This window comes from Streptomyces hypolithicus, from assembly GCF_052934925.1.
Genome location: NZ_CM128811.1, coordinates 5389768 through 5843087, shown reverse-complemented (window position 1 = coordinate 5843087; position 453320 = coordinate 5389768). Strand labels below are relative to the sequence as shown.

The following is a 453320-nucleotide window of genomic DNA, read 5'->3' as shown; positions in this document are numbered from 1 at the left end:
CTTGTCGGATTCGAGCCGGTCGTACGAGCTGAGGCGCACTCCGGGGGCGATCGGCCTGGCGGTGCGGGCCGTCTCGATGCCGTCGCCGTCGACGACGGATCTGGGACTGCCTGCGGGGGCGCTGGCGGGTGGTGGCGCGACGGGCCGGAGGATTTCCGCGGAGTTACGGGGCCGGGGGTCGGGGGTCGTATCGGCGGCGGCCGGAGCGACGGCCCCCGCCGCCAGTGCGGTCACCGTCGCGAGAAGCACGACGGGACGTCTGAATCCGAAGGTGCCAACTGTGCCAAGGCCCACGAGTTCTCCTGGAGAGCGGCCAATTGAGCGACTGGTCGAGCGCGCAGCAAGCGCTGCCGCAACAGCATTGCCGCGCGCACACCGACGCACCAGGGGTAGGCGCAGACCTCGGGGAAACATGTGGTACCGGGGAAGCAACGTCACAGGGGACTTGACGAGCAGGCATTTAATGAGCCGTCAGGCATCTTTCACTCGCTACACAGCAGGGCGCTGCGGTGGCCCCGGCTGGCGGATGAGCCGGGCGGGGATGTCCTCGGCCTCTGCCGCCGGGAGACGGAGCTGGCGAACGCCGGCGTCACCGCCGCTCATCGACGGGCAACGGGCAACCGTAGGCGCCGGATGATCTGACCCAGCTTGTTCTAGCTCCCTGCCGGATCCGGGTGCGGGGTGCCCAGGTAGGGGAATTCGGGGAGCAGGTCGGTGTGCGGACCGATGTGGTCGCCGGCGATCCGGCCGCCGGAGATCATCGCCAGCCGCGCGGACGTGACGTCGTCGATGAGGGTGCGGCCGTTCGGGTACGCGGCGGGGCGGTCGCGGTCGTAGCGCAGGATGTCCGGCAGGACGGTGCGCAGGGTCTGCTCGGCGGTCTGCGCGTCGTAGCCGCCAAGGCGGCGGAGTACGTCGGTCCAGGGCTCGCGGTAGGTGTCCCAGTCAGTGGCGGGTTCCGCCGCGTTGTACGCGTCCTTGGCCTCCTCGGCGTTGAAGTACGCCGTCAGGGAGGGGTGAGCCCCGCGGTCCACGGACCTCAGTTCGCCGTCCTGCCACACGCTCACCCGCGCCCACACCCCGATGGGGCTCGGCGCGAGCTCCTCGCTGGGGATCTCCAGCACGATCCCCAGCACGTTCTTGTCCGCTCCCCAGTCCACGCCCGTCCACTGGAAGTCCTTGACGATGCCGTCCAGGTCCGCGAAGAAGGGGTCACTGCGCAGCCCGGCGGAGAAGAGGTAGGGCCCGTTCTCGATCACCTGCGGCTGGGGTCCCAGGCCGACCGGCACCTCGGTGAAGATCTGCTGGCCGCCCGGCTCGGGGCTGCGGGCCTGCGCGCCCGTCGCCCAGTACACGGTCGCGGTCTGCTGCCCGTCGTCGGGCGGCGAGAAGATGAAGCTGAACGCCGCGTCGGCCTGGGCGTCGCCGTCGATGTCCACATCGATCCGGTAGACCGCGTCCGGGTGGAACGCCGCTCCCGCCGCGGGTGCGAGCGGGTGCACGTTCATGATCAGGACGGTGCGGTCGCCCGGCACCGCGAACACGAACAGATCCGTCAGATCCAGCCGGGCGTCGTCCATGGGCGAGCGCAGGTGCGGTCCGCTGAGGTGATGTGACATGGCCTCACCCTCCGCCCCGGCCCCCTCGGGCGCACGGTGGCACCCGCCAAACGAGGCCCGCGTTCACCCCCTGGAGTCCGCCCCCGTAGCCGGCGTCAGGACCCGGCGAGTTCCCGCACGGTGGCCATGTCGCTGAACGGGATCAGTTCTTCGCCGACGATCTGGTACGGCTCGCTGCCCTTGCCCGCGACCAGCACCGTGTCGCCGCGCCCTGCCATGGACAGGGCCCGTGCGATGGCGGTGCGGCGGTCGGCGTGACGTTCGAAGGGGGTGCCGGTCGCCAGCAGGCCGGGGGTGATCTGGTCCATGATCATCCCAGGGTCCTCGTTGCGCGGGTTGTCGGAGGTCAGGACGCACACGTCGGAGTGGGTGCCCGCGATCTCGCCCATCTCGGCCCGCTTGGTGATGTCGCGATCCCCGCCGCAACCGAAGACGGTGACGACCCGCCCTTCGGCGTAACTGCGGATGGTGGTCAGGACCTTCTCCAGCGAGTCCGGGGAGTGCGCGTAGTCGACGACCACACTGGTGCCGCCGGGTGTCTCGAAGCGTTCGAAACGCCCCGGCGCTGTGGGCATCCGGTCCAGCGCGGCGACCAGCCCGGCCAGGTCGTGGCCCAGCGCGTGGCAGGCGGCCACGGTGGCCAGGGCGTTGGCGACCGAGAAACGGCCGGGCACCGGGATCGCCGCCGGATACTTGCGGCCGTCGTGGTGGAGCGTGAAGCGCGTGCCGTGGGCGTCCATGGTCAGGTCGGTGGCGCGGTAGTCCGCCGGGGAGTCGATGGCGTACGTCGTCACCGCCCCTGGCATCATCGCCGTGATCCCGGCGCCCACCGCGTCGTCGGCGTTGACCACCGCACGCCGGCACAGCCCCTGGAAGAGGCGCAGTTTGGCGTCCCGGTAGTTGTCCATGGTGCCGTGGTCGTCGAGGTGGTCCTGGGTCAGGTTGGTGAAGATCCCGACGTCCAGGAACGCGTCGTCGACCCGGTGCGTCAGCAGCCCCATCGAGGTCGCCTCCAGGACGACGGTGGTGACCTGCCGGTCCCGCATCCGCCCCAGCAGGTACTGAAAGTCGGGGGATTCGGGTGTGGTCAGCACGGAGGGCGGCATGGGGATGACCTCGTCGCCGATCCGGCTGCCCCCCGTACCGATGACGCCGACCTCGGCGCCCTCGGCGATCCGCAGCAGTGACTCGACCATGTACGAGACGGAGGTCTTCCCGTTGGTGCCGGTGACGGCGATCATGTCCATGGCCCGCCCCGGCTCGCCGTAGTACCGCGAGGCGACGGCCGCGGCGGCCTTCCTGGTGTCGGGGACGCGTACGACACAGACTCCGTCGGCCCCGGGCACCGGGGCCGCGGCGGCCTGGTCCCGGCCGTCGACCAGCACCGCCACCGCTCCGCGGGCGAGTGCGGGCCCGACCGCTTCGGGGCCGCCGCCCACGTGCCCGGGAACGGCGATGAACAGTGCGCCCGGTGACGCCCGGTGGGCGTCGAAGCAGGTGCCCGCGGTGATCACGGTCTCCAGATCGCCCTGGAGGACCTCGTGGTCGTGGCCGGCCAGCAACTCGCGCAACTTCACAGGGGTCCTCTCGGGGGGTACGACGACGACCGGTCGTCCGGCGTCGGCCAGGGGCCGCGCGCGGGGCCGGGCCCGGCGCGCGGGGGTGCGAAAAGGGCGCGGGCCGTGGAAGGGCCGCGCGCACCGCGCACTGGGGAGGAAGGGGTGAAACGGGGCCGGATCACTGTCCGGCGGGGCAGCGCCCGCGCTCGCCTGGGCGCTGTCGTGGGCTCTGCCTGGGGGTTGTCTGGGGGTTGAATCGCTAGCCGTGTCCGTGCAGGGCCCGGCACAGGGCAGGAAGAGCCGGGCTCAGGCATTCCCCGGCTCTGCGTATGCGACGACCCATGCTTTGGAGTGTACGGCCCCGGGGGCGTCCCGGAGCACCCTGCGGCCTTGGCAGCCCGCGGCCCGGCGGCCGTGCCGGTCGTCCACCCCTGCGGCGGGGGCCGGGGCCATCCGGTGGCACACTGGCCGACGATTCACGAAGGAGCACCTCATGCCGTTGATCCGCACGCTCAGCCGGGCGATGCGCCGCGCCTACCGCAGCAACGTGGACCTCAGCCACCCCACCCGGTCGCCGCTGGGCAGCGCGGTCGTCAACTGCGTGGTGTACCAGGACGGTGTGCGCAAGCCCGGCGACTGGACGGCGCCGGAGGCCTTGACCCGGGTGCGCAAGGCCGGTCACGGCTTCGTCTGGGTCGGCCTGCACGAGCCGTCGGGGGGCGAACTGGCTGATCTCGCCGAGCTGTTCGGGCTGCACCCGCTGGCCGTCGACGACGCCATACAAGCACATCAGCGGCCCAAGGTGGAGCGGTACGACGACGTGCTGTTCGCCGCCTTCAAGTCCGTCCACTACGTCGAGCACGCCGAGGTCACCGCCACCAGCGAGATCGTCGACACCGGGGACCTCATGGTCTTCACCGGCCCCGATTTCGTCATCACGGTCCGGCACGGCGGCCGGGGCTCGCTCGGGCCGCTCCGTGAGGCGTTGGAGTCGGCGCCCGAGCGCATCGCGATGGGGCCCGCCGCCGTGCTGCACGCGGTGGCCGACCACGTCGTCGAGGACTACCTGCTGGTGACGGACGCCGTGCAGCTCGACATGGACGCGGTGCAGACGGCCGTGTTCAGCGAGCCCGCGGGGCGCGGCGACGCCGGCCGGATCTACCAGCTCAAGCGGGAACTTCTGGAGCTGAAGCGGGCCGTGGCGCCGCTGGCCGGGCCGCTGCGTCTGCTGGCCAGCGAGCCGATGCCGTCCGTCGGGCCCGAGGCACGGGCGTACTTCCGCGACGTCGCCGGGCGGCTGGCGCGGGCCGCCGAGCAGATCGCCGCCTTCGACGGGCTGCTCGACTCGATACTCCAGGCGCATCTTGCACAGGTCACGATCGCCCAGAACGAGGACATGCGAAAGATCACCGCGTGGGCGGCGATCATCGCCGTGCCGACGATGCTCTGCGGGGTGTACGGCATGAACTTCGACCACATGCCCGAGCTGCGCTGGACGTACGGGTATCCGCTGACCCTCTCCGTCATGGCGGTCGCCTGCCTCGCGATTCACCGGGCGTTTCGCCGCAACGGCTGGCTGTAACGGCCTGGTGCGCGATAGGGGACGGGCCCGCGACGCCGGCTACGGCACCTCGCCGCGTTGACGAAACGCCCTAATAGCTCCGCTATGAGGACGCTCCGCCGCCTTGCGATGCACCGCATCCGACGCCGCGGGCTGATCCGCCCCCTATCGCGCACCAAGCCGTAAGCGGTGTCCGGCGGATCAGTGCGCGTTCTCGGTCGGGCGCAGGTCCGCCGGGATCTTCGCCCAGGCCAGCGCCGCCGCCGCGAGCGGCAGCGCGGCGGCGAGCAGAAAGGTGGGGGTCATGCCCGCGGTGAACGCCGCGGAGACCTTCTCCAGGAGCGCCGCCCCTGCAGGCCCACCGGTCAGCGCCGCCACATGCGCGGCCTCGCCCACGGAGTCACGTACGGCAGCCGCTTCGGCTCCGTGCAGGCCGAGCGGGGGCAGCTGCGCCCGGTAGAGCGCTGACGCGATGCTGCCGAGGACGGCCACGCCCATGGCCGCGCCGAGTTCGTAGCATGTCTCCTCGATCGCGGCGGCTCCGCTGACGTCGCGGGCCGGGGCCGCGGCCATCAGGGTGACGGAGGCGACGGTGGTGGCGATGCCGACTCCGCAGCCGAGTACGCCAAGGGCGAAGGCGACGGACGGATAGTCGAGCGGTGCGGCCTGCTGGAAGAACCAGGGCAGCGCGAGGCCCACGGTCATCACGAGCAGTCCGCCGCCGAGGATGTGGCGGATCGGGAGGCGCTGCATCAGGGCAGGTGTCACCAGCGACGTGACGACCAGCCCGAGCGGCGCGGGCAGCAGCCGGACGCCGGCCTCGAGCGGGGTGTAGCCCTCGCCGTACTGGAACCACTGGGTGATCAGGAAGAGCGCCGAACCGAGGGCGATCATCCCGAGGAAGATCGCGGCGGCGGCGATGCTGAACGACCGGTTCGCGAACAGCCTTACCCGCAGCAGAGGGTGGGCGAGGCGAAGCTGCCGGCGTACGAAGACGGTCAGAGCCAGCACGGCCAGGCCAAGCAGGATGTAGGCGACGGGGTCGGCGGGGCCGCCCTTGCCGAGCTGCTTGACGCCGCCCGCGAGGGCGAGCATGCCGACGACCGACTGGCCGACACCCCACCAGTCCCAGCGTCCGGCCCTGGGCCGGCGGGACTCGGGCAGCAGCCACAAGCCGCATCCGATGACGGCGAGCGCGACGGGCACGTTGAGCAGGAAGGCCGACTGCCAGCCGTTGCGCTCGACCAGCAGGCCGCCGACGACCGGGCCCAGCGCCATGCCGCCGCCGAACACGGCGGCCCAGACGGCGTAGGCGAAGGCGCGCTCACGGGCATCGCTGAAGACGTGGCGCAGGATCGACAGGGTGGACGGCATGATGGCCGCGCCGCCGACACCGAGCAGCGCGCGGGCGGCGATGACCTGCCACGGCGCGGTGGCGAACACGGCGATCAGCGAGGCGAGGGCGAACACGCCGAAGCCGATGAGCAGCATCCGTTTGCGGCCCCAGCGGTCGCCGAGCGCGCCAGCGGTGACCAGGACACCGGACAGAGCGAGGGCGTACACGTCGATGATCCACAGCTGCTGCACCGAGCTGGGCCGGAGGTCGGCGACCAGGGAGGGGAAGGCGACGTTGAGGATCGTGGTGTCCATCGCGATCAGCAGGAGGCTGCCGGAGAGGATCGTGAGGACGGCCCAGCGCCGGGGATCGAGCTGGGTCCGGAGGTCCGGCCGGGCGGGGGCGGGGTGCATGGAAGTCCTGTTCGGGTCGTGCCTCGGAGTATCGGATGACACCCTTTGGTCTCGCTTGAGACATCAGTGTCTCAAACAGGACTGCACCGCGCCACCTCGGGGGTTACTCGCGCTCAGCCGGGGCGACTCGGGCTGCGGCGGAAATAGAGTGGATTGGCGGCGTACTCGCCATCGACCGACGTGGAGGACCGCATGCCGAAGATTCTGTTCGTGGTCACCGGATCCGATCACTGGACCCTCGCCGACGACACTCACCACCCGACCGGCTTCTGGGCGGACGAGGTGGCTCTTCCCTACGAGGTGTTCAGCGCGGCAGGGTATGAGGTCGTCGTCGCCACCCCGGGCGGTGCGCCGGCTCCCGTGGACCGGGCGAGCCTGGCGGCGGAGTTCAACGGCGGCCAGGAAGGCGCCGACCGGGTGGGCGAGACCCTGGCGTCCGTCGCGGGGCTTCAGCAGCCGCTGAAGCTGGAGGACGTGGACCTGGTCGCGTACGACGCCGTCTTCTGCCCCGGTGGCCACGGCCCCATGGAGGATCTGGCGGTCGACGCCGCATCCGGTCGGCTGCTGGCCGCCGCGCTCGCCTCGGGCAGGCCGCTGGGCGTCGTGTGCCACGCTTCGGCCGCCCTGCTCCCCGCGCGCACCGCCGACGGCGACTGGCCGTTCGCCGGCTACCGGCTCACCGGCTTCACCAACGCCGAGGAGGCGCAGGCGGGTTTCGCGGACCGGGCGAAGTGGCTGCTGCAGGACCGGCTCGTCGAGGCCGGTGCGGACTTCCGGGAGGGTGAGCCCTGGAGGCCTCACATCCTCGTCGACCGCAATCTGCACACCGGCCAGAACCCGGCGTCGGCCCGCCCGCTGGCGCAGGAGATGGTCGAGGCACTCCGGTAGGGCTTCGGCTCAGCCCAGTTGGCGCCGTACCAGGGCGTGCAAGCTGCCGCCCGTGTCGGCCAGCAGCTCGGCGGGCGGGCCCTGTTCGACGATCCGGCCCTCCGCCATGACGATCACCCGGTCGGCGTCCATGACCGTGGAGAGCCGGTGGGCGATCACCAGGCGGCCGGCGTTCAGGCTGCGGGTGCTCGCCATCACGACGGCCTGGGTCTCGTTGTCCAGCGCGCTGGTCGCCTCGTCGAAGAACAGGATGCGGGGGCGGCGTACCAGCGCCTGGGCGATCATCAGGCGCTGGCGCTGCCCACCGGAGATCGCCCCGCCGCCGGAGATCATCGTGTGCAGTCCCATCGGCATCCGCCGGATGTCCTCGGCCAGTCCCGCCATTTCGGCGGCCGCCCACACCTCTTCCTGGGAGAAGGTCTCGGCGCCGCTGATGCAGTCCAGGATTGATCCGGTGAGCGGTTGGGCGTTCTGCAGTACGACACCGCACTGACGGCGTACGGCCGCCTGGTCGAGCGCCGCCAGGTCCTGGCCGTCGTAGAGCACGCTGCCCGAGAGCGGCCGGTCGAACCCGATGAGCAGCCGCAGCAGCGTGGACTTGCCGCAGCCGCTCGGGCCGACGACCGCCACGAACTCGCCGGGCCGCACCCGCAGCGACACGTCGTCCAAGGCCAGCGGCCCGTCGTCGGCGTACCGGAAGGAGAGCCCGCGCGCCTCGATCGCGCCGGACAGCGTCCCGGGCTGGGCGCTCGCGCCGCGCACCTCGGGCGACTCGTCCAGGACCGGCTTCAGTTGTTCGAACATGGGCAGGGCGGCGACCACCGAGATCAACGCACCGGTGAGCTGGGTGACCGACGTCAGCAGCATGGTCATGGCGGTGCTGAACGTGAGGAACTCGGCGGCCGACATGCTGCCCCTGGCGGGTCCCGCCAGCAGCATGAACATGATCAGGGAGCAGAGCGGCAGATAGACGGCGTCCAGCGCCGTGGTGAGGTTCTTGATGCGGCCGGCGCGCTGCTGGAGTTCGCGGGAGCGGGCGAACTCGCGGGCCCAGGCGGCGTACGCGAAGTTCTCGGCGGCCGCGACCCGCAGTTTGGGCAGGCCCCGCAGGGTCTGGAACGCCTGGTTGTTGAGCTTGTTGCCGAGCTCGACGAGTCGCCGTTGCCAGCGAACCTGCCACAGGCCCATCCCGAGGAACACGGCGCCGATGACGGCCAGCATGGCTATGGCCACCATGGCCAGCGGAACGCTGAACCACAGCAGCAGCACCACGTTCATGGCGCCGACCGTACTCGCCTGCACGGCCACGGGGCCGAGCCCGGACAGCACCCGTCGGACGGCGCTGATGCCCATGGCGGCACTGGCGAGTTCACCGGTGGAGCGTTCAGAGAAGAACCGGGTGGGCAGTCGCAGCAGCCGGTCCCAGACGGCCGGTTGCAGGGTGCTCTCGATGCGGCCCTCCATCCGCAGGATGGTGAGGTTCTGGAGCAGCATGAAGGACGCCGAGACCACGCTGGTGATCATGACGGCGAGCGCGACCTGCACGATGAGGCCGGTCTCGGCGTTCGGTACGTACTCACCGAGCACCTTGCCGGTGGCGATCGGCACGAGCCCGCCGATGCCGACCGTCAACAGACCGCTGAGCAGCAGGTTCCGCAGGTCCTTGCGGGTGCCCCGGAGACTGAAGCAGAGCAGCCGCCAAGCGGTCGCGGGCCGTTCGGGCAGCGGGCGGTAGAACATGACGGCGCGCGGCTCGAAGTCCTCGGCGTTGTCCTTGCCGATCCGCATGCGCATGCCGGAGGCCGGGTTGACTGCTTCGTAGCGGCCGCGGCGCCACAGCAACGCGACCGCAGCGCCGGACTTGGCGCGGTGGCCCACCAGCGGGCCGGCGTCGGCGCGCCACCAGCGTCCGTCGAGCCTGACCGTGCGGGTGCGGACGCGGGAGACGAGCGCGATGCGTTCGACGGGGGTGACCCGGTCGTCGGCCGCGCCGCCCCTGGGTGGCTCGGTGAGTGTGATCCCGGATGCCTCGGCGACACGCCGGCACACGGCGAAAGCCGCGTCGTCGGTGGCCCGGTCGCCGACGCGGGCGGCGCGGCCCGAACGGTCGGGGCGGCCGATGGACGCGACCAGGGCCTCGTCGGCGCGGGCGCGGACCGCCGCGCCCGCCTTGATAGCCGCGGCGGTTCGGTCCTCGTGGGCGCGCTCCTGCTCCTCGATCCACTGGTCCACGGCCGACAGCAGCCGGTATTGCTGGTTCACCAGCCGCTGCCACATCGGCGTCTCGACGAGCAGGTCGCCGACGGCCTCCGCGCTGTAGGCGGCGCCGTACCGCACGCCGCCGGGTGCGACCGGCATCCACAGGACATCGTCGTCGGCCACCGCGCCTTCGCCGGCGGGCCGGCCACCGAGCGGGGCCTCGAAGAGCACACCCAGGCCGCGGCCGATGCCGAGCGCGAAGGCGTGGTCGAGGGGGCTTTCATAGACGGAGGTGTCGGCGTACCCGGGCGGGACGTACAGCTCCCGCAGCGGGATCCGGCGCAGCTGGCAGTTCCGCGCCGGTCTGCCGACCAGGGTGTGCTGGGAGCCCTCGGCGGGCCCGAGCAGCAGGGCCCCCGCTTCGAGGCGGCCAAGGAAGTGCCAGTGCCCCTCCTGGGCGGCGTCGACCGCGAACAGGTCGAGCGCGCCGCCGACGACGAGCCACAGCACCTGGGGCCCCTCCAGCGGCAGGCTGCGCAGCCCGGAGCAGTCGACATGCACGCCCAGGCCGCCGAGGGCGTGGGTGACGGCGTCGGCCACACCAGGGGTCGGGGGCAGGGAGGCGGGGTGAGCGGTCGGGGGCGGGGACGGCATGTCAGTGCTCCTTGACCAGCTCGGCGTACGCCCCTTGCGCGGCGGCGAGTTCTTCGTGCTGCCCGCGCTCCACGACCACTCCGTGGTCGAGTACGACGATCTCGTCACTGTCGCGGACCGTGCTCAGCCGGTGGGCGATCACCACGCAGGCACAGCCGCGCCTGCGCAGGTTGTCGATGATGATCCGTTCGGTCTCCGCGTCCAGGGCGCTCGTCACCTCGTCGAGTACGAGAACGCTGGGCCGCCGGACCAGCGCACGGGCGATTTCGAGCCGCTGGCGCTGCCCGCCGGAGAAGTTGCGGCCGTCCTGCTCGACGCGGCTGTGGATGCCGTCGGGGCGCCGCGCGATCACGTCGTACAGAGCGGCGTCCCGGAGCGCGGCGGCCACCGCGTCGTCGGGGATCGACGGGTCCCACAGCGCCACGTTGTCCCTGACCGTCCCCTCGAAGAGGAACACGTCCTGGTCGACGAAGGAGACGGAGGCGGCCAGCGCGCTGCGCGGGATGTCCTGCAGGCGCTGGCCGTCGATGAGGATCGCGCCCTCCCACGGGGTGTAGAGGCCGGAGATCAACCGGGAGACGGTCGACTTGCCGCTGCCCGAGCCGCCGACCAGGGCGACCTGACGCCCGGGGCCCACGGACAGGGAGAACCCGCTGAGCAGGGGCTTGTCCAGGGGGCTGTAGCCGAAGGTGATGTTGTCCAGCGTCACGTGGCCCTTGAGCCTGCGGGCGGCGGTGTCCGGTTCGCTGCGGGTGTAGAGGGCGTCGACGGGGAAGCTCTCGACGTCCTTGAGCCTGGCCACGTCCGCGGCGAAGTCCTGGATGCGTCCGGCCACTGAGTTGAGCCGGGTGATGGGCGCGGTGAAGCGGGCCACCAGTGCCTGGAAGGCGACGAGCAGACCGATCGAGATGGCGCCCTCCACGGCCCGCAGACCGCCGATCCACAGGATCAGCGCACTGTTGACGGTGGCGAGGGTGGGTGCGACGACGGCCAGGGCCGCGCTCGGCACGCCGAGCCGCTGCTGGACGTCGAGGGTCGTGGCGTGCTGGCCGGCCCAGCGACGGAAGAAGCCGTTCTCGCCGCCGGTGGCCTTCATCGTCTCGATGAGCTGAAGCCCGGTGTACGAGGTGTTGGTCAGCCGGGCGCTGTCGGCCCGGAGCTTCTGGGTGTGGGTGGCCCGCAGCTTGATCACGATGCGCATCGCGACCACGTTGAGCAGGGCGACGGCCACTCCGATGACGGTGAGCTGGGGGTCGTACGTCCACAGCAGGAAGGCGTAGAGGATCACCACGACGCCGTCGACGCCCGCCGCCGCGAGGTCGCGGGCCAGGGTCTCGGCGACCGCGTCGTTGGACTGCAGGCGCTGGACGAGGTCGGCCGGGCTGCGCTGCGCGAAGAAGGTCACGGGCAGCCTCAGCAGGTGCCGCAGGAAGCGGGCGCTGCTGAGCGTGGAGGAGATGATTCGCCCGCGCAGCAGGTTCGCCTGCTGGAGCCCGGTCAGTACGGCGGTGAGCGCCACCATCGCGGCCATCGACGCGAAGAGCGGTCCGAGCAGCGACGTCTGATTGCCGATCAGGAACATGTCGATATACGTACGGCTCAGTGCCGGCAGCGCGGCCCCGACGGCGACCAGCAGCAGGCTCGCGAGCAGCGCGGCCAGCAGGGTGGCGCTGGTGCCTCGCATGCGAGCGGGTACGGCGGTCATGACGCCCGGCTTGCGGCCGCCCCGGCTGAAGGACGCGGCGGGCTCGAAGACGAGGACGACGCCGGTGAAGCTGGTGTCGAAGTCCTCCGCGGGCACGAACCGGCGGCCCTTGTCCGGGTCGTTGACGTGGACACCCTTGCGGCCGAACCTGCGCCCCATGCCGTCGTACACGACGTAGTGGTTGAACTCCCAGAAGAGGATCGCGGGTGCCTGGACCTCCGCGAGCGCCGCCGACTCCATCTGCATGCCCTTGGCCTGCAGGCCGTAACCGCGCGCCGCCTTCAGCAGGTTGCTGGCGCGCGAGCCGTCCCGGGAGACTCCGCAGGCGATGCGGAGCTCTTCGAGCGGCACGTGCCGCTCGTAGTGGGCGAGCACCATTGCGAGGGCGGCGGCGCCGCATTCCACGGCCTCCATCTGGAGAACGGTGGGCGTACGGACGGACCTGGCCTTCTTGACCTGCGCGGGCTTGGCGCGGCGGCGCCCGCCGCCCGGGGCCTCGGGCCGGTGACGGCCGCGCCCCGGCGCCGGCTGTCGCGGCGGTACGGCTGAGGCGTGCGGTGCGAGGGAGTCCTGTGGTGCGGTCACGGAAGCAGCCAATCGATCGGATGCTGCTCGGCGAGGCGGATGGCGCCGGTGGCAAGGGTCATGGAGTCGACGGCGTACGGCGGGCCACCCGAAGTCGACCAGCCGTAGCCGGACTTGGCGGCGGATGAGCGCTGCAGTCGCACGAGTACGGACACGGGCTGACCGGTGCGGGAGAACTGCTCGCCGAGCTCGCTGCTGCCGAGAAAGCCGGTGATCCGCTGTCGGGTCTGCGCGGTCCTGCCGACGGCCTCGACCCGGCCGCGCAGCACTCCGTACCGCTGTGTCGCCACGGACTGGACGCTCAGGTCGACGGCGGCGCCGACGGGGACGGTGGAGCCGCTGTCGGCCGGTACGTAGAGCACGGCCATGAGCGGGTCGCCGGGGTTCTTCACGCGTTCCACCGCGGCCACGTCCGCGCCGGTGGAGACGACGGTGCCGATCGCGGCCACGAGCGTCGTGAGCCGGCCCGCGGCGATGGTGCGCACGATGGTGTCCCCCTCGGGGGTGCGGACCTTCAGCAGCGGGGCGTCCGCGCGGACCCGGTCGCCCTCTTCGGCGAGTACCGCGGTGACCTGGCCGGAGACGGGGCTCTGCAGGACGTAACTGCCCTGGGCGTGGGTGAGGACGCCGGGGGCGCCGAGGGTGGACGACACGGTGCCGGTGACCGCCCATACGGACGAGGCGATCATGAAGAGGACCGTGACGGTCAGAACGAGCGCGCCCCGGGGCCGGGCGTAGCGCACCGGCAGGTCGATCTCTTCGGGCGACTGCAGTTTGGAAAGCGCCTGTTGGCGAAATTGCACGACACTCTTCCTCGACTGCGCTGACCAATGCGGAGCGGATGACAGCCGTCCGTCCCGGAACCTGGACGGCTCCGGGACGGACGGCCCGGCCGGTCGGCATGGGGAGAGCCGACGGACGGGAGTCACCGCGCGTGCATGTGCCGCTCACCGGCACATGACCGGCTCAGAGACCGGCGACGAGACCCGTGACGGCGCCGGCGTTCAGGCCGGTGGCCGCCTCGACGGTGCCGGTGACGGCGTTAACGGCGCTGCTGACCGGGGCGATGTCGCCGGTGCTGACGGCGACGTTGCCGTTGTTGCCACCGAGGATGCCGCCGGACACGTGGTCCAGGTCGTTGTCGGAGATTTCCTGGGTCGCAACCTGGGAGAAGTTCATGAGGTGAGTTTCCCTTCGCATGGATATTTCTTGAACAGCCGGAGCCGGCCGTACCGAGAGGCGGGCCGGCCGCCGCAGCGGTTGTCGCGTGCCCGAATGGAAAAACCCTTCGTGCGACTTCCGCGGTGCGATTGATCAAAGCACGCGATCGCTTCCGGCTGCCAATCCCGACGGCACTGACCAGTGCGCATCCCGTCGCCGAATTACCCAGGCGTGCACACCCGTCCATGAAGTGGTGGCAGCTTCTTCACAAGATCACCCGACCTGATTCCGGATGGAGAGCACGGTCTCGGCACCGAAAAGGACATTACCGCTCAGACGCGCTTTCCTACTGTTCAGTAAGCGTCCGGCCATTAAGAGAGGGTGTGCCGCCTGCGTATTCGATGTGCAGATTCTTCGGCGTCACACGGTCATCACGCACCGAGATGACCGGATCACGCCTTGTGTGCCGCCAGAAGGCGCCAGCGGGGGCTGCCGTCGGCGCGGCGCCCGAACTCCTCCAGGGGATGCAGGCGAACGGTGAAGCCTGCCCGGATCAGATCGTCGCGCACACCGGCGAGCGGGAACGTCCGGTAGTACATGACGAAGGGCGGCCGCCAGAGCGCATTGCGTACGCGCATCACCGAGTCGAAGCCGAGCAGCGCCCAGTGCAGCGGCGAACTCACCGGCTGGGGCGCGCCGATGGGGAACGCGAAGACGCCGCCGGGCCGCAGGGCGCGGTGGACCTCCGCGAACAGGCGGGGCCGCTCGGCCGGCACAAAGTGGCCGAACGCGCCGAAGCTGACCGCCAGATCCAAGGCGCCGGAGAAGGGGAGGGCGAGCGCGTCGGCCCGCACCCAGTCCACCGGCGGCGCCCCGGTGTCGTCGTACGCCGCCCGGGCCGCGTCCAGCATCCCGGCACTGATGTCGACACCGATGACCCGGCCGTCGCACAGCGCCCGCAGCACGCGTAGGCCCGCGCCCGTGCCGCAGCAGACGTCGAGGCCCGCCCCGAAGGGGCCGAGCGCGTGCAGGGAGCCGGCGACGACGTCGAGGAAACGGTCCGGGGTGCGGAAAGGGGTGTGATCGAACTTCGGGGCCAGCAGGTCGTAGCCGCGCTCGACGGAGGAGAGCGCCTGTACGGCCAGCTCGCGGACGGTGGGTCCCTGGGAGGTGAACACGGGCCCCACAGTAGCCAGCACGCGATGGCGGGCCGGTGTACCCATTGACCGGAATGGGTCGTTGAGAGTTATATGGCAGATAAAGGGCGCATAAAGGCTTCTACAGGAGGCGGCCCGTCATGACCACGCACCCCAGCATCGAGCAACACCCAGACCTGGCCGAGATGCGCACCCGGTTCGAGCGGGCGACCAGCACCCCTCGCGCCCAGGCCATCGAGACCCTGGCGCTCATCACGGGCGTCTACCTCGCGGCCTCGCCCTGGATCGCCGGATTCAGCGGACTGACCAACCTGGCCGTGTGCAACCTGATCACCGGCATCGCCTACGCCCTGTGCATGGGCGGGCTCGGCTCGGCGTACGAACGCACCCACGCGATGGCATGGGCCGCCTCCGCCATCGGCGCGTGGACGATCGTCGCTCCCTGGGTCGTGGCGGGCAACGTCGACACCACCCGCAGCGTCGTCAACAACATCATCGTCGGCGCGGTGGCTCTACTGCTCGGCCTGGCCATGGCCACCATGAACGACCGCAAGGCGGGGGGCGGCAACAGCCGCGCCCGTCGCCGCCGGCCGGACGCGGACGCCATGGGCTGAGACCTCGACCCCCGACAGCCCGCACCCCTGGGCCCCGGCCGGACGATCCGGCCGGGGCCCAGCAGCAGGGGAGTCGGCAACAGGGGGGCCCAGCGGCAGGGCCCCCGAACATCAGGCACATATCATCACTCATGGGTAAAATTCGAACATGGGAGACAGGCCGATTGACGCGCCGACGGCGCCCGAACTCGTCCTCGAAACCGACGCGGGCACCACCGTGATGAGTCCGAGCAGGGACTACCACGTCGGGCGCGACCCGCTGAGCGACATAGTCATCGACGACGTCCGCGTCTCCTGGCACCACGCGGTGCTGAGGCCCGAGGACGGTCACTGGACGCTCGAGGACGAGCACAGCACGAACGGCACCTACACCGACGGCAGGCGCGTCGAGGAGTGGGGCGTGGGGCCCGGCAGCGTCATCCGCTTCGGCAGCCCCGCCGACGGGCCGCAGGCGGTGCTGGTGGGACCCGAGTCGCCGCCCGCCCCGACGCCCTATGCGCGGGAGCGCCCGTCGGCCGTCTCGATGCCGGCGGCGACCGGCACCTTCCGGCAGCCGACCACGGTGCGCCCGCTGCCCGCTCGTACCGTCCGTATCGGCCGGGGCAGCGACAACGACCTGGTCATCGACGACCTGGTGGTCTCGCGCCGGCACGCCGAGCTGAGACCGCTGGCTGACGGTACGTACGAGATCGTCGACCTCGGCAGCCACAACGGCACCTTTCTGGGCGGCCGTCCCGTCGCGCGTGCCCCGGTTTTGCCCGGAGACATCGTCGGCATCGGGCACTCGGCGTTCTGCCTGGTAGGCGACACACTGCAGGAGTACGTCGACACGGGCGAGGTATCGCTCGACGTGCAGGACCTGGCGGTCGCCGTCGACAAGGGCCGCAAGACACTCCTCGACCATGTCTCCTTCCCGGTGGGCGAGAAGTGCCTGCTGGCCGTCGTCGGGCCGAGCGGCGCCGGCAAGTCCACGCTGCTCAACGCGCTGACGGGCCTGCGCCCCGCCGACCGGGGCACCGTCCTGTATGACGGCCGTGACCTCTACCGCGACTACGCGGAGCTGCGCCAGCGCATCGGTCTCGTGCCGCAGGACGACATCCTGCACTCCCAGCTGACCGTCCGCCGGGCCCTCGGGTACGCCGCCGAGCTGCGCTTTCCGCAGGACACCGCGAAGAGCGAGCGGCGGGAGCGGGTGGCCGAGGTGATCCGCGAGCTGGGCCTGGAGCAGCGGGTCGGCCAGCCGATCCACAGTCTGTCGGGCGGGCAGCGCAAGCGGGTCAGCGTCGCCCTGGAACTGATGACGAAGCCGTCGCTCCTCTTCCTCGACGAGCCGACGTCCGGGCTCGACCCCGGCATGGACCGTTCCGTCATGCACATGCTGCGTGGTCTCGCGGACGACGGCCGTACGGTCATCGTCGTCACACACAGCGTGCTCAGCCTGGACGTGTGCGACCGGCTACTGATGCTGGCCCCCGGCGGCAGGATCGCCTACTTCGGGCCGCCGGAGGACGCTCTGCCGTTCTTCGGGTTCGAGGAGTGGCCGGAAGCGTTCGAGGCGTTCGAGAACGACCGTGACCGCGACTGGGCGGGGCAGTACCACGCGTCCGCCTTTCACCAGCGGTACGTCGCGGGCGCCAGCACACAGCCGCACCTGCCGCAGGCCCCCGCCGCCGAGGTGGTCGCCCCGGCGCCGCCGCGGACCCGGAGCTGGGGCGCGCAGCTGAGGACGCTGGTGCGGCGGTACACGGCGGCGTTGAGCGCGGACCGGACGTTCCTGGCGATCATGATCGCCCTGCCGTTCGTGATGGGCGCGATGGCACGGGCGCTGGCCGGGGGCACGCTGAACCGGGAAACCGCGTTGAACGCCCTGCTCATCCTGTGCGTCGGCGGGGTGCTTACGGGCGCCGCCAACGCGGTGCGCGAACTCGTCAAGGAACGGGTCATCTACCAGCGGGAGCGCGCGGTCGGGCTGTCCAGATCGGCGTACCTGATGTCCAAGGTCGTCGTACTCGGCACCATCACCGTCCTGCAGAGCGTCGTCCTGACGCTGGTCGCCCTCGTAGGCGTCGACCTGAACGCGCCGGGCGGCAAAGGCGTGCTGATGCCGCCGCTGGTGGAGATCACGGTGGCGGTGGCGCTGCTGTCCTTCACGGCCATGATGCTGGGTCTCCTCGTGTCCGGGCTGGTGCGCAAGGAGGAGGTGACGATGCCGCTGCTGGTCCTCCTCGCCATCGTCCAGGTGGTGTTCTGCGGGGCGCTGCTGAAGCTGGACGGGGTGGCCGGGGTCGAGCAACTGGCGTGGCTGATCCCGTCGCGGTGGGCACTGGGGGCGATGGCCGGGACCATCGGGCTCGGCCGGATCGTTCCCGGCGAGCTGACGGCGGATCCGCTGTTCGCGCACTCGGCGGGAGTGTGGCTGCTCAACATGGGGATGCTGGTGGTCCTTTCGGTCGTCTTCGGGTACGCCGTCGCGAAGCTGCTGCGCCGGCACGAACCCGCGATCATGAGGAAGTAGGGGCGAGCCGGATGACGACTGAGGACTTCCGCCCCACCCATGTCGTGCCGCCGAACGGGTTGCCCGCGTGGGAGTCCCCAGACGTGTCCCGGCCCACCGAACCGCTGGATCCGCTGCTGCCGGTGCAGGTGCTCGACCGGCGGGGCGACTGGGGGCTGATCGCCTGCGCGAACGGCTGGTCGGCCTGGGTCGACGGCCGCCTCCTCGTCTCCGTACCGCAGGGGGCGCCGGCGGCCGTCCAGCCGCCCGCCCGCACGGCGGATCCGCGCCCGATGCTGGCCCGCGTACAGGAGTCGCTGAGCCAGTACCGGCGAGCGGCCGAGGACCTGGCCGACGGCCGCACGGACGGCGAAAGCTTCCGGCGCCACACGCAGGGGCTGCGGGTGGGGATGGTCGTGGAGGGCGAAGCGGTGTGGCTGTACGACGCGGAACACGAGCGGTGGCTGTACTGCGACGGCCTGCGCCTCAGTACGTACGCCGCCTCTTCCGCCGCCTCTTTCGCCGCGTCGGCCGCGGGCGGCGACCGGCCTCCGGCCCACGAACCGACCCGGGTGGTCGCCCCCGCACCCCACGACACCGGCGGCACCCCGGCACCCGGCCTGCCGCCGGACGAACCGGCCCCACCGGAACCTACCCAGGTCGTCGCCGCCCGGCCGCCCACACCGGGCCCCTTCACGTCCGACCCCGCTGCGGCCGCCCCGGCCGCCTCTTCTGCCAACTCCGCCCACGGACCGGAACCGACCCGGATCCCGGGTCACGCCGAAACACCGCCATCCGGACCGCCCGCCGGCCCGGAAGCGACCCGGGTCGTCGGCGGCGCAGCCCCACGGGAAGCCGCGTCGGCCGCCAGGCGGCAACCGACGCGGGTCGTCAGTGGTGCCGCCGAGGCACCGGAGCCGACGCCGGCCCCGCAAGCTGAAGCGGGAGACGACGACCAGGCGACCCGGCCCGTGCGGCCGGACCGGCGGTCCGGACCGGAGCCGCCAACCCGGCCCGGTGACGGTCAGTGACTCCGGGTCGGCGCGAAACGCAGCTGCCGGCCGGAAGCCCGTCCGAGCTGCTCGGGCAGCAGATCGCGGGCTACCGCGTGGAGAGCGAGATCGGCCGCGGCGGCATGGCCGTCGTCTACCGCGCCCGGGACCTGCGCCTGGACCGTACCGTCGCCCTCAAGCTGCTGGCGCCGGAACTCGCCCGCAACGACACCTTCCGGCAGCGGTTCTCTCACGAGTCCCGGGTGGCCGCCGCGATCGACCACCCGCACATCGTGCCGGTCTTCGAGGCCGGTGAGACCGACGGCGTGCTCTACATCGCGATGCGTTATGTCGCCGGGCAGGACCTGCGTCACCTGCTCGACCGGCAGGGCCCGCTGCCGCTGGGGACGGCCGTGCGGATCGCCGCGCAGGTGGCGTCCGCGCTCGACGCCGCCCACGAGCACGACCTCGTACACCGCGATGTGAAGCCCGGCAACATCCTGGTCGCCCAGGGCACCGACAGCGACCACCCCGAGCACGTGTACCTCACCGACTTCGGTCTGACGAAGAAGTCGCTGTCACTGACCGGATTCACCACGGTGGGCCAGTTCGTGGGCACGCTCGACTACGTCGCACCGGAGCAGATCTCCGGCCGCCCGGTGGACGGGAGGTGCGACGTCTACAGCTTCGCCTGCGTCGTGCACGAGTCGCTGGCGGGGGCGCCGCCGTTCCGGCGGGACGACGACATGGCGCTGCTGTGGGCCCACCAGTTCGATCCGCCGCCGCCCCTGACCGGGCTGCGCCCCGATCTCCCGGCCGCCGTCGACGGTGTCATGGCGAAGGCACTCGCCAAGAGCCCCGATGACCGTTACGACTCCTGCCTGCGATTCGTGGCCGCGCTGCGGGCCGCCGGGGCAGGCACCGGGCCGGCGGCCCATCCGCCGACGCGGGTGGACCTGCGGGGCGGCGTGTGGCCGGCCGGTTCGGAGCCCCCGCCGACGCCGCCGCGCTGGGCGCTGCCGGTCTTCCCCGAGGTGGTCCCATAGACGGGCCATGCCCGGGTCCTGTCACGTCACCACTTCGCCGCGCCGGCGCACCCGCGCGGCGAGCAGTCCGCCGGCGAACCCGGCGACCAGTCCCCAGAGCGCCGCGAGCCCGAGCGCCGTCCACAGCCGGGGCCGCAGCGAGAGCTCTCCCCCGAGCCCGCCGCCGGTGTCCCCGAGGTCTCCGATGCCCAGCAGCGACAGGCCGTAGCCGGCGGAGATCCCGGCGACCAGACAGACCGTCAGCACGGTGAGGGTGAGCGCCACGGCCATGTGCACGGCGTGCTGCCACAGGCGCTGGCCGGCCGGTGAGCGTACGGCCATCAGGAACGCGGCGGCCATCACCAGGACCGCCGCGACCGCCACGAGCACCCAGGCGGGCGCGCCCCGGTCGGCAAGGGTGGAGACGCTGAGCGTGGAGACGTCGGGCGTACGAAGCACCTGGTCCAGCACCTGGGGCATCGGAAGCCCGAAGGGCCCGTCCACCTTGCCCTCCCAGGTCCCGCCGAGCCCGAGAGTGAAGGCGATCCAGGCCAGGTTGGGCAGTGCGAGCAGGACGACGGCGAGTGTCTGCGCGGCATGGCCGTGCGTCACCATGACGATCAGCCCCGCGACCAGCCCGGCGGCGACGTACGCGAGCAGCAGCACCACCATGGCGAAGGCGGCCGGGCGTACGGGTTCCTGGAAGCGCACCAGGCGGGACGGCAGCGGGGCCCGGCGCGACACCAGCAGGGCCACCGTCAGCACGCCTGCCAGCCAGAGCAGTCCGAACAGCAGGGTGGCCGGGAGATCGGCGCGGAAGCCGACCCGCGACGAGGCGTCCAGGACGTCCCCGATCAGGTCGCCGGTCGGGTTCTCGACGGGCAGGGCGAAGCTGTGCCTGGCGAGCAGCGAGAGCAGGATCAGCGCCAGGACCCACAGGAGGGCGAGCCGCCCGGCCCGGAGGGCCAGTTCGCGGACACCGGCGACGGCCCGGTGCCGCAGCGGCCGCAGGAATCCGCCTGCGACGACCAGGGCGCCGACCAGAGTGACCGACAGCGGCAGCACGGAGAGTTCGGCCCTGGTCTCGGCGATCGCCCCGGCGTCGCCCGAGAGGCCCACGCTGCCGCCAGCGGCGATCACGACGACGGCCGCGACGATCTGAGCGAACCCGCCGCCGGGCAGACTCGCCGCGCCCGCCGCCCACAGCCCGAGAGCGGCCGTGACGGCCATCGCCGCCACGCCCCCGAGTGCCGCCACGAGCGCGTCGCGCCATCCGTGTGCGGCGTGCGTCGCGCCGCTTCGGTCGCTGAATCCCTGCCCGCTCACATGGCCACGTTAAGCACGGTCCTGGCGGCCCGCCGCCGGGGAGGGCCGACCGCGTCGGCTTGCGGGCCGTCCGGGTACGCGGCACACAATGAGGCACCAAGAGCATGAAATAGGACTTATTCCTACGTCGGGAAGAGCAGCGCGTGAGTGCCCAGCCGCCGTCCGGCCGCCCCACAGGACCTCCCTCCGGCCCACTTTCGGGCCCGACACAGCAGGGGCCGACACCACCGCCCGACACACCGTCGGGCCCCCCGTCCGGCCCCCCGAGCGGCGGCGGCCCAGGTGATCCCGGTGGTCCGGGTGGTCCGGGGGGCCCCAGCGGCACCAAGGGCCCCGGCGGCACCGGCGGCCGGCCCTGGTGGCGGTCCGTGCCCACGGTGGCGGCCATCGCGGCCGCCCTCGTGGCGGCGGTGGTGGTGACCGTGGTCCTCACCCGCCCCGACAAGGAATCCACCGGTTCGACCGCGAGCGGCGAGGTCTTCCTGCAACCCGCGGGCTCATCGGGCCCCGCCCCGTACACGGAGTCGACCGCGCGCAAGGCCGGCGCGGCGACCTCCCCCACCCCCCAGCCCAACGCGTCGGCGTCCGGGTCCAACGCCACCCGCGCGGTGCGGGGGTCCGACCCTGGTCTGTACGGCGGTACCCGCAAGGTCGCCAGCTGTGACGTGGAACAGCAGATCCAGGTGCTGACCTCCCAGCAGACCAAGACCGGGGCCTTCGCCGGGGTGCTGGACATCGAGCCCTCCGGCGTGCCCGAGTACCTGCGGTCGTTGACGCCGGTGCAGCTGCGGATGGACACCCGGGTCACCAACCACGGCTACGAGAACGGCGCCGCCACCAGCTACCAGGCCGTACTGCAGACCGGCACGGCCGTCCTCGTCGACGACCGCGGTGTGCCCAGGGTGCGCTGCGCCTGCGGCAACCCGTTGCGCCCGCCGGTCGCCCTCCAGGGCGCCCCCCGGCGTACGGGCACGTCTTGGCCGGCGTACCGGCCCTCCCAGGTCGTCACGGTGGTCCCGGCGGTCCAGGTGGTCAACGTGTTCGTCCTCTTCGACCCGAAGAGCGAGAAGTGGTTTACCCGCGACAGCGGTGACACCGGCGGCGGCGACGAGACGACCACACCTCCCCGCAGGGACCCGTCGTCGCCGTCGCCCTCCGAGGACGCGTCGCCGTCCGCGCCCTCGGAGCCTTCGCCGCCGGACGGTCCGACGTCCGAGGCGCCGTCTCCCGACGCCCCCTCGCCGGATTCACCCGAACCCGACGACCCCGGCACCGGCAATCCGCCCTCGCCGGACCCGCCCGAGGAGGCTCCCTCCTCCGACGACCCGCCGGCCGGAGAGACGTCGTTAGAGCCGCCCCGGTCCGAGGCGCCCGCCCCGGAGCCCCCGGCCGTCTCGCAGCCCTAAGGGGTGTCTGACAATCGGGATTAACGCACTACTGGGTAAGATATCGGCAGGAAGCTCGCACGACCGTCTCCCGCGCGTCGAAGGAGCCTCATGTCCAGTCGCCTGCGCACCCGTGATTCGGCACCCGCCGCCGGGTCGGCCTCCCGCCCGCCGGGACTCTCCGACCTGCCCGACATACCGGATCCGCGCACCATCCACACCCTGGACGCGCGCATCCTCTCCGTGGTGCTCTTCGAACGGCTGGCTGCCCTGCAAGAGGGCTCTGCGGAGTACGCGTACGTCCGCAACACCCTGGTCGAAATCAACCTCAGCCTGGTGAAGTACGCCGCCGCCCGGTTCCGGCACCGCAACCAGCCGATGGAGGACGTCGTCCAGGTGGGCACGATCGGCCTTATCAAGGCCATCAACCGGTTCGACGCGCAGCGCGAGGTGGAGTTTCCGTCCTTCGCGTTTCCGACGATCGAGGGCGAGATCAAACGGTTCTTCCGGGACAACAGCTGGGATGTCAGGGTGCCCCGCCGCCTCCAGGAACTGCGGATCGACATCGCCAGGGCCTGCGACGTAATGGAGCAGGACCTGGGCCGGGAACCCACCGATGCCGAGCTGTCGGACCACCTCGGTGTGGACGAGACCGAGGTACGGGAAGGCCGGCGGGCGGCGAACGGTTACACGGCCCGCTCCTTGGACACAGCGTTCGACGACGCGTCCGGGGCCCTCGGGCAGCGCTGTCTCGGCGAGGAGATGCGGGCGTACGACACCGTCGAGTGCGTAGCTACGCTCAAGCCGCTGGTCGCGGGCCTCGCTGAGCGGGACCGGGCGATCCTCACGCTGAGGTTCGGCGAGGAGCTGACCCAGCGGGAGATCGGCGAGCGGATGGGTATCTCCCAGATGCAGATCTCCCGGCTCCTTACCCGGATCCTGGCGGAACTGCGGGCCGGACTGCTCGCCGAAGACCCCGAAGATCCCGGAAGCCCGGATCCCGGAAGTCCCGGTCCCGGAGGACGTCCCGAGGACGCCCCCGGCGCTATCCGGGAGCCCGTCATGCCCGCCGTCGCCCCCTGAGCACCCGAAGCCTCCTGAGCACCGAAGACGCCCCGGATCTACTCCGGACACCCTTCAGTGCCACAACTCCCGCTTCAGTGCCACAACTCCCGCAGACGCGGGGGAACCGCCACCTCGACCCACACCGTCTTGCCCCGTTCCCCGGCCACACTCCCCCACGCCCCGGCGAGCCGTCGCAGCAGGATCAGGCCGTGCCCGCCGGGGGCCGTCACCGTGGACGGCCGGGGCTCGGGGTGCCGGGGACTGTGGTCGGCGACCTCGAAGCGCAGCCGGTCGACCGTGCAGTTCAGTACGAACTCACGAGGGCCTCCGGCGTGCAGGCACGCGTTCGTGACCACCTCCGACACGAGCAGCAGAACGTCGTCGACGGCCGACTGCCACTCTTCGTCCGCGGCGGGGATCCACCGCCAGTCGGCCAGCGCCTCGCGACTGAAGTCCCGGCAGCGGACGACCGCGTCACCGGTGCCGCAGAGCGTCAGCCTGCGTGTCTGGCCGCGCGTCCGCAGGACGTCACTCAAGGCCACTGGGGACCACCCGTTCCCGGTTGACAGCCTCTCGGACCTCTCAGGCCTCTCCACAGGCCGGTGCCCCGAATGCGGCTTTCTACCCGCCTACGGACGTCGATATGCCGATGGATGGGACTCGGCCTGCAGGGGCGCCAGCTCGTGCAGGAGCTGCTGGCACTCCGCGAGGAGACCGCCGACCGAGGTGGCCGTATCGGCGTCCTGCTCCAGCAGCTGCGCCTTGAGCTGCGCGTGCGCCGCCCAGGCGGCGTCCAGAGCCGTGGCACGTTCCTCCCGTGCGCCCAGGATGTTCCCTCCGAGGATGTTGCGGTCCGCCGCGCATACGTCGCCGGCCGCCTCCAGCAGATCCGCCAGGTGGCCCTGAGCGGGGCCCGGCAGCGGGGGGCACCCGGGATTGTCGCTGACCGTACGGACGAGCGCGCGGGTGAGGGACACGAGCGGGTCGGCGATGCGTCCCCACGCGTAGTCCCACTGGACCGGCGGCAGTCGCGGTCCGGTACGGCGCATCCGGCTGCCCGGATTGAGGCGGTAGCTCTCCCTGGTCCACCCGCGCGCGTCGTGCAGGTCCGAGAGGGTGACCATCAGGCGTCGCGCCTGGGCGTGCCGGTTCTCGGCCTTCTGCGGGTCGAGGCCCTCCCGCACCTCCGCGGCCGAACCGCGCAGCAGATCGGCGCTGTCCGCGGGGAGGCGCTGGAGGCAGTCCCGGACGCTGCGCAGGTGAACGGGCGGCAGGATCAGTGCGTTCACCGCGATGCCGATGACCGCGCCGACGAGCGACTCGAAGAGCCGGTGCAGGATGTCGATGCCCGAGTACGACCCGTACGCCAGCACGAACAGCGCCGTCGTCGGGGCGTACAGGCCGTGCTCGCCGAAGCGTGTCCAGTTGCCGAGCAGAACGGTGACGGGCAGTACGAGGGCCATGGCGGCCATCGTGTTGCCGGTCAGATTGGCGGCGCCCGCCGCCAGGACGGTGCCGATGGCGATCACGACCAGCTGCTGGACGCCGGACCGCAGGGAGCGGTAGACGGTGCTCTGCACGAGGACGACCGCCGTCCACGGGGCCATCAGTGCCATGGGGGCGTTCCACCACCAGCCGGTCAGCGCCCAGGCCAGGGTCGCTGCGGCGGCGGCCTTCAGGGACTGCGTGACCACGTCCCGCTCCGGGCCCGCGCTCTTCGCGGCCCGGGCCCCCGCACGCCACACCGTGGACGCCTCCCAGGTCAGTGACCGCCGCAGGCGTCCGGGTCCGCCGCCACCGGCGGGTGATGGTGGTTCACTGCCTGTCACTGCCACGCCTCCGGGTCGGTGTCTACGCTCTACGACACTGCACGCGTTCCCTGCACGGCGCCGTCAAACCGTCGTGCCCGGCCTGGCGCAACGCCTGCCACCTGCACGTCACGTGCAGGTGGTTGTGTCGGCGAGGTCCCCGTCGACATTGAGTACAGCCGCGCTTCATGGTCCGTCTGCGCAGTCACCGCGGACAGGCGAACGGACCGCGCGGCCCTGAGGGCGCGCGGCCCGTTCGCCTGCGGGCTGTCAGCGGTGCTTCTTGACCTTGTCGCGGGTCTTCTCGGCCGCTTCCTGGGCCTTACCCGTCATCTGCTCGCCGCGGCCCTCCGCCTGCATCTGATCGTCCTTGCCCGCCTTGCCGGCGGTTTCCTTCAGCTTGCCCTTGACCTGCTTCGCCTTCGCCTTGCTCACAGCGGTGTTCCTTCCACAGAGATCCGGGGTGACTGGACTGATCCCCACCTTGCTCCGGTCCCCCCAGGGCCGCAATCCGGGATATTCCACCCTTCCGACGGATCCGGTCGCGCGCCTGGTCAGTCTGGTCAGCCCGGGGACTCGTCGGGGGCCGGGTCGGTCTCCGGTTCACGGTCGTCCGGTGCGCCGGGGCGGGGTGGATTCTGGTCCTCGGCGTCGGCGGCCCCTTCGGACTGCTGGTCCGGAGGGTCCCTCGGCACCGGTGTGCCGTTCTCCTCAGGGTCTTCCGTCTGCGGGTTGGTCACGAGTCCTCCTCCGGCGGCCCGGCGAGACGGTGGGCCGCGCACAGCACGTACCCGTCCGTCGCGGGGCCATTCACACCCCGGCCGTCGCTTGTCCGGGAGCGGCCGGGCCCTGCGCCCGGCAGAGGCAGAACGGGTGGCCGGCGGGGTCGGCGTACACCCGGAAGCCGCGCTTGCCGCCGTCGTCCTCCAGATCGAGCGGGGTGGCGCCGAGCGCGATGACCTGCGCCTCGGCCGCCTCCACGTCGGGGACGTCGAAGTCCAGATGCATCTGCTGCGAGTTGTCGTCGGCCCGGGGCCAGTCCGGGTGCCGGAAGCCGGGTGCGCGCTGGAAGGCGATGCGGGCACCGCCGGGGACGTACAGGTCGTACCAGTCCCCCTCGCTGTCCCGCTTCACCTCCCCTCCGAGCACCGCGGCGTAGAAGCCGGATAGCGCCTGGGGATCGGGGCAGTCGAGGGCCACCAGACAGTACGTGGCGATGGGCATGCCAACCTCCCTGTTCTCGCGGATTCGCACCGGACCACTACCCCGCCCCGGCCAGCCCAACCGAACCGCACGATCGACGACATGTTGGTAGGAATGACCGCAAGCCATGTGTTACGACCGAAAGGCGTCACCGAGTGGAGTCCACCAGCCGGCCGGGACAGGCGCACAGCGCCGTCCTCACCTTGCACGTCAACGGCACGCCGCACACGCTGACGCTCGACCACCGCACCACGGTCCTGGATGCGCTGCGCGAGCATCTGCACCTCACCGGGGCGAAGAAGGGGTGTGATCACGGCCAGTGCGGTGCGTGCACCGTGCTTGTCGACGGGAGGCGGGCCAACAGCTGTCTGCTGTTCGCCGCCGCGTACGACGGCTCGCACCTCACCACGGTCGAGGGGCTGGCCGACGGCGACCAGCTCCATCCGGTGCAGGGGGCGTTCCTGGCACGAGACGCCCTGCAGTGCGGCTACTGCACGCCGGGCCAGGTGTGTTCGGCCGTCGGGGTACTGGCCGAGGCGGCCGAAGGGCACCCGTCCCACGTCACCGGAGACCAAGCGGCCCCGAGCGGTCCGGCCACCCTCACCCGGGACGAGATCCGGGAACGGATGAGCGGCAATCTGTGCCGGTGCGGCGCCTACCCGCGCATCGTGGACGCGATCGAGGAGGTGGCACGGTGAAACCTTTCGGGTACGTGCGCGCACAGAGCGCCGGAGAGGCCGTAGAAGCCTTCGCCGCCCATCCGGGGGCGCAGTATCTCGGTGGCGGCACCAATCTGGTGGACCTGATGAAGCTGGGCGTGACGAGTCCCGCCGTGCTCATCGACGTGAGCCGTCTACCGCTGGACGGGATCGACGAGACGTCCGACGGAGCGCTGCACATCGGTTCGGCCGTGCGCAACAGCGACCTGGCAGCGCACCCGGCCGTCCGCAGCCGCTACGCCGTCCTGTCGCAGGCGCTGCTCTCCGGCGCTTCGGGCCAGCTGCGCAACACCGCGACCACCGCGGGGAATCTGCTGCAGCGCACCCGTTGCCCGTACTTCCAGGACACCTCGAAGCCGTGCAACAAGCGCGTCCCGGGTTCGGGCTGCCCGGCCCGCGAGGGGGTCCACCGCGATCTCGCGGTGCTCGGCCACTCGCCGCACTGCGTCGCCACCCACCCCTCCGACATGGCGGTGGCGCTGGCCGCCCTCGACGCCACGGTGCACCTGCGCGGCCCCAAGGGCGCCCGCACCGTGCCGGCCGCGGACTTCCACCGGCTGCCGGGTGAGCGCCCCCAGGACGACACGGTGATCCGTCCGGGTGAGCTGGTCACCGGCGTGTCGCTGCCGCCCGCGCTGCCGGGCGCCCGTTCCGCCTACCGCAAGGCCCGCGACCGTGCCTCGTACGCGTTCGCACTGGCCTCCGTCGCCGCCGTGCTGCGCGTCGAGGACGGCGCCGTAACCGACGCGTCGCTCGTCTTCGGCGGGCTGGCGCACCGGCCTTGGAGGGCCCGGGCTGCCGAGGAGGTGCTGCGCGGGGCGCCCGCCACCGAGGACAGCTTCGCCCGGGCGGCCGACGCCGAGCTCGCCGCGGCCGAGCCGCTGCGTGACAACGGCTTCAAGGTGCGGCTCGCCCGCAATCTCGCCGTGAGCGTGCTGACGGGGCTCGCCGCCCGCACCGAAGGACGTGAGGAACCGTCATGAGCCATGCACCCACATCGCTGGGCACCGACGCCGTCCGCCGGGAGGGCCGCGACAAGGTCACGGGCGCCGCGCGGTACGCCGTCGAGCACACGCCCGCCGGCTGCGCCCACGCGTGGCCGGTGCCGGCCGCCGTCGCACGGGGCCGCGTCACCGCCGTGCACACGGACGACGTACTGGCCCTGCCCGGTGTGCACGCCGTCCTCACCCACGAGAACGCGCCGCGTGTCGAGAAACCGGACGACGCGACGCTCGCCCTTCTCCAGAACGACCGCGTGCCGCACCGGGGCTGGTACGTCGCCCTCGTGGTCGCCGACACCCTGGAGAACGCCCGGGCCGGCGCCGCGGCGCTGCGGATCGAGTACGCGAGCGAGGAGCACGACGTACGACTCACCCCCGGCCATCCCGGCCTCTACACCCCGGACGAGGCGAACGGGGGCCATCCCGGAGTGCGTGAGCGGGGCGACTTCGACGCGGAGTTCGCAGCCGCCGACGTCCAGGTCGACGTGACGTACACGATGGGGGCGCTGCACAACCACCCGATGGAGCCGCACGCCGCCACCGCGCATTTCAAGGACGGGCAGCTGCTCGTGCGCGACTCCAGTCAGGGCGCCACCACGGTCCAGGCCACGCTCGCCTCGATGTTCGATCTGAAGCAGGAGAAGGTCACCGTCGTCTCCGAGCACGTCGGCGGCGGGTTCGGCTGCAAGGGCACCCCGCGCCCCCACGTGGTGCTGGCGGTCATGGCCGCGCTGCACACCGGGCTGCCCGTCAAGCTGGCGCTCCCCCGCAGGCAGTTGCCCGCCGTCGTCGGCCACCGCGCGCCGACCCTGCAGCGGGTGCGGCTGGGAGCGGGCGCCGACGGCGTCATCTCAGCGCTCGCCCATGAGGTGACCACGTGGACCTCCACGGTGAAGGAGTTCGTGGAGCAGGCCGCGGTCCCGGCACGCACCATGTACACCTCGCCACACAGCCGCACCGTGCACCGGGTGACCGCCCTGGACGTGCCGACGCCCTCGTGGATGCGCGCCCCCGGCGAGGCCTCGGGGATGTACGCCCTGGAGTCGGCGATGGACGAACTCGCGACCGCCGCCGGTGTCGACCCGGTCGAACTGCGGCTGCGCAACGAACCGGACACCGAACCCGACAGCGGCAACCCCTTCAGCAGCCGAAATCTGGCCGGGTGCCTGCGGGAGGGTGCCCGGCGCTTCGGCTGGCCGCAGCGCAACCCGCGTCCCGGTGTCCGCCGCGAGGGGGACCTGCTGCTGGGCACGGGGGTGGCCGCGAGCACCTATCCGGTGCTCGTCAGCCCTTCCTCCGCCACCGCGCACGCCGCCCCCGACGGCACGTATGTGATCCGGACCAACGCCACGGACATCGGCACCGGCGCCCGCACGGTGCTCGCGCAGATCGCGGCCGACGCACTGGGCACGCCGCTGGAGAAGGTACGCATCGAGATCGGCAGCAGCGCGCTGCCCGCGGCCCCGCTGGCCGGCGGCTCCTCCGGCACGGCGTCGTGGGGTTGGGCCGTACACAAGGCGTGCGCGGCTCTCGCCGGGCGCCTTCAGGATCTCACGGGACCGCTGCCCGCGGAGGGGGTGACCGTGGCGGCGGACACCGAGGAGGAGGCGGGGCAGGAGTCGCCGTACGCGCGGCACGCCTTCGGAGCGAACTTCGCCGAGGTCCAGGTCGACACGGTGACGGGCGAGGTCCGCGTACGCCGCCTCCTCGGCGTCTACGCCGCCGGGCGCATCCTCAATGCCCGCACCGCGAGGTCCCAGTTCATCGGCGGCATGGTCATGGGCCTGGGCATGGCGCTGACCGAGCACAGCACCATGGACCCGGCCTTCGGGGACTGGGCCGAGAGCGATCTGGCGTCGTATCACGTCCCGGCCTGCGCGGACATTCCCTCGATCGAGGCGCACTGGCTCGAAGAGGACGACCCCCATCTGAACCCGATGGGCAGCAAGGGCATCGGGGAGATCGGCAACGTCGGCACGGCTGCGGCCATCGGCAACGCCGTGCACCATGCGGTCGGAGTACGGCTGCGCGAGCTGCCGTTGACACCGGACAGGCTGCTGCCGCATCTGACGGGATGAGCGGGACGAACGGCATGAACTGCCGGGCCGCGCGGCGGCGGAGAGCGCTGCCGGGCGGCCCGGGGTCCGTCAGGCCGCGCGGACCTCGCCCGCGCGGTGGCCGCGGATGACGCCGGCGTAGTGGTGGCCGCTGCCCTTGATGGTGCGGCGCTGCGTCTTGTAGTCGACGTGGACGAGGCCGAAGCGCTTGTCGTAGCCGTACGCCCACTCGAAGTTGTCCAGCAGCGACCAGGCGTAGTAGCCGGCCAGGGGGGGCGCCCCGGCGGGCCGCGCGGGCGCAGGCGGCGAGGTGCTCGCCGAGGTACTGGGTGCGCTCGCGGTCGTCGATCGTTCCGTCGGCGAGGACTGCGTCGGGGTAGGCGGATCCGTTCTCGGTGACGTAGAGCTTACGGGCGCCGTAGTCGTCGGTGAGGCGCATCAGCAGGGTTTCGAGGCCGCTCGCGTCGATCTCCCAGTCCATGCCGGTGCGCGGGACGCCGAGCCGGCGGATCTGGCGGGCATACGGCTGGGGGCCGCCGGGGTCGTCGGTCACCACGGCCGGGAAGTAGTAGTTCAGTCCCAGCCACTCCAGCGGCTGCGCGATGGTTTCCAGGTCGCCGGCCCGCTCCGGCAGGTCCACGCCGTACACGTCGATCATGTCGGCGGGGAAGCCGCGGCCGTGGACCGGGTCGAGCCACCAGCGGTTGGTGTGTCCGTCCATGCGGTGCGCGGCGGCGACATCGGCGGCGGACGCGGACGCGGGCTCGACGGTGGAGAGATTGTTGACGATGCCGATCAGGGACGGGCCGCCAGACGCGGCGCGGATGGCCTGCGTGGCGAGGCCGTGTCCGAGAAGCAGATGGTAGGAGGCGCGGACAGCGGCGGTGATGTCGGTGAGACCGGGGGCCATCTTCCCTTCGAGGTGGCCGATCCAGGCGGAGCACAGCGGCTCGTTGAGGGTCGCCCAGTGCTGCACGCGGTCACCGAGCGCGCCGGCGACCACGGACGCGTACGAGGCGAAGCGCTCGGCGGTCTCCCGCTGCGTCCAACGCGACCGACGGGAAGACCACCACCCGCTGGGCCAGCGACTGGAGCGACCCGCAGAACATCCAGGTGGACCTCGGGGCGCCGAAGCCGATCCGCCAGATCCAGCTCGTCTGGGACCCGGCGTACGCCAAGTCCTACGAGGTGCAGGTGTCGGACGACGGCAACACCTGGTGCTCGGTGCACTCCACGACGACCGGCAACGGCGACATCGACAGCATCGACGTGACGGCGACCGCCCGCCATGTGCGGCTGCACCTCACCGCGCGCGGCACCGGCTGGGGCTACTCGTTGTTCGAGTTCGGCGTCTACAGCTGACACATCCGATCCTGACCAAAACCTCAGGAGGTCTCCCATGAGAGCCAGTTCGAAGAGTTTCTCCGCATTACTGGTCACCACGGCCCTGGCCGCCACCCTGCTGGGCGTCGGCTCGATCGCCACGGCGGCGGACCCCGATCCGTCGTCCGCGACCCGGCAGGCGTCCGCGCCGGCCGGCCACTCCGGGCACACCATGGCAGCGTCCGTGCTGTCGTCGGGCGACGACCCGGACGGCGACGGCTACATACCGGCGAACCCGCCGGTCACCGGCGTGACACCGTCCGACAGGGAACCGGCGCCCCGCTACTTCCACGAGTTCCAGGCCAACTGCTCGGTGACCCACACCAAACCGGACGACCCGATCGTCTACCCGGGGCAGCCCGGCAAGTCCCACGACCACACGTTCATGGGCAACACCACGACGAACGCCGGCAGCACCACGGCGTCCCTGTCCGGCGGTGCCACCTCCTGCAAGGCGCCGGGCGACTCCTCGGCGTACTGGATGCCCTCCCTGTACAAGGGGGAGCAGAAGATCCTCCCGGTCGGGCCGCAGGTCATCTACTACAAGGCGGGGGTCACCGACTACACCAGCGTGCGACCGTTCCCCAAGGGACTGCGGTTCGTTGTCGGCAATCCCGTGCAGAGCGCCCAGGAGTTCCGCAACCACAAGGGCTGGGTCGAGGGCTGGGAGTGCGGCGAAAGCTTCGGCAACGTCGACATCCCGCAGAGTTGCCCGCACGGCAGTCAGCTCAACCTGCGGATGTAGGCGCCGAGTTGCTGGAACGGCACACATCTGGACACGCCGAACCACCAGAGCCACATGGCGTATCCGATCGTCAAGGCGGGCACGAACAACAACGTCTGTCCGACCAGCCACCCGGTGGCGCTGCCCATGGTCGAATTCAAGATGGCGTTCCCGGCGGACGGCGACATGTCGACCGTGAAGCTGGCAAGCGGGCGCGGTTACTCGTTCCACTACGACTTCTTCAACGCGTGGGACGAGCGAACTCTCAAGGCGATGGTCGATCACTGCGTGGTGGGCGGCCTGCAGTGTGACGCCCGCGGCTACGACCAGGCGCATCCCGGCGCGGGGGCCGCACTGAACGCGGAGTACCGGCTGCCGTGACCGGCGGGTCGCACAACGAGTAGTTCTCGCCGCACCAACACGGCACCAACACGGCACCAACTGCCCGGTGCGCCGGCTTTCCCGCCGACGCACCGGGCAGCGGTGTGCCTCAGGCCGAGGCGCGGAGCACGAGTTCCGGTTCGAAGATCAGCGAGGTGGGGGTGGTCAGCTTGCCCTCGATCTGCTCCTGGAGCAGCCGGGCCATGGCCGCCGCCATCTCCTCCACCGGTTGCCGGACTGTGGTGAGCGGCGGCCGGCAGCCGACCGCGGCGCTGGAGTCGTCGAATCCGACCACGGCCACGTCCTCGGGTACGCGTTTGCCCGCCTCCCGGACCGCGTGGCAGACACCTTGCGCCATCAGGTCATTGGCTGCGAACACCCCGTCGATCTCCGGGTGTTCGGCGAGCAGCCGAGTCATCGCCGCCGCCCCGCTGTCGAACGTGAAGCCGCCTTCCGCTATCGGGATGTACGGGTGGCCACGGCGCGCCATCGTGTCCTGGAACCCGGCGAGCCGGTCCTGGGCCGCAGGCAGGTCGAGCGGCCCGGCGACGGTGGCAACCCGCCGGCAGCCGCGAGCCAGCAGGTGCTCGGCGGCCAGCCGTCCGCCGTCCCGGTGCGCCAGGTCGACGTAGGTGAGGGGCGCGGTGGGCATCGCCGGGCGGGCGAAGAGCACGCAGGGGACGCTCTCGGCCGCGAGCAAGGCGGGCAGCGGGTCCTCCGCGTGGGTCGAGAAGACGAGCGCGCCGTCGGCGCTGCCCTGCCGGAGGTAGGTCAGAACCTGCTGCCGGGCGGGCTCCGACTCGGCGAACATCAGCACCGGGAACACCGAGCGCGGGCGCAGGAAGCCGACGACTCCGCTGACCGCGCGGCCGAAGAAGGGGTCGGCGAGCACGCGGGCCGCGAAGGCGTTGTCGCCTCCGGTGGACGCGTCGGTGCCGGTGTCGGCGCTCCCGGTGTCGGTCTCGGCGTCGTCGCTCCCGGTGTCATTGCTCCCGGTGTCGTCGCCCGCGCCCGAGACCACCAGCGCGATGGTCTCGGCGCGCCGGGTCACCAGCGTCCGGGCGGCGCGGTTCGGGGCGTATCCGGTCCGCCCGATCGCTTCGCGGACCGCTTCACGGATGGCAGGATCGACGTTACGGATGCCGTTGACGACACGGGAGACGGTCGCCCGGGAGACGCCCGCCGCCCGGGCCACGTCCTCAAGGGTGGGCGCCTGTCTGGTCATGACCGCACCCTACCGGCCGAAACCGCCGACGCGGGAGCGCTCTCCCGAGCCGGGAGTCGGGTCAGCGGCGTACGGACGGGGCTCCAGTTCGGCGACGGCCGTCAGCGGGAGCTCGCCGGCCGACGGCCCCACCCGTACGTCGTACGTACCCGGCTCCACGCACCAGCCGTGGTCCTCGGCAGACCAGTGCCGCAGCGCCCGCGCCGTGACCGGGATCCTCGCGGTCGCGCGTTCGCCCGGACGGGCCTCGACCGCGGCGTATCCGGCCAGCCAGCGGTGGGGCCGCTCCACGGCCGAACCGGGCCTGGCGAGGTAGACCTGGACCACCTCCCGGCCGGACCGTTCGCCCGTGTTGCGGACTTGGACGGTGACGGTGAAGGCGTCGCCGGACGACGCGGCCCGGACCGCCACGCTGTCGTACGCCCACGTCGTGTACCCGAGGCCGTGCCCGAACCAGTACGCCGGCTCGCGCTCCTCGCGCAGCCAGGCGCGGTAGCCGATGTGGAGCCCCTCGGCGTAGTCGAGCACACCGTCGGCGGGGCGCGTGTCCGTGACAGGTACGTCGCCGAGCGCCGCCCCCCAGGTGGTGGGCAGCCGGCCGCCGGGCTCGGCCCGCCCGAAGAGGACATCCGCGATGCCGGTGCCCGCCTCCTGGCCGGGAAACCACGTCACCAGCACCGCGGCGGCCGATTCGCGCCACGGCAGCTCCACCGGGCCGCCGGCGTTCACGACGACCACCGTGCGCGGATTGGCCGCGGTCACCGCCCGTACCAAGTCGCCCTGCGGGCCCGGAAGTCCCAGGCTCTCGCGGTCATGCCCCTCGGACTCGCTGTCCTGGGTGGTGCCGACGAACACGACGGCCACATCCGCGTTCCGTGCGGCTTCGGCCGCTTCGGCGACGGCCGCCGCCGGATCCGGTGCCGGGGGCCGCGCGGTCACGAGGGTGGCGCGGCCGGTGTCATGGGCGAGTTCGCGTCGCACCACGACGTGCACCGCCCGGCCCGCTGCGAGGTGTGTGTGCCCGTAGTGGCACGGGGGGTTGACGTGAACGACGGCCGGGTCGTCGGTGTCACGCGGGAAGTCGCCGTCGACCAGGACGCGGTCGTCCACGGTCAGAGTCATGCGGCCGTAGCCGCCGACGCCGAACGTCCAGGTGCCATCGGCGTCCGGCAGGAGCAGGGCACTGAGCTCCACGGTGTGGGCGCCGGGTGGCAGTGGCGGCTCCAGCTGGCGTCCCGTCAGGTGGTGTTCCGCGACCAGTTCGTGGCCCTCGGCGTCGAGCACGCGCAGCAACACGCCGGGCCGGCCGCTGAGGGGGTCGCGGCAGGCTTGGCCCTTGGAACCGAGCGGTGGCGGGGCGTCGACGACCGGGCCCGGGGCGGGGACGACGTGCGCCCGGCCGGCGAGCTCCGCGCGGATGCCGTCGAGCGGCGTGGTGACGTGCTGCGGGAAGAGCCCGGCGCTGCCGCCGCCTTGCGCCCTCGGCCGGGTGGCGTGCGCGCCCAGCACGGCGACCGTACGCAGAGCCGTGGGATCCAGGGGCAACAGGTCGTCGCGATTGCGCAGGAGCACGGAACCGGCCGCGACCGTACGTCGCAGCAGGCTCCTCACGTCGACGGGGTGTTGCGGAGCGATGGGGGCGGGTGCTGGGGCGGGGGCAGGCTCCCGCCCGGAGCCCGCTGTGTCGAGCGCTCCCACCCGGGCGGCGAGCCGCAGCAGGCGCCTGACCTTGTCGTCGACCGCCTCCACCGGGACGGCCCCGTCGAGGACCGCTCGCTCCAGGGCCGCGCCCCACGGCCCTCGGGGCCCCGGCATGACGAGGTCCTGCCCGGACAGGGCGGACGCCTCGGTGGACCGCACCGCGGCCCAGTCGGAGACGACGACGCCGTCGAAGCCCCCACACCGGCCGGCCCGTCGGAGGCCGTCATGTCCTCCAGGCCGACCGCCGGTTCGCTGTGGGTGCTCCAGGTGCTGGACCCCGTCAGCAGGCGCACCTTCTGCCCGAGGTCCAGTTTGTCCAGCAGTCGAGCGAGGTCTTCCTCTGTCACGCGTCCGCCTCTCCCCCGCGCCCTCGGAGAGCGCTCTCCGAGAAGCATGTTCCAGACGGCCAGTCCTTTTGTCAACGACGGCGCGGCAACGGCGGAGCACACGGCCCCCACGGAGATGCGCGGCGCGCCGTCCTGGGAGCATCCTTGCTGTGTGACCCGGTGCGGCGCGGGACAGCAGTGCACCGCAGCCCGGGCCGCACCGCCGAGCGAGAGTGGGGCGATGGCAGGCGATACGGATCTGGGCGGCCGGGTCCCGGACGAGCTGGCTCTGGTGCTCGCCCAGGCCACGGTCAGCGCGATCGAGTCGGTCGGCGGGTACGCCGGCGGCGTCTACCTGCGTACCGGCATCGGCGGACTGCTGCGGGTCGGCGTGCTGGCGGGGCTGCCCGGTGAACTGTTCCGCCCCTGGTGGCGCATGCATGTGAACCGCCCCTTCCCGGTCGCCGAGGCATACCGGTCGGGCCATGCCGTGCTCCTGGCGGACGCCGAGGAGGCCATGCGGAGGTTCCCTCAGCTCATGGCGGGGCTGCCGTTCCCGTTCGGCTCGCTCTATATGCCCGTCAGCGACGGCGCGGAGAAGTTCGGGGTGCTGGTGGTACTGCGTGCGGCCACCCCGGGAGTCGCCGTCGACGAGGCCGACGGCCGACGGCTGAAACAGACGGCGCGGCGGCTCGCCACCGAACTGTCGCAGCTGAGCGCGGCCGGTACCACCGTCGAGTGGGAGAGGGAACCGGTGTGCGTCCAGCTGCCCGCGGTCACCACCCCGCCAGTGCGGATCGGATACTTCGACTGGTCCCTCGACACCGGCGCGGTCACCGCGGACGACGAGCTGTGCGCCATCCTCGGCACCGACCCCGGGACGTTTCCCGGCACCGTCGACGCGCTGGCGGCGCGCCTGTCCCCCGAGGACGTGTACGGGCTGTGGGCCGTGGCCCACCACACGACGGCGTCCGGGCGGCCGGCGGCGCGCCGGATACGGCTGCGTGGGCCCGACGGGCGGCCGCACCTGCTGGAACTGTCGGCCAGGGCACGCCCCTCCGGTACCGGTCCGGCCAGGCACGTGACCGGATTCCTGGTGGACTTCGGCATCGGGCCGGTCGTCGCGGAGGCGACCGACCGGCTTCCCCGCGCGATCCTCTCGCTGGACCGGCTGGGCAGGATCACGTATGTGAACCACAGTGTGGAGACGCTGCTCGGGCACCCGCGGACCGATCTGGTGGGCGGTGTGCTGTGGGAGGTCCTGCCGTGGTTCGCGCATCCCGCGTACCAGGATCACCTGCGGGCGGCGCTGATCTCCCACGACTCCGTTCACTTCCAGGCCCGCCACTCCCCCACGGAGTGGCTCTCGGTGTCGCTCTACCCCGGCCACGACGGCCTCACGGCGACGCTCGCCCCGTCCGAGAACCCCCTCTACACGCCGAGCTCGGTCACCAGGCCGGGCGTCGGCCTCGGCTCCCCGGCGGACCGGGCGTCGTCGCTGTACCGCCCCGTGGCACTGGCCATAGCGCTGACGGAGGCGGTCACGGCCCGCCAGGTGTCGGCCGTGGTCACCGAGGAGCTGCTGCCGGCCTTCGGTGGCCGTCAGCTGGCGATCTACCTGCTGAAGGAACGGCATCTTTACCTGGCCTGGGAGACCGGTTTCCCGGGCGGCTTCCTGGATCGCTTCGACGGGGTCGCACTGGACGCCCGGTTGCCCGGCGTCGAGACGCTGACCTCCGGGCGCCCCATCTTCTTCGAGTCCATGGAGCGGCTCGGCGCCGCGTATCCCGGCATCCCCATGGACGCCAACATCGGTGCCAGGGCCTTCCTGCCGCTGATCGCCTCCGGCCGGCCGGTCGGCTCCTGCATCCTGGGCTTCGACCAGCCGCGGGGCTTCAGCCCGGAGGAGCGCACCGTCCTGACGGCGCTGGCCGGGCTCATCGCGCAGGCCCTCCAGCGTGCGCAGCGCTACGACTCGGAGGCGGCCCTCGCGCGCGGTCTCCAGAGCGCCCTGCTTCCCCATCGGCTGCCCGTGTTCGAGCACATCGACACCGTCGCGCGGTATCTGCCCGGCACCCAGGGCATGGAGGTCGGCGGTGACTGGTACGACGTCATCGAGACCGAGCGGGGCCTGGCCCTGGTCATCGGCGACGTGCAGGGCCACGGTGTCTCGGCGGCCGCGACCATGGGCCAACTGCGCAGCGCCGTACGCGCCTTCGCGCTCAGCGGCCTTGACCCGTGGCAGGTCATGAACGGCACCAACCGGCTGCTGATCGATCTGGATCCCGGCCAGTTCGCCAGCTGCTGCTACGTCGTCCTCGATCCGGTGACGGGAGCCACCGAGGCCGTACGGGCGGGCCACCCGCAGCCGCTGCTGCGCCATCCCGACGGAGTGACCGAGGTGCTGGACCTGCCCGGCGGTGTGGTGCTCGGGGTGGCCGACGAGGCGGGGTACCCGGTCACGCGTCTACGGCTGGAGCCGGGCGCCGTACTGGCCATGTTCACGGACGGACTGATCGAGCATCCGGGGACCGACATCGACCACGGCATCGAACGGCTGCGCGGTTCCCTGTCGGAACCCGGCCCGGCCACGCTCGCCGAGATCGCCGACCGGCTGATCCGCGAGGCCAGGCAGACCCCCGACCGGCCCGACGACATCGCACTGCTGCTCGCCGCCCGGTGGGCAGACGGGCACCCGACGACGGGGCAGCGGCCGTGAGCGGGGTCACCACCGGCGACGGCGGCTTCCGCGCCCCGCTCGACGTGTTCAGGGCGGCCACCGTGGTGCTGGACGCCCGGGGCACGGTCGTGGGCTGGAGCCCGGCCGCGGAGGCGCTGCTGGGACACCCCCTGCGGGACGTGATCGGGCGGCCCGTCGGTGCCCTCCTTGAGGGCGGCACCGACGCTGACCTGGACCACGCCGGCGTGGCCGGCGCGGAGCAGCCCCGGCCCCGGCTGCTGGGGCTGCGTCACCGGGACGGGCACGTCGTCCGGGTGGCGGCGGCGCTGCTGCCGCTGCCCCCGGCGCAGGCGGGTTCGGGTCCTGGGCGGCTGCTGGCGATGGCCGACGCCGAAGAGATGCAGCAGTGGGAGGCCCTGCAGGCGATGCTCCGACGGCTGGCGACCCAGTCCGGGATGGGCCTGGCCATCTACGACACGGATCTGCGGGCCGTCTGGACGAACTCCGCCCTGATCCTGGAGATGGCTGACACCACCTACACGGGTCTGGGCCCGGACGACATGGTCACCCACGGCAAGGTGCTGTCCGCCGGATACCCGGAGACGCTGCGGGAGACCATGCGCGGGGTGCTCGACACGGGTGAGCCCGTCAAGGATCTCAACTATCGGGGCCGGCCGCCGGTCGACCCCGAGCGCGACCATGTGTGGTCGTGTTCGTACTACCTGCTTCAGGACGCTTCGGGTGCCTCGCTGGGCGTGTGCGAGGAGACGGTGGACATCACCGCCCCCTACCTGGCGCAGCAGCGCCTCGACCTCCTGGTGCGGGCGGGCGGACTGGTCGGTACGACGCTGGACATGGCCCGCACAGCGCAGGAACTCTCCGAGGTCACTGTCCCGCAGTTCGCCGACGCGGTCACCGTCGATCTCTTCGAGGCGGTTCTGGAAGGCGATCAGCCCGCGCCCGGCCCCCCGTCCGGCCCAGCGCCCGAACGGCGGCCGGACGGAAAGGTGGTGCGGCTGTGGGGAGATCCCAGGACCGGATCGGCGGCGCGGCCCGGCGCCGGTGGGGAGGGCGGGGCCACGGGGCGGCAACGGGTCGAGTACGCGCCCGGCTCGGCGCAGGCGCGCAGCCTCGCCGCGGGGCGCGCCGTACAGGATTGGGAACCAGCCTCACTGGCGGTGCCGCTGCGCGCCGAGGGGGCCACGCTCGGTGTGGTGACGTTCGTGTGGGACCGCCACACCGGCCCGTTCGAGCCCGGAGAACTCGCGGTCGCCGACGAGCTGGTGGCGCGTACCGCCGTGTCGATCGACAACGCCCGACGCTACACACGTGAGCACACGGCGGCGCTCATGCTCCAGCACAGCCTGCTGCCGCAGGCCCTGCCGCAGCTGACGGGCGTGGAGCTGGCGCACCGCTACCTGCCGGCGGACAGTAAGGCGGGGGTCGGAGGTGACTGGTTCGACGTCATCGCCCTGTCGGGAACCCGGGTCGGCCTGGTCGTGGGTGATGTGGTCGGTCACGGTCTGCGCGCGGCGGCCACCATGGGCCGCCTGCGCACGAGCGTACGGGCGCTCGCCCACCTGGATCTCGCCCCCGACGAACTCCTCTCACGGCTCGACGACTTGGTGATGCAGGCCGCCAACGAGCGGGCACCCGGCACCGGTGACGGCGACGAGCTGCCGTACGACGAGGCGCAGGGGGTGACCTGCCTGTACGCCGTGTACGACCCGGTGAACGGCATCTGCCGGATGGCCAGGGCGGGTCACCCCCCGCCGGCCGTCGTCGACCCGGCGACCGGCTCCGTCACGTTCCCCGATCTGCCTGCCGGTCCGCCGCTGGGGCTGGGGGGCCTGCCCTTCGAGACGGCCGAACTGGCGCTGCCGGAAGGCAGTCTGCTCGCACTGTTCACCGACGGCCTCGTGCAGGGCCGCCGTGACCAGGGGGCCGACGAGCAGCTGGACGGGCTGCGCGCCATCCTCTCCGAGCACCGCCGTCCGCTGAGCGAGTTGTGCGACCGGACCGTCGAGGCGATGCTGCCGGGGCCCGTGGACGACGACGCCGCGCTGCTTCTCGTACGGACGCGCATGCTGGGCCGGCACCAGGTGGCCGTGTGGGACCTGACCGCCGAGCCGGAGGTCGTGGGACTGGCGCGGGCGGCGGGCGCCGGCCAGGTCGCGGAATGGGGGCTGGACGAGCTGGTCTTCACCACCGAGCTGGTGATCAGCGAACTGGTCACCAACGCCATCCGGTACGCCTCGGGGCCGATTCAGCTGCGGCTGATCCGCGACCGGACCCTGATCTGCGAGATCTCCGACTCCGGACACACCTCGCCGCATCTGCGCCGGGCCGCCGGGGACGACGAGGGCGGCCGTGGCCTGTTCCTCATCGCCCAGATGACCCAGCAGTGGGGTACGCGCTACACGACGACCGGCAAGACGATCTGGGCCGAACAGGCGCTGCCTCCGGGGCTGCCCTGACCCTGTCGGGGTGAGCGGCGAGGGGCGGCCGTGTCCACCGGGCCGCGTCAGCCGTTGCTCCGGGCATGATCCAAGCCAAGAGCGTATTCGCCGTGATCGCCCTCGCCACCGGTGTATCGGCCTTCGCGGCCCCGGCCGCGACCGCCGCTGCCTCCTCAAGTCCGCAGATTCTGTCCGTGCCCGACGAACTCAACTCCTTGGGCGCGAGCGCCCTGCCCGCCGACCGGCGGGCAGACGTGCCCGGCGTCACCGAGCAGCTCGGCAAGCTCGGTCAGCTGAACGAGCTCGGTCAGCTGCATCAGGTCACCGGCCTGGTCGCGCCCGCCACCGGGCTGGTGAGCGGCATCGAATAGCTGGTGGCGTGCACGGGCCGGGGCCGGCGCGTGGGCCGGGGCCCGTGCGCCGTACCCCGTGGCCCCGTGCGCCGTAGCCCCTGACCCGTGCCTGGTGCCTGGCGCCCCGGTCAGGGGCGTGGCGTGTGGTCGGGATGGCCGTGGGTGCGCCGGTTTTCCTTCATCTCGGCCTCGTAGAGATGCTGCCGGCCCTGTGCCAGTTCATGTCTCACCCGCGTCTCGACCTCCGCGAAGGGTCGGTAGTAGGTCGCGTTGTACCCCTCGATGATCTGGAACGTCCAGTGACCGGGGATCACATTGCGCCCGACGATCTCCCGCTCCACCAGGTCCGCCTGCTCGTGATGGCCGGCCTCGCGCAGTTGCGTGACCGCACGGCCCAGGGTGAGGTCGGCGCCACCCGTCAACTGATGGAAGGCGTAGAGGTGGCCTCGTGCCTGCTCCACCGTCTCCAGCGCCTCAGAAAGTGTTCCCAGGGCCTTCACCGTCGCATCGTCGACGCCCCCGGGGCGCCGGTGCGCCGCGTCGCGGCCGTCCTGCTCTTCACTCATGTTCATCCACCTGCCCTGCGGCGGTCACAACGCCACACCCGTGCCGCCACACGGGTGACGGACGGCCCGCAGCTGTTGGCGAGGCCACGCGGGGCGCGACCCGCTGACCGGTACGCGCCTCGCGGTGGTCTCGTTCCAACAGTCAGTGGCCACGCATAGTGGCGGCACGCACACCAGCTCCAAGAACTATGGTGTCCCACCACATGGGCCTCTGACCTGCACCTTCCTAGGTTGTGCCGACACGAAACGTCCCCGCCAACTGTCCGGAAGTGGTGACCATGGCTGCCTCGGCATCCGCTCCGCCAACCCCCAGCTCCCTCAAGCGCATCGTCGCCGCGAGTCTCATCGGGACCACCATCGAGTGGTATGACTTCTTCCTGTACGGCGCCGCTGCCGCGCTGGTCTTCAACAAGCTCTTCTTCCCCGGCTCCGACCCGCTCGTCGGAACGCTGCTGGCCTTCTTGACGTACGCGGTCGGCTTCGCCGCCCGGCCGCTCGGGGCACTCGTGTTCGGACACTACGGCGACCGGCTCGGCCGCAAGAAGCTGCTCGTACTGAGCCTGCTGCTGATGGGCGGCGCCACCTTCGCCATCGGTCTGCTGCCGACGCACGCGGCCATCGGCTCGGCGGCCCCCATGCTGCTCACGGTGCTGCGGCTCGTCCAGGGCTTCGCGCTCGGCGGCGAGTGGGGTGGGGCGGTGCTGCTGGTGTCCGAGCACGGGGACGCCGAGCGGCGTGGATTCTGGGCCTCCTGGCCGCAGACCGGGGCACCCGCCGGCCAGCTTCTCGCGACCGGTGTGCTGTCGGCGCTGACGGCGCTGATGTCGGACGCGGCGTTCCTCGCCTGGGGCTGGCGCATACCGTTCCTGCTGTCGGGTGTGCTGGTCATCGTCGGCCTGTGGATTCGTCTCTCTGTCGATGAATCCCCGGTATTCAAGGCGGCCCGGGCGCAGGCCGAGGCCCGCAGGAGCGCCTCCTCGGTCGCCGAGAAGATGCCGCTGGTGGCCGTGCTGCGCTACCACTGGCGCGATGTGCTGATCGCCATGGGTGCGCGCATGGCCGAGAACATCAGCTACTACGTCATCACCGCCTTCATCCTCGTCTACGCCACGGTCGAGGCACAGTTGAGCAAGCAGACGGCGCTCAACGCGGTACTGATCGCCTCCGCCATCCACTTCGCCGTCATCCCGGCGTGGGGCGCCCTGTCGGACCGCATCGGCCGCCGGCCGGTGTACCTGATCGGTGCGGTCGGGGTCGGCCTGTGGATGTTCCCGTTCTTCATGCTCATCGACTCCCGGAGCTTCGGCAGCCTGCTTCTCGCCGTCACGGTGGGGCTCGTCTTCCACGGCGCCATGTACGCGCCGCAGGCGGCCTTCTTCTCGGAGATGTTCGCGACCCGGATGCGTTACTCGGGCGCTTCCATCGGTGCGCAGTTCTCCTCGGTCGCGGCCGGCGCACCGGCGCCGCTGATCGCCACGGCCCTGCTCAAGGACTACGGCTCCTCCACTCCGATCGCTCTCTACGTCATCGCCGCGGTGCTCCTGACGGTGGTCGCGATCGCGTGCGCCAAGGAGACCCGCCACCGAAACCTCAGCGACATCGGCGCGGGAGGCTCCGGGGACGCGGACGGGTCGGGCGTAAAGACGGCCGAAGCCAGTACGGCCCACACTGTCTGACCGAGTCGGCTGCCGGGCGGAAGGTACGGAAAGCACCGTGCACGGGAACGGTCGGTTACCGTTCCCGTGCACGGATTTTTCTATCCCTGCGGCTGTCGCGTCACGGCCGACGACAGCGCGTGCAGACGCAGCGCCAACTGCACCTCCAGGGCACGCTCCGGTGTCTGCCAGTCGGAGCCCAGCAGCCGTGCGATGCGATCCAGCCGCTGCGCCACAGTGTTCACGTGAACGTGCAGTGTGTCCTTCGTCCGTGCCGGGCTCATCCCGCACGCGAAGTACGCCCCCAGGGTGCGCACCAAGTCCGTTCCCCGGCGTCGGTCGTACTCGACGACCTCGCCGATGGTACGGCGTACGAAGACCTCGATGCCGCCGCCGGAACGGCCGTCACGGCTGTCCGCGAGCAGCAGTCCCAGGAAGCCGAAGTCCTCCGAGGCCGCCCCCTCTCCGGTACGCCCGAGCAGTCGCAGGGCGTCGACGCAGCGGCGTGCTTCCTCGTACGCTCCCGCGACCGCGCCGCGCTGCCCCGCCGGCGCGTCGATCGCCGCCGAGGCCCCCACGGTGACGGGCTCGCGCAACGCGCTGCCGAGGTGCTTCGCCGTCTTGCGGGCCACCGCTGCTGCGCTGTCCGCGCTGCCCAGTGGGAGCAGCAGTACGGTGCCGCCGTCGCGGGCCGCCGCGAGACCGTGGCGCGTTGCCGCAAGGTGGGAGGCGGCTGACCACAGTCGCCTGCGGTCCGCGCTCTCGCGCTCGACGGAGGCCGACCGCGGCGCCTCGGTGCGGGCAGCGAGAACCACATGGGGAGCGTCGAGGTCGGCGTGCAGCCGGGCGGCCCGCTCGCGCAGCAGCCGCGGGTCACGGTCGGGGGCGTCGAGCAGGTCGTCGAGGAGTTCACCGCGTACGCGCTGCTCCGCCTCGCCGGCCGAGCGCCGGGCCAGCAGCAGCAGCGACGTCACCATGGCGGCACGTTCCAGCGTGCGCTGGTCGACCGGGTCCAGGGCAAGGTGGCCGCGCAGGACGAGCGCACCGAAAACCTCGCCGCCGGCCGACACGGTGGCCACCCAGTCGTCGCCGCGGCGCACCGCGTGACCGTCTGCCGCCGCCGGCTCGTGGAGCGACTCCGTGAACTCGACGGTCCCGTCCAGCACTTCGGACACGGCGCTCGCCACGTCGTGGACGCCGCCGCCGCGCAGCACCAGTTCGCTCAGCCGGTCGTGTACGTCCGAGGCACGCTCTATGACGCCACTGCGGTCGCGAATGATCTCGTTGGCGTTCTCCAGTTCGGCGAGCGCGGAGCGCGTCTCCGCGAGGAGGTTCGCGGTGTCGATGGCGACCGCGGCATGGGCGGCGAACGAGCCGAGCAGCGCGATCTGTTCGCGTTCGAAGACGCGGGCCCGGCGGTCGGCGGCGAAGAGCACCCCGATCACCTGGCTTCCGAGGGTCAGCGGAACGCCGAGAATGGCGACGAGGCCTTCGTCGCGCACCCCCGAGTCGATCGTCCAGGTGTGCTGGAAACGGGGGTCGTCGAAATAGCTCTCGGTGGCGTACGGGCGGGCGGTCTGGGCGACCAGCCCGCCGAGCCCCTCCCCCATGCCGAGCCGCACCTGCTGGAAGCGCGCCGACACCGACCCCTCGGTGACCCGCATGTACGTATCACCGGCCACCGGGTCGGTGAGGCTCAGGTACGCCACCTCCGTGCCCAGGAGCGAGCGGGCCCGCTGCACGATCGCCGCGAGTACGGCGTCGAGATCGCGCAGCCCTGCGAGGTCGTGCGCGGTCTCGTACAGCGCGGACAGCTCGGCCTCGCGGCGTCGCCGGCCCTCCAGCTCGGCGCGTACCCGCAGTGCGTGCAGTTTCGCGGTTTCCAGGGCGGCGAGCGTCTCGGGGCCTGCGCCGTCCGCGCGGGCGACCAGCACCGGTCGCTCGTAGGCATCGGCGGCGGCCCCCCGCGCGAGGAGCTCCAGGTACGGCACTTCGATGCCGTTCGGCGGCTGATCGTGGGACATGGGCACACTCAACCAGCTAGTGAGCGGTCCAGCCGCCGTCGAGGGGCAGCGAAGTACCCGTGATGAACGACGCGTGCGGTCCGCACAGGTAGGCGACGGCCTCGGCCACCTCTTCCGGTTCGAGGAGACGCTTGAGCGCGGAGTCCTTGAGCAGTACCTCGGCGATGACGCGTTCCTCAGGCAGTCCGTGAGCGGCCGCCTGGTCGGTGATCTGCCGCTCTACGAGCGGTGTACGGACGTACCCGGGATTGACGCAGTTCGAGGTGACACCGTGTCCCGCGCCTTCGAGTGCGGCGGTCTTGGAGAGCCCTTCCAGGCCGTGCTTGGCGGCGACGTACGCCGACTTGTAGGCGGAGGCGCGCAGCCCGTGCACGGACGAGATGTTCACGATGCGGCCCCAACCCTGGCCGTACATGTGCGGGAGCGCTCCTCTGATCAGACGGAACGGTGCTTCGAGCATCACGGTGAGCACGGTGTGGAAGACGTCTGGCGGAAATTCCTCGAGGGGCCGTACCAGTTGCAGTCCCGCGTTGTTCACGAGGATGTCGGTGCCGGCCGCGATCTGCTCCGCCGCGTCGAGGTCGGTGAGGTCGAGCGTGCGGGGCTCCACCGCGCCGACGAGGCCCCTGGCCTGCTCGGTGAGGACGCTGAGCCCCTCGGCGTCCCGGTCGACGGCTCTGACCTTGGCTCCGGCGGCGGCGAGCCGCAGGACACAGGCGCGGCCGATGCCGCTCGCCGCGCCGGTGACGAGCGCGGTACGCCCGCCGAGGTCGGTTCCGGCGGCGTGCGATGGGGGTGTGGTCGACGCGGTCATGGTCCAGACCCTAGGCAGCGGTCAACGGGCGACCGATGTGTGCGAGGCCCATACTTCAGGTCTGGCTGATGGGCTCGAACCATGTGGGTTCGTCGGCGAGGGCCTGCTTGATTCTCATGAGGGCGAACTCGCTGAGTTCCGGAAGTGCGTCGACGGGGAACCAGGCCACGTCCAGGGACTCGTCGTCGTTGACGCGTGCCTCACCGCCGACAGCCCTGCACCGGAACGTGATGTCCATGTACTGGCAGTTGTCTCCGTTCGCATACTGGACCGGCTTCAGAGCCTGCACGAGAACGACTCGTTCGGCGACGCATTCCACGGCGGTCTCCTCGTACACCTCACGCACGGCCGTCGTCGCCGGCTGCTCGCCCGGCTCGGGGATACCGCCGATGATCGACCAGCTCCCGGTGTCGGCGCGGCGCCCGAGGAGCACCGCACCGTCCGCGTCGAAGACGACGACGCTCACGCCCGGCAGGAAGAGGAGCTGCTGGCCCGCGGTGGCCCGGAGCGTTCGGATGAATTCGGGAGTAGCCATGGTGCGACCCTAACGAACACCAGCGAGCGGTCCCGCGTGCGGACTCAGCCCTGCGTTCCCCGCCGGATCCGCACCGCGCGCAGGACGGCCCACCCGAGACCGGCCACCGCGAGCACCGCGAGCGCTCCCTCAGGGGCCGTTCCGAGCCGGGTCGCGGGGGTCAGGGAGTGCCGCAGCGGCACCTCGGCGACCAGCGCGTCCGGTGTGAAGATCTCGGTCTTCCGCACGATGTCGCCGTCGGGCTGGATAACCGCACTGACACCGCTGGTGACGGGCACGAGAACGGCCCGTCCGTGTTCCACGGCACGCACCCGGGACATCGCCAGCTGCTGGTAGGTCATCTCGCTGCGCCCGAAGGTGGCGTTGTTGCTGGGCACCGAGATGACCTGCGCGCCCGCGGTGACGGCGTCGCGCACCGCCCAGTCGAACGCGGCCTCGTAGCAGGTGGCCAGGCCCACCTTGGTGCCGCCCATGTCGAAGACACCGGGTTCGGTGCCGCGTCCGAAGTCCCGGCGCACCATGTCGACGTAGGTCTCGCTGAAGAGCCGCACCACGGAACGCAGCGGAATGTACTCGCCGAACGGCTGGATCTGCCGCTTGTCGTACGTGTCCTGGGGCCCGTTCTCGGGATCCCACAGGATCTGCGTGTTGCGCAGGGGCCCAGTGTCCGGAGTGATGACGGCTCCGACGGCGATCGGCACACCAATGGCCTTGGCGGCGTTGTCGATGACCGACCTGCCGTCAGGGTTGCGGTAGGGATCGATGTCGGAGGAGTTCTCCGGCCACAGGACGAAGTCCGGCTGCGGCTCCTTGCCGGCCGCGACGTCGTCGGCGAGCTCGGCGGTGCGCCGCGCGTGGTTGTCGAGGACGGCGCGGCGCTGGGAGTTGAAGTCGAGTCCCAGGCGCGGCACGTTGCCCTGGATGACGGCCGCGGTGGCGGTCCCGTCCTCGGCGGCGTCGGTGACCAGCGGGCGCGCGGCGAGGGCCGCGGTGACGGGGACCAGGACGGCCAGCGCCGCGTACGCCGTGGCCCTGCGGGGCAGTTGCACCCCGCTGCGGTAGGTGCGGGCCTGGCGCACCAGCTCGTACAGGCCGAAGCCACAGAGGGCGACCGCGAAGCCCAGTACGGGCGTGCCTCCGATCGCGGCCAGTGGCAGGAACACGCTGTCCGCCTGCCCGAAGGCGATCTTGCCCCAGGGGAACCCTCCGAACGGCACTCGGGCGCGGACCGACTCGCCCAGCACCCACACCGCGGCCGCCCACGCGGGCCAGGCGGGCAGCCTGGTCACCGCGGCGACGCCCAGGGCGCACAGTGCGATGAAGAGCGCCTCGACGGCGGCGAGCGCCAGCCACGGTCCTGGGCCGACTTCTTCGCCCGTCCAGACCAGCAGAGGCAGCAGAAAGCCGAGCCCGGCCAGGTAGCCGAGACCGAAGGCGGACCGCAGGCCGCGCCCGTACAGGCAGTGGGCGAGGAGGGCGAAGCCCGGCAGGACCAGCCACCACAGGGGGCACGGCGGGAAACTCGCGTACAGCAGCACACCGGACAGTACGGCGGCAGCGGGGTTCACGAGCCGGCGCAGCATTCTCCTCCCGCGGGCAGTGGCGGTACGGGCGTGCGGGGCTGGCTGTTCTGGCGCGTCTGGTGCGGTGCGGGTGGCGCTCACCCGGCGGAGTCTACGGGGGTCGGGCCCCCTGCCGGAGTGCCCGGGTGAGCGGGGCGGTCAGGTGCCGGTCGGCCGGGCGGTCGCGGCGGCCTGCAGGCGCTCGTGGATGAAGCGCACCGCCGTTTCGGCGTCGTCGACCGTCACCGTGAAGATCCGGCCGTCACCGAGGCGCAGCACTAGGCCCTCGCCTCTGCGTACGATCACTCCCATGCCCTTCTCGGGCCGCCAGCGGTAGCCCCAGCCGCCCCACTGCCGGGGTGTGACGCGTGGCGCGAACTCGGCGCCCACGATGTGGGCAAGCAGGATGCGGCGTCGCGGCAGACCCATGTGGCCGCAGCGCACTTCCAGCGCGTGGTTGTCGACCGTGACCGCCACATGAACGAATGCCAGGGTTCCGAAGAGAATGAGCACGCCCACGGCGAGGCAGCCCACGACCGCGAAGACCAGGGCGAGGCCGGAAGTCCAGGACGGCTCGAGGGCCAGGTCGATACCGAGTGCGAGACAGCCTGCGCCGGCGGCCGCGAGCAGCCATTGTGCCCGGTTGGTCGCGCGGCCGGTCCAGATGACGGGAGCGGGCTCTGTGGTACGCCCCTCGCCGTGGGGGTGGTCCCTCATGCGTAGCAGCCTACTCACGATGCGCGTTCGCGGCAGTGTGAGGAGAGCGGATCGTGCTCGGGTGCGGGCGCGGTTCAGAGCACCGCGTCGACCGTTCCCAGGAGGCGGCCTTCGGCGTACCCGAGAGCGGCTTCGGGCAGTGCCAGGGAACGGCCGCCGAGCAGCACGGTAAGTCCAGCGGCCGGCGTTGCCGCGGGGGCAGGCGCGGCGCCGATACGACGCAGCGCCTGGGCGGCCACGGCGTCGGCGGAGGCATACAGCGCGACCGGCGGCAGACCGTGCTGCCGGACAGCGGCCCGGATGCGCTCGGCGACCAGTTCGTAATGGGTGCAGCCCAGGACGACGGCCCTTACCTCGCGGGGGGTGAGGGCGGCGGCCGCGGCGATGGCACGGTCGATCGCTTCCTCGTCGGCGCTCTCGACGGCGTCGGCAAGGCCGGGGCACGGCACTTCGGTGACCGCGACCCCGCCGGCGAAGTCCCGGATCAGACCTCGCTGATAGGGGCTGCCGGTGGTGGCGGGGGTCGCCCAGATGGCGACCGGTCCGCCGCCCGCGGCGGCCGGCTTGATCGCGGGCACGGTGCCGATCACCGGGATGCCGGGCTCCAGCTCCGCACGCAGCGCGGGCAGTGCGTGCACGGAGGCGGTGTTGCAGGCCACGATCAGCGCGTCGGGGCGGTGCTCGGCGGCCGCCCGCGCCACGGCGAGCGCGTGCTCGGTGACGTAGGCCGGCGTACGGGGGCCCCACGGCATGGTTTCCGGGGCGGACGAGAGGACCAGACTGGCGTCGGGCCGCAGCCGGCGTACCGCGGCGGCGGCCGCGAGCAGGCCGATTCCCGAGTCCATGAGCGCGATCTTCACCCGGTCACCATAGTCCACCGCCCCTGCGCGACCGCCGGGGTGGGGCAGACTGCGGCGGATGAGCGCCGTTGCCTGGACTGCCGTGGTATCGCTGATCGCGTGGGTGTGGCTGCTGCTGGGCCAGGGGTTCTTCTGGCGTACGGACCAGCGGTTGCCCCGGTACGAGGAGCCGGATGTGTGGCCCGACGTCGCCGTCGTGGTTCCCGCGCGCGACGAGGCCGCGGTGCTCCCGCTGAGCCTGCCGTCGCTGCTCGCACAGGACTATCCGGGGCGGGCGGAGATCTTCCTGGTCGACGACGGAAGCGCCGACGGAACGGGCGCGCTCGCCCGGGAGCTCGCGGAACGCCACGGCGGGCTGCCGCTTTCCGTTGTGTGCCCCGGGGAGCCGGAGCCCGGCTGGACCGGAAAGCTGTGGGCCCTGCGGCACGGCATCGCGCTGGCCCGCGCGCGGGGGGCGTGCGAGCCCGAGTACCTGCTGCTGACGGACGCCGACATCACCCACGAGGCGGACAGCCTGCGCGTCCTGGTGGCCACCGCCCGCACCGGCGGTCTCGACCTCGTCTCGCAGATGGCTCGGCTGCGAGTCGTCAGTGCCTGGGAACGCCTGGTTGTTCCGGCGTTCGTGTATCTCTTCGCGCAGCTCTATCCCTTCCGGTGGGTGAACAGGGCGAGCACTCGGACGGCTGCTGCCGCCGGCGGCTGCGTGCTGCTGCGCACGGAGGCGGCCGTACGCGCGGATGTGCCCGACTCGATCCGCCAGGCGGTGATCGACGACGTGTCACTCGCCAAAGCTGTGCAGCGCGGCGGGGGCAGGATCTGGCTGGGGCTCGCCGAGAGGGTGGACAGCGTGCGCCCGTATCCACACCTCGGCGACCTGTGGAAGATGGTGTCGCGCAGCGCGTACGCGCAACTGCGGCACAGCCCGTCGCTGCTCGCCGGAACGGTCGTGGGGCTGGCGCTGGTGTACTTGGCGCCCCCGCTCACCTTGTGTGCCGGTGCGCTGTCGGCCGACGGCGTGGCGGCGTTCACGGGCGGGCTCGCGTGGGCGGTCATGACCGCGACGTACGTTCCCGTGTTGCGTTACTACGGGCAGCCGCCGTGGGCCGCTCTCCTGCTGCCGTTCACCGCCGTCCTGTACCTGCTCATGACCGTCGACTCGGCCGTGCAGCACTACCGGGGACGCGGCGCGGCCTGGAAGGGTCGTACGTACGCCCGTCCCGAGGCCGCGCCGGAGCGCTGAGGGTGCACTGGCGCTGTCGCTGCGCTGTCACTGTCACTGCGCTGTCACTTCCTGCCGGGGGTCCAGTTCATGCCCCACCCGTAGGCCAATGCCGGGAAGCTTGGCTTGATCATCTCGTGTGGCTGTCGGGCTCCGCGGTGGTCGGCGGGGTTGTGTCGAGTGGGATGATTTCGATCCCGTATCCGGTGATTTTTGTGCTGCGGCTGGCCGGCCCGGCGGGTTTCGAGGGGAAGATGGAGCTGGGGCGTTTCACGGTCCGGGGGCAGACCCGCAGGCGTCGCTCGGCCGATCGCAGGTTCGCCAGCAGCGACGTGGTCATCTCGGCGAGGTGGGTGCCGATCCGCGCCGTGGTGCGGATCACGGTGTCCCGGGCGACGGTCAGGGCGACAGTGAAGGAGAGCCGGTCGGCATCGAGCCCGTGGCCGGCGGCGGTGGAACTGATCGTGCGGCGGATCGCCTGGTGGGTGACGAGATACGCCCAGATCTCCTGGTTGACCAGCGCGGGTGTCTTCGATCTCAGGACGGCGCGTGCCCCGCGCTGAGTGATCTTCAAGTCCCGGAATTCGAGCTCGGATTCCCACCGCTGGGAATACAGTGCGGCCAGTTCACCGGCGGGGAAGGCCGCAGGGTCGAGCAAGGTGGTGATGAGCCGGTAGGGCTCATGGCGTCGTGACCCGTCGGCGGCCTCGATGACGACCACCATCTCGATCACCCGGATCCGTACCGACCGGGGCCGCCCCGCCAGGGCTTTCGTGATGTTCTTGTGCGCGTGCCGGGTCGCGAGCCAGGAGCCGTCGGGCAGGACCTCGTCGGGGACCAGCCGCACCGCCGCCGAGATCCGCCACAACAGATCCGCCCCGCCGGCGGCGGCATCGACCCACAGCAGCCAGCCCGGGAATCCCCGGTCGGCCAGGACCAGCATCCCGGGGCGCATCCGGTCCAGCAGGCGCCGTGTCAGGTCCTGCTCACAGACCCGGCGGATGTCGAACGCCACCCCGAGCAGCGCCCGGGTCCCGCACTCGATCAGCGCGACCAGGCGGACCTGGGGGAACGCGGCGATCCGCCGCTGATTGCGGGTCCGGCCGAACACCGCGTTCACCGCGGTGTCGGCGACCTCGAGAAACGTGCCGTCCACCGAGGCCAGCCGAAGCCCCCGCCAGAACACCCCCGGCATCGCGACCGTGCCGACCGGCCCGGCGATCCGCTCGAACAGTAACCGGAACGGCTCCGGGCCCAGCGTGACGCGGCGCTGCCGCAGCGCCGAGGAGGAGACCAGCTGGCCCCGCGCGGCCAGCCGCGCCGTCCCACCGGCCAGCTTCGACAGCACCGACCGGTAGCCGTCTCTCGGGAACAGCGTCAACGCGAGCACGAAGAACACACACGTCACCGCGCAGAGTTTGCCGTCACTACGCCGGTCCCCGCGGCCGGAAGCCGCCAGCACATCCGTGACCATCCGCCGTGTCACAACCTGGCGCAACACACCCAGCTGCCCCGTCTGTCCCGCGCTCGCACGCGACGACCCCTCTATGCCAGACTCCCCAGACAACGAAGCTCCTGTTCCGAACAAGTCGATCGTGGTAGATCGCTCGTTCTACAGGAGCTTCGCTGCATCCAGCGCCCGCACACGAGATGATCAAGCCAAGCTTCCCGGCATTGACCCGTAGGCGTGGTCGATGGTGCGCTGCGGGCTGACGCCGCGCTCCGGAACGAGGTAGCGCGCCTCGCGGCGGACGGTCAGATCGCCGCCCTCGTTGGTGATGAGGGCGAGTGCGGCCACGGTGGAGGGCACGGTGCACTCGTCGAGCGAGAAGTCGATGGGGGCGCCGTGCTGCGGCTGCAGCGTGACAGTGGCGTGCAGATCGGCGAAGGAGCGGGCGCCTTCGTAGACGGCGACGAAGATGATGACACGACGGAGCTCGTGCTTGTGGTCGAGGTTGATGGTGAGGTTCTCGCCGGTGGCCACGGAGCCGGTGCGGTCGTCGCCGTCGAGGTGGATGTACGGCGGCCGCTGCAGCGAGCCGAAGGCGTTGCCCAGCGCTTGGACGACACCCTTGCGGCCGTCGGCGAGTTCGAAAAGGGCGCACAGGTCGAGATCGAGCTCGCCGTGCAGGGCGACGGCCCGGCCGAGTTTGGCGCCCCACCCCTTGAACTGCTTGCGCACCTCCCAGTTGAGGTTCACCCGCATCATGCCGGAGGTGCCGCCCTGCTTGGCGAGGGATACGGCCGGGGACTCCTTGGTGAGCGTGATCTTGGTGAGCCGCACGGGGGCGGCCGGAGCAGAAGCCGGGGCGGGCGCCGCAGCCGGGGCGGGCGCGGAAGCCGGGGCGGGCGCGGAAGCCGACGCGGAGGCCGGGGCGGGAGCGCCGGTGGCGCCGCCGGCCGGCTGCTGGGGCTCGTCGACGCTGATGCCGAAGTCCCGCGCCAGTCCCTCGAGTCCGCTGTCGTACCCCTGCCCCACGGCGCGGAACTTCCAGCCGCCCTGACGGCGGTAGAGCTCCCCGAGCACGAAAGCCGTCTCAGCGGCCGCGTCCTGGCTGTCGAAGCGCGCGATCTCCGATCCGTTCGCCGCGTCCAGCACCCGCACGTAGAGGCCGGGGACCTGCCCGAAGTTCCCGCCGTCCGCGGACGCGGCCACCACCACCGTCTCGACGGCGGCCTCGACCCGCGCGAGGTCGACCAGGAGCGTGTCAGTGACCCCGGCCCCGGCGGTGTTCTTCCCGTCGTGGCGCACCGCATCCGAGGAATGCGCGGGCTGGTTGTAGAAGACGAAGTCCGCGTCGGAGCGGACCTTTCCCGCCACCAGCAGAAGGGCGGAAGCGTCCACGTCGGGTACGCCGGGGCCCGAACGCCATCCCAGTTCGACACGCACAGCCGGTGACGTCACCGGGACATTGGTTCCTTTAAGCATGGACATGATCGACCTCATCGCCAGTCCGGGTGTCCGAGGATTTGCTTACGGCGAACCTATTCCCCGCACGTGCGGGGCCGCACGGTGACGGGCTGGAGATCGTCCGCCGACCCTGGGTAACCCGCGGTCGGCGCACCCTTACACGATCTGCACGGGGCGCGGCGACCGATTTTGCCAAGTTCGCTCGGATTAGGGATCAGAGTTCACTCGCAACACGTGAAACAACCCTCTTATCGGGCTCCCCAACCAGTACATCTTCGGCTTAACTTATGTGCCATGACCTCCCCCCGCGCCACCTACGGCGGCGGTTACTACTCCGCCCCGTCCTTCCCGGACACCCCGATCTACGACTCCCTCGTCGCAGAGCGGGGCACGCCCCAGATCGCTCCCATCCGGGTGCCCTCGGCGTACGACACCGGCAACAGTTACCTGCCGGCCCTTCCGTCGGCGCTCCCTGCCCTCCCCGCGGCGCCTTCCTACTACGCCCCCGCCCCGTCGTACGGGTACCCGCAGCAGGCCGCGCCCCAGCCGGCGCCGCTCCAGTACGCGGCGCCGTACATCCCGCAGCAGGCGGGCGGCCCGCGCGGCTACCCGGGCCCGCAGCAGCAGCCGCCGCGCCAGGCCGCCGCCACCGGGTACGAGGCGATGCGTCCCGCGGCGCCGCGTCCGGTGCCCACTGCCGCGCCGTACGAAGATCCGTACAACCGTCAGTACCAGGGCGGCGGGTACTGACCGGCCGCACACGACTGTCAGAGGCTGCTGGCAGGATTGGTCACATGCCGAATTCAGTCCTCCACGCGGTCCATGTCTACCCGGTCAAATCGGTGGCGGGGTGCGCTCCGGCCGAGGTGAGAGTCGAGCCTTGGGGTCCGGCCGGTGACCGCAGATGGATGCTGGTCGACCCGGCCGGCAAGATGGTCTCGCAGCGCCCGCAGCGGCGACTGGCGCTGGCACGCGCCGAGCCGCTGCCGGACGGCGGGATCAGGCTGACCGCGCCGGGCCGGGAGCCGCTGACCGTCGCCGTGCCCTGGCCGGTGACGACCACCGGGGTGGCGATCTGGAAGGACAAGGTCGAGGCGGTCGAGGCGGACGCGGGGGCACACGCCTGGTTCAGCGACTTTCTCGGCACCGAGGTGCGCCTCGTCCATCTCGACGATCCGGCGCGCCGGCGCCCCGTCGACCCCCAGTACGCGCGGGCCGGTGAGACCGTCAGCTTCGCCGACGGCTTTCCCCTGCTGGTTACCACCCTCGCCTCGCTCGACGCCCTCAACTCCCTCATAGCGCAGGGCGACCACGCCGACGAGGGCCCGCTCCCGATGAACCGGTTCCGGCCGAACCTCGTGCTGGACGGCCCCGCTCCGTGGGTCGAGGACGGCTGGCGGCGGATCGCGGTCGGCGAGGTCACCTTCCGCGTCGTCAAGCCCTGTGGCCGCTGTGTCATCACCACCACCGACCAGCGGACCGGGGAGCGCGGCAAGGAGCCGTTGCGTACGCTCGCCCGCCACCGTCGCTCGGGCGACCAGCTGATCTTCGGACAGAACCTGGTCCCGGAGGGCACCGGAACGCTCCGGGTCGGCGACCCCGTGCGCATCCTCGAACAGGACCGTGTGACCGCGGCCCGCTGAACCGCGCTGACCGGTCAACTCCCGTGCCGCCCGCGCGCTACGGTGGACCGGCCAGCTCGACAGTCGTTCAGCACAAGGTGGGGGCACAGCAACGCCATGGCACAGGGCACGGTCCAGGTGACGCACACCGGCACATCGCGGTGGCGGCGCCGCACGGGCGAGTACGCCTCCCTCGCCGCAGCCCTGGAGGCGGCGGGGGACGGTGACGTGCTCACCGTCGCTCCCGGCACGTACCGGGAGAACCTCGTCGTGCAGCGCGCCGTGACCCTGCGCGGCCCCGAGGGGACTGTCGGCTCGGTCCGTATCGCGCCGCTCGACGGCGTGGCGCTGACCGTGCGCGCCTCTGCCGTGGTCCATGACCTGTACGTCGAGGGTCAGGACTCCGCCTCCCCCGCCCTGCTGGTCGAGGACGGCACCCCGGAGCTCACCGGCCTGCGCATCGTGACCCGCTCCGCCGTCGGCATCGAGGTGCGCGGCGGCGCCCGGCCGACCGTGCGCCGGTGCACCGTCGACAATCCGGCAGGCGTCGGCATCGGCGTCCTGGAGAGCGCGGGCGGGGTGTTCGAGGAGTGCGAGGTGGTCGCGGCCGGCCAGGCGGGCGTCTCGGTGCGGGGCGGCGCGCATCCGCGCCTGGAACGCTGCCGGATCCATCACGCCTCCGGCCCTGGGCTGTCCGTGACCGGCGAGGGCAGCGGCCTGGAGGCGATCGGCTGCGAGGTGTACGAGGTCAAGGGCACCGGCGTGCAGGTCGCTGCCAGGGCGGTGGCGCACCTCACCGACTGCACGGTGCACCGCACTTCGGCCGACGGCGTCACCCTCGACACCGACGCGGTACTCACCCTCAGCGACTGCGACATCCACGACATCCCCGAGAACGCGATCGATCTGCGCTCCCGCGCGGTGCTCACCCTCACACGCTCCACGGTGCGCCGCTTCGGCCGCAACGGGCTGTCCGTCTGGGACCCGGGCACCCGGGTGGACGCCAACCAGTGCGAGATCCACGACAGTACGGGCGACTACCCGGCCGTGTGGATCAGCGACGGCGCGACCGCCGTGCTGGACGGGTGCCGTGTTCACGACGTCCCGGACGCGCTCTTCGTCCTCGACCGCGGTTCGCGCGCCGACGTGGTCGACAGCGACCTGTCCCAGGTACGCAACACGGCGGTCTCGGTGAGCGACGGCGCGACCGCCCAGCTCGACGACTGCCGGATCCGAGAGGCGTCGACGGGCGCCTGGTTCCGCGACCACGGCAGCGGCGGCACCCTGTCCGGCTGCACCATCGACGCGGCACAGACCGGCGTGATCGTCACCAAGGGAGCCGACCCGCGCATAGAGCGCTGCACGGTCACCTCGCCCGCGGAGGCGGGTTTCTACATCTCGGCGGAAGGCCGCGGCACGTTCCACGGTTGCCGGGTGACGGGCAGCAGCGGCTACGGCTTCCACGTGATCGACGGGTGCCGTACGACGCTGACCCGCTGCCGCACCGAACGCTGCGCGCGGGGGGGCTACGAGTTCGCCGAGGACGGTCCCATCGTCGAGGACTGCACCAGCGACGAGAGCGGCGTGAAAGCGACGCCCCAGGAACCCCCCGCCGTACTCACCGCGACACAGACCGCCGGCCTGCTGGGCGCGGTTCCCGGTCCGCGCCCCGCGCACTCCACGGCCGCTCCGGACCCCGCGTTCCCGAACGCCTCCTCCGCCACCCCCGAGCCGGTCCGTACCCCGGACGCCGTGCTCGGCGAACTCGACACCCTGGTGGGCCTGGAGAGCGTCAAGCGCGAGGTACGCGCGCTCACCGACATGATCGAGATCGGGCGCCGCCGCCAGCAGGCCGGCCTCAAGGCCGCCTCCGCGCGGCGCCACTTGGTGTTCACCGGCTCCCCCGGCACCGGAAAGACCACGGTCGCCCGGCTGTACGGCGAGATCCTTGCCTCCCTCGCGGTGCTGGAGCGCGGTCATCTCGTCGAGGTCTCCCGGGTGGACCTGGTCGGCGAGCACATCGGCTCGACGGCCCTCCGCACCCAGGAAGCATTCGACCGGGCGCGTGGCGGGGTGCTGTTCATCGACGAGGCCTACGCCCTGTCCCCGGAGGACTCGGGGCGCGACTTCGGCCGGGAAGCCATCGACACCCTGGTGAAGCTGATGGAGGACCACCGGGAGTCCGTGGTGGTGATCGTCGCCGGATACACGGCGGAGATGGAACGCTTCCTGGGCGTCAACCCCGGCGTCGCTTCCCGCTTCTCGCGCACCATCACCTTCTCCGACTACGTCCCGGAGGAGCTGCTGCGCATCGTGGAGCAGCAGGCCGAGGAGCACGAGTACCGGCTGGGTACGGGCACCGGTAAGGCGCTGCTGAAATACTTCACCGCGATCCCCAAGGGACCCGCCTTCGGTAACGGCCGCACCGCCCGGCAGACGTTCGAGTCGATGGTGGAGCGGCACGCGGGACGGGTCGCCCAGCTCACCGAGATGAACACGGACGACCTGACCCTCCTCTACCCGGACGACCTGCCCGAACTTCCCTGATCCCGCGCGCCGTCGGGCCGCTGCCGGGGCACCGCGTGCGCCGGCAGCCGGTCGAGCAGCGCGGCCCGCTCCCGGTCGAACTCGGGGTCGGCCCGGTAGTCGGAGTGGCCGAGCACGGGAGCGGGCAACGGCTGTTCCCGGGTGCGCCCGTAGGCCAGCGGGTCCTTCAGCGCCGCCCGGTCCACTTCGGGCCCGTGCCCGCCCCCGACGTGCACCGGTCCGCCGATGGGGTCGGTTCGCCGCCACAGGTTGCGCCAGCAATGCACCTCGCCGCGCAGGGCGTCCAGGCAGCCAGGTCCGAAGTACGCCGGGAACCAGCGCCCGTAGAGCCGCTCCAGCGGTGACCCGTACGTCAGCAGCGCGACCCTGCGCCGGGTGCGCAGTGGCAGCTGCCAGACCGCTGCCGCGGACAGGACACTGCCCTGGGAGTGGCCGGAGATGACGAGACGCCCGCCGGTGCGGTCGGTCCAGGTCGCCATGCGCCAGGTCAGGTCGGGTACGGCACGCTCGGCGTAGCAGGGCGGTGCGAAGGGGTGCGACGCGCGCGGCCAGAAGGTGCCGACGTCCCAGAGGATGCCGATGGTGCGGCGGGCCGCCGGATCGCGGTAGGCCCGGCGGCCCCAGGTGACGAACAGTATGAAACCGAAGCCGATCAGCCAGGACCCCAGCGCCTGGGCCGCCTGCGCCGCCGAGGCGATGGCGTCGGGGGCCGGAGCCGCCGCCCGCCCCGGCACTTTCCCGGTGATCCACGCGCCGACAAGCGCCCCGGCGCCGAGCAGCAGCGTGGCGCCCGAGATGATGCCGAGCAGCTCGGGGGCTCGGTCGGTCAGGGTGGCCCGGGCGCGGGTGCCCGCAATGCGCCGGGTGCGTACGGCGTCGGGTTCGGCGTCCGGGTAGTCCGCCTCGACCTGCCGGCTCAGCGCGCGCCGGGCCCGCCAGGTGCGTACGGCCATCGCGCTTGCCAGGGCCACCAGGAGGACCAGCAGCGGCGGGATGACGGAGGCCTGCCAGGTGAGCAGCACCGGAGGTCCGGCGATGGTGCCGCCCGGCTCACCCGGTGTTCCCGCTCCGTCGAGCCAGTCGGCGACCCGCTGGGCGACGCCGCCGGTCATGACGCCGCCGAGCGCGCAGGAGAGCATGGCTACGGCGGGCCCGCCGAGTCCGCGCAAGACGGTACGGGCGTCCGGCGCCCTGCGGTACATGGCGAGCGCCACCACGGCGAGCGCCACAACGAGGACGCCCTGACCAAGGACGAGGACGCCGAACGTGACGTCGCCGGGGAGGCGGCCCGAGGACACCCAGTCGGGGCGCGACCATGCGGCGTACAGCATGGTCGCGGTGAGCAGCGCGAGGGCCAGGCCGGGGAGCAGCGCGGTGACGGCGCGGTCGAGCGTGAGGTCGAGGCGGGATTCGGTGCGGCCCCTGCGGCAGACCACCCAGACGACCACCGCGGCGCCGGTGATCACCGCCGCTTCCAGCGCCCAGCCGATCGCCTCCAGGACGGGACCGGAGGCGCGGCGGTCGTGGCGGGCGCCGGCGCCCGCCAGCGCGGCGGCGACAGTGAGGAATCCGGCGGCTGTGTGGGCGGCGCGAAGCCGGGCGACGAGTCTGCGGCCGTACCAGAAGCCGGGCATGCCGAGGGCGGGGCGGGAGGTGGGTTCGTCCGGGTCGGTTTCGGCGCCAGGAGGCAGGGGCCGGGTCGACTCGTACGCGCTCCAGGTGCGGTGGGACAGGTACCAGAGCAGCCCGGTCAGTGCGGTGGGTACGAGGGCGGCGAGGGCGAGGCGGCGGCCCGGCTGCGCCCACCAGCCGCCCTGCTCGGTCGACAGGAAGCCGAGCCACGACTTGTCGCCGGAGCAGCGCGCGGAGCCCGCGCACTGCCAGGCGGTGAGGTCGAGTGCGACTTCGCAGGCGGCGGCGGTCAGCAGCACGGTGAGGCTGAGGGCGAGGAGGCGCACCAGGACGCCGTACAGGCGCACGGTTTTCGACAGGCCCCGGGTGGCGGGCTGCATCCAGTGGGCGAGGTTGGCGACCATGAAGGGGAGCAGGAGCAGCCACAGGGCGCGGGCGCCGTTGCCGGAGGTCAGGTTGCACCACACGTACGCCTCCGGGACGGGCCGGTCGCGGGGCTCGGAGGAAGCCTGGGCCGGGCGGAGTTCCGCGTCGGCGTCGTCGGTGCGGCGGTACACGGCGGCGGTGTCGTCGCCGGTGACACGGACGGTGCGCGGGTCGCCGAGCATCTCCTGGGGGGTGGCGCCGCCGACTCCGTGGACGAGGAGTTCGAGGGCGGCCGTGCCGTCCTGGCCTTCGTGCGAGGGCGGTGTGACACGGGGCACTTCTGCGGCTCGCTCTCGTGGTGGGAGGATCGTGTTCCGCGCACGGCTGTGCCGCTCAATGATTCCGGATCGTGGGCGGTCGCCGCAGCCTCCTCACCGAATCTCCCCGAGGTCCGGCGGCGGCGCCCGTGCGAGGATGATCCACCCCCAGCATGTGGCCAGACCTGTAAGCAGAACCGAAGGGACCGGACCGCCCGTGACCGACAGTCAGAACCTGCTCGCGGAGCAGCGTCGTGCGTTGATCCTCGACGAGGTCAGGCGCCGGGGTGGTGTCCGGGTCCAAGAGCTGACCAGAAAGCTCGGCGTCTCCGACATGACGGTGCGCCGCGACCTGGACGCGCTGGCACGCCAGGGCGTGGTGGAGAAGGTGCACGGCGGCGCGGTGCCGGTGGTCGAGGCGAGTACGCACGAGCCGGGCTTCGAGGCCAAGTCGGGCCTGGAGTTGAGCGCCAAGGAAGACATCGCGCGGGTTGCTGCCACGATGGCGGTGGCGGGCAGCGCGATCGCGCTGTCGGGCGGTACGACGACGTACGCGCTGGCCCAGCATCTGCTGGAGGTGCCCGATCTGACGGTGGTGACCAACTCGGTGCGGGTCGCCGATGTGTTCCACGCCGCGCAGCGCGCGGGCGGCGGTGGCGGGCAGCGCTCGGCCGCGGCCACCGTGGTGCTCACCGGCGGCGTACGGACGCCTTCGGACTCGCTGGTGGGTCCGGTCGCCGACCGGGCGATCCGTTCGCTCCACTTCGATGTGCTGTTCCTCGGGGTCCACGGGATCTCCGTGGAGGCCGGTCTGTCGACCCCGAATCTGGCGGAGGCGGAGACCAACCGGCGCCTGGTGCGCTCGGCGCGGCGGGTGGTGGTGGTCGCGGACCACACCAAGTGGGGCACTGTGGGGCTGAGTTCGTTCGCCGCCCTGGAAGAGGTCGACACGCTGGTGACGGACAGCGGGCTGTCGGCGCAGGCCCGTGAGGAGATGGCAGAGCATCTGCCGGGGCTGGTGGTCGCAGCATAGAACTGACGAAGTGTCACATGCTCGACGCCGTCAGGCGGGCCAGTGACCGGTCGCCAGGAAGTCGTCGAGGGTGGCGCCGTACGGTGCGATGTCCAGGCCCTGTTCGGCCAGCCAGGCGTCCGAGTAGTACTTGTCGAGGTAGCGGTCGCCGGGATCGCAGAGCAGCGTGACGACGCTGCCCTTGCGCCCCTCCGCGACCATCTCGGCGATGATCTTCAGCGCGGCCCACAGTCCGGTGCCGGTGGATCCGCCCGCCTTGCGGCCGATCGTCTTCTCCAGCGTCCGTACGGCGGCCACACTCGCCGCGTCGGGCACCTTCATCATCCGGTCGATGGCGCCCGGCACGAAGCTCGGCTCCATTCGGGGCCTGCCGATGCCCTCGATGCGCGAACCGCAGTCGCTGGAGGCGAGCGCGTCGTCCTGCGTCCAGCCGTCGAAGAAACAGGAGTTCTCCGGGTCGGGTACGCAGATACGCGTGTCGTGCTGCATGTAGTGGACGTAGCGCGCGATGGTCGCGGAGGTGCCGCCGGTGCCGGCGGTCGCGACGATCCAGGCCGGTTCGGGATAGCGCTCCAGCCTCAGCTGCTGGTAGACGGACTCCGCGATGTTGTTGTTGCCGCGCCAGTCGGTGGCCCGTTCGGCATAGGTGAACTGGTCCATGTAGTGGCCGCCGGTCCGCACGGCCAGAGCGGCCGATTCCTCGTACATCTTGCGCGAGTCGTCGACGAAGTGGCACTGCCCACCGTGGAATTGGATCAGGCGGATCTTCTCGGGGCTGGTGGTGCGCGGCATCACCGCGATGAACGGCACTCCGATCAGCTTCGCGAAGTACGCCTCGGATACGGCGGTCGAACCGCTGGACGCCTCGATGACGGGCTTGCCGGGCCTGACCCAGCCGTTGCACAGGCCGTAGAGGAAGAGTGACCGGGCAAGACGGTGCTTGAGGCTCCCGGTCGGGTGGGTGGACTCGTCCTTGAGATACAGGTCGATGCCCCACTCCTCGGGCAGCGGGAAGAGCAGCAGGTGGGTGTCCGCCGAGCGGTTGGCGTCCGCCTGGACCTTGCGGACGGCCTCCTTCAGCCAGGCCCGGTACTCGGGATCGCTGCGGTCCACGTCGACGGTCGCCACGGCGCCGCCGGTGCGCGCCTGGTGGTCGGTGGTGCTCATGCGGGCCACTGTGCGTCTCCTCAGTCCTCACGTCCCCGCGGCAGCTGGTTCTGCCCCTGGGAACTCAGATCCCCACCCACCACTTTATGCCGCCCACCTGCACAAACGTTGACTTTGGGCAACCATAGGCATCCCTTGTGGGGCGCATGAGGGGCAGGAGTGATGCGTGATATCGCGCCGGGCCTGCCGATCCTTGAGGGGCTCTGGTGCGCGGGCCGCGACCCCGGCAGACTGCCCACCATGACACCTGCGTGAAGGGGGCGAAGTGGCATGACGAAGCCCGAGTTCAGCGCCACGGGTGTGCGGATCGGGCGGTGGCCCCGCTCGCTGACCAGGGCAGGCCAGGTACTGGTCGCGGAAGGCAGGCTCGTCCTGCTGACGAGCAACGGGCGCGAGATCGCCAGCGCGCCCCTGGGCTCGGTGACCGCGAGCAGGCCGTGGTACGCCGGTCAGGACAGCGCGGTGGTGTCGGTCAACGGCGTCCGCTACCGGCTCGCCCTGGGCCGGCGCGGGAATCCGCGGGGCGGCGAGGAACTCGCGGGGCAGTTCGTCGAAGCCGTGCGCTGGGGTGCACGGGACGCCTGCGATGCGGGTAGCGTCGGGGACACGGGGGGCGGCCGGGACGTACCGGAATCGCGGGACTGACGGGATGCGAGTTGCGGAGCGGTACCGCCTGAGTCACCCTGGTTTCACATCACTCAGGGTGCACCGGCGGTTACGCTGAGAATCACGAGAACCAGCCCCGCCGGACCAATCAGCAGGCAGCCACTGCTGGATCCGTTCTTCGTCTTCTTCCGGACCTATTTCGGGGAGTCGCAGCCGTGATCAGCCAGCCAAGCAGGCACTGCACGGTGGGGCTCCAGGCCCTGCCGTCGCGGATCGGCCAGGTCCGCAGAATCGTATCGGCGCAATTGCGCTACTGGCATCTCGATCCCTTGATAGATCCGGCGGCGCTCGGCGTCACCGAGTTGCTGACCAACGTCCACCGGCACGCAGAGCCGGACAAGACGTGCACCGTCGAGATCGAGCTGCTGCTCGACCGCCTGACGGTGTCCGTCCACGACAACGACCCGCGTATGCCGACCGTCCGGGCGGCCGACGCGTCCGCGACCGGCGGGCGCGGGCTCGCCCTGATCGAGGCGGTCAGCGAGAGCTGGGGGGTGCGCCCGCGCGGCGACTCCGGGAAGATCGTGTGGTTCACGCTGCCCACGCCTTCCTCCGTCCTGGCGCTGCCCACGTGTCCGGTGTACGGGGCGACGACCGACGGACCGTTCTCGCACCCGATGACCGGTCTTGAGGCCGTCCCCGGTGTGCACGCTGCGCCCGCTGCCATTCGGTCCGCCGTAGTGGGCTGACCGGACGGCAGCGGGGCCGCCTCACTGCGTGGCGATGATGCGCCGTACGTCCAGGCGGGTCGCGGCGGTCACGCGACACCGCCCTTGGGTGTACGGCCGAACTGCTCGTCCAGGACGGACAGCCGGCGCCAGTACTCGTCCTCGTCGATCTCACCGGAGGCGAAACGTCGGCCGAGCATCGCGATCGGCGAGCTCTCGCTGTGCGGCGCGCGCTCCATCCAGGGGTGTCCCCGACGTCCACCGCGTCCGCCGCGCCACACCGTGCGTCGCAGCACGTTGACGGCGGCGAAGACGACAGCCGCCCAGATCAGCGGGGCGAAGACAATCCACGGCCCGGGTCCCTCGTGCGCCAGGGTGTTCATCTCGATCAGCTCCTTCGGTGCGCTCTGGTTGCTTGCTCAGAGCGTCACCCGGGAAGGCCCCCCGAGTCGTCGTACCCCCAGCGGCACCGCGCGTACCCCCGATGGAGTACGCGGGGGCTGCACGGCTGCTTCCGCCGCTGCTTGTGGCGGCCGCGCGCTTGAGGCCGACCAGCAGTTGCCGGTCGGTCTCAGTTGTGCGCGAACCGGTCGAGCGCTTCGAGCTGCAGGGCGCGCATCGTCTCGCTGCCCTTGTGACCCGCGTCGTCGACCAGGATCAGTTCCGCGTCGGGCCACGCCCGGGCGAGCTCCCAGGCGGTCCCGTACGGGCTGCTCAGGTCGTGGCGACCGTGCAGGAGTACGCCCGGGATGCCGGCCAGCCGCCCCGCGTCCCGCAGCAGCTGACCCTCGTCCAGCCAGGCTCCGTGGGAGAAGTAGTGGGAGGCGATGCGCACCATGGCCACGCGGGCTGCGGAGGGGCGGTCACCGTAGGGACGGGCACTGCCACTCGGTTCGAGGGAGAGCACCGCGTCCTCCCAGGCGCACCACTCGGCGGTGGCCCTGTCCCGTACCTCCGGCTCGGGGTCCGAGACGAGGCGGGCGTAGGCCGAAATGAGGTCACCGTCGCGGTCGGCCTCCGGTACGCCCGCCCCGAAACGCTCCCAGTCCTCGGGAAAGAAGCGGGCGAGGCCCCGGTACAGCCAGTCGGTTTCCGAGCGCCGCGTCATGGTCACACCGCAGATGACGATCTCCGAGACACGGTCGGGGTGGCTCTCGGCGTAGGCGAGGATCAGTGTGGACCCCCAGGAACCACCGAAGAGGAGCCAGCGGTCGATGCCCAGATGCTCCCTCAACTGCTCGATGTCATGGATTAGTTGAGGAGTGGTGTTGTGGGTGAGGCTCGTCGTCGGGTCACCGGCGTGCGGTGCGCTGCTGCCGCATCCGCGCTGGTCGAAGAGGACGGTCCGGTACCGCTGCGGGTCGAAGTATCGGCGCGCGCCGGGACTGCTGCCGGATCCGGGGCCGCCGTGGACGACGAGAGCGGGCTTGCCGTGGGGGTTCCCGGACACCTCCCAGTGGACGAGGTTTCCGCGGCCGACGTCGAGCAGGCCCTGTTCGCTGGGCTCGACCGGGGGATGGATCCCGGTCATGGAGTGACTCCGCCGACGTTTTCCAGCGGGCCGGTGAGCGCGGTGAGCGGGTCGTCGAGGACCGGCTGCCAGGCCAGCTCGGCGGCTCCCACCAGGCTGTTGTGGTCGAGCGTGCACGGCAGGATCGGTACGCCGCCGCTCTGCCCCCACAAACTGCGGTCGGCCACGACGGCGCGCAGGCGCTGCGGGTCGGCGTCGAGGAGTTCGCGGTGGAGACCGCCGAGAATGATGCGGTCGGGGTTGAGGATGTTCACCAGGCCGGCGAGGCCCAGGCCGAGGCGGTCGATGAGCTCCTCCCCGGCGACGCGGATCGTGGGGTCGTCGTACTTCCCGCGCAGCAGCTCGCGGGACTGCTGGAGCAGCGAGACCTCGGGGCCCGGGGTGCGGCCCGCCGCGGTGAGGAAGGCCAGCGGGTCGGTCTCGACGTCGAGGCAGCCGCGGCCGCCGCAGTAGCAGGCGCGGCCGTCGGGGTTGACGGTGAGATGACCCACTTCGAGGGCGAGGCCCGAACTGCCCGTGTGCAGACGGCCGTCGAGAACCAGCGCCCCGCCCACACCGCGGTGGCCGGTGGCTACACAGAGCAGGTGCCGGGCGCCGCGGCCGGCGCCGTGGCGGTGCTCGGCGAGGGCGACGAGGTTGACGTCGTTGCCGGTGAAGGCGGGGCCGGTGAGGCCGGCGGCGCGGACCTGTTCGGCGAAGATGTCGCAGACCGGGGCGCCGGCGGGCCAGGCCAGGTGGAGTGGGTTGAGGGCGGTGCCCTCGGGCTCGGCGACGGCGGAGGGGACGGCGAGGCCCGCACCCACACACCTGCGGCCGGTTGAGCGCAGCAGACCCGCGCCCGCCTCGACGGCCGCCCCGATGACCTGGGCCGGGTCGGCGGACACCGTCTCGCAGCCGGGGGCGGTCGCGACGATCCGGCCACCGAGACCGACCAGCGCCGCACGGTAGCCGTCGGCGTGGATCTGCGCGGCGAGAACGACGGGGCCCGAGTCGTGGACTGCGAGCCGGTGCGAGGGGCGGCCCTGCGCTCCCGCGGGGGCCCCGGGCCGGGAGTCGACCTGGATCAGGCCGAGGGCTTCCAGTTCGGCGGCGACGGCTCCGGCGGTGGCTCTGGTGACGCCGAGTTCTGCGGTGAGGACGGCGCGGGTGGGCGCTCTGCCGGTGTGCACCAGTTCCAGGGCGGGCCCGAGCGCGCTCCTGCCCCTGTCCAGCCTCGTTTTGATGGCGGTCGCCTTCCCGTTCATGGGGCCGAGTCTCCCACGAACGGGAAGATCGTCCGGGTGCGGCTCCGACTGTCGGTGGCTCCCACCGACCGCCTTGTGAGAATCCGGCGGCGGCCTCTATCCTGACTTTGTGCCGCTTCTAAACAAACTACGGACGGCCACTCCGGGGAGCGGGGGCGGACGCACCGCCGCAGCTTCCCTGTCCCGCCTCCGTACCGCCCTGACCGTGTTCTTCGCACTCGACGGCTTCTTGTTCGCCGGCTGGGTGGTCCGCATCCCCGCCATCAAGGAGCAGACCGGCTCGTCCGCCGGCGACCTCGGGCTCGCCCTGCTCGGGGTGTCCGGAGGCGCGGTGATCACGATGATGCTCACGGGCCGGCTCTGCCGGCGCTTCGGGAGTCACCTGGTGACCGTGTTCTGCGGTGTGCTGCTTTCGCTGAGCATCGCCTTGCCCGCGCAGACACACTCGACGCTCGCGCTCGGCCTCGTGCTGCTGGCGTTCGGTGCGTCGTACGGAGGCATCAACGTCGCGATGAACAGTGCCGCCGTCGACCTCGTCGACGCGATGCGACGCCCGGTGATGCCGAGCTTCCACGCCGCCTTCAGCCTCGGTGGCATGGCCGGGGCCGGTCTCGGCGGTCTGGTCGCAGCCCAGGTTCCGGCCGCCGCCCACCTGCTGGGGTTGACGTGCCTCGGACTGCTCGTCACCGCAGTCGCCGCTCCCGCGCTGCTGCACCACCCTGCGCCGTCCCAGGAACGCCAACGGAAGGAACCAGGGAACGGTCACCGGCCGCTCCCGGGAACGGTACGAAAGACCGTTGCGCTGTTCGGCGTGATCGCACTGTGCACCGCTTACGGCGAAGGCGCACTGGCCGAATGGGGCACTCTCCACCTCCAGGAGGACCTGCACGCGCACCCGGGAATCGCCGCAGCCGGCTACTCCCTCTTCGCGCTGGCCATGGCGGCGGGCCGCCTCAGCGGAACGGTCCTGCTGGAGCACCTCGGCCAGACCCGCACCCTGGTGACCGGCGGATCGCTCGCCGCAGCCGGCATGCTGCTCGGCGCGCTCGCACCAGTCACCTGGCTCGCGCTCCTCGGCTTCGCGCTGACCGGACTCGGGCTGGCGAACATCTTCCCCGTGTCGATCGCCCGGGCAGGCGCCCTGGCCGGCCCGAGCGGGGTGGCGGCGGCGTCCACTCTCGGTTACGGCGGCATGCTGATCGGTCCGCCCGCCATCGGCTTCCTCGCCGACGGGTTCTCCCTCCCCATCGCCCTGACAACCGTCGCGATACTCGCCGCCGCGGCCGCCCTCCTCGGCTACACGGCCCGCAACGCGTCATCCGCCGAACGCCCCTGAGCGGCCGCGCTCAGCAAATCGTCCAATATCCCCCACCAGGCGCCCGAATCAAGCGCGCCGAAACCGGTGCTGGACCAGCCGCGACCGCCGTCGGCGCCCGGTGCGGCGTGCCGGGCCCCAGTTCTGCGGCTGCAGAGCGTCCTTGATGCCGTTCTCGATGCCGTCATCGACACCGTGATTGATGCCGTGATTGATGCCGTCTGCACCGGGCCAGCAGCAACAGCACCACGACCGCGACTCCCCCGGCCAGCAGCGGCTTCGGATTCCCGCGGGCCCTGCCGGCGGCCTGGTGCGCGGCGTCCTGCACGGGCTGCGGGGCCTTGTCGCGCCACTTTTCGCCCACCCTCCCCGCAACAGCACCGACACGCTCCTTCGCCTGCCCGGCCCTCTCGCGGGCCTGGCCCTTCACCTCGGCCGCGGTCTGCTTGGCACGTGCTTTCGCGTCTGCTTTCGCGGCCAGCGCTTCCACCGTCCGCCCGAGCTCTTCCCTGGTGGCCTCGGCCTGGGAGCGGAGCTCCTCGGCCGTCGGCTTGTCCGTCGCGGGCTTACTGCTGTGGTCGGAGGAGCTGTTGGTCATCGGTGCGCCCTTTCCTTGATCTCTTCCACGTCGCGCCGAACGCTGCCGATGGCCTGCTCGGGCTTCGCCGGGCCGGCCCGCTGGATGTTCTTCTTGCCGGCGACCGCGAGCACGGCGGCGACGAGGAACAGGACACCGGTAACGATCAGTGCGGACGCCCACCAGGGCAGTACGAGCGCCAGCGCGATGATCACAGTGGCGACCAGGGCCTGCAGCGCCAGGACCGCCACCAGTCCGGCGCCACCGAACAGTCCGCCGCCAAGGCCGAAACGTTTGCCTTTCTGCGTCATCTCCGCCCGCGCCAGCTGCATCTCCTCGCGGATCAGCTCCGCAATCTGCTGAGACGCGCGGTTCATCAGCTCCCCGATCGGGGCGTCCCCATCCGGCTGCATGCGACTCATGAACCCTCACCACCTTGCGGAGAGACGAACTCCGGATATTTAGCCTTTTACTCCGATTACCCGATCGTCGCAGCATCGAACGCGAACCGCTCCCCAGCCGATGCGAGGTCAGGCCCGAATCAGCACCCGGATGCCGGAATCGCACCCAGGACCCCGGCCGCGAGCTGACCGTTACGTCCCCGTACAGCCGGGCCGCGCCTGGGCTGCCTGCGGGTCTGACCATCGACCGCGCCTCGGGCACCGTCTCCGCCAGCCCGAGGTACGCGCCGAGAAAGGCGATGCTGCCAACGTGGCAAGCCGGGGGAGCCAACATGGCTGTGCGCTACCGCGAGCCGGGACGCAGTGGACTGACTGTCGGTGTCCTGGGAACGTTACGTCTGAACCGTGGCCGCCGCAGCCCGCGGCTCGGCGGGGCGGGGGCAGCGGATTGCCCGTCTGCGGTTGCCGCTGCGACACTTGCGCATATGGGGACAAGGACGCAGGCGCAGCGGGACGCGATGACGGTCGAGATCGGTTACGCCCTACTGAGCGCGGCCGTACTCGCCAGTGTCACAATCGTCGCGGTCGGCGCCCCCGCGTATCTGCTAGGTGCCTCGCCGGCCCTGGGAAAGGTCATGCTGGTGGCCGCAGGTGTGCTGGCAGGGGTCGTCTTCGTGCTGCGGGTCGTGCATGTGCTGTGGCGCTACCGGGGCGCGCCGGGCACTCAGACGAGCCAGCCGGGGCGCACCAGCCCCGACTCGTAGGCGAGCACGACCAGTTGTGCGCGGTCTCGGGCGCCCAGCTTCACCATGGTGCGGCTCACGTGCGTCTTCGCGGTGAGCGGGCTGACGACGAGCCGACGGGCGATCTCGTCGTTGGACAGGCCGATGCCCACGAGCGCCATCACCTCGCGCTCCCGGCCGGTGAGTTCAGCCAGCGCCTCGTCCTGGGACGGTTCCTTGGAACGGGCCGCGAACTCCGCGATCAGCCTGCGCGTCACACCGGGTGACAGCAGCGCGTCCCCCTCCACCACCGCGCGTACCGCCCGCAGCAGCTCCTCCGGTTCGGTGTCCTTGACGAGGAAGCCGGACGCCCCGCCCCTGATGGCCTCGAAGACGTACTCGTCCAGCTCGAAGGTGGTCAGCATGATCACCTTTACGTCACCCAGCGCGGCCTCGCCGGTGATCGTGCGGGTGGCGGCGAGACCGTCCAGTACCGGCATCCGGATGTCCATCAGGACGACGTCGGGGCGCAGTTCACGCACCAGACGCACGGCCTCATCGCCGTCGGCCGCCTCGCCCGCGACCTCGAGGTCGGGCTGCGCGGCGAGCAGGGCGCGGAATCCTGCCCGTACCAGCGACTGGTCGTCGGCGAGCACTACGCGGATCACGAGGTCTCCTGTGGTGAGGCGGGGAACGGAAGTGTGGCCTGCACCCGGAAGCCGCCGTCCGGGCGCGGTCCGGCCTCGATCGTGCCACCGAGGGCGGCCGCTCGCTCCCGCATGCCCACCAGACCGTTGCCACTGCCGCCCGCGCCGTCGCCGGTGGCGGGGCCCTCGTCGTCGATGAGCAGGCGCAGGGCGCCGGGGGCGTAGCGGAGTGTCACCTGGGCGGTGCGGGAGCCGGAGTGCCGGACCACGTTCGTCAGGGCTTCCTGCACGATGCGGAAGGCGGCGAGGTCGGCGCCGGGCGCCAGGGTGGCGCGGCTGCCTTCGGTGCCGATCCGAACGGTCAGGCCGGCACCCGCCGCCTGCTCGACGAGTTCGGGCAGCCGGTCGAGGCCGGGCGCCGGGGAGCGCGGGGCGTCGCCCGGCGTGCGGAGTGTGTCCAGGACCTGGCGCACCTCGCCGAGCGCCTCCTTGCTGGCAGCCTTGATGGTGGTCAGCGCGGAGCGGGCCTGCTCGGGGTCGGAGTCGAGGAGGGCCAGGCCCACACCGGCCTGGACATTGATGACCGAGATGCTGTGGGCGAGCACGTCGTGCAGCTCACGGGCGATGCGCAGCCGCTCCTCGTCGGCGCGCCGCTTCTCGGCGGCCTGACGCTCGACGCGCTCGCGCACCCACTGCTCCCTGCGTACGCGTACGAGTTCGGAGCCGGCCAGGATGGCCGCCACCCACGCGGCGACGACGAGTTCCTGGCCCCACGGGGCCGCCTCGTCGGCGCCGGGCGGCAGCCACCGGTAGAGCCAGTGGGAGATCAGGACATGGCCCGCCCAGAGCATGCCGACAGCGGCCCAGGCCGCCCGCCGGTGACCCGCGACGACGGCGGAGAAGCAGCCCATCGCGACGGGGACGAAGACCGGTCCGTACGGATAACCCGCGCCCAGATAGAGCATCGCGGCGGCCGACGTGCCGAACGCCACCAGCACGGGGTAGCGGTGGCGCAGCAGGAGCAGCGCCGCGCCGGCGAGCAGCAGGAGCCGCGCGAAGAGGTCGAGAGGAGCACGGTCGTCGAGCCGGCCCTGCTCCGCGAATCCCGATCCCAGCTGCACGAACGCGGTGACGAGCAGCGTCGAGAGCCACGGCAGCCGTCCGTCCGTCCGCCCGGTCGTCCCGTGCTGCCTGCGCGACGGGCCGCCCCGCTGCCAGGGAGGACCGCCGCACCACCGTTCATGCCGCGCTTCCATACGGCCACGCTAGACCGGCCGCGGTGGGGCGGTCGTCAGCCGGGCGGCGTGGTCGCGTCTACTCCCCGGGCAGTACCCGCCGCCGCGAGGTGGCCGAGGTCCACGGTGTGGCCGAGGACGTCGGCTGAGTAGTCGACGGAGTACATGACGAAGTACTCGCAGATCGCGTCGCGATCCTCGACGATCCGGTTGAACCGGCCGAGGCGACGACGGGTGGCGGCAGACCGGGTGCGATGCGGGCGGTGATCCGCCCGGCCGCGGGGCGCGCGCGGGCGGTGAGCGGCCCCGCCGCCCCGCCGGTCAGCCCCTGTCCAGCGCGCTCAGCGCACGCTGGACCACCGGGCGCGTACGCATGATCTCGCCCAGTGTCGTCGAGCCGCGCGTGATCCCCGCGAACATCCGCCAGGCGGGCCGGAAGCCCGTTATCGCCGCATGCAGGAGTCCCGGCCGCTGCTCGAACAGGGCCAGCATCCGCCGGCCCACGCCCATCTCCACGCCCAGCCCCGCCTTGATGGCGAACGCGTAGTTCAGCGCCTGGCGGCGGGCGTCGACGGCGTCCTGCGCCTCCGCGATCCGCACCGCCCACTCCCCCGCGAGCCGCCCGGAACGCAGAGCGAACGAGATGCCCTCGCGGGTCCACGGCTCAAGGAGGCCCGCCGCGTCCCCGCACACCAGCACCCGTCCCCGGGACAGCGGCGAGTCGTCGCTGCGGCAGCGGGTCAGATGCCCGGAGGACATGGCGGGTTCGAAGCCGGCCAGTCCGAGGCGGGCGATGAAGTCCTCCAGATAGCGCTTGGTGGCGGCGCCGTCGCCACGGGCCGAGATCACTCCGACGGTCAGCGTCTCCCCCTTGGGGAACACCCAGCCGTAACTCCCCGGGACGGGGCCCCAGTCAATGAGTACCCGCCCCGCCCAGTCCTCGGCGACGGTCGCGGGCACCGGAATCTCCGCCTCCAGGCCCAGGTCCACCTGGTCGAGCTTCACCCCGACATGCGCGCCTATGCGCCCGGCGCTGCCGTCCGCGCCTACCACCGCCCGGGCCAGCAGCGTCTCACCGTCCGACAGGACGACGGCCACGGTGCGCCGGTCCGGCACGGCCGGGCCGTGCTGCTCGACGCGCGCCACCATCACCCCGGTGCGCACCTCGGCGCCCGCCTTCTGCGCGTGCTCGACCAGCGCGGCATCGAACTCCGGCCGGTTGATGAGCCCGAAGAGCATGGTCTTCGACCGGCGTGTCCGCGTGAGCTTCCCGCCGAGCGAGAAGGTCACGGCGTGCACACGATCCTTGAATTGCAGTTCGAAACCCGGCGGCAGAGAGTCGCGCGAGGGCCCGATGATGCCGCCGCCACAGGTCTTGTAGCGGGGCAGGTCCGCCTTCTCCACGAGGAGTACGCGCCGGCCCGCGATCGCGGCCGCGTAGGCCGCCGATGCCCCGCCAGGGCCCGCGCCGACCACCACGACGTCCCACACCGGTTCTTCGTGCTCACGTCCGGCGTCTGCGTTCTCGCTGCTCACGATGTGCTTCTGCTCCTGATCCGCCCAGTGGTCCGTACTGCTGACGCATCCTACGGCGCAGGGCCGCCGATCTCGCTGTGGGAGGATCGGGCTGGGCTTACCGGCCTGCCCCGTACGAACACCTACACGTCTGCGTACGCGTACACGTACAACAACGTCGCACCCACGAGGAGCGTGCCCATGACCGCGAATCCGATCGCCGAGACCATCGCCTCGCTGATGCCCCGCGCGCAGACGGAGCTGGCTGAGCTGGTGGCGTTCCAGTCGGTGGCGGATCCCGCGCAGTTCCCGAAGGCCGAGTGCGAGGCCGCGGCGGTCTGGGTGGCCGACGCGCTCCGTGCTGAGGGGTTCGAGGACATCGCGCTGCTCGACACCCCCGACGGCACCCAGTCGGTGTACGGATTCCTGCCGGGCCCGGCGGGCGCGCCGACCGTTCTGCTGTACGCGCACTACGACGTGCAGCCGCCGCTCGACGAGGCCGCCTGGATGACGCCGCCGTTCGAACTGACCGAACGAGGCGGCCGCTGGTACGGCCGCGGCGCGGCCGACTGCAAGGGCGGTTTCATCATGCACCTGCTCGCCCTGCGCGCCCTGAAGGCGAACGGCGGCGTTCCGGTGTCGGTGAAGGTCGTCGTGGAGGGCTCCGAGGAACAGGGCACGGGCGGCCTGGAGCAGTACGCCGAAGCGCACCCCGAGCTGCTCGCGGCCGACACCGTCGTCATCGGCGACACCGGAAACTTCCGTGTCGGCCTGCCGACGGTCACCGCGACGCTGCGCGGCATGACCATGCTGCGCGTGCGGATCGACACCTTGGAAGGCAACCTGCACTCGGGGCAGTTCGGCGGCGCCGCCCCCGACGCCCTGGCCGCGCTCATCCAGCTGCTGGCCTCGCTGCGCGCCGAGGACGGTTCGACGACCGTGGACGGGCTGACGGCCGACTCCTCCTGGGACGGACTGGATTACCAGGAGACGGAGTTCCGCAGGGACGCGCGCGTCCTCGACGGGGTGGGCCTGATCGGCCACGGCACGGTCGCCGACCGCATCTGGTCCCGCCCCGCCGTGACCGTCATCGGCATCGACTGCCCGCCGGTGGTCGGGGCCACGCCGTCTCTCCAGGCGAGCGCCCGGGCGCAGATCAGCCTCCGGGTGCCGCCGGGCGTGGACGCCGGCGAGGCCACGAAGCTGCTGACCAGGCATCTGGAGGCGCACACGCCGTGGGGTGCGCGCGTGGCGGTGGAGCAGGTGGGTCAGGGCCAGGCGTTCAGGGCGGACACCGGCAGTCCGGCGTACACCTCGATGGCGGAGGCCATGCGGGTCGCGTACCCGGGCGAGGAGATGCAGACGTCCGGCATGGGCGGCTCGATCCCGCTGTGCAACACCCTGGCCTCGCTCTACCCGAAGGCCGAGATCCTGCTGATCGGGCTGAGCGAACCAGAGGCGCAGATCCACGCGGCCAACGAGAGCGTCTCGCCCGAGGAACTGGAACGGCTGTCGGTCGCCGAGGCGCTGTTCCTCGTCAATTACGCCCGCTCCCAGCAGGGTTGAGCCGTCGGCGTAACGCTGAAAGCGAAGACCTGTACGGCGGACGGCCGGCGCCGCGTACGTTCGCCGTATGGATCTCGTAGAGGTGATGCCCCGGCGGCGCACATGTTCCGCTTCCCCATCGGCCAGGCGTATCTCTGGCGCGACGGTGATGAGCTGACCCTCGTCGACGCCGGCAACAGGGACGCCGCGCCGGACATCGAGGAGGCGGTACGCAACCTCGGTCTGCGTCCGGAGAACATCCGCCGCATCGTCCTCACCCACTGCCACCGCGACCGCGTCGGCGCCGCCGCCGAACTCGCCGGACGCCACGGCGCCGAAGTGGTGGCTCACCGTCTGGACGCGCCGGTGAGCCGGGGCGAGCAGCCGGTGCCCGAGCCGGTCCTGCTGGACTGGGAGCGGCCGCTGTACGCCCATGGGCTGACGGTGCCGCCCGCGCCGCCCACCCCGGTGGACCGGGAGGCCGAGGACGGCGACCTGCTCGGCTTCGGCGACGGGGCCCGCGCGGTGCACTCCCCCGGCCACACGGACGGCAGTATGGCGGTGCATCTGCCCCACCACGGCGTGCTGTTCACGGGCGACTGCGTCGCGGGAGTCGGCCAGGTCATGCTGGGCGTGTTCAACACCGACCGCGCGCGGGCCCTCGCGTCGTTTCGCCGGCTCGCGGCGCTCGCCCCCTCCGTAGCCTGTTTCGGCCATGGCGACCCGCTGACGTACGACACCGCCGCCGTGCTGCGGGCTTCAGCCGACCGGGACTCCGGCTTCCAGGTTGAGGACCGCTGACCGTTCCCGGGCACGCAGCGCCCACCGCAGCCGCTCGTAGCGCACCGGGGGCAGCAACGCGGCGGCCCGCGCCTCGGTGGCGAAGCACCAGCCCCGCAGCTCGGAGCAGGGCAGCAGCAACTGCCCGGCGGCGGCCGGGTCGAGCGTGCCACCGTCGAAGAGCAGCCGCAGACCGCCGAAGGCCGGGGGGCGCGGCGGCTCCCAGTCCACGACCAGCAGCCGGGGTACGTCGACGAGCTCCAGCCCTATCTCCTCCTTGACCTCGCGCATCCCCGCGCGCGCGGGCGCCTCCCCCCGCTCCACGACACCGCCCGGGAACTCCCAGCCGGGCTTGTACGTCGGGTCGACGAGCAGCACCCTGTCCGCCTCGTCGAACAGCAGCACGCCGGCGGCCAGCGTCTCCGCGGCCGGCTCGGGGGTCTGCACGATCTCGCAGGCCCCGGCGGCCCCCGTCCGTACGGCTTCCGCGATCCGTTCGGCCGACCCGGCGGGGGTCAGCGCACCGGTGTCGATGACGTGGGCGTCGTCGCTCAGCCAGGCCAGGGCCGCGCGGTACGGCCGGATGTGTTCGTAACCCCACTGCCGTGCGCGTGCGGTGCCTTCGGGATCGTCCGCCTGGTCCGGCCGGCCCTCCCGGGAGGCGATCCGGTCGCGCAGGATCGTTTCGTCAGCCGTCAGCAGTACATGGCACACCGGGATACGGCGCGCGGCCAGCCCCCCGAAGATCTCGTCGCGGTACTCCTGGCGCAGGAGCGTCATGGGCACCACCAGCGTGCCGCCCACCTCGGCAAGCAGCGCCGCCGCGGTGTCGACGACGAGGCGGCGCCAGATGGGCAGATCCTGGTAGTCGCCGACTTCGGCGAGCCGCTTCTGCGGCAGCAGAGCGCGCAGTTCCCCGCCGATCAGTCCGGGGTCGTAGAAGGTGCTGTTCGGGATCAGATCGATCAGTTCGCGCGCGGCGCTGGTCTTGCCCGCACTGAACGCACCGTTGATCCAGACGATCACGGTTCCCCCTCTTTCGTAGCCCCCTGTGGCTTGCCCACGACACGCTGTCGCGGAAACCCGGGGTCACGGCATGGTGCCCGCGACCGCCTTGGCACACAACCGTGCCGATACGGCCGCGCCCGTCTGCCGCCCGGGCTGCGGAACCGTGACGCACGTGCGCGACGTCTCGTTGGGGCAGCGGAAGCACGTGTTCAGCAGGCATGGGAGTGGGGTGCGGCATGAGTCGCATGGTGTTGGAACAGTTTCCGGCCGGTGGCCCCAGGGGCAGCCGGCCGGCGGAGGAATTCGCCCTGGCACGGCGCGCGGAGGGGTGCCCGGCAGAGGTAGTGATGGACCTGGAGGCGGACGCGTTCCTGGTCGTCGTGGTCCAGCGGTCGGCAGACAGCGGACCTCAGTCCTAGCAGCGGTCGGCAGGGGCGGCGGGCCGGCCGGTCCGGCCGGGCCGACTACTGGATCTCGTCGAGGTGGTCGGCGTAATGCTCGATCGCGGGGCGGTAGACGCGCAGCCGCCGGTCGGCGCTCGTGTTGGCCACGACCTTCAGCAGCGTGCTCACGGCGTCGCGCGCGTCGCCGGTGTTGTACAGCGCCATGGCCAGGAAGGACTCCAGGGCTGGATCGCTCGGAAACTCCGCCAGGCCGCGGCGCAGGGTTCGCACGGCCGCCTCGTAGCGCCCCAGTACGCGGTAGGTGCTGCCCAGCCCGAGGAAGACGCCGTGGCGGTCCTCCTGCGGCAGTCCGGGGACGCTCAGGGCGCGTTCGTAGTACGGCACCGCCTCGCGCTCCAGGCCGAGCACGTCGTGGGCCCAGCCGGTCTGATACGCGATCGCGGCGTCCTGCGGATACCGCTCGGCGAGCGCCACCAGCTGTACGCGTGCCTCGGCCGCCCGTCCCGTCTCGCGCAGGCGTACTGCGCGCGCAAGGGCCGCGTCCCGCTCATGATCGCCATTCACGCGCTCACACTCGCACAGGGGACACGACCCCGGACAGGGGGTGTCCTCTCCCACGGCGATCGCAGAGGCACCCCGCATCCAGTCCCTCAGCCCGCGTACGCCGCCGCCCCCGGACGGCCGCCCAGGGTGGCCGCTGCGGCCGCGCCGACCAGTCCGGCGTCCGTCCGGGTCAGGGCGGGAGCGACCTTGAGGTGCTGGACGAAGGAGAGAGTCGCGTACGAGGCGAGCGCGCGGCGCAGCGGCGCGAAGAGTACGTCGCCGGCGCCCGCCACTCCCCCGCCGACGACGGCGATGTCGATCTCGACGAGCGTCGCAGTGGCGGCGATTGCGGCAGCGAGGGCCTGAGCGGCCCGGTCGTAGGACGCCCGCGCGACCGGGTCGCCGGCCCGCGCGGCGGCCGCGACGGCCGCGGCGGTGGTGTCGCCGTCCGGGCCGGGCCGCCAGCCCTGTTCGAGGGCACGGCGTGCGATGTTGGGTCCGCTGGCGATCCGCTCGACGCAGCCACGTGATCCGCACGGGCACAGGTCGCCGTCCAGGTCGACACAGATGTGACCGATGTGGCCGGCGTTGCCCGTGGGGCCGGGGTGCAGTCGGCCGCCGAGGACCAGCCCGCCACCCACGCCGGTGGAGACGACCAGGCACAGCGCGTTGTCGTAACCGCGCGCGGCGCCCTGCCAGTGCTCCGCGGCCGTCATCGCCACGCCGTCGCCGACGAGCGTGACAGGCCGCCCGCCCGTACTCCGGCGCACCCGCTCGACCAGTGGGAAGTCGCGCCAGCCGGGGACGTTGACCGGGCTGACCGTACCGGCGACGGCGTCGACCGGGCCCGCGCTGCCGATGCCGACAGCGCTCACCCGCTCCCACAGCGGGGAGGCCGTCAGCTGGGCGAGCACCGCCCCAACGACCCGCATCACACGTTCGCCGTCCTCGCGGGCCTGCGTCGGTCGCTGGGCGCGCAGCAGGATCCGGCCGTCACCGTCGACCAGGGCGCCGGCGATCTTGGTGCCGCCGATGTCGAGAGCGGCGACGAGGTCGGTGTGCATCGGTGGGGGATCTCCTGGCGGGGCGTGGGATGAGCAGGTCAGGACAAGTCTCTATTCAGCTGACAACGTTGTCCAGGCCCTATGCTCGACGCCACACCCCGCAGCATGGCGTACGTACGCCCCGAGCACGCCCTGAGCACCTTTCCGACGACGACAGGACAGCGCACCGTGGCCGAGACCGAGAGCCGCCCGGAGACCCGTTACGGCAACCGGCCGACGATGAAGGACGTCGCCGCCCGCGCCGGAGTCGGCCTCAAGACGGTCTCCCGCGTCGTCAACGGCGAGCGGGGTGTCACCCCCGATACCGAGCAGCGCGTCCAGGAAGCGATCGAGGCGCTGGGCTTTCGCCGCAACGACAGCGCGCGCGTTCTGCGCAAGGGCCGCACCGCCAGCATCGGTCTTGTCCTGGAGGATCTCGCCGACCCGTTCTACGGGCCGCTGAACCGCGCCGTCGAAGAGGTGGCCCGGGCCCATGGGGCCCTGCTCATCAACGGTTCGAGCGCCGAGGACCCGGCCCGCGAGCAGGAGTTGGTGCTCGCGCTGTGCGCCCGGCGTGTCGACGGCCTGATCGTCATCCCGGCCGGGGACGACCATCGCTACCTGGAGCCGGAGATCGCGGCGGGGATCGCCACCGTCTTCGTGGACCGCCCGGCGGGCCGGATCGACGCGGACGTGGTGCTCTCGGACAGTTTCGGCGGCGCGCGCGAGGGCGTGGCCCATCTGATCGGGCACGGGCACCGGCGTATCGGCTTCATCGGCGACCAGCCGCGCATCCACACGGCGGGCGAGCGGTTGCGCGGCTACCGCGCCGCGCTGGCCGAGGCCGGACTGCCTGCCGACGCGGCCTGGGTCTCGCTCGGCAGCACCGCTCCCGAGCGGGTGCGAGACGCCGCCACCGCCATGCTGGACGGCCCCGATCCGGTCACCGCGATCTTCGCGGGCAACAACCGGGTGACCGTCACGGTGGTACGGGTCCTGGCGGAACGTGAGCGTCCGGTCGCCCTGGTCGGATTCGACGACATCGAGCTCGCCGATCTGCTGCGGCCCGGGGTCACCGTCATCGCGCAGGACGCCGCCACCCTCGGCCGCACGGCGGCGGGCCGTCTCTTCCGCCGCCTGGACGGCGCGGACGACGCTCCCACGCGCGTGGAGCTGCCGACGCGGCTCATCGCCCGCGGCTCGGGCGAGATCCCGCCGTGGGACGGGGCGCGCTGACGCTCCGGAGCGCGCCCCGTCCCCCGGCTGGCCCGGGCGGAGGGCGTCGCCTCCCGGCCCGGCGGCCGGGCGCTACTGGGCGGTCGCGGTCAGGTCGCCGCGTCGAGGCGAGGCGAAGCCGTCCAGGTCGGCGCGGGTGAGGCCGGTGAGCCGGGCCACCTCGGCGGTGTCGAGGGCGCCGCAGTCGATGCCGCGCAACAGGTAGCCGCTGAGCGCCTTGGCGGTGGCCGGCTCGTCCATCACGTCGCCGCCGGCGTGGTTGACGTACGCGGCGAGGCGCGCGGCGGCCTGCTCGTAGCCCTCGCGGTAGAAGGCGAACACGGCGGCGTACCGGGTCGGGATGTGCGCGGGGTGCATGTCCCAGCCCTGGTAGTAGGCGCGGGCGAGGGCACGGCGGGTGAGGCCGTAGTGGAGGCGCCAGGCCTCGTGGACGTGGTCCGTGGCGCCGACCGGCAGGACGTTGGTGGAGCCGTCCGAGACGCGCACGCCGGTGCCCGCGGCGGCGACCTGCATGATCGCCTTGGCGTGGTCGGCGGCCGGGTGGTCGCTGGCCTGGTAGGCGGCGCTGACGCCGAGGCAAGCGCTGTAGTCGAAGGTGCCGTAGTGGAGTCCGGTGGCGCGGCCCTCGGCGGCGTCGATCATCCGGGCCACGGCGGCGGTGCCGTCGGCGGCGAGGATGGACTGGCTGGTCTCGATCTGGATCTCGAAGCCGATCCGCCCGGCGTCCAGGCCGCGCGCCTTCTCGAACTCCTCGACGAGGCGCACCATCGCGGTGACCTGCTCCGGGTAGGTGACCTTGGGCAGGGTCAGGACGAGCCCGTCGGGCAGGCCGCCGGCCTCGATGAGCCCGGTGAGGAAGATGTCGAGCGTGCGGATGCCGCGGTCGCGTACGGCGGCTTCCATGCACTTCATGCGGATGCCCATGTACGGGGCGGCCGTGCCGTTCGCGTACGCCTCGCTGATCAGCCGGGCGGCGCGGGCGGCGTGCGCGTCCTCGTCGGCGTCCGTGCGGCCGCCGTAGCCGTCCTCGAAGTCGACCCGCAGGTCCTCGATGGGCTCGCGTTCCAGCTTGGCCCGTACGCGGTCGTACACCGGGCCCGCCAGATCGTCGGACAGGCCGAGGACGGTGGCGAAGGACGCCGCGTCCGGCGCGTGCTCGTCGAGCGCCGCGAGGGCCTTGTCGCCCCAGGAGCGGACGGTGTCGGCGGCGAAGACGTCGCCGGGCACGTAGACGGTGTGCACGGGCTGGCGGGTGCCCGGGTCTCCCGGGTAACGGCGGGCAAGCTCCTCGTCGACCGGTACGAGCGAGGCGCTGATGCCCTCGCTGACCGCGCCCGCGAGGCTCGTCGCCACCTTCTCCTGCTGACCCATGCCAACCCTCCAGTTTCCGCTGAACGGAATTAATAATCCGCATGGTGAAGTTAACGGGCGGTCGTGACCTGCGTCAATGGTCTCCGGAAAGCAGCCGGGGCCGCGCGGTGAGGATCACCACGCGGCCCCGGCCTCCTACGGCTGGCGCAGGTCAGCCCTTGCGGCTCTTGACCTCGTCGGTCAGCTGGGGGACGACCGCGAAGAGATCGCCGACGACGCCGTAGTCGACGAGGTCGAAGATCGGCGCCTCGGCGTCCTTGTTGATGGCGACGATGGTCTTCGACGTCTGCATGCCGGCCCGGTGCTGAATCGCGCCGGAGATGCCGGAGGCGATGTAGAGCTGCGGGGAGACCGACTTGCCGGTCTGGCCGACCTGGTTGGTGTGCGGGTACCAGCCGGCGTCGACGGCGGCGCGCGAAGCACCGACGGCCGCGCCGAGAGAGTCGGCGAGCGCCTCGATGACGTTGAAGTTGTCGGCGCCGTTGACACCGCGGCCGCCTGAGACCACGATCGCGGCCTCGGTCAGGTCCGGGCGTCCGGTGGACTCGCGCGGGGTGCGCGAGACGATCTTGGTGCCGGTGGCCTGCTCGCCGAAGGAGACGGCCAGCGGCTCGACGGTGCCCGCGGACGGGGCGGCCTCGACCGGCGCCGAGTTCGGCTTCACGGTGATGACCGGGGTGCCCTTGGAGATGCGGGACTTGGTGGTGTAGGAGGCGGCGAACACGGCCTGCGTGGCCACCGGGCCCTCGTCGCCGGCCTCGACGTCGACAGCGTCGGTGATGATGCCGGAGCCGATGCGAACCGCGAGGCGGGCCGCGATCTCCTTGGCCTCGGCGGAGGACGCGAAGAGTACGGCGGCCGGGGAGACGGCGTCGTACGCGGCCTGGAGCGCGTCCACCTTCGGTACGACGAGGTAGTCGGCGAACTCGGAGGCCTCGGCGACCAGCACGCGGGTGGCGCCGTGCTCGCCGAGCACCTTGGCGGCGGCCTCGGCCGCGGAAGCGTCGGTCTTGGAGACAGCCGACGCGGAAAGGAAGACCGCGACGGGCTCGCCGATGCGGCGGGCGAGCGTCAGCAGCTCAAGGGTGGGCTTGCGGACGGCGCCGTCCACGTGGTCGACGTAGACGAGAACTTCAGCCATGGGACTTCAATCTCCTGCGAGTGCGAAGAATCTGGGGGCGTTGAGGGGGCGCGCAGGCCCTAGATGAACTTCTGGCCCGCGAGGAACTCGGCCAGCTGCTTGCCGCCCTCGCCCTCGTCCTTGACGATCGTGCCGGCGGTGCGCTCCGGGCGCTTCGTGGCGGACTCGACCTTGGTCCAGGAACCTTCGAGGCCGACCTCGTCGGCGTCGATCTCCAGGTCCTCCAGGTCCAGGGACTGAACCGGCTTCTTCTTGGCGGCCATGATGCCCTTGAAGGACGGGTAGCGGGCCTCGCCCGACTGGTCCGTCACGGACACGACAGCCGGCAGCGAAGCCTCGAGCTGCTCGGACGCGGTGTCGCCGTCGCGGCGGCCCTTGACGACCCCGCCGTCGACGGAGACCTCGGAGAGCAGGGTGACCTGCGGGACACCGAGGCGCTCGGCCAGGATCGCCGGGAGGACACCCATGGTGCCGTCGGTGGAGGCCATACCGCAGATGACCAGGTCGTAGCCGGTCTTCTCGACGGCCTTGGCCAGCACCAGCGAGGTGCCGATGACGTCGGTGCCGTGCAGGTCGTCGTCCTCGACGTGGACGGCCTTGTCTGCGCCCATGGACAGCGCCTTGCGCAGCGCGTCCTTGGCGTCCTCGGGCCCGACGGTCAGCACGGTGATCTCCGCGTCGTCCGCCCCGTCGGCGATCTGCAGTGCCTGCTCGACGGCGTACTCGTCGAGCTCCGACAGCAGGCCGTCCACGTCGTCGCGGTCGACGGTCAGGTCATCGGCGAAATGCCGGTCGCCGGTGGCGTCGGGCACGTACTTCACACAGACAACGATCCTCAAGCTCACGCCGGCTCTCCTACTGCATCGTCTATTTCTTGACTGCCTCGTTACAGGCAGCATAGGCGCCTGAAGGGGCGTATCCCGGTCGGGGCCAACCCCGCTCCGACTGGAATATTACTCGTCAGTACACCCAGCTCTTCCCCCGTAAGCAAGCGCTTCGAACTGTGACCTTGCCAACCCTGCACAAGGGGCGGAGTCGGGGAACTCTCAGTCCCTCAGCGCGTTGAAGCGACCTTGGTGGTAGAGGAGCGGACGACCGTGCCCCGAGGGGTCTCCGGCGACGGCCTGACCGATCACGATGCGATGGTCTCCCGCCGGTACGCGCGCCACCACTCGGCACACCAGCCAGGCCAGTACGCCGTCGAGCACCGGCACGCCCTCCGGGCCGCTGCGCCAGCGGGTCGGCGCCGCGAAGCGGTCGGCGCCACTGCGCGCGAAGGTGGCCGCCAGGTCCCGCTGGTCCTCGGCGAGTATGTGGACGCCGACGTGCTCGGCCTCGGCCAGCACGGGCCAGCTGGAGGAACCCGTGCCCACACCGAAGGAGATCATGGGCGGGTCTGCGGCGACGGAGTTGAGCGAGGTGGCGGTGAAACCGACCGGGTCGGCGCCCTGCGCGGTGATCACGGCGACACCGGCCGCGTGCCGCCGGAAGACCGAGCGCAGCAGGTCGGGCGAGCCCTGGAGCGGGGCGCTCTCGGGACCCACCGCGCGGCCGAGCGCGGCGATGACGTCGGCCCGGCGCGGCTGCCCGGCGGCCCGGCGCACGACGCGACCCTGCCCGTCGAGCACGAGAACGGTCGGTGTGGACGCGATGTCCAGGGTGCGTACGAGGTCGAGCCGCGCCTCCGCGTCGATCTCCACGTGGGCGACGCCATCGACCATGGCCGCCACCTCGCTGAGCGTTCTGCGGGTGGCGCGGCAGGGCTGGCAGAACGCAGTGGAGAACTGCACGAGCGTCGCCCGCGCCCCGGGTGCGACGCCCAGTTCGGCCGCGCCCAATGTCATGCCGACGTCGTGCCCTGGCACCTGTGGCCTCCCCTTACTCCGCCGGGACGTTCCCGAGTCGCCATTCTCAGCGTTCCAGGGAACGGCACGATTCCTGATGTTTCTGCACGTGACGAGAATCTCGCGCAATGAAGACCCCAGGACTGGCTACTCGGCCGCTCATGGGGCACGATCTGCCCAACGCCGCCGACCCTACGGCTGCGTAACCTACGCCGGGAGAGCCCTCCCCGGGCACAGAAGGGTCACCCCCGACATGGCAGAGCTTGTCTATCGACCGGTCATCGGTGCCGCACTCACCCTGTTCAAGGCGCTGGACCTGAAGATCGACACGCAGGGTGCCGAGAACGTGCCCCGCACCGGCGGCGCCGTACTCGTGAGCAATCACATCAGCTACCTGGACTTCATTTTCGCGGGCCTCGGCACGTTGCCCCAGAAGCGTCTGGTGCGCTTCATGGCGAAGGAGTCGGTCTTCCGTCACAAGATCTCCGGTCCGCTGATGCGCGGCATGAAGCACATTCCGGTGGACCGCAAGCAGGGCGAGACGGCCTACGCGCACGCACTCGACTCGCTGCGCTCCGGCGAGATCATCGGCGTGTTCCCCGAGGCGACGATTTCCGAGTCGTTCACACTCAAGAGCTTCAAATCGGGTGCGGTCCGCATGGCCCAGGAGGCCGGCGTCCCGCTGATCCCGATGGCGCTGTGGGGCACGCAGCGGATCTGGACCAAGGGCAGGCCGCGCAACTTCGGCCGCAATCACATCCCGGTGACGATCCGAATCGGTGAGCCGGTAGAGGCGCCCACCGACGAGTACGCGGGCGCGATCACACGCCGACTGCGCGGGCGCGTGCAGGAGCTGCTCGAAGCGGCGCAGCGCTCGTACCCGGTCCGCCCGAAGAACGCCGAGGACACCTGGTGGATCCCGTCGCACCTCGGCGGCACGGCGCCGACCCCGGCGCAGGTGCGCGAGGCCGGCTGACCGCGGCGTGCGGCCTGCTTCTCGGGGGGAACAGAGCCCGCACACGTACGTACTGGAAGGCTGCTTCCGCGTATGCGTATGCATCGGGCGCTTGGGCGCGCAGACGGGCCGAGGTCTGCCGCACGAGCGGGTGATCATGGTCGATGACGTCGTCGGCCGCCAAGTAGGCGGCCAGTTCGGGGGATTCCTGAATCAGCTCCATGGCACGAACATAGAGAAACGGCCGACCGGAAGCACATGATTTTCCGGTCGACCGCATACCCATACCCCCGGGCTACTCCTGGGTCTCCTGGGTCAGGTCAGTTAACAGTCAATCCCTGGCCATCTCTTCCTTGAGGGCCTGCACGAATCCGTCCACGTCCTCCACCTGGGTGTCGTAGGAGCACATCCAGCGGACGTCGCCGGCCGACTCGTCCCAGAAGTAGAAGCGGTAGCGCTTCTGCAGCCGTTCGCTGACCGCGTGCGGCAGCCGTGCGAAGACAGCGTTGGCCTGCACCGGGTAGAGGATCTCCACGCCGTCCACACCTCGGACACCCTCGGCGAGCCGCTGCGCCATGGTGTTGGCGTGGCGCGCGTTGCGCAGCCACAGGTCGCGGGCGAGCAGAGCCTCCAACTGCACCGACACGAAACGCATCTTGGAGGCGAGCTGCATCGACATCTTGCGCAGGTGCTTCATGGCGCGCACCGCGTCCGGGTTGAGGACGACGATCGCCTCGCCGAAGAGCATGCCGTTCTTCGTCCCGCCGAAGGACATGATGTCCACGCCCACGGTGTTGGTGAAGGTCCGCATGGGTACGTCGAGCGAGGCCGCGGCGTTGGATATCCGGGCGCCGTCCAGGTGGACCTTCATCCCGAGCGCGTGCGCGTGGTCGCAGATCGCCCGGATCTCGTCCGGCGTGTAGACCGTGCCGAGTTCGGTGTTCTGGGCGATCGAGACGACCTGCGGCATCGCCCGGTGCTCGTCCTCCCAGCCGTACGCCTGCCGGTCGATGAGATCCGGCGTGAGCTTACCGTCCGGCGTCGGTACGGTCAGCAGCTTCAGGCCGCCCATCCGCTCCGGGGCGCCGCCCTCGTCGACGTTGATGTGGGCGGACTCGGCGGCGATGACCGCACCCCAGCGGTCGGTGACCGACTGGAGGGCGACCACGTTGGCGCCGGTGCCGTTGAAGACGGGGAAGACCTCAGCGAGACCGCCGAAGTGACCGCGGATGATCCGCTGGAGGTGGTCGGTGTAGTCGTCACCGCCGTAGGCGACCTGATGGCCGCCGTTGGCGAGGGCGAGAGCGGCGAGCACCTCGGGGTGCGCGCCGGCGTAGTTGTCGCTCGCGAAGCCGCGTACCAGCGGATCGTGGTGCCGGCGAGCGTCGGTCTTCGCCATGTTCGCCGGATCCGGGTTCACGGCTTGGGGGTCAGCCACAGGCGCTGTCCATTCACTTCCCGGGCGGGCTGGTCCCAGACGCCGGCGATGGCGTCGGCCAGCTCCTTGACGTCCGTGAAACCCGCGAACTTCGCGTTGGGGCGCTCGGCGCGCATCGCGTCGTGCACCAGTGCCTTGATGACCAGGATGGCAGCCGCGGTGCGCGGCCCGTCATCGCCCCCCGCCTTGCGGAACGCGTCGGCGAGCGCGAGTGTCCACGCCTCGGCGGCTGCCTTGGACGCGGAGTACGCGGCGTTGCCCGCGGTCGGCTTCGACGCACCGGCGGCGCTGATGAGCAGGTACCGGCCGCGGTCGCTGCGCTGCAGGGGTGCCTGGAAGGCCAGGGAGGTGTGCTGGACGGTACGGATCAGCAGCTTCTCCAGCAGATCCCAGTCCGCCAGGTCGGTCTCGGCGAACGTGGCGCTGCCGCGCCAGCCGCCGACGAGGTGGACCATGCCGTCGATGCGGCCGAATTCCTTCTCGGTCTTGGCGGCCCAGTCCCGGGTGGCCTCCAGGTCGAGGAGGTCGACGGTGTCGCCGGTGACGGTGGCGCCGCCGTGGGCGTATCGCGCGGCGTCGACGGCTTCGGCGAGGCGGGCGGCGTCCGCGTCGGAGCCGACCACGGTCGCACCCGCCTCGGCGAGCCGGAGCAGGGTGGTCCGGCCCGCCGGTCCGGCCGCTCCGGCCACCGCGACCACGGCGCCTTCCAGCGGTCCGTTGCCGTTGCTCTTGATGCCTGAGTTCATGGTCGTCGCCTCCCTGGCGCGAGGGCTCACGCGGCCACCCGCTCAGCACTCGCCGCGGTGATCCCCTTGGTGGAGGCGATCACGTTCTTCAGCTTCTTGGAAAGCGCCTCATAGAACATGCTGAGCGGAAACTCGTCCGGAAGCACATCGTCTACGAGTTTGCGCGGCGGCAGCGACAGATCGAGGGCGTCGGGACCCTTGGCCCAGCGGGAGCCGGGGTGGGGTGCGAGGTAGGCCGAGACCAGGTCGTACGCGGCGAACCAGTGGACGAGCTTGGGGCGGTCGATGCCCGCCCGGTAGAGGTCCTCGATGTCGGCGCAGAGCTGGTTGGTGACCTGGGGGGCACGCTCCCAGTCGATCTTCAGGGTGTTGTCGGTCCAGCGCACCACGTCGTGCTTGTGCAGGTACGCGAAGAGCAGCTGGCCGCCGAGTCCGTCGTAGTTGCGGACGCGGTCGCCGCTGACCGGGAAGCGGAACATCCGGTCGAACAGCACGGCGTACTGCACGTCACGGCCGTGCGCGTTGCCCTCGGCCTCCAGCTTCACGGCCTCCTTGAAGGCGGTGAGGTCGCAGCGCAGCTCTTCGAGGCCGTACATCCAGAACGGCTGGCGCTGCTTGATCATGAACGGGTCGAAGGGCAGGTCGCCGTGGCTGTGGGTGCGGTCGTGGACCATGTCCCACAGCACGAAGGCCTGCTGGCAGCGGTCCTGGTCGGAGACCATGTCGCTGATGTCGTCGGGCAGTTCGAGACCGAGGATGTCCACGGAGGCCTCGGTGACACGACGGAAGCGGGCCGCCTCGCGGTCGCAGAAGATGCCGCCCCAGCTGAACCGCTCGGGGGCCTCGCGGACCGCGATCGTCTCCGGGAAGAGCACCGCGGAGTGGGTGTCGTACCCGGCGGTGAAGTCTTCAAAGGTGATGCCGAGGAAGAGCGGGTTGTCGTACCGGGTGCTCTCCAGCTCGGAGAGCCACTCGGGCCAGACCATCCGCAGCACGACCGCTTCGAGATTGCGGTCGGGGTTGCCGTTCTGCGTGTACATGGGGAAGACGACCAGGTGCTGACGGCCGTCGGACCGCTGCCGCGCGGGCTGGAAGGCGAGCAGCGAGTCCAGGAAGTCGGGCACGGCGAAGCCGTCGCGGGCCCACTTACGGAGGTCGGCTACGAGGGCGTGGTGGTACGCGGCGTCGTGCTCCAGCAGCGGCGCGAGCTCGGTGACCGCGTCGGCCACCCGGGCCAGCGTCGCGTCGGCGACGGCCCGGGAAGGGGCGTCTTCGGCGTCGAAGTCGATGGAGCCGTCCGCCGACTGCCAGACCCTGATCACCTCCACGGCATTCTTGAGCTCGGACCAGGCAGAGTGCTCGACCACGCGCCGGGCACCGGATATGCAGTCGGCGACTGTGTCCTGCACAAGAATTTCCGTCATGTCACTTCCTCTACGGGAGAACCTCGCGTCAAGGCACCGTATCGGTCTTTGACTCCTCCCCTCAAGGGGGGCCCAGTAAATTATCCTGCCGATCCCCTATTTTTGCCGCCGTTCTTCCTGCGGCGGGACGGAACGGCGATCGGTTCTGTCTGTCCCTGCCCGGCTCCACAGGCACTGCGCGGGCACTGCGCGGGCACTCCATGGGCAGTGGCGACCAAACGGGTTCCTTACGGGAAGCAGGCCGTTAGGCTGCCGTGGAGCCGCCGTCGACGGAAGCGAGATCGCCTTGAGTTTCCTCACCATCGGGCACCGCGGGGTCATGGGTGTCGAGCCGGAGAACACGCTTCGTTCCTTCATCCGCGCCGAGCAGGCCGGTATGGACTCCATCGAGCTGGACCTGCACCTGAGCAAGGACGGCGCGCTCGTGGTGATGCACGACACCGAGGTGGACCGCACGACCGACGGCCGGGGCGCGATCGCGGAGCTGACGCTCGACGAGCTGCGGGCGCTCGACGCCGGGCAGGGCGAGCGCGTCCCGCTCTTCGAGGAGGTCCTGGACGCCGTGAAGTCCCCGCTCCAGGCGGAGATCAAGGACGCGGCGGCAGCGCGGGCACTCGCCGAGGTGATGCACCGGCGCGATCTGGCAGCCCGGGTGGAAGTGTCGTCTTTCCACGACGAGGCGGTGGCCGAGATCACCTCACTCGTCCCGGGCGTACGGACCGTCCTGATCGCCAGCCGATACGGCAACGACGTGGTGGACCGGGCCGAGGCGGTCGGCGCGCCCGCGCTCGCGCTGAACATCCGCAGGCTGACCCTGGAGACCGTGCAGCGCGCCCACGCGCGTGGGCTGCGCGTCATCGGCTGGGTGGTGAACACGCAGGACCACCTGCGGCTGGCGCGGGCGCTGGAGCTGGACGGGGTGACGACCGACTACCCGGAGATCCGCCGCACCGGGCGCTTCACCGCGTAGCCGCACCGCGGCCTCCGGGATGTGTCAGACGCCGGTCACGGGCCCGTCGCCCAGGCGCTTGATCAGCAGCTCGAAGCGCAGATCGTCGCGCTGCGGAATGCCGAACCGCTCGTCGCCGTACGGGAACGGCGTCATCCTGCCCGTACGGCGGTAGCCTCGGCGCTCGTACCAGGCGATGAGGTCGTCCCGTACGGAAATCACCGTCATGTGCATCTCGGTCGCCCCCCACAGCTCGCGCACGGTCCGCTCCGCCTCGGCGATGATCAGCTTCCCGAGGCCGGCACCCTGCAGCTGGGGGCGGACGGCGAACATGCCGAAGTAGGCGGCCGTACCTCGGTGTTCGAGCTGACAGCAGGCGACCAGTTCCCCGTCCCGCTCCACGGTCAGCAGCCGACTGTCCGGCGACTTGATCACGCCCAGTACGCCCGCGGGATCGGTGCGCTGACCTTCGAGGATGTCCGCCTCGGTGGTCCATCCCGACCGGCTGGCATCACCCCGGTACGCCGACTCGACGAGTGCGACGAGCGCGTCGGCGTCGGTTTCGGTGGCTGCGCGGTAGGTGAGCCGCGCGGCGGCCGCAGGCTGGTTGGTGTCCAGCGAGATGGCGTCCAGCGGGGTGGTCTCCATGGGAGGCGCTCTCCAGATCCTTACTGCGGCATCATGTGGCGGCATCTTCGCGGCGACATCTTCGCCGCGACGGGGGGCGCCCCGAGCGTAACGCGCGCTAGGGTCCGGGTGCATGGTGCATGTACTGAGCAGCAGGATGCTACTGCGACCCACGGATCCCGAGCGTTCCCGCGCGTTCTACGGCGAGGCCCTCGGTCTGCCCGTCTACCGCGAGTTCGGCACCGGCCCCGAGCGCGGGACGGTGTACTTCCTCGGCGGCGGCTTCCTGGAGGTCTCGGGCCGCTCCGACGTACCGCCCTCCCCCTCGATCCGGCTGTGGCTCCAGGTCGCGGACGCGGCGGCGGCGTACGCGGAACTGTCGACCGCGGGTGTGGACGTGACGCGGCCGCCGGTCAAGGAGCCGTGGGGTCTGATCGAGATGTGGATCGCCGATCCCGACGGGTGCGAGATCGTCGTCGTGCAGATCCCTGACGACCACCCCCTGCGCTACCGGCCATGAGGTGAAGGCCCGGGTCGGCCCACCGGACCGCGCACCCGGCACGCACCGGCAGGCGGGGCTTCACACGAGGGCTTAGCGTCGAACCGTGGACTTCAACATCACAGCCGAGGAGGAGGCTCTCGTCCTCCGTGTCCGCGAGCACCTGCACGCGGGGAACATGCCGCACGAGGACGAGCTGGCGGGTGAGCTGGGCGAGGACGCCCGGCGCCAGGTCCGGCGGCTGGCCGACCGGGGCTGGCTCGTCCTGCGGCAGACGATCGGCCACACCGTCTACGTCGACTCGCTCAGCCCCCTGGCCGAAGCGGCCCTGTCGAGCCGGCGCGACATCGGCTGACCGCCCTGAGTGCTTCCGTGCACCCCTCCCGCGCGCGTATGCGCCCCTGTGACGGCGGGCATCGACGGGACGACACCGTCGATCGGGGAGGTACGCCGTGCACGGACAGGCGATGTCCGGCTGGCTGCTCGTGGCGCTGTGCGCCGCGACCGGCGCGTACTGCGTGCTGCGCCTGCGCAGCGGCAGGGGGGAACACCGCGAGGGGGCCGGCGGTGAGGCCCTGATGGGATTCGGCATGGCGGCGATGGCGCTGCCCGCCGCGGTCGTGGCACCGCCGGTGTGGGGCTGGGTGCTGTACACGGCTGTCTTCGGTGCCGCCGCGCTGCGGGCGCTGTGGCTGGCGAGCGCGGGGGCCCACCATGTGCACCACCTGGTGGGTTCGCTGGCGATGGTCTACATGGCGCTGGTGATGGTGGCGGGCCCGGCGGGCAGCAGCGGCCACACCGGGCACATTGCCCCCGCCGCCGGGTACGCGGCGGGCGGGGTGCCCCTGCTGACCGGGGCGCTGCTGCTGTACTACGCCGTGTTCGTACTGGCCTCCGGGGCACGGCTGATACCGGGGAGGACCGTCGCGGCGGGGCCGGCGGGCGTCGGCGGCGGGTCACTCGCCTGGGGTGCACGGCCGGAGCTGGCGCTCGCCTGCCGGCTGTCCATGGCCATCGCCATGATCGCGATGCTGCTCACCCTGTGAGGGCCGTGTCCTGCGTCACTTGCGCCGCCAGGTCGTACCCGGGAGTAGGGGCACGCTCATAGGCTGGCCGCATGACGGTCTCCTTCGCCCTTCTGCTGCTCGGCGTCGTCGCCGCCGTCGCGGCCCCGCGACTCCTGTCGCGCGCCGACTGGCGGGAGCGCGAACCCGTGGTGGCGCTGTGGGTGTGGCAGTGCGTGGTGGCTGCGGTGCTGCTGTGCTTCGGGCTTTCGATGACGTTCAGCGCGGCAGCCGCCTGGCAGGCCGTGCGCGGGCACGTCTTCGCGCCCGCGCCGCACGGCGTGGTGGAGGCGTACGCGCTGGTCGCGTACGGCCCGTGGTCCGCCGTCATCGCGGTGCTGCTGGCGTGCTGCGGGGGCTGGACGGCTGCCATGCTGACCCGGGAGATTCGCAGGACCCGTGTGGACCGCAGGCGACGACGCGCAGAGCTGCTCGTACGCTCGCCTCTGCTGCCCGGCGAGGAGGCCGGCAGTGACCGCCTCGTCGTTCTGGAGGGCGAGCGGCCGGACGCCTGGTGGCTGCCGGGGTCGGCGCCGCAACTGGTCCTCACCACGGCGGCTTTGCGGCGCCTGAAGGGGCGTCAGCTCGATGCCGTACTCGCCCACGAGCAGGGCCATGCGCGAGCCCGGCACGACTGGTTGCTGCACTGCGCGTCCGCGCTGGCGGTCGGCTTCCCGCAGATTCCGGTGTTCGCGGCGTTCCGCGACGAGATGCACCGGCTGGTGGAGCTGGCGGCCGACGATGTGGCGTCGCGGCGCTTCGGGCGGCTGACGATCGCGCTGGCCCTGGTCGAACTGGGCGAGGAGCGCGGTGTGTTCGGGCCCTGCCCGACGCCGCAGGCACAGCTGCCACAGCGGGTCGACCGACTCCTGGCGGCGGCGCCGCGGCTCACGGCGGGCCGCCGGCTGCGGCTGACGGCCGCCGCCTCCCTCGTCCCCGCGGTGCCGCTGCTGGTGGCGTTCGTTCCGGGTCTCAGCGCGTTGGGATAGCGCCCTGGGGCAGGATCTTTGCATGCACTCCCCCCACCCAGCACCCGCCCCCACCCCGGTGTCCCGCCGGCCCGCTCCGGTGCCCGGCCGCAGCGTCGTCGCGTGCACAGCGCTGTCCGTCGTCCTGCTGCTGTTGGTCGTTTTCGAATGGCGACCCCTGATGTCATTCGACAGATCGGTCGCGGACGCACTGCACGAATCGGCGGTCGGGCACCCGGCGGTCACCCGGACGAGCAAGATCCTGACCGACTGGGTGTGGGACCCGTGGACGATGCGCGCCCTGGTGGCCCTGGCCTTCGCATGGCTCCTGTGGCGCGGTGAACGGACCCTGGCACTGTGGGCCGCGGCGACGAGCGCCGTCGGCTCGCTCGTACAGCAGGGCCTGAAATGGGCGGTGGGCCGTGAGCGGCCCGTGTGGCAGGACCCCGTCGATTCCGCGCACTTCGCATCCTGGCCGTCCGGCCACGCGATGACCGCAGTCGTCACTTTCGGTCTGCTGCTGTGGCTGCTCACCGTGCGCGGAGCGGGCCGCGGCCTGCGCGCCACCGTCCTGTTGGTGGGCGTGGTGTCCGGCGTGGGCGTGGGCGTCACCCGCCTGTATCTGGGCGTGCACTGGGCCTCGGACGTGGCCGGTGGCTGGCTGCTGGGCGCGGCCGTGGTGGCCGCGTCCGCAGTGGCTTACGGTCGCCTGACCGCTTCCCAAGAACGATCCGCCGTATGACGGTCACCGGCGTCCTCTTCGACTTCTCCGGCACGCTGCTCAGGATCGAGCCGACAGCGGTGTGGCTGCGCGCAGCCTTCGACTCGGCGGAAATCGACGTTCCCGAGAACGCATTCAGCTCGTACGCACGACAGCTGGAGGAGTGCGGCGCGCTGCCCGGCGGCGCCGCCCCACGGCGGGTGCCGCCGCACCTCGCCGAACTGTGGGCGACCCGTGATCAGAGTGCGGAGCGTCATCGCGCCGCGTACACCGGGCTCGCCCGTCAGGTCGCCCTGCCGCACCCGCGCCTGTACGACGCCCTGTACGACCGCCACACGAACCCGGCAGCCTGGCATCCGTACCCCGACTCGGCCGAGGTTTTGGCCGAGCTGGCGCGGCGGGGCGTCGCCATCGCGGTGGTCAGCAACGTGGGGTGGGACCTGCGGCCGGTCTTCCGCGCGCACGGACTCGGCGAGTGGGTGGACGCGTACGTCCTGTCGTACGAGCACGGCATCCAGAAGCCGGACCCGCGGCTGTTCCGCGTCGCCTGCGAGGCGCTCGGCCACGAGCCGCGCGACGTCGTGATGGTCGGCGACGACCGGCGCGCGGACGGAGGCGCGGCGGAACTGGGCTGTGCGGTGCACTTCGTGGACCATCTGCCGCCCGGTGACCGGCCCCACGGACTGCGCCCGGTGCTCGCGCTGGCGGACTGACACCCGTGACACAGAGGGCGGCGGCGAGTGGGTGCAGGCAGCGAAACGCGTCTGTATCCGGCGGTCCCCCGCGCCGCCGGATACAGACGACCAGCCCACGCACCGGGCCCGGCGAGGCACCCGAGGTGGGACGACTGAGTATATTGGCTACGGGCCAGTCAACGCAGGAGTTACAGGATGTCCCCGCGAAGCGCATCGGTCAATGAAGAATTGCGGCGCCGCTCCCGCGAACGCCTGTTGCAGGCGACGGTGGAGCTCGTCGGAGAGCGCGGGTACGAGGCGACGACGCTCGCCGACATCGCGGACCGGGCCGCATCGGCGCGCGGCCTGGTGTCGTACTACTTCCCGGGCAAGCGCCAGCTGCTCCAGTCGGCCGTGCACCGGCTGATGCACCGCACACTCGAAGCGGCGCTGGAGCGCGAGCCGCGCACCGAGGACGGCCGCGAGCTGCTGGCCCGCGCGATCGACGCCGTCCTGGGGCTCGCCGTCGACCACCCGGTGCTGATGCGTACACACATGGCGGGCATCCTGCAGGCCGAGGGTTTTGTGCAGTGCCCTGAGCAGCAACGGCTCGCGGAGCTGCTGCGCGCCACGGTCGTGCGCTACGGATCACGGAACGTCGACGTGGACTACCCGCTGCTGCGCGCGCTGCTGATGGGCGCGGTGTTCGCCGTACTCCTGCCCGGAGCACCGATGCCTCGGGAGCGGCTCCGCGCGGAGCTGTTCCAGCGGTACGGGCTGGACTGGGAGCTCGGCCTGCCGCCGGGCGGGGAGTCGTCCGGCGGCACGCGGGTACGTACGGTGGATCAGCGGCGGTAGTCGGGCTGCGTCTGCACGTTGAGCTCGGGCAGCCGGACCCTCTTCGCGCCGTCGGTGCGCTTGTCGTTGAGCTTCAGTACGTCGAAGCCCTTCGCTATGTCGTTGGAGTAGATGTAGCCGTTGTAGTAGTACGCCGACCAGGAACCGGCGGTGACCGAGGCTGTGGCGCTGACCGGGCCGCGCTCGAAGAAGGCGATCTCCTTCGGCTTGGCCGAGTCGGTGAAGTCCCACACCGAGACGCCGCCCTGGTACCAGGCCTGGACCATGATGTCCTTGCCCTTGACCGGGATCAGCGAGCCGTTGTGGGCGACGCAGTTCTCGGTGGCCGCCTGGTGACGGTCGATCTTGAAGTAGCTCTTGAAGACGAGCTTGCGCTTGTCTCCCTTGCCGGTGATGTCGTAGATGCCGTCGGCGCCGCGGTTCGGCCCGGTGGCTTCGTTGCAGGTGGCTCCGACACCGCCGCCGAGTTCGTCGGTGAAGACGACCTTGTCGGCCTTCTGGTTGAAGGTCGCCGAGTGCCAGAACGCGAAGTTGACGTTGTCCTGGACGCGGTCGATGACCCGCGGCTTCGCCGGGTCCTCGATGTCGAGGATGATGCCGTCGCCCATGCAGGCTCCGGCGGCGAGGTCCTTGGAGGGCAGGACCGTGATGTCGTGGCAGCCGGTGGTCTGCGAGACGCCGGGGTTGGTGGGCGAGCCCGGGTTTCCGCCGTCCGGGAAGAGCACCGGGAAGTCCACTACCGCGGACTGCTCGGGGGCCTCGCGCGGCACCTTGATGATCGAGATGCCGTCGTGCGGCGGCCGGCAGTCCGGGAACGCCGCGTTCGGCGAGTACGAGGAGACGTACACGTAGACGTCACGGCGTTCGGGGACCAGGGTGTGGGTGTGCGAACCGCAGGCGGTCTCGACAGCGGCGACGTACTTCGGGTTGCTGATGTCGCTGATGTCGAAGATCTTCATGCCCTCCCAGGACGACTTCTCCGTCGCGGGCTGCGAGGTGCTGGCGCACGAGTTGTCGTTGCGCGAGGAGTCGGTGGAGAGGAAGAGCAGGTCTCCGGAGACGGAGATGTCGTTCTGCCCACCGGGGCACAGCACCTGGGCGACCGTCTTCGGGGCCTTGGGCTTGCTGATGTCGAAGATCCGGAAGCCGTCGTAGTTTCCGGAGAACGCGTACTTGCCCTGGAACGCCAGGTCCGAGTTGGTGCCCTTGATCGCGTCCTTGGGGATGTTCACGAGGTGCTCGATGTTCTTGCTGTGGACGATCTCGTCCACGCCGGGTATCTCGCCGCTCCTGATGGCGGCCCTGGCTTCGGCCTGCTCGGATGTGGTCAGGGGCTGCTGCTTGGCGGGCGCGTCCCCGGGGTCGGGGGTCGCGGCCGCGGGACCGGCCGTCAGCAGCGTGGTGAGAAGCCCGGCTGCGGCTGCTGCCACGCCAAGACGTCTGCGCCACACGCGGGTGATGTGCAACGAGGTCACTGCGTCCTCCCTTGTGTCCGTTCGCAGTTGAACGGTTCGTACACCCCGGCAGTATCGTCGTTTGCATGCACATCTCAACAGGTGGCAACGACAACGTAATGAAAGTTTCTGATCACCGCTGCGCGAAGGCGTGCTAAGAACGGACATCAAACACCCGATGTACTCCAGGAGGACGCCGTGTTGATCCGCCGCAATCCCGCGCGCGCCCGAGGAACCGTTCTCGTGACGGCGACCGCCGTCATCGCCGTACTCGGCCTCGGCGGCTGCCGGTCGGGCGGCGACGAGGGCTCGGAGCCGAAGGCGGCCGCGGGTCCTTCGGTCGTCGCGCCGGGCAAGCCGGGAGAGCCCGCGAAGACGCTGTCGGCGGACGAGGCCAAGCGGGCGCTGCCGGACAACTCGCCCAACGGGGCGGACTTCTCGTACACGCAGATGATGATCGAGCACCACGGCCAGGCGCTCGTGATGACGGAACTCGCCCCGAAGCGGGCCAGGTCGACTCAGGTCAAGCGACTGGCGGAGCGGATCGCCGCGGCGCAGCGCCCGGAGATCGGTGCGATGCGGGGCTGGCTGGACAACAACGGCGGCGACAAGCACAAGGGTGAGCACCGGCACGGCCCGATGGCCGGGATGGCGACGCAGAAGCAGCTCGCCCAGCTGCGCGAGGCCAAGGGCAAGGTATTCGACCAGCTCTTCCTCCAGCTGATGATCACTCATCACGAGGGGGCGGTCGAGATGGGAGCCGAGGTCCTCTCGCAGGGCAACAACGTCCAGGTCGAGGAGATGGCGACCGATGTGCTCGCCCAGCAGACCGCCGAGATCGGGCGGATGCGCGACATGGCGTGAGCGACATGGCGTGGGCGGCGGACCCGGGGGCCCGGTGGTTGGCTAGCGCCGATTGTGGCGGGGCGTCAGGTGCCCCTCGTCGCGGGCGCTCGCGATCAGCTTGAGCGACCTGCGCCGGCTGCGCCCCGTCGCGCACATCACCGCGAGCACCGGGTCCTGCCCCGCCTGCTGGGCGGCCTTGTACGCCTGGGCGGCGACGCGCCGGCCCGCGCGGCCGCCGGGCCAGGACGGGCGGGCGCGCCTGACGGGCGATGGCTCCTGGTCGTACACGCCGCTGGCGTACGACCCGCCGGCCGGCCGGGGCGGGGCCTGGGCCACGACGCGGCAGTCACCGCCGAGCGGCTCCTCGGCCCACTCCAGGGACGCGGTGAAGCCGCCGAGCGGAACGTCGGCGCGTACCTCCTCCACGGTGAGCCGGTCTCCGGCCACCGCGGCGAGAACGTCGATCCGGGCGCCGTCGGCGAAGGAGAGCCGCACACTGAACCAGGCGGGGGCCGCCGGACCGTTCGGCCCAGCGTGGTGATCAACGTGGAAAACGTTACTTTCCAGCACGGTTGCAACGTATCCCCGGCCCGCCCCGTGCCTCGTGACGGCACGCACACGTGTACGCCGTAAGGCGTTGGTGCCATGCTGGAAGCACCTCGCGGGAAGGAGCCCCGCCGTGCTTCGAGTCGCAGTCGTCGGTTCAGGCCCCAGCGGCGTCTACTGTGCGCAGGCCCTGGTTCAGCAGAGCGCGGTGCCCGATGTGCGGGTGCACGTTCTGGACCGACTGCCCTGTCCGTACGGACTGGTGCGCTACGGCGTCGCACCGGACCACGAGAAGATCAAGTCGCTCCAGAGCAGCCTGCGCGCCGTGCTGGAGGACGAACGGATCACCTTCGTCGGCCATGCGGAGGTCGGCGCACGAGGAGTGACCTGCGCGCGGCTGCTGGAGCTGTACCACGCGGTGGTGTACTGCGTCGGGGCTGCGGCGGACCGCAGGCTGGGCATTCCGGGCGAGGATCTGCCCGGCAGCTGGTCGGCGACCGACTTCGTGTCCTGGTACAGCGCCCATCCGGACGCGGACGCCGGGCGCTTCACCCTGCGCGCCTCGTCGGCCGTCGTGATCGGGGTGGGCAATGTGGCGGTGGACGTGGCACGGGTACTGGCGCGAGGCGCCCAGGAACTGCGGCCCACCGATGTGCCCCAGCCGGCGCTGGACGTGCTGACGGGCAGCCTGGTGCGCGACGTGCACATGGTGGGCAGGCGCGGGCCTTCGCAGGCGAAGTTCACCACCAAGGAGCTCCGCGAACTCGGCTCGCTGCCCGGGGCCGCGGTGGTGGTACGGCGCGAGGAACTGGCCCGCGATCCGGCGTACGCCCTCCCTGAGACCGCCGCCGCCCTGCCGGCCGTGAACCGGCGCAACGTCGAGGTGCTGCGGGGGTGGGCGGCGGGCAGCGAAGCGGACCAGGAGCGCCGTATCCACCTGCGGTTCTTCCTGCGCCCGGTAGAGGTGCTGGAGGAGAACGGGAGGGCCGCCGGCGTGCGGTTCGAGCGCACGGCGCCGGACGGCCGCGGCGGGGTACGCGGCACCGGGACGTACGAGGACATCGAGACGGGGCTGGTGCTGAGATCGGTCGGGTATCGCGGTACGCCGCCGGCCGGGCTGCCGTTCGATGCGGCAAGCGGGACCGTACCGCATGCGGGTGGGCGCGTCCTGCGGGAGGGCGCGCCGTCCGCGGGCGAGTACGTGGCGGGGTGGATCAAGCGGGGGCCGACCGGTGTGATCGGCACCAACCGGCCGTGCGCCAAGGAGACGGTGGCCTCGCTTCTCGCGGACGCACCCGCGCTCGCCCGCCGCCCGCTCGACCACGAGCCGCTGGACGGGCTGCGGGCTTCCGGGCTGCGGCCGGTGGCGTGGAACGACTGGCGTGCGATCGAGGCGGCTGAGGCGGCACTGGGGGCCTCGCTGGGGCGAAGGTCTGTGAAGCTCCACGACTGGGCGGGGCTGCTCGGAGCGGCACGCGGCGGGGAATGACGGCCGGGCGGGGCGGGTCAGCCGTCGGTGCCGAGCCGGTCCGCTTCCATGGCCGCCGCCTGGAGGACGCGGTCGATGAGTCCGGGAAAGAGCAGGTCCAGGTCGCTTCGCCGCAGGCCGTTGAGCTTGGCCGTACCCCGGTAGACCTGGCGGATCACTCCGCTCTCGCGCAACACGCGGAAGTGATGGGTGGTCGTGGATTTTGTGATGGGGAGGGTGAAGAAGGAACACGGAAGTTCGGTCTCGGCCACAGCCATCTCCCGCACGATCAGCAGGCGCATCGGGTCGGAGAGCGCGTGCAGGACGCCTTCGAGTCGGATCTCGTCACACGTGGGGTGCGCGAGTTCACGCGTGTTCGCAACCGTGGTCACGGCGGCTCCACTTCGTCCGGGGCGGTCTGGGGAACGTCAGGAAGCTTCATTGTACGAGGACCCTCATAGTTTGACATTCACCGTACTACGATGAGTATCGTACGACACGTTCCCCGGCACCGTCGTGAATGGAGTCCACCGTGAGCAGCAACCTGTTCGAGCCGTACCCCCTGCGTTCGCTGACCGCCTCGAACCGGGTCTGGATGGCTCCGATGTGCCAGTACAGCGCCGAGGCCTCCGGGCCAGGGGCGGGCACGGCGAACGACTGGCACTTCGCTCACTACGCGGCCCGCGCGGCCGGCGGTACCGGCCTGATCCTCCTGGAGGCTGCAGCGGTCAGCCCCGAGGGCCGGATCAGCCCGTACGACCTGGGCATCTGGAACGACACCCAGGTGGCGGCGGTCAGCCGGATCACCCGTTTCCTCAAGAGCCAGGGCACGATCGTCGGCATCCAGATCGCCCACGCGGGACGCAAGGCCTCCACGGAGCGTCCATGGCTGGGCGGCGCACCGATCGGCGAGGACACCGGGGGTTGGCAGCCAGCGGGTCCGAGCCCGGTCGCGTTCGCCGAAGGGCACCCGGTACCGGACGAGCTGTCCGTCGCGGAGATCAAGAAGATCGTCGGGCAGTTCGCGGACGCGGCCCGGCGCGCACTGGCCGCCGGTTTCGAGGTCGTCGAGGTGCACGGCGCCCACGGCTACCTGATCGGCGAGTTCCTCTCCCCGCACAGCAATCACCGCACCGACGAGTACGGCGGCTCGTTCGAGAACCGGACCCGGTTCGCCCTGGAGGTCGTCGACGCGGTGCGCGCGGTGTGGCCCGGAGAACTGCCGCTGTTCTTCCGGATCTCGGCCACCGACTGGCTCGACGCCAACGGCTGGACCGCGGACGACACCGTGCGCTTCGCCGGGCTGCTCGCCGGGCACGGGGTGGACCTGCTGGACGTGTCCACAGGCGGCAACGCGTCGGGGGTCCGCATCCCGGCGGGCCCCGGCTACCAAGTGCCGTTCGCGGCGCGTGTACGTGCGGAGGCGGGGCTGCCCGTGGCCGCGGTCGGCATGATCACTGAGCCGGAGCAGGCGCAGAAGATCCTCGCCAACGGCGAGGCGGACGCCGTACTCCTCGGCCGCGAACTGCTCCGCAACCCGTCCTGGGCCCGGCAGGCGGCGCGGGAACTGGGCGGCGACGTACACGTGCCCGAGCAGTACCACCGCTCCGTCTGACAGACGCCGGCGTGCCGCTGCCGGGGCCGCCGGTCCCGGCAGCGGCTATGGCCTCGACCGGTGACCGAGCCGTACGGACAGACGGGTGCCGTCGGCTTCCAGGAACAGCTCCAGGATGTCCAGCGCCCTGGTCACGGCCGGGACCAGTGGTCCCATGGTCGGCCACCCACCTCTTCTGTCAGTGACGCCTGTGTCCGGGGCTCCGGTGCTCGGCCAGCACGGCGGAAGCAGGCTTACGGCCTGGTGCGCGATAGGGGGCGGATCAGGCCGTAAGAGCAGGTACGTTCACCCAGCAACAACCGGGCCGCCAGGGGCACAGCCGGTGCCGAGGGGCCGCAGGCTCGCAGGCCCCGGCTACGCGCGGCGCCGGAGGCTGATCCGGCTGTCCGCGGGGTAGCTCTGGGTCCAGTGCCGCCCGACGTCGGACGTCCAAGTGACATGGGCGGTGTCGCCGTCGACCCTGACGCGGTCCACCGTGATCGGCCGCTCACCGCTGCGTACATCTCCGCGGCGCAGTTCGCCCGCCGAGACGGTGGGGTACGTGTCCAGAGCCTGCGCCTCGGCCTCACCGGCCGCGCGAACGAGCGCGGCGGCCAGTTCGCGGGCCTGCGCCGGGGTGGCGACCAAGGCCACGTACTGGCTGCCGCGCGCAGCGATGTGCACCTGCCCCGCCTGCGCGTGCGCGGCCGGGCCTGTGGTGACCTCCATCCGGGCCTCCGCGTGATCCGGCGTGTTCAGGCGGATGTCCGACATCGCGTCTCCTCGTGCTCGTCGGGCGTGCGCGCCGACGGTTGGTGTTCGTGGCCGGATTCAGCGGCCCCGGTCACGCCCACCATGATCCCAGCACCAGGTAGCTCTGCTCGCTGTCGCCGCCACGACTGAGGCGTGCCGCGCGGTTCTACGGAGCGGCTGTCAGTGGTGGGGTGCACACTGGCCCGTATCTGAGACAACGGCGTCCTGGAGGTGTCGGCCATGACCGACGTACTGCTCACCGTAGGCACACGAAAAGGGCTCTTCATCGGCCGGAGGCGCGGTGGCGCCTGGGAGTTCGATGGACCGCATTTCAATGCGCAGGCCGTGTATTCCGTCGCCATCGACACTCGACGGGAGGTGCCGAGGCTGCTCGTCGGCGGGGACAGTGCGCACTGGGGGCCTTCGGTGTTCCACTCGGACGACCTGGGCGCGTCCTGGGTCGAGCCGAGCCAGCCGGCGGTGAAGTTCCCGCAGTTCACGGGGGCATCGTTGGAACGGGTCTGGCAGCTGCATCCGGCCGGGCCTGAGGCCCCCGACGTCGTGTACGCGGGCACCGAGCCGGCGGCGCTGTTCCGCTCCGAGGACCGGGGTGAGTCGTTCGAGCTCGTGCGACCGTTGTGGGAGCACCCGACACGTTCCCAGTGGATGCCCGGCGGTGGCGGCGAAGGGCTGCACACCGTCGTGACGGACCCACGGGACGCGAGGGCCGTGACGGTCGCGGTGTCCACGGCCGGGGTGTTCCGCTCGCTGGACGGCGGGGAGAGCTGGACGCCGTCCAACAAAGGGGTCTCCGCGGTGTTCCTGCCCGACCCCGACCCGGAGTTCGGGCAGTGCGTGCACAAGATCGCCCAGGACTCGGCCGATCCGGACCGGCTTTATCTGCAAAACCACTGGGGCGTGTTCCGCAGCGACGACGCCGGGGCCAATTGGTCGGACATCGGCGCCGGGCTGCCCTCGACGTTCGGCTTCGCCGCTGCGGCGCACCCGCACCGGGGGGACACGGCGTACCTCTTCCCCATCACCGCCGACTCCGACCGGGTGCCCGCCGACAACCAGTGCCGGGTCTACCGGACCGAGGACGCGGGCGGAAACTGGGAGCCACTGTCCGCCGGGCTGCCGCAGGAGGCGCATTACGGCACGGTGCTGCGCGACGCGCTCCGCACGGACAACGCCGATCCGGCCGGGGTGTACTTCGGCAATCGCAACGGCGAAGTCTTCGCCAGCGCGGACGACGGGGACAGCTGGCAGCAGCTCGCCTCCCATCTGCCGGACGTGCTGTGCGTGAGGGCGGCAGCCATCGGGTGACGCGGGGCAGGCTGGCCGCCCCCGCCGCGCCGCCCGCAGAGCCTTTCGGCGGATCACGCGGCTACGGGGCGCTCGGGTGCTGGTGCGCCTCGCTCGTTCCCCACACAGGCGCTCCGGCGGGCTCGGGGAGCACCACGTCACCCAAGGCGCCTCCCGCGCCTCCCCCGTTGACGAGTTGTTCCCATGTCCCTTCCTGCGCGATACGCCCCGACGCCAGCACCGCGATGCGGTCGGCCCGGCGCATGGTCGCCGGGCGGTGAGCGATCCACAGTGTGGTGCGTGTTGCGCTAGCGGCCGTGAGCGCCGCGCTCAGGTCGGCGTCAGAGGCCGTGTCCAGGTGAGCGGTGGTCTCGTCGAGGATCAGCACGCGGGGGTTGCCCAGCAGCGCACGGGCGAGTGAGATCCGGGCGCGCTGGCCGCCCGAGAGCGTCGTACCGCGTTCGCCGATCCGCAGCTCCAGGCTCTCGGCGAATGCGTCGATTCCGCAGCTGCGTACCACGGCGTCCAGCTCGGCATCGGTCGCTTCCGGCGTACCGAGACGGAGGTTGTCCGCCAGGGTGCCGTGGAAGAGGGGGCTTTCCTGACCGACCACTGCCACCGCACGCCGCATGTCTCCCTCGGCCAGTTCCCGCAGGTCCACAGGGGCCGAGCCGTCGCCCGGCAGGAGCTCCACCTCCCCGTGGGCCGGGTCCCAGAAGCGCGCGAGCAGGTGAGCGCAGGTGGACTTGCCGGCCCCGGACGCTCCCACGAGTGCGACGGTTTCTCCCGCTCGTACGGTGAGATCGAGCCCGTCGAGGACGGTGGAGCCGCCGTAGTCGAAGCGGACGTCGCGCAGCCGTACGCCCAGGGGCCCGTCCGGTACGGCCCTCGGCGAGGCGGGCTCGGGGGCACCCGCCGGCGCCTTGATCGCCGCGCCGACCCTGGCGGCCGCCGCCCGCAGCCCGCCCGCCTGCCCAAGTGATGCGGCGGAGTCGGCCACCGGCGCCAGGGTGCCGAGAGCCAATGCCATGGCAGCCGGAGCCCAGGCGCCGTCGAGCCGCCCGGCGGCGACGGCCACGGCGGCCGTCGCCACGACGCCGGCCACGGCCGCGACCACCAGCCCATCGCGCGCCGCGGCCGCGCCCGCCTCCCACGACTGCTCGGCGCGCTGCGCGTCCGCGAGGTCGGTGCCCGCGGCGGCGAGACGGGTCCGCCTCTCGCGCAGGGCCCCGAAGGCCAGCAGTTCGCGCAGGCCGTCCACCGTCTGCACGGCCTGCGCCGACAGTTCGGCGGCCGCCGTCCGCGTCCTGGCTCCCCGTCCGGTACGACCGCTGCCTTCCAGGAGCGGCGCCGAAACGAGCAGCGCCGCGACGGGAAGCACGGCGAGCAGCAGCTGCGGCTCGACGAAGGCCAGCGCGACTGTGCCCGCCCCGAACACCGCTGCCGATGCGACGATTTGGGCGAGCGCATGGGCGTAGAAGAACTCCAGGGCCTCAACGTCTCCCATGGCGGTCGCAGCCAGATCACCGCTGCGCCGACCGCCGACGCGGGCCGGGGCGCTGCGGGCGAGTCCGTCGAAGACCCGTACCCGCAATGCGGCGAGGACCCGGTAGGCGAGATCGTGCGAGAGGTCCATCTCGCGCCATGTGGCCAGCGCCCTGATGACGACGAGCGCGAGAAGCGCCGACATGGTGGGGCCCGAGGGCGCTGTGCCCTCGATGACTGCGGAGCCAACGGTATGAGCGCCCAGCGTGACCAGAGCCACCAGTGCGGCCTGGTCGACGAGTGCGGCCGCGCAGGTTCGGGCCACCATGATCCTGTGGGCGTCTAGCGCGGACAGCAGCCCCCGCAGGGCTCCGCGCTGCGTGGCATCGAGCCGGGTGGCGTCGCGCTGCGTGGCGTCGAGTGGTTTCATGCCTCGTGTCCCGCTTCCTTGATCCGTCCGGCCTCGACCAGTGAGGCGTAGAGCCCCCCACCGGCCATGAGGGTGTTGTGGTCGCCGACGGCCCGGACCCGGCCACCGTCGAGAACGACGATCCGGTCGGCGTCGCGTACGGAGTCCAGGCGGTGAGCGACGACGAGGCAGGTGCGCCCGCGGGCGGCCAGGGCGAGGGCCTTTCCGATACGGGCTTCCCCCCGTTCGTCGACCGCGCTGGTCGCCTCGTCGAGCACCAGTACGCGCGCATCCGCGAGCAACGCCCTAGCGAGAGCGAGTCGTTGGCGCTGGCCACCCGAGAGCGTGGCACCGCGCTCCCCCACCACGGTCCGGTACCCGTCCGGCATGGCGGCTATCTCGTCGTGGATGCCCGCGGCCCGGGCAGCCCGCCTCAGTTCGTCCCCGGTGGCATCGGGGCGGGCCAGGCGGAGGTTGTCCGCGACGGTGGTGTGAAAGAGGTACGTCTCCTGCGATACGACGGCGATGCCCCGCCGGAGGGATTCGAGGGTGTAGCGGGCCGTGTCCACGCCGTTCACCAGCAACTTGCCCCGCTGGGGGTCGCTGTGGCGCATCAGCAGAGACAGCAGTGTGGACTTTCCCGCACCGGATGGCCCGACCACCGCGGTGGTCCGCCCGGCCTCGGCGGTGAAGCAGACGCCGTCCAGCGCCGGATGCCGGGCGTTCGGGTACTGGAAGGTGACGTCGTCGAACACGAGGTCCGGCGCGTCGGCCCAGTCCGCCTTCTCCCGCCCCTCGTCGGGTACGCCGCCCCGGGCGGTGCGCAGTTCGGCGATGCCGTCCGCGGCCGAGACGCCGAGATAGCCGGCGTGCCATTCCCGGGAGAGGTCGCGCACGGGACGGAAGCACTCCGCGGACAGCATGAGCAGCAGGTAGGTGCCGGTGGCCGTCCCGTGCTGGGAAAGCGCCGAGGCGCAGGCCACCAGCGCCGCGGCCGCCGTCCCGCCCTGGATCGCGAGGTCGGTGAGTCCGGTGTCGACGAGCGAGACGCGGAGTTTCGCGACGGTGGCCCGGTGGAGAGCCGACGAACGGCGTTCCAGGCGCTCACGGGTCCGTCCGACGGCGCCGGCCGCGCGCAGGGCGGCCATGCCCTGCAGTGCTTCGAGGTAGTCGGCGGCCAGCTCTTCGTATGTGTCCCAGTGCTCGCGCCCGCGGCGTGCCAGGACCCGGTCCCACCAACGGGGTGCGAGGAGGGCCAAGAGAAGCGCCGGGACGAGGGCGAGGAGCGCGTAAGGTTCGATGACGCCCACGGCGATCAGCAGCAGTGGCGGAACCACGCAGGTGATCAGAAGTTGCGGCAGGTAACGGGAGACGTACGCGTCCACTCCCTCGACGCCGTCGACGAGCGTGGCGCGGACAGCTCCGACGCGCGCACCGCGCAGGTGTCCCGGGCCGAGTCGGCCGAGTCGTTCCAGCAGCGAGTCGCGCAACTGGATCCGCACCTGTGAACCGGCTCTGACGGCCGTGCGCCGCTGCCACCAGCCGAGCCCCGCGCGGGCGACGACGACGGCGAGCAACGCTCCCATCAGCGCCGGAAGGTCGCCGGTGTCGCCACGGGCGATGGCGGAGAGGGCCACGGCGAGCAGCACCGCCTGGGCGAGGTGGGCGGCGGCCACCGCGCCGAGCAGCGCCGTCGCCCCGAGCAGTGCGCCGCGCGCGGCCCCTGCGGCGCGCGTCAGCTCCGGATGCAGCATCAATGGTGGTCGCCTCTTCCCATGACAAGTCCGTGCACGATCCAGTCCCGGCCGTGCTCATTTCCGATCGCGGCGCCCAGGTCGGCCTGCTGCCAGGACCCGACCGGGCGCGAGCGCAGACCGCGCTCCGTGGCCGCCGACTGGGCCAGGCCGACCCCGAGCCCGGCCGCCAGGTGATCGCGGCGGATGCGGGCCGCGTCCGCGTCCTGCGGGCAGCCGTACGCGAGGAGCACCGCTCCGGCATCGGCGATCCATCCCTGGCCCGCGGCCCAGGCGGCCAGCGTGGGCCGGGCGTCCCCGGACGCGAGCACGCGCAGAGCGGGGCCGCTCTGCGGGTCCTCGCTGTGCACGGCGTCGGCCGGGTCCCCGCTGTACACGGCGTCGGCCTGGCCTGCGCAGTCGGCGGCGCGGCCTTCGGCGGGGGCGAGTTCGAGCAGCGCCGGCTGCTCCCCGCCCAGGGCGACGCACCACTTCGGCCCGGCGGGCCACGCCCGCGCGGCGCGTGCCAGCACGTGGGCCGCTTCGCGGGGCGTGGGCGCACCGCTCAGCGGCCCCGGCGCGCTGCGCCGACGCCTCAGGATCGTGTCGGACACCGCCCGTGGTGTCGGGACCCACTCCCCCGGGCCGCCCGTCGCCACCAGTTCGTTCAGGGCACGCCGGGCCTGCCTCAACGCGGGCGACACGCCGTCGGGGGTGGCCTGCGCCAGCGGTGCCGACCCGAGGCCCCACATCGCCCAGCGCTCCATGGCTCTGCGCGCCGCTCCGGGGTGCGCCCCCAGGGCGACGGCGGCAACAGGGTGTTGCGGCTGCGTCCCGGTCCAGGTCCGCTGCCAGTCGGCGGCAGCGGGCAGGCCCGCGGCCGCGGACAGCAGGTCGCCGTCGGCGTCCAGGCACGCCTGCGCCGCCCCCGCCTGCACCAGCCCCGCGACCGCGTGACCGGCGTCCAGAAGCAATAGCGGCAGCGCGCGATGCCCGTAGTGCGATGCGGTACGCCGGGCGTTGACCGTGAGGACGACGAGGGTGTCCTCGGGAGGGTCCGCGGGGGCGGGACCACGCCGGTGCAGGCGATGGCTCTCCGGATCGTAGGCGTACCGCCCCGGCCACAGCCCGCCCGTCGTGCCGCCGCCGACCAGCAGGTGGGCGTCGACCGGGTGCAGCGCGCCCGCCGAAGGAACCCCGCGCAGCCTGCCGTTGGCGCCGGGCAGCGCGGCGAGAGAAAGTCTCAACAGCCGGTCGATGCCGGGTGCAGCCGCTGTGCGAGGCCGCGTGGTCCACACTGTGCCGCTCGCGGCGGTGGTGCGCGGACCCGGCGGCGCATCCGACCGCGCCAGCGCGAGGGCTGCCCGGGCCGCGCCGGCCGTGGTGGGTGCAGAGGTCACGTCGCTCCCCCTCACATGTGCGGCGGCGGAGTGAGTGTGAAGTCCTGCGGCAGTCGCGGCGGACTCGAGCGCCATCCTCTGGACCACGCAGCCTCGGCGAATCGCGGACTGCCGAAGTACCCGAAGGCCGCAGGGGCGTTGGGTACGAGTCCCGAAACCAGCACCCGCGCCACCCTGAGCGGGGTGGCCGACACGTCCTCGGTCGTCAGATCGAAGGTGATGACGCGGTGCCCGCCGGCCGCGAGCCGGCGGTCCAGGGTATGCCGGCTGCCGGGCGCCACCTGCCCGATACCCACGACTCCGTGCGCAGGGTCGGCGAAGCGTGAGGCCAGTGGGGTGACCCGGTCGTCGAGCCACACCTGCACATGCGCGCCGAGGTCACGTACTGCGCGAAAGTCGGTGCCGCAGTCGTCCAGGTAGCGGCGGTCGGCCCGATGCTTCAGGTACAGCCCCGGAGCGAACATGCCCGCCTCGACGGCCCGGAAGACCCAGCCGTCGGGTTCGACCGCGCCCTGGGTGAAGACCCACGTGTGTACGGCTTCCAGTACGGCTTTGCGGGCCGCTTCGGCCGGGTCGTACCGGCAGGCGAAGCCGGCGGCGTAGATCCGGCGCTGGGGATCGTAGGCGAGTGCGGCCATGCAGGGGGCGAACTCCGAGGGCATCTCGACGATCCAGATGTCCAGGCCGCAGCCGTCGAGGTCGGCCGTCAGCCCGGGCACGCTGGCCGGGTCGATGCCTCGGGTGGGCCCGTCGAGGTGCCACCACAGCTCCAGCGCGTCCCGTTCGACGATTTCCAGCAGCCCGCGCTCCACGGCGTCGTCGAAACCCTGCCCGGTCGCGATGCCCGCGTAGTTCAGGTGGTGCGTGCGCGGCAGGGTGCGCAACACCCCCTGACGCCAGTTGAGATGGGTGAGGGCGACCGGCGCCCAGCATTCCTCGGCGCCCTCATTGCCGCGCGTCCACAGCGCGGGTGTGTCCGCGTGGAACGGCCGGTACGGGAACCCGGGGCGCTCGTACTGCCATGGGGCGTACGCGGGAACATCGCCGGGCCCGTACAGCCGTCGTCCCTCGTGGCGAAGTTCGTCAGCCGTCGCGCGCCGGGGGGCCTCGGCGTGTCCGGGCGGCGGCAGCCGGTTGCCGCAGTACCGCTCGACGGCCTCGGCTATGGCGGCGATGCGCGCACCTGCCGGGTCACCGAACGTCGTACCCAGTGCGACACGGTCAGCGGGCCAGGCGCCGAAGCGCCGGGCATCGGCGACCTCGGCCGTCATGGCGGTGTAGCGCGGCGGCGCACCGGCGGGATGCTCAACCGGTTCCACGCCTCGGATCAGCCCACAGACAGGGTCCACGAGCTCGTCGAGGGAGAGGCCGACGTCATCGATGTGGCTGGTCAACGGCATATCTCCTGTGCGGGGTTGACTCGTGGGGCTCGGTGCACGGCCGGGACGACCGGCAGTGCCAGCGCGCTGCCGTCGAGCGTTACGGACCGGCGGGAGGGGAGCAGGCGAGTCGCGGTGACCGGATCTTCGCCGGAGTGAGGGTTTCGGGCGTGCGCGGGGAAGTGATGTCCGCCGACTTCGAGGCGCAGGCGGTCTCCGGCGGCCAGGCGCCGGGACATGTGACCGAGCGGCACCGAAATGCGGGCTGGCTCACCCCTGCGGCCTGTGCGCCGTACGATGCCGGTCCCCAGGAGGTCCGCGCGGCCTCCCGGATCGAGCACGACGACGCGCACCACCCAGTCGGCGCAGGGTGTGTCCGCCACGGCCGTCAGCCGGGCTTCCGCCTGACCGATGAGGTCGAGCGGTCTGGGCAGCGGCGGCGTGATCAGCAGACACCGGTCGGCAGGGCGGTCCCTGGCGTCGCCACGGCCGTTCGTAGGTACGTTCAGGTGGTCCGACCGTAGGGGGAGTTCGGGGTCTGCCTCGAAGCTCGTCCCGCTGATCGGCCGCAGTTCGGTGCCGAAGCGATACCACGTCGGAGCGGGGTTGTCCCTCACAGCGTTGTCCGTCATACCGTTGTCCGTCACACCGGCCCACCGGCCGCTGCCTCCCAGTGCGGCCACACCGCGCCGGCCGTCGGCGAGCCCGCCGGTGATCGCGGCCCGTGCCCAGTCGACGTAGAGCGCGCCCAGGTTCAACCGGTGTGCCGGCCGGGCCTCCGGCCCCGGTGACGCGGTCAGGGCGTGTCCCCACGGCCCGATCAGCAGCCGGGAGGGGCCGCCCCAGGTGCGCCACAGCTCGACGGTGTCGTCGCGAAACGGGTCGCGCGCACCACCCACCGCCAGCAACGGCATGTCCGCTGCCGCGCCGCGCGCCGGGATACCGCCGTGACGTGTCTCTTTCCACAGCTCGGACCAGGAGGGAAGCGCACGGCCGAGCCGGCGCGGGAAGTCGCGCACGGGAAGGTGTTCGAGAAGACGGGGGTCCACGGCGAGAGCAGCGTCCAGGGCCGCCTCGTCGGACGTCGCACGGTCGCCGTGCGCCGCCCACCAACCCGCCCGGGCCAGCAGCCGTTCCGGGCCCCCTGGTTCGCGTGCGGTCTCCGCGGCGCCGAGGGCGGGCACGGCGGCGATCACAGCGTCCGGCCGGCCGTCGGCCGACGCTCCCAGTGCGGCCGTCAGCGCGCAGTACGCCCCGTAGGAACTCCCGCAGGCGACGACCTGGCCTGTGCACCAGGGCTGTTCGCGTATCCAGCGCACCGTCGCCGCACCGTCTCGCTCTTCGCTCCGGTAGGGGTGCCAGCGCCCGCCCGACGCATGCCGCCCCCGCACGTCCTGGGCCATGGCGGCGAAACCCCGGGAAGCCCAGGCGCGCAGCTCGGCGCCGTGGCGGCGGCGGTCGTACGGCGTGCGGATCAGCACGGAGGAAAAAGGACCGCTTCCGGCGGGCAGACACAGATCCGCCGCGAGCCGGACCCCGTCGGTCGCGCCGTCCGGCACGACCGTCGCGACGCTGCGAACTTCGCTCGCGTTGCTCCTCATCGGGCCGGCCCGAGGGGCGCGACGTCCGGCACGGGAAGCACGGGGTGCTCGCTGATCGTCATCCGACGCAGGTCTACGCGGCGCAGGCGCCGGCGTACGGGCAGAGCGCCCCAGTCGCTGCCCCGCACTCCACCGGCCCATGCGATCAGGTCTGCGGTGAGCAGTCCCGCGATCAGGGCGGCGGACGCCTCGGTGCCCGGCCGGGCGGTCTCCGGCGTACGTCGCCCCTCCCAGTAGGCGGCGAGTTCACGGTGCGCCGGCGTGGCGGCGAGCCGGCGCAGGCGCACGTCCGCGGAGGTGACGTCGCCGGGGGCGGCGGCGAGGGGTTCGAGCCAGGCCTGAAATCCCTCGCGGTGGCAGCGCAGCCAGCCGATGCCCTTCTCCGGCAGACGGTCCGCGGCATCCCACAGTCCAATGCCGGGAAGCTTGGCTTGATCATCTCGTGTGCGGGCGCTGGATGCAGCGAAGCTCCTGTAGAACGAGCGATCTACCACGATCGACTTGTTCGGAACAGGAGCTTCGTTGTCTGGGGAGTCTGGCATAGAGGGGTCGTCGCGTGCGAGCGCGGGACAGACGGGGCAGCTGGGTGTGTTGCGCCAGGTTGTGACACGGCGGATGGTCACGGATGTGCTGGCGGCTTCCGGCCGCGGGGACCGGCGTAGTGACGGCAAACTCTGCGCGGTGACGTGTGTGTTCTTCGTGCTCGCGTTGACGCTGTTCCCGAGAGACGGCTACCGGTCGGTGCTGTCGAAGCTGGCCGGTGGGACGGCGCGGCTGGCCGCGCGGGGCCAGCTGGTCTCCTCCTCGGCGCTGCGGCAGCGCCGCGTCACGCTGGGCCCGGAGCCGTTCCGGTTACTGTTCGAGCGGATCGCCGGGCCGGTCGGCACGGTCGCGATGCCGGGGGTGTTCTGGCGGGGGCTTCGGCTGGCCTCGGTGGACGGCACGTTTCTCGAGGTCGCCGACACCGCGGTGAACGCGGTGTTCGGCCGGACCCGCAATCAGCGGCGGATCGCCGCGTTCCCCCAGGTCCGCCTGGTCGCGCTGATCGAGTGCGGGACCCGGGCGCTGCTCGGGGTGGCGTTCGACATCCGCCGGGTCTGTGAGCAGGACCTGACACGGCGCCTGCTGGACCGGATGCGCCCCGGGATGCTGGTCCTGGCCGACCGGGGATTCCCGGGCTGGCTGCTGTGGGTCGATGCCGCCGCCGGCGGGGCGGATCTGTTGTGGCGGATCTCGGCGGCGGTGCGGCTGGTCCCCGACGAGGTCCTGCCCGACGGCTCCTGGCTCGCGACCCGGCACGCGCACAAGAACATCACGAAAGCCCTGGCGGGGCGGCCCCGGTCGGTACGGATCCGGGTGATCGAGATGGTGGTCGTCATCGAGGCCGCCGACGGGTCACGACGCCATGAGCCCTACCGGCTCATCACCACCTTGCTCGACCCTGCGGCCTTCCCCGCCGGTGAACTGGCCGCACTGTATTCCCAGCGGTGGGAATCCGAGCTCGAATTCCGGGACTTGAAGATCACTCAGCGCGGGGCACGCGCCGTCCTGAGATCGAAGACACCCGCGCTGGTCAACCAGGAGATCTGGGCGTATCTCGTCACCCACCAGGCGATCCGCCGCACGATCAGTTCCACCGCCGCCGGCCACGGGCTCGATGCCGACCGGCTCTCCTTCACTGTCGCCCTGACCGTCGCCCGGGACACCGTGATCCGCACCACGGCGCGGATCGGCACCCACCTCGCCGAGATGACCACGTCGCTGCTGGCGAACCTGCGATCGGCCGAGCGACGCCTGCGGGTCTGCCCCCGGACCGTGAAACGCCCCAGCTCCATCTTCCCCTCGAAACCCGCCGGGCCGGCCAGCCGCAGCACAAAAATCACCGGATACGGGATCGAAATCATCCCACTCGACACAACCCCGCCGACCACCGCGGAGCCCGACAGCCACACGAGATGATCAAGCCAAGCTTCCCGGCATTGTCCCACAGTCCGGCGGGCACCGGGGAGTCGAGGCACCAGACCACGACCGACCCTGCTGCGTGCGGCAGTTCGGCGCCCTGCCGAGCCAGCGCGGCGACAGCGTCGGAATCAACGTGCCTGACGTCGGCGCCTTCGGCGGCGGCGCGGCGCACCAGGGGCGCCGTAAGGGACTCTTCGCCGACGACGAAGACGGCTCGTCCCTCCAGCGGCCGGGCTTCAGCACCGCCCGCGTATCCGGCTTCCCGGAACACCCGCACCAGTTCCTCCAGCGCCTGGCTTCCCTCGTCCCCGCCGTCGAACCTCGCCATCAGGTCTTCGGGCGCCACCTCACCCGTGTCGACGCGCAGGAACTCTCCGCTCTGCGTACGCACCGCGACACCCGCGCCCGGCACGGACACGATCTCCACACCCGGCGCAAGTCGGCTGACAGTCACGGTCACTTGAGGAACTCCTGAGGTAAGAGGCTGCCGCTGAGAGGCTGGAAAGAGGAAGCGGGCCCGCCCCACCAGTGGGCGGGCCCGCTCGGTCGGCCCTACTTGCTGTCGTCGGTGGTGACGTCAGCGGCGTCGTCGTCGAAGGGGTTCTCGACGAGGGCGTTGGAGTGGGTCGCCGACAGGTGGGCCAGCTGACCCTGCTCGGCGATCGGGCGGAACACCTTGTTCTGCTCCATTGAGGAGTCTCCATTCGCTTGGGGAACCGCGGCGCCCGTTCGGCGCCGCAGCACCCACATTAATGAATATGATTATCGTTTCGCAATAGGGCCCACGGTAGCTTCTCGGTCGGCAGAGGGTGATCTGGGTAACACACCGGCCACCCGCCCTGCGGGTCCCTGCCCACCCGCCCCGCGACACCGAGTACTTCGGCGAGCAGCTCACGGGTGACGACACGGTCGGGCGGACCGTCCGCGGCCACACGTCCCGAACGCAGCGCGACAATGCGGTCGGCGAACCGTGCCGCGTGACCGAGGTCGTGCAACACCATCACCACCGTCAACGACCGCTCCTCACGCAGCCGCACCACGGTCTGCATCACCTCCAGCTGGTGGCGCAGATCGAGGTAGGTGGTGGGTTCGTCCAGAAGCAGCACGTGGGTGTCCTGCGCGAGAGACATGGCCAGCCGCACACGCTGGCGCTCCCCGCCCGAAAGCGAATCGACCATCCGGTCCGACCAGTCGCTCACCCCGACATCGGCCAGGGCCCGTGCGCACACGTCGTCGTCGCCGTCCCTGAGCATGCCGAGAGGGCCCCGGGCCGCGTAACGCCCCTGCTTCACCAGCTGGCGTACCGTCATACCGGGTACGGCGGGCGAGGACTGATGGAGCAGCGCTACGCGACGCGCGGTGGCCCGCCGGGAGAGCCGCCCGAGGTCGTCACCGTCCACCAGCACGCTGCCGGCCGAGGGCCGCAGCAAACCGGCGACGAGTCGCAGCAGGGTGCTCTTGCCGCACCCGTTGAGTCCGACGAGGGCCACCAACTCACCGGTGGCCACCCGTAGATCGACGCCCGAGAGGACCGTCCGCCCCGGATAGTCGAAGCCGACCGCGTCCACGACGATCGCATCGCCCGCGGGCCGAGGGGCGCCGCCCGCGACGCCGCCGGCCGGCGCCTGCGCCGCTGCCGCCCGTGAGATCTGTGCAGGGGTCAACGTTCCTCCAAAATGCCGGGTGAAAGCCGCACGGCTCACCGCTCTTGCGATCCGTGGCGCCGCGCCACGACGAGCAGGAGCCCGGCGCCCACACAGGTCGTCAGCGCTCCTACCGGTACGGTCAGCCGTTCGGCTCCCAGCCCCTCCACCAGCAGCCGGGAGAGCAGCTGCGCAGCCGCATCGGCCCCGCACACCACGCTCGCGCCGATCAGCGCGGCCCCGGGCAGCGTGGTCCGAAGATCCGCGCCGAACACCGCGAGCGCCAAATGTGGCACCAGCAGTCCTACGAAGCCGAGCGCGCCCACCGCCGAGACGGCGCCCGCGGTCAGTGCGACCGCGCACACGAGCGCCGCCGCGCGCGCCCGACCGACCGCCAGCCCCGCCGCCGTGGCCTGCTCGTCGCCACAGCGCAGCAACGTCAGCGGCGCGGCCAACGAGCAGGCCCCGACGGCCCATACGAGCGCCCACGGCCACAGCAGCGCCCAGTGCTCCCACACCCGCCCCTCGGTCGACCCGATCAGCCACTGGACGACGCTGCCCAGTTGCCCCGGTGCGACGAGCAGCACCATCGCGGTGAGTCCGGCCAGTACGGCGGAGACGAGCACCCCGTACACAGCCGTCTGCTCCGGGTCGCCCTGGTGGCGTCCGGCGAGCAGCCACAGCAGTCCCGCTCCGACGAAACCGCCCACGCACGCGGCGACGACCACCGCGGCCGGGGAGTCCCCTCCGGCCAGGCCGAGGCCGGTCGCGGTGACGGCTCCGAGCACCGCTCCGGGCGTGACCCCCGTGACTTCCGGCCCCGCCAGGGGGTTGCGCAGCGCCGACTGCAGGAGCAGCCCGGCGAGACCGAGGCTCGCGCCGGCGCCGAGAGCGACCAGTGTCCGGGGCACGCGCAGGTGCAGCACGATGTGCCGGGCCGTCGGGTCACCGCCTCCGGCCAGTACGTCCCATACGCCACCTGCGCGTGGGCTTCGGCCGGCGAACAGGCCGGCGCAGGCAACGGCCGCCACGAGCGCCACCAGCAGGGCGAGTTTCACCCGCGCCTGGGGGGTGCGCGTCCTGCGCGGACCTTCGGGAGCCCGCTCCCGTACGGCTGTCGCGGCGCTCATCGGGCACCTCCGCGAGAGGACGCGCCCGCGACGCCGGGCTCCGTACGAGTGCGGCCGAGTCTCAGCAGCACGACGCCCGCCGGAACCCCGAGCAGCGCCGTCCACGCGCCCACCGGTGTCTCGACCGGCGCGAGCGCCAGTCGGGCCGGCTGGTCGGCGCACAGGACGATCAGCGCACCCCAGATCGCCGACCAGGGCAGCCAGCTGAGCGCGTCCGCCTCCGGCCGCAGCCGTCGCGCCAGCTGCGGCGCCAGGAATCCCACCCAGGCGACCGGTCCGCAGACGGCGACGACCGGCGCGATCAGCACAACAGCGATGGCCAGAGCCCCGAGACGGGCCTGGCGGACCCGTACGCCCATGGCACGTGCGTCGTCGTCTCCGAGTCGCAGCACCCCGAGCACCGGAGCGCACAGCACCAGCGCCGGCGCGGCGACGAGCAGCCACGGCCACAGCCCCGCCACGTCGTCCCAGGTGCGGGCCGTGAGACTGCCCAGCAGGTAGCGGTAGATCAGCTGCAGATCGAGCTGGTCGGCGAGCACCATCAGCACCAGCAGACCGGCCTGCAGAGCCGCCGACACGGCCGCTCCCGTCAGGAGGACGGCAGCCGGGCTGCGTCCGAATCCGGCGGCCAGGAGGGTGAGTACGCCACCGAGCACTGCTCCGCCCAGAGCCAGCAGCGGTTCCACCACCGCGGGCACCGACAGCGAAAGCACGAGCGGCGCCGCGACCCCGAGGGCGGCACCGGAGGACACACCGATCATCTCGGGCACCGCGAGCGCGTTGCGCAGCGACTCCTGGAGGACCAGGCCGGCCGCGCCCAGGCAGGCTCCTGCCGCCAGTGCGAGCACCAGCCGCGGAAGCCGGAGTTCGGTGAGGATCACACCCTCGAGGCCGTCGGCGCCCAGCGCCGCGGGAATTCGGTGCGGTGGCACGTACGGTGTCCCGAGGCACAGCGCGACACCGGCGGCGACCGCCAGGACGGCTGCGGCGCCGACCAGTTGGCGTATCACCGCAGGGCGGCCGTCGCCTCGTCGAGGACGAGACCGAGCGAACGGGTGCCGCGCCCCTTGGCCCAGACCTCGGAGTCGACTTCGAAGACCTTGCCGTTCTTCACTGCCGGAATCTGCGCCCAGAGCGGGTTCTTGGCCAGCTTCTCGGAGAGCTTCCCGTCCGGCGCCCCGAACGAGAGCGTCTCGACGAAGAGAACGTCGACGTCGCGGCTGAGGATCTCCTCGATGCTGTAACTGCCCTCGACTCCGCGCCCCTTCCACGGGTAGGAGGAGATCTTCGGGAAGAGCCCGGCGGCCACGTCGTTCTTGGGGGTGGCGACTCCGAAGTTCTCGTCGCTGCCGAAGATGATCAGGGCGGTCTTGTCGCTCTTCTTCCGCTCCGCCCGCGCGAGCTTGGTGCGCAAGCGCTTCTCCGCCGCTTCCGCCTGCTGCGTACGGCCGGTCAGCGCCGCCAGGTCGCGCAGGTAGCCGACGCTGTCCTGCCACGTGGACGGCTGGACCGGCCAGAAAGTGGTCGCACCCTTGAGAGCGGGAGCGAGCTTGCCGTGCGTGTCCTGCAGGCCGATCACCAGGTCGGACTTGTGCGAGAGGACCGCCTCGATCTCGGGGCTGAGGAAGCCACCGGGGACCACGGGGATCTTCGCCGCCTGCTTCTCGCCCAGGAACTTCGGGTGGGCGAGAAGTGCGGAATTGGTGGCGGCCGGCGTCATTCCGAGCTCGGCGAGCATGTCGTCGCACAGCGCGACCAGACAGACGACCCGCTTCGGCGGCGTCTTGGCGGTGATGGTGACGCCCCGGGTATCGGTGATCGAGGCCGAGGCCTTGACGGGCTCCACATCCACCGTGGTCTTCGATCCGGCCCCGTCGACCCCACCGCCCTCGGCCCCACCGCCCTTGCCGGACGTGCTCTCTCCGGCTCCGCCGCATCCCACCAGAACGGCCCCCATGACGACGGCCGCCGCCCACCGCCGGATTGTTCTCACTGCGCGTGACATCACGTGCCTCTGTTCTTCTCGATGTTCAGGATTCAGACATGATAATCATTGTCATCAGAGTTTTTGTCCAGCCCGCACAGCCCCCGGAGGGCCGACCATGCCTCTCGGACCGCGACTGATCGTCGCCGACCAAGTAGCCGGAAATATTCGCGTAATGGACCCGTTCGACGGACGTACGACCGCACAACTCGACGGGCGTCATCTCGCGGAGCACGCAGGATTCCTCGCCCTGCCCGGGAGCCGCGTCGCCTTCGTCGACGACCGGGCCGGCGAACTCCTGGTTCTCGATCCCTACGGGCCTGAGCAGGGACGCCCGGTCGTCGAGAAGCGTGTGCCGGTGGCCGTGCCCGCGGAGCATCTGGCCGCCGACCCCTCGGGGCGGCGTATCGCCATCACCACCGGTCTCGGCCGCAACTGGTCTGCCTGGAGTGATCAGATGACGGTCGTGGACCTGGCGGCGGGAGACGGCACCGGGGCGGTACGTGTGCGCACCCGCGTGGGAGAACCGGGCGTCACCTTCAGCGGCTCCGCCGACGACCCGATGGTCGTGCTGCGCCACCGGGAGCCCGGTGAGCTGGCCGCCTACCGGCATACCGCGCTGATCGCGGCCGGCCCGTCATGTCCGCCGGCCGAACCGGCGTGCGTACTGACCCTGCCGGACGACGACGGTCACGGCGACGCGTACGACCCTCTGACGGGCTGGGTGTTCGCCGCCGCGGGCTCCGGGGTGCACAGAGCCCGCCACGACGGCGAGGCCCTCAAGTACGGAGAAAAACTGCCCTGGGCGGCCGGCCGGCGCAGCGGCGGGCGCGGCTATTACCTGCGCCTCGACCCGGGACGCCGCACACTCTGGTCCTGCGTACGCGGCGGCCCCGGCGCTTCTGAGCGCTGGCCGGAGTGGAGCAACGACGCATGGTGGCACCATCTCGACACGGGCCTCGGGGGCCGCCTGGATCTCGGCCCCGGCCTGGTCTTCCGGCTGGCCGTGGCGGCCGGGCATGTCGCCTTCGCCCGGGTACATCCGGAGGGCGACGAACTGGTCCTCATCTCCACCGGATCGCCGGCGCCTTCGGTGACCGCCCGGCTGCCGCTGCCCCCGATGGCGGGCGCCCCACGCCGGGGCGGCACCCCCTGGGACGGTGTGCAGCGACGGGCCGTCGCGGCCTCGCCCGGTGCCTCACTGATCGCCGTCTCGCGCGGCGGGCACGGCGAGGTGTACGTCTTCGACGCGGCGTCGGCCCGGCAGACAGCGCTCGTCACCGTGCCGACGCCGCTCGACGACGGTGGGCATCTCGCGCTCGTCTGCCAGGACGACGGGTCCCATCTGGATCCGGTCGGCCGCTGAACTCCTTTGTCAGGTACGGCTACCGGTGAGGGTGGCGTAGACGATGACATTGTCGGCGTACCGGCTGTCCGCCTCGGAGTACGAGCCGCCGCAGGTGATCAGGCGCAGCCCGGCGTGGTCGAGGTTGCGGTACACCTCGACGGTGGGGAATTCGTTCTTCGGGTACTGCGCCACCTTGTCCACCGTGAACTCGGCGGTGCGCCCGTCCTGGCGCTCGACCTCGATCCGGTCACCGACCCGGAGGGTGGCGAGCTTGAAGAACACGGCGGGCTCACCGTCCCAGGTGACGTGCCCGGCGATCACCGAAGGCCCCTCGGCACCGGGCGCCGGACCGGGCCGGTACCAGCCGGCCTTGTCCGGGTCACGCGGGGTCTGCATCGCGCGGCTCTTGTCCAGGCCAAGCTCCTCGAGAGTGGAGGAGACCTTCAGCGAAGGGACACTGACCCGCACCGGCTTCGAGGCCGGCAGGGCGTCGGCCCGGTCCTCGCGCGGTGCGGCCGGCGGGGCCGCTGGCCGCTGCGAAGCCGCGCTGCCGGCCGCACCGTTGGGGTTTTTGGGCGTGCTCTGGCCGGAGACGCCCGGCGGGGCGGGCTCCTGGCGACCGACGCCGACGGCCAGGAAGAGCCCGCCCGACAGCAGCAGGACCGGGATCACCACCATCAGTGCGCGACGGCGCGGGCCCCTCGGCTCCCGGCGGGCGGGCGGCGGTTGCGGATTGTTCATCGGTTCACCCCTCCCAGTCCTTACTGCCTGCCCGTACGGGTTGGTCAGCTGTTCCGGTGTGCGGCGGCGGGAGTGCTCCGGCGCCGTACGAGGAAGAGGCCACCAGCAGCCAGGACTGCTGCGGCGCCGCCGGCAATGAGGCCGGGCGACTCGACGCCCGTGGTGGTGCCGGAACCGGTCTCGACGCCGCCGACCGGCATGGAACCGACCGCGGCGCCCTTGACCATGCCGCAGTTGGCGGGTGCGGTGGCTTCCTGGGGCAGCTTCGGATCGAGGTCGCTCTTGCCCTTGCCGAAGTCGTACTTGCCGTCGTCGTTGGCGTCGATGCCGTGCTGCACGATGTGCAGGTCCTTGATGTGGTCGGCCACCTTCTGCGAGACCTCGATCGTCCGCGAGTAGGCCACCTTGCCGTCCTTGCCCGCGACCGGCATCCGGTCGACGGCGAGCCCGCTGTCCTTGGACGTGTCGCCCTTGGTGGTGAGCGAGATGTTGATGTCGCCGTACGCCGGGAGGCCTTCTGTCGTGTTGACGATGCCGTCGCCGTCCTTGTCGGCGCTCGCATCCGGGCAGTGGAAGTCGTGCCCGTCGGTGGAGCCGTGGATGTGCTGGGCGTGCGGCTGGCCGGGCACCAGCCCCTCGGACTCGATCTTCACCGTCAGCTTGGTTCCGTCCACGCTCACCAGCGCGGTGCCACTGGCGCCGGAGTTGTTCAGCTGCTGGAGATCGATCTGGTAGGCGCTGTTGTCCGGTGACTTCGCTGCGGCTCCGTGACCGTTGTGCGCGAAGGACGGTGCGGCCACGCCAAGCGTGAGAGCGGCCGGCAGAGCGAGAACTGCCGTGAGGCGAGCGGTGCGCTGAGCTATCACTACGATGCATCCCCTTCCGAGCGGACACCGGCCGAACACCGGTGCCGCGTTGGGCACTCGTGTCACAAGTGCATTCGACACGGAGGGCCGGAAGGATTGGTCTCCTCTGACGGCGGGTCTGTCTCAGTGCTCAGCAAGGGAGTTCGTCAGGTGGCTGGCGGCTCGTCGTTGGACACGCTTCACGGCAGTCGCCAGTCGACGGGTTGGGCACCTTGACGCACCAGCAGGTCGTTGGCGCGGCTGAAGGGGCGCGACCCGAAGAAACCACGGTCCGCGGACATGGGCGAGGGGTGGGCGGACTCGATGGCCGGGAAGTCGTGGAGGAAGGGGCGCAGGTTACGGGCGTCACGCCCCCACAGCACCGACACCAGGGGCTTCCCGCGCGTGGCCAGGGCGCGGATCGCCTGCTCGGTCACTTCCTCCCAGCCCTTGCCCCGGTGAGCCGCAGGCTTGCGCGGCGCCGTGGTGAGCGCCCGGTTCAGCAACAGCACGCCCTGCCGGGTCCAGGGCGTCAGGTCACCGTTGGAGGGCCTGGGCATCCCGAGGTCGGCGTGCAGCTCCCGGAAGATGTTCTCCAGGCTGCCCGGCAGGGTGCGTACGTCGGGCGCGACCGCGAAACTGTGCCCGATCGCCATGCCCGGCGTGGGATAGGGATCCTGACCCACAATCAGGACTCGTACCTCGTCGAAGGGCTGCTGGAAGGCGCGCAGGACGTTCGGTCCTGCGGGCAGATAGGTACGGCCGGCCGCGATCTCCGCACGCAGGAAGTCGCCCATGGCGGCGACGCGTCCGGCGACGGGGCGCAGGGCTTCCGCCCAGCCGGGCTCGACAAGTTCGTTCAACGGTAGTGCTGCCACGGCGCGTCACTCTACCGGCGTACGGAGGGCCCATACGAGTCCGTCGCCCCGGACGCCGCCCCGGACGTGCGGGGCGACGGATAGGCTGCCTGCGTCACTCCTTACTCTCCCCGGAGCCGGTCCATGAGGTCACGCAGGCGTTCGCCGGACAGCAGCGGTCCCCCCGGGGGCGCGCAGCCGGGGACCCGGGGGCGGCCGTGACGTCCTGGGTGCTGGGCGTCGACTCCGGCGGCTCAGGCCTGCGGGTGGCGCTCGCGGACGCCTCGGTGGGCGAACCCGCGCGGATCGCTGGGTCCCGGGAACCGGTACGTACGGGCCCGGCCGGCATCGACGCCACGCATCTCCTCGGCCAACTGCTGCCCATGGCCCGCACGCTCCTCGACGGAGCCCAGGTGCAAGCCGTGGCGATCGGCGCGGCCGGAATGGCGACCCTCGGGGACGATCTGCGCGCCCGGCTGCCCATGGCGCTGGCCGAGACCCTCGGCGTACGCCGGCTCGCGCTGGCAGCCGACGCCGTCACCGCGTACGCCGGGGCGCTGGGGCTGCGCGCGGGCGCGGTGGTCGCGGCCGGGACCGGGATGATCGCGCTCGGCACCGATCTGTCCGCCTGGCGCAGGGCCGACGGCTGGGGGCATCTGCTGGGCGACTGCGGCGGCGGCGCCTGGATCGGCCGGGCCGGGCTCGAAGCGGCCATGCGCGCCCACGACGGCCGCCGCGGCGGCTCCCCCGCGCTGCTCGCCCGCGCGGAAGCGGTGTTCGGGCCCGCTCCCGAACTGCCGGGGCTGCTCTACCCCCGTACCGACCGCCCCGCCGTGCTCGCCTCGTTCGCGCCGGAGGTGGCCGGATGCGCGACGGCCGACCCGGTGGCCGCGGCCATCGTCAGGGAGGCGGCCGGGCACATCGCCGACGCCGCCTTCGCCGTCTGCCCACCGCCCGGGGAGTGCGAAGTCGCGCTCACCGGCGGCCTGTTCAAGATCGGCGACCCCTTGCTCGTACCACTGCGCGGCGATCTCGCCGAGCGGCTGCCGCACGCGCGCGTGGTGGTGGCGGCGGGAGATCCGCTGGCCGGAGCCGTGCGCGTCGCCGCGTCGCTCGCCGTCGGCGGACTGCGGCTGCCGGTCGACGGGCGCCTGCTGCACGTGCCGACAGAGCAGGGCAGTTGACCCCAAAGCGACTCGCGGGATGAATCCGGACAGACACCGCTCGAATGCCCCCTCCCCGAACAGCGGAGCGCACAAACCCAGTAGCATGCGGCGCCATGAGCTCCCCCACTGGGCCCGCATCCGGCCTGCCTGTACGAATGCCGCGACCCCGCCAGCCCGGACGGCACCGCCGGCCGGAACCCGTGGTGGCGCCCGAGGGCGCGCCCGCTTTTGTCCTCGCCGTCCCCGGCACTCCGGGCAGCGCTTCGCGCGGTCTGGCGGAGGAAGCAATCAGCATCGCCCGTTCCGAGCTGCCCGGTCTCGATGCCAGGATCGGCTACCTCGACGGCGACGGCACCGAGTACCCCACGCTCGAAGCGGTGCTCGCGCACACCGCCGCCGAGCGCACCGCCCGCTACGAGCAGGCGCTCGCCGCTGGCCGCGAGGTCTCCGCGCCGCAGGGCCCGGTCGCCGTGGTGGTGCCGCTGCTGGCCGGCCCCGAGACCGCCCTGATGCGCCGGATACGGCAGGCCGTCATGGACAGCCGTGCCGCGGCCGAGCTGACCGAGGTCCTCGGTCCGCACCCGCTGCTCGCCGAGGCGCTGCACGTGCGCCTGTCCGAGGCCGGTCTGGCCCGCGCCGACCGCGCCAGGCTGTTCACGGTCGCGACCGCGGCCGACGGCATCATCCTGGCCACTGTGGGCGGTGACGAGGCCGTGCAGGCCGCCGGGATCACGGGCATGCTGCTGGCCGCGCGCCTCGCCGTACCGGTGATCGCTGCCGCGCTCGACGAGGAAGGCTCGGTGGCCGCCGTCGCGGAGCAGCTGCGCGGTTCCGGATCGGTCCAGCTCGCGCTGGCGCCGTACGTGATCGGTCCGGAGGTGCCCGACAGCCTGCTGGACGCCGCCGTGAAGGAGGCGGACTGCGCGACCGCCGAGCCGCTGGGCGCCTACCCGGCGATCGGCAAGCTCGCTCTGTCGCACTACACGACGGCGCTGGGCATCGCGCCGCAGCAGGCACAGGGCGCGCCCGCCCACTGATCGAAGCCCGTCCTCCCCACCGCACGCCGACCGTGGTGGGAAAGCGGGAGAACGCCGCTGGGCCGCCCCGGTCACCGGGCGGCCCAGCGGCGTGTCCAGAGCCGCTGCGCGCCGGTCAGGTGTACGCCGGTCAGCCGAACACCACGCAGGAGGCGGCCGGCACCTCGACCGAGCCGGCCGGGTGAGGTATGCCGGTGCTGTCGTCGATGTCGAACCAGCTGACGTCGCCCGAGCGCTCGTTGGCGGCGTACAGCCGACGGCCCGTGGGGTCCAGCGCCAGGTCCCGCGGCCAGCGCCCGCCGCAGTCCACCTCCGCGACGAACTGCGCCTTCGCCCCTGCCTCGCCGAGTTCGAGTACGGCGATGCTGTCGGTTCCGCGCACGGCCGCCCAGAGGAAACGGCCGTCATGGGAGACGACGATCTCGGAGGGGTACGCCGCCCTTTCCGTCCCCGACGCGACGACGGGGACCTCCCCGAGGACTATGAGCACTCCGGATTCGGCGTCCCAGCGGCAGACCGTGAGCACCGGCTCCAGTTCGCAGAGTACGTACGCATGGCCGCCGTCCGGATGGAAAGCCAGATGGCGCGGTCCGGTGCCGGGCCGCAGCACGGTCTCGGTGTGCACCCGCAGCGTCCCGGTGGCGGGGGCGAGTTCGCACACCCTTACGGAGTCGGTGCCGAGGTCGACGCTGAGCACCCAGCGGCCGGTGGGGTCCGCCCGCACCTGGTGGGCGTGCGGGCCGGCCTGGCGGTCCTGGTCGGGGCCGTTTCCCCGGTGGTGCATGACGCCGGTGGCCGCTTCCGGTGTTCCGTCTGCGGCGACCGGGAGCACCGTGACGCTCCCGGAACGGTAGTTGGCGGTCACCAGGTGTCCGGCCGCCAGCGCGAGGTGGGTCGGCCCGGCGCCGCCGACCGGTACCCCCGGCCCGGTTGGCACAGGCGCGCCGTCGCCGCTCACGTCGAACGCGGCGACCGCTCCGTCCTCGCTCTCGCTCACGGCGTACAGCACACGTCCACCCCGCTCCAGCGCGAGGAACGACGGGTCGGCAACGGCGTCGCTCGCTCCGAGCACGGTCAGTCCGCCCGTCCCGGCGTTCACCGCCGCGGCGACGACCCCGCGCCCTCCCGCCGAGGTGAACGACCCGATGTATGCCCGCCCGGACGCGTTGCTGCTGCTCACCGTGGAGCCCCTTTCCGCCAGTCGACCGCAGAGCTTCGGTCACATTCTGCCGGGCCGACCGTAACAGTGGGTCTAGACCCAATACCAGTGACTTAAGAGTCCCGGACGGGTGGGACTTGGAGCGGTGGGTTGATCGGGGCGGTCTTGTAGTGCGGGGCGATGGCTACTGCGTCGGTTGGATCGAGGGTGGGCTGGGGCCAGAGCTGGTGCTTGGCGCGTTTGACGCCGAAGTTGGACATTTTGCGTTTGCCGACGCGGGGATGGGACCGTCGGCGGCGCTTGGGTAGCAGGTGGCGGGCTATCTCGTGGAGTCCGTCCGTGAGTGCTGCGGCCATGCGCTCAGGGGGAAAAGGCCGCCTGCGCGGTGACTTGGCGTCGGGCGAGGCGGAGAGTGCGGGTGAAGGAGAGCCGGTCGGTATCCGTGTCGATGCCTTCGGCGGCGGTGTGCATGAGCTGGCGGATCGCGTGGTGGACGAGCAGGTGGCCCCAGACCTCCTGCTCAACGCCGTCGGGCGAACGGGAACGCAGGACCTGGGCGGGGCCGCGCTGGTGTGTCTTGAGTTCATCCAGCGTGGTCTCGATCTCCCAACGCTCGTTGTAAAGGGCCGCCAACTCCGTTGCAGGCGCCGCTTCATGGTCGAGGATGGTGGTGATCAGCCGGTACGGGGCGTCGCGCTGCGGGCGGCCCGGGTCGTCCAGGGTGTACTCGATGACACGCACGATGGTCGCGTCGGCGCGCTTGCGGTCGCCCGCAGCGGCGATGTCGGACAGATAGGACCCGTCGGGCAGCTCCTGGCGCACGGGCAGCACAGCGTTGGACTTGATGCGCCACAGCAGATCCGCACCGCCGGCCGATGCCGCACGCCACTGCACCAGGCCGGCGAAGCCCCGGTCGGCCATCAGCAGGTCACCCACCCCGAGGGCCTCGAACAGTTCCGCTGCCAGGACCGACTCGGCCGTTGTGAACGGTCCAAGGGCTGCGTGAGTGATCGCGTGGGTGCCGCACTCGGCCAGGGCCACCACCCGCACCTGCGGGAACGCGGACCGCTCCCCCCGGTGGGTCTTCGGGCGGCCGAACCGCGCGTCGTTCTCCGCACTGTCCGGCACATCGAACGTGGTCCCGTCGACCGCCATCAGACGCCAACTCCCGTACCAGGCACCAGGTGTAGCCCGCGTGGCGACAGGCCCGGCAGACTGCTCGAACAGCGCCTTGAGCGGTTCCGGTCCAAGCTTGACCCGCGCCCGGGAGATCGCGGCGGTGGTGGGCACCTGCCACGAACCCGACCAGCGCCGCGCCCATGCCAGCCCCTCCGTGAGCATCCGGGCCACCTCTTCGTACCCCTGCCCGGAGAACAGACACATCGCCAGCACGAAGTACACCACCACCCGCGGCGGCAGCAGCCGCTGACGCTGCCCGGACCGCCCGCTCTCCTCCACGATCCGATCCACCAGCTCCGGCGGAAACGACCGCGTCAGCAACCCGATCGCGATCCGGTCCGACAACCGCTCATCCGTCTCAGACTTAACCTGCCCAGGGCGTGGCATCCCGGCACCTCCTGAACAGGCACCCTACCAGCGACAAACCTTAAGTCACTGGTATTGGGTCTAGACCTGGTCTAGACCACCCCTCCCCCGCTCACCGCCGCCTCACCGCCGCGCGCCCGCTCCAGCGCACCGGGGTGGTGGACGTATGCCGGGCTCCGTTCGACGGCGTCATACGTCCGGTGGAAGACCGGCGTCGCGGAGCCCGAGATCGGCGGCACGATCCACGACCAGTCGGCCCCGACCCGGCGCCCCCTGGCCTCCTCCTGGTCGAGGTGGGTGAGGAAGCGCAGCGACTCGGTGTGGTGGTCGGTGACGGTCACGCCGGCGCGGTCGAAGGAGTGCAGCACCGCACGGTTCAGCTCCACCAGGGCACGGTCCTTCCACAGGAAGCGGTCACTCGACGTGTCGAGGCCCAGCCGTTCGGCGACGCGTGGCAGCAGGTTGTAGCGGTCGGTGTCAGCGAGGTTGCGGGCGCCTATCTCGGTGCCCATGTACCAGCCGTTGAACGGCGCGGCCGGGTAGCAGACGCCACCTATCTCCAGGCACATGCAGGAGATGGCGGGCACCGCGTGCCAGCGCAGTCCCCATTCCGCCGCCCATTCGCCCTCCGGGTGGTGCAGGGGCACTTCCAACACGGCGTCGTGGGGCAGCGGGTACCAGCGCGGCGGCCCTTCGCTGCCCTGCACCACCAGCGGCAGTACGTCGAAGGGTGTGCCGGGGCCCCCGGGCCAGCCGAGCCGCCGGGCGAGGGCGGTGAGGCCGGCGTTGCGCGGATCGCCGGTCACCGATGTGACGCCGCCTTCGGTGGCGCGGTAGCCGGCGTACCGGATGAGCTGTTCGTTCCAGATGCGCGGGCCGGGGCGGCCCGGGGCGTCCGGGGCGAACACCGTGATCAGCGGCCGGATCCGGCCGCCGTTGCCGGCTTCGCGCAGGTGCGCGGCCGACTCGCGGGCGACCTCCGCGGCCGTGGTGAGCTCTCGGCGGTCCCGGATGCGCAGGGAGCGCCAGTACAGGCGGCCGATGCAGCGGTTGCTGTTGCGCCAGGCGACCCGAGCGCCGAAGACGAGTTCGGCCGTGGTGTGCCGGTAGGTGCCGGTGGCGTCGATCTCGGCCCGTACGGCGTCGATACGCCGCAGGGGGCCGCCGGGGACCGGCTCCTCGTCGTGGTGGAGCCGGATGAAGTCCTCGGCCTGCTCGTACAGCTTCTGCTGCTGCGCGTCCTGCCGAGCGGGCGCCCCGGACTCACTGCGGGGCTGAAAAGGAATCGGCCGACGGATCTGGTCCGCGGCTCGCCGACGGTACATCCGCATGATGCGCGCCCCCTGACGGTGGGGGTGCGCGCGAGCCGCTCCGCACGGCCCGCGCGCCTGTCCCCCGGTGATGCCGCCACAGTTACCCTTCGCGCCCCCTGATCCACCCTGTACGTGCCATATGCATGTGCCCCACCCGCAGCGCCGGTGCCCAAACCCCAGCTCAGCGGGGCGCCCGTGCATGGGCCAGGGGGCGCGTGAGGAAGTGCGCATGGGGCGCGGAAAGCCCGGCGCGCGCCCCCTCAGGTCCGTGTACGCGGCGCGGCGCTCGGCGTCAAGACCCGACCAGGGGGGAACGCGGGCAGCTGTGCAGTGGCATGGCCAGTTCGTTGAGCACCCTCTCCAGCCCGCGCAGGTGATGTAGTGCCGCCTCGGCGCCGGGATGGTGGTGCTGCGCGGCAGCCCGGTGGGCGGTGGGCGCCGACGCGGTCAGCAGCCGGGCGCCACCCGGCGTCACCAGCGCCTGGACAGCGGCCTCGACGCGACGGCAAGCAGCGGCCAGTCGGGCGTCGTGCGAGGCCTGCGGGTCGGCCGCGACGGAGACGAGGCCGCGCACTTCGACGGCGCAGACATCGAGCAGCGCAAGGACCTGGCGTGCGCGGGCCTTGCGCGCGCGCAGGGGACTCAGTGGGTGCACCAACGGGGCCAGGGAGAGCCGCGCCCGGCCGATCAGCACCTCAAGCTCCGCGGCGAGCGGCTCCGGGTCGGCGTCCGGATCGCCGGCCAGCCGGTGCGCGGCGACGGTGGTGCAGCTGTGCACGCCGCGCACCGCACGTTCGATCCAGGCGTTGGTCGCGGTGTGCGTGGTTACGGGCAACACGAAGGCCACGGCCAGGGCCGCACCCAGCGCGCCGACGCCGGTCTCGGCCAGGCGGAGAACCAGCAGGCCGGGTTCGAGCACCCCGAGCAGACCGTAGAGCAGTGCCACCATCAGCGTCACTGCCAGCATCATCCAGCTGTACGAAACCGGGGCGGTGTAGAAGATCGCGAAGACGCACACCGCCACGAGAACAGCCGTGAGGGCGACCGACCCGTGCACAGGGACTGCGACGAGCAGCCCTGCGGCGATGCCGACGACGGTGCCGAAGACCCGGCGGAAGCCCCGGATCAAGGTCTCACCGCGTGAGGCGGTGTTGACGAAGATCCACCAGGCGGCGCCGACGGCCCAGTACCAGCGATCCTGCGAGAGCAGCTGCCCGATGGAGAGGGCGAACGCCCCGGCGGCGGCCACCTGAATAGCCTGGCGGGTCGTCGTCCGCGCGAGGCCGCTGCCGGCGGGCGGGGCGGGCATGACGGGCGTGGGCAGCGTGCGCTCGTAACACCAGACGACGAAGCGGACGGTCGACGAAGCAAGGATGGCGAGGAAGACGGCGGAGTAGAGCTCGGGAAGCTCCTCGGGTGTCGTGTCCAGGAACTGCGTCACGAAGTAGGTCATGAAACCGAAGACGCCGAGGGCATGGCCTCGTGGACCCCAGCGGCGGACGTACACCCCGGCAGCTGCGACGACGAGAAACGCCACGTCTCGCAGCAGAGGGAAGTCGTGCAACCCGGCCGCGAGGGCGAGTACCGGGAATCCGACGGCGGGGAGAAGCGCGGTCGTGACCTTCTGGCCGCGGATCGTCGTGTCGGTGACCGTGAAGAGAGCGAGGAGCGCGGCGAGCCCGCCGGTGATCACTGCGGTGAGGGTGTGACCGGTGAGGGCGCAGACGGCCACCGCCAGTCCGACGCCGAGGACGGACCGTACGGCGCTGCGCAGACGCAGCCTCCCGGGATCCGGACCCACGAACATCGTCTTCAGCACTGATTCCCGCCCTTTTCGCATTCCTGCATGAAAAAGGCGCCGCGGAATCCCGCAGCGCCATCGACTGCCTCTATCAGACCATCTCCGTCCCACTGGCTCAAGTCGGCTCCGTTGGAGTGGGCCATTGGCACATTCTTTGGCCGTCGCAACGCGCGCTTGGAAGCCAACGGGCCACTGCGCGGCCGCAGGCCGTACATTCAGGAGTGGGCGTTTTTCCTGGTTCGTCCGCACCCTCTGAAGGCAGGCGCCGCACATGATCACTGTGGGAGTCGAGGAGGAGTACCTTCTGCTCGATCCGGTCACCGGCCTGCCGATGCCTCTGGCCGAAGAGGTCCGCGGGTTCTCCGGTCTGGCCCCCGTCGTGGCGCACCAGGAGGTGCATCCCGAGCTGCTTCAGGCGCAGGTGGAGGTCGCCACCCCCGTGTGCACGGACCTCCACGAGGTCGGAGGTCACCTGCTGCGGCTGCGCCACGCCATCGGCGCCGCCGCCGAAGAGCTCGGCTGTCGGCTCGCTGCCTGCGCCACAGCCCCTTTCAGTCAGGCGGAACCGGTGCCGGTGAGCCGCTATCCGCGCTACCTCGCCCTGCGGGACCAGGCGCCGCAACTGGTCGCGGAGCAGCTGATCAACGGGATGCACGTACACGCGGCGGTACCTGATCCGCAGATGGGCGTCGCCGTTCTCAACCGGATCAGGGTCTGGCTGCCGGTGCTCGTGGCCATGTCGGCGAACTCACCGCTGTGGGACGGCTGCGACACCGGCTTCGCCAGCTGGCGCACGATGGTCTTCGGACGCTGGCCCGTCAGTGGGCCGCCGCCGCGCTTCACCGACCTGGGCGACCACGAGCGCCGGGTGGCCGACCTGCTCACGTCCGGGGTCATCCAGGACAAGGGCCAGATCTACTGGCAGGCCCGTCTCTCCGACAAGTACCCGACTGTCGAAGTGCGCTGCATGGACGTCCAGCTGCGGGCCGACGACGCCGTCATGTTCGCGGGGATCGTACGCGCGCTGGTCGCCACCGCCATCCGCGAGGAGAAAGCCGGTGTTCCGGTTCCCGAGTGCTCTCCGGAGCTGCTGCACGGCGCGAACTGGCTTGCCGCCCGGCACGGGATCAGCGGTTCGCTGGTGTCGCCCGCAGGCGAGCGACGCAGCGCGGCCGACGTGCTCCACCTGCTGATGGAGCACATCACGCCCGCTCTGGAGGAATCGGGGGACATGAGAGAGGTGAGGGGCCTGGTTCATCGCCTCATGCGGCAGGGCACACCTGCGGACCGGCAACGCCGCGCGCTCGCCGAAGGCCTGCCGGCGCTCATCGACCTGATCACCGTACAGAGCACAGCCCCATGACGACTGCCGTGATCCGTCACCGCGGGGAGCGGGGCGTGACGAGTGGCGCACTCTCGACCACCGCTCCTACAAAGATCGCTCACTTCTCTCGACGGCGGGTGCCTTCCCTGGTTCTGCCAGGTGTCACGTGGCGCTCGGGGTGGCGACGTACGTACTCCTCCTCCAGTTGCCGCATACGCACACTGTGGGCCTGCAGGGCAGCGGGCGAGCCGTGCATGAATGTGTCGTGCCGACTGCGATGGACGGCTTCCAGCTCACGTTGCAAATCGTGCTCGTCCAGCCGCGCGGGCTCGACGCCGCCCTGGTGTTCGGACTCCGGCATGAGCGCTGCCTCTCGGATGCGGTAGCAAGGTCGCGTGTAGCAAGGTCGTGTACAGCGAGGTCGTCCCCCACAGTTCACTTCACAACCGCGGAAAGTACCCCTTCCATGATGCGCGCGAAGTGCGCCGGGGGCAGCGGAGCCGAACCCGAGGCGCGGGTGACGGCCGGCACGTGCTTACGACCTCCCCCACGATACGGAGCGGGCTCCCTATCGTGGGGGAGGTCGTAAGCCCTTGAGCCCGAGCCGCCCGGCTCTGCCACTGGTCCATTGGTACTGTCATTCAGCAGATGCCCAGGCCAGAAGGAGGCCAACGGATCATGGCGGTGGACGAGCTCGACACCCGCATCCTGCGGCTGCTCATCGAGCAGCCGCGCACCAGCGTGCGCGAGTACGCCCGCATCCTCGGCGTCGCTCGTGGGACTCTCCAGGCGCGGCTCGACCGGCTGGAGCGCGAGGGCGTGATCACCGGCACGGGGCCGAACCTGTCCCCCGCCGCGCTCGGGCACCCGGTGCTCGCCTTCGTGCACATCGAGGTCACGCAGGGGCATCTGGACGATGTGGGCGATGCGCTGGCGGCCGTACCGGAGATCATCGAGGCCTTCTCGATCACGGGCGGCGGCGACCTGCTGACGAGGGTGGCCGCGCGTGACAACGGCCACCTGGAGGATGTGATCCAGCGGCTGATCCAACTGCCCGGCGTCGTACGGACCCGGACGGAGGTGGCGCTGCGGGAGCGCGTGCCGCACCGCCTGCTTCCGCTGGTCGAATCTGTGGGCAGGGCGGCCGGCAGAGCGAAGTGACGGCCTTGGCATGCTGAGGTCATGGACAGTCCGCACCGTCCCTCGGTCATCTTCGATCTCGACGGCACTCTCGTGGACAGCGAGCCGAACTACTACCTGGCCGGCCGCCGGCTGCTCGCCGAGTACGGCGTCACCGGCTTCACGTGGGAGGAGCACATCCGTTTCATCGGGATCGGCACCCGCGAGACGCTGGCGGCGCTGCGGGCGCGGTACGGGATCGGGGCACCGCTCGACGAGTTGCTCGCGGGCAAGAACCGCGTGTATCTGGAGCTGGCCGGAGCCTCGACCGAGGTGTTTCCCGAGATGCGGAAGTTCGTGGCGCGGCTGCACTCCGAGGGGACCCCGATGGCCGTCGCCTCCGGGTCGTCGCGCGCCGCCATCGAAGCGGTGCTGTCGGCCACCGGTCTGGACGCCCTGATCGCCACCGCGGTGTCCGCCGAAGAGGTTCCGCACGGCAAGCCCGCGCCCGACATCCTCCTGGAGGCCGCGCGCAGGATCGGCGCGGCTGCCGCCGACTGCGTGGTGGTGGAGGACGCGCCGGCCGGCGCAGCGGCGGCGCATGCCGCGGGAATGCGATGCGTCGCCGTACCCTACGTACGCGGGACGGACAGTGACCCTGCGTTCGCGACGGCCGGGTTGCTCTTCCCCGGCGGTCAGGGCGAGTTCACCGCGCAGGCTGCGTACGACTGGCTCGGGCGGCCGTAGCGCGCCCCGAGCGGGAGATCACCGGACCTTCACAGACACCCCACCGTTCCCCCGGGGCGGAGCGGATGCGAACATGCGGTTCGACAGCAGTCGCATTTCCTGAGGAAACGGAGACACATACGTGAGAACTGGGGGCATGTCAGTCCGCCGCTGGGGGACGGCGCTCGTGGCGTCCACGGCGGCATTCGTGGTGATCACTCCCACGGCCACCGCTCAGGCGGTCGCGGGTCCTTCGGTCAGCGCGAAGGGCGCGTTCCTGCTCGACAGCAAGCCGAACCGCACGCTGTGGAGCAAGTCCGCCGACACAAAGCGGCAGATGGCCAGCACGACGAAGATCATGACGGCCGTCGTGGTGCTGGAGACGCGGGGCGTGGACCTCGACAAGAGGCTCACCGTCAAGCAGAGTTACCGCGACTACGTCGCGGGCAGCGGCGGTGGGAGCACGGCCGATCTGAAGACGGGCGACAAGCTCTCGGTGCGTCAGCTGCTGTACGGGCTACTGGTGCCGTCGGGCTGCGACGCCGCCTACGCCCTCGCCGACGCGTTCGGCACGGGCAGCACCGAGGCAGCCCGCACCACGTCGTTCATCTCCAAGATGAACAAGAAGGCAGCCGACTTGGGCATGACGAATACCAAGTACGACTCCTTCGACGGCATTTCGCGGGCCGGCAACAACGTCACCACTCCGCGCGACTTGGCCAAGCTGGCCCGGCGTGCCATCGGCAACTCGACCTTCGGGTCGGTCGTCAAGTCGATCAGCACCAGGCAGGTCGCTTCCAACGGCCGGGTCTACACCTGGCACAATACGAACAACCTGCTCGATTCATACAACGGCGCGATCGGCATCAAGACCGGCACCGGTTCCGTCGCGGGCCGCTGCCTGGTGTTCGCCGCCAAGCGGGGCGACCGTACCGTCGTCGGAGTCGTCCTCAACGACCCCCAACGGTACACGGACGCCAGGAAAATGCTCGACTGGGCGTTCAACACCCGCACCTCGATGAAGCTCCGCACGCTCCCGGCGGGAGCCCAGCAGGACTAGTACCGACGGGGTGCTCCGTCGCCGCCGAAGAGCGCCCCGGCCGTGTCCGTTGCGGCCGGGGCGGCTCTGTTGCGGGGTCTCAGTCGCCCTGCGTACCTCAGTCGTCCTGCGCCGCCGCGGATTCCGCCGCTGCGGCGGCGTCGACCACCAGGACGCGTCCCCCGCGGCTCACCGTCGCCCTGGCTCCCGGCCGGCCACGCGTGCGGGGAGCAGCGGTTGGGTACGTGAGACGAACTTCTTGACCAGGGTCAGAGCGCGCGCACTGTAGGGGGCGTAGAGCAGCCGCATGGTGTCAGGGGCTAGGGGCTTGGAGAGCACCGGCTTGCGGTGGCTGAACGTGTGGAACGAGTAGGCGCCGTGGTAGGCGCCCGTCCCGCTCTCGCCCACTCCCCCGAAGGGCAGGCCGGCGACGGTGGCGTGCGCCATGGGGATGCCGAAGTTGACGGCGCCGGAGGAGGTTTCGCGTACCAGGCGGCCGCGGGCTTCCTTGGAGTGCGTGAAGGCGTACAGGGCGAGCGGCTTGTCGCGGGCGGTGATGAACTCCACCGCGTCACCGACTCCGCCGACGGTGAGCACCGGCAGGACGGGGCCGAAGATCTCCTCGGCCATGACCGGGTCGTCGCCGGTGATGTCGGTGATGACGGTCGGCGCGAGGTACAGGTCGTCCTCGTCCGCCGAGCCGCCGACGACGACGCGCCCCTTGCCGAGCAGCCCGGTCAGCCGCTGGTGGTGGCGCCGGTTGACGATGCGGCCGTAGCTCTCGCTGCGCCGGGGGTCTTCCCCGTACATCGCGGTGACGGCAGTGGCGAGGGCGGCGAGCAGCGGCTCCTTGGCGGCCTCGGTGACGAGGACGTAGTCGGGAGCGATGCAGGTCTGTCCGGCGTTGACGAACTTGCCCCAGACGATGCGGCGGGCGGTGGCGTCCGGGTCTGCGCTCTCGTCGACGTACACCGGTGATTTTCCGCCCAGTTCGAGCGTGACGGGCGTGAGGTTACGGGCCGCGGCGGCGGCCACGATGCGGGCGACCGTGCCGTTGCCGGTGTAGAGGATGTGGTCGAACTTCTGCTCCAGCAGAGTCGTGGTCTCCGGCACGCCACCCTCGACGACAGCCACGGCCCGGGTGTCGAGGTACGCGGGGATCAGGCGGGCCAGCAGCGCGCTGGTCGCCGGGGCCAGCTCGCTCGGCTTGAGCACCGCCGCGTTTCCGGCACTGAGCGCGCCGACGAGGGGGCTGAGTGTCAGCTGGAGCGGATAGTTCCAGGGGGCGATGATCAGTACGACGCCCAGCGGTTCGGGCACGATGCGGGCGCGGGCGGGGAGCAGGTTCAGCGGCGTCCGCACGGCGGCCGGGCGCATCCACCGGGTCAGATGGCGCAGCGCGTGGTCGATCTCCGTGACGGTGGTGCCGATCTCCGTCAGGTGCGTCTCGAAGGCGCTCTTGCCGAGGTCGGCGGCCAGGGCCGATTCGATGGCTCCGGTGTGCTCCAGCAGCATCCGCCTCAGTGCGGTCAGCTGTCCGGCGCGCCAGGACCGGGGACGCGTGACGTGGGCGTCGAAGGCGGCGCGGAGGCCGGACGTCAGTGCGGCGATGCCGACGGCGTCGAGATGCTCCGGCGCGTGCGGGTCAGTGGTTATGCCCATGACGGGATGCCTTTCGGGAAGCGTCGGTGGTGCCGGACTGCAGGTGTGAGTGCCTGACCCAGGTTTGCACAACCTGACATTCAGTGCAACGATTGTCAGCATGTTGGACGAACGGGTTGGACGGATCCTCGACGCCGCGTACCTGTGCTTCACCCGGCACGGAGTGCGCCGTACCACCATGGAGGACATCGCACGCGAGGCGGGCATGTCACGCGGAGCGGTGTATCAGTACGTACGCAACAAGGACGACGCGTACCGCCGGGTCGCCCAGCGTCTTTTCGACGAGGCGCTGACGGCCTCGCGGGCGAGCGCCGACGCCGACGGAAGCCTGACCGACCAGGTCACCGCCCTCCTCACGGCCAAGCTGGAACTGGTTCTGCGCATCTGGCGGGACAGCCCGCACGCCGCCGAGCTCCTGGGCTCCGAGGCCCGCCTGACGACCGATCTGGAGGCGCAGTACACGGCCGCCATGGCCGAGCTGCTCACCGGCACCATCCGGTCCCGGCGCCCGGACGCCGACGCCCCTGAGCTGGCGGAGCTGCTGCTCGCGCTCACCCGCGGCCTGGAGGCCGACCTTTCGGACCCGCACGTGCCCCTGCGACGGCTGCGCCACGGCGTGGCACTTCTCCTCGCGGGCTCTGCCGCACCCCTGGACCAGGAGTCATCATGACCGCAGTTCTGATCACCGGCACGTCGTCGGGCATCGGCAGGATCACCGTCGAGCGGCTGGCCCGCCGGCCGGGGCTCACCGTGTACGCGACTGCCCGGCGCCCCGAGGCGATCGCGGATCTCGCCGAGTCAGGCGCCCGCGTTCTGGCGCTGGACGTCACCGACGAGGAGTCCATGCGCGCCGCAGTCGAAACCGTGGAGGCGGCGCACGGCGCGGTGGGCGCCCTGGTCAACAACGCGGGTTACGGACAGTACGGCACGGTCGAGGAGACCGATCTGGACGCGGTACGGCGCCAGTTCGAAACGAACGTGTTCGGGCTGAGCCGCATGGCCCAGCTGGTGCTGCCCGGCATGCGGGCCCAAGGCCGCGGGCGCATCGTCAACGTCGGCTCCATGGGCGGACGGCTCGTCTTCCCGGCCGGCGGTTATTACCACGCCAGCAAGTACGCCGTCGAAGCCCTCAGCGACGCACTGCGCTTCGAGGCGGCGCCGTTCGGCATCCGGGTCAGCCTCGTCGAGCCCGGTCTGATCCGCACGGCCTTCGGTGAGACCGCCGCCCGCACCCTGGGCGGCTCGGCCGCGCCGTCCGGGCCGTACGCCGGGCTGAATCTCGCCGCCGGCGAGCAGATGGCGAAGTCCTACCGGTCGAAGGCGCTCAGCGCCCCGCCCGAGGCCGTGGCCCGGGTGATCGAGCGGGCCGTCCTCAGCACCCGGCCGCGCGCACGGTACGTCGTCACGCCGGCGGCGAAGGCACTCGTTCATACCCGCCGGCTGCTCGGCTCCCGTGTCTTCGACGCGTATCTGCGCGCGCAGTTCAGGGCTGCCTGAGGGAGACGGACACCCTTTGCGCGCCCGGTCGCGTCCCCGCGCCGGGCGCGCAGGGACGACGGCCGCCACCGCATCACCCGGGTGGCCAGTGCGGCGTACCCGACACCGATGACGAGCGAGGCGGCCAGCGCGACCATCGGGAACTGGCCCTCGAAACGCGGGAAGACCTGCCAGTGCGTCAGGTAGATGTAGAGCGAACTGCCCGCGAGTACGCCCGCGACGCGGTTGACCAGGGCCAGGCTCGGCACACTCCGGACCCAGATCAGCAGCGTCAGGCCACCGATGACGACGCCCTCCCGGACCGGGTCCCCGAGGAAGAACCCCGGCACGGCCAGCACGGCAGCGGTGTTCACCAACAGCCGCTGCCCCACAGTGGTTGCTTTCCCCGCGGCCCAGCCCAGCGCGAAGAGCCAGCAGACCCCGACCACCAGGGGCACATGGCCTCGGGTATCCAGGCCGAAGAGGTCGTAGCGGCCGATCAGCGCGAGGGACGCCACGGCCAGCGGGAAGAGGAACGGCAAACGCCTCTCCGCGCGGTCCACCACGGGCACGGACAGCACCGCGGCGAGGGCGACGAGCAGGTAGACCAGTACCTCGATGAACCAGAAGCCGTCGTTCGGTCCGAGGAGGCTGGTGAGCAGGAAGACGTTGGTGAACCCGTAGTCGTTCGTGACGAGCAGCATCAGAGCCAGCCAGGCCATACTCGGCACGGCGATCCGCGCGATACTCCGCGCCACGTTCCGCAGGCGGTCTCGGCGGTCGGCGCGGCCGAGGTGGAAGCGCGCGAAGTTGTACCCCGCCACGCCCAGCAGCACGTGGGCTCCGCCCTTCACTGTGAAGAGTCCGATGTGTGAGCCGACGATCAGGACGATGGCCGCGGCACGCAGGGCGACGGTGGTGTCCAGTGCGCGGCGGCGCGTGCTCCGCAGCTCGCCCGCCGACTGCCTTGTCGCTCGCCGCAGTTCACGGATCGCCATAGTGTGCCAGCTGTCGGGAAGATGCCCCAGGGCTCCTTCGAGGTGCAGTGACAACTCGACGTACGACAGGGAATCGCCGCCCAGGCCCACGAAACTGCTGCCGTCGGTGACGTCGTCCCGGTCGAGGATCCGCGCGTACAGCCGGCGCAGATCAACGCGTTCCGGGGACGCCTGCCGTTGTGCCGGGACGGATACCTCTGCGCCGGCAGCCATCTCGCTCCGGGTCAGCTCACGGACCGCGCGGTAGTCGGGCTTTCCCGTGGCGAGCCGGGGCAGTTCCGGGACGACACTGACACGCACGGCGCGCGCCGGCAGGCCGCACTCCGCGGTCACCAGACGCCGCGCCCGAACGTCGTCGCCCACGCCCGGGTGCCCTGTGACAGCCACCGCCAGCCGGTCGTCGTCGACGGTGCAGCAGGAGGTGATCCCGTGTCGCCGCAGCATGACCTCCACCTGCTGGGAGTCGATCCGCAGGCCGAGGATCTTGGCGAACCCGCTGCGCCGTCCGACGACTTCGTAGAGTCCGTCCGGTGTACGCCGTGCGATGTCCCCGGTGTGCAGTTCGTCGACCGTGCGGCCCAGCCGGAGGTCTTCCGGCGTTCGCGCGTAGCCGAGCATGACGTTGGGTCCGGCGTACACCAGCTCACCGGTGTTCTCCGCGGGCCAGTCAGGCAGCGGCTGGAGCCGGAAGGAGCCGCCGGGGATCGCGAGTCCGGCTGCCTCGGGACGGCTTTCCGCGAGATCCGGCGGCAGGTAGGCCATACGGGCCGTCGCCTCGGTCTGCCCGTACATCACGAAGAGGTCCCAGCCGGCGGCCCGGCCAAGGGCGGCGTACCGGGCGACCCGGTCGGGCGCCAGCCGCCCGCCCGCCTGGGTGATGTAGCGCAGGTGGGGCAGGTCCATGGTGGCGAAGCCGACCCGGTCGAGGAGGTCGAAGGTGTACGGGACCCCGGCGAACGCGGACCCGCGGCCTGCCCGGAACAGCTCCCAGAAGCAACGGTCGGCGACCGACAGGTCGGTGAGGATCAGGCCGGCGCCGCGCAGCAGATGGCTGTGGATGACGGAGAGCCCGTAGCAGTAGTGCATCGGCAGGGTGGTGGCGGCGCGGTCGGTGTCCCGGATGCCCAGGTACTCGGCGATGGACTCGGCGTTGGCCTGAAGGTTCTCGTGCGACAGCCGGACGAGCTTCGGTGATCCCGTCGAGCCCGAGGTGCTGAGCAGCAGCGCCAGATCCGGGTGCAGGTCGTGCGCGGAGACCGGCCGCCGCTCGTCGAGGACCCACGTCCCGCCGTCAGGGCGCGCCACAATGTCCGGGTCGTACGCGTCGATGAGTGACCGCACCGCCTCAGGATGGTCGCCGGGCACGAGCAGGACGGGGTGCCCGGCCGCCAGGGCCGCGAGGTGGACGACGAGGGCGTCGACGGTGGCGGCGCCGACGAGCAGGACCAGTCGACGGGCCGGGCCGAGCCGGCGGGCCGTCGCGTCCACCCGTTCGGCGAGCTCACGGTAGGACAGCGGGCCGTCGGCGGTGATGACTGCCGTGCGGTCGCCGTGAGCCGACAGGCTGCTGGCGAACGGGACGGTCTTGGTGCCTGGGAGCAGGCCGGAAGGTGCTGTCACGATCCCATTTTAGGAAAGGCTTACCTGATATGACAGTCACAGGGACGTTACATCCCACCCGCGGACGATCCGCGGAAAAGCTGCTGATAGGTTCGGCTTCGCCGCTCGACGAGGGCGGGCGAACGTTGCGTACGTCACTCTTGACGTTTAGGTTAGCTTTACCTTATTTATGGGGCGTTCACAGGTTCCCCGCGGCACCGCTACGCCGCTCGCCCCTGACGACGCGATGCGCGGCGACGGGTGCGAGCCATGCAGGAAGGCTTCCCATGCGACGCCCCTTGGTCCGACGTCTGACCGCGCTCTGCGCGGCAGCGATCCTTCTCCCCGCCGTCGCAGGCTGCGGCAGTGACCTCGACGACGCCGGGCTCGTGATCTACTCCGGTCGCAACGAGAATCTGGTCAAGCCGCTCCTGGAAGAACTGGAGAAGGCCGTCGGCACGACGGTCGCCGTCCGCTACGGCGACAGCGCCGAACTGGCAGCCCAGATCCAGGAGGAGGGCGACAAGACCAAGGCCGGCCTGTTCTTCTCCCAGGACGCCGGAGCCCTCGGTGCCCTCTCGACGAAGGGTCTGCTGAAGAAGCTGCCGCAGGCATCGCTGAACCGGGTCGACCCGGCGTTCCGGGGCGGCGCCGGCGACTGGGTCGGCACATCGGGCCGCGTCCGCGTCCTCGCCTACAACCCCGGCCAGGTCAGCAAGGTGCCGGACAGCGTGCACGAGCTGACCAAGCCCGAGTGGAAGGGCAAGGTCGGATACGTCCCGACCAACGCCTCCTTCCAGTCCTTCGTCACCGGCATGCGCGTCCTTGAGGGCGACAACGCCACGCGCACCTGGCTCAAGGGCCTCAAGGCCAACGACCCCAAGGTGTACGAGAGCAACCTCAAGGTGCTGGACGCGGTCGGCGAGGGACAGGTCTCCCTGGGGCTGGTCAACCACTACTACTGGTACGAGCAGGTCGCCGAGAAGGGCGAGGCCAAGGTCGGCGCGAAGATTCACTTCCTGCCCGGCGGCGACCCGGGTTCGCTCGTCAACACGGCCGGAGTCGGCGTCCTCAAGGGCAGCGACCAGGCCCCGGTGGCGCAGAAGGCCGTGGACTTCCTGCTCTCCAAGAAGGCACAGACGTACTTCGCGGACGACACCAAGGAGTATCCGCTGGCAGCCGGTGTCACCAGTACGGTCCAGGACCTGCCGGCGCTGGACTCGCTCGATGCGCCAAAGATCGACCTCGGCGAGCTCGAATCGCTTCAGGAGACCCTGAAGATGCTCCAGGACGTCGGGATGGTCTGAGCCGTCATGCCCATCAAGGGTCCCGTCGAAGCGACGGATCCCGCCGCCCGCCCGCCCGGCCCTCCCGAGCCGGGCGGGCGGCTGCGCGCCGCCCGCCGACCACCGGCCGTCCTGACCATTCCCGCAGCCGTCGCCGCGGTGTTCGCGCTGCTTCCTCTCGGTTACCTGGGGGTGCGCTCTCTGGAGCGCGGCCCCGCCTTCGCCTGGGACGTCGTCGCGGACGAGCGCACGGCCCAACTGCTCGGCCGCAGCCTGGGACTCGCCGCCGTCGTCGTAACGGCCTGCCTGCTGCTGGGCGTATCGCTGGCCTGGCTGACCGTACGCACCGCCCTCCCCGGCGCCCGGGCCTGGTCGGTGCTGGTGACCCTGCCGCTCGCCGTGCCCAGTTACGTCGCCGCGTTCGCGTGGCTGTCCGCGTTCCCCGAACTCGCGGGCTTCACCGGGGCGGCGCTCGCGCTGACGCTGGTGAGCTTCCCGTACGTCTATCTGCCCGTCACGGCCGCGCTGCGGGGCACCGATCCGGCGCAGGAGGAAGTCTCCCGCTCGCTCGGTCTCGGCCCCCTGCGGACGTTCCTGCACGTCACGCTTCCACAGATACGCCCCGCAGCGGCCGGGGGCGCGGTGCTGGTCGCGCTGTACGTGCTTTCCGACTTCGGCGCAGTGTCCCTGATGCGCTACGACACCTTCACCCGCGGCATCTACAACTCCTACCGGGCCAGCTTCGACCGGACCCCGGCCGCCGCGCTCAGCGTCGTACTGGTGGTGATGACCGTCCTGCTGGTCGCCGCCGAAGCGCGAACCCGCGGCCGCGCGGGGCACGCCAGAACGGGTACGGGGACCGCCCGCCCCGCCGTCCCGGTGCCGTTGGGCCGATGGCGGGCACCCGCGCTGGCATGGTGCGCGGCCGTCACCGCCGTCGCGGTGCTCACTCCGCTGGCCACACTCGGGTACTGGCTCGCCGTCGGCAGCTCCGCGACATGGGACCCCGCCGGGCTCCTCGACATCGCCGGCACGACCCTCGGCGTCGCCGCCGCGGGCGCCGCGCTCACCACCCTGCTCGCCCTGCCTGTCGGGATCATCGCCGCCCGCCACCAGGGACGGGCCGCCCATCTGCTGGAGCAGTCCGCCTACGCGGGCCACGCGCTCCCGGGCATCACTGTGGCGCTGTCCCTGGTCTTCTTCGCGGTCCGTTACGCCGAACCGCTCTACCAGGAACTCCCGCTGCTGGTCTGCGCATACGCCGTGCTCTTTCTGCCGGTCGCGGTGGCCGCCACGCGGGCCGCGGTGCTTCAGTCCCCGCCAGTCCTGGAGGACGTCGCCCGCTCGCTCGGCCGCAGTCCGCTGCGCGTGCTGCGCGAGATCACGGTGCCGTTGGCCGCGCCCGGCGTCGCTGCCGGGGCCGCACTGACCTTCGTCGTGTGCATGAAGGAACTGCCCGCGACCCTCCTGCTGCGTCCCACCGGTATGGACACCCTCGCCACCCGTCTCTGGACGGAGACCGGAACCGGATCGTTCGCCGCCGCCGCGCCCTACGCGGCGGTGCTGATCCTGCTGGCCGCCATCCCCTCCTACCTCCTCGGGAGGCACCGCACATGAACGATCTTCAGATCACCGGAGTGTCCAAGGCATACGGCCGCGGCCGACCGGGCGAGGCAGCCGTGCTCGACGGGCTCGACCTGACCGTCCCCGGCGGCGCCCTGGCCGCCGTGCTCGGCCCCTCGGGCTGCGGCAAGACCACTCTGCTCCGCGTGATCGCCGGTTTTCTGCGCGCCGACGCGGGCACCATTTCCGTCGGCGGACGCACCCTGACCGGCCCCGGAGTGCATCTGCCCCCGGAGAACCGCCGCATCGGTATCGTCCCCCAAGAGGGCGCGCTCTTCCCGCACTTGAGCGTCGAACGGAACGTGGCCTTCGGACTCCCCGACCTCGACCGCAGCGCCCGGCGGCGCCGTACACAGGAGATGCTCGACCTGGTCGGCCTCGATGGCTACGGCGACCGCATGCCGCACGAGCTCTCCGGCGGCCAGCAGCAGCGCATCGCCCTGGCCCGGGCCCTGGCGCCGCGCCCCGCGCTGGTCCTGCTCGACGAACCGTTCAACGCCCTCGACAGCAGCCTGCGCACGGGTGTCCGGACGGACGTACGCACCGCGCTGCGCGCTACCGGAGCCACCGCGCTCCTGGTCACCCACGACCAGCAGGAAGCCCTTTCCATGGCGGACCTGGTCGCCGTCGTCCGTAACGGGAGGATCGCCCAGTGCGACACCCCGCAGGCGGTCTACGGCCGCCCGGCGGACCCCTGGGTGGCCCGCGTCGTCGGTGACACGGTCCTGCTCCCCGGCACCGCCGACAGCAGCACGGCAGCCACTCCCCTGGGCCGGCTGCCCCTCACCGCGCCCGAGGGTGCCCGGCGCGAGGGCACCGTCCTGCTACGGCCCGAGCAACTGCAACTCACCGGGAGCGAAACGGCGGTTCAGGGCACCGTGACCGAGGTGACCTTCTTCGGGCACGACGCGATGGTCGCCGTATCCGTCGACGGCCTGGAGGCCCCGGTCGAGATCCGAGTCGCCGGACCCGTTGCCGTACGTCCGGGCCAGCGCACCGGTATCCGAGTGACGGGCGAGGCGTCGATCCATATCTGAGGGCCACGCCTGAGGGGCACGTCTGAGGGCCATGTCTGAGGCCGTATCTGAGGGGCGAGTCCTCCCACGCGTGCCCTTTTTGCCTGACGCGGCGTTGGACGGGGCATGAATGTGAATCGCCTTCTCCAAGCCGCCGCAGCAGGCACCGTCGCTCTCGCGGCCTTCGCGCCTGCCGCCCAGGCCGACAACACGTCGCCCGGCCGGTCACCGTTGAGCGGCCTCAGCGCCGAACCGCTGACGAAGAAGTCGCCCGGCCAGTCGGCCCCCGACGAGCAGGACCGGCTCGGCGAGGCCTTGGGCACCGGAGTCCGTCACGCCGCCCAGGGACTGCGATCGCTGCAACGCGGCAAGTAAGGCCCGGTCCCGGCGGTGAGCCGACTCACTGCGAGGAGTGGCGCTGCGGGTCCCGGGTATGGGCTCCGGCAATCACCGATGCGATACCAGCATTAAATGGTAAAAACCGGCGAAAGCATCACTGATGCAACGGAGAGAGGAGACTGCCATGGCCTCGAAGCGACGCCGCAAGAAGAAGGCACGTCGTAAGAACGGCGCGAATCACGGCCGACGCCCCCAGTCCTGAGAGGGTTCGGCAGGACCCTGTCTGCGGGCTCCCCCGCGTCGCACAGCACGCCGACGCGAGTGGACTCGGGAGACCGCAGGCCGGACCGGTCACGAGCGGGGGCGATTGAAGCCGTACAACGGGGTACCGGATGGCGCACGAAGAATTGTCCCCGCGTATCCAGGAGCTCATATGTCGTCCTCAGTCGTCGAGACCATCGACATCAAGGCGCCCGTATCCGTCAGCTGGGCTTTGTGGAGCGACGTCACGCGCTGGCCCGCCTTCCTGAGCCACGTCAAGCACGTCGAACCCATCGACGACCGGCTCTTCGCCTGGCAGGTCTCGCTGCCGGGCGCGGACAAGCGCTTTGTCGCGGAACTGACCGAGGTGGTGCCGGAGAACCGCATCGCCTGGAAAACCACCGAAGGCGTGCGCCACGCCGGGGTGGTCACCTTCCACCGCATCAGCGAGACGCAGAGCCGAGTGACGCTCCAGATCGAGTACGACCCGAAGGGCTTCATCGAGCACCTCGGCGCGCTCACCAACCTCGACTCCACGCTGGCCAATTACGACCTGGGCGAGTTCCAGCGCATGGCCGAACTCGAAGCGGGACAGGCCTAGCCAAGCGGGACAGGCCCAGCAAGGGCAGCCGCAGCTTGCGGCTCAGCGCCTTCGGGACGGCCCCGATCAGCCCAGGAAGCTGAGACGCACCTGGCGGTCGGGGTTGTCCTTGTTGGTGTCGACCAGACAGACCGACTGCCAGGTGCCCAGTTCCAGCCGGCCCGCCACCACCGGCAGCGTGGCGTGCGGAGGGACCAGTGCGGGAAGTACGTGGTCCCGGCCGTGGCCCGGCGTGCCGTGGCGGTGCTGCCAGCGGTCGTCGGCCGGGAGCAGGGTGTGGAGCGCCGCGAGGAGGTCGCTGTCACTCCCGGCGCCGGTCTCCAGGATCGCGATGCCTGCCGTCGCGTGCGGCACGAAGATATTGAGCAGGCCGTCCCTGCCGTGCGCGGCCTGCGCGAGGAAGCTTTCACACTCCTGCGTCAGGTCGGCCACCGTCTCGTCCGAGCCGGTGGCGACGCGCAGGATGCGGGTGGTGAAGACGTCGGACATGGATCCATCCTCTCTCAGGGACAGTATGTGAGGCGGCAGGCGGGGACCCCGCTACGCGTCCGGGAGGGCGTCCAGGTCGGGCTGGACCTCGACCGTGCATTCGGCGTCCTCGGGGCCGACGCCCTCCTCCTCGCGCCAGACGCAGATGCGCACATGGTGCACGCCCGAACCGTCGTGGTCCCACTGGGCCGCAAGGTCGCGCACCACCATCGCCGCCACGAACTCGGCATCCTCGGGCTCGGTAGCGGTGGTGATGGTCCCTCGGTAGCGCTCCCCCAGCGGGCGCCAGCCGGCGCTTCCCGCGGGCGCGTCCACCCGGTACACGTATTCGACGGTGGTCATTCCGGCACCGTACCCACATCACCGGAAAGTACCTGGGGAGCACCGGGAAGATCCGACCCGCCCACCCCGTTAGTAGAATCGTGAACAATATTGGGGTGCGGGACGTGGACGTAGTGGTCATCGGCGCCGGGCAGGCGGGGCTGTCCAGCGCCTTCCATCTGCGCCGCGCCGGCCTGGAGCCAGGCCGCGACTTCGTCGTCCTCGACCACTCCCCGCGCCCGGGCGGCGCATGGCAGTTCCGTTGGCCCACGCTGACGTACGGCAAGGTCCACGGCATGCATGCCCTGCCCGGCATGCAGCTGACGGGCGCCGACGGCGGCCGCCCCTCCGCAGAGGTCGTAGGGGAGTACTTCGCGGCCTACGAGCGCACCTTCGGGCTGCTGGTGCGCCGTTCGGTGGACGTGGCGGCGGTGCGCGGGAGCCAGAGCGACGGGCGGCTGCTGGTCGAGACGTCCGAAGGCATCTGGTCGGCGCGCGCCCTGATCAACGCGACGGGCACCTGGGACCGGCCGTTCTGGCCGCGCTACCCCGGCCAGGAGACCTTTCGCGGGCGGCAACTGCATACGGCGAACTACCAGGGGCCGCGCGAATTCGCCGGGCAGCACGTGGTCGTCGTGGGCGGCGGAACATCCGGCGTACAGCATCTGATGGAGATCTCGCTCGCCGCTGCCGGGACGACGTGGGTGACGCGTCGGCCGCCCGTCTTCCGCGAGGGGCCGTTCGGTGAGGACCAGGGGCGCGCGGCGGTGGCGCTCGTGGACGAGCGGGTGCGGCGCGGACTGCCGCCGCAGAGCGTTGTATCGGTGACCGGACTGCCCGTCACCGAGGCGGTCGCGCGGGCCCGGGCCGAGGGCGTGCTGGACCGGCAGCCGATGTTCGACACCATTACGCCGAACGGGGTGGCCTGGGCCGAGGGGCGGACCATCGACGCCGACGTGATCCTGTGGGCCACCGGTTTCCGTCCCGTGATCGACCATCTTGCGCCGCTGCGGCTTCGCGAGCCCGGCGGTGGCATCCGGCTGGACGACACCCAGGCTTCGCGCGACCGGCGGGTCCAGCTTGTGGGGTACGGGCCTTCTGCCAGCACCGTCGGGGCCAACCGGGCGGGGCGGGCTGCGGTGCGCCGGATCCTGCGGGTGTGGGAACAGGAGGCCGCGGAAGCGGAAGGCGAGCCGGTGCCGGTGAGTGCCGGGGACGCGGGCGGGGGCAGCTGAGCCCGTCAGCCTGCGTTCTTGCCGGCGCTCCTGCGGTTGGCGTTGAACTCCTCGACGTTTTTGCGCTGTTCGGCGTAGCTGTCGGTGAAGCGGGTGTCCCCGGGCGCCACGGTGACGAAGTAGAGCCAGTCCCCCGGTGCGGGCTTCAGCGCGGCGTCCATGGCCTGTCGGCCCGGGTTGCCGATCGGCGTGGGCGGCAGGCCGGGCCGCTCGTATGTGTTGTACGGGGTGTCGATTTTCGTGTCGGCGTGGGTGGTGTCGAGCGTCGAGCGGTCCAGCGCGTAATTGAGGGTCGAGTCCATCTGGAGCGGCATGCCCCGCCTGAGCCGGTTGTCGATGACGCGGGCGACTTTCCTCATGTCCTCGGGGGTGTCCGCCTCGGCCTGCACGATGCTGGCGACGACGACGTTCCGGTAGACCGCGGGCGCGGCTCCGAAGGCCTTGTCGGCCGTGTCGGCCATGTACGAGAGCAGGTCCGCCGGAGTCGTCTCCTCGCCGAGAGGGTAGGTGGCCGGGAAGAGGAAGCCCTCCGGGTTGCCCCGGGCCCCGCCCGGCAGTTTCAGGCGCGCCGACGCTGCCGCCTTCTCGGTGGTCCGGGGTACGACGCCCAGGGCCTTGTCGACCGCGGCGTACACCTGGGTGGAGCGCCACCCCTCGGGGATCAGGAGACTGCGCGACACGCCCCTGCCCGCGTCCTTCGCCAGCAGGGGCACCAGCACGACGGCACCGGCCACCGCCATCGCGCCCATCGCCAGCAGCAGTCGGCCGCGCCGGGTCAGCCGGGGCCCGTGCCGGGAGCGCCTGCATGCGGCCTGCTTCTTCATATCGGCACGCTAACCCGCACCGTGCCGTGTTCTCGGTAGCCAGGGGGCTGCGCCCGCGCCAGTCGCGGAGGCGAACACACGAACACGGGAGCGGTTGTTCCCTCGAACGCGTGGTCGTGCGGGGATTCGCTGCTCAACTCCCGTACGGCGCAGGATGCTTACGGTGCGCGATCGACGGGCTGCAGACCGCGACTGCGCTGTCCCACAGATCGCTGTCCCACAGATACACGAGCGAATCGCACAAGGAGAGCCACGATCATGAACCTCATCACCGACCTTCTCGCCGGCGTCTTCCACTTCCTGGGCTGGCTGGTCTGACCGAGGTCTCGCCCGGCGCCGCTTCTCCCCCGTCCCAGGGGAGGGGCGGCGTTGCCGCGTGTGTGGTGGATGACGCCTTCAGCGAGCGACGGGGGCGAGCCGGGCGTCCCTGCGCACCAGCGCGGCGTACCTGCCGTCCCGCGCGAGCAGCTCCTCGTGCGTGCCGCGTTCGACTGCTCTCCCAGCGTCCAGGACCACGATCTCATCGGCGTCCCTGACCGTGGAGAGCCGGTGGGCGATGGTGATCGTGGTGCGGCCCGCGGACAGCGCTGCAATGGCCTGCTGCACAGCGTGCTCCGTACGGGTGTCCAGGGCGCTCGTCGCCTCGTCGAGGATGAGGACGGGAGGGTCGCGCAGGATGGTCCGGGCTATCGCGAGGCGCTGCTTCTCGCCGCCGGAGAAACGGTGGCCGCGCTCGCCGACCAGGGTGTCGTATCCGTCCGGCAGGTCGGCTATGTGGTGGTGGATCTGTGCCGCCCGAGCAGCGGCGCGCAACTCGTCGTCGGTCGCGTCCGGCTTGGCGAAGCGCAGGTTTTCGGCGACGGAGGCGTGGAAGAGGTACGTCTCCTGGGAAACCACCCCCACGGCGCGCGCCAGCGTGTCGAAGTCCAGATCGCGCACGTCGACGCCGTCGAGGGTGACGCCGCCGCCGGTCACGTCGTAGAGCCTCGGCACCAGATAGCTGAGCGTGCTCTTGCCGGAGCCCGTGGGGCCGACGACGGCCAGGCTGCCGCCGGCCGGGACAGTGATGTCGATGCCGCTCAGCGTGGGGCCGTTCTTCTCGTCGTAGGCGAAGTCGACGTCCGCGAAACGGACTTCGCCGCGAATGTTGTCCAGCCGCACTGGTCCGGCGGGCTCGGTGATGTCGACCGGAAGGTCGAGATACTCGAAGATCCGCTGGAAGAGAGCGAGCGAGGCCTGCATCTGCACGCCGGTCGACAGGAGGCTGACGGCGGGACGGAAGAGACCCTGCTGGAGGGATACGAAGGCGACGAGCGTGCCGAGCGAGACGGCCGCGCCACCGGTCTGCATGGCCAGGCCCGCTGCCCAGTAGATGACGGCCGGCATCGCGGCCATGACGATCCCGATGGTGGACATCCGCCAGCGGCCCGCCATGTTGGACCGCACTTCGAGGTCGACGAGCCGCTCGGACTCGTCGGCGAACGACCGGGTGAGGGAATCGGCGCGGCCCATGGTGCGGCCCAGCAGGATGCCGCTGACCGACAGCGACTCGGTGACGGTGGCGGCCATCGAGGCCATCTGCTTCTGCCGCTGCGTCGTGATCCGCTTGCGCTCGCGCCCGACCCGGCGGCTGATCCAGACGAAGACCGGCAGCAGGAGCAGGGAGACGACGGTCAGCCGCCAGTCGAGCGCCAGCATGGCGACGATCGAGGCCAGGACCGAGGTCAGGTTGGAGACGAGCGAGGTCGCGGTGGAGGTCACCGTCGCCTGCATACCGCCGATGTCGTTGGCGATACGGGACTGGACCTCGCCGGTACGGGTCCGGGTGAAGAACGCCAGCGGCATACGCTGCAACTGGGCGTAGACAGCGGTGCGCAGGTCGTGCATGACGCGCTGGCCGACCGTCGTGGAGATCAGGGTCTGCAGCACGCCGAAGACGCTGGTCACGACGGCGGTGAGAACCATGCCGAGGGCGAGCAGGCTCAGCAGGCCGGTGCGCCCCTGCGGGATTGCGGTGTCGAGGATCTCCCTAAGCATGAACGGGGAGGCGACGGCCACGAGCGACGACAGGGCGACGAGCAGACCGACGACGGCGAGGCGGCCGCGGTACGGGCGGAAGAGGCGCAGGATACGGCCCACCTGTGCGGGCTCTTCCGGCACTGCCGGATCGCGGGGCGGGGGTGTCCAGGTGGGTCGATCGGGGTGCATGGGCTCCTTCGTGGGGGTGAGGCGTGGGGCTGAGATGTGGGGTGAGGCGTGGGGTGAGGCGTGAGCGTGAGGTCTCGGCAGTGTGGAGAATTCTGGATCCTAGCTCATTGTTACCTCTGTTCACAATGCACAAGGTCCTGATATTGTTCCCGTCATGAGTACTTCCGACGTCACCACGGACGCCGACGGCGTGCTGGCCGAGCAGCTTCTGCGCCTGACGCGCCGACTGCACCGGATCCAGCGCCTACAGATGGAACCGATCGGCATCACGCCCGCGCAGTTCAGACTGCTGCGGACCGTGTCGCAGTACGACATGCACCGGGAGCAGCCGCCGCGGATGGCGGACCTGGCCCGGCGCCTGGACGTGGTCCCGCGCGCCGTCACCACTCTCGTCGACGGCCTGGAGGCGAGCGACCGGGTGCGCCGGGTGCCCGATCCCGCCAATCGCCGGGTGATCAGGATCGAGCTCACCGAGACCGGCCGGGCCACACTCAGATCGCTGCGGAGCGCGCGCCGCTACGCCGCGGAGGACATCCTGGCTCCACTGACCGACGAACAGCGCGAGGTGCTCGGCGGCCTGCTGTCCGCCCTGGTCGACGGGATACCGGAGCGCGGCTGCTGACGTGGCAACAACCCCGGCTACCCGCCGAGATGCGGGAACCGGAATTCGGTGCGGCTGGTGGCTACCGTTCCCGGACGCAGCACGGTGCTTGGGTAGTCGGGCCGGTTCGGCGAGTCGGGCAGGTGCTGGGTTTCCAGGCAGATCGCCGAGTGGGGGCCGTGGCGGAGCCCCCCGGCGTCCGTCAGGGAGCCGTCGAGCTGATTGGCGGTGTAGACCTGGATGCCGGGTTCCGTGGTCCACACCTCCATGATCCGTTCGGCGCCGGGCGCGGTGAGCCGGGCGGCCCTGCGCAGGCCGCCGGGGGCAGCCGGTGCGCGGAGCACCCAGCAGTGGTCGAAGCCGCCGGCGAGCCGGACCTGTTCGTGGGGCAGCGCCATCCGCTCGCCCACCGGGTGCGGAGCGGTGAAGTCGAACGGAGTGTTCCGTACGGGGACCGGTGAACCCTCGGGGATGCCGTCCCCGCCGACGGGCAGGTAGGCGTCGGCGTCGACCTGCAGGGTGTGGCCGCGGATGTCTGCCTCGCCGGCCAGGTCGAAGTAGGCGTGGTTGGTGAGGTTGAGCACCGTCGGGCGGTCGGTCGTGGAGGCGTAGTCGACGGCCAGCGTGCCGGTGGCGTCGAGCGTGTACGTCACGGTGACATCGAGCGCGCCGGGGAAACCCATGTCCCCGTGGGGGCTGTGCAGGGTGAGCCGGAGCGCCACGACGTCTGCGGAGGCGGACGCAGGTGCCGAGATCCCGGTCTCGTACGGGAAGGCCTGCCACAGTCTGGCGTGGAAGCCGTCGGGGCCGCCGTGCAGTGCGTGCCCGCGGTCGTTGGCGGGGATGTGGTGGGTGACACCGTCGAGGGTGAAGCGCCCCTGGGCGATGCGGTTCGCGTAGCGGCCGACGACGGCGCCGAAGTACGGGCTCTTCCCGGCGTAGTCGTCGAGCGTGGCCAGCGACCGGACGACCGAGCCAATGGCTCCGGTGGTGTCGGGCACCGTGAGGCGGTGCAGGGTGGCGCCGTAGGTCAGGATGTCGGCCCGGACTCCCGTACCGGAGTCGAGGGTCCAGACATGGGTGTCTTCGCCCTCGGGAGTGGCGCCGAATGGTGGGGCGAGGCATGGACATCCTTGTGAGAAGCGGAGTGGTACGGCGAACCCGCTGACGGCAGCTCTATCCGCGAGTCCGCGGCCCGGTCGATTCGCGGACGACGAGGCGGTAGCCGGGGCGTGGCCGGCGCGGCTCGGACCCGGCGTCGCCCGTCAGCCTTTCGACGAGGCTGTCGACGGCGAGACGGGCGATGGTTTCCTTGTCCGGGGCGACGGTGGTGAGTGTGGTTGCTCCGTACCGGCTCTCCTCGATGTCGTCGAACCCGACCACGGCCACGTCGGCGGGGATGCGCAGCCCGCGTTCGGTGAGCGTGCGCATCGCACCGATGGCGATGAGGTCGTTGTAGGCGAAGACGGCGTCGGGCTGCTCACCACGATCCAGCAGGGCGGCCATAGCGGCGGCTCCGTCGGCGCGGCCGTAGCCGTCGGTCACCACGACCAGCGCCTCGTCCGGCGCGAGGCCGGCGGCCGCGAGCTCCTCGCGCCAGCCCCGGAGCCGCAGATGGGCGGGCTGGCGTTCGCGGCCCGTACGGGAGCCGAGGAAGGCGATCCGCCGGTGGCCCAGATCGAGGAGGTGGCGTACGGCCGCACGGGCCGCGGCCACGTTGTCGATGGCGATGTGGTCGTACGGCGCTTCGTACTCGCGCTCCCCCAGCAGGACCAGCGGGGCGGTCTCCGTGCGCGCCATGAGGTCCTCGGTCTCCAGGTGAATGGGGCTGAGGATCAGGCCGTCGATGACGTGGGACCGGAATCCCTGGCTGACGAGGAGTTCGTTCTCGCGCAGTCCGCCGGTGTGGTCGACCAGCACGGTGTAGTCGTGCCGGGCGGCCGCGTCGACGACCGCGCCGGCCAGTTCCGCGAAGTACGGGTTTCCGAACTCGGGTACGGCGAGGGCGATGATGCCGGTGCGGCCCTTGCGCAGATGGCGTGCGGTGAGGTTCGGCCGGTACCCGAGCTCGTCGATGGCCTGCTGCACCTTGGCGCGCATCTTCGGGGTGACGTGCTGGTAGTTGTTGACCACGTTCGACACGGTCTTGATGGACACGCCCGCCCGTTGCGCTACGTCCTTGAGGCTGACGCCCACGGCACTCCTCGGCTTGACTGGGATCGGCTTGAGCTGGCTGGCCCGCGACGGTCAGGTGGATCTGCGGCTGCGCGCCAGGTAACGCTGCGCCACGACCACCACGATAAGGAAGCCGCCGCTGACGACCGACTGGTAGGAGGAGTTGAGCGAGCCGATCTGATTGATCAGGTTCTGGATGACGGCGAGCAGCAGGACGCCCCACAGGGTGCCGCTGATGGAGCCGGCGCCGCCGATGAGGAGGGTGCCGCCGATGACGACGGCGGAGATCGCGTCGAGTTCCATGCCGACGCCGACGATGGTGACGCCGGAGGACAGCCGGGCGGCGTTCAGGGCGCCGGCGAGTCCGGCGAGCAGGCCGCTGAGCGTGTAGACGAGGATCTTGGTACGGGCGACGGGCAGCCCCATCAGGGTGGCGGCGTCCGCGCTGCCCCCGACGGCGAACAGGGTCTGCCCGAACGACGTCCGCTGGAGCAGCACTCCGCCGGCTCCGAACAGCACCAGGGCGATCAGGATCGGATGGCCGAAGCCCCAGACAGTGCCCTGGCCGAGCGCGGCGAAAGCGGAGCCCTTGGGCACCAGGTAGGTGGTCGCGCCCTCGTCGGTGAAGGCGAGGAGCAGGCCGCGGGCCGCGAGCAGGGAGGCGAGGGTGACGATGAAGGGTGCCATCCCGGCGCGGGCGATCAGCAGACCGTTGAGCAGTCCGATCGCGCCGCACACCACGAGGGGCACCAGCAGGGCGGGGAAGAATCCCCATTGCGAGGCCCAGGCGGCGAGCACACCGCCCAGGGCGAACACGGATCCGACCGACAGGTCGATGCCGCCGGTGATGACGACCATGGTCATGCCGAGGGCGACGACGGCGAGGAAGGAGGCCTGCACTGTGACACCGCGGGCGTTGTCCAGGGTGGCGAACGTCGGGTAGACGAATGACGCGATGAGGACGACGGTCAGCAGGACGGCGAGCACGCCCTGGCGCTGCACGAGTTCCGCGACGCGCTGCCCGGCGCCGGGTTCGGCGGCGGGCGCCGGCGCGGAGGGCCCGCCCGCCTGCGGCGACGTCTTGGCGGGTGTGCGGACCGGTGTTCCCGGTGCGGGTGAGGTTTCGTTCATCGGGACCGACACTCCCGGGCGACGTAGACGGCGGCGATGATGATGGCCGCCTGGGCGATCTGTGCGGTGGAGTCCGGCAGGTCGTGCTTGACGAGGGTGGCGCGCAGCAACTGCATCAGCAGGGCGCCCGCGACGGTCCCCAGGACCCGGATGGAGCCGCCGCTCAGTGGGGTGCCGCCGACGACGACCGCGGTGATGGCGGAGAGCTCCATGAGGATGCCGAGCGAGGAGGGGTCGCTCGCGGTGAGCCTGGCGGTGGCCAGGATGCCGGCGAGCGCTGCCAGCACGCCGCACAGGACGTACACCCCGTGAGATGTCGACAATGCGGTCCTGGCGGCCGCGCGAGACGACACCGGCGCGCGAGAGCCGCGGCAGGGCGGCCAGCACGATGTTCTCGCGTACGGACAGGCCGGGCACGATACCTTCGGCCTTGCGGTCTTCGGGCAGCAGGCTGATACCGGCCCCAATGGCGCCCGCGGAGGTGAGCCTGCGCAGTCTGCGACCGCCGACGGTGACCTCTCCGGAGTCCAGGGCCAGCGCCCCGGCCAATGCCTTCGCCGTCTCGCTGCGCCCGGAGCCGAGCAGCCCGCCGAGGCCGAGCACCTCGCCGCCGTACAGCGCCATGGAGACGTCGTGGAGTTGGTGACGGCGGGACAAGCCCTGCGCGGTGAGGACGGGGGTGCGGGTCGCGTCGTGGCCTTCGGCGCTGAAGCTGGTCACACCGGAGCGGCGGACCTCGGCCATGTCCCGGCCGAGCATCATCGACACCAGTTGCATCCGGGTCAGGTCCGCGAGTTCGCCGGTGTGGATGTGCCGGCCGTCGCGCAGGACGGTGACACGGTCGCAGATGCGGTAGAGCTCGTCCAGGCGGTGGCTCACGTAGATCACGCCGATGCCCTGGCCGCGCAGGTTCTCGATGACGCCGAAGAGGGTTTCCACCTCGCGTGGTTCGAGGGAAGAGGTGGGTTCGTCCATGACGACGACCTGTGCCTTGACGGAGACGGCGCGGGCCAGCGCGACCATCTGCTGGGTGCCGATGCCGAGGGTGCGCAGGGGCCTGCGGGGTTCGACGCGTACGCCGAAACCGTCCAGCAGGGCGGTCGTCTCCCGGTTCATCCGGCCGAAGTCGATGAGCCCGCGCGGACGGCAAGAGAGTTGCCGATACGTTTCCAGAATGTGCCCGCGCCATGCGTCGCCCGCCCCCCTCCGACCCGAATCGCTGACGGTGGAGCCGAGTTGGCGCCCGGCGCCGACTTCGCGCACGGCTGGGCGCTCCTGGGCACGCGCCGGGCTCCGGGCCGTGGGGTCGGCCCGTTCGCCTCGTCGAACATCGGCCACAGCCCCGAACGCATCACAACGGTCGGGCACCAGAATTTCCGGATCCCGGCGCTCGTAAATCGATTGCCACGAGCGGGACAAAAGGGTGAGCCTTGTACGGCTTCCTTCAACACTCCGAGCCGTGGGACATCATGCAGATTCGCGATCTTCCGTATCCAGATCCGGGCGTCCCAGACGTCGGGTCGGGTCCCCGATTCCTCTACTGGCTCGGACGGAACCAGCTCGGCGGGCAGCTGAAATCCCTCGCGTGGGGCCTCTTGCACCAGTGCGGCGTCGCCGGTCTTCCGCTGGGCGTGGGCCTCGCCGTACAGGCCGTGGTCGACAGATCGGGCGACCGGCTCGCGCTCGCCGCCGCCCTGATCGCGCTGCTCGGCACGGCGGTCGCAGTCGGCGACACCATGCTGCACCGGGCCGCCGTCACCAACTGGATCACGGCCGCGGCCCGCGTGCAGCAGTTACTGGCCCGCAAGACCGCGGAGCTGGGCTCGGCGCTGACCCGCCGCGTCGCCGCGGGTGAGGTGGTCGCGGTGTCCACCGGTGACGTGGAGAAGATCAGCTGGTTCGTCGAGGCGCTGTCGCGGTTCGCAGCCGCGGCCGTCGCCCTCGTCATCGTCTGCGTGGGCTTGATGATCTACCAGCCGGCGCTCGGCGTCGTCGTGGCCGCCGGGGTGCCGGTGCTGGCCCTGGCCGTACTGCCGCTGCTGCCGAAGGCGACCCGACGGGCCGACGTCCAGCGCGAGAAGGCGGGCAGGGCCACCGAGCTGGCGTCCGACACCGTCGCGGGGCTGCGGGTACTTCGCGGCATCGGCGGCGAGGAGCTGTTCCTCCGCCGCTACCGCAGCGCCTCGCAGGAGGTCCGCGAGGCAGCCGTGCGCAGCGCCCGCATGTGGTCGCTGATCTCCGCGATCCAGGTCCTGCTGCCAGGTCTGCTGCTGATCACAGTCGTGCTGTACGGCGCGAAACTCAACCTCGACGGACGCATCTCGGTCGGCGAACTCGTGACCGTGTACAGCGCGGTGACGCTGCTGCTCTACCCCCTGCGGCACTTCGAGGAGCTGGCCCAGGCCTACTCCTTCTCACGCCCCTCGGCCGAGCGCACCGCGCGGGTGCTGTCGCTGGAGCGCACGACGGACAGCGCCAAGGCGGAAAGCGCCGACACGGACAGCGCCGGCAAGGGCAGCGCAGGCAAGGCGCGGGCGGATGGTGGTGGAGTGGCCCCGACCGGCGACCTGTACGACCCGGCCACCGGACTGCTCGCGCCCGCCGGCCTGTTCACCGCCGTGGTGTGCGGCGACCCCGACCTGGCGGGCGTGCTCGCGGAGCGCCTGGGCGGGCACGCCACCACGCAAGCGGACCCGGCGAGCGGAACCGGCGCGGCGCAGCTCTCGGCGCTGCTCGGCGGGGTGGCGCTCGACGACCTGCCGCTGATCGACGCGCGCGCCGCCGTGCTGGTGCAGGACAAGGACCCGGTGCTGCTCTCCGGCACGCTGAGCGAGCTGCTCGACGTACCGGCTTCCGGCAAGGTGGCGGCGCGGGACGCCCTGGAGGCGGCCCAGTGCGACGACGTACTGGCCGCGCTCGCCCAGGCGGCGGCGGACGGTGGCGACGACCCGATGCGTACCCGGATCACGGAGCGCGGACGGTCGCTCTCCGGGGGCCAGCGGCAGCGCCTCGCGCTGGCCCGCTCACTGGTGACCGACCCCGAGGTGCTGGTCCTGGACGAGCCGACGTCGGCCGTCGACTCGCACACCGAGGCGCGGGTCGCGGCGGGCGTGAAGCGGCTGCGTACGGGGCGTACCACCGTCGTCTTCGCGTCGTCGCCGTTGCTGCTCGACCTGGCCGACCGGGTGGTGCTGGTGCACGAGGGCGAGGTCGCCGCGGTGGGTGCGCACCGCGAGCTGCTGCACACGGACCCGCGCTACCGCGCGGTCGTCACCCGCGAGACGGACGACGACATCGCCCCGCGGGCCAGGGAACTCCAAGAGATCGAGGAATCGGCATGATCGGCGTGGCGCCCCCGGCGCTCGACCCGGCAGCACCGGAGTCGGCGACGACTCTGCCTGTCGGCAGTCCGGCGACGGTACGAACCTATGCGCGCGAGCTGATGCGGCGGCACCGCAGGGCCTTCACGGTGCTGGTCTCGTTCAACGCGATCGCGGTCATCGCCTCGATGGCGGGCCCGTACCTGCTGGGCTCGCTCGTCGAGAACCTGGCGGAGGGTGCGCGGGAACTCCATCTGGGCCGTGTCACCGCGGTGTTCGGCGTCGCACTGGCCGTCCAGACCTTCTTCACCGGGCAGATGCGGCTGCGCGCCGCGATGCTCGGCGAGGAGATGCTGGCCGACCTGCGCGAGGACTTCCTCGTACGGTCGGTGGGCCTGCCGCCGGGGGTCCTGGAGCGGGCCGGCACCGGCGACCTGCTCTCGCGCATCACCACCGACATCGACCGGCTGGCGAACGCGATGCGCGAGGCCGTGCCGCAGCTCGCCATCGGCGTGGTGTGGGCGGGGCTGCTGATCGGCGGCCTCACCGTCACCGCGCCACCGCTGGCGCTGGCGGTGCTCGTGGCGCTTCCGGTGTTGGTGAGCGGCTGCCGCTGGTATTTCAGGCGGGCGCCTTCGGCGTACCGCTCGGAGGCGGCGGGGTACGCGGCGGTCGCCGCGGTGCTCGCCGAGACGGTGGACGCCGGGCGGACCATCGAGGCGCACCGCCTCGGCGGGCGCCGGGTGGCGCTGTCCGAGCAGCGGGTCAGTGAGTGGACGGCGTGGGAGCGGTACACGCTGTGGCTGCGGTCCGTGCTCTTCCCGGTCATCAGCGTCACGCACGTCACGATCCTGTGCGCGGTGGTGCTGATCGGCGGCGTCTTCGTCCTGGAGGGCTGGATCAATGTCGGCCAGCTGACGACGGGCGCGCTGCTCGCCCAGATGCTGGTGGACCCGGTCAACCTCATCCTGCGCTGGTACGACGAGCTGCAGGTCGCTCAGGTGTCGCTGGCCCGGCTCGTCGGCGTACGGGAGATCGAGCCGGACGCCGGTGACACCGAGCTGGCGCCGGACGGGCGTGCGGTGCGCGCCGACGCCGTGCACTTCGGTTACCGGGCCGACGTCGACGTGCTGCACCGGGTGACCCTGGACGTGGCGCCCGGCACACGGATGGCGCTGGTCGGGCCGTCGGGCGCCGGGAAGTCCACGCTGGGGCGGCTGCTGGCCGGGATCTACGCACCGCGTACCGGCGAAGTCACCCTGGGCGGAGCGAAGTTGTCGCAGATGCCGGCCGAACGGGTGCGGGAGCATGTGGCGCTGGTCAACCAGGAGCACCACGTCTTCGTGGGTTCGCTGCGCGACAATCTGCTGCTGGCCCGCACCGGAGCGGACGACGCGGAGCTGTGGGCGGCGCTGGGCGCCGTCGACGCGGACGGGTGGGCGCGGGCGCTGGCGACGGCCCTGGACACCGAGGTCGGCTCGGGCGGCCACCCCCTCACCCCGGCGCAGGCTCAGCAGATCGCCCTGGCCAGGCTGGTACTGGCCGACCCGCACACCCTGGTCCTGGACGAGGCGACGTCGCTGCTCGACCCGAGGGCGGCGCGGCACCTGGAGCGGTCGCTGGCGCGGGTGCTGGACGGACGTACGGTCGTGGCCATCGCCCACCGCCTGCACACGGCGCACGACGCCGATGTGATCGCGGTGGTCGAGGCCGGCCGGATCACCGAACTGGGCAGCCACGACGAACTGGTGGCGGCGGACGGAGCGTACGCGGCCCTGTGGCGCTCCTGGCACGGCTGACCCCCTGACCTCGGCGGCCCGCACGGGCGCCGAGGTCAGGGCCTGCGGCCGAGGCTCGGGGGCCACGGCTCAGATGAAGTTCAGCGCCGCCGCGCCGCCCACTCCCCCGAGCAGCATGAACGCCGGCATGAGCACCTTCAGCTCCACCCAGCTGCCGGCCCGGAAACGGATCGCCTTCGGCGGGCCGATCGGATACCAGCGCTTACGGCCGACCGGGATCGGCCACAGGATCGGGCAGCCGGAGACGGTGAGCGCGTCGCCGATGTCGTGGACCAGGGCGCCGAGGACGATCGGCAGGCCGAGCCACATGTACTCCTCGCCGTCCCCGGTGAAGAACCAGTCGGCGCCGTTGCCCGGTTGGTCCAGTACGCCCGCCAGGATCCACGCGCTGGTCGCGCCGAGCAGCCACACCAGGACGTCGCTGGAGACCCGGGCGGCCCGCCACAGCAGGCCTTCCACCGCCAGCACCAAGTGGACGAAGAGGATCAAGAGGACCGCCCAGCGGCCGCCGTTGATCGCGGCGAACGACGCCCCGGCGCCGGTGAGGACCGCCCACAGCCAGGTGTGGGTCAGAGTGCGGTGACCGCCGGTCCTGCGGGGGTCACCCTGCTTCTTCGTGGCCCGGTATACGGCGTACGACAGCTTGTCGACGATCTCGCACAGCCCCTTGGACAGCGGCCCGAAGGCGCGCGAGATGGTCGCCGACTTGTGGTCGAGGTCCGGGGCGAGGGCCGCGCCCGCACAGATCAGGGCTCCGACCACCAGGACCGGCCAGGGCATCGCACGGCCGGCCCCCGCTGCCGCCGCCCCCACCCCCAGCCAGGCCGCCGCCCCTGACAGTGAGTGTGCCGGTCCCATCATGCGCGTTCCCGCCCCATTGCTCTTGTGCTGTACCCCAGTTGGCACCGGGTTGACAGGGCAGCGTATCTGTCGTGATCTTCGTACTGCCGTCCGGTTCCCTCTTGGGGCGGGAAGGCAGGCAAGATGGGGGGCGTGACCCTTATCGATCAGCTGCCCCCGTCCGCCGACCCCGATGCCCTCTTCGAGGCTTTCACCTCATGGGCCGAGGGCCAGGGCATCAGCCTCTATCCCGCTCAGGAGGAGGCGCTGATCGAAGTGGTCTCCGGAGCGAACGTGATCTTGTCGACCCCGACAGGCTCGGGAAAGAGCCTGGTCGCGGCGGGTGCGCACTTCGCGGCGCTGGCCCAGGACAAGGTCACCTTCTACACCGCGCCGATCAAGGCGCTGGTCTCGGAGAAGTTCTTCGACCTGTGCAAGCTCTTCGGCACGGAGAACGTCGGCATGCTGACGGGCGACGCCTCCGTCAACGCCGACGCCCCGGTGATCTGCTGCACCGCCGAGGTGCTCGCCTCGATCGCGCTGCGCGACGGCAAGCACGCCGACATCGGCCAGGTCGTGATGGACGAGTTCCACTTCTACGCCGAACCGGACCGCGGCTGGGCCTGGCAGATCCCGCTCCTGGAACTGCCGCAGGCGCAGTTCGTCCTGATGTCGGCGACGCTCGGTGACGTCGCGATGTTCGAGAAGGACCTGACCCGGCGCACGGGCCGTCCGACCTCCGTCGTGCGCTCCGCGACCCGGCCGGTGCCCCTGTCGTACGAGTACCGCCTCACCCCCATCACCGAGACGCTGACCGAGCTGCTCGACACCCGGCAGGCCCCGGTGTACATCGTGCACTTCACGCAGGCGGCGGCCGTCGAGCGGGCGCAGTCGCTGATGAGCATCAACATGTGCTCGCGTGAGGAGAAGGACCGGATCGCCGAGCTGATCGGCAGCTTCCGCTTCACCACCAAGTTCGGCCAGAACCTCTCGCGGTATGTGCGGCACGGCATCGGCGTGCACCACGCCGGCATGCTGCCGAAGTACCGCCGGCTCGTGGAAAAGCTCGCGCAGGCCGGCCTGCTGAAGGTCATCTGCGGTACGGACACCCTTGGCGTCGGTGTCAACGTCCCCATCCGCACGGTGCTGTTCACGGCCCTGACGAAGTACGACGGGACCCGCGTACGCACGCTGCGCGCCCGGGAGTTCCACCAGATCGCCGGCCGCGCGGGCCGCGCCGGGTTCGACACCGCGGGGTTCGTGGTCGCCCAGGCTCCCGAGCATGTCGTGGAGAACGAGAAGGCGCTCGCCAAGGCGGGCGACGACCCGAAGAAGCGCCGCAAGGTGGTGCGCAAGAAGGCGCCCGAGGGCTTCATCGCCTGGTCGGAGACCACCTTCGACAAGCTCATCACCTCCGACCCCGAGCCGCTGACGTCGCGCTTTCGCGTCACGCACACCATGCTGCTGTCGGTGATCGCCCGCCCCGGCAACGCCTTCGCCGCGATGCGCCACCTGCTGGAGGACAACCACGAGCCGCGCAAGGCGCAGCTGCGGCACATCCGCCGGGCCATCGCCATCTTCCGCTCGCTGCTCGACGGCGGTGTGGTGGAGATGCTTCAGACCCCGGACGCGGAGGGCCGGATCGTACGGCTGACGGTCGATCTCCAGCAGGACTTCGCGCTCAATCAGCCGCTGTCGACGTTCGCGCTGGCGGCCTTCGACCTGCTGGACCCGGAGTCGCCCTCGTACGCACTGGACATGGTGTCCGTGGTCGAGTCGACGCTGGACGACCCGCGCCAGATCCTCGCCGCGCAGCAGAACAAGGCGCGCGGTGAGGCGGTCGGGCAGATGAAGGCGGACGGCGTCGAGTACGAGGAGCGCATGGAGCGGCTCCAGGAGGTCATGTACCCGAAGCCGCTGGACGAGCTGCTGTGGCACGCGTACAACGTCTACCGCAAGAGCCACCCATGGGTCGGCGACCACCCGGTGTCCCCGAAGTCGGTGATCCGTGACATGTACGAACGGGCCATGACCTTCGCCGAGTTCACCTCGCACTACGAACTCGCCCGCACCGAGGGCATCGTGCTGCGCTATCTCGCGGGCGCCTACAAGGCCCTCGAACACACCATCCCCGACGACATCAAGTCCGAGGACCTGGAAGACCTCATCGCCTGGCTCGGCGAGCTGGTCCGCCAGGTCGACTCCAGCCTCCTCGACGAGTGGGAGCAGCTGGCCAACCCCGAAGTGGAGACGGCCGAGCAGGCGCAGGAGCGGGCCGACCAGGTCAAGCCGGTCACGGCCAACGCCCGCGCCTTCCGGGTGCTGGTACGCAACGCCATGTTCCGCCGCGTGGAGCTGGCCGCGCTGGACAACGTCCGCGAGCTCGGCGCGCTGGACGGCGAGTCCGGCTGGGACGAGGACGCGTGGGGCGAGGCGATGGACGCGTACTGGGACGAGTACGAGGACCTGGGCACCGGGCCCGACGCCCGGGGGCCCAAGCTGCTGATGATCGAGGAGGACGCCGAGCACGGCCTGTGGCGCGTCCGCCAGGCCTTCGCCGACCCGAGCGGCGACCACGACTGGGGCATCAGCGCCGAGGTCGATCTCGCCGCCTCCGACGAGGAGGGGCGGGCGGTCGTCCGCGTCACCTCGGTCGGTCAGCTGTGAGCACACCGGAAACCATCAGGAGACACACACCGTGACGACGAATCCCGCCGAACGGCTCGTCGATCTGCTCGACCTGGAGCAGATCGAGGTCAACATCTTCCGGGGCCGCAGCCCCGAGGAGTCCCTGCAACGCGTCTTCGGCGGACAGGTCGCCGGCCAGGCCCTGGTCGCGGCGGGCCGTACCACCGAGGGCGACCGGCCGGTGCACTCCCTGCACGCGTACTTCCTGCGTCCCGGCCGCCCGGGCGTGCCGATCGTCTACCAGGTGGAGCGGGTGCGGGACGGCCGTTCCTTCACCACCCGCCGGGTCACGGCCGTCCAGCAGGGCCGGACGATCTTCAACCTCACCGCCTCCTTCCACCAGGCGGAGGAAGCCGCGTTCGAGCACCAGCTACCGCCTCGCCTGGACTTCCCCGCCCCGGAATCACTGCCGAACGTGGCGGACGAGATCCGTGCGCACCTGGGGGCGCTGCCGGAGGCGCTGGAGCGGATGGCCCGGCGCCAGCCGTTCGACATCCGGTACGTCGACCGGCTGCGCTGGAGCGCCGAGCAGATCAAGGAGGCGGACCCGCGCAGCGCGGTCTGGATGCGGGCGGTCGGGCCACTCGGCGACGACCAGCTCGTCCACACGTGCGCGCTGGCGTACGCCTCCGACATGACGCTGCTGGACGCGGTCCGCATCCCCGTGGAGCCGCTGTGGGGGCCGCGCACGTTCGACATCGCTTCGCTGGACCACGCGATGTGGTTCCACCGGCCGTTCCGGGCGGACGAGTGGTTCCTGTACGACCAGGAGTCCCCCATCGCGACGGGCGCCCGCGGCCTGGCCCGCGGCAGGATCTACGACCGGGAGGGCCGACTGCTGGTCTCCGTGGTCCAGGAAGGCCTTTTCCGCAAGCTGCCGGCGTGACGGTGACACCTGGGCGGTGAGCAGGGGCCGTGGTGGGGGTCTGGCACAGTACGGAGCAGTACCGCCCGTAGCTTCAAGGAGACAGTGATGAGCCTGTACGACATCCCCCTGCGCACCCTGACCGGTGAGCCGACCACCCTGGCCGCCTACCGGGGCCGAGCGGTGCTCGTCGTCAACGTGGCGTCCAAGTGCGGGCTCACACCGCAGTACGGCGGGCTGGAGCGGCTGCAGAAGACGTACGGCGACCGGGGGTTCTCCGTGCTCGGTGTGCCGTGCAACCAGTTCGCGGGCCAGGAGCCGGGCAGCGCGGAGGAGATCCAGACGTTCTGTTCGGCGAGCTACGGCGTGACGTTCCCGCTGCTGGAGAAGGCCGAGGTGAACGGCGAGCACCGCCACCCGCTGTTCGACGTGCTGACCGATGTGAAGGACGAGGACGGCGAGGCCGGGGACGTGCAGTGGAACTTCGAGAAGTTCCTGATCTCCCCGGCCGGTGAGCCGGTCGCCCGTATCCGCCCCCGCACGGAGCCGGAGGCGCCCGAGGTCGTCGCGGCCATCGAGGCGCAGCTCACGGCCTGAGACGGCGGCCTGAGACAGATGTGGGGGCGCTTTCCGGCCGGGACGGCGTCCCCACGGCGTGCGGTCAGCGGATCGGCATGCCCGACAGGGTGCGGGCGATCACCAGGCGCTGGATCTCACTCGTCCCCTCGAAGATCGTGTAGATGGCCGCGTCGCGGTGCATGCGCTCGACCGGGTACTCCCGCGTGTAGCCGTTGCCGCCGAGGATCTGCACGGCCTGCGCCGTGACCGTCTTCGCCGTCTCGCTGGCGAACAGCTTCGACATCGAGCCCTCCGCCGAGGTGAACGGCCTGCCTGCCTGGGCCATCCAGGAGGCCCGCCACACCAGCAGCCGCGCCGCGTCGATCCCGGTGCGCATGTCGGCGAGCTGGAAGGCGATGCCCTGGTTGTCGATGATCGGGCGGCCGAACTGCTCACGCGTCTTCGCGTAGTCGAGCGCGACCTCGTACGCGGCGCGGGCGGTGCCGACAGCCATGGCGCCGACGGCCGGGCGGGATGCCTCGAAGGTGGCCATCGCCGCGTTCTTCACGCGCTCGCCGCCCTTCTTGACGCGCTCACGGGCGCGGGCTAGGCGCTCGTCGAGCTTGTCCTTTCCACCGAGCAGGCAGTGTCCCGGCACGCGGACGTTCTCCAGTACGACCTCGGCGGTGTGTGAGGCGCGGATGCCGTGCTTCTTGAACTTCTGCCCCTGGGACAGGCCTTCGGTGGCCGGCGGGACGATGAAGGACGCGTGGCCCTTCGAGCCGAGTCCGGGGTCGACGAGCGCGACCACGACGTGGACATTGGCGATGCCGCCGTTCGTCGCCCACGTCTTGGTGCCGTTGATCACCCACTCGTCCTTGGCCTCGTCGTACACGGCGCGGGTGCGCATCGCCGAGACGTCGGAGCCCGCGTCCGGCTCCGAGGAGCAGAAGGCGGCCACCTTCACGTCGTCGGGGTCGCCGTACATCTGCGGGATCCAGGTGCCGATCTGCTCCTCGGTGCCGTTGGCGAGGACGCCGACGGCGGCCAGGCCCGTACCGACGATGGACAGGGCGATGCCGGCGTCGCCCCAGAAGAGCTCCTCCAGGGCCATCGGGATGCCGAGGCCCGTCGGGTCGAAGTACTGCTGGGCGTAGAAGTCGAGGGAGTAGATACCGATCTTGGCGGCTTCCTGGATGACCGGCCAGGGAGTCTCCTCACGCTCGTCCCACTCGGCGGCGGCCGGGCGCATCACATCCGCGGCGAATCCGTGGATCCAGTCGCGGACCTGCTTCTGGTCGTCGTTGAGTTCGAGCGTGAACTCGGCCATGTCCCCTCCAGCGCTGCGTTGCCTTGCGAACGTTACTCGCGGTAACACGAGTCTGTTACCGGCAAGTAGGGCCTGTCAACCGCAGTCCTGCGGATCGGCGCAGCCTACGGCCATGGTGTTACGTTTCCCAGGCGTCAGGGAATCGGTTTGGGCGGGGAGACACGGCATGGGCACCACACAGCAGGACGAGCAGCAGCGCTCAGCTGCCGCACGGCGACGACGTGAACTGCTGGAAGCGGCGGATCGCGTGGTGCTGCGTGACGGTCCACAGGCCTCCATGAACGCCATAGCCGCCGAAGCGGGCATCACCAAACCCATTCTCTATCGGCACTTCGGAGACAAGGGCGGCCTCTACCGCGCCCTGGCGAAGCGTCACACCGACGCTCTCCTGTCGTCCCTGCGCGCGGCCCTCGACGCTCCCGCCGACCGGCGCAAGCGGGTCGAGGCGACGCTCGACACCTACCTGGCCGCGATCGAGGCGCTGCCCGAGGTGTACCGGTTCCTCATGCACCCCTCCGAGGAGGCGCACCAGCCCGAGCAGGGCTTCGACGTGGGCCGCCACTCGGCGCCGCTGCTGCGCCGGCTGGGCGAGGAGCTGGCCACCGTCATCGCCGAGCGCCTGGACCTCGGGCCGGGCAGCGAGCAGCTGGCCCGGGTGTGGGGACACGGCATCATCGGCATGATGCACGCGGCGGGCGACTGGTGGCTCGGCGAACGCCCCTGCTCCCGCGAGGAGTTGGTGGCCGGTCTCGCTGACCTGCTGTGGGGCCGGCTGGCCGCGGCGGACGACCGCGTGGGTGCGCCGGGGTTCTGACCGGCCGCGCCCGTTCCTCAACCGCCGGAGCTGCGGGCGGCGCGGCTGGAGTTGCGGCGTGCCGCGCGCAGGGCCCTGGTACGACGCAGGCCCGTGAGGCGGTCCGTGTAGAGCAGGCCGTCCAGGTGGTCGCACTCGTGCTGGAGGCATCGGGCGAAGAACCCGGTGCCTTCGATCCGTACCGCTTCCCCGGCCGCCGACACGCCTTCGACGACCGCTCGGTCGAAGCGTTCGGTGCCCGCCTCGACGCCCGGCAGCGACAGACACCCCTCGGGGCCGCGTACGGTGATGCCGTCGGCCTCGACCAGGCGTGGGTTGACGAGGTGCCCCACGTGCCGGACGTCCTCGTCGTCCGGACAGTCGTAGACGAATACGCGCAGCGCCACGCCGACCTGGTTGGCCGCCAGGCCGACACCCCCGGCGGCGTACATGGTGGCGTACATGTCCTCGATGAGCCGGTCCAGCGGGGCACCGAAGCCGGTCACCGGCAGGCAAGGCGCGTGCAGCGCCGGATCATCGAGAAGTGTCATGGTTCGTACAAGCCCGGAACTGCCGGGTATCGGGCGGTGTCGCATGGCCGTAAGCGTACGTTCCGCCCCGGGTCCGGACGGCTTCGGTGGTGCCGGGGTACGGGGTCGCCACGGGATCTCGATAGGCTGAGCCCGACGTTGACCGGTGGACCTGGGGCAGATGCGGCGCCGGATGCAAGGAGGATCAGTGACGATGGCAGGCAACACGGAGCCGTTGTCGCCGCGGGCCAAGCTGGCCGTGACGGCAGGCAAGGCCGCGGCGGCGGTGTCCCGCGCCGCGGGGCGCGGCAGCGGATCCGTGATCGGCGGCAAGGTGGCGCTCAGGCTCGACCCCGATCTGCTCGGGCGTCTCGCCCAGCACCTCGACGTCGTGCTCGTCTCCGCGACGAACGGCAAGACGACGACGACCCGGCTCATCGCCGAGGCGCTGCGGGCCAGCGGCCCGGTCGTCTCCAACGCACTCGGTGCCAACATGCCGGCGGGCATCACCTCCGCGCTGGCGGGCGGTTCGGACGCCAAGTACGGCGTGATCGAGGTCGACGAGAAGTACCTCGCCGGCGTCGCGCGCGATGTGACGCCGAAGGCGATCGCCCTGCTCAACCTCTCCCGCGACCAGCTCGACCGGGCGGCCGAGACGCGCATGCTCGCCGAGAAGTGGCGCGAGGGCCTGTCCGGCACGAAGGCCGTCGTCATCGCGAACGCCGACGACCCGCTGATCGTGTGGGCCGCGTCCTCCTCCCCCAATGTGGTGTGGGTGGCCGCCGGCCAGGAGTGGAAGGACGACGCCTGGTCCTGCCCGTCCTGCGGCGGCGTCATGCAGCGCCCCGGCGACGACTGGTTCTGCGCCGAGTGCGGTTTCCGCCGCCCGTCCCCCAGCTGGGTGCTCAGCGGCGACCACGTGCTGGACCCGCACGGTTCGGCGTGGCCGATCCACCTCCAGCTGCCCGGCCGCGCCAACAAGGCGAACGCGGCCACCTCCGCCGCGGTCGCGGCGACGTTCGGTGTCCCCCCGCAGGTGGCGCTGGAGCGCATGTACGACGTGCAGGCGGTGGCCGGCCGGTACGACGTGGTGGCGTTCCAGGAGCGCGAGCTGCGACTGCTGCTCGCGAAGAACCCCGCGGGCTGGCTGGAGACGTTCTCCCTCATCAACCCGCCGCCCACCCCGGTAATCCTGGCCGTCAACGCGCGCGGCGCGGACGGCACGGACACCTCCTGGCTGTGGGACGTCGACTACACCCGGCTGGCCGGTCACCCGATCTTCGTGCTCGGCGACCGCAAGCTGGACCTCGCGGTGCGCCTGGAGGTCGCGAACCTGGACTTCCGGGTCTGCGAGACGCTCGACGAGGCCGTGCAGCTGGCGCCGCCCGGGCTGATCGAGACGATCGCCAACTACACCGCGTTCCAGGACCTGCGCCGCCGCGTCGGCAACTAGTGCCTCGACGGGCACTAGGGGCACGCACCAGACGACACGTACACCGGAAAAGGACAAGCAAGCATGAGCGACAACAGCCTGCGCCTGGTGTGGATCTACCCGGACCTGCTGAGCACGTACGGCGACCAGGGCAACGCCCTGGTCGTGGAGAGCCGGGCCCGTCAGCGCGGCCTCGACGTGCACCGTGAGGATGTGCGCAGCGACCAGGCGATCCCCACGTCGGGTGACATCTACCTGATCGGCGGCGGCGAGGACCGGCCGCAGCGGCTCGCCGCCGAGCGGCTGCGCCGCGACGGCGGGCTCAACCGGGCGGTGTCCAACGGGGCGATCGTCTTCTCGGTCTGCGCCGGCTACCAGATCCTCGGCCACGAGTTCATCAACGACCTCGGCGAGCGCGAGCAGGGGCTCGGTCTGCTCGATGTGGCCAGCACCCGCGGCGAGGGTGTGCGGTGTGTCGGCGATGTTCTCGGCGACATCGACGAGCGCCTCGGCCTGCCGCCGCTGACCGGCTTCGAGAACCACCAGGGCATCACCCATCTCGGCCCCGGCGCACGGCCGTTCGCCCGGGTGCGTATGGGCAAGGGCAACGGCACCGGGGACGGCACGGAGGGCGCGTACAACGACACCGTCTTCGGTACGTACATGCATGGTCCGGTGCTGGCCCGCAACCCGCTGATCGCCGACCTGATGCTGAAACTGGCGCTCGATGTCAACGCGCTGCCGCCCACCGATGACCGGTGGTACGAGGCGCTGCGCACCGAGCGGATCGCGGCGGCCACACAGCCCGCCTGAGTGCCCGGCGACGTCCAGCCGCCGGACGCCCGGTTCGGTCCCGTCACCCTGCGCGAGTAGGGTGACGGGCATCCGGCCGGACGACGTGGTCCGGTCTTCGCCCACGTTGCAAAGGTATTCCGGGCATGCGCATTGGTGTACTCACTTCCGGCGGCGACTGCCCCGGCCTGAACGCCGTCATCCGTTCCGTCGTGCACCGCGCCGTCGTCGATCACGGCGACGAGGTCATCGGCTTCCACGACGGATGGAAGGGCCTCCTGGAATGCGACTACCGCAAGCTCGACCTTGACGCGGTGGGCGGCATCCTGGCCCGTGGCGGCACGATCCTCGGATCGTCCCGAGTCCAGCCCGCCCAGCTGCGCGGCGGCGTCGAGCAGGCCCGGGGCCATGTCGCCGACCTGGGGCTCGACGCGATCATCCCGATCGGCGGCGAGGGCACCCTGAAGGCGGCGAACCTGCTGTCCGAGTCGGGGCTCCCGATCGTCGGCGTACCGAAGACCATCGACAACGACATCTCCTCCACCGACGTCACCTTCGGGTTCGACACGGCGGTCGGCGTCGCCACCGAGGCCCTGGACCGGCTCAAGACCACCGCCGAATCCCACCAGCGGGTACTGATCGTCGAGGTCATGGGCCGGCACACCGGCTGGATCGCGCTGCACTCCGGCATGGCGGCCGGCGCACACGCGATCGTCGTGCCCGAGCGCCCCTTCGACATCGGTGAGCTGACCGAGCTGGTCGGCAAGCGCTTCTCGGCCGGCAAGCGGTTCGCGATCGTGGTGGTCGCGGAGGGCGCCAAGCCGCGCGAGGGCTCCATGGACTTCGACATCGGCGGCAAGGACGTGTACGGCCACGAGCGTTTCGCGGGCGTCGCCAGGCAGCTGTCCATCGAGCTGGAGCAGCGTCTCGGCAAGGAGGCCCGCCCGGTCATCCTCGGCCACGTCCAGCGCGGCGGCACCCCGACGGCGTACGACCGCGTCCTCGCGACCCGCTTCGGCTGGCACGCGGTGGAGGCGGCGCACCGCGGTGAGTTCGGGATGATGACGGCGCTGCGCGGCACGGACATCGTGATGGTTCCCCTGGCCGAGGCCGTGGAGACTCTCAAGACGGTGCCCAACGAGCGGTACGCCGAGGCCGAGTGCGTGCTCTGATCGTGGTGCCCGCTTGACGGACTGCCCCCGGCCGCGGACACGGCCGGGGGCAGTTCTAGTCTGGACCGGACAACCGGCACGAATTGGGTAGCCTCGGGAGTACGCAGATGGATCACAGCGGGCACGGCATGAACATGGATCTGCCGCCGTTCACGCTGGGACGGGGGCTGGAGCTCTCTCCCGACCCGTTCTTCCTGGTCGGCTGCCTGCTGGCGCTCGGTCTGTACGGGTGGGGCGTGGCACGGCTGCGGCGCCGCGGGGACGGCTGGCCGGTGGGCCGGAGCGTCTGCTTCGTCGTCGGCGTGCTGAGCGTGGCGCTGGTGATGTGCACGATGCTGAACGACTACGGCATGGTCATGTTCAGCGTGCACATGGTGCAGCACATGGTGATCAGCATGCTCTCGCCGATCCTGCTGCTCCTCGGCGCCCCGGTGACGCTGGCGCTGCGCGCACTGCCGGTGGCGGGGCGCGGCAACCGCAAGGGGCCCCGCGAACTGCTGCTCATGCTGCTGCACAGCCGCTACATGAGGATCGTCACGCATCCGGCGTTCACGATCCCGCTGTTCATCGCGAGCCTGTACGCGCTCTACTTCACGCCCGTCTTCGATTTCCTGATGGAGAGCAGGCCGGGCCACCTGGGGATGATGGTGCACTTCCTGGCCGTCGGCCTGGTCTTCTTCTGGCCGATCATGGGCATCGATCCGGGCCCGCACCGGCCGGGCTATGTGATGCGGATGCTGGAGCTGTTCGCCGGCATGCCGTTCCACGCGTTCTTCGGCATCGCGCTGATGATGGCGACCCAGCCGATGATCGGTACGTACGCCGATCCGCCCGCGTCGCTCGGGATCGACGCGCTGTCCGACCAGCACGCGGCGGGCGGCATCGCGTGGGCGTTCAGTGAGATCCCCTCCGTGCTGGTACTGATCGCGCTGGTCTTCCAGTGGTACCGCTCCGAGCAGCGGGTGGCACGGCGGTCGGACCGGGCGGCGGACCGGGACGGCGACAAGGAGCTGGCGCAGTACAACGCCTACCTCGCCTCGCTCCAAGCACGCAGCCGCGGCCAGCGGGTGCCTGAGGAGCTGAAGCCGTCCGCACAGTAGCGCGGACGGCCTCCAGGGGTGACGATGGCCCTCCATCCCGAAGGAGGGGGCTGACATGCCCGGTTCTACGAAGTCGATGGGGGTTCTCACCGTCGGGACACTCGTGGTGATCTCGGCGTACACGGCGGCACTGGGCAGCAACGGCTGGCTGTGGTTCGGCTGGGTGGTGCTGGGTCTGGTGACGGTCGGGATGGCCGCGTCGCGCGGCCGGTGAGCGCACCGGACGGGCCGGCGTGGCCGGTGAGCGCGGCCGGTGAGCCGTCAGAAGCCGAAGACCACGCCGGTCGCGGAGTCGAGCATGCAGGCGTTGGCGTAGGTCTTGCGCCATGCTGTGGCGGTCCCGCGCCAGGTGCCCGTGACGCTGACCGTCACCGGGTCGTACTCCCTGGTGCACAGGTGCGGGTCCCCGGCCAGCTTGTCGAGGTCGCCGTTGGCCTTCTCCAGAGCCGCGCACGCGTCGGCGGCCCTCGGGTGGGGGCCGAGGGGCTTGGGGGCGCAGTGCAGGGAGACGCCGCGGACCCAGGCGTTCTCGGACCCGGACACGGTGAGGAAGAGGCCGCCGGTGACTTCCGGCCGGTCGGCGCCGCCCGTACCGTCCGCCGCCCGGGCCGGCAGGGCGGCGGACGCGAGGGCGAGCAGGGCGACTGCGGTGACGGTGACTGGGGTACGCATCCGGAACTCCTGGGGTGGGCAGCGGTGGGCAGCGCCGCGGGGCAGAGACGAGGCCAGGCCACCCGCCGACACACCCCGCCGCAAGCCCCCACGCCGTACGGTCGCCCCAACGAGTGCGCGCTGCGCTCCGTACGGCGGGCACCGAACTGTGCCGCTCTCACTGCTGACGTTCCTCAACCTCGCGCGGACGCCTGAGGCAGTCGAACGAACATGCAGATCGAGCCGACGGGGCAGGCTTAGAGCGGGCGGTCTTGGACCATGAGCTGGGAGAAGGCCGCCCCGAAGCCGCATCGGCAGAGTGGGAGCGACAGCGTGTTCTATTACGTGCTCAAGTACGTCCTTCTCGGCCCGCTGCTGCGCCTGCTGTTCCGGCCGAGGATCGAGGGGCGGGAGCACATCCCCGACGACGGCGCCGCAATCGTTGCCGGCAACCACTTGTCGTTCTCCGACCATTTCCTGATGCCCGCGATCATCCGGCGGCGGATCACCTTTCTCGCCAAGGCGGAGTACTTCACGGGCCCCGGCGTGAGGGGCCGGCTGACCGCGGCGTTCTTTCGCAGCGCCGGGCAGATTCCCGTCGACCGGTCGGGCAAGGAGGCGGGGAAGGCCGCGATCCGCGAGGGGCTCGGGGTGCTGAGCAAGGGCGAGCTGCTGGGGATCTACCCGGAAGGCACCCGCTCGCACGACGGCCGGCTCTACAAGGGCAAGGTGGGGGTCGCCGCGATGGCGCTGAAGTCGGGGGTGCCGGTGGTGCCGTGCGCGATGGTGGGCACGTTCGAGATCCAGCCGCCCGGAAAGGTCGTACCCCGCATCAGGCGCGTGGCGATCCGGTTCGGTGAGCCGCTGGACTTCTCGCGCTACGCGGGCATGGAGAACGAGAAGGCGGCGCTGCGCGCGGTCACCGACGAGATCATGTACGCGATTCTCGGGCTCTCCGGGCAGGAGTACGTCGACCGGTACGCGGCCGAGGTCAAGGCGGAGCAGCAGGCCAAGAAGTTCCCGCGCCGACTGCGCTGACGGCGGATCAGCGGACGGCGAACGGAACTGTTTCGGCCGAGCCGGAGTCCGTAGCGTCGTCGGCATGGCCGACAGGAGCGCATTCGTCATCGGAGCGACAGGACAGATCGGGCGGGCGGCGGTACGGGCGCTGGCCGAGGACGGCTGGGAGGTGCGCGCCGGATCGCGCGGCGGCCGCCGGGACGAGACATGGCCGCAGGAGGTGCGGGCCGTCGCGGTGGACCGCGAGGACGACGTGGCGCTGGCTTCGGCGCTCGGCGAGGGCTGCGACGTGCTGGTGGACATGGTCGCCTTCGACGAGCGGCACGCCCGGCAGCTGGCGGGGCTCGCCGACCGGGTCGGCTCGGCCGTCGTCATCTCCAGCGGCGCTGTCTACGAGGACGCCGAGGGCCGCGGCTTCGACACCGTGGCTCAGCCCGACGGGCTGCCGCGCTACCCGGCGCCGATCCCGGAGACGCAGCAAACGGTGGGGCCGTCGGACACCACGTACGCGACCCGGAAGATAGCGGTTGAGCGGCAGCTGCTCACGGCCGGCGACCGGCTGCCGACGACGTTGCTGCGCGCGGGTGCGATCCACGGGCCGTACTGCCGCACCCCTCGCGAGATCCACTTCGTCAAGCGGGCGCTGGACGGGCGGACCGTACGGATCCTGGCCTACGGAGGTCGCAGCCGGTTCCATCCGGTGCACGTCTCGAACCTCGCGGAGCTGATCCGGCTGGCGGCGGCGCGGCCCGGTACGCGGGTGCTCAACGCGGGCGACCCCGACGTGCCGACGGCGGCGGAGATCAGTACGGCGATCGACGCGGTCATGGGCGTCGCCGGCGAACTGGTCCTGATCGACGGGCCCGCGCCCGAGGGACACATCGGGCTGACCCCCTGGGGATACGAGCATCCCATCGTCTACGACATGTCGGCCGCCGAACGAGAGCTGGGCTACCGGGCGGTGACGACGTACGCCGACTCGCTGCCCGCCACGGTGGAGTGGCTGGCGGACCGGCTCCGCTCGCAGGACTGGCGGGAGGCGTTCCCGAAGCTGTCGGTGAGGCATGCCACCGACGAGGGCGGGCCGTTCGACTACGCGGCGGAGGATTCCTGGCTGAGCCGGCGCCGGTAGACGCGAGAATCGCGGGGAAGGGGCGGCCGGAATTCCGGCCGCCCCTTCCCGCCTGTTACACCTGTTGCACCTCTTACGCCGGGTACGTCCGGTCGGGTCCTACGGCTTCGGTGCGGCGTGCGGGGCGCACGTCACATCGCGCTTGTCGGTCCTGCCGGTCAGCAGGTAGGTGTCGACCCGGTCATTGATGCACGGGTTGGCGATCCCGGTGACGCCGTGCGAGCCGGCGCCCTTCTCCGTGATCAGGCGCGAGCCCTTGAGCCTCTTGTGCAGCTCGATGGCGCCCTCGTAGGGAGTGGCGGCGTCACGCTCGGCCTGCACGATCAGCACCGGCGGCAGACCCTTACCGGACTTGACGTGCAGCGGGGTCTGCTGCTTCGCGGACCAGGTGGAGCAGGGCAGGTTCAACCAGGCGTTGGCCCACGTCATGAACGGGTTGTCCTTGTGCAGCCTGGTGTTGTCCCGGTCCCACTTCTTCCAGCTGGTGGGCCACTTGGCGTCCGCGCACTCGACGGCCGTGTAGACGGCGGTGCCGTTCTCCGCCGACGCGTTGCCCGCGGTGTCCGACAGATCGGGGGCGATGGCGTCGACGAGGGCCTGCGTGTCCCCCGCGACGTACTTGCTCCACGTCTGGGCGACGGGCACCCAGGCGGAGTCGTAGTACGGCGCGCTCTGGAAGAAGCCGATGAGCTCGGCGGGGCCCACGACGCCACCGAGCGGGTTCTTCTTGGCGGTGGCACGCAGCTTCAGCCACTGCTGCTCTACCTTCTCGGAGGTGTCCCCGAGGTGGAACGCCGCGTCGTTCTCGGCGACCCACTTCTTCCAGTCGGTCCAGCGCATCTGGAAGGCGACGTCCTGGTCGAGGTTGGCCTCGTACCAGATCTTGTCCTTCGAGGGGTTGACCACGCTGTCGACGACCATCCGGCGCACGTGGCCCGGGAACAACGTTCCGTAGACCGCGCCGAGGTAGGTGCCGTAGGAGACGCCGAGGAAGTTCAGCTTCTTCTCACCGAGCGCGGCGCGGACGACGTCCAGGTCGCGCGCGGTGTTCGGCGTGGTCATGTGCGGCAGCAGCCAGCCGCTGCGCTCCTGGCAGCCGTCCGCGTACTCGGCGGCCAGCTTGCGCTGGGCGCGCTTGTCGGCCTCGCTGTCGGGCACCGGGTCGAGCTTCGGCGCCTTGACGAACTCCTGGGGGTCGACGCAGGAGATGGGCGAGGAGTGGCCGACGCCGCGCGGGTCGAAGCCCACGAAGTCGTAGGCCTTGGCCATCTTCGTGTAGACCGGGTTCTTCTTGGTGACCCGCGTCGGGAACCGCAGACCGGAGCCGCCGGGGCCACCCGGGTTGTAGAGCAGAGCGCCCTGGCGGTCCTTCTCGGAACCGGTGTTGCCGATCCGGTCGACGGCGATCTTGATCTTCTTGCCGCTGGGCTTGGTGTAGTCGACCGGGACGGTGACCCAGCCGCACTGGATCGGCTTCGCGAGCCCCCAGTCCGCCGGGCAGTCGCGCCAGTCGATGCCTGCCTTCGCCGCGCGCCCGGCGGCGATCTGGACGCCGCGCGCCTCGGACGAGCCGCTGTGCCGGCCGTCGGCGCTGGCAGTCGGCGCGGTGATCGCGCCCGCCAGCAAGGTGCCCGCTATCAGAGTGCCGGCCGAGCCGAGCGCTGCTGTACGCCTCAAGTGGTGCCTCCCCCTGTGAGTGTTGTGCCGTGGGTGACGGCAGTGGTCCCTGCGTGTACGGGCGAATCCTTTCGCCTGGAGGGTGTTGGGCAACAGGTCGTACACATGTTTCTTTACCAACCCGATAACCGGTACGTCGTGTCCTGGTGAGCGGTGCAGGCGTCAAGGCCCGCATGGGTGAGGAATTCGGGGGCATTTGGTGGTCCGAAGGCCGTCCGGCCCTTCTGCCTCACCTCAGAATCAGGGAGACGTCATGAGCGGCTATGGCGCCAGTGGCACCCACCCCAAGGCGAAGTCGGGCACCAACGGTCTGGCCATCGCCGGACTGGTCTGCGGCATCATCGGCCTGATCTTCTTCAACATCATTCTCGGCCCGCTCGCGATCATCTTCGGTGTGATCGGACTGAAGCAGGCCGGGGCCAAGGGCGGCGCCGGCCTGGCGAAGGCCGCCATCGCACTCGGCATCGTGGACCTCGTGATCTTCGTCGTCCTGCTGCTCGTCGCCAGCTCGTCCGGCGGCTTCAGCTGGTACATGGGTGGCTGATAGCCCTCCGGGCCTCGTCCAGTACGCGCCGCAGCAACAGCGCGTCCACCGCCACCGCCGTGACCAGCACGGCGGGACCGGCCAGCGGTGTGAGGACCGCCCTGTCCCCCAGCAGGCGGGCCTCACCCGGCACGTCTCCCATGTCAGGATGCACGACCAGCAGTTGGCCGACAGCCCGGTGTCCGCCCAGCACCGCAGCACCGTCCCAGCCGCCGGGCGCCCCCGGACCGTACGACAACTCCTGGTCCAGGAGGGGGCGGCCCGCGCGATGGACGGTGAGGCGGGTGGTGAGCGTGCCGGGCCGCTCGCTGTGGCGGCCCAGGATCTGCTCCTCGCGCAGGACCAGCCGGGCGCGGGCGTCGAGGTCGACGCGGGTAGTCATGCGCAGGTCGCTGCCGGCCGCTGAGATCAGCGGCTCCGGCAGCCAGCGCAGCTCGGCCTCCGCTCCCACAGTCGCGCGCACGTCGTAGCGGGCCGGACCACCTGCCCGGCCGGGCAGCGCGACCGTTGCCGCGGCCGAGTCCACCGTCAGCGCCGCGCCGGCCCCCACGTCGGTCTCGATGCGCAGACAGTCGCCTCCGAGCGGTGCGCTCATCGCGCCGACGAAGGTGACACGGGCGCGGGAACCGGATGCGCGGGTGCGGCGCACGGCGAGCGGCCCGTCGCTCTCCAGGACCGGCAGGCGGGTGCCGCCCCGGCCGTCCGCCACCGCCGTGATCCTGGCGGTCGCCTCGATGCCCATCGGCGCCCCGGAGGTCACGCGGCCCAGACGGCGAGCTGCTCACGGACCCAGTCGGCGACCGGCTTCACGCCGTCGCCCGAGGTCAGCGAGGTGAACACGACCGGCAGTTCACCCCGCTGCGCCGCCGCGTCGCGAGCCATGCGGCCGAGATCGGAGCCGACGTGGGGCGCGAGGTCGGTCTTGTTGACGACCAGCAGGTCGGAAGTGGTGACGCCCGGCCCGCCCTTGCGGGGGATGTCGTCGCCGCCCGCCACATCGATGACGAAGACCTGCGCGTCGACGAGGCCGCGGGAGAACGTCGCCGTGAGGTTGTCACCGCCGGATTCGACCAGGATCAGATCGAGCGGTCCCACCGCGTCCTCAAGGTCCTCCACCGCTTCGAGGTTGGCGGAGATGTCGTCGCGAATGGCGGTGTGCGGGCAGGCACCGGTCTCCACGGCCTGGATCCGCTCGGGCGGCAGAACGGCGTTGCGGAGCAGAAATTCGGCGTCCTCACGCGTGTAGACGTCGTTGGTGACGACGGCGATGGACACCTCCGCCCGCAACTCCCGGCACAGGGCCGCGACCGTCGCGGTCTTGCCCGAGCCGACGGGGCCGCCGAGCCCGATGCGCAGAGCGCGCCTCCTGCCGTCGGGCCGGGTCGCGTCGGCGCCGACGGCGGGGGTGGTGGTCTCGTTGTCGTGGTCGATGTGCATGCGGGCGGCTCCCTGTCGGTTGCGAGGTCGGTGCCAGTCACTGGGTACTGCGGTCGCGAGGTGCTACGAGGTGTCGCGAGGCGCTACGAGGCGAAGAGGCGCACGGGCCAGGCCGCGTGTGCCTGAGCCGTGATGTCGAGCAGCGGCGCGGACGCCGCCGGCAGGGCGTCGGTCCCCTCCCCCCGGGCGCGGTGTGCGGCCCGCGTGGCGCGGCCGGCGACCTCGTCGAGTTCGGGCGCGAGGCGGGCGAGGACGGCGGTGGCGTCGAAGGGGTCGAGGCCCAGGAGGCGTACGACCGCTGTGGCGGGGGCGCTCACGCTTTCGTACGCGGCGCAGTGCGCCGCGTCCTCGGGCCCGAGTCCCGCCGCATGGGCGGTGACGCCGAGCACGACGGGCTGGTGTGCGCCGCGCGGTCGGGCCCCGGCGAGTGCGTCCAGCTCCGGGCACGGCCAGGCGGCGCGGGCCGCCCGCATCAGCTGACGGCCGAGCTTGCGTGCCGTGGTCCGCAGTGCGGGGGACGGCGTGCGTGCGTCGGCGGCCTCGTCGAGCGTGAGGGCGTCGAGGCCGAGGGCCGCGGCGGCGGCGAGCGCGGCGGAGGTGAGTCCGGTCGTGTGCAGCCGGCCGCGGCAGAACGCGGCGAGATCGGCCGCGTCACGGATGCGCCCCGCCTTGACGGCGAATTCCGCGCCCCCGGAGTGCGCGTGCCCGCCGGCGGGGAATCGGCCGTCCGCGAGAACGAGGAGTGCGGCGCGCGCTCCGGGGCCGGCGGCGGGCAGGCTGTGCGGGTCGGTTTCCATGGTCAGAACAGGAAGTAGCGCTGAGCCATGGGCAGTTCCGCGGCGGGAGCGGGGTCCACCGGGTCGCCGTCGATGGTCACCGTGAAAGTGTCGGGGTCGACCTCGACGCGCGGCAGGGCGTCGTTCTCCCGCATGTCGGCCTTGGTGACGCGGCGGGTGTTCTTGATGGGTACGAACCGCTTGCCGAGGCCCAGGCGTTCGGGCAGAGCGTCCTCGATCGCTGCCGTCGCCACGAAGTTTAGGGAGTTTCCGGCCGGCGCTCGGCCGAGCGCGCCGAACATCGGACGGGGCATGACCGGCTGCGGGGTGGGAATGGAGGCGTTGGCGTCGCCCATCTGGGCGTACGCGATCTGGCCGCCCTTGATGACGAGTTGCGGCTTGACGCCGAAGAACGCCGGCTCCCACAGCACCAGGTCGGCGAGTTTGCCGCTCTCCACCGAGCCGATCTCGTGGTCGAGGCCCTGCGCGACCGCCGGGTTGATCGTGTATTTGGCGACATAGCGACGCGCGCGGTGGTTGTCGGCGCGTCCGTCGCCGGGCAGGGCGCCCCTGCGCTTCTTCATGACGTGCGCGGTCTGCCAGGTGCGCAGCGCGACTTCGCCGATGCGGCCCATCGCCTGGGAGTCCGAGGAGATGATCGAGATGGCGCCGAGGTCGTGGAGGATGTCCTCGGCCGCGATGGTGGAGGGCCGGATGCGGGACTCGGCGAAGGCCAGGTCTTCCGGGACTGCCGGGTTCAGGTGGTGACAGACCATCAGCATGTCGAGGTGTTCCTCGATGGTGTTGACGGTGTGCGGCCGCGTCGGGTTGGTGGAGCTGGGCAGGACGTGCGGCTCGGAGACGACCGTGATGATGTCCGGGGCGTGCCCGCCGCCCGCGCCCTCGGTGTGGTAGGCGTGGACGGTGCGACCCGCGATGGCGGCGAGGGTGTCGCCGACGAATCCGGCCTCGTTCAAGGTGTCGGTGTGGAGGGCGAGCTGAGCGCCGGTCTCCTCGCACACACCGAGGCAGGCGTCGATGGCGGCGGGCGTGGCCCCCCAGTCCTCGTGGATTTTGAATCCGAGTGCGCCGCCGCGCAGCTGGGCGTGCATGGCCTCGTGGGAGGTCGTGTTGCCCTTGCCAAGCAGTCCGATGTTGACCGGGTAGTGCTCCAGCGCCTCGAACATCCGGGCAAGGTGCCAACCGCCAGGGGTGACGGTGGTGGCCTTGGTGCCCTCGGCGGGGCCGGTGCCGCCGCCGACAAGTGTGGTGATGCCGGCGGACAGGGCCTGGTCGACGAGGGTCGGCGAGATGAAGTGGACGTGCGCGTCGACGGTGCCCGCGGTGAGGATCTTGCCGTTGCCCGCGATGATCTCCGTCTCGGGCCCGATGACCAGGTCGGGGTGTACGCCGTCCATGGTGTCGGGGTTGCCGGCCTTGCCGATGCCGGTGATCCTTCCGTCCCGCAGGCCGACGTCGGCCTTGACGATGCCCCAGTGGTCGAGGATCACCACGCCGGTGACGACGGTGTCGGGTGCGCCGTCGGCCCGGCCGGCCCGGGCCTGGCCCATGGACTCGCGGATGACTTTGCCGCCGCCGAACACCGCCTCGTCCCCGGCGCGTCCGGGCCCGCCGCAGCGGTCCTCCTCGATCTCGATCAGCAGGTCGGTGTCGGCGAGGCGGATACGGTCGCCGGTGGTGGGGCCGAACAGGTCGGCGTACTGGGGGCGTACGAGCTCAGGCATCGAGGGCTCCAGCGATCTGTCCGCGCAGACCGGCGACGATGCGCCGGCCGCCGATGGGGACGAGTTCGACATCGGCGGGGATGCCCGGCTCGAAGCGGACGGCGGTGCCCGCGGCAATGTTCAGGCGCAGGCCGTGGGCGGCGGCCCGGTCGAAGCGCAGGCCGGGGTTGGCCTCGGCGAAGTGGTAGTGCGAGCCGACCTGGACGGGCCGGTCGGCAGCGTTGAGGACGGTCATACGCGTGACGGGCAGACCCGCGTTGAGGATGACCGGCTCGTCGGCGTACAGGATCTCTCCGGGGATCATCGCGGCCGCTCCCCCGTCAGACGATCGGTTCGTGGACGGTGACGAGCTTGGTCCCGTCGGGGAAGGTCGCCTCGACCTGGACGTCGTGGATCATCTCGGGGATGCCCTGCATGACGTCGTCGCGGGTGAGTACCTTGCGACCCGAGGACATGAGCTCGGCGACGGTTCGGCCGTCGCGGGCGCCTTCGAGGATGTGCGCGGTGATGAGGGCGACGGACTCGGGGTGGTTGAGCGGCACCCCACGGGCGCGGCGCCGCTCGGCGACATCCGCGGCCACATGGATGAGCAGTCTCTCCTGCTCGTGCGGGGTCAGTTGCACGCGTCCCACCTCACAGTCCTCACACCGGGCCGGCCGGCCCGGCGACCTGGTGCGGCAGGCTAGTTGCGCGGAGTTTCCGACGCGTTAACTGCGATCGCCCGGAGCCGGGCCGGACGGGTGCGAGGTCATCGAGGTGAGGGCCCGGAGCCCGTCGCGAAGCCCCTCGACTTCGGGCTCCCCGAACAGGGCCTGCTGCACGATGAACCCCTGAGCGACAGCGATCATGGTGCGTGCCACATGATCGGCCGGTACGCCGGCGGGCATCATGCCCGCCTTCCGGTACGCCTCGACGATCGTGGCCCAGACGACACGCAGGTCCGCGTACCCCTCGCTGATGAGGACCGCGAGATCCGGATTGCGGAGGCTCTCGGTCCAGACCTGGAGCGCCAGGCGGGGGATCTGCGCCTCGCTCTCGACGCCGGAGGCCCCTCGCCCCGTGAGGATCTTGCCGAGCACCTCGGCCACCAGGTCGTGCGGCGGTGGGGGCGGGCTCATCCGGGAGGCGGACTGGAAGGCGCTCTTGAGCTCCCCGAACACCTCCCCCGCTATGGCCGCGATCAGCTCGTCCTTACTGCTGAAGTAGCGGTAGACGGCACCGGCCGACAACTCCGCCTCGCGCAGGACGTCCTGCATCGACGTGGCATGGAAGCCGTTGCGGGCGAAGCAGCGGGTGGCGCCGTCGAGGATCTGACGGCGGCGAGCGTCGAGGTGTTGCTGGGATACACGAGCCATGATCCCAACTTAAAACGAACATTCATTCTTGACAAGCGGCGGAGCCGCCGGGACAGTGAAGAAGCAAAACGAACGATCCTTCTCTTTGAAACCGAGGACATCATGTCCGCTGCGCCGCAATCCACTCGCCGCATGGTGACCGCCATCGTGCTGATCCCCTTCGTGGTGGCGCTCGCCCTGTGGGCCTTCGCCTGGCCCGCGGCGCGGATCGCACCACGCGATCTCCCCATCGGCATCGCGGGCCCGACCGTCGCCACCGCACCCGCCCAGCAGCAGTTCGAGCAGCAGAAGGGCACCTTCGAGGTTCACACCTACAAGGACGAGGCCGCGGCGCGTACGGCGATCGAGGACCGGGTCGTATACGGCGCCGTCGTCGTCACCCCGCAGGGAACCGAGCTGCTGACCGCGACCGCCGCGAGCCCCGTTGTGGCACAACTGCTGCGCGACGCCGTGACGGCGCGCGCCCCGGCCGGCACGCAGGTCAAGGTCACCGATGTCGCCGCGGCCCCGGCCGAGGATCCGCGCGGCACAGCACTCGGGGCGAGCGTCCTGCCGCTGGCCATCGCCGGCGTCGCCGCCGGAGCCGTGGTGACCTTGATGGGACTGCGCGGGGCCCGTGGGGCGATCACCCTGGTCGCCGCCTCCGCCCTGGTAGGACTCACGGCCGCCGCGATCACCCACAGCTGGCTCGGCATCATCACCGGTTCCTGGTGGGCCGAAGCCGGCACCCTGGGGCTGACGGTACTGGCCATCGGCTCCGCCGTGGCGGGGGCGGCCGCGCTCTTCGGGACGCCCGGGATCGGGCTCGGGGCCCTGGTGATGATCCTCTTCGGGAACTCGCTTTCGGGCGTGACCAGTGCGCCCGTACTGCTGCCCGAGCCGGCAGGAGCGATCGGCCAGTGGCTGCCGCCGGGGGCCGGCGGATCACTGCTGCGCTCGGTCGCCTTCTTCGACGGCAGCGCGGCCCTGATGCCGCTGCTGGCGCTCTGCGCCTGGGTGACGCTCGGCCTCGCCGGCGTACTGGTGGCCGGGCGACGGCCCGCGAAGGCCGGCGCGCCCGGAGGTCCGCCGGCCCCCGCCTCGGAGCCGGCCCCGGCAGGCTGAGCCCACCACTGGACCGGGGGTGCGTCCCCGCTGTAGCGGACGGGGGCGCACGGCCTTTTTCGCGTGCGCGGAACCCGGGTCAGCTGTCGCCGGCGTCCCCGCGGTGTTCGGCGGCGATTCCGAACCGGCGCCGTTCGCCGGCAGCGGAAGGGGCCGAGCCGATCGCGGAGACGGAACTGATCACCGATTCCTCGGCCGCCTCCTGCTCCGCCTCGAGTCGTGCCAGGTCAGCGGCGGAAACGAGGGCGACCAGCGGCTTGCCGTGGCGGGTCACCACCACCCGCTCGCCGCCGTAGACGACACGGTTGATCAGCTCGGCGAGCTCTGCCCGTGCTTGCGTCACCGGAATCTCGTAGGCCATGCTGCCCATCTTACGGGTTGTACGTCCTGTACATTTTTTACGGGACGTAGGCCCGAAAGCGATCAGGAGAGGTACTGCCATGAACCGGCTTTCCGCCCCCATCCCGCCCAGCGCCCGCTATGTGCTCCCCTCCTTCACCGAGCGCACCGCGAGCGGGACCCGCACCCTCGATCCGTACTCCAAGCTCCTCGACGAGCGGATCGTGTTCCTGGGAACACCCGTCGACGACGCCGCGGCCAACGACGTGATGGCGCAGTTCATGCACCTTGAACACACCGCCCCGGATCGCGACATCTCGCTCTACATCAACTCCCCCGGCGGCTCGTACACCGCCATGTCGGCCATCTACGACACGATCCAGTTCGTCGCCTGCGATGTGGAGACGATCTGCCTGGGCCAGGCCGCCTCCCCCGCCGCGATGCTGCTCGCGGCCGGCGCGCCCGGCAAGCGCCTGGCTTTGCCGGGAGCCCGCGTGCTGCTCAGCCAGCCCTCCATCGAGGAGCCCGTGCAGGGCCAGCCGTCCGACCTGGAGATCGAGGCCCAGGAGCTGCTGCGCATGCGTGAGTTGCTCGTGGGACTGCTGGCGCGGCACACAGGGCAGAGCCCGCAGCGGATCGACGAGGACATCGAGCGCGACAAGGTCTTCACCGCCGAGGCGGCCGTGGCGTACGGCCTGGTCGACCACGTGGTGCAGAGCCGCAAGGACGCGCTCGGCTTCGCCGGCCCGAGGTGAGGCGCGCATGCTGCCGCCGGAACTGCCGCCGCTGCCCGCACTGACGCGCGCCGAATGTGAGTTCGTCGACCGCTATCTCGAAGTACTCGATCTGATGGGGCGTATCAATCCGGCGCGCGGAGCCGACACCTACGGCGCCCTGCGGGCCGCCCAGGCGCTCGCGGGGAAGGCAGCGGGGCTGCGGGACGCGCTCGCCCTGATGTATGAGCGCGGTGAGACACACCTTCACGTCGCCACGCTCGCAAGGGCGTTGCGGGTCCTCGACGGTGAACGCCGCGCACACCGTGTCACCATGCCGCCGTCAGCGGCGAGTTGAGGCCATACGGGGAGCCGATTGCCCAATTGGCGTACTACATATGGTCACTCATCCGGCCCAGGTTTTGTCCATATATTGATACGGCCCGACTTGTGCACCGCCTGTACGCCGTTCGCGTAAAGGTCTGCTCCGCCGCAGGTGATGCGCCGGGCAGGCCGCCGCAACACCCGCGGGAACAGGCCCTGTCCACTCGAACGGGTCAGTCGTGAGCAACCTCTTGTGCCGCCGTTTCGGCTCGGAAATCCCGCGGTACCTGGGTGAAGATCCCTGGGACGACAAGCCCCCGCCACCGCGGCGGGGCGGTCCGGGCGGACGCCGAGTCCTGCCGCCGTTCCGGACGACTGGTCGACAGGAGTGGATCGGCAGGAGTGGAGGACCCAGGCAGTACGGGGTGACCTGAGAAGGTCGCTCCTCGGGGTGAAGCCGCACACCGCGGCCGGGCATCTTCGCCTGTCCGAACCCGACAGGTCATCCTTCACAGGCGGCTGACGAAGGGTTGCGCATGACCGCGCACACGCATGTCCCGTCCGCCCTGTTCCGGGCCGGAGCCGCGTCGGCTCTCACCCTCGCCGCGATCGGCAGCACGATGCTGGCCCCGGGAGCCAGCACCGACGCGCACGCCGCCTCGCACGCCGCCAAGGCGCTCAGCGTCGCAGCGTCGAAGAAGGGGGCCCCGTATGCCCACGGCGCTGCGGGCCCCAACCGCTTCGACTGCTCGGGGCTGACGCTCTACTCCTTCAAGAAGGCCGGCAAGCGCCTGCCGCGCACCGCCCAGTCGCAGTACAACAAGACCCGGCACATCGCGGCCGGCAGCCGGCAACGGGGAGACCTCGTCTTCTTCCACGCCGGGCGGTACGTGTACCACGTCGGCATCTACGCCGGGAGCGGCAAGATGTGGCACTCCCCCAAATCCGGCTCCACCGTGCGGCTCGACCGGATCTGGTCCAAGAGTGTCTGGTACGGCCGGGTCCGCTGAGCCCCGCCCGGACCCACTGCGGCCGGGGCGGACGCGACGGCGCCGACTGGTTACGGGGCCTGGGTGGCCAGGGGCGCGGGGGTGGTCCACGGGAGTTCGATCCAGACGGTTTTGCCGCCTTCGCGGGTGGGCTGGACGGATACCCGGCCGCCGCACTCGGCGGTGAGACAGCGGATGATCACCATGCCGCGCCCGTTGTCCTGCTGAACGGCGGCCGGCAGCCGTTTCGGCCAGCGGGGGTGGCTGTCGGTGACGCCGAGGCGCAGTTGCTCGTCCCGGTCCAGCTGTACGTCAACGGTGAATGTCGGTGACTGGCCGAAGGTGTGCTGGACGGCGTTGGTCACCAGCTCCGAGACGATCAGCCGTACCGTGTCGGCGGCCTCGGAGACGGGCGGCATGCCCCACTCGCCGAGGATCTCCGCTACGTATCTGCGGGCCGCCGGTACCGAGGCCGGCTCGCTCGGCAGAGTGACGGACACTTCCCTGTGGTCTGCCATGGCGACGCTGTCCCTTTCCCACCGGGGCCGGACGTCCGACTCGTGGCGGATGACCTTCGAGGACGGCCTCGGATTGCGCTTTCGCGCCAGAGTGCCACTCATCGTGGCGGGAAAAGGGCGATCCCCCAAGATATGCATATATCTGTCGCTCGAAGCGGTGAACCTTGCTACGCGAGACCGTATGTGTCACCGCCCGGTGGTGGGCGGCGCCGTCCCCACGACCGTGGCCACCGCCTGCTCGATCTGCCGGTCCGTGAGGTCGGCCCGCGCGGTCAGCCGGAGCCGGGAGATCCCGTCCGGCACGGACGGCGGACGGAAACAGCCCACCACGAGCCCCGCAGCCCGGCAGTCCGCCGCCCACTGCACCGCCTGGCCGGGCGACGGGGCCAGCACCGACACCACGGCAGCGTCGGGACGTACGGCGGTCAGGCCGGCGTCGGTCAGTGAGCGGTGCAGCGTCGCGGCGACCTCGCGGGCCCGGCCGGCCAGCTCGGGTGCGCCGCGCAGGAGCCGCAGGCTCGCCAGCGCGGCGCCGGCGGCGGCCGGAGCGAGACCGGTGTCGAAGATGAACGTACGGGCCGTGTTGACCAGGTGGTCGATGACGCGGGCCGGTCCGAGTACCGCTCCGCCCTGGCTGCCGAGCGACTTGGACAGGGTCAGGGTGGCGACGACGCCGTCCGCACCCGCGAGTCCCGCCGCGTCCAGGGCGCCCCGGCCGCCGTCGCCGAGGATTCCCAGACCGTGCGCGTCGTCGACGAGGAGGGCCGCACCGTGGGTCCGGCAGGCCGCGGCGAGTTCCGGCAGCGGAGCCGCGTCACCGTCCACCGAGAAGACGGAGTCGGTGACGGCGAGCGCCTGCCCGTCGTGCGCGTCGAGCATCTTGGACACAGCTTCGGGGTCGGCGTGCGGCACCACGGAGGTCGTGGCACGCGAGAGTCGGCAGCCATCCACGATCGAGGCGTGATTCAGCGCGTCGGAGACGATCAGCGAACCGTGGCCGCTGAGCGCGGTGAGGGCGGCCAGGTTGGCGGCGTAACCCGAGGACAGCACCAGGGCGGCGTCGAAGCCGCAGAAGTCGGCCAGCTCGCGCTCCAGTTCGGCGTGGAGTTCCGTGCTGCCGGTGACAAGCCGGGAACCGGTGGCGCCGGCGCCCCAGCGGCGGGCCGCGGCGGCGGCGGCGGAGGTGATCTCCGGGCGGTGGGTCAGGCCGAGGTAGTCGTTGCTCGCGAGATCGAGCAGACTCGACGCGGCGGGGCGCGGACGCAGGGTCCTGACCAGCCCGGCCGCGGCGCGCACGGCTGCCTGCTCGTCGATCCAGTCGAACGGTCCCTGCGGCATGGGTACGTCCCTCGTCCCTCGGGGTAGGCGGCTCGGCCGGCGGCTCCGGCAGCGGCTCCACCGGCGTCTTTGTAGGCAGCCCACAGACACTAGCCGGGCAGGCGCCGGGGCAGAGTGTGGCGATACCCACACCTCGCCGGGCAGCTCTTGTGCGATTCCACCTTGGCCGCAGGCGGCGTCGTAGGCCAGGATCGGCGCCATGGACCTGCTGAACACGCTGGTGGACAAGGGGCTGCGGCGCGAGCTGCCGACCCGCGAAGAAGCGCTCGCCGTGCTGGCGACCTCCGACGACGAGCTGCTCGATGTGGTGGCCGCGGCCGGAAAGGTACGCCGCCAGTGGTTCGGACGGCGGGTGAAACTCAACTATCTGGTGAACCTCAAGTCGGGTCTGTGCCCCGAGGACTGCTCGTACTGCTCACAGCGGCTCGGCTCCAAGGCCGGGATTCTCAAGTACACCTGGCTCAAGCCCGACGAGGCGTCGCAGGCGGCGGCCGCGGGTGTCGCGGGCGGCGCGAAGCGGGTGTGTCTGGTCGCGAGCGGGCGCGGGCCGACGGACAAGGACGTCGACCGGGTCTCGAAGACCATTGAGGCGATCAAGAACGAAAACGAGGACGTCGAGGTCTGCGCCTGCCTCGGGCTGCTGTCCGACGGCCAGGCGGAGCGGCTGCGGGCGGCCGGCGCCGACGCGTACAACCACAACCTGAACACCTCCGAGGCGACGTACGGCGCCATCACCACCACCCACACCTACGCCGACCGTGTGGAGACCGTCCAGCAGGCGCAGGCGGCCGGGATGTCCGCGTGCTCCGGGCTGATCGCCGGCATGGGCGAGAGCGACGCGGACCTGGTGGACGTGGTCTTCGCGCTGCGCGAGCTCGACCCGGACTCGGTCCCGGTCAACTTCCTGATCCCCTTCGAGGGAACTCCGCTGGCCAAGGAGTGGAACCTCACGCCGCAGCGGGCGCTGCGGATCCTGGCGATGGTGCGGTTCGTCTGCCCGGACGTGGAGGTTCGGCTCGCGGGCGGGCGCGAGGTGCACCTGCGCACCATGCAGCCGCTCGCGCTGCACCTGGTCAACTCGATCTTCCTCGGCGACTACCTCACCAGTGAGGGCCAGGCCGGCCAGGCCGACCTGGAGATGATCGCCGACGCCGGTTTCGAAGTCGAGGGCACCGACACGACCACGCTGCCCGGGCACCGGAGCGGAGGCGGCTGCGCCTCGGCGTGCGGCGAGCCGCCCGCGGCGGAGGTTCCGGCGGCCCGCGAGGAGACGGCCCGTACCGATGCGGCCCGTACGGACACGGCCCGTACCGATGCGGCCCGTACGGACTTGGTCGCGGTACGCCGCCGGGGTGCCGGGACGGACCTCGCGCCCAATGCCTGAGCCGCTGTCCCCCGCCGATCTGCTCAGGCTCGACCGGGAGCACGTCTGGCATCCGTACGGCCCGATGCCGGGCCGGGCGGAGCCGCTGCTGGTGGAGTCCGCCTCGGGGGTGCGCTTGCGTCTTGCGCAACCCGCGCACGGGCAGAGCGAGTTGATCGACGGCATGTCCTCCTGGTGGTCGGCGGTCCACGGCTACAACCACCCCGTCATCAACGAGGCGGCGCGCGGCCAGCTGGACCGGATGAGCCATGTGATGTTCGGCGGGCTCACCCACGAGCCCGCCGTGCGGCTGGCCGCGAAGCTGGTGGAGATCACGCCGGAGCCGCTGCGGCACGTGTTCCTCGCCGACTCCGGGTCGGTGTCGGTCGAGGTCGCGATCAAGATGTGCCTGCAGTACTGGCGCTCGGTCGGCCGCCCCGGCAAGCAGCGCCTGCTGACCTGGCGCGGCGGTTACCACGGGGACACCTGGCAGCCCATGTCGGTGTGCGACCCCGAAGGCGGGATGCACGAACTGTGGCAGGGTGCGCTGCCGCGGCAGATCTTCGCGGAGGCACCGCCGGCCGCGTACGACGCGGCGTACGCGGACCGGCTGCGCTCGCTGGTCGCCCGGCACGCGGACGAACTGGCAGCGGTCGTCGTGGAGCCGGTGGTGCAGGGCGCGGGCGGGATGCGCTTCCACTCCCCCGAGTACCTGCGAGTGCTGCGCGAGGCGTGCGACGCGCACGGTGTGCTGCTGATCTTCGACGAGATCGCGACGGGATTCGGCCGTACCGGAACACTGTTCGCGTCCGAGCACGCCGGGGTCTCCCCCGATGTCCTGTGCCTGGGCAAGGCGCTGACCGGCGGCTATCTGACGTTGGCCGCCACGCTCTGCACGACCGCGGTGGCCGAGGGCATCTCGCGCGGCGAGGTGCCCGTACTGGCGCACGGCCCGACCTTCATGGGCAACCCGCTGGCCTCGGCGGTGGCCTGCGCCTCGATCGAACTGCTGCTGGGCCAGGACTGGCAGAGCGAGATCAAGCGCATCGAGGCCGGCCTGACCGAGGGCCTGGCGGACGCGGCGCGGTCGCCGGGCGTGCGGGAAGTACGGGTGCTGGGCGCGATCGGCGTCGTACAGCTGGACCGCGAGGTCGACATGGCTGCGGCGACGGAGGCAGCGGTACGGGAGGGCGTGTGGCTGCGCCCGTTCCGGGACCTGATCTACACGATGCCGCCGTACGTCACCAACGACGAGGACCTGTCCCGCATCTGCGCGGCGGTGCGGGCGGCGGCGTCGGCGTGACGTCCTCCGCCGCCGAGCCGGACCTCTTGCTCAGCCCAGATCAACGAGGAGCGCAGCAAGCATGAGCGTCATTGTCGTCAGCGGGACCGGAACCGAGATCGGCAAGACCGTGGTCACCGCGGCGCTCGCCGCCGTTGCCCGGGCGCAGGGGCGCAGCGTCGCTGTGCTGAAGCCCGCCCAGACCGGGCTCGCCCCGGGCGAGCCCGGCGACGCCGACGAAGTCGTACGGCTCGCCGGTGACGGCGTGCGGGGCGTCGAGCTCCGGCGTTTCCCCGAGCCGCTGGCCCCCGCCACCGCTGCCCGCCGCGCCGGCCTGCCCCCCGTCGGGGCGGCCGAAGTGGCCGCCGCGGCCGGGAAACTCGCGGCAGAGTACGACCTCGTGCTCGTCGAAGGCGCGGGCGGCCTCCTCGTCCGCTTCGACGACGCGGGGGGAACACTGGCCGACGCCGCCCAGCTCCTCGGCGCACCGGTGCTCGTCGTCACGCCTGCGGCCCTGGGCACCCTCAACTCGACCGCGCTGACCGCGGAAGCCCTCGGCGCCCGCGGTATCGACATGCTCGGCGTCGTGGTGGGCAGCTGGCCCGCCCGCCCTGGCCTCGCCGAGCGCTGCAACCTGACGGACCTGCCCGAGGCGGCCGCGGGCGCTCCGCTGCTCGGCGTCGTCCCGGAAGGGGCCGGGGCCCTGACGCCGGCCGAGTTCCGTTCCCGGGCCGCGCAGTGGCTCGCGCCGCGACTCGGCGGCGTGTGGCGGCCGGCGCCCGTAGGGTGACCGGGATGACCGCCATGCGAGCACGTATCGACGAGATCGTCTTCGACTGCGCCGAGCCGGCCACCCTGGTCCGCTTCTGGGCTGCCCTGTTGGGCGGCGAGCCGGTGGACCGGAGCCCGGACTGGTCGTACGTCGACCCGCCCCTGGGGCCGCGGGTCGCCTTCCAGCGCGTACCGGAAGGCAAGACCGTGAAGAACCGGCTGCATCTGGATCTGGAAGCCGGCGACCTCAGCGCGGCGAGCGCCGAGGCGGAGCGGCTCGGCGCCACCAGGACCGGCGAAGTCGTCCCCGACGAGAACGGTTCCTTTCAGGTGCTGCTCGACCCCGAGGGCAACGAGTTCTGCTTCGTGAGCGGGTCGGGCCCCCGGACGGGGTAAGGATCGCGGCAGCGGCGTCCGTACGTTGTCCCGCGCCGCCGTTCACCCCAAGGAGGTCAGCGATGCCAGCGCGCCGCAGGTCGTTTGCCCAGGACGCCGTGCACCATCCGCTCTTCGCCCGGTTCTACGCACGCTGCAGCGTGATCGCCGACCTCAGGGGCGGAGTGGCCTCGCACCGGGCGGAGCTGCTGTCGGGCCTGTCGGGCAGGGTCATCGAGATCGGCGCGGGCAACGGTCTGAACTTCGCCCACTACCCGGCGGCCGTCTCCGAGGTCGTGGCGATCGAACCGGAGCGCACCCTGCGCCAGTTGGCCGTACAGGCGGCGCTGGACGCCGGGGTTCCGGTGGATGTGGTGCCGGGGGCGGCCGAGGCGCTGCCGGTCAAGAGTGAGGCGTTCGACGCGGCCGTGCTGTCGTTGGTGCTGTGCACCGTGCGGGATGTGCCGCGCGCCCTCTCCGAGATCAGGCGCGTGCTGCGGCCGGGCGGTGAACTGCGTTTCTTCGAGCACGGTCGGGGCGAGGGCCGGGCCATGGTGACGGCTCAGCGGGTCGTGGACCGCACGGTGTGGCCGGTGCTCTTCGGCGGGTGTCACACCTCGCGCGATCCCCTCGCGGCGATCGGGACGGCCGGCTTCGAGATCGGTGGCTGGCGGAGGTTGTCCGTACCGGAGAGCGGGTTCAAAACGCCGTCCTCGCCGTGCGTACTGGGCGTGGCGCACCGGCCGCGGGCCACCGACGACGACTGAACGGCCGCTGCCGCAGGCTCCCGCGGCCGGGGTTCGGGTCGGGGGCGGGGTCCGCGGCTAATCAGAGGCTCCACTGACGCAGCTCTTCGGCGATCGCGTGCATCTCGGCCTTGCCGTCCTTGACCAGCTTCGCCAGGTCCCGCACCTGCTCGGGCGAGGTCACCACCTTGAGGCCGCTGGCGACGAGATAGCCGTACGCCACGGCCGAGGCGAACATCGCGTTGGACCGCTCCAGCGCCGGGACGTGCACCAGCAGCTGGAGCAGGGCGGCGGCGCGGGCGGGAGCGTCGGCGTAGACGGGAATGCCGAAGATCTCCGCCTCGTGCCGTGCCACGGCGGCGACGAGCGCGCCCCAGTCGATGACCTGGGGGTCACCGGGCGTCTTGCGTTCGGCGATCATGAGCAGCCAGGCAAGGTCGATCTTGAGGCTCAACGCTTTCCTTCACGCTCCGTGCCGAATTCCTCCGCGAACACCGATTCGTACTGCTTCATGAAGTCGGACGCGGCCTCGACGAAGGTACGCCCCACCTCCCCGGCGTCCTGTCTGACGAGCTCCTCGATGTAGCGGTTCACGCTCATGCCCCGCTGGAGGGCGCGCCTGCGGGCGGCCTCGGCGGTGGTCTCGTCCACGCGTACGTTCAGCTGCGTCTTGGCCACACCTCTACGCTAGCGCCGTATCACTAGCATCGGCAAGGCGACGTCCTCAACTCGGCTCACGGGCCCGGAAAACGTTCGCCACAGTGGTCCGGGCTCTGCTTGGCTCGCCCGATAAGTGATCTCCACATCCGCAGCGCCAACCTCTCAGACATCGACGCCGTGTTGCGGTTTTGGCGCGAAGCCGCAGAGGCAACGAGCATCAGCGACGACCACGACGGGGTGACCCGGCTCATATCACGAGACCCCGAAGCACTCCTTCTCGCAGAGCGCGACGGGCTTCTCGTCGGAACCGTCATAGCCGGTTTTGACGGTTGGCGATGCTCCGCCTACCGACTGGCCGTACACCCGGACTGCCGCAGGCAAGGTATCGCCACCGCCTTGACTCAAGCAGCGGAACAGCGATTCATCGCCCTGGGCGGGCGACGGGCCGACGCCATGGTCCTGGAAGCGAACGAAGAAGCGCACCACACATGGGCTACGGCTGGATACGGCCGTGAGGAAAACTGGCGGCGCTGGGTGAAACGGCTGTAGGCACGGGACGGAGTGGACTGACTCCCGCCACTTTCTCGTCCTCCTTTACCATGGGCGGATCCTTCTTCTCCCTGATCATCTGTGAAAGGTGTGAGCGTCCGCCCATGCGCGAGCCTCCCGCTAATCGACATCGCGCATCCCCGGCCTCCCTGCCCGATCACGAGGCAGAGGTGAACCGATGACCGAAGCACTTCTGCTGGCCGTCGCCGCGCTGCTCGCGCTGGCCTGCGGTGCCTTCGTCGCGGCGGAATTCTCGCTGACCACGATCGAGCGCGGCGACCTCGAACGGGCCGTCGAGCGGGGCGAGCGGGGTGCGTCGAGCGCCCTGAAGGCCGTACGCAGCCTCACTTTCCAGCTCTCCGGCGCCCAACTCGGCATCACCGCCACCAATCTGCTGGTCGGCATGCTCGCCGAGCCGTCTGTCGGCAAGCTGATCCGCGGGCCGATCGAGACGCTCGGGCTCTCCCCGGGGACGGCCTCGACGGCGGCTCTGGTCATCGGTACGGCCTTCTCCACCGTCGTCATGATGGTCGTCGGCGAACTGGTCCCCAAGAACTGGGCTATCTCCTCACCGCTGGCCGTGGCCAAGGTGGTCGCCACTCCCCAGCGGGCGTTCAGCACCGCCTTCCGCCCGCTGATCAGCCACCTCAACAACACGGCGAACCGCATCGTGCGGCGCTTCGGGATGGAACCGGCCGAGGAGCTGGCGTCCGCCCGCAGCCCGCAGGAACTGGTCGCGCTGGCACGCCACTCCGCGAAGGAGGGGGCATTGGAGGCCGACACGGCGGAGCTGTTCGTCCGCACGCTCAACCTGGCCGAGCTGAGCGCCGAGAACGTGATGACCCCGCGCGTCCAGGTCACCGCGCTCGACGTGCAGGCCACCGCCGAGGACGTCGCGAACGCCACACGCGCGACCGGCCTGTCGCGTTTTCCCGTCTACCGGGACAGCCTCGACTCGGTCGTGGGCATCGCCCACATCAAGGACGTTCTGACGGTGCCCGCGGACCGCAGGGCGTCGTACCCCGTCGCCTCGCTGCTGCGCGAGCCTCTTCTCGTACCGGAGTCGCTGACGGTGGACCGGCTGCTGGACCGGCTCTCGGCCAAGCGCACCATGGCGGTGGTCATCGACGAGTACGGCGGTACGGCGGGTGTCGTGACGCTGGAGGACATCGTCGAGGAGGTCGTCGGGGAGGTGCGCGACGAGCACGATCCGCACGAGACGCCGGACCTCGCCGCGGCCGGCGAGGACGCCGACGGACGCACGCTCTGGTCGGCGGACGGTGCCGCCAGGACGGACCAGCTGGAGCGGGTGGGCCTGCGGGTGCCCGACGGCCCGTACGAGACGCTGGCCGGCCTGGTCGCCAGCGAGCTGGGGCGCATTCCGGCCGTGGGTGACCGCATCGAACTGGCGGGCTGGCGGCTCGACGTGGTGGACGCGGCCGGCCGGCGCGCGGCGCGGGTGCTGCTGCACGCGCCGGCACCGGGGCACGTGGACGCCGGCAGTGACGGCGGCGAAGCCGCGGGCTCCCCGCGTACCTCTGTTGGTTCGGGTGGCTCAGGTAGTCCAGGCGGCTCAGGCGACAAGAAGGAGACCGGGCGATGATTGCGGTCCAACTGATCATCGGCCTGCTCACGCTGGTCGTCAACGCGTTCTTCGTCGGCGCGGAGTTCTCGCTGATCTCCGTACGCCGCAGCCAGATAGAGCCGGAGGCGGAGAAGGGGAACCGGCGGGCACATCGCGTTCTGTGGGGGCTCGAACACGTCTCGGCGCTGCTGGCGGCGGCTCAGCTGGGCATCACGCTGTGCACGCTGGTGCTCGGAGTGGTCGCCGAGCCGGCCATCGCGCATCTGCTGGAGCCGGTCTTCCACGCCGTGGGAGTGCCGGACGGGCTGACGCACCCGATCTCGTTCGTCATCGCGCTCGCCCTGGCGACGTACCTGCACATGCTCTTCGGCGAGATGGTGCCGAAGAACGTCGCGCTGGCCGAGCCGGTCCGGATCGCACTGATGCTCGGGCCGCCGCTGGTGGGGCTGGCACGTGCGCTGCGCCCGGTGATCTTCGCGATCAACGCAACAGCCAACGCAGTGCTCAAGCTGCTGCGGGTGGAGCCGAAGGACGAGGTGTCCGCGACGTTCACGGACGACGAACTGGCGCGGCTCGTCACGGACGCAGGCGACGCGGGTCTGCTCGACGACCGCGCGGCCGAGCGGCTGCACGACGCCCTGGAGCTGGGCCGCCGCCCGGTGCAGGACGTCGTGATGCCGGTGGAGCGCGTGGTGTACGCCCAGGTGTGGACCACTCCGGAGGACCTGGAGGCGCTGTCGGCCGAGTGGGGGTTCTCCCGTTTCCCGGTGCTCGAAGGCCTGCGGATCCTCGGGTATCTGCATGTGAAGGACGCGCTGGACGCGGAACCGCGCGATGTGCCGTTCCCGGTGTCCGCGCTGCGGCCGATCGCCCGGGTGCGGGCGGCGGCGCCGCTCGACGACGTACTGACGGCGATGCGACGCAGCCGGACGCATCTGGCGGCGGTGCTGGACGAGGACGGGAACCCTGCGGGTCTCGTCACCATGGAGGACGTGCTGCGCGAACTGGTGGGCCGGCCGGAACAGAAGCAGCCGTAGGGCTACCATCGCTTCGCCATGAAAATGAATGCCACCTACACCAGTTTTGTCGCGTTGGGCGACTCGTTCACCGAGGGAATGTCGGACGCGCTGCCAGACGGCTCGTACCGCGGCTGGGCCGATCTGCTCGCGGCCCGGCTCGCGGCGGGCACGCCCGGGTTCCAGTACGCGAATCTCGCCGTGCGCGGAAAGCTCATCGGCCAGATAGTCGCCGAGCAGGTCGATGTAACGGTCGCCATGCGCGCGGACGTCGTGACGCTGGTGGGCGGGCTCAACGACGCGCTGCGTCCCAAGGTCGACATGGGCAGGGTGTGCGGCCTGCTGGAGGAGGCGGTCGGGAAGCTGACGCCGTCCTGCAGGCAGCTTGTCCTGATGCGCAGTCCCGGCCGCAACGGCCCGGTGATGGAGCGCTTCCGGCCGCGCATGGAGCAGCTCTTCGAGTTCATCGACGGGCTGGCCGCGCGGCATGGCGCCCTCGTCGTCGACCTGTACGGCAGCCCGGTGCTCGGCGACCCCCGGATGTGGCATGTCGACCGGCTGCATCTGACGGCCGAGGGACACCGCCGGGTCGCGGAGGCGGTGTGGCAGGCGCTGGGTCAGGCCGCCGAGGACGACTGGCGGTCGCCGCTGGCGCCGGGCGAGCAGCCGGGCTGGGTGGCGCGGCGCGGGAGTGACCTGAGGTTCGCGCGCGAGCATCTGGTGCCGTGGATCGGGCGCCGCGTCACGGGGCGGTCCTCGGGGGACGGGCGGCCGGCCAAGCGCCCCGAGCTGCGGCCGTACGGGAGCGGGACGGGCCCCGAGTTGCCGTAGGGGCCTTACGGGCCGCAGGGGGACGTTTGGGCCGCAGCGACCCGTGGGCCGTACGTCTCGTAGCAATCCACAAGGGGCCCGCGGCGCCGGCCTGCACGAACCGCCAGTAGAATCCGGTCACGTGACTGCTGCTCCCGCGAAGCCCCGCATCCCCAATGTCCTGGCCGGCCGCTATGCCTCCGCGCACCTGGCCGTCCTGTGGTCCCCCGAGCAGAAGGTGAAGCTGGAGCGTCAGCTGTGGCTCGCCGTACTGCGGGCGCAGCAGGATCTCGGCGTCGAGGTGCCCGCCGGGGCCGTCGCCGACTACGAGCGGGTGCTCGACGAGGTCGACCTCGCGTCGATCGCGGAGCGCGAGAAGGTCACGCGCCACGACGTGAAGGCGCGCATCGAGGAATTCAACGCCCTCGCCGGCCACGAGCAGGTCCACAAGGGCATGACCTCCCGTGACCTCACGGAGAACGTCGAGCAGCTCCAGATCCGGCTGTCGCTGGAACTGATGCGCGATCGTACGGTCGCCGTCCTGGCCCGGCTCGGCAGGCTGTCCGGGGAGTACGCGGAGCTCGTCATGGCGGGCCGCTCGCACAACGTCGCCGCCCAGGCCACGACGCTCGGCAAGCGCTTCGCGACCGCGGCCGACGAACTGCTGGTGGCTTACGGGCGCCTGGAGGAACTGCTCGGCCGCTACCCGCTGCGCGGGATCAAGGGCCCGGTCGGCACCGCGCAGGACATGCTGGACCTGCTGGGCGGGGACGCGGGCAAGCTGGCGGACCTGGAGCAGCGGATCGCCGGCCACCTCGGCTTCTCGCAGGCCCTCACCTCCGTCGGCCAGGTGTATCCGCGTTCGCTGGACTACGAGGTCGTCACGGCGCTGGTGCAGCTCGCCGGCGCGCCGTCGTCGGTCGCGAAGACGGTGCGTCTGATGGCCGGGCACGAGCTGGTGACGGAGGGATTCAAGCCCGGCCAGGTCGGTTCGTCGGCGATGCCGCACAAGATGAACACCCGCTCCTGCGAGCGCGTGAACGGCCTCATGGTGATCCTGCGCGGTTACGCCTCGATGACGGGCGAGCTGGCGGGCGACCAGTGGAACGAGGGCGACGTGTCCTGCTCGGTGGTGCGCCGCGTAGCGCTGCCGGACGCGTTCTTCGCCTTCGACGGTCTGCTGGAGACCTTCATGACGGTGCTCGACGAATTCGGCGCCTTCCCGGCGGTCGTGGCCCGCGAGCTGGACCGCTACCTGCCGTTCCTCGCGACTACGAAGGTCCTCATGGCTTCGGTACGGGCAGGGGTCGGCCGGGAGGTGGCCCACGAGGCGATCAAGGAGAACGCCGTCGCCTGCGCGCTGGCCATGCGCGAGCAGGGCGCCGAGCGCAACGAGCTGCTGGACAGGCTGGCCGCCGACGAGCGCATCCCGCTGGACCGGGCGCAACTGGACCAGCTGATGGCCGACAAGCTGTCCTTCACGGGGGCGGCGGCGGCCCAGGTGGGCGCGGTGGTCTCCCGCATCGAGGAGATCGCCAAGCAGCACCCCGACGCCGCCGGATACGTACCCGGATCGATCCTCTGACCCGCCCGTCGGCTGTCCGCACCGCATGACCCCCGAAGATCTCCTGGCCGCCCGCGACCGCCTCGTTCCCGATGTGGTCGCGGGTGGTCTGCGCGTGCTGTTCTGCGGCATCAATCCGGGGCTGATGTCGGCCGCGACGGGCCACCACTTCGCCCGGCCCGGCAACCGCTTCTGGCCGGTGCTGCACCGGTCGGGCTTCACCCCGAGGCAGTTGCGGCCGGCGGAGCAGGACCTGCTGCTGTCCTTCGGTCTCGGCATCACCAACGTCGTCGCGCGGGCCAGCGCGCGGGCCGACGAGATCAGTGACGAGGAGTTCCGTGCGGGCGGGCAGCTCCTGACGGCGAAGGTGGAAAGGCTGCGGCCGCAGTGGCTCGCGGTCGTCGGCATCACCGCGTACCGCACCGCCTTCGGCGAGCGCAAGGCAGTCGTCGGGCGGCAGGAGCGGACGATCGGCGGGACGCGCGTCTGGGCGCTGCCCAACCCGAGCGGGCTCAACGCCCACTGGACCACGCAGACCATGGCCGAGGAGTACGCCGCGCTGCGCACAGCGGCGCAGGGCGGCCGCCCCGGGCCGGTGCCCCCGGCCGGGCACTGACCGGGCAGGCCGTGGCGACCGTCAGGGCGGGTCGACCTCCGTGACGACGGCCAAGAGCTCGTACGAAGGACCGTCCTCCTCCAGCGCCAGGGCCACGGCTATCCATCTCCCGTCGGCACGCCACAGGTGCAGGCACTCGAACGCGGCGCTCAACTCGTCCCACGGCGCCGGTATCTCCTCGCCCCGGAGGCGGCGCTCCAGCACACTCCACAGGTCGAAGACCTGCGGCTCACCCCACTGCGCGCCGAGCACGGCCAGCAGCGCGTCGTGCTCGGCCACACACTGCCCGCGCAGGTCCAGGCGCCGTGCGGCGTCCTGGTCTTCCGTCGCGGCGGCCGGGCCCAGCTCCACCGTGTGATATCCGGGGCCGCTGAAGCTCGCGTCCGATCTGCGGCGCTCGGCCGGGAATCGCCGGGCACGCAGCAGGTCGATCAACGAGAGATGCCGTGCGGTGCTCATGACTTCAGTAAACCTCCCCCTACTGACAGTTGGCTGGCCGTCAGGTGCCTGGACGGGTGCGGAGCGGGCCCGCCGGCACGGGCAGGGTCCCCCGAGCGTGGCCGGGGGCGAATGGCTGGGCCTCTGGCGTGCGAGTACGATCCGGCACACGCACGACGAACTGGGAGGACACACCGTGGGGCGGTTGACCGGCGGGGATCCCTCTTTGCTGCGGCGGATCAATTCGGCCGTCGTCCTGCACGCCCTGCGGGGTGCCGATTCCGCCACCCTCACGGACCTGACCCGTGTCACGGGCCTCTCCCGTCCGACGGTCGAAGGCGTCGTCGACGGCCTGATGGAGACCGGGCTCGTCGTCGAGGCGCCGCCGGAGGACAGCGAAGCGCGCCGGCAGGGACGGCCGGCCCGGCGGTTCCGCTTCCGGGTCGAGGCGGGGCATCTGATGGGCGTCGAGATCGGGCCGCACCGTGTCGCCGCTCTGCTGTCGGGACTCGACGGCCGGGTCGTCGGCGCGGGCTCCCGTGAGGTGGCGGAGACGGCGTCGGCCGACGAGCGGCTCGACCGGGTACGTGCCGTGGTCGCCGACGTGCTGCGCAGGGCGGGCGTGCCCCGCAGTTCGCTGCGCGCCGTCGGTGTCGGTGCGCCGGGCATCGTGGAGGCCGACGGGACCGTGCGGCTGGGCACCGCCCTCCCCGACTGGACCGGGCTGGCGCTCGGCGAGCGGCTCCGCCGCTCTTTCCGCTGCCCGGTGCTGGTGGAGAACGACGCCAACGCCGCCGCGGTGGCCGAGCACTGGAAGGGCGCCGCGGTCGACTCGGACGACATCGTGTTCGTGCTCGTCGGGCTCAGCCCCGGCGCGGGTTCACTGATCGGCGGGCGGCTGCACCGCGGCTTCGGAGGCGCGGCGGGCGAGATCGGGGCGCTGCACCTGCTGGGCCGGGAGGTCACGCCCGAGAAGCTGCTGTCGACTACCGACGAACCTGTCCACCCGCTGGACGAGCAGGCGGTGGCGACGGTCTTCCGCCGCGCCAGGCAGGGCGACGCGGGGGCGAAGGAGGCCGTCGAGCGGTTCATCCAGCGCCTGGTGCACGATGTGGCGGCGCTGGCACTGGCGCTCGATCCGGAACTCGTGGTCATCGGGGGGTGGGCGGCGGGAATCGACGGCGTACTGGAGCCATTGCGCGGCGAGTTGGCGCGCTACTGCCTGCGGCCGCCAAAGGTGGCGCTGTCGCTGCTGGGCGAGGCAGCGGTGGCTACCGGTGCGCTGCGTCTGGCCCTCGACCACGTCGAGGAGCAACTGTTCGCCGTTGAGGGAACGGTGACGGCCCGCCGCTGAGCGCGACGGGCCGTGGCGGGGGGCCGGAGGCCGTGGCGGGGGGGGCGGAGTCAGGACGCCCTGCGCTCCTCGGCGTGGTCGTCGATCTCCACGTCGCCCGAGTCTCCGAAGGTCAGCCGGCAGGTGTCCGCACGGTAGGTGGCCACCGAGACCGCGGCGGTCCTGCCGGCGGCGAAATAGCGCGTGGTGACGACGAGGACCGGGGCGCCCGGCAGCCGGTCGAGTTCCTTGGCGTCGTCGGCGCGGGCCGAGCCGAGCTCGACGGCGCGGTCCTGGCCGTCCATGTCGAGCCGCTGCAGCTCCCGCAGCACGCCGCGCGCCCGGGTGGCGCCGGAGGGCGCCTGGATGGCGGCGAGTTCCGGTACGGACACGGCCGGGACATAGAGCGACTCGGCCGCCACCGACTGGCCGTGGGAGACCCGGATACGGCGCACCGTGTGCACTTCGTCCTCGGATCCGCGGTCCAGCATGCGAGCCACGGCGGCCGGCGGAGCGGCGCTCGCACAGTCGACGGGCTGCCACGCGTCGCCGGTCGCGCCGGGCCAGCCGTACTGCGAGGTGCCGACGTCGACGCCCACGCGCGGCGGGGCGACGGTCGTTCCGACACCTCGGCGGCGCTGCAACCGGCCTTCCAGCCCCAGTTGTTCGAGCGCCTGACGGAGCGTGGCGCGGGCCACGCCGAAGCGGGCGGCCAGCTCACGTTCGTTGGGCAGGATCTCACCGACCGCGAAGTCGGAGTCGAGCGCCTCGCTGAGCACGGTCTTGAGGTGCCAGTACTTGGGCTCCGGCACCGTTTCGAGCTGCGTGGTCCCCACCCTGATCCTCCCCAATCGGCCAGTCCGTATCGGCCAGTCCCCGGCGAGTTTCCGCGCCCTTGTTTATTAAAGGTTCCTGCACTAACCCTGCGACCATAAGTCCGCACTCACCCTTGGTCAAGACCAATCGGCGGACGAAGGGCAGCAGTGGACGAACACGTCGGCCAGGCGATCGCCTGGCCGGGATTCGGCAGTCCCCTCTCCATCCCAGCCCACACACGGGTGCGTGACGGAACACGCCCGGAACACGCCCCGGAAGACGACCGGTCTCTTGAACTCGTCGCTACTGGACGGTAATTGTTGCTGACGCGGTGTCTTACGCGGCGTTCGGCGCCGCGGCGACGACAGGGAGCAGCAGTATGGCCGAGACGGTCTCCTTTACCATCGATTCCCCCAGGGGCAGCCACCCGCTCCGCGTCGCCTACGAACGGGCGGGCGCCGGCGAGCCGCTGCTGCTCCTGCACGGCATAGGTCATCACTGGCAGGCATGGGAGCCGGTGATGTCCGCGCTGGCCTCCGAGCGCGAGGTGTTCGCCGTCGACCTGCCCGGTTTCGGCGAGTCCACCCCGCTGCCCGCCGGCTTCGCCTATGACCTGTCGACGGTTGTTCCGGTGCTCGGTTCGCTCTGCGCGGCGCTCGGCATCGAGCGGCCGCATGTGGCGGGCAACTCGCTGGGGGGTCTGCTCGCCCTGGAGTTGGGCCGCCAGGGGCTCGTACGGTCGGTGACGGCCCTGTCGCCGGCCGGTTTCTGGACGCGGGGCGAGCGGCGCTACGCTTTCACCGCGCTGCGCGGAATGCGGCTCGGGGCGCAGCGGCTGCCACTGCCGGCCGTGGAACGCATGGCTCGCAGCGCGGCGGGGCGGGCCGCCCTCACCAGCACTATCTACGCGCGGCCGGGGTGGCGTTCGCCGGATGCCGTGGTCGCGGAAACCCTGGCGCTGCGTGCGGCGACCGGTTTCGCCGACACGCTCGCGGCCGGGCTCGACGTGCGGTTCACCGACGACGTACCCGGCCTTCCCGTCACCGTCGCGTGGGGCAGCCGCGACCGGCTGCTGCCGCGCCGTCAGGGTGTCCGGGCCAAGCAGGCGATCCCGGGCGCCCGGCTGGTACGGCTGCCCGGCTGTGGGCACGTTCCGATGAACGACGATCCGGCGCTGGTGGCCCGCGTCATCCTCGACACCGGCCGCTGAGGTTCGCCTCACGATCTGGCCGAAAACGGTTGCTAAGCACCAGAAGCACGCTTAACCCATCAGTCACAAGACGTTCGTGATCACGCAACACCGGACGGTCACAGTGGTGCCATGACCGACTTGACTGAAGTGGCCGTCCAGCCCGACCAGCTCACGACAACGCCTGCGGTGCGCCCGGCGATGTCCCGCCGCACCCATCACTGGCGGCGCGATCTCGTCGAGCTCGCCGCGCTCTTCACGGCGGTGGCCGTAGCCGACGCCATCGCGAACACGATCGCGCACGGTCCCGACGGACCGTACCTCCTGGTGGCCTCGGCCGTGGTCCTGACCGCCACGGCCGTGTTCCACACCTGGTGGGCTCGCAGGCACAGTCATGCGCCGCCCCCGGCAGCCCCCGGTACGGCCGTCGGGTTCGGCGGGGCCGGTGAGAGGCCCGGCGAGTCCGGGACCGCGCTGTGGCGGATGCGTACCACCGTCAAGGACGCACCGGGCAGCCTGGCGCTCGTGTGCACAGCCCTGGCCCGCAGCCGTGTCGATATCCTCACCCTGCAGACGCACCCGCTCGCCGAAGGCACCGTCGACGAACTCCTGCTGCGCGCCCCCGTCACCCTTGAGGCGGCCGAGCTCAGCCGGGCGATCTCCGCGGCCGGCGGCAGCGACACCTGGCTGGAGCGGGCCGACGCCCATGATCTGGTCGACGCCCCCACCCGCGTGCTGGGCCTCGCCACCCGCACCGCCCTCGACGCCGCCGAGCTGCCGCTGGCCCTTCGCCAGCTGCTCGGCCGCTGCTCGATCCACTCGCTGCCGGCCACCTCGCTGACCGGGCGGCCCACCGGCGAGAGCGCGCCGGTCGAAGGGGTGCTCGACGGGACCGTGATGAAGCTGCGCGATCCGTCCGGCGGCGCTATCACCATCGAGCGCGCCTATCTCCCCTTCACCCCCACCGAGTTCGCGCGCGCCCGCGCCCTGGTGGAGCTCGACGCCCGCCTCGGCCCTCGCATCCCCCGCAGTCGGGACGTCCTGACGCTTCCCGAGGGCAACGAGATCAGCGTCCGCAGGGCCGGACTCGACGACCTCGAAGCCGCCCGTGCCATGCACGACCGGTGCGGCGACCGCACGCTGAGCCTGCGCTACCACGGCCCGGTCGGGGACGCCGACCGCTACCTCGGCCACCTGCTCAGCCCGCGCTTCGGCCGCACCCTCGCCGTCCAGACCGCGTCCGGCCGGCTCGTCGCCCTCGGCCACCTGCTGTGGGACGGCGACGAGACGGAGGTGGCGCTGCTGGTCGAGGACGCGTGGCAGCGCCGCGGCATCGGCTCCGAGCTGCTGGGGCGCCTGGTGGCGCTCGCCGTCGAGGCGGGCTGCGAGAGCGTCTACGCCGTCACCCAGTCGTCCAACACCGCCATGGTCGCCGCCATGCGCGGCCTCGGGCTGCCCCTCGACTACCAGATCGAGGAGGGCACCCTGGTGGTCACCGCGCGGCTGGCTGCGCGGGCCGATCGGCCGAGTCCCGCACCGGTCGGCCGTTCCCCGCAGCACTGAGGGCCTCGCACAGGTCCCGCCACAGGTCCTCGACGTCCTCCAGGCCGACCGACATCCGCAGCAGCCGGTCGCTGACGCCGGACGAGCGCCGGTCGCCCTCGGCCACGATGCGGTGGCTGATGGAGGCGGGGTGCTGGATGAGCGAGTCCACGCTGCCGAGGCTGACGGCAGGCGTGATCAGCCGTACGCTCCCGATCACCGCGTGCGGATCGCCGTACACCTCGAAGGCGACCATCGCGCCGCCCAGCTTCGGGTAGTGCACCCGCGCGACCCGCGGGTCGGCGGTCAGCCGGCGCGCCAGGTCGGCGGCTGTCGCCGATGCCGCGCGCATCCGTACGGGCAGCGTGGACAGCCCGCGCAGCAGCAGATATCCGGCCAGCGGATGCAGTACGCCGCCGGTCGCGAAGCGCACCTGGCGCAGCCGGCGGGCGAAGTCCTCCTCGCATGCCACCACCCCGCCGAGTACGTCGCCGTGGCCGCCGAGGTACTTGGTCGCACTGTGCAGCACGATGCGCGCGCCGTGCTCCAGCGGGCGCTGCAGGACGGGCGTCGCGAAGGTGTTGTCGACTAGCAGCGGCACCGACCCGCAGGCGTGTGCGACCGCCCTGATGTCGATCTCGGCGAGCGTCGGGTTGGCGGGGGTCTCGACCATCACGAGCCCGGTGTCGGGGCGGATCGCCTCGGCGATGCCGGCCGGGTCGACCCAGGTCACTTCGGTGCCGAGCAGCCCGGCGTTCAGCAGGTGGTCGCTGCATCCGTAGAGCGGCCGTACGGCGACCACGTGGCGCAGACCCATGCTCGCCCGCACGAGAAGCACCGCGGTGAGCGCCGCCATGCCGCTGGCGAACGCGACCGCGCTCTCGGCGCCTTCCAGCCGGGCCAGGGCGTTCTCGAACCGGGCGTTGGTCGGGTTGTCCAGCCGCGAGTAGACCGGCGGGCCCTCGGGCTGTGCGCCGGTGGCGGCGAAAGCGTCGATTCTGGCCGCCTCCCCCCGGCTGTCGTACGACGGGTAGGTGGTCGACAGGTCGAGGGGCACGGCGTGCAGTCCCAGCTCCGCGAGGTCTTCACGGCCGGCGTGGACGGCTTCGGTGGCCAGGGCCCGGGGGGTGGTCGGGGCGTCGGTGTTCATGACAGGACTCTGAACAACTACCGGGAAGTAGTGACGAACGCCCGTGCTACGTTCGGGCCATGGCCGAATCTGTCGTACTCGACCCGGTCGATCTGCACATATTGCGCCTCCTGCAGAACGACGCGCGGACCACCTACCGCGATCTGGCCGCCGAGGTCGGGGTCGCGCCGTCGACCTGCCTGGACCGGGTGACGCGGCTGCGGCGTTCCGGCGTGATCCTCGGCCATCAGCTGCGGCTCGATCCGGCCAAGCTCGGCCGCGGTCTGGAAGCTCTGCTGTCGGTGCAGGTCCGCCCGCACCGGAGGGAACTGATCGGGCCGTTCGTGGAGCGCATCAGGGGGCTGCCGGAGTCCCGCGCGCTGTTCCACCTGACGGGGCCCGACGACTACCTCGTCCATGTGGCGGTCACGGACACGGCGGACCTGCAGCGGCTGGTACTGGACGAGTTCACGTCGCAGCGCGAGATCGCCCGGGTCGAGACCCGGCTGGTCTTCCAGGCCTGGGACTGCGGACCGCTGCTGCCGCCGGCGGGGCGCTGAACCCCGGCAACCGGCCACGCACGCGGGCCGTCAGGCCGCCGGACCGCGACGATAGTGACGCGGAGCCCTCCGTCGTACGAGGATGTCGGCATGTCAGACATGACGAGCAGCCCGCTCCCCCGCCAGGTCGCCGACGCGTACGTCGACGCACTCATCGCCCTCGACCCGATCACCGGCACGTACTTGGGGGTCAAGGAGAGTTCCCGTTCCCTGCCGGACTTCTCCCCCGCGGGCCAGGAGGCACTCGCCGAGCTTGCCCGCGCGACCCTCGCCCAGCTGGACCGGGCGGAAGGCGAGCCCGGTGCGGACAGCGACGTCGAACGGCGCTGCGGGCGGCTGCTGCGCGAGCGGCTGACCGCCGAACTCGCGGTGCACGAAGCGGGAGAGGCACTGCGCACGGTCAGCAACATCCACTCCCCCGCGCACAGCATCCGGGGCGTCTTCACGGTGACGCCGACCGACACCGACGAGGACTGGGCCGCCGTCACCGAGCGGCTGCGCGCCGTGCCGGATGCCTTCGAGGGCTACCGGGCGTCGCTCGCGCTCGGTCTGGAGCGGGGGCTGCTGGGCGGGCCGCGTGCCACCGAGACGTTCACCGGTCAGCTGGCCGAGTGGGCGGGCGAGGGACGCGGCTGGTTCGAGGAGTTCGCGGCTGCCGGGCCCGACGCGCTGCGCACCGAGCTGGACGAGGCGGCGCGCGGCGCCACCGAGGCCGTGGCCGCGCTGCGCGACTGGATGCGGGAGGTCTACGGACCGGCTGTGAAGGGCGCCTCCGACACGGTGGGCCGGGAGCGGTACGCCTGCTGGTCGCGCTATTTCAACGGCACCGACCTCGATCTCGACGAGGCGTACGCGTACGGCTGGTCGGAGTACCACCGCCTGCTCGGCGAGATGAAGACCGAGGCCGAGCGGATCCTGCCCGGCGCGGCCACCCCGTGGGAGGCGCTGTCCTGGCTCGACGAGCACGGCACCCACATCGAGGGCGCCGAAGCGGCCCGGGTGTGGCTGCAGGGCCTGATGGACGAGGCGATCGAGGCTCTGGACGGTACGCACTTCGAGCTCGCCGAGCGGGTACGGAAGGTCGAGTCCCGCATCGCGCCCCCCGGTGGCGCGGCCGCGCCGTACTACACCACCCCGTCGGAGGACTTCTCACGCCCCGGCATCACCTGGCTGCCGACGATGGGCGAGACCCGTTTCCCGGTGTACGACCTGACGTCGACCTGGTATCACGAGGGCGTTCCGGGGCACCACTTGCAGCTCGCGCAGTGGGTGCATGTCGCGGACCGGCTCTCCCGCTACCAGGCTTCGGTCGGCATGGTAAGCGCCAACGCCGAGGGCTGGGCACTGTACGCGGAGCGGCTGATGGACGAGCTGGGCTTCCTCGGCGACCCGGAGCGCAGGATCGGCTACCTGGACGCGCAGATGATGCGCTCCGCACGTGTGATCGTCGACATCGGCATGCACCTGGAGCTGGAGATCCCGGCTGACTCGCCGTTCCACCCGGGCGAGCGCTGGACCCCTGAGCTGGCGCAGGAATTCTTCGGGATGCACAGCGGCCGGCCCGCCGACTTCGTGGAGAGCGAGCTGGTCCGTTATCTGTCGATGCCCGGCCAGGCGATCGGCTACAAGCTGGGCGAGCGGGCATGGCTGCTGGGCCGCGAGAACGCCCGCACGGCCCACGGCGACGGCTTCGACGCGAAGGCGTGGCACATGGCGGCGCTGTCACAGGGGTCGCTCGGCCTGGACGACCTGGTGGACGAGCTGTCGAAGCTCTGAGAGGGCGAACGTCCTCTGAGAGGTCGCCTCTGGGGGCGGGGCCGTCAGCCGCGCCGGAATCCGCCCCTGCGTGGCGTGGGGCTGGGGTGGGGCGGTCAGCAGCCGCAGTTCTCCGACCCGATGGGTGCGGTCAGCGGGTCGGCGCCGCGCCGCTGCCGGCCCTGCCAGGTCTCGACCTCGAAGCCCTCACGGATCCAGTACTCGATGCCGCCGAGCATCTCCTTCACCCGGTAACCGAGTTCGGCGAGGGCGAGGGCCGCGCGGGTTCCGCCGTTGCAGCCGGGGCCCCAGCAGTAAGTGATCACCGGCACGGACCTGTCCAGCAGCCGCTCCGCCTGCGCCGGGATCATGGCAGTCGGCAGATGCAGGGCGCCGGGGACGTGTCCCTGGTCCCAGGACTCGGTGGAGCGGGAGTCGATCACGACGAATCCGGGGTCCTCGTCCGCCCCGAGGACCGCGGCCACGTCGGAGATGTCAGCGTGGAACGCGAGGGCGGCCGCGAAGTACGCGGCGGCCGCGGCGGGGGCCGCCGGTGGGACACGCAGAACAGCGTTGCCTCTGGTCGACGGGGTTTGGCCGGTGGTGAGCGGTGTCGATGCCATGGCCCGAATCTACGGCGAGTGATCATCGGGGTGAAGTGAGATTTCCCGGCACTTCTCTTGATCTGCCGGTGGATTCCCTGTTGTCTCGGGGACATGACCGGATATTCACCGGACGCCACCGACTGGCGCATCCTGGAAGCCCTGCAGAGCGAAGGCCGGGCCAGTTTCGCCGACCTGGCGCGTACCGTGTCCATGTCCGCGAGCGCCGTGACGGAGCGCGTGCGGCGGCTCGAGGAAGCCGGGGTGATCTCCGGCTACACGGCCGTCGTGGAACAGGAGGCCCTGGGCATGCCCATCCTGGCCTTCGTGCGGCTGCGCTATCCGCACGGAAACTACAAGCCGTTCCACGATCTGCTCGACGTGACGCCCGAGGTGCTCGAAGCACATCACGTCACGGGCGACGACTGCTTCGTACTCAAGGTCGCGGCCCGTTCGATGCGGCATCTGGAGGAGGTGGCGGGGCGGATCGGGGCACTCGGCTCGGTCACGACGAGCATCGTCTACTCCTCGCCGCTGCCGCGCCGCGGTCTTGGCCGGCGAATCAGGGCCGGCGAGGACCTCAGCCGCTGACCCCCGCCGTGCGGTGACGCACCACGGAGCCCGCCCGGTCCTTGACGACCTCCAGCTGCGTGGTGACTCGCCGGCGCAGGTCCGCGACGTGGCTGACGATGCCCACGCTGCGGTCCCGCTCGCGCAGCGAGTCGAGGACGTCGAGCACCTCGTCCAGGGTCTGGTCGTCGAGGCTGCCGAAGCCCTCGTCGATGAAGAGCGTGTCGAGCCGTACGCCGCCGGACTCGTCGGTGACGACGTCGGCGAGGCCGAGTGCGAGGGCCAGCGAGGCGAAGAACGTCTCGCCGCCGGAGAGTGTCGACGTGTCGCGCTCGCTGCCCGTCCAGGCGTCGACGACGTGCAGGCCGAGCCCGGAGCGGCCGCGGCCGCCGGATCTGGCGTCGGAGTGGACGAGCGTGTAGCGGCCGGACGACATGAGCTGGAGACGGGCGGTGGCCGCCGCCGCGACCTGCTCAAGGCGGGCGGCCAGGACGTACGACTCCAGGCGCATCTTGCGCTCGTTGTCGGCGGAGGTGCCGGCGGTGAGGGAGGCGAGGCGCGCCACCCGGTCGTAGCGTTCACGCAGCGGGCCGAGACGCTGCGTCTCCTCGGCGGCCTGCTGTGACAGGGCGGTGAGAGCGGCGCAGCGCTGCCGTGCGGCGTCGAGGGCGGAGGTGGCGTCGAGCAGTCCGCGCTCGGCGGCGTCGAACGATTCCTGGGCGCTCTGGGGTTGTGCCTGCGGCCGGCCGGCGGCCGCGGCGGTGGCGGGCTCGGCCAGCCGGTCGGCGACGGCGGCCTGTTCGCGCTGCCATTCGTCGATGCAGTGCTGGAGGCCGCGGTGCTCCGCGTCGCCGAGGAGCGCCTCGCCGGCGGCGTGGGGGGTGTCGAACCCCGCCTTGAACGCGGCGTCGGCGAGCCGGTCGTCGGCCTCCTTGAGGCGCTGCGCGGTGCTGTCTGCGTCCCGCACGGCTTCGGTGGCCTCGGCGAGTACCCGGACGCGGCGCTCCAGCAGGGCGGCGTGCTCCGCGACACTGTTGGCTTCGCCACGGGCCCGGACCAATTCGGTTTCCAGGGAGTCCTGTTCGCGCTCCAGCGCTTCGCGTTGAGACGTCCGGGCGGCTACGCGGCGCTCGGCCTGCTGCTGGGCGCCGGTCCGCTCCGCGTGCTCGCGCTCGACCGCCGCGAGCGCCTCACGCGCGGCGTGCGTCCCCCCGGCGACGGCATGTGCCTCGGCGTGCTCGCGGCGCAGCTCGTCCACGTGGGCGCTGAGTTCCCCGACGCTGACGTCACGCATACGCGGACCGGCCGAGCGGGGTTCGTTCCTGGCGCCGTCCGCGCCGTCCGCGCCGTCGGACGGGGTAGCGTCGTCGGCGGGTGCCGTGCCCGCCTCGGCGCGGGCCGCCGCGTGGTCTTCGCGGACCGTCGCCAGGGCGCGCTCCGCCCGGCCCCGCGCTGCTTCCGCGCTCGTATACGTCCCGTAAGCCGCTTCCTCCGCCCTACGGTCCACCTGGTCCGCCGCCGCCCTGGCCGGCGCCGGGTGCTCCGTAGCGCCGCAGACCGCGCACTCCTCGCCGTCGCGCAGCCCGGCCGCCAGCTCGGCCGCGATGCCGCGCAGCCGTCGTTCCTTGAGGTCCAGCCAGGTCTCGCGCGCCGCTGCGACCCCGTCGCGCGCGGTCCGCAGCCGGTCCTCGGCGGCTGCGACCTCCTCGCCGAGCGCGTCACGCCGGTGTGCGGCGTCGAGTCTGCGGCGGGCCGGTTCGAGTCGGCCCGTCAGGTGTTCCGTACGGGCCACGGCTTCCTGGGCTGCTTCGATGCGCTGCCGGCCCGCGCGGCGGGCCTCGTCCCAGCCGTCGAGCCAGTCCGCGGCATCCCGCAGCAGTTCGTCGTCGGCGCGCGCCTGACGCTCCAGCGCCGCGCGCTCGCGTCCGATCTCCTCGCTGCGCAGCTCCGCCCTCCGCGCGGCTTCGAGGCCGCCGAGGTCCTGGCGCAGCCTGCGCTCCTGCGCGGCGAGTTGCTCGGCCCCGATGTCGGCGAGATCCGCGGGCAGTACGGCCCGCGACCGCTCCCGGGCCACGCTCGCAGCGCGGTGGGCACGCTCGGCTTCGTCGCGCAGCGAAAGGGCGGCGGCGACCCGGTCGGCCCGGCGGGCACGGTCCTGCCGCTCGCGCAGCCGCTCGTACTCGGGGCGCCGGGCTTCGAGTGCGTCAGAGCGCCGGCGCGCGTCCGCGTACCGCTGCTGGAGGGCGGCCAGTTCACGCGCGGCGTCCAAGTCCCGACGGGCGGCGGCCCGCCGGCCGTGGGCGGCGCCGACTGCGGACTCGGCGATGTCCAGGCTCTCACGCGCACCGGTACGCGCCACGGCGGCCCATTGCCGGACGGCGCCGGCCAGCCCGGGCTCGCCGGGCTGGGCGTCCGGCAGTGGCCAGTCCCGCGCGTCCGCGCTGTCGCCGGCCGCCTGCGCCATGCGCTGTGCGACGGCGAGGAGCCGTTCGTCCCCCGCGCGTACCTGCTGCTCGGCGGCGCGGCGCAGGTCGGCGAGGCGGTCCTCGACGGCCGCGAAGCGATGGGTGTCGAAGAGCCGGCCGAGGAGCTTGCCGCGTGCCTCCGCGTCGGCGCGCAGGAAACGCGCGAAGTCGCCCTGGGGCAGCAGCACCACCTGGCAGAACTGCTCACGGCTCATGCCGAGGAGCTGGGTGATCTCCTCGCCGATCTCCTGGTGGGAGCGGCTGAGCGCCTTCCACCCCGTGTCGGGCCGGTGCTCGCGCAGCCAGCTCTGCGCCTTCTCGGTGGTGAAGCCGGTCCCCTTCTTCTTCGGGCGCGGCTGTGCGGGACGCCGGGTGACCTCCAGCCGCCGACCGCCCACGGTCAACTCCAGCCGGACCTCGGTGGCCAGGTCGTGCGCGGCATGGTCGCTGCGCAGCGAGGCACCGGGGCTCTGCCGGGCGCCCGGCACGGCGCCGTACAGCACATAGCAGACGGCGTCCAGGACGGAGGTCTTGCCGGCGCCGGTGGGCCCGTGCAGCAGGAAGATGCCTGCGGCGCTGAGGGCGTCGAAGTCGACGTCCTGGGTGGCGCCGAAGGGCCCGAAGGCCGTGATGCGCAAAGAGTGCAGTCTCATGGGGAGACCTCGCGTGCCCCGGAGTCGACGCGTACGTCGTCGAAGGCGCCGAACAGCACCGTGCGCTCGCCGTCGTCTGGCCCGCTGCCGCCGCGGACATGCGCCACGAAGTCCTCGGCGATCTGTCGGTCGCTGCGCCCCTTGAGGCGCTGGGCGTACGACGCGAGGGGGTCGTCGGGTGCCCGCTCGGGGTCGAAGACAAGGCTGAGGGTGTGCGGGAAGCGCGCGCAGAGCCGGGCCATGGGTTCGGCCGGGCGCACCGGGTCGGTGAGTGTCGCCTCCACCCAGGACTCTTCGTGCCGCTCCAGCGACGCGTCCTGCAAGAGCTCCCCCAGCCGCCCCCGGATCCGGGCGACCCGCCTCGGTACGGGGCAGTCGAGCCGCTGCGCGTCGATCTCGCCACCGGGTCCGAGGTCGATCAGCCACATCGTCTTGCGATGGTCGGCTTCCGAGAAGGAGTACGCGAGCGGGGAGCCCGAGTATCGCACCCGGTCGGTGAGGGCCTGGGAGCCGTGGAGGTGGCCCAGGGCCACGTAGTCGACACCGTCGAAGACCCCGGCGGGCACGGCGGCCACGCCCCCGACGGTGATGTCCCGCTCGCTGTCGCTCGCCTCACCGCCGGCGACGAACGCGTGCGCGAGGACGACGGACCGGGTGCCGGCGGGCCGCCCGGCGAGGTCCGCGCGTACCCGCTCCATGGCCGCTGTGATGACCACCTCATGCCCCGGCCTGTCCACCTTGAACTCGTCGCGCACCAGGGCGGGTTCCAGGTACGGCAGGCCGTAGAGGGCGATGTCGCCGTGCGCGTCGGAGACCACGACGGGCGTGGCGCAGCGGGCCGGGTCCGTACGGAGATGGATGCCGGCCCGGTCGATGAGTCCCGCGCCGACGCCCAGCCTGCGGGCCGAGTCGTGGTTCCCGGAGATCATCACGGTGGCCGCGCCCGCCTCGGCGAGACGGTGCAGCGCCTGGTCGAAGAGTTCTACGGCGGCGAGCGGCGGCACTGCTCTGTCGTACACGTCACCCGCCACCAGCACGGCGTCCACGTCCTGCTCGCGCACCGTCGCCACCAGATGGTCGAGATACGCGGCCTGGGCATCGAGAAGGTTCACCCGGTGGAAGGACCGCCCCAGGTGCCAGTCGGACGTGTGCAGGAATCGCATGACCCCAGAGGGTATCCGTGGGGTCTGACAACGCGGGCGGCGACCGGGTCACGACCGTCGCCACCTGCCTTCACCACGCCCCCGCCCACCCCCGCAGCCCTCAGACGTCGCCGTAGGCCTCGCCGCCGAGTGCCAGGTCCGCGGTTCCCGCGGTGGCGTCCGCGAGCCGGTCACGGAACGGCTCGACGTCCGCCTCGGGCAGCGCGATCTCGATCGTGACCGCCTCCGCGTACCGCACCTCGCGCACCGTGTATCCGGTCGCCCGCAGGTCGTTCTCCAGTTTTCCGGCCCGCTGATGGTCGACCGTGACGGTCACGATCCGCAACCGCTGCCTGGTGAGCGTGCCCACGGCGTCGAGCGCTTCGCCGACCACTCCCCCGTACGCCCGGATCAGGCCGCCCGCGCCGAGCTTCACGCCGCCGTAGTAGCGGGTGACGACGGCGACGGTGTAGCGGACCTCCCGGCGCAACAGCATCTGCAGCATCGGTACGCCGGCGGTGCCGCCCGGCTCACCGTCGTCGCTCGCCTTCTGGACGGAGGCGTCCGCTCCGATGACGTAAGCGAAGCAGTTGTGCGAAGCCGTCGGGTGTTCTCTGCGGATACGCGCGACGAAGTCCTGCGCCTCGCGTTCGGTCGCGGCGGGGGCGAGCGCGCAGAGGAAGCGCGATCTGTTGATCTCGGCCTCGTGCGCGCCGGAGCGCGCGACGGTCCGGTACTGCTCCTGCATTCGTCCCACCCTATGCGCGGCCACGACAGGCGGGAATTCCTGGGCTCCGTCGCCCGTTGATCACCACGAGTGACCTTCCGATGACCTTCGAGCTCCAGGAGGCAGGGCGTGTTCGGCGACCCGGCAACGATCCGCAAGATCCTCACCGAGTCCGGTGACACCTGGGCGGTGGTGGGCCTGTCCCACAACGAGTCGCGGGCGGCGCACGGCGTCGCGGGCGTGCTTCAGCGCTTCGGCAAGCGCATCGTGCCGGTACACCCCAAGGCGGAGACGGTCCACGGCGAGCAGGGGTACGCGTCGCTGGCGGACATCCCGTTCCCCGTCGACGTCGTGGACGTGTTCGTCAACAGCGGGCTGGCCGGTGGCGTGGCCGACGAGGCTGCGGCGATCGGCGCCACGGCGGTGTGGTTCCAGCTCGGGGTGATCGACGAGGCGGCGTACGAGCGCACGCGCGAGGCCGGACTGGAGATGGTCATGGACCGCTGCCCGGCCATCGAGATACCCCGGCTCGGCTGACCGCGCCGGGAGCCTCAGACGCCGAGCCCGTCGACGACCACCGCGCCCGGAAGCCCCGCGAAACACCTTGCCGGGGACGATGAGCTTGCCCCGGCGGCGGCCGCTGCCGATCAGGACCCACTCGACGTCGGTGACGACGCCGCCCACGAGCAGCGGCCAGTCGGCGGGCAGCCCGATCGGCGTGATGCCGCCGTACTCCATGCCGGTTTCACCTACGGCCGTGTCCATCGGGGCGAACGACGCTTTGCGCGCCCAGTTGCCTGCGCACCACGCCGTTCACATCCACGCGCGTACGGGAGAGGACCACGCAGGCGGCGAGCGAGGTCTCACCGCCGTGCTTGCCCGCGACGACCACGCAGTTCGCCGACGCGTCGAGCAGTGCGGCCCCGTGATGCGCCACGAAGGCCGCCGTGTCGGCAATGTCCGGGTCGGTGTCGACGTGGATCAACTGATCGGCGGGGACATCGTGGGTCCACGCGCGTACGGCGTCCGCGACGGGGCCGGTCAGCAGTTCGAGGCAGTCGGGAGCGGGCCTGGCGTCGGCGAAGTCTCCGAGAGGTGCGCGCATGGGCGCACGCTTACAGCCGCAGGGCGCCGGGGTGTCGACCGTCTCAGCGTACGGGTGGGACCGAGACAACCATCGTCATGTCGACCGCCTGGTCGCCGTCGTTGCGGTACGCGTGGGGGACGTTCGACTCGAAGGACACCGAGGCGCCGGCCGGGACTGAGTACGCCGCACCGTCGACCAGCAGGGTGAGTTCGCCCGCCGTGACATGGAGCAGTTCGGTCGTCCCGTCCGGGTGGGGGTCGGACGCGCTGGCGTCGCCCGGCATCAGCCGCCAGGCCCACAGTTCGAGCGGGCCGCGGACCTCGGCGCCGACCAGCAGCGTGGTGTGACTGCCTGCCTCGGTCGACCACATGCGGACCGCCTGCCCCTCGGGCACGACCTGGACCTGCCTGCCCTGCTCGTAGTCGAGCAGCGTGGTGATGCTGACGCCGAGGGCGTCGGCGAGCTTCACCGTGGTACCGACGCTCGGGTTCGTACGTGCCTGCTCGATCTGGATGATCATTCCGCGGCTGACCCCGGCCCGGGCGGCCAGGGCGTCCAGCGTGAAGCCGCGCTCGCCGCGCCAGCGCTTGAGGTTGCGGGCGAGCGACTGCGTGAGCTGGTCGAGGTCCGACACATTCCGTCCAATATTATGGATGACAGAGTTCAATGTATTGCACTATGGTCTGGTGTACCGGACCGTTCATCACACTGTACTGCGAGGCACCGTCATGACAGCACTCTTCGCCCTGGCCACCGCCCTGCTCTACGGGCTGGCCGACTTCGGCGGCGGGCTGCTGACCCGGCGTACGCCCGCGCTGACCGTCGTCGTGGTGTCCCAGACCATCGCGCTGGTGGTCCTCGGCGTGATCGTCGTCGCGACCGGCGCCTGGAGCGAGGCGAGCTCCCAGTTGTGGTTCGCGGTGGGCGCCGGTGTGGTCGGGCCCGTCGCGATGCTCTGCTTCTACAAGGCCCTCGCGCTCGGCCCGATGGGCGTGGTCTCGCCGCTCGGCTCGGTGGGCGTCGCCGTGCCCGTGACCGTAGGCATCGTGCTGGGCGAACGCCCCGGGCTGCTGCAGTTCGCGGGCATCGCCGTGGCGGTGGCCGGCGTCGTGCTCGCGAGCGGCCCACAGCTGCGCGGCGCACCCGTGCAGCGGCAGGCGATCGTCCTGACCTTGGTCGCGGCCGTCGGCTTCGGCGCGGTGCTGGCCTTGATCGCCGAGGCGTCCTCCACCCTCACCGGGCTCTTCCTCGCACTCTTCGTGCAGCGCGTGAGCAATGTGGCCGTCGGCGGTGCGGCGCTGTACGTCTCGGTCCGGCGCGGCGAGAAGGCGCTGCCGCAGGACGGCGGCATGCGGGTGATCGTGGCCGCGCTGCCCGCCCTGGCGTTCGTCGGTCTCGCCGACGTGGCCGCGAACGGCACGTACTCCATCGCCGCACAGCAGGGCCCGGTCACCGTCGCCGCGGTGCTCGCCAACCTCTACCCGGTGATCACCGCGCTGGCCGCGCTCGTCGTCCTCAAGGAGCGGCTGCGCGGCGTACAGGCGGCGGGCGCGGGCCTCGCCCTGGTGGGTACGGCGCTGCTCGCCGCCGGGTGAACCGGGGCGGCCCACTCACTCCGCTGTTTCGGACTCCAGCCCGGCCAGCGCCACGAGTTGCTCCGGAGTGACACCCTCCGGAATCGGTACGGGCGCGGGCGTGCGCAACGGCGGCTGCCATCCCCTGGCCGCGTCCCAGCTGCGTACGACGCGGGCGGGGGCCCCGGCGACCACGGCGTGGTCGGGCACCTCGCCCCGCACGACCGCGCCCGCCGCGACCACGACGTTACGGCCGAGCCGGGCGCCCGGAAGTATCACGGCGCCCGTGCCGATCCAGCAGCCCGGGCCAATCTCGACCGGGGCGGTGCGCGGCCACTGCTTGCCGACGGGGACGTCGAGGTCGTCGTAACTGTGGTTGGTGGACGTGACGTACACGAACGGGCCGAAGTAGCAGTCGTCCGCGATGGTTACCGTCGTGTCGGCGATCACGTGGCTGCCGCGGCCGAGGACCACCCCGTTGCCCAGGCGCAGGATCGGATCGAGGCCGAGGTCGAGGCCGGGCATCATCCCGGCGGTCAGCGTGACCTGTTCGCCGATGATGCAGTGGTCCCCGAGGTGGATCCACTCCTCGCCGAACACGGTGCCCTGGGGGAAGGCGAGCTTGGTGCCGACGCCGATCGAGCCGAAGCGGAGACGGCCCGGGCGGTCGGCGCTGACCGCTCCGGCCTGCTGCACCCAGCGCCATCCGCCGTGCACGGCGCGGGTCACCAGGCGGCGACGCCACGCGGACAGCGATGAGAACGCGTTTCGGTTCTTCGGCACCCGCACACGGTAGTCGGCGGACCGGCGGGGATCGGGGCGGGCCGCTGTGACGTTCACCCCACCCGCCCCCGGCTGAGCGAATGCCGCCCCAGGTGCCCGCACAAATGATCAGCCGCATACCGTGGCACCGATCAGCGGACACAACGGAAGGCGTGGCGATGACCGGGGCATTGATCGCGGGGCTGGGTGACAAGATGCCGGAGGTGCACGCGGAGGCGTTCACCGCCCCCACGAGCGTGGTGATCGGCGACGTGACGATGGCGGCCGGAGCCAGTGTCTGGTACCACGCGGTGCTGCGGGCCGATTGCGGGCCGATCGTCCTGGGCGCCGACAGCAACGTTCAGGACAACTGCACGGTCCATGTCGATCCGGGTTTTCCCGTGACCGTCGGCGCCCGGGTGTCAGTCGGCCACAACGCCGTCCTGCACGGGTGCACGATCGAGGACGACGTGTTGGTCGGGATGGGCGCCACCGTCCTCAACGGGGCTCACGTCGGCGAGGGTTCACTGATCGCGGCCCAGGCGCTGGTTCCACAGGGGATGCGGGTGCCGCCCGGCTCACTCGTGGCGGGAGTGCCGGCCAAGGTCAGGCGTGAACTGACCGAAGAGGAGCGGGCGGGCATCCGGCTGAACGCGGCGATGTACCGCGACCTGACCCAGAGCCATCGGGATGCCGTAACACGCTGACCGCCACCCGTTGCTCGGCGGCACACCGCCACGGCGCCGCCGTGCGGCCGAGCGCGGGGAGGCCGGCTCACAGTTCCTTGCGCATGCAGGCCCGCGGCCACCGGTCCAGTCCGTGCGCGGCCTCCGCACCGCGGATCTCGCGGAGCCCCCGCGTCCACTTCGCCTCGGGCAGCAGCCGGAATCCGAGCCTCTCGTAATACGGACCGTTCCACACCACCTCGGTGAACGTGGTGAGGGTCAGCGCTGAGGCTCCCTGCCCCCTGGCCCATTGCTCGGCATGCTCGATCAGAGCCTTCCCGATGCCCTTCCGCGCGTGGTCGGGGTGTACGGAAACCTGCTCGACGTGCCCGTCCCCGTCCACCAGGTCCGCGATCAGGTAGGCGACCGGGCAGTCGTCCTCGGCCGCCCAGACCCAGGCCCGGCCATCCCGCTCGTACCCGCCGAGGACCTCAAGCGACGGCGGTTCGTCCTCCGCGATCGCGGCCATGCCGATGTCGGCGAAGACCTTTCCGGCGGCGCGTTCGATGTCCTGGAGCTGCGGCAGGTCCGTCGCTCTGGCCAACCGGATCATGACTCTCCCCCTCGTACAGCCGACATCTTGGTGGGAGGCAGGTTACCCAACACGGCGCCGCAGTCCGCACGTTGAACGCGGGGCCCAGGCGGCCGAGCCCGGGGCACCTGGGGCGGGTGGGGCTGCCGAGGCACCTCTTAGACAGTGAGCAAAAAATTCTGGCTAAGCCTTTGCGGAGTGTTGCCGCTGTGCTTGACTGTTCGCAGACATAGACCGGGGGGAAGTTCAGGGGGGCTTTTCATAGTTTTGATCGCCGAAGGTCCCTTGATGTGACGGGACCGCGGCGATGCCGGCGGGGCAGAGAATGTTCATTGACCATCAGTTGACACCCGAGCGGACTTCTTCCTGTCCGCCGGACGGCCCTGCGATAAACACCGGGGAAAAGGGTTATGGAACCAGCAAGGGGCGGGACCAGGGGAAGAGGGAATCCCGGATCCCCGCACTTACCGTCGATCGTCTCCGATGACGGCGTGCGATGGACCGACTACCGGAAGACGTTGCGGCCACGATATGCGGTCGTGTGGCGCGACATCGGATTCTGCTATGTATTCCTGGCCCTCGGCGTCCTCACGGTCGCCTTCGCGCCGCAGCTGCGGCCCGGATGGGTGACCGTCGCACTCGTCGCGCCGGCGGCGTTGTGGACCGGCTTCTGGCTGCACTCGCTCTTCCTGTTCGGTCACGAGGCCGCGCACGCCAACCTCGCACCGCGCCGCAGGACCAACGACCGGCTGGGGGACTGGCTCGTGTGGATCCTCTTCGGCTCCACCACCGTGAACTACCGCTACACGCACATGTCCCACCATGCCCACCTGGGTGACCACGAAGACACGGAAATCACCTACCACCTGTGCCTTTCCGCCCTGAACATGCTCAAGGCGGTCACCGGCGTCCACGTGCTGGAGGTCCTGCTCCACAAGCGGGGACTCGGGGAGACACGCAAGAAGTCCACCCGTACCTCCAGCGGTCTGCTGGCCTCGTTGCGCTCGTTCGGGGTGCATGCGGCCATCCTGCTCGGGCTCGTCGCCACCGGCTCGCACCTGGCCGCGCTGACCTGGGTCGTCGCGGTCGGAGCAGTGTTCCCGCTGCTGGCGACGGTGCGGACGGTCGTCGAACACCGACACCTGGACGCACCGTGCGACGCCGACTTCTCCGTGGAGCTGCACGGACCGGTGAACCGGATGTTCGGCACCGGGATGGTGTCGCGTTCGTTCGGCTCGGCCGGCTTCAACCAGCATCTGCTGCATCACTGGGACCCCGCGATTTCATACACCCGATTCGCGGAGATGGGACAGTTCTTCTCCCGCACGCCGCTTGCCGCCGATATGGAGGCAAGTCGTACCGGATACGGCGCGGCCGTCAGGACGCTCATAATGGAGGCTCGTCGTGGCTGAGAAGTTGATGGCTTGCCCAATTTGCGCTGAAACCTCGGTGGAGTTGTTCGCCAAGGCGTACGACAAGGAATACTTCACGAGCGACGAGGAATACAGCTACGCTCTCTGCCCGTCGTGCAGTGCGGTATATCTCGATTCACCACCGGTGGATCGTCTCGACGTGATCTACCCGACCAACTACTATTCCTACGGCGGTATCGGCGAGTCGACCACTTTCACCGAGCGGATCAAGGAGCGGCTCGACGGCCGCATGCTCGCGAAGGTGTTGAAGGGTATCCCCGGCGAGAAGCTGAGGGTCCTCGACGTGGGCGGCGGGTCCGGCTGGCTGCTGACCACCGTGCGCCGGGTGGACCAGCGGGTCGCCGAGACCCACGAGGTCGACCTGCAGGCGGCGGCCGCACCACTGGCCGAGGCGGCGGGCCATGTGTACCACCGCATGCCCATCGAGGAGTTCACCTCCGATGAGCCGTTCGACCTGATCCTGATGATGAGCATCATCGAGCACGTCCCCGACCCGCGCAGGGTCATGGCCGGGGTGGCCGGCCTTCTGTCGGAGCACGGTGTGCTGTTGATGAAGACCCCCAACACCGCCACGGCCGACGCTCGTATCTTCCGCCACCGCAACTGGGGCGGACTGCACTGCCCCCGCCACTTCGTACTGTTCACCGAGCCGGGCCTGGACCGGCTCGGATCTCAAGTGGGCCTCGCCAAGTCCGACAGCTACTACACCCAGGGCGCCCCCCAGTGGGCGATCAGCGTGATGGCGTGGCTCAGCGACCGGGGCTGGATCAAGGTCAGCCGGGAGAAGCCCGCCTACACGAACCGGGTGTACGAGCCGCTGACCGCGTTCTTCGCCGGCGTCGACTTCCTGCGCGCCAGGTTCGCACCCACCGCGCAGATGATGATCAGTTTCAAACGAGCCCGCTGATGACGGAGACCGTCAGACATGACCATGAGCGTAGGGAAACCATGAGCCGCAGCCCCAACGAGCAGCCGGCCGACGCGGCCGGCGCCGTCGACCTCAGCTTCGTCATCCCCATGTACAACGAGGAGGACATCGCCAGGGAGGCCGTGGAGCGCGCGGTGAAGGCCGGCAAGGACTCGGGCCGTTCCTTCGAGGTGCTCGCCGTCGACGACGGAAGCACCGACTCCACCGCCAGGGTTCTCGCCGAACTGCGTGCCACGACACCGGAGTTCCGCTGGGTGCAGCTTCGCCCCAACTGCGGGCAGCCCGCGTCGAGCAAGGCGGGCATGATCGCTGCCGGCGGCGCGATGGTATGTGTGCTCGACGCCGACATGCAGACGCCGCCCGAGGTGGTGGCACAGCTGGTCGCGGCGCTGGAGCAGGCAGGCCCCGAGGTCGCCGCCGTGTTCGGCGTGACCTCCACCCGCAAGCGCGACGACCCGACGCGGCTGCTGGTCGGGCAGGCCGTCTTCTACTTCATGGAGACCCGGTTCGGCAGGCACCCGATCCCGCACGGGGCCAGCTCGTTCTTCGTCATGCGGCGCGACGTCGCGCGCCGACTGGGCAACCTGACGTTCACCAAGGGCAACGTCGGCGCGATCATGGCCGCGCTCGGGCTCGGGATGCGCACGGTCACCTACGTCAAGCCCAGGAGTTATCGCGAAGACTCCCGGCTGGGCCTGCGCGGCCACGTCGAGGAGGCGGTGGGTTCGCTCGCGCTGACCGGCGTGCTGAGTCGGTTCGGCGCCATGAGCGCGGCGGCCGCCGCCCTCGCCGGCGCCCGGTCCCGCTCGCGAGGGCCGCGCGCGGTCGCCGCGGTGGCGGCGGCGGTGTCGCTGGGATCGGTGGCCGCGGCGGAACGGTTCAACAGGCGCTCCTTGCGGATCGCCACCACGGAGCTGCCGATCTTCGAAGGCGAAGCGGCGGCCCCGAAGCGGGTCTGAACAACCAGTCGTCCCTACCGGACAGTGCCGTCGGCAGTGCCGTCAGCACGTCCCGAGCCGAATGCTGCCACATCGGATTACGACGAAAGGAGGGGACCGTGCGAGTCGCGGCCATCGGACAGGGATACGTGGGTTTGCCGCTTTCCATCGCCATAGCGTCCTCCGGCCACACCGTGTACGCGGTCGAGATCGATCCGGTCCGCTTCGAGTCACTGCGGGCGTGCCGGTCGTACATCGTCGACGTCACCGACGAGGAACTGCAGAGGGAGACCGGGAGCCAGCGCTACGTGGCGCTGCCGAACCTGGCCGACGCACCGGAGGTCGACGTCTTCCTGATCTCCACGCCCACTCCCCTCACCGAGGACAAGACGCCTGATCTCACCTACGTGGACCGGGCGTTGGCCCAAGTCGCGGCCGTCGCCACGCCGGGCGCGCTGATCGTGATCGAGTCGACGGTCTATCCCGGCGCGCTGCGCCGGCACGTCGCTCCTCTCTTCGAGCGGCTCTGCGGCCTGAAGTCAGGCGTCGACGTGTTCTTCGCGTACAGCCCGGACCGGGTCGATCCCGGCCGTGACGCAGTCCTCGGCGACGTACCCAAGCTGGTGTCAGGTCTGGGCGATCAGGCGCTGGAGGCGATCCGGGACTTCTACGGCACGGTGTTCAAGGAGGTAGTGCCGGTCTCCAGCTGTGAGGTCGCCGAATTCACGAAGCTCCTGGAGAACACCTTCCGCTACCTGAACATCGCCTTCGTCAACGAGCTGAGCAGGGCGACGTCGGAGATGAACATCAGCCTGCGCGAGGTGATCTCCGCCGCGTCGACCAAGCCGTTCGGCTTCATGCCCTTCCACCACGGGCCGGGCGTCGGCGGGCACTGCCTGCCCAACAACGTGCACTACCTCAACCACGCGCTGAACGCGGCGGGCCACAAGAGCGAACTGCTCAACGCGGCAGCCGAGATCAACGAGTCGATGCCCCGCCACGTGATGCAGCGGCTGGCCGCTTCGCTGGCCCAGCAGGGCAAAAGCCTGCAGGGGGCCACCGTGCTCATCCTCGGCGTCGCCTTCAAGTCCGGCGTGGCGGACTCGCGCAACTCGCCCGCGTTCGCCATCGGCGCCGAGCTGGTCAGCATGGGCACCACGGTCAAGGTCACCGACCCGTGGCTGGGCATCGACATGGGTTCCGACACCTTCACCGCCGTCGAGCTCACCGCGGCCGAATGCCGTGAGGCCGACGCCGTGCTACTGGTGACCGACCACGAGCAGATCGACTACGAGACGGTACTCGCCTCGTCGAATCTGATCTTCGACTGCCGGGGCATGCTCAACGCGGCGGAGGTCGAACAGCTGTGAGCGGCGCACCGGCGACGCTGCGGCTCACGTTCGACGGGCTGCGGCGCGAACAGATCGACACGCGCTGGGCCCGCGAGCTCGGCGGGTTGGAGGCCTATGTCTTCGACGGCGGCGACATCACGGACGAGGACCAGTGGCGGGTGCTCGGCGAGAACCTGCGCCACGCGTTCGAGGTCGGCGCGCAGCGGCTCACCCTGCACTTCCCGACCGAGAACGCGAACTGGGTCGGCGACCGGGGGGTCTACGACCGGTTGCGCCGCTTCTGTGACCTGGCCGCCGATGTGGGTGCGCTGGGCGTGGTGCTGCACGCGAACCAGTTCGTCTCACTGGCCGACTGGCCGGCGTTCGACCTTGTGGGCGCGCGGGCCCGGGTGGTGGAGAGGGTCGCCGAACTCGACGCGTATCTGGGCGACTCACCGATCTGGATCGGCATGGAGAACATGCCGGTCATCGGCGCCCAGGGCATCGACTTCGACTCGGTCTTCGTCACGCCGTCGGACTTCGCCCCGCTCGCGGAGCTCGGCTCGGACCGGGTGGGCGTCACCTGGGACGTATGTCACTGGGCGGTGTCGTACTCGACGCTGACCGCGATGGCGCGGCTGGAACGGCGAGCCGATCCGGTGACCCCGTTCGAACTCCCCGCGGCGCCCCTCAAGCATCTGCACTTCGCCTCGTTCGCCGGGCACGCCATGCCGACGTGGCCGGACCAGTGCCTCGAAGGTGTGCCGCCCCAGTACGGCGACATCGATCCCGGCCTCCTCACGGGCATGCTCGCCGCCGCGCTCGACGCGGCACGTGCCATGAGCAGCGAGGTGGGAGTCGTCTTCGAGGTGCAGGAGGACGACTACGAGGACCGCAAGAACTGCTGGGTGACCCACGAATGGCTGGCCTCGGTCCCCGAACTGGCGGCACGGGTCGACTGCGTGAGGAGGGGCGATGACCGGGTCTGATCTTCCGTACGCCCGCCCCTACTGGGACGCCGGGGAAGCCGCCGCCCTGATGGTGGCGCTGGAGTCCGGGCTGTGGACCAACGGCACCCAGGTGGTGCGGTTCGAGGAGGAGCTCCAGCGGATCACCGGCGCCCCCACGGTCGCCATGTCGAGCGGGACCGGCGCCGTCTTCGCGCTACTGCACACACTGGGGCGCCGGGTGAGCGGGCCGAAGCTGCTGGTCTCGCCGACGCTGAACTTCGCGGCGGGACCGGCGTCGGCCCAACTGCTCGGCTGGGACGTCGCGCTGTGCGACGTGAGCGCGGACGACCTCACCATCTGCCCGGAGAGTCTGGGTGAACTGCTGGACCGCGTGCACCGCGACTACGCGAGGATCGTCGTGCTTCCGGTGCACTACGCGGGCCACAGCGCGGACATGGCCGCGCTGTCGGCGCAGTGCGAGCGCTACGGCGCGGATCTCGTCGAGGACGCCTGCCATGCGGTCGGCGGGACCTACGACGGTGTGCTGCCCGTGGGCTCGTGGCCGGCGTCGGTGGCGGCGTACTACAGCTTCCACCCGACCAAGCCGATCGCCTCGGGCGAGGGCGGCGCGGTGAGCACCACGGACCCGGACCTGCTGCGCGAACTGCGCATGGTACGCAACCACAACATGTCGCCGGTCGATGAACACACCGATGACCAGGGGCCGTGGCCCTACTCGATCACGGCGCCGGGGATGAACCTGCGCCTGTCGGAGTTCAACGCGGCGGTGGGAGCGGTGCAAGCCGGCAGGGCGGAGGAGTCCCGGCTGGCGCGCGCCCGTCTTGCCCAGCGCTACCACCGGGCGCTGGACGGACTGCCGTTCGTCCGGCCGGTGCCCGGCCGGCGGCGTACGGGGTCCGCGCACCACCTGTTTCCCGTCGTCTTCGACGTCGAGGGGCTCGGCATGTCCAAGAAGGAGATGCTGGCCGGCTTCGTCTCCCGGCGGATCCGGTGCCAGGTGCACTACACACCCCTGCACCGGCTGCCCGCCTTCGCGGCCGTCGCGCCGCGGCTGCTGACGCCGTTCACCACCATGGACGCCACCTTTCCGGGGCTGGTCTCGCTGCCGCTGTGGCGCGGAATGACCGACGACGACTGCGACCGGGTCATCCGTGTCGTCACAGAGACCGTGCACCGATCGACTCAACCAATGGGCAGGTCATGAGCAAACAGCACACTGGGCCGCGCACTCTGATCACCGGCGGCTTCGGCTTCCTGGCGACCTGGGTCGCCGCCGGCCTGGTCCGGTCGGGACACCGGGTGGTCCTCGTCGACAACCGTGAGCCCGAGGGCTCACCCGTGTGGCTGTCCGGGCTGCTGGGCGACGCCGCCGTGGAGACCGGCAGGGCCGACATCACCACACACGGGTCACTCGACCAGTTCGGCGAGGTCGACCATGTCGTGCACGCGGCGGCGCTGCTCGGGGTCAACAAGGTGCGCAGCGCGCCCCGGGAGACCCTGCGGGTCAACATCGACGGCACCGCGGTCGCCCTGGACTACGCCGCACGCAATCCGCGGTTGCGCCGCTTCCTGCTGCTGAGCACCAGCGAGGTGTACGGCAGCGACGCCAAGGGGGCCGAGGAGAACGAGTGGCTGTCGGTGCGATCCGACGACCCGCGCTGGTCCTACGCGGTCAGCAAGGTCACAGCCGAATCGATGACCGCGGCCTGGGGCACCGAGGACGACCTGCCCTACGCGATCGTGCGGCCGTTCAACGTCTACGGCCCGTTGCGGACCGGCGCGTACGCGGTCGGAGTCCTGGCGGCGCAGGCGGTGGCCGGCCGGCCGATCACGGTGCACGGCGACGGCTCGCAGTCCCGGGCGTGGTGCCACGCCGAGGACTTCGCCGCCGGCCTGATCCGCTGCCTGCACGCGCCCGAGGCCGTCGGGGAGGCCTTCAACATCGGTGACGACACCAACGACGTGACGGTGGCGGAACTGGCCCGGCTGACCCGCGATCTGAGCGGTACCACCGCGCAGATCCAGCAGATCCCGCACACCGGCCCGGACATCCAGTCCCGCAAGCCCGACCTCACCAAGGCCCGTGACCTGCTGGGCTACCGGCCGGTGCGCGACTTCGAGGCGGGCCTGCGGGAGACCATCGACTGGGTCCGAGGCGGCTGCGGCGAGGTGCCGCTGCGCCTGGAGCGCGACGACTGGCCCCAGTGGACCGCCGACACGGTGGGTGTCCGGCAGCCGTGATCCCTGACCAGGCAGAGATGTCCGACCTGTGGTACGCGCCTGTGCCGCGCCGCCCGGTCGGCTACCTCCATCCGTCTCGCATGACGGCGGGCCGCTTCGCCGCGACGGCGCGCGCCGCGGCCCGGCCGCAGCGCGCCCGGACGGGCCTCACGGCCCGGCTGCGCGAGCATGCGGGAAGGACCCGGTGCGTGCTGACCGCGACCGGGCGCGCCGCGCTCGAACTCGCCGTGCGACAGACCGGTGCGGCCGAGGTGGTGCTGTGCACCTTCAACTGCCCCGCCGTGGCGGACGCCGTGCTCGCGGCCGGTGCGCGGCCGGTGCTGGTCGGCATCGATTCCACCTACGGTCCCGCGTTCACGTCGGTGGACCTCCGGGGGCGGGCTGTCGTACTGACCAATGCCCTCGGCCTGGACGAGTGGCGCGCGCACGCGGCGCGGATCGAGAGGCTGGGAGGCACCGTGCTGCTCGACCTGGCGCAGGCGAGTGTCTCGCCCCGGGTGCTGCGCCGGTTCCATGATGCGCCCTGCCCGATCGTGCTGAGCTTCGGTGAGGGCAAGCCACTGGGCGGTCTCGGCGGCGGCGCGCTGCTCACCTCGGCGCTGCCCGCCTCCGCGCCGACCGTCTCCACGCTGCCCGCCTCCGCGTCGGCCGTCTCCACGCTGCCCCTCTCCGCCCCGGTCTCCGACACGCCGGGACTGCTGCGCGCAGGTGAGCCGGCTCCGCTGCGGCGGGCGGTGGGCGCGCGGCTGCTGGCGCACGCACCGGGAGTCGTACGCGCAGCGGTGCAGCGCTCGCAGTCACGCACGCCCGGCTGGTCGTACACCAAGGCCGACCATCTGCCGGCAGAGGCCCAGGCGGTGCGCCAGGACGCGCCGTCCCGCTGGGAAGTAGCGGCGGCGGCGGCGCTGCTCAGCACCTCCTCCCAGAGCGCGGACGAGGCGGCGAGCACCCACGAGCAGGTCGCCGCCGCGGTCGCCGCCAAACTGACGACCTGTGAGCTGGTGGCCGCCGATCCCGATCTCGGCCCCGGGATCGAGCTGGTGTTCCGGCGTCCGGGACAGCGGTTCGCCTTCGCGCGGGCGCTGGCCGAGCTCGGGGTTCCGAGCACCTGGAACTACTACCCGCTGCACAAGCTGGCCCCGTACGCCGGCTTCGCCGCGAGCACGATGGCAGGAGCGGAGTCCCTGTGGCCGCGGGTGCTGACGGTCACCAAGCAGCCGCAACCGCGCCTCACGGCAGCGCTGTTGGCTCGAGCGATGATCGCGGCCGACCGGTCGGTGCTGGGCCAGGAGGCCGGTCGTGACTGACCTCCGGGAGAAGCACACCGCGTTGGTGCTGACGGAGTCCGAGTGGGACGCCCGGCTGTCCCGCGCACGGCAGGAGCTGCCGTTCGCGCAACGCCACTGGCTCACGCTCGGGCTGGCGGACGCTGTGGGCCTGCGGTTCGTGCCCACCGCGGTGCGGTGGGGGCGGGCGGGCGAGATGCTGCTGCCGCTGTGCGTGACCGACCGGGACCGGCGGGCGCAGATCGGCTGCTACGGCTACGGATCGGTGGCCGTGTCCGCCGATTGGCGGGGCCCGCTGCCCGGCTTCGCCGATCTCGCCGAGGTCGTCTGCCGCGATCAGGGTCTTTCCCAGTTGTCGACGCTGGTTCCGCCAGTCGGCGCCTGCCCGGGCCTGGACCTACAGCTCGGGCACTGGCCCACCCGGCCCGCCAGGAACACGTACCTCCTCAACCTCACCGATGGAGCGCAAGCGGTCTGGGAGGCGGCCAAGGGCAGTTCGCGCACGGCCGTCCGGCGGGCGGGCGCGCTCGGTCTCGTCGCGTCGGCCGCTGTGCCTGGGCAGGGCGTCGATCTGGCCCGGCTGCAGCAGCAGACGCTGGTGCGCAACGGCGCCGGGTCGGCCTGTGACGCGTCGGACCTCGAGTTCCTGGCCGACGGCCGACACGCGGTCACCACCGTGGTCGCCGACGACGACGGCGTCCAGGCCGCGTCGGTCTTCGCGGTGGGGGTTGCGGACGTGGCGGGCGAGGTGAGCACGGCGGGCGCCTTCCACCTCATGCAGGTGACGTCCGAGCGCGGGCGGGCGCTCAACGCCGGGCACCTGGCGTTCTGGTCGGGGCTCACGGCGCTGGCCGAGCGCGGTGTCGCCGCGGTCGACCTCGGCGCGGCGGCCGGCGGTGGTCAGGAGAAGTTCAAGTCGGGCTGGGGCGCGTCCGCCGTGGCGGCTCGCGCGGTCCACTGGCAGGACGGGGAGGCACGATGATCATCAGCGCGCACCAGCCCGCCTACCTGCCCTGGCTGGGCTACTTCGCCAAGATCGCCCGCGCCGACCTGTTCGTACTGCACGACCGCAGCCGCATCGGCCGGCGCAACATGCTCAACCGCAACAGGATCGGCGGCCCGGGAGGCGAACTCCTTCTGACCATCCCCCTGTCGCACGAGGACCTGCGGGCCGAGCGGCCGGTCGACGAGGTGCGACTGGTCGACGACGGCTGGCGCCGCCGGCACTGGAAGGCTGTCCAGATGGCCTACCGCCGTGCGCCCTACTTCAGGACGCACGCCGAGTTCCTTGAGTCGTACTACACCAGCGAGTTCCGCACGCTGGGCGACGTATGCCTGCCGTTCATCGACTACTGCCTGGAGCAACTCAAGATCGACTGTCCGGTGCACCGGCTGTCGCGGCTGGAGCTGCCCGAGTACGACCGCCAGACGATCATTCCGCTGCTGTGCGAGAAGTTCGGTGCCGACGCCTTCATCGCCGGGCCGCAAGCGGTCAACTACCTGGACACCGAGGGTATGGACGGTATCCGGATCGAGTACTTCCACTACACGCACCCGCAGTACCCGCAGTACCCGCAGGCGGGCGACGGCTTCCAGTCGCACCTGTCGGTGCTGGACCTGTTGATGAACTGCGGGCCACAGAGCGCCGACATCGTCAGGAGTGTCCCGTCATGAGCACGGTGCTCGCCGTCGTCGCGCATCCCGACGACGAAGTGATCGGTCCCGGCGGCACGCTGGCCAGGCACGCCAAGGCCGGTGACGAGGTGCACATACTGATCCTCGCCGACGGCAAGACATCGCGGGCGGACGATCCCGATCCGGCGGCGGGCGCGGCGCTGTCGGCTCAGGAGACGGCCGCGTCCTGCGCGGTCCTGGGGAGCGCGGGGGTGCACCGGCTCGACCTCGCCGACAACCAACTCGACACGTACCCGCTGCTCTCACTTGCCCAGCAGGTCTCGGCCGTGGTCGAACGGCTCGCCCCGCACACCGTCTACACCCACCACAGCGGGGACCTCAACATCGACCACGAACTCACCGCCCGCGCCTGCATGATCGCGTGCAGGCCGCACGTGAGTCCGGTGCGCTGGCTCCTCGGGTTCTCCACCCTGTCGGCCACCGACGCGGGCTACGCGGGCCGTGCCCCGTTCGTACCCGCGCTGTACAGCGACATCAGCGACACCCTGGCGTGCAAGCTCGACGCGATGCGGTGTTACGCGTCGGAGCTGCGGGACTTCCCGCATCCGCGCTCGATCAAGGCCATCGGCCTGCAGGCCGAACTGTTCGGCGCGCACGCGAACACCGCCGCGGCGGAAGCGTTCAGCGTGCTGCGCGGGACCTGGGACACACCCGCCTGGGACACACACATCAGCCAGCCGAAGGAGGTGTGACCGTCGTGACCGGTCACGTGGTGCTGCCGGCGCCGTCGAAGGTGAAGACCCACCCGTTCATGGTGTGGGGTGAGCGCGTCGAGCCCGACGACGACCCCCGCGTCCTGGAGTTCCCGAACGGGGCGAAGGCCGCGGTCCCGCGGCTGACCCCGGCGCTCGTCGACCGGCTGGAGAACCCGCCGACCGACCTCGCCGAGACCCCGCTGCAGGAGATCGTCGCCTACCTCAACCGGATCGGGCACCTGTGGAACAACGAGGAGTACGCGCGCCGCAGGCTCTACGTCCGCGAACTGAAGCGGATGCACGGCTACTCCCAGCAGATGGCCGACGCCGAGGCCGACCTGATCTCGGCGACGCTGCGGGCGCACGCCCAACTGCACGACATGGTGGCCGTGGAGCTCGGTCACCGGCAGATCATGGACCGCTGGATCCCCCGTGAGGACGCGGAGGTGCGCGCCTACCCGCGTGGCAGCAGTGTGCACATCCTGCCCGGCAACGTCCCGTACTCGACCACGGTCTCGCTGGTCCGCGCGCTGCTGACCAAGAACACCTCGGTGCTCAAGTACGCCGCCGGCGAGCCCGCAACCGCGGTCGCGCTGGCCCAGAGCTTCACCGACATCGACCCCGGCCACCCGGTGACGAGGTCCGTCAGCGCGGTCTTCTGGGAGCGGGACAGCGAACTGGGCCGGCGCATGCTCGGCTCCGCCGATGTGATCTGCGCGTGGGGCGGCGCGGAGGCGGTGCAGGCGGCATACCGGAACTGCTCGCCGGAAGCAATCGTCGTACCGTACGGCCCCCGGCGCAGTCTTACCGTCGTGGGCAAGGACGCCGACATGGCGAGGGCGGCCCGCGGCATCGCGCACGACGCGTCGATGTACGAGCAGCGCGCCTGCTTCTCGACCCACCAGGTGTTCACCGACGCCGACCCCGAGGAGTTCGCCGACCGGCTGCAGGTCGAGCTGGTGCGCTACGAGGAGATGCTGCCGCGCACCTCGGTCACCGCCGACGAGGCCGCGCAGGCATCGATGGAAGTCGCCGCCCAGCAGTTCCTCGGACAGCGCGTGCGCACCGGCTCCTGGGGATCGATCCTGATCACCGACCCTTCCACCGTCACCGAACTGCCCAGCGCCCGGACGGTGTTCGTGCATCCGGTGCCGAACCTGGCCGAGGTGTCGCAGTGGGTCGACCCGAGCGTGCAGACCATCGGCCTGGCCCCGTGGTCGCTGCACGAGCAACTGCGCGACGAGCTGGCCCGGCGCGGCGCGTGCCGGTTCGTCGAGGCCGGTCTGTCGCCGTTCTTCCGGCTCGGCGGCTCGCACGACGGCCTCCAGCCGCTGCAGATGATGACCCGGATGGTCTCGGTCGAGGCCCCGAGGCTCAACTACGGCAAGGGAATGGTCGTGCCCATCGACCAGTCCGAGTTCCTCGAACACCGCCGCCTGCGCGACCTGCTCATGTGACGGCCCTGCCACCGACCGCCACGTTTCCCCACCGCACCACACACCCCCGCACCACACACAGCCGCACCACACACAGCCGCACCACACACAGGAGAGATCTGATGGACGTAGGCGTGATGCTCACGACGGCACACCCCGACCACTGGTCGGAGACCGAGGTCTTCGACTACTCGATGGACTTCGCCGTCGAGGCCGACAAGATCGGCTACCAGTCGGCCTGGCTGCTCGAGCACCACTTCACCCGCTACGGCCTGTGCCCGAACACGCTCACCATGGCGGGTTACGTACTGGGCGCGACCAAGCAGATCAAGGTCGGCACCGCGGTGGTCATCCTGCCGCTGGACCACCCGATCCGCATCGCCGAGCAGACCAACATGCTCGACCAGCTCAGCCACGGCCGGTTCATCCTGGGCGTGGGCCGCGGTTACTTCCCGAAGGACTTCGAGGCCTTCGGGGTGGACCCGGCCAAGTCGCACGTCCTGCAGACCGAGTACGTCGACGTCATCCGCAGCATCTGGGAGACCGGGAGCGCCAAGTGGGACGGCCAGGAGATCACCCTGCCGGACGTGACACCGTTCCCCACCCAGTTCACCAAGCCGCACCCGCCGATGTACGGCGTGGGCCAGTCCCCCTCCACCATCGAGTGGGCCGCGTCGCGCGGGATTCCGCTGATCATGCCGGCCATCGGCGCGTACGAGGCGATGCGCTCGATCATCGACCTCTACAACGAGACCGCGGAGAGCCACGGCATCGACCCGACCACGGTGCCGCACGCCCTGTGCACCGTCGCTCACGTCGCCGAGACCACCCAGAAGGCGCAGGACGAGATCTGGAAGCACATGTGCTGGTGGGAGCAGGAGCACGACGACGCCGCGTTCACCATGGAGCAGCTGCAGAAGCTGCCGAACTACCGCTTCCAGTACGGCGAGTGGCAGGCCGCCGCGCTGCGCGGCGACCGCACCAACGCGGACTTCACCAACTACATGCTGGAGAACAGCATCGTGGGCAGCGTGGAGGAGTGTGTGGACCGCATCGGCCGCACCATGGAGGTCACCGGGGTGCGCAACTTCCAGCTCGGGGTGGAGGCGACCCTCAACCGCGACCGGATCCTGGAGAACATGAACATGTTCGCCGAGGAAGTGCTGCCGCGTATCGGCTGGAAGCCGAGCGGAACCGAGTCGTGAGCGCCCCGACCGGTGCCGGCACCCGGCCGTCCAGCGTACTGACCGGCACGGAGTTCGCCGAACTCGACCGTCTCATCTTCGAGGACGACGACTGGTGGGCGATGGCGAGTGCGGACCAGGCCGCGCTGCGCCACCGGTTGATCACCGCCGCGGTGGCACACCATCTGGAGCACAACGCGGACTACCGCAGGTTCGCCGAGGCGGGCGGGTTCACCCTCGCCGACCTCGACGACCCCGCGGGCCTGCTGCGGGTGCCGCAGTTCCCGACCCGGATGTTCAAGCGGGTGGAGGTGCGCAGCGTGCCCGCGGCGGACTGCGACGTGTTCAAGTCGAGTGGCACCAGCGGCACTCGGAGCATGGTGTGGCGGGACGAACCGTCGTTGGAGCGGCTGGCCGGCTCGCTGCGTCCCGAGGGGGACATCTGGCGTGATCTCTACGGCGACATCGATCTGGACGACGACGGCGAAATGGCGCACCTCGGGCCGAACCGGCGCGAGGCGGACGGCGTGTGGATCAGCTACATCATGACGCTGGTCGAGATGTTCGCCTCCACTCGCTCGTATGTCGGCGACGGGGTGCTGCGCCTCGGGGATGTCGTACGCGACCTGGAGACCTCGCTGGCCGACGGCCGGTTCGTGTGCGTCGCGGGTCCTCCGGTGTTCGTGGCGGAGCTGCTGCGGCACATGGCCGACAACAGCGTCAAGTTGTCCGCGGGTGACCGGATGGCGGTCATCACCGGCGGCGGCTGGAAGAAGGACGAGTCCACCAGGCTCGACCCGGCACAGTTGCGGTCGCTCGCGGTGGACACCTTCGGCCTGGCATCGGCGTCGCAGGTGCGCGACGTGTTCAACCAGGTGGAGCTGAACACCGCGTTCATCGAGTGCGAGCACCACCGCAAGCACGTGCCGCCGTGGGTCGAGGTGATCGTGCGCGACCCGCGCGACCTGTCTCCGGTGCCGGCCGGACAGGCCGGCCTGATGTCCTACCTGGACCCGACAGCCCGCAGCTACCCGTGCTTCCTGCTGGCGGAGGACTTCGGATCCGCCGAGACCGATGCCTGCCCCTGCGGGCGGGGCGGCACCACGGTCGAGATCCACCGCAGAATGCGGACGTCCAGTCACCACGGCTGCGCCCTGCGCCTGGCCGAAACGGTGCGGACCGTCTGACGAGCAGGACAGCCCAACAACGGATCGAAGGAGGGGGAGACATGTCGACAGAGTGTTTCGACGTGACGACAAAGGACGGCCGGACCGTAGCGGTGTGGCGGGACGGCCCGCCGGCCGGTGACACTCCGGGGCCGGTCGTCGTCATGGCGCCGGGCTTCGGCCAGCGGATGCGCAGCTCCGGGGTGCTCGCCCTGATGCTGGTGTACAACGGCGCCACGGTGTACCGGTTCGACGCGCTGGACCATGTCGGGATCAGCGACGGCGAGATCACCGACTACTCCATCACCGAGCTGATGGAGGCTCTCACGTCGGTGGTCGACACCGTACGCACCCGTGAGGGGGTGGAGTCGGTCTCGATGGTCGCCACCAGCCTGGCGGCCCTGCCGGTGCTGCAGTTCGCGGCCACCAAGAAGTGCACGGACAACATCGCGTTGATGCTCGGGGTGGTCAACGGCAGGCAGACCCTGCTCAAGGTTCTTGACGTCGACTACCTGGACTGGGACGTGGACACGCTCCCCGCCCGGGTTCACATCGACAAGCACGCCGTGGACCCGAGCCCGATCGTCAAGGAGACCAGGGTCGTCGACTGGTGGGAACTGTCCGCCACGATCGACGCGCTGTCGGTGCTCAACATCCCGGTGCGCAACTTCGTCGCCGCCGATGACGACTGGGTGGACATCGCCGACGTGCGCGCCGCGTTCGACGCGGCCAACCTCGACCAGCGCAATGTCATCCAGGTCGCGGTCTCCGGGCACGCGCTGCTGCGCAACCCGGTGGCGCTCAAGGCACTACTGATGGACGTGACCCGCAGTCTGGTCGGCGGTGAGGACGAGCCGGTGATGCCGAGCTTCGAGGAGATCGTCTCGCTGCGTGGCGCCGAACGCGAACTCGAACGCCACCACGTGGCCTCCCGCGCGGGCGGCCCGGCACAACCCACGGAGCAATGCCGGGAAGCTTGGCTTGATCATCTCGTGTGCGGGCGCTGGATGCAGCGAAGCTCCTGTAGAACGAGCGATCTACCACGATCGACTTGTTCGGAACAGGAGCTTCGTTGTCTGGGGAGTCTGGCATAGAGGGGTCGTCGCGTGCGAGCGCGGGACAGACGGGGCAGCTGGGTGTGTTGCGCCAGGTTGTGACACGGCGGATGGTCACGGATGTGCTGGCGGCTTCCGGCCGCGGGGACCGGCGTAGTGACGGCAAACTCTGCGCGGTGACGTGTGTGTTCTTCGTGCTCGCGTTGACGCTGTTCCCGAGAGACGGCTACCGGTCGGTGCTGTCGAAGCTGGCCGGTGGGACGGCGCGGCTGGCCGCGCGGGGCCAGCTGGTCTCCTCCTCGGCGCTGCGGCAGCGCCGCGTCACGCTGGGCCCGGAGCCGTTCCGGTTACTGTTCGAGCGGATCGCCGGGCCGGTCGGCACGGTCGCGATGCCGGGGGTGTTCTGGCGGGGGCTTCGGCTGGCCTCGGTGGACGGCACGTTTCTCGAGGTCGCCGACACCGCGGTGAACGCGGTGTTCGGCCGGACCCGCAATCAGCGGCGGATCGCCGCGTTCCCCCAGGTCCGCCTGGTCGCGCTGATCGAGTGCGGGACCCGGGCGCTGCTCGGGGTGGCGTTCGACATCCGCCGGGTCTGTGAGCAGGACCTGACACGGCGCCTGCTGGACCGGATGCGCCCCGGGATGCTGGTCCTGGCCGACCGGGGATTCCCGGGCTGGCTGCTGTGGGTCGATGCCGCCGCCGGCGGGGCGGATCTGTTGTGGCGGATCTCGGCGGCGGTGCGGCTGGTCCCCGACGAGGTCCTGCCCGACGGCTCCTGGCTCGCGACCCGGCACGCGCACAAGAACATCACGAAAGCCCTGGCGGGGCGGCCCCGGTCGGTACGGATCCGGGTGATCGAGATGGTGGTCGTCATCGAGGCCGCCGACGGGTCACGACGCCATGAGCCCTACCGGCTCATCACCACCTTGCTCGACCCTGCGGCCTTCCCCGCCGGTGAACTGGCCGCACTGTATTCCCAGCGGTGGGAATCCGAGCTCGAATTCCGGGACTTGAAGATCACTCAGCGCGGGGCACGCGCCGTCCTGAGATCGAAGACACCCGCGCTGGTCAACCAGGAGATCTGGGCGTATCTCGTCACCCACCAGGCGATCCGCCGCACGATCAGTTCCACCGCCGCCGGCCACGGGCTCGATGCCGACCGGCTCTCCTTCACTGTCGCCCTGACCGTCGCCCGGGACACCGTGATCCGCACCACGGCGCGGATCGGCACCCACCTCGCCGAGATGACCACGTCGCTGCTGGCGAACCTGCGATCGGCCGAGCGACGCCTGCGGGTCTGCCCCCGGACCGTGAAACGCCCCAGCTCCATCTTCCCCTCGAAACCCGCCGGGCCGGCCAGCCGCAGCACAAAAATCACCGGATACGGGATCGAAATCATCCCACTCGACACAACCCCGCCGACCACCGCGGAGCCCGACAGCCACACGAGATGATCAAGCCAAGCTTCCCGGCATTGACCCACGGAGTAGGTGTGAACAGGGTGGAACCGTCACGTCACGGCCACGCAGAGACGGCGGCCGGCACAGCAGGGGACTCGACCCTCATGGACGCCGCGTACAGCGGTGTCTACGGCGAGATCTACCGCACGCACTGGTGGTGGCGCGCCCGCGAGCACCAGGTGCTGCACTACGTCGGCAAACACGGCCGGTGGGGCGGCCGACGAGCGAAGGTCCTCGACGTCGGCTGCGGCGACGGGTTCATCTGGCGGCGGCTCGAACCCTTCGGCGACGTCGAGGGGATCGAGCCGGACCGGGTGCTCGTGGCACCCGATTCGCCGGTCCGCGACCGGATCGAGGTCGCGGACTTCGTCCAGGGACGCCCGCGCGGCGCGGACCACGACCTGGTGCTGATGCTCGACGTACTCGAACACATCGATGACCAGGGCGCCGCGCTGCGCCGCATCGCGTCCCTGCTCGGCCCGGACGGGCGCGGTGTCATCACCGTCCCCGCGCTCATGGCGTTGTGGAGCGAGTTCGACGAACTCAGCGGCCACTTCCGCCGCTACACCCGGGAGTCCTTGCGTACGGCGCTGGAATCCGCCGGGCTCAGGGTGCTCGAAGTGCGCTACTACTACGCCTGGACGGTCCTGCCTCTGTTCCTGCGCCGGCTGTTCTTCAAGGCGGCGGCTTCGGAGCACAGCCATTTCGTGCGGCCGCCGGTCACGCCCGTCAACCAGCTGATGTACCGGCTGAGCCGCATCGATCACTGGCTCACCCGCCGGCTGCCCGCGCCTGCCGGCAGCTCACTGATCGCCGTGGTCGCCAGGACACCCTGACCAACCAGTAAGGAATCTGACATGTCGGAACATCGCGCGCGGTTCTCTCGCCGCGTCCGGGGGCTGGTGGCCGCCTGCAGCGCCGTGGTCCTCGCCATGATCCTGCCCCCGGCGGCCCAGGCCCAGGAGGAGAGAACCGCCCCGGTGGCGGAGATCGACTGGGCCGACTGCGGTGAGGGCTCGGTGACCGGCGCCCAGTGCGCCGCCGTGGAGGTGCCGCTGGACTGGGCGAAGCCGAACGGGCAGAAGATCACCCTGGCCCTGTCGATGCTGCCCGCACTGGACCGGGCGAACCGGATCGGCCCGCTGCTGTTCAACCCGGGCGGCCCCGGCGGCTCCGGCATGGCAGCGGTGGCCTACAGCGACCTGCTCTCCGCCGCCCCCGAGTTCGCACCGTTGCGCCAGCGCTTCGACCTGATCGGGTTCGACCCGCGCGGTGTTGGCCAGAGCTCGCCGATCACCTGCCCGGAGCCGCTGCACGACCCCGCCGTCAGTACGTTCCCGCGGACCCCGGCAGCCTTCGAGCGACTCCGCCGGCTCAACAAGAAGGCGGGCACGGCATGCCGGGAGGCAACCGGCCCACTGATCGACCACGTAGACACCGCGAGCGTCGTCTCCGATGTCGAAGCGCTGCGCAAGGCACTGGGTGCGAAGAAAATCTCCTGGCTGGGCCTGTCCTACGGCACGGAGATCGGCTCGCTCTACGCCCAGCGCCACCCGGACCGGGTGCGGACGATGGTGCTCGACGGAGTCGTCGACCACAGCCGCCCGGCCCGGGTGGCCGCGCTCGACGAGGCCCGCGCCACCGAGCAGGCGCTGCGGCGCTTCGCCGACTGGTGCCGCGGCGACGCGGGGTGTGTGCTGCGTGAGGCCGATGTGATCGCGACGTACGACGCCGTCATGACGGCGGCGCGCACCTCGGGCATCCCCGCGTCCAGCCTCGGGCGGGAGGTCACGGCGGAGGAACTCGCCAACGGCGCGTACACCTTCTTGACGCAGCCGTCGGCGTGGCCTTCGCTGGCCGGTGCGCTCGCCGCCGCCGCGGGCCTGGCCGGGGACGCCGACGCCGCCGGCCTGGTCTCCACCGCGTCGTTCCTGCAGCCGGAGTACAAGGCCTACCGGACCGTGGGCTGCCACGACTTCGCGCCGAACACCCATGGATTCCTCGACATGGCGGTGCAGTCCGCCCGCTTGCGGTCGGTCGCCCCGCACACCTGGCGCTATTCGGAGTTCTGGGACTGGACCAGCGGCTGTGCGGGCTGGCCGGTACCTGCCGCGAACCCGCCCGCCCCGGTGTCGGTCCACGGCGCACCGCCGATCCTGCTGGTCAACACCCGCTTCGACCCGGCCACTCCCCACAAGTGGGCGCGCGGACTCGCGGCGAAGATCGACGGCAGCCGGCTGCTCACCGTTGAGGGCGACGGTCACACCGGCATCCTCAACTCGTCCTGCGCGCGCGGCCACGAGGCCGAGTACCTGGTGACCGGGCGGACGCCCGCGGCCGGCACGACGTGCGCGGCGTCGCCGTCGCCCGCAGCCGCTTCGGCGATCACCGGCGGCGGACTGCGGTGACCGGGACCCCGGGCGCACCGTCCGCGCAGAGCACCGGCGCCACAGCGGGCAGGGCCACGTACGAGGAGTGGCTCGGCCTGGTGGTGATCGTGCTGTGCTGCGTCCTTGTGGCGATGGACATCAGCGTGCTGTTCTACGCGGTGCCTTTCGTCTCGGCCGACCTGGCCCCCAGCACTTCCGAGGTGTTGTGGGTGATGGACATCTACGGATTCCTGCTCGCGGGCCTGCTGATCACCATGGGGGCGCTGGGCGACCGGATCGGACGGCGCAGGCTCCTGCTGTTCGGTGCGGCCGGGTTCGGCGTCGCGTCGGTCCTCGCGGCCTACTCCAGCAGCCCTGAGCTGCTCATCGCCAGCCGGGCCCTGTTGGGAGTAGCCGGCGCCACTCTGGCGCCTTCGACCCTGTCGCTGATCCGGAACATGTTCCACGACGAGGGTCAGCGCCGCGCGGCGATCGGCCTGTGGACCGCCGGGTTCGCCGCCGGCGCGATGCTCGGCCCGATCACCGCGGGTGTGCTGCTGGAGTACTTCTGGTGGGGGTCGGTGTTCCTCATCAACGTGCCGATCATGCTGCTGGTGCTCGCGCTGGGCCCCGTCCTGCTGCCGGAGTTCCGCAGTCCCAGCCCGGAACGGTTCGACTTGTTCAGCGCGGCTCTGTCGCTGGCGGCGGTGCTGCCGGTGGTCTACGGAGCCAAAAGGTTCGCCGAGGGTCACCTCGACTGGAAGTCGGTCGCGTCGGTCGCCGCCGGTGTGGCGATCGGTGTGCTGTTCGTCCAGCGGCAGCGCCGCTCGCGGGACCCGCTCATCGACACCAAGCTCTTCCGTGACCGGGCGTTCAGCACCGCCATCGTCACCACCACGGTGGTGCAGTTCGCGATGCTCGGCATGATGATGCTCAGTTCGCAGTACGCGCTGTCGGTGCTGGGGCTGCGCCCGTTGGTCGCGTCCATGTGGCAGCTGCCCGCCATCGCCACGCTGTTTCTCGGCCTCACGGTGGCGGGCGTGCTGGCCAAGCGGGTGCGGCCCGTGTTCATCGTGTGCACCGGACTGACCGTCGCCGCCGTGGGCTTCGCGGTGATGAGCCTGGTGACGGCGGACGGCGGGCTGGCCGTCATCGTCGTCGGGGGCAGCATCATGACCTCCGGGGTGGGCATGGTCGTGCTGCTGGCCACCGACGTCGTGGTCGCGACCGCACCACCGGAGAGGGCGGGGTCGGCGTCGGCGATGTCGGAGACCAGCAACGAGTTCGGCGGCGCCATCGGTATCGCGATGCTCGGGAGTATCGCGCTGACGGTGTACCGGCGCGAGGTGGAAGACGTCATCCCCGCGCAGCTGCCCGCCGAGGCCGGTGGGGCGATCCGCGGCACGCTCCAGGCGGCGGTGGAAGTCGCCAAGACGCTGCCGGAACCTGCCGCCACAGTGCTCAGGCGGGGCAGCATCGAGGCGTTCACCGACGGGTTGCAGGTCGCGGTGCTCACCGGTTCGGCGATCCTCCTGGCCGTCGCCGTGGCCGCGGCGATCGCGCTGCGGCCCGTCCGCATCCACGCGAACCACGTGGGGGAATGACATGCACTCCCCTGTGTCCGCGCCGGTGTCCACGCCTGTCCCCACGCCCGTGCCCGGGCCTGTGTCCACGCCGCCGTTCCGATCGGCGAACCAGTCGGCCGTGACCGTCGAAGGGACGGCCCTGCGCACCGCTCTGAGGCCTTTCGCCTCGGGGGTGGCGGTACTCACCGCCACCGACTCGGCCGGCCCCGCCGGAGTGACCGTCACGTCGCTGACCTCGATCAGCACCGAACCCGCGCTGGTCTCCTTCGCCCTGGCCGACACCTCCTCCACCTGGAGTCGGATCAAGGACAACCAGTGGTTCGGGATCCAAATCCTGGCCGGGGACCAGGTGGACGTGGCCAGGCGCTTCGCCACGCCGGGCATCGACCGGTTCGCCCCGCCCACCCGCTGGCGCACCGGACCGCACGGTGTCCCCCTCCTCGACGGCTGCCTGTCCTGGCTGGTCTGCTCCCGGTACGACCAGATCAGGCTCGGGGACCACCATCTGGTCGTCGGCGCCGTCGACCACGCACGGTTGGGCACGCACGGCGACAGCCTGGTCCACCTCCACGGCGCCCTGCAGCCGGTCGCCTCCCTCGCCCTCGCCAAAGCGCGCGTCGAATAGCGTCCTGCCGCCGGGTCATGGCCGGGGCCGCTGTCAGTCGACGGTCGCTGCGGCCTTGTCCGACGCGAGAGTCTTCTCGGGTGCGGAAACCGCTTCCGGGGCAGAGGCTGCTTCCGAGGCAGAGGCCGCTTCCGCCGCAGACGTCTGCGGCCGGCCGGCGCCGTCGTCCAGGGCGCGCTCCTCTGCCTGCGCCGCCGCGTTCTTGGCGCGGTTCTTGAGTACGAGCATCGACGTGAGGCCGAACAGCACGGCGAGCACCAGGCCCAGCCATGAGAAGCGCTTGAGCCACGCCTCGGCGACCACGCCCACCGAGTAGATGACGGCGACGGTGCCGCCCGCCCACAGAATGCCGCCGAACACGTTGGCGAGCAGGAACTTCCAGTAGGGCATGCGCAGTACGCCCGCGAGCGGCCCGGCGAAGATCCGCAGCAGCGCCACGAAGCGGCCGAAGAAGACCGCCCACACACCCCACTTCTCGAAAGACCGCTCGGCCATCGCGATGTTGGCCTCGCTGAAGTGCTTGGGGAACTTGCGGCCGAGCTTGGCCAGCAGCGGCCTGCCGCCCTTGCGCCCGATCGCGTAACCGATCGAGTCCCCGATGACGGCGCCCGCCGACGCGCATGCCCCGAGGACGTACGGGTCGATGTCGCCGTGCTGGGAGGCGAGCAGGGCCGAGCTGACGAGGACGATCTCCCCCGGCAGCGGAATGCCCAGACTTTCCAGTCCGATGACGATGCCCACCAGGAGGTAGATGCTGATCGCCGGGATGGTCTCGAGCCACTCCGTGATGTGCAAGGCCGGTTCCTGTTCCTCGAAAGATGCGCGGCTGCCCGCCGTGCGCCGCCGCGGCACACGGCGGGCAGCCTACCCGCCCCGGCAGGGCCGAGTTCGTCAGCCGCTGGGTCGCAGCGTCCACACCACGGTCATCTCGCCGGTCACGGCCCCGTCCGCGCGCTGGAGGGAGATCTCGACGGGGAATTCCGGGCGCTGCCCGGCGTCGAGCTCGGCGACCACGTCCGCCACCGGGCGGCCGAGGGTCGCGGTCGCGGTGACCACGCCCATCGCGAGCTTCTTGTAGCCGATCTCGGCCTTGACTGCGAGCGGCACCGCACGCGAGAGCTGGTCGCCGAAGGCGGCGATGACGATCGCGCCGCTCGCCGACTCGGCGAGCGTGAACATCGCTCCGGCGTGCGGGCCGCCCACGTGGTTGTGGTAGTCCGCCTGGTCCGGCAGGCGGACTACCGCGCGCTCCGCGGTGGTCTCCAGGAATTCGAGGTTGAGGGTACGGGCCATGGGAACGGTCGCGACGAGCATCTCGCCGACGGACAACTGGTCTGCGCTCATGACCAGCGATGTTACCCACGAGTAGACAGCCTGGCCATCCCGGAGAGGGGTGGACATGGCGCCCGCGGACACGCACCTCTATCGTTACCGGCCATGTGGCCAGGACAGCAGCCGCCCGGGGGCGAGCAGAACCCGCAAGACCCGAACCAGAATCCGTACCGGCAGCCGGATTATCATCAGGACAACCCCTATCAGCAGGCCAACCCGCACCAGCAGGCCAACCCGTACCAGCAGCCGCACGCTCAGCAGTACGGGGCGCCGGTGCCTCCCGCACCCCCTGCGCCTCCCCCGCATCCCGGTGGACCCCAGCCACCGGACCGCAACGGGAAGAAGACCACCGTCGTCGCGATCGTCGCGGCCAGCGCCGTGGTCGCGGCCGGCGTGATCACCGGCGTGGTTGTCCTGGGCAAGGACGACAAGGGCGGCTCCCCCGTGGCGGGCGACAAGCCGAGTCCTTCGGTGTCCTCCGCCCCCGAGGACACTCCGAAGGAGCCGTCCGCGCCCGCCTCGGCTCCCGAGAATCCGCGCGGGGGCTCGACGGAGAAGGCGAAGCCGACCATCCCGGGCTGGAAGGTCGTGACCAACCCGAAGCACGGCACCCGCTTCGACGTACCCGCCGAGTGGGAGGTGGAGAAGCCCGGCGTGACGATCAGTTACGAGGACTCGAAGAACCCGGGGAAGCTCCTCATCGGGATGTCGTCGCCGGCGTATTTCAAGAGCACCTGGTGCCGTGACGACTCCGACGACAACGGCAGCGAGGAGGAGTACAAGCTGGCGGCGGTCGGCAGCCGGGGCGCGAACGGCGCCGGCGACGCCGGCACCGAGGCCGAGAACGTGGCGGGCCAGTGGCTCTACGCCGCGTACGACCAGAAGCAGACCGGCACGTTCAAGATCTCCAAGGCGAAACCGTTCACCTCCGCCTCCGGGCTCAGGGGCAGCGTCGCCGCGGCCACCGTCACGGGCGTCACCAAGAAGAACAAGTGCGACACCGACGGAAAGTCGATCGCCTTCGCCTTCAAGAACGCCAGCGGCGACTTCGCCGTCTGGAATCTCTACACCGCCAAGGGCGTCGAGGGGGAGCTGCCGGACGCCACGATCCGCAAGATCCTCGGCACGGTCCGGCTGGCCGGCTCCTGACCGAATCTGCCGCCCGACCGGTTTGGCGATGACGGGCGACGGCAGCGATAGTCCGGACGTGACTTCTCCCGCCGCTCCCCGCCGAGTCCGCCGCCCCGACTGGGCGGGCCGCAACTACGTGCTGCTGACCGCCGCCGCGATCGTGACGAACCTGGGCAGCCACGGTGCGCTGATCGCGGCGGCGTTCGCGGTGCTGCAGTCGGGCGGCGACGGCGGGGACGTGGGTCTGGTGGCCGCGGCGCGCACACTGCCGCTGGTCTTGTTCCTGCTGATCGGCGGCGCGATCGCTGACCGGCTGCCGCGGCACCGGGTGATGGTCGCCGCCAACTCCCTCAACTGCGTCTCCCAGGGGGCCTTCGCCTTCCTGGTATTGGCTGGGGACCCCCAGCTGTGGCAGATGATGCTCCTGACGGCTCTGTGCGGCACCGGACAGGCCTTCTTCAACCCTGCAGCCGAGGGCATGCTGCTGTCCAGCGTCAACGGCGCGCAGGCCAACCGCGCCTTCGCCCTCTTCCGGATGGCCATGCACGGAGCGGCGATCGGCGGCGCGGCACTGGGCGGCGCGCTGATCGCGGCGGTCGGCCCCGGCTGGGTCCTGGCGATCGACGCCGCCGCGTTCGCCGTCGCAGGATCGCTTCGCGCCTTCCTCCAGGTGAGCCACATCGCGCCACGGCTTCCCGGCGGCGGGCTGCTGTCCGATCTGCGCGAGGGCTGGGACGAGTTCATCGGCCGGCCCTGGCTGTGGAGCATCGTGGCGCAGTTCTCGGTGGTCGTCGCCGTCGTCGGAGCGGCCGAGTCGGTGTACGGGCCCCTGGTGGCCAGGGACGAGCTGGGCGGCGCCGCGCCCTGGGGCCTGGCACTGGCGGCGTTCGGAGTCGGCACGGTCGGCGGGGCGTTCATCATGATGCGGTGGAAGCCCCGGCGTCTGCTGCTCGCAGGCACGCTGTGCGTCTTTCCGCTCGCCCTGCCCTCCGCGGCGCTCGCCGTTCCGCTGCCGCTGGCCGGACTCGCGGCGGTGATGTTCTTCAGCGGGGTGGCGATCGAGGTGTTCGGCGTGTCCTGGATGACCGCGCTGCACCAGGAGATCCCCGAGGAGAAGTTCTCGCGGGTATCGGCGTACGACTGGTTCGGTTCGGTGGCGATGCTGCCGCTGGCGACCGCCGTCGCCGGGCCGGTCGAGAGCCTTGTGGGACGCCAGGAGGCGCTGTGGGGCTGCGCTGCCCTGGTGGTCCTCGTCACGGCCGCGGTGCTGTTCGTGCCCGACGTGAGGAATCTGACCCGGCGTTCGCCCGACCCCGTCACGTCGCCCGGCCCCCTCACGTCGCAAGCGGCCCACACCGAGGCGGCCCTCGCCGTGTCAGCCGACGCTGAAGGACCCTCCGGGCGGCTCGGGTGACGCCACGGCGTCGGCGTCGGTGACGGCAGCCGCGCCCGCGATGAAGCGCAGCAGTGAGGGACCGCTCTCCACCCGGGCGGGGAACGCGTCCGCCGCGGTCCGCCGGGCCAGGGCGGCCGTGTCGACGCCCCGGTGGGAGGCGATCAGCACGGCGTTGCCGAAGCGACGGCCACGAAGCACCCCCGGCTCGGCGATGAGGACGACATCCGCGAAGGCCGCCCGGAAGGTGGCCAGTTGCGAGCGGAGGAAGACGAACGGCGCCCCGTCCGCGAGGTTGGCGGCGTAGACGCCACTGGGGCGCAGGACTCGGGCCGCCCCGCGCGCGTACTCCACCGAGGTCAGATGTGCGGGCACCCGTGAACCCCCGAAGACGTCCGCGACGACGACATCGGCGGACCCCTCCGGGGCGCTGTCCAGCCACTGGCGCGCATCCGCGCCGTGCACCCGGATCCCGCATCCCTCGCCCACCGGGAGGTGCTCGGCGACCAGCGCCAGCAGCCCCCGGTCCGCCTCCACCACCTCCTGGCGCGAACCGGGCCTGGTCGTGGCGGTGTAGCGGGGCAGCGACATCCCTCCGCCACCGAGGTGCAGTACGTCGAGGGGCTCCCCCGCGTCGGCCGCGCAGTCGACGACGTGGGCGAGCCGGCGCGCGTACTCGAACTCCAGGTGCGCCGGATCGTCCAGGTCGACGTACGACTGGGGTGCGCCGTCCACCGTGAGCAGCCAGGCCCGCGGCCGGTCCACGTCGGGCATCAGCCTGGCGGTGCCCCAGTCCACGTCCCGGATCACGGGTATCGGCTCGTCCACCCCACCATTGTGCGCGGCCGGGGCACCCCACCCGGACCACGGCGACGGCCCGCCTCCCAGGGGTGTGCCGGGGAGGCGGGCCGCGCTTCGGTCGACGAGCGCTTCAGTCGACGAGCCCGGTGACCGTGCCGGCGCCGACCGTGCGCCCGCCCTCGCGGATCGCGAAGCCGAGTCCCGGCTCCAGCGGCACCTCACGGCCCAGCTCGACGGTGAGGGTGACCGTGTCGCCGGGGCGGGCGACTGCCGTCTCGCCCAGGTCGATGTCGCCGACGACATCCGCGGTACGGATGTAGAACTGCGGCCGGTAACCACTGGTGACCGGCGTCGAACGGCCTCCCTCCCGCGTCGACAGCACGTACACCTGTGCCGTGAAACGGCGGCTGGGCGTGACGCTGCCCGGCTCCGCCACCACATGGCCGCGGCGCACCGCGTCGCGCGGCATGCCACGCAGCAGCAGCGCGACGTTGTCCCCCGCCTCGGCGGACTCCATCGGCTTCCCGAACGTCTCCAGGCCGGTCACGGTGCTGGCCTGCGGACCACCGTCCGCGCCCAGCACGTCGACCCGGTCGCCGACCCGGATCGTGCCGCGCTCGACGGCGCCGGTGACGACCGTGCCGCGCCCGGTGATCGTCAGCACGTTCTCGACGGACATCAGGAACGGCGCGTCCGTGTAGCGCTCAGGGACGGGGACGTACGTGTCCACCGCGTCCAGCAGCGCCTCGATCGCGGCGCTCCAGCGCGGGTCGCCCTCCAGCGCACGCAGCCCGGACACCCGTACGACGGGCGCCGCGTCGCCGCCGTACCCGTGCGCCGACAGCAGCTCACGCACCTCCAGCTCGACGAGATCCGTGAGCTCCTGGTCACCCGCGTCGGCCTTGTTGAGCGCGACGACGATGTGATCGACGCCGACCTGACGGGCCAGCAGGACGTGCTCGGCGGTCTGCGGCATGATTCCGTCGAGCGCGGACACGACGAGGATCGCCCCGTCGAGCTGCGCCGCTCCGGTGACCATGTTCTTGATGTAGTCGGCGTGGCCCGGCATGTCGACATGCGCGTAGTGGCGGGTGTCGGTCTCGTACTCGACGTGCGCGATGTTGATGGTGATGCCGCGCTGCGCCTCCTCGGGGGCCCGGTCGATGCGGTCGAACGGCACGAACGTGCTGCTTCCGCGCTCGCTCAGGACCTTGGTGATGGCGGCGGTCAGGGTGGTCTTGCCGTGGTCGACGTGGCCCATGGTGCCGATGTTCAGGTGCGGCTTGGTGCGCACGTATGCCGTCTTGGGCATGGTGATCTTCCTCGGAAGGTCGAAGCGTGACGTGAAGGGGACCCCTGGGCCTTGCCGACCCTCCCCCTGTGGGGTCCGCCGGACGATCCGGGAAGGGTCAGCTTCGGGCGCCGCCGAAGGGCGCTGCGGCAGCGGCTGCGACTGCGGCCGCTGCAGTGAACGCGGCAGCCTTCGGCGCGTCCGCGACTGCGGACGGCGCTGCGAGGAAGGCGTACCTGGGCATGACGCCGATCCTGGCTCACCGGCGGGGGCGCGTCGAATGGTTTTCCCGTTCAGCTCTGCTCCGCAGGGGAGTTGAGCTGGTAGGAGGTTCTTCAGGGCCCGGCCTTCACCGCTCCGCGCTACGACGGCCGTGCGACGGCCATGCGACGCAGATTACGGCGATCACACCCGATTGTCGGTTAGTCTCCCCGGATGCTCGAGACCGCCCCCGCACCCGCCGGTTTCACCGTCCGCTGCACGAGGGCACTGCTCTCCCCCTGGTCCCGGCTGTCGCTGCTCCTGGTGGTGCTGGCCGCCGGGGTGACGACGATGCTCATCTTCGAGCCGCAGCAGCTGCTGCGGGACGGCTGGCCCCCGCAGCTGAGCGGCGCGGGGGCAGTGGTGCTCTTCGGTGTCGCGTACGGGCTGTGCACCGCGGCGTTCGTGCCCAGGCCGATTGTCAACCTGGCGGCGGGGGCGCTGTTCGGCTCCCAGGCGGGGCTCGCGGCCGCCGTCGCAGGCACGGTCCTCGGCGCCGGCATCTCGTTCGGACTCGGCCGGATGCTCGGCCAGGACGCGCTGCGCCCACTGCTGCGCGGGCGGGCGCTGCTCGCTGCGGACGGGCAGCTGAGCCGTCACGGGTTCCGCACGATGCTGGCCATCCGGCTGTTCCCGGGTGTGCCGTTCGCCGCCGCCAACTACTGCGCCGCGGTGTCCCGGATGGGGTGGCTGCCGTTCCTGCTGGCGACGGGCATCGGCTGCGTGCCGAACACGGCGGCGTACGTCGTCGCGGGCAGCAGCGCCGCCTCCCCCACCTCTCCGGCGTTCCTGATCGCGATGGGGTTCATCGCCGTGCCCGGCCTGTGCGGCGCGGTCGTCGCCTGGCGCAAACGCCACCGCCTGCGCGGCGCGTAGCAGCGGTCCGGCCTCGTGCGACGGCAACAACCGGGGGCTTCCGGCAGCGCTGATCGGCGCGGACGATACGCTCGCACCCACTGACCAGACGGCATGCACGCTGCTGCACAATCACATCCGGGACGGCACTGGCCCCATGAGTTGGTTCGAATCATTCATCCTCGGACTCGTCCAGGGGCTCACCGAGTTTCTGCCGATCTCGTCGAGCGCCCACCTGCGGCTCACAGCGGCTTTCGCCGGCTGGCAGGACCCAGGGGCGGCCTTCACGGCGATCACCCAGATCGGCACCGAGGCGGCCGTCCTCATCTACTTCCGCAAGGACATCGTCCGGATCGTTTCGGCTTGGTTCCGTTCGCTCCGTGACCGGTCGATGCGCGGCGACCACGACGCCCAGATGGGCTGGCTGGTCATCATTGGCTCGATCCCCATCGGCGTGCTCGGCATCACCCTCAAGGACCAGATCGAGGGACCGTTCCGGGATCTGCGGCTGATCGCCACCACACTGATCGTGATGGGCATCGTGCTCGGCATCGCCGACCGTCTAGCGGCGCGTGACGAGGCCGGCGGAAAGCACCGCGCGATCAGGGAGCGCAAAACGCTCAGGGAACTGGGCGTCAGGGACGGTCTGATCTTCGGCCTCTGCCAGGCCATGGCGCTGATCCCCGGCGTCTCCCGCTCGGGCGCGACCATCAGCGGCGGCCTGCTCATGGGCTACACCCGTGAGGCGGCGGCGCGCTACTCCTTCCTGCTCGCCATCCCCGCAGTGCTGGCGTCCGGAGCCTACGAGCTCAAGGACGCGGCCGAAGGACATGTCTCCTGGGGACCGACGGTCTTCGCGACACTCATCGCGTTCGTCGTCGGATACGCCGTCATCGCCTGGTTCATGAAGTTCATTACGACGAAGAGCTTCATGCCGTTCGTGATCTACCGGATTCTGCTCGGCATCGCGCTGTTCATCCTGATCGGCACGGACACCCTGAGCCCGCACGCGGGCGAGTCCGGGCACTGATCCACGCACTGATCCACGCGGCTCACCAGTGCGAAGGGCGCGTCAGCGCGGGCGGAAGCCTGGTGCCGGCGTCGCCCTTCGCCGCGTTCAGCTGCGCCTGGGTGAGGAAGAAACTCCCCGTGAGATCGGCGCCGGACAGGTTGGCGTCCCGCAGGTCGGCGCCGATCAGGTCGGCCACCCGCAGGTCCGCGCGCGTCAGGTCGGCCGCGATCAGGTAGGCGCCTCTGAAGTCGGCCCCCCGCAGATCAGCGCCCCTGAGGTCCGCCCCGATGAGGTCGGCGCCCCTGCGGTCCTTCTTGCCGCCGCTTCCCGGGATTGAGGCCCGTACCAGTTCGCTCGTACGCAGCAGAAGGCCGTTGACGTCCCGGCGGTACGCCGCCACATCGAGTGCCAGCAGCTCGTCGGGGCTGCCCTGCGCGCGCCGCTCGACGACGCCGAGCGCAGTGCGCAGGTCGGGGCGCAGCGCGCGGGCCGGCTCCAGTTCCAGCGCCTCGGTCAGGTACCAGAGCAGTTCGTGGAGCTGGCGCACGACCGGTAGGAGGGCGAACATCTGCTGCGCGCTGTCCGGAGCCTGCCGCCAGTCCCGCCCCGCGAAGGTCACCTGGGAGATGCGCTGGCCCGCGCCGAAGCAGTCGTACACCGTGCAGCCCCGGAAACCCTCCGGCCGCAGACGCGTATGGATGCCGCAGCGGAAGTCCGCCCGGAGGCTGGGGCACGGCTGCCCGACGTCCTTGTCGATCGCGAAGTCCGCGGAGGCGGTGAAGGCGAGTGCGACACAACACAGTCCGAAGCAGGCACCACAGTCGGCGCGCAGACCGGGGCCGGGCTCGGGCCCGGGTTCGGGCCCGGGTTCGGGGCCGGATTGCGGATGAACGTGCTGCTCGGACAAGGTGCGATCTCCTGGTGCGGGTCGGACACCGCCGCTCGGCGCCCCACCGGCCCAGCCTAGTGGGTGGGCAATCGCACTCTCGTCCTGGTGCTCACTGTCAGTGCCGGACCGTAGTCTTATCGCATGTACCGCTCACCCCCGCCCTCTGGTTCCGTGCGGCCTTTGACCGACGCGAACGAGGCAATCCGCGCCCTGGTCGACTCGCGCGCGGACGGCAGCGCCTGGCCTGCTGAGGAGTACGAAGTCCTGCTGCTGCAGTGGGCTGCCGCCGTGCGCGGCGAGGTCGCCGAAGCGGCGTAGCTCCGCCGCCACGGACCCGCCCCGGGTCACCCGTCTCGCCCAGCCCCGCAGGACGCGCCCGAGCGCCTTCGCGCAGCATGGTCGACAGCCGCCGACCCGCGCGGCAGAGGGCTGAGGCGGAGGGGGCATGGCGACCGAGACCGCACGCCCCGCCGCCCCACTGCCCAGCCGGGCCCTGTTCCCCCTGGTACTGCCCGCCCTGCTCATCGGCGTCGGCGCGAGCCTGGTGCTGCTGGCCGTCAGCTACGTCTCCGAGGGCCTCCAGGACTGGCTCTGGGACACGCTGCCCCGCCAGGCCGGGTTCGCCGCCACGTCCTGGTGGTGGACGTTGGCGGTCCTGACGGCCACCGGAATAGCCGTCGGGACGTTGGCCTGGAAGTTCCCCGGCCACGCCGGGCCCGACCCGGCCACCATGGGCCTGGTCGATCCACCGCTGCCGGTCCGGATGCTGCCCGGCATCCTGCTCGCCGTCGTCGTGGGACTGGCCGGCGGTGTCAGCCTCGGCCCCGAGAATCCGATCACCGCCACCAACATCGCGCTGGCCTACGTCCTTGGGCGGGCGGTCATGCCGAGAGCGCCGGGGGCGGTGTGGGTGGAGCTCGCGGCCGCGGGCACCATCGGGCCCTGTTCGGCACGCCGGTGGCAGCGCCGTCACCCGGCCAGGGCTGGCTGAGCCTGTTCATGGCCGCCACCGTCGTCCAGGACCTGGAGGTGCTGCCGGTGCTCTGCATCGCGGCGCTGCCCGCCTGGCTGCTCGTCACGGGCCGCCCCGAGATGCTGATCCGAGCGCCCCGGGACAACACCGGGACGTAGAAAATCCCCACATGCGGGAAGCGGACACTGCCGTTCTACTGGGCCACGTGAACGATCTCCCCTTCGCCCGCACGCCGATCCGAGTGGAGCCGACATGAGCAGCGCGACACCCACCCCACCATCCGCCCCCGCCTCCGGGACGCGCGGTCCGGCCGAAAGTGGCTGGGCGTCCGGGAGTCACCTCTTCGCCGGAGTGTTGCTGCTCGTCTCCGGCCTGATGGCGGCCCTCCAGGGCATCGCCGCCATCGTCGAGGACCACATGTGGAACGACATCGGCGACTACGTCTACCGGTTCAACCTGTCCACCTGGGGCTGGATCCACCTCGTCCTCGGCATCATCGTCGCCGTCACCGGCTGGGGCGTGCTCAAGGGCGCGAGCTGGGCCCGGGCGGTCGGCATCGTGCTGGCGAGCCTGAGCCTGGTCGCCCAGTTCCTCTTCCTTCCGTACGAGCCGTTCTGGGCGCTCGTGGTGATCGCCGTGGACGCGCTGGTGATCTGGGCGCTGTGTTCGCACGACGCCACACCCGGCAAATCGCACAATTCGGCCTTCACCGGTTAACTGGGTGCCGGTGTCAGGAACGGATCTACGGAGGCAGGCACGGCCACGTTTACGGTGTGGAAGTTCGACACCCCGGACGCCGCCCAGCGGGCCGAGGAGACGCTGCTCTCGCTGCAGAAGGAACAGCTCATCAGGGTCAACGATGCGGCGGTGGTGAGCTGGACCGAGGGCGACAACAAGCCGAAGACCAAGCAGCTGCACAACCTCACCGGCGCAGGAGCACTCTCCGGAACCTTCTGGGGCATGCTCTTCGGCCTGATCTTCTTGGTCCCGCTGCTGGGAGCGGCGATCGGCGCGGCGGCGGGGGCGCTGGGCGGCAAGCTCACCGACGTCGGCATCGACGACGACTTCATCGAGCAGGTCAAGGCGAAAGTGAAGCAGGGCACCTCGGCCCTGTTCCTGCTGTCCCAGGACGCGGTGACCGACCGTGTCCGCGAGGCGTTCCCCGCCGGCCACGCGGAACTGGTGCACAGCAACCTCAGCAGCGAGGCCGAGGCCAAGCTCCGCGAGGTCTTCGCGGCCTGACCGGCCCTGAACGTTGCCCTGTCCGGCCACGACCGGCTCTGTCCGCGAGCGGTCCCGCACACTGGTGGCAGGAACGGCCCCGACCACTCACCGCTCGGGCGTGGCCGCAGGACGAGGAGGCGCCGCATGCGGATACCGGCCGGCCGGCGTCGGCGGCTGTCGTCGCCCTGGTGGCGCGGCGCAGTCGCCCTGGTGCTCGGAGCTCTGCCGGCGCTCGCCTTCCCGGCGCCTTCTCTCTGGTGGTTCGCGTACGTCGCCCTCGTGCCGTGGATGCTGCTGATCCGCTCCGCTCCGAGCGCCCGGAGGGCCGCCCTCGACGGCTGGCTCGGCGGCATCGGATTCATGGTCGCCGTGCATCACTGGCTGATGCCGAGCCTGCATGTGTTCATCGTCGTACTGGCCTCGCTGCTCGCCCTGTTGTGGCTGCCGTGGGGCTGGCTGGTGCGGTTCATGCTGGGCGGGTCGCCGTCGGTCCGCCGCGCCACGGCCGCGCTGGTCGTGGTCCCCTCCGGCTGGCTGATGGCCGAACTCGTGCGCTCCTGGCAGGGGCTGGGCGGCCCCTGGGGACTGCTCGGTTCGAGCCAGTGGGAGGTTTGGCCCGCGCTGCGGCTGGCATCGGTCGGCGGCGTGTGGCTGGTGAGTCTGCTGGTGGTCGCGGTCAACACCGGCGTCGCCGTGCTGATCGCGGTGCCCGCGGCGCGTGCTCCCGCGGTGGCGGCGATGGCGGCCACCGCTGTCGCGGTCGGCGCGGTGTGGGCGTGGGCGCCGCGCCCCGAGCAGTCGGGTCGGGTGCGGATCGCCGTCGTACAGCCCGGTGTGGTCAGTGGAATCGGCAGCCCGGAGCGGCGCTTCGCGCGCGGCGAGGCGCTCACCCGCGAGCTGGCCGGGCGCGACCTCGACCTGGTGGTGTGGGGCGAGAGCAGTGTCGGCGCCGACCTGTCGGACCGACCGGATCTGGCGGCCAGACTGGCCGCCATGTCCCGGCAGGTCGGGGCACACATCCTGGTCAATGTGGACGCGCGGCGCTCCGACCGGCCGGGCATCTTCAAGAGCTCGGTGCTCGTGGGCCCGCGGGGTCCGACGGGCCAGCGGTACGACAAGATGCGCCTGGTGCCGTTCGGGGAGTACGTCCCGGCGCGCTCCCTATTCGGCTGGGCGACCTCGGTGGGCAAGGCGGCGGGCGAGGACCGCAGGCGGGGCGCGGCCCCCGTGGTGATGACGGCGGGGGGCGGCGACGGACGCGACGGCGGTCTGCGGGTGGGCCCCCTGGTGTGCTTCGAGTCGGCGTTCCCGGACATGAGCAGGGAGCTGACCGGGCGTGGCGCGCAGCTGCTCGTCACCCAGTCGGCCACCTCGTCGTTCCAGGACAGCTGGGCCCCCGGCCAGCACGCCTCGCTCGCGGCGCTGCGGGCCGCGGAGAACGGGCGGCCGGTCGTGCACGCGACGCTGACCGGCGTCAGCGCGGTGTTCGGCCCCGACGGCGGCGGGACCGGCTCATCGCTGGGTACGGACCGCAGCGCGTCGGCGGTGTACGACGTACCGCTGGCCGAGGGCACGACGGTGTACGTACGGGCCGGCGACTGGGCGCTCTACGGCGCGGTCGCCGTGCTGGCCCTGCTGGGCGCGGTCCAGGGCGTACGGACGCTCAGGCGGCCTGCTCCGCGACGTCCCGCAGCACCCGCTCGCACAGCTCATGAGTCAGCAGGGCGTCGCGGGCGCTGAGCGTTTTACCGGCCTGTACGGCGTCGAGGAACGCGCTCACGCACTGCTCGATGCCCCGCTGGCGGGCGACCGGCACCCAGTCGCCGCGCCGGCGGACGCTGGGCTGGCCCTTGTGGTCGACGACCTCCGCGAGGTTCAGGACCTGGCGCTTGGAGTCCTGGCCGGAGATGTCGAGGATCTCCTCGGTGGAGCCGCTCATCCGGTTCATGGAACCGATGGCGGTGAACCCTTCGCCGGAGAGCTGCAGCACGACATGGTGCATCAGCCCTTCGACGATCCGCGCCCGTACGTCGATGTGGTCGACGGCGCCGGGCACCAGGAAGCGCAGGGTGTCGACGACGTGGATGAAATCGTCGAGCACGAGGGTGCGCGGGTCCTCGGGCAGGCCGACGCGGTTCTTCTGCATGAGGATCAGGTCGCGCGGGTGCTCGGCGCACTGCGCGTACCCGGGGGCCAGGCGGCGGTTGAAGCCGACGGCGAGGCTGGTACCGCGCTCCTCGGCGAGCCGCACCAGCCGCTCGGACTCGGCGAGTCCGTAGGCGAGCGGCTTGTCGACGTACGTCGGCGTGCCCTCTTCCAGGAGCCGGGTCACGATCTCGGGGTGCACGGCGGTGGGTGCGTGCACGAACGCGGCGTCCAGGCCCTGGGCGAGCAGCGCGTCGAGGTCGGCGTGGCACTGCTCGGCGGGGATGCGGTGAGTCGCGGCCACCCGGGCGAGCGTGGCGGGGGTGCGGGTCTGCAGGTGCAGTTCAAGCCCCGGCCGGGTGCTCAGTACGGGCAGATACGCCTTCTGCGCGATGTCTCCGAGCCCGATGACGCCGACCTTCACAGAAATTCTCCCTAAGACCCACCGGCCTGACGCCGCACTCGACGGTCCCGGCCATCGCGGTCCCGTGCCCCGGCAGCATACGTGCGCTGCGGCGGCTGCCAGTCGGCGATCCCGTCGAAGGTGCGCAGGGCGAGCGCTGGCCCGAAGCGGGCGAGTGTCATCAGGGTGTCCCGCAGGGTGACGGCCGGGGCGCCACTGAGGGAGATCAGCCGGGTGACCTGCGCGGACTTCCGCACAATGCCGGTGGTACGGGGCAGCCGGTCCGCGGAGTACGCCGCCAGTCCCGTCCCGACGGCGTCCGCGTCCGCCATGTGATGGGCCAGGACGATGCCGTCCTCGATGGCCTGGTTTCCGCCCTGGCCAAGCGTCGGGGCCATGGCGTGCGCGGCGTCGCCGAGCAGCGCGGTCCTGCCCCGGTGATAGGCGGGCAGCGGGGTGATCATGTGGTGGACGTCGTGCCGCAGGAGTTGGCCGGGACCGGTCGCGGCGATGATCTCGGGAACGGGCCGGTGCCAGTGCCCGAACCGGCGCAGGAGTTCGGCCTTCTCACCGTCGGCGGAGCGGCCCCCCGCGGGGGTGACGGCGGCGGCGTACGCGTAGATCCGGCCGTCCTTCATGGGCTGGCTGCCCCACAGGGCCCCGCGGCCCCAGGTCTCGTGCGGTTCGAAGGGCGTGTCGAGGGTGGGCACGACCGCGCGCCAGGTGGTGATCCCCGCGTAGACGGGTCCGGGGTGGTCCGGGAAGAGGCGGCGGCGCACGGCCGAGTTGATGCCGTCGGCGCCGATCACCAGGTCGGCCTCGATGTCCCCGCCGGGGGCGCTGACCACGGCGTGCCGCCCGCCCGCCACGCCGGGATCGGCGAGGGTCGCGGGCGAGCCGGTGCGCAGCGCCCCTTCGGGCAGCTGGGCGACCAGCCGGTCGACGAGGGTGGCGCGGTGGACGAGGACGAGCGGGCCGCCGAACCGCTCGGTGGCCGCTGAGCTGCTCATGCGGGAGAGCCAGCGGCCGCTGGGCGCGCGCATGCCGCCGTCGCCCTGCCAGGCGGCGAGCAGGCGGATTTCCTCGCCGAGCCCGATGACGTCCAGGGCGCGGTGGCCATTGGGGGCGAGGCCGATTCCGGCGCCGACGGGTTCGACCGACGCGGCGCGCTCCAGGACGGTGACGTGCCAGCCGCGCTGATGCAGGGCGACGGCGGCGGTCAGGCCGCCGATTCCGCCGCCGACGACTACGGCGTGCGGCGTGCGGGTTTCGGGAGTGGCGGACATGACTCTCCTCCTCGGAACTACATCTGTAGTGACGAGTGCAACGCTACTACAGCCGTAGTGTCGGCGGTAGGTTGTTCCCATGACCGCACGCACCACCACGGGCCGCTCCCGCCCCGAACTGATCACGGACGCCGCACTGGCCCTGCTCGTCGAGCGCGGAATGCGCGGACTCACCCACCGGGCGGTCGACGAGCGGGCCGGCCTGCCCCAGGGCTCCACGTCGAACTACGCCCGCACCCGCCAGGCACTGCTGGAGGCGACGGTACGCAGGCTCGCCGAGCGCGAGGCGGCCCTGCTCGGCCTGGAGGCGCTGCCAGGGTCGGCGGCGGGGCTCAACGGCATCGTCACCGCCCTCGCGGCGGTCCTGCACCGTCACGTGAGCCACCACCGCGACCTGCTCGTGGCCCGCTACGAGCTGGGGCTGGAGGCGACGCGCCGGCCCGAACTGCGGGCGTATTACGACGCGGCCGGCCGGAGCAGGTTCCGTGAACCGCTGATCGCGCTGATGGCGGCGGCGGGCTCGCGGGAGCCCGAGCGGCACGCACTGTCGCTGGTGGCCTGGTGCGAGGGACTGCTGTTCGCGTGCGCGGTCGGCGCCTACCACTGCGCGGTGCCCAGCCGGGAGGAACTACACGCCGGAATGACCGAGTTGATGCGCGGCATGCTCGACGGCCCCGCCGGTCCGGGCCAAAAGGGTGGCGCAGAGTCGATCACTGGGCCACCATGACGGACATGACGAACCCTGGGCGCATCGATCCCCCCACCACCGCCGGTGAGCGTGAAATGCTGGACAGCTGGCTGGACTTCCACCGCGAGACGCTGGCGCGCAAGTGCACGGGTCTGGACGACGAACAGCTGCGGGAGATGGCGGTGCCGCCCTCCGACCTCTCGCTGCTCGGTCTCGTACGGCACATGACGGAGGTCGAGCGGGGCTGGTTCCAGCGCGTGCTCGCGGGCGACGACGCCCCGGCGGTCTACTACGGCGACGATAACCCGGACGGCGACTTCCACTTCACTGCCGAGGACACCTGGGCCGATGCCCATACCGCTTGGCGCGCCTCCATCGACCGGGCGCGCGAGCTGTCCGCGACGCGGGGCCTCGACGACATCGCCGAGGGCAAGCACCGCAGCGGGGAGACGTTCAATCTCCGCTGGATCTACGTCCACATGATCGAGGAGTACGCCCGCCACAACGGCCACGCCGACCTGCTGCGCCAGCGTATCGACGGGGCCACCGGCGAGTGAGCCGGCCCCCGGCATCACTCATGACCGACTGAGCCGGCCCCGGGATCACTCGTGCGGGCCAATCTCCGCCCGCAGGCTCCCCAAAGCGGCCCCGCGCCCGTCAGAGTGGCCCGGGTGCACCGAACGAGAACCGTAGCGATGATCCTGGCGGGGGTGGCGGCCTCGGCCGTCTCCGGATGCGTGGCCGTGGCGCCACACACCACGCCGGCCCCCGTCCCCGTACCAGCCGTCGACACCCCGCAGCTCGCGCAGAACGTAGAGCCGCAGATCGTCCAGGCCCCCGCCCGCGAAGCCCTGGACGCGGCGCTGCCGCAGGCCCCGGGCGGCGCCGCCCCGACGGCCGAGCGGCGCGGCACGACTGAGGTACGCCGCCCCCCGGCGCCCCCGGCGGCCCCACGGCACCCGGCCCCGGCCAGGCCCGCCGCTGAAGCCCCCGAAGCTCCCGCCCCTCGCCCCGCACCCCCGAAGGCCACCACCCTGCCCCGGCCCCGCGCCCTGCCGTCCCTGCCCCTTCCGGTGGCCGGGGCCGGCCAGGGGCCCGGCGCCGGCGTATGCGCCCTGGGCGAGGGCTACGGCGGCTGGGCCCCGGACAGCCCGCAGACCCGCATCTGCCGCGACACCTACGGCCGCTGACCGGCGCCCGGATTCAGCCCACGTCCGCGAGCCTGCGCTCGAGGCGGTCGATGGCCGCCCGCACACCGTCCCCGTAACCGTCGTCCCCCAAGGCGTCGGACGCCGCCCGCGCCCGCCCCAGATGCGCGCGGGCGGCTTCCGTACGCCGCAGCTTCAGGTAGTCCGCGGCCAGATTGAGGTGCAGCGAGGGGTAGAACCCGCGCACCGCGACCGAGGCGTCGTGGCGGGCGACCCGCTCGTCGGTCAGACCGTCGGCGGCGGCCAGCGCCCTCAGGTCCCAGGCGAGTTCGTCAACGGCGTCGTCCTGGGTGTCGGCGAGGTAGTGGGCGAGCGTGCAGCGGTGGAAGGCGTCGCCGTCCTCGCCGACCTCCGTCCACAGCTCCCCGAGGCGGTTGCGCGCCTCCTCGCGGTCACCGGCGTGGAGAAGCATGACCGCCTGTCCGATCCGCACCATTGTGACGTCCTCCGACGTCTCCTGCTGCTCCATCGCCGTGTTCTCCCGTCGCCCGCGCCTGCCCAGCCAATACCGACGCTCTCGACGCTAGACCCCACCACTGACATTCCGGCTCAGGCTCGGGTGGCGCCCTCATGGCACTGCGCCAGGACGGTGACCGGTCGGGCGCCGCCGGCCCCTCGTCAGGTCAGCCCAGGTCGGGCACCGTCCAGTCGATGGCCTGGTGTCCCTGGGCTGCGACGGCCTCATTTATCTGCGTGAACGGCTTCGATCCGAAGAATTTCTTCGCTGAGAGCGGCGACGGATGCGCGCCCTTGACGACCCGGTGGCGGTCCTCGTCGATCAGCGGCAGCTTCTTCTGCGCGTAGTTGCCCCAGAGCACGAAGACCGCCGGGTCGGGCCGGGACGCCACGGCGCGGATCACCGCGTCCGTGAACTTCTCCCAGCCCTTGCCCTTGTGCGAGTTGGCCTCACCGGCCCGCACCGTCAGTACCGCGTTCAGCAGCAGCACGCCCTGCTCGGCCCACGGCATGAGGTATCCGTTGTCCGGGACGGGGGTGCCGAGCTCCGCGTGCAGCTCCTTGTAGATGTTCCGCAGCGAGGGCGGGACCCTGACACCGGGCCGGACCGAGAAGCACAACCCGTGCCCCTGACCTTCGCCGTGGTAGGGGTCCTGGCCGAGGACCAGGACCTTCACCTTGTCGTAGGGGGTGGCGTCGAGCGCGGCGAAGACCTCCTCGCGCGGCGGGTAGACCGGCCCGCGTTCCCGTTCCTCCTCGACGAACTCGGTGAGCTGCTTGAAGTAGGGCAACTGCAGCTCATCGCCGAGGACGCCGCGCCAGGACTCGGGCAGCATGTGGGTGTCGGTCACGTCAACAACCTCCGGTAAGCGATCAGTTCTACACCGAAGAACCTACCCGCGGCCACTGACAACGGCCCCTACCAGCTGGTCTTCCTGCTCAGCTGCCAGACCTGCATGATCGTCTGCGGGTCCAGCGCCCGTTCGGCGCCGGCGATCTCGTCGGAGGCGGCGACGTACAGCTTGCCCTGCCACAGCGGCAGCAGGCGGACGTCCTTGAGCAGGATCTCCTGGGCCCGCAGGAACTGCTTCCCGACCGCCGCGCGGTCGCTCTCGCGGCGCGTCTGCGGCAGCAGGCTGGCCGTGATCTCGGGCGTCTCGTACGGCGTACCGACGGCGTTGCGCTCGCCGACGAAGGGCGCGACGAAGTTGTCCGGGTCCGGGAAGTCGGGGGCCCAGCCACGGCCGAAGACCGGGAACTCACCGTTCTGATAGCCCTTCTGGAACGTGTTCCAGGGGCGGCTCTTGATGGTGATCTTGAAGAGTCCGGACGCGTTCAGCTGCCGCTTCAGTTCGGCGAACTCCTTCGCCGTCGACGATCCGTACCGGTCGGAGGTGTACCAGAAGGTCATCCGGACGGGCTCGGTGATGCCGGCCCCGGTGAGGATGTCCTTCGCCTTGGGCACGCTCGGCTCGCCGTAGCTGTCGAAGAAGCTGGTCGCGTGTCCGGCGACACCGCTCGGGATCATCGAGTAGAGCGGCTCGGCGGTGCCCTTGTAGACCTTGTCGACCAGCGCGCCGCGGTCGACGACCTGCGCGATGGCCCGGCGGACCGCCGGATTGCGCGCTGCCGGGTCCTTCGGGTTGAACACCAGGTAGCGGATCTCGGCGCCGACCGCCTCGACGATCTGGAGTTCCTTCTCCTTGGGCTGACCCTCGAGGTCGACGACCTGCTCCGCGGTCAGACCGCGGAACGTCGCGTCGATCTCCTTCTTCTTCAGGGCCGCCACCATCACGTCGGAGTCATGGAAGTAGCGGATGGTGACGGCTTCGTTCTTGAGGTCGGCGAAGCCTTCGTACTTCGCGTTCTTCACGAGTTCGGCCTTGCGGTCGGGCTCGTACGACGCGAGGGTGTACGGCCCCGACCCGGTCAGCTCGTTGCCTGTGCGCAACTCGTCCCGGGGGTAGTCCTTGGGGCTCACGATCGACATCGCGGGGGTCGCCAGGACGAAGGGGAAGGTGGCGTCCGGCTTGTTGAGGCGGAACGTCACTTCCCGCTCGCCCCGCGTCTCGACCTCGTCCAGGCTGGTGAGGAGCCCGTCGGGGCCACCCTGCACACCGATCTCGACGATCCGGTCGATCGAGTGCTTCACCGCCTTCGCGTCGAGCCGGGAGCCGTCGGAGAACGTCAGCCCCTCGCGCAGCGTGCAGGTGTAGACCTGGTTGGAACTGTCCGCGAAGGAACACTTCTCGGCGGCGTCGGGCTCCGGTGTGCTGCTCCCGATCGGGAAGCTCAGCAGGGTCTGGAACACATTCCTGTAAAGCTCCCAGGAACCGTCCCACGCGCCGGCCGGGTCCAGGGTGCTGGGCGTGCTCGTCGTACCGACAGCGAGCTTCTGCTCGGCATCGGACTGATCACTGGACAGCATCCCACACCCGGTCACCAGGGATATGGACGCAAGGGCTGCAACGGACTGCAGACATCTGGTCCGGTTGAACACGTGCACGCTCCTCGATCAGCCATGGGTCGGCAGACCATACCGCAGTGCCCTGCCGGGTCAACGGGCAGATCCGGCAGGGCACTTGGTAGTAATCCCGTGCAAATGGGGAGTAAACCGGCTCAGCCGACGCCGGCGTTCAGAAAGATACCGCCGTCGACCACCAGGGTCTGTCCGGTGATCCAGTCCGACTGGTCCGAGGTGAGGAACGCGGCCGCTCCCCCGATATCCTCGGGCACCCCCAGCCGGCCCAGCGGATAGGCCGCCGCGGCCTCCGCCTCCCGGCCCTCGTAGAGCGCCTGGGCAAACTTGGTCTTGACCACGGCGGGCGCGATCGCGTTGACCCGTACGACCGGCGCGAACTCGTGCGCCAGCTGAAGGGTCAGGTTGACCATCGCCGCCTTGCTCATGCCGTACGCGCCGATGAAGGGCGAGGCGGAGATCGCGGCGACCGAGGCGATGTTGACGATCACCCCGCCGTTCTCCTTCTGCCACGCCTTCCAGGTCTGCTGCGCGAACCCCAGCGCGGAGATCACGTTGGTCTCGTAAACTTTGCGCGCAACCCCCAGATCGAGCTCGGCCATCGGTCCGAAGACCGGATTCGTACCGGCGTTGTTGACCAGGAAGTCGACCCGGCCGAACGCCTCCATCGTGCGCTCGACGGCGATCGCCTGGTGCGCCTCGTCGTGCGCCTTGCCAGCGACCGCGATCACACGGCCGGCGCCGAGCCGCTCCACGGCTTCCTTCAGCGCGTCCTCGCCGCGACCGGTGATGCACACCCGGTCGCCGCGGGCGACGAGCGCCTCGGCGACGCCGTACCCGATCCCGCGGCTGCCGCCCGTGATCAGAGCCACCTTCCCGCTGTCCCGCACCTGTTCCCGCGCCTGCGTCTTGTTCTCAGCAGCCATGTTCGTCAGCCCCTCGTCAGCCCCTCGTCAGTCCCTCGTCAGTTGAGCGGGCCGCCGGCCACGTACATGACCTGGCCGGAGACAAAGCCTGCGTCCTCGCCCGTGAAGAAGGCGATGGCGTTCGCGATGTCGTCCGGCGTCCCGACCCGCTGGACCGGGATCTGTGTGGCGGCGGCGGCCTGGAACTCCTCGAAGCCCATCCCGACGCGCGCGGCGGTCTGCGCGGTCATCTCTGTGACGATGAAGCCCGGCGCGACGGCGTTGGCTGTGACGCCAAACTTGCCGAGCTCCTTGGCGAGAGTCTTGGTGAAGCCCTGGAGGCCGGCCTTGACCGCCGAGTAGTTCGCCTGGCCCCGGTTGCCGAGCGCGGAGCTGCTGGAGAGGCTGACGATACGCCCGAACTTGGCGTCGACCATGTGCTTCTGGCAGGCCTTGGCCATCAGGAACGCGCCCTTAAGGTGCACGTTCATCACGGTGTCCCAGTCGGATTCGCTCATCTTGAAGAGCAGGTTGTCGCGGAGCACGCCGGCGTTGTTCACCAGGATCGTCGGCGCACCGAGCTCGGTGGCAACTCGCGCCACGGCAGCCTCGACCTGGGCGCTGTCGGAGACGTCGCAGCCGACGGCGACGGCGGTGCCGCCCGCCGCGGTGATCTTCTCAACGGTGTCCTTGCAGGCGGCCTCGTCGAGGTCGAGTACGGCGACGGCACGGCCCTCTGCCGCGAGACGTACCGCGGTGGCCGCGCCAATGCCGCGCGCCGCCCCGGTCACGATCGCGACGCGCTGCTCGGTGGTGGACATGCTGGTTCTCCTCGCCCTCGGATGCGGCTCAGCCAAGTCGACCGAAAGATCTCGATCCCTGAGCAACCGCTTAGTAGCTTCAGCAGACGTGACGCTAGAAGCCCTGGCACGCGGTGTCAACGGCCGGGGGTACGACCCGGCCGGCCGGGGGCGCGATTCACCGCACCAGCAGGTCCAGCAGCCGCTCGACCTCGGCCTCGGGATCGGCCGTGAGGCCGGTGTGCACGGGCCCCGGCTGTACGACGGTGCTGCGCGGCGCGATCAGCCAGCGAAAGCGCCGCCCCGCGTCGTCGCCGGCCGCCTGCCCCGCGCCGTCGCCGCCCCCGCAGACGCCTTCGACGGCGTGCAGGGCGGCCCGTACGCCGACGGTGTCCGCCCGGGGGTCCAGGGCCTGCAGCTTCGCCTCGTCCAGGTGAGTCCTGGCGGCTACGTAGGACTTGGCGCGGCAGTAGACGAGCACCCCGGCGTTGAACATTTCGCCGCGCTCCACGCGCGGCACGACGCGCACCAGCGCGTATTCGAAGACGTCCCGCTGCGTGTTCACTCGCCGCCGTCCTTCTCGGCCCACTGGTCCCGCGTGTCCCGCTGGTCCGGCTTGGCCGAGTGCGGCCAGGGTTTCGCGTGCTCGGACAGCCAGCCCGGGGCCTGGGACGGCTTGTCCTTCGACGGCGCGCTGAGGGTGATCCGTTCGTGAATCGTCGCGGCGCGCGGCAGAACCGCCTCGACGTAGGCGCGGCGCAGCGCGTCGGTGCTGTCGAAGCCGGGCTCGTCGACCAGCCATTCGACGGGAACCGCGGCGGCGACCTCGGTCAGCAGTTCCTCGGTGACCCGCGGCGCGAGCGCGGCGGCGGCGGCCGCGATGTCAGGGCCGAAGGACGCGAGCGCGTGGTCCGAGGCGTCGTACGGCTTCGCGGCGGCGCTGGGGGCGGTCGGCCAGTTGTGGTGCCAGATCATGGTGGCGCCGTGGTCGATGAGCCACAGATCACCGTGCCAGACCAGGAGATTGGGATTGCGCCACGAACGGTCGACGTTGTTGACCAGGGCGTCGAACCACACCACCCGGCCGGCTTCCACCGGGTCCACTTCGTATGCGAGCGGGTCGAAGCCGATCGACCCCGGAAGGTAGTCCATCCCGAGATTCAGTCCACCGCTGGCCTTGAGCAGTTCCTGGACCTCCTGGTCCGGCTCGGCGAGACCGATCACCGGGTCGAGCTGGATGGTCACCAGCTCGGGGATGCGCAGCCCGAGCCTGCGGGCCAGTTCCCCGCAGACAACCTCGGCCACCAGGGTCTTGCGGCCCTGCCCCGCGCCGGTGAATTTCATGACGTACGTACCGAGATCGTCGGCCTCGACGATCCCCGGCAGCGATCCGCCCTCCCGCAAGGGCGTGACGTAGCGGGTCGCGATGACTTCGGTGAGCATTTTCCAAGGCTATCCGGCCACCGAGTATCACGATCCACGTCGTGCGCCGAACCCGTGCTCCTGCGGTGGAACCCGAGTTGCGCCTTGGGGAGTGTCTCCGGACGTCCTGCCGGAGAACTACGCGCGCTGTTCGCTGGTCCAGCACGCGGCAAAGCTGACCCGGCCGCTGATGCTGGTCCATGGCATGGCGGACGACAATGTGCTTCCCGCCCACCTGCTGCGGTTCTCCGTGGCACTGCTCGCGGCAGGGCGGCCGCACACGGTGCTGCCGCTGCCGGGGGAGAGCCATCTGGTCACGCGGGAGGGCGTCGCGGACACGCTGTTGCTGCTGGAACTCGACTTCGTGAAGAAATCGCTGGGCTGCTGAACGGCGTGGCGCGTCCGCGCGTACTACATCGTGAAGCCAGAGTCGTGGCCCAAGTCGTGGAAGGGAAATGCCGGCATGACGGGATCTCAGAAGACAGGGCGGCTCTTCGGCCGCCGTACGGTCGTCGCCGCGGTCGGCGCGGCCGGGGCCGCCGCGGTACTGACGGCGTGCGGCGGTTCGGACAGCCCAGCGGACGGCCCTGCGGACAGTGCCGTCGAGTCACCGGCGGGATCGGGGGGCGACGCGGGCGGCGGTACGGCTGATGCGGGCGGCGGGGGCGGCGCGGGTGAGAGCGCTGTGCTCGCCAAGACCGCGGACATCCCCGAGGGCGGCGGGAAGGTCTTCGCCGACAACGGCGTGGTCGTCACCCAGCCCACGGCGGGGCAGTTCAAGGCGTTCTCCTCGAAATGCACCCACCAGGGCTGCGCGGTCAAGGGCGTCGCCGACGGAATGATCAACTGCCCGTGTCACGGCAGCATGTTCGACGCCACAGACGGCAGCGTGAAGGGCGGCCCGGCCAAGCAGCCGTTGCCCGCCGCCGCCATCAAGGTCGAGGGCGACTCGATCAGCCTCGCCTGACCGCCAAACTCTGCGAGACCACGGGCCGCGCGCGCCAGGCCCGCCGAAGGCCGCTGAGGGCACCTCCTAGCTCACGACCGCCGCACCCGCCACGCCCAGCGCGTCGACCGCCGCGCGGATGGAGGGCCGCCGGTCGGCGTCGGCGCGCCAGACGGCGTACACATGCCGCCGCATCGCATGCCGTACCGGTACGACGCGGACCCCGTCCGGCACCGGGCCGCGGCCCAGCCGAGGGGCCACGCACACCCCGAGCCCCTCGGCGACCAGAGCGAGCTGGGTGGCGTGCTCCTCGGCGACGTGCGCGATCCTCGGCTCGAACCCCTTGCCGCGCAGCGTGAACATCAGCCATTCGTGACAGAACTCCCCCTCCGCCCAGGTCACCCAGTCGTCATCGGCGAACTCCTCCAGATCGACGGCCGCCCGCCCGGCGAGCGGGTGGCCGGCCGGCATGGCGACGTCGGCAGGATCGTGCAGCAGCTCCTGCTTGGCGAGGCCGTCGGGCATCGAGAGCGGCTTGTTGTACCAGTCGAGCACGACGGCGAGGTCGAAGTCGCCGCGCACCACACCGCGCACCGCGTCGTCGGGCTCCATCTCCCGCATCTGCACCCGCAGGTGCGGATGTCCGTCGCGCAGCGCCGACAGGGCGGGGGGCAGCAGGCCGCGGGCGGCGGTCGGGAAGGCGGCGACGGCGAGGTCACCGACGACCCGCCCGCTCTGCGCCTCGATGTCGGACTGGGCGAGCTCGACGTGCGAGAGGATGCGGGCCGCGTGGTCGGCGAGCAGCCGGCCCGCGTCGGTCAGGCGGACACCTCGGCCGTTCTTGGCCAGCAGGGGCTGGCCCACCTCGCGCTCCAGCTTGGCCATCTGCTGGGAAACAGCGGATGTGGTGACGTGCAGGCCCTCGGCCGCCCCGCTGATCGAGCCGTGCCGGGCGAGGGCGTCGAGCGTACGGAGGCGCTCCAGATTCAACATATAAGGAATGCTAATCGAATCTGCCAACAAAATCTCGCTTGTGCTACGACGTAAGACGGTCCAGGGTTGGGCGCATGAGCCCCGTCACCACCCCGCGCGACGTTCCCTCGGCCGCTACCGAAAGCCCTCCTCTTCCCGCCCGCCGCCTCGTGCTGGACTGGCGCCTGCGGTTCGCGGTACTGGCGCTCATCTGGGGCTTCAGCTTCCTGCTCATCAAGGTCGGCACGGGAGCGTACGCACCCTTCCAGGTCACTTTCGGGCGCCTGCTGTTCGGTGCCGGCGTGCTCGTCGCCGCGATGGCGGTCAAGGGGGTGGGACTGCCGCGCGGCGCCCGCACCTGGGGGCACCTCACGGTCGCCGCGTTCTTCCTCAACGCTCTGCCGTTCTCGCTCTTCGCCTACGCCGAGCTGACGATCCCCTCGACGCTCGCCGGCATCTGTAATGCCACGTCCCCCCTGTGGGGCATGGCGCTCTCGGTCGTCGCGTTCTCCGAGGACCGTCCGACCCGCCGGCGCGTAGCCGGACTCGGCATCGGATTCATCGGCGTACTGACGGTACTCGGCGCCTGGCAGGGCTTCGCGGGCCTGGACTTCAGCGGTACGGCGATGGCGCTGCTGGCGTCGCTCAGCTACCCGGTCGGCTGGATCTATCTGCGCCGTACGCTCGCGGGCAGCGCCAACTCCGCCCTGTCGATGACCGGCGCGCAACTGCTGCTGGCGGCGGCCCAACTTGCCGTGGTCACACCGCTGTTCACCACGCTCCCCCGCTCCTTCCCGGTTCTGCCGCTGCTCGCGGTGGTGGCGCTGGGAGCGCTGGGGACCGGCCTGGCGATGCTGCTGCAGTACAACATCGTCGCCGAGGTCGGGCCGACGACCGCCCAGATGGTCACGTACTTCATCCCTGTCATCGCCACCGTGGCGGGCGTCACGCTGCTGGATGAGCCGCTCAGCTGGAATACCCCGGTCGGCGCCGTCATCGTCCTCGCGGGCGCAGCACTCACCCAGGGCCGAAGCCGCGGCCCCCGCACACGCAGCCCCCGCACACGCTCCCCCCGCCGCCGATAACACCCGCCCCCGCCGCCGACGCAACGCCCGCGCCCACCCCGCCCACAGCGCAGTGCCCGCAGCGGCCTCCGGAGCCCGTCAGGCATAGCGTCTCCCCCCGCGGACGGGGGCCGTCGCCGAGGCGACGGCGTCGGCGACCGCCTCGATGTCACCCGCCGCCATCGGCGAGACGGTCAGCCGCACGCCAGGCGGCGCCGCCATCCGGAAGCGCGCGCCCGGGGCGACGGCCCACCCCGCGTGCAGCAGCCGCGCCACCACGCCCGTCTCGTCCGCGACGGGCACCCAGACGTTCAGCCCACTGCGCCCGTGCGCTTCGATGTGACGCTCCGCCAGCGCCCGCAGCAGGGCGTCCCGGCGCTGTCCGTACGCGAGGGAAACCGCGCGTACGTCCACCGCGCCGGAGGCCCACAGCTCGACGACGGCGCGCTGCAGGAGCCGGCTGACCCAGCCGGGCCCGAGTCGCTGACGCCCCATCACCCGGTCCACTGTGACCGGATCGCCGGTCATCATGGCGAGCCGCAGGTCCGGCCCGTACGCCTTCGCGACAGAGCGCACGAACACCCAGTGATCCGTCACCCCGGCGAGCGGACGCAAGGGCATGTCGACAATGCCGTGCCCGTGATCGTCCTCGACGAGCAGCACTCCACGATGCATCACCAGGACACCCCGTAGTTCCGTCGCCCGCGCCGCGTCCACCACCGCGCCGGTCGGGTTTTGCGCCCGGTTGGTGATCACAAGGGCACGCGCGCCGCTCCGCAGCGCACGTTCGACCTCGCCGGGCAACGGGCCGCGATCGTCGAGCGCGACGGGCACCGCCCGCAGCCCGAGCGCCAGTACGAGGTCGAGCAGGCTGCCCCACCCCGGATCCTCAACGGCGACCGCGTCACCCGGCTTCAGATGCACAGCCAGTACGCGCTCGATCGCGTCCAGGGACCCCGAGGTGACGGCAACCGGGCCGTCCGGCACCCAGTCCGCGTCGAACGCGGCCCTGGCGAGCCGGGCGAACTCCGGGTCCACCGGCGCCTGTCCGTACAGTCCCGGCCGCTTCGCGTTCTGCCGCGCCGCGGCGGCCAACGCGTCGTGCAATGGCGGAAGCAGCGCGGGATCGGGATTTCCCTGGCTGAGATCGCGCACACCGGCCGGCACGTCGACCCGGATGGATTCGCGCGCCGTACTGGCCGGGCGGGGACGCACCCGACTACCTCGTCGACCCGCTGTCTCGATCACGCCCCGGTCACGCAGAGTCCGATAGGCGGCCGCCACCGTATTTGCATTTACCCCCAGGTCACCTGCCAACTCCCTCATGGGCGGCAGGAGTTGCCCAGGCTCCAGCGCCCCGGAGCCCACCCCACGCTCCACGCTGGCGGCAATCTCCGATGCGCCACGCCCACTGATCCGATACTCTCCTAGCACAAACATCACTATGCACTAGTGCAATGGAGAACGCAATGCAGGACACGGACATCACCCCCGCCTACGAGCCCACCGAACGCACCGTCCCCACGCGGGCCAGCCAGCGCGCCTCTTATGACCGCGACCTGGTGCACTCGATACTCGACGAGGGTTACGTCTGCCACCTCGGCTTCGTCCGCGACGGCGCCCCCGTGGTCCTGCCCACGCTCTACGGCCGGATCGGCGAGCACCTCTATGTGCACGGCTCCACGGGCTCCCGCCCCCTGCGCATGGCCCGCCAGAGAGACCCCGGCCTCCCGGTCTGCCTGACCGTCACCCATGTGGACGGCCTCGTACTGGCGCGCTCCGCGTTCCACCACTCCATCAACTACCGCTCCGTGGTGGTACACGGCACGGCCCACCAGGTGGTGGACGAGGAGGAGAGGCGCACCGCGCTCGACGCGCTCGTCGACCATGTCGTCCCGGGCCGCTCCTACGACTCGCGACCTGCGAACGCGAAGGAGCTTGCCGCCACCGCCGTGCTCCGCCTCGACCTGACGGAAGTCTCGGCCAAGGTCCGCACCGGCGGCCCCAACGACGACCCCGAGGACACCTCGCTCCCCCACTGGGCAGGTGTCGTCCCCCTGGTACGCGGCTACGGCGCACCGGTCCCGGCCAGCGACCTGGACCCGGCCGTGCGCGTCCCGGACTACCTCACGACGCTGTGACCCGGACACGGGTGTCCGGCCCGTCCGGCATGTCCAGCCCGTCCGGCATCTGAGGACCGGGGCCAGGGGGAGCCCCCATGAGCGGCCTCGGGGACCAACGGAACAGTCAGTATCGGTGAGAAGGATCATGGTCGAACCGCCATGATCCATTAGCACAAGTGATCCGTTTCGTGCGGACGTTCGGTGGAAGATCCACGGTCACTCGCGGGCAGGTGGTTACGTCCGCCCCATGCCGGTGGAATTTCTGACTGATGAGCAAGCTGACGCGTACGGAAAGTTCGCCGAGGAACCGACGAGACCCGAGCTGGAACGCTTCTTCTTCCTGGATGACGTGGACCGGGATCTGATTGCGCTGCGGCGTACGCAGCATCACCAGCTCGGGTTCGCGCTCCAGATGTGCACGGTGCGGTACGTGGGCCTGTTCCTGGGCGAGGACCCGCTGGATGTGCCGTGGCCGGTGGTGGAGCACCTGGCCGAGCAGCTGGGGATCGAGGACGCGTCGTGTATGAAGCGGTACACGGACCGGCGTCAGACGGTGTACGACCACGCGTGGGAGATACGTGAGGCGTACGGCTACCACCTGTACGAGGACCACGATCAGGGCCGGAAGTTCCGGGCGTTCCTGCACGGGCGGGCTTGGACGGCGCACGCCGAGGGGCCGAAGGCCCTGTTCGATCATTCGGTGGGCTGGCTGCGCCGCAACCGGGTGCTGCTGCCTGGGGTGAGCGTGCTGGCCCGGGAGGTCGCCGAGGTCCGCAGGATCGCGGAGGAACGGCTGCACGCCACGGTCGCCAAGGAGGTCCGGCGGGCGGATGCGGCGCTGCCCGGGGACCTGGTGGCTACGCTGAAGACGCCGGAGGGCAAGCGGATCTCGGAGCTGGAGCGGATGCGCCGGCCGCCGACGCGGACCACGGGCACCGCGATGAAGGGCGCGTTGCAGCGGGTCGAGGACATCGCCTCCTTCCAGCTGGGGCGGGTGAAGCTGGACAAGATCCCGCCGAACCGGCTGTCCGCGCTGGCCCGGTACGGGCTGGGCACCAAGGCGCCGAAGCTGGAGCGGACCCCGGAGCCCAAGCGCACGGCGATGCTCACCGCGGTGATGCGCCACCTGGAGGCGAAGGCGATCGACGACGCGCTGGACCTGTTCGAGATCCTCATGGCCACCCGGTTGATCAGCACCGCGAAGCGGTCCACGGACAAGCAGCGCCTGTCGACCCTGCCGCAGCTGGAGAAGGCGTCAAGGATCGTGGCCAGGGCGGCGACGGTGTTCATCGAGGAGCTGGAGCTCATCGAGCAGACCGGCTGCGATGTCGACGTGGGTGCGCTGTGGCGGGCCTTGGAGGAGGTCGCACCCCGGGCGGCGCTGTCGAGCGCGGCGGTCACGGTGGTGAGCCTGGTGCCGGAGGGCGACGACACGGCCGAGGCCGCGCTGCGGGGCGCGCTGGCGCTGCGCTACAACACGGTCAAGCCGTTCCTGTCGCTGCTGGGTGAATCGAAGGCGCTGGACGCGGCGCCCGGCGGCAGGCGGATTCTGACCGGGGTGCAGCGGCTCCCGGCGCTTTCGCGGCGGAAGGTGGGCGAGAAGCCGCTGCTGCCGCGTGAGGTCGACGACAAGCTGGTGCCGTCGCACTGGCGCAAGGCGGTGTACGCGAACGCGGACCTGCCGCAGGGGGCGGTGGACCGGGACGCGTACGTGGTGTGCGTGCTGGAACAGCTGTTCCGCGCGCTCAAGCGCCGCGACATCTTCGCTTCCCCCTCGCAACGCTGGTCCGATCCGCGCGCCCGGCTGCTCCAGGGCAAGGGGTGGGAGGCGGTGCGCGAGGACGTCCTGGCGGGCCTGAGCCTGGGCGAGGACGCGGAGCAGCATCTTCGGGAGCTGGTCGACGTGCTGGATGCGACGTGGAGGCAGATGGCTGAGCGGCTGGAGGAGGCCGGCGACGACGCGAAGATCAGCATCGAGGTGCAGCCGAACGGGCGGGCGAAGCTGAACGTGGAGAAGCTCCACGCGCTGGGTGAGCCGAAGTCGCTGAAGTGGCTGCGCGAGCGCGTCGAGAAGATGCTCCCGAAGATCGACCTGCCGGACCTTTTGTTCGAGGTGCACGCCTGGACCGGGTTCCTGGACGCCTTCGTGCACCTGGGCGACGGTAAGACCCGTATGAAGGACCTGGCGACGTCGATGGTCGCGCTGCTGGTCTCGGAGGCGTGCAACATCGGCATGACGCCGGTAATCAACCCGGGCTACGAGGCACTGACCCGGTCCCGGCTGGTCCACGTCGACCAGTACTACCTGCGCGCGGAGACGATCGCCGCGGCGAACGCCGCGCTGATCGCAGCCCAGGCCCGGGTGCCGATCGTGCAGTTCTGGGGCAAGGGCCTGCTCGCCTCCGTCGACGGTCTGCGCTTCGTCGTCCCCACGCGGACCATCAACGCCGCGCCCTCGCCGAAGTACTTCGCGAAGAAGAAGGGCATCACCTGGCTGAACGCGATCAATGACCAGGTGATCGGCATCGGGCAGATGGTGGTGCCCGGCACCCCGCGCGACTCCCTGTTCATCCTGGACGCGCTGCTGAATCTGGACGGCGGGGTGAAGCCGGAGATGGTCGCCACCGACAACGCCTCCTACAGCGACATGGTCTTCGGCATCTTCAAGATGCTCGGCTACCGCTTCTCCCCGCGCTTCAAGGACCTTCAAGACCAGCGGTTCTGGAAGGCCCAGATGCCCGGCGACGAGAGTGCCGGCGGGTACGGGCCGCTGGAGGCCATCGCCCGCAACAAGGTGAACGTGAAGAAGGTGATCACCAACTGGCCGGACATGCTGCGGGTGGCCGGCTCACTGGTCACCAACCAGGTGCGGGCCTACGACCTGCTGCGGATGTTCGGCCGCGAGGGCCACCCGACCCCGCTGGGGCAGGCGTTCGCCGAGTACGGACGGATCCCCAAGACCCTGCACCTGCTCGCCGTCGTCGACCCCATGGACGACACCTACCGGCGCCAGATGCACAAGCAGCTCACCGTCCAGGAGTCCCGCCACAAGCTCGCCCGCGAGATCTGCCACGGCAAGAAGGGCACCATCCACCAGGCATACCGGGACGGGATGGAAGATCAGTTGGGCTCGCTGGGTCTCGTTCTGAATGCGGTCGTGCTCTGGACGACCAGGTACATCGATGCCGCCGTTGCCCAGCTTCGCGCCGAGGGCCACGACATCAGCGACGAGGACGTGGCCCGGCTGTCCCCGCTCAAGCACAAGAATCTGAACGTCCTGGGCCGCTACAGCTTCACCGCCTCACAGCCGGGCGACGGACTGCGGCCGCTGCGCGACCCGGACGCCGTCGGCCTGGACGAGGACGACGAGGAGTAGGAAAAGTGGCACGGACGCGGGACGCGGTACGGGGGTGTGCGCGGCGCGGGAAGCGCCGGCGGGGCATCCTGATCGTCATGGACGAGACACGTGAGCTCACCGAGGACGAGGTCAACGACCTGCTCGGCGACGACGACCGCCGGGCCGGCTGGGCAGAGGACGACGACTACGAGTGGGTGCGCTGATCAGCGGCCCGCCGTGGCCGCCGCGTACACCGCGTCCACGTCGCCGGTGTAGACGATCGCGTTCTCGTCCGGCGCCGGGGCCTCGAAGCGGTCGAAGAAGTCCTGGAGCGCGGAGGGGGTGACCATCAGCGCGTTGGCGTCGGCGCGCTGGTTGCGCTCGTTCAGGCGCCGCAGCAGTTCGCCCCTCTCGACCGGCAGGTAGACCAGCCGCCAGTCGCCGCCCGCGGCCTCGATGGTCTTCTTCCACCCGTCGCGGGCGTCCCACAGCCACAGACCGTGGTCGAGGACGACGTCGTGTCCGGCGGCGAGCTGGTCGGCCAACTGCTGGCGGACGGCGTCGACGACGGGCCCCTCACGCTCGAAGTATTCGTGCTCGGGGTAGTCGACGCCGTACCGGCCGTGCAGGCGGTGTACCTGTTCGTCGACCGACAGGCGGACCATCCCACGGTCGGCCAGAGCTTGGGCGAGCACGGTCTTGCCGGAGCCGGTGATGCCGACCAGCAGCACGGCGAGCGGTGCGGACGTGCTCAACGGTCATCCCTTCGACGGGCGGGGTCCTTCCCCTCCATTGTGGCCCCGCCCGGTCCTTCCCGCGCCGGTTTACGGGCGGGTGCCGGTGCGGGCCGCGGGCGGGCGCCACGCGGTGGCGATCGTCTGGGCTTCGCGTTCCCACCCGGCGGGCAGCTGGTCGAGGCTCACGCGGCGGAAGGCGAGGCGGGGGTCGGCGACGTCGATCCGCCCGCCGTGGCGGCCGGTGTGCTCCAGCAGCCGGGCGGCTTCGTCGCGTACGGCCGGGGTGTGCTCGCTCCAGTCGCCGGAGGCGAACCGTTCCACCCGGCGGCGCAGGTCGTCCAGGACGCCGGAGCGCCATTTGAAGTGGTGGACGCAGGCCAGGGTCTCGGGGTCGGGGTTGTGGCCGGGGGCCCGGTGGTTGCCGGAGGACACCGTGACGCCGGAGCGTACGAGGACGATCTTGCGGGGGTCACCGCGGAGGAGGCGGTGGGTGAGGTGTCCGCCGAGCGGGAAGGCTCGGTCCAGCCCGGTCTCGGCCCGCCAGTGGGCGAGGCGGCCGTCGGCGGCGACGCGGTCGAGCATGAGCCCGCCGACCACCCGGTGCCCGGACTTCTCGGCGGTGGCGGTCACCTCGCCCAGTGGGGCGGGGTAGGTCTGGAGTTCGTCGGCGTCGGCGAGCAGGTGCCACCCGCTGCCGGCCTGCTCGCGCAGGGCGTCGCGGAGTTCGGTGTTGGTGTGCTCGTGCCACGGGCCGGTGCTGACGGCGGCGAGGGTGATGCCGAGTTCATGGCTGGCGGCGACGAGCTGGTGGCGCCAGGCGTCGGGGACGTGGTCGGGGAAGTGGAAGGCGACGTGGAACCGCTCGATGCCGAGCTGGCGGTAGTGGGTGGTCCAGGCGGCCAGCAGGGCGGGTTCGACGGGGCCGATCACGGCGATCAGCGCCGGGGTGGCGGGCATCAGCACTCCTTGGCCATCAGACGGTAGGCGTCGGTGAGGAAGGCGGCCTGACCGTCCGCCGTGGGCAGGCCCACCGCTTCGGCGGCGCCGTTGCCGGGACGCCCTGGCGGGTTGGCGGTGAGGCGGTCCAGAGCGGCGGCGAGGCCGGCGGAGTCTTCGGCGGGGAAGATCCGGGCCCAGTCCTGGCCGTCGAGGCGGGCGGTGAGGTCGGGGTCGTGGTCGGAGACGATCAGCGGGACGCCGTGCCGGACGGCGCCCATGACCAGCCCGGATTCCTTGCCAACCCCCGGTGGCGGGCGACCAGGGCGGCGTCGGCGGCGCCGTAGACGATCCGCAGCACCTCCTCGCTGACCGGTCCGGGGACCGTGTGGAGCCGGACCCGCGGCAGGTCCCGCCAGCGCTGAAGAACGGTTTCGTCGAGCGGGTGGCCGGTGACCACCAGGTGCAGCGGCTCCTTGAGCCGGGTGAGGGCGGCGTCGATGACGTTGATGTCCTTGTGCGGCCACCAGCCGCCGACCAGGCACACCGCCCGCCCGCCGGCCGGGATGTCGAAGGCCGCGCGGGCTCCCTCGCGCTCCGCGTCGCTCAGGCGTCTGCCGTCGTCGACGGCGAAGGTGCGGACCTCGCCGGGCAGGCGGGGGAAGGCCGGGGCGAGCTGGTCGCGTACGGCGGCCGTCGGGCACAGCGCCAGCACCCGCTTCTCGCCGGAGCGGGCGAGCCGCCCGAGCAGCCGTACGGCCGTGTCCTCGGTGGTGACCCTCTCGTGGACGAACCGCAGGTGGGGCAGGCCGCCGAGCAGGGCGGCGGCGCCGTGCAGGGCCTCGCTCGCGCTGAGCACCACCACCGCGCCCGGCGCGGGGACCAGGCGCCGGGCGGTGCGCAGGCAGGCGGCCTCGATGAGGCAGCGGGCGAGGAGGGTGATCTGGTGCGGGGCCCGCCGCAGGCAGGCGGGCCAGCGGCGGGAGGCGAAGACCCGCCGCCCGGCCGCCGAGAGGACCGCCGCGGTGTTCGCCGCGACGAACAGCACCCGGGCCGCCGGGCCGACCGGATCGGTGACCCGGGCCCCCGCCGTACGCAGGGCCGTAGCTGCCTCGGTGGCGACCCCGTACGGGGCGACCACCACGGTGTCGGAAGTAGCCCCGGCGAGTGCGACCAGGGCGTGCTGGTGGTGGCCGCCGAGCCGGTGGGCGTACGGCTCGATCAGCACCAGCGGCCCGGTCATCCGGCGACCGCCTGGTCCCCGTGGGCGGCGGCGAACCTCTCCAGCAGCCAGGCCGGATCGTTCAGCGCCTCGAACCGCCCCGGATCGCGGGCCGCCTCGCTGGCGAACGCGACGCCCTCGCGGGCGCCGGCGGTGGCGTAGTCGGCGAACTCGCCCTGTCCACCGGATGTCCAGGCCGTGATCCGCTGGGTGCTCTGTGCGTCGTCCATCCCGTACTCACTGCCACGCGCGAGCATCGCGCACTCGCGGAAACCGGCCTTCCACGCGTGGTACGGGCTCTGGTTGATCCGCGTCGTGCCGGCCACGTCCTTCGAGAACTCGATCCGGCCGGGCAGCGCGGCCAGCACGTCGACGGCCTCGCCGAGCTCCCGCAGCGCGGAGCGGCGGACCAGCTTGAGCCCGCCGTAGCCGTAGATGAGGCCGTTGAGCGGGTTCACCGCCCGCCACACCCGCAGCGACACCCCCTCGGCCAGCGGCTCGACGTCGCGGACGGCGAACTCGGTGTCGATGACGAAGTCCCCGTCCGCAAGCAGGAACTGTTCGGCGTCGACGACTTCGGCGGCCAGCCGGTAGGCGCGTCGCATCCCGTGGACCCCGTGCAGCCGTTTGACCTTCAGCCCCAGCACCCGCTGGAGGCGGGCGTGCAGCTTGTCGGCGAGGGGCTCGTCGTAGGAGAGCATCACCGCATCGAAGCCGGTCATGAGATGGCCTGAAGGTAGCGGGCGGCGACCAGGTCCGGGGTGAAGTCGGCGGTGGAGGCGTGTGCCCGCTTGGCGTGCACCGTGTAGAACTCGGTGTCGGTCGCGAGCCGCTCGGCGAGGGCGACGGCTTCGGCGTCCGTGTCGAACAGCAGCTCGTCGTCGATGTGCTCCGCGAGCCAGCCCAGGCGCGGGGCGATGACGGGCAGGCCCATGCCCTGGCAGTCGATCACGCTCATCGACCACGGGCAGCCCGCGCGGAAGGGTGCGATGCCGAAGTGCGCGCCGGCCAGCAGGTTCCGGTAGCGGACCCGGTCGGCGCGGTCGGAGACCACCTCGACACCGTCCAGGGCGGCGAGTTCGGCGCGGTGGCGTTCGGGGCTGGAGTCCAGGCGGGTGCGGTCGGTGCGGCGGTCCCCGAACAGGTCCATGACCTTCAGCCGCACCTCGGGTCCGGTCATCTGCCGGGCGACGTCGACGAAGCGGGCGGTGCCGTAGTGCGCGTACAGGCGGTGGTTGTAGACGCCGACCGCCCCGTGGCCGCCCGGCGCGGTGGCCTCGGCGGGGTCGCGTACGAGGCGTTCGTCGCGCGGTGCGGGCACCACTCGCAGCTTCTCGCCCAGGTCCACGGCCATCCGGGAGGCCGCCGCGGTGGTCCAGGAGGCGGCGGTGGAGGAGTGGACCAGGACCCGGTCCAAGGCGGCGAGACCGGCGGCGAAGGCCAGCAGCACGCTCCGGCCGAGCCCGGCGTCGTCGAGCGAGGGGTCCACCCGCAGCTGCTGGTCGTCGGTGAAGGAGAACGGCAGGTAGTGGCAGTACCCCGCAAGCGTCGCGTCCGATCCGGCTTCCAGCAGGGCGGTGCGGACCGCGGGGGCGGCCTCGATCTGGTTGGCGACCACGGTGTCCGGGCGGACCTCGCGGATCAGCTCGACCAGCTGGTCCAGGTCGGGGGCGAAGCGGGCCCGGTACTTCGTGCCCGGCACCGCCGTGCGCTGGAAGCCGGCCCGCCCGTCACCGGCCGGGGCCGGGGCGGCGACGGTGACCTCCGCCCCGGCGTCGGCCAGAGCGGGGGCGAGCAGGTCGGCGAAGATCCAGCCCGAATCGGCGGCCAGCCGGTCGGGGTTGGAGATGTTGAGCAGGTACAGCACGCGCTGACTCATCGTGCCCTCCTTCTACCGGGGCCCGCAGGGTCGAGGCGGGCCGGATGAGGGAAGGAAACCGGCAGACGGGACGGTGACGGAATGATGAACTGCACTCACGTACCGCTCATTCATCATCACCGTACGGACCGGCCGCGTCAGGGGGCGTCGAGGTGGACACGCAGGCGGACGAGCCGCAGGAGCCCGTCACAGAGGCGGAGGCGTTCGCCGCCGAAGTCTCCTACTGGCGCGAAGTCCGGGGTCTGGCGAAGCGCACCCTGGCCACGCGGATGGGCTTCGATCCCTCCTACGTCAGCCACATCGAGTCCGGCCGCGCGAAGCCGACCGAGGAGTTCGCACGCCTCGCCGACGAGACGCTGAACGCGGGCAAGGCCATCTGGAACCGGTGGTGCGACTACGAAGCGGCCAGGGCCCGCACCCGGCACCCCGCGAGAGCACCCGCGCCCCGGCGGGCCGAGCAGCCGTACGCGACCGGCTCCGCCCTGGTCGTCGAGCACGACCAGGCCCGCCTGGACTACGACGGCACCAGCTATCGCCTCACTATGCGGCGCCGGCTGCGCAACACCGGCACCGAACCCGTCACCCGCTACCTGATCCGCATCAGCGTCGACCGCTACCCGGGAGAGCCGGAGCGGTCCAACGCCCACTACCGCGAACATCCCCTGACCTGGGACGAACTCGCCCTGACCGCGACCTGCCGGGGCGAGGCGATGCGCTGGGACGCCAAGCACGACCGGGACGCGTTCAAGGAGATCTGGCTCGTCTTCGAGAACACCCAGGGACGCTTCCCCCTCTACCCCGGCGAGTCGGTGTGGATCGAGTACGCGTACTCGGTGGCCGACGAGAAGTGGGGCCGGTGGTTCCAGCGCGCGGTCCGCCTGCCCACCGAACACCTCGAAGTCCAACTGGCCTTCCCCGTCGCCCTGGACCCCGTCGTATGGGGCACCGAGACGTCCATGACCGCCGAGGCCGCCCCCCTCCGGACCGCGCCCGCCCGTACGGAGGAGAACGGGATGCGGGTCTTCACCTGGACGACGGCCACCCCGGCCCTGCACGCCCGATACCGTTTGGAGTGGAGGTTCCGGGCACGTCCCGAACTCGACACGACCCCCGGGGAGTCCAGGTGACCGAGGTGCAGTCCAGCCAGCGGATGCGCGAGATCGGCGTCGTCCAGTACGGCGCCCCCCTCCTCGCCGAGGTCGCCCGCCCCTTCGACCTGCCCGCCGAACGGGAGGAGGCGGAGCTGGCGGTGGAGATGCTGTTCTCCTCGATGGAGCGCATCGGCCAGGTCCACCCCTTCGCCAAGGGCATGGGGCTCGCCGCCCCGCAGATCGGCATCGGCCGGGCCGCGGCCGCCGTCCAGCCGCCCGGTCGCGACAGCCCCGCGATCGTGCTCCTGAACCCCCGCATCACCAAGATGTCCGAGGACGCCGACGAGCAGTACGAGGGATGCCTGTCCTTCTTCGACGTCCGCGGCATGGTCCCCCGCCCGCTGACGATCACGGTGGAGACCACCGCGCTCGACGGCAAGACGGTGACCACCGTGTACGAACGCGGCCTCGCCCGGCTCATCGCACACGAGATTGACCACCTCGACGGACTGCTCTACACCGCCCGGATGCGCCCCGGCGTCGAGCCGATCCCCGTCGAGGAGTACCGCCAGACCGGCCGTACCTGGGCCTACGAGCAGTAGGCGGCGGTTGATACTGGTGGGCTCGCGTATTCAACTGTCGCCAGTTCTCCTTGCGCACCCGGTGGGTGGTGACTGTCAGCTTCCTTCTTCCGAAAACGAACCGAGTAGCCAGGTCGCGAAGCAGCGCTGAGAGCCCGGAAGCGCTCCCGCACGAGAGGTGCGGGAGCGCAGTCATTCCGGGTTGTGATGACCCCCGATCTCGGCATCACGTGACCTCGGCCGGGGTCTGGACGCAGGCGTGCTCAGGCGGCGGCCTCGCCCGGCTCGTCGAGGAGCGCCAGCTCTTCCTCGGTCAGGCGAAGGGCACCGGCGGCGATGTTCTCGGCGAGATGGGCGGGGTTGGTGGTGCCGGGAATGGCCAGCACGTGGGGTCCGCGGTGCAGGGTCCATGCCAGGAGAATCTGGGCAGGCGTCGCATCGTGGGCGCGGGCGACCGTGTGGACGCGCGCGTCCTGCTCCTGGGCGGCGGCCGCCTCGCGCCGCAGGCCGGCGATGGCGAAGAACGGGACGAACGCAATGCCCTGCTCCCGGCACAAGTCCACCAGCCCGCTCTCCTCGGCGTGGCGCCAGTCCAGGCCATAGGAGTTCTGCACGCACACCACCGGCGCGATCGCCCGGGCCTCGGCGAGGTGCTGCGGCCGGACGTTGGAGAGCCCAAGGTGCCTGATCAGGCCCGCCGCGCGCAGCTCGGCGAGGGCACCGAAGTGCTCGGCGATCGAATCCATGCCGTCGCTTCGCAGGTTCACGACGTCCAGGTGGTCCCGGCCGAGCTGGCGCAGGTTCTCCTCGACGTGGCCGCGCAACTGGTCTGGGCGGGCCATGGTGAGCCACTTGCCGGAGGGGTCGCGCCCCGGGCCGACCTTGGTCGCCACGACCACGTCGTTGCGCCAGGACGCGAGGGCCCGGTTGATGAGCTCATTCGCGGAGCGCAGCGGCGAGAAGTAGAAGGCCGCCGTGTCGATATGGTTGACGCCCTGCTCGAACGCGCTGTGCAGCAGCCGGACGGCGACATCACGGTCGATGGGCGCACCGTCGGAGTTCCCCAGCATGCCGTTACCGGTCAGCCGCATCGCGCCAAAGCCGACACGGTTCACCTCCAGGTCACCAAGCTTCCAGGTCCCTGCCGTCGCTGCGTCCACTGTGCTCCTTCACTCGTCGGTTTGTCAGGTTCCGGAGTATGGGGCGGCATCGGGGTGCTGTGACAGGTCAACAGGCTGGGCGAAACGTCACATGAGTATCAGGAACGACCCGTCACCGCGCAGCCGTTGGACCTGCTGAGAACGTTCGATCAGAACGTCGTTCTGGTACGGCCCCGTACTGGTTACTGGTGGGCTCTCGTATTCAACTGTTGCCGGGTCCCGGAGGAGCCCAGCCTGTTGGTGACCGTTTGTGATCGCCAGTGGCGTATCGGCTCCATGTCCCGCCGGTCTCTCTGATGAGGCGGCTGGTGGTCTTGTCGTGGTAGCCGAGAGCGTCCGCGACGACGGGGCCGGGTAGTTCGAGGAGTTGCTGCCGTATGGCGGCGCCGCGGGCGGCGACGGCTGGGACCCCGACCTCGTTCAGGAGCGCGGACAGGTGGTCGGGGCGGAACGGCCGACCCGACCGGCGGCCGGGGAAGAGCCAGGAGGATGCGGGGTTGGTGGCGGTGTTCATGTTGTCGCGGTTCGCGATGTGCTCCAGCAGCAGGGCTGCGACCGGTGCGGGAATGGGCGAGGCTGGTTCGCCGAGCCGTAGCAGCACCGTGTCGCCGTCGCGGATGACGTCATCGACGCTCAGCCGGACGATGCGGCTCACGGGCTGTGCGTAAAGGAGCACGATGACTCCGGCCACCCGGAGGCGCATGGGTATCTCGGTGTCGGTCAGCAGTCGGCCAAGGGCATCGAGGCGCTCGTCTTCGTTCAGCGCGACTCGCCGGGAGACCTTCAGTCACGCTGAACCCGACGTGACGGTAAGAAGCATGTCACCAGCCGCAAAGTAGGCCGGGGACCGGAAGCCGTCAGTGTTGAGGCGTTCCCGGCGGTGGGTGGGCGTCGTTGAGTTACCCGCGGACCTGAGCGTTCACTGTGGGATGCGCGTCACCGCTGTCCGCGCCCAAGCCCGCTAGCAGGCGCAGCCCGTCCTCGGCGGGGCTGCCTGCAGCTGCGGACAGCACCAGCAGCTCCATGCCTGATTCGTCAGGCAGTGCGAAGTTCTCCTGGTGCAGTTCCAGCAGTCCGACCAGCGGGTGCCGGTACGCCTTGCGTCCATGTGTGCGGGCACACACGTCCGCGCGGGCCCAGAGGCGACGGAAGCGCTCGCTGCCCATCGCCAGCTCGCCGATGAGCGAGGCCAGGCGGGGGTCCTCGGGGTATTTGCCGGCGGCCAGGCGCAGGTGCCCAACCACGTCGAGGGTGCATTTCTCCCATTCCGCGTAAAGGCCGCGCTCGGCCTCCTCAAGGAAGATGTGCCGGGCGGTGTTCAGGCCCGGCATCGGCCGACCGAAGAGGAGCCCGGCGAGGCGGTTCCCGGCGAGCACGTCCAGGCGGTGGTCCATGATCAGCGCGGGTGCGTCGGCGACCAGGTCGAGGACGCGCAGCAGCTCCGGCCGGACCCGCCCGCCCGGCGCCTTCGCACGGCGGCGGCGCTGCCGGGCGAGCCGGGAGAGGTGCCCGCGTTCGGTCTCGTCGAGACCGAGGACGCGGGCGAGCGCGTCAAGGACCTGCTCGGAGGGCTGGGTCGCGCGGCCCTGCTCCAGGCGTACGTAGTAGTCGACGCTGACTCCGGACAGGTGCGCGACCTCTTCGCGGCGCAGCCCTTCGACCCGGCGGCGGCTGTCGGTGGGGATGCCGACGGCCGCCGGGTCGACCCGGGAACGCCGGGTCCGCAGGAAGCCCGCAAGATCGTCCATGCCCCCAGTATGGCCTCGGCGGTGCCCGTAAAGGTGGTACTGCCGTTACCAGGAAGTCCCGTCCGACGGAAGAGGCGCCCCTGAACGCCGGGCGCCGCGGCGCCCAGAATCGAAGGCACCCGATCCGAAGGAGTTCACATGAAGACGCTGATCGTCTACGCCCACCCGGAGCCGAAGTCGCTCAACAACTCGCTGAAGGACCTCACGGTGTCCACATTGGAGAGCGCCGGGCACGAGGTACGGGTGAGCGATCTGTACGCGATGAACTGGAAGGCGGTCGTGGACGCCGCGGACTACGGCCCCCACGCCTCGAGTCCGCTGAAGGTCGCCCTGGACTCGGGCCGGGCCTTCGACGCCGGGACGCTCACCCCGGACGTCCTCGCCGAGCAGGAGAAGCTGCTGTGGGCCGACACGATCATCTTCCAGTTCCCGCTGTGGTGGTACACGATGCCCGCGATCCTCAAAGGCTGGGTGGACCGGGTGTTCACCTTCCACTTCGCGTACGGCGTCGGCGAGCACAGCGACACCAGGTACGGCGAGCGCTTCGGCGAAGGCACCCTCGCGGGCAGGAAGGCCCTGCTGTCGGTGACCGCCGGCGGCCCGGAGTCGCACTACACCGCCCGCGGGATCAATGGCCCCATCGACGATCTGCTGTTCCCGATCCACCACGGCATCCTCTACTACCCCGGCATCGAGGTGCTGCCGCCGTTCGTGCTGTACGGCACCGACCGGATGACTGACGAGGAGTACCCGGACGTCGCCAAGGCATGGGAGCAGCGCCTGCTCACCCTGGAGTCGACCGAGCCGATCGCGTTCCGGCGGCAGAACTTCGGTGACTACGAGATCCCCTCGCTGCACCTGAAGGAGGGACTGGAGCCCGCGGGCCGCACGGGCTTCGGGCTGCACGTGCGGGGCTGACCGCGGGCGATAGACAGGACGAACTGGGGCGCGAACCCGAGGAGCAGCCCGAGGGCCGGTGAGCGCCACCGGCCAGGGTGTGCGGGCGGGTTCCTCGGGTGCCCGGTGCCTGCCGTCACGGAAGAGGACGACGGCCGGGCTCTGGTCCTCCTCCGTCAGGCGCCGGCGGGCGGAGGTGTAGGAGATGCCCAGCGACTCGCATAAACGGTCCTTTCCCGGAGCAAGATCAAGAACGGGCCGCGAAAGCGGCCCGGAGCGCCGATCCACTGTCACAACTCGTTCTCACTCAAAAGCGGGTTGTGGCCCATTCTGGGAAATGTTTGTGACAATATCTGGGATCATGACGGACCCTCAAACCGCACTCGCGTCCGACGCCGACGATGTCGAGCGTCACCCCTGCCCCCGCTGTGACGTTCAGTCAGGTTCCCCCTGCCGCTCGCGCTCCGGTGCGGTCGCCGGCACCTATCACACCGGCCGCTTCACGAAGGTGCCCCGGCTGGCGAAACTCCTGCGCGTCCCGACGCCCGCCGACCGCGGCCCGGGTCAGCCGTGGCGGCCGGGGACTCCCGTTCCGGCGGCGATCGATCCGGACACCCCGACCGCGGACATCCGGATCGGATACGCGAGGTGCTCCAGCCTCACCCAGGAACTCCAGTCGCAGCTCGATGCGCTCGCTGCCAAGAACATCCCCCGGGACAAGATCTTCGCCGAAAAGATCAGCACCCGGGTGCGGGTCCGCCCGCAGTTCGAGGCCGCACTCGCCGCCGCACGCGAGATCAAGGCCCACGCCCCGCACTGCCGGGTGATTTTCACGGTGAGCGAGATGAAGAGGCTGGGACGGGACGCAGCCGAACTGACCGCGCTCGCGGACCATCTCACCGCGCACGGCCTGGTGCTGGAGATGCTCGCCGGGCCCCTGGCGGGAATCTACGACCCCACCGGTCCGGGCCGGCTGCTGTTCGGCTTCTTCGCGGCGATGGCGGAGACCGAGCGGGAGAACATCCGCGAGGCCACTCTCGAAGGGCTCGATGCCGCCTCCCGCAAGGGCAAGCACGGCGGCCGGCCGCCGGTCATCACCGACGACATGCTGCACACCGTGCTCCGCCGCCGTACGGGCGGCGAGACCGTCGAGCAGATCCAGCCGGACCTGATCATCCCCACGGGCAGGCGCAAGGGGCAGAATCCCAGCCTGTCGAGCATCTACCGGGCGCTGGCCGAGCACGAGAAGGCCCAGGCATACCCCGAGGCCATCGAGGCGGCGCACGCCGACTTCGCCATCCTCCAGGCCGCCGACGACATCCCTGGGCCCCGCCCGGCCCGCGCCGCCGAACAGACCGTGCAAACCTCGTAAACCCGCTGGTCAAAGCCGTAACGGCGGGGACATGATGGGTCTCTTCCGTGTCGTACAACGAGAGGACCACCCCTCATGGCTCTGCCCCCGCTCAGCCCTGAACAGCGCCGGGCCGCGCTCGACAAGGCCGCCGCAGCGCGCAAGGAACGAGCCGCGGTGAAGGACGCCCTCAAGCACGGCAAGATGTCACTGCGCGAAGTGCTGTCCAGCGACTCCGAGTCGGTAGGCAAGATGCCGGTCCACTCGCTCCTCGCCGCGCTCCCCGGCATCGGCAAGGTCCGGGCCCAGAAGACCCTCACCGAACTGGAGATCTCCGAGAGCCGCCGGGTGCGCGGCCTCGGCAGCAACCAGAAGGAATGCCTCCTCGCGCACTTCGCACCACAAGGCTGACCTGCGACTACCCCACCACGACAGAGGACCCCGGCGATGCCGCCGGGGTCCTCTCACTGTTCAAGATCAATCTCACCGATACTGACTGGTCCGTTGGTCCCCAAGGCCGATGAGTGCGGGCGCCGGGGTGGGGGCAGAACCACCGCCCCGGCGCCCGCCCGCTAAGCCGCCCCCACCAGCGGCGCCTCGCCGCGCGCCACTGCCACCACCCGCGCCTCCACAACCGCCAGCCCCGCCACCGCGGCGAGCAGCACCAGCGTCCCCGCCACCGTCGCCCCCGTGAGGTGCTCACCCAGCAGCAGGACGCCGATGACGGCCGCACTCACGGGCTCAAGCAACGCGATCACCGACACTGTCGCGGACCGGACGACGGCCGCCCCCGCGAAGTAGAGGGTGTACGCGAGCGCCGTGGGCACCGCGGCCACGTACACCAGCAGCCACAGCACGCGCACAGGATCGTTCGTACGCGGCAACAGCCCCTCCGCACCCGCGAATGGCAGCAGGCAGACCGAACAGATCGCGAACGCCCAGGCAGTCGTCGCGAACGGATCCGCCCCTCCGCCGTCACGTCCGAGCCGACGCGTCAGCAGCGTCATGGCGGCGTACCCGGCTGCGGACGCCAGCGCGAACAGCACGCCGGACGGCCGCACCGACGTACCACCGCTGCCCAGCACCAGCACGGCAAGCCCGGTCAACGCACCGGCCACGGTGAGAATTCCGGCGCGCCCCAGGCGCTCCCCCAAGGTGAGCCGCGCGCCGAGCGCGATCAGCACGGGTCCAGCACCCATCGTGACGACTGTGCCGACCGCGAGCCCGGTCGACTGGACGGCCGCGAAGTAGGCGCTCTGGAAGACCGTCAGCCCCAGCCCGGTCACCACGATCCGCGTCAGCCGCCGCCCCCGCGGCTCGGCGGACACGACAGGCACGGCCGCCGGCCCCACCCGGGAACGAAGACGGCCACGCCGCAAGGCCGCGCCGGCCGCCCGAGCGGCCACCAGCAGAACAAGGCCCCCGGCGCAGCGCCAGAAGGACAGGGCCAGCGGCCCGAGATCGCTGGCCAGGAAGGTGAGAGAGGCAGCTGCTCCCGCGGTACCCCACGCCGTTCCGGCAACGACGAGACAGAGCAGACCGCGCCCGGTGGGCAGGCCTGACGAAGGAAGGAAGGAGGAACTCGACACGTGACTTCTCCGCGTGAAGACGGGACACAGGACAGGTGGTCGCTCGGCTCCGCACGCGGGCAGCGACGAACCGCTCGGGAACTGCCCGAGCCCGGTCTTCGTCTTCTGGTGAGCCGCCCGCGTTACGCGGCGGGAGGCGGAAGCACAGTCGAATGCATGATCGGCACCTTAGGGTGCGGTGCTACGGGGTGACAACTCCCCCTCCGCCCGGCGGCGTTCGTCGCCCGCCCCCCGCGGCACCTGGGTGACCGGATCACCCACAGCAGGGCCGCCCGCGACAGGCCCACTCGGCCCCTTGGGTGCCGAGGACTGCGCGATGAACGCACCGATGAGCACCACCGCTCCGCCGGCGATCTGCGGGGCGGACAGGTGCTCCCGCAGGAGCACCCACGCCAACACCGTCGCGATGACCGCCTCCAGACACGCGACCACCCCGGCCACCTGCGGCGACAGCCTCCGCACGGACACCACACCCGTGACATAGGCGACGACTGTGGCGACGAGCACGATCCAGCCCAGCAACAGCGCGGCCGGCACCTCGCTGCCCCCCATGTCCGCGTCGTTGGCGAGCAGCGACCACTGCATGCCCCACGGCCGCGCGACGACGGTCAGCACCGCCGCGCCGATCAGCAGTCCGTACGCGATGACGCCGAGCGGATCGGCCGCGTCGTCGCCACTGGCGCTCTGATCGGAGAGGACGAAGTAGCCGACCTGGCAGCACGCCGCGCCGAGCGCGAGCACCAGGCCGAGTACGTCGAAGCTCAGGCCCGCCCACACCTCCACGACGCACGCGAGACCGCCGACAGCGAGGACGACCCCGACCGCGGCGGACCGGGTCACCGGCCGGCGCTGGACGAAGCGGACCCAGCCGAGGACCAGCGCCGGGGCCAGATATTCGATGAGCAGCGCCACGCCCACGGGGATCCGGGAGAGGGAAGCGAAGTAGAAGGCCTGGACGCCGGCGACCGCCAGCAGGCCGAATCCGGCCAGCAGTGCGGGTTTACGGTGCAGTAGGTCGCGGTGACGCCAGGCCACCGGCAGCATGATGAGCGCGGCGCCCGTCACGCGCAGCCACACCACGTGCAGCGGGTCGAGTCCTGCTTCGATCAGCGGCTTGGCCGCTACACCCGAACCACCGAATGCGAGCGCCGAAACCAGGGCAAGTCCCAGGCCGGCGCTCTTCCCCTGAGACTGAGACGACGTGCGCATCGGCACATCATGCCAGCCGGGGTCAGGAGCGTCATCCTGGTGACACCTGTTGAGACAGCCCGTTCAAGCGCCGGCCAGTACGTCCGTGTCCACCCCGGCGCGCCGGAGGACTTCGACCGCCCGGCAGGTCCGGATCCGCAGCCAGTGCGGCAAGCAGGTCGAGACCGCCAGCGTGCAGATCGCCGCGGGCGCACTGATCGCCGCGGGCGCCGGCCCGGGTCAGGGCGCCTTCCATGGCCGACACGGCGGAGGGCGACCAGCCCGCCACGGCACCCTCCCCGGCCGGGGGCGCGGTGCCGGACCCCTCCACGGCACCGTTCCGGCGCAGCCCGTAGCCGATGCTGCGCTGCACGAGATGGCCGAGCACCTTGGCCACCTGCGGGCCGCCGTCGAAGGCGTCCCTCACCTCGAGGTCGAGTTCCATCGCCGAGTGGAGCAGATGGGCGGTGTCGATCTGCCGGTCCCCGTCACGCAGCCCCCGCCTCCGTGCGCCTGCCACCGTTGAGGCCAGCTCCGCGGTGAGCCCGGCCTCGAAGTCTGCACGGAGGGGAGCGGTCTGCTGAGGAATTTCCGGGGTACGGACTTGCACACTTCCCACCCCATCAGCCACCACGGACGAAGGCATCCGCGTCGGGGAGCATCCGGGCATCCCACTGCGGGTGGGCAGCCCCTTCCCGCCCCTCCTCCTTACGGATGAGGCTTACGGTGCGGGGGATCAGCCCTCGTCAGCGAGGATCAGGTAGAGCTTCTTGCGGGACTCGTTGATGACGGCGAGAGCCTTCTGCCGCTGCTCGGCGGAGCCTGTCTTCCAGACCTGCCCGAAGGCCTCCATCAGGCCGAACCCGGCCTGGCGGATCTCGTTCATCGACTCCCAGTCGACACCGCGTCCCGCTTCCTCCCAGGGAGCCTGCGGCCCCGCCTCGGCCTCGGTGCGTCCGACGTCGGTGAGCGTGAACAGCTTCTTCCCGCCGTCGCTCTCACTGACGATCAGGCCCTCGTCCTCGAGCAGTTGGAGCGTGGGATAGACCGACCCGGGACTGGGCCGCCACGCCCCGCCACTGCGCTCGCCGATCTCCTGAATCATTTCGTAGCCGTGCATCGGCCGGTCGGTGAGCAGCGCGAGGATCGACGCGCGTACGTCGCCCCGCCGCGCCCGACCCCTCGGCCCGCCCCTCCCTCGCCCGCCGCCACCCCACGGCCCCCCGAACGGCGGCCCGAAGGGGCCGAAGGCGGCACGCCGCCCTTCGGAGTCACCCCGACCGGGACGGCCGGGCCCGCAGTCTCCATGTCCATGTGAACGCATCGCTACGCTCCTTCATCGTCGATCTGTTGCGATGCTTCAACGATATATCGGTAACGGGGCTCCGGCAAGCATGAAAGAGGCCAGCAGCCCGGAATTGGCCTTGGCCTGCGGCGTTGTTCCGCCTCTAGGTTCATGTCCATGCAGATTCGAATCGTCGACGCCTTCACTAGCCGCCCCTTCTCGGGCAATCCCGCCGGCGTCGTGCTGCTGGACTCCGACACGTTCCCCGACGACGCGTGGCTCCAACAGGTGGCCGCCGAGGTGAACCTCTCGGAGACGGCCTTCGCGCACCCGCTCCCCGCGGGCAGCGACGCCGACTGGGCGTTGCGCTGGTTCACTCCCACCACCGAGGTCGACATGTGCGGGCACGCGACCCTCGCCACCGCCCACGTCCTGCACACCACGGGCGAAGCGACGGCCACCATGCGCTTCTCGGCGCTCTGCGGTCTCCTGACCGCCACCGTCCAGGACAGCGGCGCACTCACCCTCGACTTCCCCACCGCGTCGCTGACGGAGGTGCCGGTCCCGGCCGGCGTCGGTGAAGCCCTGGGCGCCGAGGTCCTCTCGGCCCACGACACCGGAGCGCACATCGGCGACCTGCTGGTCGAGCTGGCCGACGAGGCGTCAGTACGGGCGCTGACGCCGGACTTCTCGGCGCTGGTGGCCCACTCCGAGCGGGGCATCATCACGACCGCCGCCGCCGAAAGCCCCTCCCGGGGCTACGACTTCGTCTCGCGCGGCTTCTTTCCCCGGGTCGGTATCGACGAGGACCCGGTGACCGGGAGCGCCCACACGGCCCTCGCGCCCTTCTGGTCGGCGCGACTCGGCCGCGACGAACTGATCGGGCTCCAGGCGTCCGCCCGCTCCGGCCTGGTCGCCACGTCACTGCGCGGCGCCCGCACCCTGCTGACCGGCAAGGCAGTCACCGTCATCGACGGCGAACTGCTCGCCTGAACTGCGTCCGCCGGATGTTCCAGCCGCATCAGGCAGTCGGCAGCCACCCGACCCTTCCCGCGAGCAGCGCGTACCCGACGAAGGCCCCGACATCGAGCAGCGTGTGGGCCACGACGAGCGGCCCGATGCGCCCCCATCGCCGGTAGAGCAGCACGAAGACCGCGCCCATGACCATGTTGCCGATGAAGCCGCCGATGCCCTGATACAGGTGATAGGAGCCGCGCAGCACCGAGCTCGCCGCCAGCGAAGCCGTGGGCGACCGCCCCAGCTGGTCGAGTCTGCGCAGCAGATATCCGACGACGATCACTTCCTCCAGCACCGAGTTCTGCAGTGCGGAAAGGATCAGTACGGGGAACTTCCACCACACCGGCGGCAGCGATTCCGGCACGACCGTGAGATTGAACCCCGCCTCGATCGCCACCAGATAGAAGGCAAGTCCGGCGCTGCCGATGCCGGCCGCGACCAGCGTGCCGCGACCGAGATCCGGCCACGGTCGCGTCCGGTCGAACCCGATCGCCCGCAGCCCCGCCCCCTCCCGCAGCAAGAGATACGCGACGAGCGCGACGGGCACCAGCGCCGAGGTGATACCGAACAGCTGCCAGGCGAGATCCAGCCAAGGCCGGCCCGGCGTGTACGAGCCGTTGAGTTTGGCCGCCTGGTCCTTGAGGCCGCCCGGCTTGGTGAGCGCCCCGACAAAGCTGATCAGGGAGGACACCCCGCTCGCACCCAGCGAGAGCCCGAGCACGATCAGGAGCTCGGCCCGGAGCACCCGTCGCGTCACCCCTTGTTGTCCGGGATGAGAATCGGCCGCCCGCCCCACGTCTGCCCGCACACCAGCCTCCACTTCCGCGCCACCGCCTCGTTCTCGACCGCGCCATGTCATGGCAGGGAATCCGTTCCGGATCTCGACGAGGAGGCTCCACTGCCGTGGGACGTCACAGCTTGCCCGACGGCGAGGCGCAGGGCAGCATCAGGCCCGGTCCCTCGCAGCGCCGGCGCTCCCTCACCCCCGGGCCGGGAACCCCACCGGCCAGGTGTGGACAGGGTCGCCCTGGTGCATCAGCTCGCTGTAGCGGCGCGTGGTGGCGGCCAGCGCCACCTCACGCTCCAGACCCGCCGCGAGCGCGCGGTGGTACGTATCCACCTGCCAGGACGCACCGTTGACGCGCCGCCTGCACCGCTGCTCGATGACGCCGAGGTAGTAGTCGCGGTCCGCGGGCTCGATGCCCCACGCGTCGAGACCGGCCGCGGCGAGCGGCAGCAGCTCGTCCCGTACGAGCTTGACGGCAGGCACCCGCACGGTCCCGCCGGAACGGCCCGGCCTCGGCCAGACGATCTCGGCGTCGATGCCGTGGCGGCAGGCGGTGTCGAAATTCTCCTTGGCGGCCTCGAAGGGCAGCCGCTTCCACACCGGCCGCGCGTCCTCGGCGAGAGCGCGGACCAGGCCGTAGTAGAAGGCCGTGTTGGCGATCACGTCCGTGACCGTCGGCCCGGCCGGCAGCACCCTGTTCTCCACCCGCAGATGCGGTACGCCGTCCGCGAGCCCGTACACGGGCCGGTTCCAGCGGTAGACCGTCCCGTTGTGCAGCACCAATTCCTGGAGTCGCGGCACCCCTCCGTCGTCCAGGACGAGCATCGGGTCCTCGTCGTCGCAGATCGGCAGCAGCGCCGGGAAGTAGCGCAGGTTCTCCTCGAAGAGTTCGTACGCAGAATCGATCCAGCGCTCGCCGAACCAGGTCCGGGGCCGCACGCCCTGCGCCTGCAGCTCGGGCGGACGGGTGTCCGTGGCCTGCTGGAAGAGCGGCGGACGTGACTCCCGCCAGAGCTCATGGCCGAACAGGAAGGGCGAGTTGGCGCCCATGGCGATCTGCACTGCCGCGACGGCCTGCGCCGCGTTCCACACGTCCGCGAATCTGGCCGGGGTCACCTGGAGGTGCAACTGCACCGACGTACACGCCGCTTCGGGTGCGATGGAGCTGAACGTGCAGGTCAGCCGCTCCACTCCGCTGATGTCCAGCGTGAAGTCCTCACCGCGCGCGGCGACGATCTGGTCGTTGAGCAACTGGTAGCGGTCGACGTCGGAGAGATTCGCCGGAACCAGGTCCTGTCGTCCGAGCGTCGGCAGAATTCCGATCATCACAATGCCCGCGTCGACCTCGGTGGCCTTTCGGTGGGCATATCCGAGCCCCGTCCGCAGTTCTTCCGCCAGCTGATCGAGAACCCGCCCGCCCAGCCGATGGGGGGCGATGTTCACTTCCAGGTTGAACATCCCGAGTTCGGTCTGGAAATCATGGCTGGCGATACGCTCCAGGACTTCCGCGTTCATCATCATCGGCATGCCGTCGGCCCCGGCGAGATTCAGCTCTATCTCAAGCCCCATGAGGTTCTTGGGCCGGTCGAAGCGCTTCTCCGCCAGTAGCCTCTCCAGCCCCGTCAGACACAGCTGGAGTTTGTGCCGGTACCTCTGGCGATCGGACAGATCGAAGCCGCCTGCCACGACCTTCTCCCCCATCGGAGCATCCCTCCTCGAGTGGGCTGCCCACCGGGTGGGGCCCTTACGTCACGGTCGATGATGCCCAGACAGACTGATCAGTAACGTCCCACAGCGATCGGGTAAGGAGTACGCTCGCTGCACTGCTCCAGCGGCACATTTGTGAGCGATCACGAAATTCCCCAGGTGAGGCGGGTTCCGCGTCACGTAATTCCCCACCCCCGCGGTCACGTAATTCCCCATGGGGACGACGGACGCAGCGGGTAGTGGTCCTGGCCGTCGAGATGACGGACGCTTCCTCGATCAGTGGTTCGAGGTCGAGGGAAGCGCACGATGGCAAGGAGAACGTTCAACGTGGTCGATGTGACCGAGATCTATGTCCACTGGTACGCGGGCCGCTCCAAGAGCGAGCTGGCCGCGTCGCTGGGACTGGACCGCAAGACGATCAGGAAGTACCTGGCCCCGGCGGAGGCCGCCGGGATGGCCCCGGGCGGGGCGGCGATGGCCGCGGAGGACTGGGCCTCTCTGATCAAGGGCTGGTTCCCCGAGCTCGCCGATGCCCGGTTGCGGCAGGTGACCTGGCCCGAGATCGACAAGCACCGTGATTACATCAAGAGCCTGCTGGGGACGGTGACCGTCGCCACGATCCACCAACGGCTGCGGGACGAGAACGAGTTGGTGGTTTCGGTGTCGTCGCTTCGGCGGTGGATATCGGCGACGCTGCCCGAGGAGACCCGTCGCTCTCAGGTCACGGTCCTGCGCGACGAGATCGAGCCGGGGCTGGAGGCTCAGATCGACTACGGCTTCCTTGGCCAGTGGATCAACCCGCGGAGCGGGAAGCGGCACCGGATCTGGGCGTTCGTGATGGTGCTGCCGTGCTCGCGGCACATGTTCGTCCGCCCGGTGATCCACCTGGACCAGCACTCCTGGACCGAATCCCACGTCGAAGCCTTCAGATTCTTCGGCGGCGTCCCGCAGCGGCTGGTGCCCGACAACCTGAAGACCGGGGTGGACAAGCCCGACCTCTACGACCCTAAAATCAACAAAGCGTATGCCGAACTCGCGGCCCATTACGGTGCGTTGGTAGATCCAGCCCGCGCTCTGAAGCCAAAAGATAAACCGCGCGTCGAGCGCCCTATGCCCTATATACGTGATTCCTGGTGGCGGGGCCGGGAGTTCTTCTCGCTCGAGCAGATGCAGGCCGAGGCCATCCGGTGGTGCACCGAAGTCGCCGGTCAGCGGCAGTGCCGCCCGCTGGGCGGGGCCGCCCCGGCCTCGGTTTTCGAGGCCGTCGAGGCGTCCACGCTGCTGCCGCTGCCGAAGACCCCGTTCGTGCTCGCGAAGTGGTCGACGGCCACCGTCGGCCCGGACATTCACATCAAGGCCGGCCGCACCCTCTACTCGGTGCCGTGGAAACTGATGGGCAAGCGGGTCGACGTCCGCTCGACCGCGACCTTCGTGCAGGTCTTCCACGACGGCGAACTGGTCAAGACCCACGGGGCACTTGAGCAGGGCAAGCGCACCCATGCCAGCGACTACCCGCCGGAGAAGATCGCTTTCCACATGCGGACCCCGACCTGGTGCCGGACCCAGTCCGCGCAGGTCGGCACGGCCTGCCGCGAGGTGGTCGATGGGCTGCTGGAGGTCAACGCGCTCTATCGGCTCCGCGCCGCCCAGGGGATCCTCGGCCTGCGCAAGAAGTACGGCGAGGGCAGGCTGGAGGCCGCCTGCGCCAAGGCGACCCTGGTCGGCGACCCGTCCTATCGCACGATCAAGGGCATCCTCGTCGCCGGCACCGAGACCGAGCCGGCCCCCGAATCCTCCGGCGATGGCGGAGCCGCCGCCTTCCTGCACGGACCTCAGCGGCTCTTCGCGACCGCGACACCCCCGACATGACGAACGACGACCGTGATGACCACCGTCACGAAGAAGGAGTGGCGTGATGAGCATCATGGACACCGCCCTGCGGGACGCGCTTCGCGCGCTGAAGCTCTCGGGCATGCTGGAAACTCTCGACGCCCGCCTCTCGCAGGCCCACGGCGGCGAGCTCGGCCACCTGGAGTTCCTCCAGATCCTCTGCCAGGACGAGATCACCCGCCGGGAGACCGTCGCCTTCCAACGGCGCCTGACCCGGGCGAAGTTCGAGCAGCAGGTCACCTTGGAGGAGTTCGACTTCGCGGCCTCCCCGAAGATACCCGCGGCCCAGGTCCGCGACCTTGCGGCACTGCGCTGGCTGCACACCGGCGAGTCCGTAATTTTGTTCGGGCCGGTCGGCGTTGGGAAGACACACGTCGCCCAGGCACTCGGACATATGGCGATCCGCCAGGGCGCCAACGTCCGCTTCGCCAAGACCAGCCGGGTTCTGGCCGACCTGGCCGGCGGCCACGCGGACCGCACCTGGGACCGCCGACTGCGCGAACTGGTACGGCCCGACGTGCTCATCCTGGACGACTTCGCGATGCGCCAGCTGACCGCGGCCCAGGCCGACGACCTCTACGAGCTGGTCTCCGAGCGGCAGGGCCGGTCGCTGATCCTGACCAGCAACAGGGCGCCGAGCGACTGGTATCCGCTCTTCCCCAACCCCGTCGTCGCCGAGTCCCTCCTGGACCGGCTCATCAACACCAGCCATCAGGTGATCATGAACGGTCCCAGCTACCGCCCCAACAAGCGGCCCCGCGCAGGCGTCACCGACAAGACAAACAAGCCCTCGATCAAGTAGACATGGACGAGGCCAGGACCTGGGGAATTACGTGACGCTGAGCCCGGGGAATTACGTGATCGTCCACACATTCACTCGGCATGCGGCAGAATGCAGATACCACCGGCCCCCTAGTGAAAAAGGCCGACGAGATTCAGCCTACCGCGCGCGTCGGAACTTGCGAGGCCACGATGCCTGCAGCCTCGCTGAATGGGGAGATTCTCCGCAGGAGAAAGACCTGATTCCGCCTTGCCTGTAATGCCGGCGACGGCTAGCCGAAACATCGCGTGAACGCGTGTCGTATAAACTCTGCAAACGAGGCAGAGAGTCGGCGCCCGGCCATCGTTCCCCGGCCCCCCTCTGACCCCGCACGCAGACAGCGCCGTCCGCACCACCCACGCATCAACGTGTCTCCGAAGTGAGAGGCGACCCACCATGCCGCTGCTTGTTTCCCCGGCTCCCGCGCCCGCCCTGCGCAGCGTCCTCGCGGCACTGGGGTCCCCCACTGCCGTACGAGAGGCCCGTCCCCCGGCCCTCCGTGCGGCCCAGGGACCCCTCAGCCCCGAACTCCCGCTCCCCATCCACGTACTGGACCGGATCATCCCGTCGGGCCGGCCCCCGCGCACCCGCCTGACCGGCTGGCGCTTCCTGATCCGCAGCGGCGAGGACACCGTGGCTGCCGCCGACACCATGCTCACGCCCGACGGCTGGACTTTCTCCCACTTCTGCGAGGGGCCGTACGTCACCTCCAGCGAACGCGCGCTCCGACAGGCCGAGGCGATGACCGCGTGCTATCAGCCTCGTCTGCTCTCCGTGCCGGAGCTCTACATGCTCACCCTGTGGCTGCACCGCGGCCCCGAAACCGACACCGCCCCGGCGGATGCCGACGTCATGCCCCTCCCGACCGACCTGCTGGTGCCCCTGGCGCCGGCCCCGCCCGGGATCGCCTCCCACCTCCCGCACCGGGTGGCGGATCTGCTGCCCGTCCTGACGCACCGGCTCACCCCCCGGACCGCCCCACCCCTCCTCAGCCAGCCCGCCTGACAACTGCGGAGAGAATGCTCTGCGGCGCCCCCTGCGCGCCGCCCCTGTGCCCCGTGCCCGCCCCGGTCACGGGGCACAGCGCCCCCATCCGGACTAGTCCGTACCGGTCACATCGAACCACCCGAAGGGACACCCCAGTTGAGCTGAACCGTCCGCACGGGTGACACGTCTTTAATCAGTAAGGAGAGCTGCCGTGAAATCCCTGCGGATTGACGCCCGTAGGGCAACACTGGGACCAGACCGATTGATACGGGGGGCGGTCATGAACACCGCATCGAGCCGCAGGACACTCAACACACCGCAGCGAAAGAACCCTTCCATGTGCCAGCACCAGCCAGCCTGCCCGTCCGCCCAATCCGCCGATCGGGAGGCCGCCCATCTCGTGGCGCACCACCCGGAGCAGGGCTGGAGCCTGCTGTGCAACGGAGTTGTCGTCTTCGAGGACACCGGTGAGCTGCTGCCGGACGGGCGCATCATCGCCCCGCACCGCCCGGTGGCCGTGGCCACGGCCGCCTGAGCCGATACGCAGACACGCAGACACGAAAAGGGGCCGGCCCGGAGGAATCCTCCGAACCGGCCCCGACGCTTGTCCGCGTCGCCTGACGCCGCAGCGTCCTTCGCAGGTCAGTTGTCGTACGCGTCCAGCGGCGGGCACGAGCAGACGAGGTTACGGTCACCGAACGCACCGTCGATCCGGCGCACCGGCGGCCAGTACTTGTCCGCGGCCGAGACTCCGGCCGGGAACACCGCCTCCTCGCGGCTGTACGCGTGCTCCCACGCACCACCGAGCGCGGCCGCCGTGTGCGGCGCGTTGCGCAGCGGGTTGTCGTCCGCAGGCCACTCGCCCGAGGCGACCCGCTCGATCTCACCGCGAATGGCGATCATGGTGTCGCAGAAGCGGTCGATCTCGGCGAGGTCCTCGCTCTCCGTCGGCTCGATCATCAGCGTCCCGGCGACCGGGAACGACATGGTGGGCGCGTGGAAGCCGTAGTCGATGAGGCGCTTGGCGATGTCGTCCACGCTGACGCCGGTCGACTTCGCCAGCGGCCGCAGATCGACGATGGCCTCGTGCGCCACCAGCCCGTTCGGACCGGTGTAGAGCACGGGGTAGTGCGGCTCCAGGCGCTTGGCGATGTAGTTCGCCGCGAGGACCGCGACCTGCGTCGCCCGCTTGAGCCCCTCGCCGCCCATCAGGCGTACGTACGCCCACGAGATCGGCAGGATGCCCGCTGAGCCCCACGGCGCGGCCGAGATCGGCCCGACGCCCGTCTCGGGGCCGGCCGACGGCTGGAGCGGGTGGTTGGGCAGGTACGGCGCGAGGTGCGCCCGTACACCGACGGGGCCGACGCCGGGGCCGCCGCCGCCGTGCGGGATGCAGAAGGTCTTGTGCAGGTTCAGGTGGGAGACGTCGCCGCCGAACTTGCCCGGCTTCGCCAGACCCACCAGGGCGTTCAGGTTCGCGCCGTCGACGTAGACCTGGCCTCCGGCCTCGTGCACCGTCGCGCAGATGTCCGCGACGTGTTCCTCGAACACACCGTGCGTGGAGGGGTAGGTGATCATCAGCACCGACAACTCGTCGCGGTGCTGCTCGATCTTGGCGTGCAGGTCCTCGACGTCGACCTCGCCGTCCTCACGGGTCTTGACGACGACGACCTTCATGCCGGCCATGACGGCGCTCGCCGCGTTCGTGCCGTGCGCCGACGACGGGATCAGGCACACCGTGCGCTGCGTGTCGCCGTTGGCGCGGTGGTAGGCCCGTACGGCCAGCAGGCCCGCGAGCTCGCCCTGCGAACCGGCGTTGGGCTGGATCGACACGGCGTCGTAGCCGGTGACCTCGGCGAGGCGCTCCTCCAGCTCGTGGATGAGCGTCAGGTACCCGTGCGCCTGATCGACCGGCGCGAAGGGGTGCACGGCGCCGAACTCCGGCCAGGTGACCGGCTCCATCTCCGTGGTCGCGTTCAGCTTCATCGTGCAGGAGCCGAGCGGGATCATGCCGCGGTCCAGCGCGTAGTCACGGTCGGCGAGTTTGCGCAGGTAGCGCAGCATCGCCGTCTCCGAGCGGTGCTGGTGGAAGACCGGGTGCGTGAGGTAGTCGTCGGTGCGCAGCAGGCCCTCGGGCAGCGCCTCGCCCACCGATGCGTCCAGCGCCTCGATGTCGGCCTCGACGCCGAAGGCGGCCCATACGGCGGCGACCTGTGCGCGGGCTGTCGTCTCGTCGCAGGCGACGGAGACATGGTCGGCGTCGGTCAGACGCAGGTTGACACCGCCCTCACGGGCGGCGGCGACGACCGCGGCCGCCCGGCCCGGGGCCCGTACCGTCAGCGTGTCGAAGTACGCGTCGTGCACGACCTCGGCGCCGCCGGCCCGCAGGCCGGCGGCGAGCAGCGTCGCGTACCTGTGCGTTCGGCGGGCGATGCCGCGCAGCCCGTCCGGGCCGTGGTAGACGGCGTACATCCCGGCCATCACGGCAAGCAGCACCTGCGCGGTGCAGATGTTGCTGGTGGCCTTCTCGCGGCGGATGTGCTGCTCACGCGTCTGCAACGCCAGCCGGTATGCCTTGTCGCCGTCCGCGTCGACCGAGACACCGACGAGCCGCCCGGGCAGGCTGCGCGCGAACTTCTCGCGTACGGCCATGAACCCGGCGTGCGGACCGCCGAACCCCATCGGCACACCGAAACGCTGGGTGGTGCCCACCGCGATGTCCGCGCCCAGCTCGCCGGGCGAGGTCAGCAGGGTCAGGGCCAGCAGGTCGGCGGCCACGGTGACGACCGCTCCGAGCTCGTGCGCCTGCTCCACGACGGGCTTGATGTCGCGCACCGCACCCGAGGCGCCCGGGTACTGGAGCAGCACACCGAAGACGCCACGCTCGGCCGCCTCGGCCGGGATGCCCTGCGACAGGTCGGCGACAACGACCTCGACCCCGGTGGGCTCGGCACGGGTCTCGATGACCGCGACGGTCTGCGGGAGGGTGTCGGAGTCGATCAGGAATACGCCGTTCTTGACCTTGCCGACACGGCGTGAGAGTGCCATCGCCTCGGCGGCGGCGGTGCTCTCGTCCAGCAGCGAGGCGCCCGAGGTCGGCAGTCCGGTCAGCTCGGCGACCATGGTCTGGAAGTTGAGCAGCGCCTCGAGGCGGCCCTGCGAGATCTCCGGCTGGTAGGGCGTGTACGCCGTGTACCAGGCCGGGTTCTCCATGACATTGCGCAGGATCACCGGCGGCGTGAAGGTTCCGTAGTAACCGAGGCCGATCATCGGGGCGAGCACCTGGTTGCGGTCGGCGAGGGTGCGGAGTTCGGCCAGCACCTCGGCCTCCGTGCGGGCGTCCGGCAGGCTGAGCGCCTCGGCGCTTTTGATGACGTCGGGCACCGCGGCCGCGGTCAGCTCGTCGAGCGAGCCGTAACCGACCTGGGCAAGCATCTTGGCCTGAGCCTCGGCATCGGGCCCGATGTGGCGCTGTTCGAAGGGGATGCCACGCTCAAGCTGTTCGAGCGGAATGCGGTTTGCGGTCATCTGCGGAAGGCCTCCTGGTCTGACACGACCTGCGAGGGGCACCACGGCACGGGTGCCCGGACGGCCTCCCCCTCTGTCATCTCAACCTGAGAGCTTCACCGGAAGACCGTCGGGGGTCGTTCCGGCTTTCACCGTCGGTGAGGAAGGGACCCGCGGCGGACTGTGGCCTTTCCCAGCACCTGTCCGTGCGACGCCCGCCCTGCTTTCCAGAGTGACCTCAACCGTGCGGTACGGGGGCCTGAGAGATTCCGGGGAGGATTTGCTCCTTCGGCGCCCCCGGCATGTTCACCGGAGGACTCTCCCGCACGGGGTCAGCAGCCATGAGCCAGCCTACCAGCGAGCCCCGCCGCCGTTCCCTCGAGTGGCCGAGGCCACAGATGTGCACTTTCGTAGTCTGTACGGGGAGCAGCTGCGATCAGTTGGAGGGACCGTGCAGACCGACATCGATCCGCGCAGCCTGATCGGCCGCAAGGCGTTCGACCGCAAGGGCACCAAGATCGGCACAGTGGACGAGGTGTACCTCGACGACGCCACTGGAGTACCCGAGTGGGCAGCCGTACGCACCGGCCTCTTCAGCCGGGACGCCTTCGTTCCCCTGGAGCCCAGCGAGGTCGTGAACGACACTCTGCGGGTCCCCTACGAGCGGGCACTGATCAGGGACGCCCCCGACTTCGGGGTCGGCCGCCATCTCTCCCCCGAGCAGGAACTCCAGCTCTACCACCACTACGGGCTCGATGTCTCCGCACCTCCTGTCCCCGACCGCGACTTCGGCAGGCTGGCCGGCGAGGATTCCGGCTGATCCGCGGCGCCGGCCACCAGCGGAAGTGGATCCGACGGCGCCAGATCCGGGTCGTCCACTGTGAACGTCCGGACGCGCCCGGGCGCCGACGTCGGCTCCTCGAAGCGCACCGTCACCCGCCCGACGCCGCTGCCCTGCACCCACCCCGCCCCGTACTCCGCATGGCACACGTCCTGCCCGGCCCGCCACCGGCGCTCCGGCGGCGGGCCGGGCGCCGCCGCTCCCACTGCCTCCTGGTGCCCGACCGGCCGGGCCGCCCCGGCGTCCTCCGCCGCCCCGGCCTCGTCACGGGCCTGGGCCGACGCGCGCTCACCGGCGGCCTGGGCGAAGAGGTCTTCCTGGGTGAAATCCGCGAGCCCGCTGACGCCCACACCCAGCAGCCGCACACCGCCCGTGGTGTCCACCGACTCCAGGAGGCGTCCGACTGCCTCCCGCACCACAGCGGGGTCGTCGGTGGGCCCGCGCAGCGTCTCGGAGCGGGTGAGGGTGGAGAAGTCGTATCTGCGTACCTTCAGGACCACCGTCCTGCCGGAGCGGCGGGCAGCCCGCAACCGCTGCACGCACCGGTCCGACAGCCGCCCGACCTCGGCCCTGACCCGGACCCTGTCGTGCAGGTCCACCTCGAAGGTGTCCTCGACGGACACCGACTTCGCATCCCGTTCAGCCACCACGGGCCGGTCGTCGTAACCGACCGCCATCCGGTGCAGCGAGAGGCCGTGTGCCTTGCCCAGCAGCCGTATCAGCTCGTCCTCGCCCGCCTCCGCCAGATCGGCGACTGTCGCCATGCCGGCCCGCCGCAGGTGCTCGCCGGTGGCGGGTCCCACTCCGGGCAGGGTACGGACCGGCAGGGGCCCCAGGAGCTCCCGCTCGGTCCCCGGCTCGATGAGCACCAGGCCGTCGGGCTTGGCCTGCTCAGAGGCGATCTTCGCGAGCATCTTGGAGCCCGCGAGCCCGACCGAACCGGTGAGCCCGGTGACCGCCCGGATATCCGCCCGCAGCAGCTCTCCGGCCCGACGGGCCGAGGCCGAGTCGTCCGCCACACCACCCGCCTCCAGGTCGACGAAGGCCTCGTCCAGACTCAGCGGCTCCACCAAGGGAGACAACCGGGCGAGCAGCTCCATGACCTGTTCGCTCACCGACCGGTAGAGCGCGAAGCGAGGCATCAGATACGCCGCGTTGGGACACAATCGCCGGGCCTGCGCCACCGGCATGGCGGAGTGCACCCCGAAAACCCTGGCCTCGTACGAAGCGGTGGCAACGACTCCCCGGGTGCCGATTCCGCCGACCACCACCGGTTTCCCGCGCAGGCTCGGCTTCGACGCCTGCTCCGCGGCTGCGTAGAAGGCATCCATGTCCAGATGCAGGATGGTCGGTTCGGCTCTCACACCACCGATGCTGCCGCACACCACTGACAATCGGCGCCCGGCACGGTGCCGCCGTCGCCGCAGGGCTCAGACGGGGCCTTGTCGTCAGACTGCTTTGTTGCGGCGTCGTGCGAGTTCGTCGGTGGGATTTCGCCCGATCAGGGTCTCGCCGGTGTCGATGCGCTCGCCGTGCAGCTGCGACAGCGCGCTCTCCACGTCCTGCCACACCACGCCCACCGCGATCCCGAAGACGCCCTGGCCGCCCTGGAGCAGTTCGACCACCTCGTTCGGCGACGAGCACTCGTAGACCGTGGCGCCGTCGCTCATGAGCGTCATGCGCTCCAGGTCCTGGAAACCGCGGGCCCGAAGATGCTGGACGGCGGCGCGAATGTTCTGCAGCCCGACACCAGTGTCCAGGAAACGCTTGACGATCTTGAGTACGACCACGTCGCGGAAGCTGTAGAGACGCTGCAGGCCCGAACCGTTGGCCGACCGTACGCTCGGCTCGACCAGCCCCGTCCGCGCCCAGTAGTCGAGCTGCCGGTAGGTGATTCCGGCCGCCGCGCACGCCGTGGGCCCCCGGTAGCCGACGCTCTCACCGCTCCCGTCGCTCTCACCGCGTTCGGACTCCGTAGTCCCGCCCATGGCCGACGTCACGCTCTGCCGCCCCACCCGGGGGTCGGCCGCGCTGCCGTAAAGCGGATACGGCCCACCCGCCGCCGTACCGTCGCCGCTGCTTCTCACGCCGACCTCCGTCCTTGACCTGCCCTGTCGACGGTAGGCAGTCACCCGGGGTGCGTCAACGATCGCCACACTCGGCACGCCGAGTGATAATCACCCTGAGAGTGGTTTTGCGTGCCCCACTTCGGGGAAACCGTGCCCGAATGCGCGGATACTGACCGGCGCACAGCTCACTGGCTGTTGGTCCCGAAGTCCTCGGGCGAGATCTGGTCGAGGAACTCGCGGAACTTCTCCACCTCGTCCTCCTGCTCGTCGGGAATCGCGATCCCCGCATCGTCCAGCACACCGTCGCTGCCGTAGATCGGCGTTCCGGTGCGCAGGGCCAGCGCTATGGCATCCGACGGCCTCGCACTCACTTCGACTCCACTGGCGAAGACCAGTTCGGCGTAGAAGACCCCTTCCCGAAGGTCGGTGATGCGCACTTCGGTGAGCTCCTGGCCGACCGCTTCCAGAACATCCTTGAAGAGGTCATGGGTCAGCGGCCTGGCAGGAGCCATGCCCTGCTGGGCGAAGGCGATGGCAGTCGCCTCGCCCGGCCCGATCCAGATGGGGAGGTACCGATCGCCTCCCACTTCACGCAGGAGCACGATCGGCTGGTTGGAGGGCATTTCCACCCGGACACCTACGACGTCGAGCTCGTTCACACAGCAACCCTAGGACGTGGCTGGCAGGTTTGGGTAGTCGGGCTCCTCCAAGCTCAGTGCAGCCGCACACCCAGTGCAGTCTGAATGAGGACCGAATGGAGCCTTACGGACAGTTCGGCCAGCTCCTTGGCAGTGGCTTCCGCATGGGCTCTGGTCTGCGGGTTCCGGTGCCGGCGCAGCGGAGCAACCACCTGCTCGACCAGGCCCGCCTCGCGGTCTGCGGCGGCTTTCACTCCGCGCAGATGCCTCGGCTCCAGGCCGAACCTGCCGAATTCGGCCACCAGCCCGGCCACCGTGACCGCATCGGCGTCGTACCCGCCCTCCGGGAGGGAGACGATCAGGCCGTACGACTCCCACTCGCCGAGCTCCTCCTCGCTCACTCCGGCGGCCGCCAGAAGCTCCGAGCGGCCGATCCGAGCGGCGGTCGGCCGCTCGGCCCCGCTCGCCGGCGCACCGCCTTCGCGTGGTTCGCCCGTTCCGCCGCCGACCGGCAGTGGCGGCGCCTGCTCGCCGCGCTCCAACGCGTCGAGATGGTCGCGAATGACCTTGAGGGGAAGATAGTGATCGCGCTGCATACGCAGCACCTGGGCCAGTCTCTCGACGTCGAGGGGACTGAACTTGCGGTATCCGGACGGCGTCCGCTGCGGCTCGACGAGCCCCTCGCTCTCCAGAAAACGGATCTTGGAGATGGTGACTTCGGGGAACTCGTCCCGCAGCCGATTCAGCACGGTGCCAATGCTCACCAGCCGGTCGGCCTCGGTGGCGGCGCCGTCTGTGGCACCGCCCATCGATGTTCGCAGCATGGACCTTCCCGTAAGGGTCAGATGGCCCGCTGGCTCGCGTAGAAGACCAGTCGGTACTTACCGATCTGCACCTCGTCGCCGTTCGAGAGCGCCAGCGCGTCGATGCGCTCACGGTTGACGTAGGTGCCGTTGAGGCTGCCGACGTCCGAGACGGTGAACCCGCCGTCGGCGCCCCGGCGGAACTCAACATGCCGCCTCGACACAGTCACGTCGTCGAGAAAAATGTCGCTCTGCGGGTGCCTTCCGGCCGTGGTCAGCTCGCCGTCCAGCAGGAAGCGACTGCCCGAGTTCGGACCACGCCGCACGACGAGGAGGGCCGCACCCAGCGGAAGGGCGTCGACGGCCGCCTGCGCCTCCGGCGACAGCGAGGGAGCAGCGGTCTGGCCCGTCGCCTCGGCTTCGTACGCCTCCAGCCCGGAGATCGAGATGGTCGACGTCGTCTCCGAAGGACGTTCGGCCGCTGCGCCACCCCTCAGCGGCGCCCCGCAGTTCGAGCAGAAACGGCTGTCCTCGGCGTTGCGGTGACCGCACCGCGTACAAACCGGCAAGGCGGACATGGACGGACCCTCCTGCCGCGGCTGCCCCCCTGGGGCCTGGGACGCGTACGGATCGGCGGCAAACCCTCCACCCGTACCTGAGGTTGACGACTCCCCGAAACCTATGCGTCCGGGACCCGCAGGGTCAACGGACGACGCGCCCTGACCGCCCGGAATGTCGCCGCCGGGACCGGCGACCTCGTCCCGGAAGAGCGGGCGCTCCCCGCCCTGCTCGTCAGCATCTCCACCACGCGGAGCGCGGTGGCGCGCGGTGCCGTGTGCACCGTCCTCGCGTGCGCTCTTGCCGAACAACTTCGCAAACAACTTCACGGGCGATTCCCCTTGACTGAAACAGACCCGCCCGTGGGGCAGGACGAACCCTGAATGAACACACCTGCCGAACCGGACATCTTCACAACGTCCGTATGCACCCAACAGTTTCCACCACGCACCACGCCATTGGTGCGCCGACCCCCCGCAACCTCATGCCCCAGTCCCGACGCTCCCATACGCCTTGGCCACACTACGGTGACGACCGAGAGTAGTCAGGCCGCTCCGCCGGTCGCAAGGCATCCACGACGATCTTCTCCGACCGGGCCACGGTGGTGACGGCCTGCTCCTCTTCAAGTGTCTGCACCACACCGCCGGGGATGTTGAGAGCGGGTTCAAGATCCTGCGGGTTGCCGATCACCTCAAAGCGGTACGGCGCCGAGATCTTGCCCCCGTCCACCTCTATCCCGCCGTCTCCCTCGGAGAAATAGCTGTCCGCGACCACCCGGACATCATTGATCTGGATGGCCTCGGCGCCGGCTGCCCGGAGCTCCTGGATGGCGTCCAGCAGCATGTCGGCCTCCACCAAGGACTGCGAGTCCGCGATGGTCAGTGTGATCCCCGGCCCCTGTGCCGCCACCGTTCCCGCTAGGACGCCGAGCTGTCTCTCCTTCTCGAGAGTCTGCTTACGAGCCTCTTCGGCCTGGTCCGAGCTGTTCTCCAGCTCCGTCTTCTGGTCGTCGAGCTTCTGCTTCTCGTCTTCGAGCCGCTGCGTCCGGTCGTCCAGCTCGTCGAGGATGCGCACCAGGTCCTCCTGGCGGGCGCCCCGCAGCGCGCTGTCGTCACTGTTCGACCTGACCTGGATGGCGAGCCCCAGCCCGAGTACGAATAGCAGGAGCGCCACGATGAGCTGCGCCCGGGTGGCCCGCGGCGGCCAGAGCCCTGCGATCAGGCGCTGACGGCCCGTCGCCGCTCTTTGCGGAACCGGTTCCTGAGCGGCCGGTTTCTGAGCCTGCGTCTCTTCTTCGTCGCGGCGGGCTTCGCGTCCGGCGTTGTCCTCTGTACTCATCTGCCTCACGCCCGGAACACGTGACGGCGGATCGCCGCGGCGTTGGAGAAGATACGGATGCCGAACACCACGACCACACCGGTCGACAGCTGCGCGCCGACACCCAACTTGTCACCCAGGAACACGATCAGTGCAGCCACGACGACATTGGAAAGGAACGAGACGACAAAGACCTTGTCGACGAAAATCCCGTCGAGCATGGCCCGAAGGCCACCGAAGACGGCGTCCAGCGCCGCGACCACGGCAATGGGCAGATACGGCTCGACCACCGCCGGTACCTCGGGCCGGACCAACAGCCCGACCACGACTCCCACGACGAGGCCCAGTACGGCGATCACGATGTGCCCTTCCCTGTGTTGGCCGCACCTGTCCCGGTGCCCCCGGCCAGCGGCTCTGCGGTTCGTACGATCAGGCTCGGCGCGGCAGGAAGCCGTACGTCGTCCTGCGCGGAGATGTTGCTTCTGATGCCGTAGTTCTCGCTCAGCACATGCAGGTACTGGCCGTCGGCGCTGTCCTGGAAGTCGGTGCTCAGCCGCTGCCCGTCCCCCACCGCCAGCACCGTGTAAGGCGGCGCGAGGGGCCTGTTGTCGACGAGTATGGCGTCACCCGCTGCGCGGATCGCCGACAGGGAGGTCAGCCGCTGTCCGTTGATGGCCACAGCCTCGGCGCCCGAGGCCCACAGGCCGTTGACGATGCGTTGCATGTCCCGGTCCCGCAGCCGACCCGTGTCGGCGAAACTGCTGCTCTCCCGCGGCCCGCCGCCACCCTCGTCAGCTTCCTTGGCATCGTCCACAACGAGCTTCACACCTCGCCCGTGCACCGGCGTCGCGCCCGACAGCAGAGCCACCAGCCCGCCCCGGTCCCCGCCGTACTGTTGCAGCGCTTCGCGCTGGCGCTCCGCCACATCGGCCCGGAGCTCCTCCACGGTCCGCTCCAGCTTGTCGGCTGCGGAAGTCTCCGCGTCGACCCGATCGATGAGTTCTTCGCGCTCCTTGGCGATCACCGGCGCCGCTATCCGCGCCTCAGCCGCACCGACGGTCACCACCAGCGCCGCCAGGACCAGGCCGGCAGCCAGCCCGAGCTTCGCCCGCAGCGTCCGCGGCATTCCCGCGCTGCCGTCGGCCTTCGCACGGGCTGTCGCCTCGGCGTACCCGTCGTCGAGACTGTGGTCCATCACGTTCGTCAGCAGCGACATCGACGCGTCGGGGCGCGGAGAGGGAGTGGACCTGCTCCGATCAGGGGACTGCTGCGACATGCCGCACATCGTCGCACGTCGCAGCGGCTACCGCCGAATGGCCCCACCGGAACGCCGGACGAAGCGTTCGTACCCCGTCCGGCGTTCCGTTCACACGTCAGTGACCTGCGCTGTCCACGACCGCCGACCACTCGTCGAGGAGCGCCTGGGCCGATTCGTCGTCCGGTCCCTCGGCCCACAGATGAGTGACCGCCTCCGCCGGGTCGGGCAGCACCATCACCCACCGCCCGTCGGCTTCGACCACCCGCACACCGTCGGTCGTATCCACGAAACGATCACCCGCGGCCTCGACCACCCGACGCATGACGAGACCCTTCACCGCCCACGGTGTCGCCACGTCGCGCCGCAGCACATGGGCTCGCGGTATCCGCGAGTCGATCTGACTCAGCGTGAGCTGCGTCCTGGCCACCAGGCCGATCAGGCGCACGAACGCGGCGGCCCCGTCGAAGACGCTGCTGAACTCCGGGATGATGAAGCCGCCACGCCCGTCACCGCCGAAGATCGTGGACTCCTCGCGCCCCACCCGCGTCAGGTCGTCGGGCGACGTGGTCGTCCACTCGACCTGCGTCCCGTGGTATGCCGCCACCTGTTCGGCGATTCTGGTCGTGGTGACTGGCAGCGCGACCCGTCCACTGCGCCTCTCGGCCGCGACGAGATCGAGCATCACCAGCAGCGCACGGTCGTCCTCGATGATCCGGCCGCGCTCGTCGACGAGCGACAGCCTCTCGCCCACCGGGTCGAACCTCACGCCGAAGGCAGCCCGCGCCGAAGCGACGATCTCGCCGAGTCGCACCAGCCCCGAGCGGCGCGAGTCGGACGTCTCCGTGGGCCTGGACTCGTCGAGTCCGGGATTGATCGTCAGCGCGTCGACCCCGAGCCGTCCCAGCAGGCTCGGCAAGACGAGACCGGCACTGCCGTTCGACGCGTCGACGACCACCTTGAGCCCGGAGTCGGCGATTCCGGTGACGTCCAGGTTCCGCAGCAGCGACCCGGTGTACGAGTCGAAGACGCTGGCCGGGAAATGCAGATCACCGATCTCACCGGGGAACGCCCGCCGGTATTCCTGCCGGGCGAACACCCGGTCCAGCTTGCGCTGCCCCGCCTGGGACAGATCAGCACCGCGCTCGTCGAAAAACATGATGTCGACAGAGTCCGGCACCCCGGGTGTCGTGCGGATCATGATTCCGCCGGCACTACCTCGCGCGGTCTGCTGGCGCGCCACAGGCAGCGGCACGTTCTCCAGGTCACGTACGTCGATGGCGCTGGTCTGGAGCGCGGAGATCACCGCTCTTTTCAGGGCACGCGCGCCACGCGAATGGTCCCGCGCGGTCGTGACGGTGGCACCCTTCTTGAGCGTGGTCGCGTATGCGCCGGCGAGACGCACGGCCAGCTCCGGGGTGATCTCGACGTTGAGGATCCCGGAGACACCACGTGCACCGAAGAGGTGGGCCTGCCCGCGGGACTCCCAGATCACCGACGTGTTGACGAAGGCGCCCGCCTCGATGGTCTTGAACGGGTAGACACGCACATTGCCCTGGACGATGGATTCCTCACCGACCAGGCACTCGTCCCCGATGACGGCGCCGTCCTCGATCCGCGCGGCCCGCATGATGTCGGTGTTCTTCCCGATCACGCAGCCGCGCAGGTTGCTGTGCTGTCCGATGTAGACGTTGTCGTGCACCACGGCCCTGTGAAGGAAAGCACCGCTCTTCACGACGACGTTGGACCCCACGACGGTGTGCTCACGGATTTCCACACCGGCTTCGACCTTGGCGTAGTCACCGATGTACAGCGGCCCGCGCAGCACGGCGTCGGGGTGTACCTCGGCGCCTTCGGCGACCCAGACGCCTGGAGAGATCTCGAAGCCGTCGAGATCGACGTCGACCTTTCCTTCCAGGACGTCAGCCTGGGCCTTGACGTAGCTTTCGTGCGTGCCGACGTCCTCCCAGTAGCCCTCGGCGATGTAGCCGTAGATCGGCTTGCCTTCCTTCATCAGCTGGGGGAAGACATCAGCGGACCAGTCGACGGAGACGTCCGCCTCCACGTAGTCGAATACCTCGGGCTCCATGACGTAGATGCCCGTATTGACGGTGTCCGAGAAGACCTGCCCCCACGTGGGCTTCTCCAGGAACCGCTCGACCTTGCCCTCGTCGTCCACGATCGTGATACCGAACTCCAGAGGGTTCGGGACCCGCGTCAGGCACACCGTGACCAGTGCGCCCTTCTCCTTGTGGAAGCTGATCAAGTCGGTCAGGTCGAAGTCGGTGAGGGCATCACCGGAAATGACGAGGAAGGCATCGTCCTTCAGCGCTTCCTCGGCATTCTTCACACTGCCGGCAGTGCCGAGTGGCTTCTCCTCATTGGCATAGGTGAGCTCCATTCCGAGCTCTTCGCCGTCACCGAAGTAGTTCTTGACGAGCGATGCCAGAAACTGCACGGTTACGACGGTCTCACTGAGCCCATGCCGCTTGAGCAGCCTCAGCACATGCTCCATGATCGGCCGGTTGGCCACCGGCAGGAGCGGCTTGGGCATGCTCGAGGTCATAGGGCGAAGGCGGGTGCCTTCGCCGCCAGCCATCACGACGGCCTTCATGTCGGAAACGTCCTCCTAAAGAGACGACGGTCTGGCCGACTTCGCCCGTCCGGGAATGCTCGCGAGGGCATCCAGCGCGGACGTCCAGGCGCTGCGCGCCACGATCGGCGGGCTCAATCGGCCGCGGTGTCCGCCTTCACCAGCCGACGGACCTGAACCACGTAGAGGATTCCTGCCCACCAATACAGTGTTGTACCCCATCCGGCGAACGCCCATCCGAAAATCGCAGCGAGTGACGGCAGCCAGCCGCTTCCGTCACTGAGAAGCAGTAGCGGGAAGGCGCACATGAGGTTGAACGTGGCAGCCTTGCCGAGGAAGTTCACCTGCGGCGGCGGATAGCCGTGCTTGCGGAGGATGCCGACCATGAGCAGCAGCATCAGCTCACGGGCCAATAGGGCGGCAGTGAGCCACAGCGGCAGGATCTCCCGCCAGGTCAGCCCCAGCAGCGTGGAGAGGATGTACAGCCGGTCGGCCGCCGGATCGAGCAGGCGACCCAGACTGCTGATCTGGTTCCAGCGCCGGGCGAGCATGCCGTCCAGATAGTCGCTGATACCACTGAGCATCAGCACCAGCAGGGCCCAGCCGTCGCTCTTGGGCCCTCCGAACACGGGCAGAAGAATCAGCCACAGGAACAAGGGCACGCCGACAAGACGAGCCATGCTCAGGATGTTCGGGATGGTGAGCACCCGGTCCGTCTGAACGCGAGTCTCCTGGACCTCCACCCGGGGCCTCCTGTGGGGGAACGGTGCCGATGATGCCCCTCGACCTTACCGTCAGCCACGGCCGGCCCCCGCACAGGGGTGGGTGAGGGCCTAGGTTCTGAACGCAGAAAAGCCCCGCACCATAAGGTGCGGGGCTTTCCCACAATGATTGTTCGGCGGCGTCCTACTCTCCCACAGGGTCCCCCCTGCAGTACCATCGGCGCTGAAAGGCTTAGCTTCCGGGTTCGAAATGTAACCGGGCGTTTCCCTAACGCTATGACCACCGAAACACTATGAAGTTGCACAAACCGGTGACAGCACAGTTCGTTACTTCAGAACTAACACAGTGGACGCGAGCAACTGAGGACAAGCCCTCGGCCTATTAGTACCAGTCAGCTCCACCCGTTACCGGGCTTCCACATCTGGCCTATCAACCCAGTCGTCTACTGGGAGCCTTAACCAATCTAGTTGGTGGGAATACTCATCTCGAAGCAGGCTTCCCGCTTAGATGCTTTCAGCGGTTATCCTTTCCGAACGTAGCCAACCAGCCATGCCCTTGGCAGGACAACTGGCACACCAGAGGTTCGTCCGTCCCGGTCCTCTCGTACTAGGGACAGCCCTTCTCAATATTCCTACGCGCGCAGAGGATAGGGACCGAACTGTCTCACGACGTTCTAAACCCAGCTCGCGTACCGCTTTAATGGGCGAACAGCCCAACCCTTGGGACCGACTCCAGCCCCAGGATGCGACGAGCCGACATCGAGGTGCCAAACCATCCCGTCGATATGGACTCTTGGGGAAGATCAGCCTGTTATCCCCGGGGTACCTTTTATCCGTTGAGCGACAGCGCTTCCACAAGCCACTGCCGGATCACTAGTCCCGACTTTCGTCCCTGCTCGACCCGTCGGTCTCACAGTCAAGCTCCCTTGTGCACTTACACTCAACACCTGATTGCCAACCAGGCTGAGGGAACCTTTGGGCGCCTCCGTTACTCTTTAGGAGGCAACCGCCCCAGTTAAACTACCCATCAGACACTGTCCCTGATCCGGATCACGGACCGAGGTTAGACATCCAGCACGACCAGAGTGGTATTTCAAGATTGACTCCACACACACTGGCGTGCATGCTTCACAGTCTCCCACCTATCCTACACAAGCCGAACCGAACACCAATATCAAACTGTAGTAAAGGTCCCGGGGTCTTTCCGTCCTTCTGCGCGAAACGAGCATCTTTACTCGTAGTGCAATTTCACCGGGCCTATGGTTGAGACAGTCGAGAAGTCGTTACGCCATTCGTGCAGGTCGGAACTTACCCGACAAGGAATTTCGCTACCTTAGGATGGTTATAGTTACCACCGCCGTTTACTGGCGCTTAAGTTCTCAGCTTCGCCATGACGAATCATGACTAACCGGTCCCCTTAACGTTCCAGCACCGGGCAGGCGTCAGTCCGTATACATCGCCTTACGGCTTCGCACGGACCTGTGTTTTTAGTAAACAGTCGCTTCTCGCTGGTCTCTGCGGCCACCCCCAGCTCACGGAGTAAATCCGATCACCAGTGATGGCCCCCCTTCTCCCGAAGTTACGGGGGCATTTTGCCGAGTTCCTTAACCATAGTTCACCCGAACGCCTCGGTATTCTCTACCTGACCACCTGAGTCGGTTTAGGGTACGGGCCGCCATGAAACTCGCTAGAGGCTTTTCTCGACAGCATAGGATCATCCACTTCACCACAATCGGCTCGGCATCAGGTCTCAGACTATATGCACGACGGATTTACCTACCGTGCGTCCTACACCCTTACCCCGGGACAACCACCGCCCGGGCTGGACTACCTTCCTGCGTCACCCCATCGCTTACCTACTACCGCATTGGGCCGGCGGCTCCACCACTCCCCTTTGCCCGAAGGCTCCAGGGCGGCTTCACGGCCTTAGCATCAACGGATTCGATACTGGGCGTTTCAAAGCGGGTACCGGAATATCAACCGGTTGTCCATCGACTACGCCTGTCGGCCTCGCCTTAGGTCCCGACTTACCCTGGGCAGATCAGCTTGACCCAGGAACCCTTAGTCAATCGGCGCACACGTTTCTCACGTGTGTATCGCTACTCATGCCTGCATTCTCACTCGTGAACCGTCCACAACTCGCTTCCGCGGCTGCTTCACCCGGCACACGACGCTCCCCTACCCATCCACACTCCCGTTGGGGATATATGTGTGAATGACACGACTTCGGCGGTACGCTTGAGCCCCGCTACATTGTCGGCGCGGAATCACTTGACCAGTGAGCTATTACGCACTCTTTCAAGGGTGGCTGCTTCTAAGCCAACCTCCTGGTTGTCTCTGCGACTCCACATCCTTTCCCACTTAGCGTACGCTTAGGGGCCTTAGTCGATGCTCTGGGCTGTTTCCCTCTCGACCATGGAGCTTATCCCCCACAGTCTCACTGCCGCGCTCTCACTTACCGGCATTCGGAGTTTGGCTAAGGTCAGTAACCCGGTAGGGCCCATCGCCTATCCAGTGCTCTACCTCCGGCAAGAAACACACGACGCTGCACCTAAATGCATTTCGGGGAGAACCAGCTATCACGGAGTTTGATTGGCCTTTCACCCCTAACCACAGGTCATCCCCCAGGTTTTCAACCCTGGTGGGTTCGGTCCTCCACGAAGTCTTACCTCCGCTTCAACCTGCCCATGGCTAGATCACTCCGCTTCGGGTCTAGAGCGTGCAACTCATGCGCCCTATTCGGACTCGCTTTCGCTACGGCTTCCCCACACGGGTTAACCTCGCTACACACCGCTAACTCGCAGGCTCATTCTTCAAAAGGCACGCAGTCACGACGCACTGAGTAAACTCAATGCGCGACGCTCCCACGGCTTGTAGGCACACGGTTTCAGGTACTATTTCACTCCGCTCCCGCGGTACTTTTCACCATTCCCTCACGGTACTATCCGCTATCGGTCACCAGGGAATATTTAGGCTTAACGGGTGGTCCCGCCAGATTCACACGGGATTTCTCGGGCCCCGTGCTACTTGGGTGTTGCACAAGCAAGCCGTTGATGTTTCAGCTACGGGGGTCTTACCCTCTACGCCGGACCTTTCGCATGTCCTTCGCCTACACCAACGGTTTCTGACTCGCCCAACAGCCGGCAGACTGTTGAAGTGCAATCCCACAACCCCGTATGCGCAACCCCTGCCGGGTATCACACGCATACGGTTTGGCCTCATCCGGTTTCGCTCGCCACTACTCCCGGAATCACGGTTGTTTTCTCTTCCTGCGGGTACTGAGATGTTTCACTTCCCCGCGTTCCCTCCACATACCCTATGTGTTCAGGTATGGGTGACAGCCCATGACGACTGCCGGGTTTCCCCATTCGGAAACCCCCGGATCAAAGCCTGGTTGACGGCTCCCCGGGGACTATCGTGGCCTCCCACGTCCTTCATCGGTTCCTGGTGCCAAGGCATCCACCGTGCGCCCTTAAAAACTTGCCCACAGATGCTCGCGTCCACTGTGCAGTTCTCAAGCAACGACCAGCCACCCATCACCCCGCTCCGAAGAACGAGTGCACTGGGGCCGGCATCGCGAAGATAAGGACCGAAGTCCGTACCCTCAGATACCCAACAGCGTGCCCGACCCGGCCAATCCAGACTGTGTTCCACGCCGAAGCAGTACTAACAGTCCCAACCAACCGTGCCGAATAGTCAACGTTCCACCCATGAGCAACCAGCACCGGACGTTCGCCGATGAACTGGCCTCTGACCAAACCGAAGCCTGGTAAGAAGTGCTCCTTAGAAAGGAGGTGATCCAGCCGCACCTTCCGGTACGGCTACCTTGTTACGACTTCGTCCCAATCGCCAGTCCCACCTTCGACAGCTCCCTCCCACAAGGGGTTGGGCCACCGGCTTCGGGTGTTACCGACTTTCGTGACGTGACGGGCGGTGTGTACAAGGCCCGGGAACGTATTCACCGCAGCAATGCTGATCTGCGATTACTAGCAACTCCGACTTCATGGGGTCGAGTTGCAGACCCCAATCCGAACTGAGACCGGCTTTTTGAGATTCGCTCCGCCTCACGGCATCGCAGCTCATTGTACCGGCCATTGTAGCACGTGTGCAGCCCAAGACATAAGGGGCATGATGACTTGACGTCGTCCCCACCTTCCTCCGAGTTGACCCCGGCGGTCTCCTGTGAGTCCCCATCACCCCGAAGGGCATGCTGGCAACACAGGACAAGGGTTGCGCTCGTTGCGGGACTTAACCCAACATCTCACGACACGAGCTGACGACAGCCATGCACCACCTGTATACCGACCACAAGGGGGCACCTATCTCTAGGTGTTTCCGGTATATGTCAAGCCTTGGTAAGGTTCTTCGCGTTGCGTCGAATTAAGCCACATGCTCCGCTGCTTGTGCGGGCCCCCGTCAATTCCTTTGAGTTTTAGCCTTGCGGCCGTACTCCCCAGGCGGGGAACTTAATGCGTTAGCTGCGGCACCGACGACGTGGAATGTCGCCAACACCTAGTTCCCAACGTTTACGGCGTGGACTACCAGGGTATCTAATCCTGTTCGCTCCCCACGCTTTCGCTCCTCAGCGTCAGTAATGGCCCAGAGATCCGCCTTCGCCACCGGTGTTCCTCCTGATATCTGCGCATTTCACCGCTACACCAGGAATTCCGATCTCCCCTACCACACTCTAGCCTGCCCGTATCGAATGCAGACCCGGGGTTAAGCCCCGGGCTTTCACATCCGACGTGACAAGCCGCCTACGAGCTCTTTACGCCCAATAATTCCGGACAACGCTTGCGCCCTACGTATTACCGCGGCTGCTGGCACGTAGTTAGCCGGCGCTTCTTCTGCAGGTACCGTCACGTCCGGGAAAACCCAGTCGCTTCTTCCCTGCTGAAAGAGGTTTACAACCCGAAGGCCGTCATCCCTCACGCGGCGTCGCTGCATCAGGCTTTCGCCCATTGTGCAATATTCCCCACTGCTGCCTCCCGTAGGAGTCTGGGCCGTGTCTCAGTCCCAGTGTGGCCGGTCGCCCTCTCAGGCCGGCTACCCGTCGTCGCCTTGGTAGGCCATTACCCCACCAACAAGCTGATAGGCCGCGGGCTCATCCTTCACCGCCGGAGCTTTTAACCCCTCCCCATGCAGGGAAGAGTGTTATCCGGTATTAGACCCCGTTTCCAGGGCTTGTCCCAGAGTGAAGGGCAGATTGCCCACGTGTTACTCACCCGTTCGCCACTAATCCACCCCGAAGGGCTTCATCGTTCGACTTGCATGTGTTAAGCACGCCGCCAGCGTTCGTCCTGAGCCAGGATCAAACTCTCCATGAATGTTTGCTCGTAATCGAGCTCACACACACTTAGAGCGGAACAGATCGGGCCGGAATATGGCCCGCTGTCCTCAGCGTCCTCGCTGTGTTCGCCTGACCACCACACGGGCGGCCAGGACTTTTCAAAGGAACCACCAACCCACCAGAGGTGGGCCGGGGTATCAACATATCTGGCGTTGACTTTTGGCACGCTGTTGAGTTCTCAAGGAACGGACGCTTCCTTTGTACTCACCCTCGCGGGCTTTCCTCCGGGCGGCTATCGTTCGGTACTTCGTGTTTCCGACTCTATCAGACGCTTTCGCGTCCGACTTCCTCGGTGCTTTCCAGTTCTTCGCTTTCGCGTTTCCCTTTCCGGCGGTCCAAACTCTATCAGCCCTTTTCCGCCCCTCAGACCATCAGCCTGCAAACATGCAGAATTCAGATCTGGATAAGGTTTGGGTTTGATAGACGCTGCCGACGGCACCCGCAACGAAGTGCGTTCGGCGTCAGGCAGGAGTACGACAGTACAGCGCTCCGGCGGGCGGGGCAAATCGCCTTCGAATCGCTCCGGACCTACCTGGTGGCGGCTCAAGCGGCTGCTCTCATGCAGAACCGGGACTTCTTATGACTTACCCTTCTGAACAGTACGCCGTCCTGGACAGGTTGTGACGGCGGCTCACGAATCTCCACCCCTGGGAGGCTCCCCCATGACCAGCGTGACGTCCCCTCTTGCTGGACGCGCCATCGGACTCGCCGCAGTCCCCGACCCGGTGTTCTCCGGTGCGATGGTCGGCCCCGGCACCGCGATCGATCCCGTACGTGAGCCGTCGGACGCGGTGGCTCCCGTAGACGGTGTGATCGTCTCCCTCCACCCGCACGCTTTCGTCGTCGTCGACGGTGAGGGCCATGGAGTGCTGACCCACCTGGGCATCGACACGGTGCAGCTCAACGGTGAAGGCTTCGAGCTCCTCGTCAACAAGGGGGACACGGTCTCGCGCGGCCAGGCGGTCGTGCGGTGGAACCCGGCGGCCGTCGAAGCGGCCGGCAAGTCCGCGATCTGCCCGGTCGTCGCCCTCGAAGCCACCGCCGATTCCCTCGCCGGACTCATGGAAGACGGTGACGTGAAGGCCGGCGACGCACTCTTCAGCTGGCATTGACGCCTGCGCCGCTGGAGCGCTCCGCGAGTACGACATTCATCGCGGTGGGCAGGACAAGTACCGCCGCAACAATCGGAGACGGTGAAATGGAGACAACGCTGCGAGGCGTCGGCGTGAGCCACGGTGTGGCGATCGGCGAGGTTCGGCACATGGGCACGGCGGTTCTCGAACCGCCGGCGAAGCAGATTCCGGCGGAGGAGGCGGGGCGCGAACAGGGGCGTGCGCGCCAAGCCGTGGAAGCTGTTGCCGCCGACCTGATTGCGCGCGGCAACCTGGCCGGTGGCGAAGCACAGCACGTGCTCGAGGCGCAGGCCATGATGGCGCAGGATCCCGAACTCATGGCCGATGTGGAGCGGCGCATCGCGGTCGGCAGTACTGCGGAGCGTGGCGTCTACGACGCTTTCGCCGCCTACCGTGCGCTGCTCGCCAACGCGGGCGAGTACCTGGCCGGGCGCGTGGCGGACCTCGACGACGTTCGAAACCGTATCGTCGCCCGGCTGCTGGGCGTTCCGATGCCGGGTGTGCCGGACAGCGACGAGCCCTACGTCCTCATTGCGCGTGATCTCGCTCCCGCCGACACGGCGCTTCTCGACCCCACGCTCGTGCTCGGCTTCGTGACCGAAGAAGGCGGCCCGACCAGCCACAGCGCCATTCTCGCGCGGGCACTCGGTGTCCCGGCCGTGGTAGCTCTGCCGGGAGCCGGCGAGCTGGCCGAGGGCACGGTCGTCGCCGTGGATGGGAGCACGGGTGACGTCTTCGTCGAGCCGAGCGCAGAAAAGCGCGCCGAGCTAGAGACCGCTGCCGCCGTACGCCGAGCGGCGCTGGCCGCTTCGACCGGTCCCGGCGCCACGTCCGACGGGCACAAGGTGCCGCTGCTCGCCAACATCGGCGGTCCCGCCGACGTACCGGCCGCCGTTGAGGCAGGCGCCGAAGGCGTGGGTCTGTTCCGCACGGAGTTTCTCTTCCTCGACGACAGCAAGCAGGCGCCGTCACAGGACAAGCAGATCGAGGCGTACCGCACGGTTCTGGAGGCTTTCCCCGAGGGCCGGGTCGTCGTACGGGTGCTGGACGCGGGCGCCGACAAACCCCTCGAATTCCTTACGCCCGCCGAGGAGCCGAACCCGGCACTCGGTGTACGGGGTCTGCGGTCGCTGCTGGACCACCCCGACGTTCTGCGCACGCAGCTGACCGCCTTGGCAAAGGCTGTCGAGGGTCTGCCCGTGTACCTCGACGTCATGGCCCCGATGGTCGCCGACCGCACGGACGCCAAGGCGTTCGCGGACGCGTGCCGCGCCGCCGGCCTCCAGGCGAAGTTCGGCGCGATGGTGGAGATCCCGTCCGCCGCACTGCGGGCGCGCTCGATCTTGCAGGAGGTCGAGTTCCTCTCCCTGGGAACGAACGACCTGGCGCAGTACACCTTCGCCGCGGACCGGCAGGTCGGTGCGGTGTCACGGCTCCAGGACCCGTGGCAGCCGGCGCTGCTCGACCTGGTCGCGATGTCGGCCGATGCCGCGAAGGCCGAGGGCAAGAGTTGCGGCGTATGTGGCGAGGCTGCGGCTGATCCGCTGCTCGCGTGTGTGCTGACGGGTCTTGGTGTCACCTCGCTGTCCATGGGCGCCAAGGCGATTCCTTATGTGCGGGCGACGCTGGCCAAGCACACCCTCGCTCAGTGCGAGCGTGCGGCTGCGGCAGCGCGTGCCACCGACACGGCGGACGAAGCGCGGGCGGCCGCGCAGGCGGTGCTGTCCGGCGAGTAGTCGACACCGTCTTGTGGGATCCGAGGGGCTCCCGGCCACGTGGCCGGGAGCCCCTCTGTTGTTCAGTGGTGTGTGTCGGTCTCCTCGATGTCGAAGCCGGGGCAGTACTCGACGTCGGGCTCGGGAGACACCGGGTCGCCGGTGTCCGCGTCCGTGCAGTAGGCGCTGAACACTTCGCCCGCGGTCAGTGCCACCAGGCGCCCATGCCGGAGCCTCCAGCCGTGCAGCCGGTCCGGTGCCCCCTGTTCGCTGGTCCTCAGCACCACTCCCCCAGGGCTTTCCACCGCGATGCCAGCCGCCAGGACCGTAACGAACTCGGCGCCCTGGGCCTCCGTCAGACGGATCGGTTCGTGAGCGGCCCGGTCGACGTTGAGCACAGCGATGAGTTGTTCGTCCTCGGCGGGAACGCTGCACACGAGGTGATGGCGGCCTGGGCCGGCCTGTTCGAGCAGGCGCGTGACGAGGCGGGACGCCCGGTCAAGGGCTTCACGCCCGATGCCCTCGCCGCATTCGGCGCAGTCCCCCAGCCTGGCCAGGAGCAGGGTCGCGTACTCCCAGGTCGCCTGGCGCACCGCTTCGTTGACCAGGAGCGGCACGAGGCTGTCGATGGGCTGGCCCAGGTACGGGACCGAGGCACCGCACACCGCGACCTCCGCCGTGAAGCGCGTACGGCTCGAAGACGAATCGGGGTCGATCCCCGTCGCTTCGCAGAATTCCACGAAGTCCTCGGGGTCGAAGAGGGCCACACTGGTGTGCACCCCCTGGGCCGCCAGGGCTCGTAGCAGGCCCTCGATCTCCTGGAGATAGGCCGCGTGGTCGTCGAAGGCGAACGTACGGTAGCCGGTCATGGATGCGAAGTCCTGCTCGTCGGCCAACAGACCCACGGTGCTGGGTGTTTCCCGGCGAAGCCTGCGCCGCAGGCTCCCGTTCTTCCGGTGTTTCGTGGACGTGGTGTGCGCCATGATTCCCCCTGAGCGCGCAGTCGATAGTTGCTCACTCACCGTAACCGGTGACACTGACAACGCCCGCTCGGCGAGCGTCAGCGACGGGAGCGGGCGAGGGTTTCGTAGAAACTCAGGAGGCCGAGGTTGTCCACCGATCCGGGATTGACGGCCTCGGCGAGGGCGGTGCCCTGGAGGAGGCGCTTGACGGGGACCTCGATGCGCTTGCCTGTGAGGGTGTGCGGGACGCCGGGGACCTCGATGATCTCGTCGGGGACGTGTCGGGGGGAAAGCTCGGTGCGGATGGCCTGCTTGATGCGGGTGCGCAGGGCTTCGTCCAGTGCGGCGCCGTCGACCAGGTGGACGAAGAGTGGCATCCAGTAGCCGCCGTCAGGCTCTTCAAGGCCGATGACGAGGGACTCCCTGATCTCGGGGAGACGCTCGACCACTTCGTAGATGTCGGCCGAGCCCATGCGGACACCCTGGCGATTGAGGGTGGAGTCGGAGCGGCCGTGGATGATCACCGATCCGTGACCGGTGAGAGTGATCCAGTCGCCGTGCCGCCACACTCCTGGGTAGGTGTCGAAGTAGCTGTCGTGGTAGCGGCTGCCGTCGGGGTCGTTCCAGAAATGGATGGGCATGGACGGCATGGGGTTGGTGACCACCAGCTCGCCGACCTCGCCGATGAGAGGCTCGCCCTGCGAGTCCCAGGCCTGGAGGTCGGTGCCCAGGCAGGGAGCCTGGAGCTCTCCGATGTGCACGGGAAGGGTCGGTACGGCGCCGGCGAAACAGCTGCACACGTCCGTGCCGCCGCTGACGGACGCGATCCAGAGGTCGGAGGCGACCTCGTGGTGGAGCCATCGGAAGCCGTCCGGGGGCAGCGGCGAGCCAGTGGTGGCCACGCACCTGATGCGGGAGAGATCGTATGCGCGGGCGGGGCGGACCTCGGCCTTCGCGCAGGCCATGACATACGCCGCCGACGTGCCGAACAGGGTGGCTCCGGTGCGCTCGGCCACACCCCACTGGGCTCCGGTCTCGGGATAGCCGGGACTGCCGTCGTACAGGACGACCGTCGTGCCTGTGAGCAGGCCGGAGACGAGGAGGTTCCACATCATCCAGCCCGTCGAGGTGTACCAGAAAAAGCAGTCGTCGGGGCCGAGGTCGCAGTGCAGGCCGAGCTGCTTGAAGTGCTCAAGGAGGATGCCGCCCTGTGACTGCACGATGGCCTTGGGGAGGCCGGTGGTGCCGGAGGAGTACAGGACCCAGAGGGGCTGTTCGAAGGGCACCTGCTCGAAAACCGGTGCGATGTCGGCGGAGGTGAGTGCGGACCACTCCAAGGCCCCCTCGGGCGCCTCGGTGCCGAGCAGTGACACATGTACGACGGCGCGCAGGGTGGGGAGTTCACGGCGGAGCTCGGCGACGGTTTCGGTACGGTCGTGCGCCTTGCCGCCGTAGCGGTATCCGTCGACTGCGAACAGGACCACGGGTTCGACCTGCTGGAAGCGGTCGAGGACGCTGCGGGCGCCGAAGTCGGGGGCGCAGGAGGTCCAGACGCCACCGACGGCGGCGGTGGCGAGGAGCGCGACGGCTGCTTGGGGGATGTTCGGGAGGTAGCCGCTGACGCGGTCGCCGGGGCGTACGCCGAGCGTGCGCAGTTCGGCCGCGAGGGAGCCGACCTGGCGGCGCAGTGCGGACCAGCTCACGGCGGTGGGCTCATGGGTCTCGTCGACGTGGATGAGTGCGGGGTCGTCGGCGCGGGCGGGGTCCTCGGCCGTGCGCAGGGCGTGTTCCGCGTAGTTCAGGGTGGCTCCCGGGAACCACCGGGCGCCCGGCATGGAACGCTCGGCGAGAGCCGTCTCGTACGGGCTGGAGAAGCGCACGTCGAACCAGTCGGCGACGGCCTCCCAGAAGGTGTCCAGTTCGTCGACCGACCAGCGGTGCAGCGCCGCGTATCCGCCGCCGGCCGGGGCTCCGTAGCGTTCGCTCGCCCAGCTCTGGAAGCGGGTGACAGCGGCGGCGGCGATGCGGTCGGCGTCCGGCTGCCAGAGGGGCGCGGTGTTGGCTGCTGAGGACATGGTGGCGGCTCCCGGGCTGTGCGCGTGAGGTACGTGTCTCGCGCGCACGGGCCATTGGGTGTGCGCACGAGGCGACTGATGGGGACGATGCCACGTGATCGTCCGGTGCACCAGGCAGACCGATCACACTCGTGGGCCTGGTCAGGTGCGGTGACTGCGGATGAACGGCAGTTGAACGCGGCCCGCCAGCGCGGCGGCTGGTGGCAGGGTGGGCGCCATGGACGCTGGTGACCTGGTGCGCTCGGTGAAACTGTTCGGCACGGTGCGGGGACTGCGTGCCGCGCGCTCCGCGTGGCGGCGGCGCCGCACGGATGCCTGGGGGCTGGTGCCGCGGGGAGCGGAGCGGGCCCGGGTGCCGGGCCTCGTAACCGGCGCGGAGCCGCAGCCCGGCGGCGGGGTGGTGCGTTTCGCGCGTTCCGAGCTGCGGGTGATGGTCGCGGCCGGCGGTGCGGTGTTCTGGGGGTGGGACGGAGCCGGCGCTGAGCCGTCCTACGCGCTCGCGGGCCGTTGCCCCGAGCCGGACCCCAGGGCCGAGCTGGAGCCGGACAAGGACGGCGGCTGGCGGGTCGTCTCGGAGCGGCTCACGGTCACCGTGTCCCGGCAGGGGGCGGTCGAGGTCCGTACGCCGGGGGGCGTGGTGCTCCGCCGTGAGCTGCCACCGCGCTGGTGGGAACCGGTGGCCGGGGGGTCCGCGCGGTGGCTGCAGCGCAGCGAGGTCCCGGCGGACGCCCGGTTCTTCGGCCTCGGCGGGCGGGCTTCGGGGCCCCGGCTGCGGGGCGGCACGTACCGGCTGTGGAACACCGACCCGGGCGGCAGCTTCGGGCCCGGCGACGATCCGCTCTACATCACCATGCCGGTGCAGGTGGTGGTTTCGGACGCGGGCACGCATCTCGCTTTCTACGACAACACCTGGGAGGGCCGGGTGACGCTGCGGGAGGGCGAGGAGGGGGCCGGCTCGGGTCACGACCGCGGCGGCTGCAGTGAGCTGCGCATGGACGGCGGGCCGCTGCGTTGCTGGGTCGTGGCCGGTACGCCCGCGCGCGTGCTGCAGGGGTGGACGGCGCTCACGGGGGCCCCTGCGCTTCCGCCGTCGTGGGCGCTGGGTCCGCAGCACGCGCGGTGGGGCTTCGGCAGTGAGCGGGAGGTGCGGCGGATCGTCGACGGCTATCAGGAACGTGGTCTGCCTCTGTCCGCGGTGCATCTCGATATCGACCACTACGACCGGCATCAGGTCTTCACGGTCGACCGGGAGCAGTTTCCGGGCCTTCCACGGCTCGCCGCGGATCTCGCGGAGGCGGGCGTGCGGCTGGTGTCGATCGTTGATCCGGCCGTCCGGGCGGAGCGTGGGAGCGTGGTGTACGAGAGCGGGTCGGCGGCGGGTGCGTTCGTGCGGGACGGGCGGGGGACCGAGGTGCGCGGGGTGGTGTGGCCCGGAGAGTGCGTGTACCCGGATTTCACCGACCCGCGCGCGCGGGCCTGGTGGGGTTCGCTGTACGAGGAGCGTCTCGCGCAGGGTTTCTCGGGGGTGTGGCACGACATGAACGAACCGGTGTCCTTCTCCGCCTTCGGTGATCCGACCCTGCCGCGCTCGGCCCGGCACGATCTCGAGGGTCGTGGCGGCGATCACCGGGAGGCCCACAATGTCTACGGTCTGGGCATGGCGCAGGCGGGCTATGAGGCGCTGCGGAAACTGCGTTCCGGGGAACGGCCGTTTCTCTTCTCGCGTTCGGGCTGGGCGGGCATGCAGCGGTACGGCGGTACGTGGTCCGGGGATCTGTCGACGGGGTGGCCGGGGCTGCGCGCTTCGCTGTCCCTGGTGCTCGGTCTCGGGCTGTGCGGAGTGCCGTACTCGGGTCCCGATGTCGGCGGGTTCACGGGAACGCCCTCGCCCGAGCTCTACCTGCGGTGGTTTCAGCTGGGCGCCCACCTGCCGCTGTTCCGTACGCACGCGGCGATCACGGCGGGGCGCAGGGAGCCCTGGGAGTTCGGTCCGCAGGTGCTCGAGCACGCCCGGTCCGTGCTCGCCGCTCGGGAGCGGCTGCGGCCCTACTTCGTGACCCTGTCGCATCTGGCGCGTCTCACCGGTTCGCCCTATGTGCGACCGGTGTGGTGGACGGCGCCCGAGGACAGGGAGCTGCGGGACTGTGAGGATGCCTTCCTGCTCGGTGACTGTCTGCTGGTCGCTCCCGTGCTGGAGCGGGGTGCGATACGCAGAGCGGTGCGTTTGCCGCGCGGACGGTGGTATGACACGGCGAGCGGTGTGGCGTACGAGGGGCCGGGAACTGTGGTGGTGGAGGCTCCTCTGTCCCGTGTCCCCGTCCTGGCACGGGCCGGCGCGGTGATTCCGGTGCGGGGCGAAGACGGTGAGCTCGGGCTGGAGGTGTGGGCGCCGGCCCCTGGGCGCACCGGCGGAGGACTGTTGGTCAGGGACGTGGGCGACGGCTGGAAGCAAGCAGCGGTCGAGCGGTTCACCACCAGGGTGGACAGAGGCAGCGTGGTGGTGGAGCGGGAGGGTGGCGGGGATGCCGGGCTTCCTCTGTACATGAGGGGCTGTTGAGGCCTGGACGGCCGTCGCGGGAGTGGACTGCTGTGGCGACGCGCCCGGGAACGCTCGTCATGGGCGGTCATAGCTTCCCGTGAACCATCGGCGCACTGCCTCGGTGTGCAGCGGAAAGGCCAGCTCGGTGGGCCGGCGAAGGACGTGCCACCCGGTGGTCTCGTCGGTGGGGACGGAGGGCGGAAGGTCGGCCGGCGCTCGTTCCGGGAGCAGACCGAACAGGAGAAGGTGGCCGGCCGGGGAACTCAGTGCGTCCGCGAGTCGCACTTGCCCTGCCGGCGTTTCGATGCCTGTCTCCTCAGTCAGTTCTCGTACGACCGCCTGCCGCCAGTCCTCTGCGTGGTCGATAAAGCCGCCGGGCAGCGCCGTCCCGCCGGACTGCGGCTCGACAGTGCGTGTGATGACGACCAGGCCGCTGCCCTGAGCGTCACACACCGGCAGCAGGGCGACGGCGACGGGAAGCGGGTTGCGATAAGCCGTGTGGCAGCAGACGGTGCAGGTGCGGGGCCAGCTGCCGGCGGCTCTGTAGGGCGCTCCGCAGCTCGAACAGTGGGAGTCTCTGACGGGCTTCGTGGTGGGTCCGGACACGCGCGGACTGTATCCGATCCCTCTTCCCCGGCGGGCAGTCAACTGATAAACGGGGGCGTATGACAGGACTTGCCGCCACACTCCGCGCCCTGACCGTCACCGTCGGCGCCACCTTGCTCGCCGTCACCGCCATCTCGCCCGCGCCTGCCTCGTCAGCCTCACCTGCCCCACCTGCCCCACGTGCCTCACAGGCGAAGCCCGAACCGAAGGCCCCGAGGGAGTTCGTTTCCCTGAGGTCCGTGGCCCCGACCGTCATTCAGGAAATGCGCTACACCACCGCGCACAACTTCGTGGGTCAACCGGTGGACGGATACCGTCAGCCGGTCTGCATCCTCACCCGGCCGGCCGCGGAGGCGCTCCGCGCGGCGCAGACAAGGCTGCTGCGCCGCGGGTTCTCGCTGAAGGTCTACGACTGCTACCGGCCGCAGCGGGCCGTCGATCACTTCGTCCGCTGGGCGAAGGACCTGGAAGACGAGGCAATGAAAGGGGAGTTCTATCCCCTGGTCAACAAGTCGCGGCTGTTCGCCGACGGTTACATTGCCGAGAGGTCGGGGCACAGCAGGGGCAGCACCGTCGATCTGACGATCGTGCAGCTTCCTCCGAAGCCGACTGAGCCGTGGGCCCCAGGGGATCGGCTTGTGCCCTGCTACGCGCTCAAGAGTGATCGTTTTCCTGACAATTCGATCGACATGGGGACCGGATACGACTGCTTCGACACGCTGTCTCACACCGATGATCCACGCATCAAAGGCGCTCAGCGTGCTAACAGACAGCTGCTGAAGAAGCTGCTCGGTGAGCACGGTTTCGTGAATCTCCCGGAGGAGTGGTGGCACTTCACGTTCAAGCCTGAGCCTTTCCCGGACACCTACTTCGACTTCCCTGTGACACGCCGCTCGGTCGCCAAACACTGAGCCCCTGAGCCGCTGAATGGAACGGTCGGCCGGGGCCACCCCCGTAGGTCCTGGCCGGCCGTTCTCCTTCTCGGACGCGGCCAAGCCGTATGCGGTCCTCGGCCGAGCCGTTACCTTTTCCGTATGGAGCAGCCGACGTTCGATTCGTACGAAGACTTCTGGCCCTATTACGTGGCGATGCACTCGAAAGCCGCGACCCGGTGGGTCCATCTCACGGGGACTCTGACCGGCCTTGCCGTCAGCGCCTACGGACTGGCGCGCGGCCGGAAGCGGTACGTCGCGGCTCTGCCGCTGTTCGGTTACGGCGCGGCCTGGCCCGCCCACTTCCTCATCGAGAAGAACAACCCGGCCAGCTTCGGTCACCCCGCGTGGTCGCTGCGCGGCGACGTCCAGATGATCAGGACGATGCTGGCCGGACGCGACCACGAGCTCGCGGAGACCGCCGCCAAGTGGCTCGCGGAGAATTGCTGACCGCTCGGCAGGGGGCCGCGTTCAGCGTGGGTGTGAGCGATCACGAAATTCCCCAGGTGAGGCGGGTTCCGCGTCACGTAATTCCCCACCCCCGCGGTCACGTAATTCCCCATGGGGACGACGGACGCAGCGGGTAGTGGTCCTGGCCGTCGAGATGACGGACGCTTCCTCGATCAGTGGTTCGAGGTCGAGGGAAGCGCACGATGGCAAGGAGAACGTTCAACGTGGTCGATGTGACCGAGATCTATGTCCACTGGTACGCGGGCCGCTCCAAGAGCGAGCTGGCCGCGTCGCTGGGACTGGACCGCAAGACGATCAGGAAGTACCTGGCCCCGGCGGAGGCCGCCGGGATGGCCCCGGGCGGGGCGGCGATGGCCGCGGAGGACTGGGCCTCTCTGATCAAGGGCTGGTTCCCCGAGCTCGCCGATGCCCGGTTGCGGCAGGTGACCTGGCCCGAGATCGACAAGCACCGTGATTACATCAAGAGCCTGCTGGGGACGGTGACCGTCGCCACGATCCACCAACGGCTGCGGGACGAGAACGAGTTGGTGGTTTCGGTGTCGTCGCTTCGGCGGTGGATATCGGCGACGCTGCCCGAGGAGACCCGTCGCTCTCAGGTCACGGTCCTGCGCGACGAGATCGAGCCGGGGCTGGAGGCTCAGATCGACTACGGCTTCCTTGGCCAGTGGATCAACCCGCGGAGCGGGAAGCGGCACCGGATCTGGGCGTTCGTGATGGTGCTGCCGTGCTCGCGGCACATGTTCGTCCGCCCGGTGATCCACCTGGACCAGCACTCCTGGACCGAATCCCACGTCGAAGCCTTCAGATTCTTCGGCGGCGTCCCGCAGCGGCTGGTGCCCGACAACCTGAAGACCGGGGTGGACAAGCCCGACCTCTACGACCCTAAAATCAACAAAGCGTATGCCGAACTCGCGGCCCATTACGGTGCGTTGGTAGATCCAGCCCGCGCTCTGAAGCCAAAAGATAAACCGCGCGTCGAGCGCCCTATGCCCTATATACGTGATTCCTGGTGGCGGGGCCGGGAGTTCTTCTCGCTCGAGCAGATGCAGGCCGAGGCCATCCGGTGGTGCACCGAAGTCGCCGGTCAGCGGCAGTGCCGCCCGCTGGGCGGGGCCGCCCCGGCCTCGGTTTTCGAGGCCGTCGAGGCGTCCACGCTGCTGCCGCTGCCGAAGACCCCGTTCGTGCTCGCGAAGTGGTCGACGGCCACCGTCGGCCCGGACATTCACATCAAGGCCGGCCGCACCCTCTACTCGGTGCCGTGGAAACTGATGGGCAAGCGGGTCGACGTCCGCTCGACCGCGACCTTCGTGCAGGTCTTCCACGACGGCGAACTGGTCAAGACCCACGGGGCACTTGAGCAGGGCAAGCGCACCCATGCCAGCGACTACCCGCCGGAGAAGATCGCTTTCCACATGCGGACCCCGACCTGGTGCCGGACCCAGTCCGCGCAGGTCGGCACGGCCTGCCGCGAGGTGGTCGATGGGCTGCTGGAGGTCAACGCGCTCTATCGGCTCCGCGCCGCCCAGGGGATCCTCGGCCTGCGCAAGAAGTACGGCGAGGGCAGGCTGGAGGCCGCCTGCGCCAAGGCGACCCTGGTCGGCGACCCGTCCTATCGCACGATCAAGGGCATCCTCGTCGCCGGCACCGAGACCGAGCCGGCCCCCGAATCCTCCGGCGATGGCGGAGCCGCCGCCTTCCTGCACGGACCTCAGCGGCTCTTCGCGACCGCGACACCCCCCGACATGACGAACGACGACCGTGATAACCACCGTCACGAAGAAGGAGTGGCGTGATGAGCATCATGGACACCGCCCTGCGGGACGCGCTTCGCGCGCTGAAGCTCTCGGGCATGCTGGAAACTCTCGACGCCCGCCTCTCGCAGGCCCACGGCGGCGAGCTCGGCCACCTGGAGTTCCTCCAGATCCTCTGCCAGGACGAGATCACCCGCCGGGAGACCGTCGCCTTCCAACGGCGCCTGACCCGGGCGAAGTTCGAGCAGCAGGTCACCTTGGAGGAGTTCGACTTCGCGGCCTCCCCGAAGATACCCGCGGCCCAGGTCCGCGACCTTGCGGCACTGCGCTGGCTGCACACCGGCGAGTCCGTAATTTTGTTCGGGCCGGTCGGCGTTGGGAAGACACACGTCGCCCAGGCACTCGGACATATGGCGATCCGCCAGGGCGCCAACGTCCGCTTCGCCAAGACCAGCCGGGTTCTGGCCGACCTGGCCGGCGGCCACGCGGACCGCACCTGGGACCGCCGACTGCGCGAACTGGTACGGCCCGACGTGCTCATCCTGGACGACTTCGCGATGCGCCAGCTGACCGCGGCCCAGGCCGACGACCTCTACGAGCTGGTCTCCGAGCGGCAGGGCCGGTCGCTGATCCTGACCAGCAACAGGGCGCCGAGCGACTGGTATCCGCTCTTCCCCAACCCCGTCGTCGCCGAGTCCCTCCTGGACCGGCTCATCAACACCAGCCATCAGGTGATCATGAACGGTCCCAGCTACCGCCCCAACAAGCGGCCCCGCGCAGGCGTCACCGACAAGACAAACAAGCCCTCGATCAAGTAGACATGGACGAGGCCAGGACCTGGGGAATTACGTGACGCTGAGCCCGGGGAATTACGTGATCGTCCACAGTGGGCTGCCACGACCTTGACGCTCCATCACCACCGGTGAACACTTCCCGTAGTCAGTCGGCGTCGCCGTACGACGGTTCCCGAGAACGCGCGAAACGTGTCCGTTCCCGGGTTCCCTCTGTCTCGGTTCAGGGGCATCCCCCACCGGCGATCGCGCCGGCTCGGCATGCTCGTCACGGACGCCGGACGGGGCACGGGAAGTCATGCTCCGGCTCAGCAGCCATGGAAAACGCACCCAACAGCGCTGACGCAGTTACTCGGCCCGCTCGCAGACCGCGGCCCGTACCCCCGTCGGCGGGGGTACGGGCCGCTCCTGGTCCGGTGCGTTCCGGAGAACGGTCATCGCGTTGCGGGGCCGCCCACGCTCTGGCGGCGGTCCGCGGAACGCTCCAGTGCGTGCTCGACGACGGCTATGAGCACACCCTTGACGGCTTCGCGGTCGCGGGCGTCGCACAGCAGGAGCGGCACCTCGTCGTCGAGGTCGAGCGCCGAGCGCACCGTCTCCACGGGATAGCGTTCGGCGCCGTCGAAGCAGTTGACGGCGACGGCGAATGGGATACCGCGCCGTTCGAAGTAGTCGATGCCCGCGAAGCAGTCCTCCAGGCGACGCGTGTCCGCGAGGACGATCGCACCGAGGGCCCCCTGCGCGAGTTCGTCCCAGAGGAACCAGAAGCGGTCCTGTCCTGGCGTACCGAACAGGTAGAGCACCAGGTCCTCGCGGAGTGTGATCCGTCCGAAGTCCATTGCCACGGTGGTGGTGCTCTTGCTCTCGACTCCGTCGGTGTCGTCGACGGGGCGGCCCGCCTCGGTGAGCCTCTCCTCGGTGCGCAGCGGTCTGATCTCGCTTACCGCGCCCACCAGAGTGGTCTTGCCCACCCCGAAGCCGCCCGCCACGAGGATTTTGAGCGTCACCGGTTCGACCGGTCGCTTGTTGCGGCTAGAGCGCCCGAAGACCATTGATTACCTCGCGAAGAATGCTCTCGTCCGGCAGCTCCGCCGGAGGTACAGGTCGGGTCACGTGCACCAGTTCGCCCTCGACGAGGTCGCCGACGAGGACTCTGACCACGCCGACGGGCAGATCGAGGCCTGCCGCGAGTTCGGCGATGGATTGCGGCGTCTCGCTGCAGAGTTCGACGATCTCGACGTGCTCGGGAGCGAGCGTCTGGTCGCGCCCGGGATCGTCCGCCGCGGGTTCGGGGACGACCAGCGCGATCAGGTCGAGCCGGTGCCGGCTCGCACTGCTCGTGCGGCCGCGCGTCATCGCGTACGGGCGTACGACGGGGCCCGCTTCGGCGTCGAACCAGTGCGGCGGTCCCTGCCGGCCTGCTTCGCTCATCTCAACCCACTCACCCTCCGGCGGGCGGACCGGAGCGTGGCGCGGTCATCAGATGGACGCCTACCCGCTTGACCATCAGCGTCATCTCGTACGCGACCTGGCCGACGTCGGAGTCGGAGTCGGAGAGGACCGCGAGGCAGCTGCCGTCGCCCGCCGCCGTGACGAAGAGGAAGGCGTCGTCCAGCTCCACCACCGTCTGCCGGACGCGGCCGGCGTCGAAGTGGCGGCCCACGCCCTTGGCCAGGCTGTGGAACCCGGCGGCGACAGCGGCGAGGTGTTCGCCGTCTTCGCGCGTGAGGTCCTTGGAGGTGCCGGTAGAGAGCCCGTCGCTGGAGAGCACCAGGGCATTGCGGATGCTGCCGACGCGCTCGACGAGATCGTCGAGGAGCCAGTTGAGTGCGGGGCTTCGGCGCTCGGCGTCATGTGCTGTGGCGTTCGGTGCGGTCATCGACCGTGCCCTTCTGGTGTCGTTCCTGGTGCTGTCTCACCGGAGCCAGGCTCGTCCCCGGCGTTCTCCCGGCGGCCGCGCTGCCAGCCGCGCTGGAGCGAAGCCATCCGGCTGCGCGCCTGCTCCGCCTCGCGCACGGCGTCCTGCTCGGTGGCGGGTGCATGCTCGGCCGGGGCGGTAGGGCCGGCGGCTGCCTCGCGCAGCTGCGGGGCGAGACTGGCTTGGCGGACGCGGCGGGGCAGTTGGCCCGGCGACAGGGTGGGTTGTGCTGCGAGTCGGTCTGCTGGTGCCGTGGGCGGGGTGGTACCGGTGGACGGGGCCCTGCGCCCACTGACGCGTCGCCCGTTGTCGGCGACGAGGGTCGGTGTTTTGCGGCGGGGCAGCGGGACCGGGCCACCGGGGCGCGCGATTTCGATGTTCCCGGGAACGTGGTCGGATGCCTGCTGGTGTTGCTCGTCGGCCGATTCGCGGGCACGGTCGCGGGTGCGGGAGCGTTCGCGGGAACGCTCGTTGGGCCGGAACAGCCCGCCCCGTTCGCTCTCCGTCTCCTCGATGTCCGTGGCCCTGTCGAGCGGCGCCTCTTCGGGACCCAAGGCGCCCAAGGGCGGTTCGAGCTCGACGGGCCCGTCCAGGAGCGCCTGGGCGGCGAGCTCCGGTGGAACACGCGAAAGCGTCGTCAGGGTGGGCCGTCGTCCGCTGCCGCCGGGCTCCGGGCTGCTGCCGGAGTGCTTGCGGTCGAGCCGGAAACCGGTGCCGTTCGTTTCGGGGGCGTCCGTCAGGAGTGCGGCCGGGACGAAGACGACCGCGGTGGTTCCGCCGTACGGTGACTGCTGGAGCGAGACACGGACGTTCTGGCGCTGGGCGAGCCGGCTGACCACGAAGAGGCCGAGCCGGTCGGTGTCCGACAGCTCGAACTCGGGTGTCTCGGCGAGCCTCAGATTGGCGTCGAGGAGAGCGTCGGCTGCCATGCCGAGCCCGCGGTCGTGGATTTCGAGCGTGAACCCGTTGGCGACGCGCTCGCCGTGCACCTGGACCGCGGTGTGCGGGGGCGAGAACACCGTGGCGTTTTCGAGGAGTTCGGCGATGAGGTGGGTGAGGTCGGCGACCGCCGGACCGCCGACGCCGATGCGGGCCAGGCGGCGTACCTCAATGCGCTCGTAGTCCTCGACCTCGGCGACGGCGGCGCGCACCACGTCCATGAGCTGGACGGGCTTGCGCCACTGCCGGGACGGTGCCGCGCCGGAGAGGATGACCAGGCCCTCGGCGTGGCGGCGCATGCGGGTGGTGAGGTGATCGAGGCGGAACAGGTCTGCGAGCTCGTCGGTGTCTTCGGTGCGGCGTTCCATGGCGTCGAGGAGGGTGAGCTGGCGATGGAGCAGTACCTGGTTGCGGCGGGCCAGGTTGACGAATACCTCGGCGACGCCGCGCCGCATGTCGGCCTGCTTGACGGCCGATTCCACTGCGGCGCGCTGCAGTGTATTGAGTGCCTGACCGACCTGGCCGACCTCGTCCTTGTCGTACTCCAGCCGTGGTGCTTCCGTCTCCACGTCGACTTCCTCACCCGCTGCCAGCCTGCGCATGACGCTGGGCAGACGCACGCCGGAGGCCTCGTGGGCCTCCTTGCGGAGCCCGGTGAGGTCGCGGACCAGGCTGCGGCCGATGCGTGCCGAGAGGACCAGCGAGACGACCAGCGCCGCGAAGCCGAGGACGCCGGCGCCGGCCGCCTTGGCGAGGACGGCGAGGGCCACCGGCTCGACCCGGTCCTCGTACCGGTTGCCCGCCTCCGCGCCCTCTCGGGCGAGGCGGTCCAGTACGACTGTCGCGGCCTCGTCCCAGCTCTTGGCCGTGACGGCCCGGGGGCTCCTGGTGGCGCCCGCGGTGACGAGGGTCTGCTCGGCTGTGCGCAGGGGTTCGGTGGCCGGGCTGTCCCAGTAGTCCGCGAAGGCGTCGCGCTCGGTGGTGGGGAGGAGCTCGAGGTTGACCTCGTAGAGCAGTTCACGGTTGGCGACGAGAGAGGAGATCTCGCGAAGCTCGGGAGCGTTGAACTGACGGGCGACGAGCCCCGAGGCGATCAGTGCGTCTTCGCGGGAGAGCATCTCGCGTGCGCGCGTGACGCCGACCAGGGCGCGGCCCTGCTTGTCCATTTCCACGTCTTCGAGCGCGTGGAGTGCGGTGAGGAAGGAGTAGCAGGGGTCGACGAGACGGTTGTAGCGGTCGAGAGCCTGTCGCCGCGTGAGGGTGCTGTCTTCGACCGAGCCGCGGAGCGCCGCGATGTCGTCGAAGGCTTCGAGGAGCGTGGTCAGGCGCCTGGCCGCGGGGGCCTGCAATTCGTCTTGCACTTCCGGGTCGTGGGCGCGCGCCTTGATCTGCGCGACGGCCTCATCGGTGGCGGCGCGCTCGCGGCGAAGGGCGGCGAGCGCGTCGGAGGCCCGCGGGTCCGCGAGGTAGATCAACGTCTGCCGGCGTTCCTGCTGAAGGACTTCGACCGTGTCCTCGATGGGGTAACCCACCCGGTCGACGATGTAGGCGACGTCCAGAAGTCTGCCTGCCTCGCGGCCGGTGAGCACGGTGGCGAATCCCCACAGCAAGGTGAGGGATATGAGCGGCACGAGCAACAACGCCACGATCTTCCTGCGGATGGTCTTCCCGCGAAAGCGCATGGCCTCCCCCAGCTCAGCCCCGCCCGGCGGGGGTCGTGTTCCGTCAACAAACGGCGCGAGCCTACTACTGCCACTCCGGCAACTCGAAGGCACGTCCGGGCGATTTTCGGCCGCACCAAGGTGCTTTGATCATGAGTTGTCGTGCCATTTCAGTAGGTGGACATCCCTGTGTGTCCAACGACACCAGGCCGAACACTCGGGGCCCTGCCGGGCCAGATGGCTGGAATTCTTCGTTCCGTACCGGGAATCCTGGCGTCCCGTCGTTCGTCTTCCCGTACGAGGCTGCACGGGCACCGCACAGGAGCAGCACGAGGACCGGGGCGTAAAGCGGCGCAAGGCGGGCAGCCACTCGTTGAGGCGGATGTGTACGCAGCCGAGTCGAGCGGCACGCCAGGCGGCGGTGGGGAGTGAAGGTCAATGGGTACGGACGGGTACGAAATCGGCACATCTCAGGAGGACGGCGCACAGCGGCAGTTGTGGGTCGACGAGCCGGCGGTGCGGCCCCGGCTGCCCGATCCGGTCCGCAGGGCAGCGGTGCGCGCTGTCATCATCACGTCGCTGACGATGATTCAGGCGATGGTCGCCTACCTGAGCACGCTCGCCGGATCCTGGCTCGCCTTCCCGATGGTGCTGAGCAGCGTGGCCAGTACGGTGGTGGCCACCTGGAGCCTGCTGGACGTGTGGGTCACCCGACAGGTGTGGAACCAGCGCAACGGAGTCGTGTCCGTCCCCAGCAGCACGGCCCGTCGACTGAGGCGCGAAAGGCGCAACGCCCAGCGGGCCGCCCGTACAGGACAACGGGAGGAAGCGACCCGACGAGGCACGGGCCGGCTGTCCCAGGCGTGAGGGCGCCCTGTTGCGACGCGGGCGGCGCGGCGGCCGTGCGCCCCTGCTACTCGGCGGGCGCGGCGGTGCGCTTGAACATGCGGGTCGCCGTGATCTCGCCGTGCACCGTCTCAGCGTCCGGATCCTGCTGCGGCAGCCCCGGCCTCAGGTGCTCCTCGACGCTGATGTACTTCAGCCCCGCTCTGAGGTCGGCGTCATTGCGCAGCCGGATGACCAGCGGGAATTCCGCAAGCGCGGTCGTGTCGAACAGCCCGGTCGTGTAGAGCAGCTGCACCCCCAGCGCGTCGGAAACGGCACGCTGGAGCTCCAGCAGATACGTCGCGTTGGCGCGGCCGATGGGGTTGTCCAGGAAGAGTGTGCCCGCGTGACGGTGCTTGTCCCGACCCCGGTCGTTGCTGCGCAGGGCGGCCATCGTGCAGTACAGGGCGATGGCGGCCGTCAGCAGCTGACCGCCGGAGAAGACGTCCCCCATCTGCCCGACCGGCACCCTTTCCGCGCGCAGTACGGCGTCCGGTTTGAGGATCTCGACCGAGATGCCCTTCGGCTGGAGTGCGGCCTGAACCCCCCGCAGCAGCAGTGACATTCCGTCTCTGCGCAGGTCGGAGTTCTTCCTCAACGCGGCGCTGGTCGCCTCGTCGATGACCTCGCCCAGACGCTCGACGAGCGTCGCCTGGTCCGGCTCTTCGAAGCGGATCCTCAGGAACTCCTGCCCGGACCACTCGCCGAGGCCTCCCGGCAGCTGAGAGAGCCGCTGGGCGGAGCGGAGCGTGGCCAGGGCGGACTCCACGAGGCCGCGAAGCCGGTCGGCGATGCTGTCGCGATTACGTTCGAGCTGCTCCAGTTCGTCGGTGAGTACGCGCAGCCGAGGCGCGAACGCCGCTGCCCAGGCGGCTGCGTGCTCGGGCAGTGCGGCAGCCGGCAGCTCGCGGATCTGCTGACGCGCGGGGGTGCGTACCTGTTCGTAACGGGTGGAGTTGGCGTGCCGTACGAGCACGTCGCTCGCCTCGCGCACCGCCGCCTCGGCGGCCGAAAGGTCCGCGGCGCAGCCGCGCAGTGAGCGGCGGGACTCGGCGGCGGACTGCCGGGCCTGTTCCAGGCTGCCCGGGTAGGTCTCCTGGCCCTCGGTGCTGTCGGCGCCGTCCTCGTGCCGCTGCTGGTCCCTGAGCAGGTCGCGCAGCAGGGCCGCCGCGTCGTCGAAGCCACCCGCCGCGTCTTCGGCCGAACGGTGGGCGCGCAGAAGTTCGGCGTGGGCCGTGCGGGCCGAGTCCAGGGCGTCGGTGCGGGTGGCTAGTTCGGAGGTGGCCGTACGAAGAAGTGTCTGGGCGTGCTCCGCGTCGGAGGGGACCAGCTCCTCGGGGAGTCCGGTGTGCGCCGCACCGTCCTCGGGGGCGAGACGCTCGGACTCGCCGCGCAGCCGGCCGAGCTGCTCGCTCGCGGCTGACGCCCTCGACTCCAGCATCTGCACGAGGGATTCGGCGCGGGCGACCGCGGCCTGCCGGGACGGGCCGTCGGCGCCGTCGGTGCCTTCCAGCATCAGGGCAGCTCGGGTGCGGACCTTGTTGGTCAGGCGGTTGAGCTCGGCGAGAGCGGCGCTCTCGTCGCTCTCAGCCCTGGCCTGCTCGGCACGCAGGTCGGCGCCCACGCCGACCTTCTCGTACAACTGGGACGCCGCACGGTACGCCTCGCGCAGTGCGGGCAGAGCGACGCGTGGCGCGTCCGGCACCAGATCGGGCAGCGACTCGGGCACGCCGGCGATCTCCGCGCGCTCGGCGCGCAGCGTGCGTGCGGTCCTGTGAGCGTCGTCCGCGGTGCGCTGAGCCGCGCGCCGGTCTTCGTCGGCAGTCTTGGCACGCTCCAGGCACGCTGTGGCCACGGCTTCCGACTCGGCTGCCTCGTCGGTGAGTTCACGAACCTTGAGCTGCCAGCCCTGACGTTCGCGCAGGCGGTGGGCGAGCCCCGCGAGGGCGTCCGCGACGCGGCGGCCGCGCTGCGCTGCGTCCTGCCGCTCGTCCCTGACACGGGCCGCGTCGGCCGCCGCCTCGTCGGCCTCCGCGCGGGCCGTGCGGGCCTCGGCGAGCGCAGTTTCGGCCCCCTCGGCCGCCTCTCCTGACGCGAGGGCCTTCTGCGCCAGCTCGGCGAGCGTCCCGGGCGGACAGTCGGCGCGCCACGCTCCGAGCCGGGCGGCGAGCGTACGGTCAGCGGTCAGCCGGGCAGCGAGCCTGCGGATCTCCTCGTCGCGCGCGGCTGCCCGGGAGCGCAGTGCCTGGCGCTCCTCATCTGCGGCGTGCTCGTCGTGCATCGCCGGGTTCGGCGGTACGAGAAACACATCGTTCAGGGGGCTGCCGCCCGACGGAGCGGCTCCTCGCGCCGGTACGGGGGCGAGCAGCGCGGCGGTGGTGCCGACCGCCACGGCGGAGCGCGGCAGCAACGCGGCGTCCGCCAGTACTTCGCGTGCCCTACTGTGCGCGTCAGGGTCCGTGATGACCACGCCGTCAACGAGCTCGGGGCGCGCCGCGAGCACGGATGCATGGTCGGCCGGGTCGACCGCCTGCGCCAGGTAGCGCCAGCCGGGAAGGGCCGGGATGCCCTGCTCACCGAGGAACTCGACCGTGGCGAGGACGTCGGGCCCGGGTGGCAGCAGCCCGCCTTCTCCGAGCGCGCCGAGGATGCGCGCGTCGTCGGCGGCGGCAGTACGCAGTTCGAAGAGCTGCCGCTCGGCAGAGGTAGTGCCTTCGTCGAGCAGCCCGAGGATGTCCTCGGCGCTACGGTCGAGTTCCTCGGGCGTGAGAGGACCAGGGCCGTGACGCCCAGCTTCGCCCGGCCCGGCTCCCGTGTGAGAAGGGGCCGTGATGCCGCCGGCCCCGTCGTCCGGCTCCGTCGGCTCGGCTTCGTTCGCCTCCGTGCCACGGCGGGGCTGCGGCACGGACATGGCGGCGACGCGTTGCGGCGCCGACGGGAAGCTGAGCAGCTCTGCCAGGCGATCTTCGGCGGCCAGGGCCCGCGCTGCGCGGCGCTCCGTTGCGTGGGCCTGCTCCGCGCTGTGTGCGGCGTCCGCCGCGCGGGCGGCCGCCAGTTCGGCGCGGGCTTCGCTTCCCGCGCACTCCCCGGCCCGGTCGCCCGCGGCCCGGGAGGCGTCCCTGGCCACGTCCCACGCGGCGACGGCGGTCTTCTCGGCGTCCGTGGCGGCCAGCGCCGCGCGCGCCGGGTCGGCGTCGGGGGCCGAGTCGTCGAGCCAGCCAGCCCGTACCGCATCGGCCGTTTCCTGTTCGACTTCGGTGAGGCGCTGACGCAGGTGGCCGGCCTCGCTGCGCGCCCGCTGGGCCTGTGTCGCCGCCGTGGTGGCGTCGCGGTGGGCCGCCTCGCCCACCTCCTGGAGCGTGGCCGAACGCTCCTCCTCCCGCGCGGCGACGCGCTCGCCGTCCTCGGCGGCGGAATGCAGCGCCCGTACGAGCTCTCCCGCGGCGGTGGCCCTGGCTGCCAGCGCGGGGGCGGCGTCCCTCTCCGCCTCGCGGATGGCGACGGCCACGCGCGCGGAGCGGTCGGCTGCGGCGCGGTGGCGCAGTACGGCTTCGGCTGCCTGCCAGGCCGCGTGCAGCGTACGGGCGTCCGCCAGCTCACGGCGCTGAGCAGCCGCTGCCTTCTCGGCGGCGGCGAGGGCCAGCGAGGCGTGGCGGTAGGCGAGTTCGCTCGCGATCAGTGAGCTGCGGCTGCGAGCGTGCTCGGCCTCGGTCACCGTGTGCGCGGTGGCCGTGACCTGCTGGGCAAGCTCGGTGGCCTTGCCGCGCTCGTCCGAGGCCCGTGCGGAAAGCCTGCGGGCGAGCGTACGGGTCCTGCGCTCGGCCCCGGCGTGGATGCCGCGGGCGCGCACGCGGGCTTCGGCGGCCTCGACGATGCGGCCGAGCAGGTCCACGGAGCCGGCGGTGAAGTCCCGTTCGGCGGTGAGCTCGGCGCGGCGGCCGAGTTTGTTGCCGAAGCCGTGAACCAGGTCGGCGAGGCCGTCGGTGTCCCTGGTGTCCGTGACGGCACGCAGGAGCAGGTCTGTGAAGTCCGAGTCCTTCTTGACGGCGAAGAGGCCCGCCGCCTCGCCCTCGTCGGCGTTCATCTCGCGCTGGTAGCGGAAGAGTTCTGGGTCGAGGCCGAGGTCACCGAGGTGCTCGTTCCAGCGGTCGTGGATCTCTTCCCAGTGGATGTCGAGATGGGGGTATGCCTTGCCCGCCTCGGTCACCGCGTCACGGAAGCCCTTCATCGTGCGGCGGCGGCCCTGGGCACCCGAAGCGCCTTCGCCGGGGGGCCGTACCGTCGTGGACTCGGCGACGGGCAGTGAGTCGAGGCTGAGCCCGGGGCCCGGCCGGAAGGAGTACCAGGCCTCGGCGAACTTCCTCGGATCGTTGGAGACCTGTCGTCCTCGCCACTCGCTGACCTTGCCGACGACCACGCACTCGCCAGTCAGCGTGTGCTGCCACTCCAGTGCGACGTGGCCGCAGTCGTCGGCGAGCAGGAACTTGCGCAGCACCCCTGAACTCGCGCCGCCGAGCGTGTTGCGGTGGCCCGGGAGCATCACGGAGAAGATGAGCTTGAGGAGCACCGACTTTCCGCCGCCGTTCTCCAGGAAGAGCACGCCCGCGGGCGCGGGGCGGCGCGGCGGGCCGACGGGCTCCTCCTCGAAGAACTCCGCCTGCGCGGGGGCGGGGTGAGGCACGGGCTCGCCGACTCCGCGCAGGTCGAGCACGGTGTCGGCGTACCGCGCACCGGCCGGTCCGATGGAGTAGAGGCGGACCCGGGACAACTCGTACATGGCGGGGGACTCTCGTCGTAAGTCGTTCAGCGGCTGGTGGCCGCTGGTGTGCGGCGGCGGGCGTCAGGCGTGGAAGGGCAGGCCGGCGTCGGCGGTCAGTTCGAGATCGTCAGCGTCCGACGGCGGCACGAGCGTCGCGGTTCCGTCCATGACCGCCACGACGCCCAGTTCCAGGAGTTCGGCCATGGCGGCGCTGCCGGCCATGTCGCGGACCTGCAACTGGTAGCGGGCGGTGGTGCGGTACGCGCCACCCGCGTCGTCGCCCGTGCGATGCAGGAAGCCCGAATCGGTGAGGAAGGCGACTGCCTTGCCAATGATGCCGGTGGTGGAGCCGGCCAGCCGCCGGGCGTCCTTGGTTGCGCCGGTCGCGCTCCGTCGGGCGTAGATCCGCCAGGCCGCTTCGAGGCCCGGGGCCTCGGTGGCCGGGTCGGTGTTCTCGCCCTGCTCGTCGGCGCGCTGCTCCAGGCGGCGGCAGGCCTGACGGACGAAGGCGTCGACGCCGTTGACCGTTATGCGGCCGATGTACCCGTCGTCGGCCAGGTCTTCGGGGCGGGGGAACGCCAGCGCGGCGACGGCCAGGTGGGCGAGGCCGTGCAGAAAGCGGTCGGCGGATTCGGCCGAGGCGCGGCGTGCGTAGTCCCCCATGCGTACGCCGAAGACGGAGTCGTCCGAGGCGCAGACCGCCATTCCGGCCCGGGTGGACACTTCGAGGACGACGAGTCCGAGGCCGGTCGCCACGGCGTCGGCCAGCCGCGCGAAGGGAGGCTCCTCGCGGTAGCGGCGGAGCAGGTCGGCGTACTCCAGGTCACGTGCGGGCAGCAGTTTGGGCTGGAGCCCGAAGGACACCAGCCGGGCCGCGTCCGCTGCGTCGGCGGGGGTGAGCTGCCCTCCGCCCGGGGCGGGTCCGGGGGCGTCCGCCGTGTCGCCCGGGGAGGCCGGCCCGGCCTGGCCTCGGTCGGGCCGCTCGCTCCACGCGTCGGCGTGCTCTGCGCGGTCGTCGCTCACGGGTGCAGCTCCTCGGTACGAAAGGTCTCGGGTACAGATGCGGGTCGGTCCGTAGTGCTGCCTGCGCTCATGCCGCTTCCCTCCGGTCCGCGGTCATCCCGGCTGCGTCCAGCAGCGCCATGCCCACGATCAGGTCGGCGCCGCCGAACTCCGGGTCGTCGAGCTCGACACCGTCGTCGACCGCGAACAGCAGCCGCTGTTCGCCCTGCCGGTACGCCGTCCCGACGGGCGGGCTCGCCGCGTGGAATGCGAGCAGGACCACCAAATAGGGCAGTTCGGGATCGCGGCGCCTGGCGTCGGCCAGCAGCCCCGACAGTCTGCGGGGCGCGTCGTGCGGCAGGTCGAGCAGTTCCATGGCGTTTGCCAGCTGCCGTTCACTGAATCGGCTGTCGTCGGGGGTGGCGATCAGGTCGGGTTCCGGCATCTCGGCGCCCAGGTGCTCCCGCTCGGCCGGCGGCGTCAGCAGTATGTCGACGAGGTCCCCGACGCGTACGGACACGGGTGTCCGTAGCCCCGTGCCGCGCGCGAAGAAGGCGTCTGTGACCCGGATCGCCTGCTCGACCGGCAGCGGCAGCAGCGGGGCAACCAGCTGGCCGTACAGATCCAGTCCTGCTCGCGCCGTGTGGGTGGCGAAGGCCTGGCGGTCCTGCTCGGCACGGAACAGGGGGCCGGCTTCGAGCAGCCGGGACTGGAGCTGGGTGTGCCTGCGGATGCAGTCCTTGACGATGTCGACGAGCTCGGCCGCCCGCCGTTTGTGCTCCGCGGTCTTCGGATCGAGGCCTGTCTCGGCCTCGTCGCGGGCCTTGCGGATGTTGGTGAGGATCGCGTTCTCGTGCCGGTAGCGGTCGGCGACGTGGTCGAGGGCTTCGGCGATCATGTCGGGCACGGAGTTGAGCCAGTCGACGGCGCGCACATTGCGCCGGGTCGCCTCCAGCGTCCTGCGGAGCGTCTCGGCGTACTGAACGGTCCGGTAGCGGGCTTGCTCCGCTGCGAGCTGGGCGTCGGCGAGCCTGCCGCGGCTGATCAGGACCTCCAGCTTGACCTCGGCGGCGATCTGGGCGCTGGTGACATCGGTGTCGAGCGCGCCGACGAGGACATTGACCGCTTCGTCGGTGGTCCGCAGATAGACGCTTCCGCCGTACCCGGGGACTTCCTCGATGAGCTTGAAATCGTAGTCCCTGCGCACATAGGCGCCGTCGGGGCCGAAAGTTCCGTACACCGCACGGAAGCCGCGGTCCACACTGCCGACGTTGATCAGGTTTTCCAGCACCCAGCGGGCGACGCGCTCGTGTTCCGCGGGCGGGCGCCCAGGCGTCTGGGCGGCGACCCGTGGGAGCAGCCTGGCCACTATTTGTTCGTGGTCGGCGCCCGTGTCGAAGTCCATGTTGAGGGTGACGAGGTCGATCGCCGCGAGCGCGACCTCCGCCATGGCGTAGACCGAGTACTCCCCCGCGAGATTCGCCTTGCGTACGTCGAGATCGTGCAGCGGCGCAGTGCAGGCGAGCGCGCGCAGGCGCCGCGCGAGCCCCTCGTCGGCGGCCGGGCCCACAGCGGGCCGCGGCCCCGCGCTGAGCTGGGGCGGAACGAAGTCCGTCGATGCTGGCGAAGTCACGTGGCACAGATTAGGTCCTCGCACTGACAACGGTCGAAACGTCGCAGAAGCGACCGCTGCGCGGGAGGCGGCTCAGGCGCTCAGGCGGTGCGTCACGCCCCCCAGTTCCCGTCTTGGATGCGGTGCGCGTAGACCTCGACGAGCTGGCTGCGCGAGTCGTCGAGATAGGCGGCGAGCAACTGTTCACCGGTGATGCTGTCGTCGGCCAGCAGGCATTGCAGAATCTGCCGGTTTCGCACGATATAGGGCTCGTGCAGTCGGCGCGGATCGGCCACGACGTGGAAGGCGAGGCGCAGTTCGGCAAGGACGCCACGCATCAGTTCGTCGGTTCGGGGGCTGCCCGCGAGAGCGACGAGTTCACGGTGGAAGTGGATGTTCGCCGTGGATACGCCCCGCCACTCGCGCTCGGCGGCAGCACGCTCGCCGTCGCCGACAGCCCGGCATAGTCCGTCGAGGGGGAAGGGCGGGCCGACGAGGCCGCGGACGACAGCGCACTCGACCAGCTGCCTGGTGCGGTAGATGTCCTCGACATCCTCGACGGCCAGGACGCGGACGAAAACCCCTCGGTTGAGTTCGTGGACGAGCAGCCGCTCGTGGGTCAGCAGCCGGAACGCTTCGCGCAAGGTGTTGCGCGATACGCCGAGCGCCTTGCCGATGCTGTCCTCCGAGAGCCGCTCACCGGGCCGGAAGTACCCCTCGGCGATGCGGGTGCGGAGGATGTCCGCGACCCGCTCCGCGGTGCTGGTGCGCCCCAGCAGCGGGCGGTCGCCGGCCAGGCCCCCTGCCTCGGACTCCGTCGTACTCACGGCGTCTTGTCTCCCTCGGATCCAACGCGTCGCCCCTCGGCGGACGTGCGGTGCCCATCGTACGGAGAAGCAAGAAAGAACCGACATGAGCCTTGTCGGATCGTTGAACGATCCTCTACCTTCAGGAGCGCCGCACCGTTCGTTCACTGGTCGTCCGCGGCCTTCCCCGGCCCTCCATCCTGCTGCGAGGTGCAGATGAGTACCGCCCAGGAACAGCTGAAGCACTCCGATCCGCCCGACGACAGCGGCCCGTTCGCTTGGCTGCGTGCCCTCGGTCCGCGCGGCCGACGGGCCTTCGGCGGGGCGTTCGGCGGGTACGCCCTCGACTCGTACGACTTCTTCACGCTCCCGCTGAGCATGGTCGCGATCTCCGCGTACTTCAGTCTCAGCACCGGGCAGACCGGGCTCCTCACCACGGTCACCCTGGTCGTCTCGGCGATCGGCGGCGCCGTCGCCGGTATCGCGGCCGACCGGATCGGCCGGGTCAAGGCCTTGATGATCACCGTGATCACCTATGCGCTTTTCACCGTGCTGTGCGGTTTCGCGCCCAACTACGAGACGCTGCTGCTCTTCCGCGCGCTCCAGGGCCTGGGTTTCGGCGGCGAGTGGGCAGTGGGAGCGATACTGGTCGCCGAGTACGCCTCCTCGAAGCACCGGGGACGCACGCTCGGGGCCGTACAGAGTGCGTGGGCGGCCGGGTGGGCCCTCGCGGTCGTCGTCTACACGGTGGTCTTCCAGTTCCTGGACCCGGACACGGCCTGGCGCGTGATGTTCTGGACCGGCGCGCTTCCCGCGCTCCTGGTGATCTGGGTACGCCGTCACGTCAGCGACGCACCGGAAGCAGCCGAGCGGCGTCTGGCGAGCAGCAACAAGGGGTCGTTCACCGCGATCTTCCAGAAGGACCTGCTGCGCACCACTCTCTTCGCGGTGCTGCTGTCCACCGGTGTGCAGGGCGGCTACTACACGCTCGCCACCTGGGTTCCCACGTATCTCAAGACCGAACGCGGCCTCACGGTGGTGGGCACCGGCGGGTATCTGACGTTCCTGATCTCGGGTGCGTTCCTCGGCTACCTCACCGGCGGGTACCTCACCGACAAGCTGGGCCGCAAGAAGAACGTCGCCCTGTTCGCGTTCCTGTCGGCCGGCTGCATTCTCGCTTACACGAACATCCCCTCCGGGGCGAACACGGTGGTGCTCGTGCTGGGCTTCCCGCTGGGCTTTTGCATGTCGGCCATCTTCAGCGGCTTCGGGTCGTTCCTCAGTGAGCTCTATCCGACGGCCGTTCGCGGGACCGGCCAGGGATTCACGTACAACACGGGCCGTGCCGTGGGGGCGATCTTCCCGACCCTGGTCGGCTTCCTGGCCGGCAGCTGGGGGGTGGGAGGCGCACTGATCTTCGGCGCCATCGGCTACGGACTGGCCGTACTGGCCCTCCTGGGGCTTCCCGAGACACGTGGAAAGGCGCTCCAGTGAACGTCGACATCACACCGACGGAGCCGGACAGGACCCGAGTCTCGATCGATCTCAACGCCGATCTCGGGGAAGGCTTCGGGCGCTGGGAGCTGACCGACGACGAGCAGTTGCTCTCCGTCGTGACCAGTGCGAACGTCGCCTGCGGCTTCCACGCCGGCGACGCCGCCACCATGCGCCGCGTCTGCGATCTGGCGGCCGAACGCGGAGTCAGGATCGGCGCCCAGGTCTCGTACCGCGACCTGGCCGGCTTCGGCCGTCGCTCGATGGACGTTCCCGGGAACGAGCTTTCGGCCGAAGTCGCCTATCAAATAGGCGCACTCGAAGTGTTCGCGAGAGCAGCGGGTTCGCGGGTCTCTTACGTCAAGCCGCACGGCGCGCTCTACAACCGCGTGGTGCACGACCAAGAGCAGGCCGCTGCCGTGGTCGAAGGAGTGCTGCTCGCGGGCGGGCGCCGACCGGTCCTCGGACTGCCCGGATCGTGTTTCCTCGATGTCGCCGCGAAGGCCGGGCTGCCGGTCGTCACCGAGGCGTTCGCGGACCGCGCCTACACGGCCGAAGGGACACTCGTGGCGCGCGGGCAGGAGGACGCAGTGGTCGACGACCCGGTGACCGTCGTGGAACGCTCCGTTTCCATGGCACGGTTCGGTGTCGTCACCTCGCGGTGCGGCCGGTCCGTCGGCGTCCGGGCACGCTCGCTGTGCCTGCATGGAGACACCCCTGGAGCGGTGGCGATCGCCCGCCGGGTACGGAACCGCTTGGAGACCGCGGGGGTTCGCGTGGAGGCGTTCACGTGAGACACATGAGGGTGCTGCCGGCCGGCAGCAGGGCGCTGCTGATCGAACTCGGCAGCGGCGAGGACGCCGATGCGCTCCACGCCGAACTGCTCCGGCGCCGCGAGCAGGGCACGCTGCCCGCGGTGCGGGAGATCGTGCCGGCGGCGCGCACCGTGCTGCTGGACGGCATCGACGACCCCGGCACGTTCGGTCAGCAGGTGGCCCGCTGGGAGATCCCGTCGCTCGCACCGGACGTTCGTGAGACGGTCGAGATTCCGGTGCGCTACGACGGCCCCGATCTCGACGCGGTGGCCGAGCTGTGGGGTGTGGCGCCGCACGAGGTGGGGCGGATCCACGCGGCAGCCGCCTTCCGGGTGGCGTTCTGCGGGTTCGCTCCCGGGTTCGGCTATATGACCGGTCTCGGCGAGCGGTACGCCGTGCCGCGCAGGACCACACCACGCACCTCGGTCCCCGCGGGCTCCGTTGCCCTGGCGGGGCCGTACACCGGGGTGTACCCCCGCTCCTCCCCCGGCGGATGGCAACTCATCGGGTCGACGAACGCCGTGCTGTGGGACCACACACGTGAACCCGCGGCCCTGCTGACTCCCGGTGTCCGGGTGCGCATCGTTCCGGAGCGGCTGTGACGGACCGGGCATTCGCCGTCGTACGGGCCGGGGCGCTGACATCCGTGCAGGACTGGGGACGCCCCGGGCACGCACATCTGGGGGTGCCGCGCTCCGGCGTGCTCGACCGGCCGGCGAGCGATCTCGCGAACCGGCTGGCGGGCAACCCACCGGAGGCGGCCCTCCTGGAGACGACGGTCAACGGGTGCGCGGTACGGCCGCGTTGCGCGGTGACGGTCGCGGTCACCGGAGCGCCGTGCTGCGTCACCGTCGACGGGCGCCCCGCCCCCTGGGGCGCGCCGGTCCGTCTCGCGGCGGGTGCGGTGCTGGAGGTGGGCGATGCGGTGCGCGGTGTACGAAGCTACCTGGCGTTCGCGGGTGGCGTTGCCGTCGAACCCGTACTGGGCAGCCGCGCCACCGATCTCCTGTCGGGGCTCGGCCCGGCTCCGCTGACCGATGGCGCGGTGTTGCCCCTGGGCGAAAAATGGGGCGTACCCGCGTACGCCGATGTACTGCCGTTGCCGGGCCCCCCGGCAGAACTGGTGTTGCGGGTGGAACCCGGGCCGCGCAGTGACTGGTTCACGGGAACGGCGCTGCGCACCCTGCTCCGTGGCGACTTCCGGGTGTCCTCCGTGAGCAACCGGATCGGGCTGCGCACACAGGGGCCGCCTCTGGGGCGTGCCGTCGACGGTGAACTGCCCAGCGAGGGGATGGTGCTGGGGGCGGTGCAGGTGCCGCCGGACGGCCGGCCCGTGGTCTTCCTGGCCGACCACCCCACGACGGGTGGCTATCCGGTGATCGCTGTCGTCAGGGAGCGGGACCTCGCCGCCGCCGCCCAGGCCGCCCCAGGGACCCCGGTGCGCTTCGTCCCCCTCTCGGGCCGCTGAGCAGCCCGACGGAGCACACAGGAGCGGCCAGAGCTGCCAGGGGCCGCTCAGGGGCCCTCGGGAGGCACCACAGGGCCGTATCCGCCTCCACCAGGCGTGCGGATCACCAAGACGTCCCCAGGCTCGACTTCGGCTGTGTCGCAGCCGTCCAGCGCCGTTCGGGTGCCGTCGGCTCGCTCGATCAGGTTGCTGCCCGTCGCACCGGGCCCGCCGCCCGCCATGCCGTACGGGGGGACGCGACGGTGCCCGGACAGCAGCGCCACCGTCATGGGCTCCAGGAAACGGATCCTGCGCTCCACCCCGCTGCCGCCCTGCCACCGGCCCGCTCCACCACTGCCTGCGCGGACGGTGAAGCTCTGCAGGCGCACGGGGTAACGCCATTCGAGCACCTCCGGGTCGGTGAGACGCGAGTTGGTCATGTGGGTCTGCACGGCGTCGGCGCCGTCGAACCCGTCGCCAGCCCCCGAACCACTGGCCACGGTCTCGTAGTACTGCACACGGTCGTTGCCGAAGGTGAGGTTGTTCATCGTTCCCGAGCCCTCGGCCTGCACCCCGAGCGCGGCGTACAGCGCACCGGTCACCGCCTGGGACGTCTCGACATTGCCCGCCACGGTCGCCGCAGGAAAGGACGGTGACAGCATCGACCCTTCGGGTACACGCACCTCCAGGGGTGCCAGACAGCCGCTGTTGAGGGGGATGTCGTCGGCCACCAGGGTCCTGAAGACGTACAGCACAGCCGCCATGACCACCGACCTGGGTGCGTTGAAGTTCCCGGGCTGCTGCGCGGACGTCCCGCCGAAGTCCAGCACCGCGCTCCGGCTGTCCCGGTCCACCCGCAGCGCGACCTCGATCACGGCTCCGTTGTCGGTCTCGTAACGGTACGAACCGTCCCGCAGGCCGGCGACGATACGGCGTACGGACTCCTCCGCGTTGTCCTGTACGTGCCGCATGTAAGCCTGCACCACCTCCAATCCGAACTGGTCGACCATGCAGCGTAGTTCCGCGACACCCCTTTCGTTGGCGGCGATCTGTGCGCGCAGATCGGCGAGGTTTGTGTCCGGGTCCCTCGACGGGTACGGGGCAGTGACCAACAGCTCACGTGTCTCGTTCACGCGCAGCCTGCCGTCCCTCACCAGAAGCCAGTTGTCGAAGAGAACACCCTCTTCGTGCACCGTACGGCTGAAAGCGGGCATCGAGCCGGGGCTGATGCCGCCGATCTCGGCGTGATGTCCGCGCGAGGCGACCAGAAAAAGCATGGGCCCGCCGTCCGCGCCGAACACCGGTGTCACGACAGTGACGTCAGGCAGGTGGGTGCCACCGTGGTAGGGATCATTGACGGCGTACACGTCGCCCGGGCGGATCGAGCCTTCGTCCCGCCGGAGCACTTCCTTGATGGACTCGCCCATCGAACCGAGGTGCACGGGAATGTGCGGAGCGTTCGCGATGAGGTTCCCGTGCGCGTCGAAAAGCGCACACGAGAAGTCCAGCCGCTCCTTGATGTTGACCGAGTGCGCGGTGTTTTCGAGCCGCACGCCCATCTGCTCGGCGATGGCCATGAAGAGGTTGTTGAACACCTCCAGCATGACCGGATCGACGTCGGTGCCGACCGCCTTGAGACCGGAGCGGGGGCGTACGCGGGTGAGGATGAGGTGCCCGTGTTCTCCTGCGGCTGCCTGCCAGCCCGGGTCGACCACTGTGGTGGTGTCGTCCTCGGCGACGACAGCGGGGCCGGTGACGGTGTCCGTGGGCACCAGGTCGTCGCGCCGGTACAGCGGGGTGTTCTGCCGGCTCCCCTGGGTGAACATCCCTACCGTGGCTCGGGGCCTCAGGGGGACCGTGCGCGGGTGCGGTTCGACGGCGTTCCGGGGAACGTTCGGTCCCGGGGCGCCCGCTGCCTCGACGGAGACCGCTTCGACCACCAGGGGCTTGTCCATCGTGAACGCGTACCGCGCGCGGTGGTCCGCCTCGAAGGCCTCGGTCATCTCCAGGACACTGCCCAGGGCCACGGGCAGGCTCGCGTCCGTGCCCGCGTACCGCAGATGGACGCGCGCGTGGACGCTGATCGCCGGCTCAGCCACTCCGTCGGCGCGCAACTCCGTACGGGTGCGGGCCGCCAGCCGGTCGCACAGCTCGTGTACGCGGCCGAGCGTGGCCTCGTCGAGTTCCGCCTCCACCGACTGCTCGCGCATGGCGGTGGCGTCGGCCAGACCGATGCCGTACGCCGAGAGCACACCGCCCAGCGGTGGCACGATCACCGTGTCGATGCCCAGGGCGTCGGCCACCGCGCACGCGTGCTGGCCTCCCGCACCCCCGAAGCTGGTGAGGGCGTAACGGGTGATGTCGTGACCGCGCTGTACGGAGATCTTCTTGACGGCGTTCGCCATGTTGAGCACGGCGATGTCGACGAACCCCGACGCGACCTCCTCGGGGCTGCGTCGTACACCGGTCGCGTCGGCCACCTCCTCGCAGAGCCGCGCGAAGCGGTGGCGGACGGTTGCGGCGTCCAGCGGCTCGTCACCGTGCGGTCCGAAGACGGCGGGGAAGTGGTCCGGCTGGACGCGCCCGAGCATCACATTGGCGTCGGTGACGGTGAGCGGGCCGCCCCCGCGGTAGCAGGCGGGTCCCGGGTCGGCTCCCGCCGAGTCGGGACCGACCCGGTAGCGACGGCCGTCGAAATGCAGCACGGAACCGCCGCCCGCGGCGACTGTGTGGATGTTCATCATGGGGGCGCGCATGCGTACACCCGCCACCTGCGTACCGAAGTCCCTCTCGAACTCGCCCGCGTAGTGCGACACATCGGTGGAGGTGCCGCCCATGTCGAAGCCGATGACGCGCTCGAATCCGGCCTGCTGCGAGGTTCGGGCCATGCCGACGACACCGCCCGCGGGGCCCGACAGCACCGCGTCCTTCCCGCGGAAGTGCGCGGCCTCGCGCAGGCCGCCGTTGGACTGCATGAACATCAGGCGCACGTCCGCGAGTTCTTCGGCGACCTCGTCGACGTACCGGCGAAGGACGGGCGAGAGGTACGCGTCGACGACGGTCGTGTCGCCCCGCGGCACCAGTTTGATCAGCGGACTGACCTCGTGCGAACAGCTCACCTGGGTGAAGCCCAGCTCGCGCGCCACGTCGGCGACGGCGCTCTCGTGGGCCGGATGACGGTAGCCGTGCATCAGCACGACGGCGACGCTGCGCAGTCCGTCGTTCCACACCGCGTGCAGGTGCTCCCTGACAGCGGTGAGGTCCAGGGGGCGCACGGTCACTCCGTGCGCGTCGATCCGCTCCGGCACCTCGACGACGCGTTCGTACACCGCCTCGGGGAGCACGATGTGACGGTCGAAGAGCCGGGGACGGTTCTGGTAGGCGATCTTCAGGGCGTCCCGGAAGCCCTCGGTGACGACGAGCACGGTCGGCTCGCCCCGCCGTTCCAGGAGCGCGTTGGTGGCGACTGTGGTGCCCATTTTGACGCTGTCGATCCGGTCGGCCGGGATGGGCTCGTCAGGGCCGAGGCCAAGCATGAGCCGGATTCCGGCGACGGCGGCGTCCCGGTAGCGCCCGGGGTCGTGAGAGAGCAGCTTGCGGGTGACGAGCCGCCCGTCGGGCCGCCGGCCCACCACATCGGTGAAGGTGCCACCACGGTCGATCCAGAATTCCCAGCGCCCGCTCATTCTCCCATTCTGGCAAGGGGCGTGGGAGCGGGCGCAGCGGAGACGGCGGCGAGCGCGCCCGACAGGGCCTGGGTGGCGCACTGGTCGAGCCGGACGCTGGTGCCGCGCGCCCCGTGACGTACCTCTGCCGCCGCCAGGCTCAGAAGCTGTGGCAGCAGGTCCGTGGAACGCCGCGCGAGCCAGCCCGTGCCCGCTGTCAGCAGCCACCGCAGAGCGGCCGCGCGCGTGGGCGGGGGCTGCTCGGGTTCGTATCCAGGCGGTTCACCCGTCGCGAACCCGTGGGCGACGAGCAGTGCGTGGAAACGGGCGGCGATCAGTCGGTGCCCACGCTCCCCCGGGTGCAGCCGGTCGGCGCTCCACAGACCGCGGTCGGCCACCCAGGGGCCCTCGGCGACGTGCAGATGTACGGCGTCGTAGCGGGCCGAGAGAACGTGCACCACGGCGTTGACGGCGCGCTGTCTGCGGGCCAGCGGACGGGCGAGCGCGGACGGCAGGCGGAGCATGGTTCCGGGGTCGGGCAGACAGGCGGTCAGCAGTACGGCGCCCTGCGCGGTCAGAGCCGCGCAGACCGCGTCGAGACGCACGGTCAGGTCGTGGATGTCGAAGGTGCGGCGGAGGGTGTCGTTGACGCCGACAACGACGGAGGCGATGTCAGGGCGGTAGGCGAGAGCGGCGGGCGCCTGGAGTTCTGCGACGTCGCGAGTGAGGGCGCCGCTGACAGCGAAGTTGCGAAACTCCGCCGGCTCCACGTGCCCCACGAGGCCGGCGGCGAGCAGGGCGGCCCAACCACGCCACGCTCCGCCCACCGGGTCTCCGATCCCCTCGCTGAGCGAATCCCCCAGCGCAGCGAACCGCACCGCCCTCCCAGGGCCTGAGGGGCCTCGGACAAGGCGGGGACCCCTGACAAGGACGGGGCCCCCGCCAAGGGCGCCCCCGGCACCTGATCGGCGTCCGGGCTCGCCGTGAACGGGCCGGGGCACGGCGAGCCGGGGCCCGGCGTCAGCTCTGAGGCTCATCTCGACACATCCCGCGCCGGCTCGGCCGTCGCCTCACGCGTCTGGGGCACTGCGTGCGCCTCGTGCGCCGCGAGGAAAGCCTGCACCGACGCCGGCCAGCCGAAGAGTTCGGCGCGTTCCCTGGCCGCGGCGCGGCGGGCCTTCTCGGGCTGCGCGAGAAGCTGTCCTACCGCTCGGGCGAACGCCTCACCGCTGTCGGCGGCAGCCAGACCCGCGTCCCCGACAACCTCGGGAAGCGCCGACGACGCACTGGCGACCACGGGGGTCCCGCACGCCAGTGCCTCCAGCGCGGACAGACCGAAGGTTTCCGCGCGCCCCGGAGCCAGGCAGATGTCCGCCGCGGCTTGGAGGTCCGCCAGCGGGTCGCGGTCACCGAGGTGTCCGAGGAAGAGGACCGGCAGCCTTTCCGCACGCGCCCTGCGCTCCAGGCTGTCCCGCATGGGGCCGTCGCCGGCGACCACCATTGCGGCTCGCACACCGTTCCCGCGAAGGGCCGCAAGCGCGTCCAGGGCTGTTCCCGGGCGCTTTTCGACCGACAGGCGCGAGCACAGCAGGAGCAGCACGTCGTTCCCCCGAACGTAGCGGGCGCGCAGCGCCTCGCTGCGCCTCCCCGGCCTGCACTCGCGCAGATCCACACCGAGGGGCGCGCGCACCACGTTGCGCGCTCCGATGCGGACGAACTCGCGTTCCGCCCATTCCGTCGTGCACACGATCCGCGAGTACGCCCACGCACTGCGCCGGTTGAGCCGGTCCGCCGCCCGCGCGGCGGCCGCTTCCGACAGCCCCCAGGTGCGCAGCACTCCGTCCGCCGTTTCGTGCGACACCATCACGGAAGGCACCCTGCGGCGCCGCGCCCACTCCCCGGTCCAGCGCAGCGACGTACGGTCGGAGACTTCGATCCGGTCCGGGGCGAGCGTCTCCAGAACGCCGCGCAGCCGTCGCCGGTCGGCGAGGACGCGGTAGCCGCCCGTTCCCGGGAGCACCACGCCGGGCAGCGTGATGACGCGCCCCTGTGCGGTGTTTTCGTCGTTTTCGCGCTTCCCGGGAACGACAAGAACCGGTTCGTGTCCCGCCGCACGGTAGCCGCGCCCCAGTTCCCGCAGAGCGGTCCGCAGTCCGCCCGAGGCGGGGGTGACGAAGTTGGCCAGCCGCACGATACGCAGCGGGCCCCCGCCGCTGCCCGTGTCACTGCCTGCGCCGGGGACGCTTATGCCGCCAACACCTGCCGTTCGCGCAGTACCTCTTCGTAGTGGCCGAGCAGTTGGTCGCCGACACAGGCCCAGGTCCTGCTCTCAACATCGGTCCGTCCCGCCCTTCCGTACGCCGTGCGCAGTCCTGGTTCGTCGGCGAGCCAGGAGACCGCTGCCCGTACGGCCGCCGCGTCGCGCGGGGCGACGAGCAGACCGGTGTGCCGGTGGCGGACCAGGTCGAGCGGCCCGCCCGCCGCCGGCGCGATCACCGGTACGCCGCTCGCCATGGCTTCCTGCACGGTTTGGCAGAAGGTTTCGTACGGTCCGGTGTGCGCGAAGACGTCCAGGGAAGCGAAGATCCGGGCGAGCTCGGCGCCCGTCCTGCGCCCCAGGAAGACGGCGCCGGGCAGCACGGCCCGCAGTGAAGGTTCGCTCGGCCCGTCCCCGACCACCACGACGCGAACGCCCGGCAGCCCGCACACACCCGCCAGCAGTTCCACCTGCTTCTCGGGAGCCAGCCGCCCGACATATCCGACGAGCAGTTCCCCGCCCGGGGCCAGCTCCCGCCGCAGCGCCTCGTCCCGCAGGGAGGGCCTGAAGCGCAGCGTGTCGACCCCGCGGGCCCACAGCCGCACGCGCGGCACTCCCTGTTCCTCCAGGTCACGCACGGCGGCCGTGGAGGGCGCGAGGGTGCGGTCCGCGGCGCTGTGCACGGTGCGGATGCGCCGCCATGCCGTCCCTTCACCGGTTCCCATGTATGTACGGGCATAGCCGGCGAGGTCGGTCTGGTAGACGGCGACGGCCGGTATGCCCAGTCGCGCGGCAGCCGCCATGCCACGCACGCCCAGCACGAACGGGCTGGCCAGGTGAACGACATCGGCGCGGTGGGCAGCGATCGCGGCGGCCACCCGCCGGCTGGGCAGAGCGACCCGCACCTGCGGATAGCCGGGCAGTGGAAGAGAGGGCACGCGCACCACCGGGTAGGCCGGCCCGTTCCAGGCCCCGGAGGTGAGGCCGGCGTCGGCGGCTCCTCCCCCGTCGGTGGCAGGGGAGGAGGGCCCGGCACTCGCGGCCGGGGCTATGACGAGGGGTTGGTGACCGCGGTCGGCGAGGTGCCGGGCGGTCTGCAGGGCGCAGTGGGCAACGCCGTTGACGTCGGGCGGAAAGGACTCGGTGACGATGGCGACACGCATACCCGTGTTGTCGCCGCGCCGGACGTGGCCCGGCCGACTTGGATCTTTCCGGGCGAGGAACGTCCTATGAGCGTTTGGCCCCGTGGCCGGGCGACGTGCCCCCGCGCTCGTCACCGCCCGCCGTCACACCGCGCCTCGGGCCCCGCGTCACTCCCCCGTCACATCCGTACACCGAGCCGACGCGCGCCCCCTCACAACGCCGGCCGCGTCCGGTCCGACCTACAGCGCAGCCGCGTCCGGTCCGATCCTGCTGCGTACGGCGGTCTGCACCTCGGCCTCCTCGGCCGGGTCGGCAGCGAGCCGCCGCAGCCGCTCCGCCACCCGCGCGTCACCGGTCTCGGCGTGCCGGGCGGCCACTTCTCTCGTGGTCTCCTCGCAGTCCCACAGGCACTCGACCGCGAATCCGGTGGCGTAGGTCGGGTCCGTGACAGCAAGAGCGCGCGCCGCGCGGCCGCGCAGGTGCGAGGAGGCCGTCTCCCGGTAGACGTGTCGCAGTACGGGCGCCGCCGCGCAGATGCCGAGCCGGCCGGCCCCGTCCACGAGCGTCCACAGGAGCGGTGCGTCGGGGCCCTGGGCGCGTACGGTCTCCCGCAGCGCGCCGAGTACGAGCGGGGCGTCCTCGGCGCCGCCCCGGCAGGCAAGCACACCGGCCGCGGAGGCACCCAGGGCGTCGGGGCGGTGCACCCAGCGGCGGGCACGGTCCACAGCGTCGGCTCCGCACATCCGCTCGAAGGCGGCAGCCGCGGCGTCGGCGACCGTAGGCGACGCGCTGAGCGCCGCCGCTTCGATGAGGTCGAGCACCACGGCGTCCCGTGATTCGGCGAGGTAGTGCAGCGCCGTACTGCGCGCGCCCTCCTGGCCGCTGCGTGCGGCCTCGACGATGGCCGCGCGGTCCGCGGGCGCGGCGACGGCGGTCAGGCAGCGGGCTGCGGGCACGTGGAGCGGCGTACCGCGGTCCAGGCCCTGCTCGGCCCAGTCGAAGACGGCCTGGACGCTCCAGCCCGGGCGTGGACCCGTGGGCCGCATCTGCCGTTGCCAGCGGTCGAACGACCCTTGTTCTGTGGCCGCCCGGACCCGGCCTCCGACGGCTTCCCGCGGGTCCTCGGACCACAGCCGCCACGGCCGCGGCTCGAAGGCGTCCCGCACCGCGGCGGCCAGCTCGGCGTCACCCTGGGGCGTACCGGGGAAGCGGGCCAGCACGGACTCGGCGAGGGCGCGCAGCCCGGCGTCGTCGTCGCGCAGGGCGAGTTCGTCGAGCGCCCAGGTCCAGTTGGTGCCGGTCATGGCGTAGCGCCGCAGCAGCGCCATGGCGTCGTTCCTGCCGTATGACGCGAGGTGGCCGAGCACGGCGAGTGCGAGGCCGGTCCGGTTCTCGTCCGTGTCGACGAGGTCCTCGGGGTCGAGGAGGTGCTGCTCGATCTCCTCGAGGCCGCCGTCGAGATCCAGGTAGAGGCGCGCGTAGTACAGGGAGCGGTTCTCGACCTGCCAGTCGTGGCGGGGGTCGTCGAGAACGCAGTGGCTAACGGCCGCGAGCGCTTCGGGGCGGGGCGCGGCGAGCGCGTGCAGGGTGCCGTCGCCGCGGCCCCTCTGCAGGAGGCCGAGCAGGGTGCCGCTCGGCGCTATGACTGGATCGAACATGGGAAAAGCCTCACATCAAGCTGTCGACGCAACCGGAAACGTGCCGTTTCTCGGACACTTCCTAGGCCGCGCGACAACATGTTCGGCCGTCCGTCGTCGACGCGTGCTCGGCGTAGACCATTTTCCTCTGCCTTTCATCGGTGGGCCCGGAGCGGGCCCGCTCACATCCCCTGTGGTCCGGCAACTCCTGCCCGCACCCCGTGCATGTGAATCCGACGTCATGATGACCCAGCCATTTCGCCGACGCGACCACATTTACGACGCCCCGTTCACCGGGGCGGTCACCGGACGCCGAACAGCTCCAGCAGTTCCGCCTTGCCGAACATGCGTGCCGTGTCGACAGCGGACGGCGTTCCCGCGGCAGGGTCGGCGCCGCCGCCCACCAGGGCACGGATCACCGCCTCCTCGCCCTTGAACACGGCGCCGGCGAGTGGCGTCTGCCCCCGGTCATTGGCGCGGTCGGGGTCGGCGCCCCGGCTGAGGAGGGCGTCCACGGACGCGGCGTGACCGTGATAGGCGGCGAGCATCACCAGGGAGTCGCCCCGGTCGTTGGTGAGGTTCGCGGGCACGCCGGCGTCGAGGTACGCGGCGAGCGCCTCGGTCTCACCCCGGCGGGCCAGGTCGAAGATCTTGGTGGCCAGTTCGACCACTTCCGGATCCGGGGCTTCACTCATCGGACGGACCGCCCTCCACTGCCGTTCACTGCTGTGACCTGTACGTACGGCACAGCGCCGTACGGGTGAATCGTCAGGGTACTGCCCGGCGCAGGACATGACCCGGCCCGGCAGCGGCAAAGATCACGGCAGGCGGGCCGCCATGGGCCACTCCGGTGAAAAATCTGAAAAGTAACCCATTTGCACCTTTCGCCGTATAGATACATCCCGTGCCCCTGGAAGAACTCATGGTGACTGTCCCCTCAACCAGGAGAACACCTCATGATCCTGTCCATCTCAGGCGTCGTACTGCTCGGCATCATCGTCTTCCTGTTCTTCCGGAAAGACGGCCTCAAGGCATCGCACGCGCTCGTCTGCGCACTGTTCGGCTTCTACCTCGCGGGCACAGCCATCGCCCCGAGCATCAAGGCCGGAGGCGCGAGCCTCGCCGGTCTACTGGGCGGGATCAAGTTCTGACCTGCCGTAACCGCTTCAACACCTCCAGGAGACCGAAGTGGCCCGGCGTCCACACCCCCGCATTCCGAGCAGCGGCAGTGCCTCGATCACCCGCAGCCGCGAGATCGCGCGCACAGCAGCCGACAGTGCCGCCGACGTCCTCCATCCGCTGATCACCCTCACGCGTGGTCTGCGGCGGCTGGCCGCCACCGGCCGGCGCAAGTGGAGCGATACGCCGAAGGACCGGCGTGGTTCCGCGTTGTTCCTGGTGGCGGCTGTCGTGCTGGTGGTCGCGCTCATCCCGTACGGGCCGCTGCTCGCCCTGATCACGGTGATGGCCGCGGCCGCCTGGAAAGGACGGGAGCACACCGCTGTGCGGCGCGGTCCCGATCCGGCCGAGACCGACCGGCTCCGGGCCGTCTATGAGGCCCTGGTGCCGTACTTCTCGGTGCCCGACGACCCCAGTCCGCTGTTCAGCCACGGCGGCGAGTGGGATAAGGCGTTTCCCGAGTACAGCTTCGACGACGGCCGGCTGGTGCGGCTGCTGGTGCACTACCCGGCGTACTTCACCGACGGCGAGGCCTCGTCCCGGGCCCGAATCGAGCACCTGCTGCACGCCAAGTCCGGCCGGGGCCGGGAGTACCACTTCGAATGGGACGAGGTGGGCAACCAGCTCGTCATGGCGGTGCTCCCCGCCCTGTCCACCACCATCGGCGCACAGCGCTTCGTCACGGCCCCCGGCGAGACGGTGCTGGGCTTTACCGACCCCGACGCGGTCCAGCGGACCGTTCCGGTCACGGAAGGCGACCGGACGTACGACGCCTCTCCGGTCGTGTGGCGCACCGGGGCACGCTCGACGGAGCCGCATCTGCTCGCCGTGGGTCTGCCCGGAAGCGGAACGACCGGCCTGCTGCGCTCGATCGCCCTCCAGGCTCTCCAGCACGGCGACGTACTGATCATCGAGGGCAGTGGCACCGGCGAGTACGCGTGCCTCACCGGACGTACCGGGGTACTGGCGGTCGAATGCGCGCTCTCGGGAGCGCTCGCCAGCCTGGAATGGGCGGCACACGAGACCGAGCGGCGGCTGATCGCCGCGAACCGCGCCCGCCAGGCCGGACACCCCGCTCCGGAGGACACCAAACGCCAGCTGTGGATCCTGCTGGACCGGCCGAGCGTCTTCGGTCATCTGGCCGCGGCCGACGGGCGAACCGACCCGCAGCAGCTGCTTCAGGTGCCGCTGCGGCACGGCAGGGCGGCGAACGTGACGGTCGTGGTGGCCGAGCAGTTCGACGCGGTGGACGCCCTGAGCGAGACCGTTCGTACTCACACGCGCGCGCGTGTGGTGCTCGGTCCGGCGGCCCCCGGTCAGGTGGAGTCCGTGCTGGGCGAGCCCGCGCACACCACGCCCACACGCGACACCCCGCCCGGACGCGGCTACGCGAAGCTCGGCGCGGGGCCCGTGATGCGGCTTCAGGTTCCCGCGACGCCCGATCCGTACGACGACGCGACCAGCGAGGGGCACCGGCAGGCCGTAGTCGACCTGCTGCCCGAGCCCGCGCCCGCTCCGGAGGCCCGGGCACAGGCCCAGATCCAGCCCCAGCCGCAGGACCCGGACTCCTCGCCCGTCTCCGCCGAGGGCTGACCCGGCGGACCACAAGGCCGGGGGCCTGGCCGGGGACAGGGCTGAGGTCAGGCCACGAACGTCCGCGGGGCCTCCGTACCGGACCTCGCCCCGCTCTCGACGAGCCTCGCGGCCGCCGCCAGCCGGACGGCCGCTTCTTCGGCCACCGGCCCTCCGACGGTGAACGGCAGCCGCACATACCCCTCGAACGCCCCATCCACTCCGAAGCGCGGCCCCGACGGGACCCGCACACCGACGCGCTCACCCATCTCGGCCAGCCGCGAACCCGACAGGCCGCCGGTACGGACCCAGAGCGTCAGCCCGCCGCGCGGTACGTCGAACTCCCAGTCGGGCAGCTCCCTGCGCACCGCGGCCACCAGCGCGTCGCGGTTCTCGCGCGCCTGTTCTCGGCGGATGCCCACGGCCTGCTCCCAGCCTCCCGTGCTCATCAGCCAGTTGACCGCCAGCTGCTCCAGCACCGGAGTCCCCAGGTCGGCGTAGGCTCGGGCCGACACCAGACTGCGGATCACGTCGGGCGCCGCCCGCACCCAGCCGATGCGCATGCCCGCCCAGAAGGCCTTGCTGGCGGAGCCCACCGTCAGGACGGTGCTGCCCGACGGGTCGAAGGCGCAGACCGGCCGCGGCATGGCCGACGCGGCAGAGCCGGCGGCCTCGTCGAGAACAAGCTCGGACATCGTCTCGTCGACGACCAGCACGGTCCCGGCCGACCGGGCGGCGTCGACCAGCTGGCGCCGCTGGTCCTCGTCGGCCAGGGCGCCGGTCGGGTTGTGGAAGTCCGCGACGACGTACGCGAGCCGGGGCGCGGCGTCGCGCAGGACCTGCCGCCACTGCGGTAGGTCCCAGCCCGCCAGCCCCTCGGCCATGGCCACGGGCACCAGCCTGGCGCCCGCCTCGCGCATGAGCTGAAGGATGTTGGCGTAGGACGGGGACTCGACGGCGATACGTTCGCCGCGCCCCGCGAAGAGATGGCAGATGGCGTCCATCGCGCCCATGGCCCCAGTGGTGACCATGATCTGCTCGGGCATGGTGGGAATGCCGCGCTCGGTGTACCGCTCCGCCAGCATCTCCCGCAGCGCCGGAAGCCCCGCCGGGTAGTCGCCGTGCGTGTGGGCGTATGGCGGCAGCTCCTCCAGCGCCCCCTGTACCGCGCGGGTGAGCCAGGGCTCCGGCGCGGGCAGCGAGGCGCACCCGAGGTCGATGACCGAGCCGAGGGACTCGGGCGGCAGGGGTTCGAGGCCGCGAGCCGGCAGCGGATTCCCCGCGGGGACCGCGGTCCAGCTGCCCGCCCCCCTGCGCGACTCGAGGAAGCCCTCGGCGCGCAGGGCCTCGTACGCCGCTGCCACCGTGGTGCGGCTGACAGACAACGCCACGGCGAGCTCGCGTTCGGCGGGCAGGCGGGCGGCGACCGGCACCCGCCCCTCCAGGACCAGAAGCCTTATGCCGTCGGCGAGCGCACGATAGGCGGGCGGTCGGCGCGAGCCGGGGCCCGGCGGGCGGGACTGCTGGGCGTTGAGCTGCCTGGCGAGCTGAGCCGCCCCGACCGCCGAAGTCCACTGCGCCATATTTTCCAGTCCACCTAAGTCGAATTGGCCATGGATGGCATCTCTTGCCAAGCCACAGAGTGTCATGCAGCGGTCCACCATCGCCAGTACCTCACCAGGGAGCGTCCACTTGTCCAGGGAATTCACTCGTCGGCTGCTTCAGCTATACGTCGGTCTCGCGCTGTACGGAGTGAGTTCGGCGGTGCTCGTGCGCGCCGGCCTCGGCCTCGAACCCTGGGGGGTGCTGCACCAGGGCCTGGCGGAGAAGACCGGACTGACCATCGGAGTCGTCTCGATCATCGTCGGGGCGGTGGTCCTGCTGCTCTGGATCCCGATCCGGCAGCGGCCCGGGCTCGGCACGGTCTCCAACGTGATCGTGATCGGCGTCGCGATGGACGGCACGCTGGCGGTCGTACCGGACGTGCACGGCCTGGCCGGGCAGATTCCCCTGATGCTGGCCGGCGTGGTGCTCAACGGCGTGGCGACCGGTCTCTACATAGCCGCGCGCTTCGGCCCCGGGCCGCGCGACGGCCTGATGACAGGACTGCACCGCGTCACAGGGCGCTCCATCCGGCTCGTACGCACCGCCATCGAGGTCGCCGTCGTCGCCACCGGCTTCGCGCTGGGCGGCTCGCTCGGCGTGGGCACCCTTGTCTACGCGCTGGCCATCGGGCCGCTCGCGCAGTTCTTCCTACGTGTCTTCGCCGTCCCCGCGCCTGCCACCGGCAGCACCCCCGGCGCCGGCGGTACACCGGAAGGCGCGACAATCCTCCGGTGACCCCTGTACGCCATCCCGCTGTACGCCATCCCTATCTGGACCACCCGGGAACGCTCGCTTTCGCGCACCGCGGCGGCGCCTCCGACGGTCTGGAGAACACCGCGGCGGCGTTCCGGCGCGCCGATCGGGCCGGGTACCGCTACTTCGAGACCGATGTGCACGCCACGGCGGACGGCCGGCTCGTCGCCTTCCACGACGCGACCCTGGACCGGGTGACGGATGCCCAGGGGCGCATTTCAGCGCTTCCCTGGAACGTCGTGAAACGCGCACGGGTCGTGGGCAGCGAACCGCTGCCCCTCTTCGAGGAACTGCTGGAAGAATTTCCCGGCGCGCGCTGGAACATCGACGTCAAGACGGAGCCGGCGCTGACGCCGCTGATCGACCTGATCCGCAGAACGGGCGCATGGGACCGGGTGTGCGTCGGTTCGTTCAACGAGAACCGCGTGGCCAGGGCGCAGCTCCTCTCGGGCCCCCGCCTCGCCACCTCCTTCGGCATCACCGGCGCCCTGGGGCTGTGGCTGCGTTCGCGCTCCGTCCCCGCCGCCGTTCGCCGCAGCGCCGTGTGCGCACAGGTTCCCGAGGTGCAGAGCGGAATCAGGGTCGTCGATCAGCGCTTCGTGCGTACGGCGCACGCGAAGGGCCTGCAGGTCCACGTCTGGACGGTCAACGATCCGGTCCGGATGGGAGCACTTCTTGATCTTGGTGTGGATGGCATCATGACGGATCACATCGAGACGCTGCGCACGGTACTGACCGGGCGGGGTGCGTGGGCCTGACCGGCCCGCCCCGGCCCGGCCCCCGTGGTCCGCGTCCACGCGGGGACGAGCGAGGGGACGCCCGGTGAGCGCCGGCACGGTGGATCGTACGGACGGCAGGGACGGCGAAGACGGCGAGGGCAACGCGGACGGCCCCGGCGGAGCGACCGCCCGCCGACGCGAGCAGCGCGGCTGGTACTTCTACGACTTCGCGTGCTCCGTGTACTCGACCAGCGTACTGACCGTGTTCCTCGGCCCGTATCTGACGACGGTCACCAAGGCCGCGGCGGACGCGGACGGGTTCGTCCACCCCCTGGGCATCCCGGTCCGGGCAGGCTCGCTCTTCGCGTACGCCGTATCCGTCTCGGTCGTCGTGGCTCTACTGATCATGCCCCTGGTGGGCGCTGCAGCCGACCGTACGGGGCGCAAGAAGCCACTGCTGGCCGCCGCGGCGTACACCGGAGCGGGCGCGACGGCCGCCATGTTCTTCCTGGACGGCGACCGCTACCTGCTGGGCGCCGGCCTGCTGATCGTCGCGAACGCGTCCCAGTCCGTCGCGATGGTTCTCTACAACGCCTACCTGCCGCAGATCGCCGAACCGCACGAACGCGACCGGGTCTCCTCGCGGGGCTGGGCCTTCGGTTACACCTCGGGCGCCTTCGTCCTCGTACTCAACCTGGTCCTGTATTCGGGGCACGAGAGCTTCGGGATCTCGGAGGCGACGGCCGTACGGATCTGTCTGGCGTCGGCGGGGCTGTGGTGGGGCGCCTTCACCCTCGTACCGCTGCGGCGCCTGCGGGACCGGCGGGCAGGCAGCCGTGACGCGGACACGAGCGGGGCCGGCCCGTACGCGAGCGAGGCCGGGGCGGGCAGGGCAGGCGCGGGCAGGGCAGGCGCGGGCAGGGTCGGGGCGGGCAGGGTCGGGGCGGGCTGGCGGCAATTGGTCGCGACCGTCAAGGACATGCGCCGCCACCCGCTGACGCTGTCCTTCCTGCTCGCCTATCTGGTCTACAACGACGGCGTGCAGACGGTGATCTCACAGGCCTCGATCTACGGGTCCGAGGAGCTGGACCTCGATCAGACGACCCTCATCACGGCCATTCTGCTGGTCCAGGTGCTCGCGGTGGCGGGCGCGCTCGGCATGGGCCGGCTGGCCCAGCGGTTCGGCGCCAAGCGCACCATCCTGGGTTCGCTCGCCGGATGGACGCTGACAGTCGGAGCAGGCTACTTCCTGCCGGCCGGAGAGCCGGTCTGGTTCTACGCGCTGGCCTCCGCCATCGGCCTGGTCCTCGGCGGCAGCCAAGCACTGTCCCGCTCGCTCTTCTCCCACCTGGTGCCGCGCGGCAAAGAAGCCGAATACTTCTCGGTGTACGAGATGAGCGACCGGGGCATGAGCTGGCTGGGGCCCCTGGTGTTCGGGCTGGCGTACCAGCTGACCGGCAGCTACCGGGACGCGATCATCTCCCTCACGGCCTTCTTCGCACTGGGCTTCGTCCTGCTCGTTCGGGTGCCTGTACGACGGGCGGTGGAGGAGGCGGGAAACCCCGTACCAGGCCGAATTTAGACCTTGAAGTGAAAGGCCGGTAGTGTACGCCTTTGGCCTGCCAGGCGCCCGTTACTGCGCGCTCGGACTTCGACAACGCTGGGTGACATCTGCTGCCAGAAGTGACAAACAGGGCACTGGTGGGTACAACAAGGGGCGGCACGACGGGCGACGCTGGACCCGCAACGGGAATCTTTACCGCCGACCGGACGTTGACCGGATGACGACGACAGCGACACCTGTCCTGTGGGCGACAAGCCCGGGAGGCACGATTCATGAGTGAGCGAGCTCTCCGCGGCACGCGACTCGTGGTTACCAGCTACGAGACGGACCGCGGCATCGATCTGGCCCCGCGCCAGGCGGTGGAGTACGCATGCCAGAACGGACATCGATTTGAGATGCCGTTCTCGGTCGAGGCAGAAATTCCGCCGGAGTGGGAGTGCAAGGCGTGTGGCGCCCAGGCACTCCTTGTAGACGGCGACGGGCCTGAGGAGAAGAAGGGCAAGCCCGCGCGTACGCACTGGGACATGCTCATGGAAAGGCGCACCCGCGAGGAGCTCGAAGAGGTCCTCGCCGAAAGGCTCGCGGTACTGCGATCCGGCGCCATGAACATCGCGGTGCATCCGCGGGACAGCCGCAAGTCCGCGTAACGCCTTGGCGTTGCGCCCGACGGCAGTCTGCACACAAGCAAGAGCCGCGGGGCTGTGGCACAGCGAGTCTGTGTCACAGCCCCGCGGCTCTTGTCATGTCTGGTGCTTGTGAGCTCTTGTCATGTCTAGGGCTCGTGATGAGTCAGCGGGTGGGCGGGAGCTTCGGACCGTCGTCGTGGCGCGGTCCGGGCGAGGCTTCCTCCCTGATGACCTCACCCTGCACGACCTTGCCGTCGGGGCGGTGCATACGGGCCTGCTGGAAGGCGTCGCCCAGGCCGCCCCGCGAGACGGCACTCATCCGGCGCTCCAGGGAACGCTCCGCGTGCCTGCCGAGGAACGACCGGACCAGCGGAACGAGGAACAGCAGCCCCACCACGTCGGAGATCAGGCCGGGCAGCATCAGGAGCAGCCCGCCGAGCATCAGGAAACCATTGCCGCTGCTCCCCCGTCGCTGCGCGGGCGTCTCACCGGACTGCCGGCGCTGCAGCGTTTCGGTGAGGTTCTGGAAAGCCCGGCGGCCCGCCCGCTTGACGACCACCGAACCGAGCACCACGCCCGCGACCAGCAGCAGGAAGACCGCGAGTCCGCCGGCGGCGCCGGCCACCAGGGTCAGCAGCCAGATCTCGAGCGCCAGCCAGGCGGCGACGCCCAGCGGTACGAAGGTGCGCGCCCGGGAGCGCTTGGGAGCCGTCGGGGGCGGTGTACCGGTCGTCATGACCCCAGTGTGCCTGGGCGGGCGCCTGGGCGGCGTAAAGGGGAGGTCAGGAGGGCTTGCGCCCCAGCAGCTTGTTCGCCCGCGAGCCGACGCCCCACGCCGTCACGCGCCACAGTGCCTCGACGACGATGTCACGGCTCATCTTGCTGTCGCCCAGCTCGCGCTCGACGAAGGTGATGGGCACCTCGACGACGTTGTATCCGGCCTCGACCGCCCGGCGGGCGAGGTCGACCTGGAAGCAGTACCCCTGGGAGGCGACCTCGTCGAGACCGAGGCCCTCCAGGGTCTGGGCACGGAAGGCACGGAAGCCGCCGGTGACATCGCGGATCGGTACGCCCAGCAGGAAGCGCGAGTACGTGCTGCCGCCGCGCGAGAGCACCTCGCGGTGCTTGGGCCAGTTGACGACGCGCCCGCCCGGCACCCAGCGCGAGCCGAGCACGAGGTCGGCGCCCTTGAGCGCGGTCAGCAGGCGCGGCAGTTCCTCGGGCTGGTGCGACCCGTCGGCGTCCATTTCCACGAGCACGCCGTACCCGTGCTCGATGCCCCAGCGGAAGCCCGCCAGGTAGGCCGCTCCGAGGCCTTCCTTCCCCTTGCGGTGCAGGACGTGGACCTGGTCGTCGCCGGCCGCGATCTCGTCTGCGATCTTGCCGGTGCCGTCGGGGCTGTTGTCGTCGGCCACCAGAACGTCCGCGTGAGGCACCGCCGCACGCACCCGGGAGACGATCGGCTGGATGTTCTCGACCTCGTTGTATGTCGGAATGATCACCAAGGATCTGCCGAGCGGGCCGTAGCGCCTCTGACCGCCGTCGTTCACTGCTTCCCCTTAATGTCCGTACACAGATGCACCACCATAGCGAGCGTGCTCCGCGGACCTGCACGGATCCTGCGAGGATGCCCTCCCCCGGTTGGACCGGCGTAGCGACAAGTCGTTTCTGCGGATGGGGGCCCGGTGTCCTTCGGGCCGACCTCGGACCCGCCGGCTGCGGGTCGGCCGAGAGCCGTTGTCTACTGAACGTCCGGGCCCCACCCGGATCCCACCTTCCGCCCGGCTGAAACCTTCCCTCGCCCCGAGGCGCGATCGCTGAACCTGGCTCCGAGTGCTGGTGCGCCGGTGCGGCACACCACCCCCATGACCCAGCGGCGTTCGACGACTGCGTGGAGATCTGCCGGTCGGACGTCCTGTGGTGGACTCGGCCGAACCTACCCGGCGACGGCCGCTTTCTGTCAACAGCGGTTCGACCTGGGGTGTTTACTCAAATCAGCAGGTCAGTGCGGAAGATACCCAGGTGGTACGACGCCCTTCGGGAACACCGATCGGCGGTACGCGGCCCTCCCGCATCACTCGTTCGGCCGCACGAAAACAGTTTGTCCGAAAACCACGGTCCGCAGACAGACCGGGAGTTGGGCGCCTGGCGTGAGATCGGGCAGGCCCGGGGTGCCCGAGCGTGGGTCGGTCGACCAGCGGGCGACCCGGTCGTCGGGCGCCTGCACCACGAGCTCGTCGGCGCGCCAGAGCGCATAGTCGGCGGGCGCCCCGGGGACCAGGGTGCCGGCGTCGTCCCGCCCGACGGCCCGCCAGCCCCCGCGCGTGTGCGCGGTGAAGGCCGCGCGGACGGAGACGCGGTGCTCGGGCGTGCGGTGGAAGGCGGCCGCCCGGACGGTGCCCCATGGATCGAGCGGGGTGACCGGGCTGTCGGAGCCGAAGGCGAGCGGCACACCTGCGCGCAGCATGGCGGCGTACGGGTTGAGCGTACGGGCCCGCTCGGCGCCCAGGCGCTGCGCGTACATGCCGTCCTCGCCGCCCCACGCCGCGTCGAAGGCGGGCTGCACCGAGGCCGTCAGGCCGAGTTCGGCGAAGGCCGCGATGGTCGCGGGGGTCATCATCTCGGCGTGCTCGACGCGGTGGCGGGCGGCGCGGACAGGGGCGAGGCCGAGCGTCTCCGCTGCGGAGCGCACGCCGTCGACCACCGAGGTGACTGCGGCGTCCCCGATGGCGTGGAAACCGGCCTGGAGCCCCGCCTCGGTGCACGCGGTGACGTGAGCGGCGACGGCCGCCGTGTCGAGGTACGCCGTGCCGGTGTGGGAGGCGTCGCTGTACGGATCATGGAGGCAGGCCGTGTGAGAGCCCAGCGCACCGTCCACGAAGAGGTCGCCCGCGGCTCCGACGGCACCGAGTTCGCGAATACGTTCGGCGTCCTTCGCACCTGCGACGCGCTCGGCCCAGTATCCGAAGACGCGCGGACCCGGCCGGCCGGCGGCGAGTTTCAGCAGCGCCGTGAAGTCGTCCTCGTCGGAGATCTCGGGTCCCGCGCACTCGTGGAGCGTGCCGATGCCGAGCGAGGCGGCGTGGTCCAGCGCCGCCTGCTGCGCCTCGGCGCGCTGAGCCGGGGTGACGGCGCCGTGCGCGGCGGCGCGTACGGCGTGGTGGGCGGCGCCGGTGAGCGGGGCGTCCGGGTGGTATCCAGCGAGGCCCGTGATCCCTCGAACCAGGTCGAGGAGTGCGGTGGTGACGACCGCCGAGTGGACGTCGATCCGCGGCAGGTACAGCGGCCGGCCGCCGGATGCCGCGTCGAGTTCGGCGCGGGACGGGGGGCGCTGCTCCGGCCACCGGGTCGCGTCCCAGCCGTGGCCCAGCAGGATCCGGCCCGCCGGCGCCGCCGACGCGTGGTCCCGTACGAGCTCCAGGGCATCCGCGAGACTGCGGGCCCCGGAGACGTCGAGGCCGGTGAGCGCCAGGCCCGTCGACGTGGTGTGCACATGTGCGTCCGTGAACGCGGGGGTGACCAGGGCCCCTTCGAGGTCGATCACCTCGTCGACGCCCGGAGCGAAGGCGTCCGCCGCGCCCTCGGAGCCCACCCATGCGACATGTCCCCGCTCGACGACCATGGCGGTGGCGAAGGGGTCGGCGGGGCTGTGGACGTCTCCCCCGCGCAGCAGCACGGTGCGGTGTTCGGCCCCGGGGGCGTTGAGCTCGGTCATGGTGACCAGTCTCGCCCCTGGACCACGGTGACCGCGCACGGGGGCACAGCAGGGCGGCGGAGGCAGCGGCCGGAGGGAGGGAGGGAGGGAGGGAGGGAGGGAGAGGGTCAGACCTGCGGCGGTCGCGCCTCGTAGGGGGTGGAGAGGACGACGGTCGTACGCGTCGAGACGCCGGCCAGGGACCGGATCCGGGTCAGCAGGTGCTCCAGCTCCAGCGGGGTGGCCACACGCACCTTGAGGATGTAGTTCTCGTCCCCCGCCACACTGTGGCAGGCCTCGATCTCGGGCACGCCCGCGAGCCGTTCCGAGATGTCGTCGGGGGCGCTGGGGTCGAACGGTTTCACCGAGATGAAAGCGGTGAGCGGCAGCCCGACCGCCTCCGGGTCGACGACGGCGGCGTAACCGCGGATGACCCCCCGCTGCTCCAGCCGGCGCACCCGCTGGTGCACGGCCGAGGTGGAAAGGCCCGTGGCCTTGCCCAGGTCGGTGTAACTCATCCGCCCGTCCTTGACGAGCAAATCCACGATCTGACGATCCAGCTCCTCCATAGCGGATCAACCTATTGCCCCCGAGGGCTTCCGGACAGCCCGGAACCCTCCCGGAGGGGCACCTGCGGCGGGCATGTGACGAACACCACAGGCCTGCGGTCGTGTCCGTCGGGACGGCGCGATTACCGCGCGTGCGCGGCGGGAAGTGCTTGCTGTGGTCGAGGCCGCAGCGCCTTGTCGGCCCACCCGAGGGGGAGAGTCTCCATGCAGAGCCTGAAGCGCACCGGCCGCAGCGCACCGGAGCCTGTTGAATCTGTCGACAGCCACGACAACGCCGACAGCGGCGATGTCGCAGATCTGGACGAGTTCGACGCGTACGACACCTTTGAGATGTACCGGGTCATCTGCCCGGACTGTGCCCAGCCGATCGCGCTGCTGGCGGACGAGACCGTCCTGCCCGAGCACGCCAAGTGCCCCACCCCGTGGAACCCGTTCGGGCTCACGGCGTGCGCCGGCACCGGCCGGCCCGCGGCGGACGCCGAGCCCGCCGACGCGAACCCGGACGTGCAGGAGCAGGACACCGCCCTGCTCCTGACGCTCCCTCAGGGGCTCGACTGGCGGACGCAGCCCTTCTCGCACGTGGGCGGCCCGGGCTCGCGACCGCTGAAGGCGTCGCAGATGCGGCGCGCGGCCTAGCGAGGCCTCAGGTCGAGGTACGGACAGTCGTGGTACGGACGCGGTGTGAGCCGGTACCACGACCGTCCGGGCTCACACCGCGCTGCCGGTAAGGGCACCGCGCGAACGCACTCCCGAATGGGCCGGGCGATAACCAGGGCTGCCCCGTGGCTGTTGGGCGGGTATGACCCCGCAGTTCGCACCGGTCGGCGACGGACGCCGGCGTCTCGTGCCACCGCCCACCGCAGAATCGGTTCCGCATCCGGCGGACCCGCCCCTCTACCGAGCGCTCCTGCGTCAGTGGCACAGCCACGGCCGGACGGTGCCGGGGCGCCGCGACCCGGAGTGGGCCCGGCTCGTGGCGCCCCCGAAGTGGCCGGACGCCATCCGGCTCAGCGGGTCTCCGGACCCACGAGATGGCGGGCGATGACCATGCGCTGAATCTGGTTCGTACCCTCGACGATCTGGAGCACCTTGGCCTCGCGCATGAAGCGCTCGACGGGGAAGTCCAGCGTGTAGCCGTAGCCACCGAGCACCTGGACGGCGTCGGTCGTCACCTTCATCGCCGCGTCCGTGCAGAACAGCTTCGCCATCGCCGCCTGCCGCGAGAACGGCTGCCCCGCGTCCCGCAGGCGCGCCGCCGCGAGGTAGAGCGCCCGGCCCGCCTCGATCTGGGTGGCCATGTCGGCGAGCAGGAAGCGCAGGCCCTGGAAGTCGGCGATCGGCCGTCCGAACTGCTGCCGTCCGGTCGCGTACGAGATGGCCTCGTCCAGCGCCGCCTGGGCGACCCCCATCGCGCAGGCCGCGATGCCGAGCCGGCCCGAGTCGAGCGCGGACAGCGCTATCGCGAAGCCCTGGCCCTCCTCGCCGATGCGGCGGGAGTCCGGGACCCGTACGCCGTCGAAGTTGAGCTGGGCGGTGGGCGAGCCCTTCATGCCCATCTTCTTCTCGGGCAGCGCGGCGTGCAGACCCGCGGCGTCGCCGGGCACCAGGAACGCCGAGATACCGCGTGCACCCTCACCGCCGGTACGGGCGAGGACGGTGTAGAAGTCGGCGATCCCGCCGTGCGTGATCCAGGCCTTCGTACCGGTGAGCACCCAGTCGTCGCCGTCTCGGACGGCCTTCGTGCGCAGCGAGGCGGCGTCCGAGCCGGACGCCGGCTCGGAGAGGCAGTAGGCACCGAGCAGGCCGCCCCCGAGCATGCCGGGCAGGTGCTCGGCCTGCTGCTCCTTGGTGCCGTAGCCGGCGAGGGCGTGGCAGGCGAGACTGTGGACGCTGACGCCGAGGCCGACGGTGAGGCGGGCGGCGGCGAGCTCTTCGAGTACCTGGAGGTAGACCTCGTACGGCTGGTCTCCGCCGCCGTGTTCGGCGTCGTACGGCAGGCCGAGCAGCCCGGACTCGGAGAGCAGCGTGAAGACCTCGCGCGGGAAGTGCCCGGCGTCCTCCTCGGCTGCGGCCCGAGGTTCGATTTCACGCTGGACCAGGTCGCGCACCAGCGCGAGCAGATCCCGGGACTCCTCGGTGGGCAGCTGACGTTCCACCGGCTGCGGGGCGCGGTCGGACATTGCGGCGCTCTCCTCCCTGTCGGGCGCTGCGGCGGACGCACGCGCAGGGTGTGGCGGCGCCGCCGGATCTTGACGCCTGGCCGCCGGCACCTCTCCGGATCACGGAAGTCGCTGGCCAGCGGCTGTGGCGGGTTGAGTATGCCTGATGGAAGGACTTCCGTCACGGGGTTGTGGACGGCGCCGGGCAGCTGGGTTCCAGTTCCTCGATCGTACGGAGTGTGGCGTCGAGCAGCCTGATGAGCAGCTCGCGGACGGCGTCCCGGCCGAGTGCCCGGTGGCCCAGCCAGTCCAGCGTGATCCCTTCGGCTCCGGTCATCCAGCCGATCAGGGCCATTCGGGGCGGTCGGCGGGATGCCACGCGTCGTGAGGGGCGGCGGCGCAGAGCTCAGGCGGTCACATGAGGCCGGTGTGGGTGACGAACGTGGCGAGCACGACGACAAGGGCCGCCCAGCCCATGACGTGTTCAAGGATCTTGGGCCCGTCCTTCGGGCCACCGGTACCGGCCCCGGAGCCGATGCGGGTGTGCTCGGCGGTGGTGCTCCACCGTGCATCGCGGGCCCGGCCCGGTGGTAGATGACGTTCGTCACGGACCCCGGGCCGGGCCGCGGCTCAGCTGATGCCGACGGCCGCGAGGGCCTTGCGCTGGGCCGCGGTGGGGCGCTCGGGCCAGTAGACGTAACAGACGCCGCCTGTGCCGGACGCCACCTTCCCGCTCGCGTTGTAGCGCTTGGTACGCAACCAGATGTTCTCCCACTCGCGGCGCTGGTAGACGCGGCGCACGGCCTCGTTGCTCGGCGACGCGGGGTCGTTGGCGACGACGTCGCCGTCGGGCGTGAAGCCGATCACCGTCATCAGATGACCGGCGGTGCCGTAGCCGGCCCCCGTCAACTCCTCCTTGAGGAAGGACTGGGAGGTGATGACCGGGATGCCGGCGCGCACCAGTGTCTCCAGGTCGGCCAGGGAGTTCAGCCGGGTGACGACAGCGTTCATGTCCGGGTACGTCCCGGCGTACGCGGCGTTGAACGGCCAGTTGCCGCATCCGTCGTACTGGTAGTCGAAGGTGTAACGCGCCGCGTGGCACACCTGCGGGTCGTCGAACGCCGGGTCGACCCATGCCAGGTCGTCCGCGCCGGGCTTACGTCCCCAGTACTCGATGATCATCTGCGAGGAGGTGGGGCTGCACCAGGCCTCGCCGCCGTTGTCGTACTCCGGGTACTGGCCGACGTGCGTGTTCTGGGAGTAACGCGGAACCGTGAGCTCCCTGGCGACACCCGCCGGTGTGGCGGGCACCGTGAAGCGGTCCGGGATGTCGGACGCCATCGCCCCGGCCCGCCAGACGGTGGGGGTGAGCCCGGAGCCCGGCTTGCGGTAGAGGGTGAGCCTCAGCCGGTACGACGCGAGGCGCAGGCCGCTCGCGGCGTCGTCGATGGAGAACGTGTCCGTCCAGATGCTGCTGCGGCCGTCGCTCTGGTCGTCGACGGAGGTGCGCCTGATGTCGGCGTCGCCCGCCGCCCAGCGGCCCATCACGTACCACGGTGTGGTGGCGCCGTCCGAGTACGTGCCCGCCAGCTCGACCGCCAGCCACGTGCCGGCCGGGGTGTCGGCGTTCCACGAGGCGATGACCTCGGTGGCCGGCACCGAGGAGCGGTGCACCGGGGAGGTCCAGGTCGCGTACTCCCAGGTGGAGGTCGTACCGGTGTGCGGGTCCGCGTAGTCGATGCGGCCGGCCGGCCGGCCGATGGCCAGACCCGGCCTGCGGCCTGCCACCACCTCGGTTCCGGCGGCGGCGCCGGAGCGCCAGTCGCGGACGGAGGACCAGAAGCGGTTGTCGACGAGGCGGGACCGGGTCGGCGCGACTGCGGCGACGGCGGGGGCCGCGGACGCGGCGGTGGCGCCGACGGCTGCGGCGATCGCGGCGGTCAGAACGGTACGGCGCGAAGTGGGTCTGTTCATGGTCATGGCCCCCGGGGCGGATGCGGATGGCGCGGGCAGGTGCACGACAGTGCGCCAACTATGGCTGGTCCGAGCGGGCTTCTGCCAGCACTTCGGGCCGCGTCGCGCGACCAACATTGGTGGTGACCACTGGCGTGATCCGGGGCGGAAACCGACTGGTCGCGGGCTCTGTGCCGACCTTGGCCAGTGCCGCGACCGGCAATGTTCGCCCCGTGAGGAGCGTCGTCCAGTTGCGGGCGATCGCAAGGCGGCCGGAAGTCCTTGGATGGGGTCTCCCGTGCTCGAACGAAGTTGAGAGCTTGGGGAAGGAGCTACCAGGGCTTTTGGCCAGCGCGGCGAGCGTGCGTGCTGGGGCGGCGCGACGGGGCGAAGCTTGCCGGGAGGGGCACTAGGGTGGGAGACGTGGGAGACCTCGACGGGCTGGCCGACTCGCTGCGCGCCCTGCCGCCCTCCTGCGGGCCCGTGCGGCTGGTCGCCGTGGACGGGCACGCGGGGTCCGGCAAGAGCACCTTCGCCGACCGGCTCGCCGCCGCGCTGGGCGGGGCGCCCGTACTGCGCCTCGACGACCTGGCCACGCACGAGGAACTCTTCGCCTGGACCGGGCGGCTCCGGCAGCAGGTGACGGGCCCGCTCTCCCGCGGCGAGGGCGCGCGGTACGCACCGTACGACTGGGCGCTGCGCCGCTTCGGTCCCGCCCGGACGTTGTGCCCAGCGCCCGTCGTGCTGATCGAGGGGGTCGGAGCGGGGCGCGCCGCTGTCAGGCCGGACCTCGCGCGTCTGCTCTGGATGGAGCTGGCCGCGCCGTCGGCGTGGGCGCGGGGACGGCGCAGGGACGGCCCGGCGCAGGCCGAGTTCTGGGACGGGTGGACAGCGGCGGAGATGCGCCATTTCGCTACGGACCCCTCGCGGCCGCACGCGGATCTGCTGGTGCGGCAGTGTCCGGAGGGGTACGCGTGGTGGCCGGGGTCCGGCGCGGCAGCGCGGGCGAACCATTCGGTCACCATGAGTGACCATCGGCTCCGGCCTCCCGCTTCGGCCTGAAAACCTCCTCCGGGAGTGACTCAACTCTGCTTGACCCGGCGGGTGTACAGGTCTTACGTTCTCAATGTGCGGCTTTTCGGCAGCCGCCCCGCAGACGCGAAGCCCCCGGTTGTTCCCCCGTGATCGGGGGCTTCGTTCTGCCCCGGCCCCCCTCGCGGGGCGCAAGCGACGCTCTCGCTCACCCTCGGTCACCGTGCCGGTCCGGCCTGCGCCGTCCTTGGGCCGCGGCCCGCCCGCCGGGTACGATGCCTTTCGGCGCGGTCAATTCCCTTCCGCCACAAGGCGGTTCTGAGTCCTGCCCGACGGGCGCATGCCCGGCGGCACATCACGGGGGGGCACGGTTCGTGGGGGACGTCACGGAATTCGGCACGCGGGGCCTCAACGCCCCGGCCGACCTCGCCTGGCTGCGTGGGGTGGACGCCTACACGATGGGCGCGTATCCGCAGGCCGAGGACGAGTTCAGGGCCGCCGTACAAATGGATCCCGGCATGGCGGACGGATGGCTCGGCCTGCACGCGCTGCGCATCGACACGACCACCGCCCTGCTGCGCATGCACCGCCACCGCGATCGCTTCGGCGAGCAGCGGGCCCGGCACCGGCGGACCCTGAACTCCTGGTACTGGCTGGGCTGGTGGGTCCAGCCCGTGCTGGAGAAGCCGCGCGACCTGCTGCTCGCGCACGCCTCCCACTGGCTCGACGGCCGCCATGTGCCGGAACTCGACCGGGCGTTGGCGGGGCTGCCGCCGGTGGACGCCGATCCGCAGGTGCGGTTTCTGCACGCCTGTCGCGCGTACCTGGTCAAGGACTGGGAGCAGCTCGTACGCCATACCGATCCGCTCGTCGACGACCCGCTGCTCGGCATCGAGACCGGGCTCTTCGGCGGCATGGCACGGGTGCGTCTGGAGATGTACGGGCAGGCCGAGCCGATGTTGTCGGCCGCCCTGATGCGCTGCCGCAGCGAGCAGCCGCAGCGCAAGGAGCTGCGCTACTGGCTGGCCCGCGCGCACGAGGGCACCGGACGCAGTGCGGCCGCGCTGCCCCTGTACCGGGCCGTACACCGAGTCGATCCGGCGTTCATGGACACTTCGGCGCGGCTCGCGGCGATCGCCGAGGGGGACGGGTACGAGGACTCCCCGGGCTTCGCCGCTGTGTCGCTGGCCGGGAGTGGCCAGGACGCCGCGGACGCCGCGGACGCCGCCGGCAACTCCGAGAGCCTGCTGGGGCCCGAGGTGCCGGAGGGGCGGGACCTGCTGATCGGCGACGGCACGCAGCCGCCGGCGGGCGTGGGCGGGGCCGCGGCCGCCGGGGGCAGCGGCGTACGCGAAAAGGCCTTCTTATCGCCGAGGTCGGCGTCCCCCGTCTTCCCCGGGGGCCCCTCGGATCCCGCGCTGCTCGCCGAGGCTTTGGCCGAGCTGGAGCGCATGGTCGGCCTCGAACCGGTGAAACGCCAGGTCAAAGCGCTCTCGGCGCAACTGAACATGGCCCGGCTGCGGGCCGGGCAGGGCCTTCCCGTCCAGCCTCCGAAACGCCACCTGGTCTTCTCGGGCCCCTCGGGGACCGGGAAGACCACGGTCGCCCGCATCCTGGGGCGGGTGTTCTACGCGCTCGGGCTGCTCGGTGGCGACCATCTGGTGGAAGCCCAACGGGCCGACCTGGTAGGCGAGTTCCTGGGCCAGACCGCCGTCAAGGCGAACGAGCTGATCGACTCGGCGATCGGCGGGGTGCTGTTCGTCGACGAGGCGTACAGCCTCTCCAACTCCGGCTACAGCAAGGGTGACGCGTACGGCGACGAGGCCCTCCAGGTGCTCCTCAAACGCGCCGAGGACAACCGGGACCACCTGGTGGTGATCCTGGCCGGCTACCCGGAGGGCATGGACCGCCTGCTCGCCGTCAACCCCGGCCTCTCCTCCCGCTTCACGACTCGGGTCGACTTCCCCAGCTACCGGCCGCTGGAGCTGACCGCCATCGGCGAGGTGCTGGCCGCCGAGAACGGCGACGGGTGGGACGAGGAGGCCCTGGAGGAGCTGCGCAGCATCAGCGGGCACGTCGTCGACCAGGGCTGGATCGACGAGCTGGGCAACGGCCGCTTCCTGCGCACGCTCTACGAGAAGAGCTGCGCGTACCGCGATCTGAGGCTTTCCGGTTACGCCGCCGCCCCCACGCGCGACGAGCTGGCGACGCTGCGGCTGCCCGACCTGATGCAGGCGTACGGCGAGGTGCTCTCGGGGCGCGGTCCCGCCGACCGGCGCCGGCGGGAGCCTCCCCCGCTGTAGGCCCCGGCCGTGATCCTTCGGGCAGGCAACCCCGGCGGGGTCAGCGCGGGTGGTTGCCGGTGCCGCGGGTCTCGGCCAGGGCGCGCAGGGCGTGGGCGTCACGGATGGCCTGCTGCTTGGCGATGCCGGGCTGGATGCCGAGAGCGGGCAGGCTGGAGCCGTCGCTGAGGTCGAGGAAGACCCAGGGGTCACCGGAGCGCAGGTTCACCCGTACGATCTCGGCCCACTCCAGCCGACGCGTGGTGGTCAGGTTGACCACGATGACACCTGCGTAGTCGGCGACGACCTTGGGGCGGCTGAGCAGCAGCAGCACGCCGAAGATCAGCAGCGCGGTGAGGATGAAGGACGCCCGCTCGCCGCCGGTGAGGGTTTCCAGAAGCAGCGCGATCGTGGTGATGACGGCGAACATCACCACCCCGACGGTCAGCAGGACGGCCCGGGTGCGGGTCGGCCGGAACGTGACCGGCAGGGTGGGGAGTTCGGGCTGGGACACGGCGGTCGGGTTCCTTCGGAGTGGAGCGGTACGGCGTGATGCGTCCGGGCTCAGAGGCGGCAGGCGTGGATGGCCGTGGTGAGGATGGCGCGGGCGCCGAGCTCGTACAGGTCGTCCATGACGCGCTGCGATTCCTTGGCGGGGACCATGGAGCGGACGGCGACCCAGCCCTCGTTGTGCAGCGGCGAGACGGTCGGGGACTCCAGGCCGGGGGTGAGGGCGACAGCCGCTTCGAGGTGCTCGGCCCGGCAGTCGTAGTCCATCATCACGTAGCTGCGGGCGACGAGAACGCCCTGGAGGCGGCGCAGGAACTGCCCGACCTTGGGGTCGGCCGCCTCGTCGCCGGAGGTCCCGGCGCGCCGGATGACGACCGCTTCCGAGGTCATGATGGGCTCGCCGATCACTTCGAGGCCCGCGTTGCGCAGGCTGGTGCCGGTCTCGACGACGTCGGCGATGATCTGTGCGACGCCGAGCTCGATGGCCGTCTCGACGGCACCGTCGAGGTGGACGACTGCGGCGTCGATACCCTCGTCGGCGAGGTGCTTGGCGACGATGCCCTCGTACGAGGTGGCAACCGTCATCCCGCCGAAGTCCTGGACGCCGGCGGCGGTGCCCGGCTTGGTGGCGTAGCGGAAGGTGGAGCGTGCGAAGCCGAGCTGGAGGATCTCCTCCGCGTTGGCTCCGGAATCGAGCAGCAGGTCGCGCCCGGTGATGCCGATGTCGAGGCGGCCGGAGCTCACGTAGATCGCGATGTCACGGGGCCGCAGGTAGAAGAACTCGACCTCGTTCTCCGGGTCGACCAGGCGCAGCTCCTTCGACTCCTTGCGCTGCTGGTACCCGGCCTCATGGAGCATCTCCGCCGCAGGTCCGGAGAGGGAGCCCTTGTTGGGGATGGCGATGCGCAGCATGAGGTCAGGTTCCTTCTGTGCGGTGGGAGTCGTGTCGTACGTACGCGAAGAGGTGCAGGGGGTGCGGCTCAGAGGTGGGCGTAGACGTCCTCGAGCGAGATCCCGCGGGCGACCATCATCACCTGGACGTGGTACAGCAGCTGCGAGATCTCCTCGGCGGTGGCTTCCTTGCCCTCGTACTCGGCGGCCATCCACACCTCGGCGGCCTCCTCGACGACCTTCTTACCGATGGCATGCACGCCCTTGTCCACCAGCTCAGCGGTGCGGGAGCTGGAGGGGTCGCCGTCTGCGGCCTTGAGCCGCAGCTCGGTGAAGAGCTCTTCGAAGGTTTTGTTCGCCATGATGGGCCTAAGAGTACGGGGTGGAATGTGGGCACTCAGCGCCAGGGTTCGGCGACCGTGCGCAGCGTGGTGGCGGTGGCGAGGGCCGCCGTCACGGCCTCGTGGCCCTTGTCCTCGCGGGAGCCTTCGATTCCGGCGCGGTCCAGTGCCTGCTCCTCGGTGTCGCAGGTCAGCACGCCGAAGCCGATGGGGACTCCGGTGTCGACGGAGACCTGCGTCAGGCCGTTGGTGACGCCCTGGCACACGTACTCGAAGTGCGGTGTTCCGCCCCGGATCACAACGCCGAGCGCGACGATCGCGTCGTAGCCGCGGCCGGCGAGGACCTTCGCGACGACCGGGAGCTCGAAGCTGCCGGGGACCCGCAGGACGGTCGGCTCGTCGATGCCCAGTTCGTGCAGGGCGCGCAGGGCGCCGTCGACGAGGCCGTCCATGATCTTCTCGTGCCACTGGGCCGCGATCACCGCCACCCGCAGGTCGCCGCAGTTCTTCACGCTCAGTTCGGGTGCGCCTTTGCCGCTCACGCTGTGCTCCTAGGAAGTTGTTACTGGTTGCCGCAGGTGGAGGCGGGGGTGCCGTCCAGCCAGGGCAGGTCGTGTCCCATCCGGTCCCGCTTGGTGCGCAGGTACCGGAGATTGTGTTCGCCCGCGGTCACGGGCATCGGCTCGCGCCCGGTGACGGTCAGGCCGTGCCGTACGAGCGCCGCGGTCTTCTCGGGGTTGTTGGTCATCAGCCGGACGCTGTGTACGCCGAGATCCTCCAGGATCTGCGCGCCCGCCGCGTAGTCGCGGGCGTCGGCGGGCAGGCCCAGCTCCAGGTTGGCGTCGAGGGTGTCGCGGCCCAGCTCCTGGAGCTCGTACGCGCGCAGCTTGGACAGCAGTCCGATGCCGCGCCCCTCGTGGCCGCGCAGATAGACGATGACGCCGCGTCCCGCCTCGGTGATGGCCCGCATGGACGCTTCCAGCTGAGGGCCGCAGTCGCAGCGCAGCGAGTGGAAGATGTCGCCGGTCAGGCACTCGGAGTGCATCCGGACCAGGACGTCCTGGCCGTCGCCGGTCCCGCCGTGCACGAGGGCGACGTGTTCGACGCCGTCTACGGTGGAACGGTAGCCGTACGCCGTGAACTCGCCGTGGGCCGTGGGCAGATGGACCGTTGCCTCGCGGCGGACGGTGGGGTCCGAGGTGCGGCGGTAGGCGATCAGGTCCTCGATGGAGATGATCGTCAGGCCGTGCTTGCGGGCGAACGGGATCAGTTCGGGCAGCCGCAGCATCACACCGTCCTCGCCGGCGATCTCGACGATGGCGCCGGCCGGACGCAGGCCCGCGAGCCGGGCGAGGTCGACGGCTGCCTCGGTGTGGCCGTTGCGTACGAGTACGCCGCCGGGCTTGGCGCGCAGCGGGAAGATGTGCCCGGGGCGCACGAAGTCGCCCGCGGTGGAGGCCCCGCTCGCCAGCAGGCGCAGGGTGGTGGCGCGGTCCGCGGCGGAGATGCCGGTGGTGACACCGTGCTCGGGGCCGGCGTCGACGGAGACGGTGAAGGCCGTGCGCATCGACTCTGTGTTGTGCTCGACCATCTGCGGGAGGGCGAGCCGCTCCAGTTCGTCGCCTTCCATGGGCGCGCAGATCAGGCCGCGGCACTCGCTCATCATGAAGGCGACGATCTCGGGGGTCGCCTTCTCTGCGGCGATGACGAGGTCGCCCTCGTTCTCCCGGTTCTCGTCGTCGACGACCACCACGGGGCGGCCCGCCGCGATGTCGCGAATGGCGTGCTCGACGGGGTCGAGGGCCAGGTCCTCCGCGTTGTCGGTGCTGTACCAAGTGGGCAGGGCACTCATGCTGTTGCTCCTTCCATGGCGGGCGTCGCGCTCGCGCGCGACCGTTGCCACCAGTCGTAAGCACCCCAGAGGACGAGGGCGAGGTAGACGACGTACACGAAACCGGAGAAGGCGAGGCCGCTGCTGAAGGCGAGCGGTACGCCCACCAGGTCGACCAGCAGCCAGGCGAACCAGAACTCGACCAGGCCGCGGGCCTGCGCGACCATCGCGACGAGGGTGCCGACGAAGATGTACGCGTCGGCCCAGGGGCTCCAGGACAGTGACGGGTAGAGGGTGAAGAGTCCGCCGACGGCCAGGGTGCCCACCACCGCACCGCCGAGCAGCAGTCCGCGCTCGCGCCAGGTGGCGAAGCGGATGGCGATCGAGCCGTCCTGGGCCTGCTGCCTGCCGCGCTGCCACTGCCGCCAGCCCCATACGGCGACGCCGATGACCAGCAGCTGCTTGCCGACACCGCCGCTGAGGTGGGCGGCGCCGTAGGCGGCGACGAGGATGACACCGGACAGGAACTGGGCGGGCCAGGTCCATATGGAGCGGCGCCAGCCGAGCGCGAGGGCGATCAGCCCGATGGTGTTGCCGATCATGTCGGACCACATGATGTGCTGGCCGAAGGCGGCGAAGGCCTCGCTGTTCAGCCAGGACGCGGCGCTCACCTGCTGCTCTCCTCGGCCTGGGAGTCCGCGTCGCCGCCGGCGCCGAGCAGCCGCTCGACGTACTTGGCCAGTACGTCCACCTCTAGGTTCACCGGGTCTCCTGCCTGCTTGATGCCAAGGGTGGTGAGGGCGAGGGTGGTGGGGATCAGGCTGATCGTGAAGTAGTCGTCCGCCGCCTCGACGACGGTCAGGCTGACGCCGTCGACGGTGATGGAGCCCTTCTCGACGACGTAGCGGGCGAGGCCGGCCGGCAGGGAGATCTTGACGATCTCCCAGTGCTCGGACGGTTCGCGGCGGACGATGGTGCCGGCGCCGTCGACGTGTCCCTGGACGAGGTGTCCGCCGAGGCGCCCCCCGAGCGCCATGGGGCGCTCCAGGTTGACGCGGGAGCCGACGGCGAGGGCGCCGAGGCTGGAGCGAAGCAGCGTCTCGGCCATCACGTCGGCGGTGAATTCGCCGTCCCCGAAGTCCACGACGGTCAGACAGACCCCGTTGACGGCGATGGAGTCGCCGTGCTTGACGTCCTCGGTGACGAGGGGTCCGCGCAGCCGGAAACGGGAGGCGTCACCGAGGTTCTCGACGGCGGTGACCTCACCCAGTTCTTCGACGATTCCGGTGAACACTCAGTGCTCCTTCAATGCGGATGCGGATGCGGATGCGGATGCGGGGGTGGCGGAGACGGAGGGTACGGCGGTGATGCGCAGATCGGGGCCGAGGCGGACGCTGTCGCTGATGTCGAGGCGCAACGCTTCGGTGAGGGTGGAGATTCCGGCGCCGGCGAGGGCGGCGGGCCCCGCGCCGAGCAGGACGGGAGCGAGGTAGCCGGTGACCGCGTCGACAGCGCCGGCGGCGACGAAGGCCCCGGCGAGCGTCGGCCCTCCTTCGAGGAGGACCGAGCGGACACCGCGGGTGTGCAGCGCGGCGAGCAGGGCGGGGATGTCGAGGCCGGTGCTGGTGCGGGGCAGCCGTACGACGTCCACGCCGGCGAGCGGGGTCGTGTCGGCGTCCTCGGCGACCGCGATCAGGGTGGGCGCCGCGTCGTCGAGGACGCGTGCGCCGGGCCGCACCGCGGCGGCGTTGGTGTCGACGACGACCCGCAGTGGCTGGGTGGCGCCCTCGATGCCGCGTACGGCGAGGTGCGGGTCGTCGGCGCGCACTGTGCCGGAGCCGACGATCACGGCGTCCGCCTCGGCGCGCAGCCGGTGTACGTCGGCACGGGACTCCGCCGAGGTGATCCAGCGGCTGGTGGCGTCGGCGGCGGCGATACGGCCGTCGAGCGTGGCAGCGTACTTCCAGTGGACGTACGGGCGGCCGAGACGCACGGAGGTGAGCCAGGCGGCGTTGACGGCCCCGGCCTCGTCCTGGAGCAGGCCCTGCTCGACCCGGATCCCGGCCGCGCGCAGGGTGTCGCCGCCGCCCGTGGCCTGCGGGTTCGGGTCCCCTACGGCGTACACGACACGGGCGATGCCGGCCGCGATCAGCGCCTGGGCGCAGGGGCCGGTGCGGCCGGTGTGGTTACAGGGTTCGAGGGTGACGTACGCCGTGCCGCCGCGCCCCCGCTCCCCCGCTTGCCGCAGGGCGTGCACCTCGGCGTGCGGGCCGCCGGCGCGCTGGTGGAAGCCGGCGCCGACCGGTTTGCCCGTGGCGTCCAGGACGACGCAGCCGACAACCGGGTTGGGGCTGGTGGAACCGAGTCCGCGGGCGGCGAGGGCGATGGCCCGGCGCATGGCGTTCGCGTCGGTCGTGACTTCGGCCGTGGTGGCCACCGGGTCCTCCTGCCTCTTCGGGCACGGACTCCGGGGCCTGTCGATGACGACAGAGAGCGGGCAGACATCGCAGGGGGCACGGGAACGCCGGGCCGGACGGAGGTCGCCCATGTGGGGCGGCCGATTGCCGACAGCGGCGTACCAATGACCTGTGACGGCCCGCCGCGCACTGCCTCCCATCCGGACTTTCACCGTCGGTACAGGAATTTCACCTGTTCAACCGGTCACTGGATGTGACCGGGTCGCGGACTATAACCGCCGGTTCGGAATTACACCGACCCCGGAGTGCGCTGCTGCTGGTACAGGGTCAGTCTGCCACGCCTGCTCGGCGGTCACGCATGCGAGCCGCTGTGGCCCGGCTCACACACCACGTCAGCTCCGTGGCGCGAACAGGTCGTCCTGGGCCGCGTCCCGCGCCGAGAGCAGCGCCCCCTGGAGCACGGCCGCGTCGCCGAGTTCCCCGGCCCGTACCTCGGTGCGCAGGGGGGACAGCTCGGCCAGGCGACCGGCGACGCGCTCGGCGAGGGCGGCGCCGCCCGCGTGGCCACTCTCGCCCCCGAGCAGGACGCAGCCGGGATCGAGGACCGCCGTGACGGACGCCGCCCCCACGGCGAGGTGCCGGGCGAGGGCGTCCAGGAACGGCTCGCCCCGGCGCCCCGCCGCGAGCGCCGCCCGCACGCCGGCCGCGGCCGAGGTGTCCCCGTCCGTGGCGAGTGAGTGGCGCTCCGCGAGCCGGGCGACGGCCGAGCCGCCCACCAGCGAGTGGAAACCGCCGTCGCACCCCGTGGCCGACGGCAGCCCCACAGTGCCCGGCACCGGCATGAACCCGATCTCGCCCGCGCCACCGGAGGCGCCCCGGCGCAGCCTGCCGTCGAGCATGAGCGCCGCGCCCACGCCGTGGCCGAGCCACAGGAGTACGAAGGTGTCCCGGTCGCGGGCCGCCCCGAGCCGGTGCTCGGCGAGCGCGGCCAGGTTGGTCTCGTTCTCCACGAGCACCGCGGCGGGGAGGCGTTGCCGCAGGGCGGCGACCAGTCTGCGGTGCCAGGCGGGCAGGCCCTTGCTCGCCCGCAGTTCACCGGTGACCGGGTCGATCAGGCCGGGCGCGCCGATTCCGACGCTGTGAAGTCGCTGCGCCCCGGCCTCACGCGCGGTGCGTTCCAACAGGGCGACCGCCTGCTCCACGGCGGGCCCGGTGCCGATCGTCTCGCCGCCGATGGGCAGGGTCGCCTCAGCCAGTTTCCGGCCGAGCAGGTCGGTGACGGCGACCGTTACCCCTTGCGTGCGTACGTCGACCGCGGCGAGGTGCGCCCGGTCGGCGACGATCCCGTAGAGCCGCGCGTTGGGGCCACGCCGCTGCGCGCCGGTTTCCCCGACCACGGCGATCAGCCCGGCGCCCTGCAGCCGTTCGACCAGGTCGGCGACGGACGGGCGGGAGAGTCCGGTGAGCGTCTTGAGCTGCCCGGCGGTGAGCGGACCCTCGTGCTGCAACAGCTTCAACGCTGTCCGGTCGTTGATGGCCCGGGCGGTGCTCGGTGATGCGAGCATGCCGCGGATCCTCTCAGATCTATTTATCAGGCAGGGTTCCTGATAGTTTACGTCGGCACGCTGGACGGGACTGACGGTACGTGGACGGGAATGCGGGGAGGGCGCGGCAGATGTCGGGCGAAACGGTGTTCAGCCGGAGCACGTTGAAACGGGCACGGTATGCGGTCGCCGCCGTGTTCTGCGTTCACGGAGCCGTCACGGGCAGCTTCGCGACCCGCATCCCGTGGATCGCCGACCACGCCTCCGTCAGCGCCGGCCAGCTCGCTTCACCCACTGGCAGGAGGCCCTCGCGCTCGTCGCGAGCGGCAGGGGAGCGGTGATCTCGGCGGCGCAGGGCGCCCAGTACTACGTCCGGCCCGGCGTCACCTACGTCCCGTTCGACGACGCGCCCCCGATCGAGTACGGCCTGGTCTGGCGCCGCGCCGGCAACACGGCGAGGGTGGCGGAGTTCGCCAGGGCCGCGAGGGAAGTGGCGCTCGCCCCGCCCCGGTTGAACGCGGTGCGGGAACCGGAGGGGTGCGGGGGCGCATCTTCACGGGAGTCGTCGGCCGGATAACGGGGGGATGCGGAATGTTCGCTGGAAGTGGGGCCTACGGGCTCGTGCTCGGGACGCTGGGACTGCTCATCGCGGCCTTCGGCATCGGAGCGTTCGTCTTCATGCGGCGGAAGGCCGCGGAGTACCAGCAGACGCTGCGAGCCGGTCTGATGGCGGAAGGCCGGTGCCTGGAGACGTATGTGGTGCACCACCAGTCGTCGAACGGGTCCGGGAACAGCCAGCGGCGGCTGATCGTGGGCTTCCTGACCTATGACGGGCGTCAGATACGAGCCACAGTCGCCGCGCGGCAGCCTTATGTGGCGGGGGACCTGGTGCCGCTGCGGTATCTGCCGCACCGGCCCGAGCGGGCGGTGGTGGACGGGGCCCCTGTGCGGCTCGGGGTCGCGTCGTGCGTGGTGGGCGGGATGACGGTGATGCTCGTCGGCATGGGGTTGGTCCTCGCCCTGATCGGCTTCGTGGGGGTCATCTTCGCGTCGCGCACGTGAGTGGTTAATCGGTTGCCGCTGACGTCGGCCTCTGCTGCACTGACCGGTGACAGCCGAGTGACCGAGGAGATACTGATGCGAACTGCGTTCATGCCCTACACGAAGGTAATTGCTGCCTATTCGGAGGACATGACACGTAGTGCGTACGTTGAACTTGGGAATTCTGGCGCATGTCGACGCCGGTAAGACCAGCCTGACCGAGCGGCTGCTGTACGCCGCCGGTGTCATCGACGAGATCGGCCGCGTCGATGACGGAAATACCCAGACCGATTCGCTGGCGCTGGAACGACAGCGCGGCATCACCATCAAATCCGCCGTTGTGTCGTTCGTTGTTGACGACGTGACGGTCAATCTGATCGATACGCCCGGCCACCCGGACTTCATCGCCGAGGTGGAGCGGGTGCTGAGCGTGCTCGACGGCGCCGTGCTGGTCGTGTCCGCCGTGGAGGGCGTCCAGCCGCAGACCAGGGTGCTGATGCGGACGCTGCAACGTCTTCGCATCCCCACGCTCATTTTCGTGAACAAGATCGACCGGCGCGGTGCACGGTACGAGCGTGTGCTGCGGAGCCTGGGCGAGAAGCTCACGCCCGCGGTCGTTCCCATGGGGACGGTGGGCGAGCAGGGCGGCCGGGGCGCGTTCTTCGTACCGGGAGACGCCGGCGACACCGGCTTCGTCGCTGGGCTGGTCGATGTGCTCGCCGACCGCAGCGACGAGCTGCTCGCCGCATATGTCGAGGACGAGGGCGTTCCGTACGGGCGCGTCCGCGGCGAGCTCGTCGCGCAGGTCCGGCAGGCGCTCGTGCACCCCGTGTACTTCGGCTCGGCGATGACCGGCGCGGGTGCCGATGCCTTGATGGAGGGGATCGGTTTCCGTGTCCCTCTATGGCGAGGTGCAGAAAGAAGTCATCCAGGCGACGCTGGCTCATGAGTTCGGCGTCGAGGTGTCCTTACGGGAGACGACGACCCTCTGCATTGAACGTCCGGTCGCTGCCGGGGCGGCTGTCGAAATCATCGACAAGGGAGCCAATCCATTTCTTGCCACCATTGGACTGCGCGTGGAGCCGGGTGCGGTCCGCAGCGGTGTGGAATTCCGTATCGGTTTCGAACTCGGTGCGCTGCCGCTCTCGTTCATCAAAGCGGTCGAGGAAACCGTGCGAGAGACATTGAGCGAGGGATTGAACGGCTGGCGGGTCACCGACTGCGCCGTCACCATGACGCACTCCGGATACTGGCCGCGGCAGAGCCACTCCCATGCCGTCTTCGACAAGAGCATGTCGAGCACGGCCGGGGACTTCCGCAATCTGACGCCGCTGGTACTGATGGACGCGCTGTCGCGCGTGGGCACCCGGGTGCACGAGCCGATGCACCGGTTCCGGCTGGAGGTTCCGGCGGATGCGTTCGGGGCCGTGCTGCCGGTACTGACGCGGCTGCGTGCTGTTCCTGCGGCGCCGGAGACGCGTGGGGCGGCGTATGTGCTGGAGGGTGTGATCCCTGCGGCTCGCGTGCATGAACTGGAGCAGCAGCTGCCGACGCTGACCAGCGGGGAGGGCGTGTTGGAGTCCGCCTTCGACCACTATCAGGCGGTGGTCGGAGAGGTTCCGGCCAGAGCGCGTACGGATCACAATCCGCTGAACCGGAACGAGTACCTGCTGCACGTCGTGCGGCGGGTCTGAGCTTGTTTTTTATCTACCAAGACCTTCCGGGCTTGCCGATGGCCTTGAGGTTCTCGGGGCGTTTGACGGTTTTGCCGACGTCGTAGCGGGTGCGACTCCCAGGAGACCCGGATCGGGGACATCCCGCACATCGGCCGCAAGTACCTGCGCGCGGCGCCGAACGGCGAGGTGACCGCCGACCAGGTCGCCAACGCCCACCCGGCCGTCCGCACCGTCGCGCTGGCCTTCCCCGCGATCGGTGCGTCCGTGGCGATGCCACTGGCCGGCGCGGTCAGCCACCGGCTCGGCGCACGCGCCGCGCTGCGCTGCGCGGCCTGCTGGCGCTGTGGACGCTCGCACTGATCCTGCCGTCGCTGGCGCCGAACCTGGGGACGCTGTGCGCGGCGCTGTTCGTGTACGGCGCGACCGCGGGCATGTCGGACGTCGCGATGAACACGCTGGGTGTGGAGATCGAGAACCGGCTCGACAAGTCGATCATGTCCGGGCTGCACGGCATGTGGAGCGCGGGCGCACTGATCGGCTCGGCCGCCGGAACACTCGCCGCGCACCTGGGCACCGATGCGCGATCGCACCACGCGCTGGCCGCAGCGGCGCTGACCGTACTGGGTCTGGTCGCCTGCCAGGGCGTGATCGATCTGCGCAGCGCACCCGAGGAGGAGGCTCCGCCGCGGTTCGCGCTGCCGCCGAGGTCGGCGCTGGTGATCGGCGCGATCGGGTTCTGCGCGGTGTTCGCCGAGGGGGCGAGTCTGGACTGGTCTGCGGTGTACCTGCGGGATGTGCTGGACACCTCGCCGGGGCGGGCCGCCGCGTCGACGACGGCGTTCGCGCTGACGATGGCGGTGGCGCGGCTGGCCGGGGACCGGGTGGTCGACCGGTTCGGCCCGGTACGTACGGTCCGGGTCGGCGGTGTCGCGGCGACGGCCGGCGGGGTGCTGGTCGTCCTCGCCCCGCATCCGGCGCTCGCCATGGGCGGGTTCGCGCTGATCGGGCTCGGGGTGGCGGTGGTCGTCCCGCTGGCGTTCGCGGCGGCGGGGCGCAGCGGGCGGAACCCGAGCCAGGCGATCGCGGGGGTCGCGACCATCACGTACACCTCGGGGCTGATCGCCCCTTCGGCGATCGGCGCGGTCGCGGATGTGACGTCGCTGGTGGTGTCGTTCGGCCTGGTGACGCTGCTGGCGTTCGGCCTGGTGGTGGGGGCGGGCGTACTGCGGGGCGCGGGGCGGCTGCCGGAGGGGGCGCACACCGAGGCGCGAACGGCCGCCACGGGGAAATCAAGCCCCACCGGCGTCTGAGAAGCGGGGCCCCCTGACACCCCCTCAGCCGCGCGGCGGACAGTCGCACGACGGACAGTCGCACGACGGGCAGCCGCGCGACGGGCCGGTCGGCATCCGGCCGTAGCATGACTCCGATCATTCACGGAAAACGCACAGGAGCCACGATGAACCTCGGGGTGCGCTGGACCCTGCACGGCGACGGCCGGACCCCCGCCCCCGGCGCCGTGGTACGCCCCGACGAACGCCTCTCCTGGCCCCGCACGGCCGGGCTGGGCGCCCAGCACGTGGTGGCCATGTTCGGGGCGTCGTTCGTGGCTCCGGTGCTCATGGGCCTGGATCCGAATCTGGCCATCATGATGTCCGGCGTCGCGACGATCGTGTTTCTGCTGGCCACCCGTGGCAAAGTGCCCAGCTACCTGGGCTGTTCGCTCTCCTTCGTCGGCGTGGCCGCCACCATCCGTGCGTCCGGCGGCGACAGTGCCACCGTCACCGGCGCGGTCCTCGTCGTCGGCGCCGCGCTGTTCCTGGTGGGGCTGGCGGTACAGAAGTTCGGCGCCCGCATCATCCACGCGGCGATGCCGCCGGTCGTCACGGGCGCGGTCGTCATGCTGATCGGCTTCAACCTGGCCCCGGTCACCGCGTCGACGTACTGGCCGCAGGATCAGTGGACTGCCCTGCTGGTGATGGTCTTCACCGGCCTGGCCGTGGTCTGCCTGCGCGGCTTCTTCTCACGCATCGCGATCTTCCTCGGCCTGCTCTTCGGGTACGGGATCTCCTGGCTCTTCGACCAGGTCTTCGGCCGGATCCATTCCCCCGCCGGCGGCGCCGAGGCCGTGGACCACTGGCGGCTGGACCTGTCGGCGGTCGGCCGGGCGGACTGGTTCGGCCTGCCCTCCTTCCACGCGCCGGCCTTCGAGTGGTCGGCGATCCTCGTCGCGCTGCCCGTCGTCATCGCCCTGATCGCGGAGAACGCCGGACACGTCAAGGCGGTCGGCGAGATGACCGGCGACTCGCTCGACGACAAACTCGGCACCGCCATCGCCGCGGACGGTGCCGCGTCCATGCTGTCCACAGCCGTCGGCGGCCCGCCCAACACGACGTACTCCGAGAACATCGGCGTCATGGCAGCCACCCGTGTCTACTCGACCGCCGCCTACTGGGCCGCCGCGGGCTTTGCCCTGCTCTTCGGGCTCTGCCCCAAGTTCGGCGCGGTCGTGGCCGCCATCCCCGGCGGTGTGCTCGGCGGCATCACCGTCATCCTGTACGGCATGATCGGACTGCTGGGCGCCCAGATCTGGACGAACGCCGGCGTGGATCTGCGCAATCCGCTGAACCTGGTGCCGGCCGCCGCGGGCATCATCATCGGCGTCGGCGGCGTGCGCCTGAAGATCACCGACAGCTTCGAGCTGAGCGGCATCGCCCTCGGCACGATCGTCGTCATCACCGGCTATCACGTGCTCCGCGCCCTGGCCCCCGCCCACCTCAAGGAGCAGCAACCCCTGCTGGACGCGGGCACCTCGGCGTACGACCGCGATGCGGAAGAGGACAAGTCCCGCTAGAAGCCTGCCGATCAGGCGTTCGGCCGGACCGTTGCCTCACTGCGAACACCCCCCACGCCGACGGAGCATTCGTTCCCCCGTTCCGGGGAAGCCGACGCCTACGGCACCCGGCGGGCAGCCCGAGGCTGGGACGCTGCCCGCATGGCGCAGATCGAGCACTTCCCGGCTCAGACGGACCGTTCCTCGATGTCGGTCGACACGGTCGTCGCGCGGATGCGTTCCTATCGCTGCGACTGGCCGGCCTCGGACGGCCTGGCGGTGTTCAACCGGGTCTATCTGACGGTCACCGAGGAGATCGGCCGGCGCCTCGACGGCGGTCTGTTCACCGATGTCCGTGCCGCCACCACCCTGGACGTCCTCTTCGCCCAGCGGTATCTCGCCGCCGTGGACGCCTGGTCGGCGGGGCGACGGCCACCCGCCTGCTGGCGGCCGCTGTTCCACTGCCGGCGCCATCCGGGCGTACGCCCGCTCCAGTTCGCCCTCGCCGGAATCAACGCGCACATCGGCCACGACCTGGTGCTGGCCGTCGTCGACACCTGCGAGGCGCTCGGCTGCCGCCCGGCGGACCTGGAGTCCGACTTCGACCGGGTGGGCGACGCGCTGGTCACACTGGAGGAGCGCGTCCGCGAGGACCTGATGCCCGGTCCCGACCTCCTGCAGATCGCCGATCCGCTGACCCATCTGCTCGGCGCGTGGAGCCTGGAGCGGGCGCGTGACGCCGCCTGGTCCGCGGCCCGGCTCCTGTGGGGGCTGCGTGAACTCCCGGACCTGGCGGAGGACTTCGGGGAACGGCTGGATGCCGGAGTAGGCCTCGTCGGGCGGATGCTGCTCACGCCCCTGCCTTACGACGACTGACCCCACGCCCGACAGATGAAGCGGGGGTGAACGGCGTCCGTCGAGCTGCCGGAAACCGTTTTCGTCCCCCTCCTCGCGCCCTACCGTGACCCGCACACGTGCACGAGACAGCAGTGCGCAGGCGGCCGGGCGAGGACATCCGTGGAGTGGTTGAACTTCGAGAACGTGCTGGCTCTGGCAGGGGTCGTGGTCGGTGTGGTGGCCGCGGTCGGCCCGTTCTGGTACGAGCGCAGGGTGCCCCGCCGCAAGCGCATCGGCTACCGCGTGCAGATGGACACGCCGATCGGCGGCGACGCCCGGGCCGGTCACGACACCGTGCGCCTCGGCCTGTTCGACGTATCGCCCGACATGGCCAACGCCACGCTCGTGCTGCTGCGCATCGAGAACGACGGCGCCCAGGGCATCGCCGCCACGGACTACACCGGCCCCGACGCCCACGGCCTCACCGTCCACTTCACGGACCGCACGGTCCGCGGGGTGGCGGTCACCCAGCCCAACCCCGAACACACCCACCTGATGGGGCACTTCACCCCGGCAGGCGGCATGCGCCACGACCAGAACCGCGTGTTCCTCCCCAAGGTTCCTCTCAACCGAGGCCAGCACTACAAACTTCTCGTACTGCTCGGCGAAGGCGGCGTTGGCAGCGAGGTCCAGGTCAGCGGGGGCATCCAGGACGGACAGGTGGCGCCCAACGAGAGCACCACGCCGGACGACAAGCCGCCGCTGTTCAGCCGGCCGGCCCGCCTGCTCACCGCCGCGCTCGCCCTGTGTCTCATCGCCCTCGCCACCCTGACCGTGGTTCGCGACGACGCCCCGCCGCCGATGGGCTGCGCGACCGGTGAGCTGACCGTCGCAGGGTCCAGCGCCTTCCGGCCGGCCGTCGACGAGCTGGCCGCCAAGTACCAGGAGGACTGCCCGGACGCGAAGATCACCGTGGACATGGATGGCAGTCTCGGCGGCATCAGCGCCCTGGAGGACGCGGGTCAGGCGTCCGACGACGGATCACCGCCGGTGATCGCCCTCTCGGACGGCCCCAAGCCGAACGGTTACCCCCAGCTGCGTGAGAGCCGCGTCGCGGTGTCCGTGTTCGCCCTGGTGCTGAGCGACCAGGTGCCGGTCAGGGGGCTGACCATCGCGCAGGTGAGGCAGTTGTATTCCGGTGCGATCCGCAGCTGGGACGAGCTCGACGGGCCCGATCTGCCGGTCCGGCTGGTCAGCCGGCAGTCCGACTCCGGCACGCGCCAGGTCTTCGAGCGTACGATCCTGGCGGAGGGCGAGAGCGCCAGCTCCTCGCAGAACTGCGTCTCCCGCAACGACTCCGGCCCCGGCGTCATCCGCTGCGAGCTGGGCACCACCGAGCAGGTACTGGCGAAGGTGGCCGCGGTCCCCGGCGCCATCGGCTACAGCGAACTGCGCTCCGGTACGGACCCCGACGGTGTACACCGTCTGCGGCTGGACGGCCGGGAGCCGACCATCGACAAGATTGGCACCAGCGGCTACCCGTTCAACGAGATCGAGTACGCCTACACCTACGGCAGCCCGCCCGCCGACTCCCTCGTCTCCAGCTTCCTCGCCTACCTGACCTACGGCACAATGCCGGGAAGCTTGGCTTGATCATCTCGTGTGGCTGTCGGGCTCCGCGGTGGTCGGCGGGGTTGTGTCGAGTGGGATGATTTCGATCCCGTATCCGGTGATTTTTGTGCTGCGGCTGGCCGGCCCGGCGGGTTTCGAGGGGAAGATGGAGCTGGGGCGTTTCACGGTCCGGGGGCAGACCCGCAGGCGTCGCTCGGCCGATCGCAGGTTCGCCAGCAGCGACGTGGTCATCTCGGCGAGGTGGGTGCCGATCCGCGCCGTGGTGCGGATCACGGTGTCCCGGGCGACGGTCAGGGCGACAGTGAAGGAGAGCCGGTCGGCATCGAGCCCGTGGCCGGCGGCGGTGGAACTGATCGTGCGGCGGATCGCCTGGTGGGTGACGAGATACGCCCAGATCTCCTGGTTGACCAGCGCGGGTGTCTTCGATCTCAGGACGGCGCGTGCCCCGCGCTGAGTGATCTTCAAGTCCCGGAATTCGAGCTCGGATTCCCACCGCTGGGAATACAGTGCGGCCAGTTCACCGGCGGGGAAGGCCGCAGGGTCGAGCAAGGTGGTGATGAGCCGGTAGGGCTCATGGCGTCGTGACCCGTCGGCGGCCTCGATGACGACCACCATCTCGATCACCCGGATCCGTACCGACCGGGGCCGCCCCGCCAGGGCTTTCGTGATGTTCTTGTGCGCGTGCCGGGTCGCGAGCCAGGAGCCGTCGGGCAGGACCTCGTCGGGGACCAGCCGCACCGCCGCCGAGATCCGCCACAACAGATCCGCCCCGCCGGCGGCGGCATCGACCCACAGCAGCCAGCCCGGGAATCCCCGGTCGGCCAGGACCAGCATCCCGGGGCGCATCCGGTCCAGCAGGCGCCGTGTCAGGTCCTGCTCACAGACCCGGCGGATGTCGAACGCCACCCCGAGCAGCGCCCGGGTCCCGCACTCGATCAGCGCGACCAGGCGGACCTGGGGGAACGCGGCGATCCGCCGCTGATTGCGGGTCCGGCCGAACACCGCGTTCACCGCGGTGTCGGCGACCTCGAGAAACGTGCCGTCCACCGAGGCCAGCCGAAGCCCCCGCCAGAACACCCCCGGCATCGCGACCGTGCCGACCGGCCCGGCGATCCGCTCGAACAGTAACCGGAACGGCTCCGGGCCCAGCGTGACGCGGCGCTGCCGCAGCGCCGAGGAGGAGACCAGCTGGCCCCGCGCGGCCAGCCGCGCCGTCCCACCGGCCAGCTTCGACAGCACCGACCGGTAGCCGTCTCTCGGGAACAGCGTCAACGCGAGCACGAAGAACACACACGTCACCGCGCAGAGTTTGCCGTCACTACGCCGGTCCCCGCGGCCGGAAGCCGCCAGCACATCCGTGACCATCCGCCGTGTCACAACCTGGCGCAACACACCCAGCTGCCCCGTCTGTCCCGCGCTCGCACGCGACGACCCCTCTATGCCAGACTCCCCAGACAACGAAGCTCCTGTTCCGAACAAGTCGATCGTGGTAGATCGCTCGTTCTACAGGAGCTTCGCTGCATCCAGCGCCCGCACACGAGATGATCAAGCCAAGCTTCCCGGCATTGACCTACGGCAGCGGCCAGAACGTCGTACGCACCCACGGCCATCTGCCGTGCGCGGCGCCGGAGGCGGCCGGGACGTGCGCGGGCCAGTGAACCCCCGCTCCACGGGCCGTCGTTGATGGCCGCCCGGGGCCGGCCGGATCGCGGCCGGCCCCGGGCGGCCCGTCTCAGTCCTCCGGCAGCTCGACCGGAGCGATCTCGTCGTAGACGTCGCCGGGCCCGGGGTTGGTCGCGTCGCTCGCCCCGCCGAAGTGGTGCATGACACCCCACACCGCGTTCAGCGCGGTCTGCACGGCGCCCTCCGCCCAGCCGGCCGTCCACGAGATGTCGTCGCCGGCGAGGAAGATGCCGCGCTTGTCCTCGGGGAGACGGTCCTGCATGAAGTGCGTGAACAGGCGGCGCTGGTAGCGGTAGTGGCCGGGCAGGTTCGCCTTGAAGGCACCCATGAAGTACGGCTCGTTCTCCCACGACACCGTGACCGGGTTGCCGATGATGTGGCTTCGGATGTCGACCTTCGGGTAGATCTCGCCGAGGGACTTCAGCATGACCTCCATCCGCTCGTTGGCGGACAGCGGCAGCCACTTGAGGCTGTCGTCGCACCAGGTGTACGAGAGGCAGATGGTGGCCGGCTTGTCCGGACCGTCGTCCAGCAGGTAGGTGCCGCGGGTCATCCGGTCGGTCAGCGTCATTGACATGACGTCCCGGCCCGTCTGCTCGTCCTTGTCCAGCCAGAACGGCCTGTCGACCGGCACGAACAGCTTGGACGACTCCATGTAGTGGGTGCGCTCCATCGCCGTCCAGTGGTCGATGGGGAACAGCGAGTCGTCACACGCGATCTTGGAGAGCAGCAGCCAGGACTGGGCCGTGAAGATCGCCGCCTGGTACGTCCTGATGTCCCCGGAGGCGTCCGTGACGGTGATCCGGTTGCCCGCGGTACGGGTCATCCGCGTCACGGCCGGCTTCGGGTCCCCGTCGTGGAGCGACTTCAGCGACGTACCGAGCGGCCAGTGCACCAGCTTCTGCGGCTCGCGCTCCCAGAGCCGGACGGGCAGCTGCTGGCTGCCGCCGACGATGCCGCGGTGGTGGTCGTCCGCCTCGGTGTAGACGACGCGAAGGATCTCCAGGATGGAGTTCGGGAAGTCGGTGTCCCAGCCGCCCGTGCCGAAGCCGACCTGGCCGAAGATCTCCCGGTGCCGGAAGGACTTGAAGGCCTCGGACTCGCAGAGGAAGCCGTAGAAAGTCTGGTTGTCGAGCTTCTCGACGAGCTGCGACCAGATCTCGCGGATGCGCGGTACGTCGCGCTCGCGCATGGCCTCGTTCATGTCGGTGAAGTCGGCGCCGTCCTCCAGGCAGGCGGCCCAGGCGGCGGCGACGTCGCGGTAGACCTGCGGCAGGTCCTCGACGGTCTCGGCGTAGTGCGACTCGCCCTTGAGGTCGACGACGGTCGACGGGGTGACGGGCGCCAGCGGGTTGGGGAAAGCCGTGGTCTCAAGCCCGACCAGGTCGATGTAGTGCTGGAGCGCCGTGGAGGACGGGGGGAAGCGCATCGCGCCCATCTCGGCCGTCAGCGACTCGTCGCAGCCGTCGAAGCCGACGGTACGCAGTCGGCCGCCGATCTGGTCGGCCTCGTAGACGACGGGCCTCAGGCCCATCTTCATCAGCTCGTACGCGGCGACGATGCCGGACAGGCCGCCGCCGATGACGGCGACCTCGGTGCCGTGCTCGGTCGCCGGTATCTGGCCGAGGCCGGCGGGATGCGTCAGGAAATCGTCGTACGCGTAGGGGAAGTCCGGACCGAACATGGTGATCGGCGGCTGCGCGTCGGTGTGCTGGACAGCGGTGGGCACCGTGGACGTCATGGGGTACGGACTCCTTGCAAGCAGCGGTAAGAGAAGCGGGGCGGTGGACCTGGCGGCGTCAGGTCAGGGACGCGTACAGGCCGGGGCGCCGGTCGCGCAGGTACGGGTTGTTCTCACGCGAGGCCCGCAGGAACTCGGGGTCGGCGTCGGCGATCACCAGCTCCTCGCCGCGCCCGGCACGGGCACGGGCGCCCCCGTCGGGGCCGGCCAGGCAGCTCAGTCCGACGAACTCGAACTCGCCCTCGCGGCCGGTGCGGTTGACGTAGGCGACGTACATCTGGTTCTCGAAGGCCCGCACGGGGACGACCGATTCGGCCACGAACTGGAACGGGTGCATCTGGGCCGTGGGCACCAGCAGCAGGTCGGTGCCCGCGAGCGCGTGGGCGCGGACGTTCTCCGCGAACTCCACGTCGTAACAGATCATGAGGCCGATGCGCAGTCCGCCGAGCTCCGCCTGGACGACGGCCTGGTCGCCGGGGGTGAACCACTCCTGCTCGAAGCAGCCGAAGAGGTGGGTCTTGCGGTAGTTGGCGAGGCGGTCACCGTCCGGGCCGATCAGCTGCGCGGAGTTGTAGACGCTCCCCCGCTCTCGGCTTCGCTCGAGCGGGAGGTGCCCCCCTCCGTCGCGCTCCGGGTAGCCGTAGTGCACGGCGAGCCCGTGGCGTACGGCGATGTCGGCTACGGCGTCGGCGGCCTCGCCGTCGGCGGGCTCGGCCAGCCGGTGCACGTCGGCGCCGATCGCGTAGCCGGTCAGGAACAGCTCCGGGCACACCAGGAGCCCGGCCCCGGCCGCCGCCGCACGGCCCGCGGCCTCGTCGAGGACCTTGAGGTTCTCAGCCACGGAGCCGGGGCGGCCGGAGCTCTGGAGCAGGGCGGTACGCAGCGGCGGCATGGCAGACCTCGGGCAGGTGGGAGGGGACATACGGGAGTCGTTAAGACGGTACGTTCCGGGCTCCTGGCCGGACAAGACGCGACCGTTGCGGACTGACCGTCGATCCATTGCGCAATTCGGCGCGGTCACGGCGATTCATTGCGTGGCGGCCGGTGCGTCTGTGGTCGTACGGTCCGTACGCCCTCAAACCCCCGCGGCGACCGCTGGACACCGCCTTGCGGGAGCGGGGTCCGGGGCGGAGCCCGGTGCTACGCCGGGGAGCCCGACGAGAAGCGCCTGAGCAGCGGTGACAGAACCAGCACCGACTTCGTGCGCTCGACGAACGGCTCGCCCGCGATCCGCTCAAGTACGCGCTCGAAGTGCCTCATGTCGGAGGCGAAGATCTGGACGACGGCGTCCGCGTCGCCGGTGACGGTCGACGCGGACACCACCTCCGGGTAGCGCGACAGGCCACGACGGATGTCCTCGGGGGACGTGTTGTGGCGGCAGTACATCTCGATGAAGCCCTCCGTCTCCCAGCCGAGCGCCGCCGGGTCCACCCGTACGGTGAACCCGGTGATCGCTCCCTCGGCGCGGAGCCGGTCGACCCGGCGTTTGACGGCGGGGGCGGAGAGACCGACCTCGGAGCCGATGTCCGCGTAGGAGCGGCGGGCATCTTCTGCGAGGGCGTGGACGATGCGTTCGTCGAGATCGTTCAGTCGCACTGCGGGTGGATCACTTCTCTGCGGTGGCCAGACGGGAGCGGCGGAGGCCGTACAGGAAGTAGAACACGAGCCCAACGATCATCCAGCCACCGAAATACAGCCAGGTGAGGGGGGCCAGCTGGAACATGTTGCCGACGCAGGCGACGACGCCGAGGATCGGCGTCACCGGGAACAGCGCGACGCGGAAGCTGCGCGGCATGTCAGGCCGCTTGTAGCGCAGGATGATCACGGAGACGTTGACCAGCGCGAAGGCGAAGAGGGTGCCGATGCTGGTGGCATTGGCGAGTTCGCCAAGCGGGATGAAGGCCGCGAGGGTGCCGCAGAAGAGCGACACGATCATCACGTTGGCCCTCGGCGTTCCGGTGCGCGCGTCGACCTTGGCGAAGACCTTGGGCATCAGACCGTCGCGCGACATGGCGAACAGGATGCGGGTCTGGCCGTACAGCACGGCGAAGACGACGCTCGCGATGGAGACGACCGCACCGGCCGCCAGGACGACACCCCAGAAGCTGTGCCCCGAGACATCCGTCATGATCTTGGAGAGGGCGGCCTCGGTGCCCTCGAACTCCTGCCATGGCATGGCGCCGACGGCGACCAGGGCGACGAGGCAGTAGAGCACGGTGACGATGAGCAGCGAAAGCATGATCGCCCGCGGCAGGTCCCGCTTCGGGTTCTTGGCTTCCTCGCCTGCCGTGGAGGCGGCGTCGAAGCCGATGTACGAGAAGAACAAGGTGGCGGAAGCGGCCATGACGCCGGTGACGCCGAGCGGGGCGAGCGGGGCGTAATTGCCGGCCTTGATGCCCATGAAACCGATCACGCAGAAGAGCACCAGCGTGACGATCTTGACGATGACCATGATCGCGTTGAGCCGGGCGCTCTCCCTGGCGCCGCGCAGCAGAAAGACCATGGCGAGCAGCACGACGACGAGCGCGGGCAGGTTGATGAAGCCGCCCTCGCCGAGGGGGGCGGACACGGCTTCGGGGATGGTGAGGCCGATCGTGCCTTCGAGCAGCTCGTTGAGGTACTGCCCCCAGCCGACCGCGACAGCCGAGACGGACACGCCGTATTCGAGGACCAAGCACCAGCCGCAGAGCCAGGCGACGATCTCGCCCATGGTGGCGTACGAGTACGAGTACGAGGACCCGGAGACCGGAACAGTGCCGGCCAGCTCCGCGTAGGAGAGCGCCGAGAACAGCGCGGTGAGGCCGGCGAGCACGAACGCGATCGCGACGGCCGGACCGGCCTTCGGGGTGGCCTCGCCGAGGATGACGAAGATGCCGGTGCCGAGCGTCGCACCGATGCTGATCGTCGTCAGCTGCCACATGGTGAGCGAGCGGCGGAGGGTGCCACCCTCGCCCTGGCCGCCCTCGGCAACCATCTGTTCGACGGGCTTGCGCCGCATCAGCCGGCTGCCGAGATTCGGACTCTCGGATTCCGGTTGGGGGGAAACGGGTGGCGCTGCGTCCAACACTGGGGTGGCTCCTTATCGCTGCCAATCGGGATGGCGGCGACCGCGGCGGTCCACTCCTGGGCGTGACTGCATCGCCCGGAGCCTGGGAACCGCCGAGCAGGCGGTCCCCGCCACTCCACGTACAGCGTGAACCTTACGAGGTGCACATTCACGTACGTAATGCAGCAACCTTGCGCATGGGTGAACGATCATTGCGCACAATGGCGATGCGTGGCTTTTTGTTGCACCTCACCTTTCGATGTCCCGTTTGTCTCTTCAGTGCGTCCGTCCGCGGCGTCCGTCTAATGCGTCCGTCCAGGGCGCGCCCGCAGCGCAGACGCCCGGACGATTCGTTGATGTCACCCTGTCGTATGACCACAACGGACCGTGCGAACCGGACAGACCTGGCCGAGTGGCTGGACCCAGGCCCCTTCCTGCGGGGGGTCGCCTGGCGGGAAGGGCGCCGCGCCGTGCGCGCCGACCCCGCCGATCTGGACCGGCTGCCGTGGGACACGGTGGAGCGGGCCGCAGTGCCCGTCGGCGTACGGCTGGAATTCACAGCCCACGGAGCCACCGCCGTGGACATCCGCTACCGCGCGGCCCTGCCGGGCCCCGGTGAGGCCCTGCACGACGTGGCCCACACCTTCGCGCTGTGGCACGAGGGCGCCCTGGTGGCGGAGACCGTCGAGGCTCCGGCCGAGGAGACGGTCGTACGCATCCCGCTGCCCGCCCTGTCCGGGCGGTTCACGGTCCATCCCCCGGAGAGCCAGTACCCCGAGATCCTGGGCCTGCGCCCGGTCAAGGGCTCCATCGCCGCGGCCTCGGCCCAGCCCCGCTGGCTGGTCCACGGCGACTCCATCACCGAGGGCTGGTGGTCCACCCGGCCCGCCCACGCCTGGCCCTCCGTGGCCGGCCGCGCGCTGGGTCTGGACACCGTGAACCTCGGGCACGCCGGCGCCGGCCGGGGCGAACTCGCCGTCGCCCAGCAGCTCGCCGAGCTGCCCGCCGACCTACTGACCCTGGCGTTCGGCACCAACTGCTGGTCACGCACCCCGTTCTCGGCGCCGCTGCTGTACGAGACGATGCGCGCCTTCGTGGGCCTGCTGCGCCAGGGACATCCGGACACCCCGCTGCTGGTCCTCTCCCCCGTGCTGCGCCCCGAGGCTGAGCACACCGCCAATCCCCTCGGCGCCACCCTCGCATCGCTGCGCACCGCCGTCGAGGAGGCGGTCCTGGAGGTCGTCTCCGTGGGCGACGACCGGCTGGCCCTGCTGCCCGGACTGGACATCCTCGGCCCGGAGCACCTGGCGGACGGCCTGCACCCGAACGACGCGGGTCATGCGCTCATGGCGGACGCGGTGGCCGGAGCGCTGCGCACGGCACGCTTCGCCTCGTCGCTCTGACGAAAACAAGGCGGTCCGGAGTGTCATGGGATCGCAAAATGGGGGTAGGCGAGGCCTTGATGACTGAGGAGCCGCCCATGGTCGTCCTGGACTCGCCGCAGCAAAGCAGCGCAACCGCCAGGGACACCGTCGCCGAGTACCTGGCCCAGCACTGCCCCTGGGCCGACTTCGACGCGGTGCTGCTCGTCGTGAGCGAGCTGGTGGCCAACGCGGTGCGGCACACGTCCGGCTGGTGGCGCCTGAGGCTGCTCGTCGGTGCCGAGGAGCTGGTGGTCGAGATAGACGACTCCAGCGTGCAGCCCCCCGTGGCCCGCGAGCCGGACTTCGCCGGCGGCGGCGGGTTCGGCTGGCACATGGTGCTGAGGCTCGCCGGACGCGTCGAGATCCGGCCGCTGCCCGAGGGCAAGCGCGTACGGGCCACCTGGCCGCGCCCCCATGCCGAGGCGGACCACGCGGCCCAGGCACAGCCGGCCTGCTGAGCCGCAACGAAGCACGAAGCACACGAAGCCATGGCCGGAGATACGGCGACGGCCGGCCCCGCGGATACGGGAACCGGCCGTCGTGTGCGGCAGTGTGCGGTGCGTCAGATCCAGCTGGCGTGCAGCGGCTTGCCCTCGGCGTAGCCCGCGGCGCTCTGGACTCCGACGATCGCCTTCTCGGCGAACTCTTCGAGCGAGTTCGCACCGGCGTACGTGCACGAGGAGCGGACCCCCGCGATGATCGAGTCGATCAGGTCCTCGACACCGGGACGCGTGGGGTCGAGGAACATGCGCGAGGTGGAGATGCCCTCCTCGAACAGTGCCTTCCGGGCCCTGTCGTACGCCGACTCCTCGCTCGTACGGTTGCGGACGGCGCGCGCGGAAGCCATGCCGAAGGACTCCTTGTACGCGTGACCCTCGGCGGAGTGCTGCAGGTCGCCGGGCGACTCGTACGTCCCCGCGAACCAGGAGCCGACCATCACGTTGGACGCGCCCGCGGCGAGCGCCATCGCGACGTCGCGCGGGTGACGGACACCGCCGTCCGCCCAGACGTGCTTGCCGAACTTCTTCGCCTCGGCGGCGCACTCCATGACGGCGGAGAACTGCGGCCGGCCGACCCCCGTCATCATCCGGGTGGTGCACATGGCGCCGGGGCCCACACCGACCTTGATGATGTCCGCGCCGGCCTCAATGAGGTCGCGCACGCCCTCGGCGGCGACGATGTTGCCGGCGACGATCGGCACCTGCGGGTCGAGCGCGCGCACGGCCCTGACCGCGGCGATCATCGACTCCTGGTGGCCGTGCGCGGTGTCCACGACGAGCGTGTCCACCCCGGCGGCGAGCAGCTGCTTCGCCTTGCCGGCCACGTCGCCGTTGATGCCGACGGCAGCGGCGATGCGCAGCTTGCCGTCCGCATCGGTGGCCGGGGTGTAAAGGGTGGCGCGCAGGGCGCCCTTGCGGGTCAGGACACCGGCGAGACGGCCGTCCTTGTCGACGGCGGGCGCGTACTTGCGGTTGGCGCCGTCGAGCCGGTTGAAGGCCTCGCCGGGATCGATGTCCGCGTCGATGAGAACCAGGTCCCTGGACATGACCTCGGACAGCTGCGTGAAGCGGTCCACGCCGGTCAGGTCGTGGTCGGTGACGACGCCGACCGGCCGGCCCTCGGCGTCCACGACGACGCCCGCGCCGTGCGCCCGCTTGGGCAGCAGCGACAGCGCGTCGGCGACGGTCTGGGAGGGGGCCAGGACGATCGGGGTGTCGAGGACCAGGTGCCGCGTCTTCACCCAGGACACGACCTCGGTGACGACGTCGATCGGAATGTCCTGCGGAATGACGACGAGCCCACCGCGGCGGGCCACGGTCTCCGCCATCCGGCGCCCCGCGATCGCGGTCATGTTGGCGACGACCAGCGGGATGGTGGTGCCGGTGCCGTCGGGCGCCGCGAGATCCACGCCCTGACGGGAACCGACGGCCGAGCGGCTCGGCACCATGAATACGTCGTCGTACGTGAGGTCGTACGGCGGCTTCAGATCGTTGAGGAAACGCACGTGCTGAACATCCCAGTCGTTCGGAGTTGGCCCCCGGGCATTTCAGCCGGGGAAAAACGCACGTACTTCAGTGTCCCATGACGGTGCGGATGCACGCCCCAGGCCAATCATCCAGGTCACACGGGGTGTCGCCGTGGGATCCTCCAAGGGCGTGACGGCGCCGGGCTCAGTCGTCGGGGTCCGCCCGGTCCAGCGCCGGCCGCGGCGCCGATCCGGTCTCGCTCAGCAGGTAGTCCGCCGCCGCGGTGTCCGTGACCAGGCTCGTGACCAGGCCCGAGCGCAGTACGGCGTCGATGGCGGCGGCCTTGCGCAGTCCGCCCGCGATAGCCACCACCTCGGGGATACGCCGCAGCCGGTCGGCCTCGACGGTGATGCACCGCTCGCCCAGATCACGGCCGACCCGGCGGCCCTGCGCGTCGAAGAGGTGCGCGGACATCTCGGCCGCGACGCCCAGCGACGCGTAGTGCGCGCGCTCGTCGTCGGAGAGCATGTCGTGGACGGTGGAGATGCCGGGCTCCCAGGAGCCGATGGAGACAGCGGCGACGGTCACCTTGTCGAAATAGTCGAACGCCCGGGCGATGCCGGTCTGGTTGCGCAGCGCCGCCGCGGTCGCCGGGTCGGGCAGCAGCATGGGTGCGTAGATCGGGTGCGCCTCGCCGCCGGAGACCTGGGCGGCCCGGCGTACGGCCTCGACCGAGCCGCGCTCGGCGGTCCCGGCGTCGTACACGCCCGTCAACTGGACGACGGTGCAGGGCGGCAGCTGGTGCAGGGCGGCCGCCATGTGGATCGTGGACCGGCCCCAGGCCAGGCCCAGCACGTCCCCTTCGGTCACCAGCTCACCGAGCAGGTCGGCCGCGACCTCGCCAAGGTTCTCCGGATCGGTGGGCGCGCTCCCGGCGAATCCCGGGGACCCGGGGACCAGGTCGTCAGCGGTGTCCGCCGGGGACTCGACGACGACCGCGTGCCGCAGGCCGTAGCGGGCGCGCAGGGCGTCGGAGCGCTCCGCGTCCAGTTCGGCGGGCACGCGGATCTCGATGCGCACGAGGTCGCGCTCCAGCGCCGTCTCCAGGACCCTGGCCACCTTGAAGCGGCTGACGCCGAACTCCTCGGCGATCTGGATCTTGGACTTCCCCTCCAGGTAGAAACGGCGGGCCATGGCCGCCGCCTGGACCAGCTCGGCGGGTCCCATCCGCAGGGCTGACCGACCCGCCGACATTGCAGACACCGCGTTCTCCTCACTGCTGTTCACACTCTGGGCTCGCTGTTCATCCTGTCAGATCCGCGAACCCTTGATCAGCCCCGAAGGGCGGCGTTCACCGAGCCGTGGCTCAGTGGCCGCATGCCCAGGCCGCGGCGGCCGTCGTCTCGGCCGCTTGGTTGCGCAGCATGCGCACGGCGGCTGCCGGGTCGTCCGTCCCGTACACGGCCGAACCCGCGACGAAGACATCGGCGCCCGCCTCCGCGCAGCGCTCGATCGTCGACGCCGATACGCCGCCGTCGACCTGCAGCCACAGCTCCAGGCCGTGCTTGGAGATCAGCTCGCGGGTCCGGCGGATCTTCGGCAGCATGATGTCGAGGAACGCCTGGCCGCCGAAGCCCGGCTCCACCGTCATGATCAGCAGCATGTCCAGCTCGGGGAGCAGGTCCTCGTACGGCTCGATGGGCGTGGCCGGCTTCAGGGCCATCGAGGCCCGGGCCCCCTTGGCGCGGATCTCGCGGGCCGTGCGTACGGGCGCGGCGGCGGCCTCGGCGTGGAAGGTGACCGATCCGGCGCCCGCCTCGACGTACTGCGGGGCCCAGCGGTCCGCGTCCTCGATCATCAGATGGCAGTCCAGCGGGATGTCCGTCGCCCTGCTGAGGGACTCCACGATCGGCACGCCCAGGGTCAGGTTGGGCACGAAGTGGTTGTCCATGACGTCGACATGGAGCCAGTCTGCGCCTTCGACCGCCCTCGCTTCCTCCGCCAGGCGGGAGAAGTCGGCGGAGAGAATACTGGGATTGATCTGAACAGCCATGGGCCAAGCCTGCCACGTTTCCGGGGCGCTTCCCCTCCCCGGCAGTCGCTCGGTATGGACCACGAGCGCCCGGGATCCGCACAGTCCGCGCAATCCCGGCGAGTCGGCCCACCGCACAGGACCAGTGGGAGCCTCATGCCGGACGCACAGGACCTTCGCCAGTCCCCGCGCAGGGGCGTGGCCCACCTGGTCTGCGGGCATCGCAGCAAGTGGGTCGTACTGGTGCTGTGGCTGGTGGTGATCGTGCTGGCGTTCCCCCTCGCCGCGAAACTCACCGACGCGCAGGACAACGACGCGGCGTCGTGGCTGCCCGGCAATGCGGAGTCCACCCAAGTTCTCCAGGAAGCGGAGGAGTTCCGCCCCGAGGTGATCCCCGCGGTCGTCATCTACGCCCGCGAGAGCGGCCTCACCCCGGCCGACCGCGAGCGGATCGCCGAGGACGTGGCCGCGTTCAAGGAACTGCGGGACCACGGTCTGCGCGGCGACGAGACCCGCGGACCGGTGCTGGACCGGCCCTCCGATCCGCGGGCCGCCCAGGTGTTCGTACCCATCACGATGGACGAGAAGGGCTGGGAGCGGATCGCGCCGGCCGTCGACTCCATCCGCGCGGAGACCGCCGCCGCGTCGCCGGACGGCCTCGACGTGCATGTCACCGGGCCCGGCGGCACCGCGGCGGACTTCTCGGAGGCTTTCGAGGGCATCGACTCCACGCTGCTGCTCTCGGCGCTCGGCGTGGTGATCGTGATGCTGCTGATCACCTACCGCAGCCCGACCCTGCTGGTGGTGCCGGTGCTCGCGGTGATCGGCGCGCTGGGCGCCGCGCAGGCGCTGATCTATCTGCTGGCGGAGCACGCCGATCTGACGGTCAACGGGCAGAGCGCGGGCATCCTGACCGTGCTCGTGTTCGGCGCGGGGACGGACTACGCCCTGCTGCTGGTGGCCCGCTACCGCGAGGAGTTGCGCCGTCACGACGACCGGCACGAGGCGATGGCCCTGGCCCTGCACCGCGCGGGCCCCGCGGTGCTGGCCAGTGGCGCCACCGTGGTGCTCGGCATGCTGGTGCTGGTCTTCGCTGAGATGAACTCCACCAGCGGGCTCGGGCCGGTCGCCGCCATCGGCGTCGCCGTCGCCCTGCTCGCGATGGTGACTCTGTTCCCGGCCCTGCTGGTGATCTTCGGACGGTGGATCTTCTGGCCGGTGATTCCGCGCGTCGGCTCGCCGGAACCCACGGTGCGCGGCTTCTGGGCCCGTACCGGCAACCGCATCGCCCGCCGGCCGAGGGCGGTCTGGGCCGCCACCGCCCTGGTCCTCGCCGCTTTCGCACTGGGCCTGACCCAGCTGCGGGCCGAAGGGCTCAGCAACGCGGACGCGTTCACCGACAAGCCGGATTCGATCGTCGGGCAGGAGATCCAGGCCCGGTACTTCCCGGCGGGCAGCGGCGATCCGCTCGTGATCGTCGCCAACCAGGAGCAGACCGGGCAGGTCCGCGAGGCGGTGGCGGCAACGAGCGGAGTCGTGCCCGGTTCCATCGCCGTGCCGCCGGGTACCAAGCCGGTCCACGAGGGCCGGACGCTGACCGAAGCGACGATGACGGACCCCGCGGACAGCTCCGCCGCCAAGGACACGGTGGAGCGGGTACGGGACGCGGTGCACGAGGTGCCTGGCGCCGAAGCCCAGGTGGGCGGAGGCTCGGCGGCGCTGCTCGACGCGGACTCCGCCACCACCCACGACAACATTCTGATCATCCCGCTGGTGCTCGCCGTGGTGCTGCTGGTGCTCATGGTGCTGCTGCGCTCGCTCATCGCGCCGCTGCTGCTGATCGGCACCGTCGTGCTGTCGTTCGCCGCCGCACTGGGGCTGAGCGCGCTCGCGTTCCGGTACATCTTCGACTACGCGGGCGAGGCGACGGACTTCCCGCTGTTCGTCTTCGTGTTCCTGGTGGCGCTGGGCATCGACTACAACATCTTCCTGACCACCCGCATCCGCGAGGAAGCCCGCCACCAGGGCACCCGTGCCGGCGTGGTGACCGGGCTGGCGGCGACCGGCGCGGTCATCACCTCGGCGGGTCTGGTCCTGGCGGGCACCTTCGCCGCGCTCGGCACGCTGCCGATGGTGGCCTTCGCGGAGATCGGCTTCGCGGTGGCGCTGGGCGTGCTGCTCGACACCCTCGTCGTACGGTCCGTGCTGGTGACGTCGCTGTTCCTGGACATCGGCCCGAAGGTGTGGTGGCCGCACAAGCTGGCGCGCGAGGAGGGGCTGCCGGGGCTGCGCGGCCCCCACGGGCCCGACTCGCGCCCGGACGGCCCACACGGCGAAACCCCGGCGGCCGGGGGCCCGTAGCGGCGGCTACGCGGTGCGCCGCAGCAGCGCCAGGTACATGGCGTCCGTCCCGTGCATGTGCGGCCACAGCTGCACATCCGGCCCCTCGCCGAGCGCAGGTACGCCGGGCATCAGCGGCCTCGCGTCGATCCACTCGACCTCGACGGGCGGGTGCCCGCCGCGCCCCTTGAGTACGTCGTCGACGACGATCCGGGTCTCGGCGAGGTGCGGCGAGCACGTCGCGTACCCCACGACACCGCCCACCCGCACCGCGTTCAGCGCCTCGCGCAGCAGCCCGCGCTGGAGCGGAGCGAAGCTCTCCAGGTCCTCCGCCCGGCGGCGCCAGCGGGCCTCGGGGCGGCGGCGCAGCGCGCCGAGACCCGAGCACGGCACATCGACCAGGACCCGGTCGAAGGTACCGGGAAGCCACGGGGGGCGGGTGCCGTCGGCGGCGACGACCTGGTACGGGCCGGGGTTGCCGGCGAGTGTCCGCTCCACCAGGCGGGCCCGGTGCGGCTGCTTCTCGGAGGCCAGCAGCGCCGCCCCGCGCTGTGCGGCCAGCGCCGCCAGCATGGCCGCCTTGCCGCCGGGCCCGGCGCAGCCGTCGAGCCAGCGCTCGTCACGCCCGTCGACAGGCGCGTTCGCCAGGGCGACGGCGACCAGCTGGCTCCCCTCGTCCTGGACCCCGGCCCGGCCCTCGTGCACCGCCGCGATGGCTCCCGGCTCGCCGCCCTCGGCCAGCCGCACGGCGTACGGCGACCAGCGGCCCGGCAGGGCCGAGTCCTCGCCCAGGACGTCGAGGAGCTCATCGGCGGTGGAGCGTCCGGGGCGGGCGACCAGCGTCACCTCGGGCCGCTCGTTGTCGGCTTCCAGCAGGTTCTCGATGGCGGCCCGGCCGCCGCCCAGCGCGTCCCAGAGCGCGGAGACGATCCAGCGGGGGTGCGAGTGGACGACGGACAGATGCTCCTCGGCGTCGTCGTCGTAGGGCGGTGCGACCTGCTCCACCCAGGCGTCGAGGTCCTTCGCGGAGACCTTCCGCAGCACGGCGTTGACGAACTTCGCCCGCCCCTCGCCCAGCACCACCCGCGCCAGCTCCACGCTCGCGGACACGGCGGCGTGGGTCGGGATGCGGGTGCCGAGCAGCTGGTGCGTACCGAGCGCGAGCACGTCCAGCACCGGCGGGTCCACCTCGCGCAGCGGCCGGTCGATGCAGGCCGCGATGACCGCGTCGTACGTGCCCTGGCGGCGCAGCGTCCCGTACACCAGCTCGGTGGCGAGCGCGGCGTCGCGCTCGTCGAAGTCGCCCTTGGCGCGCGCCTTCTTGAGCAGCGGCGGCAGAACGAGATTCGCGTAGGCGTCGCGCTCGTCGACGGCGCGCAGGGCCTCGAAGGCCAGGAAGCGCACCGGGTCCTTCTGGGGACGCCGGTGCGGCTTGGCGGGACGCTTGGCGGGACGGCTACGAGGCTGGTCGTTCACGAAAAAGGTGCTCCGCTGAAGAACTGAAGACGGGGGGGCCGGGGGGACGAACTCTCTCAGCGTACGTCCGCCGCGCCGAGGTGCTCCCCCGGGGCGATCCGCGCGCCGCGCGCCCAGTCGGCTGCGAGCATCGGCTTCTTGCCCTGCGGCTGGACCCAGAGCAGCTCGACGGCGTGCGATCCGGTGCCGGCGAACACGTTCTTCTTGGCGGCGGACAGCTCGCCGGGAGCCAGATCGGTGTGGTCCGGCAGCGGCTTGACGGAGACCAGCTTGAGGCGCTCGCCGCGGAACAGCGTCCATGCCCCGGGCGCGGGTGTGCAGCCGCGCACGACCCGGTCGACGCGCAGCGCGGGCGCCGCCCAGTCGATCTCGGCGTCCTCGACGGTGATCTTGGGTGCGAGGGAAATGCCCTCGGCGGGCTGCGGAACGGCGTGCAGGGTGCCGTCCTCGATGCCGTCCATGGTGGCGGCCAGGAGCCCCGAACCGGCGAAGGCGAGCCGAGTGAGCAGGTCGCCGCTGGTGTCGGTGGGACGTACCTGCTCGGTCAGTACGCCGTACACGGGCCCGGAATCGAGGCCCTCCTCGATCAGGAACGTGGCAGCGCCGGTGACCTCGTCGCCCGCGAGGACGGCGTGCTGGACGGGGGCGGCGCCGCGCCAGGCGGGGAGCAGCGAGAAGTGCAGGTTGACCCAGCCGCGCGCCGGGATGTCGAGGGCGACCCTGGGCAGCAGCGCGCCGTAGGCGACGACGGGGCAGCAGTCAGGGGCGATCTCACGCAGCCGCGCCAGGAACTGCTCGTCACGGGGCTTGACCGGCTTGAGCACTTCGATCCCGGCCTCCTGGGCACGCTGGGCGACCGGGCTGGCCACCAGCCTGCGACCGCGCCCCGCGGGGGCGTCGGGCCGGGTGACGACGGCGGCGACTTCGTGCCGTTCGGAGGCGATCAGGGCGTCCAGGGCGGGTACGGCGACCTCGGGGGTGCCTGCGAAGACGAGCTTCATCGGTGGCGCGAGCCTCTCGGGCAGGAAGGGCGGAAAAGGTGCGGCGACAAGCGGCGCACCAGTCTATGGGCGTGGGCTCCAGGGGGCGTACACCCATCTGCGCGCCCCGCGCATGTGCGGTTACGCCCCCAGGAGCGTGACCCCGGCGGCGGGTGACGCGTTGGTCAAGAGAGATTGACCGACAACTCCCCGCACAAGTGACCCCGCCGCATCCCACCACTTCTACTTCTTTCCCTTCTTCCGCATCTCCCCTTCTTTCACTTCTTCCACTTCTTCCACGCCGGCTCGAGAGGCTTGTTCATGGCCGACCACGCAACCCACGACGCCCAAGCACGGGCCAGTCTGCATCTGTTGGTACGGGACATCGAGCGGGTCCGGCGGCAGGTGGACGCACTGCGCACCCTCACCGCCCAGCTCGGCAACGTCTACCGTCCCCGTCGCTCCGGGCCCTCCACCGGCTTCGTCGTCTACGGCAGGGCCCCGGCCCCCACCGTGCGCCTCGCGCAGGAACTGCGGGACAGCGTCGAGACGCTGGTGACCGCCGCAGTGGACTTCGACCGTTCGCTCGGCTTCTCCTGGGACGCCGTCGGATCGGCGCTCGGCGTCACCAAGCAGGCGGTGCACCGCCGTTACGGAGCGCGGCGGCCCACGTCTGCGCCCGGTGCGCCGGCGGACGGCGAGCTCGCGGCCGAGACAGCGGCGACCGCCACGCGGACCCTGCCGGCCGTACCGGCGGCCCGCTCGATGCCGCCGCAGCCGCCGGCCACCGCCGGCCACGCCCTGCGCGACGAGCTCCGCCCAAGCGCCCTCCCCGGCCCCCGCAACGGCTGACCCCGGGTGGCCATGCGGTCACCTCAATCGCCGGACGGGCTGAACCATGCCGCTACCCCATGCGGCAACGCGGCAACCCCCGTCCGGCGAGCACTCAATTAAGCCCCCTCACCCGATATCCGGCGGATCGATCCGCAGGCGCACCGCATCGCCACCGCCCCGTGCCAGCCGCGCCGCCTGCGCCTCCTTCAACGCCGCCGCGAGCCCCGCCCCGCTCCCCGGCGGCACCCGCACCAGCGCCCGCTCCCACACCTCCCCGACCGGCGGATCGCCGGTCCGCCGCGGGCGGCCCGGCTCCGAAACCGACAGCGGCACGGGCCCCAGCACCTCGGCCTCCCCCGGCAGTTCCGCAGCCGCGAGGAACGACGACACCGCCTCGGGCCGACCACTCACCGACGCCATCCGCGACACGGGCGGAAAACCCAGCTCGGCCCGCTCCGCCAGCTCGCGCTGCGCGTGCCCGACGGGATCCCAGCGCACCAGCGCCTGCACGGGACGCAGGACCGGCTCGGCCACCACGACCACCGTGCCGCCTTCGCTCTGCCCCCTGACCAGCGCGGCCGCGTTCGTCCACCGTCGCAGCGCCTCCTCCCCCGCCCGCAGATCCGGCCGCCCCAGCATCGCCCACCCGTCCAGCAACAGCGCGGCCGCGTACCCGCCTTCGGCGACCGGCTCCGCCCCCGGCGTACTGACGACGAGGGCGGGCACCCCCGGCACCGTGTCCAGCACATGGTCGCGCCCGGACGTACGCACCGGCACCGCCGGAAACGCCCGCCCAAGCTCCTCCGCCGTGCGCCTGGCCCCCACCACCCGGGCCCGCAGCCGGGCGCTCCCGCACTCCACGCACCGCCATCCCGCCGCGTCCCGGCCGCACCACCCGCAGTGCAGTTCCCGCTGGTCGGCGGCTTCGAGCGGCCCTGAGCAGTGCCCGCACCTGGCGGCCGTACGGCACCGTTCGCAGGCCAGGCCCGGTACGTACCCGCGGCGGGGCACCTGCACCAGCACCGGCCCGGACTTGAGCCCGTCCCGCACGGTCTGCCAGGCCAGGCTGGGCAGCCGGGCGGCCCGCGCCGCCCCGTCCCGCGCCAGCTCGGCGTCGCCGACGGTACGGATCAGCGGAGACGCGGCCCGCACCCGCTCACGCCCGGCCCGCAGCGGGGCAGCCCACCCGCTCTCGACGAGCTGCGCCGCCTCCACCGTGCAACTGATGGCCCCCAGCAAGAACCCGCACGCGCTGCGCTGGGCCCGCAGCTCCAGAACTTCGCGAACATGCGGAAACGGCACGTTGTCGTCGCTGTGGCTCGCATCCCCGTCGTCCCACACCAGCACCAGCCCCAGGTCGGCGACGGGCGCGAACATCGCGGCCCGCGTCCCCACCACGGCCCGGACCGACCCCCGACGGGCGGCCAGCCACTGCCGGTAGCGCTTCTGCGGTCCGGCGTCAGCCGTCAGCAGCGTGTGATGGCCCGTGCCCACCAGTGCGGTGAGTGCGGCGTCCACCCGGGCCGCACTGCGCCCGTCCGGCAGTACGACCAGCGCGCCCCGTCCGGAGGCCATCGTGGCCGCGACCGCCCGTGCCACCTCGTCCGGCCAGTGCGGCCCGGGCAGCGCGTTCCACACCGCCCGAGGCGCTCCGCCCGCCGCCAGCTCCCGCAGGAAAGCGGGACCCCGCACGTACCGGTCCCACGTCCCGGCATCGGGCGCCGCCGGTACGGGCAGGGGCTCCGGCGACGGCTTCGCCTCGGCTGGCCCGTTCCTCGGCGGAATGGCCAGCTGCAGGACGTCGGCGAGGCTCCCGGCGTACCGGTCGGCGATCGCCCGCGACAGGGCCAGCAGCTCGGGGCTGAGCACCGGCTCCGGGGAGACCACGTAGGCCAGCGCGGCGAGCGGCCCCGCGTAGTCCGACTCGGCCCGGCGTTCGATCAGGTACCCGTCGATCATCCCGCCGCCCTCGCGACGCCCCTCCCGCACCTTGTGCGCCCCGGCCCCGAACCTCACCCGTACCCGCACTCCGGGCTGCGCGACGGCGTCCAGCTCCTCGGTCACGGCGTAGTCGAAGTACTGGTCGAGGTGGAGCGCCCCCTTGTTGACCATCACCCGGGCGACGGGCAGCTCCTTCGCCAACGGCGCCCCGCGCCAGGTCCGCGGCTTCGCCTTGGGAACCTTCGCCCTGCGCATGCTCTCCCGGATGAGCGCAAGCTGCTCCGGCGCCCCGCCCCCGGGCTCTTGGGCCTGCTCGTCGTTCCCGCTCACAGCCAAATTCCTACCAGACCCCACTGACAGCCGACACTGCCCGCCGGGCCCGGCCCGCACGCCGAGGCCCGGCGCCCCACCGGAGTGGGACGCCGGGCCTCGGCAGACGAAAGGTGCGGTGTCTACAGCCCCGCCGACGCACGCAGCGCTTCGACGCGGTCCGTACGCTCCCAGGTGAAGTCGGGGAGCTCGCGGCCGAAGTGGCCGTACGCCGCCGTCTGGGCGTAGATCGGGCGGAGCAGGTCGAGGTCGCGGATGATCGCGGCCGGGCGGAGGTCGAAGACCTCGCCGATGGCGTTCTCGATCTTCTCGACGTCGACCTTGGCGGTGCCGAAGGTCTCGACGAAGAGACCGACCGGCTCGGCCTTGCCGATCGCGTACGCCACCTGGACCTCGCAGCGCGCGGCGAGCCCCGCGGCCACGACGTTCTTGGCGACCCAGCGCATCGCGTACGCCGCCGAGCGGTCCACCTTGGACGGGTCCTTGCCGGAGAAGGCGCCGCCGCCGTGGCGGGCCATGCCGCCGTACGTGTCGATGATGATCTTGCGGCCGGTGAGACCGGCATCGCCCATCGGGCCGCCGATCTCGAAGCGCCCGGTCGGGTTGACCAGCAGACGGTAGCCCTCGGTGTCCAGCTTGATGCCGTCGTCGAGGAGGCCCTTGAGGACGTGCTCGACGACGAACTCGCGGATGTCGGGAGCGAGCAGCGAGTCCAGGTCGATGTCCGAGGCGTGCTGGGAGGAGACGACGACCGTGTCGAGACGGACGGCCTTGTCGCCGTCGTACTCGATGGTGACCTGCGTCTTGCCGTCGGGGCGCAGGTACGGGATCGTCCCGTTCTTGCGGACCTCGGACAGCCGGCGCGAGAGCCGGTGCGCGACGTGGATCGGCAGCGGCATCAGCTCGGGCGTCTCGTCGCAGGCGTAACCGAACATCAGGCCCTGGTCGCCCGCGCCCTGCTTGTCGAGCTCGTCGTCATCGCCCTCGACCCGCGTCTCGTACGCGGTGTCGACTCCCTGCGCGATGTCGGGAGACTGCGCGCCGATGGACACCGACACGCCGCAGGAGGCGCCGTCGAAGCCCTTCTTCGAGGAGTCGTACCCGATGTCGAGGATCTTGTTGCGTACGAGGGTCGGGATGTCGGCGTAGGCCTTGGTCGTCACCTCGCCGGCGACGTGCACCAGGCCGGTGGTGATCAAGGTCTCCACGGCGACCCGGGACGCCGGGTCTTCCCGCAGAAGCGCGTCGAGGATCGTGTCGCTGATCTGGTCAGCGATCTTGTCTGGGTGGCCCTCGGTCACGGACTCCGAGGTGAACAGGCGGCGGGACACATCGCTCCCTGGGGTTGCAGCGGCTGCTGGCTGAGCATTGATGGAAGGAGCCGGGAGCTGCGCCCGACGCCCTTCCGTGACCAGTTTATCGGTCGCATCCCTCCGGCGGACCAGGTGTCTCGCTTCTTGGGAGGGCTGTGACCAGCGGCACTGCATTGTCCCGCAAGGCCTGCGCCCCACCAGAGGCCCGTACGCCGGGATTACGCCGATTCGGGCCCGCCACCCGGGCGGGGGCCCGGCATCAACTCAGTCGTCGCGTCACCAGGTCCCAGAGCGTGTCGGCGAGCGCCTCCTTGGGTCCGTACGGCACTGGGGTCTCAGCTCCTTCGGCGTCCAGCACCACCGCTTCGTTTTCCTCGGAACCGAAGGTCTTGCGCTCCCCCACCTCATTGACGACCAGCAGGTCGCAGCCCTTGCGGCGAAGTTTGTCGCGGCCGTTGTCGAGGACGTTGTCGGTCTCGGCGGCGAAGCCGACGACCACCTGACCCGGCCTGGCGCGCTCCGCCGACACCTCGGCGAGGATGTCGGGGTTACGGACCAGCTCGACGGCGGCCGGCTCCTGGCCGTCCTTCTTCTTGATCTTCCCCTCGGCGTACACCGCCGGGCGGAAGTCGGCCACCGCTGCCGCCATCACCACCACGTCGGCGTCGGCCGCGGCCTTCAGCACCGCCTCGCGCAGCTGCACCGCGGTCCCGATGCGTACGATGTCGGCCCCCGCGGGGTCGGGCAGTCCGGTGCCGGCCTCGATGAGTGTGACCCTGGCGCCGCGGGCCACGGCGGTGCGGGCCAGGGCGTATCCCTGCTTGCCAGAGGAACGGTTCCCCAGGTAGCGGACCGGGTCGAGTGGTTCGCGGGTACCGCCCGCGCTGATCACCACGTGCCGGCCCGCCAGGTCGGGCGCCGCCGCCCCGCGCGCGAGGACGCGGCGGCAGACCTCGAAGATCTCGTCCGGGTCCGGCAGCCGCCCCTTGCCGGTGTCAGCGCCGGTCAGCCGCCCCACAGCGGGCTCGATGACCACCGCGCCCCGGCGGCGCAGGGTGGCGACGTTCTCCTGGGTCGCGGGGTGCTCCCACATCTCGGTGTGCATGGCGGGGGCGAACACCACCGGACACCGGGCGGTGAGGAGGGTGTTGGTGAGGAGGTCGTCGGCGAGGCCGTGGGCCGCCTTGGCGAGCATGTCGGCGGTCGCCGGGGCCACCACGACCAGCTCGGCGGACTGCCCGATCCGCACGTGCGGGACTTCGTGCACCGCGTCCCAGACCTCGGCGGACACCGGGTTTCCGGACAGCGCCGACCAGGTGGCGGCGCCGATGAAGTGCAGGGACGCCTCCGTCGGCACGACCCGGACGTCATGGCCGGATTCGGTCAGCCGTCGCAGCAGTTCGCACGCCTTGTACGCGGCGATGCCCCCGCTGACGCCCAGCACGACCTTCGGCTTGTCCACTGCGTCTCCCCGCGTGATGGAAGGTTTCGATGACGGAATACGTCCCTATGACACACCACAGGCCCGGCAGTCGCGCTGCCGGGCCTGTGCTGAAGAGATTCCTGCGCCTGCTGATTACTGCGCCGGGCCCTCAATGGCCTCGGAGGTCAGCAGACCCGCGTTGATCTCGCGCAGGGCGATCGAGAGCGGCTTCTCGTGGACATGGGTGTCCACCAGAGGACCGACGTACTCGAGCAGACCCTCACCGAGCTGCGAGTAGTACGCGTTGATCTGACGCGCGCGCTTGGCCGCGTAGATCACGAGGCTGTACTTCGAGTCAGTAGCCTCGAGCAGCTCGTCGATCGGCGGGTTGATGATGCCCTCGGGCGTGGAAATGGAAGAGGACACGCTCTACCTTCCGAAAAAGTGGACAGAGATCAAGCAACTTCCATCAAGGCTAGCAGCTCACGGGCTACATCCTCGACGGAGGTGTTGACAAGGGTCGTATCGAACTCGGCCTCGGCCGCCAGTTCGATCTTCGCCGCTTCGAGGCGGCGCTCGATGACCTCCGGCGCCTCGGTGCCGCGGCCGGTGAGCCGGCGGACCAGCTCGCCCCAGCTCGGCGGCGCCAGGAAGACCAGCAGGGCGTCGGCCATCGAGCCCTTGACCTGCCGGGCACCCTGCAAGTCGATCTCCAGGAGCACCGGCTCGCCGGCCTCCAGCCGGTCGAGCACCGCCTGCCGGGGGGTGCCGTAACGGTTGCCCGCGAACTCGGCCCACTCCAGCAGCTCGCCGTTGGCGACCAGCTTGTCGAATTCCTCGTCGTCCACAAAGAAGTACTGGACGCCGTGGCGCTCGCCGGGGCGCGGCTTGCGGGTCGTCGCCGACACCGACAGCCAGACCTCGGGGTGGACCTTGCGCATGTGAGCGACGACCGTGCTCTTACCGACCCCGGAGGGGCCGGAGAGCACGGTCAACCGCGGACGTACTTGTGGTGCAGCCATGCGGCGATTATTCCAGCTTTCCGGGGGTGCCCCGGACGTCAGGCGGCGCTGCCGCCGAACTCACGCTCCAATGACGCGATCTGGTTGGAGCCGAGCCCGCGCACACGTCGGCTTTCGGAGATCCCGAGCCGCTCCATGATCTGCTTGGCACGGACCTTGCCCACGCCGGGGAGCGATTCGAGGAGGGCGGAGACCTTCATCTTGCCGATGACGTCGTTCTCCTGTCCCTGCTTGATGACCTCGTGAAGGGAGGCGCCGGAGTGCTTGAGTCGATTCTTGACCTCGGCCCGCTCCCGGCGAGCCGCGGCGGCCTTTTCGAGCGCGGCTGCGCGCTGTTCAGGGGTAAGGGGCGGAAGAGCCACGCCTACGTCACCTCGGATGTCGAACTGTCGGATACGGACCGGTAAGGAAGCTGGACGCCCCTCACCAAGGCGAGCAACGAACAGCGGAGCTGCACGTTCACTCTCGTCGGAGACTAGCGGCCAGGACCGCTCCAGTCAGCGAGAAGCGGCGAAAAGTCCTGGTCAGCCTCTGTCGACCAAGGCATATCAGACATAACGCCCCGGTTTTGTGTCGAGTTCAGGTCAAGTCTCCGCCCACGCGGCTCGCGCACCCGGCGAAAACCGTCGCACCGACCCGCCTCACGCCGCCGAAACCGCCGCCCTGACCTCGTCGGCGAAACGCGAAGCGGCATCCCGCAGTCCGAGTACGTCGGGCCCGAAGCGCAGCACGCCCCGGCTGACGCTCGGCACGACATTGCCGACGGCCACGCCGAAGACGCCCGGCAGATCTGCGGGCGTCGCGCCCTGCGCGCCGATCCCCGGCGCCAGCAGCGGTCCGTTGACGGCGAGGTCGGCGCCCGTGTCACCGAGCGTCGCACCCACGACCGCGCCGACCGAACCGAGCGGCCGGGCGCCCTTGTTCTCGACGGCCAGGTGGTCGAGCATCACCTGCGCGAGGGACCGCCCGTCGGCGGCGGTGGCCCGCTGGACCTCAGCGCCCTCCGGGTTGGACGTCAGGGCCAGGACGAACACACCGGCCCCGCTGACCCTGGCCGCGTCCAGCGCCGGCCGCAGCGACTCGAAGCCGAGGTAGGGCGAGAGCGTGACGGCGTCCGAGAACAGCGGCGAGCCCTTGTCCAGGTACGTCGCCGCGTACGCGGCCATCGTCGAACCGATGTCGCCGCGCTTGGCGTCCATCAGCACCAGCGCACCGGCCGCCCTGGCCTCCTCGACCGCCTTCTCCAGTACGGCGATCCCGCGCGAGCCGAAGCGCTCGAAGAACGCCGACTGCGGCTTGAGTACGGCGACCCGGCCGGCCAGCGCCTCCACGACGGTCCGGGTGAAGGTCTCCAGGCCGGCGATGTCGTCGTTCAGGCCCCAGGCGCTCAGCAGCGAGGCGTGCGGATCGATGCCGACGCAGAGCGGTCCCCGCGTGTCCATGGCGTGGCGCAGGCGAGCGCCGAAGGGTTCGAGAGGCACGGGTGCGGGGGTCGCGGGTGCGCGGGTCACTGGGAGGCCTTCCGGGTCTCGGCGCCGACGGCGTCGGCGAGCGTGGCGTACGGGCTGGCGGCGAGGCGCTCAGCGAGACCCTGGTGGATCTCGCGGCCCCAGAACGGGCCTTCGTACACGAAGGCGCTGTAGCCCTGGACGAGGGTGGCGCCGGCGAGGATGCGCTGCCAGGCGTCGTCGGCGTTCTCGATGCCCCCGACCCCGACTAGGGTGATCCGGTCCCCCACACGGGCGTACAGGCGGCGCAGAACCTGAAGTGAGCGCTCCTTGACGGGCGCTCCGGACAGTCCGCCGGTCTCCTTGACCAGGGCCGGGCCGGACTTCAGGCCGAGGCCCTCGCGGGCGATGGTGGTGTTGGTGGCGATGATGCCGTCCAGGCCGAGCTCCAGCGCCAGGTCGGCGACGGCGTCGACGTCGACGTCGGCCAGGTCGGGCGCGATCTTGACGAGGAGGGGGACCCTGCGCCCGGTGACCGTACGGTCGGCCGCCTCGCGCACGGCCGTCAGCAGCGGCCGCAGCGACTCGGTGGCTTGGAGATTGCGCAGGCCCGGCGTGTTCGGGGACGAGACGTTGACCACGAGGTAGTCGGCGTGGGCGGCGAGGCGCTCGGTGGAGGTGACGTAGTCCCCGACGGCCGCCTCCTCCGGGACCACCTTGGTCTTGCCGATGTTGACGCCGACCACCGTCCTGAAGACGGGGCTACGGGCGGCCAGGCGCGCGGCGACCGCTGCGGAGCCCTCGTTGTTGAAGCCCATGCGGTTGATCAGCGCCCGGTCCTGCACCAGACGGAAGAGCCGCTTCTTGGGGTTGCCGGGCTGAGGTTCGGCGGTGACCGTACCGATCTCGATGTGGTCGAAGCCGAGCATCGACATCCCGTCGACCGCGACGGCGTTCTTGTCGAAGCCGGCGGCGAGGCCGAAGGGACCGTGCATGCGCAGGCCGAGGGCCTCGGTGCGCAGCGAGGGGTGGCGCGGGGCGAGGACGGCGGCGACGAAGGTGCGCAGGACGGGCACGCGGGCGGCGAGACGGATCCAGCGGAAGGCCAGGTAGTGGGCCTGCTCGGGGTCCATGCGCTTGAAGACGAGGTGGAAGAAGAGTTTGTACATGCCGGGTGCTTTCCTTTGGAGGCTCACGAATCAGGGCGCTCGAATCAGGGCCCTCATGAAGAGGCTCATGAAGAGGGGGACACCGGTTCGGTGTCCCCCTCAGTGCTGCTAGGCCTCGCGGGCCGCTGTCAGGTGCCTGGCGTGTTCCTGGAGGGAACGCACCCCGACGTCACCGCGGTTGAGCGCGTCGATGCCCTGGACGGCGGCGGCGAGGGCCTGGACCGTCGTGAGGCAGGGGACGCTGCGGGCCACGGCCGCGGTACGGATGTCGTAGCCGTCGAGACGGCCGCCGGTGCCGTACGGGGTGTTGACGATGAGGTCGACCTGGCCGTCGTGGATGAGCTGGACGATGGTCTTCTCGCCGTTCGGCCCCTCGCCCTCGCTCTGCTTGCGCACCACGGTCGCGTTGATGCCGTTGCGGCGCAGGACCTCGGCGGTGCCTGAGGTGGCGAGGAGTTCGAAGCCGTGGGCGACGAGTTCGCGCGCCGGGAAGATCATCGAGCGCTTGTCGCGGTTGGCGACCGAGATGAAGGCGCGGCCCTTGGTCGGCAGCGGACCGTACGCCCCGGCCTGCGACTTGGCGTAGGCCGTGCCGAACACCGAGTCGATGCCCATGACTTCACCGGTGGAGCGCATCTCCGGGCCCAGCACGGTGTCCACGCCGCGCCCGTGCATGTCGCGGAAACGCGACCAGGGCATCACGGCTTCCTTGACGGAGATCGGCGCGTCCTGCGGCAGGGTGCCGCCGTCGCCGGTCTTCGGCAGCAGTCCCTCGGTGCGCAGTTCGGCGATGGTCGCGCCCAGTGAGATGCGGGCGGCGGCCTTCGCGAGCGGCACGGCGGTCGCCTTCGAGGTGAAGGGGACGGTGCGCGAGGCACGCGGGTTGGCTTCCAGGACGTACAGGATGTCGCCGGCCATCGCGAACTGGATGTTGATCAGTCCGCGTACGCCGACACCGCGCGCGATGGCCTCGGTCGAGATCCGCAGCCGCTTGATATCGAAGCCGCCGAGGGTGATCGGGGGCAGCGCGCAGGCGGAGTCGCCGGAGTGGATGCCCGCTTCCTCGATGTGCTCCATGACGCCGCCGAGGTAGAGCTCGGTGCCGTCGTAGAGCGCGTCGACGTCGATCTCGATGGCGTCGTCGAGGAATCGGTCCACCAGGACGGGCCGGGTGGGGCTGATCTCGGTGGATTCGGCGATGTACGAGGCCAGACGGGTCTCGTCGTACACGATCTCCATGCCGCGGCCGCCGAGCACGTACGACGGCCGTACCAGGACCGGGTAGCCGATCTCGTCGGCGATGGCCTTGGCCTCGTCGAACGTCGTCGCGGTGCCGTGCTTGGGTGCGGGCAGGCCGGCCTCGGCGAGGACACGGCCGAAGGCGCCGCGGTCCTCGGCGGCGTGGATGGCCTCCGGCGGGGTGCCCACGATCGGTACGCCGTTGTCCTTGAGTGCCTGGGCGAGGCCCAGCGGGGTCTGTCCGCCGAGCTGGACGATGACGCCCGCGATCGGGCCCGCGAGGGACTCGGCGTGGACGATCTCCAGCACGTCTTCGAGCGTGAGCGGCTCGAAGTACAGACGGTCGGAGGTGTCGTAGTCGGTGGAGACGGTCTCCGGGTTGCAGTTGACCATCACGGTCTCGTAGCCCGCGTCGCTGAGCGCGAAGGAGGCGTGGACGCAGGAGTAGTCGAACTCGATGCCCTGGCCGATACGGTTCGGACCCGAGCCGAGGATGATCACCGCGGGCTTGGTGCGCGGTGCGACCTCGGACTCCTCGTCGTAGGAGGAGTAGAAGTACGGGGTCTTCGCGGCGAACTCGGCGGCGCAGGTGTCGACCGTCTTGTAGACCGGACGTACGCCGAGCGCGTGCCGGACCTCGCGTACGACGTCCTCGCGCAGGCCCCGGATCTCGGCGATCTGGGCGTCGGAGAAGCCGTGCCGCTTGGCCTCGGCGAGCAGGTCGGGGTCGAGCTTGTCCGCGGCGGCGAGGTCGTCCGCGTGCTCCTTGATGAGGAACATCTGGTCGACGAACCACGGGTCGATCTTCGTGGCGTCGAAGATCTCCTCGGGGGTGGCGCCGGCCCGGATCGCCTGCATGACGGTGTTGATGCGGCCGTCGGTGGGGACCTTGGCGGTCTCCAGCAGCGCCGTCTTGTCGCCTGGCTCGCCGGTGAAGGCGAACTGGCTGCCCTTCTTCTCCAGCGAGCGCAGCGCCTTGTTGAGCGCCTCGGAGAAGTTGCGGCCGATCGCCATGGCCTCGCCCACCGACTTCATGGTGGTGGTGAGCGTGGCGTCGGCGAGCGGGAACTTCTCGAACGCGAAGCGCGGCACCTTGACGACGACGTAGTCGAGCGTGGGCTCGAAGGACGCCGGGGTCTTCTCTGTGATGTCGTTGGGGATCTCGTCGAGCGTGTAGCCGACCGCGAGACGGGCGGCGATCTTCGCGATCGGGAAGCCTGTGGCCTTCGACGCGAGCGCCGAGGAGCGCGAGACACGCGGGTTCATCTCGATGACGATGATCCGGCCGTCGTCGGGGTTGACGGCGAACTGGATGTTGCAGCCCCCGGTGTCCACGCCGACCTCGCGGATGATCGCGATGCCGACGTCGCGCAGCCGCTGGTACTCGCGGTCGGTCAGCGTCATCGCCGGCGCGACCGTGATCGAGTCGCCGGTGTGCACGCCCATCGGGTCGAAGTTCTCGATGGAGCAGACGACCACGACGTTGTCGTGTCGGTCGCGCATCAGCTCCAGTTCGTACTCCTTCCAGCCGAGGATGGACTCCTCCAGGAGCACCTCGGTGGTCGGCGAGAGGGTGAGGCCCTGTCCGGCGATGCGGCGCAGCTCGTCCTCGTTGTGCGCGAAGCCGGAGCCGGCGCCGCCCATGGTGAAGGAGGGGCGTACCACGACGGGGTAGCCTCCGAGCGTGTCGACGCCCGCGATGATGTCGTCCATGGTGTGGCAGATGACCGAGCGGGCGGACTCGCCGTAACCGATCTTGGCCTTGACGGCCTCGACGACGCCCTTGAAGAGCTCGCGGTCCTCGCCCTTGTTGATCGCCTCGACGTTGGCGCCGATCAGCTCGACGCCGTACTTCTCCAGCACCCCCTGCTCGTGCATGGAGATCGCGGTGTTGAGCGCGGTCTGGCCACCGAGGGTCGGCAGCAGCGCGTCGGGGCGTTCCTTGGCGATGATCTTCTCGACGAATTCCGGGGTGATCGGCTCGACGTACGTGGCGTCCGCGATCTCCGGGTCGGTCATGATCGTCGCCGGGTTGGAGTTGACCAGGATGACGCGCAGGCCCTCGGACTTCAGGACACGGCAGGCCTGCGTACCGGAGTAGTCGAACTCGGCGGCCTGACCGATGACGATCGGACCGGAGCCGATGACCAGGACGGACTGGATATCGGAGCGCTTAGGCACGCTGGTCCTCCATCAGGGATACGAAGCGGTCGAACAGGTACGCGGCGTCGTGCGGACCCGCTGCTGCCTCGGGGTGGTACTGGACGCTGAAGGCCGGCTGGTCGAGCAGCTGGAGGCCCTCCACCACGTTGTCGTTGAGACAGACGTGGGAGACCTCGGCGCGGCCGTACGGGGTCTCGGAGACCGTGTCGAGCGGGGCGTCGACGGCGAAACCGTGGTTGTGCGCGGTGACCTCCACCTTGCCGGTGGTGCGGTCCTGCACGGGCTGGTTGATACCGCGGTGACCGTACTTGAGCTTGTACGTGCCGAAGCCGAGCGAGCGGCCGAGCAACTGGTTGCCGAAGCAGATGCCGAACAGCGGAGTCTTACGAGCGAGGACGGCCTTGATGACGGTGAGGTCGGCGGTGGCCGGGTCGCCCGGGCCGTTCGACAGAAACACGCCGTCCGGGTTGACCGCGTACACGTCGTCGGCCGTCGCGGTCGCGGGCAGCACGTGCACCTCGATGCCGCGCTGGGCCATGCGGTGCGGGGTCATGCCCTTGATGCCCAGGTCGATGGCGGCGACGGTGAAACGCTTCTCCCCGATCGCGGGGACGACGTACGCCTCCTCGGTCGCGACCTCGGCGGAGAGGTTCGCGCCCGTCATCTCGGCGCCCTGGCGGACCTTGGCCAGCAGCATTCCCTCGTCGCCGAGAGCGTTGCCGGAGAAGATGCCTACGCGCATCGCGCCGCGCTCGCGCAGGTGGCGGGTGAGCGCGCGGGTGTCGATGCCGCTGATGCCCACGACGCCCTGCGTGACGAGCTCGTCGTCGAGCGAGCGCCGGGAGCGCCAGTTGGAGGGGACGCGGGCGGGGTCGCGGACGACGAAACCGGCGACCCAGATCTTCTTGGACTCGTCGTCCTCGTCGTTCACGCCGGTGTTGCCGACGTGCGGGGCGGTCATCACGACGACCTGGCGGTGGTAGGAGGGGTCGGTGAGGGTTTCCTGGTAGCCGGTCATGCCGGTGTTGAACACCGCCTCGCCGAAGGTCTCCCCCACGGCCCCGTAGGCACGGCCGCGGAAAATGCGGCCGTCCTCCAGGACGAGTACGGCAGGAGCCGCGCCCTTCCTCTGCGAGGCGTTCCCCGGCTTGGAGATCGTCATCGTGCGGTGCCTTCCGTCGAGATGCTGCTGTTCATCGAGTTCATCGAGCTCATTGCGTTGACGGCGTCGACCCAGGCGGCGTGTTCGGCCGCGCGGTCGGAGCGGAAGCCGGAGTCGATCTGCTTCTCGCCGTGCTGCCAGGTGACGATCAGCAGGCCGCCCTCGGCGAGGACCTTGCCCGCGATGCCCTTGTCGAGCCTGGCCTCACGCAGCGCCGCCGCGGGGACGAAGAAGTCGCTCGCCCCGGGGCGTACGACCTCCAGGCCGGCGTCGGTGAGCGTCAGCTCGGCCCTGCTGCGCGTGCCGAGGCCGTGGGCCACGATCCGGTCCAGCCACTGCCCGGCCGTCGTCGAGCCGTGGTAGCGCCCGCTCATGCTCAGCTTCGGCTCGCCCGGCGCCTCGGGGGCGGTGGGCAGCTCGGGCAGGTCGGACTGGAGGGTGGCGCGCCACTTCCAGCCCTGGCGCATCAGCCAGTACACGAACGCGACGAAGAGCAGCAGGCCGACGACCCAGCCGATACGGGCGGCCCAGTCGGTGACCTCCGCGGACTTCTGCTCTGCGGCGGCCTCGGCGGCCAGGTGGATGAGTGTCACGCCAGATTCCCGTCTGCAACCGTTGCGCGGCCCCGGAGCCAGGTATGGGTGACGCGTCCCGGCAGCTCACGGCCCTCGTAGGGGGTGTTGCGGCTGCGGGAGGCGAAGCCCGAGGGGGCCACCGCTCCACGGTAAGCCGGATCGACCAGGGTGAGGTTCGCGGGCTCACCAGCCGAGACGGGACGGCCGTGGCCCGCGAGGCGGCCGATGGCGGCCGGGCGCAGCGACATGCGGTCGGCGACGCCGGCCCAGTCGAGCAGGCCGGTGTCGACCATCGTCTGCTGGACGACCGACAGGGCGGTCTCCAGGCCGACCATGCCCATGGCTGCTGCCGCCCACTCGCAGTCCTTGTCCTCGTGCGGGTGCGGCGCGTGGTCGGTGGCGACGCAGTCGATGGTGCCGTCGGCGAGGGCCTCGCGCAGCGCCATGACGTCGGCCTCGGTGCGCAGCGGCGGGTTCACCTTGTAGACCGGGTTGTACGTGCGGACCAGCTCGTCGGTGAGCAGGAGATGGTGCGGGGTGACCTCCGCTGTGACGTTCCAGCCCTTGGACTTCGCCCAGCGGACGATCTCCACGGAGCCGGCCGTCGAGAGGTGGCAGATGTGCACGCGCGAGCCGACGTGGGCCGCGAGCAGCACATCGCGGGCGATGATCGACTCCTCGGCGACGGCCGGCCAGCCGCCGAGACCCAGCTCGGAGGAGACGACGCCCTCGTTCATCTGGGCGCCCTCGGTGAGGCGGGGCTCCTGGGCGTGCTGGGCGACGACTCCGTCGAAGGCCTTCACGTACTCCAGCGCGCGGCGCATGATCACGGCGTCGTCGACGCACTTGCCGTCGTCGGAGAAGACCTTCACCCCGGCGGCCGAGTCGTGCATGGCGCCGAGTTCGGCGAGCTGCTTGCCCGCCAGGCCGACGGTGACGGCGCCGATGGGCTGCACGTCGCAGTAGCCGGACTCCTTGCCGAGGCGCCAGACCTGCTCGACGACGCCTGCGGTGTCGGCCACCGGGAAGGTGTTGGCCATGGCGTGCACGGCGGTGAAGCCGCCGACGGCCGCCGCCTTCGTACCGGTCAGGACCGTCTCGGAGTCCTCCCGGCCCGGCTCGCGCAGGTGGGTGTGCAGGTCGACGAGACCGGGCAGCAGGATCTTGCCCCCGGCCTCGACGATTGTCGCGTCTTCGGCGCTCAGTCCGGTTCCGACCTGGGCGATGGTCTCGCCGTCGATCAGGACATCCTGCGGCTCGCCGCCCAGCACCTTCGCACCGCGGATCAGGATTTTGCTCATGGTTACTTGCTCTCCTCGGTGCGCGCATGGGTGGGGCTGATGGCGGACTCGTTGCCGCCGAGAAGCAGGTACAGGACGGCCATCCGGGTCGAGACACCGTTGGCGACCTGCTCGACGGCCGTGCAGCGGTCGGAGTCCGCGACCTGCGCGGTGATCTCCATGCCGCGGTTCATCGGCCCGGGGTGCATGACGACGGCGTGCTCGGGCATCCGGGCCATCCGGTCGCCGTCCAGGCCGTAGCGGCGCGAGTACTCGCGCTCGGTGGGGAAGAAGGCGGCGTTCATCCGCTCGCGCTGCACACGCAGCATCATCACCGCGTCGGACTTCGGCAGCACCTTGTCGAGGTCGTACGAGACCTCGCACGGCCACTGCTCCACGCCGATCGGCACCAGCGTGGGCGGCGCGACGAGGGTGACCTCGGCGCCGAGGGTGTGCAGCAGGTGGACGTTGGAGCGGGCGACGCGGCTGTGCAGTACGTCGCCGACGATCGTGATCCGGCGTCCCGCCAGGTCACGTCCCAGGCCCGCGTCGGCGCCGACGAACCTGCGGCGCATGGTGAAGGCGTCGAGCAGCGCCTGGGTGGGGTGCTCGTGCGTGCCGTCGCCGGCGTTGACCACCGCGCCGTCGATCCAGCCGGAGGTCGCGAGACGGTAGGGGGCCCCCGAGGCGCCGTGCCGGATGACGACGGCGTCCGCGCCCATCGCCTCCAGGGTCAGCGCGGTGTCCTTGAGCGACTCGCCCTTGGAGACGGACGAGCCCTTCGCGGAGAAGTTGATGACATCGGCGGACAGCCGCTTGGCGGCCGCCTCGAAGGAGATGCGCGTACGGGTCGAGTCCTCGAAGAAGAGGTTGACGACGGTGCGTCCGCGCAGGGTGGGCAGCTTCTTGATCGGCCGGTCCGCGACGCGGGCCATCTCCTCGGCGGTGTCGAGGATCAGCACGGCGTCGTCGCGGGTGAGGTCGGCGGCCGAGATGAGGTGACGCTTCATCTGGTGCTCCGTGGTTCGTGAGGGGCGCGTGTGTGGAGGCGGGCAGCAGGGCAGGCTGACGCGCGGGCCCGGCGAACGGGTCCGTACGGGGAAGCAGCGCTACTGCTCGCCGGCCGGAGCGGTCTGCTGGGCGGTCTGCTGGAGACCGAGCAGCACGGCGTCGCGGCCGTCCTCCTCGGCGAGCTGGACCTTGACCGTCTCCCGCAACGACGTGGGGAGGTTCTTGCCGACGTAGTCGGCACGGATCGGCAGTTCGCGGTGACCGCGGTCGACGAGGACCGCGAGCTGTACGGCTCGGGGCCGGCCGATGTCTCCCAGCGCGTCCAGTGCGGCCCGGATCGTACGGCCGGAGAAGAGCACGTCGTCGACCAGGACGACGAGCCGGTCCTCGATGCCGTCACCGGGAATCTCGGTGCGCGCCAGAGCACGCGCGGGGCGCATGCGCAGGTCGTCCCGGTACATGGTGATGTCGAGGGAGCCGACCGGCATGGTGCGGCCGGTGATCTCTTCGAGCTTGGCGGCGAGCCTGCGGGCGAGGAAGACACCGCGGGTGGGAATGCCGAGGAGCACCACGTCGTCGGCGCCCTTTGCGCGTTCGACGATCTCGTGGGCGATGCGGGTCAGTACCCGCTCGATGTCGGGGCCCTCGAGTACAGGGCGTGCGGCATCGGCATGCATGGTGTCCATTGGAAACGGACCTCCTTCTCCGCCTCACGGGACGGACCTTAAAGGACGTCGGAATTGCGTCAACCAGCCTAGCAGCACGTTTGCGGGACTTCCCCGACGACCCCCCGTACGGGTCAATGCCGGGAAGCTTGGCTTGATCATCTCGTGTGCGGGCGCTGGATGCAGCGAAGCTCCTGTAGAACGAGCGATCTACCACGATCGACTTGTTCGGAACAGGAGCTTCGTTGTCTGGGGAGTCTGGCATAGAGGGGTCGTCGCGTGCGAGCGCGGGACAGACGGGGCAGCTGGGTGTGTTGCGCCAGGTTGTGACACGGCGGATGGTCACGGATGTGCTGGCGGCTTCCGGCCGCGGGGACCGGCGTAGTGACGGCAAACTCTGCGCGGTGACGTGTGTGTTCTTCGTGCTCGCGTTGACGCTGTTCCCGAGAGACGGCTACCGGTCGGTGCTGTCGAAGCTGGCCGGTGGGACGGCGCGGCTGGCCGCGCGGGGCCAGCTGGTCTCCTCCTCGGCGCTGCGGCAGCGCCGCGTCACGCTGGGCCCGGAGCCGTTCCGGTTACTGTTCGAGCGGATCGCCGGGCCGGTCGGCACGGTCGCGATGCCGGGGGTGTTCTGGCGGGGGCTTCGGCTGGCCTCGGTGGACGGCACGTTTCTCGAGGTCGCCGACACCGCGGTGAACGCGGTGTTCGGCCGGACCCGCAATCAGCGGCGGATCGCCGCGTTCCCCCAGGTCCGCCTGGTCGCGCTGATCGAGTGCGGGACCCGGGCGCTGCTCGGGGTGGCGTTCGACATCCGCCGGGTCTGTGAGCAGGACCTGACACGGCGCCTGCTGGACCGGATGCGCCCCGGGATGCTGGTCCTGGCCGACCGGGGATTCCCGGGCTGGCTGCTGTGGGTCGATGCCGCCGCCGGCGGGGCGGATCTGTTGTGGCGGATCTCGGCGGCGGTGCGGCTGGTCCCCGACGAGGTCCTGCCCGACGGCTCCTGGCTCGCGACCCGGCACGCGCACAAGAACATCACGAAAGCCCTGGCGGGGCGGCCCCGGTCGGTACGGATCCGGGTGATCGAGATGGTGGTCGTCATCGAGGCCGCCGACGGGTCACGACGCCATGAGCCCTACCGGCTCATCACCACCTTGCTCGACCCTGCGGCCTTCCCCGCCGGTGAACTGGCCGCACTGTATTCCCAGCGGTGGGAATCCGAGCTCGAATTCCGGGACTTGAAGATCACTCAGCGCGGGGCACGCGCCGTCCTGAGATCGAAGACACCCGCGCTGGTCAACCAGGAGATCTGGGCGTATCTCGTCACCCACCAGGCGATCCGCCGCACGATCAGTTCCACCGCCGCCGGCCACGGGCTCGATGCCGACCGGCTCTCCTTCACTGTCGCCCTGACCGTCGCCCGGGACACCGTGATCCGCACCACGGCGCGGATCGGCACCCACCTCGCCGAGATGACCACGTCGCTGCTGGCGAACCTGCGATCGGCCGAGCGACGCCTGCGGGTCTGCCCCCGGACCGTGAAACGCCCCAGCTCCATCTTCCCCTCGAAACCCGCCGGGCCGGCCAGCCGCAGCACAAAAATCACCGGATACGGGATCGAAATCATCCCACTCGACACAACCCCGCCGACCACCGCGGAGCCCGACAGCCACACGAGATGATCAAGCCAAGCTTCCCGGCATTGCCGTACGGGTTCGCACGGACCCGTTCGGCTTGACGCATCCAAGTAACGCTGCGTAACCTCACAGTGAGTTACCAGCCGCGCGGCGGAGCCGCACAGTGACACTGCCTCCGGGGAGCCATATGTCCAGCGAATACGCAAAGCAGCTCGGGGCCAAGCTCCGCGCCATCCGCACCCAGCAGGGGCTTTCCCTCCATGGAGTCGAGGAGAAGTCCCAGGGCCGTTGGAAGGCCGTCGTGGTCGGCTCGTACGAACGCGGCGACCGCGCCGTGACCGTGCAGCGCCTCGCCGAGCTGGCGGACTTCTACGGCGTTCCCGTGCAGGAGCTTCTGCCGGGCACCACGCCGGGCGGGGCGGCCGAGCCGCCGCCGAAGCTCCGTCTCGACCTGGAGCGCCTCGCTCACGTCCCGGCCGAGAAGGCCGGACCGCTCCAGCGGTACGCGGCGACGATCCAGTCGCAGCGCGGCGACTACAACGGCAAGGTCCTCTCGATCCGTCAGGACGACCTGCGCACGCTGGCCGTCATCTACGACCAGTCGCCTTCGGTGCTGACCGAGCAGCTGATCAGCTGGGGCGTGCTGGACGCGGACGCGCGTCGCGCCGTCGCTCACGACGACATCTGAGCGCTGCGAGCAGGGCCGGTACCAGCAGAAACGTAACGCCGCGGTTGTGGATGCCCTCGGGCTTCCGCGACCGCGGCGTTTTCCTTACGGCCTGGTGCGCGATAGGCCGTTACCCCCGTAGGCCCGGCTCGCCCCGCCGCGCAAAGGGGCCCGCAGCACGCTGCGACGCGTGCTGCGGGCCCCTTTCAGCGGCCGGTGTGCCCCCTGTGGGCTACCTGGGGGCTAGTTCCGGCGCAGACTCGGCTTGAGGTCCTTGAAACGGCCCAGCAGGCCGTTGATGAAGGACGGCGAGTCGTCGGTGGAGAACTCCTTGGCGAGCTGCACCGCCTCGTCGATCGCCACCGCGTCGGGCGTCTCGTCCACCCACACGAGCTCGTACGTGCTGAGCCGCAGGATGTTCCGGTCGACGACCGGCATCCGGTCGATCGGCCAGTCGACGGAGTACGTCGCGATGAGGTCGTCGATGCGGTCCGCGTGGTCCGCGTACCCCTCGACGAGCTGCATCGTGTACTCGCTGACCGGCGGTTGCCGGGTGTCGGTCCGGGCATGCCGCATCCAGTCCGCGAGGACCGTCTGCACGGACTCACCGCGCTGGTCGGCCTCGAAAAGGATCTGGAAGGCGCGCTTGCGCGCCGTGTTCCGGGCAGCCACGGTTAGCTGTTCACCCGGCCGAGGTAATCGCTCGTGCGGGTGTCGACCTTGATCTTCTCACCGGTGGTGATGAAGAGCGGGACCTGGATCTCGTAGCCCGTCTCCAGCGTGGCCGGCTTGGTGCCGCCGGTGGAGCGGTCGCCCTGGACGCCCGGGTCGGTGTGCTGGATGGTCAGCTCGACGGCGGCCGGGAGCTCGACGTAGAGCACCTCGCCCTCGTGCTGGGCGACCGAGGCGGTGAAGCCCTCGATCAGGAAGTTGGCGGAGTCGCCCACGGACTTGCGGTCGACCATCAGCTGGTCGTAGGTGTCCATGTCCATGAAGACGAAGTACTCGCCGTCCATGTACGAGAACTGCATGTCGCGGCGGTCGATGGTGGCCGACTCGACCTTAAGGCCGGCGTTGAAGGTCTTGTCGACGACCTTGCCGGAGAGAACGTTCTTGAGCTTGGTGCGCACGAAGGCAGGGCCCTTACCGGGCTTGACGTGCTGGAACTCGACGACGGACCAGAGCTGGCCCCCGTCGAGCTTGAGCACCATGCCGTTCTTGAGGTCGTTCGTGGAAGCCACGGTTGCGGAATCTCCTGGGCTGAAGGCTGGTGGGACCGGGAGTGCGCGCTGTCTTGGGGCTACAGCGCGAGCAGCTCCTTGGTCGTGATGGTGAGTAGCTCGGGTCCGCCGTCCGCCTCGGGGCGCACGACGAGCGTGTCATCGATCCGGACGCCGCCCCGGCCCGGGAGGTGGACCCCCGGTTCGACGGTGACCGGCACACAAGCGTCCAGTTTACCCATGGCCGCAGGTGCCAGCTGCGGGTCCTCCTGTATTTCCAGTCCCACGCCGTGTCCGCTCTGTGCCGCGAGGCCCTCGGCGTGGCCCGCGGCGGCCAGTACCTGCCGTGTGACGCGGTCGACTTCGCGGTACTCGGTGCCGGGGACCAACGCCTGCCGGCCGGCCCGCTGAGCGGCGAATACGACGTCGTACAGCTCGATCTGCCAGTCCGCCGGAGTCGTCCCGATGACGAAGGTACGACCGATCTCGCACCGGTAGCCGCGGTAGTCGGCGCCGAGACAGACGGAGAGAAAATCGCCTTCCTCCACGCGGCGGTCGGACGGCCGGTGTCTGCCCAGACCGGCGTTCGGGCCGGTGGCCACCGAGGTGGGAAAGGCGTTCCCGTCGGCGCCATGGTCCACCAGACGGCGCTCGAGCTCCAGGGCGAGGTGCCGTTCCGTGCGTCCGACCAGGATCGATTCGAGCAGTTCACCGAGCGCCTGGTCGGTGATCTCCGCCGCGATCCGCATGCACGCGATCTCCTCCTCGTCCTTGACGATCCGCAGCTGCTCGACGGCTCCGGAGAGATCTCCCAGACGCAGCCGTGGAGCGACCGAGCCGAGCGCCCGGTGCCGGGCGACGGTGAGGTGGTGCTCCTCCACGGCGAGGGACTCCGCGCCGTCCGACGCGGCGATCCGGGCAGCCGCGACGACCGCGTCACCGCCTGGCTCCGGCAGGACCGTCATCCTCAGCCGTTCGTCGGGGCGGGCGTCCGCGGGGCCGGCGTCCGGCGAACGGGGGCAGACCAGGATGTCGGCGTCGGGGCCGAGCAGCAGCACGGTGCCGGGCGGCGCGGGGCCCGCGAGGTAGCGGACGTTGGCGGGGCGGGAGACCAGTGCGGCGCCGCTGCCGGCGGCGGCGCACCGGTCACGCAGCCGACCGCGGCGGACCGCATGCAGCTCTGACATGCCCCGAGCGTACGAGCGCGGCGGCCGTCCGGCCGCCTGCGTGCGTCCGACCGGGGCGGCGGACGCACGTTCGCCGGACGCACCGAGGGGCGCAGCGCGTAGGGCGCCGCGCCCTGGCGGCTACCAGGCGGGCGGGCTCGCCAGGGAGCGGGCCAGCACCTCGTCCAGGACCCGGGCTGTGGTCGGCACGTCGTACGTCGAGTTGTCGATGATCGGCAGGCCCGAGCCGTACCAGCCGGCCATCCGGCCGTGGATACGGGCGACCTCCTCGTCGGACAGCCGCCGGTTGCCGCTGCGCTGTGCGTTGCGCTCCAGCACGATCTCCAGCCCGGGAAGGATGACGACCGGCAGCAGCCCCGGGCCGACATGGCGCTTCCAGCCGCCGAGCCCGACGACGGGACGGTCCGGGAACACGGCGTCGTCGACGATGCACGATATGCCGTTGGCCAGGAAGTTACGGGCGGCGAAGCCGCAGGTGCGGCGGGCCAGACGGTACTGGGCCTCCGACTGGTCGTTCCAGCCGGACTGCGGGTCGGCGAACCCCGAGCAGACCCACTCCCGTACGTCGTCGAGGCTGACGTGGGCGGTCGGGACCCTGCGGTGCTGCGCCCAGTGCTTGGCGACGGTCGTCTTACCGGCCCCGGCCGGTCCGATGAGCAGCACGGCCAGCGTGGTGCTCCCGGTGTCGCTCGGCGCGGCGGAGAGCGGCGGCGCGGGGACGGGCACCGGGCCGCCCGGGGGGAGCTGAATGTGCCCGGTGTGGTCCCGGGAGGGCGGCCCCTGGGGGGCTGCGTGCTGTGGCGTCGGCGCGGTCCAACCCGTGGGCGGGGCGTGGCCCTGCGCGTGACCAGGGGCCTGCGGCGCGTGGCCGGGGTCCTGAGGTGCCTGCGGAGGCCCCTGGGGTGCGGGGGGCCCTGCGGGGTGCGGGGCACCCTGCGCCCAGCCTGAGCCGGGCTGGTGGGGTGGTGGCAGCGGAGCCCCTGCTGCGTGCTGCATCCGGTGCCACTCCGTCTCGTACAGGCGACTCGTGTTCTGCGGCCGGGCGGCGGCCGCAGCGGACCACGGTGGACCGGGCCCACCGAAAGGTACCCTCCCCCGCCGCCCATGTGTGAACGGCCGGGGAGGAGCCGGAGTGCCCGCTCAGGCCCTGAGTTTCCGGCGCGTTCTGCGCCGCGGTGTCCGCCGCGTGCTCAGCCGAGCTCTCGGCCGGCTTGTCAGCCGAGTTCTTCGGCGAGTGCGCGCAGCGCCAGGCGGTACGAGCCGATGCCGAAGCCGGCGATCGTCCCGCTGGCGACGGCCGCGACCACCGAGGTGTGCCGGAACTCCTCGCGCGTGTACGGGTTCGAGATGTGCACCTCGATGAGCGGGGCGGTCCGCTGGGCGGCCGCGTCCCTCATCCCGTACGAGTAGTGCGTGAAGGCACCGGGGTTGAGTACGACCGGAACTGATCCGTCCGCCGCCTCGTGGAGCCAGCGGATCAACTCGCCCTCGTCGTTGGTCTCGCGTACGTCGACGTCGAAACCGAGCTCCTTGCCGAGCCGGCCGCACTCCTCGACCAGCCCGGCGTACGACGTGGCGCCGTACACGTCGGGTTCGCGCGAGCCGAGCCTGCCGAGGTTGGGACCGTTGATGACGAGCACCCGCCGCGCCGGCCGCGTCACTTGGACACCTCCCCGTACGCGGCAAGCAGCACCGCCGGGTCGGGGCCCTCCAGCACGGTCGGCTTGCCGAGACCGTCGAGGACGATGAAGCGCAGCAGATTGCCGCGGGACTTCTTGTCGACCTTCATGTTCTCCAGCAGCTTGGGCCACTGGTCGCCGCGGTAGGCAAGCGGCAGCCCGACCGATTCCAGCACCGCGCGGTGCCGGTCGGCCGTCGCGTCGTCGAGACGGCCCGCGAGGCGGCCCAGTTCGGCGGCGAAGACCATGCCGATGGACACGGCGGCGCCGTGCCGCCAGTTGTAGCGCTCGTTCTTCTCGATGGCGTGGGCGAGCGTGTGACCGTAGTTCAGGATCTCGCGCAGGCCCGATTCCTTCAGGTCGCTCGACACGACGTCGGCCTTGACGCGGATGGCGCGCACGATCAGCTCGGCGGTGTGCCGGCCTTCGGGCGTACGGGCCGCCGCCGGATCCTCCTCGATCAGGTCGAGGATCACCGGGTCGGCGATGAAGCCCGCCTTGATGACCTCGGCGAGGCCGCTGATGAAGTCGTTGACCGGCAGCGAGTCCAGCGCCGCCAGGTCGCACAGCACACCGGCCGGCGGGTGGAATGCGCCGACGAGGTTCTTGCCCTCGGCGGTGTTGATGCCCGTCTTGCCGCCGACGGCCGCGTCGACCATGCCGAGCACGGTGGTCGGTACGGCGATCCAGCGCACCCCGCGCAGCCAGGTGGCCGCCACGAAACCCGCGACGTCAGTGGTGGCGCCGCCGCCGACGCCGATGATGACATCCGTACGCGTGAAGCCGGTCTGGCCCAGCGCCTTCCAGCAGTAGGCCGCGACCTCGACGGTCTTGGACTCCTCGGCGTTGGGCAGCTGGATCGCGATGGCCTCGTAGCCCTGGCTCGCGAGGTCCTCGCGGACCGCCTCGCCGGTGCCGGCGAGCGCCTCCGGGTGCAGGACGGCGACACGCTGGGCGCGGTCGCCGATCAGCGCGGGGAGTTCACCGAGGAGCTGCCGGCCCACCAGGACGTCGTAGGGCTCCGCGCCCTCACTGCCGCCGACGTGGATACGGGTCACTGCCTGCTCCGTCATGCTTCCTTCAATTCGAGTGCGTCGAGGACCGCCTGGGCGACCTCTTCCGGGGTGCGGTCGTCGGTGGCGACGACCGCGTCGGCCACCTCGTCGTACAGGTGGCTGCGGGCTTCCATCAGCTGCTTCCACTGCTGGCGCGGGTTGACGGCCAGCAGGGGGCGCGCGGTGTTCAGACCGACTCGTCTGATCGCCTCGCCGACGTTCATCGAGAGGCAGACCACGGGCAGTCCCGCGAGGGCCGCCCGCGTCCCTTCGTCGAGGACCGCGCCGCCACCGAGCGCGAGTACGCCGGTGTGCTCGGCCAGTGCCGCCTTGACCGCGCGGCGCTCCAGCTCGCGGAAGTACGGCTCACCATGGTCGACGAAGATCTCGGAGACGGGCCGGCTCTCGGCCGCGACGATATCGGCGTCGGTGTCCCGGAAGCCCACCCCGAGCCGGTCCGCGAGGAGCAGGCCGACGGTGGTCTTGCCGGATCCCATGGGGCCGACGAGTACGACGAGCGGCCCGTTCGCACTCACCGTACGACCAGGGTGTCGAGGTAGCTCCGCACGTTGCGCCGGGTCTCGCCCACGCTGTCGCCGCCGAACTTCTCCGCGACGGCGTCCGCGAGGACCAGCGCGACCATGGCCTCGGCGACGATCCCGGCCGCCGGCACGGCGCACACGTCGGAGCGCTGGTGGTGCGCGGCGGCGACCTCGCCGGTGGCGGTGTCGATGGTCGCGAGCGCCCTGGGGACGGTCGCGATGGGCTTCATGGCGGCCCGTACGCGCAGCAGTTCGCCGGTGGACATGCCGCCCTCGGTGCCGCCGGCGCGCCCGGAGGTACGCCGTACGCCGTCCGCCGTCGGAACGATCTCGTCGTGCGCCTTGGATCCCGGCACGCGGGCCAGGTCGAAGCCGTCGCCGACCTCGACGCCCTTGATGGCCTGGATGCCCATGAGGGCGGCGGCGAGCCGGGCGTCGAGCCGGCGGTCCCAGTGCACGAAGGACCCGAGGCCGACAGGCACCCCGTACGCCAGCACCTCCACCACGCCGCCGAGGGTGTCACCGTCCTTGTGGGCCTGGTCGATCTCCGCGACCATCGCCTTCGACGCGTCCGCGTCCAGGCAGCGCACCGGGTCCTCGTCGAGCTTCGCCTCGTCGGCCGGCACGGGCAGCACGCCGTACGGCGCCTTGGCCGCGGCCAGCTCGACCACGTGCGACACGATCTCGATGCCGGTGGTCTGCTTCAGGTACGAACGGGCGACCGTGCCCAGCGCGACGCGGGCGGCGGTCTCCCGGGCGCTCGCGCGCTCCAGCACCGGCCGGGCCTCCTCCAGCGCGTACTTCTGCATGCCGGCGAGGTCGGCATGGCCGGGGCGCGGGCGGGTCAGCGGGGCGTTGCGGGCCAGCTTGGCCAGCTCCTCCGGGTCCACCGGATCGGCCGACATGACCTGCTCCCACTTGGGCCACTCGGTATTGCCCACCATGATCGCGACGGGACCGCCCATGGTCAGCCCGTGGCGTACGCCGCCGAGGAAGGTGACCTCGTCCTTCTCGAACTTCATGCGCGCACCACGGCCGTAGCCGAGCCGCCGCCGGGCCAGCGCGTCCGCCACCAGGTCGGTGGTGACGGGGACGCCGGAGGGAAGTCCCTCCAGTGTCGCGACGAGTGCGGGGCCGTGGGATTCCCCCGCGGTCAGCCAGCGCAACCTGCTCAACGGTGCTCCTCATGCTCGCGCCTGAAACTCCAACGGCGCGACCGGGTGCGCGGCCCTGACCCGCCACCATCGATCCTCCCACGACCGGGCCAGGGACCCGGACGGGTGTCCACGCTACGGAACCCGAACGAAGCAGTGGCGGAGTTTCAACCGATGGCGGCCACACCAGCTCGCCGCATGGCTGCCAGCGGCGATCGAGCCTCTCCCGTGAACTGCTGGAACTGGAGCGCCGCCTGGTGCACGAGCAGGTCTATTCCACCGACGACGTGCGCGCCGCTCTCTTGCCAAGCCGCCGCCAGCCTGGTTGGCCAGGGCTCGTAGAGCACGTCGAAGAGCGTGCCGGGGTGTTCGGGCACGGCCGGTGCGAGGGCGTCGGTGGCGCCGGCCGGGGTGGTGGCAATGACGAGGGGGGCGTCGAGCGCCCGGTCCGCCTCCGACCAGTCGGCGATGCGTACGTCGACTCCGAGCCGTTCGCCCCACTGCCGCATCTCGTCGGCGCGGGCGGCCGAGCGTACGTACGCGGTGACCGGGCCCGTGCACAGGTGGGCGAGGGCGGCGATCGCTGACGAGGCGGTGGCACCGGCGCCGAGGACGGCGGCCGAATCCACCTTTTCGACGCCGCGCTCGCGCAGGGCGGCGATCATGCCCGGGATATCGGTGTTGTCACCGACGCGTCGGCCGTCCTCGGTGAGGACGACGGTGTTGACCGCCTCGACGGAGGCCGCCGTGTCGCTGATCTCGTCGAGCAGCGGAATGACGGCCCGCTTGAGCGGCATGGTCAGTGACAGGCCCGCCCAGGACTCGTCGAGCTCCGCGAAGAAGCCGGGGAGACCGGCCTCGTCCACTTCGAAGCGGTCGTACGACCAGTGAGTCAGACCCAGTTCGTCGTACGCGGCGCGGTGCAGGACCGGAGAGAGGGAGTGGGCGATGGGCGAGCCGAGAACCGCCACTCTCCGAGCGTCATTCGCTGCCCTGATTGTCATTGAACTTTTCCTTGAGCTCCAGGAATTCGTCGTGCGTCTTGGCAAATTCCGTCTTGTTCTGGCCGTCAGTTGCCACAAAGTACATCCAGCCGTCCTGCGTCGGATTGAGCGCGGCGGCCAAGGCCTCATTGCCCGGGTTGCTGATGGGTCCGGGGGTGAGACCCTTCTGGGTGTATGTGTTGTACGGGTCCTGGTTGCCGTTGATCTCTGCCTCGCTGATCTCGATTTCGCTCTGGCCGTTCAGGTAGTTGAAGGCCGAGTCGAACTGGAGCAGCTGGTTCGTCTCCGTATTGGTGGGCTTGAGGCGGTTGTAGATGACCTCGCCCATCCTGCGGAAGTCATCGTCCGTCTTGCCCTCGACCTGAACGAGGCTGGCGAGGGTGAGGAGCTCCCAGGGCCCCTTCACGCCGAGCGACTTGGAGTTCGCTTCCAGGTCCAGCTTTCCGTATTCCGCGTTGGCGCGGGCGACCATCTTCTTGAGCACATTCGCAGGCTTGGCGTTCTTCGCCACCGGATAGCTCGCAGGGAAGAGGAAGCCCTCCAGCGGGTCCTTCACATTCGCATGATTGGTCGCCCACTGCGGCAGGCCAAGATTCTTCGCCTCCGCCTTGGCGACCGCCTCGGTGGTTCCGGGCTTCTGCTCCAGACGCTGGTCGATCTCCTCGTAGACCCATGCGTTCCGCTTGCCCTCGGGGATAATGAGCGCGTTGCGGCTGCTCGGCTTGAGCATTTCCGCCACGGCGTTGTCCGCTGACATCATCTTGTTGAGGGTGTAAACGCCAGCCTGGATGTTCTTGCCCTTGGGGTTCCTGTTCTGGGCGGAGACGAACGCACCCTGGCTCTTGACCACGCCCTCCTTCTCCAGGAGGCGCCCGATCTCGTATCCGCCGGCGCCCTGCGGAATCTCCACCTGGGCAGATCCCGAACCTGCCCCGGCATAGTCCGGGGCTTCACCGAACTGATCCTGGTAGAACTGGTATCCGAAGTAGCCGACGCCGCCCACGCCGCCGACCAGGACCAGGGCCACGAACAGGCACGCCGTGCCGTTGCGGCTTTTCTTCTTCTTGCCCTTGCCGCCACCCTTGCCCTTGCCGCCACCCTTGCCCTTGCCGCGGCGCTCGCCGCCCCGGCCGCCGCGTGACCCGTGCGCGTCGTCGTCGCGGTCGTCGGCGCCCGTGAAGAAGGGGTGCTCCTCGGGCTCTTCGGCCTCGGCACCTGCGTCGTGCCGGTCCGGGGCCTGTTCCGGCTCGGTGTGGCGCTGGTTCGGCGGCTGCGGCGGGGGGTACGCGTCGGGCGCCGCGTAGTAGTCGGGGCCCTGGGCGCCGCCGTGGCCGGGCTGCTGGCCGCTGTACGGGTCGGCGGGGTTCATGCCGTACGGCACGGCTCCCTGCTGCTGCCCCGTGTCCCAGCCGCCGTTGCCGTACTGCTGCTGCTCCGGGTACCCGTGCTGCTGCTCGTACGGCTGCTGCTGGCCGGCGCCGGCACCGCTCTCGTCGTAGTACGGCCGCTGCGGTTGGTGCGGCTGCTGCTGGTAGTGCTGCGTCTGGCCACCGTAGGAAGGACCCTGGGCCTGTGCGGCCTGCTGTCCCGCCCACCCCTGGTCCCCGTACAACGGGTCCTCGGGATGCCACGGTTCGTGGCCTGCGCCCCGGCCATACTCAGTCATCAAACCCCATAGAGCCGCGAGGCGGCGGCTGCATCGCACGTGGGGCACGGCATCCGGTCCGCCTCTTCTTTGTGCAGCAGCTGTTCGAACACCGCCGCATCGCGCGGAACGTTACCGTATCGCGATCAGACAACCACTTCGACGCCCTCGCCCGGGGGAATACCAGAGACCCGTTCGGCCTCCAAAGCGTTCTGAAGGATGACAATAGCCGCCGCTTGGTCGATCACAGAACGGCCCTTCTTGGACTTCACACCCGAAGCGCGCAGCCCCTGACTGGCCGTCACTGTGGTCATCCTCTCGTCCACGAGCCGTACCGGCATCGGAGCGATCCCGCGCGCGAGCTCCTGGACGAAGGCCCTGACCTTGGCGGCCGCCGGCCCCTCGCCCCCGTTGAGGGAGCGAGGGAGACCGACGACGACCTCGATCGGCTCGTACTCCTCGACGAGCTGCCGCAGCCGCCGGTGGGCGGCCGGGACGTCACGTCCCGGCACGGTCTCCACCGGCGTCGCGAGCACCCCGTCGGGGTCGCACGAGGCCACCCCGATCCGGGCGTCCCCTACGTCGATCGCGAGGCGACGGCCGCGTCGCATCAGGCGATCTCGCCGACGGCGCGCTCGACGGCGGCCACGGCGTCGGCGATGGCCTCCGGGTTCTGGCCGCCACCCTGGGCGACGTCCGGCTTGCCGCCACCGCCACCGCCGAGGGTCTTGGCGGCCGTACGGACCAGGTCGCCGGCCTTGAGACCACGCTCACGGGCGGCCTCGTTGGTGGCGATGACGGTCAGCGGGCGGCCGTTCGCCGTGGCGAACAGGGCCACCACGACGGGGCGGTCACCAGGGATGCGGCCCCGCACGTCCAGGACCAGCTTGCGCAGGTCGTCGGCCGACGTGCCGTCCGGCACCTGGCCCGTGGCGAGCGCGACACCGCGCACGTCCTTGGCCGAGGAAGCGAGACCGGCGGCGGCCTGGAGGACCTTCTCGGCGCGGAACTTCTCGATCTCCTTCTCGGCGTCCTTGAGCTTGGCGAGCATCCCGGAGATCTTCTCCGGCAGCTCCTCCGGACGGCCCTTGACCAGCTCCTGAAGCTGGGCGACGACCGTGTGCTCGCGGGCGAGGAAGTTGTAGGCGTCCACACCGACCAGGGCCTCGATACGCCGCACGCCCGAGCCGATGGACGACTCGCCGAGCAGCTTCACCAGCCCCAGCTGGGCGGTGTTGTGGACGTGCGTGCCGCCGCACAGCTCCTTGGAGAAGTCGCCGATGGTCACGACGCGCACCCGCTCGCCGTACTTCTCCCCGAACTCCGCGATGGCGCCGGCCTTCTTGGCGTCGTCGATGCTCATGACCTCGGCCTGAACGTCGAGTTCACGGGCGAGCACATCGTTGATCTTGTGCTCGACGTCGGTGAGGACCGTGCCGGGTACGGCGTTGGGTGAGCCGAAGTCGAAGCGGAAGCGGCCCGGTGAGTTCTCCGAACCGGCCTGGGCGGCCGTCGGGCCGAGCGCGTCGCGCAGCGCCTGGTGCGTGAGGTGCGTGGCGCTGTGAGCGCGGGCGATGGCCCGGCGGCGCTTCAGGTCGATGGCGGCGTACGCGGAGGCACCCACCGTGACCTCGCCGACCTGGACCGAGCCCTTGTGGACGGAGACGCCGGGGACCGGCTGCTGTACGTCGCGGACCACGATGACGGCGCCCGAGTCGAGCTTGATGCGGCCGGTGTCGGCGAGCTGGCCGCCGCCCTCCGCGTAGAACGGCGTGCGGTCGAGGACGATCTCGACCTCGTCGCCCTCGGTGGCGGCCGCGGAGGGCAGACCGTCGACGAGCAGGCCGACAATGGTCGACTCGCCCTCGGTGGAGGTGTATCCGGTGAACTCGGTCGAGCCGGAGTTGTCGGCGACCTCCCGGTAGGCCGAGACGTCGGCGTGCCCGGTCTTCTTGGCCCTGGCATCGGCCTTGGCCCGGTCCCGCTGCTCCTTCATGAGCCGGCGGAAGCCGTCCTCGTCCACGGAAAGGCCCTGTTCGGCGGCCATCTCCAGGGTGAGGTCGATCGGGAAGCCCCAGGTGTCGTGGAGCAGGAACGCCTTGTCGCCGGCGAGAACCTTGCCGCCGGCGGCCTTGGTGTCCGTGACGGCGGTGTCGAGGATGTTGGTGCCGCCCTTGATGGCCTTGAGGAAGGCGGCCTCCTCGGCAACGGCGACGGTCTCGATGCGGGCGCGCTCGGTCAGCAGTTCGGGGTACTGCTCCCCCATGGTCGTGATGACGACGTCGGCCAGCTGTGCGACGACGGGTTCGGTGGCGCCCATCAGCCGCATGTTGCGGATGGCGCGGCGCATGATGCGGCGCAGGACGTAGCCGCGGCCCTCGTTTCCGGGGGTGACGCCGTCACCGATGAGCATCACGGACGTCCGGATGTGGTCGGCGACCACCCGCAGGGACACGTCGGAGCCGTGCTCGGCGCCGTACCGTACGCCGGTCAGCTCGGTGGCCTTGTCCATGACGACGCGCAGGGTGTCGGTCTCGTACATGTTCTGCACGCCCTGCAGGATCATGGCGAGACGTTCGAGGCCGAGACCGGTGTCGATGTTCTTCGACGGCAGGTCGCCGAGGATGGGGAAGTCGTCCTTGCCCTCACCGGCGCCGCGCTCGTACTGCATGAAGACCAGGTTCCAGATCTCCACGTAGCGCTCGTCGTTGACGGCCGGGCCGCCCTCTTCACCGAACTCCGGGCCACGGTCGTAGTTGATCTCGGAGCACGGGCCGCAGGGGCCGGGGACGCCCATCGACCAGAAGTTGGGCCCCATGCCGAGCCGTTGAATGCGCTCCGCGGGTACGCCGATCACGTCGCGCCAGATCTGCTCGGCCTCGTCGTCCTCCTTGTAGACCGTGATCCACAGACGCTCGGGGTCGAGGCCGTAGCCACCGTCCGCGACGGAGCTGGTCAGCAGCTCCCAGGCGAACGTGATGGCACCTTCCTTGAAGTAGTCCCCGAACGAGAAGTTGCCGCACATCTGGAAGAACGTGCCGTGGCGGGTGGTCTTGCCGACCTCTTCGATGTCCGGCGTACGCACGCACTTCTGCACGCTCGTGACGCGCGGAGCCGGCGGCTTGACCTCGCCGAGAAAGTAAGGCTTGAAGGGCACCATGCCCGCGGGAACCAGCAGCAGGGTCGGGTCGTCCGCGATGAGCGACGCCGAGGGCATGACGTTGTGTCCGCGCTCCTCGAAGAAGCGCAGCCAGCGGCGGCGGATTTCAGCCGACTCCATCAGTGGTCCTCATTCCGGTTGTACGAATGCTGGGTGTGGTCCAGGGCAGCGAGGCGGCGCTGCGGGGGCAGTTCGGGATGGTCGGGCGCCTCCAGGCCGAGCGCTTCGCCGAGTTCGGCTTCCCGCTGCACCATGCCCGCCCTGACGTCGAGCGCGAACTCCTTGAGCCGGTGGCCTGCTTCGAGGGCCTTGTCGGCGGCCTGAGCGGCGAGGCTCTCGGGCGTCAGCTGCTTGATCTTGCGGTTGACCTTGGTGGTGGCCCACACGCCGGCTGCGGCGCCTGCGGTGAACCAGAAAGTACGGCGGAACATTGCGGCTTCAGCCCTTCCGCTTCCGTCGCCGGGCGGACGGCACGGTCCGGCCGGCGATCACAGTGCGGCGGGCCTGCTGCTCCGCCGGGGTGTCCTTGCTGCGGCCGATCGCCCGGCGTACGCCGTACCCGAAGGCGGCGACCTTGACGAGCGGTCCGCCGAACGTCGATGCGACGGTCGTGGAGAGCGCGGACGCGTTGGAGGTGACTTCCTGGACGTCCGTGGCGATGGCGTCGACCCGGTCGAGCTGGGTCTGCGCGGATCGCACGGTCGCGGAGGCGTCCGCGAGCAGCGGCACCGCCTGTTCGGTCACGTCCGCCACGAGCTTGGTCGTCGCCTTGAGCGTCTGGGCCAGCCTCACCAGCACCACGGCGAGGAAGGAGACCAGAATCGCCCAGAAGACGGCCACCAGGATCCCGGCCACCTCTCCACCGGACACGTTGCACCGCTCCCTGTACGCGAGAAAAGTCGTCCTCCGAGCCTATCGCGCCAGGGCTACGGGTCCGTACCGGATTGCGACCGCACATGCGCGAGCCCGCCGCCTCCCGCTCCGGAGGGAGCGTGGAGACGGCGGGCTGAGGCGAAAAACCCCTACGGCCGCTGGATCAGCGGGCGTAGTACTCAACGACGAGCTGCTCGTCGCAGATGACCGGGACTTCCTTGCGGTTCGGGTCGCGGTCCAGGCGGAAGGCCAGGGCCTTCAGGTTGACCTGGAGGTAGCGCGGCGTCTCACCGTCGGTGTCGTAGCCACCCTCGCGGGCAACCTGGAAGGGGTGCTTCTCGCGGCTGCGCTCGCGGACCATCACGACGTCGTCGGGACGGATGCGGAACGACGGCTTGTCGACCTTGCCACCGTTGACCTCGATGTGGCCGTGCACGACCATCTGACGGGCCTGGTAGATGGTACGGGCGATGCCCGAACGCAGGATGAGCGCGTCGAGGCGGCGCTCAAGCTCGATGACCAGGGCCTCGCCGGTCTTGCCTTCGGCCTTCTTGGCGCGGTCGTAGGCGCGGGCCATCTGCTTCTCGCTGATGTCGTACTGCGCGCGCAGACGCTGCTTCTCGAGCAGACGGACCTTGTAGTCCGAGTTCTGCTTGCGCCCACGGCCGTGCTCGCCCGGCGGGTACGGACGGGCTTCGAAGTACTTGACAGCCTTCGGCGTCAGCGCGATGCCGAGCGCACGGGACTTCTTGACCTTGGGACGCGACTGGTTAGGCACGTTCTCCAGACCTCCGTTGTAGGTTAGGTTAGGCTCACCTTACTCAAGGAGATCGCATGTCTCGCCCGGGGAACACCACACACCTCACGGACAACACAAAGAAGGCCGGCAACCAGAGTGCCGACGCGACGGAGGTCCGATCAGATCGTGGTCAGCCGCGTCCCAGCGGACTTGAAATCGCACGGATGCCGTCAGCAGCCGAGCGCACACGAACTCTCGTACAGACTACCTCGTCCGCGGTACTGCTTCTCCCCGGCCCTGCCCTGGCCGGCGCCGAGCACCTGGTGCCCGAGGCTCGGAGTGTGGGGTCCGACGGCGAGGTGCTGCTCGTCTTTCCCGCGGACTCCCCGGCGGTACGGGCCGCCACGCACGCACAGGACGACGAGCTGCCCGTGGTGCTGGAGATCACCGATGTCGCGCCGGTCTCGGTGCCCCATCGTATTCGCGGCCGCGCCTGGATCTCGGGCTGGCTCACGTGTGTACGGGGAAGGGCGGCGCCCGGGCGGATGCTGCTGCGGATGGGGGTCGGCGAGGCGCGGATCGACGATCTGTGGGGCACGGCGACGGTCGACCCGGAGGAGTTCGCATCGGCCACCGCCGATCCGCTCGCCGATCACGAATACGAGCTGCTTCAGCTTCTGCATTCGGCCCACAGCGACCAGGTGCGGCAATTGTGCGGACTGGTGGACGGGGCGTCGCAGGGCCACGGAGTGGCCGTCGGCGGCGCGGTGCCGGTGGCTCTGGACCGGTTCGGGCTGCGGGTGCGGTTCACCGGCGGCGACGGGCGGACGGGGGACGCGCGATTCGACTTCCCCGAGCCGGTGCGCGACATCGCCGGGCTGCGACGCGCCATGCACCGGCTGTTCGAGGCAGCGGCGCGTTAGGGGGTGTCCGGTCGATCTCCGCGCAGCCTGCCGCGCACCTTCTCGACGACGTCGGCGTACCGGGCTTCGGCTCCGTATCGCGTGGGTTCGTAGTAGTGGCGGCCATGCACGGCGTCCGGGGCGTACTGCTGAGCGGCGATGGCGCCCGGTACGTCGTGCGGATAGACGTACCCCTGAGCGTGGCCGAGCTTGGCCGCGCCCTTGTAGTGCCCGTCGCGCAGATGCGCGGGGACCGGGCCGGCCATTCCCTTCCGTACGTCGTCCTGTGCGGCGGAGATCGCGAGCGTCGCGGCGTTGGACTTGGGTGCCAGCGCCAGCGCGATCGTGGCGTGGCTGAGGGTGAGCGCGGCCTCCGGGAAGCCGATCATGGCCACGGCCTGGGCGGCGGCCACGGCCGTCGGCAGGGCGGTCGGGTCGGCGAGGCCGATGTCCTCGCTGGCCGAGATCATCAGGCGCCGGGCGATGAACCGGGGGTCCTCGCCCGCCTCGATCATGCGGGCCAGGTAGTGCAGCGCGGCGTCGACGTCCGAGCCGCGGATGGACTTGATGAGGGCGCTCGCCACGTCGTAGTGCTGGTCGCCGTCACGGTCGTACTTCACCGCCGCCCGGTCGACGGTCTCCTCGACCGTCTCCAGGGTGATCTCTTCGTCGCCCTTGTCCATGGCGGCGCCCGCCGCCGCTTCGAGCGCGGTCAGTGCGCGCCGGGCGTCACCGCCCGCGATCCGCAGCAGATGCGCCTCGGCGTCACCGGACAGCGTGACAGCGCCGCCGAGCCCCCGCTCCTCGGTGAGGGCCCGGTGCACCAGGGCGCGCAGGTCGTCGTCGGTCAGCGACTCCAGCGTCAGCAGCAGGGAGCGGGAGAGCAGCGGCGAGATGATCGAGAAGTACGGGTTCTCGGTGGTCGCGGCAATGAGCGTGACCCAGCGGTTCTCGACGGCGGGCAGCAGCGAGTCCTGCTGGGCCTTGCTGAAACGGTGGATCTCGTCGAGGAAGAGGACCGTCTCCTTGCCGTAACCGCCGGAGGCGCGGCGGGCGCCGTCGATGACGGCCCGGACCTCCTTGACCCCGGCGGTGATGGCGGAAAGCTCGACGAACCGCTTCTGGGTGGCCTGGCTGACGACGTACGCCAGGGTGGTCTTTCCGATGCCCGGCGGGCCCCAGAGCAGGACGGAGGACGGTCCGGCCGGTCCGCCGCCGCCCTCGCCGACCAGCCGGCGCAGCGGGGCGCCCGGTTTCAGCAGGTGCTGCTGGCCGACGACCTCGTCGAGGGTGCGCGGACGCATCCGTACGGCCAGGGGGCTGCTGGACGGATCCTTCAGCTGGCGGTCTTCGGCGGCTGCGGTGAACAGATCGGGCTCCACGCATGAAGCCTATGTCAGCCCACTGACAGTGCCCTCGGGTCAGTTGGCCCCGGTCCAGAAGCTCCACCAGCGGGTCAGGATCAGCATGCCGATGATGCCGATCCACAGAACCGGCGGGACCCAGTGGAACTCCGTCAGGGCGCTGCGCAGACCGCTGGGGGCGGGGAGGATGCGGTGCTTGATGTTGTGCGTGGTGACGTAGCAGAACATGACGATGGTGGCGACCCAGGCCAGGCAGCACCACAGGCACAGCGAGTTGATGTTGTAGAGCGACTGGTACTGGAGCCAGGTGCAGAAACCGACGCCGAACAACGTGCCCGCGTTGAGCCCGAGCCAGAACCAGCGGCGGTAGCGCGCGCCGGCCAGCAGGCCGACGCCGATGGCGACGACCATCGCGAAGGTGACGAGGCCGAGCATCGGGTTGGGGAATCCGAAGGCGGCGGCCTGCTCGCTCTTCATGATGTTGCCGCACGCGACGATCGGGTTGAGGCTGCAGCCCGGCGTGAAGTTCGGGTCCTCGAGCAGCTTGAACTTGTCGATGGTGATCACCCAGGAGGCCAGCAGCCCGGCCGCACCCGTGATCACCAAGAGCAGGGCGAGGGCACGACCGCTGCCGAACGTGCCCTTCGGTTCGTCCTGCGCACCGTTGTGAGTGAGGTCGTCTACCGCTGCGGTCGTCATATCGCCGTTCCGTCGCTGAGTGGCCTGTCAGGTATGGCCATTCTGCCGCACGGCCACCCGTGTCCACCGTTCGCTGGACATAAGGAGGTACGCATCCTGCTGCCCCCGCATTCGGTGCGTTACGGGCGAAATGACAGCTCGGGGCGGCCAGATCCTGCATCGAGGGCCCCGGCCGGCCGGCCGGGACCGGTCTCATCCGGCGGGGGAACGCGCGGGCGCGAGGTTGACGACGACAGCGGGCCCGGCCGTCCTGGTGGTGCTGGTGGACGGCGGGGCCCGCTGTACGTGTGACCGGTCAGGCCAGACGGCGCTGGATCTCCGACACCAGGGTGTCCAGGGCGACCGCGGCCTGCTCGCCGGTCTCCATGTCCTTCAGCTGGGCCTGGCCGTCGGCCAGGTCGCGCTCGCCGGCGACGATCGTGAGGCGGGCCCCGGAGCGGTTGGCGTTCTTCATGGCGCCCTTGAGGCCCTTGCCGCCGTACGCGAAGTCGGCCGCGACCCCTGCTCGGCGCAGCTCGGTGACCACACCGAACAGGAGGCGGCGCGCCTCCTCGCCGAGCGGCACCGCGTACACGCTGGTGGTGGCGGGCAGGTCGAGCGCGATGCCCTCCGCCTCCAGCGCCAGCACCGTACGGTCCACGCCCAGTGCCCAGCCGACGGACGGCAGCGACGGGCCGCCGATCATCTCGGACAGGCCGTCGTAGCGGCCGCCGCCGCCCACCGCGGACTGCGAGCCCAGGCCGTCGTGGACGAACTCGAAGGTGGTCCGGGTGTAGTAGTCGAGGCCGCGCACCAGCTTCTCGTCGTCCTCGTACGCGACGCCCGCCGCGTTCAGCAGCTCGCGCACCTGCCCGTGGTACGCCTTGCACGCGTCGCACAGGTAGTCGCGCAGCATGGGCGCGCCCACCAGTTGCTTCTGCACCTCGGCGCGCTTGTCGTCGAGGACCCTCAGCGGGTTGATGTCGATGCGGCGGCGGGTGTCCTCGTCGAGGTCGAGGCCGCGCAGGAAGCCCTGGAGGGCGTCCCGGTAGACGGGCCGGCACTCCTTGTCGCCGAGCGAGTTCAGCAGGATGCGGAACTCGCGCAGCCCCAGCGAGCGGTACGCCTGGTCGGCCAGGATGATCAGCTCGGCGTCCAGCGCCGGATCCTCCGCGCCGATCGCCTCCGCCCCGACCTGCGAGAAGTGACGGTAGCGGCCCTTCTGCGGGCGCTCGTAGCGGTAGTACGAACCGGAGTACCAGAGCTTGACCGGCAGGTTGCCGCTCTTGTGCAGGTTGGCTTCCAGCGCCGCGCGCAGCACCGAGGCGGTGCCTTCGGGGCGCAGCGCGAGCTGGTCGCCGCCCTTCGTCTCGAAGGCGTACATCTCCTTGGAGACGATGTCGGTGGACTCGCCGACGCCGCGCGAGAAGAGAGCCACGTCCTCAAAGCCGGGCGTCTCGATGTAGCCGTATCCGGAGTTCTTCAGGGGGGCGGCGATCGCCTCGCGCACCGCCAGGAACTTCGCGGAGTCCGGCGGGATCAGGTCGTACGTGCCCTTGGGGGCCTTGAAGGTGCTCATCGTGGGGTGTCTCGTCACATTCCTCGTCGGGGAGCGGCGGCCAGACCGTTCAGATACGGGTTGGTGGCGCGCTCCCGCCCGATGGTCGTCTGGGAGCCGTGGCCGGACAGCACCACAGTCGAGTCGTCGAGCGGCAGGCACACGCGGGCCAGCGACTCGAGCATCTCGGCGTGGTCGCCGCCGGGCAGGTCGGTGCGTCCGACGGAGCCGGCGAACAGCAGGTCACCCGAGAAGAAGACCGACGGGATGTCGGCCTGCTCGGGCAACCTGAAGGTCACCGACCCCTTGGTATGGCCGGGCGCATGCGAAACGGTGAAGCCGAGGCCCGCCAGCTTCAACTCCGCTCCGTCCGCCAGCTCCTTGACGTCGTCGGGCTCCCCGACGGTCAGCTCGCCCATGAGTGGCATGCCGATCGAGAGGCCGAGCGCCTTCTCCGGATCGCTCATCATGTACCGGTCGGCGGGGTGGATCCACGCCGGTACGTCGTGCGCTCCGCACACCGGGACGACCGAGGCGACGTGGTCGATGTGGCCGTGGGTGAGAACGACGGCGACGGGCTTGAGCCGATGCTTGGCGAGCGCTTCCTCGACGCCTTGGGCGGCCTGGTGGCCCGGGTCGATGATCACGCACTCCTCTCCGGCGGCGGGGGCGACCAGGTAACAGTTGGTCCCCCAGGCCCCGGCGGGGAACCCGGCAATAAGCACGATCGTCCTCTATGTGTCGTCCGGCGGAAGAATGCTGTGCTCGGTTGCAGCAGATCAGAGCCTACCGGGGCCGCTCATCGCACAGCGAACCCATATACGGTACGGGCAAGCTCGGCCGGAGCAGTGACAGACGAGACGTACGAGGAGAACACCGGTGGTCAGCAGCGATCAGCGGCGGCGCCAGCTCGCCCGGGAAAAATTCGAACGGCAGCAGCAGCGGCGGGCCGATGCCCGGCGCAAGTCGCGCCGCCGCAACGCGGTGATCGCCTCGGCGCTCGCCGTGGTGCTGGCCGCGGGAGCGGCGGCGTACGCCGCGGGAGCTCTGGGCGGCTCGGACAGCGAGGACAGCGCAGTCTCCGACGCGGCGCCCAGCACCTCGCCGTCGAAGAAGGCGGACCCCTGCGAGAAGCCCGCTCCCGGGTCGGTCAAGAAGCTGTCGTACAAGAAGGAGCCGACGCTCACCATCGACAAGTCGGCGTCGTACGCGATGAAGCTGCGGACCACGTGCGGCGACATCACGCTCGCGCTGGACGCTGCGAAGGCTCCGCGCACGGTGAACTCGTTCAACTTCCTTGCGTCGAAGGGCTACTTCGACCACACGAAGTGCCATCGGCTGACGACGAGCGGCATCTATGTCCTGCAGTGCGGCGACCCGACGGCTCAGGGCTCGGGTACGCCCGGCTACAAGCTGCCGGACGAGAACCTGAAGGATTCGAAGCTCAAGGGCGGTGTCTACCCGGCGGGCACGGTGGCGATGGCCAACGCGGGCCCGGGTACCGGCGGCAGCCAGTTCTTCCTCGTCTACCAGGACAGCAAGCTGCCCCCCAAGTACACGCCGTTCGGGACCATCAAGGGCGGTAAGGACGTGCTGAAGAAGATCACTGACACGGGTGAGGCGAGCGGTCGGGGCGACGGGGCGCCGAATGCCACCGTCGTCATCGACAAGGCGACCGTGACCAAGTAGGTCCGCCGAGTAAATCCGGAAGTGCGGGATGCGGACAGCCGCCCTGCCGTTCGCCTATGTTGGCGGTGTGCAGGGCGCCTGTGGCCCCGCGAAAGAAACTGTGGACGATGCCCGGGGGCCTTCGAGCCCCTCGCAGGCATCATGTGGAGGAGGCGCTGTGAGCAGCGACCCGTGGGGCCGCGTCGACGAGACGGGCACCGTGTACGTGCGGACGGCCGATGGCGAGAAGGTCGTCGGATCCTGGCAGGCGGGCTCTCCCGAGGAGGCCCTGGCCTACTTCGAGCGCAAGTACGAAGGCCTGGTTGTCGAGATCGGCCTCCTCGAACGGCGGGTGAAGACCACCGATCTGTCGGCCAAGGACGCGCAGACGGCGATCGACCATCTGCGCAAGCAGGTCGACGAGCACCATGCGGTCGGTGATCTCGATGCCCTCAGCAAGCGCCTCGACGCACTGGTCACGAAGGTCGAGTCGCGCCGCGAGGAACGCAAGGCCGAGAAGGCGAAGCAGACCGACGAGGCGAAGCATGCCAAGGAGGCGCTGGTCGTCGAGGCCGAGGAACTGGCCCAGAGCGAGCAGTGGCGGTCGGCCGGTGAGCGGCTGCGGGCGCTCGTGGACATCTGGAAGGGCCTGCCGAGGCTCGACCGGAAGTCCGACGACGAGCTGTGGCACCGCTTCTCGCACGCCCGCTCGGCGTTCTCCAAGCGGCGCAAGGCCCACTTCGCCTCGCTGGACGCCCAGCGCGAGGAGGCCCGCAAGGCCAAGGAGAGGCTGGTCGCCGAAGCCGAGAGCCTGTCGGGCTCGACGGACTGGGCCGCCACGGCAGCTCGCTACCGCGATCTGATGACCGAGTGGAAGGCAGCCGGCCGCGCGCAGCGCGAGGCGGAGGACGGCCTGTGGGACCGCTTCCGCGGCGCCCAGGACGTCTTCTTCGCCGCACGCAGCGGGGTCTTCGCGGAGCGGGACGCGGAGCAGAGCGAGAACCTCAAGCTCAAGGAGGAACTCGTCGTCGAGGCCGAGAAGCTGGTGCCGGTGAAGGACCTGAAGGCGGCCAGGGCCGCGTTCCGTTCGATCAACGAGCGCTGGGAGGCCATCGGCCATGTGCCGCGCGACGCCCGCCCGAAGGTCGAGGGCCGGATTCACGCGGTGGAGCGGGCGCTTCAGGAGACCGAGGAGACCGAGTGGCGCCGTACGAACCCGGAGGCGCGCGCCCGTGCCGCAGGTCTGACGGGCCAGCTCCAGGACGCGGTCGACAAGCTGCGCACGCAGATCGACGCGGCTCGTACAGCCGGCAACAACGCCAAGGCCGACAAGCTCGCCCGTGAGCTCGAGGGCCGGCAGGCGCTGCTCGACCAGGCGCTGAAGGGCCTGCAGGAGTTCGGCGGATAGGCGAAGCACGGCGGCCCCGGTACCGATCCCGTTAGGGATTCCGTACCGGAGCCGCCGTGTTTCGGTGGCTCAGTTCTACGGCCTGCGGGCCGAGGTGACGCGGTATACGTCGTAGACGCCCTCCACGCCGCGGACAGCCTTGAGTACGTGACCCAGGTGCTTGGGGTCGCCCATCTCGAAGGTGAACCGGGAGGTGGCCACCCGGTCGCGGGAGGTCTGGACGGCCGCCGACAGGATGTTGACGTGCTGGTCGGACAAGACCCGGGTGACGTCGGACAGCAGACGGGACCGGTCAAGCGCCTCGACCTGGATGGCGACCAGGAAGACCGAGGACTGGGTCGGGGCCCACTCGACCTCGAGGATGCGCTCCGGCTCCTTCGACAGCGAGTCGACGTTGACGCAGTCGGCGCGGTGCACCGATACGCCGCTTCCCCGGGTGACGAACCCGATGATGGGGTCGCCGGGCACGGGCGTACAACAGCGGGCCAGCTTGACCCAGACGTCGTCGACGCCCTTGACGACGACGCCCGGGTCGGCGTTGGAGCGTCGGCTGCCACGGCCCCGGGACGGCGGGGAACTCTCGGCGATGTCCTCGGTGGCGGCCTCTTCGCCGCCGAGCGCCTGGACCAGCTTCTGGACGATGCTCTGCGCGGTGACGTGGCCCTCGCCGATCGCGGCGTACAGCGAGGAGATGTCGCTGTAGCGCATCTCGTGCGCGAGGGTGACGAAGGAGTCGCCGGTGAGGATGCGCTGGATCGGCAGGTTCTGCTTGCGCATGGCCCGCGCGATGGCGTCCTTGCCCTGCTCTATGGCCTCGTCGCGGCGCTCCTTGGAGAACCAGGCGCGGATCTTGTTGCGGGCGCGCGGGGACTTGACGAAGCCGAGCCAGTCGCGGGTGGGCCCGGCCCCGGCCGCCTTGGAGGTGAAGATCTCCACCAGATCGCCGTTGTCGAGGGTCGATTCGAGCGGTACGAGCCGGCCGTTGACCCGGGCCCCTATGGTCCGGTGGCCGACCTCGGTGTGGACGGCGTACGCGAAGTCGACGGGCGTCGCACCGGCCGGCAGCGCTATGACGTCGCCCTTCGGCGTGAAGACGAAGACCTCGTTGCGGGACAGGTCGAAGCGCAGCGACTCCAGGAACTCGCTGGGGTCCTCGGTCTCCTTCTGCCAGTCCAGGAGCTGGCGCAGCCACGCCATGTCGTTGACGGTGTCCTGGCCGCGCCCGGTGTTCTTGGGTACGTCGGTGCGCACCTTGGAGGCGCCGGCGACGGCCTCCTGCTTGTACTTCCAGTGCGCGGCGATGCCGTACTCGGCGCGGCGGTGCATGTCGAACGTACGGATCTGGAGCTCGACTGGCTTGCCGCTGGGGCCGATGACCGTCGTGTGCAGCGACTGGTACATGTTGAACTTGGGCATCGCGATGTAGTCCTTGAACCGGCCGGGGACCGGGTTCCATCGCGCGTGCACGGTGCCGAGGGCGGCGTAACAGTCGCGGACCGTGTCGACAAGTACACGAATCCCCACCAGGTCGTAGATCTCCGCGAAGTCACGGCCGCGGACGATCATCTTCTGGTAGACGCTGTAGTAGTGCTTGGGCCGCCCGGTGACGGTGGCCTTGATGCGGGCGGCGCGCAGGTCGGACTGGACCTCGTCCGTCACTATGGCGAGGTACTCGTCGCGCTTGGGGGCCCGCTCGGCGACGAGGCGCACGATCTCGTCGTACATCTTCGGGTAGAGGATCGCGAAGGCGAGGTCCTCCAGCTCCCACTTGATGGTGTTCATGCCCAGGCGGTGGGCCAGGGGCGCGTAGATCTCAAGCGTCTCGCGGGCCTTCTTCTCCTGCTTCTCCCGCTTCAGGTAACGCATGGTGCGCATGTTGTGCAGGCGGTCGGCGAGCTTGATGACCAGGACGCGCGGGTCCTTGGCCATGGCGACGACCATCTTGCGTACGGTCTCGGCCTGCGCGGCCTCGCCGAACTTGACCTTGTCGAGCTTGGTGACGCCGTCGACGAGCAGGGCGACCTGGTCGCCGAAGTCACGGCGCAGGGTGTCGAGCCCGTACTCGGTGTCCTCGACGGTGTCGTGCAGCAGCCCGGCCATGAGGGTCGCCGGGTCCATGCCCAGCTCGGCGAGGATCGTGGTGACGGCGAGCGGGTGCGTGATGTACGGGTCGCCGCTCTTGCGTTTCTGGCCGCGGTGCCAGCGCTCGGCGACCTGATAGGCGTGCTCGATCTGGCGCAGCGTGGACGTCTCGATCTTCTGGTCGTTGCTGCGCACGATGCGCAGCAACGGTTCGAGGACCGGGTTGTACGGGCTGGAGCGCTGTACGCCGAGCCGGGCGAGCCTGGCCCGGACGCGGTTGGAGGAGCCGGCGCCGGTGCGCGGGGCGGTGCCTGCGCTGACCGGCTTGGGCGCGGTGATGGGCGGCGTCGTGTCGGCGACCTGCTCCGGGGCGTTCTTCGGCTTCCCGGAGGGCTCGGCCCCCTTGCCCGGTGTGGGCGTCTCGGCGCCCTTGGCCGGTGCGGGGGGCTCTGCCGGCGCGGCAGTGGTGGCGGGGGTCGCGTCGGCCGGAGGGGTGGCACCGGTCGCGGGGGTGGCGCTCTTCGCGGGCGTGGCCGGGCTCGCCGCGGCCTTGGCGGCCTGCTGCTCGTCGGGCTGCGCGGCTGCGGGGTCCCCCGGTCGGGCGCTGGGGGGCAGTGGCTGGGCCTCGTCTGGCAAGAGCGCTCCTCGTGCGGGTCCGGGTCCCCAGGTCAGGCCCGGAAAGCCCATGGTAACGATCCCCGGCTCACCCTTCGCCCCGGGCCTGATACCTGGGGCAACGCGAAAGGCGGGCCCCGCAATTCCTTCGGGACCCGCCTGTCACGTACAGCTGCGCCGGTCAGACCGTGATCAGGGCCTCCAGCGGGGCGCCCTTGAGGGCCAGTTCGATGCGGCCCCTGCCGTCCAGGAATCCGAGTTCCATGAGTACCGCCACCCCGGCGACCTGCGCACCGGCCCGCCGGATCAGCTCCAGCGAGGCCTCGGCGGTGCCGCCGGTGGCCAGGACGTCGTCGATGACCATGACGCGGTCCTCGGCGGCCAGGTCCTCGGCGTGGATCTCGATCTCGGCGGTGCCGTACTCCAGCTCGTACGCCTGGCTCAGCGTGGCTCCCGGCAGCTTCCCCGCCTTGCGTACGGGGATGAACCCGAGGCCGGCACGGATCGCGACCGGAGCGGCCAGGATGAAGCCGCGCGCCTCAAGACCGACGACCTTCGTGGCGCCGTGCCGTACGCAGAGCTCCGCAAAGGCGTCCGTCAGGGCCGTGAACGCCTCGGGGTCGGCCAGCAGCGGGGTGATGTCCTTGAACATCACTCCCGGCTTCGGATAGTCCGGTACGTCGCGGATGCGGCTGAGCAGCAGCTCGCGGGTGCTCATGAGCGTCATCACCGCTTCCCGGACGGCTTGCCACGGCCGCCGCTGTGGCCGCCCCGGGGCCGGCCCACGACCGCGCCGGCGGGGGCGGCGTTGTCAGCGCTGGCGGCATTGTCAGCGCTGTTAGCGGGTCGGTCCTGCGGCTCGGAGCGGTCGTAGTCGTCCGGGGACTCGCCCTTGGCGGCGGCTGCCCGCTTGGCGAGCACCCGCTTCTTCAGCGCCTTCATCTGCGGGTCGCGTTCCTTCAGGTCGGCGACGAGCGGCGTGGCGATGAAGATCGACGAGTACGCACCGGCGGCGAGGCCGACGAACAGCGAGAGCGAGATGTCGTTGAGCATGCCCGCGCCGAGCACACCGCCACCGATGAACAGCAGGCCCGCCACCGGCAGCAGCGCGACGACGGTGGTGTTGATGGAACGCACCAGGGTTCCGTTGAGGCTGCGGTTGGCGATCTCGCTGTACGTCCAGCGGCTCTGCTTCGTGATGTCCTTCGACCCCTCCTTGAGACCGTCGAAGACGACGACGGTGTCGTAGAGGGAGTAACCGAGGATCGTCAACAGACCGATCACGGTGCCCGGGGTGACCTCGAAGCCGACCAGTGCGTACACACCGACGGTGATCGTCAGGTCGTGGATCAGGGCGATGAGGGCGGCGACGGCCATGCGCCACTCGAAAGCGATGGCGAGGTAGATGACCACAAGGATCATGAAGACCGCGAGTCCGGTCCAGGCCTTGTTGGCGATCTGCTCACCCCAGCTGGGGCCGACCAGCTCCGAGGTGATCTCGTCGGCGGCGACGTTCAGGTCCTGGGCGAGTTCGTCCTTGACCGGGCCCGCCGTCGAGGTGTCCAGACCGCTGATCTGGACCCGCATCCCGCCGTTGCCGAGCTCCTGGACGATCGCCTCGTGCCCGGACACCTTCTCGGCGTCCTCCTGGACCTGGGCAACGGACACGTCCGTCTTGGGCGTGGTGAAGACCGCGCCGCCCTCGAACTCGATGCCCATGACCAGACCGCGCACCGCGAGGCCGACGATGGCCGTGATGGTGATCAGGATCGAGAGGCCGTACCAGATCTTCCGGTTGCCGACGAAGTCGTAACCGACCTCACCGCGGTAGAGGCGGGCGCCGAGACTGCCGAGTCGGGACATCTCAGGCCTCCTTCGGGTCGATGGGGGCGGAGGCGCGACGGGTACGGCGCAGCGGCGGCTGTACGCCGAGCCGCTTCGGGTCAAGCCCGGACCACGGGTGGCCCTGGCCGAAGAACTTCGTGCGCGCCAGCAGTGTCATCAGCGGCTTGGTGAAGAGGAACACCACGACCACATCGAGGACAGTGGTCAGGCCCAGCGTGAACGCGAAGCCCTGCACCTTGCCGACGGTCACCACGAAGAGCACAGCGGCGGCCAGGAAGGAGACGAAGTCGGAGACCATGATGGTGCGCCGGGCACGCGGCCAGGCGCGCTCGACGGCCGGCCGCAGCGTACGGCCCTCGCGGATCTCGTCGCGGATGCGTTCGAAGTACACGATGAACGAGTCCGCCGTGATGCCGATCGCAACGATCGCACCACACACCGCGGGCAGGTTGAGCGCGAAGCCGATACCGGGGCCGAGCAGCGTCATGATCGTGTACGTCAGGATCGCCGACACCAGGAGGCTGACGATGGCGACGAAGGCCAGGCCGCGGTAGTAGGCGACCAGGTAGACGATGACCAGGGCGAGCCCGATCGCACCGGCGATCAGACCGGCCTTGAGCTGCTCCCCGCCGACGGCCGAGGTGACGGTGGTGACGGTCTCCTCAGAGAAGGAGAGCGGCAGCGCGCCGTACGACAGGACGTTGGCGAGCTCCTCGGAGGACTCCTGGGTGAAGCTGCCGGAGATCTCGGCGTTGGCGCTCAGCGTCTGGTTGACGGAGGGAGCCGATACCACTTCGCCGTCGAGGACGATGGCGAACTGGTTCTGCGGGGGCTGCTGCTGGGAGAGCTTGCTGGTGATTTCCTGGAACTTCTTGGAGCCACCGCTGGTGAACTCCATGTTGACCTTCCACCCGCCACCACCCTGCGTGTCCAGGACGGAGCTGGCGTCGTCGACGTCCTTGCCGTTCACCGCGGCGGGACCCAGGATGTACTTCTCCCACTGGTCCGCGTTGTTCTTGCCGCAGGCGACCATCGGATCCTCGGGCTTGACGCCCTGGCCGGCGTTGACGCGGTCGGTCTTGTTGGTGCAGTCGAGCTCGGTGAAGCGCTTCTGGAGCGCGGCCGTCGCGGGATCCGCCGCGGGGTCCGTCGATGGGGGGGCCGACGGCTCGCCGCTCTCGGCGGGCTTCTCCGGGCTCTTGGACGGGCTGCCCGAGGGGGACGGCGTCGCGTCCTTCTTGAGCGCGTCCGTCACGGCGCGGCCCTGCGTGGTGGCGCCGGCGGACGGCGCCGATGCGCTCGGGGTGGCCTTGTCGTCCTTCTTGTCCTTGCCGTCGGGCGAGGCGCTCGGGGACGGGGTGCCGGACGGCTCGGGCGTAGGGGCGCCGGCGGCGAGCGTCAGCACGGGCCGGAAGTAGAGCTGAGCGGTGGTGCCGACCTGCTCGCGGGCCTGCTTCTCGTTCGTCCCCTTGGGGATGTTGACGATGATGTTCTCTTCGCCCTGGGTCTGAACCTCGGCCTCGGAGACACCCAGACCATTGACGCGGCGGTCGATGATGCCGACCGCCGTCTCCATGTTGGTCTTGTTGATCGCGTTCGGCTTGCCGGGCTCGCTCTTCGCCTTCAGCGTGATGCTCGTACCGCCGGCGAGGTCGATGCCCAGGCGCGGCGTGAGCTCACCGGACCAGAACATTCCGCCCGTGAGCGCGACCATGGCGATCAGGATCAGAGCCAGGGCGCGC

409 protein-coding genes, 3 rRNA genes, 18 pseudogenes and 2 riboswitches (2 of these 432 only partly in view) are annotated in these 453320 nt (G+C 70.7%); of the genes and pseudogenes, 189 read left to right on the top strand and 241 right to left on the bottom strand.

Annotated elements, in window-relative coordinates:
- The 3 genes from ACU6WZ_RS27555 to ACU6WZ_RS27545 form a co-directional block, all read right to left on the bottom strand.
- On the bottom strand, nucleotides 1–249 hold the start of the coding sequence (locus tag ACU6WZ_RS27555) for a phosphodiester glycosidase family protein (protein ID WP_447030882.1). Its footprint begins 3249 nt before the window's first position; 249 of the gene's 3498 nt are visible here — the first part of the coding sequence; its start codon is at nucleotides 247–249; its stop codon lies off the left edge, out of view.
- 404 nt (nucleotides 250–653) lie between these two features.
- Nucleotides 654–1619, bottom strand: coding sequence for a DUF4331 family protein (locus ACU6WZ_RS27550; RefSeq protein WP_447030881.1), 966 nt, complete (start codon nucleotides 1617–1619; stop codon nucleotides 654–656).
- A 95-nt stretch (nucleotides 1620–1714) separates the two neighbouring features.
- The gene (locus ACU6WZ_RS27545; protein ID WP_447030880.1) at nucleotides 1715–3196 is read right to left on the bottom strand and encodes a UDP-N-acetylmuramoyl-L-alanyl-D-glutamate--2,6-diaminopimelate ligase; all 1482 of its coding nucleotides are present in this window, start codon (nucleotides 3194–3196) and stop codon (nucleotides 1715–1717) included.
- A gap of 475 nt (nucleotides 3197–3671) precedes the next feature.
- On the opposite strand from ACU6WZ_RS27545, the gene ACU6WZ_RS27540 reads away from it, so the two are divergent.
- On the top strand, nucleotides 3672–4760 hold the full coding sequence (locus ACU6WZ_RS27540) for a magnesium and cobalt transport protein CorA (RefSeq protein ID WP_447030879.1): 1089 nt from the start codon (nucleotides 3672–3674) through the stop codon (nucleotides 4758–4760).
- Nucleotides 4761–4940: 180 nt separating this feature from the next.
- Here ACU6WZ_RS27540 and ACU6WZ_RS27535 read toward each other — a convergent pair whose 3' ends face one another.
- The gene (locus ACU6WZ_RS27535; protein ID WP_447030878.1) at nucleotides 4941–6488 is read right to left on the bottom strand and encodes an MFS transporter; all 1548 of its coding nucleotides are present in this window, start codon (nucleotides 6486–6488) and stop codon (nucleotides 4941–4943) included.
- A gap of 192 nt (nucleotides 6489–6680) precedes the next feature.
- On the opposite strand from ACU6WZ_RS27535, the gene ACU6WZ_RS27530 reads away from it, so the two are divergent.
- Nucleotides 6681–7376 (top strand): type 1 glutamine amidotransferase domain-containing protein, encoded by a 696-nt coding sequence (locus tag ACU6WZ_RS27530; protein ID WP_447030877.1) that lies wholly within the window; start codon nucleotides 6681–6683, stop codon nucleotides 7374–7376.
- 9 nt (nucleotides 7377–7385) lie between these two features.
- On the opposite strand, the gene ACU6WZ_RS27525 is transcribed toward ACU6WZ_RS27530, so the two are convergent.
- From ACU6WZ_RS27525 to ACU6WZ_RS27505, 5 genes are all read right to left on the bottom strand, one after another.
- The gene (locus ACU6WZ_RS27525) at nucleotides 7386–10229 is read right to left on the bottom strand and encodes an NHLP bacteriocin export ABC transporter permease/ATPase subunit (protein WP_447030876.1); all 2844 of its coding nucleotides are present in this window, start codon (nucleotides 10227–10229) and stop codon (nucleotides 7386–7388) included.
- Nucleotide 10230: 1 nt separating this feature from the next.
- A complete protein-coding gene (locus ACU6WZ_RS27520; protein WP_447034284.1) occupies nucleotides 10231–12348 on the bottom strand; it encodes an NHLP family bacteriocin export ABC transporter peptidase/permease/ATPase subunit in 2118 nt (705 codons plus the stop codon).
- Between the two features lie 167 nt (nucleotides 12349–12515).
- On the bottom strand, nucleotides 12516–13322 hold the full coding sequence (locus ACU6WZ_RS27515; RefSeq protein ID WP_447030875.1) for a hypothetical protein: 807 nt from the start codon (nucleotides 13320–13322) through the stop codon (nucleotides 12516–12518).
- A 163-nt stretch (nucleotides 13323–13485) separates the two neighbouring features.
- Entirely contained in the window at nucleotides 13486–13698 is a 213-nt protein-coding gene (locus tag ACU6WZ_RS27510; RefSeq protein WP_447030874.1) for a type A2 lantipeptide, read from the bottom strand.
- A 434-nt stretch (nucleotides 13699–14132) separates the two neighbouring features.
- Complete coding sequence (locus ACU6WZ_RS27505) at nucleotides 14133–14858, bottom strand: class I SAM-dependent methyltransferase (protein WP_447030873.1); 726 nt, start codon at nucleotides 14856–14858, stop codon at nucleotides 14133–14135.
- Nucleotides 14859–14977: 119 nt separating this feature from the next.
- Here ACU6WZ_RS27505 and ACU6WZ_RS27500 point away from each other — a divergent pair, with 119 nt between their 5' ends.
- The 4 genes from ACU6WZ_RS27500 to ACU6WZ_RS27485 all read left to right on the top strand — a co-directional run bounded on the left by ACU6WZ_RS27500 (nucleotide 14978) and on the right by ACU6WZ_RS27485 (nucleotide 19983).
- Nucleotides 14978–15451 (top strand): SPW repeat protein, encoded by a 474-nt coding sequence (locus tag ACU6WZ_RS27500; protein ID WP_447030872.1) that lies wholly within the window; start codon nucleotides 14978–14980, stop codon nucleotides 15449–15451.
- Nucleotides 15452–15599: 148 nt separating this feature from the next.
- Complete coding sequence (locus ACU6WZ_RS27495; protein WP_447030871.1) at nucleotides 15600–17966, top strand: FHA domain-containing protein; 2367 nt, start codon at nucleotides 15600–15602, stop codon at nucleotides 17964–17966.
- An 11-nt stretch (nucleotides 17967–17977) separates the two neighbouring features.
- The gene (locus tag ACU6WZ_RS27490) at nucleotides 17978–18976 is read left to right on the top strand and encodes a hypothetical protein (RefSeq protein ID WP_447030870.1); all 999 of its coding nucleotides are present in this window, start codon (nucleotides 17978–17980) and stop codon (nucleotides 18974–18976) included.
- Nucleotides 18973–19983, top strand: coding sequence for a serine/threonine-protein kinase (locus tag ACU6WZ_RS27485; protein WP_447030869.1), 1011 nt, complete (start codon nucleotides 18973–18975; stop codon nucleotides 19981–19983). The genes ACU6WZ_RS27490 and ACU6WZ_RS27485 overlap by 4 nt, the downstream gene beginning before the upstream one ends.
- Before the next feature lie 21 nt (nucleotides 19984–20004).
- Here the strand turns inward: ACU6WZ_RS27485 and ACU6WZ_RS27480 are convergent, their stop codons facing one another.
- On the bottom strand, nucleotides 20005–21288 hold the full coding sequence (locus ACU6WZ_RS27480; RefSeq protein WP_447030868.1) for a streptophobe family protein: 1284 nt from the start codon (nucleotides 21286–21288) through the stop codon (nucleotides 20005–20007).
- A gap of 143 nt (nucleotides 21289–21431) precedes the next feature.
- On the opposite strand from ACU6WZ_RS27480, the gene ACU6WZ_RS27475 reads away from it, so the two are divergent.
- Both ACU6WZ_RS27475 and ACU6WZ_RS27470 read left to right on the top strand, forming a co-directional pair.
- Nucleotides 21432–22694 (top strand): DUF6777 domain-containing protein, encoded by a 1263-nt coding sequence (locus ACU6WZ_RS27475; protein WP_447030867.1) that lies wholly within the window; start codon nucleotides 21432–21434, stop codon nucleotides 22692–22694.
- A gap of 90 nt (nucleotides 22695–22784) precedes the next feature.
- Nucleotides 22785–23756 (top strand): SigB/SigF/SigG family RNA polymerase sigma factor, encoded by a 972-nt coding sequence (locus ACU6WZ_RS27470; RefSeq protein WP_447030866.1) that lies wholly within the window; start codon nucleotides 22785–22787, stop codon nucleotides 23754–23756.
- 74 nt (nucleotides 23757–23830) lie between these two features.
- Here ACU6WZ_RS27470 and ACU6WZ_RS27465 read toward each other — a convergent pair whose 3' ends face one another.
- From ACU6WZ_RS27465 to ACU6WZ_RS27445, 5 genes are all read right to left on the bottom strand, one after another.
- Nucleotides 23831–24280 (bottom strand): ATP-binding protein, encoded by a 450-nt coding sequence (locus tag ACU6WZ_RS27465; protein ID WP_447030865.1) that lies wholly within the window; start codon nucleotides 24278–24280, stop codon nucleotides 23831–23833.
- An 87-nt stretch (nucleotides 24281–24367) separates the two neighbouring features.
- A complete protein-coding gene (locus ACU6WZ_RS27460) occupies nucleotides 24368–25432 on the bottom strand; it encodes an FUSC family protein (RefSeq protein ID WP_447030864.1) in 1065 nt (354 codons plus the stop codon).
- Between the two features lie 384 nt (nucleotides 25433–25816).
- Nucleotides 25817–25981, bottom strand: coding sequence for a CsbD family protein (locus ACU6WZ_RS27455; protein WP_447030863.1), 165 nt, complete (start codon nucleotides 25979–25981; stop codon nucleotides 25817–25819).
- 128 nt (nucleotides 25982–26109) lie between these two features.
- A complete protein-coding gene (locus ACU6WZ_RS27450) occupies nucleotides 26110–26286 on the bottom strand; it encodes a hypothetical protein (RefSeq protein WP_447030862.1) in 177 nt (58 codons plus the stop codon).
- A gap of 70 nt (nucleotides 26287–26356) precedes the next feature.
- Nucleotides 26357–26770, bottom strand: coding sequence for a VOC family protein (locus ACU6WZ_RS27445; RefSeq protein WP_447030861.1), 414 nt, complete (start codon nucleotides 26768–26770; stop codon nucleotides 26357–26359).
- Nucleotides 26771–26904: 134 nt separating this feature from the next.
- Between ACU6WZ_RS27445 and ACU6WZ_RS27440 the strand changes: the two genes are divergently transcribed.
- Genes ACU6WZ_RS27440 through ACU6WZ_RS27430 form a run of 3 tightly spaced genes read left to right on the top strand, consistent with a single transcriptional unit; the run spans nucleotide 26905 to nucleotide 30547 of the window.
- Complete coding sequence (locus ACU6WZ_RS27440; protein ID WP_447030860.1) at nucleotides 26905–27447, top strand: 2Fe-2S iron-sulfur cluster-binding protein; 543 nt, start codon at nucleotides 26905–26907, stop codon at nucleotides 27445–27447.
- Nucleotides 27444–28451 (top strand): FAD binding domain-containing protein, encoded by a 1008-nt coding sequence (locus ACU6WZ_RS27435; protein ID WP_447030859.1) that lies wholly within the window; start codon nucleotides 27444–27446, stop codon nucleotides 28449–28451. Before ACU6WZ_RS27440 ends, ACU6WZ_RS27435 begins: the two co-directional genes overlap by 4 nt.
- Nucleotides 28448–30547, top strand: a complete 2100-nt coding sequence (locus tag ACU6WZ_RS27430) for a xanthine dehydrogenase family protein molybdopterin-binding subunit (RefSeq protein ID WP_447030858.1) — start codon at nucleotides 28448–28450, stop codon at nucleotides 30545–30547. Before ACU6WZ_RS27435 ends, ACU6WZ_RS27430 begins: the two co-directional genes overlap by 4 nt.
- Nucleotides 30548–30616: 69 nt before the next feature.
- On the opposite strand, the pseudogene ACU6WZ_RS27425 reads toward ACU6WZ_RS27430, so the two are convergent.
- Nucleotides 30617–31583: pseudogene (locus ACU6WZ_RS27425) on the bottom strand (family 1 glycosylhydrolase); the annotation flags it as partial.
- Here ACU6WZ_RS27425 and ACU6WZ_RS27420 point away from each other — a divergent pair.
- Nucleotides 31571–31888 (top strand): annotated as a pseudogene (locus tag ACU6WZ_RS27420) (discoidin domain-containing protein); the annotation flags it as partial. The pseudogenes ACU6WZ_RS27425 and ACU6WZ_RS27420 sit on opposite strands and share 13 nt — an antisense overlap.
- 37 nt (nucleotides 31889–31925) lie before the next feature.
- A pseudogene (locus tag ACU6WZ_RS27415) lies at nucleotides 31926–33014 on the top strand (DUF1996 domain-containing protein).
- 109 nt (nucleotides 33015–33123) lie between these two features.
- On the opposite strand, the gene ACU6WZ_RS27410 reads toward ACU6WZ_RS27415, so the two are convergent.
- Nucleotides 33124–34239 carry a LacI family DNA-binding transcriptional regulator gene (locus tag ACU6WZ_RS27410; protein WP_447030857.1) on the bottom strand — a complete coding sequence of 372 codons (1116 nt, stop codon included), beginning with the start codon at nucleotides 34237–34239 and terminating at the stop codon, nucleotides 33124–33126.
- A gap of 9 nt (nucleotides 34240–34248) precedes the next feature.
- Nucleotides 34249–36135: pseudogene (locus ACU6WZ_RS27405) on the bottom strand (glycoside hydrolase family 3 protein); the annotation flags it as partial.
- 267 nt (nucleotides 36136–36402) lie between these two features.
- On the opposite strand from ACU6WZ_RS27405, the gene ACU6WZ_RS27400 reads away from it, so the two are divergent.
- The 3 genes from ACU6WZ_RS27400 to ACU6WZ_RS27390 all read left to right on the top strand — a co-directional run bounded on the left by ACU6WZ_RS27400 (nucleotide 36403) and on the right by ACU6WZ_RS27390 (nucleotide 41776).
- The gene (locus ACU6WZ_RS27400) at nucleotides 36403–38985 is read left to right on the top strand and encodes a SpoIIE family protein phosphatase (protein ID WP_447034282.1); all 2583 of its coding nucleotides are present in this window, start codon (nucleotides 36403–36405) and stop codon (nucleotides 38983–38985) included.
- Nucleotides 38982–41423, top strand: a complete 2442-nt coding sequence (locus ACU6WZ_RS27395; RefSeq protein WP_447030856.1) for an ATP-binding SpoIIE family protein phosphatase — start codon at nucleotides 38982–38984, stop codon at nucleotides 41421–41423. Before ACU6WZ_RS27400 ends, ACU6WZ_RS27395 begins: the two co-directional genes overlap by 4 nt.
- A 65-nt stretch (nucleotides 41424–41488) precedes the next feature.
- A complete protein-coding gene (locus tag ACU6WZ_RS27390; RefSeq protein ID WP_447030855.1) occupies nucleotides 41489–41776 on the top strand; it encodes a hypothetical protein in 288 nt (95 codons plus the stop codon).
- 110 nt (nucleotides 41777–41886) lie between these two features.
- Here ACU6WZ_RS27390 and ACU6WZ_RS27385 read toward each other — a convergent pair whose 3' ends face one another.
- Nucleotides 41887–42324, bottom strand: coding sequence for a hypothetical protein (locus ACU6WZ_RS27385; protein WP_447030854.1), 438 nt, complete (start codon nucleotides 42322–42324; stop codon nucleotides 41887–41889).
- A gap of 278 nt (nucleotides 42325–42602) precedes the next feature.
- On the opposite strand from ACU6WZ_RS27385, the gene ACU6WZ_RS27380 reads away from it, so the two are divergent.
- The gene (locus ACU6WZ_RS27380) at nucleotides 42603–44000 is read left to right on the top strand and encodes an MFS transporter (protein WP_447030853.1); all 1398 of its coding nucleotides are present in this window, start codon (nucleotides 42603–42605) and stop codon (nucleotides 43998–44000) included.
- A gap of 80 nt (nucleotides 44001–44080) precedes the next feature.
- Here the strand turns inward: ACU6WZ_RS27380 and ACU6WZ_RS27375 are convergent, their stop codons facing one another.
- The 6 genes from ACU6WZ_RS27375 to ACU6WZ_RS27350 form a co-directional block, all read right to left on the bottom strand.
- Complete coding sequence (locus ACU6WZ_RS27375) at nucleotides 44081–46003, bottom strand: helix-turn-helix domain-containing protein (RefSeq protein WP_447030852.1); 1923 nt, start codon at nucleotides 46001–46003, stop codon at nucleotides 44081–44083.
- 16 nt (nucleotides 46004–46019) lie between these two features.
- Nucleotides 46020–46817 carry a 3-hydroxybutyrate dehydrogenase gene (locus tag ACU6WZ_RS27370; RefSeq protein WP_447030851.1) on the bottom strand — a complete coding sequence of 266 codons (798 nt, stop codon included), beginning with the start codon at nucleotides 46815–46817 and terminating at the stop codon, nucleotides 46020–46022.
- 55 nt (nucleotides 46818–46872) lie between these two features.
- On the bottom strand, nucleotides 46873–47352 hold the full coding sequence (locus ACU6WZ_RS27365; protein WP_447030850.1) for an NUDIX hydrolase: 480 nt from the start codon (nucleotides 47350–47352) through the stop codon (nucleotides 46873–46875).
- A 44-nt stretch (nucleotides 47353–47396) separates the two neighbouring features.
- The gene (gene lnt, locus ACU6WZ_RS27360) at nucleotides 47397–49016 is read right to left on the bottom strand and encodes an apolipoprotein N-acyltransferase (RefSeq protein ID WP_447030849.1); all 1620 of its coding nucleotides are present in this window, start codon (nucleotides 49014–49016) and stop codon (nucleotides 47397–47399) included.
- 57 nt (nucleotides 49017–49073) lie between these two features.
- Nucleotides 49074–49631: a hypothetical protein gene (locus tag ACU6WZ_RS27355; RefSeq protein ID WP_447030848.1), complete on the bottom strand. Its 558-nt coding sequence runs from the start codon at nucleotides 49629–49631 to the stop codon at nucleotides 49074–49076.
- Between the two features lie 74 nt (nucleotides 49632–49705).
- The gene (locus ACU6WZ_RS27350) at nucleotides 49706–50491 is read right to left on the bottom strand and encodes a glutamate racemase (protein ID WP_447030847.1); all 786 of its coding nucleotides are present in this window, start codon (nucleotides 50489–50491) and stop codon (nucleotides 49706–49708) included.
- Between the two features lie 58 nt (nucleotides 50492–50549).
- On the opposite strand from ACU6WZ_RS27350, the gene ACU6WZ_RS27345 reads away from it, so the two are divergent.
- Nucleotides 50550–51731: a glycosyltransferase gene (locus ACU6WZ_RS27345; protein ID WP_447030846.1), complete on the top strand. Its 1182-nt coding sequence runs from the start codon at nucleotides 50550–50552 to the stop codon at nucleotides 51729–51731.
- A gap of 109 nt (nucleotides 51732–51840) precedes the next feature.
- On the opposite strand, the gene ACU6WZ_RS27340 is transcribed toward ACU6WZ_RS27345, so the two are convergent.
- Both ACU6WZ_RS27340 and ACU6WZ_RS27335 read right to left on the bottom strand, forming a co-directional pair.
- A complete protein-coding gene (locus tag ACU6WZ_RS27340) occupies nucleotides 51841–53184 on the bottom strand; it encodes an IS4 family transposase (RefSeq protein WP_447028847.1) in 1344 nt (447 codons plus the stop codon).
- Between the two features lie 180 nt (nucleotides 53185–53364).
- Nucleotides 53365–54657: a TerD family protein gene (locus ACU6WZ_RS27335; protein WP_447030845.1), complete on the bottom strand. Its 1293-nt coding sequence runs from the start codon at nucleotides 54655–54657 to the stop codon at nucleotides 53365–53367.
- A 258-nt stretch (nucleotides 54658–54915) separates the two neighbouring features.
- Here ACU6WZ_RS27335 and ACU6WZ_RS27330 point away from each other — a divergent pair, with 258 nt between their 5' ends.
- From ACU6WZ_RS27330 to ACU6WZ_RS27320, 3 genes are all read left to right on the top strand, one after another.
- Entirely contained in the window at nucleotides 54916–55371 is a 456-nt protein-coding gene (locus ACU6WZ_RS27330) for a DUF6643 family protein (protein WP_447030844.1), read from the top strand.
- 44 nt (nucleotides 55372–55415) lie between these two features.
- Nucleotides 55416–56264: an MOSC domain-containing protein gene (locus ACU6WZ_RS27325; protein WP_447030843.1), complete on the top strand. Its 849-nt coding sequence runs from the start codon at nucleotides 55416–55418 to the stop codon at nucleotides 56262–56264.
- 96 nt (nucleotides 56265–56360) lie between these two features.
- Nucleotides 56361–58790, top strand: coding sequence for a right-handed parallel beta-helix repeat-containing protein (locus ACU6WZ_RS27320; protein WP_447030842.1), 2430 nt, complete (start codon nucleotides 56361–56363; stop codon nucleotides 58788–58790).
- Here ACU6WZ_RS27320 and ACU6WZ_RS27315 read toward each other — a convergent pair.
- The gene (locus ACU6WZ_RS27315) at nucleotides 58760–61126 is read right to left on the bottom strand and encodes a hypothetical protein (protein ID WP_447030841.1); all 2367 of its coding nucleotides are present in this window, start codon (nucleotides 61124–61126) and stop codon (nucleotides 58760–58762) included. The two genes, ACU6WZ_RS27320 and ACU6WZ_RS27315, sit on opposite strands and share 31 nt — an antisense overlap.
- Before the next feature lie 196 nt (nucleotides 61127–61322).
- Here ACU6WZ_RS27315 and ACU6WZ_RS27310 point away from each other — a divergent pair, with 196 nt between their 5' ends.
- On the top strand, nucleotides 61323–62138 hold the full coding sequence (locus ACU6WZ_RS27310) for a DeoR/GlpR family DNA-binding transcription regulator (protein ID WP_447030840.1): 816 nt from the start codon (nucleotides 61323–61325) through the stop codon (nucleotides 62136–62138).
- A gap of 30 nt (nucleotides 62139–62168) precedes the next feature.
- Here ACU6WZ_RS27310 and ACU6WZ_RS27305 read toward each other — a convergent pair whose 3' ends face one another.
- The gene (locus ACU6WZ_RS27305; RefSeq protein ID WP_447030839.1) at nucleotides 62169–63305 is read right to left on the bottom strand and encodes a PLP-dependent cysteine synthase family protein; all 1137 of its coding nucleotides are present in this window, start codon (nucleotides 63303–63305) and stop codon (nucleotides 62169–62171) included.
- Nucleotides 63306–63575: 270 nt separating this feature from the next.
- Between ACU6WZ_RS27305 and ACU6WZ_RS27300 the strand changes: the two genes are divergently transcribed.
- Nucleotides 63576–63950 carry a hypothetical protein gene (locus ACU6WZ_RS27300; RefSeq protein ID WP_447030838.1) on the top strand — a complete coding sequence of 125 codons (375 nt, stop codon included), beginning with the start codon at nucleotides 63576–63578 and terminating at the stop codon, nucleotides 63948–63950.
- A 176-nt stretch (nucleotides 63951–64126) separates the two neighbouring features.
- Complete coding sequence (locus ACU6WZ_RS27295) at nucleotides 64127–64660, top strand: ATP-binding protein (protein WP_447030837.1); 534 nt, start codon at nucleotides 64127–64129, stop codon at nucleotides 64658–64660.
- 68 nt (nucleotides 64661–64728) lie between these two features.
- On the opposite strand, the gene ACU6WZ_RS27290 is transcribed toward ACU6WZ_RS27295, so the two are convergent.
- The 3 genes from ACU6WZ_RS27290 to ACU6WZ_RS27280 all read right to left on the bottom strand — a co-directional run bounded on the left by ACU6WZ_RS27290 (nucleotide 64729) and on the right by ACU6WZ_RS27280 (nucleotide 67414).
- The gene (locus ACU6WZ_RS27290) at nucleotides 64729–65022 is read right to left on the bottom strand and encodes an SHOCT domain-containing protein (protein WP_447030836.1); all 294 of its coding nucleotides are present in this window, start codon (nucleotides 65020–65022) and stop codon (nucleotides 64729–64731) included.
- Nucleotides 65023–65210: 188 nt separating this feature from the next.
- A complete protein-coding gene (pip, locus tag ACU6WZ_RS27285; protein WP_447030835.1) occupies nucleotides 65211–66170 on the bottom strand; it encodes a prolyl aminopeptidase in 960 nt (319 codons plus the stop codon).
- Nucleotides 66167–67414 (bottom strand): ROK family protein, encoded by a 1248-nt coding sequence (locus ACU6WZ_RS27280; protein ID WP_447030834.1) that lies wholly within the window; start codon nucleotides 67412–67414, stop codon nucleotides 66167–66169. Before ACU6WZ_RS27280 ends, pip begins: the two co-directional genes overlap by 4 nt.
- Nucleotides 67415–67523: 109 nt before the next feature.
- Between ACU6WZ_RS27280 and ACU6WZ_RS27275 the strand changes: the two genes are divergently transcribed.
- On the top strand, nucleotides 67524–68750 hold the full coding sequence (locus ACU6WZ_RS27275; RefSeq protein WP_447030833.1) for an MFS transporter: 1227 nt from the start codon (nucleotides 67524–67526) through the stop codon (nucleotides 68748–68750).
- A 163-nt stretch (nucleotides 68751–68913) separates the two neighbouring features.
- Here the strand turns inward: ACU6WZ_RS27275 and ACU6WZ_RS27270 are convergent, their stop codons facing one another.
- Both ACU6WZ_RS27270 and ACU6WZ_RS27265 read right to left on the bottom strand, forming a co-directional pair.
- Nucleotides 68914–69327, bottom strand: a complete 414-nt coding sequence (locus ACU6WZ_RS27270; RefSeq protein ID WP_447030832.1) for a DUF3618 domain-containing protein — start codon at nucleotides 69325–69327, stop codon at nucleotides 68914–68916.
- Entirely contained in the window at nucleotides 69324–69728 is a 405-nt protein-coding gene (locus ACU6WZ_RS27265; RefSeq protein ID WP_447030831.1) for a phage holin family protein, read from the bottom strand. Before ACU6WZ_RS27265 ends, ACU6WZ_RS27270 begins: the two co-directional genes overlap by 4 nt.
- 464 nt (nucleotides 69729–70192) lie before the next feature.
- Here ACU6WZ_RS27265 and ACU6WZ_RS27260 point away from each other — a divergent pair, with 464 nt between their 5' ends.
- A complete protein-coding gene (locus ACU6WZ_RS27260; RefSeq protein WP_447030830.1) occupies nucleotides 70193–70471 on the top strand; it encodes a DUF6332 family protein in 279 nt (92 codons plus the stop codon).
- On the opposite strand, the gene ACU6WZ_RS27255 is transcribed toward ACU6WZ_RS27260, so the two are convergent.
- From ACU6WZ_RS27255 to ACU6WZ_RS27245, 3 genes are all read right to left on the bottom strand, one after another.
- Nucleotides 70432–71097 carry a response regulator transcription factor gene (locus ACU6WZ_RS27255; RefSeq protein WP_447030829.1) on the bottom strand — a complete coding sequence of 222 codons (666 nt, stop codon included), beginning with the start codon at nucleotides 71095–71097 and terminating at the stop codon, nucleotides 70432–70434. The two genes, ACU6WZ_RS27260 and ACU6WZ_RS27255, sit on opposite strands and share 40 nt — an antisense overlap.
- Nucleotides 71094–72332 carry a sensor histidine kinase gene (locus ACU6WZ_RS27250; protein ID WP_447030828.1) on the bottom strand — a complete coding sequence of 413 codons (1239 nt, stop codon included), beginning with the start codon at nucleotides 72330–72332 and terminating at the stop codon, nucleotides 71094–71096. Before ACU6WZ_RS27250 ends, ACU6WZ_RS27255 begins: the two co-directional genes overlap by 4 nt.
- A 300-nt stretch (nucleotides 72333–72632) precedes the next feature.
- Nucleotides 72633–73847 (bottom strand): geranylgeranyl reductase family protein, encoded by a 1215-nt coding sequence (locus ACU6WZ_RS27245; protein WP_447030827.1) that lies wholly within the window; start codon nucleotides 73845–73847, stop codon nucleotides 72633–72635.
- A gap of 180 nt (nucleotides 73848–74027) precedes the next feature.
- Here ACU6WZ_RS27245 and ACU6WZ_RS27240 point away from each other — a divergent pair, with 180 nt between their 5' ends.
- Together ACU6WZ_RS27240 and ACU6WZ_RS27235 are read left to right on the top strand one after the other, a co-directional pair.
- The gene (locus tag ACU6WZ_RS27240) at nucleotides 74028–75392 is read left to right on the top strand and encodes a dipeptidase (RefSeq protein ID WP_447030826.1); all 1365 of its coding nucleotides are present in this window, start codon (nucleotides 74028–74030) and stop codon (nucleotides 75390–75392) included.
- A 67-nt stretch (nucleotides 75393–75459) separates the two neighbouring features.
- Nucleotides 75460–76172, top strand: a pseudogene (locus ACU6WZ_RS27235) (MBL fold metallo-hydrolase).
- Here ACU6WZ_RS27235 and ACU6WZ_RS27230 read toward each other — a convergent pair.
- Nucleotides 76131–77177 (bottom strand): NUDIX domain-containing protein, encoded by a 1047-nt coding sequence (locus ACU6WZ_RS27230; RefSeq protein WP_447030825.1) that lies wholly within the window; start codon nucleotides 77175–77177, stop codon nucleotides 76131–76133. The pseudogene ACU6WZ_RS27235 and the gene ACU6WZ_RS27230 overlap by 42 nt on opposite strands.
- Nucleotides 77178–77395: 218 nt before the next feature.
- On the opposite strand from ACU6WZ_RS27230, the gene ACU6WZ_RS27225 reads away from it, so the two are divergent.
- On the top strand, nucleotides 77396–77578 hold the full coding sequence (locus ACU6WZ_RS27225; protein WP_447030824.1) for a DUF8839 family protein: 183 nt from the start codon (nucleotides 77396–77398) through the stop codon (nucleotides 77576–77578).
- Nucleotides 77579–77623: 45 nt separating this feature from the next.
- Here ACU6WZ_RS27225 and ACU6WZ_RS27220 read toward each other — a convergent pair whose 3' ends face one another.
- The gene (locus ACU6WZ_RS27220; RefSeq protein ID WP_447030823.1) at nucleotides 77624–78127 is read right to left on the bottom strand and encodes a tetratricopeptide repeat protein; all 504 of its coding nucleotides are present in this window, start codon (nucleotides 78125–78127) and stop codon (nucleotides 77624–77626) included.
- Between the two features lie 86 nt (nucleotides 78128–78213).
- Nucleotides 78214–79170, bottom strand: coding sequence for an ROK family protein (locus ACU6WZ_RS27215; RefSeq protein WP_447030822.1), 957 nt, complete (start codon nucleotides 79168–79170; stop codon nucleotides 78214–78216).
- Nucleotides 79171–79389: 219 nt separating this feature from the next.
- On the opposite strand from ACU6WZ_RS27215, the gene ACU6WZ_RS27210 reads away from it, so the two are divergent.
- Complete coding sequence (locus tag ACU6WZ_RS27210; protein ID WP_447034280.1) at nucleotides 79390–80385, top strand: LacI family DNA-binding transcriptional regulator; 996 nt, start codon at nucleotides 79390–79392, stop codon at nucleotides 80383–80385.
- 72 nt (nucleotides 80386–80457) lie between these two features.
- Here ACU6WZ_RS27210 and ACU6WZ_RS27205 read toward each other — a convergent pair whose 3' ends face one another.
- The 5 genes and pseudogenes from ACU6WZ_RS27205 to ACU6WZ_RS27185 all read right to left on the bottom strand — a co-directional run.
- Complete coding sequence (locus tag ACU6WZ_RS27205) at nucleotides 80458–81756, bottom strand: DUF6986 family protein (protein WP_447030821.1); 1299 nt, start codon at nucleotides 81754–81756, stop codon at nucleotides 80458–80460.
- Nucleotides 81757–81907: 151 nt separating this feature from the next.
- Entirely contained in the window at nucleotides 81908–82897 is a 990-nt protein-coding gene (locus ACU6WZ_RS27200) for an electron transfer flavoprotein subunit alpha/FixB family protein (RefSeq protein ID WP_447030820.1), read from the bottom strand.
- A 59-nt stretch (nucleotides 82898–82956) separates the two neighbouring features.
- Nucleotides 82957–83742 (bottom strand): electron transfer flavoprotein subunit beta/FixA family protein, encoded by a 786-nt coding sequence (locus ACU6WZ_RS27195; RefSeq protein ID WP_447030819.1) that lies wholly within the window; start codon nucleotides 83740–83742, stop codon nucleotides 82957–82959.
- Between the two features lie 201 nt (nucleotides 83743–83943).
- Nucleotides 83944–84441: a flavin reductase family protein gene (locus ACU6WZ_RS27190; protein ID WP_447034278.1), complete on the bottom strand. Its 498-nt coding sequence runs from the start codon at nucleotides 84439–84441 to the stop codon at nucleotides 83944–83946.
- Nucleotides 84439–84741 (bottom strand): annotated as a pseudogene (locus ACU6WZ_RS27185) (thioredoxin family protein); the annotation flags it as partial. The gene ACU6WZ_RS27190 and the pseudogene ACU6WZ_RS27185, both read right to left, overlap by 3 nt.
- A gap of 253 nt (nucleotides 84742–84994) precedes the next feature.
- Here ACU6WZ_RS27185 and ACU6WZ_RS27180 point away from each other — a divergent pair.
- Nucleotides 84995–85717 (top strand): lysophospholipid acyltransferase family protein, encoded by a 723-nt coding sequence (locus ACU6WZ_RS27180; RefSeq protein ID WP_447030818.1) that lies wholly within the window; start codon nucleotides 84995–84997, stop codon nucleotides 85715–85717.
- Between the two features lie 43 nt (nucleotides 85718–85760).
- On the opposite strand, the pseudogene ACU6WZ_RS27175 reads toward ACU6WZ_RS27180, so the two are convergent.
- The 4 genes and pseudogenes from ACU6WZ_RS27175 to ACU6WZ_RS27160 form a co-directional block, all read right to left on the bottom strand.
- Nucleotides 85761–85919 (bottom strand): annotated as a pseudogene (locus tag ACU6WZ_RS27175) (transglutaminase); the annotation flags it as partial.
- A gap of 108 nt (nucleotides 85920–86027) precedes the next feature.
- Nucleotides 86028–87095, bottom strand: a complete 1068-nt coding sequence (locus ACU6WZ_RS27170; RefSeq protein WP_447034276.1) for a threonine aldolase family protein — start codon at nucleotides 87093–87095, stop codon at nucleotides 86028–86030.
- A gap of 17 nt (nucleotides 87096–87112) precedes the next feature.
- Nucleotides 87113–87880, bottom strand: coding sequence for an SDR family NAD(P)-dependent oxidoreductase (locus tag ACU6WZ_RS27165; RefSeq protein ID WP_447030817.1), 768 nt, complete (start codon nucleotides 87878–87880; stop codon nucleotides 87113–87115).
- 26 nt (nucleotides 87881–87906) lie between these two features.
- Nucleotides 87907–89304: a DUF6421 family protein gene (locus ACU6WZ_RS27160; RefSeq protein WP_447030816.1), complete on the bottom strand. Its 1398-nt coding sequence runs from the start codon at nucleotides 89302–89304 to the stop codon at nucleotides 87907–87909.
- Between the two features lie 286 nt (nucleotides 89305–89590).
- Between ACU6WZ_RS27160 and ACU6WZ_RS27155 the strand changes: the two genes are divergently transcribed.
- Complete coding sequence (locus tag ACU6WZ_RS27155; protein ID WP_447030815.1) at nucleotides 89591–90274, top strand: glycerophosphodiester phosphodiesterase; 684 nt, start codon at nucleotides 89591–89593, stop codon at nucleotides 90272–90274.
- A gap of 24 nt (nucleotides 90275–90298) precedes the next feature.
- On the opposite strand, the gene ACU6WZ_RS27150 is transcribed toward ACU6WZ_RS27155, so the two are convergent.
- A complete protein-coding gene (locus tag ACU6WZ_RS27150) occupies nucleotides 90299–90901 on the bottom strand; it encodes a GNAT family N-acetyltransferase (protein WP_447030814.1) in 603 nt (200 codons plus the stop codon).
- A gap of 112 nt (nucleotides 90902–91013) precedes the next feature.
- On the opposite strand from ACU6WZ_RS27150, the gene ACU6WZ_RS27145 reads away from it, so the two are divergent.
- From ACU6WZ_RS27145 to ACU6WZ_RS27115, 7 genes are all read left to right on the top strand, one after another.
- A complete protein-coding gene (locus ACU6WZ_RS27145) occupies nucleotides 91014–91400 on the top strand; it encodes a VOC family protein (protein WP_447030813.1) in 387 nt (128 codons plus the stop codon).
- Nucleotides 91401–91485: 85 nt separating this feature from the next.
- A complete protein-coding gene (locus ACU6WZ_RS27140) occupies nucleotides 91486–91734 on the top strand; it encodes a hypothetical protein (RefSeq protein WP_447030812.1) in 249 nt (82 codons plus the stop codon).
- 97 nt (nucleotides 91735–91831) lie between these two features.
- The gene (locus ACU6WZ_RS27135) at nucleotides 91832–92425 is read left to right on the top strand and encodes a DUF5134 domain-containing protein (RefSeq protein WP_447030811.1); all 594 of its coding nucleotides are present in this window, start codon (nucleotides 91832–91834) and stop codon (nucleotides 92423–92425) included.
- Nucleotides 92426–92496: 71 nt separating this feature from the next.
- Nucleotides 92497–93432, top strand: a complete 936-nt coding sequence (locus ACU6WZ_RS27130) for a M56 family metallopeptidase (protein ID WP_447030810.1) — start codon at nucleotides 92497–92499, stop codon at nucleotides 93430–93432.
- 22 nt (nucleotides 93433–93454) lie between these two features.
- On the top strand, nucleotides 93455–94153 hold the full coding sequence (locus ACU6WZ_RS27125) for a phosphatase PAP2 family protein (RefSeq protein WP_447030809.1): 699 nt from the start codon (nucleotides 93455–93457) through the stop codon (nucleotides 94151–94153).
- Nucleotides 94150–94845 (top strand): HAD family hydrolase, encoded by a 696-nt coding sequence (locus ACU6WZ_RS27120; protein ID WP_447030808.1) that lies wholly within the window; start codon nucleotides 94150–94152, stop codon nucleotides 94843–94845. The genes ACU6WZ_RS27125 and ACU6WZ_RS27120 overlap by 4 nt, the downstream gene beginning before the upstream one ends.
- Before the next feature lie 177 nt (nucleotides 94846–95022).
- Nucleotides 95023–95664 carry a TetR/AcrR family transcriptional regulator gene (locus tag ACU6WZ_RS27115; protein ID WP_447030807.1) on the top strand — a complete coding sequence of 214 codons (642 nt, stop codon included), beginning with the start codon at nucleotides 95023–95025 and terminating at the stop codon, nucleotides 95662–95664.
- On the opposite strand, the gene ACU6WZ_RS27110 is transcribed toward ACU6WZ_RS27115, so the two are convergent.
- Nucleotides 95652–97139 carry an LVIVD repeat-containing protein gene (locus ACU6WZ_RS27110; RefSeq protein WP_447030806.1) on the bottom strand — a complete coding sequence of 496 codons (1488 nt, stop codon included), beginning with the start codon at nucleotides 97137–97139 and terminating at the stop codon, nucleotides 95652–95654. The genes ACU6WZ_RS27115 and ACU6WZ_RS27110 overlap by 13 nt on opposite strands.
- Before the next feature lie 177 nt (nucleotides 97140–97316).
- On the opposite strand from ACU6WZ_RS27110, the gene ACU6WZ_RS27105 reads away from it, so the two are divergent.
- Nucleotides 97317–97982 (top strand): DUF305 domain-containing protein, encoded by a 666-nt coding sequence (locus ACU6WZ_RS27105; protein ID WP_447030805.1) that lies wholly within the window; start codon nucleotides 97317–97319, stop codon nucleotides 97980–97982.
- Between the two features lie 42 nt (nucleotides 97983–98024).
- On the opposite strand, the gene ACU6WZ_RS27100 is transcribed toward ACU6WZ_RS27105, so the two are convergent.
- Complete coding sequence (locus tag ACU6WZ_RS27100; RefSeq protein WP_447030804.1) at nucleotides 98025–98534, bottom strand: DUF6214 family protein; 510 nt, start codon at nucleotides 98532–98534, stop codon at nucleotides 98025–98027.
- 109 nt (nucleotides 98535–98643) lie between these two features.
- Here ACU6WZ_RS27100 and ACU6WZ_RS27095 point away from each other — a divergent pair, with 109 nt between their 5' ends.
- The gene (locus ACU6WZ_RS27095) at nucleotides 98644–99999 is read left to right on the top strand and encodes an FAD-dependent oxidoreductase (RefSeq protein ID WP_447030803.1); all 1356 of its coding nucleotides are present in this window, start codon (nucleotides 98644–98646) and stop codon (nucleotides 99997–99999) included.
- 17 nt (nucleotides 100000–100016) lie between these two features.
- Here the strand turns inward: ACU6WZ_RS27095 and ACU6WZ_RS27090 are convergent, their stop codons facing one another.
- On the bottom strand, nucleotides 100017–100370 hold the full coding sequence (locus tag ACU6WZ_RS27090; RefSeq protein ID WP_447030802.1) for an ArsR/SmtB family transcription factor: 354 nt from the start codon (nucleotides 100368–100370) through the stop codon (nucleotides 100017–100019).
- 128 nt (nucleotides 100371–100498) lie between these two features.
- Between ACU6WZ_RS27090 and ACU6WZ_RS27085 the strand changes: the two genes are divergently transcribed.
- Complete coding sequence (locus ACU6WZ_RS27085) at nucleotides 100499–101593, top strand: NADH:flavin oxidoreductase/NADH oxidase (protein WP_447030801.1); 1095 nt, start codon at nucleotides 100499–100501, stop codon at nucleotides 101591–101593.
- Nucleotides 101594–101947: 354 nt separating this feature from the next.
- On the opposite strand, the gene ACU6WZ_RS27080 is transcribed toward ACU6WZ_RS27085, so the two are convergent.
- A complete protein-coding gene (locus ACU6WZ_RS27080) occupies nucleotides 101948–102346 on the bottom strand; it encodes a hypothetical protein (RefSeq protein WP_447030800.1) in 399 nt (132 codons plus the stop codon).
- A gap of 219 nt (nucleotides 102347–102565) precedes the next feature.
- Here ACU6WZ_RS27080 and ACU6WZ_RS27075 point away from each other — a divergent pair, with 219 nt between their 5' ends.
- The gene (locus ACU6WZ_RS27075) at nucleotides 102566–103651 is read left to right on the top strand and encodes a WD40/YVTN/BNR-like repeat-containing protein (protein ID WP_447030799.1); all 1086 of its coding nucleotides are present in this window, start codon (nucleotides 102566–102568) and stop codon (nucleotides 103649–103651) included.
- Between the two features lie 61 nt (nucleotides 103652–103712).
- Here ACU6WZ_RS27075 and ACU6WZ_RS27070 read toward each other — a convergent pair whose 3' ends face one another.
- The 6 genes and pseudogenes from ACU6WZ_RS27070 to ACU6WZ_RS27045 form a co-directional block, all read right to left on the bottom strand.
- Complete coding sequence (locus ACU6WZ_RS27070; protein WP_447030798.1) at nucleotides 103713–105545, bottom strand: ABC transporter ATP-binding protein; 1833 nt, start codon at nucleotides 105543–105545, stop codon at nucleotides 103713–103715.
- Nucleotides 105542–107281 (bottom strand): ABC transporter ATP-binding protein/permease, encoded by a 1740-nt coding sequence (locus ACU6WZ_RS27065; RefSeq protein ID WP_447030797.1) that lies wholly within the window; start codon nucleotides 107279–107281, stop codon nucleotides 105542–105544. The genes ACU6WZ_RS27070 and ACU6WZ_RS27065 overlap by 4 nt, the downstream gene beginning before the upstream one ends.
- A complete protein-coding gene (locus tag ACU6WZ_RS27060) occupies nucleotides 107278–108657 on the bottom strand; it encodes a nitroreductase (RefSeq protein WP_447030796.1) in 1380 nt (459 codons plus the stop codon). Before ACU6WZ_RS27060 ends, ACU6WZ_RS27065 begins: the two co-directional genes overlap by 4 nt.
- Nucleotides 108658–108668: 11 nt before the next feature.
- Nucleotides 108669–110057: a YcaO-like family protein gene (locus ACU6WZ_RS27055; RefSeq protein WP_447030795.1), complete on the bottom strand. Its 1389-nt coding sequence runs from the start codon at nucleotides 110055–110057 to the stop codon at nucleotides 108669–108671.
- Nucleotides 110048–111637 (bottom strand): CocE/NonD family hydrolase, encoded by a 1590-nt coding sequence (locus ACU6WZ_RS27050; RefSeq protein WP_447030794.1) that lies wholly within the window; start codon nucleotides 111635–111637, stop codon nucleotides 110048–110050. Before ACU6WZ_RS27050 ends, ACU6WZ_RS27055 begins: the two co-directional genes overlap by 10 nt.
- A pseudogene (locus ACU6WZ_RS27045) lies at nucleotides 111634–112050 on the bottom strand (hypothetical protein); the annotation flags it as partial. The gene ACU6WZ_RS27050 and the pseudogene ACU6WZ_RS27045, both read right to left, overlap by 4 nt.
- 202 nt (nucleotides 112051–112252) lie before the next feature.
- Between ACU6WZ_RS27045 and ACU6WZ_RS27040 the strand changes: the two are divergent.
- Nucleotides 112253–113596: an IS4 family transposase gene (locus ACU6WZ_RS27040; RefSeq protein ID WP_447028847.1), complete on the top strand. Its 1344-nt coding sequence runs from the start codon at nucleotides 112253–112255 to the stop codon at nucleotides 113594–113596.
- 136 nt (nucleotides 113597–113732) lie between these two features.
- Complete coding sequence (locus ACU6WZ_RS27035; protein ID WP_447030793.1) at nucleotides 113733–114074, top strand: hypothetical protein; 342 nt, start codon at nucleotides 113733–113735, stop codon at nucleotides 114072–114074.
- Nucleotides 114075–114151: 77 nt separating this feature from the next.
- Here ACU6WZ_RS27035 and amiA read toward each other — a convergent pair whose 3' ends face one another.
- The 5 genes from amiA to ACU6WZ_RS27010 all read right to left on the bottom strand — a co-directional run bounded on the left by amiA (nucleotide 114152) and on the right by ACU6WZ_RS27010 (nucleotide 118377).
- A complete protein-coding gene (amiA, locus tag ACU6WZ_RS27030; RefSeq protein ID WP_447030792.1) occupies nucleotides 114152–114289 on the bottom strand; it encodes a streptamidine family RiPP in 138 nt (45 codons plus the stop codon).
- Nucleotides 114290–114348: 59 nt separating this feature from the next.
- Nucleotides 114349–115173: an ABC transporter ATP-binding protein gene (locus ACU6WZ_RS27025; RefSeq protein WP_447034274.1), complete on the bottom strand. Its 825-nt coding sequence runs from the start codon at nucleotides 115171–115173 to the stop codon at nucleotides 114349–114351.
- A gap of 125 nt (nucleotides 115174–115298) precedes the next feature.
- On the bottom strand, nucleotides 115299–116372 hold the full coding sequence (locus tag ACU6WZ_RS27020; RefSeq protein ID WP_447030791.1) for a FecCD family ABC transporter permease: 1074 nt from the start codon (nucleotides 116370–116372) through the stop codon (nucleotides 115299–115301).
- A complete protein-coding gene (locus ACU6WZ_RS27015; protein ID WP_447030790.1) occupies nucleotides 116369–117382 on the bottom strand; it encodes a FecCD family ABC transporter permease in 1014 nt (337 codons plus the stop codon). Before ACU6WZ_RS27015 ends, ACU6WZ_RS27020 begins: the two co-directional genes overlap by 4 nt.
- Nucleotides 117379–118377, bottom strand: a complete 999-nt coding sequence (locus ACU6WZ_RS27010) for an ABC transporter substrate-binding protein (protein ID WP_447030789.1) — start codon at nucleotides 118375–118377, stop codon at nucleotides 117379–117381. The genes ACU6WZ_RS27015 and ACU6WZ_RS27010 overlap by 4 nt, the downstream gene beginning before the upstream one ends.
- Nucleotides 118378–118474: 97 nt before the next feature.
- On the opposite strand from ACU6WZ_RS27010, the gene ACU6WZ_RS27005 reads away from it, so the two are divergent.
- Entirely contained in the window at nucleotides 118475–119722 is a 1248-nt protein-coding gene (locus tag ACU6WZ_RS27005) for a YncE family protein (RefSeq protein WP_447030788.1), read from the top strand.
- Nucleotides 119723–119731: 9 nt separating this feature from the next.
- Here ACU6WZ_RS27005 and ACU6WZ_RS27000 read toward each other — a convergent pair whose 3' ends face one another.
- From ACU6WZ_RS27000 to ACU6WZ_RS26990, 3 genes are all read right to left on the bottom strand, one after another.
- Nucleotides 119732–120445 (bottom strand): class F sortase, encoded by a 714-nt coding sequence (locus ACU6WZ_RS27000; RefSeq protein ID WP_447030787.1) that lies wholly within the window; start codon nucleotides 120443–120445, stop codon nucleotides 119732–119734.
- A 44-nt stretch (nucleotides 120446–120489) separates the two neighbouring features.
- Nucleotides 120490–121311, bottom strand: a complete 822-nt coding sequence (locus ACU6WZ_RS26995) for a GVDTG sorting domain-containing protein (RefSeq protein ID WP_447030786.1) — start codon at nucleotides 121309–121311, stop codon at nucleotides 120490–120492.
- Between the two features lie 179 nt (nucleotides 121312–121490).
- Nucleotides 121491–122168, bottom strand: a complete 678-nt coding sequence (locus ACU6WZ_RS26990; protein WP_447030785.1) for a uracil-DNA glycosylase — start codon at nucleotides 122166–122168, stop codon at nucleotides 121491–121493.
- Between the two features lie 197 nt (nucleotides 122169–122365).
- On the opposite strand from ACU6WZ_RS26990, the gene ACU6WZ_RS26985 reads away from it, so the two are divergent.
- Together ACU6WZ_RS26985 and ACU6WZ_RS26980 are read left to right on the top strand one after the other, a co-directional pair.
- A complete protein-coding gene (locus ACU6WZ_RS26985) occupies nucleotides 122366–123331 on the top strand; it encodes an N-acetylglucosamine kinase (RefSeq protein ID WP_447030784.1) in 966 nt (321 codons plus the stop codon).
- 95 nt (nucleotides 123332–123426) lie between these two features.
- The gene (locus ACU6WZ_RS26980; RefSeq protein WP_447030783.1) at nucleotides 123427–124350 is read left to right on the top strand and encodes a sirohydrochlorin chelatase; all 924 of its coding nucleotides are present in this window, start codon (nucleotides 123427–123429) and stop codon (nucleotides 124348–124350) included.
- Nucleotides 124351–124480: 130 nt separating this feature from the next.
- Here ACU6WZ_RS26980 and ACU6WZ_RS26975 read toward each other — a convergent pair whose 3' ends face one another.
- From ACU6WZ_RS26975 to ACU6WZ_RS26955, 5 genes are all read right to left on the bottom strand, one after another.
- Complete coding sequence (locus ACU6WZ_RS26975; protein WP_447030782.1) at nucleotides 124481–125530, bottom strand: lactonase family protein; 1050 nt, start codon at nucleotides 125528–125530, stop codon at nucleotides 124481–124483.
- A gap of 92 nt (nucleotides 125531–125622) precedes the next feature.
- Nucleotides 125623–125865 (bottom strand): hypothetical protein, encoded by a 243-nt coding sequence (locus ACU6WZ_RS26970; protein ID WP_447030781.1) that lies wholly within the window; start codon nucleotides 125863–125865, stop codon nucleotides 125623–125625.
- A gap of 4 nt (nucleotides 125866–125869) precedes the next feature.
- On the bottom strand, nucleotides 125870–127075 hold the full coding sequence (locus ACU6WZ_RS26965; protein ID WP_447029839.1) for an IS4 family transposase: 1206 nt from the start codon (nucleotides 127073–127075) through the stop codon (nucleotides 125870–125872).
- A gap of 71 nt (nucleotides 127076–127146) precedes the next feature.
- On the bottom strand, nucleotides 127147–128385 hold the full coding sequence (locus tag ACU6WZ_RS26960; RefSeq protein WP_447030780.1) for a nitric oxide synthase oxygenase: 1239 nt from the start codon (nucleotides 128383–128385) through the stop codon (nucleotides 127147–127149).
- A 274-nt stretch (nucleotides 128386–128659) separates the two neighbouring features.
- A complete protein-coding gene (locus ACU6WZ_RS26955) occupies nucleotides 128660–130186 on the bottom strand; it encodes an FUSC family protein (protein WP_447030779.1) in 1527 nt (508 codons plus the stop codon).
- 253 nt (nucleotides 130187–130439) lie between these two features.
- On the opposite strand from ACU6WZ_RS26955, the gene ACU6WZ_RS26950 reads away from it, so the two are divergent.
- Nucleotides 130440–131531, top strand: coding sequence for a carboxylate-amine ligase (locus ACU6WZ_RS26950; RefSeq protein ID WP_447030778.1), 1092 nt, complete (start codon nucleotides 130440–130442; stop codon nucleotides 131529–131531).
- A gap of 79 nt (nucleotides 131532–131610) precedes the next feature.
- On the opposite strand, the gene ACU6WZ_RS26945 is transcribed toward ACU6WZ_RS26950, so the two are convergent.
- Nucleotides 131611–131853 carry a DUF6158 family protein gene (locus ACU6WZ_RS26945; protein ID WP_447030777.1) on the bottom strand — a complete coding sequence of 81 codons (243 nt, stop codon included), beginning with the start codon at nucleotides 131851–131853 and terminating at the stop codon, nucleotides 131611–131613.
- 317 nt (nucleotides 131854–132170) lie between these two features.
- Here ACU6WZ_RS26945 and ACU6WZ_RS26940 point away from each other — a divergent pair, with 317 nt between their 5' ends.
- The 3 genes from ACU6WZ_RS26940 (at nucleotide 132171) to ACU6WZ_RS26930 (ending at nucleotide 134397) form a co-directional block, all read left to right on the top strand.
- Nucleotides 132171–132653 (top strand): Lrp/AsnC family transcriptional regulator, encoded by a 483-nt coding sequence (locus ACU6WZ_RS26940; protein WP_447030776.1) that lies wholly within the window; start codon nucleotides 132171–132173, stop codon nucleotides 132651–132653.
- Between the two features lie 21 nt (nucleotides 132654–132674).
- Nucleotides 132675–133358 carry an HAD family hydrolase gene (locus ACU6WZ_RS26935; protein WP_447030775.1) on the top strand — a complete coding sequence of 228 codons (684 nt, stop codon included), beginning with the start codon at nucleotides 132675–132677 and terminating at the stop codon, nucleotides 133356–133358.
- Nucleotides 133359–133494: 136 nt separating this feature from the next.
- Nucleotides 133495–134397 (top strand): D-alanyl-D-alanine carboxypeptidase family protein, encoded by a 903-nt coding sequence (locus ACU6WZ_RS26930; protein WP_447030774.1) that lies wholly within the window; start codon nucleotides 133495–133497, stop codon nucleotides 134395–134397.
- A gap of 168 nt (nucleotides 134398–134565) precedes the next feature.
- Here the strand turns inward: ACU6WZ_RS26930 and ACU6WZ_RS26925 are convergent, their stop codons facing one another.
- A complete protein-coding gene (locus ACU6WZ_RS26925) occupies nucleotides 134566–136038 on the bottom strand; it encodes an aldehyde dehydrogenase family protein (protein WP_447030773.1) in 1473 nt (490 codons plus the stop codon).
- A 100-nt stretch (nucleotides 136039–136138) separates the two neighbouring features.
- Here ACU6WZ_RS26925 and ACU6WZ_RS26920 point away from each other — a divergent pair, with 100 nt between their 5' ends.
- Entirely contained in the window at nucleotides 136139–136708 is a 570-nt protein-coding gene (locus tag ACU6WZ_RS26920; RefSeq protein WP_447030772.1) for a TetR/AcrR family transcriptional regulator, read from the top strand.
- Nucleotides 136705–137535, top strand: coding sequence for an oxidoreductase (locus ACU6WZ_RS26915; protein ID WP_447030771.1), 831 nt, complete (start codon nucleotides 136705–136707; stop codon nucleotides 137533–137535). The genes ACU6WZ_RS26920 and ACU6WZ_RS26915 overlap by 4 nt, the downstream gene beginning before the upstream one ends.
- Here ACU6WZ_RS26915 and ACU6WZ_RS26910 read toward each other — a convergent pair.
- The gene (locus tag ACU6WZ_RS26910; protein ID WP_447030770.1) at nucleotides 137466–140132 is read right to left on the bottom strand and encodes an AMP-binding protein; all 2667 of its coding nucleotides are present in this window, start codon (nucleotides 140130–140132) and stop codon (nucleotides 137466–137468) included. The two genes, ACU6WZ_RS26915 and ACU6WZ_RS26910, sit on opposite strands and share 70 nt — an antisense overlap.
- Before the next feature lie 266 nt (nucleotides 140133–140398).
- Between ACU6WZ_RS26910 and ACU6WZ_RS26905 the strand changes: the two genes are divergently transcribed.
- The 6 genes from ACU6WZ_RS26905 to ACU6WZ_RS26880 all read left to right on the top strand — a co-directional run bounded on the left by ACU6WZ_RS26905 (nucleotide 140399) and on the right by ACU6WZ_RS26880 (nucleotide 145237).
- Nucleotides 140399–141418: an iron ABC transporter substrate-binding protein gene (locus ACU6WZ_RS26905; RefSeq protein ID WP_447030769.1), complete on the top strand. Its 1020-nt coding sequence runs from the start codon at nucleotides 140399–140401 to the stop codon at nucleotides 141416–141418.
- A gap of 6 nt (nucleotides 141419–141424) precedes the next feature.
- Nucleotides 141425–143014 carry an ABC transporter permease gene (locus ACU6WZ_RS26900; protein ID WP_447030768.1) on the top strand — a complete coding sequence of 530 codons (1590 nt, stop codon included), beginning with the start codon at nucleotides 141425–141427 and terminating at the stop codon, nucleotides 143012–143014.
- On the top strand, nucleotides 143011–144057 hold the full coding sequence (locus ACU6WZ_RS26895; RefSeq protein WP_447030767.1) for an ABC transporter ATP-binding protein: 1047 nt from the start codon (nucleotides 143011–143013) through the stop codon (nucleotides 144055–144057). Before ACU6WZ_RS26900 ends, ACU6WZ_RS26895 begins: the two co-directional genes overlap by 4 nt.
- 105 nt (nucleotides 144058–144162) lie before the next feature.
- A complete protein-coding gene (locus ACU6WZ_RS26890; protein WP_447030766.1) occupies nucleotides 144163–144411 on the top strand; it encodes a hypothetical protein in 249 nt (82 codons plus the stop codon).
- A 148-nt stretch (nucleotides 144412–144559) separates the two neighbouring features.
- Nucleotides 144560–144637, top strand: coding sequence for a 50S ribosomal protein bL37 (locus ACU6WZ_RS26885; RefSeq protein ID WP_434600273.1), 78 nt, complete (start codon nucleotides 144560–144562; stop codon nucleotides 144635–144637).
- 171 nt (nucleotides 144638–144808) lie between these two features.
- A complete protein-coding gene (locus ACU6WZ_RS26880; RefSeq protein WP_447030765.1) occupies nucleotides 144809–145237 on the top strand; it encodes an SRPBCC family protein in 429 nt (142 codons plus the stop codon).
- 66 nt (nucleotides 145238–145303) lie between these two features.
- On the opposite strand, the gene ACU6WZ_RS26875 is transcribed toward ACU6WZ_RS26880, so the two are convergent.
- Nucleotides 145304–145726 carry a secondary thiamine-phosphate synthase enzyme YjbQ gene (locus ACU6WZ_RS26875; protein WP_447030764.1) on the bottom strand — a complete coding sequence of 141 codons (423 nt, stop codon included), beginning with the start codon at nucleotides 145724–145726 and terminating at the stop codon, nucleotides 145304–145306.
- Nucleotides 145727–145777: 51 nt separating this feature from the next.
- Nucleotides 145778–146068, bottom strand: coding sequence for a hypothetical protein (locus ACU6WZ_RS26870; RefSeq protein WP_447030763.1), 291 nt, complete (start codon nucleotides 146066–146068; stop codon nucleotides 145778–145780).
- A gap of 95 nt (nucleotides 146069–146163) precedes the next feature.
- Here ACU6WZ_RS26870 and ACU6WZ_RS26865 point away from each other — a divergent pair, with 95 nt between their 5' ends.
- On the top strand, nucleotides 146164–147282 hold the full coding sequence (locus ACU6WZ_RS26865) for an NAD(P)-binding domain-containing protein (protein ID WP_447030762.1): 1119 nt from the start codon (nucleotides 146164–146166) through the stop codon (nucleotides 147280–147282).
- A gap of 5 nt (nucleotides 147283–147287) precedes the next feature.
- Here the strand turns inward: ACU6WZ_RS26865 and mltG (ACU6WZ_RS26860) are convergent, their stop codons facing one another.
- A complete protein-coding gene (gene mltG / locus ACU6WZ_RS26860; protein ID WP_447030761.1) occupies nucleotides 147288–148106 on the bottom strand; it encodes an endolytic transglycosylase MltG in 819 nt (272 codons plus the stop codon).
- Nucleotides 148107–148502: 396 nt separating this feature from the next.
- Nucleotides 148503–150314: an ABC transporter ATP-binding protein gene (locus tag ACU6WZ_RS26855; protein ID WP_447030760.1), complete on the bottom strand. Its 1812-nt coding sequence runs from the start codon at nucleotides 150312–150314 to the stop codon at nucleotides 148503–148505.
- Nucleotides 150315–150468: 154 nt separating this feature from the next.
- On the opposite strand from ACU6WZ_RS26855, the gene ACU6WZ_RS26850 reads away from it, so the two are divergent.
- Nucleotides 150469–150936: a MarR family winged helix-turn-helix transcriptional regulator gene (locus ACU6WZ_RS26850; RefSeq protein WP_447030759.1), complete on the top strand. Its 468-nt coding sequence runs from the start codon at nucleotides 150469–150471 to the stop codon at nucleotides 150934–150936.
- A gap of 17 nt (nucleotides 150937–150953) precedes the next feature.
- On the opposite strand, the pseudogene ACU6WZ_RS26845 reads toward ACU6WZ_RS26850, so the two are convergent.
- The 5 genes and pseudogenes from ACU6WZ_RS26845 to ACU6WZ_RS26825 all read right to left on the bottom strand — a co-directional run.
- Nucleotides 150954–152027 (bottom strand): annotated as a pseudogene (locus ACU6WZ_RS26845) (aldose epimerase family protein); the annotation flags it as partial.
- A 64-nt stretch (nucleotides 152028–152091) separates the two neighbouring features.
- Nucleotides 152092–153111, bottom strand: coding sequence for a LacI family DNA-binding transcriptional regulator (locus ACU6WZ_RS26840; RefSeq protein WP_447030758.1), 1020 nt, complete (start codon nucleotides 153109–153111; stop codon nucleotides 152092–152094).
- Nucleotides 153112–153162: 51 nt separating this feature from the next.
- Nucleotides 153163–154221: an ABC transporter permease gene (locus ACU6WZ_RS26835; RefSeq protein ID WP_447034272.1), complete on the bottom strand. Its 1059-nt coding sequence runs from the start codon at nucleotides 154219–154221 to the stop codon at nucleotides 153163–153165.
- Nucleotides 154218–154529: pseudogene (locus tag ACU6WZ_RS26830) on the bottom strand (ABC transporter permease subunit); the annotation flags it as partial. The pseudogene ACU6WZ_RS26830 and the gene ACU6WZ_RS26835, both read right to left, overlap by 4 nt.
- Nucleotides 154530–155358: pseudogene (locus tag ACU6WZ_RS26825) on the bottom strand (ATP-binding cassette domain-containing protein); the annotation flags it as partial. It lies immediately after the preceding pseudogene.
- Nucleotides 155359–155690: 332 nt separating this feature from the next.
- On the opposite strand from ACU6WZ_RS26825, the gene ACU6WZ_RS26820 reads away from it, so the two are divergent.
- Together ACU6WZ_RS26820 and ACU6WZ_RS26815 are read left to right on the top strand one after the other, a co-directional pair.
- A complete protein-coding gene (locus ACU6WZ_RS26820) occupies nucleotides 155691–157562 on the top strand; it encodes an ABC transporter transmembrane domain-containing protein (RefSeq protein WP_447030757.1) in 1872 nt (623 codons plus the stop codon).
- Nucleotides 157559–159340 (top strand): ABC transporter ATP-binding protein, encoded by a 1782-nt coding sequence (locus tag ACU6WZ_RS26815; protein WP_447030756.1) that lies wholly within the window; start codon nucleotides 157559–157561, stop codon nucleotides 159338–159340. Before ACU6WZ_RS26820 ends, ACU6WZ_RS26815 begins: the two co-directional genes overlap by 4 nt.
- Before the next feature lie 69 nt (nucleotides 159341–159409).
- Here ACU6WZ_RS26815 and ACU6WZ_RS26810 read toward each other — a convergent pair whose 3' ends face one another.
- Nucleotides 159410–160201 carry a metal-dependent hydrolase gene (locus tag ACU6WZ_RS26810; protein WP_447030755.1) on the bottom strand — a complete coding sequence of 264 codons (792 nt, stop codon included), beginning with the start codon at nucleotides 160199–160201 and terminating at the stop codon, nucleotides 159410–159412.
- 132 nt (nucleotides 160202–160333) lie between these two features.
- Between ACU6WZ_RS26810 and ACU6WZ_RS26805 the strand changes: the two genes are divergently transcribed.
- The 3 genes from ACU6WZ_RS26805 (at nucleotide 160334) to ACU6WZ_RS26795 (ending at nucleotide 164330) form a co-directional block, all read left to right on the top strand.
- A complete protein-coding gene (locus ACU6WZ_RS26805; protein ID WP_447030754.1) occupies nucleotides 160334–162847 on the top strand; it encodes a DEAD/DEAH box helicase in 2514 nt (837 codons plus the stop codon).
- Nucleotides 162848–162878: 31 nt separating this feature from the next.
- Nucleotides 162879–163754: an acyl-CoA thioesterase gene (locus ACU6WZ_RS26800; protein ID WP_447030753.1), complete on the top strand. Its 876-nt coding sequence runs from the start codon at nucleotides 162879–162881 to the stop codon at nucleotides 163752–163754.
- Between the two features lie 87 nt (nucleotides 163755–163841).
- Nucleotides 163842–164330 carry a glutathione peroxidase gene (locus ACU6WZ_RS26795; RefSeq protein WP_447030752.1) on the top strand — a complete coding sequence of 163 codons (489 nt, stop codon included), beginning with the start codon at nucleotides 163842–163844 and terminating at the stop codon, nucleotides 164328–164330.
- Nucleotides 164331–164394: 64 nt separating this feature from the next.
- On the opposite strand, the gene ACU6WZ_RS26790 is transcribed toward ACU6WZ_RS26795, so the two are convergent.
- Nucleotides 164395–165621: an acyl-CoA dehydrogenase family protein gene (locus ACU6WZ_RS26790; RefSeq protein ID WP_447030751.1), complete on the bottom strand. Its 1227-nt coding sequence runs from the start codon at nucleotides 165619–165621 to the stop codon at nucleotides 164395–164397.
- Nucleotides 165622–165787: 166 nt separating this feature from the next.
- Here ACU6WZ_RS26790 and ACU6WZ_RS26785 point away from each other — a divergent pair, with 166 nt between their 5' ends.
- The gene (locus ACU6WZ_RS26785) at nucleotides 165788–166435 is read left to right on the top strand and encodes a TetR/AcrR family transcriptional regulator (RefSeq protein ID WP_447030750.1); all 648 of its coding nucleotides are present in this window, start codon (nucleotides 165788–165790) and stop codon (nucleotides 166433–166435) included.
- Between the two features lie 17 nt (nucleotides 166436–166452).
- Here the strand turns inward: ACU6WZ_RS26785 and def are convergent, their stop codons facing one another.
- The gene (gene def, locus ACU6WZ_RS26780; protein ID WP_447030749.1) at nucleotides 166453–167010 is read right to left on the bottom strand and encodes a peptide deformylase; all 558 of its coding nucleotides are present in this window, start codon (nucleotides 167008–167010) and stop codon (nucleotides 166453–166455) included.
- Between the two features lie 148 nt (nucleotides 167011–167158).
- Between def and ACU6WZ_RS26775 the strand changes: the two genes are divergently transcribed.
- The 5 genes from ACU6WZ_RS26775 (at nucleotide 167159) to ACU6WZ_RS26755 (ending at nucleotide 171654) form a co-directional block, all read left to right on the top strand.
- Nucleotides 167159–168397, top strand: coding sequence for a Mur ligase family protein (locus ACU6WZ_RS26775; protein WP_447030748.1), 1239 nt, complete (start codon nucleotides 167159–167161; stop codon nucleotides 168395–168397).
- Between the two features lie 63 nt (nucleotides 168398–168460).
- Complete coding sequence (locus tag ACU6WZ_RS26770) at nucleotides 168461–169189, top strand: type 1 glutamine amidotransferase (RefSeq protein WP_447030747.1); 729 nt, start codon at nucleotides 168461–168463, stop codon at nucleotides 169187–169189.
- A gap of 125 nt (nucleotides 169190–169314) precedes the next feature.
- Nucleotides 169315–170340 (top strand): 6-phosphofructokinase, encoded by a 1026-nt coding sequence (locus ACU6WZ_RS26765; RefSeq protein ID WP_447030746.1) that lies wholly within the window; start codon nucleotides 169315–169317, stop codon nucleotides 170338–170340.
- 107 nt (nucleotides 170341–170447) lie between these two features.
- Nucleotides 170448–171440: a cytochrome c oxidase assembly protein gene (locus tag ACU6WZ_RS26760; protein WP_447030745.1), complete on the top strand. Its 993-nt coding sequence runs from the start codon at nucleotides 170448–170450 to the stop codon at nucleotides 171438–171440.
- A 55-nt stretch (nucleotides 171441–171495) separates the two neighbouring features.
- On the top strand, nucleotides 171496–171654 hold the full coding sequence (locus tag ACU6WZ_RS26755) for a hypothetical protein (RefSeq protein WP_447030744.1): 159 nt from the start codon (nucleotides 171496–171498) through the stop codon (nucleotides 171652–171654).
- A 47-nt stretch (nucleotides 171655–171701) separates the two neighbouring features.
- Here the strand turns inward: ACU6WZ_RS26755 and ACU6WZ_RS26750 are convergent, their stop codons facing one another.
- A complete protein-coding gene (locus ACU6WZ_RS26750; protein ID WP_447030743.1) occupies nucleotides 171702–172112 on the bottom strand; it encodes an SSI family serine proteinase inhibitor in 411 nt (136 codons plus the stop codon).
- Nucleotides 172113–172424: 312 nt separating this feature from the next.
- Between ACU6WZ_RS26750 and ACU6WZ_RS26745 the strand changes: the two genes are divergently transcribed.
- Both ACU6WZ_RS26745 and ACU6WZ_RS26740 read left to right on the top strand, forming a co-directional pair.
- A complete protein-coding gene (locus ACU6WZ_RS26745; RefSeq protein WP_447034270.1) occupies nucleotides 172425–173129 on the top strand; it encodes a lysophospholipid acyltransferase family protein in 705 nt (234 codons plus the stop codon).
- A gap of 64 nt (nucleotides 173130–173193) precedes the next feature.
- Nucleotides 173194–174243, top strand: a complete 1050-nt coding sequence (locus ACU6WZ_RS26740) for an NAD-dependent epimerase/dehydratase family protein (protein ID WP_447030742.1) — start codon at nucleotides 173194–173196, stop codon at nucleotides 174241–174243.
- A 99-nt stretch (nucleotides 174244–174342) separates the two neighbouring features.
- Here the strand turns inward: ACU6WZ_RS26740 and ACU6WZ_RS26735 are convergent, their stop codons facing one another.
- On the bottom strand, nucleotides 174343–175920 hold the full coding sequence (locus ACU6WZ_RS26735; protein ID WP_447030741.1) for an alpha/beta hydrolase: 1578 nt from the start codon (nucleotides 175918–175920) through the stop codon (nucleotides 174343–174345).
- A 253-nt stretch (nucleotides 175921–176173) separates the two neighbouring features.
- Between ACU6WZ_RS26735 and ACU6WZ_RS26730 the strand changes: the two genes are divergently transcribed.
- Entirely contained in the window at nucleotides 176174–176464 is a 291-nt protein-coding gene (locus tag ACU6WZ_RS26730) for a DUF4190 domain-containing protein (protein WP_447030740.1), read from the top strand.
- Here the strand turns inward: ACU6WZ_RS26730 and ACU6WZ_RS26725 are convergent.
- The 7 genes from ACU6WZ_RS26725 to ACU6WZ_RS26695 all read right to left on the bottom strand — a co-directional run bounded on the left by ACU6WZ_RS26725 (nucleotide 176442) and on the right by ACU6WZ_RS26695 (nucleotide 181777).
- Nucleotides 176442–177206, bottom strand: a complete 765-nt coding sequence (locus ACU6WZ_RS26725) for an urease accessory protein UreD (protein ID WP_447034269.1) — start codon at nucleotides 177204–177206, stop codon at nucleotides 176442–176444. The genes ACU6WZ_RS26730 and ACU6WZ_RS26725 overlap by 23 nt on opposite strands.
- Before the next feature lie 14 nt (nucleotides 177207–177220).
- On the bottom strand, nucleotides 177221–177901 hold the full coding sequence (ureG, locus tag ACU6WZ_RS26720) for an urease accessory protein UreG (protein WP_447030739.1): 681 nt from the start codon (nucleotides 177899–177901) through the stop codon (nucleotides 177221–177223).
- Between the two features lie 83 nt (nucleotides 177902–177984).
- On the bottom strand, nucleotides 177985–178698 hold the full coding sequence (locus ACU6WZ_RS26715; RefSeq protein WP_447030738.1) for an urease accessory protein UreF: 714 nt from the start codon (nucleotides 178696–178698) through the stop codon (nucleotides 177985–177987).
- A gap of 2 nt (nucleotides 178699–178700) precedes the next feature.
- The gene (locus ACU6WZ_RS26710) at nucleotides 178701–180422 is read right to left on the bottom strand and encodes an urease subunit alpha (protein WP_447030737.1); all 1722 of its coding nucleotides are present in this window, start codon (nucleotides 180420–180422) and stop codon (nucleotides 178701–178703) included.
- Entirely contained in the window at nucleotides 180415–180726 is a 312-nt protein-coding gene (locus ACU6WZ_RS26705; protein ID WP_447030736.1) for an urease subunit beta, read from the bottom strand. The genes ACU6WZ_RS26710 and ACU6WZ_RS26705 overlap by 8 nt, the downstream gene beginning before the upstream one ends.
- Nucleotides 180727–180742: 16 nt before the next feature.
- A complete protein-coding gene (locus ACU6WZ_RS26700) occupies nucleotides 180743–181045 on the bottom strand; it encodes an urease subunit gamma (RefSeq protein WP_447030735.1) in 303 nt (100 codons plus the stop codon).
- A gap of 84 nt (nucleotides 181046–181129) precedes the next feature.
- Nucleotides 181130–181777, bottom strand: a complete 648-nt coding sequence (locus ACU6WZ_RS26695; protein ID WP_447030734.1) for a TetR/AcrR family transcriptional regulator — start codon at nucleotides 181775–181777, stop codon at nucleotides 181130–181132.
- 102 nt (nucleotides 181778–181879) lie between these two features.
- Here ACU6WZ_RS26695 and ACU6WZ_RS26690 point away from each other — a divergent pair, with 102 nt between their 5' ends.
- Entirely contained in the window at nucleotides 181880–182881 is a 1002-nt protein-coding gene (locus ACU6WZ_RS26690) for an ABC transporter permease (protein ID WP_447030733.1), read from the top strand.
- Nucleotides 182882–182960: 79 nt separating this feature from the next.
- Here ACU6WZ_RS26690 and ACU6WZ_RS26685 read toward each other — a convergent pair whose 3' ends face one another.
- Entirely contained in the window at nucleotides 182961–183242 is a 282-nt protein-coding gene (locus tag ACU6WZ_RS26685; protein WP_447030732.1) for a type II toxin-antitoxin system Phd/YefM family antitoxin, read from the bottom strand.
- A gap of 79 nt (nucleotides 183243–183321) precedes the next feature.
- Here ACU6WZ_RS26685 and ACU6WZ_RS26680 point away from each other — a divergent pair, with 79 nt between their 5' ends.
- The 3 genes from ACU6WZ_RS26680 (at nucleotide 183322) to ACU6WZ_RS26670 (ending at nucleotide 185267) form a co-directional block, all read left to right on the top strand.
- Complete coding sequence (locus ACU6WZ_RS26680) at nucleotides 183322–183975, top strand: ATP-dependent Clp protease proteolytic subunit (protein WP_447030731.1); 654 nt, start codon at nucleotides 183322–183324, stop codon at nucleotides 183973–183975.
- A 7-nt stretch (nucleotides 183976–183982) separates the two neighbouring features.
- On the top strand, nucleotides 183983–184291 hold the full coding sequence (locus ACU6WZ_RS26675) for a hypothetical protein (RefSeq protein ID WP_447030730.1): 309 nt from the start codon (nucleotides 183983–183985) through the stop codon (nucleotides 184289–184291).
- A gap of 502 nt (nucleotides 184292–184793) precedes the next feature.
- Complete coding sequence (locus ACU6WZ_RS26670; RefSeq protein WP_447030729.1) at nucleotides 184794–185267, top strand: C40 family peptidase; 474 nt, start codon at nucleotides 184794–184796, stop codon at nucleotides 185265–185267.
- A 50-nt stretch (nucleotides 185268–185317) separates the two neighbouring features.
- On the opposite strand, the gene ACU6WZ_RS26665 is transcribed toward ACU6WZ_RS26670, so the two are convergent.
- Together ACU6WZ_RS26665 and ACU6WZ_RS26660 are read right to left on the bottom strand one after the other, a co-directional pair.
- Nucleotides 185318–185764 (bottom strand): ATP-binding protein, encoded by a 447-nt coding sequence (locus ACU6WZ_RS26665; protein WP_447030728.1) that lies wholly within the window; start codon nucleotides 185762–185764, stop codon nucleotides 185318–185320.
- A 186-nt stretch (nucleotides 185765–185950) separates the two neighbouring features.
- The gene (locus tag ACU6WZ_RS26660; protein ID WP_447030727.1) at nucleotides 185951–187102 is read right to left on the bottom strand and encodes an 8-amino-7-oxononanoate synthase; all 1152 of its coding nucleotides are present in this window, start codon (nucleotides 187100–187102) and stop codon (nucleotides 185951–185953) included.
- A 199-nt stretch (nucleotides 187103–187301) separates the two neighbouring features.
- Here ACU6WZ_RS26660 and bioB point away from each other — a divergent pair, with 199 nt between their 5' ends.
- From bioB to ACU6WZ_RS26635, 5 genes are all read left to right on the top strand, one after another.
- A complete protein-coding gene (gene bioB / locus ACU6WZ_RS26655) occupies nucleotides 187302–188486 on the top strand; it encodes a biotin synthase BioB (RefSeq protein ID WP_447030726.1) in 1185 nt (394 codons plus the stop codon).
- Entirely contained in the window at nucleotides 188479–189768 is a 1290-nt protein-coding gene (locus ACU6WZ_RS26650) for an adenosylmethionine--8-amino-7-oxononanoate transaminase (protein ID WP_447030725.1), read from the top strand. Before bioB ends, ACU6WZ_RS26650 begins: the two co-directional genes overlap by 8 nt.
- 61 nt (nucleotides 189769–189829) lie before the next feature.
- Nucleotides 189830–190537: a dethiobiotin synthase gene (gene bioD, locus ACU6WZ_RS26645; RefSeq protein ID WP_447030724.1), complete on the top strand. Its 708-nt coding sequence runs from the start codon at nucleotides 189830–189832 to the stop codon at nucleotides 190535–190537.
- A 14-nt stretch (nucleotides 190538–190551) separates the two neighbouring features.
- Nucleotides 190552–190914 carry a VOC family protein gene (locus ACU6WZ_RS26640; protein WP_447034267.1) on the top strand — a complete coding sequence of 121 codons (363 nt, stop codon included), beginning with the start codon at nucleotides 190552–190554 and terminating at the stop codon, nucleotides 190912–190914.
- A gap of 62 nt (nucleotides 190915–190976) precedes the next feature.
- Entirely contained in the window at nucleotides 190977–191660 is a 684-nt protein-coding gene (locus ACU6WZ_RS26635) for a class I SAM-dependent methyltransferase (protein WP_447030723.1), read from the top strand.
- A 61-nt stretch (nucleotides 191661–191721) separates the two neighbouring features.
- Here ACU6WZ_RS26635 and ACU6WZ_RS26630 read toward each other — a convergent pair whose 3' ends face one another.
- Together ACU6WZ_RS26630 and ACU6WZ_RS26625 are read right to left on the bottom strand one after the other, a co-directional pair.
- Nucleotides 191722–192093: a fic family toxin-antitoxin system, toxin component gene (locus ACU6WZ_RS26630; protein ID WP_447030722.1), complete on the bottom strand. Its 372-nt coding sequence runs from the start codon at nucleotides 192091–192093 to the stop codon at nucleotides 191722–191724.
- The gene (locus ACU6WZ_RS26625; RefSeq protein ID WP_447030721.1) at nucleotides 192090–192317 is read right to left on the bottom strand and encodes an antitoxin; all 228 of its coding nucleotides are present in this window, start codon (nucleotides 192315–192317) and stop codon (nucleotides 192090–192092) included. The genes ACU6WZ_RS26630 and ACU6WZ_RS26625 overlap by 4 nt, the downstream gene beginning before the upstream one ends.
- Nucleotides 192318–192428: 111 nt before the next feature.
- Here ACU6WZ_RS26625 and ACU6WZ_RS26620 point away from each other — a divergent pair, with 111 nt between their 5' ends.
- The 6 genes from ACU6WZ_RS26620 to mug all read left to right on the top strand — a co-directional run bounded on the left by ACU6WZ_RS26620 (nucleotide 192429) and on the right by mug (nucleotide 198439).
- Entirely contained in the window at nucleotides 192429–192848 is a 420-nt protein-coding gene (locus ACU6WZ_RS26620; RefSeq protein ID WP_447034266.1) for a GNAT family N-acetyltransferase, read from the top strand.
- 178 nt (nucleotides 192849–193026) lie between these two features.
- Entirely contained in the window at nucleotides 193027–194451 is a 1425-nt protein-coding gene (locus tag ACU6WZ_RS26615) for a hemolysin family protein (protein ID WP_447030720.1), read from the top strand.
- Nucleotides 194448–195470 (top strand): hemolysin family protein, encoded by a 1023-nt coding sequence (locus ACU6WZ_RS26610; protein ID WP_447030719.1) that lies wholly within the window; start codon nucleotides 194448–194450, stop codon nucleotides 195468–195470. The genes ACU6WZ_RS26615 and ACU6WZ_RS26610 overlap by 4 nt, the downstream gene beginning before the upstream one ends.
- A gap of 18 nt (nucleotides 195471–195488) precedes the next feature.
- Nucleotides 195489–196280 (top strand): SGNH/GDSL hydrolase family protein, encoded by a 792-nt coding sequence (locus ACU6WZ_RS26605; protein WP_447030718.1) that lies wholly within the window; start codon nucleotides 195489–195491, stop codon nucleotides 196278–196280.
- Between the two features lie 121 nt (nucleotides 196281–196401).
- Complete coding sequence (purB, locus tag ACU6WZ_RS26600; RefSeq protein ID WP_447030717.1) at nucleotides 196402–197844, top strand: adenylosuccinate lyase; 1443 nt, start codon at nucleotides 196402–196404, stop codon at nucleotides 197842–197844.
- A gap of 25 nt (nucleotides 197845–197869) precedes the next feature.
- Nucleotides 197870–198439 (top strand): G/U mismatch-specific DNA glycosylase, encoded by a 570-nt coding sequence (gene mug / locus ACU6WZ_RS26595; RefSeq protein ID WP_447030716.1) that lies wholly within the window; start codon nucleotides 197870–197872, stop codon nucleotides 198437–198439.
- A gap of 21 nt (nucleotides 198440–198460) precedes the next feature.
- Here the strand turns inward: mug and ACU6WZ_RS26590 are convergent, their stop codons facing one another.
- Nucleotides 198461–198898, bottom strand: a complete 438-nt coding sequence (locus ACU6WZ_RS26590; protein WP_447030715.1) for a hypothetical protein — start codon at nucleotides 198896–198898, stop codon at nucleotides 198461–198463.
- A 175-nt stretch (nucleotides 198899–199073) separates the two neighbouring features.
- Between ACU6WZ_RS26590 and ACU6WZ_RS26585 the strand changes: the two genes are divergently transcribed.
- Nucleotides 199074–200231 (top strand): ROK family transcriptional regulator, encoded by a 1158-nt coding sequence (locus ACU6WZ_RS26585; protein ID WP_447030714.1) that lies wholly within the window; start codon nucleotides 199074–199076, stop codon nucleotides 200229–200231.
- Nucleotides 200232–200281: 50 nt separating this feature from the next.
- Here ACU6WZ_RS26585 and ACU6WZ_RS26580 read toward each other — a convergent pair whose 3' ends face one another.
- Entirely contained in the window at nucleotides 200282–201046 is a 765-nt protein-coding gene (locus ACU6WZ_RS26580) for a GntR family transcriptional regulator (RefSeq protein WP_447030713.1), read from the bottom strand.
- 359 nt (nucleotides 201047–201405) lie between these two features.
- On the opposite strand from ACU6WZ_RS26580, the gene ACU6WZ_RS26575 reads away from it, so the two are divergent.
- On the top strand, nucleotides 201406–202236 hold the full coding sequence (locus tag ACU6WZ_RS26575; protein ID WP_447030712.1) for an alpha/beta fold hydrolase: 831 nt from the start codon (nucleotides 201406–201408) through the stop codon (nucleotides 202234–202236).
- 180 nt (nucleotides 202237–202416) lie between these two features.
- Nucleotides 202417–203778, top strand: coding sequence for a GNAT family N-acetyltransferase (locus ACU6WZ_RS26570; RefSeq protein WP_447034264.1), 1362 nt, complete (start codon nucleotides 202417–202419; stop codon nucleotides 203776–203778).
- Here ACU6WZ_RS26570 and ACU6WZ_RS26565 read toward each other — a convergent pair.
- Nucleotides 203708–204907 carry a trans-sulfuration enzyme family protein gene (locus ACU6WZ_RS26565; RefSeq protein WP_447030711.1) on the bottom strand — a complete coding sequence of 400 codons (1200 nt, stop codon included), beginning with the start codon at nucleotides 204905–204907 and terminating at the stop codon, nucleotides 203708–203710. The genes ACU6WZ_RS26570 and ACU6WZ_RS26565 overlap by 71 nt on opposite strands.
- Before the next feature lie 59 nt (nucleotides 204908–204966).
- Between ACU6WZ_RS26565 and ACU6WZ_RS26560 the strand changes: the two genes are divergently transcribed.
- Complete coding sequence (locus ACU6WZ_RS26560) at nucleotides 204967–205446, top strand: Lrp/AsnC family transcriptional regulator (protein WP_447030710.1); 480 nt, start codon at nucleotides 204967–204969, stop codon at nucleotides 205444–205446.
- 90 nt (nucleotides 205447–205536) lie between these two features.
- Complete coding sequence (locus ACU6WZ_RS26555; protein WP_447030709.1) at nucleotides 205537–207222, top strand: DUF885 domain-containing protein; 1686 nt, start codon at nucleotides 205537–205539, stop codon at nucleotides 207220–207222.
- A 95-nt stretch (nucleotides 207223–207317) separates the two neighbouring features.
- Here ACU6WZ_RS26555 and ACU6WZ_RS26550 read toward each other — a convergent pair whose 3' ends face one another.
- Entirely contained in the window at nucleotides 207318–207824 is a 507-nt protein-coding gene (locus ACU6WZ_RS26550) for a rhodanese-like domain-containing protein (RefSeq protein ID WP_447030708.1), read from the bottom strand.
- 93 nt (nucleotides 207825–207917) lie between these two features.
- Here ACU6WZ_RS26550 and ACU6WZ_RS26545 point away from each other — a divergent pair, with 93 nt between their 5' ends.
- Nucleotides 207918–208394: an Lrp/AsnC family transcriptional regulator gene (locus tag ACU6WZ_RS26545; protein ID WP_447030707.1), complete on the top strand. Its 477-nt coding sequence runs from the start codon at nucleotides 207918–207920 to the stop codon at nucleotides 208392–208394.
- Here the strand turns inward: ACU6WZ_RS26545 and ACU6WZ_RS26540 are convergent.
- The 3 genes from ACU6WZ_RS26540 to ACU6WZ_RS26530 form a co-directional block, all read right to left on the bottom strand.
- Nucleotides 208384–211491: an AAA family ATPase gene (locus ACU6WZ_RS26540; RefSeq protein WP_447030706.1), complete on the bottom strand. Its 3108-nt coding sequence runs from the start codon at nucleotides 211489–211491 to the stop codon at nucleotides 208384–208386. The genes ACU6WZ_RS26545 and ACU6WZ_RS26540 overlap by 11 nt on opposite strands.
- Nucleotides 211488–212654, bottom strand: coding sequence for an exonuclease SbcCD subunit D (locus ACU6WZ_RS26535; protein WP_447030705.1), 1167 nt, complete (start codon nucleotides 212652–212654; stop codon nucleotides 211488–211490). The genes ACU6WZ_RS26540 and ACU6WZ_RS26535 overlap by 4 nt, the downstream gene beginning before the upstream one ends.
- A 100-nt stretch (nucleotides 212655–212754) precedes the next feature.
- Nucleotides 212755–213381, bottom strand: a complete 627-nt coding sequence (locus ACU6WZ_RS26530; RefSeq protein WP_447030704.1) for a YigZ family protein — start codon at nucleotides 213379–213381, stop codon at nucleotides 212755–212757.
- Between the two features lie 108 nt (nucleotides 213382–213489).
- Here ACU6WZ_RS26530 and ACU6WZ_RS26525 point away from each other — a divergent pair, with 108 nt between their 5' ends.
- A complete protein-coding gene (locus tag ACU6WZ_RS26525; protein ID WP_447030703.1) occupies nucleotides 213490–213897 on the top strand; it encodes a CoA-binding protein in 408 nt (135 codons plus the stop codon).
- A gap of 14 nt (nucleotides 213898–213911) precedes the next feature.
- Here ACU6WZ_RS26525 and ACU6WZ_RS26520 read toward each other — a convergent pair.
- Nucleotides 213912–214465 (bottom strand): annotated as a pseudogene (locus ACU6WZ_RS26520) (YbaK/EbsC family protein).
- 43 nt (nucleotides 214466–214508) lie between these two features.
- On the bottom strand, nucleotides 214509–215081 hold the full coding sequence (locus tag ACU6WZ_RS26515) for a helix-turn-helix domain-containing protein (protein WP_447030702.1): 573 nt from the start codon (nucleotides 215079–215081) through the stop codon (nucleotides 214509–214511).
- 94 nt (nucleotides 215082–215175) lie between these two features.
- On the opposite strand from ACU6WZ_RS26515, the gene ACU6WZ_RS26510 reads away from it, so the two are divergent.
- A complete protein-coding gene (locus ACU6WZ_RS26510) occupies nucleotides 215176–216042 on the top strand; it encodes an EamA family transporter (RefSeq protein ID WP_447030701.1) in 867 nt (288 codons plus the stop codon).
- A 15-nt stretch (nucleotides 216043–216057) separates the two neighbouring features.
- Here the strand turns inward: ACU6WZ_RS26510 and ACU6WZ_RS26505 are convergent, their stop codons facing one another.
- Nucleotides 216058–216804: an acyltransferase gene (locus ACU6WZ_RS26505; protein ID WP_447030700.1), complete on the bottom strand. Its 747-nt coding sequence runs from the start codon at nucleotides 216802–216804 to the stop codon at nucleotides 216058–216060.
- 158 nt (nucleotides 216805–216962) lie between these two features.
- Between ACU6WZ_RS26505 and ACU6WZ_RS26500 the strand changes: the two genes are divergently transcribed.
- Nucleotides 216963–217490 (top strand): gamma carbonic anhydrase family protein, encoded by a 528-nt coding sequence (locus tag ACU6WZ_RS26500; protein ID WP_447030699.1) that lies wholly within the window; start codon nucleotides 216963–216965, stop codon nucleotides 217488–217490.
- A 67-nt stretch (nucleotides 217491–217557) separates the two neighbouring features.
- On the opposite strand, the gene ACU6WZ_RS26495 is transcribed toward ACU6WZ_RS26500, so the two are convergent.
- The gene (locus tag ACU6WZ_RS26495) at nucleotides 217558–218061 is read right to left on the bottom strand and encodes a GNAT family N-acetyltransferase (protein ID WP_447030698.1); all 504 of its coding nucleotides are present in this window, start codon (nucleotides 218059–218061) and stop codon (nucleotides 217558–217560) included.
- 518 nt (nucleotides 218062–218579) lie between these two features.
- Here ACU6WZ_RS26495 and ACU6WZ_RS26490 point away from each other — a divergent pair.
- From ACU6WZ_RS26490 to ACU6WZ_RS26395, 20 genes are all read left to right on the top strand, one after another.
- Nucleotides 218580–219452: a fatty acid desaturase family protein gene (locus ACU6WZ_RS26490; RefSeq protein WP_447030697.1), complete on the top strand. Its 873-nt coding sequence runs from the start codon at nucleotides 218580–218582 to the stop codon at nucleotides 219450–219452.
- A 37-nt stretch (nucleotides 219453–219489) separates the two neighbouring features.
- On the top strand, nucleotides 219490–220380 hold the full coding sequence (locus tag ACU6WZ_RS26485) for a class I SAM-dependent methyltransferase (protein WP_447030696.1): 891 nt from the start codon (nucleotides 219490–219492) through the stop codon (nucleotides 220378–220380).
- 41 nt (nucleotides 220381–220421) lie between these two features.
- Nucleotides 220422–221360 (top strand): glycosyltransferase, encoded by a 939-nt coding sequence (locus tag ACU6WZ_RS26480; RefSeq protein WP_447030695.1) that lies wholly within the window; start codon nucleotides 220422–220424, stop codon nucleotides 221358–221360.
- A 98-nt stretch (nucleotides 221361–221458) separates the two neighbouring features.
- Complete coding sequence (locus ACU6WZ_RS26475; RefSeq protein ID WP_447030694.1) at nucleotides 221459–222709, top strand: nucleotide sugar dehydrogenase; 1251 nt, start codon at nucleotides 221459–221461, stop codon at nucleotides 222707–222709.
- Nucleotides 222706–223659 (top strand): sugar phosphate isomerase/epimerase family protein, encoded by a 954-nt coding sequence (locus ACU6WZ_RS26470; RefSeq protein WP_447030693.1) that lies wholly within the window; start codon nucleotides 222706–222708, stop codon nucleotides 223657–223659. The genes ACU6WZ_RS26475 and ACU6WZ_RS26470 overlap by 4 nt, the downstream gene beginning before the upstream one ends.
- Nucleotides 223646–224845 (top strand): DegT/DnrJ/EryC1/StrS family aminotransferase, encoded by a 1200-nt coding sequence (locus ACU6WZ_RS26465; RefSeq protein WP_447030692.1) that lies wholly within the window; start codon nucleotides 223646–223648, stop codon nucleotides 224843–224845. The genes ACU6WZ_RS26470 and ACU6WZ_RS26465 overlap by 14 nt, the downstream gene beginning before the upstream one ends.
- A complete protein-coding gene (locus tag ACU6WZ_RS26460; RefSeq protein WP_447030691.1) occupies nucleotides 224842–225882 on the top strand; it encodes an NAD-dependent epimerase/dehydratase family protein in 1041 nt (346 codons plus the stop codon). The genes ACU6WZ_RS26465 and ACU6WZ_RS26460 overlap by 4 nt, the downstream gene beginning before the upstream one ends.
- Nucleotides 225879–227189, top strand: coding sequence for a DegT/DnrJ/EryC1/StrS family aminotransferase (locus tag ACU6WZ_RS26455; protein ID WP_447030690.1), 1311 nt, complete (start codon nucleotides 225879–225881; stop codon nucleotides 227187–227189). Before ACU6WZ_RS26460 ends, ACU6WZ_RS26455 begins: the two co-directional genes overlap by 4 nt.
- Complete coding sequence (locus ACU6WZ_RS26450; protein ID WP_447030689.1) at nucleotides 227182–228150, top strand: GNAT family N-acetyltransferase; 969 nt, start codon at nucleotides 227182–227184, stop codon at nucleotides 228148–228150. Before ACU6WZ_RS26455 ends, ACU6WZ_RS26450 begins: the two co-directional genes overlap by 8 nt.
- Nucleotides 228147–228842 carry a WbqC family protein gene (locus tag ACU6WZ_RS26445; protein ID WP_447030688.1) on the top strand — a complete coding sequence of 232 codons (696 nt, stop codon included), beginning with the start codon at nucleotides 228147–228149 and terminating at the stop codon, nucleotides 228840–228842. The genes ACU6WZ_RS26450 and ACU6WZ_RS26445 overlap by 4 nt, the downstream gene beginning before the upstream one ends.
- Complete coding sequence (locus tag ACU6WZ_RS26440; protein WP_447030687.1) at nucleotides 228839–229555, top strand: PIG-L deacetylase family protein; 717 nt, start codon at nucleotides 228839–228841, stop codon at nucleotides 229553–229555. The genes ACU6WZ_RS26445 and ACU6WZ_RS26440 overlap by 4 nt, the downstream gene beginning before the upstream one ends.
- 5 nt (nucleotides 229556–229560) lie before the next feature.
- The gene (locus ACU6WZ_RS26435; RefSeq protein WP_447030686.1) at nucleotides 229561–231015 is read left to right on the top strand and encodes an aldehyde dehydrogenase family protein; all 1455 of its coding nucleotides are present in this window, start codon (nucleotides 229561–229563) and stop codon (nucleotides 231013–231015) included.
- A 101-nt stretch (nucleotides 231016–231116) separates the two neighbouring features.
- Nucleotides 231117–232199, top strand: coding sequence for an LLM class flavin-dependent oxidoreductase (locus ACU6WZ_RS26430; RefSeq protein ID WP_447030685.1), 1083 nt, complete (start codon nucleotides 231117–231119; stop codon nucleotides 232197–232199).
- The gene (locus ACU6WZ_RS26425; RefSeq protein ID WP_447030684.1) at nucleotides 232196–233365 is read left to right on the top strand and encodes a LuxE/PaaK family acyltransferase; all 1170 of its coding nucleotides are present in this window, start codon (nucleotides 232196–232198) and stop codon (nucleotides 233363–233365) included. The genes ACU6WZ_RS26430 and ACU6WZ_RS26425 overlap by 4 nt, the downstream gene beginning before the upstream one ends.
- Before the next feature lie 41 nt (nucleotides 233366–233406).
- Nucleotides 233407–234438: an alpha/beta hydrolase family protein gene (locus ACU6WZ_RS26420; RefSeq protein WP_447030683.1), complete on the top strand. Its 1032-nt coding sequence runs from the start codon at nucleotides 233407–233409 to the stop codon at nucleotides 234436–234438.
- Between the two features lie 71 nt (nucleotides 234439–234509).
- On the top strand, nucleotides 234510–235853 hold the full coding sequence (locus ACU6WZ_RS26415) for an IS4 family transposase (RefSeq protein ID WP_447028847.1): 1344 nt from the start codon (nucleotides 234510–234512) through the stop codon (nucleotides 235851–235853).
- A 38-nt stretch (nucleotides 235854–235891) separates the two neighbouring features.
- Nucleotides 235892–236695 carry a class I SAM-dependent methyltransferase gene (locus ACU6WZ_RS26410; protein WP_447030682.1) on the top strand — a complete coding sequence of 268 codons (804 nt, stop codon included), beginning with the start codon at nucleotides 235892–235894 and terminating at the stop codon, nucleotides 236693–236695.
- A gap of 21 nt (nucleotides 236696–236716) precedes the next feature.
- Nucleotides 236717–238267 carry an alpha/beta hydrolase gene (locus tag ACU6WZ_RS26405; RefSeq protein ID WP_447030681.1) on the top strand — a complete coding sequence of 517 codons (1551 nt, stop codon included), beginning with the start codon at nucleotides 236717–236719 and terminating at the stop codon, nucleotides 238265–238267.
- Entirely contained in the window at nucleotides 238264–239832 is a 1569-nt protein-coding gene (locus tag ACU6WZ_RS26400; RefSeq protein WP_447030680.1) for an MFS transporter, read from the top strand. The genes ACU6WZ_RS26405 and ACU6WZ_RS26400 overlap by 4 nt, the downstream gene beginning before the upstream one ends.
- 100 nt (nucleotides 239833–239932) lie before the next feature.
- Nucleotides 239933–240439, top strand: coding sequence for a flavin reductase family protein (locus ACU6WZ_RS26395; RefSeq protein WP_447030679.1), 507 nt, complete (start codon nucleotides 239933–239935; stop codon nucleotides 240437–240439).
- 33 nt (nucleotides 240440–240472) lie between these two features.
- Here the strand turns inward: ACU6WZ_RS26395 and ACU6WZ_RS26390 are convergent, their stop codons facing one another.
- Both ACU6WZ_RS26390 and ACU6WZ_RS26385 read right to left on the bottom strand, forming a co-directional pair.
- Nucleotides 240473–241234: a DedA family protein gene (locus tag ACU6WZ_RS26390; RefSeq protein WP_447030678.1), complete on the bottom strand. Its 762-nt coding sequence runs from the start codon at nucleotides 241232–241234 to the stop codon at nucleotides 240473–240475.
- A gap of 96 nt (nucleotides 241235–241330) precedes the next feature.
- Entirely contained in the window at nucleotides 241331–241783 is a 453-nt protein-coding gene (locus ACU6WZ_RS26385) for a DUF4442 domain-containing protein (RefSeq protein WP_447030677.1), read from the bottom strand.
- Nucleotides 241784–241876: 93 nt separating this feature from the next.
- Here ACU6WZ_RS26385 and ACU6WZ_RS26380 point away from each other — a divergent pair, with 93 nt between their 5' ends.
- Nucleotides 241877–242920: a DUF8017 domain-containing protein gene (locus tag ACU6WZ_RS26380; protein ID WP_447030676.1), complete on the top strand. Its 1044-nt coding sequence runs from the start codon at nucleotides 241877–241879 to the stop codon at nucleotides 242918–242920.
- 58 nt (nucleotides 242921–242978) lie between these two features.
- On the top strand, nucleotides 242979–244316 hold the full coding sequence (locus ACU6WZ_RS26375; protein WP_447030675.1) for an MFS transporter: 1338 nt from the start codon (nucleotides 242979–242981) through the stop codon (nucleotides 244314–244316).
- Here ACU6WZ_RS26375 and ACU6WZ_RS26370 read toward each other — a convergent pair.
- The 3 genes from ACU6WZ_RS26370 to ACU6WZ_RS26360 form a co-directional block, all read right to left on the bottom strand.
- Entirely contained in the window at nucleotides 244278–245123 is an 846-nt protein-coding gene (locus ACU6WZ_RS26370) for a spermidine synthase (RefSeq protein ID WP_447030674.1), read from the bottom strand. The two genes, ACU6WZ_RS26375 and ACU6WZ_RS26370, sit on opposite strands and share 39 nt — an antisense overlap.
- Before the next feature lie 103 nt (nucleotides 245124–245226).
- Nucleotides 245227–246408: an elongation factor Tu gene (gene tuf / locus ACU6WZ_RS26365; RefSeq protein WP_447030673.1), complete on the bottom strand. Its 1182-nt coding sequence runs from the start codon at nucleotides 246406–246408 to the stop codon at nucleotides 245227–245229.
- Between the two features lie 97 nt (nucleotides 246409–246505).
- A complete protein-coding gene (locus ACU6WZ_RS26360) occupies nucleotides 246506–246631 on the bottom strand; it encodes a hypothetical protein (RefSeq protein WP_447030672.1) in 126 nt (41 codons plus the stop codon).
- A 191-nt stretch (nucleotides 246632–246822) separates the two neighbouring features.
- Between ACU6WZ_RS26360 and ACU6WZ_RS26355 the strand changes: the two genes are divergently transcribed.
- Together ACU6WZ_RS26355 and ACU6WZ_RS26350 are read left to right on the top strand one after the other, a co-directional pair.
- On the top strand, nucleotides 246823–247524 hold the full coding sequence (locus ACU6WZ_RS26355; protein WP_447030671.1) for a TVP38/TMEM64 family protein: 702 nt from the start codon (nucleotides 246823–246825) through the stop codon (nucleotides 247522–247524).
- A gap of 136 nt (nucleotides 247525–247660) precedes the next feature.
- Complete coding sequence (locus tag ACU6WZ_RS26350; RefSeq protein ID WP_447030670.1) at nucleotides 247661–248533, top strand: undecaprenyl-diphosphate phosphatase; 873 nt, start codon at nucleotides 247661–247663, stop codon at nucleotides 248531–248533.
- Nucleotides 248534–248555: 22 nt separating this feature from the next.
- On the opposite strand, the gene ACU6WZ_RS26345 is transcribed toward ACU6WZ_RS26350, so the two are convergent.
- Entirely contained in the window at nucleotides 248556–249422 is an 867-nt protein-coding gene (locus ACU6WZ_RS26345; RefSeq protein WP_447030669.1) for a pentapeptide repeat-containing protein, read from the bottom strand.
- Between the two features lie 162 nt (nucleotides 249423–249584).
- On the opposite strand from ACU6WZ_RS26345, the gene ACU6WZ_RS26340 reads away from it, so the two are divergent.
- The 6 genes from ACU6WZ_RS26340 to lnt (ACU6WZ_RS26315) all read left to right on the top strand — a co-directional run bounded on the left by ACU6WZ_RS26340 (nucleotide 249585) and on the right by lnt (ACU6WZ_RS26315) (nucleotide 253341).
- The gene (locus ACU6WZ_RS26340; protein WP_447030668.1) at nucleotides 249585–249722 is read left to right on the top strand and encodes a hypothetical protein; all 138 of its coding nucleotides are present in this window, start codon (nucleotides 249585–249587) and stop codon (nucleotides 249720–249722) included.
- A 127-nt stretch (nucleotides 249723–249849) separates the two neighbouring features.
- Complete coding sequence (locus ACU6WZ_RS26335; protein ID WP_447030667.1) at nucleotides 249850–250395, top strand: voltage-gated chloride channel family protein; 546 nt, start codon at nucleotides 249850–249852, stop codon at nucleotides 250393–250395.
- A gap of 8 nt (nucleotides 250396–250403) precedes the next feature.
- On the top strand, nucleotides 250404–250535 hold the full coding sequence (locus tag ACU6WZ_RS26330) for a hypothetical protein (protein WP_447030666.1): 132 nt from the start codon (nucleotides 250404–250406) through the stop codon (nucleotides 250533–250535).
- Nucleotides 250536–250629: 94 nt separating this feature from the next.
- Nucleotides 250630–251094 (top strand): DUF7144 family membrane protein, encoded by a 465-nt coding sequence (locus ACU6WZ_RS26325; protein ID WP_447030665.1) that lies wholly within the window; start codon nucleotides 250630–250632, stop codon nucleotides 251092–251094.
- Nucleotides 251095–251148: 54 nt separating this feature from the next.
- Nucleotides 251149–251619: a DUF1269 domain-containing protein gene (locus tag ACU6WZ_RS26320; protein ID WP_447030664.1), complete on the top strand. Its 471-nt coding sequence runs from the start codon at nucleotides 251149–251151 to the stop codon at nucleotides 251617–251619.
- Between the two features lie 126 nt (nucleotides 251620–251745).
- The gene (gene lnt / locus ACU6WZ_RS26315) at nucleotides 251746–253341 is read left to right on the top strand and encodes an apolipoprotein N-acyltransferase (RefSeq protein WP_447030663.1); all 1596 of its coding nucleotides are present in this window, start codon (nucleotides 251746–251748) and stop codon (nucleotides 253339–253341) included.
- On the opposite strand, the gene ACU6WZ_RS26310 is transcribed toward lnt (ACU6WZ_RS26315), so the two are convergent.
- Entirely contained in the window at nucleotides 253265–254170 is a 906-nt protein-coding gene (locus tag ACU6WZ_RS26310; RefSeq protein WP_447030662.1) for a Gfo/Idh/MocA family protein, read from the bottom strand. The two genes, lnt (ACU6WZ_RS26315) and ACU6WZ_RS26310, sit on opposite strands and share 77 nt — an antisense overlap.
- Before the next feature lie 11 nt (nucleotides 254171–254181).
- Nucleotides 254182–255435 carry an FAD-dependent monooxygenase gene (locus ACU6WZ_RS26305; RefSeq protein WP_447030661.1) on the bottom strand — a complete coding sequence of 418 codons (1254 nt, stop codon included), beginning with the start codon at nucleotides 255433–255435 and terminating at the stop codon, nucleotides 254182–254184.
- A gap of 79 nt (nucleotides 255436–255514) precedes the next feature.
- Between ACU6WZ_RS26305 and ACU6WZ_RS26300 the strand changes: the two genes are divergently transcribed.
- The 3 genes from ACU6WZ_RS26300 (at nucleotide 255515) to ACU6WZ_RS26290 (ending at nucleotide 257313) form a co-directional block, all read left to right on the top strand.
- Nucleotides 255515–256162: a TetR/AcrR family transcriptional regulator gene (locus ACU6WZ_RS26300; RefSeq protein WP_447030660.1), complete on the top strand. Its 648-nt coding sequence runs from the start codon at nucleotides 255515–255517 to the stop codon at nucleotides 256160–256162.
- Nucleotides 256163–256167: 5 nt separating this feature from the next.
- Nucleotides 256168–256680: a DinB family protein gene (locus ACU6WZ_RS26295; protein ID WP_447030659.1), complete on the top strand. Its 513-nt coding sequence runs from the start codon at nucleotides 256168–256170 to the stop codon at nucleotides 256678–256680.
- Nucleotides 256681–256794: 114 nt separating this feature from the next.
- Entirely contained in the window at nucleotides 256795–257313 is a 519-nt protein-coding gene (locus ACU6WZ_RS26290) for a hypothetical protein (protein WP_447030658.1), read from the top strand.
- Between the two features lie 13 nt (nucleotides 257314–257326).
- On the opposite strand, the gene ACU6WZ_RS26285 is transcribed toward ACU6WZ_RS26290, so the two are convergent.
- The 7 genes from ACU6WZ_RS26285 to ACU6WZ_RS26255 all read right to left on the bottom strand — a co-directional run bounded on the left by ACU6WZ_RS26285 (nucleotide 257327) and on the right by ACU6WZ_RS26255 (nucleotide 263414).
- Complete coding sequence (locus ACU6WZ_RS26285) at nucleotides 257327–257800, bottom strand: hypothetical protein (RefSeq protein ID WP_447030657.1); 474 nt, start codon at nucleotides 257798–257800, stop codon at nucleotides 257327–257329.
- Nucleotides 257801–257954: 154 nt separating this feature from the next.
- Complete coding sequence (ung, locus tag ACU6WZ_RS26280; RefSeq protein ID WP_447030656.1) at nucleotides 257955–258638, bottom strand: uracil-DNA glycosylase; 684 nt, start codon at nucleotides 258636–258638, stop codon at nucleotides 257955–257957.
- A 68-nt stretch (nucleotides 258639–258706) separates the two neighbouring features.
- Complete coding sequence (locus tag ACU6WZ_RS26275) at nucleotides 258707–260287, bottom strand: ABC transporter substrate-binding protein (RefSeq protein ID WP_447030655.1); 1581 nt, start codon at nucleotides 260285–260287, stop codon at nucleotides 258707–258709.
- A 119-nt stretch (nucleotides 260288–260406) separates the two neighbouring features.
- Nucleotides 260407–261192, bottom strand: a complete 786-nt coding sequence (locus tag ACU6WZ_RS26270; protein WP_447030654.1) for an SDR family oxidoreductase — start codon at nucleotides 261190–261192, stop codon at nucleotides 260407–260409.
- A gap of 38 nt (nucleotides 261193–261230) precedes the next feature.
- Complete coding sequence (gene fabG / locus ACU6WZ_RS26265) at nucleotides 261231–261992, bottom strand: 3-oxoacyl-ACP reductase FabG (RefSeq protein WP_447030653.1); 762 nt, start codon at nucleotides 261990–261992, stop codon at nucleotides 261231–261233.
- A 157-nt stretch (nucleotides 261993–262149) separates the two neighbouring features.
- Complete coding sequence (locus ACU6WZ_RS26260; RefSeq protein WP_447030652.1) at nucleotides 262150–262536, bottom strand: DUF3037 domain-containing protein; 387 nt, start codon at nucleotides 262534–262536, stop codon at nucleotides 262150–262152.
- Nucleotides 262533–263414, bottom strand: coding sequence for a HipA family kinase (locus ACU6WZ_RS26255; RefSeq protein WP_447030651.1), 882 nt, complete (start codon nucleotides 263412–263414; stop codon nucleotides 262533–262535). Before ACU6WZ_RS26255 ends, ACU6WZ_RS26260 begins: the two co-directional genes overlap by 4 nt.
- 97 nt (nucleotides 263415–263511) lie before the next feature.
- Here ACU6WZ_RS26255 and ACU6WZ_RS26250 point away from each other — a divergent pair.
- Both ACU6WZ_RS26250 and ACU6WZ_RS26245 read left to right on the top strand, forming a co-directional pair.
- A pseudogene (locus ACU6WZ_RS26250) lies at nucleotides 263512–263781 on the top strand (alpha/beta hydrolase family protein); the annotation flags it as partial.
- Nucleotides 263782–263856: 75 nt separating this feature from the next.
- Nucleotides 263857–264360 (top strand): Rieske (2Fe-2S) protein, encoded by a 504-nt coding sequence (locus ACU6WZ_RS26245; protein ID WP_447030650.1) that lies wholly within the window; start codon nucleotides 263857–263859, stop codon nucleotides 264358–264360.
- A 66-nt stretch (nucleotides 264361–264426) separates the two neighbouring features.
- Here ACU6WZ_RS26245 and ACU6WZ_RS26240 read toward each other — a convergent pair whose 3' ends face one another.
- Nucleotides 264427–265332 (bottom strand): LysR family transcriptional regulator, encoded by a 906-nt coding sequence (locus ACU6WZ_RS26240; RefSeq protein ID WP_447030649.1) that lies wholly within the window; start codon nucleotides 265330–265332, stop codon nucleotides 264427–264429.
- A gap of 74 nt (nucleotides 265333–265406) precedes the next feature.
- On the opposite strand from ACU6WZ_RS26240, the gene ACU6WZ_RS26235 reads away from it, so the two are divergent.
- Nucleotides 265407–266396, top strand: coding sequence for a DMT family transporter (locus ACU6WZ_RS26235; protein WP_447030648.1), 990 nt, complete (start codon nucleotides 265407–265409; stop codon nucleotides 266394–266396).
- A gap of 78 nt (nucleotides 266397–266474) precedes the next feature.
- Here ACU6WZ_RS26235 and ACU6WZ_RS26230 read toward each other — a convergent pair whose 3' ends face one another.
- Nucleotides 266475–267809, bottom strand: coding sequence for an aminotransferase class I/II-fold pyridoxal phosphate-dependent enzyme (locus ACU6WZ_RS26230; RefSeq protein ID WP_447034263.1), 1335 nt, complete (start codon nucleotides 267807–267809; stop codon nucleotides 266475–266477).
- 23 nt (nucleotides 267810–267832) lie between these two features.
- Here ACU6WZ_RS26230 and ACU6WZ_RS26225 point away from each other — a divergent pair, with 23 nt between their 5' ends.
- From ACU6WZ_RS26225 to ACU6WZ_RS26215, 3 genes are all read left to right on the top strand, one after another.
- Complete coding sequence (locus tag ACU6WZ_RS26225; protein WP_447030647.1) at nucleotides 267833–268516, top strand: pyridoxamine 5'-phosphate oxidase family protein; 684 nt, start codon at nucleotides 267833–267835, stop codon at nucleotides 268514–268516.
- Nucleotides 268517–268745: 229 nt separating this feature from the next.
- Complete coding sequence (locus tag ACU6WZ_RS26220) at nucleotides 268746–271874, top strand: Tn3 family transposase (protein WP_447030646.1); 3129 nt, start codon at nucleotides 268746–268748, stop codon at nucleotides 271872–271874.
- Nucleotides 271875–271879: 5 nt separating this feature from the next.
- Nucleotides 271880–272059: a hypothetical protein gene (locus tag ACU6WZ_RS26215; RefSeq protein WP_447030645.1), complete on the top strand. Its 180-nt coding sequence runs from the start codon at nucleotides 271880–271882 to the stop codon at nucleotides 272057–272059.
- Here ACU6WZ_RS26215 and ACU6WZ_RS26210 read toward each other — a convergent pair whose 3' ends face one another.
- The 6 genes from ACU6WZ_RS26210 to ACU6WZ_RS26185 all read right to left on the bottom strand — a co-directional run bounded on the left by ACU6WZ_RS26210 (nucleotide 272060) and on the right by ACU6WZ_RS26185 (nucleotide 276609).
- Nucleotides 272060–272590 (bottom strand): P-loop nucleotide/nucleoside kinase family protein, encoded by a 531-nt coding sequence (locus ACU6WZ_RS26210; RefSeq protein ID WP_447030644.1) that lies wholly within the window; start codon nucleotides 272588–272590, stop codon nucleotides 272060–272062.
- A gap of 69 nt (nucleotides 272591–272659) precedes the next feature.
- Nucleotides 272660–273529, bottom strand: a complete 870-nt coding sequence (locus ACU6WZ_RS26205; RefSeq protein WP_447030643.1) for a glycosyltransferase family 2 protein — start codon at nucleotides 273527–273529, stop codon at nucleotides 272660–272662.
- Entirely contained in the window at nucleotides 273529–273789 is a 261-nt protein-coding gene (locus tag ACU6WZ_RS26200) for a hypothetical protein (protein ID WP_447030642.1), read from the bottom strand. Before ACU6WZ_RS26200 ends, ACU6WZ_RS26205 begins: the two co-directional genes overlap by 1 nt.
- The gene (locus tag ACU6WZ_RS26195) at nucleotides 273759–274751 is read right to left on the bottom strand and encodes a glycosyltransferase family protein (protein ID WP_447030641.1); all 993 of its coding nucleotides are present in this window, start codon (nucleotides 274749–274751) and stop codon (nucleotides 273759–273761) included. The genes ACU6WZ_RS26200 and ACU6WZ_RS26195 overlap by 31 nt, the downstream gene beginning before the upstream one ends.
- Nucleotides 274748–275452, bottom strand: coding sequence for a hypothetical protein (locus tag ACU6WZ_RS26190; RefSeq protein ID WP_447030640.1), 705 nt, complete (start codon nucleotides 275450–275452; stop codon nucleotides 274748–274750). Before ACU6WZ_RS26190 ends, ACU6WZ_RS26195 begins: the two co-directional genes overlap by 4 nt.
- Entirely contained in the window at nucleotides 275449–276609 is a 1161-nt protein-coding gene (locus ACU6WZ_RS26185; protein WP_447030639.1) for a glycosyltransferase, read from the bottom strand. The genes ACU6WZ_RS26190 and ACU6WZ_RS26185 overlap by 4 nt, the downstream gene beginning before the upstream one ends.
- A 152-nt stretch (nucleotides 276610–276761) precedes the next feature.
- On the opposite strand from ACU6WZ_RS26185, the gene ACU6WZ_RS26180 reads away from it, so the two are divergent.
- Both ACU6WZ_RS26180 and ACU6WZ_RS26175 read left to right on the top strand, forming a co-directional pair.
- Entirely contained in the window at nucleotides 276762–277736 is a 975-nt protein-coding gene (locus ACU6WZ_RS26180; protein WP_447030638.1) for a helix-turn-helix domain-containing protein, read from the top strand.
- Nucleotides 277733–278302, top strand: coding sequence for a peptide deformylase (locus ACU6WZ_RS26175; RefSeq protein ID WP_447030637.1), 570 nt, complete (start codon nucleotides 277733–277735; stop codon nucleotides 278300–278302). Before ACU6WZ_RS26180 ends, ACU6WZ_RS26175 begins: the two co-directional genes overlap by 4 nt.
- A gap of 242 nt (nucleotides 278303–278544) precedes the next feature.
- On the opposite strand, the gene ACU6WZ_RS26170 is transcribed toward ACU6WZ_RS26175, so the two are convergent.
- The 3 genes from ACU6WZ_RS26170 to ACU6WZ_RS26160 form a co-directional block, all read right to left on the bottom strand.
- The gene (locus ACU6WZ_RS26170) at nucleotides 278545–279441 is read right to left on the bottom strand and encodes an aldo/keto reductase (protein ID WP_447030636.1); all 897 of its coding nucleotides are present in this window, start codon (nucleotides 279439–279441) and stop codon (nucleotides 278545–278547) included.
- Between the two features lie 202 nt (nucleotides 279442–279643).
- Nucleotides 279644–280096 (bottom strand): hypothetical protein, encoded by a 453-nt coding sequence (locus ACU6WZ_RS26165; RefSeq protein WP_447030635.1) that lies wholly within the window; start codon nucleotides 280094–280096, stop codon nucleotides 279644–279646.
- A 244-nt stretch (nucleotides 280097–280340) separates the two neighbouring features.
- The gene (locus ACU6WZ_RS26160) at nucleotides 280341–281189 is read right to left on the bottom strand and encodes a helix-turn-helix transcriptional regulator (protein WP_447030634.1); all 849 of its coding nucleotides are present in this window, start codon (nucleotides 281187–281189) and stop codon (nucleotides 280341–280343) included.
- Nucleotides 281190–281327: 138 nt separating this feature from the next.
- Here ACU6WZ_RS26160 and ACU6WZ_RS26155 point away from each other — a divergent pair, with 138 nt between their 5' ends.
- The 3 genes from ACU6WZ_RS26155 to mihF all read left to right on the top strand — a co-directional run bounded on the left by ACU6WZ_RS26155 (nucleotide 281328) and on the right by mihF (nucleotide 283848).
- Nucleotides 281328–282107: an NAD(P)H-dependent oxidoreductase gene (locus ACU6WZ_RS26155; RefSeq protein ID WP_447030633.1), complete on the top strand. Its 780-nt coding sequence runs from the start codon at nucleotides 281328–281330 to the stop codon at nucleotides 282105–282107.
- Between the two features lie 340 nt (nucleotides 282108–282447).
- The gene (locus ACU6WZ_RS26150) at nucleotides 282448–283458 is read left to right on the top strand and encodes a recombinase family protein (protein ID WP_447030632.1); all 1011 of its coding nucleotides are present in this window, start codon (nucleotides 282448–282450) and stop codon (nucleotides 283456–283458) included.
- Between the two features lie 75 nt (nucleotides 283459–283533).
- Nucleotides 283534–283848, top strand: a complete 315-nt coding sequence (mihF, locus tag ACU6WZ_RS26145; RefSeq protein ID WP_447030631.1) for an integration host factor, actinobacterial type — start codon at nucleotides 283534–283536, stop codon at nucleotides 283846–283848.
- Nucleotides 283849–284009: 161 nt separating this feature from the next.
- On the opposite strand, the gene ACU6WZ_RS26140 is transcribed toward mihF, so the two are convergent.
- The 4 genes and pseudogenes from ACU6WZ_RS26140 to ACU6WZ_RS26125 all read right to left on the bottom strand — a co-directional run bounded on the left by ACU6WZ_RS26140 (nucleotide 284010) and on the right by ACU6WZ_RS26125 (nucleotide 287538).
- The gene (locus ACU6WZ_RS26140) at nucleotides 284010–285026 is read right to left on the bottom strand and encodes a DMT family transporter (RefSeq protein WP_447030630.1); all 1017 of its coding nucleotides are present in this window, start codon (nucleotides 285024–285026) and stop codon (nucleotides 284010–284012) included.
- 168 nt (nucleotides 285027–285194) lie between these two features.
- Nucleotides 285195–286235, bottom strand: a complete 1041-nt coding sequence (locus ACU6WZ_RS26135; RefSeq protein WP_447030629.1) for an EamA family transporter — start codon at nucleotides 286233–286235, stop codon at nucleotides 285195–285197.
- Between the two features lie 63 nt (nucleotides 286236–286298).
- Nucleotides 286299–286824: pseudogene (locus ACU6WZ_RS26130) on the bottom strand (peptidase).
- A 126-nt stretch (nucleotides 286825–286950) separates the two neighbouring features.
- The gene (locus tag ACU6WZ_RS26125) at nucleotides 286951–287538 is read right to left on the bottom strand and encodes a PadR family transcriptional regulator (RefSeq protein ID WP_447030628.1); all 588 of its coding nucleotides are present in this window, start codon (nucleotides 287536–287538) and stop codon (nucleotides 286951–286953) included.
- 138 nt (nucleotides 287539–287676) lie between these two features.
- Here ACU6WZ_RS26125 and ACU6WZ_RS26120 point away from each other — a divergent pair, with 138 nt between their 5' ends.
- On the top strand, nucleotides 287677–288492 hold the full coding sequence (locus tag ACU6WZ_RS26120; RefSeq protein WP_447030627.1) for a PhzF family protein: 816 nt from the start codon (nucleotides 287677–287679) through the stop codon (nucleotides 288490–288492).
- Nucleotides 288493–288520: 28 nt separating this feature from the next.
- On the opposite strand, the gene ACU6WZ_RS26115 is transcribed toward ACU6WZ_RS26120, so the two are convergent.
- Together ACU6WZ_RS26115 and ACU6WZ_RS26110 are read right to left on the bottom strand one after the other, a co-directional pair.
- Complete coding sequence (locus ACU6WZ_RS26115; protein ID WP_447030626.1) at nucleotides 288521–289375, bottom strand: CPBP family intramembrane glutamic endopeptidase; 855 nt, start codon at nucleotides 289373–289375, stop codon at nucleotides 288521–288523.
- Nucleotides 289376–289495: 120 nt separating this feature from the next.
- Entirely contained in the window at nucleotides 289496–291004 is a 1509-nt protein-coding gene (locus tag ACU6WZ_RS26110) for a glutamate-cysteine ligase family protein (RefSeq protein WP_447030625.1), read from the bottom strand.
- Nucleotides 291005–291337: 333 nt separating this feature from the next.
- Between ACU6WZ_RS26110 and istA (ACU6WZ_RS26105) the strand changes: the two genes are divergently transcribed.
- The 4 genes from istA (ACU6WZ_RS26105) (at nucleotide 291338) to ACU6WZ_RS26090 (ending at nucleotide 295242) form a co-directional block, all read left to right on the top strand.
- Complete coding sequence (istA, locus tag ACU6WZ_RS26105) at nucleotides 291338–292879, top strand: IS21 family transposase (protein WP_447034262.1); 1542 nt, start codon at nucleotides 291338–291340, stop codon at nucleotides 292877–292879.
- Nucleotides 292880–292925: 46 nt separating this feature from the next.
- A complete protein-coding gene (istB, locus tag ACU6WZ_RS26100; protein WP_447028588.1) occupies nucleotides 292926–293702 on the top strand; it encodes an IS21-like element helper ATPase IstB in 777 nt (258 codons plus the stop codon).
- Between the two features lie 414 nt (nucleotides 293703–294116).
- Nucleotides 294117–294725 (top strand): hypothetical protein, encoded by a 609-nt coding sequence (locus ACU6WZ_RS26095; protein WP_447030624.1) that lies wholly within the window; start codon nucleotides 294117–294119, stop codon nucleotides 294723–294725.
- Nucleotides 294726–295044: 319 nt separating this feature from the next.
- Nucleotides 295045–295242: a DUF5999 family protein gene (locus ACU6WZ_RS26090; RefSeq protein WP_447030623.1), complete on the top strand. Its 198-nt coding sequence runs from the start codon at nucleotides 295045–295047 to the stop codon at nucleotides 295240–295242.
- Nucleotides 295243–295349: 107 nt separating this feature from the next.
- Here ACU6WZ_RS26090 and gcvP read toward each other — a convergent pair whose 3' ends face one another.
- Nucleotides 295350–298235, bottom strand: coding sequence for an aminomethyl-transferring glycine dehydrogenase (gene gcvP / locus ACU6WZ_RS26085; protein ID WP_447030622.1), 2886 nt, complete (start codon nucleotides 298233–298235; stop codon nucleotides 295350–295352).
- Between the two features lie 216 nt (nucleotides 298236–298451).
- Nucleotides 298452–298549, bottom strand: a riboswitch (glycine riboswitch).
- A 116-nt stretch (nucleotides 298550–298665) separates the two neighbouring features.
- On the opposite strand from gcvP, the gene ACU6WZ_RS26080 reads away from it, so the two are divergent.
- Entirely contained in the window at nucleotides 298666–299034 is a 369-nt protein-coding gene (locus ACU6WZ_RS26080; RefSeq protein WP_447030621.1) for a PRC-barrel domain-containing protein, read from the top strand.
- Here the strand turns inward: ACU6WZ_RS26080 and ACU6WZ_RS26075 are convergent.
- The 13 genes from ACU6WZ_RS26075 to ACU6WZ_RS26015 all read right to left on the bottom strand — a co-directional run bounded on the left by ACU6WZ_RS26075 (nucleotide 298959) and on the right by ACU6WZ_RS26015 (nucleotide 314337).
- Nucleotides 298959–300419, bottom strand: a complete 1461-nt coding sequence (locus ACU6WZ_RS26075; protein ID WP_447030620.1) for a DNA polymerase IV — start codon at nucleotides 300417–300419, stop codon at nucleotides 298959–298961. The two genes, ACU6WZ_RS26080 and ACU6WZ_RS26075, sit on opposite strands and share 76 nt — an antisense overlap.
- Before the next feature lie 84 nt (nucleotides 300420–300503).
- The gene (locus tag ACU6WZ_RS26070; RefSeq protein WP_447030619.1) at nucleotides 300504–301187 is read right to left on the bottom strand and encodes a MerR family transcriptional regulator; all 684 of its coding nucleotides are present in this window, start codon (nucleotides 301185–301187) and stop codon (nucleotides 300504–300506) included.
- 122 nt (nucleotides 301188–301309) lie between these two features.
- Nucleotides 301310–301783 carry a bifunctional nuclease family protein gene (locus ACU6WZ_RS26065; protein ID WP_006123076.1) on the bottom strand — a complete coding sequence of 158 codons (474 nt, stop codon included), beginning with the start codon at nucleotides 301781–301783 and terminating at the stop codon, nucleotides 301310–301312.
- A gap of 53 nt (nucleotides 301784–301836) precedes the next feature.
- Complete coding sequence (ftsR, locus tag ACU6WZ_RS26060) at nucleotides 301837–302586, bottom strand: transcriptional regulator FtsR (protein ID WP_447030618.1); 750 nt, start codon at nucleotides 302584–302586, stop codon at nucleotides 301837–301839.
- A 17-nt stretch (nucleotides 302587–302603) separates the two neighbouring features.
- The gene (locus ACU6WZ_RS26055) at nucleotides 302604–303560 is read right to left on the bottom strand and encodes an FHA domain-containing protein (RefSeq protein WP_447034260.1); all 957 of its coding nucleotides are present in this window, start codon (nucleotides 303558–303560) and stop codon (nucleotides 302604–302606) included.
- Nucleotides 303561–303645: 85 nt separating this feature from the next.
- Nucleotides 303646–304461: a DUF881 domain-containing protein gene (locus ACU6WZ_RS26050; RefSeq protein ID WP_447030617.1), complete on the bottom strand. Its 816-nt coding sequence runs from the start codon at nucleotides 304459–304461 to the stop codon at nucleotides 303646–303648.
- Nucleotides 304462–304466: 5 nt separating this feature from the next.
- Nucleotides 304467–304799 (bottom strand): small basic family protein, encoded by a 333-nt coding sequence (locus ACU6WZ_RS26045; RefSeq protein ID WP_023543062.1) that lies wholly within the window; start codon nucleotides 304797–304799, stop codon nucleotides 304467–304469.
- Nucleotides 304796–305716: a DUF881 domain-containing protein gene (locus ACU6WZ_RS26040; protein WP_447030616.1), complete on the bottom strand. Its 921-nt coding sequence runs from the start codon at nucleotides 305714–305716 to the stop codon at nucleotides 304796–304798. The genes ACU6WZ_RS26045 and ACU6WZ_RS26040 overlap by 4 nt, the downstream gene beginning before the upstream one ends.
- A gap of 97 nt (nucleotides 305717–305813) precedes the next feature.
- On the bottom strand, nucleotides 305814–308309 hold the full coding sequence (locus tag ACU6WZ_RS26035; RefSeq protein ID WP_447030615.1) for a sugar phosphate nucleotidyltransferase: 2496 nt from the start codon (nucleotides 308307–308309) through the stop codon (nucleotides 305814–305816).
- 113 nt (nucleotides 308310–308422) lie between these two features.
- On the bottom strand, nucleotides 308423–309031 hold the full coding sequence (clsA, locus tag ACU6WZ_RS26030) for a cardiolipin synthase ClsA (RefSeq protein ID WP_447030614.1): 609 nt from the start codon (nucleotides 309029–309031) through the stop codon (nucleotides 308423–308425).
- Nucleotides 309032–309181: 150 nt separating this feature from the next.
- Nucleotides 309182–309298 (bottom strand): 5S ribosomal RNA (gene rrf, locus ACU6WZ_RS26025).
- Nucleotides 309299–309372: 74 nt separating this feature from the next.
- Nucleotides 309373–312496, bottom strand: a 23S ribosomal RNA gene (locus ACU6WZ_RS26020).
- Between the two features lie 301 nt (nucleotides 312497–312797).
- Nucleotides 312798–314337, bottom strand: a 16S ribosomal RNA gene (locus tag ACU6WZ_RS26015).
- Together the 16S, 23S and 5S rRNA genes form the textbook arrangement of a ribosomal RNA operon.
- A 685-nt stretch (nucleotides 314338–315022) precedes the next feature.
- On the opposite strand from ACU6WZ_RS26015, the gene ACU6WZ_RS26010 reads away from it, so the two are divergent.
- Together ACU6WZ_RS26010 and ptsP are read left to right on the top strand one after the other, a co-directional pair.
- Nucleotides 315023–315472: a PTS sugar transporter subunit IIA gene (locus tag ACU6WZ_RS26010; protein ID WP_447030613.1), complete on the top strand. Its 450-nt coding sequence runs from the start codon at nucleotides 315023–315025 to the stop codon at nucleotides 315470–315472.
- A gap of 86 nt (nucleotides 315473–315558) precedes the next feature.
- The gene (gene ptsP / locus ACU6WZ_RS26005; RefSeq protein WP_447030612.1) at nucleotides 315559–317229 is read left to right on the top strand and encodes a phosphoenolpyruvate--protein phosphotransferase; all 1671 of its coding nucleotides are present in this window, start codon (nucleotides 315559–315561) and stop codon (nucleotides 317227–317229) included.
- A 62-nt stretch (nucleotides 317230–317291) separates the two neighbouring features.
- On the opposite strand, the gene ACU6WZ_RS26000 is transcribed toward ptsP, so the two are convergent.
- Nucleotides 317292–318191: a DUF8829 domain-containing protein gene (locus ACU6WZ_RS26000; protein WP_447030611.1), complete on the bottom strand. Its 900-nt coding sequence runs from the start codon at nucleotides 318189–318191 to the stop codon at nucleotides 317292–317294.
- A gap of 77 nt (nucleotides 318192–318268) precedes the next feature.
- Nucleotides 318269–320245: an acetoacetate--CoA ligase gene (locus tag ACU6WZ_RS25995; RefSeq protein WP_447030610.1), complete on the bottom strand. Its 1977-nt coding sequence runs from the start codon at nucleotides 320243–320245 to the stop codon at nucleotides 318269–318271.
- Between the two features lie 217 nt (nucleotides 320246–320462).
- Between ACU6WZ_RS25995 and ACU6WZ_RS25990 the strand changes: the two genes are divergently transcribed.
- Nucleotides 320463–322802, top strand: coding sequence for a glycoside hydrolase family 31 protein (locus ACU6WZ_RS25990; protein ID WP_447030609.1), 2340 nt, complete (start codon nucleotides 320463–320465; stop codon nucleotides 322800–322802).
- Nucleotides 322803–322859: 57 nt separating this feature from the next.
- Here the strand turns inward: ACU6WZ_RS25990 and ACU6WZ_RS25985 are convergent, their stop codons facing one another.
- On the bottom strand, nucleotides 322860–323390 hold the full coding sequence (locus ACU6WZ_RS25985) for an NUDIX domain-containing protein (RefSeq protein ID WP_447030608.1): 531 nt from the start codon (nucleotides 323388–323390) through the stop codon (nucleotides 322860–322862).
- Nucleotides 323391–323449: 59 nt separating this feature from the next.
- Here ACU6WZ_RS25985 and ACU6WZ_RS25980 point away from each other — a divergent pair, with 59 nt between their 5' ends.
- The 4 genes from ACU6WZ_RS25980 (at nucleotide 323450) to istB (ACU6WZ_RS25965) (ending at nucleotide 327362) form a co-directional block, all read left to right on the top strand.
- Nucleotides 323450–324301, top strand: a complete 852-nt coding sequence (locus ACU6WZ_RS25980; RefSeq protein WP_447030607.1) for a M15 family metallopeptidase — start codon at nucleotides 323450–323452, stop codon at nucleotides 324299–324301.
- A gap of 123 nt (nucleotides 324302–324424) precedes the next feature.
- Entirely contained in the window at nucleotides 324425–324772 is a 348-nt protein-coding gene (locus ACU6WZ_RS25975) for an Mpo1-like protein (RefSeq protein WP_447030606.1), read from the top strand.
- Between the two features lie 224 nt (nucleotides 324773–324996).
- The gene (istA, locus tag ACU6WZ_RS25970; RefSeq protein ID WP_447034258.1) at nucleotides 324997–326586 is read left to right on the top strand and encodes an IS21 family transposase; all 1590 of its coding nucleotides are present in this window, start codon (nucleotides 324997–324999) and stop codon (nucleotides 326584–326586) included.
- Nucleotides 326586–327362 carry an IS21-like element helper ATPase IstB gene (istB, locus tag ACU6WZ_RS25965; RefSeq protein WP_447028588.1) on the top strand — a complete coding sequence of 259 codons (777 nt, stop codon included), beginning with the start codon at nucleotides 326586–326588 and terminating at the stop codon, nucleotides 327360–327362. Before istA (ACU6WZ_RS25970) ends, istB (ACU6WZ_RS25965) begins: the two co-directional genes overlap by 1 nt.
- 407 nt (nucleotides 327363–327769) lie before the next feature.
- Here istB (ACU6WZ_RS25965) and ACU6WZ_RS25960 read toward each other — a convergent pair whose 3' ends face one another.
- Genes ACU6WZ_RS25960 through ACU6WZ_RS25945 form a run of 4 tightly spaced genes read right to left on the bottom strand, consistent with a single transcriptional unit; the run spans nucleotide 327770 to nucleotide 331874 of the window.
- The gene (locus ACU6WZ_RS25960; RefSeq protein WP_447030605.1) at nucleotides 327770–328387 is read right to left on the bottom strand and encodes a GTP-binding protein; all 618 of its coding nucleotides are present in this window, start codon (nucleotides 328385–328387) and stop codon (nucleotides 327770–327772) included.
- Nucleotides 328368–328766, bottom strand: coding sequence for a DUF742 domain-containing protein (locus ACU6WZ_RS25955; protein WP_447030604.1), 399 nt, complete (start codon nucleotides 328764–328766; stop codon nucleotides 328368–328370). Before ACU6WZ_RS25955 ends, ACU6WZ_RS25960 begins: the two co-directional genes overlap by 20 nt.
- Nucleotides 328767–328776: 10 nt before the next feature.
- Nucleotides 328777–329214, bottom strand: a complete 438-nt coding sequence (locus ACU6WZ_RS25950) for a roadblock/LC7 domain-containing protein (protein ID WP_447030603.1) — start codon at nucleotides 329212–329214, stop codon at nucleotides 328777–328779.
- Nucleotides 329211–331874 carry a nitrate- and nitrite sensing domain-containing protein gene (locus ACU6WZ_RS25945; protein WP_447030602.1) on the bottom strand — a complete coding sequence of 888 codons (2664 nt, stop codon included), beginning with the start codon at nucleotides 331872–331874 and terminating at the stop codon, nucleotides 329211–329213. The genes ACU6WZ_RS25950 and ACU6WZ_RS25945 overlap by 4 nt, the downstream gene beginning before the upstream one ends.
- 417 nt (nucleotides 331875–332291) lie before the next feature.
- Between ACU6WZ_RS25945 and ACU6WZ_RS25940 the strand changes: the two genes are divergently transcribed.
- Nucleotides 332292–332720 (top strand): hypothetical protein, encoded by a 429-nt coding sequence (locus ACU6WZ_RS25940; RefSeq protein WP_447030601.1) that lies wholly within the window; start codon nucleotides 332292–332294, stop codon nucleotides 332718–332720.
- Between the two features lie 46 nt (nucleotides 332721–332766).
- On the opposite strand, the gene ACU6WZ_RS25935 is transcribed toward ACU6WZ_RS25940, so the two are convergent.
- The 4 genes from ACU6WZ_RS25935 to ACU6WZ_RS25920 form a co-directional block, all read right to left on the bottom strand.
- Nucleotides 332767–337515, bottom strand: coding sequence for a hypothetical protein (locus ACU6WZ_RS25935; protein WP_447030600.1), 4749 nt, complete (start codon nucleotides 337513–337515; stop codon nucleotides 332767–332769).
- A gap of 63 nt (nucleotides 337516–337578) precedes the next feature.
- Nucleotides 337579–338520: a hypothetical protein gene (locus tag ACU6WZ_RS25930; RefSeq protein ID WP_447030599.1), complete on the bottom strand. Its 942-nt coding sequence runs from the start codon at nucleotides 338518–338520 to the stop codon at nucleotides 337579–337581.
- 67 nt (nucleotides 338521–338587) lie between these two features.
- Nucleotides 338588–340132: a hypothetical protein gene (locus ACU6WZ_RS25925; protein WP_447030598.1), complete on the bottom strand. Its 1545-nt coding sequence runs from the start codon at nucleotides 340130–340132 to the stop codon at nucleotides 338588–338590.
- A gap of 92 nt (nucleotides 340133–340224) precedes the next feature.
- Nucleotides 340225–340938, bottom strand: coding sequence for a GntR family transcriptional regulator (locus ACU6WZ_RS25920; protein ID WP_447030597.1), 714 nt, complete (start codon nucleotides 340936–340938; stop codon nucleotides 340225–340227).
- Nucleotides 340939–341133: 195 nt separating this feature from the next.
- Between ACU6WZ_RS25920 and ACU6WZ_RS25915 the strand changes: the two genes are divergently transcribed.
- From ACU6WZ_RS25915 to ACU6WZ_RS25900, 4 genes are read left to right on the top strand one after another with little or no spacing between them, the layout of a single operon-like run.
- Nucleotides 341134–342411, top strand: coding sequence for an MFS transporter (locus ACU6WZ_RS25915; RefSeq protein WP_447030596.1), 1278 nt, complete (start codon nucleotides 341134–341136; stop codon nucleotides 342409–342411).
- Nucleotides 342408–343205, top strand: a complete 798-nt coding sequence (locus ACU6WZ_RS25910; protein ID WP_447030595.1) for a LamB/YcsF family protein — start codon at nucleotides 342408–342410, stop codon at nucleotides 343203–343205. The genes ACU6WZ_RS25915 and ACU6WZ_RS25910 overlap by 4 nt, the downstream gene beginning before the upstream one ends.
- Nucleotides 343206–343210: 5 nt before the next feature.
- A complete protein-coding gene (locus ACU6WZ_RS25905) occupies nucleotides 343211–343828 on the top strand; it encodes a 5-oxoprolinase subunit B family protein (protein WP_447034256.1) in 618 nt (205 codons plus the stop codon).
- Nucleotides 343825–344694 carry a 5-oxoprolinase subunit C family protein gene (locus ACU6WZ_RS25900; protein ID WP_447030594.1) on the top strand — a complete coding sequence of 290 codons (870 nt, stop codon included), beginning with the start codon at nucleotides 343825–343827 and terminating at the stop codon, nucleotides 344692–344694. Before ACU6WZ_RS25905 ends, ACU6WZ_RS25900 begins: the two co-directional genes overlap by 4 nt.
- Before the next feature lie 47 nt (nucleotides 344695–344741).
- Here ACU6WZ_RS25900 and ACU6WZ_RS25895 read toward each other — a convergent pair whose 3' ends face one another.
- The 6 genes from ACU6WZ_RS25895 to ACU6WZ_RS25870 form a co-directional block, all read right to left on the bottom strand.
- A complete protein-coding gene (locus ACU6WZ_RS25895) occupies nucleotides 344742–348359 on the bottom strand; it encodes a hydantoinase B/oxoprolinase family protein (RefSeq protein ID WP_447030593.1) in 3618 nt (1205 codons plus the stop codon).
- Nucleotides 348356–349216, bottom strand: a complete 861-nt coding sequence (locus ACU6WZ_RS25890) for an SGNH/GDSL hydrolase family protein (protein ID WP_447030592.1) — start codon at nucleotides 349214–349216, stop codon at nucleotides 348356–348358. Before ACU6WZ_RS25890 ends, ACU6WZ_RS25895 begins: the two co-directional genes overlap by 4 nt.
- Nucleotides 349217–349371: 155 nt before the next feature.
- On the bottom strand, nucleotides 349372–350538 hold the full coding sequence (locus tag ACU6WZ_RS25885) for a glycosyltransferase (protein WP_514132739.1): 1167 nt from the start codon (nucleotides 350536–350538) through the stop codon (nucleotides 349372–349374).
- A 44-nt stretch (nucleotides 350539–350582) separates the two neighbouring features.
- Nucleotides 350583–351758, bottom strand: coding sequence for a glycosyltransferase family 4 protein (locus tag ACU6WZ_RS25880; RefSeq protein WP_447030591.1), 1176 nt, complete (start codon nucleotides 351756–351758; stop codon nucleotides 350583–350585).
- Nucleotides 351759–351977: 219 nt separating this feature from the next.
- Entirely contained in the window at nucleotides 351978–353396 is a 1419-nt protein-coding gene (locus ACU6WZ_RS25875) for a HEAT repeat domain-containing protein (protein ID WP_447030590.1), read from the bottom strand.
- 281 nt (nucleotides 353397–353677) lie between these two features.
- Nucleotides 353678–354070 carry an ankyrin repeat domain-containing protein gene (locus ACU6WZ_RS25870; protein WP_447030589.1) on the bottom strand — a complete coding sequence of 131 codons (393 nt, stop codon included), beginning with the start codon at nucleotides 354068–354070 and terminating at the stop codon, nucleotides 353678–353680.
- Between the two features lie 261 nt (nucleotides 354071–354331).
- On the opposite strand from ACU6WZ_RS25870, the gene ACU6WZ_RS25865 reads away from it, so the two are divergent.
- On the top strand, nucleotides 354332–354526 hold the full coding sequence (locus tag ACU6WZ_RS25865) for a hypothetical protein (RefSeq protein ID WP_028814016.1): 195 nt from the start codon (nucleotides 354332–354334) through the stop codon (nucleotides 354524–354526).
- A 37-nt stretch (nucleotides 354527–354563) separates the two neighbouring features.
- On the top strand, nucleotides 354564–356147 hold the full coding sequence (locus ACU6WZ_RS25860) for a hypothetical protein (protein ID WP_447030588.1): 1584 nt from the start codon (nucleotides 354564–354566) through the stop codon (nucleotides 356145–356147).
- 47 nt (nucleotides 356148–356194) lie between these two features.
- Here ACU6WZ_RS25860 and ACU6WZ_RS25855 read toward each other — a convergent pair whose 3' ends face one another.
- The gene (locus ACU6WZ_RS25855; RefSeq protein ID WP_447030587.1) at nucleotides 356195–357709 is read right to left on the bottom strand and encodes an SCO1417 family PLP biosynthesis transcription factor; all 1515 of its coding nucleotides are present in this window, start codon (nucleotides 357707–357709) and stop codon (nucleotides 356195–356197) included.
- Nucleotides 357710–357773: 64 nt separating this feature from the next.
- On the opposite strand from ACU6WZ_RS25855, the gene yczE reads away from it, so the two are divergent.
- The 4 genes from yczE to ACU6WZ_RS25835 all read left to right on the top strand — a co-directional run bounded on the left by yczE (nucleotide 357774) and on the right by ACU6WZ_RS25835 (nucleotide 361414).
- Complete coding sequence (gene yczE / locus ACU6WZ_RS25850) at nucleotides 357774–358466, top strand: membrane protein YczE (RefSeq protein ID WP_447030586.1); 693 nt, start codon at nucleotides 357774–357776, stop codon at nucleotides 358464–358466.
- Complete coding sequence (locus tag ACU6WZ_RS25845; protein ID WP_447030585.1) at nucleotides 358463–359242, top strand: glycerophosphodiester phosphodiesterase family protein; 780 nt, start codon at nucleotides 358463–358465, stop codon at nucleotides 359240–359242. Before yczE ends, ACU6WZ_RS25845 begins: the two co-directional genes overlap by 4 nt.
- Nucleotides 359243–359306: 64 nt before the next feature.
- Entirely contained in the window at nucleotides 359307–360785 is a 1479-nt protein-coding gene (locus ACU6WZ_RS25840; RefSeq protein WP_447030584.1) for an MFS transporter, read from the top strand.
- 254 nt (nucleotides 360786–361039) lie between these two features.
- Nucleotides 361040–361414 carry an RNA polymerase-binding protein RbpA gene (locus tag ACU6WZ_RS25835; RefSeq protein ID WP_003959706.1) on the top strand — a complete coding sequence of 125 codons (375 nt, stop codon included), beginning with the start codon at nucleotides 361040–361042 and terminating at the stop codon, nucleotides 361412–361414.
- A gap of 142 nt (nucleotides 361415–361556) precedes the next feature.
- On the opposite strand, the gene fxsA is transcribed toward ACU6WZ_RS25835, so the two are convergent.
- The 4 genes from fxsA to ACU6WZ_RS25815 form a co-directional block, all read right to left on the bottom strand.
- Nucleotides 361557–362129, bottom strand: coding sequence for an FxsA family membrane protein (gene fxsA, locus ACU6WZ_RS25830; protein ID WP_447030583.1), 573 nt, complete (start codon nucleotides 362127–362129; stop codon nucleotides 361557–361559).
- A 46-nt stretch (nucleotides 362130–362175) separates the two neighbouring features.
- Nucleotides 362176–362943: a polyprenol monophosphomannose synthase gene (locus ACU6WZ_RS25825; RefSeq protein ID WP_447030582.1), complete on the bottom strand. Its 768-nt coding sequence runs from the start codon at nucleotides 362941–362943 to the stop codon at nucleotides 362176–362178.
- Nucleotides 362944–363467: 524 nt separating this feature from the next.
- The gene (locus ACU6WZ_RS25820) at nucleotides 363468–365108 is read right to left on the bottom strand and encodes an amidohydrolase (RefSeq protein ID WP_447030581.1); all 1641 of its coding nucleotides are present in this window, start codon (nucleotides 365106–365108) and stop codon (nucleotides 363468–363470) included.
- Nucleotides 365109–365215: 107 nt separating this feature from the next.
- The gene (locus ACU6WZ_RS25815) at nucleotides 365216–365656 is read right to left on the bottom strand and encodes an Lrp/AsnC family transcriptional regulator (RefSeq protein WP_214970885.1); all 441 of its coding nucleotides are present in this window, start codon (nucleotides 365654–365656) and stop codon (nucleotides 365216–365218) included.
- A gap of 204 nt (nucleotides 365657–365860) precedes the next feature.
- Here ACU6WZ_RS25815 and ACU6WZ_RS25810 point away from each other — a divergent pair, with 204 nt between their 5' ends.
- Nucleotides 365861–366292, top strand: coding sequence for a hypothetical protein (locus ACU6WZ_RS25810; protein ID WP_447030580.1), 432 nt, complete (start codon nucleotides 365861–365863; stop codon nucleotides 366290–366292).
- A 371-nt stretch (nucleotides 366293–366663) separates the two neighbouring features.
- Here the strand turns inward: ACU6WZ_RS25810 and ACU6WZ_RS25805 are convergent, their stop codons facing one another.
- The 4 genes from ACU6WZ_RS25805 to ACU6WZ_RS25790 form a co-directional block, all read right to left on the bottom strand.
- Nucleotides 366664–367836, bottom strand: coding sequence for an acyl-CoA dehydrogenase family protein (locus ACU6WZ_RS25805; protein WP_447030579.1), 1173 nt, complete (start codon nucleotides 367834–367836; stop codon nucleotides 366664–366666).
- Between the two features lie 160 nt (nucleotides 367837–367996).
- A complete protein-coding gene (locus tag ACU6WZ_RS25800; protein WP_447030578.1) occupies nucleotides 367997–368152 on the bottom strand; it encodes a hypothetical protein in 156 nt (51 codons plus the stop codon).
- Between the two features lie 77 nt (nucleotides 368153–368229).
- The gene (locus ACU6WZ_RS25795; RefSeq protein ID WP_447034253.1) at nucleotides 368230–368352 is read right to left on the bottom strand and encodes an SCO1431 family membrane protein; all 123 of its coding nucleotides are present in this window, start codon (nucleotides 368350–368352) and stop codon (nucleotides 368230–368232) included.
- A gap of 93 nt (nucleotides 368353–368445) precedes the next feature.
- Complete coding sequence (locus ACU6WZ_RS25790) at nucleotides 368446–369789, bottom strand: C39 family peptidase (RefSeq protein WP_447030577.1); 1344 nt, start codon at nucleotides 369787–369789, stop codon at nucleotides 368446–368448.
- A gap of 402 nt (nucleotides 369790–370191) precedes the next feature.
- Between ACU6WZ_RS25790 and ACU6WZ_RS25785 the strand changes: the two genes are divergently transcribed.
- Together ACU6WZ_RS25785 and ACU6WZ_RS25780 are read left to right on the top strand one after the other, a co-directional pair.
- Nucleotides 370192–370830, top strand: coding sequence for a uridine kinase family protein (locus tag ACU6WZ_RS25785; protein WP_447030576.1), 639 nt, complete (start codon nucleotides 370192–370194; stop codon nucleotides 370828–370830).
- Nucleotides 370831–371174: 344 nt separating this feature from the next.
- Nucleotides 371175–373103 (top strand): AAA family ATPase, encoded by a 1929-nt coding sequence (locus ACU6WZ_RS25780; RefSeq protein WP_447030575.1) that lies wholly within the window; start codon nucleotides 371175–371177, stop codon nucleotides 373101–373103.
- Nucleotides 373104–373143: 40 nt separating this feature from the next.
- Here the strand turns inward: ACU6WZ_RS25780 and ACU6WZ_RS25775 are convergent, their stop codons facing one another.
- The 9 genes from ACU6WZ_RS25775 to ACU6WZ_RS25735 form a co-directional block, all read right to left on the bottom strand.
- A complete protein-coding gene (locus ACU6WZ_RS25775) occupies nucleotides 373144–373596 on the bottom strand; it encodes a PH domain-containing protein (protein ID WP_447030574.1) in 453 nt (150 codons plus the stop codon).
- 50 nt (nucleotides 373597–373646) lie between these two features.
- The gene (gene hisG, locus ACU6WZ_RS25770; RefSeq protein ID WP_447030573.1) at nucleotides 373647–374504 is read right to left on the bottom strand and encodes an ATP phosphoribosyltransferase; all 858 of its coding nucleotides are present in this window, start codon (nucleotides 374502–374504) and stop codon (nucleotides 373647–373649) included.
- A gap of 68 nt (nucleotides 374505–374572) precedes the next feature.
- Nucleotides 374573–374845 (bottom strand): phosphoribosyl-ATP diphosphatase, encoded by a 273-nt coding sequence (locus ACU6WZ_RS25765; RefSeq protein WP_447030572.1) that lies wholly within the window; start codon nucleotides 374843–374845, stop codon nucleotides 374573–374575.
- A 35-nt stretch (nucleotides 374846–374880) separates the two neighbouring features.
- A complete protein-coding gene (ribH, locus tag ACU6WZ_RS25760) occupies nucleotides 374881–375366 on the bottom strand; it encodes a 6,7-dimethyl-8-ribityllumazine synthase (protein WP_447030571.1) in 486 nt (161 codons plus the stop codon).
- A 20-nt stretch (nucleotides 375367–375386) separates the two neighbouring features.
- Nucleotides 375387–376676 (bottom strand): bifunctional 3,4-dihydroxy-2-butanone-4-phosphate synthase/GTP cyclohydrolase II, encoded by a 1290-nt coding sequence (locus ACU6WZ_RS25755; protein ID WP_447030570.1) that lies wholly within the window; start codon nucleotides 376674–376676, stop codon nucleotides 375387–375389.
- Nucleotides 376673–377326, bottom strand: a complete 654-nt coding sequence (locus ACU6WZ_RS25750; RefSeq protein WP_447030569.1) for a nicotinamide mononucleotide transporter family protein — start codon at nucleotides 377324–377326, stop codon at nucleotides 376673–376675. The genes ACU6WZ_RS25755 and ACU6WZ_RS25750 overlap by 4 nt, the downstream gene beginning before the upstream one ends.
- Nucleotides 377323–377949 carry a riboflavin synthase gene (locus ACU6WZ_RS25745; RefSeq protein WP_447030568.1) on the bottom strand — a complete coding sequence of 209 codons (627 nt, stop codon included), beginning with the start codon at nucleotides 377947–377949 and terminating at the stop codon, nucleotides 377323–377325. The genes ACU6WZ_RS25750 and ACU6WZ_RS25745 overlap by 4 nt, the downstream gene beginning before the upstream one ends.
- Nucleotides 377950–379053 (bottom strand): bifunctional diaminohydroxyphosphoribosylaminopyrimidine deaminase/5-amino-6-(5-phosphoribosylamino)uracil reductase RibD, encoded by a 1104-nt coding sequence (gene ribD, locus ACU6WZ_RS25740; protein ID WP_447034252.1) that lies wholly within the window; start codon nucleotides 379051–379053, stop codon nucleotides 377950–377952.
- A 201-nt stretch (nucleotides 379054–379254) separates the two neighbouring features.
- A riboswitch (FMN riboswitch) is annotated at nucleotides 379255–379385 on the bottom strand.
- A gap of 79 nt (nucleotides 379386–379464) precedes the next feature.
- Entirely contained in the window at nucleotides 379465–380637 is a 1173-nt protein-coding gene (locus ACU6WZ_RS25735) for an ROK family transcriptional regulator (RefSeq protein ID WP_447030567.1), read from the bottom strand.
- Between the two features lie 110 nt (nucleotides 380638–380747).
- On the opposite strand from ACU6WZ_RS25735, the pseudogene ACU6WZ_RS25730 reads away from it, so the two are divergent.
- The 9 genes and pseudogenes from ACU6WZ_RS25730 to ACU6WZ_RS25690 all read left to right on the top strand — a co-directional run.
- A pseudogene (locus tag ACU6WZ_RS25730) lies at nucleotides 380748–380900 on the top strand (MFS transporter); the annotation flags it as partial.
- Complete coding sequence (locus ACU6WZ_RS25725; protein WP_447030566.1) at nucleotides 380861–381193, top strand: LysR substrate-binding domain-containing protein; 333 nt, start codon at nucleotides 380861–380863, stop codon at nucleotides 381191–381193. The pseudogene ACU6WZ_RS25730 and the gene ACU6WZ_RS25725, both read left to right, overlap by 40 nt.
- Nucleotides 381194–381207: 14 nt before the next feature.
- Nucleotides 381208–381678, top strand: coding sequence for a DUF3592 domain-containing protein (locus ACU6WZ_RS25720; RefSeq protein ID WP_447030565.1), 471 nt, complete (start codon nucleotides 381208–381210; stop codon nucleotides 381676–381678).
- A 139-nt stretch (nucleotides 381679–381817) separates the two neighbouring features.
- A pseudogene (locus tag ACU6WZ_RS25715) lies at nucleotides 381818–383351 on the top strand (GTP-binding protein).
- 93 nt (nucleotides 383352–383444) lie between these two features.
- Nucleotides 383445–383564: pseudogene (locus tag ACU6WZ_RS25710) on the top strand (HD domain-containing protein); the annotation flags it as partial.
- Nucleotides 383565–384643: pseudogene (locus tag ACU6WZ_RS25705) on the top strand (MFS transporter); the annotation flags it as partial. It abuts the pseudogene before it with no gap.
- Nucleotides 384644–384789: 146 nt separating this feature from the next.
- Nucleotides 384790–386184 carry a uracil-xanthine permease family protein gene (locus ACU6WZ_RS25700; RefSeq protein WP_447030564.1) on the top strand — a complete coding sequence of 465 codons (1395 nt, stop codon included), beginning with the start codon at nucleotides 384790–384792 and terminating at the stop codon, nucleotides 386182–386184.
- A 141-nt stretch (nucleotides 386185–386325) separates the two neighbouring features.
- Nucleotides 386326–387039 (top strand): DUF5995 family protein, encoded by a 714-nt coding sequence (locus ACU6WZ_RS25695; protein WP_447030563.1) that lies wholly within the window; start codon nucleotides 386326–386328, stop codon nucleotides 387037–387039.
- A 141-nt stretch (nucleotides 387040–387180) separates the two neighbouring features.
- The gene (locus ACU6WZ_RS25690; RefSeq protein ID WP_447030562.1) at nucleotides 387181–388653 is read left to right on the top strand and encodes a PstS family phosphate ABC transporter substrate-binding protein; all 1473 of its coding nucleotides are present in this window, start codon (nucleotides 387181–387183) and stop codon (nucleotides 388651–388653) included.
- On the opposite strand, the gene ACU6WZ_RS25685 is transcribed toward ACU6WZ_RS25690, so the two are convergent.
- The 5 genes from ACU6WZ_RS25685 to ACU6WZ_RS25665 form a co-directional block, all read right to left on the bottom strand.
- Nucleotides 388654–389997: an IS4 family transposase gene (locus tag ACU6WZ_RS25685; RefSeq protein WP_447028847.1), complete on the bottom strand. Its 1344-nt coding sequence runs from the start codon at nucleotides 389995–389997 to the stop codon at nucleotides 388654–388656.
- A gap of 367 nt (nucleotides 389998–390364) precedes the next feature.
- Nucleotides 390365–392056, bottom strand: coding sequence for a flavin monoamine oxidase family protein (locus ACU6WZ_RS25680; protein WP_447030561.1), 1692 nt, complete (start codon nucleotides 392054–392056; stop codon nucleotides 390365–390367).
- A 58-nt stretch (nucleotides 392057–392114) separates the two neighbouring features.
- Nucleotides 392115–392948 carry a carbon-nitrogen hydrolase family protein gene (locus tag ACU6WZ_RS25675; protein WP_447034250.1) on the bottom strand — a complete coding sequence of 278 codons (834 nt, stop codon included), beginning with the start codon at nucleotides 392946–392948 and terminating at the stop codon, nucleotides 392115–392117.
- A gap of 248 nt (nucleotides 392949–393196) precedes the next feature.
- The gene (locus tag ACU6WZ_RS25670; protein WP_069929730.1) at nucleotides 393197–393652 is read right to left on the bottom strand and encodes an Lrp/AsnC family transcriptional regulator; all 456 of its coding nucleotides are present in this window, start codon (nucleotides 393650–393652) and stop codon (nucleotides 393197–393199) included.
- A 10-nt stretch (nucleotides 393653–393662) separates the two neighbouring features.
- A complete protein-coding gene (locus ACU6WZ_RS25665; RefSeq protein ID WP_447034248.1) occupies nucleotides 393663–395054 on the bottom strand; it encodes an amino acid permease in 1392 nt (463 codons plus the stop codon).
- Nucleotides 395055–395473: 419 nt separating this feature from the next.
- Between ACU6WZ_RS25665 and ACU6WZ_RS25660 the strand changes: the two genes are divergently transcribed.
- Both ACU6WZ_RS25660 and ACU6WZ_RS25655 read left to right on the top strand, forming a co-directional pair.
- Nucleotides 395474–396505 (top strand): GDSL-type esterase/lipase family protein, encoded by a 1032-nt coding sequence (locus ACU6WZ_RS25660; protein WP_447030560.1) that lies wholly within the window; start codon nucleotides 395474–395476, stop codon nucleotides 396503–396505.
- A 59-nt stretch (nucleotides 396506–396564) separates the two neighbouring features.
- The gene (locus ACU6WZ_RS25655; RefSeq protein WP_447030559.1) at nucleotides 396565–396984 is read left to right on the top strand and encodes an ATP-binding protein; all 420 of its coding nucleotides are present in this window, start codon (nucleotides 396565–396567) and stop codon (nucleotides 396982–396984) included.
- Between the two features lie 104 nt (nucleotides 396985–397088).
- Here ACU6WZ_RS25655 and ACU6WZ_RS25650 read toward each other — a convergent pair whose 3' ends face one another.
- From ACU6WZ_RS25650 to rpe, 3 genes are all read right to left on the bottom strand, one after another.
- Entirely contained in the window at nucleotides 397089–398531 is a 1443-nt protein-coding gene (locus ACU6WZ_RS25650; RefSeq protein ID WP_447030558.1) for a GuaB1 family IMP dehydrogenase-related protein, read from the bottom strand.
- A 166-nt stretch (nucleotides 398532–398697) separates the two neighbouring features.
- Nucleotides 398698–399780: a sugar-binding transcriptional regulator gene (locus ACU6WZ_RS25645; protein WP_447030557.1), complete on the bottom strand. Its 1083-nt coding sequence runs from the start codon at nucleotides 399778–399780 to the stop codon at nucleotides 398698–398700.
- Nucleotides 399781–399859: 79 nt separating this feature from the next.
- Nucleotides 399860–400546, bottom strand: a complete 687-nt coding sequence (gene rpe / locus ACU6WZ_RS25640) for a ribulose-phosphate 3-epimerase (protein WP_447030556.1) — start codon at nucleotides 400544–400546, stop codon at nucleotides 399860–399862.
- Between the two features lie 135 nt (nucleotides 400547–400681).
- On the opposite strand from rpe, the gene ACU6WZ_RS25635 reads away from it, so the two are divergent.
- Nucleotides 400682–402886 (top strand): MMPL family transporter, encoded by a 2205-nt coding sequence (locus tag ACU6WZ_RS25635; RefSeq protein ID WP_447030555.1) that lies wholly within the window; start codon nucleotides 400682–400684, stop codon nucleotides 402884–402886.
- Between the two features lie 6 nt (nucleotides 402887–402892).
- Here the strand turns inward: ACU6WZ_RS25635 and ACU6WZ_RS25630 are convergent, their stop codons facing one another.
- Nucleotides 402893–404341, bottom strand: coding sequence for an RsmB/NOP family class I SAM-dependent RNA methyltransferase (locus ACU6WZ_RS25630; RefSeq protein WP_447030554.1), 1449 nt, complete (start codon nucleotides 404339–404341; stop codon nucleotides 402893–402895).
- A 56-nt stretch (nucleotides 404342–404397) separates the two neighbouring features.
- Nucleotides 404398–405342 carry a methionyl-tRNA formyltransferase gene (gene fmt, locus ACU6WZ_RS25625; RefSeq protein WP_447030553.1) on the bottom strand — a complete coding sequence of 315 codons (945 nt, stop codon included), beginning with the start codon at nucleotides 405340–405342 and terminating at the stop codon, nucleotides 404398–404400.
- A 300-nt stretch (nucleotides 405343–405642) separates the two neighbouring features.
- Between fmt and ACU6WZ_RS25620 the strand changes: the two genes are divergently transcribed.
- Nucleotides 405643–406173: a hypothetical protein gene (locus ACU6WZ_RS25620; protein ID WP_447030552.1), complete on the top strand. Its 531-nt coding sequence runs from the start codon at nucleotides 405643–405645 to the stop codon at nucleotides 406171–406173.
- 108 nt (nucleotides 406174–406281) lie between these two features.
- On the opposite strand, the gene ACU6WZ_RS25615 is transcribed toward ACU6WZ_RS25620, so the two are convergent.
- From ACU6WZ_RS25615 to pyrR, 14 genes are all read right to left on the bottom strand, one after another.
- Entirely contained in the window at nucleotides 406282–408351 is a 2070-nt protein-coding gene (locus ACU6WZ_RS25615) for a primosomal protein N' (RefSeq protein WP_447034247.1), read from the bottom strand.
- 197 nt (nucleotides 408352–408548) lie between these two features.
- Nucleotides 408549–409757, bottom strand: coding sequence for a methionine adenosyltransferase (gene metK / locus ACU6WZ_RS25610; RefSeq protein WP_447030551.1), 1209 nt, complete (start codon nucleotides 409755–409757; stop codon nucleotides 408549–408551).
- A gap of 241 nt (nucleotides 409758–409998) precedes the next feature.
- Nucleotides 409999–411201 carry a bifunctional phosphopantothenoylcysteine decarboxylase/phosphopantothenate--cysteine ligase CoaBC gene (coaBC, locus tag ACU6WZ_RS25605; RefSeq protein ID WP_447030550.1) on the bottom strand — a complete coding sequence of 401 codons (1203 nt, stop codon included), beginning with the start codon at nucleotides 411199–411201 and terminating at the stop codon, nucleotides 409999–410001.
- 114 nt (nucleotides 411202–411315) lie between these two features.
- The gene (rpoZ, locus tag ACU6WZ_RS25600; RefSeq protein WP_028814064.1) at nucleotides 411316–411588 is read right to left on the bottom strand and encodes a DNA-directed RNA polymerase subunit omega; all 273 of its coding nucleotides are present in this window, start codon (nucleotides 411586–411588) and stop codon (nucleotides 411316–411318) included.
- 29 nt (nucleotides 411589–411617) lie between these two features.
- On the bottom strand, nucleotides 411618–412184 hold the full coding sequence (gene gmk / locus ACU6WZ_RS25595; RefSeq protein WP_447030549.1) for a guanylate kinase: 567 nt from the start codon (nucleotides 412182–412184) through the stop codon (nucleotides 411618–411620).
- Between the two features lie 38 nt (nucleotides 412185–412222).
- Nucleotides 412223–412546, bottom strand: a complete 324-nt coding sequence (locus tag ACU6WZ_RS25590; RefSeq protein WP_014157387.1) for an integration host factor — start codon at nucleotides 412544–412546, stop codon at nucleotides 412223–412225.
- Nucleotides 412547–412825: 279 nt separating this feature from the next.
- Complete coding sequence (gene pyrF / locus ACU6WZ_RS25585; protein WP_447030548.1) at nucleotides 412826–413665, bottom strand: orotidine-5'-phosphate decarboxylase; 840 nt, start codon at nucleotides 413663–413665, stop codon at nucleotides 412826–412828.
- A gap of 26 nt (nucleotides 413666–413691) precedes the next feature.
- Nucleotides 413692–414801, bottom strand: coding sequence for a quinone-dependent dihydroorotate dehydrogenase (locus tag ACU6WZ_RS25580; RefSeq protein WP_447030547.1), 1110 nt, complete (start codon nucleotides 414799–414801; stop codon nucleotides 413692–413694).
- Nucleotides 414802–414909: 108 nt separating this feature from the next.
- A complete protein-coding gene (carB, locus tag ACU6WZ_RS25575; protein WP_447030546.1) occupies nucleotides 414910–418221 on the bottom strand; it encodes a carbamoyl-phosphate synthase large subunit in 3312 nt (1103 codons plus the stop codon).
- Nucleotides 418214–419365, bottom strand: a complete 1152-nt coding sequence (gene carA / locus ACU6WZ_RS25570) for a glutamine-hydrolyzing carbamoyl-phosphate synthase small subunit (protein ID WP_447030545.1) — start codon at nucleotides 419363–419365, stop codon at nucleotides 418214–418216. The genes carB and carA overlap by 8 nt, the downstream gene beginning before the upstream one ends.
- Nucleotides 419362–419958 carry a PH-like domain-containing protein gene (locus ACU6WZ_RS25565; RefSeq protein ID WP_447030544.1) on the bottom strand — a complete coding sequence of 199 codons (597 nt, stop codon included), beginning with the start codon at nucleotides 419956–419958 and terminating at the stop codon, nucleotides 419362–419364. The genes carA and ACU6WZ_RS25565 overlap by 4 nt, the downstream gene beginning before the upstream one ends.
- Nucleotides 419955–421241, bottom strand: a complete 1287-nt coding sequence (locus tag ACU6WZ_RS25560; protein ID WP_447030543.1) for a dihydroorotase — start codon at nucleotides 421239–421241, stop codon at nucleotides 419955–419957. The genes ACU6WZ_RS25565 and ACU6WZ_RS25560 overlap by 4 nt, the downstream gene beginning before the upstream one ends.
- A gap of 2 nt (nucleotides 421242–421243) precedes the next feature.
- Nucleotides 421244–422230, bottom strand: coding sequence for an aspartate carbamoyltransferase catalytic subunit (locus ACU6WZ_RS25555; protein WP_447030542.1), 987 nt, complete (start codon nucleotides 422228–422230; stop codon nucleotides 421244–421246).
- A 99-nt stretch (nucleotides 422231–422329) separates the two neighbouring features.
- Nucleotides 422330–422917 carry a bifunctional pyr operon transcriptional regulator/uracil phosphoribosyltransferase PyrR gene (pyrR, locus tag ACU6WZ_RS25550; RefSeq protein WP_447030541.1) on the bottom strand — a complete coding sequence of 196 codons (588 nt, stop codon included), beginning with the start codon at nucleotides 422915–422917 and terminating at the stop codon, nucleotides 422330–422332.
- Between the two features lie 317 nt (nucleotides 422918–423234).
- Here pyrR and ACU6WZ_RS25545 point away from each other — a divergent pair, with 317 nt between their 5' ends.
- Nucleotides 423235–424578 carry an IS4 family transposase gene (locus ACU6WZ_RS25545; RefSeq protein WP_447028847.1) on the top strand — a complete coding sequence of 448 codons (1344 nt, stop codon included), beginning with the start codon at nucleotides 423235–423237 and terminating at the stop codon, nucleotides 424576–424578.
- A gap of 142 nt (nucleotides 424579–424720) precedes the next feature.
- Nucleotides 424721–425221 carry a transcriptional regulator BldD gene (gene bldD, locus ACU6WZ_RS25540; protein WP_447030540.1) on the top strand — a complete coding sequence of 167 codons (501 nt, stop codon included), beginning with the start codon at nucleotides 424721–424723 and terminating at the stop codon, nucleotides 425219–425221.
- 222 nt (nucleotides 425222–425443) lie between these two features.
- On the opposite strand, the gene nusB is transcribed toward bldD, so the two are convergent.
- The 15 genes from nusB to rpsD all read right to left on the bottom strand — a co-directional run bounded on the left by nusB (nucleotide 425444) and on the right by rpsD (nucleotide 439497).
- Nucleotides 425444–425872: a transcription antitermination factor NusB gene (gene nusB / locus ACU6WZ_RS25535; protein WP_447030539.1), complete on the bottom strand. Its 429-nt coding sequence runs from the start codon at nucleotides 425870–425872 to the stop codon at nucleotides 425444–425446.
- Nucleotides 425873–425874: 2 nt separating this feature from the next.
- The gene (gene efp / locus ACU6WZ_RS25530) at nucleotides 425875–426441 is read right to left on the bottom strand and encodes an elongation factor P (protein ID WP_447030538.1); all 567 of its coding nucleotides are present in this window, start codon (nucleotides 426439–426441) and stop codon (nucleotides 425875–425877) included.
- A gap of 59 nt (nucleotides 426442–426500) precedes the next feature.
- Nucleotides 426501–427607 (bottom strand): aminopeptidase P family protein, encoded by a 1107-nt coding sequence (locus ACU6WZ_RS25525; protein WP_447030537.1) that lies wholly within the window; start codon nucleotides 427605–427607, stop codon nucleotides 426501–426503.
- Between the two features lie 120 nt (nucleotides 427608–427727).
- The gene (locus ACU6WZ_RS25520) at nucleotides 427728–428603 is read right to left on the bottom strand and encodes a Pro-rich N-terminal domain-containing protein (RefSeq protein ID WP_447030536.1); all 876 of its coding nucleotides are present in this window, start codon (nucleotides 428601–428603) and stop codon (nucleotides 427728–427730) included.
- Between the two features lie 218 nt (nucleotides 428604–428821).
- Nucleotides 428822–429268: a type II 3-dehydroquinate dehydratase gene (gene aroQ / locus ACU6WZ_RS25515; protein ID WP_447030535.1), complete on the bottom strand. Its 447-nt coding sequence runs from the start codon at nucleotides 429266–429268 to the stop codon at nucleotides 428822–428824.
- Complete coding sequence (aroB, locus tag ACU6WZ_RS25510; RefSeq protein ID WP_447030534.1) at nucleotides 429265–430359, bottom strand: 3-dehydroquinate synthase; 1095 nt, start codon at nucleotides 430357–430359, stop codon at nucleotides 429265–429267. Before aroB ends, aroQ begins: the two co-directional genes overlap by 4 nt.
- A complete protein-coding gene (locus tag ACU6WZ_RS25505) occupies nucleotides 430356–430838 on the bottom strand; it encodes a shikimate kinase (RefSeq protein WP_447034245.1) in 483 nt (160 codons plus the stop codon). Before ACU6WZ_RS25505 ends, aroB begins: the two co-directional genes overlap by 4 nt.
- Nucleotides 430839–430873: 35 nt before the next feature.
- Nucleotides 430874–432058, bottom strand: a complete 1185-nt coding sequence (aroC, locus tag ACU6WZ_RS25500) for a chorismate synthase (RefSeq protein WP_447030533.1) — start codon at nucleotides 432056–432058, stop codon at nucleotides 430874–430876.
- A 146-nt stretch (nucleotides 432059–432204) separates the two neighbouring features.
- Nucleotides 432205–433041, bottom strand: a complete 837-nt coding sequence (locus ACU6WZ_RS25495; protein ID WP_447030532.1) for a shikimate dehydrogenase — start codon at nucleotides 433039–433041, stop codon at nucleotides 432205–432207.
- On the bottom strand, nucleotides 433019–434707 hold the full coding sequence (mltG, locus tag ACU6WZ_RS25490; protein WP_447030531.1) for an endolytic transglycosylase MltG: 1689 nt from the start codon (nucleotides 434705–434707) through the stop codon (nucleotides 433019–433021). Before mltG (ACU6WZ_RS25490) ends, ACU6WZ_RS25495 begins: the two co-directional genes overlap by 23 nt.
- A 125-nt stretch (nucleotides 434708–434832) precedes the next feature.
- Nucleotides 434833–435297 carry a Holliday junction resolvase RuvX gene (gene ruvX, locus ACU6WZ_RS25485; RefSeq protein ID WP_447030530.1) on the bottom strand — a complete coding sequence of 155 codons (465 nt, stop codon included), beginning with the start codon at nucleotides 435295–435297 and terminating at the stop codon, nucleotides 434833–434835.
- Nucleotides 435297–437966, bottom strand: coding sequence for an alanine--tRNA ligase (alaS, locus tag ACU6WZ_RS25480; RefSeq protein ID WP_447030529.1), 2670 nt, complete (start codon nucleotides 437964–437966; stop codon nucleotides 435297–435299). Before alaS ends, ruvX begins: the two co-directional genes overlap by 1 nt.
- Entirely contained in the window at nucleotides 437966–438277 is a 312-nt protein-coding gene (locus ACU6WZ_RS25475; protein ID WP_447030528.1) for a DUF6167 family protein, read from the bottom strand. The genes alaS and ACU6WZ_RS25475 overlap by 1 nt, the downstream gene beginning before the upstream one ends.
- 7 nt (nucleotides 438278–438284) lie before the next feature.
- Nucleotides 438285–438716 (bottom strand): DUF948 domain-containing protein, encoded by a 432-nt coding sequence (locus ACU6WZ_RS25470; RefSeq protein WP_447030527.1) that lies wholly within the window; start codon nucleotides 438714–438716, stop codon nucleotides 438285–438287.
- 166 nt (nucleotides 438717–438882) lie between these two features.
- Complete coding sequence (gene rpsD, locus ACU6WZ_RS25465; protein WP_447030526.1) at nucleotides 438883–439497, bottom strand: 30S ribosomal protein S4; 615 nt, start codon at nucleotides 439495–439497, stop codon at nucleotides 438883–438885.
- 185 nt (nucleotides 439498–439682) lie between these two features.
- Between rpsD and ACU6WZ_RS25460 the strand changes: the two genes are divergently transcribed.
- On the top strand, nucleotides 439683–440381 hold the full coding sequence (locus ACU6WZ_RS25460) for a DUF2470 domain-containing protein (RefSeq protein WP_447030525.1): 699 nt from the start codon (nucleotides 439683–439685) through the stop codon (nucleotides 440379–440381).
- Here ACU6WZ_RS25460 and ACU6WZ_RS25455 read toward each other — a convergent pair.
- The 4 genes from ACU6WZ_RS25455 to ACU6WZ_RS25440 form a co-directional block, all read right to left on the bottom strand.
- Nucleotides 440378–441742 (bottom strand): replication-associated recombination protein A, encoded by a 1365-nt coding sequence (locus ACU6WZ_RS25455; protein ID WP_447030524.1) that lies wholly within the window; start codon nucleotides 441740–441742, stop codon nucleotides 440378–440380. The two genes, ACU6WZ_RS25460 and ACU6WZ_RS25455, sit on opposite strands and share 4 nt — an antisense overlap.
- A gap of 39 nt (nucleotides 441743–441781) precedes the next feature.
- A complete protein-coding gene (locus ACU6WZ_RS25450; RefSeq protein WP_447030523.1) occupies nucleotides 441782–442423 on the bottom strand; it encodes a vitamin K epoxide reductase family protein in 642 nt (213 codons plus the stop codon).
- Between the two features lie 295 nt (nucleotides 442424–442718).
- Nucleotides 442719–443981, bottom strand: a complete 1263-nt coding sequence (gene hisS, locus ACU6WZ_RS25445) for a histidine--tRNA ligase (RefSeq protein WP_447030522.1) — start codon at nucleotides 443979–443981, stop codon at nucleotides 442719–442721.
- Between the two features lie 14 nt (nucleotides 443982–443995).
- Nucleotides 443996–444685 carry an MBL fold metallo-hydrolase gene (locus ACU6WZ_RS25440; protein WP_447030521.1) on the bottom strand — a complete coding sequence of 230 codons (690 nt, stop codon included), beginning with the start codon at nucleotides 444683–444685 and terminating at the stop codon, nucleotides 443996–443998.
- Nucleotides 444686–444839: 154 nt separating this feature from the next.
- On the opposite strand from ACU6WZ_RS25440, the gene ACU6WZ_RS25435 reads away from it, so the two are divergent.
- Both ACU6WZ_RS25435 and ACU6WZ_RS25430 read left to right on the top strand, forming a co-directional pair.
- The gene (locus ACU6WZ_RS25435) at nucleotides 444840–445649 is read left to right on the top strand and encodes a peptidylprolyl isomerase (protein ID WP_447030520.1); all 810 of its coding nucleotides are present in this window, start codon (nucleotides 444840–444842) and stop codon (nucleotides 445647–445649) included.
- A gap of 157 nt (nucleotides 445650–445806) precedes the next feature.
- A complete protein-coding gene (locus tag ACU6WZ_RS25430) occupies nucleotides 445807–447036 on the top strand; it encodes a DUF349 domain-containing protein (protein WP_447030519.1) in 1230 nt (409 codons plus the stop codon).
- A 75-nt stretch (nucleotides 447037–447111) separates the two neighbouring features.
- On the opposite strand, the gene ACU6WZ_RS25425 is transcribed toward ACU6WZ_RS25430, so the two are convergent.
- The 4 genes from ACU6WZ_RS25425 to secD all read right to left on the bottom strand — a co-directional run.
- A complete protein-coding gene (locus tag ACU6WZ_RS25425) occupies nucleotides 447112–449754 on the bottom strand; it encodes a RelA/SpoT family protein (RefSeq protein ID WP_447030518.1) in 2643 nt (880 codons plus the stop codon).
- A gap of 160 nt (nucleotides 449755–449914) precedes the next feature.
- Nucleotides 449915–450460 carry an adenine phosphoribosyltransferase gene (locus tag ACU6WZ_RS25420; protein WP_447030517.1) on the bottom strand — a complete coding sequence of 182 codons (546 nt, stop codon included), beginning with the start codon at nucleotides 450458–450460 and terminating at the stop codon, nucleotides 449915–449917.
- Complete coding sequence (secF, locus tag ACU6WZ_RS25415) at nucleotides 450460–451596, bottom strand: protein translocase subunit SecF (protein WP_447030516.1); 1137 nt, start codon at nucleotides 451594–451596, stop codon at nucleotides 450460–450462. The genes ACU6WZ_RS25420 and secF overlap by 1 nt, the downstream gene beginning before the upstream one ends.
- Before the next feature lies 1 nt (nucleotide 451597).
- Nucleotides 451598–453320: the 3' portion of a protein translocase subunit SecD gene (secD, locus tag ACU6WZ_RS25410; protein ID WP_447030515.1), read on the bottom strand. Its footprint extends 53 nt past the window's final position; the window shows 1723 of its 1776 coding nt (coding positions 54–1776); the start codon falls outside the window, past its right edge; its stop codon occupies nucleotides 451598–451600.

Coding starts and splice junctions, on each gene's coding strand:
- ACU6WZ_RS25675 (WP_447034250.1), bottom strand. CDS start 392,948: ATGCCGCCGCTGCGTACCGCCCTGCTCCAGAGCTCCGGCCGCCCCGGC.
- ACU6WZ_RS26770 (WP_447030747.1), top strand. CDS start 168,461: ATGAGCGACAACAGCCTGCGCCTGGTGTGGATCTACCCGGACCTGCTG.
- ACU6WZ_RS26545 (WP_447030707.1), top strand. CDS start 207,918: ATGACCGGATATTCACCGGACGCCACCGACTGGCGCATCCTGGAAGCC.
- ACU6WZ_RS26335 (WP_447030667.1), top strand. CDS start 249,850: ATGGCGACCGAGACCGCACGCCCCGCCGCCCCACTGCCCAGCCGGGCC.
- ACU6WZ_RS27510 (WP_447030874.1), bottom strand. CDS start 13,698: ATGAACTTCTCCCAGGTTGCGACCCAGGAAATCTCCGACAACGACCTG.
- ACU6WZ_RS27535 (WP_447030878.1), bottom strand. CDS start 6,488: ATGCACCCCGCCCCCGCCCGGCCGGACCTCCGGACCCAGCTCGATCCC.
- secF (WP_447030516.1), bottom strand. CDS start 451,596: ATGTCCCGACTCGGCAGTCTCGGCGCCCGCCTCTACCGCGGTGAGGTC.
- ACU6WZ_RS27145 (WP_447030813.1), top strand. CDS start 91,014: ATGGTGCATGTACTGAGCAGCAGGATGCTACTGCGACCCACGGATCCC.
- ACU6WZ_RS26540 (WP_447030706.1), bottom strand. CDS start 211,491: ATGAGACTGCACTCTTTGCGCATCACGGCCTTCGGGCCCTTCGGCGCC.
- ACU6WZ_RS26875 (WP_447030764.1), bottom strand. CDS start 145,726: ATGTCCGACGTCTTCACCACCCGCATCCTGCGCGTCGCCACCGGCTCG.
- ACU6WZ_RS26405 (WP_447030681.1), top strand. CDS start 236,717: ATGTCGGAACATCGCGCGCGGTTCTCTCGCCGCGTCCGGGGGCTGGTG.
- ACU6WZ_RS26135 (WP_447030629.1), bottom strand. CDS start 286,235: ATGCGCACGTCGTCTCAGTCTCAGGGGAAGAGCGCCGGCCTGGGACTT.
- ACU6WZ_RS25945 (WP_447030602.1), bottom strand. CDS start 331,874: ATGCGCTTTCGCGGGAAGACCATCCGCAGGAAGATCGTGGCGTTGTTG.
- ACU6WZ_RS27250 (WP_447030828.1), bottom strand. CDS start 72,332: ATGGAAGCGCGGCATGAACGGTGGTGCGGCGGTCCTCCCTGGCAGCGG.
- ACU6WZ_RS27205 (WP_447030821.1), bottom strand. CDS start 81,756: ATGGGTCAGCAGGAGAAGGTGGCGACGAGCCTCGCGGGCGCGGTCAGC.
- yczE (WP_447030586.1), top strand. CDS start 357,774: ATGCAGCGGTCCACCATCGCCAGTACCTCACCAGGGAGCGTCCACTTG.
- ACU6WZ_RS27080 (WP_447030800.1), bottom strand. CDS start 102,346: ATGTCGGACATCCGCCTGAACACGCCGGATCACGCGGAGGCCCGGATG.
- ACU6WZ_RS26575 (WP_447030712.1), top strand. CDS start 201,406: ATGGCCGAGACGGTCTCCTTTACCATCGATTCCCCCAGGGGCAGCCAC.
- ACU6WZ_RS26945 (WP_447030777.1), bottom strand. CDS start 131,853: ATGCCGGAGTCCGAACACCAGGGCGGCGTCGAGCCCGCGCGGCTGGAC.
- ACU6WZ_RS26695 (WP_447030734.1), bottom strand. CDS start 181,777: ATGGCTCGTGTATCCCAGCAACACCTCGACGCTCGCCGCCGTCAGATC.
- ACU6WZ_RS26640 (WP_447034267.1), top strand. CDS start 190,552: ATGCGAGCACGTATCGACGAGATCGTCTTCGACTGCGCCGAGCCGGCC.
- ACU6WZ_RS26755 (WP_447030744.1), top strand. CDS start 171,496: ATGCCCGGTTCTACGAAGTCGATGGGGGTTCTCACCGTCGGGACACTC.
- ACU6WZ_RS27085 (WP_447030801.1), top strand. CDS start 100,499: ATGGAGTCCACCGTGAGCAGCAACCTGTTCGAGCCGTACCCCCTGCGT.
- bldD (WP_447030540.1), top strand. CDS start 424,721: ATGTCCAGCGAATACGCAAAGCAGCTCGGGGCCAAGCTCCGCGCCATC.
- ACU6WZ_RS26740 (WP_447030742.1), top strand. CDS start 173,194: ATGGCCGACAGGAGCGCATTCGTCATCGGAGCGACAGGACAGATCGGG.
- ACU6WZ_RS25505 (WP_447034245.1), bottom strand. CDS start 430,838: ATGGGATCCGGCAAGACCACCGTCGGCCTGCTCCTCGCGGACCGGCTC.
- ACU6WZ_RS27380 (WP_447030853.1), top strand. CDS start 42,603: ATGGCTGCCTCGGCATCCGCTCCGCCAACCCCCAGCTCCCTCAAGCGC.
- ACU6WZ_RS26185 (WP_447030639.1), bottom strand. CDS start 276,609: ATGAGTCAGCGCGTGCTGTACCTGCTCAACATCTCCAACCCCGACCGG.
- ACU6WZ_RS26535 (WP_447030705.1), bottom strand. CDS start 212,654: ATGCGATTCCTGCACACGTCCGACTGGCACCTGGGGCGGTCCTTCCAC.
- ACU6WZ_RS27270 (WP_447030832.1), bottom strand. CDS start 69,327: ATGACCAACAGCTCCTCCGACCACAGCAGTAAGCCCGCGACGGACAAG.
- fmt (WP_447030553.1), bottom strand. CDS start 405,342: ATGAAGCTCGTCTTCGCAGGCACCCCCGAGGTCGCCGTACCCGCCCTG.
- ACU6WZ_RS26880 (WP_447030765.1), top strand. CDS start 144,809: ATGTCGTCCTCAGTCGTCGAGACCATCGACATCAAGGCGCCCGTATCC.
- ACU6WZ_RS27400 (WP_447034282.1), top strand. CDS start 36,403: ATGCGCGGCGCGCCGTCCTGGGAGCATCCTTGCTGTGTGACCCGGTGC.
- ACU6WZ_RS25935 (WP_447030600.1), bottom strand. CDS start 337,515: ATGTACGAGTTGTCCCGGGTCCGCCTCTACTCCATCGGACCGGCCGGT.
- ACU6WZ_RS25660 (WP_447030560.1), top strand. CDS start 395,474: ATGACCACAACGGACCGTGCGAACCGGACAGACCTGGCCGAGTGGCTG.
- ACU6WZ_RS25810 (WP_447030580.1), top strand. CDS start 365,861: ATGCAGAGCCTGAAGCGCACCGGCCGCAGCGCACCGGAGCCTGTTGAA.
- ACU6WZ_RS26590 (WP_447030715.1), bottom strand. CDS start 198,898: ATGAGCACCGCACGGCATCTCTCGTTGATCGACCTGCTGCGTGCCCGG.
- ACU6WZ_RS25880 (WP_447030591.1), bottom strand. CDS start 351,758: ATGCGTGTCGCCATCGTCACCGAGTCCTTTCCGCCCGACGTCAACGGC.
- ACU6WZ_RS26940 (WP_447030776.1), top strand. CDS start 132,171: ATGGCGGTGGACGAGCTCGACACCCGCATCCTGCGGCTGCTCATCGAG.
- ACU6WZ_RS26440 (WP_447030687.1), top strand. CDS start 228,839: ATGAGCACGGTGCTCGCCGTCGTCGCGCATCCCGACGACGAAGTGATC.
- ACU6WZ_RS26885 (WP_434600273.1), top strand. CDS start 144,560: ATGGCCTCGAAGCGACGCCGCAAGAAGAAGGCACGTCGTAAGAACGGC.
- ACU6WZ_RS25855 (WP_447030587.1), bottom strand. CDS start 357,709: ATGGCGCAGTGGACTTCGGCGGTCGGGGCGGCTCAGCTCGCCAGGCAG.
- ACU6WZ_RS27500 (WP_447030872.1), top strand. CDS start 14,978: ATGACCACGCACCCCAGCATCGAGCAACACCCAGACCTGGCCGAGATG.
- gmk (WP_447030549.1), bottom strand. CDS start 412,184: ATGGCTGCACCACAAGTACGTCCGCGGTTGACCGTGCTCTCCGGCCCC.
- ACU6WZ_RS26385 (WP_447030677.1), bottom strand. CDS start 241,783: ATGAGCGCAGACCAGTTGTCCGTCGGCGAGATGCTCGTCGCGACCGTT.
- ACU6WZ_RS27335 (WP_447030845.1), bottom strand. CDS start 54,657: ATGAGGTCGATCATGTCCATGCTTAAAGGAACCAATGTCCCGGTGACG.
- ACU6WZ_RS25765 (WP_447030572.1), bottom strand. CDS start 374,845: ATGGCGAACAAAACCTTCGAAGAGCTCTTCACCGAGCTGCGGCTCAAG.
- ACU6WZ_RS26195 (WP_447030641.1), bottom strand. CDS start 274,751: ATGACCGGGCCGCTGGTGCTGATCGAGCCGTACGCCCACCGGCTCGGC.
- ACU6WZ_RS26935 (WP_447030775.1), top strand. CDS start 132,675: ATGGACAGTCCGCACCGTCCCTCGGTCATCTTCGATCTCGACGGCACT.
- ACU6WZ_RS27365 (WP_447030850.1), bottom strand. CDS start 47,352: ATGGCTACTCCCGAATTCATCCGAACGCTCCGGGCCACCGCGGGCCAG.
- ACU6WZ_RS26835 (WP_447034272.1), bottom strand. CDS start 154,221: ATGAACGAAACCTCACCCGCACCGGGAACACCGGTCCGCACACCCGCC.
- ACU6WZ_RS26330 (WP_447030666.1), top strand. CDS start 250,404: ATGGCCGCCACCGTCGTCCAGGACCTGGAGGTGCTGCCGGTGCTCTGC.
- ACU6WZ_RS26495 (WP_447030698.1), bottom strand. CDS start 218,061: ATGATCCGGTTGGCCAGAGCGACGGACCTGCCGCAGCTCCAGGACATC.
- ACU6WZ_RS25520 (WP_447030536.1), bottom strand. CDS start 428,603: ATGCAGCACGCAGCAGGGGCTCCGCTGCCACCACCCCACCAGCCCGGC.
- ACU6WZ_RS26115 (WP_447030626.1), bottom strand. CDS start 289,375: ATGACATGGCGCGGTCGAGAACGAGGCGGTGGCGCGGAAGTGGAGGCT.
- ACU6WZ_RS27305 (WP_447030839.1), bottom strand. CDS start 63,305: ATGAGCACCACCGACCACCAGGCGCGCACCGGCGGCGCCGTGGCGACC.
- ACU6WZ_RS26555 (WP_447030709.1), top strand. CDS start 205,537: ATGTCAGACATGACGAGCAGCCCGCTCCCCCGCCAGGTCGCCGACGCG.
- ACU6WZ_RS25960 (WP_447030605.1), bottom strand. CDS start 328,387: ATGGTCTTCGGGCGCTCTAGCCGCAACAAGCGACCGGTCGAACCGGTG.
- ACU6WZ_RS25720 (WP_447030565.1), top strand. CDS start 381,208: ATGTTCGCTGGAAGTGGGGCCTACGGGCTCGTGCTCGGGACGCTGGGA.
- ACU6WZ_RS26095 (WP_447030624.1), top strand. CDS start 294,117: ATGCCGCTGCTTGTTTCCCCGGCTCCCGCGCCCGCCCTGCGCAGCGTC.
- ACU6WZ_RS26255 (WP_447030651.1), bottom strand. CDS start 263,414: ATGCTCACCGAAGTCATCGCGACCCGCTACGTCACGCCCTTGCGGGAG.
- ACU6WZ_RS26660 (WP_447030727.1), bottom strand. CDS start 187,102: ATGCCGCAGGGACCGTTCGACTGGATCGACGAGCAGGCAGCCGTGCGC.
- ACU6WZ_RS26155 (WP_447030633.1), top strand. CDS start 281,328: ATGAAGACGCTGATCGTCTACGCCCACCCGGAGCCGAAGTCGCTCAAC.
- ACU6WZ_RS27055 (WP_447030795.1), bottom strand. CDS start 110,057: ATGCCGTTGACCAGCCACATCGATGACGTCGGCCTCTCCCTCGACGAG.
- ACU6WZ_RS26245 (WP_447030650.1), top strand. CDS start 263,857: ATGACGGGATCTCAGAAGACAGGGCGGCTCTTCGGCCGCCGTACGGTC.
- ACU6WZ_RS25915 (WP_447030596.1), top strand. CDS start 341,134: ATGAGTACCGCCCAGGAACAGCTGAAGCACTCCGATCCGCCCGACGAC.
- fabG (WP_447030653.1), bottom strand. CDS start 261,992: ATGTCCACCACCGAGCAGCGCGTCGCGATCGTGACCGGGGCGGCGCGC.
- ACU6WZ_RS26430 (WP_447030685.1), top strand. CDS start 231,117: ATGGACGTAGGCGTGATGCTCACGACGGCACACCCCGACCACTGGTCG.
- ACU6WZ_RS26420 (WP_447030683.1), top strand. CDS start 233,407: ATGTCGACAGAGTGTTTCGACGTGACGACAAAGGACGGCCGGACCGTA.
- ACU6WZ_RS25905 (WP_447034256.1), top strand. CDS start 343,211: ATGAGGGTGCTGCCGGCCGGCAGCAGGGCGCTGCTGATCGAACTCGGC.
- ACU6WZ_RS26040 (WP_447030616.1), bottom strand. CDS start 305,716: ATGTCGCAGCAGTCCCCTGATCGGAGCAGGTCCACTCCCTCTCCGCGC.
- ACU6WZ_RS26650 (WP_447030725.1), top strand. CDS start 188,479: ATGCCTGAGCCGCTGTCCCCCGCCGATCTGCTCAGGCTCGACCGGGAG.
- ACU6WZ_RS26010 (WP_447030613.1), top strand. CDS start 315,023: ATGACCAGCGTGACGTCCCCTCTTGCTGGACGCGCCATCGGACTCGCC.
- ACU6WZ_RS26560 (WP_447030710.1), top strand. CDS start 204,967: ATGGCCGAATCTGTCGTACTCGACCCGGTCGATCTGCACATATTGCGC.
- ACU6WZ_RS26460 (WP_447030691.1), top strand. CDS start 224,842: ATGAGCAAACAGCACACTGGGCCGCGCACTCTGATCACCGGCGGCTTC.
- ACU6WZ_RS26325 (WP_447030665.1), top strand. CDS start 250,630: ATGAGCAGCGCGACACCCACCCCACCATCCGCCCCCGCCTCCGGGACG.
- ACU6WZ_RS26500 (WP_447030699.1), top strand. CDS start 216,963: ATGACCGGGGCATTGATCGCGGGGCTGGGTGACAAGATGCCGGAGGTG.
- ACU6WZ_RS27075 (WP_447030799.1), top strand. CDS start 102,566: ATGACCGACGTACTGCTCACCGTAGGCACACGAAAAGGGCTCTTCATC.
- mltG (WP_447030531.1), bottom strand. CDS start 434,707: ATGACTGAGTATGGCCGGGGCGCAGGCCACGAACCGTGGCATCCCGAG.
- mltG (WP_447030761.1), bottom strand. CDS start 148,106: ATGAAGAAGCAGGCCGCATGCAGGCGCTCCCGGCACGGGCCCCGGCTG.
- ACU6WZ_RS26160 (WP_447030634.1), bottom strand. CDS start 281,189: ATGGACGATCTTGCGGGCTTCCTGCGGACCCGGCGTTCCCGGGTCGAC.
- ACU6WZ_RS26925 (WP_447030773.1), bottom strand. CDS start 136,038: ATGGGCATAACCACTGACCCGCACGCGCCGGAGCATCTCGACGCCGTC.
- ACU6WZ_RS26970 (WP_447030781.1), bottom strand. CDS start 125,865: ATGGCCGCAGCACTCACGGACGGACTCCACGAGATAGCCCGCCACCTG.
- ACU6WZ_RS27385 (WP_447030854.1), bottom strand. CDS start 42,324: ATGAGTGAAGAGCAGGACGGCCGCGACGCGGCGCACCGGCGCCCCGGG.
- ACU6WZ_RS25870 (WP_447030589.1), bottom strand. CDS start 354,070: ATGAGTGAAGCCCCGGATCCGGAAGTGGTCGAACTGGCCACCAAGATC.
- ACU6WZ_RS26670 (WP_447030729.1), top strand. CDS start 184,794: ATGACCGCGCACACGCATGTCCCGTCCGCCCTGTTCCGGGCCGGAGCC.
- ACU6WZ_RS27210 (WP_447034280.1), top strand. CDS start 79,390: ATGAAGGACGTCGCCGCCCGCGCCGGAGTCGGCCTCAAGACGGTCTCC.
- ACU6WZ_RS26795 (WP_447030752.1), top strand. CDS start 163,842: ATGAGCCTGTACGACATCCCCCTGCGCACCCTGACCGGTGAGCCGACC.
- ACU6WZ_RS26870 (WP_447030763.1), bottom strand. CDS start 146,068: ATGACCACCGTCGAATACGTGTACCGGGTGGACGCGCCCGCGGGAAGC.
- ACU6WZ_RS26615 (WP_447030720.1), top strand. CDS start 193,027: ATGACCGAAGCACTTCTGCTGGCCGTCGCCGCGCTGCTCGCGCTGGCC.
- ACU6WZ_RS26850 (WP_447030759.1), top strand. CDS start 150,469: ATGAGTACTTCCGACGTCACCACGGACGCCGACGGCGTGCTGGCCGAG.
- ACU6WZ_RS27495 (WP_447030871.1), top strand. CDS start 15,600: ATGGGAGACAGGCCGATTGACGCGCCGACGGCGCCCGAACTCGTCCTC.
- ACU6WZ_RS27470 (WP_447030866.1), top strand. CDS start 22,785: ATGTCCAGTCGCCTGCGCACCCGTGATTCGGCACCCGCCGCCGGGTCG.
- ACU6WZ_RS26120 (WP_447030627.1), top strand. CDS start 287,677: ATGCAGATTCGAATCGTCGACGCCTTCACTAGCCGCCCCTTCTCGGGC.
- ACU6WZ_RS27280 (WP_447030834.1), bottom strand. CDS start 67,414: ATGAACGGGAAGGCGACCGCCATCAAAACGAGGCTGGACAGGGGCAGG.
- ACU6WZ_RS27165 (WP_447030817.1), bottom strand. CDS start 87,880: ATGAACTCAGGCATCAAGAGCAACGGCAACGGACCGCTGGAAGGCGCC.
- ACU6WZ_RS27320 (WP_447030842.1), top strand. CDS start 56,361: ATGGCACAGGGCACGGTCCAGGTGACGCACACCGGCACATCGCGGTGG.
- ACU6WZ_RS26000 (WP_447030611.1), bottom strand. CDS start 318,191: ATGGCGCACACCACGTCCACGAAACACCGGAAGAACGGGAGCCTGCGG.
- ACU6WZ_RS27200 (WP_447030820.1), bottom strand. CDS start 82,897: ATGGCTGAAGTTCTCGTCTACGTCGACCACGTGGACGGCGCCGTCCGC.
- ACU6WZ_RS26125 (WP_447030628.1), bottom strand. CDS start 287,538: ATGCGTTCACATGGACATGGAGACTGCGGGCCCGGCCGTCCCGGTCGG.
- ACU6WZ_RS25685 (WP_447028847.1), bottom strand. CDS start 389,997: ATGGTCACGGATGTGCTGGCGGCTTCCGGCCGCGGGGACCGGCGTAGT.
- ACU6WZ_RS26050 (WP_447030617.1), bottom strand. CDS start 304,461: ATGAGTACAGAGGACAACGCCGGACGCGAAGCCCGCCGCGACGAAGAA.
- ACU6WZ_RS26530 (WP_447030704.1), bottom strand. CDS start 213,381: ATGCAGGAGCAGTACCGGACCGTCGCGCGCTCCGGCGCGCACGAGGCC.
- istB (WP_447028588.1), top strand. CDS start 292,926: ATGAGCATCATGGACACCGCCCTGCGGGACGCGCTTCGCGCGCTGAAG.
- ACU6WZ_RS26220 (WP_447030646.1), top strand. CDS start 268,746: ATGCCGGTGGAATTTCTGACTGATGAGCAAGCTGACGCGTACGGAAAG.
- amiA (WP_447030792.1), bottom strand. CDS start 114,289: ATGGAGCAGAACAAGGTGTTCCGCCCGATCGCCGAGCAGGGTCAGCTG.
- ACU6WZ_RS26480 (WP_447030695.1), top strand. CDS start 220,422: ATGAGCCGCAGCCCCAACGAGCAGCCGGCCGACGCGGCCGGCGCCGTC.
- ACU6WZ_RS26965 (WP_447029839.1), bottom strand. CDS start 127,075: ATGCCACGCCCTGGGCAGGTTAAGTCTGAGACGGATGAGCGGTTGTCG.
- ACU6WZ_RS27265 (WP_447030831.1), bottom strand. CDS start 69,728: ATGAGTCGCATGCAGCCGGATGGGGACGCCCCGATCGGGGAGCTGATG.
- carA (WP_447030545.1), bottom strand. CDS start 419,365: ATGACGATCTCCAAGCCGGGGAACGCCTCGCAGAGGAAGGGCGCGGCT.
- ACU6WZ_RS27290 (WP_447030836.1), bottom strand. CDS start 65,022: ATGAACACCCTGGCGCACGAGGGACCCGGGCCGTGGATTGTCTTCGCC.
- ACU6WZ_RS27215 (WP_447030822.1), bottom strand. CDS start 79,170: ATGCACACCGACCTCGTCGCCGCTCTCGACATCGGCGGCACCAAGATC.
- ACU6WZ_RS27225 (WP_447030824.1), top strand. CDS start 77,396: ATGAGTCGCATGGTGTTGGAACAGTTTCCGGCCGGTGGCCCCAGGGGC.
- ACU6WZ_RS26690 (WP_447030733.1), top strand. CDS start 181,880: ATGTCCGCTGCGCCGCAATCCACTCGCCGCATGGTGACCGCCATCGTG.
- ACU6WZ_RS25450 (WP_447030523.1), bottom strand. CDS start 442,423: ATGACGACCGCAGCGGTAGACGACCTCACTCACAACGGTGCGCAGGAC.
- ACU6WZ_RS25865 (WP_028814016.1), top strand. CDS start 354,332: ATGATCCTGTCCATCTCAGGCGTCGTACTGCTCGGCATCATCGTCTTC.
- ACU6WZ_RS26225 (WP_447030647.1), top strand. CDS start 267,833: ATGGAGAACGCAATGCAGGACACGGACATCACCCCCGCCTACGAGCCC.
- ACU6WZ_RS25790 (WP_447030577.1), bottom strand. CDS start 369,789: ATGAACAGACCCACTTCGCGCCGTACCGTTCTGACCGCCGCGATCGCC.
- ACU6WZ_RS27005 (WP_447030788.1), top strand. CDS start 118,475: ATGCCTCTCGGACCGCGACTGATCGTCGCCGACCAAGTAGCCGGAAAT.
- ACU6WZ_RS26725 (WP_447034269.1), bottom strand. CDS start 177,206: ATGGGCATCGAGGCGACCGCCAGGATCACGGCGGTGGCGGACGGCCGG.
- ACU6WZ_RS27550 (WP_447030881.1), bottom strand. CDS start 1,619: ATGTCACATCACCTCAGCGGACCGCACCTGCGCTCGCCCATGGACGAC.
- ACU6WZ_RS26465 (WP_447030692.1), top strand. CDS start 223,646: ATGACCGGGTCTGATCTTCCGTACGCCCGCCCCTACTGGGACGCCGGG.
- ACU6WZ_RS25555 (WP_447030542.1), bottom strand. CDS start 422,230: ATGAAGCGTCACCTCATCTCGGCCGCCGACCTCACCCGCGACGACGCC.
- ACU6WZ_RS27345 (WP_447030846.1), top strand. CDS start 50,550: ATGAGCGCCGTTGCCTGGACTGCCGTGGTATCGCTGATCGCGTGGGTG.
- ACU6WZ_RS26610 (WP_447030719.1), top strand. CDS start 194,448: ATGATTGCGGTCCAACTGATCATCGGCCTGCTCACGCTGGTCGTCAAC.
- ACU6WZ_RS27390 (WP_447030855.1), top strand. CDS start 41,489: ATGATCCAAGCCAAGAGCGTATTCGCCGTGATCGCCCTCGCCACCGGT.
- ACU6WZ_RS26090 (WP_447030623.1), top strand. CDS start 295,045: ATGTGCCAGCACCAGCCAGCCTGCCCGTCCGCCCAATCCGCCGATCGG.
- ACU6WZ_RS27120 (WP_447030808.1), top strand. CDS start 94,150: ATGACGGTCACCGGCGTCCTCTTCGACTTCTCCGGCACGCTGCTCAGG.
- ACU6WZ_RS27490 (WP_447030870.1), top strand. CDS start 17,978: ATGACGACTGAGGACTTCCGCCCCACCCATGTCGTGCCGCCGAACGGG.
- ACU6WZ_RS26930 (WP_447030774.1), top strand. CDS start 133,495: ATGTCAGTCCGCCGCTGGGGGACGGCGCTCGTGGCGTCCACGGCGGCA.
- ACU6WZ_RS27125 (WP_447030809.1), top strand. CDS start 93,455: ATGCACTCCCCCCACCCAGCACCCGCCCCCACCCCGGTGTCCCGCCGG.
- ACU6WZ_RS26675 (WP_447030730.1), top strand. CDS start 183,983: ATGCTGCCGCCGGAACTGCCGCCGCTGCCCGCACTGACGCGCGCCGAA.
- ACU6WZ_RS27375 (WP_447030852.1), bottom strand. CDS start 46,003: ATGTCCCACGATCAGCCGCCGAACGGCATCGAAGTGCCGTACCTGGAG.
- ACU6WZ_RS25895 (WP_447030593.1), bottom strand. CDS start 348,359: ATGAGCGGGCGCTGGGAATTCTGGATCGACCGTGGTGGCACCTTCACC.
- ACU6WZ_RS25875 (WP_447030590.1), bottom strand. CDS start 353,396: ATGTTCGATCCAGTCATAGCGCCGAGCGGCACCCTGCTCGGCCTCCTG.
- ACU6WZ_RS26820 (WP_447030757.1), top strand. CDS start 155,691: ATGCAGATTCGCGATCTTCCGTATCCAGATCCGGGCGTCCCAGACGTC.
- bioD (WP_447030724.1), top strand. CDS start 189,830: ATGAGCGTCATTGTCGTCAGCGGGACCGGAACCGAGATCGGCAAGACC.
- ACU6WZ_RS26635 (WP_447030723.1), top strand. CDS start 190,977: ATGCCAGCGCGCCGCAGGTCGTTTGCCCAGGACGCCGTGCACCATCCG.
- ACU6WZ_RS25805 (WP_447030579.1), bottom strand. CDS start 367,836: ATGTCCGACCGCGCCCCGCAGCCGGTGGAACGTCAGCTGCCCACCGAG.
- ribD (WP_447034252.1), bottom strand. CDS start 379,053: ATGCGCCGGGCCATCGCCCTCGCCGCCCGCGGACTCGGTTCCACCAGC.
- ACU6WZ_RS26950 (WP_447030778.1), top strand. CDS start 130,440: ATGATCACTGTGGGAGTCGAGGAGGAGTACCTTCTGCTCGATCCGGTC.
- ACU6WZ_RS27180 (WP_447030818.1), top strand. CDS start 84,995: ATGGCAGAGCTTGTCTATCGACCGGTCATCGGTGCCGCACTCACCCTG.
- ACU6WZ_RS27050 (WP_447030794.1), bottom strand. CDS start 111,637: ATGAGGAGCAACGCGAGCGAAGTTCGCAGCGTCGCGACGGTCGTGCCG.
- ACU6WZ_RS27445 (WP_447030861.1), bottom strand. CDS start 26,770: ATGCCCATCGCCACGTACTGTCTGGTGGCCCTCGACTGCCCCGATCCC.
- ruvX (WP_447030530.1), bottom strand. CDS start 435,297: ATGCGACGCGGCCGTCGCCTCGCGATCGACGTAGGGGACGCCCGGATC.
- ACU6WZ_RS27240 (WP_447030826.1), top strand. CDS start 74,028: ATGACCGCGAATCCGATCGCCGAGACCATCGCCTCGCTGATGCCCCGC.
- ACU6WZ_RS25800 (WP_447030578.1), bottom strand. CDS start 368,152: ATGACCGGAGCCGAAGGGATCACGCTGGACTGGCTGGGCCACCGGGCA.
- ACU6WZ_RS25525 (WP_447030537.1), bottom strand. CDS start 427,607: ATGTCAGAGCTGCATGCGGTCCGCCGCGGTCGGCTGCGTGACCGGTGC.
- ACU6WZ_RS25635 (WP_447030555.1), top strand. CDS start 400,682: ATGCCGGACGCACAGGACCTTCGCCAGTCCCCGCGCAGGGGCGTGGCC.
- ACU6WZ_RS26565 (WP_447030711.1), bottom strand. CDS start 204,907: ATGAACACCGACGCCCCGACCACCCCCCGGGCCCTGGCCACCGAAGCC.
- pyrR (WP_447030541.1), bottom strand. CDS start 422,917: ATGGACACCATGCATGCCGATGCCGCACGCCCTGTACTCGAGGGCCCC.
- ACU6WZ_RS25735 (WP_447030567.1), bottom strand. CDS start 380,637: ATGCTCGCATCACCGAGCACCGCCCGGGCCATCAACGACCGGACAGCG.
- fxsA (WP_447030583.1), bottom strand. CDS start 362,129: ATGACGACCGGTACACCGCCCCCGACGGCTCCCAAGCGCTCCCGGGCG.
- ACU6WZ_RS25545 (WP_447028847.1), top strand. CDS start 423,235: ATGGTCACGGATGTGCTGGCGGCTTCCGGCCGCGGGGACCGGCGTAGT.
- ACU6WZ_RS25815 (WP_214970885.1), bottom strand. CDS start 365,656: ATGGAGGAGCTGGATCGTCAGATCGTGGATTTGCTCGTCAAGGACGGG.
- istB (WP_447028588.1), top strand. CDS start 326,586: ATGAGCATCATGGACACCGCCCTGCGGGACGCGCTTCGCGCGCTGAAG.
- ACU6WZ_RS27040 (WP_447028847.1), top strand. CDS start 112,253: ATGGTCACGGATGTGCTGGCGGCTTCCGGCCGCGGGGACCGGCGTAGT.
- aroB (WP_447030534.1), bottom strand. CDS start 430,359: ATGACGGAGCAGGCAGTGACCCGTATCCACGTCGGCGGCAGTGAGGGC.
- ACU6WZ_RS27010 (WP_447030789.1), bottom strand. CDS start 118,377: ATGTCACGCGCAGTGAGAACAATCCGGCGGTGGGCGGCGGCCGTCGTC.
- ACU6WZ_RS26350 (WP_447030670.1), top strand. CDS start 247,661: ATGAGTTGGTTCGAATCATTCATCCTCGGACTCGTCCAGGGGCTCACC.
- ACU6WZ_RS26285 (WP_447030657.1), bottom strand. CDS start 257,800: ATGGAGCAGCAGGAGACGTCGGAGGACGTCACAATGGTGCGGATCGGA.
- ACU6WZ_RS26710 (WP_447030737.1), bottom strand. CDS start 180,422: ATGCCTGAGCTCGTACGCCCCCAGTACGCCGACCTGTTCGGCCCCACC.
- ACU6WZ_RS25495 (WP_447030532.1), bottom strand. CDS start 433,041: ATGACAATCAGGGCAGCGAATGACGCTCGGAGAGTGGCGGTTCTCGGC.
- ACU6WZ_RS26680 (WP_447030731.1), top strand. CDS start 183,322: ATGAACCGGCTTTCCGCCCCCATCCCGCCCAGCGCCCGCTATGTGCTC.
- ACU6WZ_RS26110 (WP_447030625.1), bottom strand. CDS start 291,004: ATGGGGGAGAAGGTCGTGGCAGGCGGCTTCGATCTGTCCGATCGCCAG.
- hisS (WP_447030522.1), bottom strand. CDS start 443,981: ATGAGCACCTTCAAGGCCCCCAAGGGCACGTACGACCTGATCCCGCCG.
- ACU6WZ_RS25665 (WP_447034248.1), bottom strand. CDS start 395,054: ATGCGGCGCAAGCCCGTCGAACAGATGGTTGCCGAGGGCGGCCAGGGC.
- ACU6WZ_RS25700 (WP_447030564.1), top strand. CDS start 384,790: ATGAACCTCGGGGTGCGCTGGACCCTGCACGGCGACGGCCGGACCCCC.
- ACU6WZ_RS26890 (WP_447030766.1), top strand. CDS start 144,163: ATGAATGTGAATCGCCTTCTCCAAGCCGCCGCAGCAGGCACCGTCGCT.
- ACU6WZ_RS27540 (WP_447030879.1), top strand. CDS start 3,672: ATGCCGTTGATCCGCACGCTCAGCCGGGCGATGCGCCGCGCCTACCGC.
- ACU6WZ_RS26765 (WP_447030746.1), top strand. CDS start 169,315: ATGCGCATTGGTGTACTCACTTCCGGCGGCGACTGCCCCGGCCTGAAC.
- def (WP_447030749.1), bottom strand. CDS start 167,010: ATGCGACACCGCCCGATACCCGGCAGTTCCGGGCTTGTACGAACCATG.
- ACU6WZ_RS27150 (WP_447030814.1), bottom strand. CDS start 90,901: ATGGAGACCACCCCGCTGGACGCCATCTCGCTGGACACCAACCAGCCT.
- ACU6WZ_RS25475 (WP_447030528.1), bottom strand. CDS start 438,277: ATGTTCCGCCGTACTTTCTGGTTCACCGCAGGCGCCGCAGCCGGCGTG.
- alaS (WP_447030529.1), bottom strand. CDS start 437,966: ATGGAGTCGGCTGAAATCCGCCGCCGCTGGCTGCGCTTCTTCGAGGAG.
- ACU6WZ_RS27430 (WP_447030858.1), top strand. CDS start 28,448: ATGAGCCATGCACCCACATCGCTGGGCACCGACGCCGTCCGCCGGGAG.
- ACU6WZ_RS27020 (WP_447030791.1), bottom strand. CDS start 116,372: ATGAGCGCCGCGACAGCCGTACGGGAGCGGGCTCCCGAAGGTCCGCGC.
- ACU6WZ_RS25695 (WP_447030563.1), top strand. CDS start 386,326: ATGGCGCAGATCGAGCACTTCCCGGCTCAGACGGACCGTTCCTCGATG.
- lnt (WP_447030663.1), top strand. CDS start 251,746: ATGCGGATACCGGCCGGCCGGCGTCGGCGGCTGTCGTCGCCCTGGTGG.
- ACU6WZ_RS25755 (WP_447030570.1), bottom strand. CDS start 376,676: ATGAGTGCCCTGCCCACTTGGTACAGCACCGACAACGCGGAGGACCTG.
- ACU6WZ_RS25995 (WP_447030610.1), bottom strand. CDS start 320,245: ATGTCCTCAGCAGCCAACACCGCGCCCCTCTGGCAGCCGGACGCCGAC.
- ACU6WZ_RS27530 (WP_447030877.1), top strand. CDS start 6,681: ATGCCGAAGATTCTGTTCGTGGTCACCGGATCCGATCACTGGACCCTC.
- ACU6WZ_RS26200 (WP_447030642.1), bottom strand. CDS start 273,789: ATGGGCGCCGTCCGGCACGGCGTCCCGCTGATCGTCTCCGACCACGAC.
- ACU6WZ_RS25950 (WP_447030603.1), bottom strand. CDS start 329,214: ATGACCGCACCGAACGCCACAGCACATGACGCCGAGCGCCGAAGCCCC.
- ACU6WZ_RS27520 (WP_447034284.1), bottom strand. CDS start 12,348: ATGGAGGCCGTGGAATGCGGCGCCGCCGCCCTCGCAATGGTGCTCGCC.
- ACU6WZ_RS25820 (WP_447030581.1), bottom strand. CDS start 365,108: ATGACCGAGCTCAACGCCCCCGGGGCCGAACACCGCACCGTGCTGCTG.
- ACU6WZ_RS26605 (WP_447030718.1), top strand. CDS start 195,489: ATGAAAATGAATGCCACCTACACCAGTTTTGTCGCGTTGGGCGACTCG.
- ACU6WZ_RS25655 (WP_447030559.1), top strand. CDS start 396,565: ATGACTGAGGAGCCGCCCATGGTCGTCCTGGACTCGCCGCAGCAAAGC.
- ACU6WZ_RS26915 (WP_447030771.1), top strand. CDS start 136,705: ATGACCGCAGTTCTGATCACCGGCACGTCGTCGGGCATCGGCAGGATC.
- ACU6WZ_RS26300 (WP_447030660.1), top strand. CDS start 255,515: ATGACCGCACGCACCACCACGGGCCGCTCCCGCCCCGAACTGATCACG.
- ACU6WZ_RS25680 (WP_447030561.1), bottom strand. CDS start 392,056: ATGACGTCCACGGTGCCCACCGCTGTCCAGCACACCGACGCGCAGCCG.
- ACU6WZ_RS26815 (WP_447030756.1), top strand. CDS start 157,559: ATGATCGGCGTGGCGCCCCCGGCGCTCGACCCGGCAGCACCGGAGTCG.
- ACU6WZ_RS27160 (WP_447030816.1), bottom strand. CDS start 89,304: ATGACGGAAATTCTTGTGCAGGACACAGTCGCCGACTGCATATCCGGT.
- mug (WP_447030716.1), top strand. CDS start 197,870: ATGACCCCCGAAGATCTCCTGGCCGCCCGCGACCGCCTCGTTCCCGAT.
- ACU6WZ_RS27330 (WP_447030844.1), top strand. CDS start 54,916: ATGACCTCCCCCCGCGCCACCTACGGCGGCGGTTACTACTCCGCCCCG.
- bioB (WP_447030726.1), top strand. CDS start 187,302: ATGGACCTGCTGAACACGCTGGTGGACAAGGGGCTGCGGCGCGAGCTG.
- ACU6WZ_RS27260 (WP_447030830.1), top strand. CDS start 70,193: ATGGGGACAAGGACGCAGGCGCAGCGGGACGCGATGACGGTCGAGATC.
- ACU6WZ_RS26235 (WP_447030648.1), top strand. CDS start 265,407: ATGAGCCCCGTCACCACCCCGCGCGACGTTCCCTCGGCCGCTACCGAA.
- ACU6WZ_RS26270 (WP_447030654.1), bottom strand. CDS start 261,192: ATGGCTGCTGAGAACAAGACGCAGGCGCGGGAACAGGTGCGGGACAGC.
- ACU6WZ_RS25940 (WP_447030601.1), top strand. CDS start 332,292: ATGGGTACGGACGGGTACGAAATCGGCACATCTCAGGAGGACGGCGCA.
- pip (WP_447030835.1), bottom strand. CDS start 66,170: ATGACCGGGATCCATCCCCCGGTCGAGCCCAGCGAACAGGGCCTGCTC.
- ACU6WZ_RS25990 (WP_447030609.1), top strand. CDS start 320,463: ATGGACGCTGGTGACCTGGTGCGCTCGGTGAAACTGTTCGGCACGGTG.
- ACU6WZ_RS26415 (WP_447028847.1), top strand. CDS start 234,510: ATGGTCACGGATGTGCTGGCGGCTTCCGGCCGCGGGGACCGGCGTAGT.
- ACU6WZ_RS27115 (WP_447030807.1), top strand. CDS start 95,023: ATGTCCCCGCGAAGCGCATCGGTCAATGAAGAATTGCGGCGCCGCTCC.
- ACU6WZ_RS26790 (WP_447030751.1), bottom strand. CDS start 165,621: ATGGCCGAGTTCACGCTCGAACTCAACGACGACCAGAAGCAGGTCCGC.
- ACU6WZ_RS26760 (WP_447030745.1), top strand. CDS start 170,448: ATGGATCACAGCGGGCACGGCATGAACATGGATCTGCCGCCGTTCACG.
- ACU6WZ_RS26205 (WP_447030643.1), bottom strand. CDS start 273,529: ATGCCCGCCACCCCGGCGCTGATCGCCGTGATCGGCCCCGTCGAACCC.
- ACU6WZ_RS26665 (WP_447030728.1), bottom strand. CDS start 185,764: ATGGCAGACCACAGGGAAGTGTCCGTCACTCTGCCGAGCGAGCCGGCC.
- ACU6WZ_RS27170 (WP_447034276.1), bottom strand. CDS start 87,095: ATGGCGAAGACCGACGCTCGCCGGCACCACGATCCGCTGGTACGCGGC.
- ACU6WZ_RS26715 (WP_447030738.1), bottom strand. CDS start 178,698: ATGGAAACCGACCCGCACAGCCTGCCCGCCGCCGGCCCCGGAGCGCGC.
- ACU6WZ_RS26855 (WP_447030760.1), bottom strand. CDS start 150,314: ATGCACCCCGATCGACCCACCTGGACACCCCCGCCCCGCGATCCGGCA.
- ACU6WZ_RS26150 (WP_447030632.1), top strand. CDS start 282,448: ATGACGGACCCTCAAACCGCACTCGCGTCCGACGCCGACGATGTCGAG.
- ACU6WZ_RS25560 (WP_447030543.1), bottom strand. CDS start 421,241: ATGAGCAAAATCCTGATCCGCGGTGCGAAGGTGCTGGGCGGCGAGCCG.
- ACU6WZ_RS26190 (WP_447030640.1), bottom strand. CDS start 275,452: ATGACCGGCTTCGATGCGGTGATGCTCTCCTACGACGAGCCCCTCGCC.
- ACU6WZ_RS26240 (WP_447030649.1), bottom strand. CDS start 265,332: ATGTTGAATCTGGAGCGCCTCCGTACGCTCGACGCCCTCGCCCGGCAC.
- ureG (WP_447030739.1), bottom strand. CDS start 177,901: ATGCACATCGACCACGACAACGAGACCACCACCCCCGCCGTCGGCGCC.
- ACU6WZ_RS26705 (WP_447030736.1), bottom strand. CDS start 180,726: ATGATCCCCGGAGAGATCCTGTACGCCGACGAGCCGGTCATCCTCAAC.
- ACU6WZ_RS25835 (WP_003959706.1), top strand. CDS start 361,040: ATGAGTGAGCGAGCTCTCCGCGGCACGCGACTCGTGGTTACCAGCTAC.
- ACU6WZ_RS26785 (WP_447030750.1), top strand. CDS start 165,788: ATGGGCACCACACAGCAGGACGAGCAGCAGCGCTCAGCTGCCGCACGG.
- ACU6WZ_RS26775 (WP_447030748.1), top strand. CDS start 167,159: ATGGCAGGCAACACGGAGCCGTTGTCGCCGCGGGCCAAGCTGGCCGTG.
- gcvP (WP_447030622.1), bottom strand. CDS start 298,235: ATGACCGCAAACCGCATTCCGCTCGAACAGCTTGAGCGTGGCATCCCC.
- ACU6WZ_RS25980 (WP_447030607.1), top strand. CDS start 323,450: ATGACAGGACTTGCCGCCACACTCCGCGCCCTGACCGTCACCGTCGGC.
- tuf (WP_447030673.1), bottom strand. CDS start 246,408: ATGCCCAAGACGGCATACGTGCGCACCAAGCCGCACCTGAACATCGGC.
- ACU6WZ_RS26960 (WP_447030780.1), bottom strand. CDS start 128,385: ATGCGGATGTACCGTCGGCGAGCCGCGGACCAGATCCGTCGGCCGATT.
- ACU6WZ_RS27525 (WP_447030876.1), bottom strand. CDS start 10,229: ATGCCGTCCCCGCCCCCGACCGCTCACCCCGCCTCCCTGCCCCCGACC.
- ACU6WZ_RS26905 (WP_447030769.1), top strand. CDS start 140,399: ATGCGACGCCCCTTGGTCCGACGTCTGACCGCGCTCTGCGCGGCAGCG.
- ACU6WZ_RS25975 (WP_447030606.1), top strand. CDS start 324,425: ATGGAGCAGCCGACGTTCGATTCGTACGAAGACTTCTGGCCCTATTAC.
- ACU6WZ_RS27000 (WP_447030787.1), bottom strand. CDS start 120,445: ATGAACAATCCGCAACCGCCGCCCGCCCGCCGGGAGCCGAGGGGCCCG.
- ACU6WZ_RS27130 (WP_447030810.1), top strand. CDS start 92,497: ATGACGGTCTCCTTCGCCCTTCTGCTGCTCGGCGTCGTCGCCGCCGTC.
- ACU6WZ_RS26550 (WP_447030708.1), bottom strand. CDS start 207,824: ATGGCATCGACACCGCTCACCACCGGCCAAACCCCGTCGACCAGAGGC.
- hisG (WP_447030573.1), bottom strand. CDS start 374,504: ATGCTGCGCATCGCCATCCCCAACAAGGGCTCCCTCTCCGGACCTGCG.
- ACU6WZ_RS26730 (WP_447030740.1), top strand. CDS start 176,174: ATGAGCGGCTATGGCGCCAGTGGCACCCACCCCAAGGCGAAGTCGGGC.
- ftsR (WP_447030618.1), bottom strand. CDS start 302,586: ATGCTGCGAACATCGATGGGCGGTGCCACAGACGGCGCCGCCACCGAG.
- ACU6WZ_RS26895 (WP_447030767.1), top strand. CDS start 143,011: ATGAACGATCTTCAGATCACCGGAGTGTCCAAGGCATACGGCCGCGGC.
- ACU6WZ_RS25955 (WP_447030604.1), bottom strand. CDS start 328,766: ATGAGCGAAGCAGGCCGGCAGGGACCGCCGCACTGGTTCGACGCCGAA.
- ACU6WZ_RS27070 (WP_447030798.1), bottom strand. CDS start 105,545: ATGAAACCACTCGACGCCACGCAGCGCGACGCCACCCGGCTCGATGCC.
- ACU6WZ_RS27300 (WP_447030838.1), top strand. CDS start 63,576: ATGACGAAGCCCGAGTTCAGCGCCACGGGTGTGCGGATCGGGCGGTGG.
- ACU6WZ_RS26685 (WP_447030732.1), bottom strand. CDS start 183,242: ATGGCCTACGAGATTCCGGTGACGCAAGCACGGGCAGAGCTCGCCGAG.
- ACU6WZ_RS26035 (WP_447030615.1), bottom strand. CDS start 308,309: ATGAAGGCCGTCGTGATGGCTGGCGGCGAAGGCACCCGCCTTCGCCCT.
- ACU6WZ_RS26900 (WP_447030768.1), top strand. CDS start 141,425: ATGCCCATCAAGGGTCCCGTCGAAGCGACGGATCCCGCCGCCCGCCCG.
- ACU6WZ_RS26380 (WP_447030676.1), top strand. CDS start 241,877: ATGTGGCCAGGACAGCAGCCGCCCGGGGGCGAGCAGAACCCGCAAGAC.
- ACU6WZ_RS26980 (WP_447030783.1), top strand. CDS start 123,427: ATGAGCTCCCCCACTGGGCCCGCATCCGGCCTGCCTGTACGAATGCCG.
- ACU6WZ_RS25420 (WP_447030517.1), bottom strand. CDS start 450,460: ATGACGCTCATGAGCACCCGCGAGCTGCTGCTCAGCCGCATCCGCGAC.
- ACU6WZ_RS26920 (WP_447030772.1), top strand. CDS start 136,139: ATGTTGGACGAACGGGTTGGACGGATCCTCGACGCCGCGTACCTGTGC.
- ACU6WZ_RS25460 (WP_447030525.1), top strand. CDS start 439,683: ATGCCGTCAGCAGCCGAGCGCACACGAACTCTCGTACAGACTACCTCG.
- ACU6WZ_RS26810 (WP_447030755.1), bottom strand. CDS start 160,201: ATGATGGGACCGGCACACTCACTGTCAGGGGCGGCGGCCTGGCTGGGG.
- ACU6WZ_RS26355 (WP_447030671.1), top strand. CDS start 246,823: ATGCTCGAGACCGCCCCCGCACCCGCCGGTTTCACCGTCCGCTGCACG.
- ptsP (WP_447030612.1), top strand. CDS start 315,559: ATGGAGACAACGCTGCGAGGCGTCGGCGTGAGCCACGGTGTGGCGATC.
- ACU6WZ_RS26295 (WP_447030659.1), top strand. CDS start 256,168: ATGACGAACCCTGGGCGCATCGATCCCCCCACCACCGCCGGTGAGCGT.
- ACU6WZ_RS25615 (WP_447034247.1), bottom strand. CDS start 408,351: ATGCGCAGGGCGAAGGTTCCCAAGGCGAAGCCGCGGACCTGGCGCGGG.
- ACU6WZ_RS25580 (WP_447030547.1), bottom strand. CDS start 414,801: ATGTACAAACTCTTCTTCCACCTCGTCTTCAAGCGCATGGACCCCGAG.
- ACU6WZ_RS26750 (WP_447030743.1), bottom strand. CDS start 172,112: ATGCGTACCCCAGTCACCGTCACCGCAGTCGCCCTGCTCGCCCTCGCG.
- ACU6WZ_RS27325 (WP_447030843.1), top strand. CDS start 55,416: ATGCCGAATTCAGTCCTCCACGCGGTCCATGTCTACCCGGTCAAATCG.
- ACU6WZ_RS26510 (WP_447030701.1), top strand. CDS start 215,176: ATGACAGCACTCTTCGCCCTGGCCACCGCCCTGCTCTACGGGCTGGCC.
- ACU6WZ_RS26305 (WP_447030661.1), bottom strand. CDS start 255,435: ATGTCCGCCACTCCCGAAACCCGCACGCCGCACGCCGTAGTCGTCGGC.
- mihF (WP_447030631.1), top strand. CDS start 283,534: ATGGCTCTGCCCCCGCTCAGCCCTGAACAGCGCCGGGCCGCGCTCGAC.
- ACU6WZ_RS27370 (WP_447030851.1), bottom strand. CDS start 46,817: ATGACCGCGTCGACCACACCCCCATCGCACGCCGCCGGAACCGACCTC.
- ACU6WZ_RS25620 (WP_447030552.1), top strand. CDS start 405,643: ATGGCCGACCACGCAACCCACGACGCCCAAGCACGGGCCAGTCTGCAT.
- rpe (WP_447030556.1), bottom strand. CDS start 400,546: ATGGCTGTTCAGATCAATCCCAGTATTCTCTCCGCCGACTTCTCCCGC.
- ACU6WZ_RS27355 (WP_447030848.1), bottom strand. CDS start 49,631: ATGAGGGACCACCCCCACGGCGAGGGGCGTACCACAGAGCCCGCTCCC.
- ACU6WZ_RS27340 (WP_447028847.1), bottom strand. CDS start 53,184: ATGGTCACGGATGTGCTGGCGGCTTCCGGCCGCGGGGACCGGCGTAGT.
- ACU6WZ_RS26445 (WP_447030688.1), top strand. CDS start 228,147: ATGATCATCAGCGCGCACCAGCCCGCCTACCTGCCCTGGCTGGGCTAC.
- ACU6WZ_RS27410 (WP_447030857.1), bottom strand. CDS start 34,239: ATGACCAGACAGGCGCCCACCCTTGAGGACGTGGCCCGGGCGGCGGGC.
- ACU6WZ_RS26360 (WP_447030672.1), bottom strand. CDS start 246,631: ATGCCCAGGTACGCCTTCCTCGCAGCGCCGTCCGCAGTCGCGGACGCG.
- ACU6WZ_RS26570 (WP_447034264.1), top strand. CDS start 202,417: ATGTCCCGCCGCACCCATCACTGGCGGCGCGATCTCGTCGAGCTCGCC.